Origin of the sequence: Oceanobacillus iheyensis HTE831 (genome assembly GCF_000011245.1) — a bacterium.
In the GTDB taxonomy this organism is placed as follows: domain Bacteria; phylum Bacillota; class Bacilli; order Bacillales; family Amphibacillaceae; genus Oceanobacillus; species Oceanobacillus iheyensis.
In genome coordinates, this window is record NC_004193.1 from 1,082,914 (window position 1) to 1,544,286 (window position 461,373).

General features: G+C 34.7%; 454 protein-coding genes, 2 tRNA genes, 1 other RNA gene, 12 pseudogenes, 5 riboswitches and 3 other annotated features (2 of these 477 cut by a window edge). Of the genes and pseudogenes, 327 read left to right on the forward strand and 142 right to left on the reverse strand.

From position 1 onward, the window contains the following. On the forward strand, positions 1-648 hold the 3' portion of the coding sequence (locus OB_RS05550; RefSeq protein WP_011065444.1) for an endonuclease III domain-containing protein. The gene continues 21 nt to the left of window position 1, outside the view; only the last 648 of its 669 coding nucleotides appear in the window; its start codon lies off the left edge, out of view; it ends in the stop codon at positions 646-648. A gap of 11 nt (positions 649-659) precedes the next feature. Here the strand turns inward: OB_RS05550 and OB_RS05555 are convergent, their stop codons facing one another. Further along, positions 660-950: a hypothetical protein gene (locus tag OB_RS05555; protein WP_011065445.1), complete on the reverse strand. Its 291-nt coding sequence runs from the start codon at positions 948-950 to the stop codon at positions 660-662. Positions 951-1,041: 91 nt separating this feature from the next. Beyond that, positions 1,042-1,509, reverse strand: coding sequence for a YndM family protein (locus tag OB_RS05560; RefSeq protein WP_011065446.1), 468 nt, complete (start codon positions 1,507-1,509; stop codon positions 1,042-1,044). 255 nt (positions 1,510-1,764) lie between these two features. Here OB_RS05560 and OB_RS05565 point away from each other — a divergent pair, with 255 nt between their 5' ends. The 5 genes and pseudogenes from OB_RS05565 to OB_RS18295 form a co-directional block, all read left to right on the forward strand. Continuing rightward, a complete protein-coding gene (locus OB_RS05565; protein ID WP_011065447.1) occupies positions 1,765-2,622 on the forward strand; it encodes an alpha/beta fold hydrolase in 858 nt (285 codons plus the stop codon). Then, positions 2,615-3,697, forward strand: a complete 1,083-nt coding sequence (locus tag OB_RS05570) for a metallophosphoesterase (protein ID WP_041544106.1) — start codon at positions 2,615-2,617, stop codon at positions 3,695-3,697. Before OB_RS05565 ends, OB_RS05570 begins: the two co-directional genes overlap by 8 nt. 35 nt (positions 3,698-3,732) lie before the next feature. After that, entirely contained in the window at positions 3,733-5,454 is a 1,722-nt protein-coding gene (gene cydD, locus OB_RS05575) for a thiol reductant ABC exporter subunit CydD (protein WP_011065449.1), read from the forward strand. Then, the gene (cydC, locus tag OB_RS05580) at positions 5,454-7,175 is read left to right on the forward strand and encodes a thiol reductant ABC exporter subunit CydC (RefSeq protein ID WP_011065450.1); all 1,722 of its coding nucleotides are present in this window, start codon (positions 5,454-5,456) and stop codon (positions 7,173-7,175) included. The genes cydD and cydC overlap by 1 nt, the downstream gene beginning before the upstream one ends. A gap of 121 nt (positions 7,176-7,296) precedes the next feature. After that, positions 7,297-7,476, forward strand: a pseudogene (locus OB_RS18295) (IS256 family transposase); the annotation flags it as partial. A 108-nt stretch (positions 7,477-7,584) separates the two neighbouring features. On the opposite strand, the gene cydS reads toward OB_RS18295, so the two are convergent. Genes cydS through OB_RS05595 form a run of 4 tightly spaced genes read right to left on the reverse strand, consistent with a single transcriptional unit; the run spans position 7,585 to position 10,866 of the window. After that, the gene (gene cydS, locus OB_RS18875) at positions 7,585-7,680 is read right to left on the reverse strand and encodes a cytochrome bd oxidase small subunit CydS (RefSeq protein WP_375544880.1); all 96 of its coding nucleotides are present in this window, start codon (positions 7,678-7,680) and stop codon (positions 7,585-7,587) included. Positions 7,681-7,686: 6 nt separating this feature from the next. Then, entirely contained in the window at positions 7,687-8,700 is a 1,014-nt protein-coding gene (locus OB_RS05585) for a cytochrome d ubiquinol oxidase subunit II (RefSeq protein ID WP_011065451.1), read from the reverse strand. Further along, complete coding sequence (locus tag OB_RS05590; protein ID WP_011065452.1) at positions 8,697-10,037, reverse strand: cytochrome ubiquinol oxidase subunit I; 1,341 nt, start codon at positions 10,035-10,037, stop codon at positions 8,697-8,699. Before OB_RS05590 ends, OB_RS05585 begins: the two co-directional genes overlap by 4 nt. A 58-nt stretch (positions 10,038-10,095) precedes the next feature. After that, positions 10,096-10,866 (reverse strand): NRDE family protein, encoded by a 771-nt coding sequence (locus tag OB_RS05595; protein ID WP_011065453.1) that lies wholly within the window; start codon positions 10,864-10,866, stop codon positions 10,096-10,098. Between the two features lie 522 nt (positions 10,867-11,388). On the opposite strand from OB_RS05595, the gene proB reads away from it, so the two are divergent. Then, positions 11,389-12,507 (forward strand): glutamate 5-kinase, encoded by a 1,119-nt coding sequence (gene proB / locus OB_RS05600; protein ID WP_011065454.1) that lies wholly within the window; start codon positions 11,389-11,391, stop codon positions 12,505-12,507. Continuing rightward, a complete protein-coding gene (locus OB_RS05605; RefSeq protein ID WP_011065455.1) occupies positions 12,504-13,751 on the forward strand; it encodes a glutamate-5-semialdehyde dehydrogenase in 1,248 nt (415 codons plus the stop codon). Before proB ends, OB_RS05605 begins: the two co-directional genes overlap by 4 nt. Before the next feature lie 65 nt (positions 13,752-13,816). Here the strand turns inward: OB_RS05605 and OB_RS05610 are convergent, their stop codons facing one another. Further along, complete coding sequence (locus OB_RS05610; RefSeq protein ID WP_011065456.1) at positions 13,817-14,920, reverse strand: 5-methyltetrahydropteroyltriglutamate--homocysteine S-methyltransferase; 1,104 nt, start codon at positions 14,918-14,920, stop codon at positions 13,817-13,819. A gap of 159 nt (positions 14,921-15,079) precedes the next feature. Then, a riboswitch (SAM riboswitch) is annotated at positions 15,080-15,186 on the reverse strand. A 322-nt stretch (positions 15,187-15,508) separates the two neighbouring features. Here OB_RS05610 and OB_RS05615 point away from each other — a divergent pair. The 12 genes from OB_RS05615 to OB_RS05660 all read left to right on the forward strand — a co-directional run bounded on the left by OB_RS05615 (position 15,509) and on the right by OB_RS05660 (position 25,485). Next, the gene (locus OB_RS05615) at positions 15,509-16,438 is read left to right on the forward strand and encodes an MBL fold metallo-hydrolase (protein WP_011065457.1); all 930 of its coding nucleotides are present in this window, start codon (positions 15,509-15,511) and stop codon (positions 16,436-16,438) included. Between the two features lie 74 nt (positions 16,439-16,512). Continuing rightward, entirely contained in the window at positions 16,513-17,202 is a 690-nt protein-coding gene (locus OB_RS05620; RefSeq protein ID WP_011065458.1) for a CBS domain-containing protein, read from the forward strand. A 12-nt stretch (positions 17,203-17,214) separates the two neighbouring features. Further along, positions 17,215-17,802: a 3'-5' exonuclease gene (locus OB_RS05625; protein ID WP_011065459.1), complete on the forward strand. Its 588-nt coding sequence runs from the start codon at positions 17,215-17,217 to the stop codon at positions 17,800-17,802. Between the two features lie 360 nt (positions 17,803-18,162). Then, positions 18,163-19,770: an acyl-CoA synthetase gene (locus OB_RS05630; protein WP_011065460.1), complete on the forward strand. Its 1,608-nt coding sequence runs from the start codon at positions 18,163-18,165 to the stop codon at positions 19,768-19,770. A 62-nt stretch (positions 19,771-19,832) separates the two neighbouring features. Next, positions 19,833-19,973, forward strand: a complete 141-nt coding sequence (sspL, locus tag OB_RS17920; protein WP_070097410.1) for a small, acid-soluble spore protein L — start codon at positions 19,833-19,835, stop codon at positions 19,971-19,973. 58 nt (positions 19,974-20,031) lie between these two features. Then, positions 20,032-20,217, forward strand: a non-coding RNA gene (ssrS, locus tag OB_RS17925) — 6S RNA. Between the two features lie 280 nt (positions 20,218-20,497). Then, on the forward strand, positions 20,498-20,872 hold the full coding sequence (locus OB_RS05635; RefSeq protein ID WP_011065461.1) for a VOC family protein: 375 nt from the start codon (positions 20,498-20,500) through the stop codon (positions 20,870-20,872). 157 nt (positions 20,873-21,029) lie between these two features. After that, positions 21,030-21,131, forward strand: a riboswitch (purine riboswitch). A gap of 118 nt (positions 21,132-21,249) precedes the next feature. Beyond that, complete coding sequence (locus OB_RS05640; protein ID WP_011065462.1) at positions 21,250-21,834, forward strand: xanthine phosphoribosyltransferase; 585 nt, start codon at positions 21,250-21,252, stop codon at positions 21,832-21,834. After that, positions 21,834-23,138: a nucleobase:cation symporter-2 family protein gene (locus tag OB_RS05645; protein ID WP_011065463.1), complete on the forward strand. Its 1,305-nt coding sequence runs from the start codon at positions 21,834-21,836 to the stop codon at positions 23,136-23,138. Before OB_RS05640 ends, OB_RS05645 begins: the two co-directional genes overlap by 1 nt. 615 nt (positions 23,139-23,753) lie before the next feature. Beyond that, positions 23,754-24,146: a hypothetical protein gene (locus OB_RS05650; protein ID WP_011065464.1), complete on the forward strand. Its 393-nt coding sequence runs from the start codon at positions 23,754-23,756 to the stop codon at positions 24,144-24,146. A gap of 47 nt (positions 24,147-24,193) precedes the next feature. Beyond that, positions 24,194-24,754 carry a sugar O-acetyltransferase gene (locus tag OB_RS05655; RefSeq protein WP_041544107.1) on the forward strand — a complete coding sequence of 187 codons (561 nt, stop codon included), beginning with the start codon at positions 24,194-24,196 and terminating at the stop codon, positions 24,752-24,754. A 227-nt stretch (positions 24,755-24,981) separates the two neighbouring features. Then, a complete protein-coding gene (locus tag OB_RS05660) occupies positions 24,982-25,485 on the forward strand; it encodes a DNA-deoxyinosine glycosylase (protein ID WP_011065466.1) in 504 nt (167 codons plus the stop codon). Between the two features lie 16 nt (positions 25,486-25,501). On the opposite strand, the gene OB_RS05665 is transcribed toward OB_RS05660, so the two are convergent. Beyond that, the gene (locus OB_RS05665) at positions 25,502-26,599 is read right to left on the reverse strand and encodes an SDR family oxidoreductase (protein WP_011065467.1); all 1,098 of its coding nucleotides are present in this window, start codon (positions 26,597-26,599) and stop codon (positions 25,502-25,504) included. 154 nt (positions 26,600-26,753) lie between these two features. Between OB_RS05665 and OB_RS05670 the strand changes: the two genes are divergently transcribed. From OB_RS05670 to OB_RS05735, 14 genes are all read left to right on the forward strand, one after another. After that, the gene (locus tag OB_RS05670; protein WP_041544489.1) at positions 26,754-27,605 is read left to right on the forward strand and encodes an SAM hydrolase/SAM-dependent halogenase family protein; all 852 of its coding nucleotides are present in this window, start codon (positions 26,754-26,756) and stop codon (positions 27,603-27,605) included. Positions 27,606-27,617: 12 nt separating this feature from the next. Beyond that, positions 27,618-28,694 carry a sensor histidine kinase gene (locus OB_RS05675; RefSeq protein WP_011065469.1) on the forward strand — a complete coding sequence of 359 codons (1,077 nt, stop codon included), beginning with the start codon at positions 27,618-27,620 and terminating at the stop codon, positions 28,692-28,694. Between the two features lie 29 nt (positions 28,695-28,723). Continuing rightward, positions 28,724-29,359: a response regulator transcription factor gene (locus OB_RS05680; RefSeq protein ID WP_041544108.1), complete on the forward strand. Its 636-nt coding sequence runs from the start codon at positions 28,724-28,726 to the stop codon at positions 29,357-29,359. A gap of 214 nt (positions 29,360-29,573) precedes the next feature. Then, positions 29,574-30,269 carry a cytochrome c oxidase assembly protein gene (locus OB_RS05685; RefSeq protein ID WP_160162348.1) on the forward strand — a complete coding sequence of 232 codons (696 nt, stop codon included), beginning with the start codon at positions 29,574-29,576 and terminating at the stop codon, positions 30,267-30,269. Positions 30,270-30,428: 159 nt separating this feature from the next. Beyond that, entirely contained in the window at positions 30,429-31,361 is a 933-nt protein-coding gene (locus OB_RS05690; protein ID WP_011065472.1) for an ABC transporter ATP-binding protein, read from the forward strand. Positions 31,362-31,371: 10 nt separating this feature from the next. After that, entirely contained in the window at positions 31,372-32,628 is a 1,257-nt protein-coding gene (locus OB_RS05695; protein ID WP_011065473.1) for an ABC transporter permease, read from the forward strand. Beyond that, entirely contained in the window at positions 32,625-33,731 is a 1,107-nt protein-coding gene (locus OB_RS05700) for an ABC transporter permease (protein WP_011065474.1), read from the forward strand. The genes OB_RS05695 and OB_RS05700 overlap by 4 nt, the downstream gene beginning before the upstream one ends. Before the next feature lie 391 nt (positions 33,732-34,122). Then, positions 34,123-35,085 (forward strand): alpha/beta hydrolase, encoded by a 963-nt coding sequence (locus OB_RS05705; protein WP_011065475.1) that lies wholly within the window; start codon positions 34,123-34,125, stop codon positions 35,083-35,085. Between the two features lie 174 nt (positions 35,086-35,259). After that, the gene (argC, locus tag OB_RS05710) at positions 35,260-36,300 is read left to right on the forward strand and encodes an N-acetyl-gamma-glutamyl-phosphate reductase (RefSeq protein WP_011065476.1); all 1,041 of its coding nucleotides are present in this window, start codon (positions 35,260-35,262) and stop codon (positions 36,298-36,300) included. A gap of 12 nt (positions 36,301-36,312) precedes the next feature. Beyond that, complete coding sequence (argJ, locus tag OB_RS05715) at positions 36,313-37,536, forward strand: bifunctional ornithine acetyltransferase/N-acetylglutamate synthase (protein WP_011065477.1); 1,224 nt, start codon at positions 36,313-36,315, stop codon at positions 37,534-37,536. A 9-nt stretch (positions 37,537-37,545) separates the two neighbouring features. Beyond that, entirely contained in the window at positions 37,546-38,343 is a 798-nt protein-coding gene (gene argB, locus OB_RS05720) for an acetylglutamate kinase (RefSeq protein WP_011065478.1), read from the forward strand. Next, entirely contained in the window at positions 38,336-39,535 is a 1,200-nt protein-coding gene (locus OB_RS05725; RefSeq protein WP_011065479.1) for an acetylornithine transaminase, read from the forward strand. The genes argB and OB_RS05725 overlap by 8 nt, the downstream gene beginning before the upstream one ends. Beyond that, positions 39,528-40,616, forward strand: a complete 1,089-nt coding sequence (locus tag OB_RS05730) for a carbamoyl phosphate synthase small subunit (RefSeq protein ID WP_011065480.1) — start codon at positions 39,528-39,530, stop codon at positions 40,614-40,616. Before OB_RS05725 ends, OB_RS05730 begins: the two co-directional genes overlap by 8 nt. Continuing rightward, complete coding sequence (locus OB_RS05735; RefSeq protein ID WP_011065481.1) at positions 40,603-43,830, forward strand: carbamoyl phosphate synthase large subunit; 3,228 nt, start codon at positions 40,603-40,605, stop codon at positions 43,828-43,830. The genes OB_RS05730 and OB_RS05735 overlap by 14 nt, the downstream gene beginning before the upstream one ends. A 141-nt stretch (positions 43,831-43,971) precedes the next feature. Here the strand turns inward: OB_RS05735 and OB_RS05740 are convergent, their stop codons facing one another. The 3 genes from OB_RS05740 to dat all read right to left on the reverse strand — a co-directional run bounded on the left by OB_RS05740 (position 43,972) and on the right by dat (position 47,916). Beyond that, positions 43,972-45,975: a S9 family peptidase gene (locus OB_RS05740; protein WP_011065482.1), complete on the reverse strand. Its 2,004-nt coding sequence runs from the start codon at positions 45,973-45,975 to the stop codon at positions 43,972-43,974. A gap of 64 nt (positions 45,976-46,039) precedes the next feature. Beyond that, positions 46,040-46,558: a DNA topology modulation protein gene (locus OB_RS05745; RefSeq protein WP_011065483.1), complete on the reverse strand. Its 519-nt coding sequence runs from the start codon at positions 46,556-46,558 to the stop codon at positions 46,040-46,042. 491 nt (positions 46,559-47,049) lie between these two features. After that, positions 47,050-47,916, reverse strand: coding sequence for a D-amino-acid transaminase (gene dat, locus OB_RS05750; protein ID WP_011065484.1), 867 nt, complete (start codon positions 47,914-47,916; stop codon positions 47,050-47,052). Between the two features lie 330 nt (positions 47,917-48,246). On the opposite strand from dat, the gene OB_RS05755 reads away from it, so the two are divergent. The 8 genes from OB_RS05755 (at position 48,247) to OB_RS05790 (ending at position 59,448) form a co-directional block, all read left to right on the forward strand. Further along, positions 48,247-48,320 (forward strand) — tRNA-Gly (locus OB_RS05755). A 195-nt stretch (positions 48,321-48,515) separates the two neighbouring features. Continuing rightward, complete coding sequence (locus OB_RS05760; protein ID WP_011065485.1) at positions 48,516-50,219, forward strand: ABC-ATPase domain-containing protein; 1,704 nt, start codon at positions 48,516-48,518, stop codon at positions 50,217-50,219. 15 nt (positions 50,220-50,234) lie between these two features. Beyond that, positions 50,235-51,371 (forward strand): tRNA epoxyqueuosine(34) reductase QueG, encoded by a 1,137-nt coding sequence (gene queG / locus OB_RS05765; protein ID WP_011065486.1) that lies wholly within the window; start codon positions 50,235-50,237, stop codon positions 51,369-51,371. Between the two features lie 226 nt (positions 51,372-51,597). Continuing rightward, on the forward strand, positions 51,598-52,455 hold the full coding sequence (locus tag OB_RS05770) for an amidase domain-containing protein (RefSeq protein WP_011065487.1): 858 nt from the start codon (positions 51,598-51,600) through the stop codon (positions 52,453-52,455). Between the two features lie 43 nt (positions 52,456-52,498). After that, complete coding sequence (locus OB_RS05775) at positions 52,499-52,972, forward strand: tRNA (cytidine(34)-2'-O)-methyltransferase (protein WP_011065488.1); 474 nt, start codon at positions 52,499-52,501, stop codon at positions 52,970-52,972. 773 nt (positions 52,973-53,745) lie between these two features. Further along, on the forward strand, positions 53,746-56,607 hold the full coding sequence (locus tag OB_RS05780) for a 2-oxoglutarate dehydrogenase E1 component (protein WP_011065490.1): 2,862 nt from the start codon (positions 53,746-53,748) through the stop codon (positions 56,605-56,607). Next, positions 56,594-57,862 (forward strand): 2-oxoglutarate dehydrogenase complex dihydrolipoyllysine-residue succinyltransferase, encoded by a 1,269-nt coding sequence (gene odhB, locus OB_RS05785; protein ID WP_011065491.1) that lies wholly within the window; start codon positions 56,594-56,596, stop codon positions 57,860-57,862. The genes OB_RS05780 and odhB overlap by 14 nt, the downstream gene beginning before the upstream one ends. A 386-nt stretch (positions 57,863-58,248) precedes the next feature. Next, on the forward strand, positions 58,249-59,448 hold the full coding sequence (locus tag OB_RS05790) for a NupC/NupG family nucleoside CNT transporter (RefSeq protein WP_011065492.1): 1,200 nt from the start codon (positions 58,249-58,251) through the stop codon (positions 59,446-59,448). A 453-nt stretch (positions 59,449-59,901) separates the two neighbouring features. On the opposite strand, the gene OB_RS05795 is transcribed toward OB_RS05790, so the two are convergent. Next, positions 59,902-61,245 (reverse strand): MATE family efflux transporter, encoded by a 1,344-nt coding sequence (locus OB_RS05795; RefSeq protein ID WP_011065493.1) that lies wholly within the window; start codon positions 61,243-61,245, stop codon positions 59,902-59,904. Between the two features lie 105 nt (positions 61,246-61,350). Between OB_RS05795 and OB_RS05800 the strand changes: the two genes are divergently transcribed. Then, positions 61,351-62,424, forward strand: a complete 1,074-nt coding sequence (locus tag OB_RS05800; RefSeq protein ID WP_011065494.1) for an undecaprenyldiphospho-muramoylpentapeptide beta-N-acetylglucosaminyltransferase — start codon at positions 61,351-61,353, stop codon at positions 62,422-62,424. Between the two features lie 187 nt (positions 62,425-62,611). Here the strand turns inward: OB_RS05800 and OB_RS05805 are convergent, their stop codons facing one another. From OB_RS05805 to OB_RS05820, 4 genes are all read right to left on the reverse strand, one after another. Further along, on the reverse strand, positions 62,612-63,742 hold the full coding sequence (locus tag OB_RS05805) for a Ger(x)C family spore germination protein (RefSeq protein ID WP_011065495.1): 1,131 nt from the start codon (positions 63,740-63,742) through the stop codon (positions 62,612-62,614). After that, positions 63,739-64,854: a GerAB/ArcD/ProY family transporter gene (locus OB_RS05810; protein WP_011065496.1), complete on the reverse strand. Its 1,116-nt coding sequence runs from the start codon at positions 64,852-64,854 to the stop codon at positions 63,739-63,741. The genes OB_RS05805 and OB_RS05810 overlap by 4 nt, the downstream gene beginning before the upstream one ends. Before the next feature lie 9 nt (positions 64,855-64,863). Then, positions 64,864-66,366, reverse strand: a complete 1,503-nt coding sequence (locus OB_RS05815) for a spore germination protein (RefSeq protein WP_011065497.1) — start codon at positions 66,364-66,366, stop codon at positions 64,864-64,866. 221 nt (positions 66,367-66,587) lie between these two features. Further along, positions 66,588-67,133 (reverse strand): beta-class carbonic anhydrase, encoded by a 546-nt coding sequence (locus OB_RS05820; protein ID WP_173338129.1) that lies wholly within the window; start codon positions 67,131-67,133, stop codon positions 66,588-66,590. 174 nt (positions 67,134-67,307) lie between these two features. Here OB_RS05820 and OB_RS18095 point away from each other — a divergent pair, with 174 nt between their 5' ends. The 7 genes from OB_RS18095 (at position 67,308) to OB_RS05850 (ending at position 75,780) form a co-directional block, all read left to right on the forward strand. Further along, positions 67,308-67,517, forward strand: a complete 210-nt coding sequence (locus OB_RS18095) for a hypothetical protein (protein WP_081427500.1) — start codon at positions 67,308-67,310, stop codon at positions 67,515-67,517. A 521-nt stretch (positions 67,518-68,038) separates the two neighbouring features. Continuing rightward, entirely contained in the window at positions 68,039-69,781 is a 1,743-nt protein-coding gene (locus OB_RS05825; RefSeq protein ID WP_011065499.1) for an ABC transporter ATP-binding protein, read from the forward strand. 3 nt (positions 69,782-69,784) lie between these two features. Continuing rightward, the gene (locus OB_RS05830) at positions 69,785-71,815 is read left to right on the forward strand and encodes an ABC transporter ATP-binding protein (protein WP_011065500.1); all 2,031 of its coding nucleotides are present in this window, start codon (positions 69,785-69,787) and stop codon (positions 71,813-71,815) included. A gap of 22 nt (positions 71,816-71,837) precedes the next feature. Then, entirely contained in the window at positions 71,838-72,650 is an 813-nt protein-coding gene (locus tag OB_RS05835) for a S1 family peptidase (RefSeq protein ID WP_011065501.1), read from the forward strand. 72 nt (positions 72,651-72,722) lie between these two features. Then, positions 72,723-73,448 (forward strand): PRC-barrel domain-containing protein, encoded by a 726-nt coding sequence (locus OB_RS05840; RefSeq protein WP_011065502.1) that lies wholly within the window; start codon positions 72,723-72,725, stop codon positions 73,446-73,448. 386 nt (positions 73,449-73,834) lie between these two features. Further along, the gene (gene sigI, locus OB_RS05845; RefSeq protein WP_041544109.1) at positions 73,835-74,560 is read left to right on the forward strand and encodes an RNA polymerase sigma factor SigI; all 726 of its coding nucleotides are present in this window, start codon (positions 73,835-73,837) and stop codon (positions 74,558-74,560) included. Then, positions 74,557-75,780, forward strand: a complete 1,224-nt coding sequence (locus OB_RS05850; RefSeq protein WP_011065504.1) for an anti-sigma factor domain-containing protein — start codon at positions 74,557-74,559, stop codon at positions 75,778-75,780. Before sigI ends, OB_RS05850 begins: the two co-directional genes overlap by 4 nt. A 31-nt stretch (positions 75,781-75,811) precedes the next feature. On the opposite strand, the gene OB_RS05855 is transcribed toward OB_RS05850, so the two are convergent. After that, positions 75,812-76,057 carry a YhdB family protein gene (locus OB_RS05855; protein ID WP_011065505.1) on the reverse strand — a complete coding sequence of 82 codons (246 nt, stop codon included), beginning with the start codon at positions 76,055-76,057 and terminating at the stop codon, positions 75,812-75,814. A gap of 166 nt (positions 76,058-76,223) precedes the next feature. Between OB_RS05855 and OB_RS05860 the strand changes: the two genes are divergently transcribed. The 8 genes from OB_RS05860 (at position 76,224) to OB_RS18100 (ending at position 83,532) form a co-directional block, all read left to right on the forward strand. Next, positions 76,224-76,790, forward strand: coding sequence for a YhcN/YlaJ family sporulation lipoprotein (locus OB_RS05860; protein WP_011065506.1), 567 nt, complete (start codon positions 76,224-76,226; stop codon positions 76,788-76,790). A 215-nt stretch (positions 76,791-77,005) separates the two neighbouring features. Continuing rightward, positions 77,006-77,647: a class I SAM-dependent DNA methyltransferase gene (locus OB_RS05865; protein WP_011065507.1), complete on the forward strand. Its 642-nt coding sequence runs from the start codon at positions 77,006-77,008 to the stop codon at positions 77,645-77,647. A gap of 15 nt (positions 77,648-77,662) precedes the next feature. After that, complete coding sequence (locus OB_RS05870) at positions 77,663-78,124, forward strand: S-ribosylhomocysteine lyase (protein WP_011065508.1); 462 nt, start codon at positions 77,663-77,665, stop codon at positions 78,122-78,124. 53 nt (positions 78,125-78,177) lie between these two features. Continuing rightward, the gene (locus OB_RS05875; protein ID WP_011065509.1) at positions 78,178-79,107 is read left to right on the forward strand and encodes a PLP-dependent cysteine synthase family protein; all 930 of its coding nucleotides are present in this window, start codon (positions 78,178-78,180) and stop codon (positions 79,105-79,107) included. 14 nt (positions 79,108-79,121) lie between these two features. Then, the gene (locus tag OB_RS05880; RefSeq protein ID WP_011065510.1) at positions 79,122-80,255 is read left to right on the forward strand and encodes a bifunctional cystathionine gamma-lyase/homocysteine desulfhydrase; all 1,134 of its coding nucleotides are present in this window, start codon (positions 79,122-79,124) and stop codon (positions 80,253-80,255) included. Between the two features lie 608 nt (positions 80,256-80,863). After that, entirely contained in the window at positions 80,864-82,225 is a 1,362-nt protein-coding gene (locus tag OB_RS05890; RefSeq protein WP_011065512.1) for a dipeptidase, read from the forward strand. Positions 82,226-82,297: 72 nt separating this feature from the next. Beyond that, positions 82,298-83,059, forward strand: coding sequence for a (S)-benzoin forming benzil reductase (locus OB_RS05895; protein ID WP_011065513.1), 762 nt, complete (start codon positions 82,298-82,300; stop codon positions 83,057-83,059). 326 nt (positions 83,060-83,385) lie between these two features. Further along, on the forward strand, positions 83,386-83,532 hold the full coding sequence (locus OB_RS18100) for a YjcZ family sporulation protein (protein WP_011065514.1): 147 nt from the start codon (positions 83,386-83,388) through the stop codon (positions 83,530-83,532). A 364-nt stretch (positions 83,533-83,896) separates the two neighbouring features. Here the strand turns inward: OB_RS18100 and OB_RS05900 are convergent, their stop codons facing one another. After that, the gene (locus OB_RS05900; RefSeq protein WP_152023696.1) at positions 83,897-85,540 is read right to left on the reverse strand and encodes a putative ABC transporter permease subunit; all 1,644 of its coding nucleotides are present in this window, start codon (positions 85,538-85,540) and stop codon (positions 83,897-83,899) included. Further along, positions 85,530-86,252 carry an ABC transporter ATP-binding protein gene (locus OB_RS05905; RefSeq protein WP_011065516.1) on the reverse strand — a complete coding sequence of 241 codons (723 nt, stop codon included), beginning with the start codon at positions 86,250-86,252 and terminating at the stop codon, positions 85,530-85,532. Before OB_RS05905 ends, OB_RS05900 begins: the two co-directional genes overlap by 11 nt. A gap of 143 nt (positions 86,253-86,395) precedes the next feature. Between OB_RS05905 and map the strand changes: the two genes are divergently transcribed. Beyond that, entirely contained in the window at positions 86,396-87,148 is a 753-nt protein-coding gene (gene map, locus OB_RS05910; protein ID WP_011065517.1) for a type I methionyl aminopeptidase, read from the forward strand. A 273-nt stretch (positions 87,149-87,421) separates the two neighbouring features. On the opposite strand, the gene nhaC is transcribed toward map, so the two are convergent. Further along, positions 87,422-88,786, reverse strand: coding sequence for a Na+/H+ antiporter NhaC (gene nhaC, locus OB_RS05915; RefSeq protein WP_011065519.1), 1,365 nt, complete (start codon positions 88,784-88,786; stop codon positions 87,422-87,424). Positions 88,787-89,136: 350 nt separating this feature from the next. Between nhaC and OB_RS05920 the strand changes: the two genes are divergently transcribed. The 4 genes from OB_RS05920 to OB_RS18105 all read left to right on the forward strand — a co-directional run bounded on the left by OB_RS05920 (position 89,137) and on the right by OB_RS18105 (position 90,901). Continuing rightward, positions 89,137-89,862 (forward strand): AzlC family ABC transporter permease, encoded by a 726-nt coding sequence (locus tag OB_RS05920; protein ID WP_011065520.1) that lies wholly within the window; start codon positions 89,137-89,139, stop codon positions 89,860-89,862. Beyond that, positions 89,859-90,164 (forward strand): AzlD domain-containing protein, encoded by a 306-nt coding sequence (locus tag OB_RS05925; protein WP_011065521.1) that lies wholly within the window; start codon positions 89,859-89,861, stop codon positions 90,162-90,164. Before OB_RS05920 ends, OB_RS05925 begins: the two co-directional genes overlap by 4 nt. A gap of 130 nt (positions 90,165-90,294) precedes the next feature. Next, the gene (locus OB_RS05930) at positions 90,295-90,492 is read left to right on the forward strand and encodes a helix-turn-helix transcriptional regulator (RefSeq protein ID WP_041544110.1); all 198 of its coding nucleotides are present in this window, start codon (positions 90,295-90,297) and stop codon (positions 90,490-90,492) included. Positions 90,493-90,517: 25 nt separating this feature from the next. Then, positions 90,518-90,901, forward strand: a complete 384-nt coding sequence (locus tag OB_RS18105; protein ID WP_152023746.1) for a hypothetical protein — start codon at positions 90,518-90,520, stop codon at positions 90,899-90,901. Positions 90,902-90,981: 80 nt separating this feature from the next. Here OB_RS18105 and OB_RS05935 read toward each other — a convergent pair whose 3' ends face one another. Continuing rightward, positions 90,982-91,854, reverse strand: a complete 873-nt coding sequence (locus tag OB_RS05935) for a cation diffusion facilitator family transporter (RefSeq protein WP_011065524.1) — start codon at positions 91,852-91,854, stop codon at positions 90,982-90,984. 528 nt (positions 91,855-92,382) lie between these two features. Here OB_RS05935 and OB_RS05940 point away from each other — a divergent pair. The 3 genes from OB_RS05940 (at position 92,383) to OB_RS05950 (ending at position 95,574) form a co-directional block, all read left to right on the forward strand. Further along, a complete protein-coding gene (locus OB_RS05940) occupies positions 92,383-92,616 on the forward strand; it encodes a hypothetical protein (protein WP_011065525.1) in 234 nt (77 codons plus the stop codon). A gap of 163 nt (positions 92,617-92,779) precedes the next feature. Further along, complete coding sequence (locus OB_RS05945; protein ID WP_011065526.1) at positions 92,780-94,246, forward strand: methyl-accepting chemotaxis protein; 1,467 nt, start codon at positions 92,780-92,782, stop codon at positions 94,244-94,246. A gap of 17 nt (positions 94,247-94,263) precedes the next feature. Then, the gene (locus tag OB_RS05950; protein ID WP_011065527.1) at positions 94,264-95,574 is read left to right on the forward strand and encodes an MFS transporter; all 1,311 of its coding nucleotides are present in this window, start codon (positions 94,264-94,266) and stop codon (positions 95,572-95,574) included. Between the two features lie 86 nt (positions 95,575-95,660). Here the strand turns inward: OB_RS05950 and OB_RS05955 are convergent, their stop codons facing one another. Genes OB_RS05955 through OB_RS05965 form a run of 3 tightly spaced genes read right to left on the reverse strand, consistent with a single transcriptional unit; the run spans position 95,661 to position 97,711 of the window. Next, positions 95,661-96,116: a dTDP-4-dehydrorhamnose 3,5-epimerase family protein gene (locus OB_RS05955; RefSeq protein ID WP_011065528.1), complete on the reverse strand. Its 456-nt coding sequence runs from the start codon at positions 96,114-96,116 to the stop codon at positions 95,661-95,663. A gap of 6 nt (positions 96,117-96,122) precedes the next feature. Beyond that, positions 96,123-96,959, reverse strand: a complete 837-nt coding sequence (gene rfbD, locus OB_RS05960) for a dTDP-4-dehydrorhamnose reductase (protein WP_041544111.1) — start codon at positions 96,957-96,959, stop codon at positions 96,123-96,125. A gap of 32 nt (positions 96,960-96,991) precedes the next feature. Further along, a complete protein-coding gene (locus tag OB_RS05965) occupies positions 96,992-97,711 on the reverse strand; it encodes a sugar phosphate nucleotidyltransferase (protein WP_011065530.1) in 720 nt (239 codons plus the stop codon). A 536-nt stretch (positions 97,712-98,247) separates the two neighbouring features. Here OB_RS05965 and OB_RS18615 point away from each other — a divergent pair. Then, a pseudogene (locus OB_RS18615) lies at positions 98,248-98,652 on the forward strand (LamG-like jellyroll fold domain-containing protein); the annotation flags it as partial. A gap of 111 nt (positions 98,653-98,763) precedes the next feature. Beyond that, entirely contained in the window at positions 98,764-99,843 is a 1,080-nt protein-coding gene (locus OB_RS05970; protein ID WP_041544490.1) for a glycoside hydrolase family 99-like domain-containing protein, read from the forward strand. Positions 99,844-99,922: 79 nt separating this feature from the next. Here OB_RS05970 and OB_RS05975 read toward each other — a convergent pair whose 3' ends face one another. After that, a complete protein-coding gene (locus OB_RS05975) occupies positions 99,923-100,825 on the reverse strand; it encodes a zinc dependent phospholipase C family protein (protein ID WP_011065532.1) in 903 nt (300 codons plus the stop codon). A 154-nt stretch (positions 100,826-100,979) separates the two neighbouring features. On the opposite strand from OB_RS05975, the gene fumC reads away from it, so the two are divergent. Both fumC and OB_RS05985 read left to right on the forward strand, forming a co-directional pair. Beyond that, a complete protein-coding gene (gene fumC, locus OB_RS05980; protein WP_011065533.1) occupies positions 100,980-102,365 on the forward strand; it encodes a class II fumarate hydratase in 1,386 nt (461 codons plus the stop codon). Positions 102,366-102,530: 165 nt separating this feature from the next. Continuing rightward, entirely contained in the window at positions 102,531-102,722 is a 192-nt protein-coding gene (locus OB_RS05985) for an alpha/beta-type small acid-soluble spore protein (RefSeq protein ID WP_011065534.1), read from the forward strand. A 98-nt stretch (positions 102,723-102,820) separates the two neighbouring features. Here OB_RS05985 and OB_RS05990 read toward each other — a convergent pair whose 3' ends face one another. Together OB_RS05990 and OB_RS05995 are read right to left on the reverse strand one after the other, a co-directional pair. Next, positions 102,821-103,918, reverse strand: a complete 1,098-nt coding sequence (locus OB_RS05990; RefSeq protein WP_011065535.1) for an ABC transporter ATP-binding protein — start codon at positions 103,916-103,918, stop codon at positions 102,821-102,823. An 89-nt stretch (positions 103,919-104,007) separates the two neighbouring features. Then, positions 104,008-104,904, reverse strand: a complete 897-nt coding sequence (locus tag OB_RS05995; protein WP_011065536.1) for a PucR family transcriptional regulator — start codon at positions 104,902-104,904, stop codon at positions 104,008-104,010. A 147-nt stretch (positions 104,905-105,051) separates the two neighbouring features. On the opposite strand from OB_RS05995, the gene OB_RS06000 reads away from it, so the two are divergent. Beyond that, positions 105,052-105,405 carry a YlbF family regulator gene (locus OB_RS06000; RefSeq protein WP_011065537.1) on the forward strand — a complete coding sequence of 118 codons (354 nt, stop codon included), beginning with the start codon at positions 105,052-105,054 and terminating at the stop codon, positions 105,403-105,405. A 67-nt stretch (positions 105,406-105,472) separates the two neighbouring features. Here the strand turns inward: OB_RS06000 and OB_RS06005 are convergent, their stop codons facing one another. Beyond that, a complete protein-coding gene (locus OB_RS06005) occupies positions 105,473-105,658 on the reverse strand; it encodes a YhzD family protein (protein ID WP_011065538.1) in 186 nt (61 codons plus the stop codon). Between the two features lie 227 nt (positions 105,659-105,885). Here OB_RS06005 and OB_RS06010 point away from each other — a divergent pair, with 227 nt between their 5' ends. Further along, on the forward strand, positions 105,886-106,785 hold the full coding sequence (locus OB_RS06010) for an ABC transporter ATP-binding protein (RefSeq protein WP_011065539.1): 900 nt from the start codon (positions 105,886-105,888) through the stop codon (positions 106,783-106,785). After that, a complete protein-coding gene (locus OB_RS06015) occupies positions 106,778-108,043 on the forward strand; it encodes an ABC transporter permease (RefSeq protein WP_011065540.1) in 1,266 nt (421 codons plus the stop codon). Before OB_RS06010 ends, OB_RS06015 begins: the two co-directional genes overlap by 8 nt. A 165-nt stretch (positions 108,044-108,208) precedes the next feature. Here OB_RS06015 and OB_RS06020 read toward each other — a convergent pair whose 3' ends face one another. Further along, positions 108,209-108,820, reverse strand: a complete 612-nt coding sequence (locus OB_RS06020; RefSeq protein WP_011065541.1) for a YdhK family protein — start codon at positions 108,818-108,820, stop codon at positions 108,209-108,211. Positions 108,821-108,980: 160 nt separating this feature from the next. Between OB_RS06020 and OB_RS06025 the strand changes: the two genes are divergently transcribed. The 7 genes from OB_RS06025 to OB_RS06055 all read left to right on the forward strand — a co-directional run bounded on the left by OB_RS06025 (position 108,981) and on the right by OB_RS06055 (position 117,400). Then, positions 108,981-109,280: a metal-sensing transcriptional repressor gene (locus OB_RS06025; protein ID WP_011065542.1), complete on the forward strand. Its 300-nt coding sequence runs from the start codon at positions 108,981-108,983 to the stop codon at positions 109,278-109,280. A 12-nt stretch (positions 109,281-109,292) separates the two neighbouring features. Further along, positions 109,293-111,668, forward strand: a complete 2,376-nt coding sequence (locus OB_RS06030; RefSeq protein WP_011065543.1) for a heavy metal translocating P-type ATPase — start codon at positions 109,293-109,295, stop codon at positions 111,666-111,668. A 4-nt stretch (positions 111,669-111,672) separates the two neighbouring features. Further along, positions 111,673-111,900, forward strand: a complete 228-nt coding sequence (gene copZ, locus OB_RS06035; protein WP_041544112.1) for a copper chaperone CopZ — start codon at positions 111,673-111,675, stop codon at positions 111,898-111,900. 125 nt (positions 111,901-112,025) lie between these two features. Further along, positions 112,026-113,234 (forward strand): metallophosphoesterase family protein, encoded by a 1,209-nt coding sequence (locus OB_RS06040; RefSeq protein WP_011065545.1) that lies wholly within the window; start codon positions 112,026-112,028, stop codon positions 113,232-113,234. A 4-nt stretch (positions 113,235-113,238) separates the two neighbouring features. Beyond that, on the forward strand, positions 113,239-116,175 hold the full coding sequence (locus OB_RS06045) for an ATP-binding protein (RefSeq protein ID WP_011065546.1): 2,937 nt from the start codon (positions 113,239-113,241) through the stop codon (positions 116,173-116,175). Positions 116,176-116,189: 14 nt separating this feature from the next. Then, on the forward strand, positions 116,190-117,143 hold the full coding sequence (yhaM, locus tag OB_RS06050) for a 3'-5' exoribonuclease YhaM (protein ID WP_011065547.1): 954 nt from the start codon (positions 116,190-116,192) through the stop codon (positions 117,141-117,143). Positions 117,144-117,205: 62 nt separating this feature from the next. Beyond that, entirely contained in the window at positions 117,206-117,400 is a 195-nt protein-coding gene (locus OB_RS06055; protein WP_011065548.1) for a sporulation YhaL family protein, read from the forward strand. A gap of 306 nt (positions 117,401-117,706) precedes the next feature. On the opposite strand, the gene OB_RS06060 is transcribed toward OB_RS06055, so the two are convergent. The 6 genes from OB_RS06060 to OB_RS06085 form a co-directional block, all read right to left on the reverse strand. Further along, positions 117,707-118,606, reverse strand: a complete 900-nt coding sequence (locus OB_RS06060) for a peptidylprolyl isomerase (protein ID WP_011065549.1) — start codon at positions 118,604-118,606, stop codon at positions 117,707-117,709. Between the two features lie 112 nt (positions 118,607-118,718). Beyond that, the gene (locus OB_RS06065; RefSeq protein ID WP_041544113.1) at positions 118,719-118,904 is read right to left on the reverse strand and encodes a hypothetical protein; all 186 of its coding nucleotides are present in this window, start codon (positions 118,902-118,904) and stop codon (positions 118,719-118,721) included. A gap of 99 nt (positions 118,905-119,003) precedes the next feature. Continuing rightward, positions 119,004-119,552 carry a DUF3267 domain-containing protein gene (locus OB_RS06070; protein WP_011065551.1) on the reverse strand — a complete coding sequence of 183 codons (549 nt, stop codon included), beginning with the start codon at positions 119,550-119,552 and terminating at the stop codon, positions 119,004-119,006. Positions 119,553-119,762: 210 nt separating this feature from the next. After that, positions 119,763-120,125 (reverse strand): YtxH domain-containing protein, encoded by a 363-nt coding sequence (locus tag OB_RS06075; protein ID WP_011065552.1) that lies wholly within the window; start codon positions 120,123-120,125, stop codon positions 119,763-119,765. 257 nt (positions 120,126-120,382) lie between these two features. Further along, positions 120,383-120,904, reverse strand: a complete 522-nt coding sequence (locus tag OB_RS06080; RefSeq protein ID WP_011065553.1) for a tryptophan transporter — start codon at positions 120,902-120,904, stop codon at positions 120,383-120,385. A gap of 410 nt (positions 120,905-121,314) precedes the next feature. Then, positions 121,315-121,743: an HIT family protein gene (locus tag OB_RS06085; protein ID WP_011065554.1), complete on the reverse strand. Its 429-nt coding sequence runs from the start codon at positions 121,741-121,743 to the stop codon at positions 121,315-121,317. Between the two features lie 520 nt (positions 121,744-122,263). Here OB_RS06085 and OB_RS06090 point away from each other — a divergent pair. Next, on the forward strand, positions 122,264-123,007 hold the full coding sequence (locus OB_RS06090) for an ABC transporter ATP-binding protein (RefSeq protein WP_011065555.1): 744 nt from the start codon (positions 122,264-122,266) through the stop codon (positions 123,005-123,007). Continuing rightward, positions 123,000-124,229: an ABC transporter permease gene (locus OB_RS06095; protein WP_011065556.1), complete on the forward strand. Its 1,230-nt coding sequence runs from the start codon at positions 123,000-123,002 to the stop codon at positions 124,227-124,229. Before OB_RS06090 ends, OB_RS06095 begins: the two co-directional genes overlap by 8 nt. 136 nt (positions 124,230-124,365) lie before the next feature. On the opposite strand, the gene OB_RS06100 is transcribed toward OB_RS06095, so the two are convergent. After that, entirely contained in the window at positions 124,366-125,568 is a 1,203-nt protein-coding gene (locus tag OB_RS06100; protein ID WP_011065557.1) for a M20 metallopeptidase family protein, read from the reverse strand. 427 nt (positions 125,569-125,995) lie between these two features. Further along, positions 125,996-126,430, reverse strand: a complete 435-nt coding sequence (locus OB_RS06105) for a ferritin-like domain-containing protein (RefSeq protein ID WP_011065558.1) — start codon at positions 126,428-126,430, stop codon at positions 125,996-125,998. A gap of 112 nt (positions 126,431-126,542) precedes the next feature. On the opposite strand from OB_RS06105, the gene OB_RS06110 reads away from it, so the two are divergent. From OB_RS06110 to OB_RS06135, 6 genes are all read left to right on the forward strand, one after another. After that, positions 126,543-127,196, forward strand: a complete 654-nt coding sequence (locus OB_RS06110; RefSeq protein WP_011065559.1) for a phosphatase PAP2 family protein — start codon at positions 126,543-126,545, stop codon at positions 127,194-127,196. 83 nt (positions 127,197-127,279) lie between these two features. Then, positions 127,280-128,014 (forward strand): cell wall-active antibiotics response protein LiaF, encoded by a 735-nt coding sequence (gene liaF / locus OB_RS06115; protein ID WP_041544114.1) that lies wholly within the window; start codon positions 127,280-127,282, stop codon positions 128,012-128,014. Between the two features lie 11 nt (positions 128,015-128,025). Then, on the forward strand, positions 128,026-129,096 hold the full coding sequence (locus tag OB_RS06120; RefSeq protein WP_011065561.1) for a sensor histidine kinase: 1,071 nt from the start codon (positions 128,026-128,028) through the stop codon (positions 129,094-129,096). Further along, the gene (locus OB_RS06125; RefSeq protein ID WP_011065562.1) at positions 129,093-129,722 is read left to right on the forward strand and encodes a response regulator; all 630 of its coding nucleotides are present in this window, start codon (positions 129,093-129,095) and stop codon (positions 129,720-129,722) included. Before OB_RS06120 ends, OB_RS06125 begins: the two co-directional genes overlap by 4 nt. A gap of 99 nt (positions 129,723-129,821) precedes the next feature. Then, positions 129,822-130,259, forward strand: coding sequence for a disulfide oxidoreductase (locus tag OB_RS06130; protein ID WP_011065563.1), 438 nt, complete (start codon positions 129,822-129,824; stop codon positions 130,257-130,259). After that, positions 130,260-130,730: a thioredoxin family protein gene (locus OB_RS06135; protein ID WP_011065564.1), complete on the forward strand. Its 471-nt coding sequence runs from the start codon at positions 130,260-130,262 to the stop codon at positions 130,728-130,730. Between the two features lie 196 nt (positions 130,731-130,926). Here the strand turns inward: OB_RS06135 and OB_RS06140 are convergent, their stop codons facing one another. Next, complete coding sequence (locus tag OB_RS06140; RefSeq protein ID WP_011065565.1) at positions 130,927-131,424, reverse strand: antibiotic biosynthesis monooxygenase family protein; 498 nt, start codon at positions 131,422-131,424, stop codon at positions 130,927-130,929. Positions 131,425-131,583: 159 nt separating this feature from the next. On the opposite strand from OB_RS06140, the gene OB_RS06145 reads away from it, so the two are divergent. The 5 genes from OB_RS06145 to OB_RS06165 all read left to right on the forward strand — a co-directional run bounded on the left by OB_RS06145 (position 131,584) and on the right by OB_RS06165 (position 137,967). Further along, entirely contained in the window at positions 131,584-133,755 is a 2,172-nt protein-coding gene (locus tag OB_RS06145; RefSeq protein WP_011065566.1) for a transglycosylase domain-containing protein, read from the forward strand. A gap of 102 nt (positions 133,756-133,857) precedes the next feature. Continuing rightward, positions 133,858-134,895: a uroporphyrinogen decarboxylase gene (hemE, locus tag OB_RS06150; RefSeq protein WP_011065567.1), complete on the forward strand. Its 1,038-nt coding sequence runs from the start codon at positions 133,858-133,860 to the stop codon at positions 134,893-134,895. Between the two features lie 22 nt (positions 134,896-134,917). Next, a complete protein-coding gene (gene hemH / locus OB_RS06155; protein WP_011065568.1) occupies positions 134,918-135,856 on the forward strand; it encodes a ferrochelatase in 939 nt (312 codons plus the stop codon). Further along, positions 135,853-137,259 (forward strand): protoporphyrinogen oxidase, encoded by a 1,407-nt coding sequence (gene hemY, locus OB_RS06160; protein WP_011065569.1) that lies wholly within the window; start codon positions 135,853-135,855, stop codon positions 137,257-137,259. Before hemH ends, hemY begins: the two co-directional genes overlap by 4 nt. A gap of 159 nt (positions 137,260-137,418) precedes the next feature. Further along, entirely contained in the window at positions 137,419-137,967 is a 549-nt protein-coding gene (locus OB_RS06165; protein ID WP_011065570.1) for a GNAT family N-acetyltransferase, read from the forward strand. An 80-nt stretch (positions 137,968-138,047) separates the two neighbouring features. Here OB_RS06165 and pepF (OB_RS06170) read toward each other — a convergent pair whose 3' ends face one another. Together pepF (OB_RS06170) and yhfH are read right to left on the reverse strand one after the other, a co-directional pair. Next, positions 138,048-139,865 (reverse strand): oligoendopeptidase F, encoded by a 1,818-nt coding sequence (pepF, locus tag OB_RS06170; RefSeq protein ID WP_011065571.1) that lies wholly within the window; start codon positions 139,863-139,865, stop codon positions 138,048-138,050. Between the two features lie 160 nt (positions 139,866-140,025). Next, positions 140,026-140,157, reverse strand: coding sequence for a protein YhfH (gene yhfH / locus OB_RS17930; protein WP_017796304.1), 132 nt, complete (start codon positions 140,155-140,157; stop codon positions 140,026-140,028). Between the two features lie 115 nt (positions 140,158-140,272). Between yhfH and OB_RS06175 the strand changes: the two genes are divergently transcribed. The 5 genes from OB_RS06175 (at position 140,273) to OB_RS06195 (ending at position 145,634) form a co-directional block, all read left to right on the forward strand. Beyond that, a complete protein-coding gene (locus OB_RS06175) occupies positions 140,273-141,007 on the forward strand; it encodes an MBL fold metallo-hydrolase (RefSeq protein WP_011065572.1) in 735 nt (244 codons plus the stop codon). 83 nt (positions 141,008-141,090) lie between these two features. Then, positions 141,091-142,086, forward strand: a complete 996-nt coding sequence (locus tag OB_RS06180) for a lipoate--protein ligase (protein ID WP_011065573.1) — start codon at positions 141,091-141,093, stop codon at positions 142,084-142,086. A gap of 203 nt (positions 142,087-142,289) precedes the next feature. After that, complete coding sequence (locus OB_RS06185) at positions 142,290-143,234, forward strand: aminoglycoside phosphotransferase family protein (protein ID WP_011065574.1); 945 nt, start codon at positions 142,290-142,292, stop codon at positions 143,232-143,234. A gap of 187 nt (positions 143,235-143,421) precedes the next feature. Beyond that, positions 143,422-144,969, forward strand: a complete 1,548-nt coding sequence (locus OB_RS06190; RefSeq protein ID WP_011065575.1) for a fatty acid--CoA ligase family protein — start codon at positions 143,422-143,424, stop codon at positions 144,967-144,969. A 155-nt stretch (positions 144,970-145,124) separates the two neighbouring features. Then, on the forward strand, positions 145,125-145,634 hold the full coding sequence (locus tag OB_RS06195) for a competence protein ComK (RefSeq protein WP_011065576.1): 510 nt from the start codon (positions 145,125-145,127) through the stop codon (positions 145,632-145,634). Here OB_RS06195 and OB_RS06200 read toward each other — a convergent pair. Beyond that, complete coding sequence (locus OB_RS06200; protein WP_011065577.1) at positions 145,585-145,977, reverse strand: hypothetical protein; 393 nt, start codon at positions 145,975-145,977, stop codon at positions 145,585-145,587. The genes OB_RS06195 and OB_RS06200 overlap by 50 nt on opposite strands. Positions 145,978-146,161: 184 nt before the next feature. On the opposite strand from OB_RS06200, the gene OB_RS06205 reads away from it, so the two are divergent. The 7 genes from OB_RS06205 to OB_RS06235 all read left to right on the forward strand — a co-directional run bounded on the left by OB_RS06205 (position 146,162) and on the right by OB_RS06235 (position 158,147). Then, positions 146,162-146,800 (forward strand): TVP38/TMEM64 family protein, encoded by a 639-nt coding sequence (locus OB_RS06205; protein WP_011065578.1) that lies wholly within the window; start codon positions 146,162-146,164, stop codon positions 146,798-146,800. A 72-nt stretch (positions 146,801-146,872) separates the two neighbouring features. Then, a complete protein-coding gene (gene lepB, locus OB_RS06210; RefSeq protein ID WP_011065579.1) occupies positions 146,873-147,415 on the forward strand; it encodes a signal peptidase I in 543 nt (180 codons plus the stop codon). A gap of 80 nt (positions 147,416-147,495) precedes the next feature. Further along, on the forward strand, positions 147,496-150,996 hold the full coding sequence (addB, locus tag OB_RS06215) for a helicase-exonuclease AddAB subunit AddB (RefSeq protein ID WP_011065580.1): 3,501 nt from the start codon (positions 147,496-147,498) through the stop codon (positions 150,994-150,996). Continuing rightward, on the forward strand, positions 150,989-154,720 hold the full coding sequence (addA, locus tag OB_RS06220) for a helicase-exonuclease AddAB subunit AddA (protein WP_011065581.1): 3,732 nt from the start codon (positions 150,989-150,991) through the stop codon (positions 154,718-154,720). Before addB ends, addA begins: the two co-directional genes overlap by 8 nt. A gap of 13 nt (positions 154,721-154,733) precedes the next feature. After that, on the forward strand, positions 154,734-155,903 hold the full coding sequence (locus OB_RS06225) for a DUF418 domain-containing protein (protein ID WP_011065582.1): 1,170 nt from the start codon (positions 154,734-154,736) through the stop codon (positions 155,901-155,903). A gap of 101 nt (positions 155,904-156,004) precedes the next feature. Beyond that, positions 156,005-156,379: a YisL family protein gene (locus OB_RS06230; RefSeq protein WP_011065583.1), complete on the forward strand. Its 375-nt coding sequence runs from the start codon at positions 156,005-156,007 to the stop codon at positions 156,377-156,379. Positions 156,380-156,650: 271 nt separating this feature from the next. Continuing rightward, entirely contained in the window at positions 156,651-158,147 is a 1,497-nt protein-coding gene (locus OB_RS06235; RefSeq protein WP_011065584.1) for an alpha-amylase family glycosyl hydrolase, read from the forward strand. Positions 158,148-158,244: 97 nt separating this feature from the next. Here the strand turns inward: OB_RS06235 and OB_RS06240 are convergent, their stop codons facing one another. From OB_RS06240 to OB_RS06250, 3 genes are all read right to left on the reverse strand, one after another. Beyond that, positions 158,245-159,111 carry an SDR family oxidoreductase gene (locus tag OB_RS06240; protein ID WP_050750239.1) on the reverse strand — a complete coding sequence of 289 codons (867 nt, stop codon included), beginning with the start codon at positions 159,109-159,111 and terminating at the stop codon, positions 158,245-158,247. Between the two features lie 195 nt (positions 159,112-159,306). After that, the gene (gene yppF / locus OB_RS06245; RefSeq protein WP_011065586.1) at positions 159,307-159,495 is read right to left on the reverse strand and encodes a YppF family protein; all 189 of its coding nucleotides are present in this window, start codon (positions 159,493-159,495) and stop codon (positions 159,307-159,309) included. A gap of 171 nt (positions 159,496-159,666) precedes the next feature. Continuing rightward, positions 159,667-160,530: a DegV family protein gene (locus OB_RS06250; protein WP_011065587.1), complete on the reverse strand. Its 864-nt coding sequence runs from the start codon at positions 160,528-160,530 to the stop codon at positions 159,667-159,669. Positions 160,531-160,637: 107 nt separating this feature from the next. On the opposite strand from OB_RS06250, the gene OB_RS06255 reads away from it, so the two are divergent. Together OB_RS06255 and OB_RS06260 are read left to right on the forward strand one after the other, a co-directional pair. Then, on the forward strand, positions 160,638-161,480 hold the full coding sequence (locus OB_RS06255) for a YitT family protein (RefSeq protein WP_011065588.1): 843 nt from the start codon (positions 160,638-160,640) through the stop codon (positions 161,478-161,480). A 16-nt stretch (positions 161,481-161,496) separates the two neighbouring features. Further along, positions 161,497-161,916 (forward strand): hypothetical protein, encoded by a 420-nt coding sequence (locus OB_RS06260; protein WP_152023697.1) that lies wholly within the window; start codon positions 161,497-161,499, stop codon positions 161,914-161,916. 155 nt (positions 161,917-162,071) lie between these two features. Here OB_RS06260 and OB_RS06265 read toward each other — a convergent pair whose 3' ends face one another. From OB_RS06265 to OB_RS06275, 4 genes are all read right to left on the reverse strand, one after another. Next, the gene (locus OB_RS06265) at positions 162,072-162,335 is read right to left on the reverse strand and encodes a NifU N-terminal domain-containing protein (protein ID WP_011065590.1); all 264 of its coding nucleotides are present in this window, start codon (positions 162,333-162,335) and stop codon (positions 162,072-162,074) included. Between the two features lie 128 nt (positions 162,336-162,463). Next, the gene (locus OB_RS06270; RefSeq protein WP_011065591.1) at positions 162,464-162,655 is read right to left on the reverse strand and encodes a DUF3813 family protein; all 192 of its coding nucleotides are present in this window, start codon (positions 162,653-162,655) and stop codon (positions 162,464-162,466) included. After that, complete coding sequence (locus OB_RS18475) at positions 162,656-162,805, reverse strand: hypothetical protein (RefSeq protein ID WP_173338113.1); 150 nt, start codon at positions 162,803-162,805, stop codon at positions 162,656-162,658. A 123-nt stretch (positions 162,806-162,928) separates the two neighbouring features. Continuing rightward, positions 162,929-163,765 carry a Cof-type HAD-IIB family hydrolase gene (locus OB_RS06275; RefSeq protein WP_011065593.1) on the reverse strand — a complete coding sequence of 279 codons (837 nt, stop codon included), beginning with the start codon at positions 163,763-163,765 and terminating at the stop codon, positions 162,929-162,931. 132 nt (positions 163,766-163,897) lie between these two features. Between OB_RS06275 and yjfP the strand changes: the two genes are divergently transcribed. Together yjfP and OB_RS06285 are read left to right on the forward strand one after the other, a co-directional pair. Beyond that, entirely contained in the window at positions 163,898-164,665 is a 768-nt protein-coding gene (yjfP, locus tag OB_RS06280; RefSeq protein WP_407938091.1) for an esterase, read from the forward strand. Positions 164,666-164,726: 61 nt separating this feature from the next. Then, the gene (locus tag OB_RS06285) at positions 164,727-165,044 is read left to right on the forward strand and encodes a metal-sulfur cluster assembly factor (RefSeq protein WP_011065595.1); all 318 of its coding nucleotides are present in this window, start codon (positions 164,727-164,729) and stop codon (positions 165,042-165,044) included. A gap of 53 nt (positions 165,045-165,097) precedes the next feature. Here the strand turns inward: OB_RS06285 and OB_RS06290 are convergent, their stop codons facing one another. The 3 genes from OB_RS06290 to OB_RS06300 all read right to left on the reverse strand — a co-directional run bounded on the left by OB_RS06290 (position 165,098) and on the right by OB_RS06300 (position 167,727). Further along, positions 165,098-166,288 (reverse strand): MFS transporter, encoded by a 1,191-nt coding sequence (locus OB_RS06290; protein ID WP_011065596.1) that lies wholly within the window; start codon positions 166,286-166,288, stop codon positions 165,098-165,100. 3 nt (positions 166,289-166,291) lie between these two features. Continuing rightward, positions 166,292-166,711 carry a MarR family winged helix-turn-helix transcriptional regulator gene (locus OB_RS06295; protein WP_011065597.1) on the reverse strand — a complete coding sequence of 140 codons (420 nt, stop codon included), beginning with the start codon at positions 166,709-166,711 and terminating at the stop codon, positions 166,292-166,294. A gap of 188 nt (positions 166,712-166,899) precedes the next feature. Next, positions 166,900-167,727 (reverse strand): undecaprenyl-diphosphate phosphatase, encoded by an 828-nt coding sequence (locus OB_RS06300; RefSeq protein WP_011065598.1) that lies wholly within the window; start codon positions 167,725-167,727, stop codon positions 166,900-166,902. An 84-nt stretch (positions 167,728-167,811) separates the two neighbouring features. Between OB_RS06300 and OB_RS06305 the strand changes: the two genes are divergently transcribed. Then, a complete protein-coding gene (locus OB_RS06305) occupies positions 167,812-168,117 on the forward strand; it encodes a hypothetical protein (protein ID WP_011065599.1) in 306 nt (101 codons plus the stop codon). A 49-nt stretch (positions 168,118-168,166) separates the two neighbouring features. On the opposite strand, the gene OB_RS17935 is transcribed toward OB_RS06305, so the two are convergent. Next, the gene (locus OB_RS17935; RefSeq protein ID WP_231846997.1) at positions 168,167-168,331 is read right to left on the reverse strand and encodes a YjzD family protein; all 165 of its coding nucleotides are present in this window, start codon (positions 168,329-168,331) and stop codon (positions 168,167-168,169) included. Positions 168,332-168,481: 150 nt separating this feature from the next. Here OB_RS17935 and OB_RS06310 point away from each other — a divergent pair, with 150 nt between their 5' ends. The 6 genes from OB_RS06310 (at position 168,482) to OB_RS06335 (ending at position 173,645) form a co-directional block, all read left to right on the forward strand. Beyond that, positions 168,482-169,093 carry a hypothetical protein gene (locus tag OB_RS06310; protein WP_011065601.1) on the forward strand — a complete coding sequence of 204 codons (612 nt, stop codon included), beginning with the start codon at positions 168,482-168,484 and terminating at the stop codon, positions 169,091-169,093. A gap of 30 nt (positions 169,094-169,123) precedes the next feature. Further along, positions 169,124-170,095, forward strand: a complete 972-nt coding sequence (locus tag OB_RS06315; protein WP_231846998.1) for a BMP family ABC transporter substrate-binding protein — start codon at positions 169,124-169,126, stop codon at positions 170,093-170,095. A gap of 159 nt (positions 170,096-170,254) precedes the next feature. Continuing rightward, the gene (locus OB_RS06320) at positions 170,255-171,193 is read left to right on the forward strand and encodes a beta-ketoacyl-ACP synthase III (protein WP_011065603.1); all 939 of its coding nucleotides are present in this window, start codon (positions 170,255-170,257) and stop codon (positions 171,191-171,193) included. A 30-nt stretch (positions 171,194-171,223) separates the two neighbouring features. Then, positions 171,224-172,462 carry a beta-ketoacyl-ACP synthase II gene (fabF, locus tag OB_RS06325; protein ID WP_011065604.1) on the forward strand — a complete coding sequence of 413 codons (1,239 nt, stop codon included), beginning with the start codon at positions 171,224-171,226 and terminating at the stop codon, positions 172,460-172,462. A gap of 141 nt (positions 172,463-172,603) precedes the next feature. Beyond that, positions 172,604-172,804, forward strand: a complete 201-nt coding sequence (locus OB_RS06330) for a hypothetical protein (RefSeq protein WP_011065605.1) — start codon at positions 172,604-172,606, stop codon at positions 172,802-172,804. A 79-nt stretch (positions 172,805-172,883) separates the two neighbouring features. Beyond that, a complete protein-coding gene (locus OB_RS06335; RefSeq protein ID WP_011065606.1) occupies positions 172,884-173,645 on the forward strand; it encodes a YjbA family protein in 762 nt (253 codons plus the stop codon). Positions 173,646-173,705: 60 nt separating this feature from the next. Here the strand turns inward: OB_RS06335 and trpS are convergent, their stop codons facing one another. Beyond that, on the reverse strand, positions 173,706-174,689 hold the full coding sequence (gene trpS, locus OB_RS06340; RefSeq protein WP_011065607.1) for a tryptophan--tRNA ligase: 984 nt from the start codon (positions 174,687-174,689) through the stop codon (positions 173,706-173,708). A gap of 51 nt (positions 174,690-174,740) precedes the next feature. Then, positions 174,741-174,916, reverse strand: a binding site (T-box leader). A 498-nt stretch (positions 174,917-175,414) separates the two neighbouring features. Here trpS and OB_RS06345 point away from each other — a divergent pair. Next, positions 175,415-176,635, forward strand: a complete 1,221-nt coding sequence (locus OB_RS06345) for a putative glycoside hydrolase (protein WP_011065608.1) — start codon at positions 175,415-175,417, stop codon at positions 176,633-176,635. 188 nt (positions 176,636-176,823) lie between these two features. Then, a complete protein-coding gene (locus OB_RS06350) occupies positions 176,824-177,417 on the forward strand; it encodes a GNAT family N-acetyltransferase (RefSeq protein WP_011065609.1) in 594 nt (197 codons plus the stop codon). Between the two features lie 144 nt (positions 177,418-177,561). On the opposite strand, the gene OB_RS06355 is transcribed toward OB_RS06350, so the two are convergent. Continuing rightward, positions 177,562-178,932 carry an ammonium transporter gene (locus OB_RS06355; RefSeq protein WP_011065610.1) on the reverse strand — a complete coding sequence of 457 codons (1,371 nt, stop codon included), beginning with the start codon at positions 178,930-178,932 and terminating at the stop codon, positions 177,562-177,564. Positions 178,933-178,955: 23 nt separating this feature from the next. Beyond that, positions 178,956-179,297: a P-II family nitrogen regulator gene (locus OB_RS06360; protein WP_011065611.1), complete on the reverse strand. Its 342-nt coding sequence runs from the start codon at positions 179,295-179,297 to the stop codon at positions 178,956-178,958. 361 nt (positions 179,298-179,658) lie between these two features. Between OB_RS06360 and spxA the strand changes: the two genes are divergently transcribed. The 4 genes from spxA to pepF (OB_RS06380) all read left to right on the forward strand — a co-directional run bounded on the left by spxA (position 179,659) and on the right by pepF (OB_RS06380) (position 184,371). Further along, positions 179,659-180,054, forward strand: coding sequence for a transcriptional regulator SpxA (gene spxA, locus OB_RS06365; RefSeq protein ID WP_011065612.1), 396 nt, complete (start codon positions 179,659-179,661; stop codon positions 180,052-180,054). A gap of 475 nt (positions 180,055-180,529) precedes the next feature. Then, positions 180,530-181,231: an adaptor protein MecA gene (gene mecA, locus OB_RS06370; protein ID WP_011065613.1), complete on the forward strand. Its 702-nt coding sequence runs from the start codon at positions 180,530-180,532 to the stop codon at positions 181,229-181,231. A gap of 89 nt (positions 181,232-181,320) precedes the next feature. Beyond that, complete coding sequence (locus tag OB_RS06375) at positions 181,321-182,493, forward strand: competence protein CoiA (protein ID WP_011065614.1); 1,173 nt, start codon at positions 181,321-181,323, stop codon at positions 182,491-182,493. A 69-nt stretch (positions 182,494-182,562) separates the two neighbouring features. Further along, positions 182,563-184,371: an oligoendopeptidase F gene (gene pepF / locus OB_RS06380; protein ID WP_011065615.1), complete on the forward strand. Its 1,809-nt coding sequence runs from the start codon at positions 182,563-182,565 to the stop codon at positions 184,369-184,371. Between the two features lie 641 nt (positions 184,372-185,012). Here pepF (OB_RS06380) and OB_RS06385 read toward each other — a convergent pair. From OB_RS06385 to OB_RS06395, 3 genes are all read right to left on the reverse strand, one after another. Next, positions 185,013-185,936: a ClpXP adapter SpxH family protein gene (locus OB_RS06385; RefSeq protein ID WP_011065616.1), complete on the reverse strand. Its 924-nt coding sequence runs from the start codon at positions 185,934-185,936 to the stop codon at positions 185,013-185,015. An 18-nt stretch (positions 185,937-185,954) separates the two neighbouring features. Continuing rightward, positions 185,955-186,341 carry a hypothetical protein gene (locus tag OB_RS06390; RefSeq protein WP_011065617.1) on the reverse strand — a complete coding sequence of 129 codons (387 nt, stop codon included), beginning with the start codon at positions 186,339-186,341 and terminating at the stop codon, positions 185,955-185,957. 83 nt (positions 186,342-186,424) lie between these two features. Continuing rightward, positions 186,425-187,000, reverse strand: coding sequence for a CYTH domain-containing protein (locus OB_RS06395; RefSeq protein ID WP_011065618.1), 576 nt, complete (start codon positions 186,998-187,000; stop codon positions 186,425-186,427). Between the two features lie 172 nt (positions 187,001-187,172). Here OB_RS06395 and OB_RS06400 point away from each other — a divergent pair, with 172 nt between their 5' ends. From OB_RS06400 to OB_RS06410, 3 genes are read left to right on the forward strand one after another with little or no spacing between them, the layout of a single operon-like run. Continuing rightward, positions 187,173-187,781: a GTP pyrophosphokinase gene (locus tag OB_RS06400; RefSeq protein WP_011065619.1), complete on the forward strand. Its 609-nt coding sequence runs from the start codon at positions 187,173-187,175 to the stop codon at positions 187,779-187,781. Between the two features lie 21 nt (positions 187,782-187,802). Continuing rightward, entirely contained in the window at positions 187,803-188,606 is an 804-nt protein-coding gene (locus OB_RS06405) for an NAD kinase (protein WP_011065620.1), read from the forward strand. Between the two features lies 1 nt (position 188,607). Continuing rightward, entirely contained in the window at positions 188,608-189,507 is a 900-nt protein-coding gene (locus tag OB_RS06410) for an RluA family pseudouridine synthase (RefSeq protein ID WP_041544115.1), read from the forward strand. Here OB_RS06410 and prpE read toward each other — a convergent pair. Continuing rightward, positions 189,493-190,245: a bis(5'-nucleosyl)-tetraphosphatase PrpE gene (gene prpE, locus OB_RS06415; RefSeq protein ID WP_011065622.1), complete on the reverse strand. Its 753-nt coding sequence runs from the start codon at positions 190,243-190,245 to the stop codon at positions 189,493-189,495. The two genes, OB_RS06410 and prpE, sit on opposite strands and share 15 nt — an antisense overlap. Positions 190,246-190,578: 333 nt before the next feature. On the opposite strand from prpE, the gene mgtE reads away from it, so the two are divergent. After that, positions 190,579-191,958, forward strand: coding sequence for a magnesium transporter (mgtE, locus tag OB_RS06420; RefSeq protein WP_011065623.1), 1,380 nt, complete (start codon positions 190,579-190,581; stop codon positions 191,956-191,958). A 167-nt stretch (positions 191,959-192,125) separates the two neighbouring features. Beyond that, complete coding sequence (locus tag OB_RS06425; protein WP_011065624.1) at positions 192,126-192,587, forward strand: CotO family spore coat protein; 462 nt, start codon at positions 192,126-192,128, stop codon at positions 192,585-192,587. Positions 192,588-192,631: 44 nt separating this feature from the next. On the opposite strand, the gene OB_RS06430 is transcribed toward OB_RS06425, so the two are convergent. Continuing rightward, positions 192,632-193,102, reverse strand: a complete 471-nt coding sequence (locus OB_RS06430) for a CotY/CotZ family spore coat protein (RefSeq protein ID WP_011065625.1) — start codon at positions 193,100-193,102, stop codon at positions 192,632-192,634. Positions 193,103-193,335: 233 nt separating this feature from the next. Here OB_RS06430 and OB_RS06435 point away from each other — a divergent pair, with 233 nt between their 5' ends. Continuing rightward, positions 193,336-193,590 carry a hypothetical protein gene (locus OB_RS06435; protein ID WP_041544116.1) on the forward strand — a complete coding sequence of 85 codons (255 nt, stop codon included), beginning with the start codon at positions 193,336-193,338 and terminating at the stop codon, positions 193,588-193,590. 61 nt (positions 193,591-193,651) lie between these two features. On the opposite strand, the gene OB_RS06440 is transcribed toward OB_RS06435, so the two are convergent. The 6 genes from OB_RS06440 to OB_RS06465 form a co-directional block, all read right to left on the reverse strand. Next, entirely contained in the window at positions 193,652-194,362 is a 711-nt protein-coding gene (locus tag OB_RS06440) for a YetF domain-containing protein (protein ID WP_011065627.1), read from the reverse strand. Positions 194,363-194,578: 216 nt separating this feature from the next. Further along, positions 194,579-195,004, reverse strand: coding sequence for a GNAT family N-acetyltransferase (locus tag OB_RS06445; RefSeq protein ID WP_011065628.1), 426 nt, complete (start codon positions 195,002-195,004; stop codon positions 194,579-194,581). Between the two features lie 8 nt (positions 195,005-195,012). Continuing rightward, complete coding sequence (locus tag OB_RS06450) at positions 195,013-195,525, reverse strand: YjcG family protein (protein WP_011065629.1); 513 nt, start codon at positions 195,523-195,525, stop codon at positions 195,013-195,015. Between the two features lie 85 nt (positions 195,526-195,610). Then, positions 195,611-196,336 carry an alpha/beta hydrolase gene (locus tag OB_RS06455; RefSeq protein ID WP_011065630.1) on the reverse strand — a complete coding sequence of 242 codons (726 nt, stop codon included), beginning with the start codon at positions 196,334-196,336 and terminating at the stop codon, positions 195,611-195,613. An 88-nt stretch (positions 196,337-196,424) separates the two neighbouring features. Next, positions 196,425-198,230 (reverse strand): ABC transporter ATP-binding protein, encoded by a 1,806-nt coding sequence (locus OB_RS06460; RefSeq protein WP_011065631.1) that lies wholly within the window; start codon positions 198,228-198,230, stop codon positions 196,425-196,427. Next, complete coding sequence (locus OB_RS06465) at positions 198,220-199,950, reverse strand: ABC transporter ATP-binding protein (RefSeq protein WP_011065632.1); 1,731 nt, start codon at positions 199,948-199,950, stop codon at positions 198,220-198,222. The genes OB_RS06460 and OB_RS06465 overlap by 11 nt, the downstream gene beginning before the upstream one ends. 547 nt (positions 199,951-200,497) lie before the next feature. Between OB_RS06465 and OB_RS06470 the strand changes: the two genes are divergently transcribed. Continuing rightward, positions 200,498-200,719 carry a hypothetical protein gene (locus OB_RS06470; RefSeq protein ID WP_041544117.1) on the forward strand — a complete coding sequence of 74 codons (222 nt, stop codon included), beginning with the start codon at positions 200,498-200,500 and terminating at the stop codon, positions 200,717-200,719. Between the two features lie 149 nt (positions 200,720-200,868). Further along, a tRNA-Val gene (locus OB_RS06475) sits at positions 200,869-200,941 on the forward strand. Positions 200,942-201,050: 109 nt separating this feature from the next. On the opposite strand, the gene OB_RS06480 is transcribed toward OB_RS06475, so the two are convergent. Continuing rightward, on the reverse strand, positions 201,051-202,187 hold the full coding sequence (locus tag OB_RS06480; protein ID WP_011065633.1) for a site-specific integrase: 1,137 nt from the start codon (positions 202,185-202,187) through the stop codon (positions 201,051-201,053). Between the two features lie 282 nt (positions 202,188-202,469). Here OB_RS06480 and OB_RS06485 point away from each other — a divergent pair. From OB_RS06485 to OB_RS06500, 4 genes and pseudogenes are all read left to right on the forward strand, one after another. Further along, a pseudogene (locus OB_RS06485) lies at positions 202,470-202,931 on the forward strand (NUDIX hydrolase). A 67-nt stretch (positions 202,932-202,998) separates the two neighbouring features. Continuing rightward, positions 202,999-203,880: pseudogene (locus tag OB_RS06490) on the forward strand (phosphotransferase). Positions 203,881-204,121: 241 nt separating this feature from the next. Continuing rightward, a complete protein-coding gene (locus OB_RS06495) occupies positions 204,122-204,583 on the forward strand; it encodes a GyrI-like domain-containing protein (RefSeq protein WP_011065637.1) in 462 nt (153 codons plus the stop codon). 75 nt (positions 204,584-204,658) lie between these two features. Further along, on the forward strand, positions 204,659-205,018 hold the full coding sequence (locus tag OB_RS06500; RefSeq protein ID WP_011065638.1) for a VOC family protein: 360 nt from the start codon (positions 204,659-204,661) through the stop codon (positions 205,016-205,018). Positions 205,019-205,163: 145 nt separating this feature from the next. On the opposite strand, the gene OB_RS06505 is transcribed toward OB_RS06500, so the two are convergent. Further along, a complete protein-coding gene (locus OB_RS06505; RefSeq protein WP_011065639.1) occupies positions 205,164-206,081 on the reverse strand; it encodes a class I SAM-dependent methyltransferase in 918 nt (305 codons plus the stop codon). Between the two features lie 334 nt (positions 206,082-206,415). Between OB_RS06505 and OB_RS06510 the strand changes: the two are divergent. From OB_RS06510 to OB_RS06540, 7 genes and pseudogenes are all read left to right on the forward strand, one after another. After that, positions 206,416-206,934: pseudogene (locus OB_RS06510) on the forward strand (AAA family ATPase). Between the two features lie 158 nt (positions 206,935-207,092). Next, positions 207,093-207,365, forward strand: a complete 273-nt coding sequence (locus tag OB_RS18380; RefSeq protein WP_041544118.1) for a hypothetical protein — start codon at positions 207,093-207,095, stop codon at positions 207,363-207,365. A 115-nt stretch (positions 207,366-207,480) separates the two neighbouring features. Continuing rightward, positions 207,481-207,920, forward strand: a pseudogene (locus OB_RS18110) (NUDIX hydrolase). A gap of 305 nt (positions 207,921-208,225) precedes the next feature. Next, positions 208,226-208,735, forward strand: a complete 510-nt coding sequence (locus OB_RS06525; protein ID WP_011065643.1) for a DNA topology modulation protein — start codon at positions 208,226-208,228, stop codon at positions 208,733-208,735. A gap of 123 nt (positions 208,736-208,858) precedes the next feature. After that, complete coding sequence (locus tag OB_RS06530; RefSeq protein WP_011065644.1) at positions 208,859-209,149, forward strand: RNA polymerase alpha subunit C-terminal domain-containing protein; 291 nt, start codon at positions 208,859-208,861, stop codon at positions 209,147-209,149. A 165-nt stretch (positions 209,150-209,314) separates the two neighbouring features. Continuing rightward, on the forward strand, positions 209,315-209,869 hold the full coding sequence (locus OB_RS06535) for a hypothetical protein (RefSeq protein WP_011065645.1): 555 nt from the start codon (positions 209,315-209,317) through the stop codon (positions 209,867-209,869). A gap of 75 nt (positions 209,870-209,944) precedes the next feature. Beyond that, positions 209,945-210,361: a hypothetical protein gene (locus OB_RS06540; protein ID WP_011065646.1), complete on the forward strand. Its 417-nt coding sequence runs from the start codon at positions 209,945-209,947 to the stop codon at positions 210,359-210,361. A gap of 145 nt (positions 210,362-210,506) precedes the next feature. On the opposite strand, the gene OB_RS06545 is transcribed toward OB_RS06540, so the two are convergent. Then, positions 210,507-210,758, reverse strand: coding sequence for a hypothetical protein (locus tag OB_RS06545; protein ID WP_041544119.1), 252 nt, complete (start codon positions 210,756-210,758; stop codon positions 210,507-210,509). A gap of 494 nt (positions 210,759-211,252) precedes the next feature. Here OB_RS06545 and OB_RS06550 point away from each other — a divergent pair, with 494 nt between their 5' ends. The 6 genes from OB_RS06550 (at position 211,253) to OB_RS06575 (ending at position 215,176) form a co-directional block, all read left to right on the forward strand. Next, entirely contained in the window at positions 211,253-211,705 is a 453-nt protein-coding gene (locus tag OB_RS06550) for a MarR family winged helix-turn-helix transcriptional regulator (protein WP_011065648.1), read from the forward strand. A gap of 25 nt (positions 211,706-211,730) precedes the next feature. After that, positions 211,731-212,249 carry a GNAT family N-acetyltransferase gene (locus OB_RS06555; protein WP_011065649.1) on the forward strand — a complete coding sequence of 173 codons (519 nt, stop codon included), beginning with the start codon at positions 211,731-211,733 and terminating at the stop codon, positions 212,247-212,249. Between the two features lie 348 nt (positions 212,250-212,597). Beyond that, entirely contained in the window at positions 212,598-213,089 is a 492-nt protein-coding gene (locus tag OB_RS06560; RefSeq protein WP_011065650.1) for an RNA polymerase sigma factor, read from the forward strand. Positions 213,090-213,093: 4 nt separating this feature from the next. Next, positions 213,094-213,582, forward strand: coding sequence for a hypothetical protein (locus tag OB_RS06565; protein ID WP_011065651.1), 489 nt, complete (start codon positions 213,094-213,096; stop codon positions 213,580-213,582). 19 nt (positions 213,583-213,601) lie between these two features. Further along, complete coding sequence (locus OB_RS06570; protein WP_011065652.1) at positions 213,602-214,261, forward strand: hypothetical protein; 660 nt, start codon at positions 213,602-213,604, stop codon at positions 214,259-214,261. A gap of 183 nt (positions 214,262-214,444) precedes the next feature. After that, positions 214,445-215,176: a class I SAM-dependent methyltransferase gene (locus OB_RS06575; protein ID WP_011065653.1), complete on the forward strand. Its 732-nt coding sequence runs from the start codon at positions 214,445-214,447 to the stop codon at positions 215,174-215,176. A gap of 489 nt (positions 215,177-215,665) precedes the next feature. On the opposite strand, the gene OB_RS06580 is transcribed toward OB_RS06575, so the two are convergent. Beyond that, entirely contained in the window at positions 215,666-216,142 is a 477-nt protein-coding gene (locus tag OB_RS06580) for a DUF2975 domain-containing protein (RefSeq protein ID WP_011065654.1), read from the reverse strand. Positions 216,143-216,431: 289 nt separating this feature from the next. Between OB_RS06580 and OB_RS06585 the strand changes: the two genes are divergently transcribed. Further along, the gene (locus OB_RS06585) at positions 216,432-216,878 is read left to right on the forward strand and encodes a hypothetical protein (RefSeq protein ID WP_011065655.1); all 447 of its coding nucleotides are present in this window, start codon (positions 216,432-216,434) and stop codon (positions 216,876-216,878) included. Positions 216,879-216,904: 26 nt separating this feature from the next. Here the strand turns inward: OB_RS06585 and OB_RS06590 are convergent, their stop codons facing one another. Continuing rightward, on the reverse strand, positions 216,905-217,261 hold the full coding sequence (locus OB_RS06590; protein WP_011065656.1) for an MmcQ/YjbR family DNA-binding protein: 357 nt from the start codon (positions 217,259-217,261) through the stop codon (positions 216,905-216,907). Positions 217,262-217,868: 607 nt separating this feature from the next. Continuing rightward, a complete protein-coding gene (locus OB_RS06595; RefSeq protein WP_011065658.1) occupies positions 217,869-218,606 on the reverse strand; it encodes a peptidoglycan-binding domain-containing protein in 738 nt (245 codons plus the stop codon). A 171-nt stretch (positions 218,607-218,777) separates the two neighbouring features. Between OB_RS06595 and OB_RS06600 the strand changes: the two genes are divergently transcribed. Together OB_RS06600 and OB_RS06605 are read left to right on the forward strand one after the other, a co-directional pair. Beyond that, entirely contained in the window at positions 218,778-219,686 is a 909-nt protein-coding gene (locus OB_RS06600) for a methyl-accepting chemotaxis protein (RefSeq protein WP_011065659.1), read from the forward strand. Between the two features lie 191 nt (positions 219,687-219,877). Next, positions 219,878-221,368, forward strand: a complete 1,491-nt coding sequence (locus tag OB_RS06605; RefSeq protein WP_011065660.1) for a BCCT family transporter — start codon at positions 219,878-219,880, stop codon at positions 221,366-221,368. 62 nt (positions 221,369-221,430) lie between these two features. Here the strand turns inward: OB_RS06605 and OB_RS06610 are convergent, their stop codons facing one another. Genes OB_RS06610 through OB_RS06620 form a run of 3 tightly spaced genes read right to left on the reverse strand, consistent with a single transcriptional unit; the run spans position 221,431 to position 225,545 of the window. Continuing rightward, a complete protein-coding gene (locus OB_RS06610; protein ID WP_011065661.1) occupies positions 221,431-222,789 on the reverse strand; it encodes an FAD-binding oxidoreductase in 1,359 nt (452 codons plus the stop codon). 58 nt (positions 222,790-222,847) lie between these two features. Continuing rightward, positions 222,848-224,227 (reverse strand): YjiH family protein, encoded by a 1,380-nt coding sequence (locus OB_RS06615; RefSeq protein WP_011065662.1) that lies wholly within the window; start codon positions 224,225-224,227, stop codon positions 222,848-222,850. Positions 224,228-224,240: 13 nt separating this feature from the next. Then, positions 224,241-225,545 carry an aspartate aminotransferase family protein gene (locus tag OB_RS06620; protein ID WP_011065663.1) on the reverse strand — a complete coding sequence of 435 codons (1,305 nt, stop codon included), beginning with the start codon at positions 225,543-225,545 and terminating at the stop codon, positions 224,241-224,243. A gap of 340 nt (positions 225,546-225,885) precedes the next feature. On the opposite strand from OB_RS06620, the gene OB_RS06625 reads away from it, so the two are divergent. From OB_RS06625 to OB_RS06675, 11 genes are all read left to right on the forward strand, one after another. Further along, the gene (locus OB_RS06625) at positions 225,886-226,209 is read left to right on the forward strand and encodes a hypothetical protein (protein ID WP_011065664.1); all 324 of its coding nucleotides are present in this window, start codon (positions 225,886-225,888) and stop codon (positions 226,207-226,209) included. A gap of 3 nt (positions 226,210-226,212) precedes the next feature. Next, positions 226,213-226,491, forward strand: a complete 279-nt coding sequence (locus OB_RS06630) for a hypothetical protein (protein ID WP_011065665.1) — start codon at positions 226,213-226,215, stop codon at positions 226,489-226,491. 27 nt (positions 226,492-226,518) lie between these two features. Beyond that, on the forward strand, positions 226,519-227,379 hold the full coding sequence (locus tag OB_RS06635) for an alpha/beta fold hydrolase (RefSeq protein WP_041544120.1): 861 nt from the start codon (positions 226,519-226,521) through the stop codon (positions 227,377-227,379). Positions 227,380-227,668: 289 nt separating this feature from the next. Continuing rightward, the gene (locus tag OB_RS17850) at positions 227,669-227,911 is read left to right on the forward strand and encodes a hypothetical protein (RefSeq protein ID WP_160162349.1); all 243 of its coding nucleotides are present in this window, start codon (positions 227,669-227,671) and stop codon (positions 227,909-227,911) included. A 55-nt stretch (positions 227,912-227,966) separates the two neighbouring features. Then, positions 227,967-228,392 (forward strand): MaoC family dehydratase, encoded by a 426-nt coding sequence (locus tag OB_RS06645; RefSeq protein WP_011065668.1) that lies wholly within the window; start codon positions 227,967-227,969, stop codon positions 228,390-228,392. A 25-nt stretch (positions 228,393-228,417) separates the two neighbouring features. Beyond that, a complete protein-coding gene (locus tag OB_RS06650; RefSeq protein ID WP_011065669.1) occupies positions 228,418-229,629 on the forward strand; it encodes an amidohydrolase family protein in 1,212 nt (403 codons plus the stop codon). 53 nt (positions 229,630-229,682) lie between these two features. Further along, positions 229,683-230,270: a GNAT family N-acetyltransferase gene (locus OB_RS06655; protein WP_041544121.1), complete on the forward strand. Its 588-nt coding sequence runs from the start codon at positions 229,683-229,685 to the stop codon at positions 230,268-230,270. Between the two features lie 143 nt (positions 230,271-230,413). Further along, the gene (locus OB_RS06660; protein ID WP_011065671.1) at positions 230,414-230,938 is read left to right on the forward strand and encodes a sigma-70 family RNA polymerase sigma factor; all 525 of its coding nucleotides are present in this window, start codon (positions 230,414-230,416) and stop codon (positions 230,936-230,938) included. After that, positions 230,931-231,773: an LCP family protein gene (locus tag OB_RS06665; protein WP_011065672.1), complete on the forward strand. Its 843-nt coding sequence runs from the start codon at positions 230,931-230,933 to the stop codon at positions 231,771-231,773. Before OB_RS06660 ends, OB_RS06665 begins: the two co-directional genes overlap by 8 nt. 53 nt (positions 231,774-231,826) lie before the next feature. Continuing rightward, positions 231,827-232,038 (forward strand) — a binding site (T-box leader). A 43-nt stretch (positions 232,039-232,081) separates the two neighbouring features. Next, positions 232,082-232,618, forward strand: a complete 537-nt coding sequence (locus OB_RS06670; RefSeq protein WP_011065673.1) for a GNAT family N-acetyltransferase — start codon at positions 232,082-232,084, stop codon at positions 232,616-232,618. 4 nt (positions 232,619-232,622) lie between these two features. Continuing rightward, the gene (locus OB_RS06675) at positions 232,623-233,180 is read left to right on the forward strand and encodes a GNAT family N-acetyltransferase (RefSeq protein ID WP_041544122.1); all 558 of its coding nucleotides are present in this window, start codon (positions 232,623-232,625) and stop codon (positions 233,178-233,180) included. A 451-nt stretch (positions 233,181-233,631) separates the two neighbouring features. On the opposite strand, the gene OB_RS06680 is transcribed toward OB_RS06675, so the two are convergent. Together OB_RS06680 and OB_RS06685 are read right to left on the reverse strand one after the other, a co-directional pair. Next, complete coding sequence (locus OB_RS06680) at positions 233,632-234,840, reverse strand: CynX/NimT family MFS transporter (protein ID WP_011065675.1); 1,209 nt, start codon at positions 234,838-234,840, stop codon at positions 233,632-233,634. 163 nt (positions 234,841-235,003) lie between these two features. Beyond that, positions 235,004-235,300 carry a hypothetical protein gene (locus OB_RS06685; protein ID WP_011065677.1) on the reverse strand — a complete coding sequence of 99 codons (297 nt, stop codon included), beginning with the start codon at positions 235,298-235,300 and terminating at the stop codon, positions 235,004-235,006. Between the two features lie 189 nt (positions 235,301-235,489). On the opposite strand from OB_RS06685, the gene OB_RS06690 reads away from it, so the two are divergent. Both OB_RS06690 and OB_RS06695 read left to right on the forward strand, forming a co-directional pair. Further along, the gene (locus OB_RS06690; RefSeq protein ID WP_011065678.1) at positions 235,490-236,026 is read left to right on the forward strand and encodes an HAD-IIIA family hydrolase; all 537 of its coding nucleotides are present in this window, start codon (positions 235,490-235,492) and stop codon (positions 236,024-236,026) included. 101 nt (positions 236,027-236,127) lie between these two features. After that, positions 236,128-236,228: riboswitch (SAM riboswitch) on the forward strand. A 73-nt stretch (positions 236,229-236,301) separates the two neighbouring features. Further along, the gene (locus tag OB_RS06695) at positions 236,302-236,502 is read left to right on the forward strand and encodes a Fur-regulated basic protein FbpA (protein ID WP_011065679.1); all 201 of its coding nucleotides are present in this window, start codon (positions 236,302-236,304) and stop codon (positions 236,500-236,502) included. Positions 236,503-236,605: 103 nt separating this feature from the next. Here the strand turns inward: OB_RS06695 and OB_RS06700 are convergent, their stop codons facing one another. Further along, complete coding sequence (locus tag OB_RS06700; RefSeq protein ID WP_011065680.1) at positions 236,606-236,956, reverse strand: DUF3221 domain-containing protein; 351 nt, start codon at positions 236,954-236,956, stop codon at positions 236,606-236,608. 361 nt (positions 236,957-237,317) lie between these two features. Between OB_RS06700 and OB_RS06705 the strand changes: the two genes are divergently transcribed. From OB_RS06705 to OB_RS06715, 3 genes are all read left to right on the forward strand, one after another. Further along, positions 237,318-238,322: a ZinT family metal-binding protein gene (locus tag OB_RS06705; protein WP_011065681.1), complete on the forward strand. Its 1,005-nt coding sequence runs from the start codon at positions 237,318-237,320 to the stop codon at positions 238,320-238,322. Between the two features lie 180 nt (positions 238,323-238,502). Beyond that, positions 238,503-239,129 carry a DUF998 domain-containing protein gene (locus OB_RS06710; RefSeq protein ID WP_081427537.1) on the forward strand — a complete coding sequence of 209 codons (627 nt, stop codon included), beginning with the start codon at positions 238,503-238,505 and terminating at the stop codon, positions 239,127-239,129. 158 nt (positions 239,130-239,287) lie between these two features. Continuing rightward, entirely contained in the window at positions 239,288-239,821 is a 534-nt protein-coding gene (locus tag OB_RS06715; protein WP_011065683.1) for a GNAT family N-acetyltransferase, read from the forward strand. Positions 239,822-239,866: 45 nt separating this feature from the next. Here OB_RS06715 and OB_RS06720 read toward each other — a convergent pair whose 3' ends face one another. Beyond that, positions 239,867-241,057: an MFS transporter gene (locus tag OB_RS06720; protein WP_011065684.1), complete on the reverse strand. Its 1,191-nt coding sequence runs from the start codon at positions 241,055-241,057 to the stop codon at positions 239,867-239,869. A gap of 189 nt (positions 241,058-241,246) precedes the next feature. Here OB_RS06720 and OB_RS06725 point away from each other — a divergent pair, with 189 nt between their 5' ends. The 3 genes from OB_RS06725 (at position 241,247) to lipA (ending at position 244,538) form a co-directional block, all read left to right on the forward strand. Further along, positions 241,247-242,479 (forward strand): dicarboxylate/amino acid:cation symporter, encoded by a 1,233-nt coding sequence (locus tag OB_RS06725; RefSeq protein ID WP_011065686.1) that lies wholly within the window; start codon positions 241,247-241,249, stop codon positions 242,477-242,479. Between the two features lie 104 nt (positions 242,480-242,583). Next, positions 242,584-242,693, forward strand: a riboswitch (TPP riboswitch). An 86-nt stretch (positions 242,694-242,779) separates the two neighbouring features. Then, a complete protein-coding gene (locus OB_RS06730; protein WP_011065687.1) occupies positions 242,780-243,601 on the forward strand; it encodes a lipoate--protein ligase family protein in 822 nt (273 codons plus the stop codon). Next, positions 243,594-244,538, forward strand: a complete 945-nt coding sequence (gene lipA, locus OB_RS06735; RefSeq protein ID WP_011065688.1) for a lipoyl synthase — start codon at positions 243,594-243,596, stop codon at positions 244,536-244,538. The genes OB_RS06730 and lipA overlap by 8 nt, the downstream gene beginning before the upstream one ends. 236 nt (positions 244,539-244,774) lie before the next feature. On the opposite strand, the gene OB_RS06740 is transcribed toward lipA, so the two are convergent. Both OB_RS06740 and OB_RS18760 read right to left on the reverse strand, forming a co-directional pair. Then, a complete protein-coding gene (locus OB_RS06740) occupies positions 244,775-245,383 on the reverse strand; it encodes a protein kinase family protein (RefSeq protein ID WP_011065689.1) in 609 nt (202 codons plus the stop codon). Next, positions 245,383-245,508: a hypothetical protein gene (locus tag OB_RS18760; RefSeq protein WP_011065690.1), complete on the reverse strand. Its 126-nt coding sequence runs from the start codon at positions 245,506-245,508 to the stop codon at positions 245,383-245,385. Before OB_RS18760 ends, OB_RS06740 begins: the two co-directional genes overlap by 1 nt. A 438-nt stretch (positions 245,509-245,946) precedes the next feature. Between OB_RS18760 and OB_RS06745 the strand changes: the two genes are divergently transcribed. Together OB_RS06745 and OB_RS06750 are read left to right on the forward strand one after the other, a co-directional pair. Next, positions 245,947-246,339 (forward strand): DUF4064 domain-containing protein, encoded by a 393-nt coding sequence (locus OB_RS06745; RefSeq protein WP_011065691.1) that lies wholly within the window; start codon positions 245,947-245,949, stop codon positions 246,337-246,339. 23 nt (positions 246,340-246,362) lie between these two features. Continuing rightward, entirely contained in the window at positions 246,363-247,058 is a 696-nt protein-coding gene (locus OB_RS06750; protein ID WP_011065692.1) for a peptidase E, read from the forward strand. 399 nt (positions 247,059-247,457) lie between these two features. Here OB_RS06750 and OB_RS06755 read toward each other — a convergent pair whose 3' ends face one another. The 10 genes from OB_RS06755 to OB_RS06800 form a co-directional block, all read right to left on the reverse strand. Continuing rightward, positions 247,458-247,652, reverse strand: coding sequence for a hypothetical protein (locus tag OB_RS06755; RefSeq protein ID WP_011065693.1), 195 nt, complete (start codon positions 247,650-247,652; stop codon positions 247,458-247,460). 92 nt (positions 247,653-247,744) lie between these two features. Then, the gene (locus OB_RS06760; protein ID WP_011065694.1) at positions 247,745-248,083 is read right to left on the reverse strand and encodes a hypothetical protein; all 339 of its coding nucleotides are present in this window, start codon (positions 248,081-248,083) and stop codon (positions 247,745-247,747) included. Positions 248,084-248,085: 2 nt separating this feature from the next. Beyond that, positions 248,086-249,957 (reverse strand): DUF6792 domain-containing protein, encoded by a 1,872-nt coding sequence (locus OB_RS06765; protein ID WP_011065695.1) that lies wholly within the window; start codon positions 249,955-249,957, stop codon positions 248,086-248,088. A 6-nt stretch (positions 249,958-249,963) separates the two neighbouring features. Next, positions 249,964-250,629 carry a hypothetical protein gene (locus tag OB_RS06770; protein WP_011065696.1) on the reverse strand — a complete coding sequence of 222 codons (666 nt, stop codon included), beginning with the start codon at positions 250,627-250,629 and terminating at the stop codon, positions 249,964-249,966. Between the two features lie 653 nt (positions 250,630-251,282). Beyond that, positions 251,283-251,708, reverse strand: coding sequence for a hypothetical protein (locus OB_RS18120; RefSeq protein WP_011065697.1), 426 nt, complete (start codon positions 251,706-251,708; stop codon positions 251,283-251,285). Between the two features lie 204 nt (positions 251,709-251,912). Next, positions 251,913-252,572, reverse strand: coding sequence for a hypothetical protein (locus OB_RS06780; protein WP_011065698.1), 660 nt, complete (start codon positions 252,570-252,572; stop codon positions 251,913-251,915). Positions 252,573-252,712: 140 nt separating this feature from the next. Further along, complete coding sequence (locus OB_RS06785; RefSeq protein ID WP_011065699.1) at positions 252,713-253,384, reverse strand: hypothetical protein; 672 nt, start codon at positions 253,382-253,384, stop codon at positions 252,713-252,715. Positions 253,385-253,911: 527 nt separating this feature from the next. Continuing rightward, a complete protein-coding gene (locus OB_RS06790; protein ID WP_011065700.1) occupies positions 253,912-255,369 on the reverse strand; it encodes a flavin monoamine oxidase family protein in 1,458 nt (485 codons plus the stop codon). Positions 255,370-255,600: 231 nt separating this feature from the next. Further along, the gene (locus tag OB_RS06795; RefSeq protein WP_011065701.1) at positions 255,601-256,590 is read right to left on the reverse strand and encodes an anti-sigma factor; all 990 of its coding nucleotides are present in this window, start codon (positions 256,588-256,590) and stop codon (positions 255,601-255,603) included. Then, positions 256,574-257,101, reverse strand: coding sequence for a sigma-70 family RNA polymerase sigma factor (locus tag OB_RS06800; protein ID WP_011065702.1), 528 nt, complete (start codon positions 257,099-257,101; stop codon positions 256,574-256,576). The genes OB_RS06795 and OB_RS06800 overlap by 17 nt, the downstream gene beginning before the upstream one ends. 686 nt (positions 257,102-257,787) lie before the next feature. Between OB_RS06800 and OB_RS06805 the strand changes: the two genes are divergently transcribed. The 10 genes and pseudogenes from OB_RS06805 (at position 257,788) to OB_RS06845 (ending at position 269,245) form a co-directional block, all read left to right on the forward strand. Beyond that, complete coding sequence (locus OB_RS06805; protein ID WP_011065703.1) at positions 257,788-259,794, forward strand: glycoside hydrolase family 3 protein; 2,007 nt, start codon at positions 257,788-257,790, stop codon at positions 259,792-259,794. Positions 259,795-259,875: 81 nt separating this feature from the next. Further along, positions 259,876-260,259: a hypothetical protein gene (locus OB_RS06810; RefSeq protein ID WP_231846999.1), complete on the forward strand. Its 384-nt coding sequence runs from the start codon at positions 259,876-259,878 to the stop codon at positions 260,257-260,259. Between the two features lie 20 nt (positions 260,260-260,279). Beyond that, positions 260,280-260,837, forward strand: a complete 558-nt coding sequence (gene sipW, locus OB_RS06815) for a signal peptidase I SipW (RefSeq protein ID WP_011065705.1) — start codon at positions 260,280-260,282, stop codon at positions 260,835-260,837. Positions 260,838-260,858: 21 nt separating this feature from the next. Beyond that, positions 260,859-261,446, forward strand: a complete 588-nt coding sequence (locus OB_RS06820; RefSeq protein WP_011065706.1) for a CalY family protein — start codon at positions 260,859-260,861, stop codon at positions 261,444-261,446. A 333-nt stretch (positions 261,447-261,779) separates the two neighbouring features. After that, a complete protein-coding gene (gene ggt / locus OB_RS18765) occupies positions 261,780-264,437 on the forward strand; it encodes a gamma-glutamyltransferase (protein ID WP_011065707.1) in 2,658 nt (885 codons plus the stop codon). Positions 264,438-264,484: 47 nt separating this feature from the next. Continuing rightward, positions 264,485-265,750: pseudogene (locus OB_RS06830) on the forward strand (exo-beta-N-acetylmuramidase NamZ domain-containing protein); the annotation flags it as partial. Between the two features lie 18 nt (positions 265,751-265,768). Continuing rightward, positions 265,769-266,014 carry an FIMAH domain-containing protein gene (locus OB_RS18880; RefSeq protein ID WP_407938092.1) on the forward strand — a complete coding sequence of 82 codons (246 nt, stop codon included), beginning with the start codon at positions 265,769-265,771 and terminating at the stop codon, positions 266,012-266,014. Positions 266,015-266,034: 20 nt separating this feature from the next. Continuing rightward, on the forward strand, positions 266,035-267,156 hold the full coding sequence (locus OB_RS06835) for an endonuclease/exonuclease/phosphatase family protein (RefSeq protein ID WP_011065709.1): 1,122 nt from the start codon (positions 266,035-266,037) through the stop codon (positions 267,154-267,156). Between the two features lie 433 nt (positions 267,157-267,589). Further along, positions 267,590-268,690: a D-alanine--D-alanine ligase gene (ddlA, locus tag OB_RS06840; RefSeq protein WP_011065710.1), complete on the forward strand. Its 1,101-nt coding sequence runs from the start codon at positions 267,590-267,592 to the stop codon at positions 268,688-268,690. A gap of 93 nt (positions 268,691-268,783) precedes the next feature. Beyond that, positions 268,784-269,245 carry a hypothetical protein gene (locus tag OB_RS06845; RefSeq protein ID WP_011065711.1) on the forward strand — a complete coding sequence of 154 codons (462 nt, stop codon included), beginning with the start codon at positions 268,784-268,786 and terminating at the stop codon, positions 269,243-269,245. A 234-nt stretch (positions 269,246-269,479) separates the two neighbouring features. On the opposite strand, the gene OB_RS06850 is transcribed toward OB_RS06845, so the two are convergent. Continuing rightward, on the reverse strand, positions 269,480-270,760 hold the full coding sequence (locus OB_RS06850) for a helix-turn-helix domain-containing protein (RefSeq protein WP_011065712.1): 1,281 nt from the start codon (positions 270,758-270,760) through the stop codon (positions 269,480-269,482). A gap of 254 nt (positions 270,761-271,014) precedes the next feature. Between OB_RS06850 and OB_RS06855 the strand changes: the two genes are divergently transcribed. After that, on the forward strand, positions 271,015-272,670 hold the full coding sequence (locus OB_RS06855) for an ABC1 kinase family protein (RefSeq protein WP_011065713.1): 1,656 nt from the start codon (positions 271,015-271,017) through the stop codon (positions 272,668-272,670). A gap of 73 nt (positions 272,671-272,743) precedes the next feature. On the opposite strand, the gene guaC is transcribed toward OB_RS06855, so the two are convergent. Beyond that, positions 272,744-273,727 (reverse strand): GMP reductase, encoded by a 984-nt coding sequence (gene guaC / locus OB_RS06860; protein WP_011065714.1) that lies wholly within the window; start codon positions 273,725-273,727, stop codon positions 272,744-272,746. Positions 273,728-274,157: 430 nt separating this feature from the next. Here guaC and OB_RS06865 point away from each other — a divergent pair, with 430 nt between their 5' ends. The 32 genes and pseudogenes from OB_RS06865 (at position 274,158) to OB_RS07000 (ending at position 298,368) form a co-directional block, all read left to right on the forward strand. After that, positions 274,158-274,454 carry a WXG100 family type VII secretion target gene (locus tag OB_RS06865; protein ID WP_011065715.1) on the forward strand — a complete coding sequence of 99 codons (297 nt, stop codon included), beginning with the start codon at positions 274,158-274,160 and terminating at the stop codon, positions 274,452-274,454. A 193-nt stretch (positions 274,455-274,647) separates the two neighbouring features. Beyond that, positions 274,648-278,172 (forward strand): type VII secretion protein EsaA, encoded by a 3,525-nt coding sequence (gene esaA, locus OB_RS06870; RefSeq protein WP_231847000.1) that lies wholly within the window; start codon positions 274,648-274,650, stop codon positions 278,170-278,172. Next, positions 278,147-278,641, forward strand: a complete 495-nt coding sequence (gene essA, locus OB_RS06875; protein ID WP_011065717.1) for a type VII secretion protein EssA — start codon at positions 278,147-278,149, stop codon at positions 278,639-278,641. The genes esaA and essA overlap by 26 nt, the downstream gene beginning before the upstream one ends. Before the next feature lie 12 nt (positions 278,642-278,653). Beyond that, positions 278,654-278,908: an EsaB/YukD family protein gene (locus OB_RS06880; RefSeq protein ID WP_011065718.1), complete on the forward strand. Its 255-nt coding sequence runs from the start codon at positions 278,654-278,656 to the stop codon at positions 278,906-278,908. Positions 278,909-278,948: 40 nt separating this feature from the next. Continuing rightward, complete coding sequence (gene essB, locus OB_RS06885) at positions 278,949-280,277, forward strand: type VII secretion protein EssB (RefSeq protein WP_011065719.1); 1,329 nt, start codon at positions 278,949-278,951, stop codon at positions 280,275-280,277. A gap of 45 nt (positions 280,278-280,322) precedes the next feature. Next, positions 280,323-284,771 carry a type VII secretion protein EssC gene (gene essC, locus OB_RS06890; RefSeq protein WP_011065720.1) on the forward strand — a complete coding sequence of 1,483 codons (4,449 nt, stop codon included), beginning with the start codon at positions 280,323-280,325 and terminating at the stop codon, positions 284,769-284,771. 17 nt (positions 284,772-284,788) lie between these two features. Then, a complete protein-coding gene (locus OB_RS06895; protein WP_011065721.1) occupies positions 284,789-285,202 on the forward strand; it encodes a DUF5082 domain-containing protein in 414 nt (137 codons plus the stop codon). 5 nt (positions 285,203-285,207) lie between these two features. After that, entirely contained in the window at positions 285,208-285,513 is a 306-nt protein-coding gene (locus tag OB_RS06900; RefSeq protein ID WP_011065722.1) for a TIGR04197 family type VII secretion effector, read from the forward strand. Between the two features lie 15 nt (positions 285,514-285,528). Next, on the forward strand, positions 285,529-287,058 hold the full coding sequence (locus OB_RS17860; protein WP_011065723.1) for an LXG domain-containing protein: 1,530 nt from the start codon (positions 285,529-285,531) through the stop codon (positions 287,056-287,058). 34 nt (positions 287,059-287,092) lie between these two features. Further along, positions 287,093-287,740: a DUF443 domain-containing protein gene (locus OB_RS06910; protein ID WP_011065724.1), complete on the forward strand. Its 648-nt coding sequence runs from the start codon at positions 287,093-287,095 to the stop codon at positions 287,738-287,740. 121 nt (positions 287,741-287,861) lie between these two features. Then, positions 287,862-288,173, forward strand: a complete 312-nt coding sequence (locus OB_RS06915; RefSeq protein ID WP_011065725.1) for a DUF4176 domain-containing protein — start codon at positions 287,862-287,864, stop codon at positions 288,171-288,173. A gap of 178 nt (positions 288,174-288,351) precedes the next feature. After that, positions 288,352-288,840, forward strand: a complete 489-nt coding sequence (locus OB_RS06920; RefSeq protein ID WP_011065726.1) for a hypothetical protein — start codon at positions 288,352-288,354, stop codon at positions 288,838-288,840. Between the two features lie 71 nt (positions 288,841-288,911). Further along, positions 288,912-289,423, forward strand: a pseudogene (locus OB_RS06930) (DUF443 family protein). Between the two features lie 145 nt (positions 289,424-289,568). Beyond that, on the forward strand, positions 289,569-289,880 hold the full coding sequence (locus OB_RS06935; protein ID WP_011065729.1) for a DUF4176 domain-containing protein: 312 nt from the start codon (positions 289,569-289,571) through the stop codon (positions 289,878-289,880). Positions 289,881-289,911: 31 nt separating this feature from the next. Then, entirely contained in the window at positions 289,912-290,154 is a 243-nt protein-coding gene (locus OB_RS18885) for a T7SS effector LXG polymorphic toxin (RefSeq protein WP_407938093.1), read from the forward strand. Positions 290,155-290,162: 8 nt separating this feature from the next. Then, positions 290,163-290,621 carry a hypothetical protein gene (locus OB_RS06940; RefSeq protein ID WP_011065730.1) on the forward strand — a complete coding sequence of 153 codons (459 nt, stop codon included), beginning with the start codon at positions 290,163-290,165 and terminating at the stop codon, positions 290,619-290,621. Between the two features lie 137 nt (positions 290,622-290,758). Further along, on the forward strand, positions 290,759-290,983 hold the full coding sequence (locus OB_RS06945) for a hypothetical protein (protein WP_197530219.1): 225 nt from the start codon (positions 290,759-290,761) through the stop codon (positions 290,981-290,983). A 20-nt stretch (positions 290,984-291,003) separates the two neighbouring features. Continuing rightward, positions 291,004-291,537, forward strand: a complete 534-nt coding sequence (locus tag OB_RS06950; protein ID WP_011065732.1) for a hypothetical protein — start codon at positions 291,004-291,006, stop codon at positions 291,535-291,537. Between the two features lie 53 nt (positions 291,538-291,590). Continuing rightward, positions 291,591-291,848 (forward strand): DUF443 family protein, encoded by a 258-nt coding sequence (locus OB_RS18890; protein WP_407938094.1) that lies wholly within the window; start codon positions 291,591-291,593, stop codon positions 291,846-291,848. Then, a pseudogene (locus tag OB_RS18895) lies at positions 291,815-291,952 on the forward strand (DUF443 family protein); the annotation flags it as partial. The gene OB_RS18890 and the pseudogene OB_RS18895, both read left to right, overlap by 34 nt. Before the next feature lie 36 nt (positions 291,953-291,988). After that, positions 291,989-292,672: a DUF443 domain-containing protein gene (locus tag OB_RS06955; RefSeq protein ID WP_231847001.1), complete on the forward strand. Its 684-nt coding sequence runs from the start codon at positions 291,989-291,991 to the stop codon at positions 292,670-292,672. A gap of 106 nt (positions 292,673-292,778) precedes the next feature. Then, complete coding sequence (locus OB_RS06960; RefSeq protein WP_041544509.1) at positions 292,779-293,087, forward strand: DUF4176 domain-containing protein; 309 nt, start codon at positions 292,779-292,781, stop codon at positions 293,085-293,087. 117 nt (positions 293,088-293,204) lie between these two features. Beyond that, the gene (locus OB_RS06965) at positions 293,205-293,858 is read left to right on the forward strand and encodes a DUF443 domain-containing protein (RefSeq protein WP_011065735.1); all 654 of its coding nucleotides are present in this window, start codon (positions 293,205-293,207) and stop codon (positions 293,856-293,858) included. Between the two features lie 41 nt (positions 293,859-293,899). Next, a complete protein-coding gene (locus OB_RS06970) occupies positions 293,900-294,211 on the forward strand; it encodes a DUF4176 domain-containing protein (protein ID WP_011065736.1) in 312 nt (103 codons plus the stop codon). Positions 294,212-294,242: 31 nt separating this feature from the next. After that, a complete protein-coding gene (locus tag OB_RS18630; RefSeq protein WP_269445922.1) occupies positions 294,243-294,521 on the forward strand; it encodes a T7SS effector LXG polymorphic toxin in 279 nt (92 codons plus the stop codon). 189 nt (positions 294,522-294,710) lie between these two features. Continuing rightward, positions 294,711-295,007: a hypothetical protein gene (locus OB_RS06975; protein WP_011065737.1), complete on the forward strand. Its 297-nt coding sequence runs from the start codon at positions 294,711-294,713 to the stop codon at positions 295,005-295,007. Next, entirely contained in the window at positions 295,008-295,670 is a 663-nt protein-coding gene (locus tag OB_RS06980) for a DUF443 domain-containing protein (RefSeq protein WP_011065738.1), read from the forward strand. Positions 295,671-295,714: 44 nt separating this feature from the next. Further along, positions 295,715-295,862: pseudogene (locus OB_RS18770) on the forward strand (DUF4176 domain-containing protein); the annotation flags it as partial. A gap of 72 nt (positions 295,863-295,934) precedes the next feature. Beyond that, positions 295,935-296,516, forward strand: coding sequence for a DUF443 family protein (locus OB_RS06985; protein WP_011065740.1), 582 nt, complete (start codon positions 295,935-295,937; stop codon positions 296,514-296,516). 486 nt (positions 296,517-297,002) lie between these two features. Next, on the forward strand, positions 297,003-297,284 hold the full coding sequence (locus OB_RS17865) for a hypothetical protein (protein WP_011065741.1): 282 nt from the start codon (positions 297,003-297,005) through the stop codon (positions 297,282-297,284). 62 nt (positions 297,285-297,346) lie between these two features. Then, positions 297,347-298,006: a DUF443 domain-containing protein gene (locus tag OB_RS06995; protein ID WP_011065742.1), complete on the forward strand. Its 660-nt coding sequence runs from the start codon at positions 297,347-297,349 to the stop codon at positions 298,004-298,006. Between the two features lie 50 nt (positions 298,007-298,056). Continuing rightward, positions 298,057-298,368 (forward strand): DUF4176 domain-containing protein, encoded by a 312-nt coding sequence (locus OB_RS07000; RefSeq protein ID WP_011065743.1) that lies wholly within the window; start codon positions 298,057-298,059, stop codon positions 298,366-298,368. Positions 298,369-298,817: 449 nt separating this feature from the next. On the opposite strand, the gene OB_RS07005 is transcribed toward OB_RS07000, so the two are convergent. Continuing rightward, a complete protein-coding gene (locus tag OB_RS07005) occupies positions 298,818-299,411 on the reverse strand; it encodes a PepSY domain-containing protein (protein WP_011065744.1) in 594 nt (197 codons plus the stop codon). A gap of 269 nt (positions 299,412-299,680) precedes the next feature. On the opposite strand from OB_RS07005, the gene OB_RS07010 reads away from it, so the two are divergent. After that, a complete protein-coding gene (locus OB_RS07010) occupies positions 299,681-299,956 on the forward strand; it encodes a hypothetical protein (RefSeq protein WP_011065745.1) in 276 nt (91 codons plus the stop codon). A 72-nt stretch (positions 299,957-300,028) separates the two neighbouring features. On the opposite strand, the gene OB_RS07015 is transcribed toward OB_RS07010, so the two are convergent. Both OB_RS07015 and OB_RS07020 read right to left on the reverse strand, forming a co-directional pair. Continuing rightward, entirely contained in the window at positions 300,029-300,235 is a 207-nt protein-coding gene (locus OB_RS07015) for a hypothetical protein (protein WP_011065746.1), read from the reverse strand. An 18-nt stretch (positions 300,236-300,253) separates the two neighbouring features. Continuing rightward, positions 300,254-301,849: an amidohydrolase gene (locus tag OB_RS07020; RefSeq protein WP_011065747.1), complete on the reverse strand. Its 1,596-nt coding sequence runs from the start codon at positions 301,847-301,849 to the stop codon at positions 300,254-300,256. Positions 301,850-302,168: 319 nt separating this feature from the next. Here OB_RS07020 and OB_RS07025 point away from each other — a divergent pair, with 319 nt between their 5' ends. The 4 genes from OB_RS07025 (at position 302,169) to OB_RS07040 (ending at position 305,765) form a co-directional block, all read left to right on the forward strand. Further along, positions 302,169-303,329: a D-alanyl-D-alanine carboxypeptidase family protein gene (locus OB_RS07025; protein WP_231847002.1), complete on the forward strand. Its 1,161-nt coding sequence runs from the start codon at positions 302,169-302,171 to the stop codon at positions 303,327-303,329. Between the two features lie 331 nt (positions 303,330-303,660). Beyond that, positions 303,661-304,563: a hydroxymethylglutaryl-CoA lyase gene (locus OB_RS07030; RefSeq protein WP_011065749.1), complete on the forward strand. Its 903-nt coding sequence runs from the start codon at positions 303,661-303,663 to the stop codon at positions 304,561-304,563. A 204-nt stretch (positions 304,564-304,767) separates the two neighbouring features. Then, positions 304,768-305,346 carry a helix-turn-helix domain-containing protein gene (locus OB_RS07035; RefSeq protein ID WP_231847003.1) on the forward strand — a complete coding sequence of 193 codons (579 nt, stop codon included), beginning with the start codon at positions 304,768-304,770 and terminating at the stop codon, positions 305,344-305,346. A 20-nt stretch (positions 305,347-305,366) separates the two neighbouring features. Continuing rightward, positions 305,367-305,765: an HIT family protein gene (locus OB_RS07040; RefSeq protein WP_011065751.1), complete on the forward strand. Its 399-nt coding sequence runs from the start codon at positions 305,367-305,369 to the stop codon at positions 305,763-305,765. Between the two features lie 94 nt (positions 305,766-305,859). Here OB_RS07040 and OB_RS07045 read toward each other — a convergent pair whose 3' ends face one another. The 3 genes from OB_RS07045 to OB_RS07055 all read right to left on the reverse strand — a co-directional run bounded on the left by OB_RS07045 (position 305,860) and on the right by OB_RS07055 (position 309,485). Beyond that, the gene (locus OB_RS07045; protein ID WP_011065752.1) at positions 305,860-307,401 is read right to left on the reverse strand and encodes a multicopper oxidase family protein; all 1,542 of its coding nucleotides are present in this window, start codon (positions 307,399-307,401) and stop codon (positions 305,860-305,862) included. 160 nt (positions 307,402-307,561) lie between these two features. Beyond that, a complete protein-coding gene (locus OB_RS07050; RefSeq protein WP_050750212.1) occupies positions 307,562-307,744 on the reverse strand; it encodes an aspartyl-phosphate phosphatase Spo0E family protein in 183 nt (60 codons plus the stop codon). A gap of 382 nt (positions 307,745-308,126) precedes the next feature. Continuing rightward, positions 308,127-309,485: a sigma-54 interaction domain-containing protein gene (locus OB_RS07055; protein WP_011065754.1), complete on the reverse strand. Its 1,359-nt coding sequence runs from the start codon at positions 309,483-309,485 to the stop codon at positions 308,127-308,129. A gap of 256 nt (positions 309,486-309,741) precedes the next feature. Here OB_RS07055 and pruA point away from each other — a divergent pair, with 256 nt between their 5' ends. From pruA to OB_RS18900, 4 genes and pseudogenes are all read left to right on the forward strand, one after another. Beyond that, positions 309,742-311,289: an L-glutamate gamma-semialdehyde dehydrogenase gene (pruA, locus tag OB_RS07060; RefSeq protein WP_011065755.1), complete on the forward strand. Its 1,548-nt coding sequence runs from the start codon at positions 309,742-309,744 to the stop codon at positions 311,287-311,289. Positions 311,290-311,401: 112 nt separating this feature from the next. Next, a complete protein-coding gene (locus tag OB_RS07065) occupies positions 311,402-312,400 on the forward strand; it encodes a proline dehydrogenase family protein (protein WP_011065756.1) in 999 nt (332 codons plus the stop codon). Between the two features lie 211 nt (positions 312,401-312,611). After that, entirely contained in the window at positions 312,612-314,102 is a 1,491-nt protein-coding gene (gene putP, locus OB_RS07070) for a sodium/proline symporter PutP (protein WP_011065757.1), read from the forward strand. 87 nt (positions 314,103-314,189) lie between these two features. Continuing rightward, positions 314,190-314,514, forward strand: a pseudogene (locus OB_RS18900) (transposase); the annotation flags it as partial. A 238-nt stretch (positions 314,515-314,752) separates the two neighbouring features. On the opposite strand, the gene OB_RS07075 reads toward OB_RS18900, so the two are convergent. Then, entirely contained in the window at positions 314,753-316,390 is a 1,638-nt protein-coding gene (locus OB_RS07075) for an amidohydrolase (RefSeq protein WP_011065759.1), read from the reverse strand. A gap of 19 nt (positions 316,391-316,409) precedes the next feature. Then, entirely contained in the window at positions 316,410-317,852 is a 1,443-nt protein-coding gene (locus OB_RS07080) for a sodium:solute symporter family protein (protein ID WP_011065760.1), read from the reverse strand. Between the two features lie 203 nt (positions 317,853-318,055). Here OB_RS07080 and OB_RS07085 point away from each other — a divergent pair, with 203 nt between their 5' ends. Together OB_RS07085 and OB_RS07090 are read left to right on the forward strand one after the other, a co-directional pair. After that, complete coding sequence (locus OB_RS07085; protein WP_011065761.1) at positions 318,056-319,093, forward strand: lactonase family protein; 1,038 nt, start codon at positions 318,056-318,058, stop codon at positions 319,091-319,093. A 297-nt stretch (positions 319,094-319,390) separates the two neighbouring features. Next, positions 319,391-320,998 carry a M20/M25/M40 family metallo-hydrolase gene (locus OB_RS07090; protein WP_011065762.1) on the forward strand — a complete coding sequence of 536 codons (1,608 nt, stop codon included), beginning with the start codon at positions 319,391-319,393 and terminating at the stop codon, positions 320,996-320,998. A 233-nt stretch (positions 320,999-321,231) separates the two neighbouring features. Here the strand turns inward: OB_RS07090 and OB_RS07095 are convergent, their stop codons facing one another. Next, on the reverse strand, positions 321,232-322,605 hold the full coding sequence (locus tag OB_RS07095; protein WP_011065763.1) for an FAD-binding oxidoreductase: 1,374 nt from the start codon (positions 322,603-322,605) through the stop codon (positions 321,232-321,234). Positions 322,606-322,724: 119 nt separating this feature from the next. Between OB_RS07095 and OB_RS07100 the strand changes: the two genes are divergently transcribed. Next, positions 322,725-322,943 (forward strand): twin-arginine translocase TatA/TatE family subunit, encoded by a 219-nt coding sequence (locus tag OB_RS07100; RefSeq protein ID WP_011065764.1) that lies wholly within the window; start codon positions 322,725-322,727, stop codon positions 322,941-322,943. A gap of 74 nt (positions 322,944-323,017) precedes the next feature. Here OB_RS07100 and OB_RS07105 read toward each other — a convergent pair whose 3' ends face one another. The 4 genes from OB_RS07105 to OB_RS18145 form a co-directional block, all read right to left on the reverse strand. Next, positions 323,018-324,703, reverse strand: a complete 1,686-nt coding sequence (locus OB_RS07105) for a sensor domain-containing protein (RefSeq protein WP_041544123.1) — start codon at positions 324,701-324,703, stop codon at positions 323,018-323,020. A 348-nt stretch (positions 324,704-325,051) separates the two neighbouring features. After that, complete coding sequence (locus OB_RS07110; RefSeq protein WP_011065766.1) at positions 325,052-325,660, reverse strand: peptidylprolyl isomerase; 609 nt, start codon at positions 325,658-325,660, stop codon at positions 325,052-325,054. Positions 325,661-325,910: 250 nt separating this feature from the next. Continuing rightward, positions 325,911-327,161 (reverse strand): DNA polymerase IV, encoded by a 1,251-nt coding sequence (locus OB_RS07115; protein ID WP_011065767.1) that lies wholly within the window; start codon positions 327,159-327,161, stop codon positions 325,911-325,913. 318 nt (positions 327,162-327,479) lie between these two features. Continuing rightward, positions 327,480-327,575, reverse strand: a complete 96-nt coding sequence (locus OB_RS18145) for a YjcZ family sporulation protein (protein WP_081427507.1) — start codon at positions 327,573-327,575, stop codon at positions 327,480-327,482. A gap of 218 nt (positions 327,576-327,793) precedes the next feature. On the opposite strand from OB_RS18145, the gene dacB reads away from it, so the two are divergent. The 5 genes from dacB to OB_RS07140 all read left to right on the forward strand — a co-directional run bounded on the left by dacB (position 327,794) and on the right by OB_RS07140 (position 333,437). Then, positions 327,794-329,173: a D-alanyl-D-alanine carboxypeptidase/D-alanyl-D-alanine endopeptidase gene (gene dacB / locus OB_RS07120; RefSeq protein ID WP_011065768.1), complete on the forward strand. Its 1,380-nt coding sequence runs from the start codon at positions 327,794-327,796 to the stop codon at positions 329,171-329,173. Positions 329,174-329,414: 241 nt separating this feature from the next. Beyond that, positions 329,415-329,822, forward strand: a complete 408-nt coding sequence (locus tag OB_RS07125) for a Spx/MgsR family RNA polymerase-binding regulatory protein (protein WP_011065769.1) — start codon at positions 329,415-329,417, stop codon at positions 329,820-329,822. Between the two features lie 213 nt (positions 329,823-330,035). Next, positions 330,036-330,791, forward strand: a complete 756-nt coding sequence (locus tag OB_RS07130) for a hypothetical protein (protein ID WP_011065770.1) — start codon at positions 330,036-330,038, stop codon at positions 330,789-330,791. Positions 330,792-330,975: 184 nt separating this feature from the next. Beyond that, positions 330,976-332,184: an NAD(P)/FAD-dependent oxidoreductase gene (locus OB_RS07135; RefSeq protein ID WP_011065771.1), complete on the forward strand. Its 1,209-nt coding sequence runs from the start codon at positions 330,976-330,978 to the stop codon at positions 332,182-332,184. A 356-nt stretch (positions 332,185-332,540) separates the two neighbouring features. Further along, on the forward strand, positions 332,541-333,437 hold the full coding sequence (locus OB_RS07140) for a VanW family protein (protein ID WP_011065772.1): 897 nt from the start codon (positions 332,541-332,543) through the stop codon (positions 333,435-333,437). A gap of 84 nt (positions 333,438-333,521) precedes the next feature. Here the strand turns inward: OB_RS07140 and OB_RS07145 are convergent, their stop codons facing one another. Beyond that, on the reverse strand, positions 333,522-334,058 hold the full coding sequence (locus OB_RS07145; protein ID WP_011065773.1) for a YceI family protein: 537 nt from the start codon (positions 334,056-334,058) through the stop codon (positions 333,522-333,524). A gap of 244 nt (positions 334,059-334,302) precedes the next feature. Here OB_RS07145 and OB_RS07150 point away from each other — a divergent pair, with 244 nt between their 5' ends. From OB_RS07150 to OB_RS07185, 8 genes are all read left to right on the forward strand, one after another. Next, positions 334,303-334,542 (forward strand): phage holin, encoded by a 240-nt coding sequence (locus OB_RS07150; protein ID WP_011065775.1) that lies wholly within the window; start codon positions 334,303-334,305, stop codon positions 334,540-334,542. 179 nt (positions 334,543-334,721) lie between these two features. Further along, the gene (locus OB_RS07155) at positions 334,722-336,500 is read left to right on the forward strand and encodes a M3 family oligoendopeptidase (protein ID WP_011065776.1); all 1,779 of its coding nucleotides are present in this window, start codon (positions 334,722-334,724) and stop codon (positions 336,498-336,500) included. A 60-nt stretch (positions 336,501-336,560) separates the two neighbouring features. Next, a riboswitch (TPP riboswitch) is annotated at positions 336,561-336,664 on the forward strand. Positions 336,665-336,772: 108 nt separating this feature from the next. Beyond that, entirely contained in the window at positions 336,773-337,342 is a 570-nt protein-coding gene (gene thiT, locus OB_RS07160; protein ID WP_011065777.1) for an energy-coupled thiamine transporter ThiT, read from the forward strand. A gap of 135 nt (positions 337,343-337,477) precedes the next feature. After that, positions 337,478-338,890: a hypothetical protein gene (locus tag OB_RS07165; protein WP_011065778.1), complete on the forward strand. Its 1,413-nt coding sequence runs from the start codon at positions 337,478-337,480 to the stop codon at positions 338,888-338,890. A gap of 298 nt (positions 338,891-339,188) precedes the next feature. Beyond that, positions 339,189-340,922 carry a carbon starvation CstA family protein gene (locus tag OB_RS07170; protein WP_011065779.1) on the forward strand — a complete coding sequence of 578 codons (1,734 nt, stop codon included), beginning with the start codon at positions 339,189-339,191 and terminating at the stop codon, positions 340,920-340,922. 102 nt (positions 340,923-341,024) lie between these two features. Further along, entirely contained in the window at positions 341,025-341,282 is a 258-nt protein-coding gene (locus tag OB_RS07175) for a cory-CC-star protein (protein ID WP_041544516.1), read from the forward strand. 21 nt (positions 341,283-341,303) lie between these two features. Next, complete coding sequence (locus OB_RS07180) at positions 341,304-342,227, forward strand: ArsA family ATPase (protein ID WP_011065781.1); 924 nt, start codon at positions 341,304-341,306, stop codon at positions 342,225-342,227. 14 nt (positions 342,228-342,241) lie between these two features. Then, positions 342,242-343,222, forward strand: coding sequence for a zinc-binding dehydrogenase (locus OB_RS07185; protein WP_011065782.1), 981 nt, complete (start codon positions 342,242-342,244; stop codon positions 343,220-343,222). A gap of 286 nt (positions 343,223-343,508) precedes the next feature. Here OB_RS07185 and OB_RS07190 read toward each other — a convergent pair whose 3' ends face one another. The 7 genes from OB_RS07190 to OB_RS07220 form a co-directional block, all read right to left on the reverse strand. Further along, complete coding sequence (locus OB_RS07190; RefSeq protein ID WP_011065783.1) at positions 343,509-344,366, reverse strand: DUF421 domain-containing protein; 858 nt, start codon at positions 344,364-344,366, stop codon at positions 343,509-343,511. 11 nt (positions 344,367-344,377) lie between these two features. Continuing rightward, complete coding sequence (locus OB_RS07195; RefSeq protein WP_011065784.1) at positions 344,378-344,581, reverse strand: DUF1657 domain-containing protein; 204 nt, start codon at positions 344,579-344,581, stop codon at positions 344,378-344,380. Between the two features lie 12 nt (positions 344,582-344,593). After that, positions 344,594-344,944: a stage V sporulation protein AE gene (gene spoVAE, locus OB_RS07200; protein WP_011065785.1), complete on the reverse strand. Its 351-nt coding sequence runs from the start codon at positions 344,942-344,944 to the stop codon at positions 344,594-344,596. Continuing rightward, the gene (spoVAD, locus tag OB_RS07205; RefSeq protein ID WP_011065786.1) at positions 344,941-345,957 is read right to left on the reverse strand and encodes a stage V sporulation protein AD; all 1,017 of its coding nucleotides are present in this window, start codon (positions 345,955-345,957) and stop codon (positions 344,941-344,943) included. The genes spoVAE and spoVAD overlap by 4 nt, the downstream gene beginning before the upstream one ends. Beyond that, a complete protein-coding gene (spoVAC, locus tag OB_RS07210; protein WP_011065787.1) occupies positions 345,957-346,436 on the reverse strand; it encodes a stage V sporulation protein AC in 480 nt (159 codons plus the stop codon). Before spoVAC ends, spoVAD begins: the two co-directional genes overlap by 1 nt. Positions 346,437-346,452: 16 nt before the next feature. Then, positions 346,453-346,917 carry a YhcN/YlaJ family sporulation lipoprotein gene (locus tag OB_RS07215; protein ID WP_011065788.1) on the reverse strand — a complete coding sequence of 155 codons (465 nt, stop codon included), beginning with the start codon at positions 346,915-346,917 and terminating at the stop codon, positions 346,453-346,455. Between the two features lie 185 nt (positions 346,918-347,102). After that, positions 347,103-347,306 (reverse strand): DUF1657 domain-containing protein, encoded by a 204-nt coding sequence (locus tag OB_RS07220; protein WP_011065789.1) that lies wholly within the window; start codon positions 347,304-347,306, stop codon positions 347,103-347,105. 155 nt (positions 347,307-347,461) lie between these two features. Here OB_RS07220 and OB_RS07225 point away from each other — a divergent pair, with 155 nt between their 5' ends. Further along, positions 347,462-347,893 carry a hypothetical protein gene (locus OB_RS07225; RefSeq protein ID WP_011065790.1) on the forward strand — a complete coding sequence of 144 codons (432 nt, stop codon included), beginning with the start codon at positions 347,462-347,464 and terminating at the stop codon, positions 347,891-347,893. 114 nt (positions 347,894-348,007) lie between these two features. On the opposite strand, the gene nfsA is transcribed toward OB_RS07225, so the two are convergent. Both nfsA and OB_RS07235 read right to left on the reverse strand, forming a co-directional pair. After that, positions 348,008-348,757: an oxygen-insensitive NADPH nitroreductase gene (gene nfsA, locus OB_RS07230; protein WP_011065791.1), complete on the reverse strand. Its 750-nt coding sequence runs from the start codon at positions 348,755-348,757 to the stop codon at positions 348,008-348,010. Positions 348,758-348,770: 13 nt separating this feature from the next. Continuing rightward, positions 348,771-349,517, reverse strand: coding sequence for a hypothetical protein (locus OB_RS07235; RefSeq protein WP_011065792.1), 747 nt, complete (start codon positions 349,515-349,517; stop codon positions 348,771-348,773). 168 nt (positions 349,518-349,685) lie between these two features. Here OB_RS07235 and OB_RS07240 point away from each other — a divergent pair, with 168 nt between their 5' ends. Together OB_RS07240 and OB_RS07245 are read left to right on the forward strand one after the other, a co-directional pair. Then, the gene (locus tag OB_RS07240) at positions 349,686-350,087 is read left to right on the forward strand and encodes a YwpF-like family protein (protein ID WP_011065793.1); all 402 of its coding nucleotides are present in this window, start codon (positions 349,686-349,688) and stop codon (positions 350,085-350,087) included. 30 nt (positions 350,088-350,117) lie between these two features. Further along, positions 350,118-351,485: a TrkH family potassium uptake protein gene (locus OB_RS07245; RefSeq protein WP_011065794.1), complete on the forward strand. Its 1,368-nt coding sequence runs from the start codon at positions 350,118-350,120 to the stop codon at positions 351,483-351,485. 111 nt (positions 351,486-351,596) lie between these two features. Here the strand turns inward: OB_RS07245 and OB_RS18635 are convergent, their stop codons facing one another. Then, positions 351,597-351,719: a YjcZ family sporulation protein gene (locus OB_RS18635; protein ID WP_011065795.1), complete on the reverse strand. Its 123-nt coding sequence runs from the start codon at positions 351,717-351,719 to the stop codon at positions 351,597-351,599. A gap of 218 nt (positions 351,720-351,937) precedes the next feature. Between OB_RS18635 and OB_RS18390 the strand changes: the two genes are divergently transcribed. Then, positions 351,938-352,081 (forward strand): hypothetical protein, encoded by a 144-nt coding sequence (locus OB_RS18390; RefSeq protein ID WP_160162350.1) that lies wholly within the window; start codon positions 351,938-351,940, stop codon positions 352,079-352,081. Between the two features lie 38 nt (positions 352,082-352,119). Here the strand turns inward: OB_RS18390 and lepB (OB_RS07250) are convergent, their stop codons facing one another. Next, positions 352,120-352,644 carry a signal peptidase I gene (gene lepB, locus OB_RS07250; protein WP_011065796.1) on the reverse strand — a complete coding sequence of 175 codons (525 nt, stop codon included), beginning with the start codon at positions 352,642-352,644 and terminating at the stop codon, positions 352,120-352,122. Positions 352,645-352,738: 94 nt separating this feature from the next. Then, complete coding sequence (locus OB_RS07255) at positions 352,739-353,890, reverse strand: aminotransferase A (protein WP_011065797.1); 1,152 nt, start codon at positions 353,888-353,890, stop codon at positions 352,739-352,741. A 119-nt stretch (positions 353,891-354,009) separates the two neighbouring features. Here OB_RS07255 and OB_RS18155 point away from each other — a divergent pair, with 119 nt between their 5' ends. Further along, a complete protein-coding gene (locus tag OB_RS18155) occupies positions 354,010-354,186 on the forward strand; it encodes an FbpB family small basic protein (protein ID WP_011065798.1) in 177 nt (58 codons plus the stop codon). Here OB_RS18155 and OB_RS07260 read toward each other — a convergent pair. Beyond that, positions 354,183-355,079 carry a DMT family transporter gene (locus OB_RS07260; RefSeq protein WP_011065799.1) on the reverse strand — a complete coding sequence of 299 codons (897 nt, stop codon included), beginning with the start codon at positions 355,077-355,079 and terminating at the stop codon, positions 354,183-354,185. The genes OB_RS18155 and OB_RS07260 overlap by 4 nt on opposite strands. A 111-nt stretch (positions 355,080-355,190) precedes the next feature. On the opposite strand from OB_RS07260, the gene OB_RS07265 reads away from it, so the two are divergent. Beyond that, positions 355,191-355,520 (forward strand): hypothetical protein, encoded by a 330-nt coding sequence (locus OB_RS07265; protein WP_011065800.1) that lies wholly within the window; start codon positions 355,191-355,193, stop codon positions 355,518-355,520. A gap of 22 nt (positions 355,521-355,542) precedes the next feature. Here OB_RS07265 and OB_RS07270 read toward each other — a convergent pair whose 3' ends face one another. The 6 genes from OB_RS07270 to OB_RS07295 all read right to left on the reverse strand — a co-directional run bounded on the left by OB_RS07270 (position 355,543) and on the right by OB_RS07295 (position 359,597). Next, entirely contained in the window at positions 355,543-355,758 is a 216-nt protein-coding gene (locus OB_RS07270; protein ID WP_011065801.1) for a hypothetical protein, read from the reverse strand. Between the two features lie 50 nt (positions 355,759-355,808). Continuing rightward, positions 355,809-356,279, reverse strand: coding sequence for a YkyB family protein (locus tag OB_RS07275; RefSeq protein WP_011065802.1), 471 nt, complete (start codon positions 356,277-356,279; stop codon positions 355,809-355,811). A 199-nt stretch (positions 356,280-356,478) separates the two neighbouring features. Beyond that, positions 356,479-357,051 carry an SCO family protein gene (locus OB_RS07280; protein ID WP_011065803.1) on the reverse strand — a complete coding sequence of 191 codons (573 nt, stop codon included), beginning with the start codon at positions 357,049-357,051 and terminating at the stop codon, positions 356,479-356,481. 254 nt (positions 357,052-357,305) lie between these two features. Continuing rightward, complete coding sequence (locus OB_RS07285; RefSeq protein WP_011065804.1) at positions 357,306-358,154, reverse strand: metallophosphoesterase; 849 nt, start codon at positions 358,152-358,154, stop codon at positions 357,306-357,308. 226 nt (positions 358,155-358,380) lie between these two features. Further along, positions 358,381-359,283: a cation diffusion facilitator family transporter gene (locus OB_RS07290; RefSeq protein WP_011065805.1), complete on the reverse strand. Its 903-nt coding sequence runs from the start codon at positions 359,281-359,283 to the stop codon at positions 358,381-358,383. A gap of 2 nt (positions 359,284-359,285) precedes the next feature. Then, positions 359,286-359,597: an ArsR/SmtB family transcription factor gene (locus OB_RS07295; protein WP_011065806.1), complete on the reverse strand. Its 312-nt coding sequence runs from the start codon at positions 359,595-359,597 to the stop codon at positions 359,286-359,288. Between the two features lie 179 nt (positions 359,598-359,776). Here OB_RS07295 and cbpB point away from each other — a divergent pair, with 179 nt between their 5' ends. The 7 genes from cbpB (at position 359,777) to OB_RS07330 (ending at position 367,519) form a co-directional block, all read left to right on the forward strand. Continuing rightward, complete coding sequence (cbpB, locus tag OB_RS07300; RefSeq protein ID WP_011065807.1) at positions 359,777-360,226, forward strand: cyclic-di-AMP-binding protein CbpB; 450 nt, start codon at positions 359,777-359,779, stop codon at positions 360,224-360,226. A gap of 129 nt (positions 360,227-360,355) precedes the next feature. Further along, entirely contained in the window at positions 360,356-361,066 is a 711-nt protein-coding gene (gene dapD / locus OB_RS07305) for a 2,3,4,5-tetrahydropyridine-2,6-dicarboxylate N-acetyltransferase (protein ID WP_011065808.1), read from the forward strand. Between the two features lie 13 nt (positions 361,067-361,079). Beyond that, positions 361,080-362,195: an N-acetyldiaminopimelate deacetylase gene (locus OB_RS07310; protein WP_011065809.1), complete on the forward strand. Its 1,116-nt coding sequence runs from the start codon at positions 361,080-361,082 to the stop codon at positions 362,193-362,195. Positions 362,196-362,433: 238 nt separating this feature from the next. Then, positions 362,434-362,874, forward strand: a complete 441-nt coding sequence (locus tag OB_RS07315; protein ID WP_011065810.1) for a TlpA family protein disulfide reductase — start codon at positions 362,434-362,436, stop codon at positions 362,872-362,874. Between the two features lie 296 nt (positions 362,875-363,170). Next, the gene (locus OB_RS07320; protein WP_011065811.1) at positions 363,171-364,919 is read left to right on the forward strand and encodes an ABC transporter ATP-binding protein; all 1,749 of its coding nucleotides are present in this window, start codon (positions 363,171-363,173) and stop codon (positions 364,917-364,919) included. Between the two features lie 12 nt (positions 364,920-364,931). Beyond that, a complete protein-coding gene (locus OB_RS07325) occupies positions 364,932-366,764 on the forward strand; it encodes an ABC transporter ATP-binding protein (protein WP_011065812.1) in 1,833 nt (610 codons plus the stop codon). A 92-nt stretch (positions 366,765-366,856) separates the two neighbouring features. After that, complete coding sequence (locus OB_RS07330; RefSeq protein ID WP_011065813.1) at positions 366,857-367,519, forward strand: potassium channel family protein; 663 nt, start codon at positions 366,857-366,859, stop codon at positions 367,517-367,519. Between the two features lie 288 nt (positions 367,520-367,807). Here OB_RS07330 and rnjA read toward each other — a convergent pair whose 3' ends face one another. The 3 genes from rnjA to def all read right to left on the reverse strand — a co-directional run bounded on the left by rnjA (position 367,808) and on the right by def (position 370,896). Then, positions 367,808-369,475, reverse strand: a complete 1,668-nt coding sequence (gene rnjA, locus OB_RS07335) for a ribonuclease J1 (RefSeq protein WP_011065814.1) — start codon at positions 369,473-369,475, stop codon at positions 367,808-367,810. A gap of 3 nt (positions 369,476-369,478) precedes the next feature. Beyond that, positions 369,479-369,694 carry a DNA-dependent RNA polymerase subunit epsilon gene (locus tag OB_RS07340; protein WP_011065815.1) on the reverse strand — a complete coding sequence of 72 codons (216 nt, stop codon included), beginning with the start codon at positions 369,692-369,694 and terminating at the stop codon, positions 369,479-369,481. A 650-nt stretch (positions 369,695-370,344) separates the two neighbouring features. Continuing rightward, positions 370,345-370,896, reverse strand: coding sequence for a peptide deformylase (gene def / locus OB_RS07345; protein ID WP_011065816.1), 552 nt, complete (start codon positions 370,894-370,896; stop codon positions 370,345-370,347). A 237-nt stretch (positions 370,897-371,133) separates the two neighbouring features. Here def and OB_RS07350 point away from each other — a divergent pair, with 237 nt between their 5' ends. The 6 genes from OB_RS07350 (at position 371,134) to OB_RS07375 (ending at position 378,489) form a co-directional block, all read left to right on the forward strand. After that, positions 371,134-371,817 carry a YkyA family protein gene (locus OB_RS07350; RefSeq protein WP_011065817.1) on the forward strand — a complete coding sequence of 228 codons (684 nt, stop codon included), beginning with the start codon at positions 371,134-371,136 and terminating at the stop codon, positions 371,815-371,817. A gap of 491 nt (positions 371,818-372,308) precedes the next feature. Continuing rightward, a complete protein-coding gene (gene pdhA, locus OB_RS07355) occupies positions 372,309-373,391 on the forward strand; it encodes a pyruvate dehydrogenase (acetyl-transferring) E1 component subunit alpha (RefSeq protein ID WP_011065818.1) in 1,083 nt (360 codons plus the stop codon). 3 nt (positions 373,392-373,394) lie between these two features. Beyond that, positions 373,395-374,372: an alpha-ketoacid dehydrogenase subunit beta gene (locus OB_RS07360; protein ID WP_011065819.1), complete on the forward strand. Its 978-nt coding sequence runs from the start codon at positions 373,395-373,397 to the stop codon at positions 374,370-374,372. A gap of 23 nt (positions 374,373-374,395) precedes the next feature. Then, on the forward strand, positions 374,396-375,679 hold the full coding sequence (locus tag OB_RS07365) for a dihydrolipoamide acetyltransferase family protein (protein ID WP_011065820.1): 1,284 nt from the start codon (positions 374,396-374,398) through the stop codon (positions 375,677-375,679). 3 nt (positions 375,680-375,682) lie between these two features. Beyond that, positions 375,683-377,089, forward strand: coding sequence for a dihydrolipoyl dehydrogenase (lpdA, locus tag OB_RS07370; RefSeq protein WP_011065821.1), 1,407 nt, complete (start codon positions 375,683-375,685; stop codon positions 377,087-377,089). A 206-nt stretch (positions 377,090-377,295) separates the two neighbouring features. Continuing rightward, positions 377,296-378,489 (forward strand): ISL3 family transposase, encoded by a 1,194-nt coding sequence (locus OB_RS07375; RefSeq protein WP_011065822.1) that lies wholly within the window; start codon positions 377,296-377,298, stop codon positions 378,487-378,489. Here OB_RS07375 and OB_RS18160 read toward each other — a convergent pair. Next, the gene (locus tag OB_RS18160) at positions 378,439-378,858 is read right to left on the reverse strand and encodes a hypothetical protein (protein ID WP_011065823.1); all 420 of its coding nucleotides are present in this window, start codon (positions 378,856-378,858) and stop codon (positions 378,439-378,441) included. The two genes, OB_RS07375 and OB_RS18160, sit on opposite strands and share 51 nt — an antisense overlap. 250 nt (positions 378,859-379,108) lie before the next feature. Between OB_RS18160 and OB_RS07380 the strand changes: the two genes are divergently transcribed. The 3 genes from OB_RS07380 (at position 379,109) to OB_RS07385 (ending at position 380,699) form a co-directional block, all read left to right on the forward strand. Beyond that, positions 379,109-380,041, forward strand: a complete 933-nt coding sequence (locus tag OB_RS07380; RefSeq protein WP_011065824.1) for a polysaccharide deacetylase family protein — start codon at positions 379,109-379,111, stop codon at positions 380,039-380,041. Between the two features lie 141 nt (positions 380,042-380,182). Then, entirely contained in the window at positions 380,183-380,299 is a 117-nt protein-coding gene (locus OB_RS18165; protein WP_081427509.1) for a GapA-binding peptide SR1P, read from the forward strand. 133 nt (positions 380,300-380,432) lie between these two features. Then, the gene (locus OB_RS07385; RefSeq protein ID WP_011065825.1) at positions 380,433-380,699 is read left to right on the forward strand and encodes a UPF0223 family protein; all 267 of its coding nucleotides are present in this window, start codon (positions 380,433-380,435) and stop codon (positions 380,697-380,699) included. Between the two features lie 170 nt (positions 380,700-380,869). On the opposite strand, the gene OB_RS07390 is transcribed toward OB_RS07385, so the two are convergent. After that, a complete protein-coding gene (locus tag OB_RS07390; RefSeq protein ID WP_011065826.1) occupies positions 380,870-381,487 on the reverse strand; it encodes a YktB family protein in 618 nt (205 codons plus the stop codon). Positions 381,488-381,725: 238 nt separating this feature from the next. On the opposite strand from OB_RS07390, the gene OB_RS07395 reads away from it, so the two are divergent. Next, a complete protein-coding gene (locus OB_RS07395) occupies positions 381,726-381,926 on the forward strand; it encodes a hypothetical protein (RefSeq protein WP_011065827.1) in 201 nt (66 codons plus the stop codon). 112 nt (positions 381,927-382,038) lie between these two features. Further along, on the forward strand, positions 382,039-382,845 hold the full coding sequence (locus OB_RS07400) for an inositol monophosphatase family protein (protein WP_011065828.1): 807 nt from the start codon (positions 382,039-382,041) through the stop codon (positions 382,843-382,845). 4 nt (positions 382,846-382,849) lie between these two features. Here OB_RS07400 and OB_RS18395 read toward each other — a convergent pair whose 3' ends face one another. Continuing rightward, positions 382,850-383,020, reverse strand: a complete 171-nt coding sequence (locus tag OB_RS18395; protein WP_160162351.1) for a DUF5325 family protein — start codon at positions 383,018-383,020, stop codon at positions 382,850-382,852. A gap of 151 nt (positions 383,021-383,171) precedes the next feature. On the opposite strand from OB_RS18395, the gene OB_RS07405 reads away from it, so the two are divergent. Beyond that, entirely contained in the window at positions 383,172-383,459 is a 288-nt protein-coding gene (locus tag OB_RS07405; protein ID WP_011065829.1) for a YlaH-like family protein, read from the forward strand. A 213-nt stretch (positions 383,460-383,672) separates the two neighbouring features. Here OB_RS07405 and OB_RS07410 read toward each other — a convergent pair whose 3' ends face one another. After that, positions 383,673-383,876, reverse strand: coding sequence for a YlaI family protein (locus tag OB_RS07410; protein WP_011065830.1), 204 nt, complete (start codon positions 383,874-383,876; stop codon positions 383,673-383,675). A gap of 173 nt (positions 383,877-384,049) precedes the next feature. Between OB_RS07410 and OB_RS07415 the strand changes: the two genes are divergently transcribed. Continuing rightward, on the forward strand, positions 384,050-384,340 hold the full coding sequence (locus OB_RS07415; protein ID WP_011065831.1) for a hypothetical protein: 291 nt from the start codon (positions 384,050-384,052) through the stop codon (positions 384,338-384,340). A 155-nt stretch (positions 384,341-384,495) separates the two neighbouring features. On the opposite strand, the gene OB_RS07420 is transcribed toward OB_RS07415, so the two are convergent. Beyond that, positions 384,496-384,945, reverse strand: a complete 450-nt coding sequence (locus tag OB_RS07420) for a hypothetical protein (protein WP_011065832.1) — start codon at positions 384,943-384,945, stop codon at positions 384,496-384,498. A gap of 165 nt (positions 384,946-385,110) precedes the next feature. Between OB_RS07420 and OB_RS07425 the strand changes: the two genes are divergently transcribed. The 4 genes and pseudogenes from OB_RS07425 to ltrA all read left to right on the forward strand — a co-directional run bounded on the left by OB_RS07425 (position 385,111) and on the right by ltrA (position 391,910). Beyond that, a complete protein-coding gene (locus tag OB_RS07425) occupies positions 385,111-385,392 on the forward strand; it encodes a YlaN family protein (protein WP_011065833.1) in 282 nt (93 codons plus the stop codon). Positions 385,393-385,581: 189 nt separating this feature from the next. Then, positions 385,582-386,775 carry a putative lipid II flippase FtsW gene (gene ftsW / locus OB_RS07430; RefSeq protein WP_011065834.1) on the forward strand — a complete coding sequence of 398 codons (1,194 nt, stop codon included), beginning with the start codon at positions 385,582-385,584 and terminating at the stop codon, positions 386,773-386,775. Next, positions 386,763-390,206 carry a pyruvate carboxylase gene (pyc, locus tag OB_RS07435; protein ID WP_011065835.1) on the forward strand — a complete coding sequence of 1,148 codons (3,444 nt, stop codon included), beginning with the start codon at positions 386,763-386,765 and terminating at the stop codon, positions 390,204-390,206. Before ftsW ends, pyc begins: the two co-directional genes overlap by 13 nt. A 515-nt stretch (positions 390,207-390,721) precedes the next feature. Beyond that, positions 390,722-391,910, forward strand: a pseudogene (ltrA, locus tag OB_RS07445) (group II intron reverse transcriptase/maturase). A gap of 199 nt (positions 391,911-392,109) precedes the next feature. Here the strand turns inward: ltrA and OB_RS07450 are convergent. Next, positions 392,110-393,039, reverse strand: a complete 930-nt coding sequence (locus OB_RS07450; protein ID WP_011065837.1) for a COX15/CtaA family protein — start codon at positions 393,037-393,039, stop codon at positions 392,110-392,112. 482 nt (positions 393,040-393,521) lie between these two features. Between OB_RS07450 and cyoE the strand changes: the two genes are divergently transcribed. The 7 genes from cyoE (at position 393,522) to OB_RS07485 (ending at position 400,105) form a co-directional block, all read left to right on the forward strand. Next, entirely contained in the window at positions 393,522-394,451 is a 930-nt protein-coding gene (gene cyoE, locus OB_RS07455) for a heme o synthase (RefSeq protein WP_173338132.1), read from the forward strand. Positions 394,452-394,518: 67 nt separating this feature from the next. Then, positions 394,519-395,571: a cytochrome c oxidase subunit II gene (gene coxB, locus OB_RS07460; RefSeq protein ID WP_011065839.1), complete on the forward strand. Its 1,053-nt coding sequence runs from the start codon at positions 394,519-394,521 to the stop codon at positions 395,569-395,571. Between the two features lie 37 nt (positions 395,572-395,608). Next, entirely contained in the window at positions 395,609-397,462 is a 1,854-nt protein-coding gene (gene ctaD, locus OB_RS07465) for a cytochrome c oxidase subunit I (RefSeq protein ID WP_011065840.1), read from the forward strand. Between the two features lies 1 nt (position 397,463). Continuing rightward, entirely contained in the window at positions 397,464-398,090 is a 627-nt protein-coding gene (locus tag OB_RS07470; RefSeq protein ID WP_011065841.1) for a cytochrome (ubi)quinol oxidase subunit III, read from the forward strand. 3 nt (positions 398,091-398,093) lie between these two features. Then, the gene (gene ctaF, locus OB_RS07475; RefSeq protein WP_011065842.1) at positions 398,094-398,414 is read left to right on the forward strand and encodes a cytochrome c oxidase subunit IVB; all 321 of its coding nucleotides are present in this window, start codon (positions 398,094-398,096) and stop codon (positions 398,412-398,414) included. A 301-nt stretch (positions 398,415-398,715) separates the two neighbouring features. Next, positions 398,716-399,615 (forward strand): cytochrome c oxidase assembly factor CtaG, encoded by a 900-nt coding sequence (ctaG, locus tag OB_RS07480; RefSeq protein WP_011065843.1) that lies wholly within the window; start codon positions 398,716-398,718, stop codon positions 399,613-399,615. Positions 399,616-399,649: 34 nt separating this feature from the next. Then, a complete protein-coding gene (locus OB_RS07485) occupies positions 399,650-400,105 on the forward strand; it encodes a DUF420 domain-containing protein (RefSeq protein WP_011065844.1) in 456 nt (151 codons plus the stop codon). A 64-nt stretch (positions 400,106-400,169) separates the two neighbouring features. Here OB_RS07485 and OB_RS07490 read toward each other — a convergent pair whose 3' ends face one another. Together OB_RS07490 and OB_RS07495 are read right to left on the reverse strand one after the other, a co-directional pair. Then, on the reverse strand, positions 400,170-401,384 hold the full coding sequence (locus OB_RS07490; RefSeq protein WP_081427489.1) for an ISL3 family transposase: 1,215 nt from the start codon (positions 401,382-401,384) through the stop codon (positions 400,170-400,172). Between the two features lie 212 nt (positions 401,385-401,596). Continuing rightward, the gene (locus OB_RS07495; RefSeq protein ID WP_011065845.1) at positions 401,597-401,962 is read right to left on the reverse strand and encodes a YugN family protein; all 366 of its coding nucleotides are present in this window, start codon (positions 401,960-401,962) and stop codon (positions 401,597-401,599) included. Between the two features lie 185 nt (positions 401,963-402,147). Here OB_RS07495 and OB_RS07500 point away from each other — a divergent pair, with 185 nt between their 5' ends. From OB_RS07500 to coaD, 7 genes are all read left to right on the forward strand, one after another. Then, on the forward strand, positions 402,148-403,215 hold the full coding sequence (locus OB_RS07500) for a CAP domain-containing protein (RefSeq protein WP_011065846.1): 1,068 nt from the start codon (positions 402,148-402,150) through the stop codon (positions 403,213-403,215). Positions 403,216-403,400: 185 nt separating this feature from the next. Continuing rightward, the gene (locus OB_RS07505; RefSeq protein WP_231847005.1) at positions 403,401-403,847 is read left to right on the forward strand and encodes a YlbD family protein; all 447 of its coding nucleotides are present in this window, start codon (positions 403,401-403,403) and stop codon (positions 403,845-403,847) included. A gap of 12 nt (positions 403,848-403,859) precedes the next feature. Beyond that, positions 403,860-404,093 carry a YlbE-like family protein gene (locus tag OB_RS07510; protein ID WP_011065848.1) on the forward strand — a complete coding sequence of 78 codons (234 nt, stop codon included), beginning with the start codon at positions 403,860-403,862 and terminating at the stop codon, positions 404,091-404,093. A 60-nt stretch (positions 404,094-404,153) separates the two neighbouring features. Further along, positions 404,154-404,591: a YlbF family regulator gene (locus OB_RS07515; protein ID WP_011065849.1), complete on the forward strand. Its 438-nt coding sequence runs from the start codon at positions 404,154-404,156 to the stop codon at positions 404,589-404,591. A gap of 79 nt (positions 404,592-404,670) precedes the next feature. Then, positions 404,671-404,946, forward strand: a complete 276-nt coding sequence (locus OB_RS07520) for a YlbG family protein (protein WP_011065850.1) — start codon at positions 404,671-404,673, stop codon at positions 404,944-404,946. A 765-nt stretch (positions 404,947-405,711) separates the two neighbouring features. Next, positions 405,712-406,278: a 16S rRNA (guanine(966)-N(2))-methyltransferase RsmD gene (gene rsmD, locus OB_RS07530; protein WP_011065851.1), complete on the forward strand. Its 567-nt coding sequence runs from the start codon at positions 405,712-405,714 to the stop codon at positions 406,276-406,278. A 2-nt stretch (positions 406,279-406,280) separates the two neighbouring features. Continuing rightward, complete coding sequence (coaD, locus tag OB_RS07535) at positions 406,281-406,766, forward strand: pantetheine-phosphate adenylyltransferase (RefSeq protein WP_011065852.1); 486 nt, start codon at positions 406,281-406,283, stop codon at positions 406,764-406,766. A 280-nt stretch (positions 406,767-407,046) separates the two neighbouring features. On the opposite strand, the gene ylbJ is transcribed toward coaD, so the two are convergent. Continuing rightward, on the reverse strand, positions 407,047-408,258 hold the full coding sequence (ylbJ, locus tag OB_RS07540; RefSeq protein WP_011065853.1) for a sporulation integral membrane protein YlbJ: 1,212 nt from the start codon (positions 408,256-408,258) through the stop codon (positions 407,047-407,049). 198 nt (positions 408,259-408,456) lie between these two features. On the opposite strand from ylbJ, the gene OB_RS07545 reads away from it, so the two are divergent. Further along, complete coding sequence (locus tag OB_RS07545) at positions 408,457-409,473, forward strand: SepM family pheromone-processing serine protease (protein ID WP_011065854.1); 1,017 nt, start codon at positions 408,457-408,459, stop codon at positions 409,471-409,473. A 426-nt stretch (positions 409,474-409,899) separates the two neighbouring features. Here OB_RS07545 and OB_RS07550 read toward each other — a convergent pair whose 3' ends face one another. After that, on the reverse strand, positions 409,900-411,102 hold the full coding sequence (locus OB_RS07550; RefSeq protein WP_011065855.1) for a nucleotidyltransferase: 1,203 nt from the start codon (positions 411,100-411,102) through the stop codon (positions 409,900-409,902). Between the two features lie 173 nt (positions 411,103-411,275). Here OB_RS07550 and OB_RS07555 point away from each other — a divergent pair, with 173 nt between their 5' ends. The 3 genes from OB_RS07555 to OB_RS07565 all read left to right on the forward strand — a co-directional run bounded on the left by OB_RS07555 (position 411,276) and on the right by OB_RS07565 (position 412,608). Further along, complete coding sequence (locus OB_RS07555; RefSeq protein WP_011065856.1) at positions 411,276-411,806, forward strand: YceD family protein; 531 nt, start codon at positions 411,276-411,278, stop codon at positions 411,804-411,806. A gap of 45 nt (positions 411,807-411,851) precedes the next feature. Beyond that, positions 411,852-412,025: a 50S ribosomal protein L32 gene (rpmF, locus tag OB_RS07560; protein ID WP_011065857.1), complete on the forward strand. Its 174-nt coding sequence runs from the start codon at positions 411,852-411,854 to the stop codon at positions 412,023-412,025. 115 nt (positions 412,026-412,140) lie between these two features. Further along, entirely contained in the window at positions 412,141-412,608 is a 468-nt protein-coding gene (locus tag OB_RS07565; RefSeq protein ID WP_011065858.1) for an RsfA family transcriptional regulator, read from the forward strand. A gap of 39 nt (positions 412,609-412,647) precedes the next feature. Here the strand turns inward: OB_RS07565 and OB_RS07570 are convergent, their stop codons facing one another. Next, positions 412,648-413,130 carry an N-acetyltransferase gene (locus tag OB_RS07570; RefSeq protein WP_011065859.1) on the reverse strand — a complete coding sequence of 161 codons (483 nt, stop codon included), beginning with the start codon at positions 413,128-413,130 and terminating at the stop codon, positions 412,648-412,650. Positions 413,131-413,345: 215 nt separating this feature from the next. Between OB_RS07570 and OB_RS07575 the strand changes: the two genes are divergently transcribed. From OB_RS07575 to pyrE, 37 genes are all read left to right on the forward strand, one after another. After that, positions 413,346-413,729, forward strand: a complete 384-nt coding sequence (locus tag OB_RS07575) for a DUF3397 domain-containing protein (protein WP_011065860.1) — start codon at positions 413,346-413,348, stop codon at positions 413,727-413,729. A 98-nt stretch (positions 413,730-413,827) separates the two neighbouring features. Continuing rightward, on the forward strand, positions 413,828-415,459 hold the full coding sequence (gene bshC / locus OB_RS07580) for a bacillithiol biosynthesis cysteine-adding enzyme BshC (protein WP_011065861.1): 1,632 nt from the start codon (positions 413,828-413,830) through the stop codon (positions 415,457-415,459). A 194-nt stretch (positions 415,460-415,653) separates the two neighbouring features. Further along, positions 415,654-416,085, forward strand: coding sequence for a division/cell wall cluster transcriptional repressor MraZ (gene mraZ, locus OB_RS07585; RefSeq protein WP_011065862.1), 432 nt, complete (start codon positions 415,654-415,656; stop codon positions 416,083-416,085). Positions 416,086-416,126: 41 nt separating this feature from the next. After that, positions 416,127-417,104, forward strand: coding sequence for a 16S rRNA (cytosine(1402)-N(4))-methyltransferase RsmH (rsmH, locus tag OB_RS07590; protein ID WP_173338114.1), 978 nt, complete (start codon positions 416,127-416,129; stop codon positions 417,102-417,104). Continuing rightward, complete coding sequence (gene ftsL / locus OB_RS07595) at positions 417,104-417,478, forward strand: cell division protein FtsL (RefSeq protein ID WP_011065864.1); 375 nt, start codon at positions 417,104-417,106, stop codon at positions 417,476-417,478. Before rsmH ends, ftsL begins: the two co-directional genes overlap by 1 nt. Before the next feature lie 16 nt (positions 417,479-417,494). After that, positions 417,495-419,735 carry a penicillin-binding protein gene (locus OB_RS07600; RefSeq protein WP_011065865.1) on the forward strand — a complete coding sequence of 747 codons (2,241 nt, stop codon included), beginning with the start codon at positions 417,495-417,497 and terminating at the stop codon, positions 419,733-419,735. 83 nt (positions 419,736-419,818) lie between these two features. Next, positions 419,819-421,750, forward strand: a complete 1,932-nt coding sequence (locus OB_RS07605; protein ID WP_011065866.1) for a stage V sporulation protein D — start codon at positions 419,819-419,821, stop codon at positions 421,748-421,750. Between the two features lie 138 nt (positions 421,751-421,888). After that, positions 421,889-423,370, forward strand: a complete 1,482-nt coding sequence (locus tag OB_RS07610; RefSeq protein WP_011065867.1) for a UDP-N-acetylmuramoyl-L-alanyl-D-glutamate--2,6-diaminopimelate ligase — start codon at positions 421,889-421,891, stop codon at positions 423,368-423,370. Positions 423,371-423,375: 5 nt separating this feature from the next. Beyond that, positions 423,376-424,743 carry a UDP-N-acetylmuramoyl-tripeptide--D-alanyl-D-alanine ligase gene (murF, locus tag OB_RS07615; RefSeq protein ID WP_011065868.1) on the forward strand — a complete coding sequence of 456 codons (1,368 nt, stop codon included), beginning with the start codon at positions 423,376-423,378 and terminating at the stop codon, positions 424,741-424,743. Between the two features lie 52 nt (positions 424,744-424,795). Next, on the forward strand, positions 424,796-425,776 hold the full coding sequence (mraY, locus tag OB_RS07620; protein WP_011065869.1) for a phospho-N-acetylmuramoyl-pentapeptide-transferase: 981 nt from the start codon (positions 424,796-424,798) through the stop codon (positions 425,774-425,776). Next, on the forward strand, positions 425,776-427,125 hold the full coding sequence (gene murD / locus OB_RS07625) for a UDP-N-acetylmuramoyl-L-alanine--D-glutamate ligase (RefSeq protein WP_011065870.1): 1,350 nt from the start codon (positions 425,776-425,778) through the stop codon (positions 427,123-427,125). Before mraY ends, murD begins: the two co-directional genes overlap by 1 nt. Positions 427,126-427,199: 74 nt before the next feature. Then, entirely contained in the window at positions 427,200-428,321 is a 1,122-nt protein-coding gene (spoVE, locus tag OB_RS07630) for a stage V sporulation protein E (protein WP_081427510.1), read from the forward strand. A 156-nt stretch (positions 428,322-428,477) separates the two neighbouring features. Beyond that, positions 428,478-429,293 carry a cell division protein FtsQ/DivIB gene (locus OB_RS07635; RefSeq protein WP_011065872.1) on the forward strand — a complete coding sequence of 272 codons (816 nt, stop codon included), beginning with the start codon at positions 428,478-428,480 and terminating at the stop codon, positions 429,291-429,293. A 215-nt stretch (positions 429,294-429,508) separates the two neighbouring features. Further along, the gene (gene ftsA, locus OB_RS07640) at positions 429,509-430,795 is read left to right on the forward strand and encodes a cell division protein FtsA (protein WP_011065873.1); all 1,287 of its coding nucleotides are present in this window, start codon (positions 429,509-429,511) and stop codon (positions 430,793-430,795) included. Positions 430,796-430,864: 69 nt separating this feature from the next. Continuing rightward, the gene (gene ftsZ / locus OB_RS07645; protein WP_011065874.1) at positions 430,865-432,040 is read left to right on the forward strand and encodes a cell division protein FtsZ; all 1,176 of its coding nucleotides are present in this window, start codon (positions 430,865-430,867) and stop codon (positions 432,038-432,040) included. A gap of 400 nt (positions 432,041-432,440) precedes the next feature. Continuing rightward, positions 432,441-433,361 carry a sigma-E processing peptidase SpoIIGA gene (gene spoIIGA / locus OB_RS07650; protein ID WP_011065875.1) on the forward strand — a complete coding sequence of 307 codons (921 nt, stop codon included), beginning with the start codon at positions 432,441-432,443 and terminating at the stop codon, positions 433,359-433,361. Between the two features lie 13 nt (positions 433,362-433,374). After that, positions 433,375-434,094, forward strand: a complete 720-nt coding sequence (sigE, locus tag OB_RS07655) for an RNA polymerase sporulation sigma factor SigE (protein WP_011065876.1) — start codon at positions 433,375-433,377, stop codon at positions 434,092-434,094. A gap of 122 nt (positions 434,095-434,216) precedes the next feature. Continuing rightward, on the forward strand, positions 434,217-434,999 hold the full coding sequence (gene sigG, locus OB_RS07660; protein ID WP_011065877.1) for an RNA polymerase sporulation sigma factor SigG: 783 nt from the start codon (positions 434,217-434,219) through the stop codon (positions 434,997-434,999). Between the two features lie 333 nt (positions 435,000-435,332). Next, positions 435,333-435,593, forward strand: a complete 261-nt coding sequence (locus OB_RS07665; protein WP_011065878.1) for a YlmC/YmxH family sporulation protein — start codon at positions 435,333-435,335, stop codon at positions 435,591-435,593. Between the two features lie 62 nt (positions 435,594-435,655). Continuing rightward, the gene (gene pgeF / locus OB_RS07670) at positions 435,656-436,474 is read left to right on the forward strand and encodes a peptidoglycan editing factor PgeF (protein WP_050750213.1); all 819 of its coding nucleotides are present in this window, start codon (positions 435,656-435,658) and stop codon (positions 436,472-436,474) included. Positions 436,475-436,495: 21 nt separating this feature from the next. Next, a complete protein-coding gene (locus tag OB_RS07675) occupies positions 436,496-437,167 on the forward strand; it encodes a YggS family pyridoxal phosphate-dependent enzyme (RefSeq protein ID WP_011065880.1) in 672 nt (223 codons plus the stop codon). A 26-nt stretch (positions 437,168-437,193) separates the two neighbouring features. Beyond that, a complete protein-coding gene (locus OB_RS07680) occupies positions 437,194-437,628 on the forward strand; it encodes a cell division protein SepF (RefSeq protein ID WP_011065881.1) in 435 nt (144 codons plus the stop codon). Positions 437,629-437,634: 6 nt separating this feature from the next. Next, complete coding sequence (locus tag OB_RS07685; protein WP_011065882.1) at positions 437,635-437,901, forward strand: YggT family protein; 267 nt, start codon at positions 437,635-437,637, stop codon at positions 437,899-437,901. 14 nt (positions 437,902-437,915) lie between these two features. After that, a complete protein-coding gene (locus tag OB_RS07690) occupies positions 437,916-438,692 on the forward strand; it encodes an RNA-binding protein (RefSeq protein WP_011065883.1) in 777 nt (258 codons plus the stop codon). A 92-nt stretch (positions 438,693-438,784) separates the two neighbouring features. Then, positions 438,785-439,288 (forward strand): DivIVA domain-containing protein, encoded by a 504-nt coding sequence (locus OB_RS07695; protein WP_011065884.1) that lies wholly within the window; start codon positions 438,785-438,787, stop codon positions 439,286-439,288. 62 nt (positions 439,289-439,350) lie between these two features. Continuing rightward, positions 439,351-439,568 (forward strand) — a binding site (T-box leader). Between the two features lie 45 nt (positions 439,569-439,613). Next, positions 439,614-442,370: an isoleucine--tRNA ligase gene (gene ileS, locus OB_RS07700; protein WP_011065885.1), complete on the forward strand. Its 2,757-nt coding sequence runs from the start codon at positions 439,614-439,616 to the stop codon at positions 442,368-442,370. 337 nt (positions 442,371-442,707) lie between these two features. After that, entirely contained in the window at positions 442,708-443,181 is a 474-nt protein-coding gene (lspA, locus tag OB_RS07705; protein WP_011065886.1) for a signal peptidase II, read from the forward strand. After that, positions 443,178-444,089, forward strand: a complete 912-nt coding sequence (locus OB_RS07710; protein WP_011065887.1) for an RluA family pseudouridine synthase — start codon at positions 443,178-443,180, stop codon at positions 444,087-444,089. The genes lspA and OB_RS07710 overlap by 4 nt, the downstream gene beginning before the upstream one ends. Before the next feature lie 160 nt (positions 444,090-444,249). Continuing rightward, a complete protein-coding gene (gene pyrR / locus OB_RS07715) occupies positions 444,250-444,792 on the forward strand; it encodes a bifunctional pyr operon transcriptional regulator/uracil phosphoribosyltransferase PyrR (RefSeq protein WP_011065888.1) in 543 nt (180 codons plus the stop codon). Positions 444,793-444,964: 172 nt separating this feature from the next. Next, complete coding sequence (locus OB_RS07720) at positions 444,965-445,894, forward strand: aspartate carbamoyltransferase catalytic subunit (protein ID WP_011065889.1); 930 nt, start codon at positions 444,965-444,967, stop codon at positions 445,892-445,894. Further along, positions 445,851-447,143 (forward strand): dihydroorotase, encoded by a 1,293-nt coding sequence (locus OB_RS07725; RefSeq protein ID WP_011065890.1) that lies wholly within the window; start codon positions 445,851-445,853, stop codon positions 447,141-447,143. The genes OB_RS07720 and OB_RS07725 overlap by 44 nt, the downstream gene beginning before the upstream one ends. Further along, positions 447,130-448,230 carry a carbamoyl phosphate synthase small subunit gene (locus tag OB_RS07730; RefSeq protein ID WP_011065891.1) on the forward strand — a complete coding sequence of 367 codons (1,101 nt, stop codon included), beginning with the start codon at positions 447,130-447,132 and terminating at the stop codon, positions 448,228-448,230. Before OB_RS07725 ends, OB_RS07730 begins: the two co-directional genes overlap by 14 nt. Beyond that, the gene (gene carB / locus OB_RS07735; RefSeq protein ID WP_011065892.1) at positions 448,223-451,429 is read left to right on the forward strand and encodes a carbamoyl-phosphate synthase large subunit; all 3,207 of its coding nucleotides are present in this window, start codon (positions 448,223-448,225) and stop codon (positions 451,427-451,429) included. Before OB_RS07730 ends, carB begins: the two co-directional genes overlap by 8 nt. Then, positions 451,426-452,181, forward strand: a complete 756-nt coding sequence (locus OB_RS07740; protein WP_011065893.1) for a dihydroorotate dehydrogenase electron transfer subunit — start codon at positions 451,426-451,428, stop codon at positions 452,179-452,181. The genes carB and OB_RS07740 overlap by 4 nt, the downstream gene beginning before the upstream one ends. Continuing rightward, positions 452,178-453,092 carry a dihydroorotate dehydrogenase gene (locus OB_RS07745; RefSeq protein WP_011065894.1) on the forward strand — a complete coding sequence of 305 codons (915 nt, stop codon included), beginning with the start codon at positions 452,178-452,180 and terminating at the stop codon, positions 453,090-453,092. Before OB_RS07740 ends, OB_RS07745 begins: the two co-directional genes overlap by 4 nt. Then, positions 453,089-453,784, forward strand: coding sequence for an orotidine-5'-phosphate decarboxylase (gene pyrF, locus OB_RS07750; RefSeq protein WP_011065895.1), 696 nt, complete (start codon positions 453,089-453,091; stop codon positions 453,782-453,784). Before OB_RS07745 ends, pyrF begins: the two co-directional genes overlap by 4 nt. Then, positions 453,777-454,385, forward strand: coding sequence for an orotate phosphoribosyltransferase (gene pyrE / locus OB_RS07755; RefSeq protein ID WP_011065896.1), 609 nt, complete (start codon positions 453,777-453,779; stop codon positions 454,383-454,385). Before pyrF ends, pyrE begins: the two co-directional genes overlap by 8 nt. A 136-nt stretch (positions 454,386-454,521) precedes the next feature. Here the strand turns inward: pyrE and OB_RS07760 are convergent, their stop codons facing one another. Further along, positions 454,522-455,295, reverse strand: coding sequence for a class I SAM-dependent methyltransferase (locus OB_RS07760; RefSeq protein WP_011065897.1), 774 nt, complete (start codon positions 455,293-455,295; stop codon positions 454,522-454,524). Positions 455,296-455,421: 126 nt separating this feature from the next. Between OB_RS07760 and OB_RS07765 the strand changes: the two genes are divergently transcribed. After that, positions 455,422-456,279 carry a LysR family transcriptional regulator gene (locus tag OB_RS07765; RefSeq protein ID WP_011065898.1) on the forward strand — a complete coding sequence of 286 codons (858 nt, stop codon included), beginning with the start codon at positions 455,422-455,424 and terminating at the stop codon, positions 456,277-456,279. Positions 456,280-456,353: 74 nt separating this feature from the next. Next, a complete protein-coding gene (locus tag OB_RS07770; protein WP_011065899.1) occupies positions 456,354-456,776 on the forward strand; it encodes an organic hydroperoxide resistance protein in 423 nt (140 codons plus the stop codon). A 375-nt stretch (positions 456,777-457,151) separates the two neighbouring features. Here OB_RS07770 and OB_RS07775 read toward each other — a convergent pair whose 3' ends face one another. Next, entirely contained in the window at positions 457,152-458,861 is a 1,710-nt protein-coding gene (locus OB_RS07775; protein WP_011065900.1) for an Rqc2 family fibronectin-binding protein, read from the reverse strand. Positions 458,862-458,961: 100 nt separating this feature from the next. On the opposite strand from OB_RS07775, the gene OB_RS07780 reads away from it, so the two are divergent. After that, positions 458,962-461,373, forward strand: partial view of a cation-translocating P-type ATPase gene (locus OB_RS07780; RefSeq protein WP_011065901.1) — the 5' portion only. Its footprint extends 243 nt past the window's final position; only the first 2,412 of its 2,655 coding nucleotides appear in the window; its start codon is at positions 458,962-458,964; the stop codon falls past the right edge of the window.

Here is a 461,373-nt window from a genome sequence, read left to right on the forward strand (position 1 = left end):
GAAATCTACTATAAACTATATAAATATTATGGTCCGCAATCATGGTGGCCAGCAAGATCAACATTAGAAATGCTCTTAGGATCGATACTTGTCCAACGAACAAATTGGCGAAATGTAGAAAAAGCTCTAACTCGTTTAGGAGATCATGTGCATGATGCCGATTATTTTTATCAAATTGAAGAGAATGAGCTCGCGGAAAAAATACGTCCTAGTGGTTTTTATCGGATTAAAGCCGCAAGAATAAAAGCTTTTATCACTTGGTTCCGTAAATATAACTACGATGTATCAATCGTACAACAAATCCCGCATGATAAGCTACGGTCAGAGTTATTATCGATTAAAGGAATTGGGGATGAGACAGCTGACGTAATGTTGGTATACGCCTTTAAAAAACAGGCATTTATTGCTGATCAATATGCAAATAGAATATTTAATCGCATTGGCTTAAATGTACCATCTACATATCGTAGTCTGCAAAAAGTGGTGGAGAGAGATTTACCAAATGACAGCCTTCTTTACCAAGAATACCACGCATTATTAGTGGAACACGCGAAAATACATTGTAAGGTGAAGCCGATTTGTAATACTTGTCCAGTCCAAACGATATGTGAATTTGGATTAAATAAACTAGGAGAATTCAGGGGCTGAACTTAATAGGGTTATCGCCCCTGATCCTGTTCTAATTGATTAATCTTTCTTTGTAATAATTGAATTTGTTGTTGCATTTCCTGAAGCTGATGTTGATTAATTGAAGATTCTTGAGAATTTTCTTCTGATTCTTTAAGATCTTCTTCATATACTATTGAGGATCCAATGAAGGCAATTACTGCTCCTACAGTAGATATCATGCCACCATAGTATATTAGTTTATCTCCAAATTTAATGTTTGTATTTGATGTGAAAGGAGTATTAGAGAAGTTATTTTGGTTATTTAGAAAAAATTGACTCATGAACCTCCACCCCTGAAAAAACGTTATAAGATAGCATATGTTCTTTTATAAAAAAATTGCCCCTTACGCACATATAGGTACAGGCTAATCTTTAACTTTCGTCTTGTCGAGTATAAGAATCTTTCTTTATATTCTTCTCCTCCGTATGTTGTTCTTCCGCAAATTCGGTCTGTACAGTCTGCATATTAGGACTTATTATCCTATTATTTTCCTCCTCAAGAACCTTTTCTTTCATATAAATATGGAAGACAGATTCAGTAAGGCTAATTATTATGGCAATGTAGATAGAGGCTGTTGCGATTGGAAAAGAAGTTCCTAAAAAGATGTATAAAAGGAACCAAACAGAAGCATAAGCAAAGAATAAGTCACCGATTGTAGCTGCCACATATCCCATTCTAGGCAGAATCCATAAATCTCCAATAACATAAGCAGCTAGTGTTAGTATGGCACTCATTACAATCATCTCCGCCACACTAACAAAATTAAATATACTTACAATTGATAAGAAAATGATGGCCATAATAATAAATTTAATTCCAATTGCTTTAAGATGTTTCATTTTTATCCATCCTTTAACACTTATATTTATAATTTAGTCTGGTTAATTTTCTAGTTCCTATGTATGTAAGAAGAATAATCGTTGAATTGACAGTAAAATCAATCAATTCTATACTTAGTTTAATTTGTAGTATATAGGAATTCCTATTGGTATTACATTCGCAGGAAAACATGTACAGAAGCAATTTAACTGGAATTGTACACAGATGATTTTTGATTGGAAAGTCAATTTAAAATAAGAGGGGAAGCGTTATTCATGTGGAGAGAAGAAAAAATTGAAACGGTAAAAGGAACATTTCAATATTTTTTTAAAGGAGATGGACCACCTCTTGCAGTAACTCATTTATTTAGTGAATTCAATGAAAGAGGAAATAATTTTGCAGATAAATTTACCGCACATTATTCTGTGTATTTAATTAATCTTCGAGGGTGTGGAGAGTCTGCGTCAGCAACATCTACCGATCAATTTAGTATGATAGAGGCAGTAAAAGATTTGGAAGCAATTCGCATAGCATTAAATGTTCCGATTTGGTCATTTGCAGGACATTCTACGGGCGGGATGCTGGCTTTGAAATATGCAATTGAATCTCCACAAAGCGTGAACAAGATTATTGCTGGAGGGTTGTCTGCTTCAAATGAATACATGAAACATCCGGATAGTATTTATTGTAAGAAGAACAAGGACAACCCTCGTATACTGGAAATAATAGAGAAGTTGGGACAGAAAGAAACGCCAATTGAAGAAAGAAGAGCTCTAGTAAAAGAGTGGGGTCTTATGTACGTATATAACAAACATCGATATGATGAAATGATAAAACGCCCCAATAGTGGGAAGGTAGTGAGCAACCGTCTCGATTATTATTCGTATGAAGAATTACCGTCTTATGATTTACGTCCTTACCTAGTAAATGTAAACGTTCCGGCTTATATTTATAGCGGACTACATGATAGACAGTGTCCCCATGTATTCTCAAAAGAAGCTGCAGACTTAATTCCGAATGCAACATTTACTACATTTAGTAATAGTAATCATAATCCTTTTATGGAGGAAGAGTCAGCGTTTGAAGATTTTGTTGTACAAACAATACAGAAGGAGAATAATATTGATGATTGACATACGTAATCTTTCACTCGATCCATTGAGAAGAGTAATAGTAATCTCCGATATACATGCAAGTTTAACTTTGTTCAAGGAATTGTTAAAAAAGCTCAATTATACCGAAGAAGATTACTTGTTTATTAATGGAGACCTCTGTGAAAAAGGTTTAAACAGCCTTGATTTAGTTCATTATGTACAATGGATGGATAAGAATTTACAACGGGTATTTATAACAAAAGGTAATTGCGATGTGGTTTTTCGTCATGTGTTTCGGGGAAATGATATAGGAAGACAGTACTTAAATACAAGGCCTCAATCAATGATGCATGAAATGATTGCTTCAACTGGACAATCTTTCTCAGACGGGATGTCGTTAACTAAAGCTTCTAGTATTTTTCAAGATAATTTTGAACAAGAAATTGAGTGGCTAGAATCATTGCCGATCGCTTATGAAACGGATGACTTCATTATTGTTCATGCTGCTGTTGATGAGTTGTGGCCAAATACCGAAGAAGCGGATGCTTTATATACTCCTGCCTTCTATGAAAAAGGTCACTCCGTAGATAAGCCAGTTATCGTCGGGCATTGGCCAGTAATTAATTACAGAACCGAAGAACTATCCACGCATAATCCGATTATCGATCTCGATAACAATATCATTGCAATAGATGGCGGAAATCAGATAAAAGCTAGCGGGCAACTAAATGCTCTTATCATTAATCAAGGTGAATATTCCTTTACATATGTGGATGAATTGAAAGATTCTATCACGATAAAACAGACTCATAATGATAGTTTAGGTTGGATGGGTTCTGTTAATTATCCGTATTATCAAATTGAACCTATTGAGAAAGAGCAATATTTTACACGCTGTAAAAATACTAACGCCAATATTCAACAGTGGGTGAAAAATGAATATATCCTAGAGAACAACGATGGGTATTATTGCAAAGAAGGAGTAAGTACTACAACAGTAAGTGTTAATCAGGGTGAGGAAGTTTACATATTAGATGATAATTGTGCGGGATATATCCTTATAAAGAGGTGCGATGGCATCATGGGTTGGATTCCAAAGTATTGTTTATATTAACTATTTCAAAAAATTAACCAGAAGGAGGATGAATTATGCTAAAACAACTTCAGCGACAACATCAGGTACAGATCCTTTGGATGGTTATATGTTCTATTGGGTTAGGAATAACGATTATTTGGCAAAGTTATCTCATTGTCTCCATTATAGAACAGATATTTTTACAAGGGAAAACAGTAAATGCTATAGGTGATTTATTTTTATTATTATTAGCAATGCTATTATTACGAATGTTATTTTCTTTTATAAATAAGCGTAACGGTACTAGAATGTCAACAAGTGTTAAGCAACAATTAAGGGAAGATGTATTAAATCATTTTACTGATCAAACTGTGTCTAATGCTGCAAAAGGGCAATCAGGAAATAAAACAAGCGTTTTTATGGATACTGTCGATGAGGTTGATGCATATTTCAGTCAGTATTTACCACAAATGATACAGTCATTTGTTGTCCCATTGCTAATTCTTGCGGTTATTTTTTGGACACATTGGACTACAGGAGTAATAATACTTGTCACTGCTCCATTTATTCCGATATTTATGATGATTATAGGGTTTAAGACAAAAGATAAATCCGAAGAGCAACTCTCACAAATGGCAGCTTTCTCGGGGACATTTTTAGATGTTTTACAGGGATTACCAACGATTCGTTTATTTGGTAAAGCCAAACAGCAACGGGAAAAGATTGCAAATAGTAGTGTTCGATTTCGTGATTCCACCATGGAAGTATTAAGAGTTGCTTTTACAAACTCTCTAGCCCTTGAATTTATTTCCATGTTAAGTATTGGGCTCATTGCTTTAGAAGTGGCGATTCGAATGATTATTTTTCAAGATATTTCTTTCTTCACTGGATTTCTAATGCTATTATTAGCTCCGGAATTTTTCAATCAATTAAAGGCATTAGGTACTGCATTTCATTCTGGAAGATCCAGTATGGGAGCCGGTAGCAAACTAGAAGCAATTTTTGGTGAAACAAATAATCAAGTTAAATGGGGAACGGAAGTGCTGCCTGCTACTAAGCCATCAAGATTAGAATTAAGAGATATGAATTTTAACTATGCTGATAGTAGTTTTCAATTACAATCTATTAATTTGATTGTTAATCCAAAAGAGCAAGTTGCCATCATTGGTGCTACAGGGGCTGGAAAGTCTACGATGCTTCATCTTATTGCTGGATTATTACCAGTTACAGAAGGAAGTTATTATATCGATAAATATAAACAAGAAGATGTGGATGAGCATGCTTGGTTTAAACAAATCATCTATATATCGCAGAATCCGTATTTATTTTCAGGAACTATTACTGAAAATATTGCTTTAGGTAGTACAAAAGTACATGATCGCGATGAGATTAAGCAAGCAGCAATGGAAGCAGGAATTTGGGAATGGATTGAGCAGCTTCCAGACGGGCTAGATACCAATATTGGTGAAGCTGGTAGAGGATTATCAGGTGGTGAAAAACAACGTGTTGTTTTAGCACGTACTTTCCTAAAAAGACCAAATATAATTCTATTTGATGAACCGACGACGGGATTAGATGTGCACACAGAAGAAGTTTTACAACAATCAATGGATAAACTGCGAGAACATGCAACAGTCATTACTGTCGCGCATCGTCTGCAAACTATCCGTTCTGCAGATAAAATAGTATTGATGGAACAGGGTTCTATTCGTGCAATCGGAACAGATAAAGAGTTGCTTCAAGAAGACGATTTATACCAGTCTATGATGAAATTGCAACAAGGAGGAGAGGCGTAATGCAAGAATTAAAACTCATCATGAAAATGACGCTGAAAGAAAGGAAAGACGTCCTCCTGTCTATTCTGTTTGGTTTCTTAGCTGGGGTTACGGCTGTTGCATTATTTGCATCCAGCGGATACTTAATATCAAAAGCTGCACTTACTCCACCAATATACACATTGATGATCATCGTTGCGATGGTAAAAATGTTAGGGATATCCTCGGCGCTCAGCCGTTATGGAGAAAGGTATTTTTCTCATCGAGGGACATTTTCAATGCTTCGTAATTTGCGCGTATACGTATATGAGAAAATCGAACCACTTTCAACTACGATATTACAAAAATATAGAAGTGGTGACATTCTAGCGCGTATTGTGGGCGATGTAGAATCTCTTCAACATTTTTTCTTAAGAGTATTTTATCCACCAATTGTTTTAATGACCGTTTTTATTGCGACGATTACATTTACAATGGTATTCTCCATACCAATAGCAATGGTAATTTTGATTGGGATGATCATCGTTGTGATCATTGTTCCTGGATTATTTTATCTCTATCAAAGAAGGATAGCTAGTAATGTTCGTTCGTATCGTGGGCAACTGTCTTCGGAGGTTACAGAGTATTTATATGGATTTACAGATCTGAAAATATACGGGCAAGCAGAGTCAAAAAAAGATAATATTCTTGATAAAGTTAATCTATATGAGCAAGCAAATCAACAAGCAAATAACCAACAAGCTTTTCGTGAGTCTTTATTGACATTTGTTTCATTTATCGTATCGGTTGCGGTTTTAGGGTTAGCTGGTTATTTTGTATCGATTGGTAACTTAGAAGGAATATTATTAGCAATGTTATTCATGATTTCGTTGACAGTGTTTGAAGACACATCAAATATGGCATTATTTCCTGCCTATTTAGAGGAAACAAAACAATCGGCGAATCGATTAGAAGAAGTGTGGAATGTGAATGAAGAAACAAGTGAACGGAAAAAGCCATTTGAATTGGAATCGAATTTAGCGCCAATTATTACTTTGGAGAACGTAACAAAGAGGTATCCAAGTACTCCTCGCCCTGTTGCGCAAAATATCTCCCTTCATTTTGAAGCTGGGTCTAAAATAGCCATTGTAGGTGCTAGTGGATCTGGTAAGTCGACAGTGTTACAGCTTATCCTTGGAATGATTCAGCCAACAGACGGTTTGATAAGGTGGAATAAAGATTCAATAGCTTATTTAGAAGAGGAAACATTATGGAAGCATGCGAACGTTTCATTGCAATCCAATCATTTTTTCTATGGAACAATTCGAGAAAATTTGCATTTAGCTAATTCTGAAGCAACAGATGACGAACTTCGTGAGGCTTTGGACAATGTGAATTTACATCAAATTCGATTGGATGATTTATTACAGGAACAAGGTTCCAACCTTTCAGGAGGAGAAAAACAACGACTAGCGTTAGCCCGACTCTTTATTCGAAGCGCTGCTATATGGGCATTAGATGAACCAACTTCTTCCTTAGATGCAGTGACTGAAAAACACATTTGGGATAAGATTGACCAATACTCAGAGAAAAGTACTGTCATTGTGGTAACACATCGTTTAACAAGATTACAAAAAATGGATGAAATCATTGTTATGGACCATGGGAAAGTTGTAGAAAAAGGAACATACCATAACTTGATGCAACATAACGGATATTTTAAACGTATGAAGGATTTGGAGAACGAAAAATTAAATTTATAATTGTACTGCCCGCTGAAAGGCTGAAATGAAACAAACCGCATTGGAATTGGAGTATAAACTAAACTGTGTAAGTAAGAATGCGTATGGTTCTTACTTACACAGTTTTTATATTTGGTAGAATAAAAGTAACGAAAAAGGAGCATTCCCCAACAAGAACGCTCTATTAAAAGTATTGTTTTTACGTGTAAAAGAACTCTAGACCAAATGGAAAGGTGGCCACATCCAAAACTGGGCAATGGTTATGAACCAACTTCTTTTACATGATGAGTTAAGAGATAGGGTGTTAAAGTACCTTGAGTAAACAGGGACTTACACACTTTATTTGACAAACCAAACCGCATTGGATTTTAATATCCGATGCGGTTTGGTTTGTCTCTACGTTTTTAAACGGCGCCCATCACTTTTCTTATCACGATCCATCTTTTAGTGCTACGTAGAATGATATTCCCATTGCGGCAAACAAAATAAGGAAGGGTGCGATAAAAATGAGAAAGTCATTAATCATGTCTAATCACTTCTTTCCTTTTTTATAATTTTCATCAAACAAGAATAACCTTAGCAGTAAATAAAGCGATGGTATTAATAATGCCATTCCTAGTATGAAGGCAATTATTAAAGCTATTGCCATTGCTTCATTTGTAAAGCCTTCAGATATCGTAATATATGGATATAAAAGATATGGGTAATGAGAAATACCATATCCGAAAAAGGCAAAAGCAAATTGACCAACTAGTAGCCAGAATGCTGTGATGTAGTTCTTACGCTTCCAAATTAACCATACGGTACCAATCCATAGAAGAAAAGATATTCCGAACATCCACCATAGGTCAATAATGTTGTTAAAGTGTTCTTCGTTATGGAAGCGCAGTTCTACAATAATTCCGGAAGCTGCAATGATAAGTGGAACGGACCAAACTAATGCATATTTGCGCATTAAATTTGTTGCTCCTTCATCACCAGTCTCATTTGCATACCAGGTCAAAAATACGGCTGAAATATAGAGAACAGAGATAATACTTAATACCACAATCGACCAAGTAAGTGGGCTCATAAATAAATCAAGATATTCAAGTTGTGGCTCTCCATTATTAAGGGTGATAAATCCACCTTCAGATATTGTCAATACAATAGAGAGGGAGGCTGGGAGTAATATTCCAGACGCTCCATACATAAATGCATATCCTTTATGCCCTTTCTTTCCATAAGATTCAAATGCATAATAAGACCCGCGGATTGCGAGTAAAATCAATGCTAAACTTCCAGGAACCAAGAGTATGGTACCAAAGTAAAATGCAGTTTCTGGAAAGAATCCAACGATTCCTACGAAGAAAAATACAAAAAATACATTTGTGACTTCCCATACTGGTGAAAGATAACGTTGAATAACTTTAGAAACAATATGTTGCTTCCCGGTTAAAATGCTGTATGCATTAAAGAATCCTGCACCGTAATCAATGGAACCAACGATGACATAGCCAAACAGGAATAACCAAAGCACAGAAATACCGATGATTTCTAATATCATTTTTGGTCACCACCTTGATAATTCTCGATGTCTTTTTCTATCGGACTTCTTTGGAACATTTTTCTTAATACAACTACAGTTCCTACTCCTAAGATAAGATAAAGTAGTACGAATAAGTAGAACATTATTCCAACATAATCACTGGTTGTTGCTGCTTCGTCAATCGTCATAATCCCTCGTAAAATCCAAGGCTGTCTACCAACTTCAGCCATCCACCAGCCAGCTTCGATAGCTAGGAATGATAATGGGCCTCCTAGAACGATGAGCCAACGGTACCATTTTGATTCGACGAAGTTCCAGCGTTTACGGATACCAAGCCAATAAATAAATGATAGACCAAGCATAAATACCCCGATAGTCACCATCGTGTCAAAGAAATAATGAATGATAAGTGGAGGTTGCTCGTCTTCAGGGAATTCATTTAGGCCAATAACTTCTGCGGTTGGCCAACTATGTGCTAATATACTTAGTGCGTAAGGGATTTCCAATGCGTATTGCGGTTCATTGTTGTCATCAAGAACTCCCCACATTACTAATGGCGCCTCTGAAGATGTTTCAAAATGCCACTCCGCAGCTGCTAATTTTTCTGGTTGATATTCTGCTAAATATTTACCAGAAAGGTCTCCAATTAACGCAGTTGCTAGAGCAAAGACAAAACCTACTTTCATTAGCATGTTAAGTGATTTCTTATGATATTCCCGATTTGACCCTTGTAATAGACGAAAGGCTGCAATTGCCGCTAAAACAAAAGCAATCGTCATATAACCAGTTGATAACACGTGCGCTACTTTTGTAGGCATGGATACCGTGAACATGGCAGCAAGTGGATTAGCATTAACAAGCTCGCCATTTACAATGTCAAAGCCGGCTGGAGAATTCATAAACGAGTTAACTACCGTAATAAAGTAAGCTGACATACCGCCACCTACAGCAACTGGTATGAGTAATAAGAAATGTTTTTTTTGATTATCGAAGCGGTCCCAAGTGTATAAGTAGATACCAAGAAAAATAGCTTCGAAAAAGAATGCAAATACTTCCATAAACAGAGGAAGTGCGATAATATTACCAGCTAACTCCATAAAACTTGGCCAAAGTAGGGAAAGCTGCAAACCAATAGCAGTACCAGTAACTACACCGACAGCTACTGTTACTATAAACCCTTTTGCCCAACGCCGGGCCATTAATAAGTAATGCATGTCATTTTTCTTAATTCCTATCCATTGAGCAATCATAATCATTAGTGGGACACCGACACCAATTGTGGCATAGATAATATGGAAAGAAAGCGTGAGTAAAGTCAGTAAGCGACTAGCATATACCGGATCATCGAATAACATTTGTTGACCTCCTTATAAGACAACCATATTGTATTAATTTACCCGGTGATGGTTAAAATTAATCGGAAACAATCGAAAAATAGTAATTTTTATCTTCTATAACGTTGCCTTGATGATACGTACGTTCGATAAAGGTTGCGTCGTTATTCTTATCGATTAAGATAATTGTCGAAGCTCTTGTCCCATAATTACCAGTATCTATAAACATAGAAGATAAATTTCGTTCTAATTGTAATCCAATACCGGTGTCAGGAAGGTCTTGATCATTTGGTTTATCCGCATTTTGTAAGATACGGAATAATGCCTCGTTAGAAATATCTTGATTACTTTCAAGGTGGTTTTGTAATAACCCCCTCGCTTTTACTACTTTTGGCCATGGAGTATTCAATTTATCGTTACTTAAGGAATGTATACCCGACACTAATTGTTCACTACTATTATAAATATTGTTGTACGTATAGAGGTTTTGGTAATTACCAAATAAAGCATTATATCCTGCATATAAGGATTTATTTTCTTCTAATCTGGATAAAAAATGTGATGCATCTATTTCATTATTTAAAAAATCAACAGGAATTTTTCCTCTTGAATATGTACCTGTCTCAGGAAGTGAAGGATTTCTGTAATTGGTGATTGCTGCAATTTTTCCTTGCTTTGTTATACCCAACCATGTACCTTTTGATTTTAAATCTCTTCCTGCTAAAATAGCTGGAGCATCATCCCAAAATGATGCTTTTGCAGTGGGGCGGTCATAGAATTCATCACGATTGGCAATCAATATAAATGGATATTCTGAATGTTTTTGGATAGCGAATGTTATTAAGCACATAATGATACCTCCTAGTCCATATTATAGATGGAACTATTTGATTTGACTAAAAATCAGATTGAAACACAATTTAGTTGTTGACATTTAAGGAGAAACTGATAATAATATATAACAATACAGTTGAACGTTTAACAGAGGAATAGTATGTAGATATCGAATGAAAGAGATCGGAATTTATTAGCTGAGAGATTCCGTCATTGCTGATTTATCAGAACCTACCTTTGGAGTCCCATGTAAACATGGGCGTTTAGCCAGCGTTAATGGTAGAAGTGAGATGCAAATCATTGCATCTAAGATGTGGTGGTACCGCGGAAGAAAACTCTTTCGTCCCTTTTATTGAATGGGGATGAAGGGGTTTTTTTATGTTCCAGGATATTATTAAATTTTGAAGCTGTGGAAAAAACGTACTAAGTTATAAAGTTATTTAGCCCGGTCCAGGACATGCGGTGATAAACGGGCGTTTGGGCTTTTGTTCTTATACCTGAAAATAGACACTTAGAGAATATTGAGGAGGAGAAGAATATGAATAAGAAGAGGGTAGTTATAAAAATTGGAAGTAGCTCACTAACGAATGAAAAAGGTGAAATTGATCATAAGAAACTAGGAGACCATGTGAATGCGTTAGCTATGTTACATCAACATAACTTTGAAGTTATTTTAGTTTCCTCAGGAGCTGTTGCAGCGGGTTTTCGAAACTTAGGATATTCTTCTAGACCGGTTACGTTAAAAGGAAAACAAGCATCCGCGGCGATTGGTCAAGGTCTACTTATTCATACTTATATGGATAAGTTTATGGAATACAATATTCGATCTGCTCAATTATTATTAACGAGGTCTGATTTTTCGGTCCAAAAACGGTATAAGAATGCTACATCTACTATGCTTGAATTACTAGAACGAGGAGTTATACCGATTATTAATGAAAACGACACAGTTGCTGTTGATGAGTTAACGTTCGGGGATAATGATATGCTTTCTGCTTTAGTTAGTGGTTCTATCCATGCAGCTCAATTAATAATATTAACCGATATTGATGGGATTTATGATAAACATCCTGGTAAATATGCGAGTGCTATGCGGTACGATACAATTGATTTAATTACTAATGATATGATACAGGAAACGGATGTTTCAGGATCGAAATTAGGTACTGGTGGTATGAAATCGAAACTGATGGCAGCAAAGGTAGCAGCTTCTCTCGGAGTCCCAGTTTTTATTGGTAAAGGGGTAGGAGTATCTAAATTACTAGAAATAGTAAATGGACATGGACAGGGAACGTATGTTAGAAGTTTCCGCAATAAACAAATTCCGATTCGTAAGCAATGGATTTCTTTGCATTCGACATTAGAGGGGAAAGTATTTATTGATGATGGGGCTACTCAAGCACTTATGCATAACGGCGGTAGTTTGTTGTCAGCTGGTGTGATTAATACTCAGGGAGATTTTGAAGATGGAGATGTTGTAGAAGTTTATAATCGAAGAAATTTATTAGGAAGAGGGCAAGTGAGTTGTTCGTCTGAAGAGCTCAACGCAGCCAACACATTAAAAAAAGCAAAACAGATGACGCAAATCCCTGCTATTGAGGTGATTCACAGAGATTCATGGGTTATGGTTGATCAAATAAAGGAGGAGTTCCAATGAGTGAAGTAATAGAGAAAGCGAAGCGTGCAAAACAAGCAAGTTTTAAAATGGCTCTATCTACAACGGACGACAAGAATGAAGCATTGCAATTAATATCACAAGCAATTATAAATCACAAGCAAGAAATATTAACTGCAAATGCTTTAGATATAGAAGAAGGGAAGAAAAAAGGGTTATCTGAAGCGGTTATCGATCGAATAAGATTGAATGAGGAAAGGTTACAAGATATAGCTGATGCAATTTTACAGGTAACTATATTAACTGATCCGATTGGAGAAGCTCTAGAAATAATAGAGAAAGATAATGGCTTATTTATTACCAAAAAGCGTGTTCCAATTGGTGTTATTGGTATGGTTTATGAAGCTAGACCGAATGTCACTGTAGATGCAGCTTCTCTTGCAATAAAAACAGGGAACTCAGTAGTTTTGCGTGGTAGTTCTTCAGCCATAGAGTCTAATAAAGCGCTTATTCAAGTTATTCATCAGTCATTGGCTTCCAGCTCTATACCAAAAGAAGCTGTGCAATTAATTGAGGATACTAGAAGAGAAGTAGCGAATCAATTTTTTCAATTAAATGAATATCTAGATGTTTTAATACCAAGAGGAGGTAAACAATTAATAGATACAGTGATAAAACAATCAACTGTACCTGTAATTGAAACTGGTGCAGGAAATTGCCATGTTTATCTAGATGAATCTGCTAAAGTAGAGATGGCAACGGAAATTGTTTTGAATGCAAAACTTCAGCGTCCATCTGTGTGTAATGCAATTGAGTCATTAATTATTCATAGACAGTGGTTTGAGGATCATGGTTTAGAATTATTAAAAACAATGCAATCTCATGATATCAAAATTCACGGTGATTCAGTCGTTATGGAAAAATTTCCACCAGCAATAAAAGCAGTGGAAAGGGACTGGGAAAAGGAATATTTATCAAGTGAAATAAGTGTAAAAATAGTTGATTCAGTATCAGAAGCTATCGATCACATCAATCGCTATGGTACACGTCATTCGGAAGCGATTATAACGGAAAACAAGATGAATGCTGAACAATTTCAGCTTCAAGTTGATGCTGCAGCAGTTTATCACAACGCTTCAACTAGATTTACAGATGGATTTGAATTCGGATATGGTGCAGAAATAGGAATTAGTACACAAAAATTACATGCTCGTGGTCCGATGGGGCTGGAGGCATTAACGTCGACTAAATTTGTGATTTCAGGATCAGGACAAATTCGCGAATAAAAAAACACCAAACTACTTCTAGATTATATCGGAAGTAGTTTGGTGTTTTTATAGGTTTTAGAAGCTTATTCCCAAATCTCTTTGGAAAGCTCTACAATATATCGTAATTTATTCCACTGATCCTCTTCTGTTAATTTATTTCCTTGATGAGTTGATGCAAATCCACATTGTGGACTAAGTGAAATTTGATCTAGCGGGATGTATTGTGACGCATCTTTGATTTTATTAATGATTTCTTCTTTGTCTTCTAGCACACCGAATTTAGAAGTGATTGCCCCAATGACGACCTGTGGGCCACCGTTAGGAATGTGAGAAAGAGGCTCAAAGCTTCCTGAACGATCATCATCATACTCTAAGAAAAATCCGTCCACTTTTTCATTAGCAAATAAGGTTGGGGCGATATGAGCATAACTTCCTTCAAATGCCCAGGCAGATCGATAGTTTCCTCTACATAAGTGTGTCGTTACTATTAAGTCATCTGGTTTATTCTCAAGTACACTGTTTACAACATGTAAAGATAAATCAATCAACTCTTGACGAGATAAATCTTCTTCAAATGTTATTAACTCATCTACGTTCAATCCAGCAATGTATACATCATCTAATTGCAGGTATCGACATCCAGCATCGTAAAATGCTTGAATTGCATCTCGATACGTACTAATAATATCCTCTGCATACGATTGGATATCTGGATAAACTTCAGGATTGCGCGTTCCTTTGTGAAATAATTGATTTGGACTAGGGATGGTTTGTTTTGCTACAGCACGATCCCCTACTATTTGTTGAAACTCAATGAAATCCTTCACAAATGAATGGTCTTTTGGAAAACTGATCTTTCCACTATTACGGATGTTATATCTCTCCGTTTCAATTCCTTTGAATAAGTAACCTTTTTCTGGAATATAACCTTCTATGCCATTTAATTCTTCTAAAAAGTCCGTATGCCACCATAATCGACGGAACTCACCGTCTGTAACAGCTTGTAAACCAACCTCAATTTGTTTGTCTACGATGCGCTCGATTTCTTCTGTTTGAATGTCTCGCAATTCTTTTTCTGAAATACTTCCATTTGTATAATCTTTTCTTGCCTGGTGTAAACGCTCTGGTCGTAGTAAGCTACCTACATGGTCTGCGCGAAATGGTGCTTTAATAACTGTTTTTGTCATGTTAATTTCCTTCTTTCTCCTTTAGATTTGGGCTAGTCTTATAGAGTAGGGTCTTGCTCTATGAAACTAGCATATGACAGTTCTGTACAGAGAATAGGGAAAAGTAAAAACCCCCTTCTACAAGTAAGAAGAGGGTACAGGAAACCGTACTATATACTCTTCTCATCTTCTAGCAATTACGCTACTGGAATTGGCACAGTACTTAATCAAATAAGTCTGTTGCCGAGGCTTCCTTGGGCCAGTCCCTCCACCTCTCTGGATAAGAATTGTCATATTTAATTAATAGAAATTTTATAAGATATTGAATATAGTGTCAAGACTTTTTTGAAAATAAAAAGTTTGTGCTTCTAGCCGGGCAGTACTACGCTGAACGAAAGATCATAAAGATTTCAAAACATGTAAAGTATTCGGCTCTGTTGAGGGCATTTAAGTCATGCATTTTGGAGTTAATATTAGCACGGATTCTCTACCTATATTAATTTGTTTTTGGAACTTATTTTAGTTCCTTTGTCTTGCAATTCCATCTTGGAACGATAAAATAACAATAAGCTCATTTATACATTGAATTGTTTTAGAAAGAGGTATTTCATGTTAACGAAAATTACAGAAGATATATTTCAATTCGTAGTTCGATTTAAAGGTGCAATGGGGGAAGTGAATTGTTATTTAATAAAAGGAGAGAATGGATATACTGTCATAGATACTGGTATTTATTCAACGGGAACTAAGGAAACATGGAAGACCGTTTTGGATAATTATCAGATTGAAAAACTAATATTAACCCATACTCATGAGGATCATATAGGATTGGCAAAGTGGTTTCAAGAGGAATATGCCATTCCTGTCTTTGTTTCTAGAAGAGGGTATAAAGAAATGCTAAAGGGAAGAGACCGAAAAGTACATATGGAAAGAATGAAAGCATTAATAAAGCGTCATGGTACACCACCATTACCGTTAAAAATAAAGGATTTTTCTTTTATCTATGATTTTGAACCGGACGGATTTTTTGATGATTTTGATGAAGTGGTTTTAGGAAATAAACCTTATCAAGCGATTTGGACACCAGGACATGCACCAGATCACTACTGTTTTTATAATACGCAAGAGGAAGTAATGATTATAGGAGATCATGTGATAGAGCATCTTTCACCAGTTATTGGGTTATGGATGGGAGAAGAGTTGAACCCTTTAAAGGATTATTTACCATCCTTATTAGAATTACAGGAATATCCAAGTAAGTTAGCATTACCCGGCCATGGAAAAGTGATGGTAAATTTATCAGAACGGATAACGGAAACGTATAACCGACATCTTTTTCGACTTGAAGAACTCAAACGACTTCTATCAGACAAACCGATGTCAGCTTTTAAAATCACTACAAAAATTTATGGACCGATGAAAGGGACTGCTTTTGTCAGTCAATTTATGGCAACATTAACACGTTTAATTTATTTAGCAGAAAAAGAGGATATACAAAGTGTAGAGGAGAACGGTAAAGTACTCTACAAGGCGAAATAAACAATCGAAAATAGATGTTTAATGTAATGTACGAACGGTTAGAATGATAGAACGCAAAGATAGGAGAAAAATGTATGTATAAAAATTCAGAACGCTTTATTACAGCATTTAATCGTATAGACAAAGCATTAAAATCACAATTACAGAAAAAAGAAATGGGTTTCTCAAGAGCAGTCCGTGTTTTATCAGATTCTAATGCTACGATAAAACGATATTACGATGATTTATTGGAATTTGCTGAACTGAGAAATGCAATTATTCATAACCGTATCAATGTTTCCTATGCGATTGCAGAACCTCATGATACAATTGTGGAACGAATCGAAAAAATAGAAGAAGATTTTACAAGTCCAAAACAAGTAAAGAATGCATTTATAAAACAAGTGGTTACATTCCAATTAAACGATTCTGTACAAAAGTTACTTCAGGTAGTAAGAGATAGAGGATTAACGAAGTTACCGATATATAAGCATCAAGATTTTAAAGGTTTAATTACACATAAGGGCATTGCTCGTTGGATCGCAAATTCAATGAATGATAGTCAACAGATCACTAATGCAACTGCTGAAGATATTTTACAATATGAAAAATCAGATAATCATCTTTTTATAAGCGAGGAAATGTCTGTATATGAAGCTGCTGAGGTATTTTCAGAACAAGTCGGAAAAGGGAATCGGCTCGCGGCATTGCTTATAACAAAAACAGGGAAAGAGGATGAAAAGTTGGTAGGCATAATTACCAATTGGGATATTATGGAGATATAGGGGGAGTCTGGAATGGTTAAGTTTGCAGCGATAGATTTTGAAACAGCAAACGAAAAAAGAAATAGTGCCTGTTCCGTAGGTGTAGTAATTATGAATGATACTGAAATTATAGATGAGTTTTACACGCTCATTAATCCGTTAGCTTCATTCCGCTCAGGAAATGTCTTTATACATGGAATTACCGAAGAACAAGTACAGGAGGCACCGACCTTTGCTGAATTATGGCCAACATTATCAGCGTATTTAGAAGACACGATATTAATTGCCCACAATGCAAGTTTTGATATGAGTGTTCTACGTCAATCTTTGAATAAATACGACATCCCATGTCCAAATTATACGTCGCTCTGTACGGTTAAAATCTCACGGTTAATTTGGCCGCAATTAGAAAATCATAAATTACATACGGTGGCAAATCACCACGGTATAGCGTTAAATCATCATCATGCGATGGATGATGCTCGAGCGTCTGCAAAAATCTTTTTGGCATCTTTGGCAGAGCAGAAAATAGGTACAACGGAAGAATTTATAGAACGGTGGCTCGTTTCCAAAAAAGGAAAATCAGCTAGAAAACCAAAAGCTACAAAATTATATTTCTAGATTAAATAGGATTAGGGCATAACAAATGATCATTTCAATTTGTTTGAAAACCCCCTACAGAAATATACTACGCTTACCCAGCATCGGAAGTTGATCCCCGGATGCATATGTATTCGGGGCAATTATGCATTGTTCCCATAGGATAAGAAGACCTCGAAGCAATACTTCTCAATCAGAAAATCGATTATTGATTTTCAAAGAGTATCCACATATTTCTTATGTTTATTCTAGCTATCTCCGTCTTTTGAACAAAATACCTTTTGTTTTATTTCAATTCTTCTTTATTATAAATCACACAGTGACAACCTCATATATCTGAATTATAATAATAGTTAAATAATTATAAGGGGAGTGAGGTCATTGGAATTAAATCAAATCGATACAGAGTTAGATAGATTAATTAATCGAGTACGAAGAAATACATTAGGCGATCTATTAACAAGAACAAGTGAGCGCTATCCGGATAAAAATGCAATCGCTTACAGGTCTGAAAGACTAACCTATCAAGAACTTGATAACCTTGTAAATCAAACAGCTAATGGATTTCTGAATATCGGGATTAAAAAGGGTGACAAGCTAATTTTAGTTTCAAAAAATAGTTTGGACTTTGTACTTGTCACGTATGCACTTGCTAAAATTGGAGCAGTATTAATTCCTGTTAATTACATGCTTACATCCCAGGAAATACGGTATATATTAGAAAATTCAATGGCAATAGGTGTAATGGCGTCTACTGAATTTAGAGATGTAGTAATAGCTGCAGCAGAAGATAAAAACCTTGAACATTATATAGCCTTAGAAGTTGTACCAACAGAGGTGGAATCAAGCGGTCAGTGGATAGCATTAAATCAAATTCAATCGAATCAATCTTCTACAATGCCAGAGGTGGAAATTTATGATGATGATTTAGCACATATATTGTATACAAGTGGAACTGAATCAAAACCAAAAGGTGTAATGTTGACTCATAAAAGTATCGTAAGTGAATATGTCAGTACTATTATTGATTGTAAAATGGAAAGTCATGATATTTCTATACATGCATTGCCTCTTTATCATAGTGCACAACTTCATGTATTCTTAGGTCCAAGTATATACATCGGATCAAGTGGCGTCATCCTTCCTTCTGCTAGTCCGGAATTAATCTTAGAAACCATTGAAAAAGAGCAAGTAACTCAATTATTTTGCCCTCCAACTGTATGGATTGGCTTATTACGGCATCCAGATTTTAATAAAAGAGATTTAAGTTCCTTGAAAAAAGGTTACTATGGAGCAGCAATTATGCCAATGGAAATTATTAAAGAGTTGACGGAAAGACTTCCGCAAATCGAACTTTGGAACTGCTATGGGCAGACAGAAGTAGCTCCATTAGCAACGGTACTACAACCAAAAGACCAATTACGAAAGTTAGGTTCAGCTGGATTACCGAGTTTAAATGTACAGACAAAAATTATAGATGCCAATGGAGAGGAAGTTGCTCGCGGAATCGTTGGAGAAATTGTACATCGAACCCCTCACGCGATGACGGGATATTTATATGCTACAGAAAAAACGAAAGAGGCGTTTAAGCACGGATGGTTCCATAGTGGAGATTTAGGATTTATGGATGAAGAAGGGTATATCACGATTGTAGATCGCAAGAAGGATATGATAATTACTGGAGGAGTAAATGTATCTAGTCGTGAAGTTGAAGAGGTTATATATGAAATTGATGGCGTATCAGAAGTAGCTGTAATTAGTGTTCCAGATCCTTATTGGGGAGAAGCAGTTACTGCTATTATTGTATTAAAAGAAGAAAATATAGTTACAAAACAACAAGTCATCGAATATTGCAGTGGTCGGTTATCCAAGTTTAAAATACCAAAATATGTAGATTTTACGGATGTATTACCGAAAAATCCGAGCGGAAAAGTCTTAAAACGATCGTTACGAAATAATTATGAAGATGTGGATTTTTCTACTTTGTGAATATAGATCTGAATGTATATCCTTGTCTAGAATACGAACAATAAGACAAGGAGGTGGTCGGATTGAACCAAAAAAATACTAATTGGAGCAAAAAACAAGTAAACTCTAGTGTGAATCCACAGGGGAAGTCAGAAGATGAAGCTAGTCAGTCCCCAGAAAGCCAATTAGAACAACGTGCTAAGAAAAAGAATACAAAGTTATAGGAAAAAATTAGTAAATATAGCTTATTGATAAATAGGACAAAAAACGTTATGATATCTCTACAAGCTACATTGTTCGTATTAATATAAGTTTTAACCTCTAATGTTGGAATAGGGAGTTTTACATCGAAATTGGAATGCCGAGCCGCCGTTGAAGCGGAAGGCAGGAAGTTTTCTGCGAACACCCACTTTGCGAAGTGGTGGTTTAAAACTTTTTATTACAAGATACGGCAAATGTGGCCTGTATACATAATTTTAATGATTAAGCCCGTTCTCATCAGAGAGCGGGCTTTTTTTCTTGTATGGCACTATTACTGAAGCTAGACACTTTTTGGATAAGCACAGTAGGTTTCTGTAGGAGGTTTTCAAAAATAATCATTCTGTTTACTCTTTTACTTGAATACTTTTTCCGGATGTATCCTTAAAACGATAACAAAAAGTAATCAAATTATATTCTAAAATAGAATTATTCAATTCTTCTGTTTATTGATATTCTAAGAGTAAGAATCGATAAGGGGAGAATTAGAATGGACTTTAAAATTAAAAACATTGATCACATCCAGTTATCAGCACCAACAGGATCTGAGGATGAAGCGAGAGATTTTTATATTAATATACTCGGGTTTGAAGAAGAAATAAAACCAAAGGTATTACAGAAAAATGGTGGTGTTTGGTTTAAATCAGAGGGAGTTTCTTTGCATATAGGTATTGAGGAACCCTTCCAATCGCTAAAAAAAGCACATCCTGCAATCGAAGTAGAAAATCTTCCAATTTTCCAACGTTATATAGAAGAAAAAGGGATAGTGACACAATCCGATAATAAACTACCAGGTGCGATCCGATTTTATGTGCGCGACCCTTTCGGTAATCGTTTAGAGTTTTTAGAGTGGAACAAAAAATAACTTTTATTCCAAAAAAGTGTATCCATGTTTGTTCAGGAGAAAAATGGCATTGATGATTGAAGTTTTGTTTTATCACAATTGTGAGAAAGGTTTTTCTTTTTTATAATAGCTTGTTTTTTTGCCTGCAAATGCTATACTGAATACATTCTTCATCTTGAAACCTTATATATAGTTTTTTCATATAATCGCGGGGATATGGCCTGCAAGTTTCTACCGGTTTACCGTAAATGAACCGACTATGGAAAAGCGGAAAATTCGATATTCTATCTATCAAACTCAAAGACTATCGTTTTTAAATTTTCGACATTTCAAGCTCGGAAATCTGCTTTTTTATAGGCGGATTTTCGAGCTTTTTATATTTTAGGAGGAATGGAAGCATGGAGTTACTAAAGAATAAAATCATCGAAGAAGGAAGAGTGTTGTCGGATACTGTGTTAAAGGTTGATTCTTTTCTAAATCATCAAGTAGACCCTAAATTAATGAAGCAAGTTGGAGAAGAATTTGCAAAAAAATTTAGAAATACTGGAATTACAAAAATATTAACCATTGAATCTTCAGGAATTGCACCTGCAACAATGACAGGTTTGGAGTTAGACGTTCCAGTAATTTTTGCAAGAAAAAGAAAATCGCTCACACTAACCGATCATCTTTTTACTGCGGAAGTATACTCCTATACAAAAAAGACATCGAATGAAATTTCTGTTTCAAAAGATTTTCTCCATGAAGACGATATTGTCTTAGTTATGGATGATTTCTTAGCAAATGGCCAAGCAGCCTTAGGTCTATTAGAAATAGCGAAACAAGCGAAAGCGACAGTAGTGGGTGTAGGTATTGTAATCGAAAAAGGTTTTCAAACTGGCGGAAAACAGCTAAGAGATAAAGGTATTCGAGTAGAATCTTTAGCCATAGTAGAATCATTATCGGATGGAACAGTAAGGTTTAAAGAGGAGGCTCGTATATAATGAAGATCGCAGCTCTGGGATTTCAACATGTATTAGCAATGTATGCAGGAGCCATTTTAGTACCATTAATTGTTGGGGAAGCGCTTGGGCTAACAGTTGAACAATTAACATATCTTGTAGCCATCGATATCTTTATGTGTGGTATTGCTACACTATTTCAAGTTATGAATAATCGTTTCTTTGGTATTGGTTTGCCAGTAGTATTAGGATGTACATTTACAGCAGTTGCACCAATGATTGCCATTGGTGGGCAATATGGGATAACTGCTATCTATGGAGCGATTATTGTTTCAGGTATATTTGTAGTTCTAATTAGTGGATTTTTCGGCAAACTTGTTCGATTTTTCCCACCAGTTGTAACTGGCTCAGTAGTAACCATCATTGGTATTACTCTAATTCCAGTCGCTATTAACAATCTTGGCGGTGGACAAGGTGCAAGTGACTTTGGTTCATTAGCAAATATTTCACTTGGATTTGGCACATTATTATTTATTATACTTATGTATCGCTTTACAACTGGATTTTTACGCTCCATATCTATTTTAATTGGATTAGCTATAGGTACAATTATTGCTAGTTTCATGGGAAGAGTTGATTTTACGGCAGTTGCAGATGCGTCTTACTTCCATATGATTCAACCTTTTTATTTTGGGACTCCGACCTTTGAATGGCCGGCAATTATTACAATGATATTAGTTGCGATGGTATCGTTAGTGGAATCTACCGGAGTATATTTTGCTTTAGGGGATATCACAGATAAGAAATTAAAAGAGAAAGATTTAACGAAAGGATATCGTGCAGAAGGGTTGGCCATTTTACTAGGTGGGATATTTAATGCTTTACAATATACAGCATTTTCTCAAAACGTTGGTTTAATTCAAATGACTGGCGTGAAAAAATTAAGAGTAATTGTTGTTGCGGGTATCATGTTGATTGCTTTAGGATTAATACCAAAAATAGCAGCACTTACTACAATTATTCCAACAGCTGTATTAGGAGGGGCAATGGTAGCAATGTTTGGTATGGTCATTGCTCAAGGGATCAAGATGCTTAGTGCAGTAATTAGCGACTCGCATGAAAATTCTATGATCATTGCATGCTCCGTTGGGATGGGCTTAGGTGTTACAGTTGTCCCAGAACTATTTGCACAAATTCCGAATAGTTTACAAATATTAACGAGTAATGGAATTGTAGCAGGTAGCGTAACTGCAATAGTATTAAATATATTATTTCATATGTTACCACAGCGTTCTAAAAAACAACAAACAACTGATAGCAGAGAGTTAGCAGAGGATATTGTTTAATAAAAGATTCATTTCAAGGAAGAGGATATTATGCTGTAGGAGCATAATATCCTCTTTTCTTCGTTGTCTAGGAAATTATAAAATTTTGGGTCTGTGGATAAACAACTAAGTTAATTAGCTACGTCCAGCTCCAGCACCCATCACCTATTGTCCTTCCGGAAACCTCCTTAGGATAAAGAAGACTGCCGAGTGTTCTTTGTGAGGCATAGTCGCACTTATACCCGTGCGGTGAAAGTCAACATCGATTCGCATACGCTTATCGTGTTTCCTTTATCTCAAAGAAATAAAGAAGTTCGACCAGTCGAACCCCCCCTTGAAAAACAGGGGCGCAGGACATACGGTGATAAACGGGCGCTTGCGCTTTTGTTCTATTATATGAATTTAATATCCTTGGTATAAAATTCAAATATTACACTGTTTTGTTTTCGATGGCAGATCCTAGCAGAGTTTTCAGCATCATCTTTACTAATTAATCGTTTTTTATAAAAATTAGCAATTATGAAATTGGTTCTATTGTAATATTTGTTAACTTAGATAAAATGATACATATAATTAAAAATTATAAACTACTATTTTTCTTCCAATATCATAGAATAAAAGAATAGGGGCGTTGTTATGATTGATATTCCATATTTTCTATTTGTAATTTATTTATTAGGAATACTATTTGTTTTATGTATTTCCGTTGTACATTGGATTCGAAGAGAGTTTGAAATACTTTCTAGTTTAGGTATTATTCTTTCATTATTACTACCATTGATGACTTTTCTTTTTAGTATTTACAGACTAGAAGGCACAAATGAAATTGTTTATATTTGGAATCAACTAAGAAATGCGAATGGATGGGCGATAGTTATAGTCTTTGGGCATTTATTTTTACTTGTTTGGATGATTATTGGAATTCAAATGAAGGAAGTATATCAATGGACAAAAGGACTTATTAGCCGTATTCAGAATAAATGGAAACAACGTACTAATCATAGCCAAAGAGAGATTAGTGAGAAATAGATTTTTATTTTGGTAATTTAATCTGAAGTTGAGGGTAGGTAAGAATATTGAAAACAGAGAAGCAAAAGATGATAGACGGCGAATTATATAAACCAGCGGACCCTGAATTATATAAAGCGAGACAATTTGCGAGAAGAGCAACTCGCTACTATAATGCGACAACGGAAGAGGATGTTGTAAAACGTTCAGGTATGTTAAAAGAATTATTTGGTAGTACCGGAAAAAATATTTTTATTGAACCTCATTTTCGATGTGACTATGGTTTTAATATTCATATTGGGGAGAATTTCTACGCTAATTTTGATTGTATATTGTTGGATATTTGTGAAATAAGAATTGGTGAAGATTGTATGTTGGCACCAGGAGTCAAGATTTTTACTGCTACTCATCCACTTCACCCAGTTGAAAGAAAGAGCGGACTGGAGTATGGAAAGCCTGTTACCATAGGAGATAATGTCTGGATTGGTGGCGGAGCAATTATTAATCCCGGTGTAACAATCGGAGATAATGCGGTAATAGCTTCAGGTGCCGTTGTTACGAAAAACGTTCCTACAAATACAGTGTACGGAGGAAACCCGGCAAAGTTTATGAAAGAGATATTGTTATAGTGCGTGTTCAAAAAGAAAAGACTGAGAAAATTGAGGTGGTGTAGCTTTAAGTAGCGGAACGTATGCAGTTCATACGTGAGAACCTAAAAAAGCAAGCTGACAGGTAGGAACTTCTGCTAAAATCTCCCACGTTCTAAGGGCAACCAAGAATTACCACATCCTGTGAAAGCTCATTTTCACCGGATTTTAGAACAACCTCTTATAGAGGAAGGATGGATGTTATTTATATGGATCGATTACAATCATTTGCTCCAGTTATTCCTGATGATCCAAGAGTATTAATAGTTGGTTCAATGCCTGGAGTGAAATCACTTGCAGAACAACAATATTATGGTAATCCAAGAAATCATTTTTGGAGCATCATGTTTACATTATTGGAAGAAAAACGTGTAGACAACTATCAAGATAAATTAAGTATGTTAAAAAGACATGGTATTGCTCTATGGGATACCATTGGAAGTTGTTATCGAGAAGGGAGTTTAGATGTGAATATTCAAGATGCTGAACCTAACGACATTATTGGATTAGTACAAGATTACCCCACAATTAAATTGATTGGCTGCAATGGCACAAAAGCGTATGACATATTTAGAAAAAATTTTTCTTTAGAAAGCTTCCCGAATGTTGATGTGGTTAAATTACCTTCTACTAGTCCAATTCCTGGTAAATACAATAAAAACTTAGAAGAAAAGATCGAGGCTTGGAAAATTATTATAGATAGTAACGAATAACCCTCCAAGCTAACGACTAAGTAATGATTACATGACGTTGATAATCATTTTTGTATTTATGATAAAAATCGATCATGGGTTGCAATTGGTCTTTAAAATCAGGGCATTGAATTGTTGTCTTTTCTAAATCTTTTGATGCCTGTGTACTACTATATGAACAGTTGTTTTCAAAATAGGCTAATGCTTCTTTTTCCGTTTGTAACCATTTGCGAATAAAAGATAAGGAAAGTGGATAATTTGCAAGGGATATAGGAATAGTTTTATTTGGTGTTACGCTCAAGTGAATTTCAGCTATCATTTGGTACAACTGTCTCATTGTATATGGCGCTGGGTCAGTTAAATGATAGGTTTTACCTTCTCCGATCGGATGAAATCCGAGATAACTTGTTGCTTTCAGTACATAATCGTAAGGTACAAAATTACCTTCTACATTTCCTTCACTTATAAAAGGAATATGTTTTATCATTTTCATACGTTCAAACATATTCAATAAAAAGTATATTCCATCAAATTTTTCAGTGTAACCAGTTTCTGAATGCCCTTTGACAATTCCTGGTCGTATAATTGTGGTTGGTATCGTTTCTTTTAGAGTTTCTACAAGAACTTCAGCTTCAAATTTTGAAGCCTCATAATGATTTTTAAAAGTTTGGTCCATGTTGAGCTCTGTTTCCAAAATAGTGCCTTGTCGAGTCCCAGATACATAAGCAGTACTAAAGTATATGTATCGATTTAAACTCCCTAATGTTTTAAGCCAATTATTGACGTTTTTCGTACCATGAACATTAACTCTCCATGCAATATCAAATGGGACAGCTAAATCATAAATAGCTGCTAAATGAAATACATGTGTCACTTTCTCTTGTAATTGTCTATTTATATGGGGTTCTATAGCAAGATTTGTTTTGGTTATATCTCCACTTATAATAGAATAACGATCTCGTGGTATGGAATGATAAGCAGATTGGTTAATTGCTTCTCGAGCTGCTGCTAATTCCGTTGGTAAAGTAAGTAGATAGATATGTTCGATATCTTCTTGATAATCGACAAGTAATTGCTCAACTAGGTGTCTAGCTAAAAATCCTGGAAACCCAGTAATGAAAAAAGTATACTTCATTGTACTCCTCCCAAAAATCACATGATAATTTTAGTATAGCGTTTGTTTTTAAAGTTTTCTAACATTTCGTTGATTAAAGTGAAATCGGTACGTATAATAAAAATCAATCAAACTATAGTAAAACGATATATATGCATGGAGGATTGAAAAGTTGATGAAAAACCCCCTAGTATTACAAACAGATTTTGGTTTAAGTGATGGAGCAGTAAATGCTATGTATGGTGTATCGATTTCGGTAGACCCTAATTTAAAGATTTATGATTTAACTCATGATATCCCTCCATTTAATATTTGGGATGCTTCTTATCGGTTGTCTCAGACAATTGATTACTGGCCAGAAGGTACCATATTTATATCGGTTGTCGATCCAGGAGTAGGTACGGATCGTTTAAGTGTAGTTGCGAAAACAAAGAGTAATCACTACATCGTCACGCCAAATAATGGAACACTGACTCATATCGCAGATCGAATTGGAATTACAGAAGTAAGAATAATTGATGAAAAAGTAAACAGGCTACCACGTTCTGGAGAATCTTATACATTTCACGGGAGAGATGTTTATGCGTATACTGGTGCAAGATTAGCTGCAGGGAATATTAATTATGAAGGTGTTGGGCCATCTATTGATATCTCTGAAATCATTACTTTACCTCTACCTGGCTCGTCTTCTGAAAATGGTATTATATTAGGGAATATTGATATTTTAGATGTTCGTTTCGGGAATTTATGGACAAATATAGATCGACAAATGTTTATCCAAGAAGGGTATTTTTATGGTGATTGGGTGGAAGTATCTATTGAAAATGAGCGAAAGAAAAAGTATCAAAATCATATTCTGTTTGGACGTTCCTTCGCTGAAACACGTTTGGGAGAGCCCTTATTATTTGTGAATTCATTGGATAAACTAGCAGTCGCTATCAATCAAGGGTCATTTGCGAACGCATATCAAATTGAAACGGGCTCAGATTGGAGGATATATATCACAAAATCTAAACAAAAAAATTAAAAGAGGTTCTATATGAAAGTTTTTGGGTTACGACTTGGAATTTTTCTAGGTATTTGGTTATTGCTGATTATGGTGGACAGTGAATTTATTTCCTATCACATTTTGATTTGTGCTGTAGCATTGTCGTTGTTTTTTTTCCTCACTTTCAAAAGAAGCGTAATGTTATTATACATGTTGTTATTACTTGTTGTTTTTATAGGAGCTATTCTATATACGGATGGAATCCTCTATTCGATTGTGTTGCTCTGGTTTTTATTGTGGGATTCACTTCATCGCATATCTATTCGTATGTACTATGTGTTAACAGCAATTATTTTACTTGGAATATTAATGATAATGTGGATTCAAGAAACGTATCAGATTGGATTGTTGATAAGTACCATTGCAATTGCGATAAGTGGTTATTTTGTATTGAAAGAAATTCATCAAAAAGAATATTACCGTAAAATCTACCATGAACTACTCAATGAGTATCGAAAATTAAAAAGAATGAATATTACTTTAGAAAACAATGCTCGAATGGAAGAAAGAACAAAAATTGCTCGTGATATGCATGATACAGTTGGGCATCGACTTACTGCATTAATTATGCGACTGGAATTACTATCTATGGAACACCCTTCTATTTCACTCGATACATTAAAAGAATTAGCAAGTGAAAGTTTGGAAGACACTCGGCAAGCAGTAAAAACATTGCAGCTAGATGAGTCAGAAGGTATTGCTTCTGTGATTCATCTTATACGTAAACTTGAAGCAGAAAGTCATATTACTGTACAGTTTACAATGAAAAAAGGGGTTCTTAATGTTCCGCTTTCCAATGACAAAAGTGTAATTTTATATCGAATTATCCAGGAGGCTATTACAAATGCTATGCGACATGCAAATAGTCGTGAGGTAAATGTTATATTAAGTAAATCTGCTGATGGTGCACTTACATTTGAAATCTCAAATGCTATTTTTGAGTCAAAGCAATTTGAATTAGGGTTTGGACTTAGGAATATGAAAGAGAGAGTGGTAGAGGTTAACGGGACCTTAAATGCTTATAAATTAGAAAAACGTTTTATTGTATCAGGAAGAATCCCTGTGTAGGAGGCTTGTTAAGAAAGGTGGGGGTTATATTGTATCGAGTGTTGTTAGTAGAAGATCAGCAAATAGTTCGGCAAGGGATAAAAATATTATTAGAACAAGATAAGCAAATTAAAGTTATTGGTGAAGCTACAAATGGTGTGGAAGCAATAGAACAAATGATGGAACATACGGTAGATGTTATTTTAATGGATGTACGTATGCCAGATATGAATGGAATTGAAGCAACAAGGAAAATCAAATCCCAGTGGCCAAATGTACGTATTCTTATGTTGACGACGTTTAATGATGATGAATATACGTTGCAATCATTAAAAGAAGGGGCGAATGGGTTTTTATTAAAAACTGCCGATGGAAAGAAATTAATTGACGCAATTCATAGCTGCATGAGAGGTGGATTAGTACTTCATGATGAAGTGGCAGCAAAAGTAATGCCGAAATTATTGCATACATCGAAGAGGGAATTATCTGTTCAGCTTTCAGAACGGGAGCGTGTAATTACTGCGTTAATTGGGAGTGGATTAACGAATAAGGAAATCGCAGATGAATTATTTCTAACGATTGGAACAGTAAAAAATTATATCACTTCGATACTGCAAAAAACCGAACAAAGAGATCGCACACAACTCGCTATTTTTGCAGTCAGACATGGGATTACAAAAGATTAAATGTCATTGAATTGTTACAACTATATGGATCCAAAATCAAGTTAATGAATTATAATTAAGATATTCTAAGGATAAAAGTCGTGGTGATTACATGATTGAAATCTTCTTAAATGAATTTCATTTTTCAACACTTTGGAATGCAGGGATATTACTTTTTTGTTTACTGTATATAATATGTTATTTCTTTGTGTTACCAGTAACGGAATCTGGAAGCATGAAGAAAGCTGTTTTAACCATACTAGGTGTTACAATATTATTTATAGCAATTGGCAGCCCGTTAAATATTATTGCTCGTTTAACCTTTCAAGGACATATGATACAGATATTGCTTTTAACCGTAGTTTCTGCTCCTTTATTAGTAGCTGGTTGGAAGCCCATTAAAATCAATACATTCTCATTTGTACATACTTGTGTAAGTTGGTTAACGAAACCATGGGTATCGATGTTATTACTGTTGAGCTTTTTTTATGGATATCATTTACCGGTAGTGTTTGACTTTGCAAGGTTGGAATTATATTGGAATCATTTCTTTTTATTCGGATTATTTATTTCTTGTATATTATTTTGGATTTCGATTTTATATAAGATAAAAGTGAGTGAGAAACTCTGGTTGTATGCAGGCATTCATCATCTTTTTCTCATTCCTTATTTTCTATTCTTATATACCGCAAATGAAGGAGTCTACCGAGTATATTCAGATATCACATTATTTATGTCCGCAATTGAAGTTTGCCTGCCTGTAGAGATTAACTATCCAGAACAATTTTATGCTTCATTATTACCTTTTGATCCAGTCATACATCAGCAAACTGGAGTTGTTTTATTTTGGATCAGCTCCTGTTTAATTTATATAATCGTATTATTTTGTAAACAAAGTGTTCAAGAAGGCACTGTCCCAAGTCATTCATAACGATGGTAGGACAGTGTCTTTTTATCGTTGAAGTAAGGCGCTGGCTGAATGATAGTTTTATTTTATGACTTGAGTCATATATAAATGGGGAAACAAATGACGGAAGACAGTATGTTGGTAAGTGATTTTTCAATATAGTAAAAGTAAGGAGGGATGACAATGCTCGAATTAATAGACCTGTCTAAAAAGTTTAAGACTACGGAGGCAGTTAAGTCTTTAAATATGTTCATTGAACGTGGAGAAATTATCGGGTTACTTGGACCGAACGGCGCAGGTAAATCCACTGCTATTTCTATGTTATCTACACTATTGGAACCAACGAGTGGAGATGTTCGTTATTTAAATAATAGTGTATTGAAACAAACATCTTCATTAAGAAAAGAAATTGGCGTAGTACCACAAGAGATAGCTCTATATACTGATTTAACGGCGGAAGAAAATTTGAAGTTCTTTGGTAAGATTTATCGTTTATCAAACAAAGTGGTAAAAGAAAGAATGGAAGAAGTACTAGTACAAATTGGATTGACGGAAAAAAGAAAAGAATTAGTAAAGAATTTTTCTGGAGGGATGAAACGAAGATTAAATATTGGTGTGGCATTGCTTCATCAACCAAAAATCTTAGTAATGGATGAACCTACAGTAGGAATTGACCCCCAATCAAGAAGTTATATTTTAGAAACAGTGAAGCAAATGAATCAAAAAGAGGGTATGACGGTTATCTATACAAGTCACTACATGGAAGAAGTGGAGTATCTTTGTGACCGTATATATATTATGGACCAAGGTGATCTGATTGCTTCTGGTACCAAAGAGGAGATTAAGCAAATCTTATCTTCTGAAAACACTATATCATTGATTGCTGACCGGTGGAGCGATGCTTTTATTGAAAGTCTGAAATTGATACCTTCCATTAATCAACTAACAATAGACGGAAAGGAAATTACATTAATTATACCAAAACAGATTAATCTCTTTCCGGAACTTATCCGTCTAACAGAAGAATACGATGTTGATATTCGTTCGCTAAATGTTAAAACACCTACATTAGAAGATGTTTTTCTGCATTTAACTGGCAGAGCGCTAAGGGATTAGGAGGTAGTGTATGATCGTTCAATTAATTAAAAAACAATTGCTTCTACTCTTGCGTAACCGTATTCAACTATTGATGTTGTTGGTGCTGCCAATTATTCTAATTGTTATTCTTAGTACGGCACTATCAGGATTTATGCAAGGAGATAATCCTCAATTAACGATAAAGATAGCCTGGCTAGAACAACAAGATGAAACATCACAAGTCGATACGTTTTTAGAAAATATGAATGAGTTAGGTGTTTCATCAGATGTATTTCCCGATAAAGATGCGTTACACATGACAACTATACTCCGTGAAGATGTGTTTTTAAGTGAAGAACTGAGTAGCATGATTGAATTGCATCAAATCGATGAATCTGAAAAAGAAAAAATTATAGAAGATGCTAATTATGCAGCAGTTATCGAAGTACCGCAAGATTTTACTTTGGATTTATTACAAGCGATGGCTTTAGAAGACAATTCAGTTCCAAAACTTGAATTATTTTTAAATCAAGAACAACAAATCGGTACTGAGGTAGTCGAATCCATCATTCACAATTTTAATGAAATGATCGTTATGAATCAATTTATGGAAGAAAGTAATTTACCAATTACAGTTGAAGAATTGAATAACCATGATGTGCCAGGAGAATTAAAACATATGGAACAACGTATACCGATATCTTCGCAAGCCTACTATACGATTGGTATGGCAGTTATGAATGCTTTATATGTTGCTTCAACGTTAGGATTTTTCGCCTATCGTGAGAAAGAAATCCACGTATTTGATCGATTGATTGTTGCAGATATGTCGAGATGGAAATTTTTCTTAAGTGTACTTATATCTGGAGCGATTGTGTCATTTATGCAGTTACTTTTTATTTTTGGATTCTCTTGGTTAGTTTTTAAAATAGCATGGCCAAGTATGATGGTATTTTTAACTATAACGCTGTCTTTAGCTTTAGCAGTAGGAGGTACTACGGTGTTATTGACAGCAATTAGCTATCGTATTAATACAGAAGAAATCATTGGGTTTTTCTCTGGCATTATCGTGTCTATTTTTGCTTTCTTAGGAGGAAGCTTCTTTCCAATCGGTGAATTATCACCTCTTATTCAACAAATTGGGAATTTAACCCCAAACGGAGCGAGTTTAAGTGCATATATTCAGGTGTTACAAGGGGCTCCATTTAAAGAAATAGCATCTTATATTGTAGTACTTTTATGTTTTACTGTCGTATCTATTTTACTAGCGGTAATTAGTTATCCAAAAAGGGGGTCTAAGATATGAAAGGGATCCTTTATTCACGAATAAGAGGGTTTGTTCGGCAACCATTTACCTTCCTTTTATTTACAGCCATGGCCGTAATATTCGCTTTACTCATTGGTGGAACAGGTCCAGCCTCAACTATCGTTGTCCCTGTGTATGGGGATGAAGATATTCAAGAAGAGATGAAATCAGAAATACAAAATCAGGAATATTTTACATTTGAGTGGGTCAGTAAAGACGAACTAGAAACAAAGGTAAAAGACGGTGATGCAGATGTAGGCATACTCCTTTATGAAGATAATTTTGATTTAATTGTAGGTGTGGAAAGTACTCATCTAGGAATGATTCGTCAAACCATACAGCAAGTGTATGTTGAAAAAGAACGAGAAATGAAAATTCAGGAAGCGGCTATACAAGCAGGATTAGATGAAGATGAAGTATTGGAGAACTATTTGACCAGTATGGAAGGTTCCTTCATTGAAATTGAAAAAACTAGCTTTCAAGGTGAACAGGATTGGTTGTATGATGGAAATATTCATCGAATCGCAGGATTTTCGTTGTTTTTTGCAATCTATACGATCGCCTACAATGTACTCACTATTTTAGTAGAAAAACGTAATGGATTATGGGATCGAATGATTTTATCCCCACTAAAGAAAACGGAAATGTATATAAGTAACTTAATTTATAGTTTTTTTGAGGGGTACGTACAAATCTGTCTTATTTTTGCAATCTTTCATTATGGGTTTAATATCGATTTTAGCGGAAGATTTTTGGAGGTATTATTATTACTGATACCATATGTTTTAGCTATCGTAGCACTTTCTATTTTAATTACTGCTATTGTAAAAAATTCAGAACAATTTAATGCAGTAATCTCTATTATTGCTGTATCTTTAGCAATGATCGGTGGTGCATTCTGGCCACTTGAAATTGTGGAAAATAAATTTTTACTATTTTTAGCTGATCTAAATCCATTAAAATATGGATTAGAGATTGTACAAGGGCTTTCCGTATACAATTATCCATTAGAAGAGATGGTTCAGCCAGTAAGTATATTATTGTTTATGACCGTATTATTTACCGGAATTGGAATCCACTTAATGGAAAGACGTCATATTTAAGTAAGATATAAAATTAAAAAGCGTAACAAGTTTGTCCCAAACCTTGTTGCGCTTTTGTTATTTTCTAGGAAATTATAAAATTTTGGGGCTGTGGATAAACAACTAAGTTATTTAGCCACGTCCAGCTCCAGCGCCCATCACCTATTGTCCTTCCGGAAACCTCCTTACGATAAGTCAACATCGATTCGCATACGCTTATCGTGTTTCCTTTATCTCAAAGAAATAAAGAAGTTCGACCAGTCGAACCACCCCTTGAAAAACAGGGGCGCAGGACATACGGTGATAAACGGGCGCTTGCGCTTTTGTTATTTTCCAGTGTTTCCATAACATGGTTTCTTCACATGTTTGTTCTTTTAGTATAATAGAATTAGATATAGAAAGGAGCATATAAGTGAAGAAGAAAAAGAAGTGGATTTGGATAGTATCAAGTATAGCAATCTTACTTATTATTATAAATTTTGCAGCTGCATATTTCTTTTATCATTTAGCGATTGAAAGGAATGTGAAGGATTTCTTAAGTGGAAATCAGGATTTAGAAGTTTCTGCTGAGACATTGGATGTTCTATTAGACGGGGATTGGAGAAACTGGTCTGATGAACAAAACTATGAAAATTGGAATATTACTTCTCATGATGGCTTAAATCTAGAAGGATATTTTTTAAGAGCAAAAGAGCCTTCGAATAAAGTAGTAATTATGGCACATGGCTATTTAGGAAAAGGTAAAGATATGGCTCTTTATGGAGAACACTATGTGGAAGAACTAGGTTATCATATGTTAACACCGGACATGCGAGGACATGGGCAAAGTGATGGTGATTATATTGGATTTGGTTGGCATGACCGACTAGATATGATGGATTGGATAGACCAAGTTATTGACCGGTTTGGAGAAGATGTTGAAATCGTCTTACATGGTGTATCGATGGGGGCATCAACCATGCTGATGACTAGCGGGGAAGATTTACCAAGTAATGTGAAAGCTATTGTAGCTGATTGTCCATATACAAGTGTTGCAGATTTGTTTGACTACCAAATTGATCGAATGTATAACTTACCGTCATTTCCATTTATTCCTTCGACAAGTTTGGTAACACAAATGTTTGCTGGTTATACATTTGATGAGGCCTCTGCATTAGATCAAGTTCAAAAAACAGAAATTCCTATATACTATGTCCATGGGGAAGAAGATCAATTTGTTCCTACAGAGATGACGGAAAAATTATATGAAAAAACGTCGAGTCCGAAAGAATTATTATTAGTTGACTCTGCTGGACATGGTGAAGCTTTTGTGAAGAATGAAGATATGTATATTGAAAAACTTAATCGTTTTCTAAATAAATATCTAGACAAATAAACGGTAAGACTCTTAAAGGGTCTTACCGTTTATTCATTTTTTATACATGTTTTAAGCCTTTAATTCGCATATTAATGCATAAATATTAATGTATTTTTATAATTATACTTGCATAAACATACAATAAAATTTATAATATGGATTAATTCCATTTTGAAAAAGGAGCGGTTTATCTTGAAAAAGGCAGCGATTATTGGTGGTACTGGTTATGGTGCTATTGAACTTATTAGACTGTTAGATTCACATCCTTATATAGAATTAGCAAAGATCATCTCGCAATCACAACACGGAGAGTTACTTGATGAAACCTATCCACATCTTGCAACCTATGTTACACAACCTATGCAAGAGCTACATATTCAACAACTGATCGAAGAGATAGATATTGTTTTTCTAGCAACACCGGCTGGAGTAGCAAAAGAGATCGCTGCTAGTTTTCTAGATTCTTCTATCCAATGTATTGACTTATCAGGTGATTTACGTTTGTCTTCCAGTGACTATGAAATGTGGTATCAAAAGAAGCCAGCAAGTGAAGCTTTACTAGAAAAAACGGCATATGGATTAACGGAAGTTTTTCAAGAGAAGATTAAACAAGCGAATATTATATCTAATCCAGGTTGTTTTCCTACTGCTGCTTTATTAGGTCTTATTCCAATGCTTGAAAATAATATTATTGAATCAAAAGGAATTATGATTGATGGCAAAACTGGAATATCTGGAGCAGGTAAAAATTCCAGTGCAAAAACACATTTTTCAACTACAAATGAAAATGTCACTCCATATAAAATTGGAACACATCAACATATACCAGAGATCGAGAAATATTTATCTCAGCATGTTGAAGAATCTTCTGTAAGGGTGACTTTAACGACCCATTTAATTCCAATGACCAGAGGATTAATGTGTACGATGTATGCACCATTACAACAAGATATAGATACCGCTGATGTTATAGATCTGTATAAACATTATTATGAGCAATCATCATTTATCCGGATTCGAAAACAAGGGGAATACCCATCTACGAAAGACGTTACGGGAAGTAACTATTGTGATATTGGAGCATATGTCGACAAACGAACAAATCAACTAATTATATCTTCTGCAATTGATAATCTAGTAAAAGGTGCTGCAGGGCAAGCAATCCAAAACATTAATGTAATGAATGGATGGGATGAAAAAACAGGATTATCTTTCTTGCCAGTATATCCATAAGGGGGAGTATCAATGGAAACGACCACAGTGAAAGAAATATCAATATTAAAAAATGGTCATGTGACGAGTCCATCAGGGTTCTATGCTGGCGGGGTGCATTGTGGGCTACGACGAAAAAAACTTGATTTAGGCTGGATCTATTCCGATACTCCTGCAAGTGCAGCCGGTGTTTATACACAGAATACATTTCAAGCTGCACCATTGCTAATCACTAAACATACGATCGAGCATTCAAAGCAAATCCAATCTATTATTGTGAACTCAGCTAATGCAAATTCATTTACAGGTAAACAGGGCTATGAAGATGCGTTACTTATGCAAAAACTAGTAGCGAATCAATTGAATATTGAACAACATCATGTCGCTGTAGCTTCTACAGGAGTTATTGGTGAACGCTTGCCGATGGATAAAGTAAGAAATGGTATCAGACAACTATCTCATACTCAAGTGGATGCAGAGAGTTTTGAAAAAGCAATACTAACTACGGATACAAGTACGAAACATGTCGCTGTGCAAGTAGAAATCGATGGCAAGCTAGTTACTATTGGTGGAGCGGCAAAAGGTTCAGGAATGATCCATCCAAACATGGCTACGATGCTCTCTTTCATTACGACGGATGCAAATGTTAATCAAGATAGCTTGCAGCAGGCGCTACGTAAGGTTACGGATCAATCCTATAATCAGATTACAGTTGATGGAGATTCCAGTACAAACGATATGGTGTTAGTACTTGCTAATGGGAGAGCAGAAAATAACGAGTTAAATGAAAGTCATCCGGAATGGTCCGTATTTATGGATGCTTGGAACATCGTTGCAATCGAATTAGCGAAAATGATTGCTCGAGATGGGGAAGGAGCAACAAAACTGATTGAAGTAATTGTAAAAGGCGCATCAACAAATCAACAAGCAAGTCAAATTGCCAAAGCAGTCATTTCTTCCAATCTAGTAAAAACAGCTATTTATGGAAATGATGCTAACTGGGGAAGAATTATCGGTGCGATTGGGTATAGTGGTGTACCAGTAGAAGCTAGCAAACTATCGATTGCTATTGGCGGAATTCAAGTTGTAAATAATGGTGAACCGATTGATTTTGATGAGAAAGATTGCAAACAAGCCTTAAATCAAGAAACCGTTAATATAGTAATCGATTTACAAAGTGGTATGGACACAGCAACAGCTTGGGGGTGTGATTTAACGTATGATTACATTAGAATCAACGCATCTTATCGAACGTGAGGTGAAGAAATGACTACAGTCGTGTTTAAAGTTGGAGGGAGTGTATTAAATCAACTTTCTCCTAAGTTTTATCAAGTTCTGTTACAGCTAAAAGAAACAGGAACATGCAATCCAATTATTGTTCACGGTGGAGGACCTGAAATTAATGAAGCGCTAAGTAAAATGAATATAAAAACCGAGTTTGTTGACGGTTTACGAGTAACTTCGGAGGAAGTTCTCAGTATTGCTGAGATGGTTATGAGTGGAACAATCAATAAACGCATTGTATCAAGTATACAGTCGATTGGTGGAAATGCACTTGGTTTAAGTGGAGTAGATGGAAAACTACTACGAGCAAAGCAAATGCATGATGGAAAGCTTGGTTTGGTTGGTGAAGTGGTTGAAGTTAATACAGAATGGTTATCAATCATTATGAATAGTGGGGGCATTCCAGTAATTTCACCAATTGCAATAGGTGATGCGGATAAGCGATATAATGTGAACGGTGATATGGCTGCTGGGGCGGTTGCTGAAGCTTTTCAATCAAAGCTAATACTCGTTAGTAATATTCCGGGAGTCATTGAATCGGTGAACGGAGAAGAAATAATTCATCATCATTTAACTAAACAACAAGTGGAAAGCAAAATAGATTCAGGCGTTATTTACGGAGGAATGATTCCTAAAGTTCGTTCTGCTTTAGCAAGTCTAAAAAGCGGTGTTGCAGAGTCCGTTATTTTAAATGGTTTGAATCCAATTGAAATAAAGAATTATTTAGAAGGAAAAACAGTTGGAACAGTTTTAACAGAAAGAGAGGTAGAGCATGTCTAGTACAACAAAAGTTTCATCAGCAGTAATGCAAACATATAATCGTTTTCCAATAACAGCAACGAAAGGAAAAGGCAGCTTCCTATGGGATGATAATGGGGAGAAATACTTAGATTATACATCGGGGATTGCAACTTGTAATTTAGGGCATGTACCAGATAATGTACAACATGCTATATCAAACCAATTAAAAGATTTATGGCATTGCTCCAATTTATATCATATTCCTAGTCAAGAAAAATTAGCCGCGTTACTTACTGAATATAGTTGCTTAGATCAAGTATTTTTTTGCAACAGTGGAGCAGAGGCAAATGAAGCTGCAATTAAAATAGCAAAAAAGTATGCGAAAGATAAAGGGTATGATGACCGCACTGAAATCATTACTTTCGAACAGTCTTTTCATGGGCGTACTGGATCTACTATGGCTGCTACTGCACAAGAAAAAATACATCAAGGATTTACTCCATTAACAGAAGGGTTTCGATATCTTCCATTTAATAACAAAGAATCATTGTCTGAAATCGATAATGGGAAAACTTCTGCTGTATTATTAGAAGTTATTCAAGGTGAAGGGGGCATACATACTGCAGAAAAAGATTGGTTAAAACAATTAGCTGCTATCTGTAAGCAAGCGGACATATTGCTAATGATTGATGAAATCCAGACGGGGATAGGACGCACGGGAAGTTTATTTGCCTATCAACCATATGGAATAGAGCCAGATGTTATTACGGTAGCGAAAGGTTTGGGATCTGGATTTCCAATTGGTGCCATGCTAGCGAAACAACACATCGCGGCATCATTTTCGCCTGGTACACATGGAAGTACTTTTGGAGGAAATCCAGTAGCTGCAGCAGCTGGTATCGCGACTTTAAAAGAAATATTAAGTGATGGTTTTCTAGAAAATTGTAAGGAAGGTCAAGAGGAATTGTTTAATCAATTAAAAAGTATAAAAGAAATCTCTCCTTTGATTAAAGACATTCGTGGTAAAGGTTATTTAATGGGTATAGAAGTTATGAATCAGGCTAGTGCGTGGATTGAAAAACTTCGCGAAAAACAAATCCTTGTGCTACCAGCTGGTGAGAAAGTAGTACGTATATTACCTCCATTAACGACAACAAAAGAGGAACTACAAATATGTATACAAGCGTTGAAAGAAGTGGCATTAGAACTGGGGGGAAATACAAATGGATAAAGGTTTTTTAGTATTAGAAACCGGAGAAGTATTTGAAGGAATTCTAATTGGAGATAAACAGGCAATCGAAGGTGAACTTGTTTTTAATACCGGTATGACAGGGTATCAGGAGATGATGACCGACCCTTCTTATAAAGGTCAAATTCTTACATTTTGTTATCCGATTATTGGGAATTATGGGATTAATGATATCGATGATGAGAGTAAAGAAATTGCTGTTTCTGCTGTTATTGCTAGTGATATTTGTGATGAACCTAGTCACTATCAGTTAACAAGGTCATTTTCAAAACAATTAGAGCAAGCTGGTATTCCAGGTTTGTTTGAAATTGATACACGTCAGCTTGTCATGATTATACGTGAACACGGTTCTTTGCGAGCAAAAATAGTGACCGACGAATGGGAAACAAAAAATATAACCTGGCAAACACGTAGCTTATTGTCATTAGTTAATAGTGTGTCTGTTAAACAATCAGAAACCTATGGTACAGGTGATACTCATATTGCGATTATGGATTACGGATATAAAAAATCAATTCGAAATGCGCTACTTCAACAAGGTTGTAAAGTGACGGTTGTTTCTTATCAAACACCACTTCATCACATAAAAGAACTGAACCCTGATGGTATTGTTCTTAGTAATGGGCCCGGAGATCCAATGGAGTTACAAGCGTATTTTCCTGTTATCAAACAAATAACACAAGACTACCCAACACTTGGTATTTGTCTGGGACATCAATTAATTGCATTAGCTTATGGGGCAATGACAAAGAAAATGCATTTTGGTCATCGAGGCGGTAATCATCCAGTGAAAGATTTATTCACCGGAAAGGTCTGGATAACGTCTCAAAATCACGGATATGTAGTAGAGGAAGACACCATTGATTATATGCAGTTTGATGTATTATTTAAGAATGTAAATGATCGTTCTTTAGAAGGTTTGAAACATTGTCACTATCCCGTTACTACTGTGCAATTTCATCCGGAGGCACATCCAGGACCAAGTGATACCAATTATATTTTTGAAGATTTCTTAAATGAAGTGAGAGAAAAGAAAGGAGCATTGACGCATGCCAAAGCGTAAGGACATAAACAAGGTACTCGTTATCGGATCGGGTCCAATCATCATCGGGCAGGCGGCAGAGTTCGACTATGCAGGTACACAAGCATGTCTTGCTTTAAAAGATGAAGGTATAGAGGTTGTTCTTGTTAATAACAATCCAGCTACGATCATGACAGACGAACAAATTGCAGATAACGTATATTTAGAACCTTTAAATAAAGAAACGTTAGTAAAAATTATTGAAAAAGAAAAACCTGATGGATTAATAGGCACATTAGGAGGACAAACCGGACTTAATTTATCTATTGAACTATTTGAAGCAGGTATTCTAGAAAAATATGAAGTGGAATTATTAGGTACCAGTGTTGACTCCATTCAAAAAGGGGAAGACCGTGAAAAATTTCGAGAATTAATGATTGAAATAAATGAACCAATATCCGAATCAAAAATTGTTACGAATGTTGAAGAAGGACTTCGGTTTATTGACCAAATAGGATTCCCTATTATTCTTCGTCCGGCTTATACGTTAGGTGGAGAAGGAGGGGGCTTTGCCCATAATGAAGCTGAGTTTGAAGAGTTACTAAATAGAGGATTAGGATTAAGCCCAATTCATCAAGTGTTGGTTGAAAAAAGTATTAAAGGTTGGAAAGAAGTAGAATACGAAGTGATGCGAGATGCAAATGATACATGTATTATCGTTTGTAATATGGAAAATATGGATCCGGTAGGTGTACATACGGGTGATTCCATTGTTGTCGCTCCATCCCAAACCCTAACTGATCATCAATATCAAATGTTACGTTCAGCTTCTGTGAAGGTTATTCGTGCATTAAATGTGGTTGGAGGGTGTAATATCCAGTTTGCTTTAAATCCGGATTCGAATGAATATTGTATTATCGAAGTAAACCCAAGAGTTAGCCGCTCTTCTGCTCTTGCATCTAAAGCTACGGGATATCCAATTGCTTCTATGGCAGCAAAGTGTGCGATCGGACTAAATTTGGATGAATTGAAAAATCCAGTAACCGGTTCAACCTATGCATCATTTGAACCTGCATTAGATTATATTGTCGTTAAGCTACCACGTTTTCCTTTTGATAAATTTTCTGAAGCGGATCGCTCACTAGGAACACAAATGAAAGCAACTGGTGAAGTAATGGCCATAGATCGAACATTTGAAGGAGCGCTTAACAAAGCAGTTCGATCATTAGAATTAGGCGTATCCGGTTTAGATTGGCCAAAGATGGATGAACGAGGAGATCAAGAATTATTCCGTTTAATTGAAACCCCAAATGATCTTCGTCTTTTTGCGTTAGCAGAGGCGCTGAATAGAGGGATATCTGTTGAAACATTGCATCAGAAGACATTTATTGACTTTTGGTTTTTAGCAAAGATCCAACATATTCTTCACACAGAAAAAGAGTTAGCGAATTATACACTAGCATCGCTACCTGTTCATTTGTTTAAAAAAGCAAAAAGGTACAATATAAGTGATGTTCAAATTGCTAAATTACTGCAAACAACGAGTAAGAAAGTGAGAGATTTCGCTAAAGAAATCGACGTACATCCTGTATATAAATTGGTTGACACTTGTGCGGGAGAATTTGATGCAGTTACTCCATATTACTATTCGACATGGTATGGTGAGGATGAAGTACAGATTAATCTTGATTCGAAAAAAATATTAGTAGTTGGCTCTGGTCCTATTCGGATTGGTCAAGGAGTCGAGTTTGACTATTGCTCCGTACACGCCGTACAGGCGCTTCAAAAAGCTGGATATGAAACGATTATGATAAATAATAATCCAGAAACGGTTAGTACCGATTATTCTGTTGCAGATAAATTGTATTTTGAACCCTTGGCATTGGAAGACGTGCTTCATGTTATCGAAAAGGAAAAAGTCGATGGTGTTATGTTACAGTTCGGTGGACAAACCGCAATTAATTTGGCAAATGAATTAGAGAAGGAAGGAATTCCATTATTAGGAACAAAACCTAAAGAAATTGATCAAATGGAAGATAGAGAACAATTTTATCAATTTCTAAATCAATTAGGGATTCCTCATATTAAAGGTGAAATAGTACACAACCAAAAAGAAGTTATATCAACGGTAAAAGATTTAGGTTTTCCTGTTTTGATTCGTCCTTCTTATGTAATAGGCGGGCAATCCATGTATATTTGCTACAATGAGAAAGATTTACTTTCCTATGTATCTAAAATTCAAGAAGATACGCATGATCGTTGCTGGCCACTATTAATAGATGACTATTTACCAGGCATGGAATACGATGTAGACGTTATTAGTGACGGGGAGAATATTGTTATTCCAGGAATTGTGGAACATATTGAAAAAGCAGGAGTCCATTCAGGAGATAGTATCGGAGTGTTTCCGCCGAGGGAGCTTAAATCTGAGCAGCAAGAAAGAATGATAGAAATTGCAAAACAAATTGCCGGCAAATTGCCTATCGTAGGTATAATGAATATCCAATTTGTTATCCATCATCAAACTATCTATGTATTGGAAGTGAATCCAAGAGCTTCTAGAACAGTTCCAGTTATCAGTAAAGTAACAGGGGTTCCGATGATAGAATGGGCGGTTTATTCTCAACTAGGATATCCACTCACTGATATTGTCTCAAAAGTAGGATTATTACCAGCCCCTCATTATTATACGATCAAAGCTCCAGTATTTTCATCGAGCAAATTAAAAGGTGTCGATCAAATCCTTGGGCCAGAAATGAAGTCAACGGGTGAATTAATCGGAATGAGTATGTCTTTTGAAGATGCTATCAAGAAAGCAATTGTACCGGTTAACTTTAATGACAAATATAAACTAGGTGTATTTCTATCTGTTAGTGATCTTTGGAAAGAGGATAGCATTGCATTTATGAATAAGTATAGTCATGTTTTCTCCCGTCTTTCAGCAACAGAAGGAACATCTAAATTTTTGCAGGAAAAAGGTTTTTCGATAGAAGCTATATCAAAAGATATTGGAATGATAGAAGAATATTTTAATGAACATCAGCCAGATGTTGTTATTAATATTCCAAATCAGGGGAGAGATAAAACCAGATTAGGGTATTTATTACGAGAACTTTGTAATAGATATAAGATCCCTTACTTTACTAGCTTTGAGACTGCTCAGACCGTTTTAGGAAGTATGAAGTCAACTGAACTAAAAGTGCAGTCATTACAATCATATACAGCTTCTTTACAAGAAGTAATGACTTTAAATTAATTAGGAAGTGTAAGCTTTCGAATTCGAAGTAATCCGAAAGCTTACCATACCTCCTAAAAAGAAGATTGCTATATTTCTTAAGCTATTTTGCTATTATTCGATTTTTGGATACTACTTTAATAAGTCTCAGCTCGATAATTTTTACAAGTATTGATCAAACCATCTGCCAATTTGTTCTAATCTTTTTATGCGCATAGATGGGTCCCCGCTTCTGCTTAGCTCATGATTTGCTCCAGGGAACCGAATAAACTCAACTTCTTTCTTCAAGTGTTTCAACGTTACGTATAATTGTTCACCTTGCTCAATCGGACAACGAAAATCTAGTTCCCCATGAAGAATTAGTAACGGTGTTTCGATATCTGCTGCATACTTAAGTGGAGATATATCCCAAAGATCTTCCGGACCATCTAGTAGATTTAATCCATGCTCCCATTTTGTAAAGAAATATCCAATGTCACTAACTCCGTAAAAACTGAGCCAGTTTGAAATGGAACGTTGGGTAACGGCTGCCTTAAATCGGTTCGTATGTCCAACAATCCAGTTTGTCATAAATCCACCATAGCTTCCGCCGGTTACTCCAAGTCGATCTTTATCAATAAAGGAATATTTATCGAGACAATAATCTACTGCTTCCATTAAGTCTCGGTAGTCTCCTTGCCCATAATTTTCTCTCACACCATTAACGAATTGTTGTCCATATCCGTGACTACCGCGAGGATTTGTATAAACAACAACGTATCCTTTTGCAGCTAATAATTGTAATTCATGGAAAAATGAATTCCCGTACATAGCATGAGGCCCACCATGAACTTCTAGAATAAACGGATATTTTTTTCCTTCTTCAAAATTATATGGTCGTAATAACCACCCTTGAATTGCAAGTCCATCCGATGATGTAAAGGTAATTTCCTCTGGTTGTTCTACATGGATTTCTTCTAATAATGATTTATTAGCATTTGTTAGTAATGAAAGTTCACGATTACTGGTTAATTCATAAAAATTTCCTGGGTCTATTGGAGAGCTGATTCCTAAAATAAAGGATTCTTCATCAGGATAATAGGTAAAACCAAATACATGATTATCTGCTCCGTATACTTTTTCCAGATTTCCTTCAAGGTCTGTTTGATATAGAGAGGTAGCTCCTTGGTCGGTTCCTAAGAAATAAATTGATTTTCCGTCTTTGGACCAGATTGGGCCATCCTCTGATTCTCCTAATCTAGAATCTGTAATCATCGCATCACCTAATTGAATATCCCACTGATTTGTAATTTCTTTTCTTTCTTTTGAGGAAAGTTCAAATAGATAGAGTTTCGTTAATGTTGCGCCGGCATAATCAAAATCATGACCGAATGTAATAATTTGTGAGCTATCGCTTGAAAAGCGGGAATTATAATAATTGCTATTTCCATCTGTTAATAATGTAAATTCCTGTGTATGTAAGTTTAATAGAAATAAATCGGAAATTAGTTGAGAATCTGCTTCTTCACTCCAATTACTAGAAAAAACTAATTTCTTACCATCTGTAGAAATATCATGTAAGGAATGGTCGGTTGATTTTGTGGTCCATTGTTTAAATTGTTTTGTCGTTAGGTGGTATTCGATTATTTGTATATTCGAATCGTCATGGAATCCTTTAGCATCTGATTTGTATTTTAAACGATTAACAACAAGCGGTTCTTTTTGTTTATCCTTTTTAATTTGTTGCTTTTCTTCGCACGTTAGTTCTTTTTGTGAATGGATGTCATCATCAGTGTTTAATGGAGCAGAAAAGAATATAGATGAACCATCTGGAGCCCATCTAGGTGAATAAGCACCTTTTTGGAAAAATGTAATCTGTTTTGGCTCACCGCCATCTAGATCAATCAGCCATAGTTGTGATGTGCCTGATCTAGTGGACTGAAATACAGCTTGCGTATTACTCGGGTTAATTCGAAAATTGGTATTGGAATGTTTTCCAAATGTCCATTGTTTTGTTTGGTTCGTAGAAATATCTGTACTGTAAACATGTGATTCGTATTCATTATCTTCATTTACCTTTGTTGAAACATATGTAAAGCGGTTGTTCGAAGCAGTGTATGTGGGGCCACTCAAAATTTCTAACTGTTTTAAATCCGTTTCGTTTATTGCACGTTTTGTTAAATTCATGTATATCCTCCTAAATTTTACAAAAAATCAAAAACTTGTTATTATTTTAAACTAATTAGAGGGTCTAATCAATTGAAATATCTTTAAACTGATGAAAAAATTGTTTAAGTTGTTTCGGGTTTTTAAGAATATAAATTTGTTTTTCTTTAACAGCATCCAATTTATCAAAAATAGTAGGACATTTATCTTTATTAAACTTTAAGACATATTGTACAAACTCCCAATCTATTTTTTCTTTACAATCTTCTCCCATATCTGGTCTAGTTTGTCCATGATACTGAATCCTTCTTTTTATGATTCTGAATAGACAACGGGTGGTTCTGTAATGAAGAAATATAATCGTGTCAGCCTTTTTGATTCGCGTATCCATTGTTGCATTGTAATTTCCGTCAATAATCCAAGCTGGCTCTTCCATAATTTCTTTTTGTTTTTCTATAAATTTATCTCGTTCGATCTGTTCCCATCCTGGTTTCCAAAAAAAGGAATCTAAATGATATACGGGGAGCTTTTTATATTCGCCAAGCTGCATTGCTAATGTTGACTTCCCGGAACCAGGACAACCTATTATCATAATTTTATTCATTATAATCTCCTTTCTTAAATGAATAGAGTATTGCTAATCTTGATATTGGGAATATTAAGAAAACGAAACGAGTGAAAAAACGAGGCTAAGTAAAATAATTAGCTAAGCCTCGTTTTTGTAAGTGTTAGAACAAAAGCGCAAGCGCCCGTTTATCACCGTATGTCCTGCGCCCCTGGTTTTCAAGGGGTGGTTCGACTGGTCGAACTTCTTTATTTCTTTGAGATAAAGGAAACACGATAAGCGTATGCGAATCGATGTTGACTTTCACCGCACGGGTATAAGTGCGACTATGCCTCACAAAGGACATTCGGCAGTCTTCTTTTCACCATTGGCATAAGTGCGACTTTGCCTCACAAAGAACACTCGGCAGTCTTCTTTATCGTAAGGAGGTCTCCGGAAGGACAATAGGTGATGGGCGCTGGAGCTGGACGTGGCTAATTAACTTAGTTGTTTATCCACAGCTCCAAAATTTTAGACCATAAAAAAGAATGTTACACAGTTAATTTATCTTTTATAGCTGCTTCTGTTTCATATGCTCGCTGTAATTGCTTGGTGATTGTACCTGGCTTACCGTCTCCAATAGCTTTATCATCCACACGTACAATGGGCGTAACTTCAGAAGTACTACTGGATAAGAATATTTCATCTGCACTAGAAATGTCTTCTAGTTGAAACGCTTCTTCAATAAGTTCAATATTTGCAGCTTTTAAGAACCTTTCCACTGCCATGCGCACACAACCGTAGAGTATATTGTTTGTTGTTGGGTGAGTATATACTTTCCCGTTTTTAACTAAATACACATTGGATGCACTGCATTCAGTGACTTTGCCGTCTCTATGGAGAATAGCCTCATAACATCCTTGTTCTTTAGCTGTCTGTTTTGCTAGAACATTAGGAAGTAAGTTTAAACTTTTAATATAGCAATTTTCCCAACGAATATCAGGTTGAGTAATCGTTGATACTCCATGTTGTAGAGCTTCTTTATTTCTTGGCATATCCTGTACATAGGCATACATATTTGGTTCTACAGATTGTGGGAAGATATGATCGCGAGGAGCAGACCCTCTTGTGATTTGCATATACACTTTTCCATCTGTAGTCATTTCATTTTTTGTAATTAGTTGAAGCAATAATTCTTTCATTTCTTTTTTACTTTGAGGTATTTCAATTTTAATTGCTTCTGCAGAACGATATAATCGATCGACATGTTCTTCAAATAAATAGTATTTCCCCTCATATACACGGATAACTTCATAAATACCATCTCCGAATTGCAAACCACGTTCTTCAAATGGGTAGTTTAGGCTATCCTTATCTTTAAATTCAGATTGCGTTAAAATAATTGGATATACAGACATAAAATAAGCTCCTCTCTTCAAGCATAAGTCTAGTTTATAACTTGCTATATCATATGTAAATAACTAATTATTTCATAATTATCTATATAAATGCGTCAATTTTAGTATTATAGTTCGTTGAAGGATTACTTGCTAAAAAGCGGACTGCTGTAAGGAAAATCAAATCAATAATTGGACCTTATAAGTAAGATATCTATTATGAAGTTCATTTTAAAAACGTAAATTAAATATAAATTTTGTAAAAAAATGTTGAAATTATGGTTGATTTGTTAAATTAACATTGCTATAATGTAACTTGTCAGCGAAAAAGACACATTATATTTACTTCATGCGGGTGTAGTTTAATGGTAAAACCTCAGCCTTCCAAGCTGATGACGAGGGTTCGATTCCCTTCACCCGCTCCATACATATGTCATAACGCAGTGTTTCGTACATAGGGTCTACGAAGCGTTGCGTTTTTTAATGGTTTAGGAAGGTATAAAGTTAAGCGGCTGCGGATAAACGGACGCTTGCACTTCTGTTAAACATATAGAATTCTTGAAATAATAATTATCTGCATAGTATTCTTGTGTTAAATACCTATGTTGGGGGGCGATATAATGGAACAACTAAAAAAGAAATTAACGCAAATAGATCGAAAAGGTTATAAAAGTTATAAACAAATACAGGGAATGTATACACATCCTTTATTCAAACTCCATATCGATTATGTGCAAGGTGATCCATTTGCTAGTCCATCAAAAATTAGACTTGTGATTAATCATCATAAACGGTCAATTGACACAGCTTGGTTAGAAACAGAAGAAAGAAGAACTGCAGTAGAAGATACGTTTGCAAGAGTAATTGATCAAGCAATTAGTCATAATAAAATGTCGATAAAAGGCTCAGGAAAAAGTGGATTGATTGCATTTGATGGGCCCGGACAAGAAATTTTGAAACGTTCCGCTGTTTCACTGCAAGAACATACAATCACTGTTTGTTTATCAGTAGGCTTACCTGCTCAGGGCAGATCCATTAACGGCAAAGAAGCAATTAAACTCTTTAGCGAAGTATTACCGAATCTTTTAAAAGAGTCCGTATTTAAAGTCGAAAATGAACAAATAGAAAAAGCAATTATTTTAGCTGATCAACAGTCTCATATTTTGAAAGTAATGAAAGAAAATAAATGGGTATCTTTTGTTGCTAATGGCTCCATACTTCCGCGCAGGAGTGGAGTAAGTAATTTACCGCAACATCAAGCTGTGCCATTTCAAAGTCCAAAGGAAAATGAAGTGGAAATTGACTTACCTCATGGGAAAACAATCAAAGGTATGGCGACTCAGCAAGGAGTTACATTAATTACAGGTGGCGGTTATCACGGTAAAAGTACACTGTTGCAAGCAATTGAAAGAGGGGTATATCGTCATACCGCTGGAGATGGACGAGAATTTGTATTAACCGATCCGACAGCGGTCAAGATAAGAGCAGAAGATGGAAGGAAAATTTCATCGGTAGATATATCGCCATTTATTTCAAACTTGCCACATGGAAAAGATACGAACAACTTCTCCACAGATGATGCAAGTGGAAGTACGTCACAAGCAGCAAATGTAATGGAAGCAATTGAAGTAGGTTCAAATACGTTATTAATTGATGAAGATACAAGTGCAACAAATTTCATGATTAGGGATATCCGTATGCAGAAATTGGTTGCTAAAAATAAAGAACCAATAACTCCATTTATTCATCGTATACGTCAACTAGTCGATGATCTAGGGGTATCAGTAATTTTAGTTACGGGTGGATCAGGTGATTACTTTTCAGTTGCAGACAATGTTATTTTGATGGAAGAGTACATTCCTAGACAAGTAACCAATGAGGCGAAAAAAATCATAAATGAAAATCCAATTGAAAATGAAGAAGTTCCATCAAATGAATTTGGTAGAAGTACAAGACGTAAGTTATTACAATCCTCATTTCCAAAGGATGGAGATAGGAAATTTAAGATTCAAGCAAAAGGACAATATCAAATTATGTTAGGGAAAACACCTATTCTATTTTCAAATACGGAACAACTTATTGATTCTTCGCAAACAAGAATGATAGCAGAAATTATACAGTATTTGTATCGATCAACTATTATGGAAAACCGCTCATTTACGGATATTTTGGATTTTATTGAGGTTGAGATGAATAAAGACTTGGATCAACTCACCCTAAACAAGGGAAAACATCCCGGTGATTTAGCAAAACCCCGCCGTTATGAAATTGCGGCAGTCCTAAATCGTATGCGTAATGGCAAGTTTGTATTAAATCATATATAGAAAGGAGGGGGCGTCTTGCAAGTAGCTCAATTAAAGGAAGATATTCAATCTTATGCAAAGGAAATCGGCATTGATAAAATCGGTTTTACGACCGCTGATGTTTTTACAGAATTAAAAGAACGATTACGCAGACAACAGGAACTACAATACCAATCTGGTTTTGAAAAAGGTTCTATAGAAGAAAGAACCGAACCTAAAAGGTTATTACCAGAAGCGAAATCCATTATTTCTATAGCAGTAGCATATCCACAAAAAATGCATGATGCCCCCCGAAGTACCAAAGAAGAGAGACGTGGTATTTTCGCGAGGGCTTCATGGGGAATTGATTATCATGTAGCCTTACGCGAACGGTTAAATAAATTGTCAGAATATATCCAGACGAAATATCCTGATGCAGTTAACAAAATTATGGTTGATACAGGCGAGTTATCTGATCGGGCAGTTGCGGAGCGGTCGGGTATAGGGTTTAGTGGGAAAAATACGTCGATTATTACTCCTGAATTTGGTTCATTTGTTTATTTAGGAGAAATGATTACAAACATTCCATTTATACCCGATAGTCCGGTCGAAGAAAGCTGTGGTGATTGTACAATCTGTATGGATGCTTGTCCAACGGGGGCGTTAGTTCAAGGTGGACAATTAAATGCACAACGATGTATTGCTTTCTTAACCCAAACGAAAGATTTCCTACCGGATGAGTTTCGTTCAAAAATAGGTAATCGTATATACGGTTGTGACACTTGTCAACAAGTATGTCCTTATAACAGAGGGATAGATTCTCATTTTCATCAAGAATTAGAGCCCGAACCAGAATCTGCAAAACCGAAGTTAAAACCAATGCTACATCTGTCTAATAAAGAGTTTAAAGAAAAGTTTGGGTATATGTCTGGGTCTTGGCGCGGTAAAAAACCTTTACAACGAAATGCATTAATTGCCATTGGACACTACAAAGATAAAAGTGCGATTGAGGATCTGATTAAAGTGATGAATAATGACCCAAGGCCAGTTATACGAGGAACAGCAGCGTGGTCATTAGGGAAAATTGGTTCTCCAAAAGCATATGAAGCAATTATTTCAGCTATGGAAAAAGAAACCGATAGTCAAGTTCTTTTTGAAATGGAAAAAGGTTTATCTTTTCAAAAACAATCATAAAGTGAGATTCCTATTCTGAAGGAATTCATTTTTTCCTTTGCAAAAAAATTATACTCAAAAATTAAGGTCTAATGTAACTTGAACAAAAACGGACATGACGAATAGAGTTAGATAGTGTGGTATTGTCATGAACCAGTGATTTCAAGTTAATTACATGCCGATTAAACATTTTTTATTAAAATATATCCTCTTCACATACATTGTTATGGGAAGGGGTGTTTTTTTTATGGAAAGTATAAAAGAATATTGGAGTAGAATGTTCTTAGACAGGCATTCCGAAGAAATTTGGTGGCAAAAGAAACTTGACTTACTTGAAAAAAGAAATGCAACTATTGTAAAAATAACCGGTGATGGAAAGGTGACGCAAAAACTCCATTATGATGATCGGTCAAATTATGAATATGTGATGCACTTACAATTTTTAATAAAACAAAATGAGCGATTTATGTTGGAAGAACAAGTATTACCTTTTTCGTATAGTATTCAGGATCAAACCATTATCAACCATCGTAAACGTGAAATTGCTATTGAAAAAGCTCCAGAAGATTATTCATTATGGAATTCAAATAATAAGTCACAAAGAATTGAATTCAATCGGTTTGATTATAATCGCCTTGAGGCTGTGAGATATGCTGAACGATGGTGGAACAGTTATAATCCTGCTTATAGAACATTTGAAGTAGATTGTACCAACTATATTTCACAATGTTTATTTGCTGGTGGTGCACCAACTTGGGGTGAACCTGTGCGAGAGCGAGGCTGGTGGTACAGCGGAAATTCTTGGAGCTTTAGTTGGGCGGTTGCACATGCAATGCGCTGGTATTTAAGTGGTTCCCAAAAAGGATTAAAAGGGAAAGAAGTCGAGAGTCCAGAAGAACTGTTGCCAGGTGATGTTATTTGTTATGATTTTGAAGGAGATAATCGTTGGAATCATACAACTATTGTTGTAACAAAAGATGCGTATGGTATGCCTTTAGTAAATGCACATACGGATAATAGTCGTCATCGGTATTGGTCGTATGAAGATTCTACGGCATACACACCAGAAATCCAGTACAAATTTTTTCGAATTGGTGAAAATTAGTGTATAATGTATAAGGTTACTAAAGAAGAAGGAGAAATGAGTTTTGAGTGTGCATGTTGTTTTATTTGAACCAGAAATCCCAGCTAATACGGGAAATATAGGCAGAACATGTCTTGCAACAGGGGTTACACTCCATCTAATCCATCCACTTGGCTTCTCTACAGATAGTAAAATGGTACGAAGAGCTGGATTGGATTATTGGGAGCATGTAGATGTTCGAGAATATCAATCAATAGAAGACCTTTATGAAACATACCCAGATGCTGGATTTTATTATATTGAGAACTTTGGAACCAAACATTATACTGACTTTGATTTTAGTGATTCGGACATGGATCAATTCTTTGTTTTTGGAAAAGAGTCCACAGGTATACCCAAAGAATTGCTGATAGGAAAAGAAGACCAATGTCTGCGAATTCATATGAATGATAAAGTAAGATCACTAAACTTATCTAATACTTCAGCAATAATTATTTATGAAGTATTAAGGCAACAAGGCTTTCCTAATTTATATTAATATGTATCCTACTTCGTAATGGAGTAGGTTTTTTGTTACCTACCAAAAAAGGGGGGGCAAATAGATGAAAGAAGTTAGAAGGAGCCCCTTTGAAATTCAAAAATCGATTTTCTGTGTGAGATGTAGGTTTTCCTACTCCTGAGGGAAGAGGGCTGAAGTGAGGAGGCTGGGACATAAAAAAGTTCTGGTCAAAAGACGGATGAATGCTAGAATAAGTGTAAGAAATATACGTAGACTCCCATGGGAAAAAGGCCTAGTAGAGGCCCCAGGAATACGGAGTATCCGGAGGCTCATCAGCCGCCCATGGAAAGCGCAGTATATTTCTGAAGTGGGTTCAAAAGCAAATCATTCGGTTTATCGAGTAAATACTTTTGTCCCAACCTCTAACAAAATTAATATTGATCTTCTTTTGGTACCCCTGATTTTGCTTCATATCCTGAAGTAAACATAGAAACAACGAATGTTACAATAACTCCCATTAATAGAGCGAGTTTCATTATTATTTCCTCCCTTGTAGACATACTATCTAGGCTTATTTCTCACTAGTATGCCCTTATTATAGCGAAAAAAATCCAGATTGTGAACTGGGCAGTTTGAATGTGTGTCGTTATTTCAGAAAAAATAATGTCGATAAATTGTTCAAAACATTTCTTGAATTGTTGTATCCTCTGTGAAAATCATGTATATTAGTTGATGAATAGAGAAACGAACTCTATAATGGTTTTGAACCGTTTTCATAACGGATAAGTTAACTTCTAATGGGGGTATCAGTCGTGGCAGAAAATGCAGAATCTGCGGAAAGATTTTGGGGGCAGTTTCACGGACAAAACACGGGGTATTTGGAACAACAATTTGAGTTGTACAAAGAAGATCCGGAATTAGTTGAATCTTCTATCAGAACAATATTTGATACACATGGAGCTCCATCTTGGCTTTCTTCTACCGAGAATGTAAAATCTGTATCCAATGCATCTGATTTTGATGTAACCAAATTAACCTCAGCAATCAGACTTGTTGAGGCTATTCGTCGTTACGGACACACAGATGCAGACATATATCCAGTTGGTGGATATAAGGGTGATCGTTCTAAAATGTTGGATTTATCAACATATAATTTAAAAGAGCAGGATTTAGAGAAGATTCCTGCATCTTGGATTTGGGAGAAGCAAGCTCCTGGAGTAGCAACAGCTTTAGATGTGGTTAATCAGTTGAAAAAGTATTATACTGGTACGATTACATTTGAATATGACCATGTTAATAATGATGAAGAACGTAAATGGTTATTTGATTTAATTGAAGAAGGAAATGCAAGACTAGATCCAAGTGATGATGAGAGAAAAAAGATTCTTCAACGATTAGCCGATGTAGAAGGTTTTGAAAAGTTTCTTCATAAAACCTTTGTCGGTCAAAAGCGCTTTTCCATTGAAGGTTTAGAATCAATGGTGCCAATGATTGATCATATTGTTCAATATTCGAACCAAGATAGTATTGAACACGTCATGATGGGAATGGCGCATCGTGGGAGATTATCTGTATTAGCGAATGTTTTAGGTAAACCATATGATAAGATTTTTTCGGAGTTTAACTACACGAAAGAAAAGGAATTAATGCCTTCTGAAGGGTCCAGAGCAATCAATTATGGATGGACTGGAGATGTTAAGTATCATTATGGTGCAGAAAAAGAAGTTGAATTTGGCAATAAAGGCCAAACGAGAATTACTTTAGCGCATAATCCATCCCATCTTGAGTTTGTTAATCCAGTAGTTGAAGGATTTACGAGAGCTGCTCAAGATGATAGAAGTGAAAAAGGTTATCCGAAGCAAGTTACCAATAAGGCTGTTTCTGTATTAATTCATGGAGATGCTGCATTTATTGGCGAGGGTGTTGTTGCGGAAACGCTTAATTTAAGTGGATTACCTGGGTATTCTACTGGAGGAACCTTGCATATTATTGCAAATAACCTTCTTGGATATACAACAGATCGTGAAGATGGTAGGTCTACAAGGTACGCGAGTGATTTGGCGAAAGGGTTTGAAATTCCGGTTATCCGCGTTAATGCAGATGATCCGATTTCATGCATCTCAGCTATAAAAATAGCATATGAGTATCGTCAAAAGTTCCAGAAAGATTTTCTGATTGACTTAGTTGGCTATCGTCGTTACGGACATAATGAAATGGATGAACCTCGTACTACACAACCAAGTCTTTATCAGCAAATTGATGACCATCCATCTGTTGCATCGCTGTTTGGAAAAGGAATGGAAGAAAAAGGTATCCTTCAAGAGGGTGGATTTGAAGAAGTAAAAAGCGCTGTCGAGAAAAAACTGACTGACATTTATAAAGGAATGACAGAAAGTGAAATTGGAGAACCAGAAGCGAAGTTAATGCCACAAGTGTTAACTAATGGTTTAGATCAATTTACGACCGCGATTGATTTAGCTACATTAAAATCGATTAATGAGGAATTATTAGAGCGTCCGGAAGGTTTTAAAGGATTCAAGAAAACAGAACGAATTCTTCAGCGCAGAAAAGATGCATTGGAGGAAGGAAATAAAGCAGACTGGGGTACAGGTGAAGCTTTAGCTTTTGCATCTATTCTAAAAGAAGGTACACCAATTCGATTAACAGGACAGGATACCGAACGTGGTACATTTGCACATCGTCATATTGTATTGCATGATGTAGAAACTGGGGAGAAATACAGCCCACTACATGGATTATCGGATGTTGAAGCATCTTTTGATGTGCGTAACAGTCCTTTATCTGAAGCTGGTGTATTAGGATTTGAATATGGGTATAGCGTCCAATCACCAGATACACTAGTTATTTGGGAAGCTCAATTTGGTGATTTTGCGAATGCAGGTCAGGTTATCTTTGACCAATTTATTTCTTCTGCTCGTGCAAAATGGGGCGAGAAATCAAATATGGTTTTACTTCTACCTCACGGGTACGAAGGACAAGGACCAGAACACTCTAGTGCAAGATTAGAACGTTTCTTACAAATGGCGGCTGAAAATAACTGGATAGTAGCAAATGTGACTTCATCCGCACAATTATTCCATATTCTTAGACGTCAAGCAGCAATGAGAGATCGTGATGAAGCTAGACCATTAGTATTAATGACTCCAAAAAGCAGTCTCATCCGTCATCCTCGTATGGGGGCGACTGCCGAGGAATTTACAGATGGTGGTTTCTTAGCATTACGAGATCAACCAGGATTTGAAGCGAACCGAGAAAAAGTAACGCGTCTTGTCGTTGGTAGTGGAAAAATGATGATAGATATAGAAGAAGCGATGGATGATTCAGATGAAACATATGATTGGTTACAAATAAAAAGAGTGGAACAAATATATCCATTCCCTAAAAAAGCATTGGAAGAAGAAATAAAGCAGCTTCCAAACTTGAAAGAGATCGTATGGGTACAAGAGGAACCGAAAAATATGGGTGCATGGAATTTTGTTGATGATTATCTACGAGAGTTATTGAATGAAGATCAGAAACTTAAAGTAATAAGTAGACCAGATCGTTCAGCACCAGCTGGAGGTATTCCGACTGTACACAAAACGGCTCAAAATAAAATTATCAAACAAGCATTGAATCAATCTGAAGGAGGAAAATCCAGTGCAGGAAATTAAAATCCCAGAATTAGCAGAATCCATTACAGAAGGTACAATAGCAGAATGGCTTGTCAAAAAAGGTGACAAAGTTGAAAAAGGTGATCCAGTAGTAGAATTAGAGACGGATAAAGTAAATGTAGAAGTAAATGCAGAATTTTCCGGAGTCATCACTGAAATTATTAGTGAAGAGGGTGATGATGTAACTGTTGGAGATACGATAGCTAAGTTAGATGAAAATGGTGAAGCTGGTTCCAATTCAGATGAATCAGAACCTAAAGAAGAACCTAAACAAGAAGAAAAGCAAGAAGACGATAAGAAGAAAGCGTCTGAAACAGAAACTTCCAAGGGAGCGGAAACCAAGTCTGAAAGTAATGGAGAAGTGATCGCATCTCCTGCAGCTAGAAAACGAGCACGTGAATTAAATATTGATTTAAGCAGTGTTCAATCACGTGACCCATTAGGACGTGTACGCACAGAAGATGTTGAAGCACAAGCACAGGCGAATAAACAACCTGCCGAGAAGAAACAAGAGAAAAAAGATGCTCCAAAATCGGAGAAAACGGAGTTTGACAAACCGGTAGAAAGAGTGAAAATGACTCGTCGCCGTCAAACAATCGCAAAAAATCTTGTAGAAGTACAGCATAATACGGCAATGCTAACTACTTTTAACGAAGTAGATATGACAGCGGTTATGGAATTACGAAAACAACGTAAAGATAAATTCTTAGACAAAAATGGCGTTAAGTTAGGATTCATGTCCTTCTTTACAAAAGCGGTTGTAGGGGCTCTAAAAGAATTCCCATTATTAAATGCTGAAATTCAGGGAAATGAATTAGTCATTAAGAAATTCTATGACATCGGTATTGCTGTCTCCACGGATGATGGACTTGTAGTGCCAGTAGTCAGAGATGCAGACCGTAAAGATTTTGCTGGGATTGAGCAAGATATTAACGATTTAGGCATAAAAGCACGAGATAATAAATTGACGTTAAAAGACTTGCAAGGTGGATCATTTACGATTACAAACGGAGGGACATTTGGTTCCATGATGTCTACACCAATCTTAAATGCACCTCAAGTAGGTATCTTAGGAATGCACAATATAGTAAAACGTGCAATGGTAATGCCAGATGATTCTATTGAAGTTCGTCCTATGATGTACTTGGCTCTATCTTATGACCACCGTATTGTCGACGGTAAGGAAGCTGTACAATTCCTTGTTCGAATTAAGCAAATGTTAGAAGATCCATATGATCTTTTACTTGAAGGTTAATATAAATAATAGTTATTTAGAAAAACAGGGTTATAGATATGACCCTGTTTTTCTGTGTTAGATAAATAAAAATGGAATTTATTACCTGATGCAAGCGCCTTTGAGCTTAAACACTAGATTGTCATATTTTTGATAAATTTAATGATTAAATTCACTTATTTTTGTTGAAATTAGTCGGCAGAACGAATATTATAGTACTTGCTGGATACATTATTGACATGATATGAATCAATTCTTTGTATAAAAGATTATAAAAACGTTATCATTTTTGAAAATTAAGAAATTAAAAATGGTAATATATTTTTTGTTTCTTTAACTTGTCATACGTCATACATGTTAATAGATAAAATGGTATTTATACCTAAAACGAATAAAGGAGGCTAACCGTGAGTATACTTCTCGGTATATTAGCAATTATTATTACATTAGGACTTGCCTTCCTCATGTCGAACAAAAAGAAAAAAATAAACCTTAAAGGCATAGGAATAATGTTAGTTCTTCAGTTACTAATTACGTGGTTTATGTTCTCAACCACTATTGGTGCTTCTATAATTAAGGGTATATCAGCTGTGTTTAATAAGCTGATTGAATTTGGTACAGAAGGCGTCAATTTTGTACTTGGAGGATTTGAAGTTGCAGAAGGTGGAGTTTTCTTCTTCAACGTATTATTACTTATTATATTCTTTGCAACATTACTGTCTGTGTTAACGTATTTAAAAATACTACCGGCTATTATTAAGTATGTTGGAGCAGCAATCTCAAAAGTTACTGGATTACCACGAATTGAATCATTTAACGGAGTAAATAGTATATTTTTTGGACAATCGGAAGCACTAATCGCAATTCGGTCTCAATTCCATCATTTAAATGAAAATCGTCTTTATATTGTGAGTGCTTCAGCGATGGGGTCAGTATCTGCTTCCATTGTAGGTGCATATATTCAAATATTACCACCTGAATATATATTAGTCGCATTGCCTTTAAACATGTTTAGTGCGTTAATGATTGCATCAATTATTGCTCCTGTCGAAGTTCCAAAAGAAGAAGACAAAGTTGATATTTCTGATGTTAGTCAAGATAAGAGTATTTTCGAAGCAATGGGAAATGGAGCTTTAGAAGGTGGAAAAATTGCATTAATCGTAGCTGCAATGTTAATTGCATTTATTGCGTCTTTAGAGCTTGTAAACTGGATAATTCAGTTTGTATTTTCTGGCTTCAGTGCAGACATCACTTTAGAAACAATCTTAGGATATATTCTTGCTCCTATTGGAATCTTAATGGGGATTGCACCTAGTGAAGTTATTGAGGCAGGATCTATAATGGGTACAAAGATTGTTACAAATGAATTTGTAGCGATGACGCAATTCCAACCTCTATTAGATGAAATGTCTGAGAAAACAATTGGTATTGTTACTGTATTCCTAACAAGTTTTGCTAACTTCTCTTCCATTGGTATCATTGCTGGTACGGTTAAAGGAATTGATAGCAAGAAAGCTGTGTCAGTATCCCAATTTGGAATGAAGCTTTTAATAGGGTCCATATTAGCTTCCATCTTATCAGCAACAATTGTAGGATTGTTCTTGTAAAAAATTTAATTTATCTTAATACCATAGGATTATATTATATTCTTAAGAAGTTGGGACAAAAATATTTGTTTTGTCCCAACTTCTTTATTTATATCTAGGAAATTATAAAATTTTGGGGCTGTGGCTAAACAACAAGTTATTTAGCCACGTCCGGCTCCAGCGCCCATCACCTATTGTCCTTCCGGAAACCTTCTTACCTTAAAGAAGACTGCCGAATGTTCATTGTGAGGCATAGTCGCACTTATGCCATGGCGAAAAGAAGACTGCCGAATGTACTTTGTGAGGCATAGTCGCACTTATGCCGTGCGGTGAAAGTCAATATCGATTTGCATACGCTTATCGTGTTTCCTTTATCTCAAAGAAATAAAGAAGTTCGACCAGTCGAACCACCCCTTGAAAAACAGGGGCGCAGGACATACGGTGATAAACGGTCGCTTGCGCTTTTGTTCATATCTATACCGATTTTTTCTGAATAAATAATAGTCTGGCTAATAATGCAATAGCTCCTGTGCTTAGCCCAACAATGATACCAACCCAGTAACCAAACGGCTCTAATGCAGTATAATTTGCTAATAAATAGCCTGTTGGTAGCCCAATGATCCAGTAGGATATTAAGGCGATAACTAATGTCATATTCACATCTTTATACCCGCGTAAAGCTCCTTGTATGGGTGCTCCTATCGCATCAGCTAATTGATAAAAGATAGCAAAAATAATAAATTGCTTTGTAAGTTCAATCACTTCTGGATTAGAATTATATAATCTGGCAACAACATCATCAAATGTATATAGAATTATACCTGCAAAAATAGCAATGAATAATCCTCCCATAATTCCCAAGTACGTGTATCTTTTAGCATCGTGTAATCGTTTAGCACCAACTTCAAAACCAACTGCTATAGTCAACGCCATACCTACACTTAAAGGTAACATATATAGCAAACTAGCAAAGTTCATTGCAGCTTGGTGAGCCGCAATGGTATTTGTATTATATTCACTCATCAACAGCGTTACTGCTGAGAAAATACTTGTTTCAAAGAATATAGCTAATCCAATGGGAAGCCCAATTTTTAGTTGGTCCGCCCAGTATGATAGTGTAGGCGGTAGGATTTTTTGAAAAACTTTATAACTATGGAATGGGTAGACACGATGAATCATAAATATCGAAATTCCACTTATAATCCAATAAGTTAGACTAGTCGCTATACCTGCACCGATTCCACCAAATGCTGGAATACCGAACTTACCAAATATCAATATGTAATTTAATACTGCATTGATCGGTAATGATATGAGGATAATAATCATCGAGGAACGTGTTTGTCCTAAGCCATCCATAAAACTTCGGATAGTATGGAATAGAAATAAAGGTACAATCCCAGTTCCCAAAGTAATTAAGTAGTATTTTGCTATACGTTGTACTTCTTTTTCGAGACTCATCGCTTGTAGAATAGGATCTAATGCTATTCCACCTATTACAATAATAATTATTGATAATACAAAAGATAAGTATATGCCTTGTTGAATTACTTGTGGTATATCCTTCTTGTTTTTAGCACCGATCAAGTGTGCGATAATAGGAGTGATCGATAAGACAATCCCGTTAATCCCAGTTAAGATGGGAACCCATAGACTTGAACCGATTGCAACACCTGCCAGATCTCTGGCACTAAATTGTCCAGACATCATCGTGTCAAAGAAACTCATTAGATTAATACTTACTTGTGTGATTAATATTGGCAGTAAAATAATTATAAAAAGTTTAATTTTATCTTTTAGTGTTGTTGTTTGGTACATATGCAAATCTTCTTCCTTTTTTAATTTCCTTATTAATATAACGTAATTATATAGTGCATTGACTATTATACGCTGATATAATGTGTTGGGAAAGGAATGAGTTCCATGAAAAATAATAAACGAATTTTATTTACAGGTGGCGGCACAGCAGGACATGTTATCGTTAATTTAGCACTTATACCGTACTATCAAGAGCGAGGTTGGGAAATTGATTATATTGGCTCTTATAATGGAATAGAAAGAGATTTAATTTCGCCATTAGATGGGGTAACTTATCACTCTGTATCTACTGGGAAATTACGAAGATACATGTCCAAAGAAAATTTAAAGGATCCATTCAAAGTACTCAAGGGTACGATGCAAGCATACCGCATAATTGGGAAACGTAAACCATCGATCGTATTTTCAAAAGGTGGATTTGTGTCTGTACCAGTTGTCGCAGCTGCAAAACTTAGAGGCGTGCCATCGATTATTCATGAATCCGATTATACACCAGGATTGGCTAATAAATTATCTATACCTTTTACGAAAAGAGTGTTGGCTACTTTTCCAGAAACCATGAAATATTTACCGGAGAACAAGGCATCTTATGTTGGAGCGGTAATTCGTGATGAATTATTTACTGGTAAGCGTGATATTGGTTTAAAGATAAGTGGTTTAAAGGGGAACAAACCAGTTTTACTTGTAATGGGAGGAAGTGGAGGATCTGAAAAAATTAATCAGACCATTCGTCAATCCTTAACTAAACTTCTAGACGAATTTGAAATTATTCATATATGTGGCAAAGGAAAGGTTGATGATTCCATACAATTGGATGGTTATGTTCAGTTTGAATATATTAACCATGAACTAAAAGATATATTCGCTGCAACCGATCTAGTCATTTCTCGCGCCGGTTCTAATGCAATCTTTGAATTTTTAGCATTACGTTTGCCTATGTTACTAATACCATTATCAAAAGAAGCTAGCCGAGGCGATCAAATTATAAATGCGAACTCTTTTAAGAAAAAGAACTATGCTAGAGTATTGCAGGAAGAAGAACTTACAGAACAATCATTAGAAAGTCATCTTTTAGAATTAAGTAAAGCAGCGCCAATTATAAGAGATGAAATGAAAAAATATAAAAGTGAGCAATCACTACAGTCAGTGACTGAAATAATCGATAATGTCATGAAATAAGGAAGAAGAACAAATTTCCTTCAATTATTTATGTATAATGTAAAAATTCTCCCTCTAATGTAAATATGATTAGAGGGAGTCTGGTTATAATATTTTCTAATGGATTAACTGGCGGAAAGGGTACGTTTAGTCTCTTGCTATTTACTAATTCTTCATTCATTTAGAATTTTAGCTATAACTATTACAATTACATTATTGTCCCGTAATTTTCGATATCGATATTCGTATTAAAATCCACCTTTATATCTGGTAAAATTTCCTTCCATTCTTCATCAGTAAGTTTTCCACTTGGACGATTGATTCTATAATATCGACCAAACCCTATGGGATCGATTAAATTTTCTTTTGATTTCTCTAATATTTGGTTAAAGATGGAATTTATTTTTTTCTCTAATTCATTTTCTAAACGATGTAAAATTTTTTCATTAGTAAATGCCAATATGATTGAAGTTTCATTGATATCCGCTCGTATTTTCGTATTTACTTCAAAATGTGGTTGATTTAAATCAATAACCTTCGTCTTACTTTTCCCTTTGACTATTGTTAATTCTACAGTGAGTTCACTCAAATCTGAACCATCTGGATGATAGATGGATTCAACAAATGGTTCAACAGGGACTGTGATTTCAAGTGGAGTGTTTTTGATATCCTCCTTAGTTATATTTAATATGGTTGCTTCCGTCATTCCTCCCGAGTCGACGAGTCTGTCCTTTTGAAAGTATCCAATTCCAATTAGATTCGGACGTCCGTTCTTTGTTTCAAGTAATGGTAATACCGGATCATGACCAGTTGTCCCATAAGTGCTTGAAAAAGTATATAATGAAGCATTCGGGAGTCTTCCTTCATCTACTTCTTGGTTAATGAGGCTTTCGAGGAAATTTCCAATATCTAAATTAGTCGATATATTTTCATCGAGAACATCCTTTGCTGTTTCGGTACTAATCGCAAGATTCATTGTATCTGATACTTTTGCATCACGAACAAGTCCATTCATAAAATGAAGTATTCCATGCTCCGCGGTTTCATATCCATATACTTCTGTGTTTATTTGTCCAGGACTAGCCCTGAAGTTGATATTATTTGATGCTGTTTCTCTAGCTCCTTTCAATGTTTTACCTACACCTGACACAGCAGCATAATTTTGAGGAGATTGCTGATCAAAACGATATACAAGCAATGTGGTCTCAATATCACCATTATCTAACCGATCTACTCCACGCGTATTAACAACAGCTAAACTTTCTAACTCCTGTGCTGGAGGAAGACAAGAGGTCAAAAATACAACACAGATTATTAAAGTAAGCAGTAATCTTTTCACGTTTTCATCCCCTTGTTTTTCTTTCTCCAATGTGATTTTACGAGTACGAATGGTAATAAAACCAGTGGATAAACAAATATTAGCCAAAAGCCTACTTGAGATGAGAAGTCAATCACACGTTGAATAGAGTAGTGGTCTGTTACCATTACCGTACCAATCAAGATAAGAATGGAACTTATATAAAGGGTTGCTTTTTGTGGTATACGATACAATCGCTTAAACCCAAATGTCAAAGCCCACATTAATAAAATCATATTTGGAATGATGACCATAATCCATTCGGCCACGACAATAAAATCAAAACGTTCAATGAAAGTGAAATTTGCAATTTTAAATAACGCCAGTACAGACCAATCCCGGAGCACTAATTGTTCTGCACTAAAAAAACCGATTGCAATCATAGTGGTGATTAATAAAATCATAGTTGTCCAAACAGCAGAGATAAGACTTGTTTTTAAAACGGTTTTTTTATTTTCCAAAAAAGGATAAATTAACATTAGAATCTCAAAGCCAATATATGAATACGTAGTAGCTCTTGCTCCTTCTAAAAGTTCAGGTAATGAAGCTTGAAATAATGGTAAGTAATGTGTGTAATCGAGATGAAATGTAGCAGGTATTAATAACAGTAATAGCCAAATGGAGCTAAAGAAAAATACAAAAGTTACTCCAACGATTACTTTCAGCCCACCTAATACTCCACTAATCATTAAAGCTACTAACAGTATTCCAGTTACAATAGGGTGTAGAGTAGGAAACATAAACACACGGATAATTTGAGCATATGTAATCACTAAAGAGAATAGTGCAATACCCATATGAAGGATAAAGATTGTTCCTAAAAATTTACCAATCCATTTTCCAAATACATCGACTTGAATACCTAAAATGTCAGCGTTTGTATACTGTCTTAAAATAACCACCATAACGTACATAATAAGAATTAGATATCCAAGACCTATTAGCAAAGAAACCCAAGCATCCTGCTTAGCATGTTCATATAAAATTCGTGGTAAACCTAATAAACCTATACCAATTTGGATAAAGGAAATTATATAGAACAAGTAAAATGTCTTTATTTTTAAGTTTGGTTTAACCTTTAAGTTAATTTCCATGATATCCACCTACTCGTCAATATCTCTTTTAAATCCTTTTTTTAAAATGCTAAAACGATACTTATCTTTAGGTTGGTAAGAAAGAAATCTCTTTTGTTGGGTATCTGGCTTGCTTCGGAATAAAGATTTATTAAAATCTCTCCATTGAAATGGATAAACTGGAGAAAAATAAGGTCTTCCTAATGATGTAAGTTTTATTAAGTGAATGAGTAGGTAACTTGTACAAAAAACGATTCCAATCAATCCAAGTAACCCCGCACATACAATCATCGGAAATCGGATAAGACGTGCAGTAGTCCCCATAATGTAATTTGGTGTAGTAAAAGAAGCAAGAGCACTTAATGCAACAATAATAACTAAGACATTACTTGTAATCCCTGCATCAACCGCTGCTGTTCCAATTACAACACCACCTACGATACCAATAGTTTGACCGACTTTTGTTGGGAGACGGGCACCGGCTTCTCTCAATAGCTCAATCATTAATTCCAAGAATAAAGCTTCGAATATAGGGGGGAAAGGCACGGCAGCACGTGATTCTCCTAAGGTAATTAACACTGGTGTTGGCACAATTTCATAGTGAAATGTAACTGCAGCAACATATATAGGTGTAAGCAGTGTAGATATAAAAAATGATATAAATCTTAATATGCGTATGAAGGAGGCGCTGTTCCAACGCATATATATATCTTCTGTTGACTCAAAAAAACTAAAAAATGTAGATGGTGCAATAATCGCATTTGGACTATTTTCGGATAATACACCAATTTTTCCACGAGATAAGTTGTAGATTAACCGATCTGGTAATTCAGTAATTAAAAATTGTGGAAATACAGTTGTAGAATTATCCTCTAAATATTGCGTGAGTACAGATGTATCATCTATGAAATCTACATCTAACGCTTTAATTCGTTGTCTAAACGTGTTGATATCTGTATCATTGGCAATCGAACGGATATAAATAAGTCGAACCTCACGAGGATCTCTTCTTCCGATGACATGCTTCTCCATCACTAAATCTTTTGATTTTAAACCGTAACGTATAATATTAATATTTGTCGTAAGAGATTCTGTAAATGCGACCTTTGGACCTAATACGAGTGATTCTGTTTCAGTAGTTTCAAGGTTTCGAATTATTTTATTTGGGATGGAATAGCCAAGAATATTATTTTCAGATTCAAAATATATAAATACATGTCCTTGAATCAAATAATCTAGAATGATTTCAAAATCGTCGTATTCTCTTCCATCGCTTAGAGGTATTCGCTTTAATGCTAATCGATTTGTAAGTTTTTCTTTTGTTTCTAGAAGTGTTTCTAACAGAAAATTTTGCAGTTTTATGTCATCTACTGAAAATTGTATATAAAAAACGGCAATTTGCTGCTCTTCATGCTCATAAACAGTAAAGCTTAGGTCAGAAGAATGTGCATATTGTTTATCTAATAATTTCTTTAATTCTTCTATCGTTAGTGGAAAAAGATTGTTGTTTTTGGATCGAAATCTTCTTTTCATTGCATAACTCCCCCAACCTAGACTATGACTGTTAGAGTGTACAAAAAAAGATTTATCTATACATTAGAGTGTGTATCCTTTTTAATGATTGGAAAGTAAAAATCCCCCAAAGTAACAGTATAAAACTGTATACTTTGAGGGATTTGAGCTAAATCACTTTATTCATATTGTTGTTGTTTGAAAGTTTATGATTATATATGTGTGCGTATAGCTAAATAAGCTTATTTTCTTTCATCTCTTGTTACAACATCAACTTTTCCAGAACCGGGATCTATTACAAGTCCATGAACTTTTATTTCTTCCGGTAAAAGTGGATGATTTCGAACAAGATTAACACCCTGTGAAACTGATTCTTCTACTGTTTCGAATCCTTGAAATTCTTTATCAAAATCAACTCCACCATTTGCTAAGACGTCAATGGATTCCTTATTTATTCCACGTTCAATCATTTCATTTTTTAATTCTTTCGTATCTACATGTGACATCCCACAATCATGATGCCCTATAATAACAACTTCATCTGCTTGTAGTTTATAAATGGCTACTAATAAGCTTTTCATTGCACTATCAAACGGATCACGAATAATCGCACCTGCGTTTCTTACCATTTTAACGTCGCCATTTTTAAAATCTAGAGCCTTTGGTAATAATTCAAGCAGTCTTGAATCCATACAAGTAAATACAACCATTCGTTTATTAGGGTATGTATTTGTAGAATATGATTCATAAGATTTGTTTTCTACAAAATTTTTATTGAATTCTAGCATGTGATCTAAATGCACTTTATCAACTCCTTATTGAATATAGTAGCATTTTTTTATTAGATGTGAAATACAGATATGTATAATCGATGAGTCGCAGGGATTATTTTTTTGTTAATTCATTGAATTTTGTAAAAACATGGTATAAAATGGAAAAAATATAAAATTTGGGGTGAGGCAATGAATAATTTTGTTCGTAACTGCCAATTGTGTGAGGTACCAATGAAGAGTAGCCCTTTTTTATTATGCCCTGAGTGCTTACAAGAAAAAGAACAGGTGAGGGTTTTTTTAAAAAACAATCCTCGTGTACCATTACATGAATTAGTTGAGTCAACCCAAGTCCCAATTTCTCATGTGAGAAAGATATTAGGAATAGATAAAAAGATTTAAGCTTTACTAATCAACTTTTAATGAACTTAAATTTTAGAAAAATGAAAAAAGTGATTGACTTTCGTTGTGTTCTAAATATATAATGATGAAGTGTTAATTTTAAAAAAATTAAAAAAGGAGGTCACGATGATGAAACAACTGCAACTACAACTACAAAAAATGCAATATATCCAACTAAATATAGATAATAGTGGCCTTCACGTACGGGGAATCTGTCATAAAATTTAGGATTTTACTAAATCCATTAGATTATGGGATGGCCACATGGAACCTCCGTGGCCATTTGAAAAGACACATTCTGGGGAGAAGTGTCTTAATGAAGAAAAGCGCGCGCCAAGAGGTGTGTGCTTTTCTTTTTTTTATTGTATTTAAAATACCAAATTTCTGCTGTGGTTAATTACCTTAATTAGCCATCTGGATCGATTGCCCAACAGCTAGTAAATCTTTTAGATTGGGCGCAGATTGTATGGTGTTAAACAGACGCTTGGCTTGCGTCTTTGTTATGGAAAGAAGGTGGGAAGATGTTTCAGATTTTTATAAAGTTAAGTTGGTTCTTTAAGCATTATTGGAAAAGATATTTATTTGCCATTATTTCATTGATTATCGCTAGTGCAATTGGATTAATCCCTCCTAAATTAGTGGGGACTATAATAGATCATATTCAATTTGAAACATTGACTATGCAGATCCTTGTTGCAGTCATTATTGGATATTTTCTTCTGTTGATTATTCATTATATTATAAGTTATTTATGGGACTATACGCTATTTGGTGGTGCGGTTATTCTTGAACGTTGGATGAGATCAAAACTAATGAATCATTTTCTAACGATGACGCCTACGTTCTTTAGTAAATATCGAACGGGGGACTTAATGGCCCGATCAACAAACGATTTAAAGGCAATTAGCCAGACTGCAGGTTTTGGTGTCTTAACACTTGTAGATTCTAGCATATTTATGCTGATGATAATCGCTGTAATGGGCTTTACTATAAATTGGCCTTTAACCATTGCAGCACTACTGCCTTTACCAGTAATGGCAATAGTAATGAATATTTATGGCGGTGCAATCCATAGACGGTTTACAGAAGCGCAAGCGGCTTTTGGAAATATGAATAATGAAGTATTAGAATCCATACGTGGAATTAGAGTGACACGTGCATTTGTGCAAGAACAACAAGAAATAAATAATTTTGAAAAAATGACAGAAAAAGTGTATCAAAAAAATCTTGAAGTTGCCAAGATTGATGCATTATTTGAACCGACAATGAAAATCTTAGTTGGTTTATCGTATACGATTGGTATTGGATATGGCGCATTTTTTGTGTTTGATAATAAATTAACACTTGGTGATTTAGTTACGTTTAACGTTTATTTAGGTATGTTGATTTGGCCAATGTTTGCAGTTGGGGAACTAATCAATATTTTGCAGCGCGGTAATGCTTCTTTAGATCGAGTGAATCACACTCTAGCATACGAAGCAGATGTCATGGATCCGCAAATACCCAAAAACATTGATCGAGTTCAAACCATTAAATTTGATCAGATCAGTTTTCAATATCCGGAAGCAAGTAGTTTACAACTATGTAATGTTAATCTTAACGTTAAAGCCGGTCAAACAATTGGTATTGTTGGAAAAACCGGTGCTGGTAAAACAACGTTATTCAAGTTGCTACTCAGACAATATCCAGATGTTCAAGGAAATATATTAATATCTGATGAAGATATTGAAGATATTCCGTTAGGTAAAATTAGAGATTGGATTGGATATGTACCACAAGATCAGATGATGTTTTCCAAAACAATAAGAGAAAACATTCAATTTGGAAATCCAGAAGCAACAGATAAAGAAATAATGAGGGTATTAGATTTAGCTCATTTTGCAATGGATATCGACGTACTTCCAAAAGGATTAGATACTCAAGTTGGAGAAAGCGGAATAACTTTATCAGGAGGTCAAAAGCAACGTGTGGCTTTAGCGCGAGCTTTTATTAAAGATCCTGAAATCTTAATCTTAGATGATTCGTTATCTGCTGTAGATGGAAAAACAGAAGCAACAATTCTTTCACATTTAAAAACAGAAAGAAGAAATAAAACAACCTTTATAGCAGCTCATCGATTATCTGCCGTTTCACATGCAGATCATATTATTGTTTTAGATCATGGTTGTGTTGTTGAAGAAGGTACGCATGATCAATTAATGAGTCAACAAGGCTGGTATCAAGGACAATATCAACAACAACAAATGGAAGACAAGGAGGTGTAGAACATGAAAGGGAGTACAGAAAAAAGGTTATTAAAATATGCGTTATTATATAAAAAAGGAATTGTTATTGGGCTAGTCTGCTTGATCATTGCTGTTGCTTTAGAATTAGCAGGTCCATTGATTGCAAAGCGAGTCATTGATGAACATATCGTTGGTGTAGAAGGCTACTGGATAGAAGTCTCTGAACAAGAAACCGATTCAGTTGAATATAATAATCAGTATTTTAAAAGAGAGGATCGCGTAGAAGGTAGTAATTTATCTAGTACTGATACTATCACACTTTTACAAGTAGGTTTATCTTATTATGTTTTTGATGAAGAGTTACCTTTAACTGGAAAGCGATCGGTAAATGATAATGAAATAACGATTGAATCAGGTGAAGGAGAAATTACTGCGATTGGGGATAAATTATCAGCTTCAGAAGCATATCCTTTTTTCGAACCTGAAAAACGACCGATTATTATGTTGCTTGTACTTTATATGGTTTTACTAGTTATTGCTGGTGTATTTCAATTCTTTCAAACATTCTTGTTGCAAAAGTCAGCAAATCAAATTGTAAAACAAATGCGAACAGACTTATTCCAACATACGCAACGAATTCCAATTCGCTATTATATAGATCAACCAGCTGGTTCTGTTGTCGCTCGTATTACTAATGATACTGAAGCTATACGAGATTTATATGAAAGGGTATTATCGATTGTTGTTACGAGTCTAATCTATATGGGTGGTATTTTTGTAGCATTATTTATTTTAGATCCAACTTTAGCAGCTATGTGTCTATTTATTATCCCGTTATTATATATTTGGATGAGAGTCTACAAGTATTTTGGGACTAAATATAATAAAGTAGTTCGGAAAACCATAAGTGAAATTAATGGGAATATCAGTGAAGCAATTCAAGGAATGACAATCATCCAGGCATTTAATCGTCAAAAGAAGACAAAAGAAGAGTTTGAAGTGCTAAATAATCGTAATTATAAATATCAGAAAAAATTAATTAAATTAAGTGCATTAACTTCCTATAATCTTGTGACAGTAATTAAGAATTTAACGTTAGTTGGATTCATCTGGTATTTCGGGTCAGCATCTTTTGATATGACGAGTGTTATTTCCATTGGTATGCTTTATGCATTCGTAGATTATATTAATCGATTATTTGAACCTGCTTCAGATATAGTCAACCAATTACCGTTATTAGAACAGGCAAGAGTAGCTGGAACTCGAGTATTTGAATTGCTAGATCAGAATGGGGAACAAGTCGAAGTTCAATCGATCCCTCGTTATAAAGGGAATATTGAATTTGATCAAGTCATCTTTGCGTATAAAGAGAATGAAAATGTATTGCATAATCTTTCTTTTTCCGTTCACTCAGGTCAAACAGTTGCATTTGTTGGTCACACCGGATCAGGAAAAAGTTCGATAATGAACCTATTATTTCGCTTTTATGACCCTCAAGCAGGAACGATACGAATCGATGGGATTGACACGAAAGATTTATCCCGACAACAAGTTCGCAGCCATATGGGAATCGTATTACAAGATCCATTTCTTTTTACAGGCACCATCGTGTCAAACGTAACGATGAACGATCCTAATGTATCAAGAGACGACGCCATTCAAGCTTTACAAGCTGTTGGTGCATCTTCCTTTATTGAGAGATTACCAAAGGGATATGATGAGCCAGTGACTGAAAGTGGCACCACGTATTCATTAGGGGAGAGACAATTGATTTCTTTTGCTAGAGCGTTAGCATTTAACCCTGCTATCCTTATATTGGATGAAGCAACTGCAAATATAGATACCGAGACAGAACAAGTTATTCAACGAGCTTTAGAAGTTCTAAAAAAAGGTCGAACAACGCTCGTGATTGCCCATCGTTTATCCACAATTCAGCAGGCGGATCATATAATTGTGTTGGATCACGGAACTATTAAAGAACAGGGAAATCATGATACACTGATTAAAGAGAAAGGTTATTATTACGAAATGTATCAAATGCAGCAAGGATCACTGAGAGCAAACGTTTCTTAAAATAAGTTTGATGAGGTGCTTCGTGGATTCAAAAAATAATAAGAATAATCATGATATCATTGATGATGATTTATATGAAGAAATAGATGAAGAAGAACTTCATGAATTGGTAAAAGAAGAGCAAAGAAAGGCTATTGAACGTTCAAAAAATAAAAAAGCAGCCCCAAAGCGTCCATTTCCCAAATGGATGTTTTGGGTGATTGCTGTAGCGATGACGTTTAATGTTCTGGCTTTTTTCCCTCAAATCATATCCATCCCAGCAATTGACTTTTTACAGACATCATCTACATTATCACAAAATAAAGATATACAAGCATTTAAGGAAGCAGTCGTTGTAGTTGAAACGGATGAAGGTAAAGGTACAGGGTTTTCTATAAATCAACAAGGTAAAATCCTTACAAATGAACATGTAGTAGAAGGATATGACACTGTTATTGTTTCTTTTCCAGAGTTAGGCCTATATGAAGCGGAGGTAGTTGAACGCTATCCGGAAATTGATGTGGCGGTTTTACAGACCGAAGATGAAGAAGCGTTTCCTTACCTAACCATTGATGATCAATATCAAGTATCTCAAAGTGAAGACATTCGTTTTATAGGTAATCCACTATTCTTTAATGGAATTGCCAATGAAGGAAATATCGCTGGTACTGTAAAGTTAGATAGCTGGGACAAAGAAGTGATGATGATTCAAGCACCCGTCTACAGAGGAAATAGTGGTAGTCCGATAATTAATAAAGCTGGTGATGTAATTGGAGTGATTTTTGCTACACTAGATCATCAATCAAATGGTAGGGTAGGTTTATATGTACCTATTTCCTATTTTACAGAAATGTAACAAACTAAAAAAATTGTTTAGCACGTTCAGAGAAGGGTATTTATATACTATAACCTTGCTGGAGGTGCTTTTATGCTATATAGCTCAAATATTAAAGAAATGAACATCCGCGCGACGGATGGTGATATTGGTAAAATAAAGGATATTTACTTCAATGATAATTGGAATGTGAGATTTACCGTAGTAGATACACGAAAATGGTTACCTGGACGGAAAGTACTACTTCCTTTGCATATTTTCCATCCTATTAATTATGAAAGTGAATATGTAGAGGTGGATTATGATAAAGATCAAATTCGAAATAGTCCACCTGTGCCTGAAGATGAACATTTTACCCCAGATGATCAAGGAAATGTATTGGATTATTTCGGATGGAATATGTACAAAGATAACGCTGTATCGACTGGTGGTCATAGCCCACTTGTTACGTTTGATCATCCGGATGTAGAGCAAAAAAATGTGCCTGAAGAACCACATTTAAACCGTAATGAATTATTGTCAAATGACACACTAAGAAGTGAAGAAGAAACACTTGATTTCAAAGTACATGCCAAAGATGGGAAAATTGGCAACATTGTAGATTTTATCTGTGATGAAAACAATAATTGGAAAATCACATACATTGTCGTGCAGAATAGTGAAAATATGACAGAAAATGAATTCTATATTTATCGTACAGAACAAATACAAACTGTAGATTGGTTTGAAAGAGATCTTTATATTAACGATTCTGTAAAAGGTCTAAAAGGAACAACACCTTTTACGGACAAAAACCAGATCTTATCTAAATTGTCTTAAATATTCCTGAATATAATGTGTGTGATAAAGTAACAAATCCAATTAATCCGGAGTAAAGATTAGATTCGGGTTAATTGGGTTTTTAATTTGTAATATTCTTTTTTTAACACAATGTAAATTGCAATTATAGACAGGTACTGGTCATCGTTACGGTTTTTTAAATAAAATGTAAACCAATTGAGATAGTATCCATTATTGGTTTACGTTACCATTGACATACTCATTGATTCAAATGAGGTTAGACTATAAAATGATAAATGGTGGGAACATCATATGATATATATAAAACAAATTATAATGAAAAGTACATATAAAATTAAAAATAATACACCCGAAAAGATAAAGAAAAATACGAATGATATGATGGTTGGGAGGTTCCTAATGTGATGATGAGTCAACTAAAGGAAACTCCTATAGAAGATAAAGTATATGCAATTCAACAAGGGAACAAATTTTTGCAAAATGAATTACTAAGAACGTATCAACCTTTTATAGCTAAGTGTGTATCGGAAGTATGTAAAAGATATATTGATCCAAAAAGAGATGATGAATTTAGTATCGGATTGTCGGCTTTTAACGAAGCTATATTTTCGTATGTTCCAAATAAAGGAAGTTCTTTTTTATCGTTTGCAAAATTAGTTATTAAACGGAAAGTTATTGATTATATCCGTTATCAGCAAAAGAGGACTGCGTCTTTATCATTAGATGAAACCTATGATGAAGAGCAAATGGAAAACTCACTGGAAATAGCTGCAGTTCAAGAAAAATACCAAATGGAGATTGATGCTCAAAACAGGAAAGAAGAAATTCTAGAATTTAAAGAGAAATTAAAGTTATACAAATTGTCATTAGTTGAATTAACTGAGGTATCGCCAAAACATCGTGATGCCCGAGAATCCGCAGTGAAAACTGCACGAATTCTTTTTAACGACCCAATTCTCAGGGAATATGTATACAGAAAGAAAAAACTCCCTATTAAAGATTTGGTGAAAAAAGTCGATGTTAGTAAAAAAACATTGGAAAGAAATAGAAAGTTTATACTCGCAATGTTTATTGTGCTTAGTGAGGACTATATCTATCTTAAGGAATATCTTAAGGGAGTGGGGCAATGAAAAAAGGAATTGTGATGGAAAGGCATCGCAAATATACCATTTTAATGACAAAAGATGGTTCCTTTGTTAAAGGGAGAGTACTTTCGAATCAATCTGAGATTGGTGAAGAAGTTGTCTTTCGACCAATAGGAAATCGCCAAGTTATGTTACGCAAGCAACGCGGCATACCTTGGAAGGTGTCTTTATTAGCTGCTGCAGTATTATTAGTTATTTTACCGATATATTTTTTATCTAATGGAGAGAAAGCTTTTGCGTATGTAACCGTAGATATCAATCCTAGTATCGAAATGCAAGTCGATGACCAATTTGAAGTGCAAACGATAGAAGCTATAAATGATGACGGAGAAGAGGTCATAGGGTCCTTAAGTGAATATGAACATGATTCTATTGAAGAGGTTATCCGACAGATTATCCTCGAGAGTGAGGATCATGGATTTGCATCTGAGAAAAATATGGTTGTTGGTATAAGTTACTCAGGTGAAGATATTTCTTATTCGATTCCAAACCATTTGCAAAATTATTTATCAACATTACAAGAATGGCGTGTAGCAACATTAGTTATACCTGAGGAGATACGTGAATTAGCACAGGAAGAAAAAACTTCAATGAATGAAATGATGGCGACTCAAATGAACGACAATGAGGAATTGATAGATGAGGAAGCGTTAGATTCTAATGATAAAGCAATTATAAATTCTTTTTTTAATGAAATAGAAGAAGCGAATCCTGATTCATCAAAACAAGAAACGGAAAAAAAAGAGGATACAGAAGCCATCAATGAGGAAGAAAATAGTGAAAATGAAATAAAACAAAATATAGCTAATTCAGCACAAAAAAAAGAAATTGTAAATACAGTTGAAGAGGATCAAGATGAGAACATACCTGATAAAGAACATAAGGTAAGAGAAGAAAAAAAGGAACGAACCCCTGAAAAACATTGGGAAAACAAACAGGTTCCGTCAGAAAAAGATAATAAAAAAAAACAACATGAAGATAAAAACCATAAGTCTAAATTAGATGAAGAAATACATGATAAATATAAAGAAGAACATAAAAATTTTAAAGAGCATAAAAGCAAAAGCTATAAAGAACATAAAAATTATAAAAAGCATAAGAATGGTAAAGACAAACGGAATGGACATCATCATAGAACAAACTCAAAACATAAACATAATGAATTACCAAAGAAAGAAAAAAATCATAATAAAGAATTTAAATGATGGGAAAAATTCTCCCATCATTTAAGTGTGGTTACATTTCTATTTTCTCCGGATTTAAAGGTGTTGTTAACTTCATTGCATGTTCTAAATAATACAATAAAGTATCATGTGAACTCAGTACTTGCTGATGATCCATAGAAAAGTGGTAATCGTTTAAGAAACGTTCAATTTTCTTTGATAACATATCATCTTTTGTACGTACCATGAGCACTAATAAATCATCCCATTGCCCCCAAAGTGTATAATACAATGCTTTATCGTAATCTGGAATAACCATCCTTATTCCCTCCTTACTCGAAAAGGATATTTCTTATTTTGCCCGGTTTCTATATATAATGTCTTTTACATTAATGGTGTGTCTGCCAAAAAAAGGTGACATAAATGTGCATAAAAAGAAAATATCAATACAAAATAAAGGCAAATAAGGTAAGGAGGAAAAAGTTATGAAATTACGTATATTTGCGATTATGGCTTTACTATTTGTGCTTGTAGCTTGTCAGAATGCAGAAGAAAATTCAATGGATAATAATAATATGGGTGAAGGCAATGTGGAACCTACTCGCTATGACAACAACTCTAATTTAGGACAAGAAATGTCTGATAAAAACAATTCCATGCAGCGAGATGCAGATCAAAATCAAAATACTAAGTACGATGTATCAGAAGAAGCTGCTAAAAAAATAGCAGAAAAAGTAGAAGGAATTGAAGATGCATATGTATTAACTACCGATAACAATGCATATGTTGGAGCACATTTAAATCAAGAAAATAATAACAATGGAAACAATAGTCAATCTGGAGACAATGTATCTGATGAAATGAAAGAACAAATAGCAAATATTGTTCGTTCGGTTGATAATTCCATTGAAAATGTTTATGTTACTACAAATCCTGATTTTATGGATTTAACGGATCGATATATGAATGATGTAGATGAAGGTCGTCCTGTTGAAGGATTCTTCGATCAAATAGGAAATATGATTGAACGCGTTTTCCCGAATAACCGATAAATTTATAATGAAAGTCCGTAACTGTCAAGATGAGGCCCAATCCGGTCAAACTCTTGACAGTTTTTTATTTGAGTTAATTTCATAACTAGTGATTCATTTCATGAAAATTAAATTCCTTTTCTTTCATGATACACATATGATATAGTGTAGACATATAATTATTAGTATCCAAAGCGTTTTACTTGGAATTAATATAAATGGAGAGGAAACCATCAATGGGTAGAGAATTTATAGATATTTTTGAGGATTGGGCACCTTTATATGACGACAGTGTGACTGGGAAAGATGCACAATATGAAAAGGTGTTTGAACATTATGATCAAATTCTTTCAGAAGTAGTAGAAAATAGCCAAGATAAGGTACTGGAGTTTGGTGTTGGGACGGGAAATTTAACAAAACAGTTGCTCAATGCGGGAAAGACCGTAATTGGAATTGAACCATCGACAGCAATGAGGGAAATTGCTAAAAAGAAACTTCCTGGTATTACAATCCTGGATGGTGATTTTATAAATTTCCCAACATTGACAATGCCAATTGACAGTATCGTTAGCACATATGCGTTTCATCATTTAACTGATGAGGAAAAAGAGCAAGCAATTAAACAATTTCATGAAGTACTACAACCAGAAGGTATGGTAGTATTTGGAGATACAATGTTTGAAACGAAAGAAGCGAAACAAAACCAAATTGATTTAGCTAGAAAACAAGGTTTTAAAGCATTAGCTGAGGATTTAGAGCGAGAATATTATCCGATAATCAAAACAGTCCGGAATGCTTTTGAAAAGTACAATTTTCATGTATCATTTAAACAGATGAATGATTTTGTGTGGATAATCAGCGCAAAAAAATTAGCATGAAGGAGAGATATACCAATGACTAAAAAAATGAATGTAGAAAGTTTTAATCTTGATCATACAAAAGTAAAAGCTCCCTATGTAAGATTAGTTGGGGTTACTGAAGGTGCAAATGGTGATAAAGTGCACAAGTATGACATTCGTATTAAACAACCAAATAAAGCACACATGGAAATGCCAGGTCTCCATTCGTTAGAACATCTAATGGCAGAAAATATTCGAAACCATTCTGATGCAGTTCTTGATATTGGACCGATGGGATGTCAGACAGGATTTTATCTATCATTAATTAATCATGATGATTATGATGATGTTCTTACAATGATTGAAAAAACGCTAGAAGACGTTTTACAAGCTACTGAAGTACCAGCTTGTAATGAAGTTCAGTGTGGATGGGCTGCAAATCATAGCCTTTTAGGTGCTCAGGAAATTGCAAAAGAAATGTTAAATGAAAAAGCAAGCTGGTCAGAAGTATTTTAAAAAAATAAAATCCTCATTGTACTCTTTCTCTCCAAGGTAGGAGTGACAATTCATTGGCAATTTATGAATCGATACAACAATTGATTGGCAATACACCTTTATTAAGAATTAATGAGATGGACATTCCAAATAATGTTCATCTCTATGCAAAATTAGAATTTTTAAATCCTGGCGGAAGTGTAAAAGATCGTTTAGGACAATATTTAATTGATAAAGCTTGGGAGCAAGGCTTTCTTCGAGAGGGAAGTACAATAATCGAACCAACAGCTGGAAATACTGGTATTGGTTTAGCTTTAGCTGCTAGAACGAAAAAGTTGTCGGTTATTTTTTGTGTACCTGAGCAATTTAGTGTCGAAAAGCAACAAATCATGAGAGCTTTAGGTGCAACTATCATTCATACTCCAAAAGAAAAAGGGATGATGGGTGCAATAGAAAAAGCTGAACAATTAGTTGAAGAAATCCCAAATAGCTATTCTCCACAGCAGTTTTCAAATAAATTTAATCCTATGACCTATTATGAGACGATGGCACCGGAAATTTGGAGTGATTTACAAGGAGATATTGATATCTTTGTAGCGGGTGCGGGATCGGGAGGTACTTTTACAGGTTGTGCGAGTTATTTTAAGGAAAGAAAAAACTCGATTCATAATGTTATCGTTGAGCCCGTTGGTTCAATTTTAGGGGGAGGAGAAGCTGGTCCACATTTAACCGAAGGAATTGGAATGGAATTTATCCCTGAGTACATGAATCAAAGCTTTATGGATGAGGTACAAACTATTTCGGATAAAGAAGCTTTTTCGATGGTAGAAGAACTTGCTAGAAAAGAAGGATTGTTAGTGGGTAGTTCTTCTGGTTCAGCGATGGTAGCTGCTTTAAACAAAGCAAGAGAAGCTAGATCAGGAACGACAATTGTTACTATTCTTCCTGATGGAAGTGATCGCTATTTAAGTAAACAGATTTATAATGTGTCAAAGCAATTGTAAAGGAGTTTGGAGAGATGAGAGATAAGACAAAAATGATACATGGTGGAATTACTTCAGATGAACGTACTGGAGCAGTAAATGTCCCGATATATCAAGTAAGCACATATAAACAAGATGCTCCAGGAGAACACCGTGGTTACGAGTATTCTCGTACGGGAAATCCTACTAGACATGCACTCGAAACTGTAATTGCCGAATTAGAAGAAGGGAATGCTGGCTTTGCTTTTGGATCAGGAATGGCTGCCATTACTTCGATTATGATGTTATTGGAATCCGGAGATCATGTCATCATGACAGATGATGTCTACGGCGGATCTTACCGATTAATGACTAAAGTGTTGAATCAGTATAATATAGAGCATACTTTTATTGATACAAGTTCAGAGGAATCTGTGATCAATGCGATTAAACCAAATACAAAAGCGATTTATGTAGAAACACCAACTAATCCGTTGTTGAAAATTACAGATATTAAGGAAATATCAACGATTGCGCAAAAACATAATCTTTTACTAATTGTAGATAACACTTTTGCAACTCCCTATTGGCAAAAACCACTAACAATGGGTGCAGATATTGTATTGCATAGTGCTACGAAGTATATTGGTGGACATAGTGATGTTGTTGCGGGATTAGTGGCAGTGAAATCCAATGAATTAGCGGAACGGATTCATTTTATACAAAACTCTGTAGGAGCAGTACTTGGCCCACAAGACTCATGGCTCTTACAACGTGGAATTAAAACCTTAGCAATTCGTATGGAAGCTATTGAGCAAAACACGAAAAAACTAATTGCTTATTTAGAACAGAATCCAAGAGTAGAAAAAATATATTATCCTGGACTAGAAAATCATCCAGGACACCATATTGCCAAACAACAAGCATCCGGGTTTGGTGGAATGGTATCGATAGATGTAGGAAGTGGCGACCTTGCAGATAAAATTTTAAGCAAAGTAGAATTTTTTACACTGGCAGAAAGTCTTGGTGCCATTGAAAGTTTGATATCGATTCCTGCCAAAATGACACATGCCTCTATACCTGCTGACCGTAGACAAGAACTTGGTATTACTGACGGATTAATTCGTTTATCGGTTGGTATTGAAGATATAGATGACCTTATTGACGATTTAGAAAAATCGATGCAGTAAGTAAGATAAAGGACTATTTCCTATATGGAAATAGTCTTTTTTTTGTTGTCTAGGAAATTAAAAAATTTGGGGGCTGTGGATAAACAACTAAGTTAATAAGCCACGTCCAGCTCCAGCGCCCATCACCTATTGTCCTTCCGGAAACCTCCTTACGATAAAGAAGACTGCCGAGTGTTCTTTGTGAGGCATAGTCGCACTTATGCCAATGGTGAAAAGAAGACTGCCGAGTGTTCTTTGTGAGGCATAGTCGCACTTATGCCAATGGTGAAAAGAAGGCTGCCGAATGTCCTTTGTGAGGCATAGTCGCACTTATACCCTTGCGGTGAAAGTCAACATCGATTCGCATACGCTTATCGTGTTTCCTTTATCTCAAAGAAATAAAGAAGTTCGACCAGTCGAACCACCCCTTGAAAAACAGGGGCGCAGGACATACGGTGATAAACGGGCGCTTGCGCTTTTGTTCCAAAGGGAAGAACAGGATAAAATAAAATTGCTTTGGATTTTGCTCTTTTTAGGCCAAGTGATGCTAGAAACAATTCATTGGTTGTACTATAATCATTGTAATACGAAGTTTGTTTTATTATGCAAATAATTGAGGAGGTAATAGGATGAGTGAAAAAGCATTACGTTATTTACAAGAACATCGAGAAGATATGTTAAACAGGTTATATCGCTTTTTGTCTATACCAAGTGTAAGTACAGACTCCAAACATAAACAAGATATTGGCAAGGCAGCTGATTTTTTAATTACATACTTAGAAGAACTATCATTTACAAATATTGAAAAAGTAGAAACAGAAGGACATCCTCTCGTATACGGTGAATATATGGAAGCCGGGGAAGATGCACCTACTGTATTATTGTATGGTCATTATGATGTTCAGCCTGTTGATCCAATTGAATTATGGGATAGTGATCCATTTAAGCCTGAACTTAGAGATGGACGTATTTTTGCCCGAGGTTCAAGTGATGATAAAGGTCAGGTGTTTATGCACTTGGCTGTATTTGAAGCTTATTTAAAGACAGCAGGAAAGCTTCCGGTTAATGTCAAAGTTTGTATTGAAGGGGAAGAGGAGATCGGTAGTGAAAATTTATATGATCTTCTACAAAAAAATAAAGAAAAATTCAAGGCAGATTTTGCAGTTATTTCTGATTCTGGAATGGCAGAAAAAAATCAACCAACGATTTTATATGGTTTAAAAGGCTTTACTGGTATCGAAATTAAAGTAACTGGTCCAGATCATGATTTACATTCTGGAATGTATGGTGGAGCAGTTAGAAATCCAATTATGGCTTTAAGTCATATCTTATCGTCTTTAAAAGATAAAGACGAGGTAATCACTGTAGAAGGTTTCTATGACAATGTGGAAGACATTTCAGATGAAGAGCGTAAATTAATGGATCAGGCACCAGGTGAAGACTTTATTCATGCTACCGGTATCCCTGAAGTTGCATCAGAAAAAGGGTATACAGCGAAGGAACATACAATGGGTAGACCAACGCTAGAAGTAAACGGAATTTATGGAGGATATCAAGGAGAAGGTACAAAGACAATTATTCCATCAACTGCCACAGCAAAAATCACTTGTAGATTAGTGCCAGGGCAAGATCCAGTAGATATTCAGGATAAATTAGTCAATCATGTAAATAATTCTACGCCTTCAGGTGTTACTGTAGAAGTGAAGAAAGAAAAACTCTCTGCTAAAGCGTATAAGGTGGAACCGACACATCCATTGATACAAAAAGCAGCCAAAAGCTACACAAAAGCGTTTAATAAAGATACGGTTTTCTTACGCATGGGTGGTTCCATTCCTGTTGTAGAATGGTTTGAATCTATTTATCAATTCCCTATTGTATTATTAGGTTTTGGAACACCTGAAGATCGTTTGCACTCACCAAACGAAAGTTTTCCATTAGATAGTTTTGATAAAGGTATGGAAACGCTCGTATACTATTGGAGTGAATTGTAATTACGATATATTTACGAATTGGCTATATTATAATATCGGGAAATAAAGCGTTTATTTAAGGAGGGGTCAGGCATGAAAGCAGCAATAGTAACAGGAGTATCAAAAGGATTAGGAGAATCCATTGCAAAGCTGTATTTAGAATCGGGAGTAATGGTAATTGGAATATCACGCACTGATAACAAGAATTTATATTCAATAGCTGAAAACAACAATACAGAATTTCATCATGTAGCTTGTGATTTATCGGATTTAAGTGAATATGATTCAGCACTTAACAAAGTGGATGAAATACTTTTCCAAGATCAAGTAGAATTAGGTACGATATATTTAGTGAATAATGCAGGTATCGTTGATCCAATAGACCAAGCAAAAAATATCACTAACGATACATTACAAAAGCATTTACAAGTGAATACTTTCGCACCAATGGCTTTTACAAATTATTATTTAAAAAAAGCAGAGGAGCGTCAAGTTACATTAATTACTGCAATCGTCACATCCGGCGCAGCCAAGAAGCCTAAATTTGGATGGAGTGCTTACTGTTCTTCTAAAGCAAGTATGAACATGTATACAGAAACGGTTGCTCTTGAACAAGATGAAGAGCAGACTGGGAACCAAATTATTGCTTTTAGCCCTGGAGTAATGGATACAAACATGCAGGAAACAATCCGTTCTAGCTCAAAAGAGGCTTTTAAAGATGTAGAAGATTTCAAGGGACTAAAAGATAATAATCTATTGAAGGATACAGATTTAATTGCAGGTGTTTTAATTGATATTATGACTGATGAAAAGATACAAAATGGAAAAATTTATGATGTCAAAGATTATATTTAAGTGCGATTTCCAAAAGAAGGATGGAAAGGTACAAGAAGATCGAGGCTACATAGCTTGAGGTCCAGAACACATACCTTTAATTCATGAGGAAAGGAAATGCAAGCAGCGAGCTTTCACAGGATATGGTGGTTTCTGCGTTGCCCCACAGGCGATAGGGGGCGATTTTAGCTGAAGATCCTCCTGATAAATGTCTATTTTCGCCAGACTTATGGAACTACCTCTTTAAGAAATTTACCTATTAAAAATTAAAAAAATAGTTATTCGCCCTCCCAAAACTGATGAATCCGCATAAAGTAAATTAGATTCAAATAGAGGAGGTAACAAACATGGGTAAAGATCATCATGGTGAAAACTTTGGCTCCGCTGGCTTTGCATTGCTAGTAGTGCTGTTTATCTTGCTTGTCATCATAGGAACTGCATACTCTGGTGGAGACAAATGCGGTGGCTATTGTGGCGGCGGCTACGGCTGGTAGTCAATAAATTTAAAAATGAAATCTAAGAAAGCTTGTAGCCAACGCTACAAGCTTTTTGTTAGTCTAGGAAATTTAAAAATTTTGGGGCTGCGGATAAACAACTAAGTTATTTAGCCACGTCCAGCTCCAGCGACCATCACCTATTGTCCTTCCGGAAACCTCCTTATGATAAAGAAGACTGCCGAATGTCCTTTGTGAGGCATAGTCGCACTTATACCCTTGCGGTGAAAGTCAACATCGATTCGCATACGCTTATCGTGTTTCCTTTATCTCAAAGAAATAAAGAAGTTCGACCAGTCGAACCACCCCTTGAAAACCAGGGGCGCAGGACATACGGTGATTAACGGGCGCTTGCGCTTTTGTTCTAGAAATTAATTTCTTGAAACACTTGATGATTGATTCGTTTATACATATATCGATGAGCCAAGAATATTCCCAGCAATACGACAGCAAAGAGAATAACGGCCAATAGATAAACATTCGATAGGTCGATACTCCATAGTACAATGGTGATCAAACCAAAAATAACAACTTGCATAAGAAAACCAAAAAACGGAACAAATCGATTTTTAAATAATTCTTGTTCATCTGTCCAATTTAATTTTGGTTGGTTCATATCAAGTATGATTCCAATACAACTAGAAAACCAATTAATTGCAAGGAATACTACTCCCCATAACATAAGTACCTTTATTGGGAGACCTATAATAATACCAATGATGAATAGTAATATCATAGGTAATAAACCAATTAGATAAGATACAATCAATTTACAATGAATTACTTGTTTTTGATCAAGTGGAAGAAATAAATTAGCTTTCCACGTTTTACCTTCTCGAGAAATGGCAGTTGCAGCAGTCATGTTAATGCTTACCATAAAGACAGTAACAATAAACAAAATCAATAGAATATTTTTTTCTGGTATTGATTCTGTAATATTGCCTGTTAGTCCACTTCCAAAGTCCAAGAAGAAAATAACCAATAAAAATACTGGCATAAATAATGATTGAACAACACATTGGGTAAGAAATGTCGGTGTTCTTAAGAGAATACGTAAATCCTTTTTGATATATGATTTCCAAATTGGTTGAGAAGTAATGGATTTATCTAATTTTTTCTTAGACATTTTTCCACTACCACCGCTACTCATACCTAGTACGCCTTTTAGATATAGTTTTTGTCCAAGTAATGCAAAAAGTATGATTGCTAATCCACTCAGTATTATCATTAAAAATATAAAAAGAAATCCAGTAATTGATTCTGCTTGATGCAAGCTATTTGCTGAAAACCATGCTGGCGGATAGAAATAGGTAATCCATTGTAATAGCCCTTCTTGTTGTTGCATCATTTGACCAATCGATTCCATTAATTCAGATTCATCCGTATTGAGTCGTACGATTACATTTATTAAAATAACAGCCGCAAGCGAGAATACACCTGCAAATATTTTTGAGCGATCCTTATTTTTAGCGATATTTACATAGCGCATGACAAACATTAAAATCACAGAAGCGATTACAAAAGGAATTACTGGCAATAGAATAAATAAAAGGATTCCATAAATATAGTAAAGTATTGATCCATTACTAATATTTCCATAAATAATCATCATAGGTAGGTAGGTAATTCCTGATAATAAATATGAGTAAATCAAAGGACTTGCTGCTTTTCCTAATAAAATTTGGTATGGGTGTAAAGGAAAAGGGATGTACGCCTCTACATCATCTGCAAAATAAAAAGCAGTTAATACTGAAACAATACAAGTAATGAATAAAATAATGCTTATTCCGACGAAAAGTAGACCAAGTATCATCGATTGCTGCTGTAGAGGTGCAAACACATTATAAATAGCACTAATTAAATTATTATACAGTGTAAAAATTAATCCGAGAAACGGAATGAAAAATAATCCAGCAACGATATACAACCATGCATAGCTATTTTTGCTTGTCGAAGTGTATTGCATCTTTAACATAATACGGATGACTTTCCATGTCTTACTCATCATTGGTCAACTCCAAGAATACATTTTCAAGGGATTGATCTGTTGCATATTCTTGTTGGAGCTGTTCCACCGTCCCATAAAAAATTAGTTTACCTTTATTAATAATTGCAACTTCATCACATAGTTGTTCCACGACCTCAAGTCCATGGCTAGAAAAGAAGACTGTATTCCCTTTGTCAGCGTGTTCTCGCATCATAAGTTTTAAAGAATGAGAAGATTTAGGATCTAATCCGGTTAACGGTTCATCGAGAATCCAAATATCTGGATCATGTAATAGTACACCTGTTACCATTATTTTTTGACGCATACCATGTGAATAGCTTTGTATGTAATTTCCTAATGCATCATGAATAGAAAATTGTTTTGTAAAGTATTCAATTCTTTCTTTTCGTATTTCAGCGGGTATTTCATAAATATCTGCTATAAAATTTAAATATTCCATTCCTTTTAATCTAAGGAACATATCAGAACGGTCTGGAACTAATCCGAATATTTTCTTTGCTTCTAGTGGCTGTTTTTCAATATCAAGTCCATTTAAAGTAATGGAGCCTGAATCAATTGGTAAAATCCCTGTCATCATATTAATAGTGGTGGATTTTCCAGCACCATTTGGCCCTAAGAAACCAATGATTTTTCCATTGGGAATCGTCAAATTTAAATTTTGGATGGCTGTTTTTCCCTCAAATTCTTTTGTAACTTGGTTTATTTCGATCAATGTGTTCCCTCGCTTTCCAAAGTCTGTATTACTGTTCGAAAAAAAGTTCATATGTTAGAATTTACATTGGAATAACTAACGAATGAGCTATGCATAGTATTAGTATAACGTACTTATAGATAGAATTGGAGAGGAAGAAGTTAATGATTTCAAGAAAAAGTAAGCGAGAAGTAGAGCAAATGCAAGCTGCTGCAGATGTTCTAGTTGCCTGTCATAAAGAAATTGCAAAAATGATTAAACCGGGTATTTCAACGATTGAAATAGATAACTTTGTTGAAGGCTTTTTAGAAAAACATGGTGCTACTCCTGAACAAAAAGGCTATAATGGTTATCCTTATGCAATTTGTGCATCGTTAAATGATGAGATCTGCCATGGGTTTCCTACTGAAAAACCATTAAAGGATGGAGATATAGTAACCATTGATATGGTTGTTAATTTAAATGGTGGTCTAGCTGATTCAGCTTGGACATACGCTGTCGGTAACGTAGATGAAAAAGGAAAACGGTTAATCGATGTGACCAAAGAAGCGCTTTATAAGGGGTTAGAACAGGCACAGCCAGGTAATCGAATAGGTGATATCGGTCATGCTATCCAAACTTTTGCTGAAGCAGAAGGGTTTTCGGTAGTACGTGACTTTACAGGTCATGGAATAGGTCCGACTATTCATGAAGACCCACATATTCCTCACTATGGTTTGCCAAACAAAGGGCTTCGTCTAAAAGAAGGAATGGTAATTACAATCGAACCTATGATTAATGAGGGAGCTTGGCAAAGCAAGATGGATGATAATGGATGGACTGCTAGGACAATCGATAAAGGACGTTCTGCTCAGTTTGAACACCAGATTTTCATTACAGAGAATGGACCACTTATTTTCACAGAACAAGATAAATAACAAGCAAAAGAGGCTGAGACAAAAGTATTTAATCAAAAGACAAATCCAAATGATTGGACTATAAAATCCCGCTTCAGAAATATACTGCGCTTTCCATGGGCGGCTGAAGAGCCTCCGGATGCTCCGCATTCCGGGGTCTCCCCTAGGCCTTGCTCCCATAGGAGTCTCCGTATATTTCTTACGCTTATTCTAGCTTTCATTCGTCTTTTGACTAGCACTTTTTGTTATGTCCCAGCGTCTTTTATCTTGCTTTACTTTCACTTTATTTCAATCTTATTTTTTTGCTGTTTTAGCACCAAATAAAATAGTAATAATTGGGCTTAGCAGGCAGAAAAATGCAAATGGTAAATAAGTGAGCACCGGTACTCCAAGTACATCCGCTATAAATACTCCACATACACTCCAAGGAACTAATGGATTAATAACTGTACCAGCATCTTCTAGTGTTCGAGACAAGGAGCGCTTCGTTAATCCAGCTTTTTCATATATAGGCTTAAACGTTTCACCAGTTAATAATATAGATAAATATTGCTCACCGATAAGTACATTAACACCAATAGCTGTTCCTGCAGTTGATACAATAATCGATCTTGCACGTTGTAATTTCTCTTGGAAACTATTTAATAAACTTGGGATAATACCTGTAACAAAAAGTAATCCGCCAAAACTTAAGGCTAATATAACTAATGAAATAGTAAATAACATTCCATTTATTCCGCCGCGAGTTAATAATTCATTAACAGGTTCAAAGTTCGTAGTTCCAGTAAAACCATTAAACCAAGCACTGGTAATTTCTTTCCATGTAAATCCATTGGTGATTTTTCCAAGGATAACGGCGATTAAACTACTTAATGACAAAGCTAGGAACGCTGACATTCGAAATACAGTACACACAATTAAAATGATTAAAGGGATCCAAGACGTCCAATGCATAAGACCACTATTTATTAAAGCTTCTCGATAAGCTTCTACATTGCTTATCGATGTACCCTGTTTAGGAGAAAGTATTGCAAATACAATAAATGAAATAATAAATGCTGGTATAGTAGTTAAACTAATATGTTTTATATGATCAAATAAATCTACTCCAATTATAGAAGATGCGAGATTCGTTGTATCAGATAAGGGTGACATCTTATCTCCAAAAAATGCCCCTGAAACAATAGCACCAGCAGTGATGGCTAATGAAGCATCCATTGCTTCAGCCATTCCAATAAATGCTACACCAATAGTTGCCGTAGTTGTAAGAGAGCTTCCCATAGAAATCCCGATTATCGCAGTAACTGCAAAGACAACCGCATAAAACCACGTAGTGCCAATTAATGAGAAACCTGTGTTAATTAAAGTAGGTATAGTACCACTTATCATCCAACTACTAATTAACACTCCGATAATGAAGAAAAGGAAAATAGCTCCCATTCCGGAAGAAGCTCCAGTCGACATTGCATCTTGGAGAGAAGCGTAATTAATCTTCTTAAATAGTCCATAACAAATTAAAATTAACATTCCAATTAAAATGGGTATATGCGGTGTTGTTTCTAATCCGATGATAAAGTAGCTAATAAATATAATAATACATATAAAGAATAACAAAGCTTCCCAAAAAGCTGGTTTGTGTTTTGCCGAAATAGGTTTCATAGTCTTTCCTCCTAAAATATAAAAAGCCCCGTCCCTCTAAGGGACGAAGCTGTATACTCCGCGTTACCACCCTGGTTGATAGAAAGAATTCTATCCACTCAAATGCTGACAATCATAATAACCTGAGAATTGTAATTCGATATGAATCCGCCAGAGTTTTCAGCGACCACTCTGTCTCTTATACTGCTAAATTCAATATCTACTCCGAATCTCTAATTGTCGGTAGTGTTAAATTGTTAATACTGACTATACAACCACCGAGCTAGTATTGTCAATAACCAATTTCTTCTTTTTAAATATTGGTAATTTAGTTATAATTAAATCAAAATTTAATTTGGAGAGAAAACATAATGCAGATTTCATCAACAACAAAAGAAGAATCGTCTTTAACAATTATGAAAAGGGGGTTTAAAGCCGGTTTTCCAATTATGCTTGGGTATTTACCAATTGCTATTACATATGGAGTGCTAGCTAACCAAATAGGTTTGTCTCTATTTGAATTAACTTGGATGAGTGCAGCGGTTTTTGCTGGTGCCAGTCAGTTTATGGCAGTAAATATGATTGCAGTAGGAACAGGTATTATCGAAATAATTATTGCAACGTTTGTTTTGAATTTCAGACATTTTATTATGAACTTATCAATGATGAACGTATTAAAAGCAATTCCATTACATAAAAAATTACCGCTATCCCTTGGCGTAACGGATGAAACATTTGCAGTTTCTTCCATGTATCCGGAAGAAGGTAAAAAAGCACAAGGCATTTGGTTTTACGGAACTATTATCGGATTTGCGTATATTTCCTGGGTAATAGGTTCATTGTTTGGTGGATTATTAGGGGAAATAATTCCTCCTGCTTTAAGTCAAAGCATGGGAATTGCGCTTTATGCAATGTTTATTGGGTTATTGATTCCATCTGTAAAAAAGGATTTCAAAGTAGTTTACATTGCGGTAGTAGCAATGTTTATTCATTGGGGATGTCTTCAATTAGGGATTAGTACCGGATGGGCAATTGTGTATGGAACTATTTTTGGTGGAATGATTGGCATTCCTTTATTGAAGGAGGAAGATGTATGATTATTGTAATGATAATGGGGATGTTTATTGTTACAATGCTTCCTCGATTAATACCTGTTTTTATAGTTGAGAAAATACAGTTTCGTCCTTGGGTTAATCGTTGGCTACTGGCAATCCCATATGCTGCACTTGGTGCGTTAATTTTTCCAGGTATATTATCCATAGTCCCTAATCAGCCAATTGTAGGATTACTTGGTGGATTAGTAGCGATTACGCTTTCTTTACTTAGGCTAAATGTTGTTTTTGTTGTTATCGGTTCTATATTAGCAGCATATATCATGATAAATTTATTTCCGATGTGATATACAACTAATATCCTCGATGATGTAAGGATTAATTTAATTATTCAAAAATTATAAAATGTGATTGTAAAGGGAACTTGACGTAAAGTTCCCTTTACTTTATGATTTGAACTAGAAGGGATGACGAGTGATGAGGAATAGAATGAAAGAATTTCGTGAAATTCATAACATATCTCAGGCTCAGATGGCAGAGATGCTTCATGTGTCAAGACAAACCATTATTTCAATAGAAAAAGAAAGGTATAACCCCTCATTACCTCTAGCTATACAAATTGCCAGGTGTTTTAAGACAAATGTAGAGGAAGTCTTTATATTGGAAGATAAATAAGGAAGGGGAGAAGATTATATTGTATATGAACAGCAAAACTGGTAGACGTTTTTTTACAATAATGGGGTGTTTATTTCTCTTATACACTGCTATTTTTTCATCAGCTTCCATATATTCATTAGGGTATATACAGGGGCATGAACTAATTCAATTATCAACATCTGTTATGTGTTTCTGTTTAGCCTATTTATATCCGCAATTCAAGCAGAACGATGAACGTACGAAAACGATAAAAGAACGAGGCATGTTTTTAAGTTACTTTTTCTTTGGGGGATATAGTGTAATATTAATGTTATTGTTTCAATTTGAATTACTGACTTTGACTGGATATCAGACGGTATCTTTAATAGTTTCATTGATGATTGTTACTGTATTCTCTTCATTCGTTATTTTATCTAAGCGATATTAGCCTTGTTTGAGATACATCATATATAAAATCCCCCTAAGGTTTAAGTTGAAAACTCTTATAGGGGGACCTAATGATTTAATTTATTGTTCTTCGAATGGTTCAATATGAATAAGCGCGTGAGAAATTCGATGCTTATCATATAAATATTCTTCAATTCGATCGGTAATTTCATGACCTTGAGCAACTGTTAAATTAGGGTCTACATGGATGGTTATGTCGAGTAACTCTTGATTTCCATGGATTCTTCCTTTAATATCATCGACACGTAAAACAGAAGGATCTTTATCTATTGTTTCTTTTATTTCTGTTAATTTTTCATCGTCGAATCCATCAGTTAATGTAATCGTAGAATCTTTAAAAATATCCCAAGCAGTCTTACAAATAATAATACCCACAACTCCAGCAGTTAATGGATCTAACCAAAATAAACCGAATTGAGCCCCGATAATACCGATAAAAACCCCGATACTAACTAAAGCATCTGCTTTGTTATCCATAGCAGCTGCATATAAAGATCCGCTCTCAATTTTCCTCGATAACCGTAAGTTAAATCGATACACACATAACATAATACCTGCTGCAAAAATGGCGGTCCAAGCTGTTAACATATCAGGCTGCGTGTAAGATGAATTGATTAGTTTTTGTCCAGCTTCGAAGATGACTTGGAGACCGATAAACATCATAATGAATGCTGCAAATAAAGATGCAATGGTTTCTGCACGATAGTGACCATAACGATGAATATCATCGGGCGGTTTCCGAGCAATTTTAAGGCCGATCAGCACAGCAACAGAAGTGACAATATCTGTTAGATTATTTAACCCATCTGCTCGTAATCCATCTGAACTACCGATGGAAGCAATATATAGTTTTGATGAAGCGAGTATCAGGTAAGCAATGATGCTTAGCCATGCACCTTTTTCACCTTGTTTTAAATGATCTGAACGATCCATTCTCTTATCCTCCAGCATGTAATAAAAATACTTATTTATAGCTTATATAGTCTACCAAACCTTCTGCTGGTGGGTCTAGAGAAACAAACAAGCATATAGCCATAGGTCTTGAGAGTTCTAAAGGAAGTTTCCTTTATACAACATATGATTAGTTAAAAACAATTTTTCTTTAGTAATAGAATGAATTTCATAATAAAATATATTGTGTAAAATCCGAATGTTTACTATCTAATTTTATTATGAAGCTTTTATTGATGCACCGGTTTTAGCTTATGTAAAAAGAAAGACACTATTCAAGTGAATTCTTCAAGCTCTTATTCTGAGAGGGAATCGCCTTATTCATCTTAATCAAATTCAAGTTATTATTAAAATACGAACGTTATTTTTAAGAAACAAATAAAATATTCGTTTTTAAATAAAGCTTAATAATGATGAAATTGAATTCGTATCATAAAAATGTAAATAGGTGGTTGCAATTTTTTAGAATATTAAGGATAATGGTTAAAAGGAACAAAGGGGGCCTATTCCATGAGGAAGGCTAAAACAGTATATCGTATATTTCGCTATGCAGGAGAACCATTACAAGCTAAGCGTGAGATTTCATTTGAAACAAGCTTGATCTCAAGATTAATCTTAGATGAGCTATGCTTCACTTGGAATAAGACGAAGTTGGAAGAAGCCTTAAATAGCTCCATTGATCAAAGTAATGAACAATTGTTCTGGAAATTAAGTGAAGAGTACAAGCAGTATGTTTGGGAATAAAAATAGTGATTATGCCTTGCCTCAACAGGTAAGGCTTTTTTTGAGAAGATAAGTAAAATTTCATAGTACAAAAGTTACTGTTTATTCCATACTGGATCGATTGGGGAGTGGATTATTTCTGGTTTTAGATTGTTCATTCAAAAAAAGAAATTGGAGGGAAAAAATGAATAATAAGAATTCTTTAGTGAAGAAAAAGTACATGATTATTTTTTACATACTATTATTTTCAATCCTGTTAGGAGTTGGAGCCGAACTCATTGTCGGAGCACCGATCGCTAATATTTTAGCAATTTTTATAGGGGGATTAGTTGCTCTTGTCACTATTTGGCTGATAAATAGAAGTGAACGATATGCACACTTTATACCTTATATCGTCATTATTGCTATATCAGGGGTAGCGCTAATTGTTATGATGAGTTCAGAATATGTAACAAATATGTTATTTATGTTTTATCTATTGGCTGTTTCTGCTTTATCACTCTCTATCCCAGCTTTAATTACTGGTGGTGTAGTTGGATTACTATTACTTAGCTATTTTGTGTTGGAAAAGGGTGAAGCTATAGGATTTGATTCACGATCTATGGCAATAACAATTGTTTTCTATGCTTTAGTATTTATTGTTTTATTTATACAAGTAAAAATAGCACAAATGCTGCTGATAAATGCAGAAAAATCGCTAGAAGAAAGCAATAAGCTCTCGCACGATCAAATGGAACAATCTAAGTTAGTGAAAAACGGTGTTAGTCAAGTACATCAGGAAATGCAAGTAATTGAAAAGGAAAGTCATTGGAACTTCCAATCCATGAAGGAAATGCGAGACGCGTTTAAAGAAATGAATGAAGCAACACAAGTTCAGTCACAAGCTGCTACAACGATTTCTGAAACAACAGAACTGACAAATCAGCAAATTAAACTCATGATTGACCTATTTACGAAACTTAAGAATGATGGCCAAAACTTGGAAGCGTTGTCAAAATCCGGATCCGAATCTATCAGTGAATTAAATAAAATGATGAAAGGATTTCAACATTCTTTTAACAATTTATCAATAAATATGAAACAATTAGAGCGTACTATTAAAGAGAGTACTGAATTTATTACAGAAATCCAAAGTATTGCTTCACAAACAAATTTACTAGCATTAAATGCAAGTATTGAAGCAGCACGAGCTGGTGAATCAGGTAAAGGATTTGCAGTTGTGGCTGAAGAAATACGTAAACTTGCAGAGACATCAAAATCTACAGCGGAAAAAATTGAAGTTAATATGGAAGGAGTACAACAAGATGCTATTCACACACAACAAGAAGTGAAGCAAAATGGAGAACAGTTGGAACAAAGTATCGAACGAGTGAACAAAGCAAGTGACAACTTTGCAATAATATCCAAAGAAATTTTACAGTTTTTAGATTACACAACTGAATTACGTCATCGAGGTCATAATATCCAAACGTCTTCCATAGAGATAGATCAATCACTAGACCAACTAGTTTCTATTATAGAAGAAAACACTGCTACTATGGAACAGATGGAAGCAACAGTCGAACAACAAGCAATACGGATGGGAGTTTTAACAGAAGCAATTGAGGCGACAAATCAAGCTGCTGCGTCTTTAGAAAAGAAAAAAGTCTAATATTGGGGGGAGAATGAATGGATGTAAAGAGTAGGAAAAAGATTCAACGAAGCTGGATGATGTATGATTTTGGAAATTCAGCATTTGCCACAACCATTATGGCAGCAGTCCTACCGGTATATTATTCAACCGTTGCCGCGTCTGGATTAGATGACAATTTAGCGACTAGTTATTGGGGATATTCACAATCAATTTCCGTGTTAATCGTAGCAATTCTAGCACCAATTCTTGGTGCAATTAGTGATTTCTCGGCAGCAAAGAAAAAGTTTCTTCGTTTCTTTGCTTTTATGGGAATTATAGCTAGCTTATTAATGATGTTTGTTGGAGAAGGAGATTATATTCTTGCATCCCTACTATTCATCGTTGGTTCCATAGGCTTTTCAGGTGCTAATGTTTTCTATGATGGATTTTTACCAGAAATTGCTGAAAAAGATGAAATGGATAAAGTCTCCTCTGGTGGATTTGCTTTTGGTTACATCGGTGGAGGAATTTTACTTGCCATCAATGTTGTTATGATACTAAAACCCGACTTATTCGGTCTACCGAATACAGAGTGGGCTACAAGATTAGCTTTAGCTTCTGTAGGGGTCTGGTGGTTTATATTTGCTATACCATTATTAAAAAATATTAAAGAAGAAAAGAAGCAACAAGTTAGCAGAACGAAATCGTATGTAGCAATTGGATTCAACAGAGTAGGTAATACATTTCGCGAAATAAAACAATACAAACAATTAGCGATTTTTCTAATTGCGTTTTGGTTATATAACGACGGTATTTCAACGATCATTCGTATGGCAACAGTATATGGAAGTGAGATTGGAATTGCTCAAAATGATTTAATTATCGCGTTATTAATTACACAATTTGTCGGCATACCATTTACTTTCTTCTTTGGGTGGTTAGCGACAAAAATTAATCCTAAAAATGCTCTATATATTACCTTGTTTACTTACCTTGGAATTGTAATTATCGGTTATTTTATGAATTCTGCACTTCATTTTTACTTATTGGCAATTATTGTAGGTATGGTACAAGGAGGAGCTCAATCCCTTAGCAGATCAATCTTTGGAAGAATGGTACCAGCCGGAAAACATGCTGAGTTTTTTGGTTTCTATGGCATCTCGTCAAAATTTGCCGCAGTCGTTGGACCATTTATGTTCGCTACCATTGGACATTTAACCGGCAATAGTAGACTTGGTATATTATCACTGATTTTCTTTTTTGTAGCAGGTATCATTTTATTACGATTTGTGGATATCAATAAAGGTATTTTAGAAGCAAAAGAAGCATCTGACCCCAAAGATGATGTGATTATTAAAACGAAGTAATAAAAAATCCCCTATTGTAGGAAACGTTCCTATAATAGGGGATTTTTATGAAGAGAATTATCATTCAGTCCATTTATGCATCTTATTTATTTGAAAGTAGTGTTCCAATTGAAATTAATTTCTGGGTCATTCCAAGCTAACCGTTTTTCATCAGGATCATTTTTATTATAAGATTTAGTCGTAAAATAAATGATTGTGGCTGGTTTACTTCCTAAAACTCTGTAGCCGTGAGCAATCCCCTTTGGTATTAGTAATAAGATAGGATTGTGCTCTCCCATATAGATGACATCTGTTCTGCCAGTAGTATTTGTATTTTTTCTCAAGTCGTATAGAACGACTTGAGCGTTTCCTGAGGCAAAATACCATAAATCATCTTGTTTTTCATGATAGTGGAATGCTTTAATCACACCAGGATAACTCATGGAAATAGTTGCCTGACCGAAATGCGATAATAAATGTTCATCGTCTCTTACTAATTCAGCTAGATATCCGCGATCGTCACAGTGTTTTTCTATTCGTTTTATCTGTACACCTTCAATCAAATATATCTACTCCTTATTAATAAAGTTACAAAGGGCTTCTTTCCAAAAACGAGGGAGTTTAGTTCCAGAGGATTTCAGCTTATTCATACTTAAAACAGAGTAACTCGGTCTCTTTGCTAGAGTTTTATATTCCTTAGACGTAACAGGTGTAATTAAAGTTGGGTCAGTTCCGCATTCCTCATAAATTGTTTGTGCAAAGGAGTACCAACTACAAATACCATCATTTCGTATATGGTAAATACCAAAAGGAAGTTGCAGCAATGGTATGCAAGCTTCAACTAAATCATAGGTATAGGTCGGACTCCCAATTTGATCATTGATAACTTTTAATGGTTTTCTTTTGTAGGCATTTTTTTTAATCGTATTAACAAAGTTATTTTCGCCATCCCCAAACAACCATGATGTTCGTATAATATAACTCTCTGGTAATGTTTGTAGAATAAACTCCTCTGCTAGCCACTTACTTAAACCATAATTATTTTTGGGATTTGGACGATCGGATTCAATATAAGGGGTGTTTTTTTCTCCATCAAATACGTAATCAGAACTAAAAAAAACAAGCTTTGCTCCGTATTTTTTACAAGCACGAGCAAGATGTAATGTCCCAATCGCATTTACTTGTAGAGCAAGAATTGGGTGTTTTTCGCTAAGATCAACTGCTGTATATGCAGCAGTATGGATAACGTAGTCTGGTTGAAAGGATTGTATTTGTTGTTCAATTTTAATTGGATCGGTTATATCCATCTCTTTTTTTGAGAGGCGCTTTATGTTAATACCAAGACCTAACTTGGAAATGAACGCTTTCCCAAGTTGACCCTCACAACCTGTAATCAGAAATCTCATTGTAAACCACAACCATTTCCATTTGGAGATTACTATTCGTTTTTAAGAATAATTTGATTTGCTTGAAAGATGGAATCATATGTCCCAGCGTCGATCCACCAATTCGGTAATACATCAAAAGTAAGTTTGCTCTTTTGTAAGTATAAATTGTTCACATCTGTAATCTCTAACTCTCCTCGAGAAGAAGGAGTAATTTGTTTTATAAATTCAAAAACTTCCGTACCGTACATATAAATTCCTGTGACACAATAATTAGAAGAAGAATCACTTGGTTTTTCTTCAATGGATAATATATTTTTTTGAGACTTATCAAATGTAGCAATTCCATATCGATTAGGATCCGAAACGGTTTTCAACAAAATTTTGGCTCCGGTGCTTTGCTTCTCATATGACTGGACATAAGGAATTAAGGAATCATGAAATATATTGTCACCCAGTATAACCGTTAATTTATCACTGCCAACAAATGTTTTACTAAGTAATATTGCGTCTGGTATACCGATAGCCTGCTGCTGTGCTTCGAAGTGAATACGTACACCTAAGTCTCTTCCGTCACCTAATAATTCTCGAAAAAGTGGTATATCTTGTTGATTGGTAGTGATTAAAATTTCTGTTATATCAACTTCGCGTAATTTAAATATCGGATAGTAAATCATTGGATATTTACCTATAGGAATCAAATGTTTATTTATCACTTTTGTAAGAGGGTGAAGTCTGGTTCCTTTTCCTCTGGCAAGTATCATGCCCTTCATTTTGTATTACACTCCCGCCTCAGTTGTATAGGAAATTGAAAAATTTAAAGATGTGGATAAACATACTAAGTTAATTAGTCACGTCCAGCGCAAACGCCCCGAAAATAGGCGACTACACGAGGTCGCCCGCCTGTCAACGTTGCCCCAGGACGGGGGGGTTCTTAGTCGGATTTCCTTAAAATTGCCGCTTGCGCTTTTGTTCTTGTCTAGGAAATTATAAAATTTTGGAGCTGTGGATAAACAACTAAGTTAATTAGCCACGTCCAGCTCCAACGCCCATCACCTATTGTCCTTCCGGAGACCTCCTTACGATAAGTCAACATCGATTCGCATACGCTTATCGTGTTTCCTTTATCTCATACGGTCCCGTCCAGGACATACGGTGATAAACGGGCGCTTGCGCTTTTGTTCTATCCTATGCATTTAATAAATGCTCCGTTCTTGCCTAAATTACTTGAAATTAGTCTGAGACCTATTCGTATCTGCTTGGTTAGTAATACAATATAGTACTTGTGTAATGGTTAAGGAGGCTAATCATGGTTTCACAGAATTTAATAAAAGACTATTTTACGTATGAGTTTTGGGTGAAAGCTGAGAAAAGTACCAGTAAAAACACTCGTTTTTTGATTTTACCGAAGAATATAAATCGAGCAACGGATTTAACTGGAATTGGTATAGCAGTAAGTTTCAATAATATACAAGTCCTGGAAACAGGTGCAAAATTTAGCCCAATCATTGAAGTACATCGTGATTTAAACTATTGGACTCATATCGCTGTTGTCTATCAAAACAAAGAAATTTATCTATATATTAATAGCAACTTAGTAAAGCGTATAGTAAGTAAAAAAGAGTTAGTTCTCTTCGTACCTCAAAGTGTGAATAGAAATAATTTTGCGGGAAGTATCCGTGGGTTACGAATATGGAGTTATTCACGTAATGCGAGTGAAATCAAATCGTTTATGAATCAGCTATTGCCATCGGATGAAAAAGGATTGGTATTTAATTATCATGGTGATATTAGAAATAGGGTAATTACGAAAACAAGAAATACCATCAAGAAGAAAAACAACAAAAAAGATACAAAGATAATCGCCTTATATTTACCGCAATTTCATGAAATAAAAGAAAATAACAATTGGTGGGGGAAAGGTTTTACAGAATGGTCAAATACAAAAAAAGCCAAACCATTATTTCACAATCACTACCAACCTCGAGAACCCTACAGAGACTTTTATTATGACCTTACTAATCCAGGTGTAAGAGCGTGGCAAGCAAAACTTGCCAAACAGTATGGAATTTTTGGCTTCTGTTATTATCATTATTGGTTTAAAGGTAGAAGGTTGTTAGAAAGGCCATTTAATGAAGTGTTAGCTAGTGGTAAGCCAGATTTTCCATTTTGTTTGTCTTGGGCTAATGAGCCATGGACTCGGAACTGGAATGGAGGATCTAGAAATGTTTTGATGCCTGAGGATTATGGAGAAAAAAGAGATTGGAAAGAGCATTTTAACTATCTTATCAAGGCATTTAAAGACAAAAGGTATATTCGAGTGAATAACAAACCATTATTCGTTATATATCGTCCTGAAACAATACCGAATTTAATTGATATGATGGATTATTGGGAGGAACTTGCGATACAACATGGATTAGAAGGAATTTACTTTGTTCAAACGTTTAACGGTTTTCGACCACTATCACCAATAAATAGATTCGATGCTGCCGTAGAGTTTGAGCCACACTTTACGCTAGCACATGGAAAAGACAATAATTTTTGGAAATTGGTTAATGGTTATAATGGTAAAGCAAAATATTTAGATTACGATCGTATTTGGGAAAGTATTTTAAGCAGAAATAATAAACAGCACAAGAAAGTATTTTTAGGAGCATTCACCGATTGGGATAATACTGCCCGAATGCAGTCATCTGGAACCATATATCACGGTGCAACACCAGCAAAGTTCAAAAATTATTTAAGTCGTCAAATTGATAGAGCAAATAATGTCTACGATAGTGAATTTTTATTTATTAATGCATGGAATGAGTGGGCAGAAGGTGCTTATCTCGAGCCAGATAAAAAATTCAAATATGGCTATTTAGAAGCTGTAAGAGACGCTTTAAAGATGAATCGCTAAGCGTAGATTAAAAAGAAGAGCAGATATTATATGTAAAAAGCTTAAGGGAACATATTTTATCTGCTTGTTTTTCTATGATTTATATAATTGGATTTGAATACGTGTTTTTCAGCTCACGTATAAGCGGCATACCTGTATCATAGGAGATATTGCCAATAATGTCGTGGATTAGATTTTTTTCATTACATTTATGACTATTCCAATAGTGGTGAATTAGTGGCAGTAATGTACAGATTTCTTTGCTAGCATCTTCATAATGGTCTAGGAAACTTCTTGTAGAAGGAACATTCGTGGCTGGATGATGCCATGTTCTATGCTCCTCATTAAGGTAATCTATATTTGTTTGAATTGGTTGATGTGAGTATGAAGATATAAAATTACCCAGTAATTTGTTTCTCCAGAGATTAGGATCAGCAAGTATCCTATGTGCCATGATCATGTCGTGATATGATTTTTTAATATATGCTTCAGGTGGTGAAAGCTCCGGATAGATTTTATGAATTGATTGATGCAGTATATGATGGCTATCTGACGGTATAGACTTTCCTACATAGATTTCTTGATAAACTGGAAATTTCCATGCTTCTTTTTTTCTTAATTTGAGCATCATGATCGTATCAATAATTACTTCAAGCTTTTGATGCTTACTACCTTCGTAACCCGCATGATAATGAATATATGGATGCGTGTGACGGTCTAATATGTGATGTGTTATAAAACCAAGTACATAAGATTGGACCTGAAAATTACAATTTTTTGCTTTACTTATTAATTCGAGTAAAAATTCACCGCATCGTTTTGTATGTAGAATTGTTCCTATTTGTTCTACTTGATTATCTTTTATCCAAGGCCAAAATTGATAATAGAAAAAAGGATCTGGTCCCTGTGCACCAAGATTTAATGCTGGCCCGTTGTATAGAGATAGATCTACTGAGTTGCATGCATCTTCAGCAAATAGGATATGCGTCCATATATTTGGCATGAAAGTCCTCCTAATAACACAAATTTTTGGTAGATTAGCCTTTACTAAAATAAGCTCACTTTATGTTATATTTTATCATGAATGGATAGAAATCGAAAAAAATTGCAAAATTTGATACACTATCATTGAGGATCTTACAAAGGGAGGAAATAAAATGGATTATCGTGTTGAAAAAGATACAATTGGGGAAATTCAAGTTCCTGCTGATAAATACTGGGGGGCGCAAACACAGCGTAGTAAGCAAAATTTTCCAATTGGAAATGAAAAAATGCCAGTCGAAATTATTAAAGCGTTTGCAATTCTAAAACGAAGTACTGCTGAAGCTAATTTTGAATTAGGCTTAATGGAACGAGATAAAATGGAAGCAATTCAATATGCTGCTGATCAGGTATTAAACGATTCTCTAACAGATCATTTCCCACTAGTCGTTTGGCAAACTGGTAGTGGTACGCAAAGTAATATGAATGTAAACGAAGTATTAGCTTTTGTAGGTAATAAATGGTTACAAGAACAGGGAAGCGATTTAAAATTACATCCCAATGATGATGTAAATAAATCTCAAAGTTCGAACGATACATATCCAACGGCAATGCATATTGCAGCCGTATTGAAATTAGAAGATACGGTATTACCAGCTTTGAGTCAGTTGAAAAATACTTTTGCAGAAAAGCAAAGTGCTTTTGAAAATATCGTGAAAATTGGTCGTACACATTTACAGGATGCGACTCCTCTAACACTAGGCCAGGAAATCAGTGGGTGGCATCGTATGTTAGAGAAATCTGAAACGATGATTTCAGAGAGTTTAGAGCATCTTCGTGAATTAGCAATAGGTGGAACAGCTGTAGGCACAGGCTTAAATGCACATCCAGATTTTTCAGAGAAAGTTTGTAAGGCAATTAGTACATTCACAAACAAAAAATTCATATCTGCAAAAAATAAATTTCATTCATTAACAAGTCATGACGAAACTGTATATGCACATGGTGCACTAAAGGGACTAGCAGCAGATTTAATGAAAATTGCAAATGATGTTCGTTGGTTAGCAAGCGGTCCACGCTGTGGCATTGGAGAAATTACGATTCCGGCGAATGAACCAGGAAGTTCAATTATGCCAGGGAAGGTAAATCCGACTCAAAGTGAAGCTGTAACAATGGTAGTAACTCAAGTAATGGGGAATGATGCTGCTATTGGTTTTGCCGCTAGTCAGGGGAATTTCGAATTGAATGTATTTAAGCCAGTAATTGCATATAATTTCTTACAATCAAGTCAATTATTAGCAGATAGTATAATTTCCTTCGATGAGCGCTGTGCGGTTGGAATCGAACCAAACCACGAGCAAATCGAAAAGAATCTTAATGATTCTTTAATGTTGGTTACCGCATTAAATCCGCATATAGGATACGAAAATGCAGCAAAAATTGCTAAAAAAGCATTTGCAGATAATTCAACTTTAAAAGAAACAGCTGTAGAATTAGGACTATTAACAGAAGAACAGTTTGATGAGTATGTTAATCCAGAGGAAATGACATATCCTAAATAAAAGTAATGATTAAAAAGTATCCATTTTTTATGGATACTTTTTTATTATATTACATATTTAACAGGTTGGTATCGCCATGATTACATTTCTCCTACAAATTACCAATGTTTATTTGTCATAAGTTTTGAGGATGTGCAGACAATAGTCTTACAGGAGGTGATATTAATGGCTAACAACAGTTCAAATCAATTAGTAGTTCCAGGAGTACAACAAGCTCTAGATCAAATGAAATATGAGATCGCTCAAGAATTTGGTGTGTCTTTAGGTGCTGATACAACTTCTCGTGCAAACGGTTCTGTAGGTGGAGAGATTACTAAACGTCTTGTTCAAACTGCTCAACAACAATTGCATGGCTAAATTTAAATAATAAAATAAATGGCTGAAAGGGAAGTCCAACAGGACTTCCCTTTCTTTCTTATATATATATTATTTTAGGCTTAGGTATTGGTTAAATCTTATTTAATGCGTTGTTCACTATCTTTATCAAAGAAATGTGCTTTGTTTAAATCAAATCCGAGATCAATACTTTCTCCGCCTTTAACATCTGTACGTGAATCAACACGAGCTACAAATTCTTGCCCATCAACACTAGAATAAAGAATAGATTCTGCACCCATTAATTCTGCAACTTCAATATTAGCAGTTACTTTAGTACCTGGAGAAGACTCGATAAATATTAATTCATCATGAATATCTTCTGGACGTACACCTAGTACCAATTCTTTTCCTTCGTACCCTTGTTCACGAAGTACTTTCAGTTTACCTTCAGGTACAGTGAATTTAGATTCACCAATAATAAAGTTTCCTCCATCTAATTTCCCGGTGAAGAAGTTCATAGATGGTGAACCAATAAATCCGCCAACAAAAATGTTTTCAGGATAATCGTACACTTCTTTTGGAGCACCCACTTGCTGAATAACTCCATCTTTCATAACAACTAAGCGAGTAGCCATCGTCATTGCTTCTGTTTGATCATGTGTTACATAAATCGTAGTTGTTTGTAAGCGTTGGTGTAGTTTTTGAATTTCTGCTCGCATTTGCACACGAAGCTTAGCATCTAAGTTAGATAATGGTTCATCCATTAGGAATACCTTTGCATCACGGACAATTGCACGTCCTAATGCAACACGTTGACGCTGACCACCAGAAAGTGCTTTTGGTTTACGGTCAAGGTATGCTTCTAAACCAAGAATTTTAGCTGCATTATCCACACGTTCCTTAATTTCTTCTTTTTTAAATTTACGAAGCTTCAATCCGAATGCCATGTTATCGAATACGTTCATATGTGGGTAGAGGGCATAGTTTTGGAATACCATGGCAATATCACGGTCTTTTGGAGCAACATCGTTCATTTTTTTCTCATCGATGTAAAATTCTCCATCGGTAATTTCTTCTAGTCCAGCAATCATTCTTAAAGTAGTTGATTTACCACAACCAGAAGGACCTACAAAGACGATAAACTCCTTATCTTGAATATGTAGGTTAAAATCATTTACTGCAAGTACTTCCTTATCATATTTCTTTTGAATATGTTCTAAGCGTAATTCAGCCATTTCTTATTCCCCCTATTTTTTGTGTTAACGATTACATTTATTGTACAAGAGGAGTTGATATGATTATACGGTAAATATGCACAAAGATACTAATCGGTTTTGTGCATATTAGCTATAATGGCTAAATAGACCGTAATTGCTTGATCAAATTGTTTTACATCAATTCCTGTGCTTTCATGAAATTTATCAAGGCGATATTGTATGCTATTACGATGCATATATAATTTTTTAGATGTCTCTGATAAATTTAAATTACATTCAATAAAGGTTTGAATGGTTTCTAATGCATCTTCATCTTCGGTGAATTCTTTTAATATCCAATTACTTAATTGTTTTTTGTCTTGCACTTCAAGTTGTTTTATGAGTTGGAAAGGATAGTCCTCGATAAAATAAACAACAGGTGAATCATGATGTTGTAGGCTTGAAAACGCCTGTGTAGCTAATAATTCTACATACTCAGAAATGGTATTTAGATTACAAAGGTATGGACCAATATAAAATGCTGTTTTAATATACAATTCACTCATCAATGTATCTGCTATTTGATAATAACTAAGCGTTTCTTCTAATTTGGAAGCTTGCTCTTCTATTAAAAAACCAGCATATTCATTATGCCAAAGGATAGAGACCGATCCGGTGAAAAATTCCTGAATGGTTGTTTTAAAAATAGTTGGTTCAATATGTCCTTGATGTATCTGAAAATATACAAATCGGAAATTACCTTCCACGTTCTCTACTTCATTTTTATCTGCATGAATCCTATTTTTCCATAATTTTTCATGCTCCGTTTTGATTGGGATATTTATAAGATATTTAGTTAAAAACGAGGAAAGTATGGCATTATCTTTTTCAGTTATTTCATCTTTGTGTATGCCAATAACTTCTCCTTCTTTGGTTTGAAACCAATTGTAGTTATCAGGAAGACGAGAAGTATTCGTCGGTAAAGTACAAATACTAGGAAAGTATTTCTGTAACATTTCAATCATTGTGTTATACCCCTTTATTCACATTTCGTATATCTATTATAACAAGTAAGACATAAACTTCCTCCAAAAATCGCATAGGTATTGGTATACATCAGAGTTCACCTTTGTTATAGTAGCATGGAGACAAATCAAGGAGGATGAATAAAGATGGCAAATACACTAGATGTAGCAAATAATTTAGAACAAGCTCTACGTGAGAGTGATGAGTTTAAAAGCTTAAAAGAAGCATATGAAGCAGTTATGGGAGAACCAACAGCAAAACAAATGTTTGAAAACTTCCGTGATACGCAACTAAGCCTACAAGAAAAGCAAATGCAAGGAATCGAAATTACAGAAGAAGAAGTTGAAAAAGCAAGACAAGTTGTAGAAACTGTTCAACAACATGAGGGTATCTCTAAATTAATGGAAGAAGAACAACGTTTAAACAACTTAATTAATGAGATTAGCCAAATCATTACAAAACCATTAGAAGATTTATACGGTACAGCTGAACAAAACTAATTTATAAGAGTGCTATTACCAAACTTGGTAGATAGCACCCTTTTTTTGAGCAAATGTAGCTGTGTATCTACCGATGGAATAATACTAATTTTGCATCTGGACTGACGCAGCGATGTGTATGCTCCGTATATCCTTCTTCTTCAAGCTGTGCTTGTCCAATTTCTTTTGCGGACGCATCATTCTCTGCAGTGAATGATGTATCCAATAACTTTTCCCCCGTCTTTGAAAAAACCGTTAATGCATAGGTTCTCATACCCCAATCCCCCTTATATACTATAGATATTATTATAAAGCAATACAGTATTTTCTGGCAATTTATCTTACTACATAATTCTCCCTCTTTAAAGCAATAAACCTATTCAAAAAGAGGGACTTGGAGAGTATAAGTTTTGAAAAGTATTGTAATTAAATAGGACTTTATATAGACTTTAATTGGGATAGATATAGTTCATATAATATAAAGAAGGAGGTAATATGACTATGGCTCTAAAATTAAATAATGTTACAAAACGATTTGACACTCATACTGCTGTGAATAATCTTTCTTTGGAAATTCCCGAGAAGGAAATGTTTGGTTTTCTGGGAGGAAATGGAGCAGGCAAAACAACTACATTTCGTATGATTCTTGGTTTATTAGACATTACTGAAGGAGACATTACATGGAAAGGGGAGTCAATTTCATATGAGAAAAGCCATCTAATTGGTTATTTGCCAGAGGAGAGAGGTTTATATCCCAAATTAACAGTAAGAGAGCAAATCATTTATCTAGGAAAATTAAGAGGAATGAAAAAAAATCAAATTGAAGAAGAATTAATAAAGTGGTTAGAGCGGTTTCGTGTACCAGAATATTTAAATAAAAAAGTAGAAGAATTATCTAAAGGAAATCAACAAAAAATTCAGTTTATATCAGCGGTTATTCATCGCCCTCAACTATTAATTTTGGATGAACCTTTCTCAGGTCTTGATCCTGTAAATGTAGAAATGTTAAAAGAAGCGGTAATCGAGCTAAGAGACAAAGGAACGTCTATTGTTTTTTCTTCACATCGAATGGAACATGTAGAAGAATTATGTCAGCATGTTTGCATTTTACAAAAAGGGACTCCCATTGTTCATGGTTCATTACAAGAAATTAAAAAAACATATGGGAAGAAGAATTTGCATATTCGCGGAGATGTTTCGTTTGAATTCTTACGGACATATTCAGGAGTTTCCTCTTACAAAGCGCTAAATGATGGATGCAAGCTTCAAATTGAAAGTGAAGAAGTGGCACAACAGATATTTGAATCACTCCAAGGCAAAGGGTTTATCCGTAAGTTTGAACTGGAAGAACCCTCGTTAAATGATATCTTTATTGCAAAGGTAGGTGCTTCTTATGAATAAATTTTGGATTATCTTATCTCATACATACTTATCAAAAGTAAAATCAAAATCATTTATAATTAGTACTGCCATTACGTTGTTAGTAATTATAGGTTTGGCTAATTTACCAACAATTATAGATACTTTTTCTGATGATGGAGAAGAGCGTGCAGAGCAGATAGCTGTAATTGATGAATCTGGGAATTATTTTGACTTATTAGATGAAAACTTAGCTGCTGCGAATGAACAACAATTAGAAATTGTGCCCGTAGATGAATCAGAGGAAGATGTGAAGCAGGCTGTTCAGGATGAGGAATACGAGGGTCTTCTTGTAATTGAAACGGATGAGAATAATTTACCTACAGGTACTTATTATGCAAATCGAATTTCGGATAGTGGGGAACAATTATTTTTACAAAACCAACTACAGCAATTAAAGATAGCGATTGGTACACAGCAGTCAGGGATAGATCAAGAAACATTAGAAATGATTTACGCTCCAGTACCATTTGAATCTACACAACTAGATGAAACAGCAAGAACTTCGGAAGAAATGAGTCAAGCACGTGGTATTGTATATGTTATGTTATTCGTACTATATATGGCAGTTATCATTTATGGACAGATGATTGCAACCGATGTAGCCATTGAAAAATCTTCAAAGGTCATGGAAATATTAGTATCAAGTGCATCGCCTATTACACATATGTTTGCTAAGATCTTCGGAGTTGCATTGCTCGGTTTAACGCAAGTACTTCTATTCTTAGGAGTAGGGTATTTCATGATTCGTTCGAAGATGGATGAAATTGGCGGAGAATTCTTTGAATATATGGGCTTAACGAACAATGACGTATCTATTTATATTTATGCAGTCGTATTTTTCCTTTTGGGTTATTTCCTATATGCTACATTAGCTGCAATGTTAGGTTCATTAGTTAGCCGTATTGAAGATGTAAATCAACTCATTATGCCGATGATAATGCTAGTAATGATTGCATTCTTTATTGCAATGTTTGGATTAAATGCACCTGAATCTACACTAATTACGGTTACATCATTTATTCCGTTTTTTGCGCCAATGATTATGTTCTTAAGAGTTGGTATGCTTAATGTACCTGTGTGGGAAATTGTATTATCTTTCGGTTTACTGATAGGGACAATTGCTTTATTAGCTTATATTGGTGCAAAGGTATACAGTGGCGGGGTATTGATGTACGGAAAGTCGGGATCTTTGAAAGATTTTAAAAAAGCGATGAAACTTTCTAAAAAAGAAAAGTAATTTTATTCACTTTTAAAAAATGTATAGATAAAACAAAGGGAGAGGGCAAAATCATTAAATAGTTGATTTTGCCCTCAGTTTCGCTATAGTGAAATTCGCCTTGATATACATCAAAGGACGCATTTCTAGAGAGTATTAACCTTTAGACAAATTTATGATTGGTTACTACTCACTATCATTAGGCTCAAGTTCTTCTTCGGTAACCCATTTATGGTTTTTAACTTCTTCACCCGATTCGGTTACATAGTCAATCATATATACGGTTGTTTCGGTGCCGTCTTCAATGGTTGCTGTTGCACCATCCATACCTTCCATATGAGCAGCATTAATAGTTACTTCATCTCCAGATTGATAAGGATTTTTATTTGCATTGTCAATTTCTTCTTGGATTATCCATTTGTGATCTTCAACCATTTCACCGCCATCTGTTGGTTGATAACTAACCATGTAAGCAGTAGTATCGTAAGCACCAACAATTGTTCCGGAAGCTCCTTCCATACCGGGCATATGTGATGCGGTGATTGTTATTTCATCTCCCGCAGCATAGGTTGGATCCTCTGCTTCTATTAAACCTTCAGGGATTTCACCGCTCTCATCATGATCCGAATGTTCATGTTCACTTTTATTTTCTTCTTCGAGGTCTCCTTCAGGCACTTGTTCATTATCCGGAAGCATGTTTCTTTCTTCGTTTTCATCCATATTGTTTTCGTTAGTGCATGCATATAATCCCATCAGTAACACAAATACCCCAACGAAGTATCCAAATCTTTTTGTCATAGTTATAAGCTCCTTTCACCAGTTGTACAAGTATTATTCACGCAATTGATGCATGATAAACGCAAAGGATGGAAAATAATAGATAATAACTAAGCGAATATATTGACATAGATACATTAGGGGGGTATAGTATTACTAGAACAATGAAGGAGTGATTAAAATGGATTCATTGCAAGATCATACAAATCATCCAAGATCCAATGCAGAAAAACAAGCGGTAACAAACCGTTTGAAACGTATAGAAGGACAAGTAAGAGGAATACAAATGATGGTAGAAGAGGATCGTTATTGTGTAGATATACTCGTTCAGATTAGTGCCATTCAAGCTGCATTAAAAAAAGTAGGCTTTGAAATCACAGAGAGGCATATGAAGCATTGTGTAAGTGATGCGGTGAAATCTGGTGAAGGTAATGAAGCAATTGAAGAAGTAATGAGTGTGTTAAAGCAGTTTACGAAGTAAGGAGTGGGTCTAATGGCTAATAAACAGTCAACATATCATATTACCGGTATGACATGTGCCGCTTGCTCCAACCGTATAGAAAAAGTATTAAATCGTATGGATGGGGTAGAAGCTAATGTGAATCTAACTACCGAGAAAGCATCAATTCGATACGATGATTCCAAATTTACGAATGATGATTTAACCAAAAAAATAGAAAAAATTGGGTATGGCATTCAAATAGAGAAGGTTGATTTAGACATTAGCGGTATGACATGTGCCGCTTGTTCCAATCGAATAGAAAAAGTATTAAACAAAATGGATGGTGTAAAAGACGCAACGGTAAATCTTACTACGGAAACGGGATCTATTTATTATTATCCAGATTTGATATTGGAATCTGATCTATTGAACAAAATAAAGAAAATAGGATACGAGGCAACTCCTAGAAGTGAGAATAAGGAAAATATAAAACAAAAACAGATAGCAAGAACGAAGCGAAAATTAATAATTTCAGCAGTATTATCTTTTCCATTACTACTAACTATGCTGGTACATCTTTTTAATTTTGAAATTCCTGCTTTTTTAATGAATCCATGGTTCCAATTGGTAGTAGCAACACCGATTCAATTTTGGGTCGGGTGGCAGTTCTACGTTGGAGCATTTAAGAATTTGCGTAATAAAACTGCAAATATGGACGTATTAGTTGCAGTTGGCACTAGTGCAGCTTACTTTTATAGTCTGTACGAAGGATTATTAACGATTAATAATTCTGCTTATCACCCACATCTTTATTACGAGACAAGTGCAATTATTATTACACTCGTATTGTTTGGTAAGTACCTCGAAGCACGTGCAAAAGGACAAACTACAACTGCTATTACAAAGCTATTAAATCTACAAGCCAAAGAGGCCAGAGTATTACGTAAAGGAACGGAACTTCTAATTCCTCTAGAAGAAGTGGTTGTTGGAGATCGATTAATTGTAAAACCAGGAGAAAAAATACCAGTAGACGGTATCGTAAAACAAGGAAGAACCTCCGTTGATGAGTCGATGATTACTGGGGAGTCTATACCTGTAGAAAAAAATTTGGACTCAGAAGTGATAGGTTCAACAATAAATAAAAATGGTTCAATTGAAATGGAAGCATCTAGAGTAGGTACGGAGACTGCATTATCATCTATTGTGAAAGCTGTGGAGGATGCTCAAGGATCGAAAGCGCCAATACAACGATTAGCGGATGTTATTTCAGGATACTTTGTTCCAGTCATTGTCATGATAGCAATCTTAACCTTCTTTGTCTGGTTTCTATTTGTGCAACCAAATCAAGTGGAACCTGCTTTAGTAGCGTCCATTGCAGTATTAGTAATTGCTTGTCCCTGTGCATTAGGTTTGGCAACACCAACTTCAATTATGGTGGGTACTGGACGTGCAGCAGAGAGTGGAATTCTTTTCAAAGGTGGAGAGCACATAGAGCAAGCGTACAAAATTCAATCCGTAGTATTTGATAAAACTGGGACTATAACCAATGGCAAACCAGTCGTAACTGATTTTAATGGAGACGATGAGACGCTATTATTATTAGCAAGTGCAGAAAAAGGGTCAGAACATCCTCTTGCCGAAGCAATTACACAACATGCGGAGGAAAAACAACTGGATTTATTATCAACAACTGATTTTGAAGCTATTCCAGGTCGTGGTATAACTGCAAAGATAGATAATAAGCATATTATTGTCGGAAATCGTCAATTAATGAAAGAATATAAGGTAGATAGCAGAAAAGAAGAAGAACATTTATTAGAACTAGAAAATGAAGGAAAAACTGCTATGTTAATTGCAATCGACGGGAAAATCCGAGGTACTGTCGCTGTTGCTGATACGATTAAAGAAAATGCCAAGGAAGCTATAAACCAATTAAAAGATATGAATATACAAGTAGTTATGTTAACAGGTGATAATGAACGAACTGCGAAAGCTATTGGACGATTAGCTGGAATAGATCATATTATTGCTGAAGTATTACCTGAAGAGAAAGCCGAAAATATAAAAGCGTTGCAAAAAGATGGAACTGCAGTCGCAATGGTTGGAGATGGAATTAATGATGCCCCTGCTCTTGCTGTGGCAGATATCGGAATTGCGATTGGAACTGGTACTGAAATCGCAATTGAGGCAGCTGATATTACGATTTTAGGAGGAGATCTTCTCCTTGTATCAAAAGCTATTAAGATTAGTCAAGCAACGATTAAAAATATAAAGCAAAATCTATTCTGGGCTTTTGGTTACAATACTGCTGGAGTACCAATTGCAGCAATTGGATTATTAGCTCCTTGGATTGCTGGGGCTGCGATGGCTTTAAGTTCCGTAAGTGTCGTTACAAATTCATTAAGACTAAAAAAACTAAAGGTTTAATAACATGAAAGGGAGTATTATTGTGAATAAAACATTACTAGTACAAGGCATGTCATGTGGACATTGTAAACAATCCGTGGAAGGCGCCCTAAATAGCGTAGAGGGTGTGTCAGAAGTGAGCGTAAATCTTTCTACAGGAGAAGTTAATGTTTCTTTTGATGATAATAAAGTTACAACCGAACTGTTAGAAGATACAGTTGAAGAGCAAGGATATGATATCGTAGCTTCATAATACAGTTGTGATTTAACCCCTTGAACTATAAAATGTTTAAGGGGTATTTCATTGCGGTATAAACAGAACGTGCATTCTGTTTTACTGTTTGGTAGAATAAGTTGTAAGGGGAGGAGTGGAGTAAAATGCCAGAGTCGATATCATTTATTCATGCGGCAGACCTACATTTAGATAGTCCCTTTAAAGGACTGCAGAATATACCTGAAGAAATTTTTCAAGAAATTCAAGAAAGTACATTTACGACATTAGATAATTTAATCGAACAGGCGATTATTCATAAAGTTGACTTTTTATTATTAGTAGGGGATTTATATGATAACGATAATCAAAGCTTAAAAGCACAAGTGCGACTTAGAAATGCTTTTCAAAAGCTTAAAGAATATCATATTCAAGTATTCCTTTCCTATGGAAATCATGATTATTTGAATGAACGTTCCTTATCTGTACAATTTCCTAGTAATGTTCATATGTTTACAAGTGAGAAGGTGTCTTACTTTCCATTTAATAAAAACAAAGAAACTTTAGCCCATATTTATGGATTTAGTTATGAAAGTAGAGCGGTTCATGACTCCAAGGTATTAGATTATCAAAGGAAAAATGAACAAATACCCTATCATATTGGATTATTGCATGGAAGTATAACTACGAATACCGAACATGATATGTATGCACCGTTTCATATAGAAGAATTAAAAAATACCCACATGGATTATTGGGCACTTGGCCATATTCATAAAAGAGAAGTACTATCTGACGCTCCACCAATTATCTACCCAGGAAATATACAAGGTCGTCATCGGAAGGAAATAGGTGAAAAAGGATGCTTTTTCGTTGAAATGAACGAGTTTGAAGTTCAAAAACAATTTATACCATTAGAATCAATACGGTTCGAACAAGTAGAATTAGATTTGTCTGGAGTTGAATTTCTACATAATATCGAATCACTTGTTTTACAATCCCTTCCTCAATTAAAGAATCCAGGATTAATTGAATTAATTATAAAGTTGAGTGAACAACAATACGAAAGCTGGGAACGATCACGCATTGAAGAGTGGATAGATATAATAAATGAAATAACTATCACTCAATCTCCATGGATTTATATATATCGTACCTCGATTCAAATTCCGAAACGTCTTGAATTTGAAGAAAATAGTCCCTTCTTTGCGATGATAAACAAACAAATAGAAGAAGTACCTATTCAACCAATTGTAGATGAATTATATCAAAACAAACAAGCTAGAAAATATATTAATACGTTATCAGAATCAGAGATAGAAGAAATAAAGCAAGAAGCAGATCAATTCTTACAAGACGTATTTCGGAGAGGATGAGATTATGCGAATTACGGATATTATTATCTATGGGTTTGGACAATGGGTTGATCAACAATTCACCTTCTCATCTTCTAAAATCACAACAATCTATGGGGAAAATGAATCTGGAAAATCAACATTACAACAATTTATTATATTTATGCTTTTTGGCATGCCCCCAAAACAACGAAGATTCTATCAACCAAAGAATAGTAGTAAGATGGGTGGCCGAATGGTCATAATGACACCAGAGCATCATCGTATCATCATTGAACGTATAGATGATGAGAGCAAAGGGAAAGCAAGCTGTATTCTAGAAGATGGATCTGTAAAGGACGAAGAATGGTTAAACAAACTTCTAAATGGAATAGGAATTGATACATATCAATCTATTTTTTCTTTTTCGGATACTGATCTAGCTCATATTCGAATGATGCAAGAGGATGAACTTAATGAAATATTGCTGAGTATAGGATTGACAGGTTCTTCTATTATTTATGACGCAGAGAAGCGTCTGCATCAAGAAATAGGAAGTTTGTACAAGCCTTCTGGCAGAAAGCCTGAGATAAACGAACAATTAACCTTAATTCAACAGCAATCTAAAGAATTAGCTGAATTGAGAAAGAGTGAAAGTACTTACAATAATAAAGTCGAACATAAGCAATATCTACAAGAACGTTATTACACTGTTCAGGAAGAACTTGTTAAGCTGCGTCAAGAAAGCAGGAAACTTGATACATTCATACAAGCCTTACCTTTGTTGAGAGAAGTTAGATCAATTCAACATCAATTACATAATTCAAATCATATAGAGGACTTTCCTGAACATGGTGTAGAGAGAATGGACCAATATAGAGAGCATATTCTACCGCTTCGAAGTGAAAAAAGTACACGAGAAAATAACGTTGTAAAATATCACGATAAGATGCTAGAAGCGAAAGACCTTTTATTATCAGACTCAACGGAAGAATCATTAAATGAGTTATTGGATAAATATAGTGAAGTTCAATTTGCTGTTGAAGAGAGGAAGAGATTATCTAAGCTCATTTCAAAACAGAAAACAAGATTAGATGAGGAGTTTCAACAATTACATGTAAATATTTCTATATCTGAGCTAGATAAATTAACATTGCCCTTTTATATAGAGAAACATTGGGGGAAAATTAGGGCAGATGCAGAAAAGTTATCTTATGAAAAACAACAGTCGGAAGAACAAAAAAGTCAGCTAATGGAAGAAAACGAGTTTTTAAAAGGTAAACAAAGAAATATAGAAAATCAATTGTTACATGAAGCGCATGTAGACGAATTAAAGCAACGGATTGATGCTTACCAAACTAATAAAGTTTTACAAGCTGAAAATCAAAAAATGTATCAAAAGTGGCAACAGACAGGTCAACATAAAAAGAATCTTAACAAACGTATATTATATAGTTCAATTATTATAGCAAGTATATTTATGATAACTTCATTTGTTATTACTGAGTTTTGGTTAGCTGTATTGTCCATAATCGTTATTGGTTTTGGTTATAGTATACGACGTATAAATCAGCAAACGATTGATATGGTGGAAGATATGTCAGAAGCCAATGGCCCTGACGATACTGCTCTTGTTGATGTGACACTAGAGGAGTACCATGAGGCAATAAGTATATTAGAAGAGCAAGAAAACTTACAAAAAGAAAGCGAACAATTTAATAAAAAGATACAGGACAATGAGTTTGCCTGGATGGAATGGAAAAGGAAACAGACGACTATTTTTGAGAGGTTAGAACATGTAGATAGACAGAAGCAAGAACAAGTTACCGAATACCCTTTTCTAATTTCGATTGAAGTTGACTATTGGCCAGATTTATATCATCATTTGCAACGGTTCATTCAATTAAATGAACAATTGAATGAAGATGAACAATTATATCTGCTAGAATCAACGAAAGTAGATAATTACATGAATCAATGTGAACAATGGGCTCTAAATAATGATAAGCAGTTAGATTTATTTGATCCTGAAAATGTCCTAACACAATTAGCAGCAATAAAAGAAAAGAACGATCGGACCCTTCAAGAATATCAACATTATAGAACACTTTGGCAGGAAGAAAGAAATCTTGAGCAACAGCTTGAAGAATCTATTTCGGTTTATCAAGAATCTATTGATAAATTATTAATACAGGCAAAGGCGGAAGATGAAGAAACCTTCTATCAGAATGCTACATTGTATAAAGAGGAAACGGCATTAAAAGAAAGAAATATAGAATTGCAAAATCAACTGATCAATATTTTTCCAGATGGGTTTGCATCTTATCTTAAGCAATTAGAATCAAATGAATATTATATGAAAATGCAAGAACAACAAAATACTACCTTAAAAGAGCTAGAAGAAGAAGTAGAGGATATTCGAAATAACCTTGCAGAAGAACAAGCTATCATTAATTCATTAGAAGGCTCCAATGAACTGTCAAAAAAGACTCATCAAGTAGAATTAGAAAAAGAAAAGCTAAATGCTTTGTTTCGACAATGGGCAATCCGAAAAGTTGCGAAATCTTATTTAACAGAAGCAAAGAAAAACTATCGAGATCAATATTTGACAAGTGTTATACAAGAAGCAAATATATATTTTAGTACTTTAACCGATCAACGTTATGTTAAAATATACCCACCAATAAAAAATCAAGGATTTATTGTCGAAACGAATGAGCAAAGAATATTTCATGTGAAGGAATTATCACAAGGAACAATTGACCAACTCTATATTTCGTTACGATTAGCAATTAGTAAAATCATGAGTCAACAATATTTATTGCCTTTCCTAATTGATGATGCCTTGGTACATTTTGATACGAAACGAATGGAACGAGTTATAAAAATTCTACGTCGTACTGCTGAAAATCAACAAGTGATTTTATTTACATGTAAAGAAGAAATTATGCAGCTAGTAGAAGGGGAAGTATTGCAATTATAGTAGGGGGAGATTAGATGAAAAATGGTATTGCATTTCGCACGATTGGAGAAGAATTTGATGGATTTCTTTTAATTAAAGAGTCTACAAGGGGTACTACTAGTAATGGAAAACCATTTCTAACCTTAATACTTCGTGATGCTAGTGGTGAAATAGAAGCAAAACTTTGGGATGCAACGAAAGATGATGAAGAAACACTGATTCCAGAGCAAATAATTCAAGTCACAGGTGAAATTAACCAATTTAGGGGCAAGCATCAATTAAAAATATTATCTATCCGTCTTTCACAACCAATGGATAACGTTCAAGTAACAGACTTTTTAGGTAAAGCACCTATGGAAAAGGAAGAATTGGCAGAAAAGCTGACTGAGGCTATTTTTGAGATGGAGAATCCTAAAATTCAACGTCTAGTTCGTGCTTTTATAAAGAAATATCAGGAAGAGTTACTAACCTATCCAGCAGCTACCAAAAATCATCATGAATTTGCGTCCGGACTAGCATATCATGTGGTTAGTATGTTAGCTATTGGTAAAGAATTGCATAAGCTTTATCCAGAAATCAATAGAGACTTATTATATGCAGGAATTATACTGCATGATATTGGTAAGATTAAAGAGCTTTCTGGTGTTGTTTCTACTACCTATACGTTAGAAGGAAAAATGCTCGGACATATACCGATGATGGTTGAAGAAATTGGCTTAATGGCTAATGAGTTACAAATCGAAGGTGAAGAGGTACTTATTTTAAAACATCTCGTTTTAAGTCATCACGGAAAAGCAGAGTGGGGGAGCCCTACACCACCATTAGTCCGTGAAGCAGAACTACTACATTTAATTGATTTAATAGATGCAAAAATGAATATGTTAGGTAGGGCATTGGAAAAAATTCAACCAGGAGAATTTACGGAGAGGCTTTTCGCTATGGATAATCGTGCTTTTTACAAACCAAATTTTGAAGAAAATGAAGGATAGGTTATTTTTTCTTTCCTCGTTCATATATATAGTATTAAGGTTTGGACAAGGAGGAAAAATAGATGGAGTCAATTCCTATTTGGGTTATAGCAGTCATCTTATTAATTTTCTTCAGCGGATATATGGCATTACGTGCTATGCTGGCAGAACGAAAATTGGATCAACAATTTATTGAAAGAGAAGGAAAAATATACATGGAACGTATTCGCGAGGAAAGAATAAAGCGTCAGAGAGATCATAACGGAGATATGCAATAAACAAAGCGCCTATTCCATTTGAATAGGCGCTTGCGCTTTAGTTCTTAGGTAAAAGTATAAGAATTCGGACTTTATATTTTCGTAAAAAGAAATAGCCACGTCCAGCTTCAGCGCCCAGAAACTAGGCAACTTCACGAAATCGCCCTACGATCAAGAAGACTGCCGAATGTTCTTTGTGAGGCTAAGTCGCACTTATACCCTTGTGGCGAAAGTCATCATCGGTTTGTCGCCTCACCGTGATTCCTTTATCTCAGTTGATTCGCTCCACTCGCTACGTTTCTAAACGAGCGCTTGCGCTTTTGTTCTTTAACCTTGTGCATCTTCTTCAGTTGTATTTTCTTCCGTTTCTTCTGCTTCAAATAAATCTTCCATGCCTTCTACATTAATTTGAACACCAGCATCTTGGATTAATTTATTTATTTTTTCCTGGATTTGTGTTTGATCTACACGATTAAGTAAGATTTCACGCTCAAGTTCTTTTTTTACATCTTCAAATTCACCGATTGATTCTTCTTTTTCACGTACATCATTTACTTTAATAATATGTGTTCCATGAGTACTCTGCACTGGATCGCTAATTTCTCCTGCTTCTAATGAGAATGCTGCTTCTTCAAATTCTGGAACCATACTTCCGGCACTAAAGTACCCAAGGTCTCCACCATTCTCTGCGGATCCTGTGTCAGTAGAATATTCTTGTGCTAGTTCACCGAAGTCTTCACCGTCTTCAATTTTTTGTTGAACTTCAGCAACATCTTCTTCATTTTCTAAAAGAATATGTTGTGCTTGAATTTCTGTATTTTTACGTTCATATAACTCTTGTAAATCTTCTTCCGTAATTTCAACGTCTTCAGCAGCTGCTTTTTCTTGTAACATACTAACGTACATTATTTCACGAAGTTGTTCCTCACCGCCAAATTGTTGCTCTACCGTCGTATTGAAATCTTCCTCACTAGGAAATCCTTCCTTCATTGTGGAGATCTCTTCTTCTAATTCTTCGTCAGTTACTTCATAATTGTCTTCTAAAACTTTTACAGTTACAAGTTGTTGCAATGTGGATTCGCCATTCACATCTTTTAATTCTTCGTAAAACTCTTCTTTTGTAATATTTCCTGCTTCCGTTTCAGCAACGATTTCATCGTCTGAATTACATGCAGATAATGCGAGTACGCCGATTGAAAGTGACGCTGCTATGGTCCATTTCTTCATACTTCAAAACACTCCTACTCTGTACTATTTTGCGATTAGTTTTTACAATCATTAATATATCATACTTTTTCAGGAAAAAAATAGAATTTGTAAAAATACCTATAAAATCCCATTAAACTGTCACATTCAATACTCGTAGGTAGGAGCACACAAGTAGGGCTACCATAATCATATTTATAACTCGATATACTTTTAGTTGTTTCTTTTGTGATAGCTCCATCTTGATACAAAATGCATTGGTTAAAGAATTAAAGATAATGAGTACGATAAAAGCAAATACCATATAGAATATAACCATTGCTTTTGACTCTCCTTTCTTACCCTGTTCAAAAAGGTTATGCACTCTTTACTCTACCAAAAACAAGGCTTGTTGAACAGGGGGACAAAGATAATAACACTAATATTCTTTTTGTTTTAAAAGTAATTCAAATCCTTCTGATAAATGATGAATATAAACCTCTTTAGGGGCTTTGAATATATAAAATAGATATATAAAATTAGTAACGGTCATACCTAAATGAATGCTCGACCAAAGAAGTGTATATAGATAGTAATCAGCGAGTTGACTACTAATTAAAAATCCAGGCAAAGTCAAAATTATTGTTGGCATCATACCAGTTACAATAGCTTCTGGTTTCGTTAATTGTACGCCTTTAAAACAAAACCATGCAGGAAATTTTAAACCAGTTAATTTAAAAGGTATTTTCGTTGATTTCTTTAGAATACTTAAGCTTAAGACCATAACCAAAGAATGCAGTATAGGCATACTGATTATAGCGATTATAAATGGGAAAATTGCTTTTTCACTATTTTGGTAAGCTCCGTGTACAAATGATAAAGGTACATATGAAATTATAAATACAAGTAAACTAATAAATAATGCTATAAATTGGAGCCTTACTTTTCCAAACTCTCTAGTTAAATAAATTGTTTTTAAGCAATTCATCTTATCACCTACAAATCTTAAAAACTTGAAATAACACTGAGAGAATCATAGTACGTTTATGTAGAAAAATCAATAGTTATTTTAAAGAAAAAAGCTTTTGGTCCACTTCGTCATATTTTGACTGACAAGTGAATCAAAAGCTTCTATTTTTTAGTGATTACATAAAATCGCTTGTAGACTTAAACTACACGTATATCTCGAGCAGTTATATTAATTAGAACTGTTTAATTTTGATTCCAGTTCCTTAATACTTGATTCGATTTGTTCTAAGGATTGGTGTATATTTTCTTGATGTGGTTCGACGGTATCTCTCCAATCCTCTACTGATTTTCTCATTTCCTCTGTTAGTTCACGAACAAGGACTGCTCCTTCTTTAGAGGTACGCAACAATTGATTTTTAAGTTTTAAACTTTCTTCTTTTAAGCTATAAAGTAAGTTCCCAAGTTCCATACTTTGATCTTTTACACGATTTCTTAATTGTCGACCTGACTCTGGGGTGCTAAGTAATGTTACCCCAGCACTGACTGAAGCACCTACGAGGAAGCCTAATACTACTGATTTTCCTTTTGACATGGAAACGCACTCCTTTCCTATCTCTAGTATACCATTTCCTCTTTTTACATATGTGTTAAACATGGTTAAATAGAAAATTAATTATACTACTTATTCTCTATTATAAAGAAGGAAGAAAGATTCCGCCATCAATAAGAAAAAAGTCCTCTTCTAAAAAAGAAGAAGACAATTTGCTTGGCCTTCTAGTCCGTAAAAATGTGCTAACGGACGCTAATATCTTGATAACCTCACTTACTACCTGTTAAGCCGAAACTTGATTATGTGAGTGATACATTTCCAGAGCGTTTTAAAATCGTTCGTATAATTGGATAAATAATGATCATTATTACAGTGTTAATTATCGTTGCTGGTAAAACAATGGAAGCAAATAATGCAAAAAATCCACCTTCCATTAGTCCAATAAGAAATAATGTAACACTTAAGAAAATAGTACCGCTAATTATTGTACCTACTGCAGTTAATATTGGAGCAACAATTGTTGTTCGAACATTATTTTTTAGTAATAAAAACAAACTTAAGAAGATAAGTGCTGTTATTGGCTTATCAATGATATTTGCAATTTGTCCACCTGGAGCTGCTGTAGTTAAAGCGGATATAAATCCAGTAACGAATGATAATATCAGTACATAGTTGACTTTAGGGAATAAAACAATACCTAAAAACATCATCGCTAGTAACATATCTGGTTTAACTCCAAATAACATAGGTGGAGCCACAGTGTGCAATACTGCTCCAATACTTACTAATAATGCAAGCACCATTAATATTCTTGTATTCATTTGTCAATCTCTCCTCATCTATTCTCTGCTTAAAATCCTCCAACTGTACGCTCATCGTCAGTTGCGAAGAATAATGATAGTGTAACAAAGAAGGTGTAACATAACAAAGTTTTGATATAAAAACGGTAAAAGAATTCATGCAAAAGATAAATCCGAATGTTTAGCTTTGGAAAATCGCTTCAGAGATATACTGCGCTAATCTAACGATGTCTGTTGACCCTCCGGATGCTTCGCATTTCAGGGTATCAACGAAGCCTTCCTCCCACGGGGCAAGGAAGGCTTCGACAGCATTACATCACACGCAGAAAATTGATTTTTATTTTCAAAGCGTCTCCGTATATTTCTTACGCTTATTCGAGCTTTCATTCGTCTTTTAACCAGAATTTTTTGTTATGTCACAACCTCTTAACTTAGTTAATATTCTCGTTAATAGTACTAGCTACCTCTTGTAATTCATTTGAGTTATAGTCATCGGTGTGTACAGTCCAGTTAGGAGAATAGCCATCTCCCTCTCCATATCGAGGTATGAGATGTAAATGCAAATGGAACACAGATTGTTCTGCGGCTGATTCGTTATTGTTTAATACATTCATACCTAAGGGGTTATAAGACTTCTTTATGGCATTAGCAATAATTGGTACACGTGCGAACAATTCTTTTGCAACCTCCGGAGAAGTTTCATAAATATTTTTCGTATGTTCTTTTGGAATGATCAATGTATGGCCCTTGGTTACTTGGCTAATATCTAAAAAGGCATATACATGTTCATCTTCATAGACCTTTGCAGAAGGGATATCTCCTTGGATAATTTTACAAAAAATGCAATCTTCATGTGACATATGAAAAATAACCTCCTTTTTCTATATTGTATAGAGGCTTGTATGTAAAAGTAAAGTAATAAAAGTAGACTATTTGCCACATAATTCAATGTGACAAATAGTCTTAGTGAAGAAATAAGAAACACATTTTCAATTCATTTCTGTATACTAACGTTGGTCGTAAATTATATACATAACTTACATTTCCTTACCGATTACATTCAGATGAAGTGATTCGTATAAGGATTATCATTTGTCCAACAGAAACACCATCCTATCGAAATTTAGAGCAATTATCGATTACTAACAATTGTCATGTGTTATTATTACATAACTAAATTAGGTTTTCGATCGTTGACACCTCATTTGCGTTTATAGGTTATTGGAAGTGAGTTTCTTATTTTCTTCCTTTGTATTTTGAGCTTTTTCTACGATATTATACATAAATATATAAATTAATTTGGGTAATTGTAGAACGATTGGCTTTGGCATTGACATACAATAATGATAAAATCGTGTTAAGTATAGAGGAGGGAAAAGGGTGAGCACCTTATTACATATTAAAGATTTATATGGAGGATATACGCACAAAAATGTTTTACAAGGCGTTTCATTTAACGTTAATAGTGGTGAAATTGTTGGATTAATTGGTTTGAATGGAGCCGGTAAAAGTACAACGATTAAACATATTATTGGATTAATGCAGCCAAAAAAAGGTGACGTCTTTATACAAGACAAAACCTTTCATGAAAATCCGGACGGATATCGGAATCAATTAGCTTATATTCCCGAAATGCCTATTTTATATGATGAAATGACTTTATATGAACATTTGCGTTTAACTGCAATGGCTTATAATATTGATGAACAAGTGTTTGAGAGAAGGTTGGAACCTTTATTAAAAGAGTTTCGTATGGAAAAGAAACTTCATTGGTTTCCAGTGCATTTCTCAAAAGGTATGCGTCAAAAAGTGATGATTATGTGCGCATTTTTAATTGAACCACCACTTTATATAGTGGACGAGCCTTTTGTTGGTCTTGATCCGCTAGGTATACAGTCATACTTGAAAATGATGGAGCAGATGAAGGAACAAGGAGCTGGGGTGTTAATGTCCACGCACATATTAGCAACTGCAGAAAAATATTGTGATCGGTTTGTAATTTTACATGATGGTAAGTTGCGCGCTCTGGGAACATTGGATGAATTACGTTCGAGCTTTAATATGCCAGAGGCTTCCCTAGATGATTTATATGTACAACTAACAAAGGAAGATAACCATGTTTGACTCACATCTGTTTTATAAAAAACGATTATCTTCCCATATAAAAAATCTAAGTCGTTATTTGCGCTATATATTTAATGGGCATATTGCTTTTGCGATGTTTTTCTTTATATCTGCAACTGCTTATTATTATCAACAATGGTTAGCGAACTTACCAGCAAATTTTCCAACAGCAATTATAATTGGAATTGTTTTTGGGTTAATTGTTAGTTATAGTCCGATTCGAACATTGCTTCAAGAGCCTGATTTAGTTTTCTTAATACCAGCAGAAAAGCAAATGAAGAATTACTTTCGCAATAGTCTAATTTATAGCTTCGTTATTCAATTGTATTTAGTTCTGTTGTTTGCTGCTGCCCTTGCACCACTTTATTTTGCGACATTTCCCGAGAGAGAAGGGAGTATGTATTTTACTACACTTGCAATGCTTCTTCTGTGGAAAGTTGCCAATTTATTAGCAAATTGGTGGATGCTAAGAGTTCGAGAACCAAGTATACGTCGTATAGATTTATTAACGAGAACAATTTTAAATGTAGTGATTTTCTATTTTATGATAGTTGGCAATATGCTAATGACTGTTATTACAGTTAGTTTGTTCATCGTTGTATTGATTTATGATTTTTGGTACTCCAGTAAACAGGCAGGGATACTATGGGATGTTCTCATTGAGAAAGATAATAATCGTATGCAATCCTTTTATCGAATAGCAAATATGTTTGCTGAGGTTCCTCATTTGAAAAATAGGGTTAAACGAAGAAGTTGGTTAGTAACTCTAATCGTGAAGGGAATACCTTTCTCTAAAGAAGCTACTTATGCTTATTTATATCGTATTTCATATGTTCGAAGTGGCGATTATGTAGGTATGTATATACGTCTCGTTATCATAGGTGGTATCTTTATTTGGATCATGCCTAATAGTTGGATGAAAATATTATTTGGTTTATTATTTTTATATTTGAGTACTTTCCAAATGATGTCACTATATCAACATCACCGTACAAATATATGGTTAGATATATATCCTGTTCCAGAGCCTTTGAAAAGAGATGCAGTACTCTCTATTATTAGACAGCTGGGAGTAATACAATCCGTTTTATTTTCTCTTTTATTTTTATTTCTAGGCGATTGGCTTGGATTTGTAATCATGTTGATAGTTGGTGTGACTTTTACCATTATCTTTACGCAAGGGTATATACGGAGTAAATTTCAACAAACTTCTAATATATAATTTAAACAAAACCAAAGGACGCTAATGATTAAATGTTTAGCATCCTTTGGTTTTTTGTTTAGAGAAGAGAAACATCCTGAGTTATTACAAAAAAAACAGAAGAGATTACTTATAAAGCTAAGAATGTTCTCTACTTTTAATGTGTATTTGTTTCTTGTTGATTATCTCTAGTTTCTTCTTGATATTGCATATATACACTGATTAACGTCTTTGCAGCAGTAGGCAACGCTTTTTCATCGATATCGAATTTGGGGTGATGATGAGGATAAGGATTTCCCTCTAAATTCGCTCCAGTGAAAAAGTAAGCTCCAGGTTTATGATGAAGGTAATAAGCAAAGTCTTCGCCGCCCATAACTGGAGGTGCTTCTTCTGCGGTGTGTATTTCTTTTATATTTTTACTAGCTTTAAGTATAGTTTCTGCCTGTTCCTTATGATTTATCAATGGCGGATAACCTTTTACATAATTAAATTCGTAGCTTGCCTCATTTGTATCACATTCTCCTTTTAGAATGCGTTCCATCTCTTGGATTATTTTTTCTTGAACCCCACTATCAAAGTGACGAACAGTTCCTACAAGTTTAGCCTGATCAGCAATAATATTGAAGGCACTTCCAGCTTCAAAAATACCAGTAGTGACTACTGCCGTGCTAAGAGGGTCTAATCTTCTACTTACGATTTGTTGGAATTTTGTAATGATATCTGCTCCCAATACTATCGCGTCTTTTGTTTCATGTGGATATGCACCGTGTCCACCTTTACCTTGGATCGTGATTTCGTAACGGTCTGCACCTGCCATCATAGCACTTGTAGACGTATGTAATACTCCTAAAGGAATTGTCGCCCATAAATGAGTGCCAAACACAGCATCAACATGATCAATTGCCCCTGATTCAATGATCGGCTTTGCGCCTCCAGGAGCATATTCTTCTGCATGTTGGTGTAAGAAGACAATTGTGCCTTCGATTTCTTCTTGATGTTGCTGCATAACTTTGGCAAGTACTAGAAGTGTTGCTGTATGACCATCGTGTCCGCATGCATGCATAACACCAGGGACTTTGGACTTGTAGGGAACATTTTTTTCATCTTGGATTGGCAATCCATCAAAATCCGCTCGTAATGCGATTGTTTTACCTGGTTTTTTTCCTTTTAATGTAGCTAGCACACCATTGCCACCAATATTGGTTTCGTACGGAATACCTAATTCTTCATAATAATTTGCAATATAAGCTGCTGTTTTTGTTTCCTCAAAAGATAGTTCAGGATACTGATGTAAATACCTTCTTATTTCTACCATTTCATCAAAATGGTTATCAATTGTATCAAAAATCCTTGTTAACAATGATGTCAGCCCCTTTTTATGTTAGTTAACTATGTATTATAACATTATTCATATAATTTGTTTAAATATAATTATTGGAATTTTTAATTGCGTGGATGATGACGAAGGCAAATAAAATTGGTTGTACAGTTAACTTAATCAAAAGAATGAGGCTGGGATAACAAAAAATTCTAGTCAAAAGACGAATGAAAGCTCGAATAAGCGTAAGAAATATACGAAGGCTCCCGTGGGAGGAAGGCATCGTTGAGACCCCGGAAATGCGGAGCATCCGGAGGCTCAACAGACGCCATTGGATAAGCGCAGTATATTTCTGAAGCGGGTTTCCAAAGCTAAACTTTCGGATTTATCTTTTGCATGAATACTTTTGTCCCAACCTCATTAGGATGACAAACATCCATCATTCTATATTGAAGGGAGGTTACAGCGTTTAGGAAATTCTAGGGTCTTCTAAAAGTCGTTCAATTTCTTCCTTATGATGTGTTTCATCAGAAATAAGGTCATCTAATTTAACGACAAGCTCAGTAAATTTTAATTTCTCTGCTTGTTGTTTACGTTTTTCGTAACGTTTAATAGTATCTGTCTCTGATTGGAGCGCTGCTTTTAATAAATCTGCAACTTCAGTGGGTTGTGGTATGGACGCAGCAGTTGTGGTAGGTGTTCCACCTAACGTTTTTATTTTTTCAGAGAGATATAAGGCATGACCGAGTTCATCGTTAATTTCGGATTCAAAAAAGGGTTTTAAGGCTGATCGATATAATCCTGTGACTACAGAAGCGCTATACGTATACTGAATTGCGGCAGCGTATTCATTTGCTAAATCTTCATTTAATCCATCAATAAGCTCTTGAACTTCTTTATCCATTATCAAGTCTCCAATCTATTTAAGAGTTATGTGTTATGTATAAGTGAAGTTCCCTTTTAGATTTTTTTAAAACCTTTTCTTAAGGTATGATGTAAATAGAAGGAGTGAAAGAATGCGTAACAAAAAGATAGGTATAATTTTTTTAACTTTAATACTTGTGATTATTGGAATTTGGTCGATACAAGTAAAAATAGGTATTGTTCCTTTAATAGATCGCCCAACGAGGGATTTGGTAGAAAAATTAAGCAATACGGCTATTTTTGATGTATTTAGAAAAATAACTGAACTAGGTTCTAGTACATTTCTTATTCCGTTTGTCGTTGTCATGGTGATTGTTTTATTACTTTTATATAAACATTGGTTTCCAGCTCTCCTGTTTGTAAGTAGTATTGTTTTAACGCATGCTTTAAATGTTGCGATTAAAATGGTTACGACAAGAGAAAGACCAAGCATCTCGGTGGACGCTCATGCAGAAGGGTATAGTTTTCCGTCTGGTCATTCGATGATTCCGATGGTTTGTTATGGGTTAGTCGCTTACTTTATCGGGAGAAAATTACCATCCAGTACTGCAAAATTTGCATTTCAAAGTACGTGTGGAATACTCGTACTGCTGATAGGTCTAAGTAGATATGTAATTAATGTTCATTATTTAACTGATGTTGTAGCTGGCTTTACTTTAGGCTTCTTGTTATTAATGGGAAGTATTTATATCGATAAGAAATTTGAGTATTCTCCTACTAGAGACGGAGAAAAAAGCAATCCTTAGAAGGTTTATATATCATGCATTACAAATTATACTTAAAATCACGAACATCGTTTTCTACTAGGATTAGGAGAGGAGAACAAGTAATGCGTTTTTTAAAGTTTCTATTCGCAATGGTTTTAATCGCGTTTGGAATATTGCTTGTATTGAACAACGTAGGACTATATGATATTAAAATTAGTAATGCATGGGGATATATGTATCCTTTATTCTTTATTGTCTATGGTCTTGTTAGCTTGTGGAAATATTTAAGGAAAAAAGGTGGAGGCTGGATGTTTTCATCATTCCTTATTATTTTCGGAACATTGCTTTTACTTGATAGATTTCAATATATTTCGTTTGGTTTTTGGGATGTTTTCCAATTATGGCCATTGTTTATCGTCTATCTCGGAGTATCCATTATAAATACGAGGCAGGGAGGGTGGAATCAGTATTTAGGGGGAGCAACATATACGAAAGGTAGTTCTCACTTTTCTATAGGAGATTATCAACAAAAACAGGAGTGGAATTTGGAGCCTTTAAATCTAAGGAATTTAGCTGGCGATTTTTATTTGGATTTGACGAAAGCATATATTCCCGATAAAACAACGCCAATTGCTATTCGTTCTTTAGCAGGGGATGTGACGGTATTACTACCAGAGCACATTGATTTCCGAGTCGATGCCGCTATCAATGCAGGAGAAATTATCGTATTAAATGATATAGCTGATGGAATCAATAGAAATATAAGTTATGAATCAGAAAATTATCCAAATGCGAGTAAAAAAGTAGACTTGTTTATTCGTTTAAAAGCAGGATCTATACGTGTGGAAAGAATATAAGGGGGATCCAGATGCATAATCGATTAAAAGGAATTCGATTCATATTTATTCGTTCCCATATTTTTGTACTATTCCTTTCTTCTGTTATCTTACTTTCCTTATTGTTATCGGTTCATGTTTTATTTGAACCGGAATGGTTAACAACGGAAAGTGTCTTTCTCTTTATTATTTCACATTTTGTTATCGGTTTTCCATTAGCGTTTTACGCTGGGTTTAATGGTAATGGCAATTATTTAAAGACTAGTTTTGATGCTATTACATTACTAATCAAACAATATGCAAACGGAAATTATCAGTCATCTATTCAACTACTGGATAATGAAGATGATGAGATTCATAGAGCATCTAATTCTTTAAATGAATTAGGGAAAAAATTACAAGATCAAGTGAAATCATTACAAAAAATGGCGGATGAAAAATCAGAATTAGCGAAGTCAGCACATAAAACAGCTGTGATTGAAGAACGCCAGCGAATTGCAAGGGATTTACATGATGCGGTAAGTCAAGAATTATTCGCACTTGCAATGTTATCCGAAGCGGCTATAAAACAATTAGATTTAAAACCAGAATTAGCTAAAGCTCAAATGCTAGAAGTCTCTCAATCTGCTCATCAAGCACAAACAGAAATGAGAGCATTATTATTACATTTACGCCCAGTATATCTAAGTGGTGAATCTTTAATTGAAGGGTTACATAAATTAATTAATGAATTGAAGCAAAAAAGCAATCTACAGTTTACACTCAAATTTGATGATCAACTTGAAATGCAAGAAACGATTGAAGAACATATTTTTCGAATAGTACCAGAATCATTATCTAATATTCTAAGGCATGCAAACGCAACCGAGGTATATGTGGAAATTTCGAAAAAATCAGAAGAAATCTTTATTTTAATTGAAGATAATGGTGAAGGATTTGATATGACAGGGACTAGTGGGAAAAAGACTTCTTATGGATTAAAAACAATGAAAGAGCGTAGTGAAGAAATTGGTGGAACATTTACTGTCCGATCAAATGTAGATGAAGGCACTTATATCCAAATTAGAATACCATATGAAGAAGAATGGAGGAGAAGAACATGATTCGTGTCGTAGTTATTGATGACCATGATGTTGTTCGAAAAGGGATTGTAGCTTATTTGCAAACGGAAGAGGGGATAGAAATTGTTGGCCAGGCTTCTAGTGGTTTTGAAGGAGTTGAAATTGTTTTAAAAGAAAAACCAGATGTAGTCTTAATGGATTTAATTATGGAAAATGGAACGGGTATTGAAGCAACAAAATTGATAATTAATGATTATCCAGATTGTAAAGTAATCATATTAACTAGTTTTTATGATGATGAGAAAGTCTTTCCAGCTATTGAAGCAGGAGCGTTCAGTTATATTTTAAAGACTTCAACAGCAAATGAAATTGCCAATGCTATTAAGAAAGCTGCGTCAGGAGAAAATGTAATTGAACCAAAAGTGGCGAGTAAAATGATGACTAATTTTCAATCACAGAAGAAGAAATTACATGATGACTTAACAGAGAGGGAAAGAGAAGTGCTTCTATGTATTGGAGAAGGGCTAACGAACCAAGAAATAGGTGAAAAACTGTATATTGGTGTGAAAACAGTAAAAACCCATGTTAGCAATATCCTTTCGAAATTAGATGTACATGACAGAACACAGGCAGCTGTCTATGTTCACCGAAACAAATTATTAAAATAATTTGTTTCAAATTTTTGTCAAATAAGTCTAACTAATTGTATTTCCATGTTCGGTTTCTGTATAATACAACTGTACTTCAAAAGAGAGGACAAGGCATTTATGAAGAAACTAACAAAAAAAGCAGAGAATTTATTACTGCTTATTTGGGTTCAAGCCTTTTTGGCATTGGCCGGAAGCTTATTTTATTCTGAAGTAATGAACTATGTCCCTTGTGAATTATGCTGGTATCAACGGATATTAATGTATCCGCTTGTTTTGATATATGGGGTAGCAGCGATTAAAAAAGACATATCGTTTGCTTTGCCAGGTCTATTCATGAGCGGAATCGGATTGCTTGTATCTACATATCATTACTTAGTCCAGCATGTCTCCATTTTTCAAGAAGTCGGAGGAGCATGCAGTGGCAGTGTTCCATGTAACGTGATTTACGTAAATTACTTTGGTTTTATTAGTATTCCTTTTATGGCAGGAGTCGCATTTCTAATCATATTTGTATTGCATCTTTTGATTTTAAGAGAACAAGGGAGGAAAGCGTAAATGGGTAAAAAGATGATTATTATCATTAGTGTCATCGTGTTATTATTTGTGGCGCTAATATTTGTAGTAAATTATAAAAATGATCAAGCTACACAAGATAGCCCGTATGGTGATAAAGATTTAGAACAAGAAACGATCGATCAATTAGATGATCCACTTTATCAAAATCAAATAATGCCGGATGATCTAAGTCAACAAATAGAAGACGGGGAATCAGTAACAGTGTATTTCTACAGTCCCGTTTGTGTATATTGTCAAAATACAACTCCTTATTTGGTGCCTTTAGCAGAAGATATGGATGTAGATATGAAGAAATTAAACTTGTATGAATTTGATGCGGCTTGGGGAACTTTTTCTGTAGATTCTACTCCAACATTAGTACATTATGAAGATGGGGAAGAAGTTGCAAGGCTCATTGGACAAAAACCAGAAGAGGAATATCAAGCATTCTTCGAAGAATATGTAAATTAAAAACATACTATGACAAACGGGGAAATCCATTTCTAAATGGTTTTTCCCGCTAAATCGTAGTATGTTTTTTAATTGCAAAAGAAATGTGTGTACTTAGAATAACTAAATAATCGAACCAGCCACGTATGGCGAACATTTAAGTGCTCTATATAATGCTGCTAAACGAGGATTGCGTCTTTTTTATTGATTTTCCGATTTAATTATCTTCTTCGTACATGGTGCCTGTAATGATAAATGGTCGTTCCATAATATATCCAGGTTTTTTAGCTTGCTGATCTTTATGTGCTTGTTTAAAATGATCGGATTCTTTCCAATTATTAAAGTCATCCTTTGATGCCCATTGAGTGAAGACAACATACATATTACTATCCGTTTGTTTTAATAGTCGCATTGCTTGGAATCCGGGCATTTTTTCGATACCACTACTACTATGTTTCATTCGATATTCAAAAGTAGCATGGCTATCTTCTGATACAGGGATATGATTCATAATGACATAACCATGCTCTTGTATATTACCTATAGATTTTAGTACTTCATATTCTCTTCCGGAAGCAAATACCTTGTCATCAGTGCTTTCATAAAATGCGATTGCGCCTTCACTACTAATAATAAAAAAGAAATCAATTGATTTATATTTCTCCTGTATCTTTAGTAAGTAATCTATTGTTCCGCTAGTCATATAGGCCTTCATATGAAACTCCCCCTTTATTCGTATTATAATACATATTACCCTGCAAAATTCAATTTTACACATATTAATTAAAATGATTATTAATTAATAGAGACTATATTCTTTAATATTGACGAATGATGACGTATAATGTAAATGTACACAGCTAGAGGTGAAGTTATGAGAATGGAAAAGCGTAAGCAAAATAAGTTAGCTTACAAAAAGAAAACTCAATGGTTTTTCATTGCAATTGCCTCTCTTTTTATATTACTACTTCTTGGATATGGTGTCGTTTTATTAGGTGGAAAAATTATAGCAAATGATGAAGAATTGATTCTCGATTTAAAAACGACAATACGAACAGAAGAAGGAGAAGTAATTGGGACATTATATAAAGAAAATAGGGAGTTTACAAATCTAGACAGTCTACCAGATCATGTGAAAGAAGCTTTTATCGCGATTGAAGACAGGCGTTTTTATGAACATCAAGGAATTGATCTTAAATCAATTAGCAGAGCTGTATACCGTGATATTATTGCGATGAGCAAAGTTGAAGGTGGAAGTACGATTACACAACAACTTGCTAAAAATTTATTTTTGAGCAATGACAAAACATGGTCGAGGAAAATAAAAGAGACAATGGCAGCCTTATATTTAGAAAGGGAATTATCAAAGGATGAAATTCTTGAGTTATATGTGAATGAAGTTTACTTCGGTCAAGGTATTTATGGTATTCAAACTGCCTCAAAGTATTTCTTTTCCAAATCAGCTGATGAATTAACTGTAGCTGAAGGAGCAATGCTTGCAGGATTAATGAAAGGTCCAAACGGGTATTCTCCCATTAATCATCCAGATCGTGCGCTAGAACGAAGGAATGTTGTTTTACATTCAATGGAAGATGCAGGATTTTTGAGTACTGAACAACGAGTTGCGGAGGAAGAAAAAACTTTAGGTATTGCTGTGCAAGAACCGAAAGCTTCTGATCCATGGGTGGATAGTTATATTGATCTCGTAATGAAAGAGGCTTCAGAGAAACATCAACTTTCTGTTGAAGCACTACAAACGGGTGGGTATGACATTACTGTTTATATGGACCCTGAAATTCAACAGATTGCATATTCAGAAATGCAAAACGATGCATATTTCCCTGGAAATACGGAAGGTGTGGAAGGAGCATTTGTGATGTTAGATGCTACTAATGCTCGGGTTGTTTCTGCAATTGGTGGGAGAGATTACCAAATTGGAGATTTAAATCGAACTGTAGTTAATCGTCAACCTGGTTCCACTTTTAAACCTATAGCTGTATATGGACCTGCATTAATGCAGGGGGATGTATATACTCCTTTCACTTTGATTCCAGATAAAAAATCGGAAGAATATAATGTTGTCAATGCAAATGATGAGTATAAAGGTGAAATTCCTATTTATCAAGCCATTATGGAGTCGACCAATACTTCGGCTGTTTGGTTATTGGATGAGCTTGGAATTGACTACTCGAAGGGTTATTTGGAAAAACTAGGTATTAGTCTCGAGGATGATGGTTTATCTATAGCATTAGGTGGTCTTAAGTATGGAGTAACTCCTTTAAAAATGGCGCAGAGCTATCAGGCTTTTGCCTCCGGTGGTGATTTAACCCGAGCAACATCGATATCCAGTATTGAAAATCGAAACGAAGAAGTGATATATGAATCAACGTTAGAGAGGGAAAATGTATTTACTAGTCAAGTCGCTTGGAATATGACAGAAATGTTATCTGATACTGTGCTATCTGGAACGGCTTCTTCTGGTGAGTTTACTAAAGCACTCGCAGGAAAGACTGGATCTACACAACATACAATTGTAGATGGTGCTACGAAAGATGCTTGGTTTGTTGGATATACTCCTGAATATGTAAGTGCTATGTGGATGGGGTATGATAGCACAGATAAAGATCATTACTTAACAGGCGGTAGTTCTTATCCTACATCTTTAACAAAGAAAATTTTAACCGAAATAGATAGGCAAACAGATCGAGAAATGTCGAGCAGTTTTGAAATACCTGAGAATGTTGAACCACTTCCAGAACCAATTGAATTACCTACAATTTCGGATATTACCGCCAACTATGAATTTGGAGGATTTTCGATAATCAAAGGAAATCTTAATTGGAATGGTTCATCTGATGAACGTGTTGTTTATCGTATTTATCAAGAGTCAGAAGGTGAAGATAAACTTATTGATGCAGTAAAAGGAGTAACCGAATATACAATTGACAATGTTTGGTTTAAAAACAATAAATATTACGTTGTTCCTTACGATCCGAACACAAAAATGGAAGGAACCAAGTCAGATTCTGTGACGTTTAGTTGGTAAAAATGAGGCAAATTGATGACAAACACCTGCCTTCCCTATACACTCAAGTATTTAATAGCTATAGTAGACTATGAAGATAAGAGAATATAAAGGATGAATGAAATGTCTATAATTAAAAATGATACAATTATTAAAGCTTATCAAGGTGAAGAAACGGATTATACGCCAGCTTGGTTTATGCGCCAGGCTGGAAGATCTCAGCCAGAATATCGTGCGTTGAAAGAAAAATATTCACTATTTGAAATTACACACCAACCAGAATTATGTGCGTATGTCACTCGTTTACCGGTAGAAAATTACGGGACAGATGCTGCTATCCTCTATAAAGATATTATGTCCCCATTACCTTATATAGGTGTGGATGTAGAAATTAAAAGTGGTATTGGCCCCGTAATTCATAATCCAATACGTAATTTACAAGACGTAGAAAAGCTTGGAGTAATTAATCCAGTCTCAGACGTACCTTACGTATTAGATACGATTCGATTATTGACAGAAGAGCAACTAGAAGTTCCTCTAATAGGTTTCAGTGGTGCACCATTTACATTAGCAAGCTATATGATAGAAGGTGGGCCTTCCAAAAATTATTCTAAGACAAAAGCATTAATGTATCGGGAGCCTGAAACTTGGTTTGCATTAATGGATAAATTAAGTGACATGATTATTAGTTATGTAGACGCTCAAGTAGAAGCAGGTGCTAAAGCGATACAAATATTTGATTCTTGGGTAGGATCATTAAATGCAGAAGATTATCGTGTATTTATTAAACCAGTAATGACGAGGATTTTTTCTGAATTAAGACGACATGAAGTGCCTCTCATTACATTTGGAGTAGGAGCAAGACATTTGCTTATGGAATGGAATGATTTGCCCGTGGATGTAATTGGCTTAGATTGGAGAACCTCTATTAATGAAGCACGAGAAATGGGAGTAACGAAAGTTGTTCAAGGAAATCTAGATCCAGCTATTTTATTGTCAGATTGGCAAACAATTGAACAGCGTACGAAGCAGATTTTAGATCAAGGTATGCAATCAGGCAAACATGTATTCAATCTTGGTCATGGGGTAACACCAGATATTGAACCAGCTACATTAAAGAAATTAACAGAGTTGGTTCATAATTATAGCAAACAGAAGTAAATTTTAAAGAGGTGTATGTAACATGGAAAAGAAAAAAATCGGATTATTAGTAATGGCATATGGAACTCCATATAAAGAGGAGGATATTGAACCGTATTATACACATATTCGTCATGGCCGAAAACCTGATCCAGAAGCATTACAGGATTTAAAAGAACGCTATGAAGCTATTGGAGGAATTTCTCCATTAGCAAAGATTACAGAAGAACAGACGAAGGCATTAGAGAAGAAACTGAATGCGAATCAGGACCAATATGAGTTTAAAGCATATATTGGTTTAAAACATATTCATCCGTTTATCGAGGATACTGTAGAAGAGATGGCAAAGGATGGTATTAAAGAAGCTATTTCTCTTGTTCTAGCACCTCATTATTCTACTTTCAGTGTTAAATCTTATAATAAGCGTGCAAATGAAACAGCTGAAAAGTATGGCATTCAATTAGATTCCGTAGAAGATTGGTATACTGAGCCTGGTTTTATTAAGTTCTGGGCAGATGGAATAAAAGCAACTTATGCAGAAATGACGGAGGAAGAGCGAAATAATTCTGTGTTAATTGTATCTGCACATAGTCTTCCTGAAAAAATTCTTAAAGATGGTGACCCATACAAGCATCAACTAGAAGAAACTGCAAAACTAATTGTGGAAGAAGCGGATGTAAAAAATTATGCAGTAGGATGGCAAAGTGAAGGCAATACACCAGATCCTTGGCTTGGTCCAGATGTGCAGGACTTAACGAGAGAGTTATATGAAAGTGAAGGATATAAAGCATTTATTTATACTCCAGTAGGTTTCGTAGCGGATCATTTGGAAGTTCTCTATGATAATGATTATGAGTGTAAAGTTGTATGTGATGAGATTGGTGCAAGCTATTATCGCCCAGATATGCCAAATGTTCATCCTGAGTTCATTGAGACATTAGCAAATGTTGTAATGAAAAAAGCAAAGAGTGAAGTTAGATGACCACTAACAAGAAGGTTGTTGTTGTTGGCGGCGGAATTACAGGTCTATCCGCCGCCTACTATCTTCAAAAAGAAAAAGAAGCGCAAGAATTGCCAATTGATATCACTTTAGTAGAAGCGTCGGACCGAGTTGGTGGAAGAATTCATACAGTAAAACGTGATGGGTTCACGATTGAAAGAGGACCAGACTCATTACTATCTCGAAAGCCTGCTGCTATGGAATTAGTAAACTCACTGAACATTCAAAGTAAAGTTGTAAGAAATTCTACTGGACAGTCTTATATATTAGTAAAAAATAAATTACATAAAATGCCAAAAGGAGCCTATATGGGGGTTCCAAAAGAAATAAAACCTTTACTAAACTCAAAGGCGATATCTACACGTGGAAAATTACGAGCATTAATGGATGTAGTCTTGCCAAAATCAAAGGGTGCTAAAGATCAGTCTTTAGGTAGTTTTATGCGACATAGATTTGGTGATGAACTAGTTGATAATCAAATCGATCCCTTATTATCAGGCATACATTCCGGAGATATTGATCAAATGAGTTTACAAGCAATTTATCCAATTTTTGAACGCATGGAACAAGAGTATGGTAGTGTAATGAAAGGATTACAGAAAACCATGCCAGCTTCGAAAACGAAAAAAACTTCTAAAAAGCCCTCTGTTGGCATGTTTTTCTCATTTGAAGGTGGTTTACAAACACTTGTGGATGCGTTGAGCAGTCACTTAAATGGTATTATTCAATGTAATCGAGCTGTAGATCATATTGAAAAAAAGGAAGATGGGTACCATTTATTACTAAATAACGGAGAGGTCCTTTTTGCTGATGTCGTTATTATGACTGCCCCTCATACGAAGGTTCCGGAGATGTTAAGTAAGCATGAGCCAATGAAACAACTAAACAAAATACCTGCTACATCTACGGCTAACGTTATATTAGCATTTGATGATAAACAGATAAAACGTGATTTAGATGGAACAGGATTTTTAATAACAAGAAACAGTGATTATCGTATAACTGCCTGCACATGGACACATCGGAAGTGGGCGAATACGACACCAGACGGTAAAGCTCTTCTACGTTGCTATGTAGGTAAGCCAGATGATCAAGGTGTTGTAGATCTGACGGATGAGGAGATTACTGAAATAGTATTGAAAGATTTAAATAAAGTTATGAAAATAAAAGGGAAACCTCTGTTTTATGAGGTTACAAGATTCAAAAATGCTCGCCCGCAATATCATGTAGGACATCTTGATATTGTTCATGAAGTACGTCACTATATTGATCATTATTTACCTGGATTTGTTTTAACAGGAAGTTCTTATGATGGTACAGGTATTCCAGATTGTATTGAACATGGAAAATCAAGTGCGCATCAAGCAATGAATCTGATCAAATAATTGGAACACTGGAATATAAAATCGTTTAATCGGACTAACTTTTTAATCTTTAGTTAGTATGAACATTTGATTAAATGGTTTTTGACCAGTGTTTTTTTGTATGTAAAATAACGGTTCTATTGTGGTAGGATGAAGTAAATAGGGCAGGGGGAGAGGAAGTTGTTCCACATAGATATTAGTAAAGACTTGTACTTATCTATCTTTGAAAGAAGGCATGCATCTGATTTATATCCATTAATAGAAAGAAACCGAGCATATTTGAGTAAATGGTTATCGTTTCCTCTGTACACAGATAAAATTGAAGATACGATAGAGTTTATTGATAAATCACTAGAACGATATAGTAATAATAATGGCTTTTGGATGGGGATTTGGTATAAAGATCAGTTAGTAGGTGCAATTGGATATTTATTTATAGACTGGAAAGCGAAAAAAACGGAGATAGGTTATTGGCTAGGAGAAGAATTTCAAGGTAAAGGTTGTATCACAATTGCTACACAACAATTGATAAATTACGCTTTTGAAATGTTAAAGTTAAACAAAGTGGAAATCAACGTTGCTAAGCAAAATGTAAAAAGCTTACAAATACCAAAAAAATTAGGCTTTGTAGAAGAAGGAACGATTCGTGATTATGAATATTTACAAGGGGTATATCATGATCGAATTGTTCATGGATTACTGCAAACAGAGTGGTTAAATCAAAAATAAATATACCTCAAAAAAATCGATCTATCATGATGCGAAATTCTACACAATGATAGATCGATTTTGACTAATGATTCATTTGTTTATTCGTAGCTGTCAATGAGTTGGTCAATGAGTGAACCAACATAATCAACTGCAATTTGAATGTTTTCAGGTTTTGACATATCAATCCCAGCATCCTTAATTAAGTCCAAAGGCTTTTTAGTACCACCAGATTTTAGTACATTCAACCATTGATCTACAGCAGGTTGATCATCTTCTTTAATTCGTTTTGCAACTGCTGTGGAAACCGTCAGACCAGCAGAATACGTATAAGGATATAAGCCCATATAGTAATGAGGTTGACGCATCCAAGTAAGCCCTGCGCCTTCATCAAATACGACAGTATCTCCCCAGAAATCTTCTAATGATTCTTGTTTTTCTTTACATAGCCTGTCCGCAGTTAATGGTACACCTTCTTCTGCCAACTGATAAACTCTTCGTTGGAATTCACCTTCTAATAAATGCGTGATGAAGTTATGATAATAAGTTCCTAACAGTTGCGTGATAATCCAACGTTTCATTCGAGGATCATCTTGATGTTGATTCATTAAATGTTCTGCTAATAATAATTCGTTTAATGTTGAAGGTGCTTCTACAAAATAAGTAGAGGGACGCGTATTCAATAATGTTTGATGTTTTCCTGCTAAATAAAAATGTCCCGCATGTCCTAATTCATGCGCAAGAATAAATGTACTTCTCATATTATCGGACCACGTCACCATAATATAAGGATGGGCTCCATATGGACTAGAACAGAATGCCCCATTTGCTTTTCCAACGTTTTCGGAACGATCAATCCAACGGTTATTTATTCCTTGTTTCATAATTTCAATGTACTCTGTACCCATGACCTCTAATGCATCTAAAATCGTATCTGTTCCTTCTTTATACGTTGTTTTAGGGTTGAAGTCCGGATCTAGTGGTGCTTTTAAATCACAATAACGTAATTCATCAACGCCGAGTTTTTCTTTCAATAATTTAGCATAACGACGCATATGTGGAGCTAAACCTTTTTGGATTACATTTAACTGGTTTTCATACATTTCTTTGGATACATCTTGCGAAGAAAGAAGCATATCTGTAACTGAATTATAATTTCTTAATTTAGCTGTTTTTACTTGTTTTGTGACTTCGGTTGCATAGGTAGTCGCATAAGTATTTTTATATTGCTGAAAAGTCTTCTTAAATGATTCATAAGCATTTCTGCGTGCAGCAGTGTCTTCACTATATTCAAAGTTCTCTTCGTATAATGCCTCTGACATTGGTAATTCTTCGCCATCTTTGTTAAAAATGGATTCGAATTGCATATCTGATGCTTTACTTATACTAAAAATATTTCTAGGCGCTTCGAATAATTCACCGAATACAGCTAGTGCTTCCTCCACCTCTTTAGAAAGTTTATGTGGTTTTTCTTGTATAATATCATTCAACCATTTACGGTAATTTTCTAATTTTGGTTGTTCTGTTATATAGTCCTCAATGTCTTTACTAGTAAGGTGAAGTATTTCGGAATCTATAAATGCAAGTTTTGATTCAATATCGGCTAATGCGGAGGATGCTTTCGAGGAAGCACTTTGATTAATTGGATCAGTTCCATCTGCACTTGTTAATAACGAGGTATAAACAATGACATGAAAGACACGCTGTTGGTATGCCTCAAGTTCATGAATTGCCTGTAATAGTGTTTGTGCATCTTTTGTTAGTCTACCTTTGTAATTCGTAACCAAATCAATATCATCCTGAATGGATTGGAGTTCTTTGTCCCAGTCAGAAAACGTAGGGAACAAATCGTTTAAATTCCATGTCTCTTCTGTAGGTACTTCCTTACGTAATAAACGCGAAGTGCTTGTTGTTGTCATGAATATCCCTCTTCTCATTTAATTATTTCGTAACTCAAAATAATTATAATATAAATAAAATAAGAATAATAGATTTTAACCAGAAAAAAAGCAACTATTAATATAATAGTTGCTGAGAAGAATTCGAATAACATTGTCAATAAATCATTTGATATACTATTTACCGAGCAGGGTGATCACATTCATCACAGATATTTCCGTAGCAATCTGCTTTTTCAATGATCATATCCTGACCACACTGAACACATTTTTTCTTTGGTAGGTTTCTAAAGAATTCGACAATTCCAATCATGATGAAGCCTCCTTAAATTGAATGTTGATTTCTTATAAAGTATTGTATTATAACAGTATGCAAAAGTCAATGCTGTGTTACAACAAATTTTAAAAATTTTGAAAGGGTGTTATAGATGAAATTAACAGTTATCGGATGTTGGGGCGGTTATCCCGCGGTAGATGGTGCTACATCATCGTATTTACTTCAATCTGGAGATTTTCGTTTGTTAATTGATATAGGTAGCGGTGCTTTATCTAAACTGCAAAAATATACTGATGTAGGACAGATTGATGCTGTTCTACTATCGCATTATCATCATGATCATGTGGCTGATATTGGTGTATTTCAATATGCAAAATTAATTAATTATTATGTAAAGGGTAATGAAAATATTGTACCGATATATGGTCATGCAGAAGATGAAGAAGGGTTTGCAAAATTAACTCATACGTATTCAAAAGGAATAGAATATAATCCAGAAAATAAGTTAATGATCGGTCCTTTTGAAATCAACTTTATACAAACGTATCATCCTGTACCTTGTTATGGTATGCGAATTACAGATGGAAAAGAATCAATTGTATATACTGCTGATAGTGGTTTTATGAAAGAATGGACGGAATTTGCTGATAGATGTGACTTATTTATAACAGATTGTAACTATTTTGCTGGACAAGACGGTTCCAAACCTGGACATATGAATAGTGAGCAAGTTGGAATGATAGCAAGAGATGCTCATGTAAACAAACTGCTTTTAAGTCATCTACCTCAGTTTGGAGATTTACACCAATTAAAAAAGGAAGCAGAACGCTTTTATCAAGGTCCAATAGAGATTGCAAGAGAAGGTTGGACGTGGTATGGGAATTAAGGTCTATTTCTTTTGATTACGTGAAAGGATTGTTCTACAATAAAAGAAAGCATATAAATATGTGAATTATGGGAGGTTTTACAATGAAATTTATTGATAATAAAGGCATTACCGATCCACGTATTAACTTAGCCATTGAAGAATACATCTTAGAAAACTTTGGTGAAAAAGATACATATCTTCTATTCTATGTGAATAGCCCGTCCATTATTATTGGCCGTAATCAGAATACCATTGAGGAAATAAATACAGATTATGTAGATGAAAAAGGTATAAAGGTTGTCCGTCGTTTGTCAGGTGGGGGAGCAGTATACCATGATGAACAAAATCTTAACTTTAGCTTCATTACAAAGGATGATGGGAATAGCTTTCAAAACTTCGCGAAATTTACACAGCCTGTGGTGGATGCATTAAATAAAGTTGGTGTACCAGCGGAATTACAGGGAAGAAATGATTTAGCAGCAGATGGACGTAAAATATCTGGTAATGCAATGTTCTCTACTAGAGGGCGTATGTTTAGTCATGGGACTTTAATGTTAGATTCTGAACTAGAAGAATTAACAAAAGCATTAAAGGTGAAAAAAATTAAAATTGAATCAAAAGGAATTAAATCCATTCGTAGTCGAGTAGCTAATATCGCAGAATTCCTCGATGAAAAAATAACAATGGAGCAATTTAAAGAATTAATTTTAACACATGTGTTTGACGTAGAAGATGTGAACGACGTACCACAGTATGTATTAACAGATGAAGACTGGAAAAAAATCCATGAAATATCAGAAAAACGTTATCAAAAATGGGAATGGAACTATGGAAAATCTCCTTCATTTAATTTCCAAGAATCACAAAAATTTCAAGGTGGACTTGTAGATGTACGCTTAGATGTAAAAAAAGGTATGATCGAAAACTGTAAGATCTACGGTGACTTCTTTGGAATAGGCTTAATTAATGAATTAGAAAATCACTTGATTGGTATACGTCATAATCGTCAATCGATTGAAGAAGCTTTAAAGGATGTTGATGTGTCCCACTATTTAGGTAGAATTACAAAAGAAGAATTCATTTCTCTGCTTTATTAAGGTAGGATAACTTTTTAATAGATATAATAAAAATCCCGAGTTATATAACTACTACAAGGTTATAACTCGGTTTTTTTATCTGGTACTTGAAAGCTGTGAAGGTGGTAAAAAAAGGCTGATGAATATACAGTGAGGCAAGAGCAAAATCCGATTGAATGAAGTTTCACTTTATAAAGATAAAATATGTTTAAGGAGGAATAGCTATGAAGCTTAATGAAATTTTGAATTTCCATTATGGTATAAAGCCAATAAAAACAGTTGCTTTAAACGGTGGCTGGGCAGCATTAGCTTATAAAATATCAGATAGTAATAATGCTTATTTTTTAAAAGTGTATGAAAAGTCTAGATCTTCAACTTCAAAACTTACTGCTTTCATTAACCAATATGCTACGATCTTGGTCTGGTTAGATAATCAAACAAAATTGAATGGGAAAATACCCCTACCAATATCTACGTTTGAAGGGGATTATAAATGTGAAGATGATTGTAATGTGTACTTACTTTATACATATATTGATGGAGGTACAGTTGGAAGTAACACTTTGTCTGAAAAACAAATTCAAGAGTTAGCAGAAATTATATCTACACTTCATTCTTATGGAAGTAATCAGATTCCATTTTCAACTAACTTGATGGTGGAGGACTTTGAATTACCTTTTTTAAATGACTTTGAAATAGTATTACAGAAAAAACTAGAAGAATTCCCGCAGATTATCAAAGAATCAATTACTACGTATGGACAAACATTAGTTAATCGAATAGAAACTATTAAAAATTTATCAAATCAATTAAAGTCCAGTAATCTAGATTTTTCTCTTTGTCACACTGACTTACACAATTGGAATTTAATGCAAACAGTTAGACTTATATTAATTGATTGGGAAGGATTAAAGTTAGCACCAGTAGAAGCGGATATCATGTTTTTAATAGATAAACCATATTTTGATAAATTCATAAGTACTTACTATAAGATCCATAAAAGATATGTTATTAATGAAGATGCTTTAAAATTTTATCGTTATCGACGTAATTTAGAAGATATATGGGAATTCATAGAACAGTTGTTATATGAGGATATAAGTAATGATCAACAAGTAGAAATATTAAATTATATAAATGAATTAGTAAGAGAATTTGATCTGGAATAATGTATCAGTAGAGATAATAGTAACGACCTTCATTAAAATGTTAGCGCTTTCTATTGAAAACTAAATTCATATAATTTATAATTATTTTAAAATGACTGAAAAGATATGAAATTACGATCAGCGTAATTCTATTTTTTCACATCTTAATGAATGAGTATTCATTCATGAAAGAGAAGGGGAGTTTACATTGAATATAACGGATAAGTTAGCACTAACTGCTAGGGAGAATCCAACAAAAACTGCATATATTTTTACCGATAAGGAAACAACCTATGGTGAGTTAGAGGGTATGGTTCAAAAGTTTGCAGATGGTCTCCAAAAATTAGGATTCAGACAAGGAGATCATATCGCATTAGTATTAGGGAATAGTCCATATTATGTGATTGGATTGCATGGGGCACTAAGGTTAGGATTAACGGTAATTCCAATGAATCCATTATATACCCCTACTGAAATGGCTTTTATGTTAAAAGATGGTGATGTTAAAGGAATTATTACAATGGATATTCTTATTGATAAATTTATTCCTATTGTAGATGATCTACCTGCGCTTGAATATATTATTAATTGTGAAAGTGGAAATGAAGTTCCAGAATCTATAAAAAAAGACCATCTGCCAACAAATATATTACGTTTCCAAGAAGTAATTACTAATGGTCAATTTCCTTTTAATGGTCCAAAATTAGTTGGAGAAGATTTAGCTGTTATCTTGTATACCTCGGGTACTACAGGAAAACCAAAAGGAGCAATGCTTACGCACAAAAATCTGTACTCTAACGCACAAGATGTCGCAAATTATTTACATATTAATCAAGATGACCGTGTAATTGCTGCCTTGCCAATGTTTCACGTTTTTTGTTTGACTGTATCATTAAATGCGCCATTATTAAATGGAGGTACAATCATTATTTTACCTCAGTTCTCGCCAACAGAAGTATTTCGTGTAGCTAGAGCTTATCAAGCTACAGTATTTGCTGGCGTTCCAACAATGTATAATTACTTACTACAGAGTGTGAAAGGTAATGTGGATAGTTTTTCTTCTTTACGCTTATGTATTTCTGGAGGTGCAGCTATGCCAGTATCTTTACTAGAATCATTCGAGCAAGCTTTTAATGTAAAGGTATCTGAAGGCTATGGTTTATCAGAGGCTGCTCCAGTAACCTGTTTTAATCCTTTAGATCGTCCGAGAAAAGCAGGTTCTATAGGACAAAACATTGTTAATGTTATAAACAAAGTGGTTGATGAAATAGGGAATGAATTGCCACCAGGTGAAGTAGGTGAATTAGTAGTTCAAGGGCCAAATGTGATGAAAGGTTATTATAAAATGGAAGAAGAAACTGCTGCAGCAATACGTGATGGTTGGCTCTATACAGGGGACATGGCAAGAATGGATGAAGATGGATATTTTTATATTGTTGATCGTAAAAAAGATATGATTTTAGTTGGTGGTTATAATGTTTATCCTAGGGAAGTAGAAGAAGTGTTCTATTCTCATCCTTCTGTTGTGGAAGTTGCCGTAATTGGTGTCCCAGATCCGCAAACAGGTGAAGCAGTTATAGCATATGTCGTTGTCGATAATTCGGATGTGAAAGAGATAGATTTAATTGAGTTTAGTAAACAACATTTAGCAAAATATAAAGTTCCTCAATCTATTTCTTTTCTTGAAGAACTTCCGAAAAATACGACAGGAAAAATATTACGGAAGAGTCTTAAAGATCAAGTTACAAATTCATAGTATAGTTCCTTACGAAGTTGAAAATTGGCATTTATTATCAACTTCGTTTTCTTTTTAACTATTTATTCTAAAAATTATGTAAAAATATATCATTTTTACTAATAATATGTTATATTAGGTATTAAGTCACTATAATTGGTAAGGGAGGTTAATAAATGAAGAAACAGCAATATCTAGAAATCACGCCATTTACATTGGCGGTCGTATCGGAGCAAGATGAAAATGGAAGATATATTGCAAAAGTATTAGAAGAGGAGGCGGAATATGTTTTGGAAGCGAAACCTACCAATGTCATTGATTATGCTTGCAAGTATTTCGGGGCTAGTTTGAAAGGGCGTCAAGAGGGAACAAGAGAAATTAGTGGAATAACACATAAAGCACCAATAACAATTGATCCTGCAAGTGGGATGTATTTCTTCCCAACAAAGTCTCCTAGTAATGCTAACTGTTCTTGGATCGCACATAGTCATATTAAAGAAGTGCGTAGAGAAGAAGAGGGAAAAACAAGTGTACTATTTAAAAATGGTTCGAAAATTTCACTTGATATTTCCCATGGTTCTTTAATCAATCAACTACAACGTACCGCGCAAATAAGATTTCTTTTAGACGATCGAATTAAACGTTGGAGGAAGCCTCCTCATTCTGAAGACGATAAAGACTCTTAAACATTAACTCCTGTAGTAATTTTTCAACTTTTTTACGAATAGCTGGGTTAAAATAACTTTTCTTTTCTTCTTTTCCTTGGCATATAAATAAAAAATTTGAAAAAGAATCATCTTTTGTTAATGGAAGAACCGATAATTGATTTATTCTCATTGTGCGAATGATTTGTTTACGCTCTCGGACAGCTTCCATCTCCATTTCTGATAACATCTGAAGATATATCTCCTTGATTTTAAATGGTCCTTCATCATGATATTTTATATCTTGACGGATTACGATTATGGCCATGGATAAAAATAAATATCTTGAAGCTATTTTCGTATTTTCCTCAGTAATATAACGCATGCATTCACACCTCTTATACAGATCATATGTTCGTATATTTTTATTATATGTTATAGATGAAAAAATATCTACCAATTAGAGTGACGATTCATTATTGGAATTAATTAGCTTTTTCTTTTAAAATACCATCTAATACCATATAATAACTTTAAAGAATGTTGTCTAATGATAGGAGCTTACGTGGATGTATGTCATGAGTATTTCTCTATCGAATTGGAGAAGTTTTATTAGAGAAGAAGGTTGGGAGGAATTTATTTCTCAACTATTAAATCAGTATGAAGGACTAGGACCGTTACCTGGGATCTTACTACCGTTCCTAGAGGCGTTTTTACCTTTCTTACCGTTAATCGTATTTGTCCTTGGTAATGCTGCTGCTTATGGATTATTTCAAGGCTTTCTGTATTCTTGGATTGGTGCAACTGTAGGAGCTATTGTCGTATTTTTACTCATACGAAAGCTTGTAAATACACGTTTACTACAAAAAATTAGAAAAAATAGTCAAGTTAAAAAAATTACTCAGTGGGTAGATAAGCATGGGTTTGGTCCACTATTTATATTACTATGTTTTCCTTTTTCTCCTTCCTCAATAATCAATGTTGTGGCAGGACTGTCTAAGATTAACATGTACCAATTTATATTAGCGGTCTGTTTAGGTAAAACGGTAATGATTTTCTCCATATCTTATGTTGGCTCGAGTATAATGGAATTTGCTCAAAATCCAGTAAGAACAATAATAGTAGGTATAGGCATAGTGATTTTTTGGATGTTTGGTAAATACTTAGAAAAACGATTACAAAAAAAATCAGCTGAAAATAATATGTAAATCATGAAAAGGGTTAAAAACTTTCTTCAAGGGTATTATGTATAATAATTACTCGATGAAGGATGGAACAACGTGAAAAAATTCAATATTCGAAGAGTATTGTTACTTTTACTTTTCTTGGTTGGAATTGCAGTTATTTTAAGAACAACTCTATTTGCCAATTATGTCGTAGATGGGAAGTCAATGGAACCTACTCTGTTTGACGGGAATTTATTGATGGTGAATAAATTTGTATATGAATTATCGGATGTAAATCGATTTGATGTTATTGTTTTTCGGGCTTCTAAGGAGGAAGACTATGTTAAACGAGTTATTGGAACACCTGGAGATAAGATAGAATATAAGCATGATAAGCTATATATTAATGGAGAATTTATGGAAGAAAGATTTTTAGAAACTTATAAGGAAGCAAGTTCGGTTGAAAAATTTACAAATGATTTTTCGCTCCAGCAACTAACAGGAGAAAGAGAAGTTCCTGATGGGAAATTATTCGTATTAGGAGACAATAGACAGGACAGTCTAGATAGTCGATCGTTTGGATTTATAGACGTTGATCAAATTGTCGGAAAGGTAGACATAACGTATTGGCCACTGACCGGCAAAGTAAATGAATAATAAAAAGTTCTTCGATTAGGACAGAGCTTCTATCTTTGATAAAATAGGTAGAAGCTCTATTTAATTTAGGAGGGGAATATATGGGAATGCGGTTCATATTAGGACGTTCTGGGACAAATAAAAGTGAAGTAATTTTAAAAGAAATAAAACAAAAAATTTCTACTAACCCCATAGGACCTTCTATATTTTACATTGTTCCAGATCAAATGACATTTCAACAAGAAGTTGCTCTATTTAGTGATTCAGAAACGAATGGAAGTATTCGAGCGCAAATTGTAAGTTTTTCAAGGTTAGCCTGGAGAGTATTACAGGAAACAGGTGGAGGAACAAAACAATTTATAAGCTCCGTAGGTATCCAAATGATGCTAAGGAAGATTATTGAAGAAAAACAAGGGGACTGGAACGCTTTTCAAAAAGCGCTTAAAAAACAAGGGTTTCTAGGACAACTAGAGACGATGTTAACCGAATTAAAAAGATATGAAATAACACCAGATGATCTACGAATGCAGCAGTCTCATCTTACAGACTTTGTGCACCAGTCACCTTCAGAGCAGGGGCTCACGCGTAAACTTAGCGATTTAATTTATATTTATGAGACATTTATATATGCGTTACAGGGAACGTATGTAGACAGTGAAGATCAACTACAGCTGTTAATTCAACAAATTAAACAATCTTCTATATTAAATAATGCGGACATTTACATAGATGGTTTTCATAGTTTTACACCTCAAGAACAATCAGTACTTACAGAACTAATGAAAACGAGTAATTCTATCACAGTCGCTTTAACATTAGATGATCCGTGGAAAGAGGATGCATCTGAGCTGGATTTATTTTATCAACCAAGCCAAACGTATCATGTATTGAAACAATTAGCTTGGGAAGCAGGTGTTCCGGTAGAAGATCCAATTATATTAGATACTCTGGAAGGGAATTTTCAAAACCGACCTTATTTTGCGCATATGGAGAAATATTTTGATTCAAGACCAGCACCAGCGTATGAAGGCGAAGTCCCAATTGAAATATTTGAAGCTGTTCATCCACGAGCAGAAGTAGAAGGTATAGCCCAGCAAGTATTAGAATTAATCAGAGATAATCGATACCGCTATCGAGACATCGCACTGTTAATACGGCAACCAGAAGTTTACCATGATTTAATTGAAACGATTTTCAATGATTATGAACTTCCTGTTTTTATTGATGAGAAACGTCCGATGCTTCATCATCCATTAATTGAATTAATTCGTTCTATATTAGAGGTTGTACAAGGAAATTGGAGAAATGATGCCATTTTTCGAGTTTTAAAAACAGGACTCATACCATCTGCAGATGATGAATTTCCTCTAACTATGGATAGTATTGATCAATTAGAAAATTATGTTATTGAATTTGGTATTCGATCTAGACATCAGTGGATCGGTGAAAACAAGTGGAAATACCAACGTTTTCGTGGGTTTGATAGTTCTGCTCAGACAGATAGAGAAAGAGAATTACAAGAAAGTATGAATCGTTATCGAGATCAGGTTATATCTGCTATTGCAACAGTGGATGAACAATTAAGAGCAGCAACCACTGTTAAAGATCTTTGTATAGCGATGTACCAGTGGTTAGAAGAGCTGAAAATTCCCGACCAACTAGAAGTAACGAGAAAGTATTATGATGATCAAGGATTGCCTGAAAAAGGTAGGGAACAGGAACAAGTATGGGATGCGGTTATTCAATTATTTGATGAAATGGTAGAGATTGCAGGGGAAGAGAAAATGGATTTATCAGTTTTTCAAGTTGCTTTAGATGCGGGTATTGAAACGCTGCAATTTTCCCATGTCCCTCCGAGTATGGATCATATTATTGTAGGGACAATTGATCGATCCCGAATGAGTAATATACGTTGTGCTTTTTTATTAGGAGTGAATGAAGGTATTTGGCCAATGAAACCAACATCTGATGGAATGATTGATGAAGCAGAACGGTTACTGCTTGAACAAAATGGATTGAAGTTAGCTGATACAAGCGAACGGCAATTATTAGATGATTGGTTCTATATGTACTTGGCTTTTACGGTTGCGAAAGACAGACTGAAAATCAGTTATTTACTAAGTGATGAAGAAGGGAAAGCAAAAATGCCTTCTCAGTTGATTCATCGAGTCGAAGAGCTATTCCCTGCAACCAAAAATCATATATTATTACAAGATCCAGAAGATGAATCGAATACAAGAAGGTTCGTATCCACCGAACTGAAATCAAGATCGGCCTTAACTGCACAATTAGCGAAGTTTAAAAAAGGGTATCCGATTGATCCAATTTGGTGGGAAGTATATCAATGGTATGTAGAACATCACCCACAAGGTGGTACGACACATCGTGTATTACAAGGACTACACTATGAAAATAAACCTGAGTCATTACAAAAAGACACGGTTGAACAATTATATCCGAAGCGAATTCAAGCGAGTGTGAGTAGGTTAGAGACTTATTACAGGTGCTCTTATCAACACTTTGCTAAATATAGCTTGAATTTAGAGGAGAGAAGAACATACAAATTAGATGCTCCAGATATCGGTCAGCTGTTTCATGAAGCACTTAAGAAAATAACAGAATGGATTCATGCTGAAGGAAATGATTTTTCTGCATTGACCAAAAGCCAATCGTCTCATTATGCGAATCGTGCTGTGACTGAATTATCTCCTGTGCTACAACATCAAATATTGCATAGTTCCAATCGCTATGCGTATATACAGAAGAAATTAGAAGAAGTCATTGCTCGAGCTACATTTGTATTAGGTGAGCAAGCAAGGCTAAGCCATTTTTCTCCTGTGGGATTGGAATTAGGATTTGGTGATGGAAACAATCAAATTCCTTCACTATCTATGCTATTAGAGAATGGATATGAACTTGTATTACGAGGGAGAATTGATCGGGTAGACAAAGCAGAACTGGAAAACAATTTATATTTACGAATTATAGATTATAAATCAAGCTCAAAAGGATTAGACTTAACGGAAGTTTATTACGGTATTGCTTTACAAATGCTCGCTTACTTAGATGTTGTATTAACGCATTCGGAGAAATGGTTAGGGCAACAGGCAGATCCAGCTGGAGTATTATATTTCCATGTTCACAATCCAATGATTTCTGCTAAAGGTAGTATGACAGAAGCAGATATTGAAGAAGAATTATTTAAACAATATAAAATGCAAGGTTTACTTTTATCCAATGAAGAGATAGTGAAGATGATGGATTCATCATTAGAAACAGGTTCCAGTCAAATTGTCCCAGCAGCACTAAAGAAAAATGGAGGATTTTATAGTTACTCTAAGATTGCAGATCAATCCACATTTGAGACATTGCAAAACCATATTCATCAGCTGTTGAAATCAGCCGGAATTGATATAACCAATGGTTCTGTAGATGTAAATCCTTATCAACATAAACAACAGAAGGCATGCACATACTGCCCGTTTCATTCGGTATGCCAATTTGATCCAGTATTAGAAGAAAATAATTATCGTAAGTTTGCGGATATCAAAGAGAACGATTTACTGCAATTGTTTGAGAGGGAGGGGGAGAACAATGGTTAATTGGACCAAGGAACAAGAAGAGGCAATATATACAAGTGGTTCGGATATATTAGTTGCTGCTGCAGCTGGATCTGGTAAGACAGCTGTATTGGTAGAACGAATTATTCAAAAATTGTTGGCAGAGCATAATCCTACAAACATTGATGCATTATTAGTAGTGACATTTACCAACGCTGCAGCTCAAGAAATGAGAAACCGAGTTGGAGCGGCTCTAGAACAAGCTTTGGCCGCAAACCCTAGCTCTATTCATTTGAAAAAACAGTTGTCTTTACTACAACGAGCATCTATTTCGACGCTACATTCTTTTTGTCTGGACATTGTAAAGAAGAATGCATATATTCTTGATATTGACCCTTCGTTCAGGATTGCGGATGATATGGAAATGGATTTACTGAAGCAAGAAGTGCTTGATGATTTATTAGAAGAATGGTATGGAGATTCTAATCCAAATCAAGACAGTTTTTTTGAGGTTGTTAATCGATTTACAAGTGATCGTTCGGATGCAGAGATGGAAGAATTAATTCGAAGTTTGCATACATTTGCAATGCAAAGTCCATGGCCAAACCAATGGCTAGATAAGCTGGTGCAAACGTATAATATACCAGAAGAATGGACGGAAGAAGAATTACCTTGGATGAATGTATTAAGAGATGAAGTGTCACGACAATTGGATGCGGTTAGTCAAGAAATAGATATCGCTTATTCCATAACACAAGAAGCTGATGGACCTTATCATTATGCAAAAACAATCGAAGAGGAAAAGGCTATCATCCAAGAAGCACTGAAAAATATGGAATCATGGAAGTATCTTCAACAGTCTATGTTACAAGTGAAGTTCGGTAAACTATCTGGTAAAAAAGTAGACTGTGATGAAGAGAAAAAAACGAAGGTGAAAAAGTTACGTGATAGTTATAAGAAGCGATTTCAAAAAATGCAAGAAGTATGGTTTGCTAGAAATTTAGATGCACATGTATATGATATGAGAGTGCTCGCACCGGTGATTAAACATCTTGTTGAATTAGTAAAACAATTTCAGGATTCCTTTGCAAAAGTGAAGAAAGAAAAAGCTGTAGTTGATTTTTCAGATTTAGAACATTATTGCTTACAAATTTTAATCGATGAATCATCAACTGAGGAAGAAGTGATCCCTTCAACGGTTGCGATGCAGTTACAGAGGCAATTTACAGAAGTGCTCGTTGATGAATACCAAGATACAAATATGGTACAGGAAACCATTTTACAATTAATTAGTGATCGTCAAGGAAGCGGAAATATGTTCATGGTTGGTGATGTGAAACAAAGTATTTATCGTTTCCGTCATGCTGAACCATCATTATTTATAGATAAGTACAAACGTTTTTCTAATTCGGACGACCCATCGATTCGAATAGATTTAGCGAGAAATTTTCGAAGCAGAGAAAATGTCCTGTTAGGTGCGAATTATATCTTTCGTCAATTATTTGATGAAGATCTTGGGGAAATTAGCTATGATGATGCAGCCGAACTTATATACGGAAATAAGATGTATGACGACCATCCACTAGAAGCAAAGCCTGAATTACTATTAATTGATAACAATAGTGAAGACGTTGAACAATCCGACAATGAAGAGACAGTGGAAGATTTAGAAAAAGCTCAGATTGAAGCCCGAGCCTATGCGAAACAAATTAAAAATTGGATAGGTACACCAGAAGATGAAATTCCAATGCAAGTAGTCGACAAAGCAACAGGTAAACAAAGGGATTTACAATATAAGGATATCGTTATTTTAATGCGATCGATGACATGGGCATCAACAATTGCTGATGAGCTACAACAGCAAGGTATACCAACGTATGCAGATTTGTCTACGGGTTACTTTGAAGCAATAGAAATTAAAGTGATGTTAAGCTTTTTAAAAGTCATCGATAACCCTAGACAAGATATTCCATTAGCTTCCATACTTCGTTCACCAATTATCGGGCTAGAAGAAGATCAGCTTGCTTCCATTCGATTAGCTGATCGAAAAGCTAGTTTTTATGAAGCTGTTCAGCGCTATTTACAAAATGAGCAAGATAATAGTGACACTGTAAAGTCGTTAATACGCTTTATGGAGATGTTAAATGATTTTCGTCAGTCTGCTCGACAGGGTTCTTTATCAGAACTGATTTGGGATATTTACCGGGAGACCGGTTATTATGATTTCGTTGGTGCCATACCAGGTGGAAAACAACGCCAAGCCAACTTGCGAGCTTTATATGACCGAGCTCGAGGGTATGAATCAACTTCTTTCCGCGGTTTATATCGTTTTTTACGATTTATCGAACGAATGGAAGAAAGAGGGAAGGACTTAGGAGCTGCTCGTGCCTTAAGTGAGCAGGAAGATGTTGTTCGGATTATGACCATTCATAAGAGTAAAGGATTGGAATTTCCTATCGTGATTCTAGGAGGAATGAATAAAGAATTTAATCAACGGGATTTATCAGAGAAATATCTTCTTCATAAAGACTTAGGATTTGCCAGTAAATACATTGATCCTGTTAAACGAATTCAATATCCTACTCTTTACTATCATGCTGTAAGACAAGCTAAATTTCGGGATATGTTATCCGAAGAAATACGTGTGTTATACGTTGCGTTAACACGCGCAAAAGAAAAACTATTAATGGTAGGGACGGTTCCTTCTATAGAGAAAAAACTTGAAAAATGGCAACGTATTGTTGATCATCCAAGTTGGGTGTTACCAGCATATTTTCGTATGGAATCGAAAACGTATCTTGACTGGGTAGGGCCTGCGTTATTGAGGCATGTTGGATCAGAAAAAATCAGGACTGAAAATATAGGAAATCAAGTCTTGGAATCCATTAATCAGGATCCATCAGATTGGCAAATTACAATGAATCATGCTTTAGATTATATGGACATGAAAGACTCTTCTATGGATAACGATGACAATTTGAAAGAAAAAGTATTTAATTGGGAAAGCGTAGAAACCGAACAAGAAGGTTTAAAGAACGATGTAGACGCGCGATTGTCATATGAATATGCTTATAAACAAGCAACAGTATTTCGTGCGAAACAATCAGTGACGGAATTAAAAAGGCAACAAGAGGTAAAGGATGACTATAGTGACCAACAAATCTTGCCGCCATCACATGGTCCAATCGGGAAGAGACCTAATTTCTTACAGAAGAAACTGAAACTATCTCCAGCTGAAAAAGGTACAGCATTGCACACAGTTATGCAACATTTACCGATGACACATGTATTGTCAGAACCAGAGATCGAAGAAAATATAGAGAAAATGGTGCTCGAAGAAAAGCTAACACGAATGGAAGCAGATAGTATTAATATTCGAGCAGTCGAGCGGTTCTTTCACACGGAGATTGCGTCAAAAATTATCAGTGGAAATGATATGCATCGGGAAGTCCCATTTAGTATCATGCTTCCGGCAAGTGAAGTCTATGCCAACTGGAAAGATCAATCGAATGAAAAAGTACTTATACAGGGAGTAATCGATTGTTTACTTCAGGCGGATACAGGCTGGATTATTTTAGACTATAAAACAGACTTTATTGAAGACAACCCTACTTCTCAAAAAGAACAGGAATTAATACATCGTTATCAAACGCAAATGACGTTATACAGGCGAGCAATTGAGCAAATTTGGAAGCAGCCTGTAGAGCAAACGTATCTTTACTTCTTTTCACAGCAGTTATTAATAGAAGTACCGTACAGGGATTGATAGGAGGAGTACCATGTCTACGTATCCAATTAAAGATAGTCAACGTTTAAACTGGATTGACGCAGCAAGAGGTTTTGCTATTTTCGGCATCTTTATGGTTAATATTGGTGCCTTCTCTGCCCCTTATTTTTTATATGGTGGAGAAACAGAGATATGGACTTCAAAAATGGATTCGTTGATATTATTTATCATGGATGTGTTTTTCCAAGCGAGTTTTTATACATTATTTTCAATTCTTTTTGGTTTTGGTATACAACTTCAAAAAGATCGCTTAGTAGAAAAAGGAATTTCCGTCAATCGATTTTTTATTCGGCGATTAACTGTCTTAACAATTATCGGTCTCATTCATGCAATAGGGATATGGCATGGGGATATCTTATTTACTTATGGAGTCGTTGGTTTTCTACTGTTAGTTTACTTTAATGTAAAGGATCGAACCATAGTGGTGAATATCATTAGTCTATTGGGAGTATTTGTAGGGTTATTTACGCTATTGATGTATCAGGTTAGAGATTATTTAGATACAGCAAATCAAGGGCTTATTATACAAGCTATGAATAACTATTCTAGTGATTCATTATCTCGAATTTGGGAACAAAACCTACATGATTGGCAATTATCAAATGGTGGAATAAATATTCTTTTCTTAGCAGGTGTTATACTTCCGATGTTTCTTATCGGTATGTATGCTGCTCGAAAAAAATGGTTCCATCACCCAGAGAAATATCAACAAAAATTAACAGTGATTTGGTTTATTTCTTTCATTGGTTTTATCGTTTTAAAATTAGGACCATATCTATTTGGTAATCCGTCCTGGTTTTCATATGTGCAAGATAATATTGGTGGCGCAGCTTCTGCAATTTTTTATGTCACTAGTATTACGCTATTATGGAAGAAAGAATGGTTTCGCCAATTAATGGTTCCGTTACAAGCCGTAGGAAAAATGGCAATGACTAACTACTTATGTCAGTCTATTATCAGTTTTTGGCTCTTTTATGGAGTTGGGTTTGGATTATACGGGAAAATAGATCCACTGATACAATTGGTTCTTGTAATAGTTATATTTATTTTACAAATGATAGCTAGTGTGTGGTGGATGAAAAAATTTCGGTTTGGTCCTTTTGAATGGTTATGGCGTACACTTACCTATGGAAAAAAACAACCATTCCGTAGGGAAACTTGACGATTTATTGAAAAGAAGGGTTGTTCCATGTATTATTTTTCCATAGATGGTATGATACTTTTAGGACAAATTGGTTTGATTATTAAAAGGAGGAATTTTCTATGACACATATGCACATTACATCATGGGCATTAGGGCTAATTTTGTTTATTATTGCACTTGTTATGTACAAAAAAGGAAACCAAAAACCAGCAAAAATAATTCATATGATTTTACGACTTATGTTTATTCTCATCATTATTACAGGTGGAATACTAACCTGGGATTACATTCAGGGTTACGGAATGCCTATCCTTGGCGAAGCATTAGTTAAAGCACTTGCAGGATTATGGCTAGTAGCGATGATGGAAATGATTCTTACTGGAAAAGCAAAAGGAAAACCAACTACAGCGAAATGGGTACAATTTTCCATAGCGTTAGTTTTAGTAATTGTATTAGGTTTCTTCCGCTTACCAATGGGCTTTCTATTTATTTAATGTTGAAGAATATCTATATCTATTAAAACCAACGGGCAAGTTTCCGTTGGTTTTTTTTGTGTGGGTCAATTTCAAAATTGCTAAGGTTTATTAAACTGAAAGCTTGGACTATACGAAATTTAATATAAATATTTTAATTATAAACTAGATCCGATTCGAAAAAAATTTGAAGTCTTTTCAACAAATATCAACGTGTAGTTGACTATTTTTTTTATTAAGGAATAATAGAAGGGGAGTCGAAGGGATTATTTACTAATGGAGGATGTACATCATGTTAAATAGAAATAAATTGCTTCTATTGCTTACAGTGATTTTTGTTTTATTGCCTGTAACTAATGTAAACGCAGAAGAACCAATCAATATACATAATGAAATTATTTATGATATTTTAGTTGATCGTTTTAATAATGGAGATTCTGAGGAAACGGAAGAAATTGCTGTGGATGACCCGAATGCATACCACGGTGGCGATATTAAAGGTATAATTGATCAACTAGATCGACTAAAGGAAATGGGGATTACTACCATTTCATTATCCCCTTTAATGACTAATCAACAGAATGGTTATCACGGATATTGGGTCCTTGATTATTTTGAAATAGACGAGCAATTAGGAACCATGGAAGATCTTAATCAGTTGATTGAACAAGCACATCAACGTGATATGAAAGTAGTTATGGATATGGTAATCAATTATGCTGCAGCATCACATGAAGTAACAGAAGACGAAACTAAAGCTGATTGGTGGACGGAACCTTCTTACACAGCTGCATCTTGGTCTGCTAATGCACTTCAATGGAATTTGAATCAACCTGAAGTTGCGGAGAATATGATAAATGTTGCAGACTACTGGATGGAAGAGACGGAGATAGATGGTTTTACGTTACATGCTGTTGATCAAGCGCCAATTGACTTTCTTCAAGAATATACACAACATATAAAAGAAACAGATGAAGAATTTTATTTAATAGGAGATATATTAGATCCAGAATCTGCTAACATTCAAGAATTAGAAGAAACACCTCTGGATATTGTAGCTAATCCTATGCTGCATGAACGGTTAAAACAAGTATTCTCTGATGTGGATAATCCAGTTTCTGAGGTGTACCATCAATGGGAGAATTTAGAGACAGACTCTCCGTTAATTACAATTGATAATTTTACAGAAGAACGTTTTACCAATGCATATTCGAAGAACCAACGAAATTCACTGACAGCATGGACACTAGCATTGACATATATGTATACTACACCAGGAACACCTCTAATTGTTCAAGGTACGGAGTTGCCAATGTATGGTGGAGATGAAGAGGAGTCTCAGCGACTTGTACCATTTAATAGTGGGGACCCAGAATTGAAAGAATTTCATACTAGAATAGCGTCTTTACGAAATGAATTTCCTGCACTACGACAAGGTGACATTGAACTAGTCGATACCGTTGATTCGATGATAGTCTATAAAAGAAGTTATGAAGGCCAAACGATGTATGTTGCGATTAACAATGGAAGTGAGTCTGCTTATGTAGATGTAACTGATGTTGATGCTAATAAAGAGTTACGCGGCCACTTACAAGATAATTTGGTTCGTGAAAACCAAGAAGGGAATCATCGAATTGGAATACCACGTGAATCTGTAGAAGTGTATGAAGTACAGGATGATCATGGTCTTAACTGGTGGTTTATTGGATTTATTGTTATGGTTATTTTGGCCTTTATTGCTGGAGTTATCTATTTGACAATAAAACAACGCAAGAGAGAAAAGAAATAAGTGTAAAAAAGGTTAAGACAGAAAGTAGTGAAAAGGTTAATGTGATTATTTATCCTTTTCAGGAATACTTTCATGAGGTCTTAACCTTTTAATTGAACTAACCATTTACGACTTTACCGCCATTTATATGGAGGGTTTGTCCAGACATATAGCTAGAGTCTTCACTTGCGAGATATACATACGCGGGTCCTAATTCACTTGGTTGTCCAGGTCGTTTCATTGGTGTATTGCCGCCAAATTCATCAACTTGCTGTTTATTAAATGACGCAGGGATAAGTGGTGTCCAAATTGGGCCAGGAGCAACTGCGTTCACTCGTATACCTTTTTCTGCAAGGTCATTTGATAAAGCACGAGTGAAAGACACAATAGCGCCTTTGGTTGAAGAATAATCGATAAGCACAGGATTACCTTCGTAAGCTGTTACAGAAGTTGTATTAATAATGGCGCTCCCTTTTTTTAAATTAGGTAGAATTGCTTTTGTCAGATAAAACATACTAAAGACATTCGTTTGAAATGTTTTTTCTAGTTGTTCACTGGAAATATCCATTAGAGTTTGTTGAGGATGCTGTTCAGCTGCGTTATTAACAAGAATATCAACTTTGCCAAAGTTATCTAAAACTTCAGTTGCTGCAGCCTCACAAAACGATTGATTACCAATATCACCATTAATAAGTATGCATTTACGACCTTCTTGTTCCACTAATCGTTTTGTTTCCTCAGCATCTTCATGTTCATCCAAGTATAGAATAGCAATATCTGCACCTTCTTTTGCATAATGGACACTAACAGATTTACCAATACCACTATCACCACCCGTGATGACTGCCACTTTCCCTTTTAATTTATTACTTCCTTCATATGATTCATGAATAAATTGAGGTGTTGGGGTCATCTTGGATTCTACACCTGGTTGCTTGCTTTGAACTTGTGCAGGTGGGGTTATTTTCCCGTTTTTTTTCTCCATCTTCACGTCGGTTGCCTCCTTAAAATAAACTTATTATACTTTTACCCTTTTTTTATGGAATAAATCCAAGTAATTTTTTCTTACATGAAAAAACACCTCTTAAAAGTCGATAAATTACGTTTTAAGAGGTGTTTCCTATTTTATTGGAACGATTTTATCTTTCACAATAAAGTGCAGTAATATCTCTACTTATTATTATGAATATTGATATTCGTGTGACGATACAGCACCTTGTTGATGTAAGCATTGATATATTTCATAATATCGTCTTATATCAATTTTGCCTTGAATGTATTTCTTTTGATAAAAATCTAACAAATGATCTAACGTAAGGGGTGCATATTTATGTTCTGTTTCGAAAGTATCCAATAGTTTATTAAGCATGATTTACCCTCCATTGATAGCTTATTGTTACACTATATGATTAGACGTAGGTATTCATACACATAAATCATTCAATATAGAACAAGTTTAATAAGTAAAAATAAAACCATTGTGATAATAGAACGTTTAATTGTCTATATATAAGGGGATAATTCGTCGTAAGGATGATTTCTATTTATTTGTATTTAAGAAAAATAATGCCAGTGTACCTGGACCTGAGTGAGAACCAATTGCAGATCCTACCATTTCAATTATAATATTCTCTTTTGCTACGTTAAATTTTTCTTGTATCATTTCTGATAATTGTTCAGCACGAGAGAGATCATCACCGTGGCTAATTCCAATTGTTTGATTTTCAAAGTCTTGACCTCGGGATTCCATGACATCAACCATGCGTTGAAGTACTTTTTTCGATCCCCGAATTTTTTCTAGAGGTATAAGTTTTCCATCTTCAACATGAAGAAGGGGCTTTATTTTTAATAAACCTCCTACAAAGGCTGCAGTTTTACTTACACGACCGCCACGATATAAGTATTCTAAATCATCCACTGTAAATATATGTTCCATATGTTTTGCATGATAATCAACCTTTTCAATGATTTCATTTACAGTAGCACCATTATTAGCTAACTTTGCAGCTTCTAGGACTACTAAACCATGTCCAAATGATGCGCATTTTGAATCGATTACATATATATCCGCATCTGGATACGTCTCTTTTACTTCCAATTCCATCATTTTAGCAGATTGGTAAGTTCCAGAAAGTTCTGAAGAAAAAGCAATATAAATTAATGATTGATTCTCTTCAGCATGTTTTGTAAATATATCTTTAAAATCTTGTGCAGAAGCCTGTGATGTTTTTGGTGATTTACCATTTCGCATCGCTTCATAGACGGTTTTTGGATTGATGGTACGGCCATCTTCAAACTCTTCATTGTCTAGATGAACAGTTAATGGTATCATTTCAATGTTGTTTTCGTTATAATATTTCTTTGACAAGTCACAAGCACTATCAGTTAATATTGTTATCGCCATCGTACTTCACCTACTTTTCTTGTTTTAGACTTTATTTTAGTTTAAATGTATTTAAAATTTTAGTCAAAAAGTTATTATTTCTTCACATAGTTAAAGGGGGTTACTCCATGTTCTTAATGGAAGCAAAAAGAGTTGCTATTGTTATAATTGGTGCATTATTAAATGCTATATCATTAAATTTCTTTCTCATTGAGGCTAATGTATATGCGAGTGGATTTACGGGTGCTGCACAGCTATTATCTAGTATATTTAACGATTTTCTAGGCGTTGGGTTATCTACAGGTATATTACTAGCTATCTTAAATATTCCCGTATTAATCATGGGCTGGTATAAAGTCGGAAAAGGTTTTACAATATATAGTTTAATTTCGGTGTTTTTCTCTACAGTATTTCTTGAAATTATTCCATTAGTAGAAATATCTGGCGACATTATTCTAAATGCTGTATTTGGTGGTGTAATAGCTGGTATCGGTGTTGGTATAACACTTAAAATTGGTGCATCTACCGGTGGGATGGATATTGTAGCCATGATCCTGTCGCGATTAAAAGATAAGCCGATCGGGAATTATTTCTTAATCATGAATACATTTATTATTGCAATTGCAGGTATTATGTATTTGCCAGAAAATGCGTTATACACTATGCTAACACTATATGTTACTACACGGGTAATTGATGCGATTCATACACGTTATGAGAAAGTTACAGCAATGATTGTTACGAAGAAAACAGATGAACTTCAAGAAGCCATTCATAAGACGATGGTTCGTGGAATTACCATTCTTCCTGCGAAGGGTGCCTATACGAAGGCAGATAAAAGCTTAATGTATTTAGTTGTTACTCGTTATGAATTATATGACCTAGAGAGAATCATTAATGAAGTAGATCCAAATGCTTTCACAAACATAGTGGAAACGGCAGGTGTGTATGGCTTCTTTAGAAGAGACTAAAAAGGGTGTTCGTATAATGAAAAAAATTGGAATTGTAATGTTGATTTTATTATTTATGGCAGCTTGTGGTAATAGAGATGAAGATGTCATAGAACCAGTGGAGACTGAGCGAGAACTTGATCAACGGGCAACTTCTGTTCAATTTCGCGAAATAGATGTCAATCTTGAAAGTGAGCAATTCCATATTATTGGTGAGGTTAGTAGTTCTGGAGGCTTATTCTATTACCATGTTGAATTAGATGGTGAGATAATACAGGAAGAAACGTTTGAAGAAGTTGAGAATTCAAATAGTGAATGGAATAGGTTTCAAATAGTAGAGACACTACCAAACGATGTATTAGAAGGGAACAGTCCTCCTGTAATGGTTCTATATGGTAAAAACGAATCTGGAGAACCTATAAATGAAAATTATATTCCAATCGATACTCAAAAATAGTACGCAAAATATTTTAATACTCTGTGACTGTGTATAACGGATACAGAGTATTTTCTCTTGTTAAAAAGATAATTTAATACATCTCAATAGATAAAGAAAAATAGTGAGCAACATCATCCGATGATGATATTGCTCACTATTTCTTACTTATTTATTTAATAACCGTATTTCACGAAAAGTTCTTCCACTTTTGGATTAAGGCTTTCCCATTCAGCATCAAACTGTTTGTTCACAGTAATAAAATTTTGGTAACCAAAAACATTATCAACTTCTTCTAATTTCATTAGTTCATTTAAGATTTCATATTCACTCGTATTTCCAGGCATTACTGAAATACTATTAGTACCTTCAAAGATAACTTTTTCTGAGGTATATTTCATGGCATTTGGATTCGGTGTTGCTGAGATATGTACTCCCATTATAATTTCCTCCTAATAATACATATATATTGTATTTATATATTAACAGAAAAGAAATCAATACTAAAGTATAAAGAGCACCTAAAACAATTGATTGTTTAGGTGCTCTTTATATCATCGCTTGGAAGTTATTTTAATTGATTATGCTGTTGCAATTGCTGTTCAAGTTGTTGAAGTTGTTGTCTTTCTTCTGGAGAAGCTTCTTGATAGGCTGCTTCAATAGCTTGTTTTGCAGCTTGTTGCTGCTCAGCACTAGATCCTTGATTACTTAACATATTAGTTACAGCATTTTTCGCCTTTTGATAAAGGTTATTTTCCAATTAAAACCCTCCTAGAGATTGGTTATCAGCATCTTGTTGCTTTCTCTCGGCCTGTTCCAGTGTTGAACGATAGGTAAAGATCTCATCGTGTTGTTTTACTGCAGCAGCACCTTGATGGCTGAAACGTTTAGATTTACTTCGCTTGCTCAAAGTGAATACCCCCTTAAAAGAGATACTTGCTTTAACCATATTGAAGTAAAAAAGCGAACGTGATTTCACGCTCACTTATAGTATAAAACGGATAAACAAATTTATAGCAGGAAACTAATGGATTTATGATTGAATAACATTTTTTGATAATTGTAAGTATTCCTCTAGAAAAATACTTATTCCATCATCTTCATTTGATACGGTTTGATGCTTTGATATGGATACTAAAGAATCAATAGCATTGCCCATGGATACGCCAACACCTGCATAGTCAATCATTTCTAAATCATTATCCTCATCACCAAAAGCAATGATACGGTCTTTCGGTATATCATAATGCTTAGCGATATTCTGTAACCCTACTGCTTTATTCATGCCTTTGCGAATAATTTCAATAATATTCCAAGGAGCTCCCCATTTACGATGTTCAATTATTTCGGCATGATAGTCATCTAAATGGGATCTTAGTTCTTTAATATGATCTTCTCTAGGATGAATGAGTACGGAGGTTGGATCTTCACTTAACTTGCTTTTTATATCACCAATAATATAACGTTCTTCGTTATCTTGAAAAACTTCTAAAATTTCTTCATTAAACACATCCATGTAAACTTCATCTTGAACTTCAGCCAAAATATTCTTCACCTGTAATTCGTAGGAAGCATCGATAATTTTGTGGGCTGTTTTAATAGGCATAGTAGTGTGAAGTGTTTTCCATGATGCATCTAATGGGTGATGCACCAATGCTCCATTAAAATTAACCATTGGTGTTTTTAAACCGAGTTCATGATAATAGTTAATACTTGCTCTATGTGGACGACCAGTTGCTATAACAACAATATGTCCATCATTCATTGCCTGGAGTAAAGTATTCTTATTGCGGGAACTTATTGTTTTATTATCTTTCAATAAAGTTCCATCTAAATCAACCGCAATTAAATGCTTTTGTTTTTTTGTCATTGTAATCACCTCATCTGAACTAATCTTATCATTATTCAGTTAGATGTAAAGTGAAAAAGAGTTTACATTATTTGCATGAGTCGTTAAAGAAACCTTACAATAGAAGATAGTGAACGATGAAGGGGAGTAGACATGATGATTGGTATTTATGAGGAACAAGTAAATCAAATTCCATATTTACATATTGTTAAAAGTGAAAATTATAATATTGAATTACCGACAATTATTTATTTTCATGGTTTTACTAGTGCGAAAGAACAGAATTTACCGATTGCATATATGTTAGCTCAAAAAGGGTTTAGAGTACTTTTACCAGAAAGTCTTTATCATGGGGAAAGAAGTAATGGCCTGACCGATAAGCAATTGCAAATGTCATTTTGGAATATTGTGATTCAAAATGTTCAAGATTTAGAAGAATTAAGAAGTGTCTTATTAGAAAATAATTGGCTTTTAGAGGACAAATTGGGTATTGCAGGTACAAGTATGGGCGGAATCACTACAAGTGCAGCATTGGCAAAGTATAATTGGGTTCGAGCAGCAGCTATTATGATGGGATCACCTAAGATTACAGATTATGCAAATGCCCTTATTGGTAATTTTAAAAAATATGGGGAACTTCCAATATCAGATAATCAATTGCAGCAATTATTAACAGAAATAGAAGCCATGGACTTATCTCGTCATGTGAATACTTTAGATCAACGACCTGTAATGTTCTGGCATGGAGATAAAGATCCTGTCGTCCCTTTTGAGCATTCTTTTCTTTTCTACCAGGAAGTGAAGGATACTTACTTGGACCAACAGAATATTAAATTTATAAAAGAGCCCGGCGTAGGACATAAGGTAAGTCTTAACGGTTACCAAGAGGCAACAAAATGGTTTGAGAAACATCTATTGTAAATTAATTTTCTAAAATGATATAGTATGTTTAAATGGTATATAGGGGAAGGAGGGAATTATTATGGATGAGGCACTAAAAGAAAACTTAATGGGCGCATTAGAAAATGTAATTGACCCAGAATTAGGTATAGATATTGTAAATCTTGGTTTGATTTACGATGTAGATATGGACGATGAAGTCGAAGGTTTATGTGTGGTGACAATGACATTAACAGCAATGGGATGTCCTTTATCTGCACATATTGAATCAGATATCAAACATGCACTTTCTGATATACCTGAAGTTAAAGAAACGAAGGTAAATATTGTATGGGATCCACCATGGGGTAAAGACAAAATGTCACGCTATGCTAAAATTGCTCTAGGTATTCCAGATTGATTAAAAAACACTGCTAATTTCTAGCAGTGTTTTTTAAAACGGTGACTTCTTTTTTATTGTACATCTGCAATGTTTACCTCTTTTTTGGAAGGTCTTCTATAGTAAAATTCGAAAAGGAATAGAGCTATGACAACTATTGCTGCAGCAACCAAGTATAGATTTGAGAAGCCAATTTCAGATACAATTAGTCCCCATACAAAGGATCCAATCGCAATACCTAAATCATATAGAATAAAAAAGGTTGATGTTGCATGAGAGCTACGACTGTCTGGAGATAGTTGAATAGCGATGGTTTGAAATCCAGGTAGAATAGAACCATAGCCTAAACCAATTAGTCCTGCAGCAAGTAGCAACATCCAGGAACTATTCGTTATACTTAATGCAATTAACCCCACTGAAAAGATCATTAAACAAGGTAATAATACAAATCTAGGTCCTTTCAGGTCAAAACTTCTACCAATAGATGGCCTAGTTATAAGCATTACCGCTGCAAAAACTAGGAAAAAGAAACTTGCCGTTGATGCAAGACCTATAGAGGAAGCATATACAGATATAAATGACATAACGCTAGCATAGGATAACGAAACTAAACTTGCGATTATAGCAATAGGCAATGCTCGGGTCTCAATAAAATCATGTATAGAAAGACGCTGTCTATTATCATTTACTTCTACAATCTGTTCTTCAACTTGAACCATCATAGAGTTAATTAGAGCAACGATCATTAAAACACCTAAAATGAAGAATAACGTGTGAAAACTTACATATTGTATCAACGTAAGACCAATAAATGGTCCTAAAACAACTGCTACATTCATTGCCATAGCAAAATAGCCTAACCCGGCCCCTTTACGAGAAGCTGGAATGATATCAGCGGCAATCGCACCGGTCGCAGTTGTGATTATCCCAAACGAGAAGCCATGTAAAAAGCGTAAAGCTAATAGGGAAGTATAGGTTTCAACTAATAAATATAAAAAAGAGGTAATCATAAATAGAGCAACACTTATGATTAGCCCTCGTTTTTTTCCGATCTTGTCTAATAATTTTGCAGAAAAGAATCGAATAATAATAGCTGCGAGTAACATCACTGTTACGACTAAACCACCTTCAGCCTCGTTACCTCCAAGTTGATCCATTACATATATAGGAAGAGTAGTTAATAACGCATAAAAAGATAAAAATATTAATAGTTGTACAAGAGAAATACTAATAAAACTTTTCGTCCAAATTTTTTCGAGATTCAATTTTTACACCTCTGATGTTAATTTACTAAGTAGTTGATATAATAATTTCCTTTCATTCTGATCTAATTGTTGAAGCATATCATCATCAAACTGTTTCATGGTTATTTTTACATTCGGTAATTCTTTCTTAGCTTCTTCGGTTAAATAAATCATCTTTTCTCTTTTATCTTCACCAGGTAACCTCTCTACCCAACCATTTTTTTCAAGTCTAGATAAAGTTCGTGTTACTGTAGGAGCTTCTATATTTAGGTATTTCCATATGTCTGTTTGCGTTAAAGGTCCTGACTGATCAAGGCAATACAGGATTGCCCATTGTGAGGCATATAAATCATATTTTCGTAAGCGTTGATTCATTTCTTTATTAAAATAACGATATTTTTGATTGTATAAGTGTAGAATATCTTTGCTCTTTATATTATCCATGCCGTCCTCCTAATTATTTACCTAGATAAATAAATTCACTTGAACAATTCTATACCTCTTGTTACGTTATGTAAATACCTTTTTTGGGTTGGTAACCGAATTAAGCCTGTTTAAATAAATTTTTCTACCCATACGAAAAAGACCTCAAAACAAGTTTAAGGTACTTGTTTTGAGATCTTAAATAAGTTCTATAGGAATATTAATACGAGCACTCCGACAATTACACAGTAGTATGCAAAATATTTAAGGTTTCCATGTCGCATTATATTCATAAACCATTTTAATGCAAAATAAGAAGCAATAAATGCTGTAATAAAAGCAACTAAATATGGTATCCATAATTCCTGAACATTTGGATCGCGTACAATATTTGGTATTTCTAATATGGAAGACCCTAAACTAACCGGAATATATAAAAGGAATGAAAATCGTAATGCGGTATCTTGCTTCATTCCCATTAACATAGATGCTACTAATGTAGCCCCTGATCTACTTATACCAGGTGTAACGGCAACAGCTTGTGCTAGTCCTACAATAACAGCATCTTTTGTAGATAAATCTCCTTCGATCTTTCTACCGCGTAAGTTACGAATCATCCAAATCGCTGCAGCAGTTATTAGTAGTGTGATTCCAACTACAGTTGTACCATCTTCGCCAATAAATGCTCCAATCTCATCACCAAATAGTACACCGACGATTCCAACTGGGATAGTAGCAAGGACAAGATAAACGACAAACATAAAATCACTTTTAGATTCTTTTTCTTGCTTGAATATAAAGTTCCAACTATTTACTGCCAATCGGACTATGTCTTTACGATAGATTATTAATACGGCAAGTAAAGAAGCTAAGTTTACAAATATCTCAAATGATAAACCTCTCGCTTCAATTCCAAATAGTTCTCGAAATATAATTATATGCCCACTAGAAGAGATAGGGATTGGCTCCGTGATACCTTGTACAAGTCCAAGAACAAAATAATGCACGATTGTCCAAAAATTTTCAAACACATTCATGATTTTAACTCCTTCATTCAATTTCTGGGTTATTTTCACCACTCCAAATATAGATGCATAGGCTATCATGGAGGAGGATAAAAAATGACTGATAAAACAATGTATGACCAATGTAACGAGCATATTCACTTATATGTATTAATACAAATGAATGATGGTTCTCAGATAGATGGCATTGTTACAGATGTGGATCAAGAAAATGTACACCTTGCAGTTCCAATTGATTACTCGCAAGAAAATAATTCGTATGACCATCGTGTTTTTTGGCCAGGATATGGTGGATTTGGGTATCCCGGTTTTGGATATCCTGGGTATGGAAGGAGAAGGTTTAATCGTTTGATTTTACCTCTCGCTGCATTAACGGCAATAAGTGTACTTCCTTGGTATTAATAAGGAAAAACCCTTGCCATCTTTGCTGGAAGGCAAGGGTTTTTCAGTGTTATTCCGTTTTTTCTTTTAAAATGCCTTCCCCGAGTACAAATACTACAATAGAAAAAATTACTGTCAGAATGATCGCATTTTCAATCAAGAAAGGTTCTCCACCCATACTTGAGAGTACATAAGAGACAGCGGCGGAAAGTAGAAATGACCAAAATATTGTCATTATGTATCGCATTATTATACACCTCACTCATATTATCAAACTAACTTTAAACACATACAATTCATTAACAATTATATTCTAACACGTATTCTATTATTTTGCTTATGAATTATTCAAGTAATTTTTATTAAATAGGAAGGAGAGATAGGAATGAGAGTATTGGTTGTTAACTGTAATAGTTGGGTAGGATATCATATAGTAGATGCGCTATTAATGGAAGAATTCTTGGTTGATGGGGTTGTAGATAATGATGAACCGGGAAGTTTAGAGATGTTTTTTGGAAGAAATAGTCTATTTGAAGAAGTCACATTACAAACAACGAAATCCTATGATATCGGTATCATCACAGACGATTTTATTACTGAATTAGAACTGCCAAAAGGTGTGAAGCGATGGATTACTATATCAACGAACCGTGATAAAAGAATACAATCACGATCAGTGACAATGACTTGTATCTATCCGTCATTATTAATTGGTGAATGGATGAATATGAATAAGCAAGGAATTTACAGATATGATGAGTTTATCCGATTTGATTCCGATTATTTTAAAGAACAAGCAATTTATATTACTGATTTTGTAAATGCATTATTAAAATGGATACAACTTGAAAAATTGCCAGCATCTTTTCAAGTTTTTCCTAAACAGGAAAACATTTCGAACAAGAAAGTTGAAAAAATGGTATTTCTCCGTAAAAATAGAAGTATAGACACAATTATACAGTTATTAAAGAAACATTATGAACAATTTCAACAATAGACTTGAAATTATTGTAAAAAATGGAATGGAGTGTGTTTTTTGAAGAAATTATTTATAGCAATTTTATTTATATCTGTATGCACTCTTTCCGCTTGTTCTTATTTTGAATCTGGAAACATACAAAATGTGGGTTTTCTTGTAGAGACGGATATTGATGAAAATCCTTGGACACAAACCGGATATGAGGGCATGCAACAAATTGAAGATAAGTATCAAGTCGATGTGATGTACAAAGAAAATATTCAATCAATGCAAGATGTTAGAGTTGCTGTAGATGAGCTTGCTCAAGATGGAGTGAATCTTATTTTTGGGCATAGTAACATGTATGGAGAGTATTTCATGGAATTATCAGATAGCTATCCGGATGTCCATTTTGTTTATATGAATGGCGGTGAGGTGAAGAGTAATGTTACCTCTTTGAATTTTGATGGACATGCAATGGGATTCTTTGCAGGTATGGTTGCTGGACAAATGACTATGAATAACGACGTTGGAATCATTGCAGCACATTCATGGCAGCCTGAAATCGAAGGATTCTACGAAGGAGTAAAATACATTAGTCCTACGACAGAAATTGAGTTGGATTATCTTAATGACTGGAATAATACAGAACTTGCTTTAAAAGTCTATGAGGAAATGAAAGAAGAAGGTGTAGATGTTTTTTATCCTATAGGTAATTCATTTAGTGAACCAATTATTAAAAAGGCTCAAGAAGATAACTTATATGCAATTGGCTATTTGACTAACCAAACGGAACTTGCACCTGATACTGTACTTACAAGTACATTGCAGCATATAGATCAATTATATCTGCATATTACTGATCTTTTTGACAAATCAGAATTACAAGGTGAAATTTATAATTTTGATTTTCAAGATGAGTTTGTTGGACTGGGTGAATTTAATGAGACCATTTCAGATGAATTCCAAGAGAAGATAAAAAGTGATATTCAGCGATTTAAGGAAACTGGAAATTTACCTAATGAAGATAATAAAAACTAAATTAATCATACAAAAAGCTTAATATAGAGCTTTTTGTATTTCATTTGCAATTAGTATACGATAAGTTATTCACTTGCTTTTTTGTTTTTTATACATTAAAATTAGTACCAAGTCATAATAATTGATAGTAATTATGAGTATAAAGGGGAGAGCTGTGAAATGAATATCGGTATATTAGGAACCGGACATTACTTGCCAACAAATGTTGTTACAAATAATGATTTAGAAAAAATCGTAGATACGAATGATGAATGGATTCGTACTCGAACTGGTATAAGGGAAAGAAGGTTAGCAACAGAAGAAGTTGACACTTCTGATATGGCTTTTCACGCAGCTCTTGGAGCATTAGAAGAAGCAAATTTGGCGGCAGAAGATATTGATTTAATATTAGTAGCAACGGTTACACCAAACACATCATTTCCATCTGTAGCTTGTATTATTCAGGACCAACTAGGAGCGAAGAATGCAGCTGCTATGGATGTGAGTGCTGCATGTGCTGGTTTTATGTATGGTTTGATTACTGCTAAACAGTTTATTGATACAGGAGCTTACAAACATGTACTGGTAGTAGGTGCAGAGAAACTTTCTAAAATTACTGATTGGTCTGATCGTACCACATGTGTATTATTTGGAGATGGCGCAGGCGCAGCAGTAGTTGGTGAAGTAGGTGAGGGCAAAGGTATCCTTTCATTTGAGTTAGGTGCAAATGGTGCAGGTGCAAAAGAATTATATCTGAATCATGATGATCACATTATCATGAATGGTAGGGAAGTATATAAATTTGCAGTGCGTCAAATGCCAGATTCTACTGTAAACGTTATTGAACAGTTAGGTTTATCACGTGACGATGTAGACTATCTAGTCCCTCATCAGGCGAATATTCGTATAATGGAAGCTGCCAGAGAAAGGTTAGGTATCTCTGAAGATAAAATGGCCAAATCAATAGAGAAATTTGGAAATAATTCCTCTGCATCTATACCTATGGCTTTATCTGAGGCAGTAAAAGAGGGTAAAATAAAAGATAATGATTTAATAGTATTAGTTGGTTTTGGTGGAGGCTTAACCTGGGGAGCTGTTGCGCTTCGTTGGGGCAAGTAACCGGTTATTTTGGAAGGAGGATATAAAACATTGAATAAGCGAGTTGTTATTACGGGACTAGGAGCATTAAGCCCAGTGGGCAATAATGTAGATGAAATGTGGGAAAGTGTTACGACAGGAAAATCAGGAATAGATTTTGTTACAAAGGTGGATAAAGATTTATTTCCAGCAAAGGTAGCGGCAGAAGTGAAAAACTTTGATCCTACACTGTATATGGATAAAAAAGACGCACGTAAAATGGATCCATTTACACAATATGCAGTTGCTGCTGCTAAAATGGCTGTAGAAGATGCTAATTTAACCATTAATGAAGCGAACGCTGAACGAGTAGGTGTATGGATTGGATCTGGTATTGGTGGTATGAAGACTTGGGAAGACCAACATACCAAGTTCATGGAGAAAGGCGCAAAACGCGTAAGTCCTTTCTTTGTACCGATGATGATTCCAGATATGGCTGCTGGTCAGGTTTCGATTCAATTAGGAGCGAAGGGAATTAATTCTTGTTCGGTTACAGCATGTGCATCTGGTGCCAATTCTATCGGTGATGCTTTCAAGGCTATTCAGCGTGGAGATGCAGATATTATGATTTCGGGCGGTACAGAGGCTCCGATATCAGATATGGCATTCGCTGGATTCTCTTCTTCAAAAGCGTTATCTACAAATGAGGATCCACAAAAAGCAAGTAGACCTTTTGATAAAAATCGTAACGGATTTGTTATGGGAGAAGGAGCAGGGATCTTGATATTAGAGTCTTTAGAATCTGCCCTGCAAAGAGATGCGACGATTTATGGAGAGATAGTAGGATATGGTGCCACTGGAGACGCTTATCATATCACTGCGCCTGCAGAGAATGGCGAGGGTGCAACCCGAGCAATGCAAATAGCGTTAAAAGATGCTAATCTAGAACCTTCGGATGTACAGTATGTGAATGCTCATGGAACAAGCACAGATTTAAATGATAAATATGAGACGCAAGCAATCAAAGCTGTATTTGGTGACCATGCAAGTGATTTAGCAATTTCGTCTACGAAGTCGATGACTGGCCACTTATTAGGAGCTGCTGGTGGAATTGAAGCGGTAATATCTATTAAAGCAATTCAAGATAGTATAATTCCGCCGACGATTAATTATGAAACGCCTGATCCAGATTGTGATTTGGATTATGTACCAAATGAAGCAAGAAAACAAACAGTAGATGCGGTGGTAAGTAATTCATTAGGTTTTGGCGGACATAACGTTGCCTTGGTATTTAAAAAATTTGTGAAATAATCGTATGCTATATGTTTTTAAAAGGAGATTGGGGTATAAATTACCTTGATCTCTTTTTAATTTTGGGGAAATCTAGCATTCTTTTCTGTTTTTAAACATAGAATAGAGTATATTTTGGACAAGCAGATGAGAGGCGATTAGATGGGGTATGTATTCCTGTTCTTAGTAGGTTTTGGAATGGCGGTAACGGGCGGAGTTACGATGATTGCATATATGAATTTCTTACCTGCTGGATTATCGTGGATAGATTATTTTGTTTTTGTCGCTGGTAGAGTTGAATGTTATTTTTTGCCTGTTGGTGTAAGTCTGATGTTAATAACTCTCCAACGATATCCAAAATAAATACATGCAGTTCTCGAATAAAATTTTATTCTGATGGCCATAATGTATCTTAAAACGGTATAAAAGTGAGGGCTGAGATATGTTGTACTTACACGATGTTTGGGTGAATTGGTTTGAAGGTGAAGAAAACGGATATAATGTCTGTCATTTCCATGAATGGAGAAAAGAAGATACGATTGAATTACTTGACCAGGTGCCATTGCTTTACATAAGTAAAGAACTATTACACTACATTGAGAACGATATGCATGACCTGCCAAAGTCTTTATTAGATACGATTTATAAGCGAGGCTATACAAGAAAAGGACAAAAGCGAACAGTTGTTGAATATGCTGCTGTTGTAACTGACGGGGATAATATACTTGCGTTTGATACAGTAGGTTATTATATCCCAATTCGTAAAAGTCGCTTAATTCCTCGTCAAGAACAATTGGTCTATGACATGATAGAAAATAATAAACCACAGAATTTTGAATTCGATAATAAGATACATGACAAAGAGTACCATATGCTTTCGATGCCTCCGGAATATGTCTTTGGTTTGACCCGAAAAGAACGACAATTAAAACAGTTATTAATGATTGGATTAGATCAATTACGAACTACGAATAATAAAGAAGAATTACGTTATTGGTTAACAGAATGGGATCCAAAACAATATCCATCTATTCGTTATATGGATGAAGAGCAAGTGTGGACTGCGCTATATGATGGAGTAAAGCATGGGTGGAGCAGTGCTCATGAAGATTTATGCAGTAAACTAATTCGTGGACAGGCATTTTTAGAACGAATGTGGGAAGCGGAAATGGGTAATGAACAGCATACTTCCAATCAAAAATAAAAAATGGGTTTCCTTGTTCGCGATTGTGAGAACAAGGAAACCTATTTTGTTTATGCGGATTTATTTTCTTCCTAAACCCATGGCTTTTTTGGCTTTCTTTATTGTTTTTCCAGCCGAGAAAGATGCCTTATCTCTACCTTGATCAAGGATGGCGTCTAATTCATCTGATTGGATTAATTGCTCATATTTCTCCTGAATAGGGCGAAGTGTATCAATTACAGCATTTGCTACGCCTTGTTTGAAATCACCATAGCCTTTACCATCATATTTCTTTTCTAGATCAGCGATAGATTCACCAGTACAACTAGAATATATGGTCAGTAGGTTCGATACTCCAGGTTTATTTTCCTTATCAAATTTTACAATTCCTTCTGAATCAGTAACAGCGCTTTTAATCTTTTTCTCAATTCGTTTAGGTTCATCAAGCATAGAGATAAAACCTTTTTGATTTGTATCGGATTTACTCATTTTTTTAGTAGGCTCTTGAAGAGACATAATCCGTGCACCGACTTTGGGAATTCGTACTTCAGGTACAGTAAAGATATCATTGAATCGATTATTAAAACGTTGCGCAAGATTTCGAGCTAATTCTAAATGCTGTTTTTGATCATCTCCAACAGGGACAACATCCGTATTATAGAGTAAGATATCAGCTGCCATAAGCGAAGGATAAGTTAAAAGAGCAGAAGAAATCGCTTCTTGACCTTGCGATTTATCTTTATATTGAGTCATTCTCTCCAATTCACCAACATAACTTATTGATTGTAACATCCATCCTAATTGAGTATGTTCTGGTACTTCAGATTGAATAAAAAGTGTAGAAGAATCTGGATCGATTCCTGATGCAATGTATAATGCTGCTAATGATTTAATATTCTTACGTAACTCAAGTCGATCTTGTGGTACGGTTATAGCATGTTCATCCACAATACAGAAATAGCAATTATAATCGTTTTGTAATTCCACAAATTGTTGGATTGCTCCTAAATAGTTTCCAAGTGTTAATGTACCACTTGGTTGTATACCAGAAAAAATTGTTTTCATTTCAATCACCTCAATAAATTTATTCATTAAAAAAAGCCCATTCTCCCCATATCTAGGGACGAATGAACCGCGTTGCCACCCTTATTATCTTGCATTGTACACAAGATCACTTCATTAAATAAGCTCCAAAGTCCAATTCCTATTTACCTTGATACTTGTTTTCACCAACCACAAGTTCTCTATTCATCATTGGGCAAATAGTACTACATCTTCTTCAATGCTTCGTATATTAGTTTTTTACTATTATATCCATAGTGAAAAGAAAAAGCAAGAAGAAATCAAAGTTTTTTAGTTCTAGAATCGCTCTTATATTGCTAACTTCCGGTCTATACAGCAGCTCTTTTTTTGTCTCAAATGCTTCTAATATAATTATATGAAAAATGTAGAATTATCTGCTTTAGTGTTTCCAATGAACATAATAAGGGAATAGAAGGAAAAGCTAAGCAGAGTATATATTAATAAACGAAATATAGGCAGTTTATTTCTCCTAGGTACATTCATTAAAGAGTAGTAATGGCAGTAAATATTGTAATACGTTGAATCCTGCGAAAAGTGTCGTATATATTCGAAAAAAAAAGCAGATTGTTTGGATTTTATACAAAAAATCCTAAATATAAAAATGAATGAACAAAGAAAAAATTTTTTAGTGGAAATCATTTTACCATTTAAATGTAGTTTTTTTTCCTATATACTTAAAATATCATACATACAGGAGATTGATTTATATGCGGAATTGGCAAAAGAAGTTTATTGGGGTGTTCGCGGTAACATTATTTATTAGCATGATATTTGGAAATTCGACAAAAGCAGAGGAAATTAATGTTGAAGCAAGTCTACATAAAGAACGATCGACCAACTTACAAGTAATAGATACATCACAAAGAATAGCGCGTTTTTCTTTTGATTCCGGATATAACTTTGAGTATCCTGATGCAGTACGAGGAATTTATGTAACAGGGAATTCTGCAGGAGGCGAGAGGTTTAATTCATTAATTGATTTTGTGAATTCAACAGCTTTAAATACAATGGTTATTGATGTGAAAGAAGATCATGGAAATCTTACCTTTATACCTGAAGAAGGATCTCCTTATGAAGATATGGCAACAAATGTTATTTCTGATCCTGAACAAATGATGAAACGACTAGAGAAGGAACAAATATATCCGATAGCTCGTGTCGTTGTGTTTAAGGACAGTGTATTAGCTCATAAACGTCCAGATTTATCCTTTACGAAAAATGGAGAAGTTTGGGAGAATGGAAAAGGAGAGGCTTTTGTTAATCCTTTTGAGCAAGAAGTATGGGATTATAATATAGAAGTTGCAAAAATGGCAGCTGAGATGGGATTTAAGGAGATTCAATTTGACTATGTACGCTTCCCAGAAGGATTTGAAACGAAAGATGAAGAATTAAAGTACACTCTTGGCGATTATAAAGACTTGGATATGAATAACATAAAGAAACGTGTAGAAGCGGTTTCGGATTTTGTCGCTTATGCTAAAGAAGAACTAAGTGATTATGATGTTGATGTATCTGTAGATATATTCGGTTATGCTGCAACGATAGAAGAAGCGCCAGGAATTGGACAGAACTTCTCTCGAATTTCCGAAAATGTAGATATCATTTCATCGATGATTTACCCTAGTCATTGGTCATCATACTTTGGAATAGAAAAACCTGATACTGAACCATATAATCTTATCGATGAGTATTCAAAAGTAGAGAATCAGGTCTTAGGAGCATTAGAAGAACCCCCAGTTTCTAGACCGTGGTTACAAGATTTTGAAGCGCCATGGTTATATAGTGGGTCTACTTTCCAATATGGCAAGAGCGAAGTGGAAGCACAGATACAAGCATTATATGAGAATGGTATTAACGAATTCTTACTATGGAATTCAGGTAACACATACACAAAAGATGTAGACTATTTAATTGGAAAAGATGAATAAGTAAAGTGAAACTCTCCTCATAAAGCTACTTTAAGAGGGGAGTTTTTTGTTCATTATAAAAGGGAATATAGTGATAGGTCGGAAGTATAGTCAAGCTTAGAACATGGAACAAAGAACTGGATATCATTTAACATCTTGAATGAACTTAGATATAATGAGAGATAATAATCAAAAAAAGGGGTAAATTAATGAATTGGTATGAGAAATTAAACGATTATTTTCCGGTTGAGGAAATGAAATCAAAAAAACATATGGAATTATTACTCGAGGAAAAAGGCGATGTATATTTTAAAGATGAAAGTCCGCAACATGTAATGATGTATGCGGAGTTCGATACATTTATTTTTATAGATTATGTATGGGTATCTGCTAAAACAAGAGGGCAGGGAATAGGGCATAAATTATTAGACAAACTTAAAAATAAACAAAAACCGATTATACTTGAGGTAGAGCCAGTCGATTATGAAGATTCTGATTCAGAAAAACGCCTTCATTTTTATCATCGAGAAGGTTTTAAGCATGCACAGTCAATTGGCTATAATCGCCGTTCATTAGCAACAAATGAAGAAACACCAATGGAAATTTTATATTGGTCTCCTCAGGATGATTCTGAAGAAGTGATTTACGGTCAGATGAAACAAATGTATGAAGACATTCATACATACAAAGATAAGGAGATTTATGGGAAAGAATATCAATCATCTGAAGAAGTGCTAAGCTATGATGAAAATCGAGAAGCAGCTAATTTATTGGACGAACTAACAAAGAAATCATCTCAATGATAAAGGATAAAAAAACCGAGTTACATCCTAATTTCAGGAGTAACTCGGTTTTTTAATTGGTTGTTCTTTATGAAATCCGAATGTTGCGTTTTCCTATAATTTAAACATCAATATGGTATTGATATTTATTGGTTAATGACTGATTTAAGAACTTTGGTTACTTGTTTTACCAATCGGAATATTATTATTTAAACGTTCTGCAAGACCACTTGATGAATTATTGTCCGTTCCTTCAAGTAAACTCTCTTTAAAATTATATGCACTAGATCCGTGTTCTGCAAAATCAAGTCCAGAAATTTCTTCTTCTTCTGAAACGCGAATTTGAGATATTTTATTTATCACATAAGTGAACCCACCAGCTGTAATAGCAACCCAAGCAACTACAGCAAGTACACCGATGGCTTGAATCCCCAATTGAGAAATACCATTTCCGTAGAAAAGTCCGGTATTAACAGAGAACAATCCTATGGCTAATGTTCCCCATATACCACAAATTCCATGTACTGCAATAGCTCCAACTGGGTCGTCTATACGTAATTTTGTATCTAAGAATCGAATTCCTTCTACAAGTACTACACCAGAAATTAGACCGACAATAATTGATCCCCCAAGAGAAATTTCTGCGGCACCTGCAGTAATACCTACTAATCCACCCAGTACACCATTCATGGATAATGATGCATCTACTTTCTTAAATCGTAATTTTGTATATAAAGAGGATGACACTAATGCGGCAGAAGTAGATAATAAGGTTGTTCCAATTACATATGGTACTAGTGATGGGTCAGCAGCTAAAGTACTGCCACCGTTAAAGCCGAACCAACCTAACCAAAGGATAAAAACACCTAGAGCTCCTAAAGGTAAATTATGGCCTTGGATAACATTAACTTTCTTCCCTTTGTATTTTCCGATACGAGGACCGAGTATTAGTACTACTACGAAAGCTCCCACAGCACCTGTTAGGTGAACTACAGTAGACCCTGCGAAGTCACTAAATCCTAGTGAGGTTAACCATCCATCACCTTGCCACACCCAATGTCCAACAACTGGATATATGATTGTGGTCATTGCCGCAACAATAAGGATATAACTACCTAATTTAATTCGTTCTGCTACAGCTCCAGATATAATTGTTGCACAAGTGGCAACAAACATAGCTTGAAATACGAAAAAGTCTATTTCGCTAATTTCGCTTAGTAAAAATCCGTCACTACCTATAATGGATCCGGCAGAAGAACCGAACATAATACCATAACCTACTAAGAAAAATAATATAGATGCAACACTTATTGTTAAGAAATTCTTCATCAAGATATTTAAGGTATTTTTGGATCTAGTAAAGCCAGACTCTACCATAGCAAATCCTGCATGCATAAAAAATACTAAAAACGCACCAAGCATTACCCAAATTAGGTTAACAGAAAGCTCTAACGATTCAGGTGTAGGTGTCGCTGCGTAAACTGGAGTAGCTAAAAGTAACAGTGCTGTAAATATAAGAAAACTTTTCTTCAACATGTTTTGTTATCCCCCTTTATAATTTATAAAACAGCTTCCATACCACGTTCGCCAGTACGAATTCGAATAACTTCTTCTACAGGAGAGACAAAAATTTTACCGTCTCCTATATTACCTGTCTTACAGCTTTTAATGATAATATCAACAATTTCTTCTAATTGACTTTCTTCAATCACCATCTCTACTTTCAATTTGGATAATAATTGAATTTGAAACTCTGTCGAGCGATAAACCCCTGTTTGGCCTTTTTGCTTTCCTGTACCTGCTACTTCAGTAACAGTTAAACCACCAATTCCAATTGAAGATAACTCATCACGAAGAGACTGGAATTTTTCTGGACGTATAATTGCTTCCAATTTTTTCATTACTCCACCCCTTAATATTAATGTTAGATTTCCTAACATCTTTGGTTATGTAAATTATCATAAATGTTTTATAAGTGTTTTGCAAGTGTTTTTTACTTTGTTTTTAGAAAATTTCGAAGAAAACGTTTTCAGCATTTTTACGAATTTAGTTTGAAAAAGGGGTTTAATTTTTAAACGCATCGGGAATGTTACTTGTAAATGAGAATAATCTAAAACAATTAAGCGATTTTTAGTTGTACCCCCTACCTTTTGGTAACTACTTGTAGTATAATAACTACATATGAGTTATTTAGACTAATTTTAATTTAATAAGTTAGTTAAAAAACTCGAAAATATATATTAGATTGAGGAGTGAAGTTACATGGTAACACTTTATACCTCACCAAGCTGTACTTCCTGCAGGAAAGCAAGAGCGTGGCTGGAAGAACACAACATACCTTTTACTGAGCGTAATATTTTTTCCGAGCCATTAAGTCTCGATGAAATAAAAGAAATATTGCGAATGACAGAGGATGGCACGGATGAGATTATTTCCACGAGATCAAAAGTATTCCAGAAGTTGGATGTAAATATTGATCAACTGCCAATGAAAAACTTATTCAATCTAATCCAGAAAAATCCTGGGTTGTTGCGTAGGCCGATTATATTAGATGAGAAGCGTCTTCAAGTTGGTTATAATGAAGATGAGATTCGTCGATTCTTACCAAGAACAGTTCGTACATTCCAATTGCGTGAAGCGCAACGTATGGTTAATTAAATATAAAAGAAAAGAGTATCAAACCAAAGAAACGACATGGGAATCGTCCTGTGTCGTTTCTTTAATTTGGTGATTGGCGGGCCTTAATATAAATAGGTGATCTTGATACAGTTAGATAAAATGACAAACATGTCGAAATGCGTTAGAATAACTAACTAGCAATTCATTCTAATATAAAAAGCGTAATTAGCATTGCATTTAGTGTGATTCATTATCAAAAGTGTGTGGAGGTACTACTACCGGTTACATGTGGGAAAAATAATGGAAAATAAAAATCAAAAAAGATAGGCATATTAATTTCCATCGTTCCGTACACTATCATACAATAGAGGTAAGGAATCATTTAAAGATTAAAAAAGAAAGTTAACGGGTACATGCATTATAAATAGTTTTGTGTAAATGAGTTTATACACGCTTGATGCACATGTGGGAAGGTAGCGGATAGCTTCTATAATCAAGAAGGGAGAGCGTGAATATGGAGATAGAAAGAATAAATGAAAATACAATTAAGTTTTACATTTCTTATTTAGATATAGAAGAGCTTGGTTTTGAAAGAGAAGAAATTTGGTACAATCGCGAAAGAAGTGAGCAACTTTTTTGGCAAATGATGGATGAAGTGAATTATCGAGAAGATTTTAATCCAGAAGGACCTTTATGGATACAGGTTCAGGCAATGGAAAAAGGTTTAGAAATTATCGTTACGAAAGCAAAAGTGTCTAAAAATGGTGAAAATCTAGAATTAGATACAGAAGATGGAAGTGTAGATATCCCTGTTGATGAAAAAATAGAAAGTATTCTCGGGGATAAATTCGGTAAGAACCTTAATGAATCTGAAGAATCTGATAGTGAAGACGACGAGTTAGAGGAAGATAACTTATGGATTATTGTCGAGTTTGATGATTTTGAGGATTTAATTCAATTAAGTCATCAATTTGAAGATATATCTAACTTTGGAGAAGAGACATTATATTTCTATAACAACCAATACTACTTGTATATGGAATTCTCGTATGATGTGTTAGATGATAATCGACAAGAAGATGTAATTAGTCAGGTACTTGAGTATTCATCTGATTCATCTGTTTCCATTCATGTTTTAGAAGAATACGGAAAGAAAGTAATGGAAAACGATACCTTCACCAATATTAGGAAACATTTTCCCTTACGCTTGAAATAAACAATCTCTTTAAAAGAGTTTGTTTATTTTTTTTGGAGGTTTTTTCTAAAACATGTCGAAATAAGTAATTAGGGAGGTGAATTAATGTAGTGCAAAAAGCAATAAATAAACATGGTAAATCCATTATACTGTTCCGTGAACCTGAAAGAAATATAATACTGTGGAAGCAATATAAAGAAGCATTTTATTGTCCTACTTGTCACTCTAAAGTAATTATTCGATCAGGTAGCAAAGTCATCCCTCATTTTTCACACCTACCACATTCAAACTGTAGACTCGGGAATGGAGAAGGGATGTATCATGAGATGGGGAAGTATGAACTTTATCAATGGTTATCTAATCAAAATATAGAGGTTGACCTTGAAGTTTATTTTCCGCAAATTAACCGAAGAGCTGACCTAGTGATAAAAGTATTAAATAAGATAATCATTATTGAATTTCAATGCACGAAAATTTCTGCAGAAGAAATCGCGGAGAGAACAAGTGCATATAATCAAATTAATCTTCATGTTATTTGGATTGTTGGTATGAATCATTTTAATAGGTTGGGAAGTAATCAAATTAAATTAAATTCCTTTCTTCTATCTTGTATACATCAATTTCCGAAACAAAAAAATCCTGTCTTATATTTCTTCGATCCAGCTTCCAGACGTTTTGCCTCACTATCACATATTTACGCGTATCAATACACTAAAGCTTTCACTACGATTAACATTTCTCTAATACAAACCATTTCATTCCAAAGTATCTTCAAAGAAGCTCCTATTTCTGAGCAGTTTCCCCAACACTGGACGAAACAACTTCAACGAATACGTAATACACCGATTACTCATCCAGGTAAAGAAATGAACTGGAGAAGAAAATTATATGAGCAAGGCATTATTTTTCAATACCTACCTAGTATTTGCTTTTTGCCAAATAAGTGGCAAATTCATATGCATACCCCTTTTTGGATTTGGCAAACAGAATTATGTATAAAACTCATTCAGCATATTGCTGTGTCTGATACACTTACAATATCGAGATGCACAAAGCTATTAGATAAAAGTATGATGAATCAATTACCAAATGTGCATCAGAATTTCTCTGCCATACATTCATTTTTAACAAATCTTGAAATCCTCGGTTATTTCAAAAGGACCTCAAATACTACGTATGTTAAATTAAAGAATGTAGACAAGTATGTTCATTTAGAAGAAGCGCTTAAAGGTGATGAAATAATGATAAGTAATTTATTTTTGGAAAAAAAGGGCAAAATGTGAGCATGATTGTACATTATTTCGTTATACTAAGTAATATACTATGTTGAGAGAAGATAAGGAGGAGTACACATGAGTAAAGCGACAAAACAATTACCTAAAAGAGATGAAATACCTACAGACCTTACTTGGAAATTGGAGGATATTTTTGCTAGTGATGACGCTTGGAAAGAAGAACTTAAATCATTAAGAGAAGAATTTCCTAAGATAACTGAATTTAAAGGGAAATTACATGAGTCTGCCGATACCTTGTATTCTTTATTTAAAATGCAAGATGAGCTTTCTCAGCGTCTTGGCATGTTATATACGTATGCACATATGCGTTATGATCAAGATACGACAAACTCTTTTTACCAGGGATTAAATGCACAAGCTGAGAACTTAATAACTATTGCCTCCAGTAATCTAAGTTATATTGTTCCCGAAATTCTTTCCATTGAAGAAAATAAGTTACAACAGTTTTTAGATGATCATGAGGGTTTGCAACAATATAAGAAAGTTCTTGAAGACATTAATAGACAGCGTCCACATGTTTTAAGTGAAAAAGAAGAGGCGTTACTAGCACAAGCATCTGAGCCAATGTCTACAGGATCACAAACTTTTGGAATGCTTAATAACGCAGATCTAACATTCCCATCAGTTACAAATGAAGATGGCGAAGAGGTAGAAGTAACGCATGGAAGATATTCTACATTTTTAGAATCAAAAGATAGAAACGTTAGAAAAAATGCGTTTGAAGCTGTATACCAAACATACGAAAGCTTTAAAAATACATTTGCTTCAACTTTAAGTGGCACTGTTAAAGCGCACAACTTTAGCGCAAAAGTACGCAATTATGAAAGTGCTAGACAATCTGCTTTGGATGATAATAATATTCCGGAAGAAGTGTACGATAATTTAGTAGAAGCAGTAAATGAACGATTACCATTACTTCATCGTTATACTAAGTTGCGAAAAAAAGTATTGGAATTAGATGAGTTGCATATGTATGATCTTTATACGCCACTAGTAAAAGATGTAAAAATGAAAGTATCATATGACCAAGCGCAAGATTTTGTATTAAAAGGTTTAGAGCCACTTGGTGATGATTATAAAAAAGTATTAAAATCAGCCTTCGAAAATCGCTGGATAGATGTTGAAGAAAATAAAGGGAAGAGAAGTGGTGCTTATTCTTCCGGTGCTTATGGGACAAATCCTTATATCTTGATGAATTGGCAGGATGATATTAATAATACATTCACACTCGCTCATGAATTGGGTCATTCTGTGCATAGTTATTACTCAAGAAAGCATCAACCATTTCGTTATGGTAATTATTCGATCTTCGTGGCAGAAGTTGCTTCTACAACAAACGAAGCGTTGTTAAATGATTATTTATTAAATCATTTAGAAGACGAAAAAGAAAAGCTATATATCCTTAACCATTTCTTAGAAGGATTCAGAGGTACCGTGTTCCGTCAAACAATGTTTGCTGAATTTGAACATGAGATTCATAAACTGGATCAAGAAGGCGAAGCGTTAACGGCTGAAAAGTTCACTCAGATCTATTATGAGTTAAATAAGAAATATTTTGGTGAAGATGTAGTCTCCGATGAATATATCGGATTAGAGTGGGCTAGAATCCCTCACTTCTATTACAATTATTATGTGTATCAGTATGCGACAGGTTACTCTGCTGCTACTGCTCTAGCACACAATATATTAGAAGGAAAAGAAGGGGCAGTTGATCGTTACCTGCAATTCTTACAATCAGGTAGTAGTGAAGATCCGATTGATGTACTGAAAAAAGCTGGTGTTGATATGACGTCTAAACAACCAATATTAGATGCTTTAGATGTCTTTGAAGAGAAACTAGCTGAGATGGAACAATTATTAGGCTAATAAAAAAAGTTCGAGTGTATAGACTCGAACTTTTTTATGTTTCTGTCAGTTACATGTGTGATATAGCAAAAGATATCCCTTTGTGTTCTCAGATCTCCTGGCTGTCTCTCAGGTTATCGATATGAGGTATTCATTTTACTAATAGATTGTAAAGTTAAATAGATACAAATGATGAAAAGGGGGACTGTAAAATACATTGGCATCATTTCTAACATAGCAAGTAAATTCAAGAAGAAGGCTAATACGGTAAGTATAAAGAATAGAAAAGGGAAATAGTTTTTGCGTCTACGCATCTTTGACAATTTCCTCCTTTCATGTATAGATGAACTAGCTATTTGAGTTTATGTATATCCTAATTGAATTAGAAGTGAATTTTTTGTGAAAACATGAACATAAGTGTTGCATCTAGAAGGATGAATTGTTAATATTAAAATGTAAGTTGAATACAAACAAATACCCCTTTTGTTTGATCATGAAACTTTCTCCCATCCCCCTTTGTAGATATACAAAGACGGAAATAGGATATATGCTGCCCCGTATATCCTTTATTTTTATTTTAAAAAGCTAAGACTTTATTGTCTTAGCTTTTTTGTATGGGAAATTATAATAGCTCAACTAACTACTAGCATAAAAGTTATCAACTAGCGCTGAGCGGCATCTTGCGTCTTTGATCTATCTATATACTTCCAGAATGAACCGTACTTCGCTGGAATTCGCTCTACAATTTGTTGAAACTGAAGTTTTTTCATCTCTTTTTCAGTTTTATCTAAAGACCAATCATACACGACTGATATTTCTTTTGTTCCCACCACTTGATAATGTTTTAAAAAATCAATTAAAGGTGGTGTGGATGAAGGGATGGGTGTTTTTTGTAAAATTTCTTTTAGTACTAGTTTGTATATTTCGTACGGATAAAGCCCAGAAATTTTCACACCTTCTTCTTCTACAGACTGATTGAAAAATACGATTGTTGGAATATAGTCAACTTCCATTTCTCTCGTTAATTTTAAATCACATTGTAGTGCTTTTTTCGCACTGGAAGAAAATAAATCACGCTCAAATTCTTCGAGATCCAAGTTAGCTTCAGTAGCACAATTTAATAATATTTTTTCTTCAGATATATTCTCTTTATTTATAAATAAGTTCTCTTGGAGCTTACGTACAAACATTTTTCCTGCCTTTTTTCCTTGTAGCTCTGCGGCTTTTATTGCCAGAGACGGTACGTAAGGGTAATCAATTGGATTCTCATCCCATATGTCTCCATCACAACTCATTCCTGTCCGTTTTGCAGTCCGTTCCCAAATATCTTTTAATTTTTTTGGTTTTTCAAATACATCGACATTAAGATTAGATAGTTGACCACTTACAATCTGTCTAATTGTAAAAAAACGTCCGTATTCTACTGAAAGCTTTTTTATATATGGTTCTAGTGACCAGCATTCTGCACATAAAGGATCAATAAAAACATACATTTCTATTGGCTTTTGAACATAATTAATGTAGTTAAAATTCGGCGATGTGTTTGTATGATTGGAGCTAGTAAGCTCTTGTTGATTCCAACTCACATCGGATTCTCCTTTCTCTCATTCAGGCGTATTCATCATGTGATTAGCAGTTAGTGTTAACCGTTCCATCATTGCAGTACGATAGGGTTCTTTAATTTCAGCTTCTTCTAAAGCTGCTGCCATACATGTTAACCAAGCATCTCTTCGTGTTGGCGTAATGGGAAAGGGAAGGTGTCTCCTGCGTAACATTGGATGACCTCTTTCTTCTTCATACAATCTTGGGCCACCGAAAAATTGGGTAAGAAACATCATTTGTCTCCTAATTGTTTCTGTCAGGTCATCTGGAAATATTGGTTTTAAATCTGGATGAACTTCAACTCTTGTATAAAATGCATGAACAATATTATTCATTGTTCTATAGCCACCAATGGCTTCATAAATCGTACGATGTTCCATCTGTTCCATAACAATTCTCCTTGTATAACTATTGTAGCAACCCAGTTAGGGTTGTTCAACCAATCTGATTAAGGAATAATTCTCCAAAATCTTTAAGAACGTTGTGCTTGTTGGAAAAAACGCTCTATTTTGGAAGGAGTTTGTCGAATAGGTATATTATATTTATTTAGTAACTCATAAAATATTTTTTTTCCATGTTCCTTTGTAGAAGCTTCTAACTCTAACTCAAAATCCTCTGTACCTAAATAATTACTATAATCTAACACTAACTGGGTACCATTAAATTCAATTTCCATTCGATTGGTGGTAAGGTATCCAACATATTTAAGTTCCGCAGGTGAGATATTCATTTCACTTAGTTGTTTTGATGTATGTGGTTTTGGAATAATTTCACCTTGTATCCATTGCTTAAATTCTTGTTCTGTTAAGATATCATGAGTTTCCAATAATCCTTGTTCATGTGGCTGTTTTAATGTTAAAGAATACTTCCCTTGCTTCTTTCTTATTCGTAGTGCTGAGCCATGTTTCTTTAAATCGAAATTTTTTGTTTCAAAATAATAGTTCGTTTGTTCAATTGATGATGTTGAAAAGGGTAAGTCCTTTTGTAGCTGTAAAAATTCAGCGTTTGATAATAAATTTTTAAATTCTATTTCAATTTCTTGTGACATCTCAAATGTTCTCCTATTCGTAGAAAGCTTATATCTATTATGTCTAATAAAAGTTTTCAATGCAAAAAATAACTATTATCCGTGATCATGTAGTAGGGATAGTACTTGTTGATTATGTGGATTATGATAAAATAGGATTGGCAATTATTAGAATACGTTTAGGGTGATAGCCATGAATTGGGAATTAACTCTTGCTCCATATAAGCAAGTAGTCGAAGAATTAAAAGTAAAGTTAAAGGGGATGCGTTCCCAGTATGAAAAAGAGTCAAGTCATTCTCCAATTGAATTTGTAACAGCAAGAGTAAAACCAATACCAAGTATTATCGAAAAAGCACAAAACCGCGGTATTGCTATAGAGAATGTGGAAAGTGAGATGCAAGATATTGCTGGTGTACGGGTTGTTTGTCAATTCGTCGATGATATCTATACAATTGTAGATATGCTGCACCATAGAAATGATTTTGTAATAGTGGAAGAGAAGGACTATGTATCCCACAAAAAAGATAGTGGTTACCGGTCATATCATATGATTATCAAATATCCAGTGGAAACAATACATGGTGAAGTAATTGTTTTGGCAGAAATACAAATAAGGACATTAGCAATGAATTTCTGGGCAACGAATGAACATTCATTAAATTATAAATATGATGGCAAGCTGCCATCTGAGGTTAGATTGCGATTACAGAAAGCAGCAGAGGCAGCCTTTAAATTAGATGAAGAAATGTCTAAAATTAGAAGTGAAATTCATGAAGCGCAAAGAGTGTTTCATCGTAAATAATAGTTGAAGGAGAAATAATACATGAACTTTAAAATTGTTTCAAAAGGTGATGACCGTTCTGAAAAAATAAAAGCAATGATGCGTCAATATTTATCAGAATTTGGATTGACTTATGATAAAGAGACCCCAGATTTAGTAATTTCCGTTGGGGGAGACGGTACATTCCTTGAAGCATTTCATCGCTATGTTCATCGATTAGAAGACACTGCTTTTATTGGAATACATACTGGTCATTTAGGATTTTATACAGATTGGACACCTAAAGATGTGGAAAGACTGATTATAGAGATTGCAAAAACGCCATTTCAAACCGTTGAATACCCTTTATTAGAAGTCATTATTAGAGCGAAAGCAGGCGGGAAAGAAGATCGTATTCTTGCTTTAAATGAAGCGATGATAAAAACAGCGGACGGTTCTTCCGTTGTATTTGATGTAGAAATAAAAGGCGAGCATTTTGAAACATTTCGCGGAGACGGAATCTGTATATCCACACCTTCAGGAAGCACAGCATACAATAAAGCTCTCGGAGGGGCGATTTTGCATCCATCATTAGAAGCAATTCAAATTACGGAGAATGCATCCATTAATAATCGTGTTTTCCGTACTATTGGTTCGCCGCTTATACTACCAAAACATCATACTTGTTTCTTAAAACCAATGGTAGATAGCAGTTTTCTTATTCAAATTGATCATTTTACAAAGAATTATCAAAATGTAAAATCGATACAGTGTAGAGTAGCTAAAGAGAAGGTGCGGTTTGCTCGTTTTAAGCAATTCCCATTCTGGAACAGAGTTAGAGATTCCTTTGTATCGGAGGAAGGGTAATGTGATTTTACGGTGGGAAATCAAGAAAAATGAGCAAGGAATGTTGATTAAAACCTATTTACAACAAATTCATCATTTTTCTAGGAGATTACTTATTTCTTTGAAAAAAGTGCCCAGTAGTATACAAGTAAACGGAACTTCACAGTGGGTAACCTATAAATTAAAGCGTGAAGACATCTTGACCGTAGCACTTCCTGATGAGAAACCTAGTGACGCAATAACACCAGAAAAGCTACCGTTAGATATTATTTATGAAGATGCGTATTGCCTTGTCGTAAACAAACCTGCTGGACAAGCATGTCTTCCATCGATGAACCATCGTCATAATACGTTAGCGAATGGTTTAACGTATTATTATCAAAAAAATTCAATTCCTTCGACTGTTCATATTGTTACTAGGCTAGATGTGAATACTTCTGGCCTAGTTTTAGTTGCAAAAAACCAATATGTTCATTCTTTGTTCTCACGTATGCAGCAAGAGGGGAATATAAACCGAGTATATGAAGCAATTGTACATGGAGAAGTAAGCCCAACTTCAGGTATCGTCGATGCTCCTATAGCAAGAAAAGAAGGATCGATAATTGAGCGTACTGTTGATATGAGAAATGGCAAGTATGCAAAAACAAACTATCGTGTTTTGTATGCAGATTCTATAGCTTCATGGGTAGAAATTAAATTAGAGACAGGGAGAACTCACCAAATTAGAGTACACTTTCAATATTTAGGGCATTCGTTATATGGTGATAATCTGTATGGTGGATCAAAAGATATTATGCTGCGTCAAGCCTTGCATTGTAAGCAAATTACAATGATGCATCCAATCAAAAATCAACCAATTCAACTTGAAGCAAGTCTTCCAGAAGACATGGGAATATTATTGAAGCGTTTAATGCTCATTTGACACATTAAAATCGGTAAATTTCTCAGCAATAAATGGTTGTCTTGAAGCTACGGAGACAAATTCCTTTTCTGGAAATCGATATGCCGTCAATTTATTTCCGAATACACAACCAGTATCAATATTTATTGTATGATTTACCACTCTTGGTTCAAGTACAGGAGTATGTCCATATACAATCCAACTATCACCGTGATAATGCTTAGCCCAATCGCGGCGGATAGGTTTTCCTGTTGTATCGAATTCTCCTGTAATATCCCCGTATAAGACGAAAGTTTTTGTCCGTTTATCTTTTTTTCCAATTAAGTGCTCTGGTATACCGGCGTGGGCGATGATTACATTAATATTTTTTAAGTGAAGATAAAGGGGAGAACGCTCATACAGCTCTATGAATTTATGCTTTATGTTGTTTTGTTTCTCTTTTGATAAACTACGATATTCTGCTGTTGTTGTCTCCAAACCATGCTTTTCCATTACTTTATTACCTTGAAAGAAACGATAGAGCTTGTTGCAATGATTTCCAGGTATATAATAGGCAAGCTTCTCTTTTACAAGCTGATAAACCAATTTTATTACTTTAATGGAATCTGGACCCCGATCTGTTATATCTCCTACAAAGACTATTTGACGGTTATTAGAGTGTTGATAAGTACCATTCTTTATTTGATATCCTAATTTGAACAATAGTTCCTCTAATTCCTCTAAACAACCATGCACATCTCCAATAATATCGATTTTCATATCATTAATCTCCTTAATAAAAAATTTGACGGTAAACGTTGTGGTGTTTTAATCTATACAAGTTAGTATTATATTTAAACCTTTCACATGCTAAATCAATGTCATAACTGTTATTTTTACACTTGAATCAATTTTATAACTCATATTTTGCTATGGAATCCGAATGTTGTGGTGTTTAAATTCATTACAGACAGTTGCTTTTTAGCAGGAACGACTATATATTTTAATATTAGCATCAACAAACTTCTATGTCTTATGCTACTTTCTGTTTGATTTTTATTCAATGGGGAAAAATATACACTATGTAGTGTGAAGGTAACGGGGGGGATTATAATGAAACAAGAACGTTACGATACTCAATATGAAGAACAATTTCAAGTGCATATTGAAAAAGTAAATACAGCCCTTCAAGAAGGGGAAATTGAAGTTTTTCGTGAATCATTTTTAGACATTCATCCTTATGATCAGGCGATGTTTTTTAATCAACAGGATGAAGAAGCAAGAGGGCAGATATATACGTATTTATCTCCTGAAGAAATGTCGGAAATACTCATAAACATTGATCTTGAAGATGTAACGGCATTTTTTGAGGAGATGGATCCGAGGTATGCTGCAATGATTCTTGCTGAGATGCCAACCGATGATGCAGTAGATGTTTTAAATGAATTAGATAAAGAAAAAGTAGCCAGTTATCTAACTATTATGGATCAAGAAAGTGCGAATGAAATTAAACAATTACTGCACTATGAGGAAAAAACTGCCGGTAGTATTATGACCACGGAGTATGTTTCCATATACAACAACATGACTGTATCAGAAACAATGCGTTTATTGAAAACGGAAGCACCAGATGCAGAAACCATTTACTATCTGTTTGTTTTGGATGGGGATAAACGATTAGTAGGTGTCCTTTCCATTCGAGACTTAATAATCGCTGATGATGAAACTAAAATTGAAGAATTAATGAGTACAAAAGTCGTCGCAGTTTCTGTGGCGAAAGACCAAGAGGAAGTAGCACAAATGTTTCGTGATTATGACTTTCTTGCACTACCTGTAGTTGATTTTCAAGACCATTTACTTGGAATAATCACTGTTGACGATATTTTAGATGTTATGGAAGAAGAAGCAAGTGAGGATTACTCGATGCTTGCTGCCATGTCTAATACGGATATAAAAGACGATAATGCATTTCGTTCAGCTAGGAAACGATTACCTTGGTTAGTGATTCTACTGTTTTTAGGGATGCTTACAGCCAGTTTAATTGGCAGATTTGAAGATACGTTAAACCAAGTTGCTGTTTTAGCTATATTCATACCATTAATTGCTGGAATGGCAGGTAACTCTGGAACACAAGCTTTAGCAGTAGCAGTACGAGGTATGGCAACTGGAGATTATAATAATAATGATAAATGGAAGCTTGTTGGGAGAGAAGCGATTACTGGTCTAATTACAGGTACGGTTTGTGGAAGTATATTAGTACTGGTTATTTATTTGTGGCAAGGAAATATTTATCTTGGGTTCCTCGTAGGTTTTTCAATAATGGGGTCACTTATCGTAGCAACATTAGCTGGTACATTGATTCCAATGTTTATGAATCGTTTAAATATCGACCCAGCAGTTGCATCGGGACCATTTATTACAACAATTAATGATTTAATTTCTATTTTAATCTATTTTGGAATGGCAACAACATTCATGAGTTATTTAATATAGTTTGAGACAAATATATATATGTAACACTAAGTATAATTTATGGTGAAAGTATGTAGTATTCTATTTAAGAGCTTATACTCTCCTCTTTCATGTATTAGGGCATTGTACACAAATTATTTTTGGGTACATATACTAACTAGAGGATGGAATGAAGGGAGTATGAAATAATGTCAAAAAGTGAATATGCAAAAGAGCCATTGCTTTATATTCATCAGCCTGACTTGAATCAGCCTAAAGCTACGATGCAACATCATTTTATGGGGAATCGTAATAGAAGTGCACATTCAAAAAATGAAATAAAAGACTCTTTAATCCCTAGAAAAACAAGAAGTGGAAAACAAATAAAAGAGTTCACCAATAAAGAAGTTCAAAATCAAGAAAACCATGAAGACAATAAAAAGAAAAAGCAATTTAAAGCGATGTCTATTAACGAAAAAATTGATTATTTTCTTGACCGCTCAGAGTACGCTCCTCCTATTAATTGTTTAGTAATTACAGATCAAAAAAAGTACCGAGGAATAATCCTAGATACAACGAAAGAAGAAGTGAAATTTCGTCCATCTAACCGAAAAAACAGCATTAAAATTACTTATGATGTAATAAAAGATATTCAATTAGTAGGATTCTAAAAAAACACCATTCAGTTTTAGCTGAATGGTGTTTTTTTCAATTATTAATTGAATGCGTTGATTGCCGGTAAGCAAGTTACATGACAGAAACAATCTAAATCTACAGTAATACAAATGCCGGTAGCTTCTAAATCATGTGTGCTTTGTTCAGTTGGATCTTTTAAGTGATCATATCCACAGCTTTCTCCGTCACTGAGTAGCAATTCAAGAACTGCGCAATTATCTTTATCTACTTTTTTGACACGGAAGATGAAGCTAGAAAGGATATCGCCAATTTTGCTTCTGTGTTCACGAACAGCACCAAATCCTTTAAATGGTTTACAATCCTTGCAATATAGGATAACTGGAACTGTATCTAAACCGTTAGAGGTATCGTTCTCACCTAGCAAGTCGTTGATGGATTGATCACAGCTGGTATCACAGCAATTTTCTACAATGTCATTTTGAGCGTCAACAATATCTTTTAAGATATCTGCTACGCAACTTCCCGTATCGTAATTTTTTCCACAACCCATGAAAAATATCTCCTTTCGCAATTTGAATTTACTTTCCTTATAGGATATGTGTCATAGCATGGATGGTGTGGGCATATATAAGAAAAACTGTGAGTATGACTAGAAATAAAAAAAAGTATTGAAAAAATGTTTGCTTTTTCAGAAAAAGGGTATTTATTAGAAAAGAACCGTCAAATGTTAATGCGTATTTACGTATACTATAGATAGGTTATTCTTTGAGAGGAGATTCTGATATGGCTTACGTACTTCCAATTGAACATTACCAATACCAAGATTATCAACGCCGTGTTATACAAGTGAAGACGAATAGAAACTATATCGAAGGTCCGTTTAAAGTAGTGTTAGATCAAAAACATCAAGAAGTTGCTGCTAGGCATGAAGGATTACATCCGTCTGTAGATGACAACCGTAAAGTTGCAAATTATATCTCAAAAGAAGATGTGAGCCTATTTACAGGAAAAGGAAGAAATTTTAACGATTATGTTTAAATTATTGAAGAAAAAAGTACCTTATTCTAAAGAGAAGCTAGAATAAGGTACTTTTAATTGGTTAGTCCACATCCCATTTTTGATGATTACGGTTGATATAAGGTAGGAGGAAAAGAGGCTTGTCTTTTATATACTCTGCGTAAAATACATCTTCGATCCTTTCATATCCTTCTTTCTTAATTTGCTCCATCAACCATTCTATACTAAGGTTTTTCTCCTTTAAATTATCCTGTATTACTTCACCGTCATTAATCAATGTTGTTGATAAATCTACTTCTGTTGTACTCATTTTTAAATCTTTTCGGGTAGGTATTTGGTAGTCCGATTTTTTGAGAACAGATAATGTACCATTCGCTTCTAAAACGGCAAATTCAACTTCCTGAATAGAAAATGTATCCTTTGTACGAAGTAAATGTTGTAGCTGATTAATATCAAGTTTGTTTTTCTTCATTGTGTCACGAATTAACTTTCCATTGTAAATTACAATGGAAGGGAAACCTTCTATCATATGTCGAGTATGCTTGTATTTTTGTGTGATAATTTCTGATATATACATAATTATTGCATAAATGGTAATAACGAATAATATATCAATGATTCCGGCATTTTGATCGAATAAAGCATTGCCTACTAATTCACCAAGTAATAATGCTGCGATAAAATCAAAGGGAGTTATTTGCGAAATCTGTGTTTTCCCAAGGATTTTTGTAACAAGAAAAAGTGCAACAAAGCCTATAACCATCTCAAAAAACATGCTGAAATATCCACTCATGATGTAATCTCCCTCCATGTATGCATTCAGGCTTAGTGTTGCCGAAAAAGAGATAATCATGTAAAGAACTAGAACAAAAGGGCAAGTGCCCTTTATTACCGTATTTCCTGGACGTGGCTAATTAACTTCTAACGTTTACCCACAGTTACAAAATTTTATAATTTTTCTAGACATTAAAAAAAGGGAAGCAGTTAGTATACTGATTCCCTACATTAATTATAAATCTTTTACCATGGTTACATGTGGAATTCCTGCATCCATAAATTCATCTGATATCACATGATACCCTAATTTCTTATAGAAATTTAATGCGTGCGTTTGTGCATTTAATTTTGCTTTATGATAATTTTGATGTTTTATTTCTTCTTCCATCGCAGCTATCAGTTGTTGGCCAACAGATTTCCCGCGATGAGCTTTTAAAACACAAATTCTTTCTAATTTGCCATAACCTTCATCTGTATACCTTAAGCGACTTGCTGCAATAGCAGAACCATGCTCATAGGCTAAAAAATGAGTAGCGGTGGCATCATGTTCATCTAATTCTTCTTCAGCAGGCACTTCTTGTTCTTCTACAAATACAATCATACGGATATGATATGCCTGTTCTAATTCTTCTCTTGACTGTGCCATTTTGACTTCCATACAAAAAATTAATCCCTTCCTAAAACAAATGTTTGGTAAACTGTCCAAGATTCATTGTCTAATTGGTATAGTAATTGAAATCGATCAACATAATCTTCCAGATTGAAACCTTCCATTTGTAATCTTCCTAAGATATCGGAAAACTCATCGTGCTCCAAATCTTGGGCAATAGTAATATGAGGTACAAATGGATGGGTCTGATTATCATCAAATTTACCTTCATGTAATTTTGTGTGCAAGTCATTAAGTTGTTGAATTGGTTCAACTTTGAAATAAATAGTATTTGTTACTGGCTCAAACGTACTTACTTTATTAATTTGAATATGGAACGGTTCGGTTTCTTTTGCGATCTTGCGAAGCTCTTCAACTGTCTCACTTAAAGTTTCTTCGTCAGCTTCAAAAGATTCTTTTAATGTTAAGTGAGGTGGTATTAATGAATAACGAGGGTCATATCGCTTTCTTAATGCGTTAGCCTGATCCTGGATTGTTTTAGATGGGAAAATTGCAATGCCGTATTTCATAATGTAACCTCCTATAGCAATTCTTTCGTTAATAATCAGAAATTGTTTTTTTATAGTATAGCAAAAATATACAAGAAATAGAAACTTATTCAAATAAACTTGTTAATAATCGCTTCATATCCTTTTGCCAATACTTCCATGTATGTTCACCTTCATCTAATTCATGATAAAGATAGGTTGCACCTTTTTCTTGCAAAATGGCATGAAGTTTGCGATTTGGTGTTAAGAAATCAGCACGGTTTCCATCCGTCATGGAGACATCTGTTTCGTTTGTCCCGATGGTGTGATAAATATCGATGGTTGAGAGATTATCAATTTTATTGACTGCTTCCAGAACGGTTTCATCTACATATGGAGACTGCATAGCAATCTTTCCGAATGTATTGGGGTACTGAATAGCAGTCATCAGTGCTAACGTGCCAGCTAGAGAGTCTCCAATTAATGTACGTGATCTCCCCATATGATAAGTAGGAATTATTGAATCCAATAAAGGCACCACTTCATGTACGAGAAATTTTATATACGCTTTATTCTGTTCACCAGAAGGGTGATATTTTTTTCTTCTATCATGTTTATCCTTGTAATGAATACCAACAAATACGGTATTACTTATTTCTTTTGATTCATGTAATCGATCGCTTAAGGTCGCTACTCTGCCCATTTGGAAATAATCATTTCCGTCTTGCATGATACAAATATCATACTTGTATAGGTCAGAAAAAGATTCTGGCTGATAAATTTGGATAGACATCGATTCATCTAGATAATCGCTATCGATTTGTTTTTCAATCATTTTCCCTTTTCTTCCCACAATTTCCACCTCTGACTCAAGATTTTGTTTGGTATATCGATAGTCTATCACCGATGATAATTGCTGTCACTTAGAATAGGGAAGGGTATTAGCTATGAAGTTCATAGTAATACCCTTTTTGTTCCATTAAACTATGGTGATTTCCTTTTTCAATGATTTTACCATTTTTCATCATCATGATCATATCAGCTTCACGAATCGTATTTAAACGATGTGCCACAACAAAACTTGTTCTGCCTTTCATTAGTCTTTTTAAAGCTTCTTGAATTTTTATCTCTGTGATTGTATCAATATTACTGGTTGCTTCATCTAGGATTAGTATCTTTGGCTCCGCTAGTAGTGCTCTAGCTATAGTAAGTAATTGTTTCTGTCCTTGACTTATGCCGCTACCATCTTGATCCAGAATCGTATCAAAGCCTTCTTGTAAATGAGATATAAATTCATAAGCATTGGCATTTTTTGCTGCTTCTTCAACTTCGTGATCACTTGCAGTTAATTTTCCATAGCGAATATTTTCTCTAATCGTTCCTTGGAATAAGAATGCATCCTGTAATACAAAAGCCATGTGATTTCGGAGACTGGAACGTTTAATCTTTTTAATGTCTAAACCATCTAAAGTAATTGATCCACTATCGTAATTATAGAAGCGGGAAATTAGGTTTATAATGGTTGTCTTTCCAGCACCAGTGTGCCCCACTAGAGCGATGGTTTCTCCTGGCCTTGCTTCAAATGAGATGTTGTCTAATGTTTTATTGTTTTCATATCCAAATGAAACGTTCCTAAATATGACTTGACCATCGGTGTCATTTATAGTAACAGCATCTTTTTCATCTACTTCTTCATGTGTTTCATCCATAACATTAAATACTCGTTCTGCACCAGCGATGGCTGATAGGAGCATATTAAATTGATTGGATAATTCATTAAGCGGACGAGTGAATTGTCGAGCATATTCCGTAAATATGACAATGGTACCAACCGTTACTAAGGAAGTATCTGAAACGATTACCAATATTCCACCTACTAAAGCAATTAAACCAAAGCTTAAGAAGTTTAACATATTCATTACCTTTGGAATAAAACCAGAAAAAGTAAGAGCCCAGAAACCAGTATTTTTTAATTCATTATTTCTTTTTTCAAATTGATTAGTCACGTATTTTTCTTGAGAATAGGTCTTTACAACGTGTTGCCCTGAAACAATTTCTTCTACATACCCATTTACCTCACCAAGGTGCCGTTGTTGTAACTTATATAACGGACCTGTTCTTTGAGTTATCCAGCGCATCGCAACATACATGACTGGAATAATAGACATCGCTACTACTGTTAGGATAGGGCTTAAATAAAGCATGACCACCAATGTACCTACGAGAGTGAGTACACTTGAAAATATCTGAATAACGGATTGGTTTAAAGTATTGTTAATGTTATCAATATCATTTGTTAAGCGACTCATCAATTCTCCGTGTTGACGTTTATCAAAATAGGAAATAGGTAAACGATGAAATTGTTCAAATAAATTCTTTCGTAATGTATGAACTGTATTTTGAGCGATTCCAACCATCCAAAAATTTTGAAAAAACAATGAAACAGAGTGGATGATATAAACAGCAATTAAAGCAAGTAAAAGATACCCGAGCCCATTTACCTCTTGCGTAATAATGAAGTTATCAATTGCTCTTCCGACTAAGAATGGACCGAGCAATGCAAACATTGAGCTAATAAGGACCATTAAAATAACGAGCGTAAGCATACCTTTTTCTACTGCTAGGTATTTCCAAATTCGTTTAAGCGTTGCGCCCATATTTTTGGCCTTTTTTTGTTGATGTGCATCTACATTCGATATATCAATTCTTTCATATTGAAAAGGTGCTTTTAGAGAACTATTTCGCATGATGAGCCTCCTTTTCAAATTGTGATTCAGCAATGGATTGATATAATTCGGATGTATGAAGTAACTGTGCATGCGTCCCAATATCTAATATAGAACCGTAATCGAGTAATAAGATTCGATCAGACTTTTTCGCAGTGGATACTTTTTGCGTAATGATAAAAACGGTACATTGATAACTCTCCAATGCTTGTAAAAATTGAGCTTCAGTTGCTAAGTCCAGAGCACTTGTACTGTCATCTAACATTAAGATTTTAGGCTTTCGAATTAAAGCTCGTGCGATCGAGATACGTTGTTTCTGACCACCTGAGAGATTTACGCCTTTTTGACCGACACGCGTTTCGTATTTTCCTTCTAATTGCATAATAGTGTCATGGATTTGCGCATCTTTAGCAGCTTGAATAACGTCATCCATTGTTGCTTCACGTTTTCCCCAAGCGATATTATCAAATATTGTACCTGTGAATAATAAGGGGCTTTGCGGCACATATCCAATACTGTCCCGTAAATTTGCAAATGAATAATTATCTAATGGTAGATCATCTACATAAATAGTTCCATTAGTCGGTTCATATAACCTTGGCATTAATTGAAACAGTGACGTTTTTCCAGAACCAGTCGCTCCGATAATAGCCATACTTTCTCCTGGATTAACATTAAACGAAATATCTTTTAACGTTGGTCGATTTGCATTAGGATATGTAAAGGAAACATGGTCATATGTTACTTTTCCGTATTTAACAACTTCTTTATCATTTGAAGAAGCTTGTTGTTCTTGTTCATTGTGCAATGTTAATACTTCTTCGATACGCTCTGCAGATGCTTTTGTTCGTGAAATCGCCATTATAATGAAGGAGAACATAGAAATTGCCATGGATACTCTTAGTGCATAATTTACCATCGTCACTACTTCACCAACATTCGCTTGACCCGCAATGGTTTGCGCATTACCAAACCATATAATGAAAATTAAGCTCACATTCATTACAAGTAGAAGTATCGGACCTGTGGATTCAATAATACGAAATGTTTTCTTGGTTGCATCTGCAAGCTCCGTATTCGCAATACCAAATCTATCCTCTTCAAAACCTCTACGGGAAAAAGCTTTAATTAATCGCATTCCAGCAAGATTCTCCTGCATGACACGATTTACGTTATCTACATTACCTTGGACTTTTGTAAACAACTTACTCGTAATCTTTAAAATCCATAATAAAAAGATGACAAGCAGGGGAACAGTTAATAAGAAAACAGCCGCTAATTGTGCATTTACAATAAAAGCCATGATAACTCCACCAATTACAGTAAGGGGAGCTTTCGCCATTATACGCAAAGCCATAAAGATCGTATTTTGAATTTGGCGTATATCATTCGTGAACCTTGTTACTAACGCAGATGTAGGATATTGATTTAAATTGGCAAAAGAAAAATCTTGAATTTTTTCAAACAGTTTTTGACGTATATCATAACCATACGCAAAACTGACATGAGAGGAAATAAAGGAATTAATAATTCCAGAAATAAGTGAAAGTATAGCCAACCCAATCATGATACTTCCCCAGAATCCAATGTTTCCTAAATCTTGGTTCTCAACCCCTTGGTTAATCATGAACCCTAAAAATAAAGGAAGCAGCAATTCTACAGCTAATTCAATCAACATTAGTAGAAGTGCTACAATAGATGAAACTTTATAAGGCTTTATAAATGAAAAAACATTTCTCAATAATCATCCACCCTCAATCTCAGATAAGAAACAATTTTATAATTATTATAAGACGATGAAGCGTTATTATCCAGTAATTTATTTCGGTTTGCGAAATTTTGATTGTTGGATTAGTTGCTTTGAAAAACAAACAGCTTAATATTCGGGTTTTAAGCGTAATAGTATAGAAATAAGTGTAAGTAAGCATTACTTGTAAAATACCGAAAATTTTTTATTTTTATTATGTTGAATTTTAAATACTTTAAATCTTACGTTGATGTATAATAAAACAATTAGGCTGCTAAGTAATTACAACATTAAAATGTTTATACTACACAGTTTGGATGGGGTCAACAATGAAAAAATATAAAGAATTAACCATAGGTATAATAATAGGAATAATAACATTATTGATATATGAATTGATAATAAGATTGTATGGTTTATCTGTTTTCTTTATATGGGGATTTTTTGTATTAGTAATTCTTTTTAATTATCTAGTTAAAAAGATAAAGAAAAGTTTGGTCTAGTATTCTGGAAAGTTAAATATAAAAGAGGTGTTTCTACTATGAGGAAGAACACATATTTAGTGATGTGTAGTGCAATGATTTTAATATTAGTATCAGGATGTCAAAAGGAATATATAGGAGAATACATACAGTGGGGTGTTGATCTATCATTGGAACAAAAAGATCTGTTAAAAGATAACGATATTCCTATTAAAGTGGATGGTAGTTTTGTTTATATTCCAAGAGATGCAGTTGATGATGCAACCTATTGTTGTTCTTAAGTAAGAGGTTAATCTATTAAAATATTAAGAATGCAGCTAATGTGAATATGCTTGCAGAAAATGCTCTCTATCGATTATAATACATATATTGAGTAATCTAGAAAACTCTCTAAACGTTTACATACATAATAATATGTTCTCGTGTACACGATTCCGTAGCTCAGTTGGGAGAGCGCCACCTTGACAGGGTGGAGGTCGTTGGTTCGAGCCCAATCGGAATCATCCTAATTAGAAAGTCTGTATTCCTTGTGTGACAAAGGGTACAGGCTTTTTTGTGTATTTGAGGATAAGGATGAAGGATGGGTGATTGTGTTAAGCAGTCACAAAATAGTCACGAGTTTTGGAGTGATTTTTCAAAGATCGTTGCGACTTCATTATCTGTATTCGGAACAACGTGAGCGTAAATATCTAAGGTTGTCTTTGGGCTAGTGTGTCCCATTCGACTACTTACTTTCACGATATCTACACCCTCTGAAATAAGAATCGAAGCGTGTGTATGTCGTAAATCGTGGAAGCGAATTTTAGGGACATTGGCATTTTTTATACATCGTTCAAATACTCTGGTCACGTTTCTGGGATCTTGCACTTTTCCTAATGCTGTACAAATAACTAAATCATTGTCTTCATACGATGGACCAGCCAATTCCTTCTCACATTGTTGTTTTTCTTTTATACATTGCAATTGATCGCTGATTAATGAAGAAATAGGTATAACGCGTGTTGATCTCACCGTTTTTGGTGTCGTAAAGAAATATCCTTGATTTTGTATATAGCATAAGTTTCGGTGGATATGAATGCATTCCTTTTCCATATTTATGTCACTCCACTTTAACCCTAACAACTCTCCTTTGCGCATCCCAGTATAAATAGCAAGCAGAAAAAGAATATATAACCTTTCTAAGTTGGATGTTTCTAAGAACTGCTTTACTTGATCTTTAGACCAGATAGAAACCTGTTTGGTTTGTACTCTTGGCGGGGTGGTATTCACGACAGGATTATACGAAATCTTTCTCCATTTCACAGCTTGTGCAAAAGAAAGGTGTAGCATCTGATGCATTTTGCGAATGTAACTCGTGCTATATCCTTTACCAAGCTTGTAGTGATAAAAGTAATCAATTTCTTCTGTAGTTATGTCAGATATAGCTTTTTCAGCAAATGGATTATCTTCTATTAAATGCTTTTTAATGAGATAATCTCGATTTGAATGTGTGGTTCTTTTAATGCTCGTAATGTAGTGTGTATAGAACCAGTGCTGTAAAAAGGACTGAAATGATTCTTTACTCGGTTCAAGATAGCCGTCATTTTCCAGTTCGATGATTAACTTCTTTAATGCATCCTCCGCATCTTTCTTTCTCGTAAAGCCAGACAGTTTTTTCTGCTTTCTCGCTTTACCACTTTGATTAATATCAATTATAAATAGATAACGAATTCCTTTCTTTGTATCGTATTTTTTAATAGATCCCTTCATATGCTTATCTCCTACTGGTAAGTAAGTGGTTAAGTAAGTGGTTAAGTGTTTTTTGCCCAAATATGGAGCTGATTATAATTCGATAGCAGTTAGGATTGAAATATAGTGAAAAGGGAAGGGGAATGAGGGTTTCCTGTAGAATAATAACAATATAAATAAAAGGCGAATTATAATATGATGCTTGTCCAATTTATGGGGCGGCTTTGTTAAATAACAAGTTTAGGAAACAACATTTTATATGATTTATCAAGAAATTGTTACAACAAACTACGGAGGATAGGTATGAATAAAACACCAAAACATATAATTGCAGTTTCTGCTAATGTTACTAATGAAAAAGGAGAAACCCTATTAGTCAAGACACACTGGCGGTCTGATACTTGGGAAACTCCAGGAGGACAGGTTGAAGAAGGAGAACCACTTGATAAGGCTGTAGAAAGAGAAATATTATAGGAAACAGGAATAGCTGTCTCACCTATTGGTATTACTGGGGTGTATTACAATGCTACAAAACAGTTATTATCTGTGGTATTCAAAGCGAAATTCGTTAGTGGAGACATAAAAATTCAACTAGAAGAAATTAAGGAGGCTAAATTTATTAAGCTTACCGGAGAAAATATAGATAATTACATAACTCGCCCGCATATGAAATCTCGTACAATCGATTGTATGAAAGCAGCAAACTTCATCCCTTATGAAACTTGGGAGGTAAGTCCTTATAACTTAGTAGGTAGATTATTTTAATTCAACAATCGGGCCATTATGTGGAAGAAGTGATATGGAAAGTACGGTAAGAAAGTGGGACTGATTTATGGATTTAGAATTTTTATATAACGAACCAATTAAAGAAATGCAAGAATTAAGTCCAGGTTATGATGACCACGCAAGCGACGTGTGGCTGGTTAAAACTAAAAAACAGGAAGTTGTTGTACGTTCTTCTAGAATGACTGAAGAACCAAATAATGACTTTTGGTGGGGATGTAAAAAAATATTCGGTATTGACCCAAGGCAAGTTTATGAACTAGAAAGAGTGAATAACAATATAAGTGAAATAACCACCCTCCCAATTCCAAAGGTTATAAATAAGGGAAAAAGAAATTCAAAGGAATTCGTGATTGTAGAAAGATTAAATGGGAATACCCTTGAATCATTTAAAAATCAACCGTCTACCGTCTTACAGAGCCTAGGAGAAGGATTGGCAAGAATTCATAATCATAAAAAAAATTACGTCGGCAACCCTTCTGGGACCTTTAAAATTAGCTTAGAAGAGTTTAATCAACACCTGAAGGACACTATGACTGAATTAGTTGCAAGGTTTTATAATAAAGAAAATGAAATACAAGAAAAACTTGTAGAAATTAAGATGCTTTTAGATAAAGCTCCTACTCCTAAATCTTCTACATTTGTACTAGTTGATATGGATCCTACGCAATTTTTATATGATGGTAAAGTAATATCTGGACTAGTGGATACTGAAGCATATGTTATAGCATCTAGAGAATTTGACTTCATTGGCTTGGAGTATGTTTTAGATGAAAAATCCGCCTTGGATTTTAAAATAGGGTACGAAAAGTTTATGGAATTACCCGACTTAACAAAGGTTAGGGAACCTTAACGGTATCTGTATCGTTTATTATCTGTTCAAGGCGATATGGATATAGATGAGTGGCTAGGCTATAAGAAGCTATTTTAAATTGTTAATCAAACGAGCGCAGTTGTTGAATAAGCACTGTGCCTGCCTGAATCGGACCATATTATTGAACAAAGATATGGATGGTGAAGGGGTTTTGACACAATTTTAATAGGTTAATAAGGAATTAAATCCAATAAAAATAAGCTGTCACAACGGAGCACAAAAAGACAAGATACACATATTGTTTTTCGCTATATTTACTATGCACAGAAGGATATATTAAATGAAGGTGGAATTTTAAATGAAATTTAAAGAGTTTATTAAAGATTCTTTTGTACTTGTTGGATTTAGTGCTGCGGGAAAATGGGATGAAGATATTGTTTACCCAATTCCAAGACTATGGGAAAAGTCACGGAAATTCATTTCCGAGAGAGATGCAGACAAAATTGTTGGAGTTTGCTTGCCACCTAGAAGTAATCATTACTTTTATACCTGTGGAATGGAAATGAACTCCGTAGACTTTCATAAAATTGATGAAGGAATGACTATACATACTTTTCCGGAACAAAAATATGTTGTATTCAAACATATTGGTTCTTCAAAAACGATTCCATCCACTTATGAAAAGATATGGAGTGTTTTTGACAAAGAAGGTTATTCCATTAAAGAAGGGATGCCTGAAATAGAAGTAGTAAGTACTGATATGTTCGGTAAAGAAGAGACAAAGGAATATGAGATGGAAGTTTCGATCCCTGTTAAGTAACCAGAGACTTAGCTGTGTAGGTTAAGGATACTTTTAAATGGATTAATTTGAATATGTGAAATGGGGTAATATTTTATGTGGAAGAAAATAGAGTGTCTTGCGGTTTATACAAAGGATATGGAGAAATCAGTAAACTTTTATCAATCATTAGGTTTAACCAAGGCGTGGGAAGCCTACCAAGACATTGAAAAACAATGGAGTCTTATAGGAATGAGATTTCCTGATGGTAAATCCGAATTAGTATTGAAAAATAATCCAGAATTAAACTTTGCAGAAATAGAAATTGTCGTTGAAGATGTCAAGGCGACTTATGAAACATTAAAATCTGATACTGAAGTTGAGTGGATTCGAACACCATTTGCTAATTCCTTGGGTGGGCACGTCGCAGTAATGAAGGCCCCAGATGACAATGTATTTGTTCTGGTTGGGAAATGATTTAATAAATGCTTATTCAAGAAAAGGGCGCAGTTGTGGAAAAAGCACTGTGCCTGAATCGGAGCCAGTTTGTGTAATAATTAATAATAAGCCTACCCCTCAATCAAATAGTGGATTAAGGGGTAAGCTGATATTAAACAAATAATTATTTTTTTACAGCATGGATGTAATGAATCGTTTCAAAGGCTTTTAAATAATCCGAACGATCGCTAAAGAATTTATTATTTATAACATCGGGTGATAAATGTTCGTAAATAAGTAATCCTGCATCTTCTAACAATTTTTCTATTTCGTCATAAGTAAAACATGATTTCATTGGTTCGCCACTAGCTGATGCCATTTGCACCATATTCTGAACTCGGTTAGACAATCCTTTTTCTTCAAATAGTTTATCATCTGCATAATCAAAAACGATGGAACTTCCCAATGGAATCTCTGCAAATAATTCTTTAATTAAATTTGAAATTTCTTCTTTTGTTAAGTAATAGGAAACACCTAAGAGACTATAGAAGGTTTTTTTGTTTGGTTGAAAACCCTCATCAATAAGGTTTTGTAGGATAATATCTTTGGTGAAATCCATTGGAACAAAGTGGAAATTATCCGGAATTTGATAATTAGATTTGGCTAGCCTATTCCTTTTAAAATCTTGTGTAGACGGATAATCAACTTCAAATATTTCCAACTTAGGGTCTAATTCTGGGTTCCGAAAACAAAATGTATCCAATCCAGCTCCTAGAATGACATATTGTTCAGCTCCTAGTACTATCTCATGGAATAATACTTTTTCACAATAGGCAGCACGTGCTAATGGAGTTGGTGAGAGTTGAACTTGTGTAATCCATTTTAATATTTCATCGGGTTGATCTTGAAATTTAATAGCAATTTCATGATTAAAAAATTGAATTCCTTGAATCATGTTTTTACGAATATCTTCAAATTCCTTTTGGGTAATTAAATCTTTTGCAATATAATCATCAAAAATCTTTGGTGTGTCATATTTACTATGGTATGCTCGACCAAAAGCTGAAATTAAGGAAGTTAAACTGGATTCATTTTTCTCCATACATTGATTCCCCCCATATAACAAAAATAAGATTCCCCTGGCCAGGAGAATCTTATTATATACCAAAGTATAATAACTGTAAATTATAGCATAATTAAATTATTTTGTCAATAATATTGACTTGTATTTAAATGTTATCTCATGAAAAAATCAAAAAATACAATACAACAATCGGGCGCAAGAATTGAACAAAAATGGACTGAACCAGTCCGTTTTTGTTGGTCTTTAATCAGTAAAAGAGAAGAATAGCTTAATAAGAAAAAGGATAGGATATTTCGACAACCAAATAGAATAAAAGGAAACAGTTATTTTGTAGATAAGTGTGGTGGTCTATTTGAAAAATAATATTCCCAATAAAATACATATTATAGGTTCAGTTGGAAGTGGAAAGACAACATTAGAAAGAGAATTATCTTCTAAGTTAAATGTTCCATTTTATGAATTAGATAATGTAGTTTGGAAAAGACATAAAGAGCATGAAGATATAAGACGAACTGAAAAAGAAAGAGAAGAATATTTGAATACCCTAATTAGTTCTGATACTTGGATTATAGAAGGAATTCATAATGAAGAATGGGTCACTAATAGTTTTCGAAATGCAGATTTGATATTTTTTTTAGATACAAATTACTCAGTTAGAACCTACCGAATTATAAGGTGATTTCTTTTACAAAAACTTGGATTAGAAAAATCAAATTATAAACCAACACTAAAAATATTTTTCAAGATGTTTAAATGGAATAGACATTTTGAATAGATTGGTAAACCAAAATTTTATAATAAATTTGGGAAATATGATGACAAGATATTAGTTGTAACTAATAAAAAAGAGATTGAAAATTACTTCAATTAAAAGGGGCTTTTCTGCAATATTTTAAAGCTCTAATTTAGTCCAGAATATTTGTGGACGATCTTCCATTAAAGGGCACATATCTGGAACTAAATGTCAAAGGACTGGATAGGGAAGAATTTTGTTATATGTTAAATTAACTATACAAAGGTGGGGGTACATTGCCAAATAAACAGAAATATATAGGGATATTCTCTTTTGTATGTCTAATTATTGGTATGACTTCAATTGTTGTTTATTTGACTGGGGGAAAATTGATTAACGACAATGTCACAATGTTATCTAGCTTGACATCTATAGTGATTGCATTGATTTTGTCTTGGTTTAGCAAAAATAATGTAATCGGAAGGATTTCATTATACGTTTCTGCAATACTTTTAGGAGTTTTTGTGTTTTTTTTCGTAGGTATGTCTTTATTTTGGAATGAAACGTAAATATCAGGTTGCCATAATCGGGCGCAGTAGTTGAATAAAAGATATGCTTGAATAGGGCCATCTAGACGAATAAGTAGTTACTTATGTATCAATTATCCAAGAAAGGGGGGAAACTTTGAAGAGAGTGGATGTTGCCTATGTACTGCTATATGATAGCGATGAAGAAAATATATTGATGGTGAAAAATAAAGGAAGTCAATCATCTTACTATACACTCCCTGGTGGGGCAGTGGAAAATGGAGAAACTTTAGAAGACACAGCTATTCGCGAAGTTAAAGAAGAAACAGGGTTAAACGTTGAACTAGACGGTGTTTTTGCAGTAAGTGAAGCTTTTTTTGAAGAGCGAGGACATCAGCAATATTTTTTACTTTTAAAGGTAGAATTATTGATGGTGAAATAAATATATTATTTCCAGAAGAGATTGAAGAGGTAACTTGGATGGATGCAAAAATAGCAAAAAAGTATGCATATATACCGATTGTAGAAGAAAATCTTATAAATGGCGAGTCCATTATTCCATATATTCTTCGTGGGAAGGTAGTTCATAACGCTTAAAACTTCTTCAACAAAAGGGCGCAAATCTAGAATAAGATCATTCTTGAATCAGAAAATCACTTTGGAAATTAAAGGAGTGACTTATAAGATAAAAGATTATGGGGATGAAGGATTACTTTAACTAAATGATATTTTTTATATTATCAAGGGGGAGTAGTGTAATTGGAATATTTTAAATATCTAAGACAGTATGTAAGGCATAGACCAGTTACTTTACCTGGTTCTGTGGCTATCATTTTAAATGAAAAAAATGAAGTGTTATTTCAGAATGGGGCTTATCATCAACATTTTTTAAGGGGATTAATATGAAAAAAATTGTTCTGATTGGTTCTGGTGGTTCGGGGAAATCCACACTTGCAAAGCAATTAGGTAAAAAGTTAAAAATAAACGTTTTTCATCTTGATGCTTTGTTTTGGAAACCTAATTGGATAGGTGTCTCAAAGGATGAACAAAGAATAATACAGAAGGATTTAGTGAAAAGACAAGAATGGATTATTGATGGCAATTATGGTGGAACAATGGAAATAAGGCTTAATTCAGCAGATACAATAATTTTTCTCGATATTCCTCGCATTATTTGTGTTTATCGTGCTTTTAAAAGAATATTAAAGTACAAAAATAAAACAAGACCTGATATGGGAGAGGGTTGTGAAGAAAGGTTTGATCTAGATTTTTTTAGATGGATATGGAATTATCCAAAGGTCAAAAAACCAGGAATATTAAAAAACCTTGAACAATTTTCTGAGGATAAACATAAACAAGTTATTGTTTTAAAATCACCCTCAGAAGTTAAAAATTTTATAGAAAAAGTGTGATGATATTTACCGCTATTATTCAATTAACGCGTGCTTATACGGAATAAAGACTTGGCTCAATATTGAAGAAAAGGGCCATATTGTGGAAGATTTTAAAATTCGATTTGTTTGGAGGGATCATTATTGACAGTAGAAAAAAGTTTGAGGGTATGTAAAAAGGGACATAAGTATTACAAAAGTAGTGATTGTCCAAGTTGTCCTAGCTGTGATAAGGAGAATAAGCCTAAAATTGGCTTCCTCTCGAAACTCAGTTCACCTGCAAGAAATGCATTAGTTCACGAAGGGATTGACACTTTGCAAGCACTATCAAAGTACACTGAAAAAGAAATATTAAAAATTCATGGTATTGGACCAGTCTCCTTACCTATTATGAGAGCTTCATTAGAAGAAGAAGGGTTATCATTTAAAGAATAAGTAATCTACAATATAGTATAATTTGACGTACTTTACTTAAATAAGAATAAGTATCTTCCGCAATCGAGCGTTATTGCCTGATAAGGATTAGAGACAATTTCGCATATAAGAAATAGATTGTTGCCTGACATTTAAAAGAATGTATGGATAAAAGGAGGGCGACGAATGGCCGTCAAAAATGAGGAAATATACCCTAACTGCCAGACGACTATTAGAACAGTTGAGATAGGTGGTCTTACCAAATCACAGCTTATTCTTAAAATACAACAGCAAGCTATTTTGATGAATGAGTTTGGAAAAATGCTGTTCGCTGATGATAAATTCAAAACCTCTGATAGTAAGTACATAATTGAAACAGTTGAGCTAACCGTACAAGATCTTGGTTTGGCAAAAGGTGGTACCATTACCCAAATTTTTAGTAAAGCAAATCAACTTGACTTGAAGTTATGCCCACTGGAACTGGGTCCTTATCTGAGGCTTGAATATCTTGATCAACCTGAAGGAGAAATAAATAGCCGTCAGCAAGACCAGGCTCCATATGGTTCCATTACGGTAGCTTCAGAGATACCGACTGAAGATGATAAATTTCCCAAGGGTTTTTATCTTAGACGTATTGCTGGAGTACTTTGGCTTCGGGGGTATATTTGTGATGACCAGCACGTTTGGGAACCTAGTGATCACTTTATCTTTGTTAAGCAATCGGGTCCAGTTGCAGAATGAAATACTGCATCCTGAATTGCTGAAACGGACCAGATTTTGGCATAACTTTCATCAACAAAGGAGAGGAGTGTTTGTTTGAACAAAAAGTTGAAAGTCACTTTATTGTGCAGCCTTTTTATTTTGTTGTTGTTTTTTTTAGTACTGTGGTTAAGATTTGTAGCATTTATAATAGATTATGAAGGTCCATTTGCAAAACAAGATATTATGATTTCTCCGTTGTATTTGGGTTATATAATTACCCTGATAAGTTTACCCATTGCTTATTTGTTAGGTATGGGTAGGTCAAAGAAAAGCAAATACAGGATTTGGGGAATTGCTATTATGTTATTATTTTCTTTACCCTTAGCTTATTCGATTGGAATAACCTATTCTCTAATAGTGGGAAGTCCTTGGGCAACAATGCTGCTGTTTTATGTATTTCCAGTGATATTTATCGTAGGACTTATTTTGTTATTGGTTGGAGTTTTTAAGAAAGGTGTACTTTCTCAATAAAAATTAAGGATAAAGCAAAACTTAGCCCTGCTGAACAATATAAAACCATTGACCCGAAAACAAACATATCTAATCTATCGTTAATAATAAAATTAAAAAACAAAAGTAACACTCCGAAAATGCCACTAGCTATAGGATATGTAATTCATCTGAATTTAGTTGTAATTCTATCTATGAGTATTGATATAGGAATAGCTATTAAAATAAATAAGGGAATAGAAACTATGAAAAAACCAAACATGTATAGTATAGAAAAATACTCAAAAAGACTATTATCCCAAGGCGGAGTGAACAAATTATAAATAGCAACAAGTCCAAAATATGTAAAGTAAAACAAGATAGGGGAAATTATTGCTGCTAATATTCTGTTTACAAATTTCTGCATAAATTCTTTCATGTACAGACCTCCTCTATAAAATAATTATTTAAGTCTTTTCTGGAACATAATTTAATGATAATAACTCCCTTTTTGATATTTTTTAAATCTGATACTTATACTAATACCACCATATTTTTACAATTATTTCTAACTTTAGTTTAGTACAAATTACATAACTTTACTATTATTAGTCAGGATAGCGCACCCCTCATTACATTTTGGGTCTCTATAACTTATAAATGATCAATTCATATCAATTTTGTTCAATAAAAGCAACGCATTCGTATGTCTGAGGCCATGTATAAAATTTTGTTTACTCCTGTTTTTCGTGATAATGCGATTGACTGTTCTTGCAAATTTACGTGAATTTACTAGTTTAACATCTACAGGGGGAACCACAATCTAATCATTTATTGATAAATTTTTGTTGCAAATACAACATAATTAAGTTAAGTTAAATACATGGGCATAAATGTTGCATTTGCAACAAAAATATTGCTGAGGAGTTCAATATGAAAGAAATACTACGTGAAATTGGAATGGTAGCAAGGGCATTAGATTCAATAAGTAATATAGAGTTCAAAGAATATGAGCTCACTAGAGGCCAGTATTTATATCTTGTGAGAATCTGTGAAAGTCCAGGGATCATTCAGGAGAAGGTAGCTGAACTAATAAAGGTAGATCGAACTACAGCAGCTCGTTCTATTAAAAAACTTGAAATGAATGGGTTTATTGAGAAGAAGGAAGACGAACATAATAAAAAAATTAAAAAACTCTATCCAACAGAGAAAGGGAAAAAGATTTTTCCTCTTATACAAAGAGAAAATGAGCACTCCAATGCTGTTGCCTTAAAGGGTTTAACTGAAGAGGAAATCGAAACCATTTTCGATCTTCTTCAAAGAGTAAGAAAAAATATAGAAAAAGACTGGGAACTCGTAAAAAAAGGAAACAAGAGAAGTTATTAATAGTAGAAAGGAGTGAAAGGTCTAAATGAGTATAAATATGACTAGATGTACCTTAGAAGATTCACGACAACTTCAATATATTGGGTATAAAACATTTAAGGAGACATTTGAGGATCAGAATTCGCCAGAAAATATGAAGGTCTATTTGGAACAGGCTTTTAACATAAATCAAATAGAAAGGGAGTTATCCAATACTTCATCGCATTTCTTTTTTGTTTCTTTTAATGATGAGGTAGCTGGATATTTAAAGGTTAATACCGGGGATGCCCAGACTGAAGAAATGGATGATGACGCCCTTGAAATCGAACGGATTTATATTATTAATAAATTTCAAAAGCTTGGGCTTGGTAAATATTTGTTCAATAAAGCTATGGATATTGCAATGGCACAAAATAAAAAGAAGATTTGGCTGGGAGTGTGGGAAAAAAATGAAAATGCCATTTCTTTTTACAAGAGAGTGGGTTTTACTCAAACGGGAGCGCACTCTTTTTATATGGGGGATGAAGAACAAACGGACTTGATAATGGTTAAAGAGCTCGAATAGCAGTTCATGTAATTTGGAATGACAAAAAACATAGGTAGAAAATGAGCAAACTTTTTAATGAAAATTGTATAGTGTTTCATAAAAAATGAATCCGTTTTGATCAACTTTTCAATACGGGTTTTTTACATTAACAATAGTCTTATTGATTAAAGAAAAAGGATTTGTAAACATTTTCTATGTCATAAAAAACTATGCTAGCTTGTGTATTAAAAGCGAGTTTATTACCCACTTCTCCAAATTATATATACCCTTAATCAATATTTTCTCGCATCATAAAGTATATAATGCAACTTTACTTAGAGAGAAATCGTCTTACTTGTAAGGGAAATGATTCAGGGAGATTAAAATATGTCTAAAATGAACCCATTCGATCTTATTGAGGAAATATATAATGAGCATTATGTGTATTTAAGAAACTTTTTAATAGGCTTAACCAAAAGTGATGAACTCGCTGATGATATTATCCAGGAATTATTTACAAAAATCTTGGTTTCACCTTCGAAGATTACAGAAGTTAATTATATGAAAAGTTGGTTATTAAGAGGGGCAAAAAATACACTTCTTGACTATTATAAAAAAAAGAAACCTGAGTTGTTGAATAAAGAGAACGTCATTGAAACGTTGTTAGTTGATAATTACACACCAGAAATAAGTACAACAATTAACAATGAATTAGAAACACTGTTAGGCAAGTTGTCTACTACCGATAAAGCAATTATTTTCGCTAAAGAATATTATGGATATGATTATCAAGAAATTAGTGAGCTTTTAAATATGCCAGTATCCACTTTAAAATCAAAGGTGTTCAGGATTAGGAAAAGAATGATTAAAGAGAGGTAATTCAATGGATGCTAATACCAAAATTCATCTGTTATCAAAGGAGTTAATTCCAGTTATCAATGACATTGATAATAAGCCTAAACAGATAATTCTAGATCATATCATAGACTGTGAAGATTGTAGAAACCTATACAATCATTCAGTAGAATTCGATGAAAATATGCCAAAGAATAATTACTCAAATGATGTTGAATTAAAACCTTTAAAAAAGTTGGTTCAATTTAATACTGGATTAAAGTTATTACTCATTGCAGTAAGAGCAATAATTCTGTTCTACATTCTATACTCGAGTTTTAAATATTATAATGTTGAATCTGTAATAAGGACGCTTGACTATTTCTGGTCTGTGATATTTTTATTCTATATACCAGCTGCAGTATTTTTACTGGTATTTACGATTACTTTTTTTAACAAAAAGTGGATTTGGATGTCGCTGATAGTTGATTTATTTATTATTGTGTTTTTAGGTAATATTTTACAATTATTTTTATAATAGTGGAGGTGCGAACCGAATGTTTTTAATTTTGTTAGGTGGTGTGTTTTTAAGTTTCATCGTTTTTATGTTTACATTTATTTCTTCTAAAAAAAGCGGTAAATATTATTTAGCGCCAATAGTCACCTTTCTTTTTTCTATTGGCATTGCGGCGTATAGTATAATTGTCATTCGAGGATTCGAGGGGATGGGGTATTTATTTTTAGCAGCAGGATTTTTGATTACTAGTGTTATAGTTACAATTTTCTTACCCAAATTAATCCGAAGAAAAAGTTCTAAACAATTCAAGAGAAGTGATAAGTTTAGTCTGGTTTTTTTACCGATTATATTTTTTTCCATGATAGGGTTAGTTATTTATTCTGATCAGGGTTATTGGATTATTAATCAAGGAAGTACCGATAGTTATGCTGAGATAGAGGGTTATAGGGTTTCCACTATTTCTGAAGGAAATAAACAAGTTTCTTTACTGCTTGGTAAAGATTATACAGGAAAGAAGATCGAGGTTGAAAATGTAAGTAAACGAGGACCTACGGAAATAACTGTAAACATTTTAGAAGGTGAAGAAGAGGACAAAACTCCATTTATCGAAATAGGCTTAGATGAAATAAACGAACCTTTAAAGGTACAAACAACAGAAGGATTGATTTTTGAACCATTAAGTAGTAATCCAAGAAATTAAAGTTATCTAATTCAACGGGTTATTGATAGTTGAAGAATTATATTTAATCTGTATAGTGTTTTAATTTAGAGAATAAAAGGTTTGTAAGAGCAAGTTTTAATTAAGTAGAATAGTTACCTTAAAAGAGATATATTTCCTATTAGTTTTAGCAAAGCTATTTAATTACGAGGAGATGCATTAACAATGAAACAAAATAAATATGATAATCAGAATTTCTTTTCTAAGTATGAACAAATGCCACGTTCTGTTAAAGGGCTGGGAGGAGCTGGAGAATGGCATATATTACGAGACCTATTGCCAGATTTCAAACATAAAAATGTGCTTGATTTAGGTTGTGGTTTTGGTTGGCATTGTCGATATGCACGAGAGCAGCAAGCAAGTTCTGTCATAGGTGTAGATATATCCGAAAATATGATTCGAAAAGCCTGTGAAATAACAAGTGATCCCTTAATTTCATACGTCAAAGCACCAATCGAGGACTTTGCTTTTTCAGAATCCCAATTTGATGTAGTAATCAGTTCGCTTGCTTTTCACTACATAGAGTCGTTTAAATCAATTTGTGAAAAAATTTATAATTCTCTAAGGTTTGGGGGAAGCTTTGTTTTTTCTGTTGAGCATCCAATATTCACTGCACGAAGAGAACAAGATTGGTACTATGATGAACAAGGGAATCGCCTGCATTGGCCTGTTGATCATTATCAAAAAGAAGGAGTCCGTAAAGCATTATTTCTAAATGAAAAAGTTATAAAATACCATCGTACAATTTCAACATATATGAATGACTTAATTGATGCAGGTTTTATTATAAAAACAGTTAAGGAATCGTTTCCTTCTGATGTAATGTTAAAGAATGATCCCAAAATGGAAGATGAAAATAGAAGACCGATGTTTTTAATGATCTCAGCAAGCAAATAATGAAAAATCATTTTTTCGTTACAGAGCGCTTATCCTGAATAACGAACGGCGCACAATCTGAGGGGAGATGGGACAGATTGTATAAGAATGTGACTTTAAGAAAACGAATATAATTTAATTAATGGAAGGGTAGATGCTAGGTGAATAAATATCAAATACGTACTGTGTATATTTCAATTGTAGCTCTTGCTTTCTTCTTTTTATTATCTTTAATGACACACAAGTGGGGATTCTTCTTATGGAGTTTAATGCCTGTTTGTATAGGTTTGATGACTGCATTTACCACCAAGACTGACAAGAAAGGTAATAGAAATTGAACAAGCTTATTCCATTATCGAGTGCTCGTGTTAAAAAAGTGTTGAAAGCTGTTTTCCAATCTTCAATATAGACATTATCTACAGCAGAGCCAAGTCTTCCGAAAACTTATTTATATTAATTTAAAAGGCAGCATTACATATCATATCAATAAAATTACAATTGGTTTTCCACTTATACTGTTAAATCATTTTCAATTTTTATATTTAATGCATTTATTAATAACTTCTGAAGAAGAGAAGTGAATACAGCGATAACTATAGAAGTAAAAATAATTATAGAACTGATTATTGCTATACCTGGATGTAAAGCATCTTGTGACATTAGGAAGAAACTCCCGATTACATATAAAATACTAATTGTAACCGCACATTTTTTAATATTTTTTAAAGTCCCAACACACAAGACTGAGAATGCATTTCTATTATGAATGTATTTTAAAAGTTTCAAAATCTGATACAGAGCAACAAAAAATGGTATAGCTGTGACATATAATCCGATTAAAACAGGGTATTGTAAATACGAGAATTCAGGATACATTTCTGTTGTAACATTTGCTAACCAAGGCAACCAAAACATACACAAGATTAGCACTGTAATTCCTAGAATAAAAACAGCTGACTTTAAAAAGGGTGTTGTTCTTCGTTCCATAAGAAGCACCTCACTGATTCAGTTAGTTTATTCTAATGTAATACAATATTTATCGATTTTCAATAAATATTTATCAATTAATAATAATTTTTGTTATTGTTGTGTTTATAATTTGAAATAATACTAATCTTCGTTTTTAATTCGATGACTTAACCGTTGAACAAGGTGAAGGGTTGCACTCAAAATCAATTGGCTATTTTTAGAAGAAAATCATATAGAAGGAGCAGCAGATAATGAATACAATATTCAATATGGATTTAGATATAAATAGCCTGAAAGTAGGGATTATATGTCGCTAGATCAGATGTTAGTAAATTGGAATGTAAAAACAAATTTAATCAATGAATCAGGGTTCGACGTATATTTTGAAGAAATTTCAAGGAAAAACAATTATCTCAAGATAATGTTAAGAGATTCACAAGGTAACTTCTTAGAAGTAATATATGACGATCCAGATAATATAACACCGTTTGAATATGTTGTATGGTCGTTCAAGCACACTACCGAAATGGTCATGGTATTTGGACCGCATGACTTAATGAATATTAAACGGAATATTGCTAATGAAAATTACAATTTTTTTAAAGTGGTTCATTCAGATTATATTGCTAAATTTGATAATAATCATTTAGGTAATAGAACATTATATCCTAACGTGGAACACCATGTCTACATTACAGGTGATGAAGTTTTGGAAGTTATTTCAAATTATGAACCAAAGTTTATAGAAAAATGAGCCGTCACTTTAGAAAGTAACGGGTTTTAAGAAGTTAATTCATAGCTTTCTTCAATTAGACTTTTAATATCATCTAAGGTTTCCGTGTAATCTAGAACAATACTTACCCAATTATTTTTATCCATGTGATATGCAGGATACACATTTTCTAATTCTCTTAATGATCCTATCATTTCTTTTCTTACTTTCACATTTAATACATTAATCTTTTTGTTGGAATTAATCCCTAATTTATCTCCAGTGATATCCATAATTAGACCAAACCATTTTCCGCTATCCTTATGTCTTAAAGCGGCAAAATTTGCATATTTTTCCCAAGGATAATCCGGTTCAACCTTATACTTATTTTGTATATATTTGAAAATATCATCTCTGCTAATCATTTAAAATTCCTCCATTAAAATTATTCCTATTATCATTACTTTCTAAACTTGTAGGGGTATGTAGCTATGGCCATATCAATAAATTTTTTATTCCAATAAAATTAGATGTAGAAGCTGAACTCAAATATGCTGAAATACATAATCCTGGATTAGGAATAATGAAGTTAAATAATAATAAATGTATGTATAATCTTTTGCATTGAGGAATGAATTTAATATTGAAAAGAGAAAAAGTAATAGGTACAATGGATCTATTAGTTAGAAAATTTAAAAAATAATGTAAAATTATTAAAAGCACTTCAGATTTTTGCCCAAATTAATGCATGGAAGGGGGGAGACGCTTTTGAACAAAAAAACAATTCATATCGTTAACATCACTTTAGGAATTATTATTTTTGGAGGAATAGGTTTATTTCTAGCATGGTTATATTTCACCTTTGAAACCATAGAAGTTGTCCCTATTAATCTCACAGTTATAATTATTCTCTTTATCTTATGGTTTGCTTTTTATAAACTTCAGCTTAGAAATCCTAGAATAAAGCCATTTCTTATTTTCTTCATCATAGAAATTTTACTACTTTTATTTATATTCAATTATCAGTTCAAGTTAGTTTTGAATTTTTGGGATAAACTTAACGAAACGAATGAGAGGCACATAATGAATTCTAACAAGTGTGCTACCGTATATGGCTAATACATTTAAAAAGCAGAGAACATCCATGGACATTCTCTGCTGCAATTTATTCATTGGTTCCGACAAGATAACTTCTCCATCACTGTATACATTATAGAAGCCCACAGTTCCCGTTCCTCCATCTTCAATCATGGATTTACTAGATGCTTTTAGGTTGTAAAAAGTTCTTCCATCATTATCTACATAGAGTTCACCATTACTGCTGAAAATCAAGTCGTCATTATTTAGTTCTTCTTCAGCTAGAGAGATCGCGTAATCAACAGTAAACATGTCTTGGCGCTCTTCAGCTAATAAGGCTATCCAAGTCTCTTCACCAACAATTCCATCAATTATTAAGTCATGTTTCTTTTGAAAATTCATCACTTGTTTTTCTGTCTTGCTACCAAATATTCCATCGACATCTGTCTCAAATCCGAAATGATTTAACTTAACTTGTACTAATTCTACCTCTAATCCTACACTATCTTCTTTGAGTGTAGGTTGATGCTCTGGTGCAATGTCTAAGATAGGTTCAAGCCTTTGGGGTACATCAGAATTAGATTGCTCCATTTGCGAATCTGGATGGGCACTAGAGGCCTCTACTTCCTGAAAGTAAAGAGGTGTTATGGCCAAAGCCACAGCTGGCACAATCGTTAACCATTTCTTTTTCATTGTGATAGATCCTCCTTTAATTATTTGGTACAGTATTCCAATTCCACCTTTAACTAGATTTAAACATGTTGTACCTTTCAATAACTCTAAATTTTATAGAAATGGACTTAATTGTTTGAAATTAAGATAATTAGGGTAGGTATAACTGACTAGATGAAGAGGAGCAATTTTATGACATTAATGGAAAATAAAGATAAAATGGATAACTTGGTTGTACAAGCATTAGAAAGTAATCTTGCAATTATTCGATTTGACTTAACTAAGAGAGTAGCTTTTGTAAATGATAATTTTGCAGAAGCATTGGGATATAAAAGAGAAGAGTTACTGGGAATGCATCATCATATGTTCTGTTTTGATACGTTCGTACAAAGTGAAGATTACGAATTATTTTGGAATCGTTTATTTTCTGGAAAATCTTATCAAAATAAGATAAAGAGAAAAGATGCAAATGGAAAGCCAATTTGGCTTGAAGTTACATATATGCCGGTATTTGATGAAGATAATAAAGTGGTAGCTATTTCAAAGATAGCTACCAATGTGACGGAGCGTGAAGAAAAAGTTCAATCATTAGCATATGAGTTTAAAGAAGTTGCTCAAGGTATCAATGAAAAAAGTACTTCGGGAACAAAGAATATACATTTATTAACCGAAAGTTTTCAATCTGTATCAGAAATTATGGATAAAAATGGAGAAATGATAACAACATTTTTGGCGCAAACGGATGAGATTAACAGTATTGTCACTACGGTGAAGCGGATTGCGAGACAAACAAAATTATTAGCTCTAAATGCTGCTATAGAAGCGGCACATGCCGGAGAATTTGGGAAGGGATTTAATGTAGTAGCAAACGAAGTCAAAAAATTAGCGGGCGATGTAGAAGATTCCGTGGTTGATATTAGCAATATAGTAGATGCCATAACGAATGGATCTCATCAGATAAAAGATGGAGCTTTACAGATAGAAGTAAATATTGAGAATAGTCAAGACCATTTGAATCGAACAATAGAAGACTTTGAAGAAATTTCATCAACTTCTCAAATATTAAATGAGAGATCGAATTCATTTAATAATCTTTTTTAACGATATAACCCAACCGCTAATATACGATGTATAGAAGCGGTTATTTAATACCTAACTTTACATATAGACGATGAATTTTACTTAAGGGATTTTGGAACATTTTAACAAATTTTGGTTTGATCGTATAACGGGTCGGGTATTAATTAAGATGCTTATACATAAAAGAAAAGCAATAAAGAAGAGGTGTATGGATGAAAAGTGTTACGAGTGTTTTTTGGTATTCATTAGCATTATGTATTATCGTGGTCCTGTGGGGGTCCTTTGCCCCAAGTAATTTAGAAGGATTTACGTCAAATGTCACAACATTTATATCGGATACCTTTGGTTGGTATTATTTAATCATAGTTATGTTAATGTTGATTTTTTGTGTTTATCTTATTTTTTCTAAATATGGAAAAATTAAATTAGGTAAAGAGAATGATAAACCCGAATTTAGTTTATTGTCTTGGTTTGCTATGTTATTTAGTGCTGGAATGGGGATGGGTCTAGTATTTTGGACTACTGCAGAACCTATTTCACATGCATTTACTAGTTCTCCTGGTGCAGAACTAGGATCAGAACAAGCAATTAACGATGGATTAAAGTATTCTTTTTTTCATTGGGGAGTACATGCGTGGGCAGTTTATGGAATTGTAGCATTAGTTTTAGCGTATTTTAAGTTTTATAAAGACACACCGGGGTTAATTAGTGCGACTTTGGTTCCGTTATTTGGAAGAAATAGTATGCAAGGTCCAGCTGGGAAAATTATTGATACGCTAGCAGTCTTTGCTACAGTTGTCGGTGTTGCAGCAACTCTTGGGTTTGGATCTGCACAGATTAGTGGGGGACTTTCTTATTTATTTGGTACTCCAGGGACCTTTTGGATGCAATTACTGATACTCGTGATTGCTACCATTCTATTTATTTGTTCTGCCTGGTCAGGAATCGGTCGGGGGATTAAGTATTTAAGTAATATTAATATGGGATTAGCGTTTATACTGTTGCTTATGTTATTTCTAGTTGGTCCTACGCTATATATTCTTAATATGTTTACACATACATTGGGAAGTTATGTATCTGATTTCTTTGATATGAGCTTAAGATTGGCACCTCAAGATGGTGAACAAAGAACATGGATTAATAATTGGACAGTATTTTATTGGGCATGGTGGATATCTTGGTCACCGTTTGTCGGAATTTTTATTGCACGTATTTCCAAAGGAAGAACAATTAAAGAATTTATGCTTGGGGTGTTATTAGTACCGGCGATTGTATGTTTTATTTTCTTTGCGGTATTCGGAGTCTCTGCACTAAACTTAGAACAGAATGGCATTGCTACAATATCAGAATTTGCATTAGAAACATCAACGTTTGGTGTGTTAAATGAATATCCACTAGGTATGATAATGTCTATCATCACTTTATTTGTTGTAGCGATATTCTTTATTACATCTGCAGATTCAGCGACATTCGTTCTTGGTATGTTAAGTACTGGAGGAACAATTAATCCGAAAAACGCTGTTAAAATTATGTGGGGACTTATGCAATCTGCAGTGGCTGCCATCATTGTATATTTCGGGGGGACGCAAGGTTTGCAGAATATGTTAATTATCGCTGCTCTCCCGTTCTCTATAGTAATTATTCTTATGGGTGTTTCGTTCTTTAAATCTGCCCGTAAGGACCAACGGCATTGGAGAAAGTAAAAAAATAAGTATAGTGATCATCTTTAATGAAGATCACTATACTTATTTTATTTGTCTATTATTTAATTCATAAAAATCTTCCCTGGATTAAGAATACCAGTTGGGTCGAATAATTGTTTTATATTTTGCATAATAGGTAGGGAATTGCCATGTTCTAGTTCTTGATACTTTTGCTTGCCAATTCCAACACCATGTTCGCCTGTACAGCTTCCGCCAACCTCTATCGCCCGGATGGCTAGTGCCTCGTTGACAGATTCAGCTAATTGTCTCTCACCATTAACTAAAGGGTCAAATAATATTAGAGTATGGAAGTTTCCGTCACCGACATGGCCCCATACGCCACCTTTTAACCCAGTTTCATCAATTAACTCTCTCGCATAGGTTATTAATTCAGGTAATTCTTTAATAGGAACACATACATCTGCTCCTACTTCATCCATTCCCTTTACAGATTGGAAAGAATAGGACAGATCATAACGTGCTTTCCAAAGTTCTTGTTGTTCATCAGGATCTAATGCTACAGACCAATGTTCACAACTTAAATTATCTAGAATAGTTTGAGCAAGCTCTACTTCAGCTTCCACTGCTTGTTTTGCGCCAGCAAATTCAAAGAAAAGAGAGGGGCGCACCGAGAATTTGTATCCGTTTTGGCGATTTACCTCTGCAACACTAGCTGCATCCATTAATTCTATCCTCTTTAACGGGATACCACTTAATAATAATTGCTGACTGGCTGTAGCACATTCATTAATGGTTTCAAATGTACATCTAGCCATAATTGTATATTCGGGAATAGGGTGAAGTTTCAATGTTACCTCTGTAATTATCCCTAAAGTACCTTCTGATCCTGCAAAGAGGTTGGTAATTAAATATCCAGAAGAAGATTTCTTAGCTTTGGAAGCTGTATGAATAATCGTTCCATCAGCCATCACTACTTCTAAATCTATCAATTGATCTTTCATTGCTCCATAACGAACTGCTGTTGTTCCACTTGCATTCGTTGCGACCATTCCACCGATAGTAGCATCTACTCCTGGGTCTACCGGGAAATAAAGACCAGCTGAGTTTATATAATCATTCAGTCGAAAACGTGTAATACCTGGCTGGACAGTAACTGTCATATTCTCAGGTGAGAATTCAAGAACGGTATCCATTTGTTCAAAATTAATGGAGATCCCTTTTTTAACCGGAATGGATGAGCCTTCAAGTCCCGATCCTGTTCCAAATGGTGTCACGGGAATTTGATTATTTCGTGCGATTTCAAGAATTGCTTGTACGTCTTCTTTGGATGTTGGAAAACAAACAACATCTGGTTCTACCGCTTTATGTGGGGATTCATCATATCCATGGCGAATTAGGATGCTTTCCTTTTGTGAGACATTATCCATTCCTAATTTTTCTATAAGTTGTTCTACATACACTGCTGTTCACCTCGTGAAAATGATATATCAAAATTTTTGGTTGAAACAAAAATAAGCGCTAGTAAATCATATGAGCTATTAACACTATAATTGGTAATGAAATAATCGTTCTTTGTAGAAAAATAACAAATAAATGCCATGCTTTTACTGGAATCTTAGAAATAAGTAATAGTGTACCCATTTCTGTTAGGTAGATAATCTGCACCAGTGAAAGAGCTCCAATTACAAATCTAGTAATTTCTGCTTCGATACCAGATGCAAGTACAGCTGGTAGGAACATATCAATGAAACCAATAATTGTAGCAGGTGCGGCAGCTGCTGCTTCTGGTAATTGCATCAATTCAAGCAAAGGAACAATTGGTTGAGAAATCACTTGGAAAAATGAAGTGAATTCAGCAACTACAAGTGCAAGAGTTCCTATTGCCATGACTTGAGGAAGCAAAACAAACGCGATTCCTAAGAAAATTTCGTTTCCTTGTTTTAGTTGATCTTTAAATGAACCAGCACTTTTAGCACGCTTGACAGCTTGTAGTAATCCCCATTTAAATTTACTCATATTTTCAGGAACATCTTCTTGAAAATGGTTTTCTGTATAGTATTTATTAGGAATTTTAGATATTGGCGGTATTCTCGGAATAATCATCGCACTTACTACACCAGCAATAACGATGGTTAGATAAAACACAGGGAACATATGGTCCACGTTCAGCATTCCAGCAATTACTAGACAGAAGGGAAGCGAAACAGTTGAGAAACAAGTGGCGATTGCTGCAGCTTCTCTTCCAGTATAAAATCCATTTTCGTATTGTTCCCGAGTGATAACGACACCGACATTTACATTTCCTATCCAAGAAGCTAATAAGTCGATTGCAGAACGTCCAGGTAATGTAAATAATGGTTTTATAACATTTCTTAAGATAGAGCCTATAAATTCCATCACTCCAAAATTAATTAAATAAGGCATTAAGAATGATGCAACAAAAAACCAAACAATTAAACTTGTTAACAATCCGAACATAACTTGACCAGTTAACTCAGAATAAATTCCTGCAATTCCGATATTATAAAAGGTCATAATCGCAAATATCGTTCCGAGCACACGAAGCGTTGTCCAAAATATTGAGACGTTGAAAAGAGATTTAAACAACGCAGATTTTTCAATAAAAGCAGGCTTGAAAATGGCTTGTATCACCGTAAATAATGTAGAAATCACCATAGTATACGTAACGATCGCCGGTAACCAATTGGTTAAAGCATTGATAATGAATTCTGTAATAATTCCTAAAGGTATATTGAATGTTTCACCATCAAAAATCGGAAATAGGAAGATGAAAACTCCGAATAAAGAAGGAAGTAGAAACTTCATTAGACCATTTTTATCTATTTTTTCTTCTGATTGTGGAGTATTGTTTGATAGATTTTCTACTTGATTGCTCATATTGGCACGTCCTTTACATTTGTGCTAGAACTTTGTCTAGTACATCGATTCCTTGATCAATTTGTTCTTTATTAATGGTTAGTGGTGGAATCATTCGAATAACTTCTCCTGCATTTCCACATAGATAGAATAAAACTCCTTCATCTAAACAGCCGTTTAAAGCTTTCATTACTGCTTCACCATCTGGTTCACCTGTTTCAGGATCTCTCAGTTCTATCCCTAGCATTAAGCCAATTCCGCGTACTTCGTGGACAATCTCATATTTATCTTTTAGACCGCTTAGTTTGGTTAATGCATAATCTCCCATTGTCTTGGCATTGTTAAGGAGTTTTTCTTCTTTCATTATAGAAAGAGAAGCGCGTGCTGCTGCACAAGCAATCGGGTTACCACCAAAAGTTGTTCCGTGTGAACCTAATGGCCATTGATCCATGAGTTCTTTAGATGCAACAGTGGCACTTAATGGCATTCCTGCTGCGATTCCTTTTGCAATTGCCATAATGTCAGGTGTAACACCAAAGGTTTGTGCTGCAAACCAATCACCGGTACGTCCAAATCCAGTTTGTACTTCATCAAAAATGAGTAAAATACCATGACGATCACAGATTTCACGTACTTTTTGTAACCATGATTTAGGTGGGATGATGTAACCACCTTCGCCCATAATTGGTTCCAGTATCATACATGCTACTTCTTCAGGGTCTACCTGATGTTTGAAAAGGGATTCTGCATCTTTCTCTAGCTTTTCTGCAAAGAATACTTCTGGGTCTTGTCCTTCTGGTAAGTATTCTGGCAGAGCGTATGGTAATTGATACGTTAACCATGATGGTTGTTGATACTTACGATATTTACTTTTTGAGGTAGATACACTTAATGAACCAATCGAGCGACCATGGAAGTTTCCGGTAAATGAAATGACATATGGACGTTTTGTCACATGCTTAGCTAACTTTAATCCACCTTCAATTGCTTCTGTACCACTATTAGCAAAGAAGAAATTATCTAGTTTTGGTGGCATAATCTCTTGAAGTTCTTGTGCTAATTTTAAGATAGATTCATAGATAATTACTCCTGATGGACCGTGTACAAGGTGATCTGCACTATCTTTTATCGCTTGTACTACTTTAGGATGACGATGTCCGACATTTTCAACGGCAATTCCAGAAGTGAAATCTAAATATTCTTTTCCATCCGTTCCATAGTAGTAACAACCTTCTGCTTTTACTACCGGAAGATTCGGATGATCTTTTGCCATACTAGGTGCTAAGAAATTTCCGATTGAGTTTACAAGTTCTTGCCAATGTTGATCTGATTTATTCATAAGAAAAAAGCTCCTTTATTGTCATGATAGTATAATAAATGTATAAATATAAATTTGATTGCATAAAAATTATATAATAGATTTGTCGAATTATGAAGGGGTAATTTTATATTTATTGAAAAAAAGTTATTGGTATTATCTTCTTGTGCATTTCGTGTATAATTTACTTAGTAGTTAGACTTTTTAGGTAATTAATTGAAACTCGAGGATGATTTGGTGAATGAGTTGATTTTGTTTACGCATTAATACCCTATAATTCATATATATTTCAAGAGTAGTGAGGAAATGTATATTGATCAAAATTATGATCTTATAAACAATTGTAGATGGAGGTAGTACAATGGGTCCGTCCTTACCAGTAAGTGTCTGGATTGTATATTATATCTTCTTTATTATTGTATTATTTGTTAGTGTGTATAATATGAAAAAAGATTATAAGAGAGTACAATCATCGCAAAATTTGTTGTTCATTCCGATATTTCTTATCATTAACTTTGCTTATTTTATTCAGAGAGTGGAGGTAAATGAATTAGAATATTTATGGCTGCAAGTTTTATCGTTAGACTTAATTGCTATAGTTATTGCATTAATTTATATCTACTTTCTATATTTTTTCGTTTCCTCGATTATTCATCTATCTAAAAAGAAGACGAAGGATATATAAATTTTGAAAGATGGAGTGTTATATAATTTGGAACTAGTTTTAAAACAAAAATGGATCGTACTTTCAATAATTAGTTTTTTAGTAGGTCTATTATTATGGGTACCTAACTTTATCAATGATTTTGGATATGGCTATTGGTTATGGACATTCTTGATAGGGCCGATTGGAGTTGTATTTGGATATTTAGCTAGAAGTATAGTAGCTATTGTGTTGAATACTTTTATCACTTTTAGTTTTTTTATTTTTATGTTCATCGGGTCTTTATGGGAAAGTATTTATTAAGTCAGATTGCATGATTCAGGTGATTATATGAAAAAATGGTTAAGAAAAGAAGTAACAACAGATAGAGGAATTTTTGAAATATTTATCAAAGGTGAAGGGGAGCCTTTGTGTGTCACTCATTATTATTCCTCTTATAATAATACTGGTGATTATTTCGCAGAATCGTTCACAAAAACAAATACCGTTTACTTAGTTAATCTAAGGGAAGCGGGAAATTCAGTGAAAGCCAGTCTGCCTTATCAATTAAGTATGTTGGAATCAATTCTTGATTTAGAATCAATACGAAAGTCTTTGGAAGTGGATAGATGGGGATTTGCAGGGCACTCTACCGGTGGTATTTTAGGAGTTGTCTATGGGATTTATTTTTCCAGAAGTTTACATTATTTAGTATTAGTTGGCGCAACTGCAAGAGAGTATGTAACCTTCTCAGAAGATTGCATATACAATCAAAAACATCCTGATTTTGAAGAAATGCAGTTTCTAACTAACGAACTTATGCAATCAAAGTCAATATCTGAAAAAAAGAGATTGAAGAAGAGGAGAACACAGTTATCTTTATTAGATCCTCAAAAATATGAAACGTATTTTTCATTAGACATACAGAAGGAAATTAGTGCTACACGTTTAGCATTTTATAATAGAGAGATGCATGTATTTGATGTTACCAAGAAATTAAAGTTGATTGATATTCCATGTCTAATTATTTGTGGGAAATATGATGTGCAGTGTCCATTATTGTATTCTATTGAGATGCATGATTTGATATTAGACTCTAATCTTGTAGTGTTTGAAGAAAGTAATCACTATCCTTTTCTTGAAGAGGAAGATCAATTTAAGAAGGAATATTATGAGTTTTTTTATGCACAATTTTGTAGGAGTAGAAAATGAGTAATTTAAGCGTAGGAAATAAATCTATCATTAAATTATAGAATATTGTAACTTTATAATTTAAAAAGCGTATCATACTATCAATACTATTAGGAGTGTTATTATTAAACGATTTTTATATTATATTGTGTGGGTAATTGTAATTGGTATATTAGTATATTTGGGGAGTCACTATCAGTTTCATTTGAAAGAAGAAACTAATATGCAATTTAATTTTTTTCCTCTAACTATATATATGTATACATATCCTATTGCGATTGGTATATTGATGAGAATACCTAAGTTATTAATGGAAATAAAGTATAAAATCCCTTGGAAATTTGATTGGATTAGATTAGTAGCAATTGCAATCCCAACGTTTTTCATTATCTTATTGTCCATATTGCCACATATAGACACAGATATAAACATGCCATTCCCGGAATTTTGGTTTAATTTATTTGCATATGGAAGCCCATTTGTACAACAGGTTGCTGGAATAGTTTTAGGCTACACAATTTTAGATGTGTTAAAAGAAAATCAAAATCAATGATAGGTGGTCATATACGTGGTAAAGGAGTGTTCGAAATTACTATAGGAGGTGTTATATGAAATTTACAGAACTTTCATTAGGACAAGTATTTACTACGAAATCAATTAAGGTAACCAAAGAAAATATTACTAGATTTGCAAGTGAATTTGACCCACAGTATATGCACTTGGATGAGAAGAAAGCAGAAGAAGGAATGTTTAATGGTATTATAGCTTCTGGTATGCATACGCTTGCATTGTCTTTTAAATTATGGGTGGAAGAAGAAATATATGGTGAGGATGTTATTGCCGGCACACAAATGAATAATGTGAAATTTATTAAACCTGTATTTCCAGATGATTTATTGTTCGTAATTGTAAAAGTGATAGATATAAAGAAGTTAAAAAAAGATCAGGGAATCCTAACCGTATTGTTAGAAACATTCAATGATAGAGATGAGAAAGTTTTAAATGTTGAATTGTCAGCTATAATGAAGCTTTAAATTTATAATTTTGAGGAGTGTTCGGATGAGTGAATCAAAGTGGTTGCGTAATGTAAGACTAGAAAAAGCTTATTTGGCGAGAGAAGGATTTACATATGGTAGTAAAACAAAAACGGTAGATATAGAGATTAAAAATGGGAAAATAAGTGATATTATGGATCATCAAAAATCTAATTTAGATGGGAACAATGAGATAGATGGAAATAATTATCTTATTTTACCAACTTTACGAGAAATGCATTGTCATCTGGATAAAAGTAAGCTTGGTGTTCCTTGGGAACCGATTACTCCAGCAAATAATATTGTAGAGAGGTTTACAAGTGAAATAAAGGAATTGGATAATCTATCCCTTTCATTAAAAGATAGAGCGAAAAACTTAATAGAAACGGAGATTTCTAATGGTGTTACATTTTTCCGTTCACATATTGATGTTCATCCAGCAGTAGGACAACGTTACCTTGAAGGGGTATTAGAAACTTTAGAAGACTATCAAGGAAAGTTAGATTACGAACTTGTCGCGTTTCCACAGCACGGTTTGCTCCGTTCAAATGCATATGATGACGTGAAAAAAGCTTTGGAATCAGGTGTGCAATTGATTGGTGGTGTTGACCCTTCTTCATTGGATGGTGACCTTGAAAGATCTTTAAGTCAAACATTCGAGCTTGCAGTTCAATTCAATGTGCCTATAGATATTCATGTCCATGATCGGAATGAGCATGGAACAGAAACAGTTAAAAAATTAATTGAGTATACTAAGCAAAGTAATTGGCAAGGGAAAGTGGCAATCAGTCATGCTTTTGGATTGAATGATTTTGTGGGCGAAGAAAGAGAAATGGTATTTAGTGAATTAGCAGAACAAGGTATATCTGTTATATCTAGTGTTCCGATTAATGGAAGGATTCCTCCATTGGAAGAATTAAGAGCAGCGGGTGTTAACGTAAATTTAGGCTGTGATAATGTTTACGATTCATGGTCGCCTTTCGGAACTGGAGATATCTTAGGAAAATTAAATCGTTATGCTGAAATACATCGTTTAACGACTCAAGAAGCATTAACTAATTCCTTAGCTCTTATTACTGGAAAACCACTAAATATAGAAAAAGAGAAAACATGGATTGAAAAAGATATGGATGCGAGTTTCATATTAGTAGATAGTTCATCAACTGCAGAATTTGTGGCAAGACAAAATCCGGTCAAATTTAGTTTCTATAAAGGGACTGTTGTGCATAGTCTGTAGATGATTAAAGGGAGACAAAGGAACAGCTGCCTAAGATATAACAGGGGAGAAGATTGTATTTGAAAATTAGAGAATACGAAGATAGAGATGAAGTTGGTTGGATACGTTGTAGAGTGCTGGCCTTTTTAGATACTGCCTATTACGATAACGTCTTACCCCATAAAGAAAAGTATGAAAATCCGTCGATTGAGTTAGTAGCAGAAATGGATAATAAAATTGTTGGGTTAATAGATATTGAATATGAACAACAAGAAAGAGCCGTGTGTTCGCGAGGAAGTGGTTTAGGAGGAATGATTTGGCATATAGCTGTTCATCCTGACTATCGAAGATTAAACATAGGCAAGTCTCTACTGTTGGAGGCAGAGAAAAAAGCTAAAGCATTAGGATTGAATCGATTGGAAGCATGGACGAGAGATGATCTATTTGTAAATCTGTGGTACGAGAAACAAAATTTTAAAAAAGTCGATAGTTATTTACATGTGTATTTGGAGGGTAATGAGATAAAAGATACTTTATCTAGCACTTCTGATATTTATCCAGTCCAGGTATTTGCACATTATGTTGGAAATGAGAAAGAAGAAATGAGAAGGAAATATAAACGTGTTCATGAATGTAATTGTTATGAGAAACGATTAGATTAGTTGGTTATTAGACTTTTGACTAAGTAATTTTTGAGCGTATGAATTCAGTTTTTCTGATTTCATGCGCTTTTTTATCTACAATTTGAAACAATTTTTCTTTGAAATTCGTCTAAAGGAAAAAAGTTAAGAAAAGAGGGGGAGTTATGGACGAAGAAAAAAAGATACAAATATTAGAAGAGGTGATGTTAGAGTACGGGAATGATTTAGTAAGATTAGCATTTAATTATGTGAAGGATAAAGAAACTGCAAAAGATATGGTCCAAGAGACATTTATTAAATGCTATGAAAAATTAGATGAATTCCGTAATGAATCTAACTTAAAAACATGGTTATACAGGATAACTATTAATCAATGTAAGGATTATCTAAGGAGCTGGCATTATAGAAAAGTACAGACCAAAAGTGTTATTGAGAATACGTTTCGCACCGTATTTCCTTTAACTGAAGAAAAAATTATAAACCAGGCAAATACAGAAGAAATGTTAGAGATTGTAGCATCATTGACAAAAAACTACCGTGAAATTATTTACTTATATTATTATAAATCATTAACAATTAGTGAGATTACTGATGTCACAGGTTTGAACGAAAATACAGTGAAAACCAGATTGAGAAGGGCAAAACAACGCTTAAAAACTATGATGAAGGAGGCTGACATATATGGATAGGGATAAAAAGAATTCTTCACTAGAAGATTATAACTTGTTTTTTACAAAGAAAGATAGAGAAGAAACATTAAAGAAAATTAAGGATGGAACACAGTATAAAAGTGAAGTGAAATCAAAGAAAAGTTTCTTAGGCCCGGCTATTGGTACCTTCGTAGTTTTAATACTTTCTATCGGTCTTATATATGTTTATAGTCAATCCTCCGTTAATCAAAGTCAATATGATAATCAAGCTCAAGACACAGTCGCTCAAAATGATAATGCATTCTCGTTTGTACTTTTTGGGTCGGACGAAGCAGCCAATAATAATCGGAGCTCGATTATTATTTTGGTCACATATAATAGTTCTGATAATAGTATGAAAATGGTCCCGATATCAAGAGATACTTATGCGACGATAATTAATTCGGACGGAGAAGATATGGGGAAGAATAAAATAACGCACGCTACTGCGTATAGTTCTACTTATGATTCCGCATTAAAAACAGTAGAGAATTTAATGGATGTCCCTATTGAATACTATAGCGCAGTCTCTGAAGAAGTGTTTTTTGATGAACTTGATTTAACCAAAGAAGAAGTGAGAGAAGATAGATTAATGAGTAACCTTGAGGAAGTTCTTCGTGAAAGAATGAAGATTAATGATTTAATTCGTGTTCTTAAAAATAGTGATACAAATATGCCGGAGAAAGTAATAAGTGACATGAACATCGAATCATTGGAAATATTGGATCTGTACAGTTCAGATGTTGTAATAGATGAGATTTACTACCAAAAGATTGATAGTGATAACTTAGATATAATATCAAATGATTTAAAAGAGCATCTCACTAAAAATTAATATTCAGAACTTATTGACATTTAGGGTGGCTGTGGTAAGCTAATTGAAATACATTATAGGCAATGAAGAGGAGTAGTAAGGATTTCTTATTTATAAAGAGAGCTGTCGGCTGGTGTAAGGCAGTAAATAAGTTCCTGAACTCGCCTTGGAGCTTTAAGGTTAATAATAAACCTTAACGGGTTGCGCCGTTATACGTTTAGAGTGAGTTCATTAACTGTGAACTAACAAGAGTGGTAACGCGTAGGTGAAGCCTGTCGTCTCTTAGAGATGATGGGCTTTTTTTAGTTCAATAATATGGAGGAGATTCGATGGAGATTAGGAAGGCTTTACTTGAAGATGCTTGGGGAATTGCTATGGTTCACGTAGATAGCTGGAAGGAAACATACAAGGGTATTGTTCCAGATAGTTATTTAGAAAAGCTAACCTATCAACAGCGAGAACAAATATGGGAATCGAATATTTCAGAAGATAATAGTATTATATTGGTGGCAGAAAATGAACAAGGAGAAATTATTGGGTTTGCAACTGGAGGAAAAAGATCGAGCAACACTTATGAAAAAGCTGGCGATTTAACCTCTTTATATTTGCTAAAAGCTTATCAAGGCAGAGGAATTGGAAAACAGTTACTTCATAAAGTATTATTCCACCTTGAAAAAATAGGATATCGTAAGGTGTTTGTAGAAGTGCTTGAGGATAATCAAACGCGTTACTTTTATGAATATTATGGGGCAACATTAACTTCGTCATCGTCGGTAATATTCGGAGGTAAAGAATTATCTTTGCTCATATATGAATGGAATCGACTGAATGAAGTGCTTCAATCACTAAGTGGTGAGGAGGAATAAAAAAGTGGTGCAGATACAGTTAGCTTCTCCAGATATTAAATATGCAGCTGCATTATCAAAACAATCATCAGATTCAAATGTTAGAGATACATTAGGCTTAACAAAATTGCAGTCTTCTGTTCAAGGCACGGTCGATTTTATTCATTTTGTATTAGAGGCAGAAAGACAAGGAAATCTATATTCAAGAATTATTCTCAATGAGATAGAAGGACCAGTGGGTGTTATAACACTGAAAGAAATAAATGAGAAAGAAGGAACGAGTGAGATCGGAACATGGCTAGGTGTGAAGCATTGGGGGAAAGGATATAACGAGCTAGCGAAAACTGAAATTCTTTATCATGCTTTTGAGAAGTTGAATTTAGTAAGAGTTTTTGCTGGAGCGAAGAAAACAAATATACGATCCCTAAAGTCTCAAGAAAAACTACCATATATAAAAATAGATGTAGGTGCAAATTTTCCAGAGCAACATACAAAGATGGAAAGTGATGCAAGACAACCATGTATTTTAAATGTAATTGAAAGGGATTGTTTTTTGGAGTGGTATAAGAATAATATGATCTGAAATTATCGCCGTTGATCCTCAGGTCTGGGCTTTGAACGAGATTTATACTACTACGTTAATATGAACAAGATTCAACTGATGATTTATCGCGAAAATAATTAACTGATGATATGAGTGCCCAAAATAAGAAGGAGCAGAGAGAAATGGTAACTCATAAGCGAGATGAGTGCCCAAAATATGAAGAAACAGAGAAGAATGGTAACTCATAAGCGAGATGAGTGCCCAAAATAAGGTGGAGCAGAGGGAAATGGTAACTCATAAGCGAGATGAATGCCCAAAATAAGAAGGAGCAGAGAGAAATGGTAACTCATAAGGGTGATGAGTGCCCAAAATAAGAGTGAACAGATAAAAAGGTAACTCATTGCTGAATGGACTAATTGACCTGGAGAATATCTGCTAAAAAGTAAAAGAACTACCTTCCATTTCAAGGGAAGGTAGTTCCGTTCACTATTTAATCAAATTTTATTTTTTCATTTTTCCCCGCGATGGTTCCGAGTATAGCAATACATAAAGCTACACTCATTAACATTACTAAAGGAATAGTCCAACCATTGGTCCATTCAGAAATTGATCCCATAAGTAATGGTCCGATCGCAGCAACCATATAACCGATCGATTGTGCCATGCTAGATAACTGTGACGATTGCTCCACTGTCTCGGTACGAAGCACGAAAAACATCATGGCTAAACTGAATGCTGTCCCAGCTCCAATTCCAGTTAAGATTAAGAATGCGATAAGAAGATTAGATGAAGTCAGAGTTATCCCGAGTAGACCACTAAAAAATAGGAGTCCAGCGGTACAACCGATCACTCTTTGATTATTCATTTTTGCTGCAAGAATAGGTGCGACAAAGGTTGTTGGTATAATTCCCATCTGTAAAATTGCTATTAACCAACCAGCATCACTTTCAGAAAATCCTTTTGCTAATAAAATGTCAGGCAACCATGTAAAAAGACTATAAGGAATAAATGATTGAAAACCCATAAAGAATGTGACAGCCCATGCTATTTTAGATTTGAATAATGCAGTAGGAGGCTGACTCTTCATCTCTACAAATACTTTTTTGCGAGAGGATCGTATTACTGGTAAGCGAAGAACTAATACAACTACCGCAATTATAGAAATAATGCTCCATAATTGCATTGCATTTCGCCAATCTAGGGAAGGTATCGTAGTTATTGGTACGGAAATCCCTGAAGCTAGCGCCGCAAATAAATTCATGGAAACAGAATAAATACCAGTCATGAGTCCAATACGATATGGGAAGCTTGATTTTATTAATCCTGGCATTAGTACATTTCCCACAGATATCGCTATTCCCAATAACAGTGTACCGAATAATAACATGGATATATCACCAATGGATCGAATGTATATACCGATGGATAGAACCACCATTGCCATTAATAACGTAATCTCCATTCCAAGTTTTCTAGATAAAGTAGGAACAAATGAAGAAAAAATTCCAAATGCTATAAGTGGTAATGTGTTAATTAAACCGATCATGGCATTTGTTACTTCTAATTCATTTCGAAATATTGGAATTAATGGACCAACGGAGGTGATAGGGGAACGTAGTGTAGAAGCTATAAAAAGAATTGCTAAAATTAATAGAAATGTATAATAACGCTGTTTTGTCGAATTTGAAATACGTTGCATGGTGTTTCTCCCTTATGATTAATCTTCGTTAGCTAATATATCAAAAGTTAATTATACATAAATTAAGCAAAAGGAGAAAGTTAATAATTATTGATTATTTATTCAGAGTTTTAAAGGATTTGAGTATATAAGTAACTAAAGGTTTGAAAATACGTATGAAGACTTATGGTAAGTATGGTGCAATGATTAACATAATAATAGAAATTGAAAATAGAAAAATACTAACTGGCTTTGATAATTTTACATTTTTATCACTTTTATAAAATCCAGAGAATTGTAATTTGTTCCGATATAATACAAAGATAGAAATAATTATACTAATACCAGCAATTATTCCTCCATAATGATTATCTAACTGGATGCCGATGGATGAATAAATAAACATAACCGCTTTACTGAAAATAAATCCTAACAGCCCAAAAATTATGATTATACGTATGATTTCCAAAGTGAATTTCATTAGGTACTCCTTAAACAATGTAAAATATTTTAATTAAACTTTGCCTCTATACCCAATAAGTCTACGTCTATGTAATAAAAGGTAAAGCTAGTAATGGTAATATTAAATCTGGAAAGCTTATATTAGGAATCGTAGCATTAATTCTAACGACTATCAATCGGTTATTTTATTTAAGATGAAGGAGACATGATGAAGATGGATATTCAAGCAGTGTTTTTAGATAGAGACGGAACCATTGGTGGAGATGATAAGGTACATTATCCCGGTGATTTTAAGCTTTATGCAAATTCAAAAATGGATATAGATTACCTCAAAAAATTTGTTCAAGTGTTTTCATTTACGAATCAACCAGGTATTTCATTTGGAGAGGTGAACAAAGAAGATTTCTATAATGAGTTAATGGGATTCGGTTTTGATGATGTATTTCTTTGTCCGCATCACTATAAAGAAGGATGTAATTGCCGAAAACCTCATCCAGGCATGTTAAAGGATGCTGCTTATAAATATCAGTTGAACTTAAACCACGGTGTTGTAATAGGCGATAGATGGAGTGATATGGTTGCAGCTTCAAAGACAAATTCAGTAAGGATATTAGTAAAAACAGGAGCAGGAATGTCAACGCTTCATGAACATTTTGAAAAGCTAAAAGGAATTGAAATTGATTTTGTAGCTGAGAATCTTACGGAAGCCGTAAACTGGATTAGAGGTAGATATCACCTTTCATAGAAAATTGAATGTAGACAAATTATTATACAAGTTGCAAGAATGCGCAATTAAATCATAGTAGACAAATCGGATTAATGTGGTTATAATGTATTATATGAAAATACTTATCAAGAGAGGTGGAGGGACTGGCCCGCTGAAACCTCAGCAACAGAACGCATCTGTCTGTGCTAAATCCTGCAAGCAATAGCTTGAAAGATAAGTTGAGGTTATCGTAATATCCAAGTTCTCTCTTCTTATCTTTATCATGTTTTTTAATAGAAGGGATGGATTTATATATGAGCATACGGAATGAAGATGAAACGGAACAAAGAAGAAATGATCTAATTGAGAAATTAATTGCATCTAATCATTTTAAAAAAGGGAACAAACATCTATATGAACTGACAACAGCAGAGTTGGAATACGAATACTTTAAATTACAATATGATGACCATCCTCATGGTGGAAAAGGATCCATTCATTGGAGAAATTTTTAACTATAATATAAACATAAATCTGGTCCTCGCAACTGCGAGGTCTTTTTTTATGGACAATATTATGGACAGCTTGTGGAGAGTTTAATGAAGCAACATATACATCTTATTTAGGATTATGAGAAATATCTATTGCTTCATAGATAGGCGGGTCCGATTCTTCTACATTGCCATCTACATCATATTTTACGATAACAGTTTCGTATAATTGAAACTGCTGCAATTTATTATAAGGCAAGTGAAAATAAATTCCATCATTATCAGAAGCTAGCATTATAAGCTCGGATTTTTCTATGTTTTTTATTTCATTAGGTTTAATATCAGGAATTATAAGTAATTTTGATTTTGTTATATCTGCTATAATCCCTTTTAATTCAGTAGTATTTGTCTGGTCTTCTAATGAACTACAGCCTAATAGAACAGTACACAATAAGAGTAGTAAAACGCTTTTGATCATTATTTTAGCACCCCTTAAGTTTAAGTAAACTAGTATTGCATTCTAGAAGTTTCTTCTAGAATACCACAGACAAAAGCAACTACTTAAAATTAATTTTATTTGGAATAAACTCCTGAATACATATCAACAACATCTTATACCCATCAATATCACTATATTCTTAAGAATATCTTACACGAAACAATTTATCAGAACTCTACTAATTTAGTAGAAGAGATTTTAATCTGAACTAAACCCATAGACCGTATACGATATTATTTATTCAAAAATTATCTTGACGGTTATATAACTGCTATGTATAATTTAAATCGTAACCATTACGAATCGTAATCATTACGATTACATAAAGGAGAGAATGTGTATGAAGAAAATATGGGGAAAGGGACTTAGCGTATTATTACTAAGTTTACTATTTATAACGGGCTGCCAATCAGCAGGCGACAATTCTTCTGAAGACGGTGCAAATGCTGAAGAAGAACATAATCATAGTCATGAGGTAGAGATTGGAGATGCACCAGAAAATATAAAAGTTGAAGGAGTATCTGATCATTATCATACGGGTGATTTAATTAAATTAACTGCAGAGCTAGAAGAAGATAGTGAATTTGATCATTGGCATTGGTACACAAGAAATTCATCTGATGATGAGTGGGAAGCAGTACCTGAATTAGATGATAATAAATTTTTTGGCGATGCGGAAACGAACGGCCAACAAATTATAGCAGTAATGTTTAATGATGATCACGAACCATATGCTCAATCAGAAGTTATAGAAGTGGTAATTGATGATCACGGACATGGACATAGTCATGCTCATGATGAAGAATCTCAACAAATTTATGATGGTTATTTTGAAGATGAACAAGTGGAAGATCGTACTTTAGGAGACTGGGAAGGCGATTGGCAATCTGTATACCCTTTACATCAAAACGGTACACTTGATGAAGTTTATGCACACAAAGCTGAAGAAAGTGATGACATGACAGCAGAAGAATACAAAGCGTATTATGAAACTGGTTATGTAACAGACGTTCATAGAATTGTGATTGATGGTAATGAAGTTACTTTCTTTGAAGAAGAGGAAGAAAAAACTGGTGAGTACCAATATGATGGTTATGAAATCCTCAATTATGAAGCAGGAAATCGTGGAGTAAGATTTATATTTAAGCTAGAGGAAGAGACGGAAGGCTTACCAACTTACATTCAATTTAGTGATCATTCGATATTCCCAACAGACTCTGGACATTACCATCTTTATTGGGGAGATGACAGACAAGCCTTGTTAGAAGAAGTGGAACACTGGCCAACATACTATCCATCTGAAATGAGTGAAGAAGATATCGTTCATGAGATGATTGCGCACTAATATGTTTATAAGTAGAGAATCCGATATTTATTGGGTTCTCTTTTTTTATATGAAAATATTAAAAGGAATAAAGGATATAAATATAGAAATAATACTATAGAAATATTCCTAGATAGGGAAACTTTAAGTTTGGATATTACAGCACTGTTAAGCGGGATTAATATAGAAGGAGTAATTGAAATGAAAATTTCTAAAAAAGTTGGTATTACAAGTTGGATTCTCACTTGTATGTATTTTGTACTTGAACCTTTTTTTGTGATGTCTTCTATCGCTCCGTATAATGTGATGGATCATGCAATGAGTGATTTGGGAGTCACGAGTTGTGGTGAATATACTTATTCTCTAGCAGCGTATGATATTTGTTCTCCTCATCATTTTTGGATGAATGTATTATTTATTGTTAATGGAATTACATTTTCAATAGGAATAGTATATCTTTCTCAACAACTAGAACGTAATAGAAAGAACCTGATAGGTACTATTTGTTTATTATTACTGGCAATAGGAAATATTTTTTCTGGATTTATTCCTGCAGATGTAAATTTATTTTGGCATTCTATTTTTGCACAGCTGGGAATGGTGACTTTTTTAATTGGGTTATGGTTATTTGGGAAGTTATTAGTAAGAGGAAAATGGTGGACGTATGGCATACTGGTTTCCCTCGTAGTTTTAGTGATTTTTATTTTACTTCTTATCTTTATCCCGTTACCAGCAGGACTACTACAACGTATGTTTTATGCTATAACATTTCTGTGGGGAACTGTCTTAGCAATTATCTTATCCGATCACAAGGGTGCATATAGATGATTGTTTAATAGTTTCTCAAAACTTTATTTTAAAAAAGGAGTGATTACAATGAAACAGACTTCAATAAAAAAAGGTGATTGAAAAGTAGAGAGTTTCTTTTTCGTCTTCTTTTCAATCAATCGTTAGGATAATGAAATTTTAATGAAAAGAGGATATTCATGTATAAAGACCAAGAATTAACAATACGCCCAATTCAAGAAAAAGATTTGAAGCGTCTATGGGAGTTAATTTATAAAGAAGATAACCCAGAGTGGAAGCAATGGGATGCTCCATATTTCTCTCATGAAAGTATGTCTTACGAACATTTCTTGAAAGAAGCTGAATCATGGATCGATGCTAAATCTAGATGGGTCGTATGTGTGAATAATGATGTCCATGGTACCGTTTCTTATTATTATGAAGATGAACAAAAGAATTGGCTAGAGATGGGTATTATCTTTTATGAAGGCAATAATTGGGGGAAGGGTTATGGAACAACAGCTTTAAAATTATGGGTAAACCATATATTTACTCAGTTGCCAGTTGTTCGAGTTGGATTAACTACATGGTCGGGAAATAAGAGGATGATTCGTGTTGCTGAAAAGTTAGGAATGACGATGGAAGGAAGGATTCGTAACGTACGTTATTATAATGGAGAGTATTACGACTCTATACGTATGGGGATTTTACGAGAAGAGTGGAACGAGCAATAATACAAAAGAGGAGACTCATGCAATAGAGTCTCCTTTTTCGTAAATCTAGTTGTTATCTGTGGTAATAGAAAATAATGATTTATCTTCTATTTTATGCGTTATTATCATCAATAACATCCCGAATAAGATCATTCCGGCTGCAACAAATGTGATTTGTGAAAAGGAAAATCCTGAATTTAATAGTAGACTTCCCAAGGTTGCTCCAATAGAATTTGCCAGATTAAATACAGAAGCGGCTATGGTACCAGATAGAGCTGGTGCTTCTGTAGCAGCTAGGATAATCTTTGAATTTAGAATTGGAGTGGTTCCAAAAGTACCTGCTCCAAAGAGAAAACATGCAACATAAGCGAGAAATGGCACAGATAATAAAAATGTAAATAAAAATAGCACGGCACCAAGTGCTGCTAAGGTAAAGATTAAACGCTCAGTTAATTTAGATGGCTGAATCCTTCCTGATACAAAGTTGCCAATAACTGCTCCTAAGCCAAATAAAAACAGTCCGATTGTGACACCTGTCACGCCAAAACCAGCAAGTTCTCTTAACATAGGTTCCTTAAACGTATATGCAGTGAAGACACCTGAAAAACCAAAGACAATAACCGCAATGATCATTAATACATTTTTATTTTTTAATACGGTTAATTCTTTTCTAAGTTTCGGTTGTACTGCTGGCTTAATGTTAGGTGTAACTATAATTAAACCAATTAAGGTAATCGCACCTAATAAGGCAATGATCCAAAAAACAAGTCTCCAATCAAAATACCCTCCAACAAACGAGCCGAATGGAACACCTAGCATTACAGCGATGGTTAACCCACCTTGAACTGCAGCAATGGCACTCGTTCTTTTTTCTGGTTTAGAAATTTCAACAGCAAGACTCATGGTTAAACCGAAAAAAGGTGCATGCATGGTCGCTGATAGCAATCTTGATAGTAGTAGCACGTCAAAATTTGGAGCTAGTGCTGCGACGATATTACTTATAATAAATATAGATATTAAACCAATTAATAAGGGTTTTGGTGAGTACTTTACTGTAATCATCCGTAAGATAGGACCGAATACAGCAACGCTGATAGCATAAATACTTAATAGAAGTCCGGTAGTGGACACTGAAACATCTAGGTCTGTAGCGAATTGTGTTAGTAATCCAGTAACAACATATTCTGTCATTCCTATCGCGAATGTACCAATCATGAAGATAGCTAGAATGGTATTTCGAGAGAATTTCTCTGTCATATAATCTCCCCTCTATGTTTAAAAAATACATAATGAATATAATATGACAGAACTATTTTGATGTCTAGCATAAAATCTTAATCAATATAGAATTATTACTTCATTTTCCTCTTGGACTTCAATACAAAAAGGAGTAGAATATACTAAGTTGGCAAAGTGAAATTACATTACATAGTGAAGGTGAGAAATATGAAAGAAAAATTCAAAGCATATCGATTTCCTATTATTTTACTGGCATCGATCATTATTGGAAGTATCATAGGGATTGTATTTGGTGAAGATGCGACAATTATCAAACCACTTGGGGATTTATTTATTAATTTGTTATTTATGATTGTAATACCATTAGTTTTCTTCACCATATCATCAGCGATTGCTGCTATGGATAGTATGAAACGTCTTGGTAAAATTATGGGCTCGATGATTACAGTTTTTGTAGTTACAGGAATAATTGCGTCTGTGTTTATGTTAGTTGCTACAGTTATTTTTGAACCGGGTTCTGGTGTAAATATTCCATTAGATACACCAGAAAATGTGGAAGAACAAAACCTATCAGAACAATTGGTTAATACGTTTACAGTACCAGATTTTGTTGATTTATTCTCCCGTGACAACATGTTAGCGCTCATTGTTTTTTCTGTATTAATTGGGGTAGCGACTGGCCTAACTGGAGAAAAAGGAAGACCATTCGCTACGTTTTTAACTAGTGCATCTGAAGTATTTATGAGAATCATAAAACTTGTGATGTACTATGCTCCAATCGGTCTAGGAGCATACTTTGCAGCACTTGTAGGAGAGTTTGGGGCGGAATTGATAGGTGATTATGCAAAAGCAATCATCATTTACTACCCGGTTTCGGTCCTATACTTTGCAATTGGATTTACCTTATATGCATTTCTTGCTGGTGGTAAGAAGGGAGTTACTCGTTTTTGGAAAAATATCTTAGCTCCTGCAGCAACCTCACTTGGTACTGGAAGTAGCATCGCTGCGCTACCTGTGAACTTACAAGCGGCGAAGCGTATTGGCGTTCCTAAAGATGTTCGCGAAACGGTGCTTCCTTTAGGAGCAACGATTCATATGGATGGGTCATGTCTATCGGCAATGCTTAAAATTGCCTTTGTTTTTGGGGTATTTAATATGGATTTCTCCGGATTTGACACTTTTCTAACTGCTATTGGAATTTGTTTATTGTCTGGTATTGTTATGAGCGGGATTCCAGGCGGAGGGTTTATGGGAGAGATGATGATCATTACACTGTATGGATTGCCAATGGAAGCTCTACCCATCATAACCGCTATTGGAGTAGTTGTTGACCCACCTGCAACAATGATTAACGTTACTGGTGACACTGTTTCAAGTATGTTAGTAACCAGAAAAATTGAAGGTAAAGATTGGATGGAATCAAGCGAAAACCTGACCTAAGAGTAAAAAAATGATTGATAAATCAAATGAGTAAAAATTATCTTTACATTATATTCCATTATTGGTAAGCTTGGGTTGTTAGTAAATGACATCTAAATAGAATTTTTTCACACTAGGGGAGCTATGGTAAATAGCTGAGATGAACATCGGACCGTTTAGACCCTTTGTACTCGAACAGGATAATGCCTGCGTGAGGAAGTGTGGTCAATAGGCATACGTATGTTGACTGCATTCTCTCATGATGAATGTGGTCTTTTTTGTTTGTCTAAAGTGAAGAGATTCGCTAAGGAGGAACTATTTTTGCGAGAAAAATGGGCGTTTTTAGAAAACACTCCACAAGATGCAGCAATTAATATGGCGCTAGATGAAGCTTTGTTGCATTGGCATCAAAAAGGTGAAATTCCACCAACATTGCGATTTTATCGATGGAATAAACCAACACTCTCTATAGGATATTTCCAAAAGGTAGATGGAAAGATTGATCTTCAAGGAATTAAAAAGCATCAATGTCAATTGGTAAGAAGAATGACTGGTGGAAGTGCTGTCTTGCATGATGATGAATTGACCTACAGTATTGTCATTTCAGAGAAGCATGAAAAAGTTGCCTCATCAATTCGACAAGCTTATTTCGATTTATCCAAAGGTATAGTAAGAGCTTATCAATTGCTAGGGATTGAAGTGGATCATGCTCATGAGCCATCCTCTAAAGGTCGAAGCAATATATGTTTTGAGCAACCTGCATTTTATGAATTAGTTGCAAAGGGCAAGAAGATTTCTGGAAATGCACAAATAAGGAAAAGAGGCATACTTCTTCAACATGGATCAATTCCTTTATCGATGAATGTGGAGATGCTATTTGATTTATTTCAATTTCCTGCAGACCAAATGAAAGAAAGAAAAAAGCAAAGATTCTATGAAAGAGCGACTACCATTAATGCAGAATTAGGAGAAAAGCAATCCTATGAAAGGGTGCGTAATGCTTTTCAACAAGGTTTTTCAGAAATTTTAAATATCGAATTAGAGCCAATAACGTTGACAGAAGAACAGTGGAAAGAAGTGTACCAGATTGCCGAATCAAATTATTCAGAGAATAATATAAAAGGAGCTGTTTCACATGTCTAATCAACAAACGCATGTACGTAAGCCAGATTGGTTAAAAACAAGAATTAATACGAACAAATCGTATCGAAATTTAAAAAAGTTGATGCGTGATAATCGGTTAAACACGGTTTGTGAAGAAGCGCGCTGTCCAAACTTACATGAATGCTGGAGCGAACGAAAAACAGCTACTTTTATGATTTTAGGAGATACATGTACAAGAGGTTGCCGGTTCTGTGCAGTAAAAACAGGGTTACCAAATGAACTAGATTGGGGAGAACCAGAACGTGTGGCTGATTCTGTCACCGTAATGGGGTTAAAACATGTGGTAGTAACAGCAGTGGCGAGAGATGATTTAAATGATGGCGGTGCAGCAGTGTTTGCGGAAACTGTCCGAGCTATTCGTAGAAAGAATCCTGGTTGTACTATTGAAATTTTGCCTTCGGATATGAAAGGAGATTATGAAAGTCTCCATACATTAATGGATAGTGGACCAGATATTTTTAATCATAATATTGAAACCGTACGAAGACTTACAAAACGAGTGCGAGCAAGAGCTATGTACGATCGTTCTTTAGAGTTACTACGACGGGTAAAAGAGATAGCTCCTAATACACCGACGAAATCAAGTATCATGGTTGGCCTTGGAGAAGAAAAAGATGAGATTATTCAGGCGATGGATGATTTATTAGCGCATAATGTGGATATTGTTACACTTGGCCAATATTTACAGCCAACGAAAAAGCATCTAGAGGTAGTACGCTATTACCATCCAGATGAATTTGAAGAATTGAAAAATATCGCCCTAGAAAAAGGCTTTTCTCATTGTGAATCTGGTCCATTAGTTCGTTCCTCATACCATGCGGATGAACAAGTTTCTAATGCAGCAGCTCAACGAAGAATTAAGTATATGAAAGGTGTAGAAAAGCAAGAAAACAGTCAATTGGATTTTAATTTCTAAGTACTAAGAATTTCAGGGTTTAGGACCCAAGAATATACTCAATAGATAAATGGATTTAAGAAATCGTTTCAGAAAATACTGCGCTTACAACACCAACACGAATGGGATGGGAACCCTCGGTTGTTCATACATCGGGGGCCCACCTTGGTCTTCCTCACAAAGGGGGTCCGTATAATTCTAACAAATTTTTCTAATACATTTGCCTTATGAGCAGGATGTACCGACCTCTTATCAGACTAGTTATTAAGAAGCCGGTACAGTTTGGAAACACTATTCATTATCCATTTTGGAATTTTAGTAGGAAAATAAGTTCGATGATAGTATTTTTCGTATCCATTTTTTAAATCTTGCCATTGCGTGCATTGTTTCTCTTGGGAAAAACGAGCGACATCTATAATTTTTATTGATCCTTCTTTTGTAACGATCAGGTTGTGCAAATGAATATCGGAAGGATTTAAACCAACTTCCCTTGCGTATTGCAATCCTTCTTCAACTTGGTGTACATAGTCTGATTCTAATAATATCCCTTCTGCTAAACACTCAAAAAAAGTTTTTCCTTCAATTAAATCCATGACCAAATAGTTAGGTCCGGATTCATAAATGGTTGGATAATAATTACTACCTTCTAGCTTTTCATAGTTATTTTTCTCTTGAATGGCTGTTTCTTCAAAAGGTGGATAAAAAATCTTAATGACTTTATGTTCTCCGTTCACTTTAAACACAACAGCACTTCTGCCCGTTCCATAAATTTGTAGATCGGGGTGATGTTGAAGTACTTTTACTTGCCTGTTTTTATTAATAAATGAAACGGTGGAGACATAGAAGTTGTATCTAGATGATTTCATTATTTCTTATACTTACCTTTCCTTTTTGCTAGTTCCTTTTTTATTATTGGTAGTGCATGTTTTTGAGCTTGTTTCATTCCTTCTTTTACCACTTTAGATTTCAATAGTTTTGTAATCTTAGACATGTAATTACCTCCTTTAAAAGTGTGGCAATAAGTCAAAAAAGAGACCTTTGCCCACTAAATTGAGCAAAGGTCTCGCAAGCAACAATATAATTCGTTGCCAGCAGTGCCGAGGATTTCTCCTGTAATGACGACAGCTGCTATTATGCTACTCCCCTTTGGGATTAATTTCAATGATATTTGAATATATTATATAGGCTTGTTCATATATAAGCAAGTATTAAGCATTGTAAAATGTAAAAACTCTTCTTTCTCAGAATATTTGGCAGTTTGTCTTTGGATAAATTATACTATTCACAGGGAACGAATCATATGACTAACAATATCATAAATGGATAAAGAATCTAATCATATTACACACATATATTATGGTGGTAAGCTTTGTGGATATAGATTAAAAGGATTAATAAAATTATACGGTTGAGTGAAAGGAGAGAGTGTGTGAATCGATCTGTTGAAAGGATATTAAGTACAATTGCAGTTTGTGTCGATGCAGGATTTGCAATTTTCTTAGGGATTTTTGCACTTATAATTAATGTGAATCTTAGAGAGGGCACATCTGTTATTCCTCATGAAGATTTGCCTATGATCTTTTCTATTTTTCTTCATCTATTATGGCTTCCGGCAGTTATGTATTTTATTAGTTTTATATTGGGATTAATAGGTGTTCTAAAATTGAAAGTAAACAGTAAGTTATCCGGTATAATGTTTGTTTCAGCTAGCTGTATGACAGGAGTGTTTATTTTTACTGGATTTGGTATTCATACATTACTGTACATCGTTGCAGGGATTATGTGTTTTGTTAGAAAACCGAAAAATAATATTGCAGTTTAGAACAGGGGGGAGGAGGTGTAATTATGAGACAAATAATTGCTTTAGGAGGTGGGGGTTTTTCTATGGAGCCGGAAAATTTTTTACTAGATAAATACATACTAGATCAATCTAATAATTCGAACCCGAAAGTAATGTTTCTCCCCACTGCTAGCGGAGACGCAGATAATTATATTGAAAGGTTCTATCAGTCATTTCGAAAACTGGAATGCATACCGTCACATTTATCCTTATTTAAACCACCAATGCGAGATATACAAAATTATATTTTAGAAAAAGACATTATTTATGTTGGAGGTGGTAACACAAAAAATATGTTAGCACTTTGGAGAGATTGGGAGATAGTACCTGTTTTAGAAAGAGCTTGGAATTCTGGTATTGTATTGGCGGGGATTAGTGCTGGATCCATCTGTTGGTTTGAAGAGGGAGCAACCGATTCATATGGAGAAGATTTAGAAATGATTAAAGCTCTTGGGTTTTTGAAAGGTAGTAATTGTCCGCATTATGATGGGGAAAAAAATAGAAGACCAATTTATCAATATTTAATTGAGAGTCAACAAATAAAGTCTGGTTATGGGGTGGATGATGGTGTAGCGCTACATTTCGTAGGTACTGACCTTCAATCTATTGTTAGTTCTAGACCAAGCAGCAGTGCCTATAAAGTATTTTTGGAAGATAACAAAGTAATGGAGAAAACATTAAAAGTAAATTATTTAGGGTGAAGAAAAAGGAGAATTTGATGAACTATATGGTAACTTTTAGTGGAATCGGACTGCTTTTGTTATTATTGAAGGAGTTTTCCTTTTAAGAGAAGAGTGGGAAGAGTATTACGATTATACAAATTTTTTAGATTGTCCAAGAAATATTAGATATCAGAGAGCTCTTAATCGTGATTGTTACATTGGTTCCCATGAAGGAAGAATGAAAAAATATAAAAGAAGGTAATGGTTAGCAGAAGATTATTATATGAAACTACAACAACCGAAATCAATTGCTAACAAAGTATTAGATTTATATTAATTCATTACTCGGCAATGTTGCATTTTTTGGAATTAATACCTTCCAAGAATTTAAAGAACCTATCTAAAACATGAGAAGTAAAGCATTCGGAAGAGAACGCTTTACTTCTCATGTTTGCGTTGACTTTGTGAATCATTTTTTGATTTTGTTTTCTTCTTTTCATCTTTTAATTCAATTTTTAAATCTTCCATTGGAACGTCATCTGCAAATTTTTGGTTTTCAAATTCATCTAGCTTAGTACGATTTTCTACTTTTCTTTTCTCATCTTTATCTTTTGGATTATTGTGATCTACCATAGTATCACCTCTACTATTTGATATTCCCTTATAAGAAAAGATAAAACTTAATATTAAATCTGAAAAAAATAATAAAAGTAAGATCCGATAGTTTATGTTGATGGTGTATTTTCGTAAGTTATGGTTAATCGCTGTTCTTTCATATCTTCTACTTGTTCATTGAAATTAGTTACCACTCGGTTGATTTTATAATTTAAAGTAAGGCCAATAGATACGTCATGTAACTGTAGAAGGCGAGACTCACTTTGCAGAGAATCTACAATCTTTCCTTTCTGATCTTCTCCAACAATAACGTCTTCAATAAGTTTATAAAATTGATCATCTTGTTCTTGTATATTATTCACATGTTTTCGTAATGTATCTTTTTTATATGAAAAATCTTCATTACTAAGTATATTCTCAGTAACGGTGATAGAGTGTAATTCACTCATAATTAGATCCTCCCAATTAACTTGAACATATCTGAAACATGATCCTCTGCTTCAAATAAATCTTCAATGGACGTTCGGTACGTCTCAATATGTTTTTTCCCTTTTTCCACGGACTGTCGCATGTAACTAATTTCCTCATCAAGATCAGCTTGTTCTAGAGGAAGAAATGCTTCATGGACATTAATTTGACGAACAGTCTTATTTAAACGTGGAAAGTAAATGTGTTTTCTTAGTAAATCTCTGTATAAGCCAGGACTAGCTTCCATTTCATTTATCTTGGACATTACTTTTTGTTTTTCTTCATTAAATGCGGTTTGGATTTCATCAATCACTGCATTTTCGAGGTTATTAATCATGGTGGATTTCTCTCCAAGAAGGGGAAAGCATTGTTGATACATTCGTAGTGCCGCAGATATATTAATTTGTATGTTTTCTCCTTTACTGGAGGTTAATACCATATCTCTTCCAAGATAAGATTTATTACTACCATTACCATTTATTGAAGAAAGCATTTCTATCAGACTATGACTATCTGTAATTGCTTCTAAGTTGTGGAGGACATTACTATCTTGAATATTTTTAAAGATTTCTGTGAAGTTTTTCCCGTGTTGCATGATTTTTATAATGGTACCAGAATCTGCGCCGAATGTAGCAAATGCATCATTCAAATCTCGTACACTTATATTCCTTTCTATTAATTCTTGAATCTCATTAAGTTCGTGCTGCAAATTACCGAATTCGGTGATTAATGTATCTTGTTGCTTCTTAGTAATATAACCAGCTTCATAGAGCCTTCCGAAAATTAATTCTGAGTTATCTGTTATGATTTTAATCTTTTCGTTTAATATCGGAACATTGTCGTTTAAGTCACGGATGACAGTGTCTACTTCAGAAGGACTCGTAATATACCATTGGAAATAGTCCATTCCGCTACTTTTATCTTCAAATAATGAAGGGTTAACTCCAAGTAATTTCTCAATACCAGCATTCATTCCACCTTGCTCTGCTGCTATCGCGTAATCGATGGCCATTTTTTGAAAACTAACTATGATATCGTCGGGAATATCATCAACTATTTCACGTAAACCAGGAAGGGTTGGATTCGTGTTAATATACTGAACGGATCCTAATGTTAGAAAACCACGTATACCACTTACGGCGTATAGTGGGTCATCTTCAGAAATAAGTTGCGTTATATTTTTTTCTTTGTCACTGTAGTAATCTCTCGCAAAATCGTGAAGTTCTTGAGGTGGGATGTCGTAGATGTCGGCATCTGAAAAAATCGGAAATTCTTTATTGACTTTAATTTGAAAATCTAAGTCAAGGTGATATAACTGATAATAATTGGTTTGTGCTCCGTTAACGCTAAAAATTTCATCAAACGTATCGAAAGCTAAGTGTGCTGTTGTATTGTTGTTATGTGCTAAAGAGTGGGACAAGCCTAAAGTATTTATTTCTCCACTTATTTGGAACGTATTATATGTCTCCAGGACAAATTCTTTAGTTGCATCAGCCTGCTCACTGGATTGTCCTGCAAACATTGCTTTTATATTATATTCCCAATCATGTGAATCTTGTGTCCCTTGAGATATTATATATACTTCTTCTGTTTTACCATTATCAATATATAATGCGGTACCATCATAACTGGATTGATTGACATTTTTATTATTTGATTGGGATGAATGAAATAGAGTAAGATCTCCTTCAAGTAATTCCCCTGTTTCTTCTAAATATATTTTTTTAAAATCTTTTTCAAAGTTATCTTTTGCTTCATTTAAAGAAGTATTTTGTAATGCTTTAGGAGAAAAATGTTTATATTCTAAATCGATTATTCTAGTTTTTAATTCAGGAGTAGATAAAATATTTTCCATTTAACATTACTCCTTTTTACTATTAATTATGTTTATAGATTTAATTTGTTTCATCAATTTTTCTTTTTCGGAATTTGTTTTTTCTGAGCATTGGTTTGCTTCAAGTTTATCGTTACACCTTAACCTTATAGTCAAATTTATTTGACCATGTGTATTCCAAATAAATACTGCGATGATATAAAACTGTTCATCTGGTCTATATTCTGCAATGGATAAATTTGAATTATTGTCCGTTTCAATATCTCTAAATTCTAACTCTCGATCATGACTTTCTGTCATGCGAATCATAGTATACTCAACATTAGGCTCTCCTTTGAAATAGCGTAAACTATAGTTTACAAAAATCTCTTTAGTTTTATCAACATCTGCAAAAGTAATAGTCTCACTTCTATCATCTGGTCCAATATTATGGGTTCTGTTACTGATTACCATATCCTCAGGAAAGTCCATCGTAAAACTCTTTGACTTGGATAAGAAAGGGTAGAAGCCTTCACGAACAGGCTTAGTAGACTGTATAAATTTTCGTGTGAATTCATCTTGAAGGGCTGGAACATCGGGTAAGTCTTCGGCATTCATTTCAGAAGGAGACACATTTTCTTCTGGATCATTATTCATACCACAACCTCCTATAATAAATAAGACAACTAATAATAACCACATATATTTTTTCATGAGGCATACCTCCAACATAGGTCTTAATCTTCATCGTATATAAGTATATAGATTATATACCCTAAATCAATATAAATAAGTAAAAATTATGAAAACAATACAAATGTCGTAAGTATTATTGACTAAAAGAGGTGAAAGTGAAAGGGAGAATCTATTTCAATCAATTTCATAAATAATATATTTGATATAAAATCCAAATATTGTGCTGTTTGATTTCCATTGCAGACGCACGCTTTTTAGCGGGTACGGCCTCAGCTAACTTGAAAAGAAAAACACTTTTCAAGTGGATCTTCAGCTCGTGCTATACCTGTAGGAGTCGCCATCTTTCATTACAATCAAAGTGAAGTTTTCACTACAAAATAATATAATTCTTGTTTTAATTTTAGGGGGTATTAAATAGATTAGGATTCATACTACTCACTCACTTTTATAATCTTCAAATTTTATTGATTTAAATTGTTCAATGATACCATTTTTATGGTTATTTATCTTGCTTTCGCAATTATTTTCGTTCAATTCATTAGTACATTTTATGGTAGAGGTTAATGCTAGTTTCATTATCATTCCATAATAATGAAACTAGCATTAACCTCTTGTCATTTATTTTATACTCTGCAGTATCAAATGTTTTTGTATTGTTACTATCTATATTTTTAAAATTCTATGTCATAACCAGCATTTTGGGAGAGCTGCTCCTTACTATTATCTGGACTTGAGATAGCGTTAAAGTAGTTGAATGTATGACTTATAAAGATATCATTAATTGCTTCTTTATAACCTATAACCAGTGTTTCACTACGGTTATCTGGACCAACGATATGACTTTTTTCGTCTATCACCATATCCTCAGGAAAGTCCATCGTAAAACCATTTGACTTGGATAAGAAAGGGAAGGAGCCTTCACGAACAGGTTCTGTGGATTGTATAAATTCCCGTGTAAACTCATCTTGAAGGGCCGGAACATCAGGTGAGTCTTCGAAGTTCATATCAGAAGGAAGTAAATTTTCTTCTTGATCACCATTGATACCGCAACCTCCTGTAATTAATAGGACAACTAATAACCACAAATATTTTTTCATGAGGTATTCCTCCAACGTAAATCTTAATCTTGTTACCCAGTCCTGAAGTGGGTTTTCAATGGACCTTCATTCAGTTCCATCTTTTAAGTGAATATTTTTGTCCCAATCTCATATAGAATAAGATACTACCTTAAATAAATTTCATATGGATCATGGAACGTAGTAATAGTTCATATGAGTGTGCTCCCCGTGAAATATTAATTTCTATTTATTCTTGTTTAAGATATTTATAGATTTTATCTGTTCAATAATAAGTTCTTTTTCAGAATTTATTTTCTCTAGGCATTTTTTTGTATTAAGTTTGTCGTTACATCTCAAACTTACATTCAAATCTATTTGGCCATCTGTGTTCCAAATAAATACAGCGACGGTATAAAACTGTTCATCTGGTTTATATTCTGAAATTGATAAGTTTGAATTATTGTCCGTTTTTATATCTCTAAATTCTAATTCTCTATCATGACTTTTGGAGATGCGATTCATACTACTCTCAACATTAGGTTCTCCTTTATAATAGTGTAAGTTATAGTTTACAAAAATCTCTTTAGTTTCATCAACATCTGCAAAAGTAATAGTCTCACTTCTATCATCTGGTCCAATATTATGGGCTTTGCTACTGATCACCATATCCTCAGGGAAGTCCATTGTAAAACTATTTGACTTGGATAAGAAAGGATAGAAACCTTCGCGCACAGGATCAGAGGATTGTATAAATTCTCGGGTGAATGCATCTTGAAGGGCTGGAACATCGGGTAAGTCTTCGGCACTCATTTCAGAAGGAAGTAAATTTTCTTCTTGATCACCATTGATACCGCAACCTCCTGTAATTAATAGGACAATTAATAACCACATATATTTTTTCATGAGGCATTCCTCCAACGTAAATCTTTATAGTATAAAGAATATATACCCTGAATCAAAAAGTTTAAATTTATGAAATAATAAAATGGCATAAGCATTATTTTCTAGAAGAAATGAAAATTAATTTATTTTTGAACTAAAAGTCATTTTCTTTCATTATCAATTACATCTATCGTTTTTAATATTTCAATAATATTTTCTTTTTCCTTGTCAACATTTCCTTGACATTGATTCTCTTCAAGATTATCTTCACACATTAAACTTACCCCAATTTGAATCTCTCCGTATTTACTCCAACTTAATGCTGCTATAGAATAAAGTTTCTCGTTAAACTTGTAATCTGCAATGGATAAATAAGTTTCATTATTTGTTTTTATATCTTCAAAATTTAAATCTCTATCATGGCTAAGTTTGATTGTATTTTTACTATTTTCTTCGTCAGGTTCTCCTCTGTAATAGTGTAAAATAAAATTTGGATATACTTCTAAATTTCTATCAGAAGGCCCCCAAGTGATAGTTTCGCTTCTATTATCTGGACCAACGATATGACTTTCATTATTTACAATCATGTCCTGTGGAAAGTCCATTGTAAAACTCTTTGACTTGGATAAGAAAGGGTAGTAGCCTTCACGAACAGGTTCCGTGGATTGTATAAATTCTCGTGTAAACTCATCTTGAAGGGCAGGAACATCGGGTAAGTCTTCGGCATTCATTTCAGAAGGAGACAAATTTTTTTCTTGTTCATTATTCATACCACAACCACCTATGATAATTAAGACAAAGACAGCTAATAGTAACCACATATATTTTTTCATCAAGTAATCCTCCAACATAGGTAATCGTCTTCAACACATATAAGTATATAGATTATCTAATCTAAATCAATGATATTAAGTAAAAATTATGAAAACAGAAAATACAGATAGCACATCTGTATTTTCTTAAAGGGTTAACGTCAATTGAATCGGTAACAATAACATAAGTATCACCGTCAGAATCCTCAATTTGAAGATGGTTACTTTCCTTTAGGATAAATGATTCATGTTCTGCATCGTCACGATCTGAACTTTTTGTTATAGGTGTTTTTAGATTTTCTGTTATCCTCGTTATTTTTCCTTCTAACTCAACTGTTGTACCACTTGATATTATATCTTCCTCATCATATTTTCTAATTCTAGGCTATTCATCATTTTCCTATAATCTGCTTGAACTGTATTATCACTACAAGCAACAAGCAAGATACAACACACTAGGGGTAGAAACAACAACTTTTTCATTACTAAATACCTCCGTATTACATTTTAATAATGTTGACATAACTATAGAAGAAAAAAATGCTAACTTACTCTCGCTGATTCACTTCCATTGCTGCTCTTATTCCTGATTGAATAGCGCCTTCCATCCAGCCGTTAAAATCAGAGGTGTGTTCTCCAGCAAAGTGAATTCTACCTTCTGGTTGCCTGATGAAGTCTTCCGTAACTGCGGCACCGAGTAATGGTGATAATAGGGTGAAGCATCCAGCTGAAAATGGATTAAGGCTCCAGTTAAAATATATGGAACGAGAAAATTGTTTGTAAACTATATTGCCGTATATTTTGGCAAGATCTTTTAAAATCATTTGTACCATAAGGGTTGGAGTCGTACTAGTCCAGAGTAGGGCATCTTCACCCCAACTATAACTAGCTAATAATACAGCCGGTCCTTTCGTTCCTTTGCCATAACTAGGTATGTAAGAGAATCTGCTGGGAAGGTCAGAGATAGCATTTCCCATCTTTAAATCTTCCCAGAACCTTTCTTTGAATTCGATGCCTATTTTGACAGAAGGTATATGCAGTAATTGACGGATAATCTGCCATTTTTGAAATGAAATAGATTCATAGGGAATTACATCAATAAATTGAAAGACAGAGAATGGGGAGGTGTTTATTACATAATCTCCTTTATACGTTTGTTTTTTATCAGTCTGAACAGTAATATGTGAAGATGATTGACGAATGGAGATGACCCTTTGTTCTATTTTTATATTTTCCTCAAGTTGCTTAGAGATAGAATATGGCAATCTGTCATTCCCGTTGTTGATAGCGTCAAAATAAACATTCTCTACGGTTAAAGGTTCTAGAATATCGGTAATGACATCTACAAAACTACCTTGTGGAAATCCTTCTAGTCCAGAAATTATCCCAATTAATCTTATTGCATATGGTGAAAGGGAAGGTCCTAATGGATTCTTTTGTAGAAATTCACCAATAGAATAACCTTTATACTTCTCTTCTAATAATCTTTGTTCTTGTTCATCACTATTAGTATATAGTTCGACAAATGGATCAATGGCTTCTTGAAGAAGTTGCTCAGCTGTTTTTCCTTTCTCATGTTCGGGTAGGGGAAAGTTTAATATGTCGGGATTTGCTTCATAAGCTTCTCTTGTTGTTCGAACATTATTAACAAAAATGATATCTTCAGGAGTTTTGTTTATAAATGGATGAATTCTCAAATTGAATTTTTTAATATATGCATGTACTAGTCGATGATAATTAGGAATTCTCATTGCACCGACATCTAAATAATTTCCTTCGGTGAGTGGTTTACGTATTGTATAAACTCTTCCTCCAATACGTTTATTTGCTTCAAGAATCACTACATCATGTCCAGCGGCCTTAAGTAAATGTCCGGCAACTAATCCAGCCAAACCAGCACCAATAATAATCATTCGTTTAGGATTACTTTTCTCTTCGATACCATTATCGATGATTTGAAGATAATCTTCGGGGTAACGTAGTTGAGTTGGTTCTCGTGTGTTCATCTGATTACCACCCTTTTTTAGAACATCATATGAGTTATTTATGCCTTATATGATGGATAAAGAAGATGAGGTGGGGGAAAGTTACATTCGATTCAGATAAACATACGGTTAAATTGTCTCTGCTTGCTTATATCATGAAGAAAACAACGATGTGAAAATCGAATGTTCCGTATTTAAATCAATTAAAACCCGAATACTTTGTGTCATAGTATTCGGGCCTCCTTCGTTTAATCACTTATCCCAATTCCATAATTCTACCTCTCCCAATTCTTCATTCTGAATAAAAGGTAAGTCCTCAAGTCTTTCTAATTCTTTTACTGGACCTGTGACAACTGCACCGTAAGTGACAAACCCTTCATCTATGATGTATTGATATTGTGTTTGTAAATGTTTTAAGTCAAGAAAATTAGTATAGTAACTCTCTGACTGATCGAGAAGGTCTTCCATATTTTTTAACATGATGTTTTGACTCTGTTCTACATCGGATAGCTCATCATTTCTAGTTGATAATAAGTAATCTTTGCTATGTTCTATTCCTGGGGTTAACCCCAATCGGTCTGTAATAGCAACTTGTTTATTGCTAGTGGACCAACTTTCAGGTTCATATGTTATAAATTCTCCAGTATAAAGCGGCATCCATAGAAGTTTTATATCGATATCTTGTAATTTTGATTGCAATTCTTCAGGGCTCATGTATTCATCTGTAGAAAAAGCGAGCTCGCCTACAGTTCCTTCTGGTAATTGTTCTAATGAATTCCATACGTTCTCATTATTAGTTCCAGTTACAGGTTTATTTGTATTCGGGTCTTCCGGTAAATAAAAATCAAATGGTGATAATTCCTCTGAATTAATTTGTGAATAGTTAATAGAAGAAAAATAACTCATAAATGTTTTATGGACCTCTGCTTCTCCGATAAATTGTTGTTCTGTTCCTATACGTTTGCTGATAGGGTAAGTTATTTTATTTGTTCCAAATATAGTCATTTCTGATTGATTAGTTACAGACCCGGTTGAATTAGGAGTAGTCCATTCTAACGCTAACATGGAAAAGTACATATTCTTATTTGTAATATGTAATCGGTCAGCAGCGATGTTAATTACCGTCATATACAATATATAAATGAAAATTACAGCTAATATAATACGTAATACCCGAAATTGAAGTGTGAAGCGGTATTTTTTTAAAATCTTCTTTTCCATATCTTTATTCCATTCTTTCATTGTACCATCCTTTCTTGATTACTAATTGTTGTAATCTCTTTCTTGCACGAAACAGGGTTACCTTGACTTGGTTTTCACTTAACTCTGTCGTTTGCATAATTTCGTGATAAGAAAATTCTTCAAATTCTCGTAAATAGATCACAGTACGGTAATTTTCCGGGAGAAACTGCAGTAGCTGTGTAATATTCTGAGAAATTTCTTTTCCTAATAATTCTTGTTCGGGGAGTCCGTATGGGCTTAATATTTCTTTTTGTGGTAGTAGCTTATGAAACCAAATATGCTGCCTTTTAACTTTTTTTCTCCATTCATCAATATAGGCGTTTCGAGTAACGCGAAACAGCCAACTTCGAACACTTTCATCTTTAAATGTGTGGAGGTGAATAGTTGCTTGAAGAAATGTCTCTTGAGTAAGGTCTTCAGCGACTTGTTTTGATTTTGAAAGTTGATAAGCATATTGGAAAACAGAGGGGGCAAATTTAATATAGATTTCTTCTAATTGGTTTTTCTTCATTAACTCCTCTCCGTATATAAAGTCATTGCTAATAACGTATATGAATAAGTCAATGTTACAGTGATTTTTCAATTATTTGATTTAATTATGATAGAGTCAATTTGATAATCCAGTTTTCATTAAAATATCAGTGATTAGTAAGAATTAAATAGTAATGTTTAGGTTACAGGAAATACTTGGCTTTGATTGGAATGGAAGACGGCGAATCCGGCGAATTTTAAACCCAATAACTTAAAGACGAAATTGACTCTATCTTTTTTTAAAATATATAGATTGTTTTCTTCGACATAAACGAGAGTATTCATCTTTTTTCGACAGTGTAAGAACAATTATTGTCGAAGAAAATAAAATAATTTATTAAAGGAATTTATCTGGAAATTTTCGTCATATCGAATAATAGATATAAAGAATGATTTTTGTGTTGGTATTTTGTTTTATTCTGAATTGAAAAATAATTCTTAATCCCTGTTGATTTGTTTCGTGGAAAGCAGATTTAGTCCTCCTTATTCATTTTGAGGTCCTAAACGGATTTACAACATATTCCAACAACATTTTCAAACAAGGTTTGCTAAAGTCTAGTTAGCTATTACAAAAAGTACATTACTTCAATTTCTGTTTGAGCGAAGGAGGGAGGAATGACGAATTTTGAAAGTGCTTTTCATATCAAATAAAGGGGAGGCATGCAGATGGTCCGTAAATTCTTTCTATTATTTCTATCAATCGTATTAACCTTCACGACTTTACCGATGACAGCGTTTGCTGAAGAAGAGGATGAAATACAGACGATGATTAATAATATGTCTGTCGAAGAGAAAGTAGGGCAGTTGTTTATTGTCCACGTATATGGACAAACTCCAACAGATCCAAATTATGAATCTACAAATCTTACAAATAACCGTGGCGGTAAGAATTTTCAAGAGGTAATTGAAAACTACCATATTGGAGGAATCATTTATTTCAATTGGTCACAAAACATCGGTACCCCATTAGAAAAACAACAAGTGCATGATTTATCAAATGGATTACAAGATATCGCTCTGGAACAAGATTCAGAAATACCGCTATTTGTTTCGACAGACCAAGAAGGTGGCATCGTACAGCGAGTGATTTCTCCAGGTACGGTATTCCCAGGTAATATGGCAATTGGAGCTACAAATTCCATAGATTTTGCCTCCAGAAGTGGTGAAATTCTAGGAAAAGAATTGGATGCTTTAGGAATTAATATGAATTTTGCTCCAACTGTAGATGTTAATCTTAATCCTGCTAATCCAGTCATAGGTGTCCGCTCTTTTGGTGAGGATCCTGACATGGTATCACAATTGGGAGCAGCGCAAATTACAGCCTATGAAGATCAGGATGTCGTAGCTACGGCAAAACATTTTCCAGGACATGGTGATACAGATGTAGATTCTCATTATGGTCTTCCTGTTATAGATCATGATTTAGAGACTTTGCATGAAGTTGACTTACCTCCATTCCAAGCAGCAATTGACGCTGGCGTAGGGGCAATTATGACAGGGCATATTGTTGTTCCAGCATTAGACGATTCTGGAATGCCTGCAACATTATCCTATCCGATATTAACGGAGTTACTACGAGAAGATATGGGATTTGAAGGGTTAATTATCACGGATAGCTTAGGAATGTCTGGAGCAAATGTTGTTCCACCGGAACGTGTAGCAGTCGAATCTTTTCTGGCTGGAGCTGATATTTTACTAAATCCCCCAGACGTGCCTGTAGCATATGAGGGTGTTATGGATGCTGTAGAGTCAGGGGAGATTAGTGAAGAACGATTAGATGAATCGGTATATCGAATTCTTTCTGCAAAAATGGAATATGGGTTGTTTGAAGATCCTTATACAGAGAGTAATAAATTAGATGTCATTGGTTCAGAGTCACATCTTAAAACAGCAAGTGAAATTGCGGAGAAAAGTATCACGTTACTAAAGAATAATGGGGATGTCTTACCTCTTCAAGAAGATGAAGAAGTGTTTATAACAGGTCCTCAAGCTGCATATCCGAATAAAATTGCCAATTTACTAGGAGAACAAGATATTCAGAGTACACATTATAGTACGGCAACTAGTCCTACAGATAACCAAATTGCAGAAGCAGTGGATAGAGCAGAATCGGCAGATAAAGTTGTTGTTACAACCTATACTGCTAATACAAATGAACGACAACAAATGTTAGTGGAAGCATTGCAAGAATTAGACAAACCAATTGTTGTTTCCGCTCATCGAAATCCATATGATTTAATGGCATTTCCAAATGTCGATGCTTATCTTAACTCGTATAGCTATTTAGATGTTTCGCTAGACGCTGTTGCTGCCTCATTAATTGGGGATATTAATCCTTCTGGAAAATTACCAGTGACCATACCAGATGTAAATGAAATCGGGGATGGTGTTGATTATGTTGGTGCAGAAAGTGCTAATGATATTAAATCACTAGTAGATGAACTCCATACAAATGAGGAATTAAATTCAGATGAAGCGAAGAAGGCGTTTGAAAGACATTTAACTGCAGTGGCACAGTTTGAAAAGACAAATCAATCAGCCAAAGTTATTAAACATCTGGAAAGCTTTCAAACACTAATAGATCACTACAACGAACAAGAGGCACTTAGTAAAAAGGCGTTCAACTACCTAGAAACTACTAGTCTTCGTTTGATAGATCAATGGGAAGACTAAAATAATGCCAAGCAGTAAAGGAAGAAAAATATGTTGTTCCAAACATTAATAAAATCATCTATTCTCTTTTGCTTAGTACTCTTGACACTATTACAAATTCATTCACCTACGTCTGCAGTATTTTCTGATGCTAAGGAAATTCAAGGAGAAATTACTGTTGAGGAAGTACAAAGTGATAAAGAGACGGAAGAAATAAAACCAGTGAATCAAGAAAAAGATAAAGAAAAAGATAAATTAGAAAAAGAAAAATTAAACAGTGAGAAAGACAATGAATCTAAAGAGAAAGAAATTCAAGTAGAGGAAGATACAACACAAGATAAGGAATTACCTTCTGAGGAAGGGAATGAGAATCATCAGGAAGAGGATGAGACTAGTACTGACATGGATGAAGAGGAGAAAGAAACGAATAAAGAGGAATCTAGTAAAACAAAGAATCCCGAAGATGTAATAGATGAAGAATCATAGAACAGGAGGGGGTGAATGCTATGCGTATATCTAGTATTTTTCGAAAAGTTGGTAAATTCATATTCACATGCAGCTGGATAGTATTAATAACTTTTTTAGCGATAGCACTCGTGTCAAAAGCGAATGGAGACGATGGCAGTATTCTTGGATATCAAGTGAAATCCGTGCTATCTGGTTCAATGGAGCCAGGTATCCAGACAGGATCGATCATTGTAATTGATACGAAAGCAAACCCGGCTGACTATCAACGAGGTGATATTGTTACATTTACTGGAGAAGAAGGAATGCTGATTACTCACCGAATACAAGAGGTCCAAAATAGCGGAACGCAGTTTATTACAAAAGGGGATGCAAATAATGGTCCTGATGTGAGTCCGATTCCAGTATCAAATATTGTCGGTGAATATAGTGGCATTACCATTCCTTTTGTAGGATATGTATTGCATTTTGCCACCACTGCACAAGGAGCAGCACTATTATTTATTCTTCCAGGGATATTACTAGTTAGTTATTCGATAATTACTATTCGCAAAGCTTTAAAAGAAGTAAAACAATTAGTAGAAAAGAAAACAGCTTAAAAAAACGAGGAGGAATTTACAATGGATATTAAAAAGAAATTAGGAACAGGTATTGCTTCGGCTGTATTGGGATTAACACTTATTAGTGGAGGAACTTATGCTTATTTTAGTGATTCTGTAACGACTAATAATACATTTGCTGCGGGAACAATTGACTTAGGAGTAGACCCAACAGAAATTATATCCGTAGATAATATTAAACCTGGTGATGTAATTACACGAGATTTTGAGTTGCAAAATAATGGAACACTTGATATTGAGAAAGTGTTATTAGATACAGACTATACAGTTACTGATGTAAATACTGATAACTCAGAGGATTTTGGTGATCATATTCGAGTGGAGTTCCTCTACAATGCGGACAAGCTTGATGAAGTTATCTATGAAACTACTTTGGCAGAATTAAAAGAAATGACACCTGAAGCAGTCAATGAAAATGTATTCTATCCGTTACTAGGTGAGCAAGGTTTACCGGTAGATTCAATTGATGATTTAGTGGTTGAATTTCAATTTGTAGATAATGGTGAAGATCAAAATCAATTTCAAGGAGATTCACTAGAATTATCTTGGACATTTACAGCATTACAAACAGAAGGTGAAGAAAAATAATAGTCAATAGAAGAGGTTGGGACACAAGTATTAGTTAAAAGGTGAACGAATGATTTGGGTTAGAGAATCCGCGTGAGAAATATACTGCGCTTATCCTAAGGCGACTGGTGAACCTCTGCATGCTTAAGCATCGGAGTTTCACCTATGCCTAACTCCTAAAGGACAAGACAGACTTCGAAAGCATTTCATCGCAGCAGAAAATCGATTTTTGATTTTTAAGGAGTCTCTGTATTTTTTCGCTTAATCTAAGTATCATTCGTCTTTTTACCAAAACTATTTGTCATGTCCCAACCTTATTTCTATGGAGTAATGACGAGAGGAGGCACGTAGTGAATGCGTAAAACGATAAATATATTTTTCTTAATCGTTTTGATATGTGGTTTAATATTACCTTCAACTCAAGTCCATGCAGACAATACTGGATATGAACCTGAAAATCCAGGAATTAAAGATGAACAAACAGATGAAGGTAATCTAGGTATGGTAGTAACTGCTCATCCACTCGCTTCAGAAGTTGGATCAGAAGTATTAAAACAGGGAGGAAATGCTGTTGATGCAGCAGTTGCGACCCAACTTGCACTAAATGTAGTTGAACCAATGATGTCTGGCATTGGCGGTGGAGGATTTCTTATGCATTATGATGCTGCATCAGAAGATATTTCTATCGTAAATAGCAGGGAACGTGCACCACAAGGGGCAACACCTGATATGTTTATTGATAAAAGTAATATTGTTACAGACCCGGGGAAATTCTTATTCGGAGCGATTGATTTAAATGGAGATAGCGGCGGTGCAAAGTTTCATGTTGATGATATTCAGATACTAGATTTACAGTCTTCAGAGGTGGTTTTTGAAGAAGATTTTGAGGGTGGAGAAGGCTCCTGGGATGCAGATCAATTTAATATCTATGAGAGAGGGACTACATTCTCTGAAACTAGCGGTCTTGGGGAAATCTTATTTGGACCACCGTATGGAAATAATTCCTCCTCTTTTGGACAAACCACTGCGATCATGGATGAAATAGAAGATAGTGAATTATCATTGAGATTTCGCACGGATGATCCAGGTGAGGACCGTCGCCTGCGGTTATGGTTAAGGGCAGATGAATATCGTTCTACTGGTACAACATATGTGAAGAACGGTTATGGAATAGAAATAAACACCAATACAAATGAAGTACGTATATTGCAGTCAAAAGATTCTACCACATCTACTTTGGGTAGTTTTTCTTTAAGTGGAACTACTGACTGGCAAAATTTACGTTTTCAAGTGGAAGAAAATCAATTACGGGTAAAACTTTGGGAGGACAATGCTTCTGAACCTGATGATTGGAATATCGACACTTTTGCTGGTGAAGTGATCCCATTTTCTGAACGTGTACAAAGTGGGTTATCAGTAGGTGTTCCAGGGACTTTAAAGGGATTAGAAGACGCGCTTGCGCAACAGGGGACGATGGAATTAGCGGAATTGATCCAACCTGCAATCGATCTAGCTGCAGATGGATTTCCGGTTAATTGGGCTTTAGCCGATGCGATAGAAAGTAACCAGGACAAATTATCAAAAACAGCGGCTAAAGATGTATTCTTACCAAATGGAACACCGTTAAAAGAAGGAGATTTATTAGTTCAGGAAGACTTAGCAAAAAGTTTCCGATTAATTCAAGAACAGGGAACGGAAGCATTTTATCATGGAGAAATTGGAGAAGCGCTTGCTGAAGAAGTGAGCGATCGTGGCAGTAGCATGGAATTGTCCGATTTAAGTAATTACCAAACCACATCAGAGACTCCGGTTTGGGGAGATTATATGAGATATGATATAGCATCTATGCCACCACCGAGCTCTGGAGGAATTACGATGTTGCAGTTGCTTGAAATGTTTGAGCAATTGGAACTTACGCAATTCGATATACGTTCTATGGAGAAATATCATTACATGGCAGAGTCGATGCATTTAGCCTATGCAGATCGAGGTGCATATATGGGGGACCCAGAATTTATTGATGTACCTTCAGAAGGACTGTTGCATCCAGATTATGTAGCTGAAAGGATAGAGTTGATTTCTCCTGATCGAGCGAATGATCAAGTAGAACCTGGAAACCCTTATGAATATCAAGATGGACAACCAAGTTCAATTATTGATCAACCAGATGATAAAGTGGATGGTCAAACGACGCATTTTACAATTGCTGATCGTTGGGGAAATCTTGTTTCTTACACAACTACAATTGAACAAGTATTTGGATCTGGAATAATGGTGCCCGAATATGGGATTATGTTGAATAATGAATTGACGGATTTTGACGCGATTCCAGGTGGAGCCAATGAAGTACAGCCAAATAAGCGACCACTTAGTAGTATGACACCCACAATCGTTTTAGATGAAGGAAAACCTTATATGACAGTAGGATCACCTGGTGGTGCGACTATTATTACATCTGTAACACAAACGATTGTCAATACAATAGGCTATGAAATGGATATAAAAGATGCGATTGAAGAACCTCGTATTTATAGTAGTTCCTATCCTTCCATTCGTTGGGAATATGGCATTGGTGAATCCGTTCGAGAAAGAATGGAACAACTTGGACATCGTTTTGAAACGAGTCCGCGAGAAATCGGTAATGTGAATAGTATTGTGCTTGATCAGGAATCAGGCATGTATTTTGGTGCAGCAGATTCAACTCGAGAAGGAAAGGCCATTGGCTTAACCTTAGATGATTTTCCTGGCATCAGTGAATTAATCGATTTAGTAGAATCGAATGTAGAACGTGGAGAAATTAGTTCAGATGCTGGAAAAACACTGCTTACCCATTTGTCAGCTGTTCAACATTATGAAAAAACAAATCAAATGAATAAAGCAATAAAACACCTTGAGAATATGGAACTACTTGTGAATCATTTCTACGATAATGGAAAAATTTCTGAAGATGTCTATCATCGTTTATTAAGAGAAACATACCTGATTTTAGATTTATGGGAAATAGATGCATAACGCATCTATTTCTCTAATCAAATTTTAAAGGAAAAGGGTGTATGTGGATGAACAAAAGATGGATACTAGCAAGTATGTTAATTGTAGTAATGGGTGTTGCGATAACGATGACTTATGCGCTGATCCCAACGACAGCAGATGAAACAGATGAGGATGAGCATGTAATTGAATTAGGTGTAGACACGTTATTAGAGGATCATATGGATTTGATTGAAGGGAAAAGAGTTGGATTGATTACAAATCCTACTGGTGTGGATCAAGAATTAAATAGTGTCGTTGATCGTCTTTTTGAAGATCCGAATGTTGAGTTAACAGCACTTTATGGCCCAGAACATGGTGTCCGAGGAGATGCGCAAGCTGGGGATTATGTAGAATACTATATCGATGAACAAACTGGACTTCCTGTATATAGTCTATATGGGGAGACAAGGAAACCAACTCCAGAAATGTTAGAAAATGTTGATGTATTAATTTTTGATATTCAGGATGTAGGTGCTCGTTTCTATACCTATATTTACACGATGGCTTATGCAATGGAGGCTGCAGCAGAAAATGGTAAGGAATTTATCGTTCTCGATCGTCCAAATCCGTTAGGTGGTAATAAAGTAGAAGGCCCTGTATTAGATCCAGAATATGCTTCCTTTGTTGGTAATTATCCTATTCCATTACGTCATGGAATGACGGTTGGCGAATTAGCATCATTATTCAATGAAGAATTTGATATTAATGCAGATTTGGCAGTAATAGAAATGGAAGGGTGGAAACGAGGTATGCACTATGAAGATACGGATTTAGAATTTGTACTACCTTCACCGAATATGCCAACCGAAGATACAGCTTTTGTCTACCCAGGTGCAGCATTGATTGAAGGGACGAATGTATCTGAAGGTAGAGGAACAACTAAACCGTTTGAATTCATAGGTGCTCCTTTTGTGAATAGTACGGAATTTGCTGCTTCATTAAACGACCTGGAACTGCCAGGAGTAACGTTTCGCGCTGCCTCATTTACTCCGATGTTCTCTAAACATAGTGGGAATTTGAGTCATGGTATTCAGATTCACATTACAGATAAAGAGAGTTATGATCCAATCCTAACGGGATTACATGTGGTACAACTGCTGCATGATACGTATCCAGATGATTTTGAATTTAGAACAGAGAATAGTAATGGTGTTTCTTTTTTTGATAACTTAATTGGAAATGGATGGGTCAGAGAAGGAATTGAAGATGGCGTATCTGTAGAAGAATTAGCAAATCAATGGGAAGAAGATTTGTATGATTTCAAGGATATACGTAGAGAGTATCTACTATATACGATTCAAGTAGAAGATATCCATAATTTAATTGAAACGTATTCGGAATCAGGTGATATTCATAATGATGCAAAGAGAAAACTTGAAATGCATTTGATTGCTGTAGAACGTTTTGAAGAAAGAAAAGACGCACCTAAAGTGGCAAAACATATGGAAAGTTTCCAATTACTATTAGATCAACAATCACAAGCTGGTAAGATATCTCCTTTAGCATATGAAGATTTAAGTGCAGAAACAACAGACATGATTTATCAATGGAAATAAATCTAACGAGGTGAAGCACATTGAAAGTTTTTCGATGGTTAAGCACCGTTGTTCTTGTAAGTTTCTTCGTAATTGTAAGTCTTCCAGTAGATTATGCATACTCCAGTGCAATGGAGAGAGTAGATTTGAAGGTTGGAACTTTTAATGTTGCTGCCGGTACTGGATTAGATGGTGAATATAATATAGATAGATTAGCCGATACAATTAGTGATTTAGATGTGGATATTATTGGACTACAAGAAGTTGATGTTCATTGGGGCTATAGGAGTAATTTTGATCATATGATGGAAGAGCTGGCTAGTAGATTAGATATGGAATATTATTTTGCGCCAATCTATGATCTAGCTCCAGTTAATGAAGGAGATCCAAATAGGCAGTATGGTGTGGGAGTTCTAAGTAAATATCCAATTGTAGATGCAGAAAATAGAAAGATTACTAGGTTATCTACCCAAGTTCCCAATCCTTTTCCAACACGTGAACCAGGATTTTTACAAGCAAAAATTAATGTTGAAGGCGCTGAAGTAATGTTTTATGTAACCCATCTAGACTATCGGGGAGATCCTACTATACGTGAAATGCAAGTTGCTGATATGCAGGAAATTATGAGTGAAGGCAATTATAATATTCTCGTAGGGGATATGAATGCTAGACCTAACGCTACAGAGATAGGTCCGTTATTTAGAGACTTTGTAGATGTGTGGGGAGTACACGATACGGATGGAAATACGTTTCCGGCCCATAATCCAGATCGACGAATAGATTATATATTGGCCTCGAAACGTATGGAGGTTAAAACTGCAGAGGTAAAAAATGAGGTAGAATCCTCCGATCACTTGCCAGTGACTGCAGAAATAGAAATAGTCGCAGGGAATCATTCGACTTCCCTTGATGGATTGGAATGGCTCCTTGATTATTATGAAAGACAAGTAGCTTTTCATGATCAACAAATTCATCCAGCACTAAAAAGACAAATAAATGTATTAAAGCATTATCACAAAACGGATAATGTAGAGAAATTGCTGCGACATCTTGATCAACTGGAAAACACGGTCCAACAATTAGGTGAAGAAGGATTAATAGAGGATGAAGCAGTTGGAGAAATAACTGAAGATATAAGGTATTTATACAGTGATGTAGAGTAGTATTTTATTAAAAGGATTAAAAGAATGAAAAGGTTGAGATTACTAAGTATTTAATTATAGAAGAACAAAGCTATTGTATATCTAACGAGATACGTTTAAACTTTTTGCAGAAGGTGATATTCCATAAGTGGTAATAGGATATTCATCTTTATTTGTAGAGTTAATAGTTCATTCTCGTTGGTCCAATAGTACTTCTTTGATTAAATATGTGTATCTCAACCTTATTTTTTGGTATAAAAGGAAACAAGATATCCCCATGTACATACAAAGCTTTCATGATTGGAAAAAATGGGCAAAATGAAATTTAACAACACTAAATGGAGTAGTCTGTGATAAAATATACGATACAATGCAAGTTAATTTTTACATTACATAATATGAAATTAGAGAAATATGTATGAAATAATCGTTGGTTTTGTTAGGAGAGGATAACATGAAGAAAAAAGTTGGTATTGTATTTGGAGGTAAGTCAGCAGAACATGAGGTTTCACTGCAGTCTGCTAAAAACATTGTAGATGCAATCGACTCAGATAAATACGACGTATACTTATTAGGAATTGATAAGCAAGGGAATTGGCATGTCAATGATCGATCGCATTACTTGATAAATGAAGAGGATCCGAAATTAATTTCATTAAACAAAACAAATGAAGGAATTGCTGTTATTCCTGGAGCAGAAAAAAACCAGATCGTTACTTCGAATTCAACTAAATCTCTTGATCAGTTAGATGTAATTTTTCCAATTGTTCATGGGACGCTCGGAGAAGATGGAAGCTTACAAGGGATGCTTCGAATGGCAAACATTCCATTTGTCGGATCTAGTGTATTGGGCTCTGCTATTAGCATGGATAAAGACATTGCCAAACGTCTATTGAAAGACGCTGGATTAAAAGTAGCAAAAGGATATGCTTATCGAAGTGTGGACAAGGAAAGCATTCATTTTGATAGTCTTAAAGAAGAATTAGGATTACCTATGTTTATTAAACCAGCAAACCAGGGTTCGTCGGTTGGTGTTCACAAAGTAGAAAACGAAGAACAATTTTATTCGGCTATTAAGGATGCATTTCAATTTGATCATAAATTACTCGTTGAAGAAGCAATTGTAGGAAGGGAAATTGAATGTGCTGTTCTGGGAAATGAAAAACCAGCTGCATCTGTTCCTGGAGAAATTTTACCGACGGGAGATTTTTACTCCTATGAAGCGAAATATATTGATGAAACGGGGGCAGTACTTCAAATTCCTGCTAAACTAGAAGAACCTGTAGTAGACAGTATACAAGATATTGCTTTACAAGCTTTTAAGGCATTGAATTGTGAAGGTCTGGCAAGAGTTGATGTGTTTTTAACGGATGACAACGAAATTGTAATCAATGAAATAAATACACTTCCAGGTTTTACAAAAATAAGCATGTATCCAAAATTATGGGAAGAAAGCGGAGTATCTTATCGTGAATTAATCGAGAATTTAATAGAACTTGCTATAGAGAGAAATCAACGTGACCAACAATTAAAGAGTTCTAGAAGTGATGGATAGGGGCTAATTACTTAGTCCCTTTTTAATGCTAGATTAGTATATAGTTTTGCTTTAATATAGGTATTAACGTTTAAAGAATTGAGGGAGTTTGGAATGAATGAAAAAACAAGTATAAAAGAAAAGATAATTAAATATGTGGTAATAAATTTACCCTCTATCTCTTTACATTTCCTTATTTTAATTTTAGCTTCTTTAACGATGGATCTCAGCTTTGAGAGTAGTCAAGCGGCTCAGACATTATTTATACTAATGTTGCTTTATGTTCTAGGAGGATTCGTACTAAAAGTTCAACCAACGCTACTACATAATCTTTTGTCAGTTTCACTTATATTAATCTATAATGTAGTTTTATACTTAGGTCCTATTTTGTTTAGTTCTTTAGAGCAATCAGCTTGGAATGTATGGTTAATCATGAACAGTATACCTTTTATTTATTTAGCATTTTTACATGAACAGCTAATTTTAGTCGCCATTGTGATTCCTTCTATATTCTTATTTATAGGATTATCTTTAAAAACTATTTTTGTACGTAAAAGAAAGAAAAAGAAGAAGTAAGGTAATAGAATATAAAAATAGCATTGTAGTATAAAAATAGGATGCTTTTTCCGTTAGTGTTAATTTCTCCTATTTCAATTACTCAATGCTATTTTTTTACTTCAAAAAGAGTTGGAGACAAGTGATAGTCTCCTTACATAACTTATGATAATTCTAGCTATCATCCGTCATTTAGAAAATACCGTTTGTTATGTCTAATCTTCTTTTACTTCTTAATTTCTCTATTGAGTATTCTCAAATTGGTAAGTAATTATCTGTTTTTAAGGATTTTTGATAATAATAAGCAGCTAACTGAAATTGTTCATGATAATAATAAGCATCTGCTAATTGTCGTAGGTATAGTTGTAATTCATTATATGAGGACCTTTCCTCGAAATAAGGGATGATATCTTTCTTTATAAAAGATTCAAGTGCAAAGGGATTTGTCTGGTTAATCCGATGCTCTAACATTTTGATATCAAGTGTTAATTTATTAATGTCATTTCCGTAACATTCTTGTACGGTAATTAATACTTGATCTAGCCATTTACGAACCTCAGCATGGCTATTCTGATAGTAATAGACTTTAATAATTTTGAGTATAAGTCCAATTTTTTGTTCCATAGTACAATGGATACAAAGTTCATAGCTTTTTAATAAGTAACTAATACCTGCTTGATAATGTTGTTGATCAACTTCGATGGAACCATAGCTTTCATTACATTTAGCGAGTAGAGTGGGGCAATTGATTTTACTGGCAATATCCTCAGCAATTTCGGTACATTTCCATGCTTGAGTATAATCATGTATTTGCCTAAAATATTTGGAAAATAATAAATGAGATTCGGAACATTCCTCTAATAAATAACGGCTACGAAATAGATTTAATGCTTTTTTATTGTATTGATAAACGTTGTGCAAATCATTTGAAGCAGAAGCTGCTGAAGCCAAACGATAGTATAAATCTGTTTGCTCTTTTTGTTCGTGAAGGACGAATTCATCTATATGCTTTTCTGCTTTTAAAAATAATTGTAAAGCACGACGGTGATATTCTTGTGCATTCCAAAAAATTCCTGAGTATTTATACCAATAGTATAATTCCATTTTATTAAATTTTTTGGATTGCATGTTTAGATGCTGATGTTGTTGCATTGCTTGATTCAGGTCGTGTAATAACAAGAAGTACCTGAATTTGTGTAATTCAATGGGAATATCAATTGTAGAATTAGTGATTTCAAGTATTTGTTTAATACTATTTTCGTATATATTAACTGCACTATCTACGTCTTCTTCAAGTAAATAACCAATCCATTTTTCAACTAACTTATCGTATTTATCCTTACTTTGGTGCATTAATTCCACTGGTATATCTAACCGTTGGCTAAGGAGTTCAGCTATGTCCCCAGGAGGTATTTGATTGCCGTTTTCGATCTTAGACAAATATGAAACGGAAATCAGTCCATCTGCAAGGTCTGCTTGGGTCATATTAGCTTTTAATCGATAGTGCTTTATAATCTGCCCAATTTTAGTATCCAAATTTTAACACCTCCTGTTTTTATTATATAAGGGATGCCGTTGAAATACTAACATAGAGTATAATTTATTGACGTAAAATATATAAAAATACTTAATTCTTACAGGAAATAGAACAAGATGAAGGTATTTTTATTAAATAATATATATAATAGAGGAAAGATTTGTTATGAAATAGTAATAATGGGGTATAGAATAAGAATGAATAAATTGTTAGCTAGGGAGGGTTTGCTATTTTTAAAAGAAGAATACGTCATATGCAAAGATATAGAGAAATTGTTGTCGCCTTTTCTAGAAATGGGTTCGGATATATTGTAAAAGAGTTAGGATTGCATAAAATTTCCTCCCTACCAAAGCGATTGTTTGAGCAAGGAGATAGAGAAGTACATAATAAAACAACTGGTGAAAGAATTCGGTTATTTTTAGAGGAATTAGGACCTACATTTATCAAACTTGGACAAATAGCAAGTACAAGACAGGATTTAATACCAAAAGATATTATTGAAGAATTAGAAAAACTACAGGATCAAGTTGCACCGTTTTCTTTTTCTGATGTAAAAGAAATAATAGACAAGGAATTACAAGAACCTATAGATGTTGTTTTCGAATCCTTTGATGAAGATCCAATTGCAGCAGCTTCTATCGGTCAAGTTCATTATGGAGTTCTTCGGACAGGACAAGAAGTAGCTGTAAAAATACAACGACCAAATTTAGAAGAAAAAGTACATACTGATTTAGAAATATTAATGAATATAGCAAAGCTAGCCGAGTCAAGGCTTGATTGGGCAAAAAAGTATCAGTTATGCGCTATTATAAAAGAATTTTCCAATTCATTAACTGCTGAATTAGACTATACGTTAGAAGGAAGAAATGCACATCGGATTGCACAACAATTTAAAAAACATGATGATGTAGTCGTGCCAAATGTTTATTGGGATCTTACAACAGAAAAAGTTCTAACGATGGAGTATATAAAAGGGATTAAATTAGATGAGAATACGAAGCTTGTTCGTGAAGGGTATAATCCAAAATTAATTGCAGAAAAATTAATTCAAAAACAATTTCAGCAAATCTTAATAGATGGTTTTTTTCATGCAGATCCGCATCCCGGTAATGTAATGGTCTTACCTAATCATAAAATTCTTTTTATGGACTTTGGTATGGTTGGGAGATTAACCGCTACAATGAAAGACCATTTATCCTCGCTCATCGTAGCTATCATGAGACAAAATACAAAATCAATAATTAAAGCAATTTATAGAATGGGAATCGTATCAGAGGGTGTTGATGCGGACTATATGTATGCAGATATTGATGATTTGAGAGACAAGTACTATGATATTCCATTCAGCCAAGTGAGTATTGGAGAAGCAATTAATGATTTATTCCGAGTAGCAACCACTCATGGAATAAGAATTCCAACTGACTTATCTTTAGTCGGAAAATCATTATTAACGCTTGAAGGTACTGTAGAAAGATTAGATCCTGATATTAGCATTGTAAAAATTGCAGAGCCTTTCGGGAAAAGATTATTAAGAGAAAAATATCAGCCCAAAAAAGTTGCTGATGAAGTATACCAACAAGCGGAAGATTACAAAGATTTAATATTGGACTTTCCTGATCATATTAATCATTTATACAAGGTTATTCGAAGAGGAAAATTACCTTTAGAAATATCTGTTTCTCGAGTAGAAGCTTTTTTGAAAAAACTCGATCGAATCAGTAATCGCCTTTCATTTAGTATTGTATTGCTTGCATTCAGTATTATTATGGTAGGATTAATTATTGGATCTGCTCTAGCAGGAGAATCTTCTTATTTGTGGAGCTTGCCAGTAATTGAAATTGGTTTTGTCGTTGCGATAGGTATGTTCCTATGGCTACTTTATTCTATCTTTCGTTCAGGAAGGTTTTAAGTGCATGAATAATAAAAATCGCAGTCATCATTGGTTGATGACTGCGATTTTTATTTGTTCTGTTCTGTAATCATTAAAATACTTTATCTCCATTAAAGATTGAATTCTTAACAACTACGTAATCTACATTGCGTATCGCATCAAGTTGTTTTCCACCAGCATAAGAGATGGAAGATTGAAGGTCTTGTTCCATTTCAGTTAATGTATCTTGAAGAGGGCCTTTATGCTCTACATACATTTTCTTACCTTCTACATTCTTCTTTTCACCTTTTTGAAATTCGGATGCCGAACCAAAGTATTCTTTAATTTTTTTACCATCTTGTTCGATTGTTTCTCCAGGCGATTCCTCATGACCAGCAAACAGTGAGCCTATCATTACCATGGATGCTCCAAAACGAATTGATTTTGCAATGTCTCCATGAGTACGAATCCCACCATCTGCAATAATAGGTTTACTAGCAGCTTTTGCACACCAACGTAATGCAGCTAACTGCCATCCACCAGTTCCAAAACCAGTTTTGATTTTTGTAATACAAACTTTACCAGGACCAATCCCAACTTTTGTAGCATCGGCACCTGCATTTTCTAATTCACGAACAGCTTCTGGTGTCCCTACATTTCCAGCGATAACAAAAGAACTAGGTAGGTTGTTTTTGATATGTTTGATCATTTTTATTACAGCATCTGAATGGCCATGGGCGATATCGATTGTAATATAATCTGGAATCAATTGTTTAGCTGCTAAATCTTCAATAAATGTGTATTCTTCTTCTTTAACACCTACACTAATAGAGGTGAATAAATTATATTCTTGCATGTCTTGAATAAAATCGATTCTTTTTTCAGGTTCAAAACGATGCATTATATAAAAGTAGTTTTTCTCTGCTAAATATTTAGCAATCTTTTCATCAATAATTGTTTGCATATTAGCAGGTACTACAGGTAACTTAAAAGTTCTATTTCCAAGAGTAACTGACGTATCACATTCTGATCTACTGTTTACCACACATTTTGCGGGTATTAGCTGAATATCTTCATAATCGAATACATTTTCCATTATATCCACTCCTAAATACGGATAATTTTAATAGTTCATTTAAAAAACGTTCGCCTTTTGTAATTTAACGTATTTATATAGAAATGTCAATAATTCTTGAGGTTGGAAAGAAAATTGAGTAATTTTTTTGAAAATATAGGTTTCATTTATTTTTGGTGTGGGTAAATATTCACCAAGTAATAAATTTCCATTGTATGAAAATAGTTCCTTAGAAGGATAAGAAAAGGGGTGTCTTTTTTACCGGTATACTTTAAATTTTAAATAATTCTCCATGATTATTTGGGACTTATCACTCAATTTTTGGAAAACTTTAGATAGTTCGTTGACATTAAAATCGCGTTTCTTTAGGATTTACTTGAGAAGGTAACATGAACATATCTACAACTGCGAGAACCTTCGCAAAAAAATATTTTTTGAGGAGATGAGCAAAATGGCAGGACAAATTCGTATGAGTCCAGAGCAATTACAAGCTAAGGCAAAAAGGTACGGTCAAAGCTCTCAAACAATTGACCAAGTACTTAGAGATTTACAAGGTTTACAAGATGAGTTACGCGGAGAATGGGAAGGTCGTGCTTTTGAGAAGTTTGATATGCAATTCCAAGAACTTAAGCCAAAAGTTCAAGACTTCTCACAACTTATGTTAGACATTGAGAATCAACTAGTTAAAACTGCTGAAGCGGTTGCACAACAAGATGAGCAATTGTCTCAAAACTTTGGTTTAAGATAAGTTAGTAGATTAAGTGAAGGTTTTTGGGTGAGCTGCATGACAATGGTTATGTAGCTCGTCTAATGACTAGGACTATTTATGGCTGCTTTTGTAGGAGATTAGTAGCCTTTTCTTACACTTTTATATTGATTCTTTTGACGTGCTTGAAATGTACTATAAATAGATTAATAGTTTTAATCACCAGGAGTGAGAAATGATGAAAAAAATGGACAAAAGGTGGATCTTATTTCTGGTTCTTATTGTTGCATTAGCATCAGGTTTGTCATATTTAGCATTACATCAAGAAACGGAAACAGAAAACCCAAACCGTACACAAACCATGGCTATTGCAATAGTTAATGAGGATCAAGGATCAACTTTTAATGGAACAGACTTAGCCTTTGGAGATGCATTCACCCAATCGATTGATCGCAATAATAACCATGAATGGTTTGTGGTCAGCCGTGGAGTGGCAGAGAGCGGGTTAGAAAATAATACATATGATATGATGGTTGTCATTCCCAATGATTTCTCCGAGAAATCATTAAACATCAATGCTGAATCTCCAGAACCAGTTGTTCTACAATATAAAATTAACGCATCAGAGAATGCAAGAATTAAAGAAGAAGCAGAAAAAACTGCGAGTAATATATTAAATGACTTTAACCGAAGAATTATTGATGTATATTTTGCAAGTGTTATCGGAAATCTTCAAGATGCCCAAGATAATGTAAGTGAAATGGTTAATAGACAAGCCCTACATACAAGTACTTTTAACAATAATGTTAACCAGCCGTTATCAGGATATACAGATCAATTCAATACAATAAAAGATCAAACAGAACATTCTACCAATAGCTTTAGTAGCTTTGAAGAACTAATAGAATCTTATGAAGATCAATTATTGGAAGAAGCGGAGCAAGGTGAATCGTTTGTATCAAGTATTGAAGAAGTCGCTGAATTAAAAGAAAATAACCTATCTCAATTACTTGCATTTAACGACATGTTTAATCAGTTTAATCAGGGTATGAAAGCTGATGAAGTCAATGAGAAATTATCGAATTTACAAGCGGCAAATGATCAAATTAATGAGCAGTTAGCTGTAGGCCAGGATAACGGAAACAGTGGACAGGAACCAGTAGCATCTGTAATTCGTGTTCAAAACAATTCTGCAAACGATAATATAGCTACGGCTACATTAAAACTTCAGAACTATTTAAAACGTTCATCTGAACAAGTATCTGTTTTACAAGATGATGTGAATAATTACCTTACAGATAGTAATCAACAATTTGAGGAAAATATCAAAACGAAAATTGAAGAATTGTTGGATGAATCCATTGATGAAGGTATTAATATTAATACGCTATTTGAAAATCCAAATAAAGTAGCATTAGAAGATATAAATAATGCGATAAGTGATTTACCTTCTTTAGATGAAGGAGATTTTTCAAATGTAGGTTTACCTGAAGACATTGAACAAGATATAAAAGATGTTATTCGAGTGACAGAACAATATAGAACTGAATTTGAAAAAGCACCGATTAGTGATGAACGTGGAGAGTTCTTAAAAGACCAAATTGAGAGTTTACGGACACAAGTTAAGAACGGTATTACATTGTCGGATACAGTAGAACTACCAAAAAACGAAAAAGAAGGTCAGATATTTACACTTCATATTCCAGATGGATTTAACCTTCAATATCTAGGGATTCAACTACCTGGTGAAGAGGAAGGAAACTATACAGATTATATTGACGAAAATGGGAAGGTACAATTACCCGCAAATAGAGCCGGATCCTTCACAGTAAATGTAAGAGTTAATACCGACCCAGATGAAGGGATATTTGATTTTTACAAACCACTTGAGTGGTCTTGGAAATTAAAACAAGAAGATTTAGATGACGTAGATAAACCAGAAAATGTTGCTTATCTTCAGTCAGATGTGAAATTAGTTGCTTCAACTAAAGTTATTAATGCAAAGAATGAAGATGAATCAGAGGAAGACGCAAATTCCGATCTCACTGACAAAGAAGAGTCTGATGAGAATGAGAATGGTTCAGCTAATAACGATGATAACGCTATTGAAAATGATCAAACTGGGGAATCCAATGAATCAACAAACCCAGAACCAGAGAAACCAACTAATCCAAAAGAAAAACCTGATGAATCGGAAGAAAAAGAAAAAGAGGAAGATCCAGAGCCAGAAGTTCCTGTAGAACCAGAAGAACCAGAAGAACCAGAGAAATTGATTATTAAGAACAATACTATATCACATAAAATAATGACTACAGTTCCGGATTTTGATAATACAACATCTACATTGATAAACACGGTGAGTAATTCCATCGATAGTTATTTAAAACTACAACCTTTATTCGAAAGTTATTTTGGACATGAAATTCATGAAATAGCTAGTAAAGATGGTTCTTTAATTGAGATAGCTCGACAAGATAAAGATTCACTTTACTATTTATATAATGAGAAAGAAATAAAAGAGCTATTAAGTGAATATATTACAGATCAGATTTTGTTAGGAGTATCCGAAGAACTACGTACGCCTGCAACAAACTTCAAAACGCAGGTAGATAATTATCAAGCCGGTGTTCAACAAGCAATCCGTGATGCTGCTAAGTTGTCTGAAGAAGTTGCTAAAGCAAGGGAAAGGGCAGCAGTTCTCAATACAAATCTTACAGATACAATTGAAGGGGTACAATCTTGGCGTGAAGAAGCTATGACCTTACTAGAACAGCAGCAGGATATTCAAGCGAGTGCAGAAGGTGAACAGGATGCTGTAATGACTTTAGGTAATGACTTCCAGCCAATATTATCTTCTAGTCAGAACTTAGCAGATCAAGCTTCGAATAACTTAAATACTGCTGAAAATGTTTACGAGACTTTTGAAGATATCGATAATCAAGCTACAGATATTGAACAAAGCGGTACGAATTTAGTAAGTAATGCTGAAAATCTCGCTGTCGAGATGACAAATAAACTAGAAAATGATGAAACGTTTATTGAGAATTTTACAGGTGTTTTAGCAAATAGTCGTGTTGGGGATCGACAAAATGAAAATTTATACGATTTCTTATCCAATCCTGTAGAAACTAGTAATCAAGGAACAATTACAACACAAAATAATACATTTACACCTTATTTCTTAGTGTTAATTAGTTTCATTGTTGTATTATTTACAGCTTATGTAATCTCAACGATTAATCAAAAGAAAGTAAATCAAGATCAATTTGCATCGGAAGCATCTCTGATGGGTACGAATATGCCTATTACGGTAATCACGGTAGGGATAGGTTTACTGGAAGGTATTGTCATTGGTATTGTTTCAAGTTACTATCTACCAATTAGTGATTTCAATATGCTGCAGTTAACCGTTATTATGGCTATGTTGGTTACAGGGATGTTACTTGTAGCAACGTATTTACTAAGGCAGATTAAAATGATAGGAATGTTCTTATTGTTAGCTGTATTTAGTTTGTACCTGTTCTTTACAGATGCTTTAGGTTCAGGTACAGCACCATTCCCATTATTAGAGAAGTTGTCTCCTCTACAATATATGGAGACATTCCTCCTTCGAATTGTGGAAGGAACTGTTAACTATGGTGGAGCGATATTCATCGTGCTAATGTTATTGCTGATTGGTGCACTCGGAAACCTATTGGTTATCAACCGACCTGATAGAGAGGAAGAAATGACCGATGAAAACCAAGCTGAAGCTGGTTAATTTGGCATTTGCAAGTTCCATGATTCTGCTGATACTCCTTCCAATTGGAGTATCGGCAGACACTGGTTCTGAAAAAGATGGAAGTATGCAAATGCAGATTGATCGAATAATTAAAGACAAAGATGAGAAAAATGAATTGCGAGAAACAGAGCTTGAAAGACTATTCCCTAGTCTTTTCACAACGGAAACTTCTGAAGAAATTAATGAAAAAGTAAATGCAGAAGAAGATAAAATCGAAGATATTGAGCAAAATTTATTTTCAGAAGATGTGGAAGGAAATGTAGCGATTCAAGAGGTGAAAGACTCCTTATTTCAATCCGATTATGAATCTGTTGCTGCAAGTAGCGGTAATGCAGAAGAGGAATCAACTAGTTCTAGTTCAAGTAATATCATTTTGATGACGTTTGCTGGTATTGCGGTAGCTTTATGTGGAGGTTTGTATGTCTTAATGCAAAGATTATTAGATTAGGAGAGTCGAAATATGCCGAAAACAACACATATAAATATAACGATGGATTTTCGTCAAAAAGCATCTGGAGGATATGTATATGATTTACGTATTCCAACACAATTAACAGTAAAACAATTATTGTTAAACGTGATGGAAACGTTAAATATTGAAAGAACGAATACAAAGTCATCTATAAAAATTGTTACGAAAAATATTGTTCTTGCTGATGATGATTTTATTGATGACCATCCTGTTGCTGATGGAGACATTTTAGTAGTTTTATAAATCTAATAATCTATGCATTATTTGTGAAGGAGTTAATAAAATGGACGAGAAAACGATAGAGATAGATAATTTTACATATACTTTCAAACAAGATAAAAATACGGTTCGCACATCATTGCCAATTTCTCAAACAAGAATGAAAAATTTACGTCAATTGGACTTAATGCTCCAGCCTTCGGAATTTCTTGTTCCATTAGAAATTAAGGAAGAAGAAGATACCATTCATTTTGATTACAAGCTTCACCCTAAGAGAAAATCTTGGACAAAGATTCAAAAGTTAAATCATAATGAGAAATTGCGAATTTTATGTAATTTAGGTAAGCTAGATCGATTCTTGACCTCAAGAATTACTTTTTTCATCCATCCCGACAATGTGGTGTTTGATGATAATTACTTACCGTCTATTATTCATCGAGGTATAAGGGATGTTGTACCACCATTTGATATGCAAGAAGAAGCATTCCTAAAGCAATATAAATGCTTTATCATCGCTTTATTCTCCAAAAAATATAACTTCGAACAGCTTTATTATGGTTCCTTAGAGAAAGCGAATGAAACTGAATTTGAAAAGAAAGTTCAACAACTGACCAGTATGGAAGCTTTAAAGGAATTTTTAATAGAAAGCTATGAAATTGAACAAGAAAAAACAGAAAAAACGATGAGTTTTGTTCCAACAAAGCGATTTCGTTTATATAAACAGTTATCGATTATTATGATTATTGTATCGGTTCTGTTAGCGGCTCCACTTATTTATTACGCCTTAATCAATCATCCATTCCAAGATAAACAATTAGACGCTTATGGGGAATTCTTAGGGGATAATTACAATGGAGTTATTACTACACTTTCTGATGAGAATCCTGAAAACTTCCCTAGTCAAACTAAATATATGTTGGCTTATTCCTATATCCAAGTAGAGAGCTTACCAGATGAGCAAAAAAATTCTATATTAAATAATGTTTCTTTAAATAGTAACCAGGATTATTTATTGTACTGGATTTATAACGGTAGAGGAAACTTTGAAGAATCATTAGAAAAAGCAAAATATATCGATGATCCACAGCTGATTATTCATGGACTAATTCAGAATCGTGATCAAGTGAGAAATAATCCAGATTTAAGTGGAACGGAACGAGATGAAGAACTAAATCAATTACAAGATGAACTAGATCGTTATTTAGAAGAATATGAACTAGATCCTTTTAATGAAGAAGAGCAAAATGAACCTGCTTCTGGAGAAGGAACAGGAAATTCCGATCTTGGTACAAGTAGTGAAGATGAATCTACAAATAATAATACAGATGACAACGCCGAAGCGAACAGTGATTCTAATGAAGAAGAGAGTAATAACAATGAGGACGAAGAATAATTTCGTTTGAGAGATAGAGCTTGAATAGAAAGGGAGAACAAAAAGATGGCAGGACATATTTTATTTGTAGCATTTCAAGATCAATTGCATAAATGCCATTTACCGGATAGTACAAATCGACTAATTACGATCGGTAATTCCTGGTCAAATCAAGTAACAATACCTGAGATGGATGAGGAGATCACATTAGAATGGGATGGCAGTAAATTAATTTATCTGGATACCGAAATTAATAAGATGGAACGAGTGGACCTTAAGGATAAAACAATTCATTTTTATGTACAGGATGAAGAACAAACAATCTATTATGACATAGCTGGATACCACTCTATTACTTTTGGATCTCAAGAATATAATGATGTGTCTATATCGAGTTGGAATGCAGATATTGTATTGGTAAGAGGTAAGGACCATTCTACCTTTTATTTAGATATACAAGATGGAGATGTATTCTATAACTACGGTTACATTAATGAGGATAGAGTACTTCATGTTGGTGATCAATTGTTCATAGAGGGTGTATCTATTACGGTCCATCCTGAGCATTTAGAATTAAGGTCTAATAGAGAAATGAAGACACGATTAACCGAATTAATCGATTTATACAACCCTTATGAGGATGATTATCCTGATTATCATCGTTCCCCGAGAATCATTTATAGAGAGCCGGACGATAAACGAACCATTGCCAAACCAGCTAATAAACCATCTAAACCAAGTGAACAATTAGCACGTACCATAGTACCTCCTTTAGTTATGATAGCTGCGTTAGTAATTATTTCATTGGTGCAACCACGAGGAATATTTATTATTGCTATGTTGGCAGTGACGGTGGTTACTATTATCTTTTCTATAACCTCTTATGTGAAAAGTGTGAAAAAGTATAAAGCGGATATGAAGCACCGAGAAGAAACGTATAAAAAGTATTTGCAACGAAAAACAAAAGAATTATTTGAGGCAAGTGAGGAACAACGCCACGCATTGCACTATCATTATCCTGATGTAGAGAAAATTAGGGAGATGGTAACGAATATTGAAGCAAGAATCTATGAAAAAACAATGTATCATCATGATTTTCTTAATTTCCGAACAGGACTAGGGCGTGTGGATTCAAGTTTTGAGATCGAATTTAACGAAGAAGAATTCACTCAAGAGGAAGATGAACTTGTCGATGCTGCTAGAGACTTGTTAGGACAATTTAATGAGTTGCGAGATGTTCCCGTTGTCACATCCTTAGCGAAAGGTCCTGTGGGCTATATCGGTCAACGTAAATTAGTGTTAGAACAATTACAATTGATTGTGATGCAATTATCATTATTTCATAGTTATCATGATTTACAGTTTATTACGATATTCCCGGAAGAAGAAAAGAAAGAATGGGATTGGATGCGTTGGATGCCACATGCGAGTGTAAGAGATATCAACGTACGAGGATTTGTATATCATGAACGTTCTCGTGACCAAGTACTTCATTCCATGTATCAAGTATTAAAAGAAAGAAAACAGCTTGTTGAAGAGAAAAGTAATACAAATGAGAAATTGTTTTTCTCACCGCATTATGTTGTGCTCGTCACCGATGAAAAATTAATTCTGGATCATACGATTATGGAATTCTTTAATGAAGATCCTAGTGAATTGGGTGTGTCAATTGTATTTGTTCAAGATGTAATGCGCGCTTTACCAGAACATGTGAAGACAGTAATTGATATTCGTGATGCAAATGAAGGAAAAATCATTTTGGAAGAAACCGAACTTGTCAATAAAAGCTTTAAACCAGATCATTTTCCAAAACACTTTAATAAAGAGGTTGTATCACGTGCTTTAGCTCCAATTAATCATTTGCAAAATCTGAAAAACTCGATTCCGGAGCAAGTGACATTTTTAGAACTATATAATGTGGAAAAAGTAGAAGAATTAAATATTCAAACTCGTTGGAGTCAAAACGAGACGTATAAAAGTTTAGCTGTTCCATTAGGGTTAAGAGGGAAAGAAGACCTTGTCCAACTTAACTTACATGAAAAAGCCCATGGACCACACGGATTGGTCGCAGGTACGACAGGTTCTGGTAAATCAGAAATCATTCAATCGTATATTTTATCGCTTGCAGTTAACTTTCACCCTTATGAAGTTGCATTTCTACTTATTGACTATAAAGGTGGGGGAATGGCGAACCTATTTGCTAAACTACCACATCTCATGGGAACCATTACGAACTTGGATAAAGCACAATCAATGCGTGCACTTGCATCGATTAAAGCAGAATTACAGAAGCGACAACGATTATTTGGAGAGCATGAAGTAAATCATATCAATCAATACCAGAAATTATTTAAACAAGGGAAAGTTACTGAACCAATGCCGCATTTATTCTTAATTTCTGATGAATTTGCGGAATTGAAATCGGAACAACCAGATTTTATGAAAGAATTAGTTTCTACAGCACGTATTGGTCGTTCCTTAGGAATTCACTTGATTCTCGCGACACAAAAACCAAGTGGAGTGGTGGACGATCAAATCTGGTCTAACTCGAAATTTAAGCTTGCTTTAAAAGTACAAAATGCTGGAGATTCAAATGAAATTCTAAAAACACCGGATGCTGCTGAAATTACCTTACCAGGTCGAGCTTACTTGCAAGTCGGTAACAATGAGATCTATGAATTATTCCAGAGTGCATGGAGTGGAGCTGACTATATCCCAGATAAAAGTGAACAAGATTATGTTGATATGACAATCTATGCCATCAACGAGCTCGGTCAATATGATATTTTAACAGAGGACCTAAGCGGTTTGGAGCATAAGGAAGAAGTAGAAAAAATACCTACAGAATTAGATGCAGTTATTGATCATATTGCAGATTATACCGAGAAGCAGGAAATGGAACCTTTAGCAAAACCATGGTTGCCGCCATTGCCTGAGAAAATTTTCGGACCAGAGCTACATGCAGTTGCGTTTGAAGAAGCATGGAAGGAACCAAAGAAGCCTTTACAACCAATGATTGGGCTGCTTGACCAGCCAGAATTACAAAAACAATCACCATTAACATTAAACTTATCGAAAGATGGGCACTTAGCTGTATTCTCGAGCCCTGGTTATGGAAAATCTACGTTCTTACAAACAGTAGTAATGGACTTAGCACGACAGCATAATCCAGAACATTTCCATGTGTATTTACTAGATTTCGGAACGAATGGACTACTTCCATTGAAAAACCTTCCTCATGTAGCAGATACATTCTTAATTGATGAGGAAGAGAAAATTGGAAAGCTCGTTCGTATGATTTCCTCAATCGTAAAACAACGAAAACAACAGCTTAGTAAGTATGGAGTAGCAAATATTGAAATGTTTGAAAAGGCGAGTGGAGAAACAGTACCCAATATAAGTCTAGTTATCGATAACTATGAATCTGTACGAGACGCGGAATTTGTAGATGATTTTGAGAGAATTATTACTCAGATTGCTAGAGAAGGTGCAAGTATTGGTATTCATCTTATTATTAGTGCTGGACGACAAAGTGCAATGCGCATGCCATTACTATCAAATATAAAAACTCAAATTGCACTGTTCTTAATTGAAACAACTGAAGCTAGATCGATTGTTGGTCGAACAGACATTGAACTCGAGGAAATTGCTGGTCGAGGACTTGTAAAACTTGAAGAACCAGCGTTATTCCAGACAATGCTCCCTGAAAATGGGGAAGAAGCTCTTGAAATCATTGATAAGCTACAAGCAACTGCGAAAGCCATGGAAGAAGCGTGGGATGGAGAATACCCTGAGTCAATTCCGATGATGCCTGAAGGTGTTGTAGACTTTGAGCAATTCAAGAACCAACGTCGTACGAAGAAACTAGTAGATGAACAAAAAGTTCCACTAGGATTGGATTTTGAAGAAGTTATGCCAGTAGGTTTTAATCCAGCACAATATGAAAATCTAACCGTAATGAGTGATCGAAAGGATGGATTAGATCGAATGATCCAATCCGTCGCCAAAAATGTAGCAATGATGGACAATTCGTATCAAACGATACTAATCGATACGGTGGAACAAAAATTCAAAGACATCGGCAGCAATATGAATACGTACATGTCTGAAACAGATGGCTTACGAACAATGAAAGCTGAACTTATTAATGAAATTGAAAAACGTTCAAAAGAGGGTACAGCTAATGAACAAAAATGGCTAGTGCAAATTGCAAATCTACAAGATTTTGTTGAACGAACAGGTCTATCTGCAGACGATGCTTCAACCATGATTGATAAAGGAAGTAAAGTCGGCATTCATTTCATTATATGCAGTGAATACAGCTATCTAGGCATGAGTTATGAACAAGTACCAAAATACTTCCGTGGCCAAGCAATGATTGGTTTACTCAGCATGCGTCTTGGAGATCAAGATATGTTTAAACAACCATTTATACGACAAGAGAAATACCCGAATAAATATGAATGTTATGTGGCATTGGATCACCAACATGTGAAAGTGAAAATACCGGAGTAGGGAGGGGAATATAGTTAATGACATCTCTGAGTCAGTTATATGGTCAGAAACGAACCGTTTTGAGTGCGATGGCAGATACGAAAAATAATATCTCTGCATTAGAAGATAAGATAACTCGATTAAGAATAGCTTCTAGTCAAATGGATGCAACGAATTCCAATCTTTACAACCTAAATAATTCCATTCAAGGAATCTTAGTCAATAATTCAAATTGGAATGGAAAAGAAGAAAATAACTATAATGAAGCCTACAGCAACTACAAAGATAGTACGAGGCATTTTGTAACTAAATCAGAAGAAGTAAAGATAAATATGGATGAGGATATACAACGTTATGAGTTAGAAAAAACGTCCCTAACAACAGGATTAAATAACTTAGAAACCTCACTCGGTAATCTGGAATGGCAAATAAGTCAATTGGAAAAGGAGTGATTTAAATGGTCGTGGAGATAGGTATTAATCTAAGTGAATTTCAATCAAGTGTAGATGCGTTAAGGACCTCCTCTTCGAATCTAGTGAGTAGTATTCAAAAGAACCGAACATTTGATAAAACAAATATTCAACCATTTACAAAAGACCTAGAAAATGTAATAAGAGCAGTAGATTTGTTGCAACGATATAAAAGCCTTTTAGAATCAGATATCAATACATTAGCCCATACTGGAGAGAACATCAGAGAGAATGATGAAGGCTTGGCACAAGCAAGTACGAATGTATTAGATGGACCACAAAAATTACTCTAGCAAAGGAGGATATAGATGGGACATAAGGTTGACATATCCGAAGTGATAGAATTATCAGAGGATGTTAATTCTTCTACAGCGGATATTAAAACAAGTCTTAATAGTATTAGTGAAAGTATTGATAGATTAAATTCATTGGAATCATTTTCTGGAAAAACAGCAACAAATGCAAAGAATTACTTTAATGATCTTCATAAAACCATTTTAGTAACATTTGAGCACTTATTTACAGATTTAGATGATTCCCTAAAAAAGCATTTGGAAATGTTTCAATCACGAGTAGATACAAGTGAATCTGCTATTATTGTTAGTGACTACGTAAAAGATCTAGAACTAGACATCAAGGAAGATTGGGAAAAGTTGAGTCTAGAACAAGATAAAGTAAGAGAAACAATGAATAGTGTATCTGATATTACTAGTGCCATTCATCCGAATTATTACCCACCAGAAGCCGATAAAGATGATGTAATAAAGATTATTACAAATCTAGAACAAGAACTAAATTCGTTTACTAGTGTAGGACAAGAAGAGATTTCTAGTATAGAAGATTTGCTTAATCAAGTAGCAACGACAATTGAAAATGCAGGCACGGTAGAAGGTAAAGGCAGATTTACTGATTATATCGGAACTTCAACCACTTTAGGGTTATCCTATTTAAAGGATTATAATGCTGAAAAAAGAGAAGTTATGCTTGATGAAGCTAGAAAAGCTAAGGATACTGCATTGAAGGATATGGATGAGTCTTCGCAAGAGATATTGAATAAAGCATATATGGATTTACAAAATGGTGAAATTGAAGAATCCGAATACTATGGCTATATAAATGAACTGAAAAAGCTTCAAAATGAAGAGAATTTGGACGAAGAAGTATCGGAGAATTTTATAAAGTATGTGATTGATAATTTTGATGTTTTTGAGGAAAATTTTAACTTTAATGGAATCGCTGGTTTTCTAAGTCAAAGTATAAATGATGCGGGAGATAATAGTTTAACTAGATCTGAACTAGTAAAGCATATGAATGCTAACAAACCATCTTCTACTTCAATGTTTTTAAAAAATCAAGGTGACAAAATGTTGAAGGTAGGAAAAGCGGTAAGTAGATCGTTACTAGGTGTTAGTATTGTAATTGGTACGTACAGTGATCTCACACAAACTGATAAAACTGCAGGAGAGGCAATTGCAAAAAATACTTATTCTAGCGGTTTTGGTTTTCTTACTGGTGTTGGAATTACAGTAGGGTTTAAAAGTTTAGGAGCAATGGGGTTAATTTCTAATCCAATAGGTTGGGCATTAGCTGGTACTGTTGTCGGAGGAACCATTGCAACAACATTAGCTAATTGGGCGTATGATAATAATTTCTTAAATATACAAGAAGGAGCAGATTGGGCCGGTCAAAAATTGGATTGGGCTGGAGAACAGTTAAGTAATGGTTATAACTGGGTAGACGAACAAGTGGATAAAGGCATAGGCTGGGTAGGAGATCAAGTAAATAAAATTGGTGATGCTTTTAGTAGTGGACTTGATAGCATTAATCCGTTTAGTTAGTTTTTCGTGTATAGAAAAGGAGTGAAGATATTACATGAATTGTAATGTACAATTTGTTTTTAAAAATTTAAGGTATAGAATTCTTGAAATAGATGAAGAAGAATATATTCTAGATATGGGAAATTCAGTTTGGAAAATTATCTTTCCTTTCTTACATTGGGTATTACCTAATCCCGTTTACAAATTAGATAATCATGAAATTGTAAAGAGATTAAAAGTACCAGAACGGGAACAACCAAAGACAATAAGTGCAGGAACGGGTGCCTTGGGAGGACTCATTGGAGTTTTTCTAGCTAGTTTAATTCGACCACTGGCAAATATGTTTCATATACCAAGTACATCATTGATTAATTTTATTATTACTATCTTGGTTGTAATTATAGCTTTATCAGTATTTATATATATAAATACTAGAAGTAAAAATAATTTAACTGCAATAGTTGATTATAAGCATTACCCTAGAAAAAAATTATGGATAAGGCCGCCATCATTAAAGTTTTTCTCTAGCTTATGTTTCTTTTATTTGTTTTTTATGGCATTAACAGTTGTCCCATTAATGGGATTTATTGAAACAGGGAATATAATCATTTTTTTTGGTTCGATATTTTTTTTGTTTGTAACCTTTATGATTAACTATTTTACTATACTTGTTGGTAATACAACGGTAAGATTCAGAGATTAGTTACACGCACAATATTATGGCTTATCTATTTTATCTATCATATATATGCCAAAAAATTGTAGGATTTTGTCTGAACTAGCAGAATACTATGGAATTAATAATTAAAGAGAGGAAATTTTTTATGTTACCAATTGGATCAATCGTATATTTAAAAGAAGGTACAAGTAAGTTAATGATTCTAAACAGAGCACCAATTCTTCCAGCGGAGGGCAAAGAACAAGAAGGAATAATGTATGACTATACGGGATGTATTTACCCCCAAGGGTTAGATCCGAATAATGTACTGTACTTTAATGAGGAAAATATAGATAAAGTAGTTACTGAGGGATATAGAGATGAAGAAGAAGAACGTTTCCAAGAGATTTATGATAGTTGGATGAAAGAAAATGGGAATAGATTTGAAAAAGGAACTGTATTAGGCCCTTTGAAATAAGAAAATAAACTATCTGCACATCAAGAAGCATATACAAGTATGCTTCTTTTGTTTAGGTGAGGTAATTTGTAACTGACAATCCCAATTTTGTAGAGTACGTTGTAAATAACCTGCCAAGAGTAGCCTGGGAAGCAACCCTGGTGCGTTAGCGGTTTTTGCTGATAAACTGGGTAACACCATGAATGAATTGGCAGCTTACTTAACGAATGTAGTAAGTACAGATGCTATAAAGAATACTTCTAGTTCTTTAATTGACAAAGCTGGCAAGGTTGCAGAATATGGAAAAGCAGCAGGTCCTGCTTTTGGTACCATAGGTTTTGGTTATGGTATGTTTTCTGATACGCTTAATAATGATAAAACTGTGGGAGAAGCTTATGCACATAATTTGTCTTCAATAATGGCTGGGGTAGGCGCTACAGCCATAGCTAGTCTTTTTGTCTCTAACCCGGTAGGATGGGCGGCAGCCGGCATTATGGCTGCTCCGGTAGTAGGTATTATACTATTTGAATTTGCATATGCAAATAATTCATTTGGAATTCAAGATGGCCTGAATTGGGCAGGGCAACAATTTGATAAGGGCTGGGAGACTGTAACAGATTGGGCAGATAACATTGGCCAGGGTTTGCATAATAGTTGGAACTTATTAAATCCATTTTCAACATCGTAAAACATATTTTTTTGATAAGTAGGAAAGGAAGAATAATTATGGACTGCGAAATACAACATTTAGATAAAAACATGCGATATCGTATTTTAATCATTAACGGTGAACAATACATCCTGGATATGGAACGATCCGTTTGGAAGATTATCTTTCCAATTCTTTTTTGGCTGATACCTAGTCCTGTATTTAAAGTAGAAGATCAAGATATTGTGGAACAGTTAAAGACAGCTAAAAAAGAAAAGAAAGTTCTTGGATAATATCATTAGGAGGTTTTGGATATGCGATCGGTATTCTTTTAACACCTTTAATGGATTATTTTAATTTTCCGATTTCTCCATTTATCAACATCATACTTCTTATACTTGTTTTAGGTCTAACGGCTTTTCTATATTTTTCTATAAGTTATCAACGTAAAAAGAAATTGTATAATGTAGTTGAACTAGAAGGATTACCAAGGAATCAATTAAGGATTCAACCAAGTTCCGCTAAGCATGTTTTTAAATTTATAGCAGCTTATACTTTTCTTATTGGATTTATTATACTAGGTTTTGGGACTTATATAGACACGGGAAATATCGCTATTTAATGATTTCCTCAGGTTTCTTCTTTCTTCTATTACTTGCCAATCGTCCTACTGTTGAAGAAGGTCATACCACTGTAAAATTTAAAGATTATGAGAAGGCAGTTTAGTCTTAAATAAAAAAACCAAAATTACAGAGAGGAATTTTTTTATGTTACCAATAAGATCCATAGTATATTTAAAAGAAGGTACGAGTAAGTTGATGATTTTAAATCGTGCACCAATTCTACCTACAGAGAACGAAGAACAGAAGGGTGTAATGTATGATTATTCTGGATGTATTTATCCTCAAGGATTAGATCCAAATAATGTACTTTATTTTAATGAAGAAAACATAGATAAAGTAGTATCTGAGGGTTATAAAGATGAAGAAGAAGAACGTTTCCAAGAGATTTATGATAGTTGGATGAAAGAAAACGGAAATACATTTAAAAAAGGAACGGTTTCAGGGCCGTTGAAATAATAAAATTAACTATCTTTACATCAAGAAGCATATAAAAGTATGCTTCTTTTGTTTAGGAGAGACATCTACAGTTTTTTTAGCAACAAATGTAAAGAATTACTTTAATGATCTTCATAAAACCATTTTAGTAACATTTGAGCACTTATTTACAGATTTAGATGATTCTCTAAAAAAGCATTTAGAAATGCTTCAATCACGAGTAGATACAAGTGAATCTACTATTATTGTGAGTAACTACGTAAAAGATCTAGAAATAGACAACAAGATACAGTAAGAAAGACAATGAATAGTATATCCGATATTACTAGTGTAGGACAAGGAGAGATTTCTAGTATAGAAGACTTGCTAAATCAAGTAGCAACGACAATTGAAAATGCAGGCACAGTAGAAGGTGAAGGAAGATTTACTGATTATAAGAATAATGGCAATAATGTGGGGTTAACAGCTTTAAAAGAGAAAATTCGAACAGACTTAGTGGATAATTTAGTAAAGATTGATGATATAAGTGAAGAAGATAGAATATTTTATGATAAAGCTAAAAAAGATTTTGAAAATGGGGAAATGGATAAATCTACATTTGATTCTATAGAAAATGTATTGGCTAATTATGGATCTTCCGCATTTTTAAATAATCCATTGCAGAAAAAATTGATAGATGAACTATCAAATAGTATAGCTTCCAATATAAATAAGTGGTTAAGAGATAATACGACATTTCTACAACAGAACCACCATCAGTAACTACTAAAAGTGTCCGTACTGGAGCTAAATATGGCAGTTCAATTGTTGGTACTGCTATAGATTTTGGTATACAGGTAATTAATGGTGAAAATGTAGCCGATGCATCTATAAAAGCGGTTAGTCATACTGCTATAGGTGTGGGTGGAGCAAAAGTAGGTATGGCAATCGGTTCCGTTCTACCAATTGGTGGTACAATAATAGGAGGAGTTATAGGCTTTACTATCGGAACAGTTGGAAGTATGGCTTTTGACAGTGTGTACAATAATAAAGATAAGATAATTGGAAGTGTTAAAGACACTGCCAAAAAAGTTGGTGATGCTGTAACTGACTTCTTTGGAAATCTAGGATCAGTATTTGGATAATTAACTTCGAGGTGAATTTTATGGAACAGAAACTTATACCGATATACGCTGAAAGAAAAGAGGGGGCTTCGGGTTATACTATCTATTTAGATAGAAGTTCAAATAAAGTATATAGAGCATTTCACAAAGAATATAATCAAGTTACCTACTGGATTATTTTTGCATTGGCTTTAGGTCTTTTAAGAGCAATTTCGGGAGTTTATCTTACAAAGTTTCCTATATTAATAAAGTTATTAATTGTTATTTTAACTGGAGGAGTTGGTATAAGCATAGGAAAAACTTTACATAATAAGTATACTGGAAATCTAGTAGAAATATATATAAATGATTTAGAAATCAAAGAACTTATCGAAAAAGGAATGAAGTTAATAAAAAGAGAAATTATAATTACTTCTATTCTATTAATTATATCATTAATATTAGCTGTTTTGTTTATAGTATTTAGTTGGATAATTTGGTTAGTATTCACATTAATGTTATTTGCAATTATAGGTGTTTTATTAAATAGCATATCAATACAGAGACTTAATCTATTTAAAGATTATTCTCAATAGGAGGGATACTCGGTATTCTTTTAGCACCTTTAATACATTATTTTAATATTCCGATTTTTACACTGGTCAACGTGTTAATTCTTATACTTGTTTTAACCCTCATGACTTTTCTATATTTTTCTATCAGTCAGCGATGTAAAAAGAGATTGTATAATATAGTTGTACTAGAAGGATTACTAAGTAATCAATTAAGGGTTCAACCAATCTCCACTAAGCACGTTTTCAAGTTTATTGCTGCTTATATTTTTCTAATAGGAATTATTGTACCAGGTTTGGAACTTATATTGAGACGGGGAATATCGCTATATTAATCATCTTATCAGGTTTCTTTTTCATTCTATTTATGGACAACCGTGTTACTGTTGACAAAGGTTATACCACTGTGAGATTTAAAGATTATAAAGAGGCAGTTTAGTCAGTAAGAATAACATATCTAAGTAAGAGTAAATTGATGATCGGAGAATTTTTAAGGAGTAAGATAATTTTGAAATGTGAAGTGCAATTGTTATATAAAAATCTAAGATATAGAATTCTTGAAATAAATGGGGAAGAATATGTTCTCGACTTTGGAAATTCTATTTGGAAAATTATTTTTCCTTTCTTACATTGGGTGTTACCAAATCCTGTATACAAAATAGATAATCACGAAATCATAGAGAAATTAGAAGTACCACAAGAGAATCATCCAAAGAAAATAAGTACTGGAACGGGTGCCTTGGGAGGGCTTGTAGGAGGAGTTTTTCTAGCAAATTTATTACGGCCTTTGGCAAATGTTTTTAACATACCAAGTACATCATTGGTTAATTTAATTATTACTATTATTGTTTTAATAATAGCTTTATCAGTTTTTGTATATGTAAATAGGAGACATGAAAAAAATTTAACTGCAATAGTTGATTATACACATTATCCAAGAAAAAAAATATGGATAAAGCCCCCAACATTAAAGTTTTTCTTTAATATATGTTTCGCTTACTTGTTTTTTATGGCATTAACAGTTGTCCCATTGATGGGATTTATTGAAACTGGGGATATGTTCATATTTGTTCCAGGAGTAGTATTTTTATTTGTATCATTTATGATTACCTATATGACTATACCTCCAGGGAATACAACGGTAAGATTCAAAGATTAGTAACAAGCACAATACTTATGGCTTATCTATATTATCTGCCGAAAAATTGTAGGATGTTGCTAGAAGGAATTATATGAAATTAATAAATAAAGAGAGGAAATTTTTTATGTTACCAATTGGAACCATAGTATATTTAAAAGAAGGTACAAGCAAGTTAATGATCCTAAACCGTGCACCAATACTTCCGTCAGAGAACGAAGAACAGAAGGGTGTAATGTATGACTATTCTGGATGTATTTACCCTCAAGGATTAGATCCGAATAATGTACTCTACTTTAATGAGGAATACATAGATAAAGTAGTATCGGAAGGATACAAAGATGAAGAAGAACGTTTCCAAGAGATTTATGATAATTGGATGAAAGAAAATGGGAATACATTTGAAAGAGGTACGGTAGCAGGGCCGTTGAAATAAAATAATAAACTATCTTTACATCAAGAAGTATATAAAAATATGCTTCTTTAGTTTAGGTGAGCCATTGGGCGGCAAGCTTTTTAAAATAGATTTTATAAAGTGATAAGGAGATATGTAATGAATTGTAAAGTGAACCATTTAGATAAAAACATGCGATATCGTATTTTAATCATTAACAGTGAACAATACATCCTGGATATGGAACGATCTTTTTGGAAGATTATCTTTCCATTTCTTTTTTGGCTGACTCCTAGTCCCGTATTTAAAGTGGAAGATCAGGATATTGTCGAAGAGTTGAAGATGGTGAAAAAAGAAAAGCTAGAAAGTTCATGGATCCTGTCTTTAGGAGGTTTTGGATATGCAATCGGAATTCTTTTAGCCCCTTTAATGGATTATTTTAATATTCCAAGTTCTCCACTAATCAACAATATACTTCTTATAATTGCTATAGCACTTACGGCTTTTCTGTATTTTGGTATTAGTTATAGGCGCCAAAAAAAATTGCAGAACATTGTTGAACTAAAAGAACTACCAAGGAGTAAATTATGGATTCGACCAAGCTCAACAAACCTTGTTTTTAAGTTTTTAACTGCCTATATTTGTCTTTTAGGATTTGTTTCATTTCTATTTTTAGGGTTTATTGATACTCGGAATATTATGATATTAATCATCGCGTCCGGTTTCTTCTTTCTTCTATTACTTGCCAATCGTCCTACTGTTGATGAAGGTAATACCACTGTAAAATTTAAAGATTATGAAAAGGCAGTTTAGTCTTAAATAAAAAAACCAAAATTACAGAGAGGAATTTTTTTATGTTACCAATTGGATCCATAGTATATTTAAAAGAAGGTACGAGTAAGTTAATGATTTTAAACCGAGCACCAATTTTACCTGCAGAGAACCAAGAACAAATAGGAATAATGTATGACTATTCTGGATGTATTTATCCTCAAGGATTAGATCCGAATAATGTACTTTATTTTAATGAAGAAAACATAGACAAAGTAGTATCTGAGGGTTATAAAGATGAAGAAGAAGAACGTTTCCAAGAGATTTATGATAGTTGGATGAAAGAAAACGGGAATACATTTGAAAAAGGAACGGTAGCAGGACCGTTGAAATAAGAAAATAAACTATTTTTACATAAAGAAGCATATACAAGTATGCTTCTTTTGTTTAGGAGAGACAGCTACAGTTTTTTTAGCAACAAATGCAAAGAATTACTTTAATGATCTTCATAAAACCATTTTAGTAACATTTGAGCACTTATTTACAGATTTAGATGATTCCCTAAAAAAGCATTTGGAAATGTTTCAATCACGAGTAGATACAAGTGAATCTGCTATTATTGTGAGTAACTACGTAAAAGATATAAAACTAAATATCAAGGAAGATTTTTCGGAGAATTTTATAAAGTATGTGTTAGATAATTAAGGTGGAGTTACTGAAACACTTAAAGGAAATGTAATTGCTGGAGTTATTAAACAAAACATGGATGATTACGTAAATGTTGCATTAAGCCGAGCCGATATAGTTAAAGCTATGAATACCAACAATCCTTCTTATAAGTCTAAAATAAGGGTATTAACGCTGAAAGAGCTATAAGCGGATCTATAGGCAGCATTGACAATTGGTATTGGAACATATATTGATTATAAATACACCGATAAGACTATTGGAGAAGCATTGAAAAAGAATGCTGCATCTGGTGGATTCGGTCTTGTAGCTAGTGCGGGTACAGCCGTTATATTGGGTAAAGCGCTTGTTTCTAATTCAATAGGATGGTCAGTTGCTGGTGGGATAGTTGTAGGTACAGGCGTATCTTGGACTTTTAATCGGGCCTACGATAATAATTTCCTAGGTATTCAAGATGGTTTAGATTGGAAAGGACAATTTATAAAATTGGGAGTGAAACTATAAATGTATTGTAAGGCACAAGCGGTATATAAAAATCCAAGGTATAAAATTTTGGTGATTAATGAACAAAGGTACATCTTGGATATGGGAGGAAAATCCTTTTGGAAAATTTTATTTCCATTTATGTACTGGATATTTCCCAATAACACTTATAAAGTAAATAATCTTGAAATAATAGAAAAAATTAAAACACCAGATATAGATCAAAAAGATGTAGGTGGAGGAATGAGTATCTTAGGAGGAGTTGTTGCGATATTGTTAGCGAACCTTTTAAGACCCTTGGCAAATGTCTTTAATATCCCAAGCACACCTATTGTTAATGCAATCATTGTTCTAATGGTTTTATTGCTCGTTTTAATATTGGTTTTTAATATTAGTAAAAGGTGTAAAAAAAGAATAAACCACGAGTTGGATATTGAACAATATGAAGAGGAGCAAGTATGGATCCGTCCAAATTCAATAAAACAATTATTATTTATTTTATTTGCCTATCTGTTTTTTCTGGGATTTACTACTTTGGCTCTTTCAGGATTTATTTACTCGGGTGATGTAATGACACTTGTCATGGGCACACCCATATTATTAGTTTTATTGGCTATTAGTATTATAACTATTAATGGCGATACTATAGTAAGATTTAAAGGAAAAGAAAAAGATTTAAATTAGTATTTGTAGATCAATTTTTAACAAATTTTGAGAGGAAGATTATTATGTTACCAATAGGATCCATCGTATATCTAAAAGAAGGCACGAGTAAGTTAATGATTCTAAATCGCGCACCAATTCTTCCGACAGAGAACCCAAGAACAGAAGGGTGTCATCTATGATTATTCTGGGTGTATTTACCCTCAAGGTTTAGATCCGAATAATGCTTGATAGCTCCGTTAAGTATTTTTTAGTATATGAAAAATTTAGGAGTGAAGATAATACATGAAGTGTAATGTACAAGGTGTTTTTAAAAATTTAAGGTATAGAATTGTTGAAATAGATGAAGAAAAATACATTCTAGATATGGGAAATTCAATTTGGAAGATTATCTTTCCTTTCTTACATTGGGTATTACCTAAGCCCGTATATAAAATAGATAATCAAGTAATTGTAGAAAAATTAAAAGTACCAGATGGGAGTCAACCAAAGACAATAAGTACAGGAACGGGTGCCTTGGGTGGACTCATTGGAGTTGTTCTAGCTAGTTTAATACGTCCCTTGGCAAATATGTTTCATATACCAAGTACACCATTGATTAATTTTATTATTACCATCGTGGTTGTAATAATAGCTTTATCAGTATTTGTATATATAAATACTAGAAGTAAAAGAAAATTAACTGCAATAGTTGATTATAATCATTACCCAAGAAAAAAATTATGGATAAGGCTTCCATCATTAAAGTTTTTCTTTAATATAAGTTTTTCTTATTTGTTTTTTATGGCATTTACAGTTGTTCCTTTCATGGGGTTCATTGAAACAGGAAATATAATCGTTTTTATTGGTTCAATATTTTGTTTGTAACCTTTATGATTAACTATTTTACTATTCTTGTAGGTAATACAACAGTAAGATTCAAAGTTTAGTATACGCACAATACTTATGGCTATTTCATCTACATATATGCCAAAAATTGTAGGCTGTTGATAGAAGGAATTCTATGGAATTAATATATAAAGAGAGGAAATTTTTATGTTATAAATTGGATCATGGAACAGTTGAAGGTAGTGCTAGTTTGTTAGGACACAAAGGTACATCAAAAATAGGTGCTATAATTCAATGAATTAATTCAATTAAAGGGCCAGCTGGATCAAATTCATTTATTTTAGTAGATAAAGATGCATCAAATGCTGCAAAACCGTTTTTTTTAAGCTGATGGAGCTGTACGTAAAGAAGTGCTATAAGTAAAGGTTTTATAGGTGTAGGTTTTGGTATTGGGATGTACAATGATTGATTTGTAAAAGATAAAACTTTGGAGAATCTCTTGTTCGTAATGGATTAGCAACTGGAATGGTTGTTGGAACAATTGTTGGCTCTACAGCAGTTTTAACTGCAGCGGTTATTGGCTCTAATTCTGTGGGATGGGCAGCAGTAGGTGTTGCTACAGCTAGTACTGTTGTGGGTGTTGGTATAACTTTGGGCTTTAACTATTTATACGACAATAATTTATTTGGTATTCAAGATGGATTAAATTGGGCTGGTCAACAGATTGATCAAGGTTTGAAAATAGTATATGAAACAACTTCTAATTTTTTTGAAGATGTCGGTGAGGCTTTTTTCAACTGGGCATGATGTTATCAATCCATTTAGTTAATTAGATAGAGTAATAAGAGTATCAGGAGGATTCTAAGTTTATGGATTGCAAAGTGAACGGTGTATATAAAAATTTAAGATACCGAATTCTAGTTATAAACAGTCATACCTATATATTGGATTTGGGTAAATCTTTTTGGAAGATAATATTTCCATTTTTAATTTGGATATTACCTAATCCTTTATATAAAATTGAGAATAAGGAAATTGTGGAGAAATTAAAAACGCCTGAAGTGCATCAAACAAATACAGGGGGACAAGGTTTAATTGGAGGAGGAATCGCTGTTTTAATCGCTAATTTATTAAGACCATTAACGGACTACTTTAATATTCAAAGTTCTACTATGGTTAACTCAGTTATAGTTATTGTTGCGATTCTGTTACTATTATCATTACGTCTATATATAAACCATTTAAATAAAAAAAATCTTTATCGCGTTATAGAAGCTGAAAAGTTAACACCTGATAAAGTATTGATAAGTCCTAAGCCAATAAAGCATTTCTTCTTAATATTGGGTATGTATTTATTTTTCCTAGCTTTCACTATATTGCTGTTTATAGCTTTTATTCAAATTCCGAATATATTAATATTGTTAATTACAATGTCATTATGGTTTTTAGTATTGTTTACAAATAGTATAACTATTGCAGTAGGAAACACAAGAGTTAAATTTATAAGCAAAACAGAACAACGTATGTAGCTTATTTTACTTAGTAAATGAACAATAAAGATAAGAAAGGGGAGTTTAAAATGTTCCCAATAGGATCAATAGTTTATCTAAAAGAAGGTACAAGCAAGTTAATGATTTTAAACAGAGCACCAATTCTACCTGCAGAGAACCAAGAACAGAAGGGTGTAATGTATGATTATTCTGGATGTATTTATCCTCAAGGATTAGATCCAAATAATGTACTGTACTTTAATGAGGAAAATATAGATAAAGTAGTATCTAAAGGTTATAAAGATGAAGAAGAAGAACGTTTCCAAGAGATTTATGATAGTTGGATGAAAGAAAATGGGAATAGATTTGAAAAAGGAACTGTATCAGGCCCTTTGAAATAAGAAAATAAGCTATCTGCACATCAAGAAGCATACAAGTATGCTTCTTTTGTTTAGGTGAGGTGATTTGCAACTGACAATCCTAATTTTGTAGAATATGTTGTAAATAACCTACCAAGAGTGCCCCGGAAAGCAACAAGCAACCCCTGGTGTATTAGTGATTCTTGCTGATAAAAATTAGGTGTTAGGTCTTTCATTTAATATCTCATTTACTCGGATTATGATTAACACTGTGGACTACGATTGAAGTAATCCATAACAATATTTTTTAAAAATAAGCTACTTAATGTATTTTTGAAAATTAATACTCCCCTTTAAATAGAAACAAGTTTTCTTTGTTTCTCTACTTTAAAGGGGAGTTAAATTAAATTACTTCATATTTAGTGCCAGTGAGTCTTCATATAAAAGAATAATTGTAACATGTAATGAGCAGAGGCTATTTATAATAGAAGTTAATCATCTAGCTCTACCGTTAATTGTTCTCCTGTTTTGGCATCGATAACTACAGTTACGTCCTTCTGATTGTCATTTTCAAATTCTATCTCATAGGTTGCTACCCCATCATCAATTTCTAATTTCCAGCTGGTAGGGGTTAGGTCTTGTACTTCCTGGACTTCGGAAGCTGTAGATAATGCATCTTCGTGACTTACATAATCGTCAAAAACGAGTTCCTGATAGTTATCATCATTTTCTCTATTTTCTTCTTCTTGGTTGATTATGTTCTTCTCTAAATCGATTTCAGCTTTATACTCTTTTGCGTCATCAAATCCTTCTATTTCATAGGTGTATTCAAAATTATGCTCATCTAATTCAATGGAAGAAATGGCTGCCCCTGTAAAAGTATCCGTGAAAATCTGCATAGCCTCTTCAGACGTTAGTTGCACGTCTTCAACAGATTGGGTAGATGTTGAATCTTCTGATTGATTATTAATATTTTCCGTTGATACGTCAGAATTTGTATCATTGTCATTATTGTTGTTCGTACCACATGCTATTAAACCAATTGCCATAACAACGATTACAAATGATAATTTATATTGTCTCATCCTATAACACTCCTTTATTTGAGTATAGTATATCATTGATATTAGTTTGTAGTATTATTTGGAAATTATTCATGCTAACAACGAATGAAAAGGGTGATTGTGATCTGATAGCAATTACGCAGAATACTGTTATATTTGTTAAATTTGATGAAGATTTAAACATCATAGTATAATAATTGGTAGCTCTTTACTAACAATCTCAGTAACTTCGTTAAAATGCGAAGGAAAGTTTAGTTAGTGATGTATCAAGGATAAATGGAGGTTGAAAAATGAGTGAACATAAAAAGGTAGAACTGCAAAAAGGTTTCTATATCTATGGGGTTGTATTATTTCTTTATTGGGGATTAATGTTCTTCTTAGAAAAAGATTACTTTTCAAGTAAATACATGATAGAGGGCATGTCCTTTATTGGTGCAGCAGTAATTATTTATTTTCTATTAGTCTATTTATTTAATAAAAGTGATGTTGGGAAAAAAGTCGTTATGTGGAGCTTAAGTGCACTATTCCTCGTCGCTGTTATAGGCTTTTTTGTTACAATTAGCTAATTTGTACAACGGATGTTGAAGACTTCATGACTTCAATGTGAATGAGTTAATAATTACGTCTTAAAAAGGAAGTCAATTAAATGACTTCCTTTTGTTCATTGTTTTATTAATGAATAAACTGGCGATTGCGCAGAATAATGTGACAACACATAGTGTAGTAAATATCCAACCGGAACTTGTATCTTGTTTACCAAAATATTGATAAGCATTTAAACCATTTGCTATAGAAGATAGAAAAAGGGCAATAATAATTAATGGATGAATGCGTTTATGTTTCATTCGTAATTACAACTCCTTTTATCGGCTGTATTTGATTTCTCCTCCAATAATCGTCATTTCTATAGAGGTTTGGAATAGATCATCCGGATGATTCATTTGAAATGGATTATTGGAATATACGGTCATATCTGCTAGCTTTCCAGGTTCGATTGTTCCTTTTTTATGTTCTTCATTCGTCGTGTAAGCCGCTTGCTCTGTAAATAAACGAAAGGCTTCGTACATGGAAAGTTTTTGTTCTTTGTACCAACCTTCATGGTCTTCTCCGGGAGCTCTTCTTGTTACTGCGGCATGTATACCAAGTAATGGGTTCATCGGTTCCACTGGAGCATCGGATCCACCACCACATATTACTCCGTTATCTAGTAAAGTCTTCCACGCATATGCCATTGGCATCCGTTCTTCACCTAGTCGATCTTTTACCCAAGGGTAATCACTTGCTAGAAATCTAGGCTGTATATCTGCGATTCGGTGATTACTTGCTAACCGTTTTACCAGGTTATCATTTACCACTTGAACGTGTATCAGTCGGTCGCGAAATTCAGAAGGAGGAAATTGATCTAATATATCTAATACATTTATGAGCGCTTGATCGCCAATGGTATGTACGGCAACCGGCATGCCACGTTCACGTGCTCTTCTAACGATGTCGTAGAGCGTTTCTTGTGAGAACATGGCCTCGCCATATTGGCTAGGACTGTCGTGATACGGTTCACGTAAAAGAGCAGTTCGCCGTCCAAAAGCACCATCTGCGAAGATTTTAATTGCTCCAATTTGTAACGTATCATTCCCATACCCTGTGTACATATTCATCGCTTCTAGGTCTTCTAGAAATTCATGGTTTATTAATAGATTTGTTCGTAAACCGAGTTGTTCTTTATTTAATAGTTCATCGAATAATTGATAGGTTTGTTTAAGCCCGCCTAGGTACAAGGGATCGTTAGAGTGAACACTTGTTATACCATGCTGTATCGTAGCTTTTATTGTTTTTCGTAATGCGTTTTTCCAGGTTTCGTACGATTTTTCTGGAATGTGTTCTTGGAATAAAATAGAAGCTGACTCTAATATTAATCCCGTTGGTTTGAGGGAAGTAGAATCAACAACGATTTTACCACCTTCAGGAACAGATATGTCCTTAGAATAATTAATTGTTTCTAAAGATTTGGAATTAACGACTGCTGCGTGTTCACATATTCTAGTAATATACAATGGATTAAGTGGAGCAACTTGATCTAGTTCATCTAAGGTAGGAATACCTCCATCAGTAAATAGATTCTCATCCCATCCACTTCCAAGAAGCCATTCTCCAGGCTTTAATGTATGGGAATGCCGACGAATATACTCAAGCATATCTTGTTTGGAAGTTACCCCTGTTACATCTAAATCTACGAATTTGCTTGCTACCATAGAGAGATGTAGGTGACTATCTGTTAACCCAGGAGTTACTGTCAATCCTTGTAAATCTATGATCTCCGAACTTTTAGCTTTCCAGTTTAATAACATGTCTTTTGTTGTACCGATGTCTATAAAACAATTATTTTCGACTGCTACTGCTTCGACAATGGGATAACTTGATTGAAATGTATGTATTACACCATTAATATACAGTTTTATCATGGCCATGCTCCTTACTTGTGAAAGTAAAATTATAGTTATACACAAAAAAACAACGATAGCCATCTATCCTTGTTCCTATAAGCTCTGCATTTCCTACATGCAAGTGAGGAAAGTAACTTTATACTACCAAATTCAAAATAAAATAACAACTAAGATAACTTTGATTAATCAGATGAAATATTTCTGCCAATTTATTCCTGTAATATTATAGGTTGTTTACAATTTTTATTCATATATTTACATGAATATACATGTCTATTATTCTTATTTATGGAATGAATTGAAGGAGTCGTTGGATATGCTGAGGAAATTTTACATCATGATTATAATAACATCACTTAATTTTTTTATATGGACAAGTACTACGTTAGCAGATGAAGACCTTTCGTTACATAGTGAATCAGCTATTTTAATGGAAGCGGAATCTGGACAAATTCTTGCAGAGAAAAACGCAAATCAGCAAATGTATCCGGCGAGTGTAACAAAAATAGCAACTGCGATTTATGTAATAGAAAATGGTAATCTATCTGAAGAAGTAGAAATAAGTGAAAAAGCTACAGAAGCAGATGGTACTACTGTATTCTTAGCAGAGGGAGAAAAGGTCTCTCTCGGTAAACTTGTTAAAGGTTTATTAATAAATTCAGGAAATGATGCAGGTGTAGCGATCGCAGAACATATGAATGGCAGTGTTCGTGAATTCTCAAAAGAAATGACCGAGTTTTTTGAGGAAAAAGCTGGGATAGAAAATACGAATTTTGATAATCCGCATGGTTTATTTGATGATAATCATTATACAACGGCTGAGGATCTTGCAAAAATAACGAAATATGCTATGCAAAATGAAAAATTTGTAAAGTTATTTGGAATGAAATCCGTGGATTGGGAAAGTAAAACATGGGAAACAACGATTTTAAATCATCATCGAATGGTGAAAGGTGAAATACCTTATGATGGAGTAACCGGAGGAAAAAATGGATATGTGTCCCGGTCTGGTTTTACTCTTGTTACAACTGCAGAACAAGACGGGATGAATTTAATTGCTGTAACTTTGAAGACGCCACTTTCTGAACAATCTTATGAAGATACAGTTGAGTTATTGGATTATGGGTTTGAACATTACGAACCATTTACAATTGATGAAGGCACTTCCTTTATGACAAATGGCAAGCAATTTAAAAATAGTGAAGATTTAACTTATGTTCATGAAGAAGGATCAAAAGTAGAAGAAGAAATTAAAGAAGATGGTAAACTTGTAATTGAGGATAACGGAGAATTACTGAAGGAATTCCAACTGGATAATGTTGAAAAGAAACAACCGACAATGATGAAAAACAATCAAGTTGAGAACGAAAATCAAGAAGATAGTCAAAGCTCTGTATATCTCTATATTGGAATTGGAGTAGTTGCAGCAATATTAGTGCTCGTATTAATTTTATTATGGAGAAGAAAGAAGAGACGAAAGAATAATATATTCATATAATGCAATAAGAAACCTTAAGGTGTTCGACTAAACATCCTTAAGGTTTTTTTCATAACAAAACAAATAATTGGCTGTAATATACAGGTTACAAGGCATAGTGAATAAAGGTAAGTATGGTGAAAACAGTAATTGTTAGAGTATCAAATTGTGCTTTATGTGGATTGACATTGTAAGAATATTTATTATATACTGTATTCAACAAAGTTGAATGAAAGGAAACACAATTGAAATATGTGATTTACCTTATTATGATGAAATAAATTCGAACCATAAAATTACTTAAGTATAACCTATTGTAAGCGGATTCAAAAAATGAAGTGGGGGAGAACCAATGCGTTCATTACCATCTTATGTCCAATTAAAAGAAGTAGGTCCAAGAGACGGACTTCAAAATGAAAAGTCGTGGATAACAACAGAAGATAAAGTAAATTGGATTAATATGTTGTCTACTTCAGGGATAAAAGAGATCGAATATTCATCGTTTGTTAATCCAAAAATGATTCCAGCTTTATCGGATGCAAGGGAAGTAGGTAAGCGAATTATTAGAAACCCAGATGTTAAATATTCTGCTTTAGTCCCTAATATAAAAGGTTTAGAGTATGCACTAGAAGCTGGCATTGACGGTGCTTCTGTATTTATGTCCGCTAGTGAGACTCATAATCAGAAGAATATTAATAAATCGATACAAGATACGTATCCGGTCTTAGATAAAGTTATTGTGGAGGCTAAACAAGCAGGGAAGCATGTAACGGGGTATATTTCTACTGTATTTGATTGTCCGTATGAAGGAAAAATATCGCCGGAGAAAGTGCTGGATGTATGTGATAAATTAATTGAGAGTGGAGTAGATGATTTATCGTTAGGTGATACGATTGGCACGGCGGTTCCGACGCAAGTCGAGCAATTATTAGAACTCTTGTTACAACATTATCCAAAAGAAAAATTGATCTTGCACTTTCATGATACAAGAGGGATGGCAATTGCAAATATTATGACTGCTATGCATTATGGGATTTATCGCTTTGATAGTACGATTGGTGGGTTAGGGGGCTGTCCATATGCTCCAGGAGCCGCGGGAAATGTAGCCACAAATGATGTTTTATATTTATTAGAGGGACTTGGCATTAATACAGGAATTGACGAAAAGAAATTACAAGAAGCTGGTGTTTTTATTCAAAACAAATTGAATAAAACGTTGCCGAGTCGATCATTAGCTTATTTAAAGAACGCATAAATAATGCTATTTAAAGATGAATGAGCGAATTATAACTAGAATAACCCCAAACTATAGTACACAATGTAACTACATTTGTATTACAGTTTGGGGTTTTATTATGGGGAAAATAGTGGTGAGTAGTGAAAAGCCTCACTTTATCTATAAATATGGATTGACTCGTAAACCATGCTAGATTATGATTAGATTGATTTTAATTAAATTATGGAAGGAATGGTTCCCATCGACCTGCAAAGTATTGGAGATAAAATTAAGCAAGTTCGTCTAAGAAATAAAAAAACACAACAACAGATCGCAGATGAGTGTGGGATTTCCAAAAGCCTTCTATCGAAAATAGAAAACGGTCAAACGGCATCAGCAATCGCTACCTTATCGAAGATTTCAGATGCTTTAAAGGTTCCGTTAGCATGGTTACTTGATGATAAGGAAGAACAAGACTTAGTTATTCAACGAAAATATAATCGTCCTTCAAAAGTCGGTGATGAAAGTATGGGGTACTCATATGAGTTACTTGCTAATCGTTCTAAGTATAGTGGCATTGAACCTACCATCGTACATGTTACCCCAAAACATCGAAATCTACGTCAGGATAAGACATACACGCACTCGCAAGATGAATTTATTTACATATTAGAAGGTGAGATTGAACTGCTCTATAACGGCGAGAAGCAATTTTTAGAAAAAGGGGATAGTGCTTATTTTGCTGGTTCAAAACCACATCTGTTTTTGCCGGTAAATGATCGCGGTGCCATGGTGCTGACATGTTTTATTGATCAAATATGATTGGATAAGAGAGGATATAAATGGAAAATGAATGTGTGTTTTGTAAAGTAGAAATTGACCCATCACAGTCTATTATTCTATCCAATGAATATTCATTGTTTTTACAATTAAATGATGCCACTGAAAAAGGTGTGCCGTTAGAAGGAGCTGGGATAATAGTTCCAAAAGCACATCGAAAAACTGTCTTTGACCTTACGGAAGATGAGTGGAAGTCGACCTATGAGTTATTAAAGGAAGCAAAAAATTGGATTGATGTTCACCATCAACCAAATGGATATAATATCGGATGGAATGCAGGGGAGACCGCAGGACAACATATTTTTCACGCGCATATGCACATCCTTCCTAGATACGATGACGAAAAGTATGTAGGTAAAGGAATTCGTGCGTTGTTTAAACAATCGGATAATCGAACGTAAAAGTATCAATAATGAAACAGAATAGGTGCACGATAGATTTATCTTTAACCATCAGCTGAGGATAAATGAATCCCCCGCTGATGGAAGTCTCAAATTATAAAGTTTCCTCCTCTTCTTTATCTACAATCGTAAATGGCCGCATCATATCGTAATCTTCATGTTCTAGTATATGACAGTGCCACACATAATCTCCTGTAAAAGGTTCAAACTTGGCAATCACGCGCGTTACGTGAGCGGATGGTGCTGCTAACGTATCTTTCCAACTTTTTTCATTTTCAGCAGGTGATAGTGGAGCATCCGTGTAAATTATTGATCCATCTTCATTATATTTTTCTAAATCGAATGGTTGTCGGTCAAGAACTTGAAATTGTACAAGGTGAAGATGAATGGGATGTGTAAAGTTAGTTACGTTTACAATCGACCAAATTTCTGTATCACCGAGCTGAGGTTTTTCAGTAATTGGATCATGCCATAATTGATTATTGAGTAATAGTAGCGGTCTTCCGAATTTATCTTCTGATCCCACTAGTTTTAGATTTCGAATAGTATTTATTGAATTTTGTTTTAGTGAGGGTATATGCGTTAAGTGTTTGGGAATTCTGCTTATATCTTTATTCTTTAAAGGTTTGTAGACTTTAAATTGCATAATATGATTGGTTTGATCATCTGGATCGGCATCCTCACCTAAATCATTGTTTATATTTATAACCTGCCCTTTATATTCGCTAAAGTCAATGACAATATCTATACGTTCTGCTGGTTCTATAACAAATTGTCGGGTAGGAATACTTTTACGTAGTAGTCCACCATCAGAACCAATTTGATATATCGGTACGTCATTATTCAAGGATATCCGATATGTTCGAGTATTAGAGGCATTTACTAGTCTAAATCGATATTTTCTTGGTTCGACATCCATATATGGCCAAGCCTTCCCATTAACGAGTATTGTTTCCCCTAAATATGCAGGGACAATAGAAGGGGAGGGTGCTCCTGGGATTGGTTCATCAGGTCCAGAAGGATAGAATAATGAACCATCTGGATTAAGTGTTCGGTCACAGATAATTAAGGGTATTTCGTAGTCACCGGATGGTAGCTGTAAGGCTTTTTCCTCTTCACCACGAATAATATACATGCCAACAAGGCCAGCATATACGTTTAAACGAGTAATTCCCATGGCATGATCATGATACCATAGCGTAGCAGCACGTTGATTGTTTGGATACTCATATACTTCTCGAGAAAAATCAGGACCAGTCTCTTGAAATCCGCGGGTAAACCAAGCCTCAGGATAACCGTCACTATCTGGTTTTGTTACACTGCCATGAACATGCGTGACCGTTCTAGTTTGCGGCATTTGGTCCAGATGATGTATCGAAGTATCTAAAGGTAACATTAGTTTCGGTGGTAAATGGTTCATCCATTTAACATGTATCATTTCCCTTTCAGAAACTTCTATGGTAGGTCCTGGAAATTGCCCATTATATCCCCATAGCTTTGTTGATGGTAAATCACGATGAAGCTTATGCCAACCTTCTTTCATAGTCACTTCATAATATGTTAAATGATTGCTTTTTTCTGTTGGATGTAAAGTTTGGATAATAGGAAGCTCATCTACAAATTTAGTTAATTTCATTTATTTCACTCCCAAAAAAACATATTACTATCATTTATGTTTATTGGGTGTTTGTGGTTTGGGTTTTTACCTATTAATCGTAAATCTGTTTTTAGAGGAACTTTTCATTAGAGCGGAAAATAAACAAAAAAAGGAGCTGTCAGTTAGCTACAGCCCCTTTTTATGTGTAAAGATTCGTATACTCATTCAATTGATTTAACAAATTATCTAATTCTTGACTACATATAATTGTGTTTTCAGATGATAATCCATCTTCTTCTGCAATTCGTAACATTTCATCCCTTTTTTTTACAATTGAGAGAAGAATACTTTCTCTATCATTTTTTTTCATTTTTGTATACATTATTTTATTTGCACCTCTACTTTTAATAACTTGTCTCACACGAATAGGATTATCTCAAATTATTAAATAAAAATAAACCTTTTCGACAAAACTAGATATTATATTCATGCAATAAAATTGTATAATCAATATCCTACTTTCGAAATGCCTTCATAAGACCTAATTTGAAAGGAGGAAAAAATTTTTTAGATAGAAAAATTTTCTAATTAATAAAGAAAAACATTCGTAAATGCTGTCGAAATTAGTATTTTTTTGTAACCCAAAAGATGTGTTTCATTTTTTGGGATAATGAAAGAGTAGCAAATACCTAGATGAAAATGCTTACATATAAACAGGTAATATTGTCGAAAACCATAATTTAGTAGAATAAATATACGAATTATTATACAGTTATATTATATTTTTTAATTTTATGATAGAGAGTTACTCTTGATATTCCCAGTTTTTCGGCTGCTTTTGACTTATTTCCTTCTAGTTGCTGTAATGTAGCCTCAATTAATTGTTTTTCCATCAATTCTTTTTCCAATGGTAGATTGGAACTTGTTTCGCTAGATTGGAAATCAGTTGCTTGTGGCAGATAACGTTGCATATCTTCCTTTTTGACTAGAGAGTTCTCGTGAAGAATGATGATTCGTTCCATTAAATTACGTAGTTCACGGATATTCCCAGGCCATTTGTATTGATTTAAGTATTCATAAGCCTCTTCTGAAATTTCAGGTACTAATACTTGATATTTTTTTGCAAATTGGTCAGAAAAACTTTTTGCAAGTATCTCAATGTCCTCTAATCTTTCACGAAGAGGTGGCATGGTTAATTGGATAACATTTAACCTATAAAAAAGATCGGAACGAAATTGTTTTTCATCCATTAGTTGCTCTAATTTTTGATTGGTTGCTGCGATAAACCGAACATTGACCTGTTTCCCTTGTGAATCACCAATTCGATAAATTCGATTCTCTTGTAATACTCGTAATAGCTTTACTTGCATCTCTAATGGTAATTCTCCAACCTCGTCTAAAAAAAGCGTGCCACCGTCAGCCATTTCAATTTTACCTGCTTTACCTTTCTTCTCAGCTCCAGTAAACGACCCACCTTCATAGCCAAATAATTCACTTTCAAATAAAGCGCTTGGTATGGCGCCACAGTTAACGGGGATAAAAGGTTGGTTTCGTCGATCGCTAGCTTCGTGTATAGCTTTTGCACAAACTTCTTTTCCTGTTCCGCTTTCTCCTAAGATCAATGCAGTTGCATTTGTACTAGCTGCCTTACGAGCCAATTGTATTATCTGTTGCAATGCATTGCTTTTTCCTTTTAGCTTCACAAATGGAGATGTAGAGTTTGCAGGATAAACCTTTTGCCGCAGTTCATTTAATTCTGCAGACGTAGACTCTAAATTGTCATTTAACTTTACAATTTGGGTAATATCTCTCTCCACAGATATGGCCCCAATTAAATCTTGATTGTTATCAAAGACGGGGAGAGTATTTACAACTACATGCTTATCTTTTCTTGGCCGATGGTATTGATTTTGTACTGCTTGTTTGCTATCTAGAACTTTCATTACCATCAAGTCATTGTAGGCAAAAAAGTTTGTAATCGGCTTACCAATAATTGTAGTTTTCTCAATGTTGTACGTGTCTACTGCCGCATTATTCCAATGTAATACCCTTCTATCTGTATCTACAATTGTAATTGCATCGTCTTCTGCTTCTAGCAATTGCTCAAAGAAATAATCATTCATTTAGAGAAACCTCCTCCATTGTAAAGGTGAGTGTAAATTTTCTAAACAAAAACTGTAAATATAGTATACAACAAATTTCTGATTTTTCCACGGATTAAGATGATTATGTTTTTAATAAAATATTGAAAAACCAGTCGGGAGAACGGGTTAACGAATGAAAACGAATACATTTCTGAAAGTTGGCATCTTTTTTGCTAGTAAAATAGTAGAGAGTATAAATACTCTTATTGAATTATTCTTCAAGGAGGTTTTTATTTTGGTATTACCATTTAAACATGAACCATTTACAGACTTTACAGTGAAGGAGAACCGTAAAGATTATCAAGATGCGTTAGCGAAGGTTAAAGAAGAATTAGGTAAAGATTATCCACTTGTTATAAACGGTGAAAAGATCTATACCGATGACAAGTTGATATCTATAAACCCTTCAAATAAAAATGAAGTAGTAGGAAATGTATCCAAAGCAACAAAACAACATATTGAAGAGGCTTTTACTTCAGCGAAGGAAGCTTTTAAAGAGTGGAAATCTTGGTCTGCTGAGGACCGTGCACGTGTCCTATATCGTGCAGCAGCGATTGTAAGAAGACGTAAACATGAGTTCTCTGCATGGTTATCGTATGATGCAGGTAAGCCGTGGGATCAGGCAGATGGAGACACTGCTGAAGGAATTGACTTTTTAGAGTATTATGCTCGCCATATGGTAGAGCTTGAAAAAGGAAAACCGTTAGCGGACCGACCAAATGAAGATAATAAATACTTCTATCAGCCACTTGGACCAGGTGTAGTTATTCCACCTTGGAACTTTGCATTTGCAATTGTTTGTGGGACAACAGTAGCTCCAATAGTTGCAGGGAACCCGGTGCTATTAAAGCCATCTGAAAATACACCTGTAATCGCCTATAAATTAGTGGAGGTACTTGAAGAGGCAGGATTACCAAAAGGTGTTCTAAACTTTGTGCCAGGAGACCCTGCGGAAATCGGTGATTATTTAGTAGATCATAAAGACACACATTTTATTAACTTTACTGGTTCACGTGCAACAGGAGTTCGTATCTTTGAACGTGCTACAAAAATTCAAGATGGTCAAACTCATTTGAAACGTATTGTAGCGGAAATGGGTGGGAAAGACACGATTATCGTTGATGAATCGGCAGATTTAGACTTAGCAGCAGAATCAATTGTTCATTCTGCATTTGGATTTTCCGGTCAAAAATGTTCTGCATGTTCTCGTGCTGTCATTCATGAATCTGTTTATGATGAAGTAATTGAGAAGTCAGTAGAACTTGCAAAAACGCTTACAGTTGGTAATCCAACGGAAGATAATGTTTACATGGCGTCTGTAGTTAATCAAAAACAGTTTGATAAGATAAAAGATTATATTGAAGTTGGTAAACAAGAAGGTGAACTTGTCTTTGGGGGAGAAACAGATGATAATAAGGGATTCTTTGTACATCCAACCATTTTCAAAGATTTAGATCCAAAAGCTCGTATTATGCAAGAAGAGATTTTCGGACCAGTAGTTGCTTTTTCGAAAGCGAAAAGTTTTGATGAATTACTAGATATTGCAAATAACACAGAATATGGATTGACAGGTGCAGTTATTTCAAATAATCGCGAAAATCTAAACCGAGCACAAACAGAGTTTCTTGTTGGGAATTTATACTTCAACCGTGGTTGTACCGCTGCAATTGTAGGTTATCAACCATTCGGTGGATTTAAAATGTCAGGGACAGATTCAAAAGCTGGTGGTCCAGATTACCTTCAGCATTTCTTAAATGCAAAAGTTGTAACCGAACGATTTTAATTGAGATAGATTTGGGGTTGGGATAGTTTCTTTTGAGTATAGATTATATACTTCGTCCCAACCTCAGTCTTGTATAATAAGCAGTTAGTTTCTTAAGTAAGGGGATAGAATAATGGCAAATCTAACACGAGATTTCTTTATAGGTTTATCAAATAATAAGTTGTTAAACACAAATGCAAAGAAATATGGATTTCGTTTAGGTGCAGAGAAGTTTGTTGCGGGAACTAATTTTGACAGTATTATCGGAATAATCAAAGATTTGAATAGTGAGGGAATATCTTGTACACTAGATAACCTCGGAGAGTTTGTGACAGAAAAATCAGAAGCAATTGAAGCAAGAGATGATATCATCGATATGCTTTATAAGATTCATGAACAACGACTAGATTGTCATGTATCTGTGAAATTAACTCAGCTGGGTTTGGACATTGGTGATGATTTTTGTATAAATAATATGCATGCAATTTTAAAAGTTGCAAATCGCTTTGAGATTTTTATCAATATTGACATGGAGAAACATATCCATTATGGTAAAACATTGGAGATTCTAAATGAGCTCCGAAAAGAGTATGACAACGTCGGTACGGTAATACAATCATATTTGTATAGTGCGGAGGACGATTTAGCCGCTTTAGAGGATGTACGAATACGTCTTGTGAAAGGTGCCTACAAAGAAGATGCATCAATTGCTTATCCATCAAAGGAAGATATTGATCGTAATTTTATGGAACTTGCTAAAAAAAGGCTGCTAGGTAATACATTTACTTCCATTGCAACTCATGATCATAATATTATTGAGGAATTAAAATCTTTTGTTGATGAGCATAATATCTCTAGGGATATCTTTGAGTTTCAAATGCTTTATGGTTTTCGAACTGAAATGCATAATGAACTGGCACAGGCAGGATATCATTTTTGTACGTACATTCCGTTTGGAAGCGATTGGTTTGGTTATTTCATGCGGAGGCTTGCAGAGCGACCGCAGAATATTAACTTGGTTTTAAAAGATGTTTTTTATACGAAAGGGAACAAGCTAAAAAAAGAACCAGTTATAGCTGGTGTAGCTGCTCTATCGTTGTTGATGTATGTTAATAAAAAAAGGAAAAAATAAATTTAAGGACAATTGTATTGTTTCTGAAGGGATTGCCCTAAAGTCTCTGGTATTTCCCTTCCCTTCTTAATTCCTTCCTGTCTCAGCCTTTTTCCATCTTTAAGACAACATGTAATAACAAATCAACTTTGGATTAGTACCGAAAGTACCACAAATTCCAAGTGTGAAAGCTTGTTATATATATATTAAACAAAGACGAAAGGGAGATAGGATGTCTGAATTTACGTATCAATTTATTGCTATCGGATTATACTTTTTAGTTATGATAGCTATAGGACTATATTCATATCGAAAAACGTCGAACTTAGACGATTATATGCTTGGAGGTAGAAGCTTAGGTCCAGTTACATCTGCACTAAGTGCTGGAGCTTCAGATATGTCGCAATGGCTACTAATGGGTCTACCAGGAGCAATTTATTTATCTGGTCTTGCAGAAGGTTGGATTGCGATAGGTTTAGCTATAGGGGCATGGTTGAATTGGTTAATTGTAGCACCAAGATTACGAACGTATACGGAAATATCTAATAACTCGATTACAATTCCAAGCTATTTAGATAATCGTTTTAAAAACAACTCGAAGATCTTACGTATTGTTTCTGGCGCAGTTATATTAATTTACTTCACATTTTATGTTTCTTCAGGAATGGTAGCAGGTGGTGTTTTCTTTGAAAGCTCATTTAACTTTAATTATCATTCTGGTCTTATCGTAGTAGCAGTGGTTACTATTCTTTATACATTGCTAGGAGGATTCTTAGCTGTTAGTATTACTGATGTTGTGCAAGGGACGATGATGTTCTTGGCTCTAATTCTTGTACCGACGATGGCAATTTTCCATCTAGGAGGAGTTGGAGAGACTGTAAACTTAATCCAAGATGTGGATCCTGATTTCTTAAGCTTTTTCGCAGCGGCGTCAACAACTGGTATTATTTCTTCGCTTGCGTGGGGGCTAGGTTATTTTGGACAGCCACATATTATCGTTCGTTTCATGGCTATTAAATCAGTAAAAGAGACCACATCTGCACGTCGTATTGGAATGGGTTGGATGATAATTTCTCTAATCGGTGCCGTAATTACTGCACTAGTTGGTGTTGCATTCTTCCATGCGAATCCAGAGTTTAACTTAGCTGATCCTGAAGCAGTATTTATTGTTCTAGGTCAAATATTATTCCATCCGTTCATTGCAGGTATATTATTAGCTGCTGTTATTGCAGCAATTATGAGTACAGTATCTTCTCAGTTACTAGTTACCTCATCTGCACTTGTGGAAGATATTTATAAAGCAGTTTTCAAATCAGATGCTTCAGATAAAACCTATGTAATTCTAAGTAGATTAGCTGTACTTCTAATTTCATTTATAGCGATTATATTTGCTTGGCAGAAGAATGATACTATATTAGGACTTGTATCATTTGCATGGGCAGGATTCGGTGCTGCATTTGGTCCAGTTGTGTTACTTTCCTTATTCTGGAGAAAAACAACAGGAACCGGAGCTTTATGGGGAATGATTGTTGGTGCAATTTCAGTATTCGTATGGGGTTATTCTCCGTTAGCCGACTATCTTTATGAACTTGTTCCTGGTTTTATACTAAGTACAATTGTGATTGTTGTAGTAAGCTTACTTACGTATAAACCAAATCCAGAAGTGGAAAAAGAATTTAATGAAACTGTTAAACGTCTAAAAGAGCATAAAAATAGATCTTGATAATAATTTTAATTAAAAGGCACCCGTTATCTTTCCGAGATAACGGATGCCTTTTATTGTAAGAAACTGACTCTAAAAAAATAAGTGGATTATCTAAGAACGCATCGTCAGAAGGTAGAAATTGTAGTCATGGATAGGAGTCCATTTTTTAAAGCAGCTGTTGTTAAGGTATTAGGTTACCCAATTGTTATCGCTAATCGTTTTCATTTTACCCTATATATGTTATGTATTGGGCTTTAGAAAGAGTGAGAATTCGTGTACAGCGAAATTTCATGATTATGATCGGAAGAAGTGTAAACGTATGCGACATGTATTTTATAAAAAGCAATCGAAGTTAACGAAAAAGCAACAATGGTATTTAGATTGCTATTTACACATGTCACCAGATTTAAAACGCGCCCACGAGTTAAAATAAGCGTAAGAAATATAGGGAGACTCCAGTGGGAGGAAGGCCTAGTTTAGACCCCGGATTGCGTAGCAAACGGAGGCTCAACAGCCGCCTTAGGATAAGCGCAGTATATTTCTGAAGCGGGTTTCCAATACCCATTCATTCGATTTCTCTTTTGATTAAATACTTTTGTCTCATCCCCAACATTTGACTTAGAACAACAGTACTTAACGAAAATAATCCTTCAGATTTGCTAGTACGTTTAACATTTTCTTTGATAAACCTTTTCTCCAGATATAAATGTCTGAAGTACTTTTATATTTTTAATATCCATTTTATCAACTTCAAATGGGTTGTTATCAAGTACAATGAAGTCAGCAAGTTTTCCAGCTTCTAAACTTCCGCTATTTTCTTCATCATTATTTAGTCTAGCGCCATCAATTGTCATCGTTTCAATTGCCTTTTTAACGGAGATACGTTGATTCTCTCCAAATACTTTTTGTTCCATACTTATACGATTTACTGCTGCCCAAACTGAAAACAATGGCGAGATAGGTGTGATAGGGCAATCCGAATGTAGTGTATAGAGAATTTCACGATCGGTAGCATCTTTTAATGGATTTAGTCTTGAAGTTCGTTCAGGTCCCAAGAAATATTTATTATGGCGGTCAGCCCAATAGTAGATATGATTTATGAAAAATGATGCCGCTACATCGAGTTTTTTCATCTTATCCAAGTCTTCTTCAGTTGCAGTTTGCACATGTTCTATTCGATGTAAATGATTTTCTTTAGGTGTTATAGATAAAATGCGTTCATATCCTTTTAAAATAGAAGAGATCGCTTGGTCTCCATTACCATGTATAGCTAAACGAAATCCTCTTTGATGGAGACTCAGGAGAATTTCTTCAAAGTGAGTTTGTTCATGAAGTAATTCACCATGTTCAAAAGGTTTCGTATAATAAGGTTCTCTTAAAGATGCGGTAAATCCCTGAATGGAACCATCTTGAAATAATTTTGCACTATCTAACGCTGCCCAATTATTTGTTTCTCTCATAATATCATTATTTAGTTCGCTGGCATTTTTATTTTTAAAATGAGTATTTAATAAATGATATAAAATCATAAAACGCATGCGCATAGGATTTTTTGATGTTTTTACAGCCTTAATATGAGCATCGTACTCAGCTATACCTAAATCAAGACCAACACCTGCGTCTGTACAAGTAGTAATACCTTCAGAAAGATAATCATTAGCTCCAAGCTCTATCGAATTAGCCATTTCTTCCGCGGAAGGCTTAGGAATAACTGCTTGAACTAAGTCTAAGGCAGGTAATTCATAGAGAACTCCATTTAACTCACCTGCATTATCTCTTCCTAGATGTCCACCTTGAGGATCTTTACTATCTTTATGGAGTTCTGCAATTTCTAAAGCTTTTGTATTTGCAACTGCAAAATGAACAGATGTATGACGAATTAGGATAGGAATCTCCTTTGAAACCTGATCTAGTTCATCACGCGTAGGATGTCTATTTTCTTTTAATAATGTATTATCATAGCCCCAACCTAAGAGCCATTCATCTTCTGGTAATTCATGTAGTTTTTGTTTTAACTGATCAAGGATATCGGATATTGAGTGATTTAAAGGTGAACTACAATCAGCTTGTTTCTTAAATAGAGAATACATTAATAAATGGCTGTGTGTGTCGATAAATCCAGGCAGGATTGTCTTTCCTTTCATATCAACCACTTGTTTGGTTTCTTCGCTATTTAATTCTTCTTTTGGAGGGGAAGGAGAGTGCCAAATCTTATCTATCCTCCCAGATTTAATAGAGAATGACCCAACAACGTCATTCTCCTGATTCATCGTAAAAATTTTCGCATTTGTAATTATCGTATCCATAGAAATAATGTTTACTCCTTTATTGTTCAGATTTTGTTTCTGAAGGGTTTGCGGAATTAAGGTCATTCCAATAAACTGCTCTGACTTGTTCAGAATTATCATGTCTGGTTAATAAGCTGATTATAACTAATGTTAAAATGGATACACTGAATCCGAAAATAGTATGGTCGATATTTAAACCTAAATATGGCCATGACAGAGTTGCGATAAGTGCACTTATCATGCTCCATATCATCCCTTTTTTAGTGACTCTTTTCCAGAACATAACTGCAAGGAATGGGAATACTAATACAGTTGCAGATAGACGCAATGCCCATTGGTATGCTGTTTCGATATTAGTAACAAAATATGCAGCAATAAGCCCCAGTAATGAGATGATAATAACGGAAATTCTTGCTGAGAACATGAGTTGTTTATTGTTAGCGTTCGGGCGTACTAGACGTTGATATAAATCCCTTGTTAGATTTGAACTGCCTTGTAAAATAAATGAAGTAGCACCAGTCATTAAAGCAGCTAGTAAACCTATAAAAACAATACCCCCTATTGCAGGATGCAGTAATTCTGCAGTTACATATGAAAAGATTAGATCTGGATCCATATCTGTTGGTACGAACTGTCTTGCTATTACTCCGATGGTATAAGGTAATATGGAGATTAATCCAGCAATAATGAATCCTGTAACTCCAGCTTTTTTCGCTACTTGTTCACTTTTTGAAGCAAAGATTCGTTGCCAAGTCGATTGCCAAATTATATAAAATGGACCGACTGATAATGCATAAAGTAACACACTCCCGAGTCCTTCAGCTCCTAAGGGAGATATATAATCAGCTGGTGTATTCGCTATAATATTCTCAAATCCTCCAGCGAAATTTATGCTTGAGATAGCTAGAACTATAATTCCAATGATAACAATAATTGATTGAATTGCATCTGTAATGATAGTAGCTGGTAATCCGCCTAAGATAGTAAATGACACTATTAGAACGAATGAAAGTGCAATACCTGTATTTACATCTATTCCAAGTGCAATTGTAAAAATAGATGACATTCCGATCATTTGTAGGGCTAATGTAGGGACGGAATATATGAAAGCTGATAAAACGGAGGGGATAATTCCTGATTTCCCACCAAAACGTTCTCCAAATAAATCGGCGATAGTGTACAGTCGCTGACGTCTAAGTGGGCCAGCAAAAGCTACAATGAGTAAGAGGCAGAAGAGAATCCCAGGTAAAGCAAATTTAAAATAGCCTGAGAGTCCGACAGTAAATCCCATGCCAACCCAACCTATAAACACAGCGGCTCCACACCATGTACTAATAATTGTACCAACAATTGGCCAGAAATTAGTATTCCAACCACCAATTAAATATTCATCGTACGTCTTTACTTTAAAAAAATAATAAATTCCCATGGATAACATGAGAATAAAATATAAACCTATATAACTAATATACCAAGTCATATGTGAAATTCTCCTTCATTGAATTAATCTGCATTTCTTTTGGACTAGTAAGAAAAACATATGTTGTTATTAAATCAAACCGAGAAATAGAATTCAAGCAATATTACTAGAAGATAACTTCGAAAAAGGTTACGATAAACACAATACAAATTTTAACAATGTACTTCGTTCAGATAATAATTGATTTTAAGGAGGCGTTCATAATGGCAGAGAAAAAAACATTTATAGGTTTTGCAGGCACATATACTAGAAAAACAAGTAAAGGTATTTACCGATTTTCATTAAATGTGGACTCAAAACAATTAGAGAAAGTAGAATTAGCAGCACGAGTAGATAACCCAACGTATTTGACTATATCTGATGATCAAAAGCATCTATATTCGATCGCGCAAGAAGGAGAAATGGGTGGCGTTCAATCTTTTAACATCTCTTCAGAAGATGGAGAATTAAAGTTGATAAATGGTCAATTAGTAGAAGGGGCTCCGCCTTGTCATCTTGATGTGCATAGTGAAGTATTGGTTACTGGTAATTATCATAAAGGGGATATAGGATTACACCATCTTGATAATGCTCAAGTAGAACAAGGTAAATTTTTAAAGCATGAAGGGGATGGCCCTCATAAAAGACAAGAAAAACCACATGTTCATTACACAGGATTTACACCAGACGGAAGATATGTGGTTGTAGCAGATTTAGGTACAGATGAACTTGTCACTTATCGCATAGAGGATGAATCCTTAATACATGTGAGTACCTTACATGTTGCGCCAGGAAGCGGACCGCGTCATATTGTTTTCCATCCAAATAAGTCCGTAGCCTATTTATTAACAGAATTAAGTTCAGAAGTAATTGTTCTTGATTATAATAAAGAAACAGGGCAGTTTAACCAAAAGCAAACGATAAAAGCAATTCCTGAATCTTTTAATGATACAAATGATGCGAGTGCGATTCATATTTCTTCAGATGGTAAATTTATCTATACTGGAAATAGAGGGCACAACAGTATTGCTGTATTTTCTGTTGATGAACGTTCAGGGGAGTTAACATTGGTGGAAATTACCCCATCAGGAGGGGAATGGCCACGAGACTTCGTGTTGGATCCAACAGAACAATTTCTTATAGCATCTAATCAACATAGTGGAAATATTGTTTTATTCGAACGCGACACTGCAACTGGGAAGTTATCACCAGCAAATAGCGAAATTGAAGTACCTGAAGTGGTGTGTGTGAAATTTTTATAGTTTAATTTAAATAATCTACTAAAATTAGTGGGTAAGATCATCGACGGATGATTTTGCCCACTATTTTGCTTTTTAGGAGTAAAGTAAGAGGTGAAAGAGAAGCGGAAATATTAACGTTATATCTCGTATATATATGGAGTTGAAGTAAGATGAAGAATGTTGGAGATCAATATCTATTAGCCTTTTAAACTTACTCACGATATTTTTGTATTTGTTATCTTCTGAAAAAACATGTAAATCAGTCTTTTACCTGCTATAATAATACGTATAGAAACAAGGGTAAAAGGGGGATTTTATATGACGAAATTACAATGGAATAGCCCTAGTCAGTTAAGGACTTTGTTAAATGAGTTAGTAGGTTGGAAAAGTATAACGTTGTCTGAAGGAGAACGTCAATTTCCGATGAAACTTTATGCGAAGTTACAGGATTTAGATTATTTTCATCAATATCCAGATCGTTTGTCTTTGCATGAAGCAGATGAACGTAGAAAATTATTAACTGCTGTCTATAAGCATCCAGATGCTACACAAACGATTTGTCTTATTAGTCATTTTGACACTGTGAATACAGAAGAATACGGATCTATGGAACCGCTTGCTACACAACCCGAAGAACTTACTAAATTGTATATGGAAAATAAAGAAGAGTTACCGTTTGAGATTCATCAAGATTTGGAATCGGAAGCTTTTTTATTTGGTAGGGGAACCATGGATATGAAGATGGGGCTAGTGATGCATATGAGCTTGATTGAGCAAGCGAGTATAGAAGAGTGGCCGATTAATCTTGTACTATTAACAGTTCCAGATGAAGAGGTAAATTCATCCGGGATGCGTTATGCAGTACCTGTGTTGGTTGAGTTACAGAAAAAATTTGGTTTTACATACACATTATTTTTAAATAGTGAGCCGACGTTTCGACAAGAGCCAACAGATAATTCGCATTATATTTATACGGGTACTATAGGGAAGGTGCTGGCAGCTGCTTTATTTTATGGTAAGGAGACACATGCTGGGGAGCCGTTAAGTGGTATGACTTCGCCTTTTATGGCTTCATATTTGACGCAAGAAATGGAGTGGAATGCTAAATTTAAAGAAATGGTAAGAGGTGAGTCTACACCATTGCCAGTCACGTTACAACAAACCGATCTGCGTTTACGTTATTCGACCCAGACACCATATCGTTCTTCTGCGCTATATAATTTATTTTTAATGGAACGAAGTACGAAGGAAGCTTTTGACTTATTTGAGGAAGTTGCGACCGATGCTGCAAACAAGTGTACAGAAGCCTATAATGAAGTTTGTAGGCAACAAGTAGTGCCACCAATAGGAAAGGTAAAAGTAATTCGCTATAAGGATTTATTAGAATATGCGACAGATAAATTAGGTGAATCTATCATTCAAGAGATTAAAGCCGATATTTATTATAATGATGAATGGGATGATAGAGAAAAATCACTTCGAATTACGGATCAATTAATGATTCGTTGTCAAGAATTGGCACCAGCGATGATCATCTTATTTGCACCACCGTATTATCCGGCTGTTAACTCATCTGACAATAGTTTAGTAAAAGAATGTACGGCATTTTTAACCAAAAAAGCAAAAGAAGATTTTCAATTGGATATTAAACAGATTCATTATTTAAATGGTATTTGTGATTTAAGTTATGTGAATTATTCGGAAGACCTTTCTGGATGGGATGAATATGAACAAAACACACCTGTTTGGGGAGATACGTACCATCTTCCTTTTGATGAGATGAGTCAGCTACGAGCACCAGTAATTAATGTAGGTCCATTTGGGTATGATGCACATAAACGTACGGAAAGATTACACATTGTTAATGCGTTCGAACAGTTCCCGAAGATGCTCAGAGAATTAGTAGGGTATATATCAAATAAATAACGTATGAAAACCTTAAATGAGTTAAATAATCGTGCAATTGCTGCCGCAGTCGTTTTTTAGTCATGTTAAGTTAAATTGTTGTCTTTGGAACTTTGATTCATCCATATTGAAAATAAAAATGTGAGCGCCTCTCAAAAGAGCAGAGGTCAATAACTAACTTGAAACAATATTCTCAAGTTAGTTGTTGACATGCCTTTGGGAAGCGACTCACATTTTTTCATTGTTAAACGCTTTTAAAATATTTTATTCGGATTCATAATCTGGTCTGGGTCAAGAGCTTGTTTTAATTGTCTCATTACAGTTAGTGCCTCTCCGTGTTCTTGTTGCTGATACTTTTTCTTGCCGGTCCCGACTCCATGCTCACCGGTACAGGTTCCGCCGCGTTCTAAAGCATAAGCTACAACTTTTTCATTTAGTTCTTGAGCGAATTGGATCTCTTGTTCATCGTGTGGATCAAACATTAGGACGATATGGAAATTCCCATCGCCGACATGTCCCGTAATGCCACCAGGAAGCCCGTAGATATCTAGCATTAATCTAGCATGAGATATCGCATCAGCTAGATATGAAATCGGTAAGCAAACATCCGTGATCATCATTTTTCTACCTTTATAACCATGTACATATGCATATGCGAGATTATGTCTAGCTTCCCATAGTTGGTTTCTAGCTGCAGTATCAGACTCAAAGGTGATATTTGTACAGTCAAAATCTGAAAATAGTTGTTCTGTGAATGCCATATCTTCTGCAAGACCCGATTTATTCCCATGAAATTCAATAAATAAGGTTGGTTCTATCGAAAGATCTAACTCGCTATACTGATTGACCTGCAAAATAGAATCTTCGTCGACGATCTCCATTCGCGCGATTGGAATACCTGCTTGAAGTACGGAAACTACTGCTTCAATAGCTTGATGAACGGTAGGGAAGGTAGCTCTTCCAGCAGCAATATGTTCTGGAATACCAAAAACTTTTAAGGTTAGTTCCGTGATGCATCCTAATGTCCCTTCGGAGCCAACAAATAATCCATTTAAATGATATCCAGAAGAAGATTTTGCAGCTTTTGTACCTGTTTGAATCGTGGTGCCGTTTGCGAGGACCACTTCCATTGTCCGTACATTATCTCGCATCGTTCCATATTTTACAGTTAGTGTACCACTGGCATTTGTAGCGGCCATTCCTCCAAGTGTTGCATCCGCTCCTGGATCAACAGGAAAGAATAAACCATACTTTTTCAGTTCCTTTTCTAGTTGCGTACGGGTAACACCTGGTTGCACTCTTACAATTAAATCCTCTGGATTAATCTCCACGATGTTGTTCATTAGCGAGAAATCTACCGAAATTCCTGGCTGATTTGGAATCACATGTCCTTCTAAACTAGTTCCGACACCAAAAGGGTAGATTGGTACTTTAAACTGTGAGCAACATCTCGTTATGTGTTGGACATCTGTCGTATCTTTAGGAAATATGACAGCTAATGGCTTATGAGGTGCGTGGTAAGATTCGTCTTTACTATGTTGTTCTAACAGCGTTTCGTTTTGAGTGATTTGTGCTGTTTCTAAATATTTGCTTAATTCTTCTATCAAGGAAGTAATGGTTGTTTCCATGTGGAGCACTCCTTTTTAGTAGTTATAAAATTTTATGTCTGACTTTTTAAATGTATAGCAAAGTGTTTAAAAATATTGAAAAAAGGTTTATAATATGGACAGGATGGAGGTGATATCCTATGGGTATCGCAAATATAGGTATACCAGGTCTAATCCTAATAATTGTTATCGCTTTAATCATTTTTGGACCTAAAAAGTTACCTGAAATTGGAAAAGCTGCTGGACAAACTCTACGTGAATTTAAATCTTCTGCGAACAGTATGATGGATGAAGAAGAACAGAAAGATAAAAAAAATGAAAAGCAGTTGAATCAATCTTCTTCCAATAATAATAAATAGTAGTGAAAAAGACGCTTAACAGTAATTGAACTAAGCGTCTTTTTATTTGGGAATATTGTTTATAGCGTGTATTTTTATGATGGTTGCTGTAGTAACATTGTCATAATTTCATTGGGTTGAACAGGTTTACTAAAGAGATATCCTTGTCCTTCGTGGCATTGCTGACTTTTCAAGTATTCGAGCTGTTTTTCACTTTCAATTCCTTCAGCAATAATACGGAAGTGCAAATTTTTCCCCATATTAATGATTGTATTTGTAATAATTTCTCCATCTCGATCAAGATCATCGATAAATGACTTATCAATTTTTAATGTATCGATAGGAAGTTGTTTTAGATAGCTTAACGATGAATAACCTGTCCCAAAATCATCAATAGACACATGCATTCCTAAGCTCTTTAATTCTAAAATGGTCAACATCGAACTTTCTAGATTAAGAATCGTACTTTCAGTTATTTCAATCTCAAGATATGAGGCATCTAGCATTGTATCATTGAGTATTTCTTTCACGTCTTGTACAAAGTACTTATCTTTAAATTGTATTGGAGAAACATTTACGGAAATACGTTGCATGAGTAAGCCTTTTTCCTGCCATGATTTCATCCTTCTACAGACATTTTCTAATATCCACTTTCCGACAGAGATAATCATTCCAGATTCCTCTAATTTGGGTATGAATTCATCAGGAGAAACAAAACCAAGCTCTCGGTTATTCCATCGTAGTAACGCTTCTGCACCAACTACTTTATGACTTTTAAGATTAATAATTGGTTGGTACATAATGCTGAACTCTTCGCGAGCTAGGGCTTCCTTTAATTCTAAATCTATTATATAGCCCCGTTCCAGAGGTTTTTCCTGATGATGAGCATGTATACAATATCGGTTTCCACCTTTCTTTTTAGCAAGATCCATTGCTTTTCTTGCTTGTTTAATGGAAGTATCTATTTCATCATACTTAGAGTGCCCATTCGTATAGGCGGATTTGTAAGGAAAACGAATTCCGATGCTAACCGTTATTGAAATTTGGCTATCTTGTATTTTATATGGGATGCGCAACTTATTTACGATACTTTCTGCTTTCGCCATACATTCCTCTTGATTTAATTGTTCTTTTATAATAACAACAAATTCATCTCCATCTTTACGAAACAGAAAGTTATCTTTCGTTTGGAAGTTTTGCAATCGTTCTGCTACCATTCTAATAACTTTATCTGCAATACGTTTACCGAAAGCTTCATTAATTTGTTTGAATCGATCTAAAGAAATATATAATATGGCCTTTGTATTATTGATATCTATTTGTTGTTCGTCTATCCAATGATAAAGTTGATTCTGATTCGGTAACTTCGTTAAATAATCCGTAAATGCAATTCCTTCGATATACTCTTCATAATGTTTTCTTGCAGTAATATCATAGTAAGTTGTTATCGTTTTATCTGGATTTCCATCTTGATCATAATAAGGTACCATCGATGCTTCAAACCAACAAGTGGTATCATCTTTTGTTTGGATTTGAATTTCCTCTTTCCAAACAGCTTTTTTATTTTGTTCTCTTACGATATGTAGGGGGAAAGGTGACTTTAGTATTCTATTAAACGGTTTGCCAAATATGTCTTCTTCGGTGTAATTTAGACGCTTGCAGAAAGAATCATTCGCATATATTAAATTCCCATTCACATCTATGATGGAAAACATAGTTGTCTGATTTATTGCGGATTGTACCCTACTATCAGTTAAATAATGTTTTCTTTTTTCATTCATGAAGAATACCTCGCTTATGTATATGTACACTCTATTTTACTAGATTTGATTCTGCATAGCTATGGAAATTGACGAAAAATATGAAATATTTTCATGTATAGGTTAGAACATTTTTAATTGAGGGAGATAGAATTTCTCGATGTTTTTGCGGGACGTACAAGTTTGAAGATAGAGTTTTACTCTTATATAGAGGGGGGAGGACGAGATAAGACTAACTCAGTAAAGTGCTTTCTTTTCTGAGTTAGCTAAATCGATGTCCATGGAAAGATCATATTAGTTAGCACAGCATCCTGCTTCTAGAGATCCTATTAAATACTCTCTATTACCATTATCAACAAGTCTATTTGGTTATTCTGTTTTTTCTGGCTCTCCGTAGTCTTGTCCTTTGGTATCTACAGTTATTTCCTTAATGGTTGGAACTTCTTGTCCAGAAGTTCCTTGTTCCACAATGTTATCTACCGTTTCCATGCCTTCAATGACTTTTCCGAACCCTGCATAATCTTTATCAAGATGGTCGGCTTTGTCTAAAACAATAAAAAATTGAGATCCTGCCGAATCAGGATGTTGACTTCTAGCCATTGAAAGGACACCACGTTCGTGGATTAAATCATTTTCAAATCCATTCGAAGTGAATTCTCCTGGGATAGAATATCCGGGTCCTCCAGTTCCATTTCCTTCAGGATCGCCACCTTGGATAACAAATTCGGGGACAATCCGGTGGAAAGTTAATCCATCATAAAAGCCATCTTCAATTAGAGAAATAAAATTAGTTACTGTGTTAGGAGCAATTTCAGGATAAAGTTCCACAGTAATAGTTTGTTTATTATCCATCGTAATAGTAGCTATCGGATTATCCTCCGATTGAGTTTCTTCGCTCGGTGTTTCTTCGGTATCAGCGCATGCTGATAAAAGAAGAGTTATCATTAGCATTAGTATAAATAGATATCTTTGCTTCATTTTAGTTCTCCTTTGTTTTTAATCACGGTGAGGACTTGTCCATAAAACTTCGATTTCACCTCCTTAGACAGAGAAGTGAAATGTGTGAAGAAGACGCTAACACGGAGATAAATATAGCTTCATATTAGTGCATCGTCCCACTTTAATGTCATTATAGCATGAATTTACATGATTGGAATTCAGAATGTGCATTAGTTTATCCCGCATGTATCGGACAGTATTACATGACAAAATGAAGGTTCCCTTTATATTAAGCGTAGTGCCCGCCAATTTTTTTGCTTCGTTCTATAGTGATCCCAGCTTGGGTATAACTGGATGCACGCAGAATGGCGGTGGATCCATATTTATCGCGGATTGCATCCATGACATATCCAATATCATTTTTTTTCGTACGATCTTCAAATAAGTCCAACTGTGTTTCCTGCTTATCTTTAAGGTTGGTTAGTGTGACATATACATGACGAACCATACTTTTACCATCGTAAAATTTATTAAATAATTGCATGCAAATATCGTAAACATCTAAGGTAATATTTGTTGGAAGATCAATGGATTGTGATCGAGAAAATCCTCCGCCAGTTTCTTTTGAATAAGAAATCCCTAAATGAATGGTTCTACCTGATTTATTTGCTGTACGAGCTCTTCGACATACTTCTTCACAGAGGTCGAGAATACAATAAGGAATATCTTCTTTTGTATAATCACGTAGCAAAGATATACCATGCCCAAAGCCTTTTTGTTCTTGTTTTGAAAAATCACCGAACACAGGGCTTAAATCGATTCCCCATGCGTGCCAATAAAGTTGCTCTCCCATTACTCCGAATCGTTTTTTTAAATGGTCAAGATTATAATTCGCAAGCTGGCCTAACGTAATAATGCCCATTCGGTTCAAATTTCGCTTCATTCTTCTGCCGATTCCCCAGATAGATTCAATCGGGTGTGGCCAAAGCTTTTCTTTCACATCTTCATACGTACATTCCGCAATTCCTTGTTTTTTTGCATGAAGATCCATGACAACTTTTGCTAAAAATTTATTATCACCAATTCCAACGGAACAAGTAATACCAAAGGAATCTAAAATATCAGCTTTAATTTTTTCAGCAATTTCTTCTCGGGTTCCAAATAAGTGTTGTAAACCATTAACTGTAATCCATACTTCATCGACCGAATAAGGATGAATTGCCTCTATAGGTGCATATTGCTGTAGTAAATCAGTAATTTGCAAAGACATGTGTATATAGTCTGCCATATGGGCAGGGACAATATGAATTTCCGGGTCATCTGGCAATTCAAAATAACGACTGACATTACTTATTCCATAACGTCGCTTTAACTCAGGAGAAGCGGCGAGCACAATGCTTCCCGATCGGTTGGGGTCGCCAACAACAGCAAGCATTACTTTCATCGGATCTAATCCGAGTTTGACTGCTTCTACACTCGCATAGAATGAACGCATGTCAATACATAGAACATCATTACGTGGATAACTGGAATAATCCATATTTATCACCCTTTCATAAGAACGTATGTTCTATTATATGTAGAACAGTAAAAAATAACAATGGAAATTTGTTACAGGATAACTGCAAGCAAGAACATAGGCAAGCGAAGTATATTTCTGAAGCAGGTTCATAGGCCAATCATTCGGATTGGTCTTTTTGTCTCAACATCACCAGGCGATGCTGATTGAGGTATTTAATTATATACAGCACACAAATTAAAATATTGCTGCGCAATAAAAAAAGGATGCAGGAAGCATCCTTCAATCCGATACATACGAGAGGAGGAAAGAAATTTTAATCATGAAGAGGGGTTAATTTTAGTTCCAGTAAGAGCCGCCGACTATGATAAGCAAAATAAACAACACTACTAAAAAAGTAAAGCCAAATTCACCACGTTTTTCATATTCGCTCATACTTACCACCTCCTACGATATATGACTATTATATGTGTGGAAATAAGAACAGGGAGGGCCGATGAACTAGTCGTGAACATAAAATCACAAGAAAAATGTAGACGATTCATTCAATGACATATGAATTACGGCACGTATATATGTTTACGATTAAAAAGGAATCTCGTTCGTTTCTGTAGAAATATAAATATTAGATATAGTTCAACTTGAGAACAGGGGTGAGAGTATTGAAAGAGCTTATAACATATATCAGTAAACAAGAAAAATGGGCAGGGGGGATACTTGGTTTAAGTGTACGATCTGCGGATACGGGGGATATTTATTTTAGTCATAATGGAGATATACGTCTTCATCCTGCATCAAATATGAAAATCCTAACTGCTGTAGCTGCTTTAAAAATATTAGGGCCCGGCTATAGATTTACCACGGAGATAAGGTTAGAAGGGAAACTTGTTGGAGATGTGTGGGAAGGAGATGTCTATATTGTCGGAAAAGGCGATCCTACATTGCAATTGAATGATTATCAGAGGTTTGCAACTATACTCCATAAGTATGGTATCAGAAAAATTACAGGTAGTATTATTGCGGATGATACATGGTACGATGACATACGTTTATCGGAGGATTTAATTTGGTCGGATGCACAATATTATTATGGAGCGGAAGTATCAGCATTAACACTATCTCCTGATAAGGATTATGATACTGGGTCTGTAAAAATTATTATTAAACCAGGTCAATTAGGTGATCCTCCTGAGTATCAACTGTATCCTAATACATCTTATGTCATGATAGAGAATCATGCAGTTACCGTAGATCACGCTGAGGAAGAAGAATTGTGCATTACTAGAGAACATAATGGTAATCGTATTTATATAAAAGGGAAAATCGGTATTAATCAAGACATAAGGAAAGAGTGGATGGCTGTATGGGGAGTGACAGATTATGTAGTAAATACATTTGTGCAAGCATTAAATGAAACGGGGATAACTATAAAGGATAAATCTAAAACAGGAAGGTCCGTTCCAAGCGGTACAGCGTGTATACATGTACATTCTTCTCCTACATTAGCAGAGATCTTAATCCCATTTATGAAACTAAGTAATAATGGAATTGGGGAAATGCTTGTAAAAGAAATGGGACGTTTTGTATATGAAGAAGGTACGTGGGAAGCGGGATTGAAGGTAATGAAAGAACAAATTCAGTCCTATGGAGTAAATATGAAGACGTTGCAAATAAAGGATGGTTCCGGAATCTCGCACAATAATTTGTTACCCGCAAATGAATTGACCCATTTATTACATTGTATTCAAACGGAAGAATGGTTTCCTTTGTTGTTAGATACTTTACCATTAGCGGGCGAGCAGAATCGAATGGTCGGTGGGACTTTACGAGAACGAATGAAGGGGCTCTCTGTTAAAGCAAAGACTGGAACAATAGAAGGGGTAAGTACTTTATCTGGGTACATCAAAATGGAAACGGACCAAAGGGTGATCTTCTCCATTTTGTTGAATAATTTAATTGATGGAGAAATAGGTAAAGAGATTGAGGATGAAATAGTCACTTACTTACATGAACATGAATTAGCAAAGGTATAGTGTTTAAATTTACCACTGTGTCAGTATATGCCTGGTCGGTACAAGGACTTTAGTTTAATCCTCCGTGGGACTAACTTTCAAAGCTGGAAACGAATGCCTAGCTTTATGCATAGTTTCACTTTATTAAAGAAATAATTTTCCACTACTTTACCATAGTTTTACCACATTTCGGTGATAAGGTATAGATGTAGGATGCTAGATGTCCTCTTTAAGAATGTCAAAAAAAATAAGGAGAATGAACATGACAGTCAATATATACGGAGCATCTTGTTCATCAACCAGAAAAGCTCGACAGTGGTTTAAAAAACACGGAATAGCTTATAAAGAAAGAAATATATTAAGACAACCGTTAACAATTAATGAATTACAAGAAATCTTACGAATGACGGTAGAAGGAACAGATGAGATTATTTCTACACGCTCAAAAATATTTAAGGAACTTAATTTAAATTTAGACGAATTACCATTACAAAAATTATTAGAATTAATACACGAACACCCTAGGTTATTAAAAAGTCCGATATTAATGGATGAAAAACGTTTTCAAGTAGGCTATCATGAAGACGATATACGACAATTTCTTCCAAGAAAAACAAGAGAACACTTGTGGTTACAGTGGAAATTAGATCTAGGTCTCGTGAAAGGTTAATATGTAGACGAAAAAGGGATGAAGAATCGTTAAGCGGTTTTTCATCCCTTTTTATCCTATATAACAAGATTGAATTATTTCCATTTCCTAAAACAAATTCTTCTTTATGGGTGTCGAATCCGAAAAAAGATTTGAAAAAATTATCGAATTAGGCTTACAATAGTGAAGAGTGCAACTAGATATCTACATATAGTCTAAATTAGGAGCGGGAAGATGAGAAATAAAAAGTTACTCTTTGTAAATCTCGGGATACTTTTTGCCCTTATGGTAGTTGTTATTATTGGGGTTTCAAGAATGAATGCAACAACGGGAGAAGATAAACCGACTGTTAGGAAAAATACATTAGAAAATCAATCCATGCAAATTTCCGGTCTAACACAGTTAAGTAAAAAAGTTGTCTTTTCAGGAAAAGAGATATATAAGCCGCGAAATTTATTAGCGCGGGGCGATAATGGATCTTTCGCGTTGACTTCTGGAAATATAGATAAAGAAACATCATCTACAGAAGAAGACGAAGTGGACGCTACGATTGAAACACCACAATATAGTAATTCAGATCAATCACAGAAACAAGTTACCTTTGTAACAAACCATACATCTAATTCTAGTTCGGAGCCTGATAATTCAGAGGAAGAGACTTCTTCTACGAATAACGGGGAAAAAGACAAAGATACAAAGCCAAATAATGATTCTAATTCGGATAGTGATGAGAACTATAATGAGGATAACGACAATCAAGGTGATGGTGGTAAAGACCAAACTGAAGATAATGAACAAGGTGGTGAAGATGAAAACACCGAAATTCCTACAGAACCGACACTGCCGGATCCAGATGATGATTCTGAAAATGAAGAGGAAGATAAAGGTGACGAGACGGAAGATCAAGAAGAAAACACTGATAAAGAGGAAGAAGATACTAGCGATGGTGGAGTGGAGCCAAAAGATCCGGAGACTTCTAATAAAGAATAATATATGTAAGTCGAGTTTTTTATAACATTCATGAGGAAAATTAGCCTATTCTAAAAAAATTTGATATTATATTTTTATGGAGTAATAAGTTTCTATGCGTTTGTAGGATGAATGGCTATAGATGATAGGGCTTATACTACTTTTATGACATTTATAGAATGATGGAAAGGAATGAAAATGATTTATGAGTAAGCCAAAAGTTGTTGTACTTGGAGCTGGCTATGCAGGACTTGTTGCAACAAGACGTCTAACACAAAAATTATCAGCAGATGAAGCTGAAATTGTACTTATTAACAAACATAATTACCATTATGAGAGCACATGGCTACATGAAGTAGCAGCAGGTACGATTAATCCGAACCAAGCTCGCTTTATGTTAACTGATGCTGTTAATCCGAAGCGCGTTCGTTTAATTTATGACACTGTAACTGAGGTGAATCGTGACGAACAACGTGTTATTTTGGATAATAGTGAAGTGAGCTATGATTACTTAGTTTTTGCATTAGGCTTTGTTTCTAATACATTTGGAATCCCAGGAATGGACGAGCATGCATTTGCAATCACTGATATTGACTCTAGTCGACATATTGCAGAACATATTGAGTATCAGTTTGCTCAGTATTCCACAGATGAAAATAAAAATGACGATCAACTAACTATTTTAGTAGGTGGCGGCGGATTCACTGGTATTGAGTTTGTTGGTGAATTAGCTGAGAAGGTTCCAGAACTATGTCAAAAATATGATATTGACCGCAGTAAGGCAAGAATTATTAACGTTGAGGCTGCACCTTCTATCCTTCCGGTATTTGATGATGATCTCGTATCTTATGCGAAGAAAGCATTAGAAGATCGTGGAGTAGAATTCCGCATTGGCGCTCCAATTAAAGAGTGTACGGAAGAAGGATTCATCGTTGGTGATGATAAGGAATTAATTAAGGCTGGCACAGTTGTATGGACTGGCGGAGTAACTGGTAACCCTGTTCTTGCTAAATCTGGTTATGAGTTATTTAAAGGTAAAGTTAATGTAGGTCCTGATCTTCGTCCTGAGGGTGAAGAGAACGTATTTATCCTTGGTGATTGCTCATGGACATTAGATCAAGAGACTGGACGTCCATACCCACCAACTGGACAATTAGCAACACAAGAAGGTGCTCAAGTAGCAGAAAATATTGCAGCACTTATTAATAATCAACCAATCCAAGATTTTGTTTACAGTAACAAAGGAACTGTAGCTTCGCTTGGATTATCAGATGGAATTGGTAATGTATTAAATGGTAACAAACTTCGAGGAAAATCTGCGGCTGCAATGAAAAAAGTTGTAGATGACCGTTCATTATTCCTTGTAGGTGGACCAAAAGTGTTACTTAAGAAAGGTAAATTCCGTCCTTTCTAATTGTAGGAAGCTCTATAATAAAATCAAATAATGATAAAAAGCTCCATAGGGAGGTAAGGTTAAAGATGAGAAAATTATTTTGCTATCTTTTACTTGTCGTGACAGCTTTAGTAGGGTATAGAGCTGCAAGCGAGTATTTAGAAGATAATCGTGATTTTAGATAAAAATAAAGAGGCTTAACAGGATGAAAATTCCTGTTAAGCCTCTTTTTCTTATGGCATAGGAAATTATGACAATAAGTGCTTACTGAATAATGGTAATCGCTGAAACTAAATAAAATTACATTTGATAATGGTCAGCAATTTTTTACATAGTACATGACAGGAAATCGCATACTACATTTGAGGTGGTATGAAATGAAGGTTTATTATTTTATTATTTTTATTTGTTTTATATTGTTGTTTCCTAAAGTCTCCGATGCTGCAATTATAGACCTGTATATTGACGAAAATGTACGTGGGAACTTAGATTTAAATCAATATCAGCTCTTAGGAAATGAAGGATTTTTTGATTTACAGAAATTAAATACGTTTATGGATGAATTACAAAAAGAGGTAAATAAAGAACCAAAAGATGCTTACTATGATTCAACGGGAAAGCTAATAATGGAAAAAGTAGGTTATACGCTTGATCGAGAAAAGTTCATAGAACTTATTTATCAATCATATTACGTTGAAAATAATGATAAAGTAACTGTCCCAAAACGTCCTGTACATGCCAGGGTGAATCATGCACTGTTAAGAGAAATTAGTCAAAAACAGATTGGATTTTACACTACTACATTTCGTGAAAGTAATACACAGCGAGCAAATAATATTAAGCTGGCCGCCGAGTCTATCAATAATACTGTGTTGTTTCCAGGAGAAGTCTTCTCGTTTAATGATACAGTGGGGGAACGTACAAGAGAAAAAGGATATCAAAAAGCTCCTGTCATTATTAAAGGAGAGTTAGATGAAGATATTGGAGGAGGCATATGTCAAGTGTCATCTACATTATTTAATGCAGTTGATTTAAAGGGAATACAAATAACAGAGAGATACGCACATAGTAAGCAAGTTCCGTATGTTCCTCAAGGAAGAGATGCAACGGTAAGTTGGTGGGGCCCTGACTTTGCATTTAAAAATTTATATAATGAACCATTATTAATTCGAGCGAGGTCAGTGAAAGGCAGGCTGTCTATTTTCATTTATTCCTCAGAGGATATCGATCTCTTTAAAAAAGAATCTATGGATTTACAAAAAAAGAGTGAATAAGGAAAAACCACATGAATGCAGGTGAATTAACCTAATCATGTGGTTTTTTGATTATAGTTTTAACTGAATTTCGCAAGTAGTGAGTTATTCAGCTTTATGAAGTTCTAATTCAAAATTAATGTTTACATCTTCCCCAACTAGTACGCCACCAGTTTCTACTGCAGCATTCCATGTAAGTCCAAACTCCTTACGGTTAATCTTGGTAGAGCCACTGAAACCTGCCACCATTGAACCGCTCATTGGATCTTTACTTTGGCCTTCAAATGAAACATCTAATGTTACAGGTTTTGTAGTACCTTTTAAAGTTAAGTTACCAGTAACATCGTAATTAGAATCAGCTGTTTTCTTAATATCTGTAGCTATAAAAGTAATCTTTGGATAATTTTCTGCGTCAAAAAAGTCTGCAGAACGTAAGTGATCGTCACGGTCTTTATTACGTGTATTAATGCTAGTAGTATCAATAACAAATTCTATTTTAGCATCTGTTAAGTCTTCAACATCTGCCTCGATAGTAGCTTCAAATTGATCAAAAGTACCTTTTGCTTTTGAAATCATCATGTGTTTTACGGAGAAACCTACTTCACTATGTGCTTGATCGACATTCCAATTTGTTTTTGCCATTTTTAACATCCTCTCAATTAATGATTATTTTATACTAACTTACTTTATGTTACTAAGTGTAAATTAATTAATTATTAAAGTCAAGTATCTTTAATTAAAAATATATTCCTTTAATTATTATCTATTTTTAGTTGTTTTCCCTATAACTTCTAAAATAAACACGCTCTCTGGTATGGGAGCCGTTACAAAAACATCGGGATTTGAAAATAATGGAATATAAGGTTTACAAGGGGGTTATTTAAAAATGGACAAAGGTACAATTATTAGTATCATTGCAGTAATTATTGCAGCAGTTAACCAAGTATTTGTATTATTAGGAAAATCCCCGATGCCAATTGATAGTGAACTAATAGAACAGTTCCTATCAGCAGTATTCACAGTAACAACCGCTATTATTGCCTGGATTAGAAATAGGAGATCAAATTCTGAAATTGATAAAGCAAATCGAAGAACCCAGGCAAAGGGAAAGAAAAAATTGAAATAAGTGATGCTGCAATAAACTGGTTGGAACAGATAAAAAGTATAATTCAAAAGCAGAAGAAGCAAAATGGAACTCTCTTTTGAGTGAAATACTTTTGTTCCAACCAATTTTTAATGTTTATTTTCAAAACTTTCGTTATAATTAAGAAGACAAAAGATTTTAAATAATGAAGGAGGGATTTGATGTCATTTACACTATCACCAGTCTGGGATTTAGATACCATATTCCCAGGAGGAAGCCATTCTAAGGAATACCAGAATCATGTTCAACAGGTAAGAGAAGATATAACTTTAGTATCACAACAAGTTACACAAATCGATACGTCTATTATTAGAGTAGATGAATGGACTAATCTCTTTATAAAATTGGAGAAGTTGCAAAAAGAATTTCGTGAGGCAGCAGCTTTTGTTAGTTGTTTAAGTGCTCAGGACGTAAAAGATGAACAAGCGAATCTACTTGTTGCAGAGCGAAGTGAGTTATCAGCTGAAATGGAAGGATTAACTACATTAATTGACCAAAAAGTAGCTCAAGTTCCAGAAAAAGAATGGGAAGAATTAATAGGCTCACCTGAATTAAAAGATTTAGAATTTGTATTAAGGGAAAAAAGAGAAAAAGCAAAGAAACAATTAGCGAAAGAAGTAGAAATGTTAAAAAATGACCTTTCTGTTGATGGGTATCATGCATGGAATCAAATGTATGGTACTATTGTTGGGAAGATGAGTGTTGAACTTGAGGAAGATGGAGAGATTAAAGCGTACTCTGTTGGACAGGCTGCGAATAAAGCAAATCATCCAGATCGTAAAAACAGAAAGTATGTATTTGATCAAATATCTAAAGCGTGGGAGAAAGACGCAGATTTAATTAGCCAAACATTAAATCATCTGGCAGGATTTCGACTACAAACATACAAGCATTATGGATGGAACAATGTATTAAAAGAACCGTTAGAGAAGAATCGTATGAAACAAGAAACGCTTGATGCGATGTGGAATGCAATAGAAAAAAATAAACATCATTTTGTAAAATATTTAGATAAGAAAGCTGAGTTACTAGAGTTGGATAAATTAAGTGTTTATGACATTGGTGCTCCACTCGGTAAAGAAGAAGAAAAGAAAAGTTATTCAGAAGGTGCAGCATTTATTGTTAATCATTTTGCGAAATTTAGTCCTAAAATGGCAGACTTTGCACAAATGGCTTTTGAAAAAAATTGGATAGAAGCAGAAGATAGACCAGGGAAACGTCCTGGTGGATTTTGTACAAGCTTTCCGAATAGTGAGCAGACAAGAATTTTTATGACTTATTCTGGAACATCTTCTAATATAGCAACATTGGCGCATGAACTCGGACACGCTTATCATCAACATGTCATGAATGATGTTAATGGATTAAATCAAAGATATGCGATGAATGTAGCCGAAACAGCTTCTACCTTTGCGGAAATGATTGTTGCTGATGCATCTGTACAATCTTCAACAACTAAGGAAGAGAAGCTATCTCAGCTTGAAGTAAAAATCAAGCGTAGTATTGCATTTTTTATGAATATTCATTCCCGCTTTTTGTTTGAAACACGTTTTTACGAAGAAAGAAAAAAAGGAATGGTGTCGGTAGACCGTTTAAATCAATTGATGGTGGAAGCGCAGAAAGAAGCGTATTGCGATAGATTGGATGAATATGATCCAAACTTCTGGGCTTCAAAAATGCATTTCCATATTACTGGAGTACCTTTTTATAACTTCCCGTATACATTTGGATACTTATTTAGTCTAGGAATTTACAAGCATGCTCAAGAACAAGGAGGAAGTTTTGAAGAGGATTATATCGCATTATTAAGAGATACTGGAAGAATGACTGTAGAAGAACTAGCACAAAAACATTTACAAGTAGATCTAACAAAACCTGATTTTTGGGAAGAGGCAATTTCCTTATGTGTTAAGGATGTTGAGACATTTCTTCAATTATAAACTATTGTATAAATAGCCAGATTAACGTACAATAAAATATAGCAAAAAAGTAAATAGAAAAAAGCCTGCAAGGGGAGCCATATGGCTGAGAGTGGACGTATAATGTTCTGACCCTTTGAACCTGTTAGTTAGTACTAGCGTAGGGATTGTAGTCTTTTTGATGGACAGTAGTAATGTGTGAGCGAAGCAATGACTGTATAATGCAGTCCCATCAAGAAGCTTCCCGATGGCATTACTTTTTTGTTGTGTAAAAAAATAGGGGAGAGTAGATAATGACAACAAAAAAGACGTTATTTTTAGTCGAGGTAGCTGTTTTCACAGCGCTTGCACTATTACTAGATTTAATTCCGTTACAAATAAAAATATGGCCACAGGGTGGCTCTATTGATTTTGCTATGATTCCAATATTCATTGTAGCCTTTCGATGGGGATTAAAAGGCGGCTTAATATCAGGATTCCTATGGGGAATGTTACAAATTGCTATAGGGACTGCGTATGTATTGGTGCCATTGCAAGGATTCATCGATTACGCAATTGCATTTACTGGCATTGGTTTAGCGGGAGTTGTCGCAAAATCAGTACAAAAAAATGTTCGAGAAAATAAGGTTAAATCATACTTATCTTTAATTACTTTAGGAGTATTTATCGGTTCATTCGCACGTTTTATTGCACATTATATTGCAGGGATAGTATTCTTTGAATCTGCAGTAGAAGGGCAACCAGTATGGTTATATTCTCTTCTGTATAATGGCTCGTATATGTTACCTTCTTTTGTACTGAGTGCAGTAGCTGTATTCTTTTTATTCCATAAACAACCAAAAACATTACTTCAAACAAAGTAGACAATTTGCTCACACAAACAAAGTCTGAGGACCAAGAGTCCTTAGACTTTTATTATTAAATGAAGATAGTTACAGTAGCGAAAACACTTCTCTTTGCATAGGCTATAGTACATTCAAGGAGAGGAAGAATGTAGGATGACATTAACCCTAGCGCATTTCATTTATGGGTTGTTTACACTTGTAATTATCATCACTATGATTTTTCGGAAAGGAATTGTACTACCGACCTTATTAGGAACTTTCATATTGTCATGGGTTTTTAATGGCAGTATCGTTTCAGGATTTACAGCCATCTTTCATGCCAATCTAGTCGCCGCGCAAGAATTATTTAGTATATTTTTAATTATTACATTTATGCTTGCTTTATTACATTCATTAAAAGACCTTGGTGCCGATGTGCGAATGATCCAGCCAATACAAAGCGTAATGGTAAATGGACACGTATCATTCTTTGTATTAATAGGAGTAACCTATGTAATTTCATTATTCTTTTGGCCAACCCCGGCTGTACCATTGATTTGTGCATTATTGGTTCCTGCTGCAATTAGAGCGGGGTTACCAGCAATGGTAGCTGCAGTTGCAATTGCAATTGCCGGTCAAGGCATGGCACTATCATCTGATTATATCGTTCAAGTAGCTCCAAATCTCTCGGCAACTGCTGCAAATATAGATACAAGTGTTGTTGCCGACCGTTCACTCATTCTCTCTTTAGTTGCTGGTGGAGTCGCTATCGCAATTGCATATACACTTTATCGAAAACATATACGCTCAAAACATGATCCGGAAAATGAAAGGGAGTTAGAACAACTGCAGCAATCGGAGCATTCTCTACACCACCCCAAAACGAAACAGTTAGAAACATGGAGCAAACTTTTTGCAGTTATTGTACCAACTGCTTTGTTAGCTGTAGTCGTGTATATGCTTTATGGTAAGTTTATTGCGAATACAGAATTAGTAGGTGGTGATGGAGCTGCATTTGTTGGTGGAGTTGCAGTAATATTGTTATTGCTCTCGACAATAGCGTTTGGAAAACAAAACGCATTAGACTATGTAGGGAGTCATATTACAAATGGTTTTGTATTTGCTTTTAAGGCTATGGGGCCAGTTATACCTATCGCTGGATTTTTCTTTCTTGGCAGTCCCGAGTTTTCAGGTAGAATATTAGGTGTGGAAGAAGGACCTGCATTATTATTTGATCTAGTTGCTTCTATTCAGCAATATCTACCAGAAAGCTCATTCTTAGTTGCTTTCAGTGTGTTAATCATTGGAATAATAACAGGTTTAGATGGTTCTGGTTTTTCAGGCTTGCCCTTAACGGGAGCATTAGCTGCTTCTCTTCAGACAGGAGGAGTGGATGCTGCTACACTAGCCAGTATCGGTCAATTAGGAGCTATTTGGACGGGGGGCGGCACCATTGTTGCTTGGTCGTCATTAATTGCAATAGCAGGTTTTTGTGGTGTATCTGTAATGGATTTGGTTCGAAAGAATTTTATCCCTGTAATAGTCGGATTGATTATAGCGACAATCGTAGGAGTTATCTTTCTTTAAGATTCTTATTTTATGATACCTTTATATGTTACGTATTCTTCCATTATAAACAATGGAAGAATAGTAAACGTGTGAAGGTATTTTTTATCTAATTTAATATAAAAATAGGTTATACAAATTTGTCGAATATGTTAGAATAATTTTAATAATAAAACAAAGGAGTGATGACAATTGAATGTGAAAAGGAATTACAAAACAGATAGTACATAAAAACTGACCAAAAATAGTCATGGTTGTACTAAATAAAAGCGCTTACACATAAATTGATACAAATATATTTCAAAAAGGAGGTAATCAATTGAATGCTATCGTTGTTGCTCTAATTGGTATTGTTATCTTTATATTGGGTTATCGTTATTATTCTAAGTTTGTTGCAGAAAAGATTTTTCGGTTAGACCCAAACTATGTTACTCCTGCACATCGCTATAAAGATGGTGTGGATTATGTTCCGACAAATAAGTTTGTTTTGTGGGGGCATCATTTTACTTCTGTAGCAGGTGCAGCTCCAATACTCGGTCCCGCAATCGCAATCTATTGGGGATGGTTACCAGCTTTTCTATGGGTAGTATTAGGTACGGTATTTGCAGCAGGAGTTCATGATTTCGGGACTTTAGCATTGTCTGTCCGCAATAAAGGATATTCTGTCGGTACCATTGCCGATAAGTTAATCGGTAGAAAAGGGAAGCTATTATTTTTATTTATTATATTAATATTAGTTTTAATGGTAAATGCAGTATTTGCATGGGTAATTTCCAATTTATTTATTAGTTATCCATCTAGTGTTTTGCCAGTGTTTATTCAAATACCGCTAGCAATCTGGATTGGATACGCTGCTTATAAACGAAGTAAAAAAATGTTAATCCCTTCTCTAGTTGCACTCGCTATCATGTATTTAACGGCAATTTTAGCAAGTAGATTTGACTTTTTACAAATTGATCTTGTGCGTTTTATGGGTGGAGAAGATGGAGCAGGGTTGTTTGGGTTAGGAAGTGTATCAACGGCATTTTTAATTTGGATTGTTATTCTAATGGTTTATGTGTATATTGCTTCGACATTGCCGGTATGGAAATTACTACAACCGAGAGATTTTATTAATTCACATCAGTTAGTAGTAGGACTAGGTATTCTTTATTTAGGGCTTATTTTCACAAATCCTAGTATTTCAGCTCCAGCTATTAATGAGAGCCCAGATAAAAGTCTATTGCCGTTACTATTTATTACCATAGCATGTGGGGCTATTTCCGGTTTTCATGGGCTGGTATCTTCTGGTACATCATCGAAGCAATTAAATAAAGAAACAGATGCAAGATTCGTAGGTTATTTTGGGGCTGTAGGTGAAGGAGTACTTGCACTTGTATCTATACTTGCGGTAGGAACGTTATTTGCAAATACAGATGCATTTTCTCAAGCGTATGCATCATTTTCAGACGCAAACGCAATTGGACTAGGAAATTTTGTTGAAGGTGCAGCTAATCTGGCACAAGGATTATGGATACCAACTGAAATAGCTACAACAATAGTTTCTATCATAGTTGTTAGCTTTGCAGCGACAACATTAGATACATCCGTACGCCTTATGCGTTATATTATTGCAGAGTTAGGTATTGAATATAATATTAAGCCATTAACAAAAACACATGTTGCTACCTCGGTAGCCGTGTTATCCAGTACAGCTCTAGTTCTGATTCCAGAAGGGCCGAATGGATTTGGGTCTGGTGGTTATCTCATATGGCCATTATTTGGTACTGCAAACCAACTCCTAGCAGCGATAAGTTTATTCCTTATTTCGATTTGGTTAAAACGTAGAGGAAGTAACTATCTCGTCACACTCATTCCGATGATTTTCGTTATATTTATGACCTTATATGCGATGTTCCAACAAGTATTCTTTGAGTGGTCTTGGTTTGGAAGCGGATCAAATATGTTATTATTTGTATTAGGAGCAATCATTTTTGTATTTGCTATTTGGATTGCTTTAACCGCCTTTCATGAATTAACGAAAAAACAAGATGATCCATTCGATAGAGAATAACATGGATGATACTGCCTTTATAACTGGAACAATCATTACGTGTTGTGCTGGTTTTGAGGCAGTATTTTCATTTTTCTATAAGAGAAAGGAGTGTTCATAATGATGTTGGAAAATATAAAGAAACTAATTTCTTATTATGAGGAAGTCATAAGTTTGCCGCATCGTAATGAAGTAGCTAGAGAATTACGAAATGAGGATGATTTCTTTTTGCTATTACTTTATTCGGAAATGCTTGGAATCCCGAATCCAGTTTACTACTATACATTAGAGTTGTACCCGTATATTATCGAAGATTTTCATGATTGGCATTTGCGAATGGGGATGGATAAATCTCCATTAAGTGGTATTCGTTGTTGCTAATAGTTGAGAGGGGGATTTGGTGTGGAAGTATTACATAAACGTATTATTTTTGTTGGTGGTAAGGGGGGAGTAGGTAAGTCAAGTTCTGCTGCTGCAATTGCTTGGAAATTAGCAAAGGAGGGCAATAAGACATTACTTATATCAACCGACCCTGCACATAATGTGGGGGATATATTTCAAACCACCATAGGCGGGAAAATAAAAAAATTAGCTAATTCCCTTTATGGATTAGAGATTGACCCTGAAATAGAGACTGAATCTTATATCCGATCCGTGAAGGAAAATATTCAAGGTGTGGTTCATGTAGGAATGATTGAGGAGGTTAATCGACAGCTGGATACTGCAAAAGCCTCTCCTGGTGCAGACGAAGCAGCTTTATTTGATAAATTAATCTCAATTATTTTGGAAGAAGGGAATCAGTTTGATAAACTAATATTTGATACTGCTCCAACTGGACATACGATTCGCTTGTTGACCCTACCGGAATTAATGGGAATTTGGATAGAGGGATTATTAAAAAAACGAAAGAAAACGAACGATAATTATTCGCAACTATTGAATGACGGAGCACCTGTAGAAGATCCAATATACGATGTTTTACATGAAAGACAGCTTCGTTTCTCAAAAGCAAGAGAAATTTTACTCGATCAACAACAAACAGGCTTTCTATTTGTATTAAATCCTGAACGACTTCCTATATTGGAAACAAAAAAGGCCATCGATTTGTTAGGACAGTACCATCTTCTTGTTGATACTGTAATAATAAATAAAGTGTTACCTGAAAATGTAGATGGCACGTTTTATAAAAGAAGAAAAGAGCACGAACAACAGTATATGAAATTAATTCATGAATATTTTCAAGATCAAAATAAAGTTATAATCCCTTTATTTACTGAAGATATAACAAGTATGGAGCAATTGGAAAAAATGAATAGCTTTTTATAGAAAGGAAGATTTTGATGAGAGGGTTAGTACACGAACGTAATCAAGTAACAATCAAAGATATGGACGAGCCAACACCAGCTTCAAATGAAGTTGTTGTTAAATTAAAGGCAGCTGGCTTAAATCGAAGAGACTTGGCAATTCCGAAACGTAGAGGCGATGAACAAGAAGCTTTAATTCTTGGCTCTGATGGTGCTGGAGTGATCGATTCTATTGGAGATGAAGTAGAGAACGTACAAGTTGGTGATGAAGTGATAATTAATCCATCATTAAGATGGAAGCAAAATAGTGATGCACCTCCGAAAGGATTTGATATTTTAGGAATGCCTGATCACGGAACTATAGCTGAGAAAATTGTAATTGCTTCAGACCAAGTAGAACCAAAGCCATCTTATTTGTCTTGGGAAGAGGCAGCAGTGTTTTCGTTGGCAGCACTTACAGGTTATCGGGCAATCTTTACGAAAGGTAAGTTACAACCGGGGGAGACTGTATTTATTCCAGGTGCGGGAAGTGGAGTTGCATCATTTCTAATTCATTTTGCTAAAAATCATGGTGCACGAGTAATTACTACATCTCGTAGTAAGGATAAACAAGAAAAAGCAAAGGATTTAGGAGCAGACGTTGTATTGGATACTTCGGATGATTGGGAAGCAGCTTTACAGGACGAGACGATAGATATGGTTATTGACAGTGTAGGAAAAGCCACTTTTCATCGCTCTTTAGCAGTACTGAAAAAAGGGGGAAGATTTGTTACATTCGGGGCAACGACGGAAGATGTCATTGATTTTGACTTACGTTCATTCTTCTATGGACAATACCAATTAATCGGCACAACGATGGGATGTAAAGAAGAGTTAGAGGCTGCATTAAATCATTACATTAAATATGAAACACGTCCTGTTGTAGATAAAGTATTTAACTTAGAAGAAAGCCTAGATGCTTTAGAGTATTTAAAAGAAGGGAAACAATTTGGGAAGGTAGCGATACGTATTTCATAAGGTAATAAAATAGTTCTATACATCAGAGCAGTTGAAAATAGGGAGTAATCAAATCGGGTACTGAATGAATCGGAACTACTTATTTTTGTTCGCAAAATAAGCTTGGTGCCTAAGTACCGTTGAAAAACCTATTTTCACACTGCAATGTTTTTTGATACAAGAATTCCTGTGGGATGAAGGCATAGGTGAGATACCGGCATATGAGCAACCCGATACTGACCAGTCCATGGACGAGCGGAATTTAATTCTAATCTTGATTATCAATTAACACTTATAGTAGTCTTTCTTAATTTAAATGAGGTTCTAGAATACGCTTGACTTTGTTCATTTTTTCACTACAAGCTTGATAAATAGCTTTTGAAGTGGGATTATCTGTTGCTAAGGCAAAAAGTTCTAAATCTGCTTGTGATTTTTTTATCTTTGCTAATAGTAAAGCAGATTGATTTGGAGTCGCCACTGCTAGATGATCGTCGTAAAGATCCACGTACAATTGACCTTGATGGTCTACTTGTCCTAGGAATACATTTTCTAGTGTGATATTTTGCTTTTCAAGTTCTGTATGAAGCCATTCTGGATTTAAAGCAGCATTTGCTAATGGTTCTAACATGATATTGCCATCCATAATGACTGTTTGCGGTTCTTTATCAGGCGCTACTGCTATTCCTAAATCTTTCGCTGTTAAAGGTCGGTTTTCTTTTTTAGGAAGTATATTGAATGTACCAGAAGGCTCTAGTACAGCAAATTCTACATCGGATGCTAAGAAAACATTATTATCTCTTAGTTTTTCCATCAATTCATCAGTAGAGTACCCTTCTTTTTTCAAATTATCTTCCATTATTTTTCCATCTTGTATAAATACAGTGCTTTTTCCCTCTGTAAAATCTCGAACTCGTTTACTTTTTAAGGAGAGCTTTTCCATTCCATAAGGCACGATAAACCAGATAAACATAGCAAGCAGTGCATAATAAAAATTAGTACTTGGATCCATGGTATGGACGGCAGCGATTCCTCCTAGCACAATGCCTGTAATGGTCTCAAAAATATTAAATTGTGATATCTGTTTTGTACCAAGCCACTTTACTAAAAGGAAAAGAATAATAATCAAGGTGAGGGATCGAAATATTACAATTGTCCATTCTGGCATATGACATCCTCCTATGATTTATATTGTGGTTCCTCTTTTGTCAATTTTATTACTTGATTGTTCATATCATTTTTTACTTCTTCTAAAAGTATATTTGCTTGTTCAATAGCTGATTGCAATTCAGTATTTCGAGTGGTCTCATGTAAGGACTCTAAGGCGCTTTCTATACTTTTTATGGAAGCGTAACAGCTTTTTACTTGTGATCCTACAGTCATAAATTATAGCTCCTATCCTTTAGGTTTAAATATTAATGCTCCAATTACACCAAAAATGATTGCCGCTGAAATACCAGCACTTGTAACTTCAAACATCCCTGTTACTACTCCAATTAGTCCATGCTTTTCAGCCTCTTGCATTGCTCCATGCACAAGAGAGTTACCAAAGCTAGTAATAGGAACTGTTGCTCCAGCGCCAGCAAAATCAATTAAAGGCTCATATAATCCGATTCCATCTAGAATTGCACCACTAATAACTAAAATAGTCAGCGTATGTGCAGGAGAGAGTTTAAATACATCAAACATTATTTGGCCAATCACGCAGATGAGGCCGCCGACCACAAAAGCCCAGAAAAAAATCATTCGTTATCACTCCCTGATTCAATAGATACTGCATGAGCAATACAAGGAATAGGATCTTTTTGATTCACTGATAATGGAGAATGCAGGGACCCAGTCGCTACCATTAAGATACGTTTTAGTTTACCCTCAGCCATTTGTTTTAGAAAATGTCCGTAAGTTACAATAGCTGAACAGGCGGGACCACTAGCACCAGATAAGACTGGCTGACCTTCTCGATAAATGGTTAAGCCACAATCTACATATTGATCAGGATTAATATCGATATTTCTTTCATGCATATAATCTAACGAAACTTCTCTACCAATATGTCCAAGATCTCCCGTAATAATTAAATCATAATAAGAAGGGTCAATATTCCTATCTTGTAGATGTGCCTCGATCGTATCAGCGGCAGCTGCAGCCATTGCCCCGCCCATATTAAATGGATCGGTCATTCCCATGTCTACGATTTTTCCAATCGTAGCGGATGTTACATAAGGTCCGTTTCCTTGTTTTGCTACTAATGCACAACCAGCGCCGGTTACTGTCCACTGCGCAGTAGGTGGTTTTTGTCCGCCATATTCTGTTGGGTAACGAAATTGTTTTTCTGCTGCAGCATTATGACTTGAAGCGCCAGTTAAAATATAATTTGCACCACCAGAATTAATAATTGTTGCGGCAAGTGCTAAGCTTTCCATAGAGGTGGCACAAGCACTAAAAACACCTAAGTATGGTGTACCTACTGTTTTAGCAGCAAAACTAGTAGGGGTGATTTGATTTATTAAATCACCAGCAATAAAAAATTCAACATTTTCTTTTTCGATAGGGGATTTCTTTATCGCTATTTGACAAGCTTCTTCTAGCATTTTTTGTTGTGCTTTTTCAAAGGAATCTTGTTTAATCCACATATCTTCGTGTAAAGTGTCAAAGGCTTCTGGAATACTTCCGTTTGCTTCAAAAGGTCCACCTACAGTTCCAGTTGTTATAATTGATGGTCTATTGATGAACTCCCATGTACGGTGCCCAGTTAACATTAGAATCCACCCCATTGAATAAGAATAGTTTTAATTAGTGCAACAACAAATGCGGAAAATACACCGTAGACTATGACAGGTCCTGCTAGCTTTAACATATTTCCGCCGACACCTAAGATAAATCCTTCTGTACGATGTTCAATAGCGGCTGAAATAACCGCATTACCAAATCCAGAAACAGGAACCGCAGAACCAGCGCCAGCAAATTGACCAATTCGATCGTATACACCAAATCCCGTTAATAACATGGTTATAAAAATCAGTGTTGCAGTCGTAGGATTACCGACTGTTTGTTCTGTAAATTGAAATTGATAAATATAAAATGTAGAAATAATTTGTCCAATAAAGCAGATTAACCCGCCAATTAGGAATGCTTTAATACAATTTTTTAGTATCGGGCGTTTAACTTCTCTTTTTTCTTGGAAATCTTGGTATTGTTGTTGTTCAGGCGGTAAATTCTTCTTTTTGTTATCAGCCATTGCACTCACCCTTTCTTCAAGTTTGTTCTCTAGCAAGGTGAATAATTCTATCCACTTCTTTATTGATCTGTTTATTGGTAATATCATTTTGTTTAATCTTTTTTTCAATTTCTCTTGTTTCAATTAATATTTTCTTATCTGTAGAAAGCTCTACATGTTCACCTTTAAATTCTTGTTCTAATAACTTTTGGTACTGTTTTCGTTTTTTGGCTAACATAAAACGTTTGTGATGCTCTATATTAACAGTCACGAGTAACGTATGCTTCGTATTGACAGCATGTACTTCCGTAACTTCTTCGAATTGAGATAGTAGTTCTTTTGCTTTGTTAGAAGGTTGCTGACGAATAATATTAAAATTGGTATTTATTTGTTCGATAGATGGGTTTTTATTAGGATCTTGTGTATTTTGATCCGTTTCCTGGTTACATGCTGTTAATAAAAATATACATATAATAGCTATCCATATAATTTTTTTCCTCATCTTCAAATACCTCACTTTTTGTATGTAAATGAGATAGGGACAAAAAGTAATAAAACAAAAGACAATCAAACAAAAAAGGAAGGAGTAATCATTGATGTGTAACAGTTTTAGTGTAATTGATTCTTCACAAATGGTTGATTATCTTTTGAAATTAACCTTCTATGCTATGTCCCAATCTCTATATATTATTGACGATATTGCGGTTCTTCTTGTTCGATTTGTTGCATACGTGGCTCCACACTATCTAGAATAGCTTGTGTTTGTTGCGCAGCTTGCTGATAAATTTGTTGCGCTTGCTTGTTTTCTGTTTGTAAGGCAAATTGTTCAAAGCTAGCTTGTGCGCTTTTTAATCCTGCAATGGTTTGTTTTACTTGTGTTCCAACGGTCATATTACCTCATCCTTTCTTTAACAGATATACATATTTATTTTGTAAACACACTCTCTTTTTTATTCTTTTAATACATTTCCATTTAATGACAAGAAAAAATAAATGAAACTTTTTACATAGGTAAGTCGTCTAATATAATAGGGAGAGTAGGTAAAATGCAAAAATGGATTCGATGGATTATTTGCCTTATTTTGATTACAGGTATATGGATTTTCTTAAGTCTGGATAAAGAAAAAGTAGTATTAGGAAAAACATCAACGGTTTCCTTTGAAGACGATTTTTTATTACATATACGTATTCAACAGACAGATGAGGGTGTTCAAGTACAAAACTCAATACAGTATTTAGGAGAAAGTACAGTAGTAGTGGAACATAAACAACCTTTAATCTCTGTATCGTATAATACACATTCATTTGAAGGAGAAACAGTTCAAAGAGAAATGAAAAACGGAAATATTTATTATCAACCTAAGGCAGATTTGGAATTTCCTGAAGATAAGGAATATATTCGATTTAAAGTGAAATGTAAAGTTGATGGAGAGGATTTAGAGTTTGATTACACGGAAAAAATTCAATTTGATACATGAAAAAACCGAGGTGTTTAATTATTTAAACAACTCGGTCTTTTGTTATTTTGTATTGGGTTGGCATTTATTATGGGATAAGAGTGAAATTATCTCCATGGTATAGAGAAGAACGATTTATTTTCTATTCAACTGTTTTTCCTGAACAAAAGAACTAACATCCATACGTGTTGGAATTGCGAATTTTCTTTTCATTTGATTGGACCAGGTATCAATTTTATTATTTGAAGAACGGCTTGCATAATAATCCGATACAGTTTCATCATATTTTTGTATGTAACTTTTTTGATCCTCAAATGGTTTATATGTATTCTCATGATAGATAGTTTCCATTGGTAAGCGCGGTTTGATATCGGGTTGATGATCAGGGTGTCCAATTGCTAAACCAAATAACGGGATAACATGTTGAGGTAAATGCAATAAATCATTAAATTTACGTATGTTATTACGTAAACTACCTAAATAACAAATTCCCAATCCCATTGATTCAGCAGCTATTGCTGCATTTTGTGAAGCTAGGGTAGCATCAATAACAGATACCATAAATTGCTCGGTGCTTTCCAAATTATTGAGGTAATCAGGATTTTCATCGGGATTATCTTCTAATTGATGTATTCGATGTAAATCTGCACAAAATAGTAATAAATGTGCACTTGTTTTTACATGATTATGTCCAGAGATTTCATACAGATCTTGCTTTAATGTGGTATCGGTAACACCGATAATTGTATATGCCATGACATTACTCGATGTAGATGCACATTGAGCTGATTCTATAATTTCCTTTATTTGATAATCGGTTAGAGGTTGATTCGTAAATTTTCTAATTGATCGGTGATTTTTAAGTGTTTCAATAATTTTATTCATACACTTATACCTCCTAGTCATTGATATTCTTTGATATTATCATGGTGTGATTTTCGTGCTTTTTTTCTTCAGATTCATCCCAAGAACGGTATGATTGGTCTGTTATTTCATCTAGTTTAGGGGATATTACATTGATCTCTTGATCATTTATCCAATCTATACCTATAATTGGTCGAGTATATTCTATTATCGTATCATCGCTTTCAGGCATAATCAATGAAACAACTCGCCAATCTATTAAATCAATAGATACTAAATGAGATAGGGGAACATTTTGGGATTCCCTTATAAATTGAAAGATAATATTTTGATTATTAGGGGAGACATAATAATTTGAAAACCTTGCAACATCAGCTAATAATATTGCAGCGTTACTTTCGTCATCATGATTAAAAATAATGTAGGAACATCGTTCATTCATACAAGCAAATTCAAGTAAATATATTAATCGATCTTCAATTGGAAGATGTTGCATATTCATGTTCTTTATTGCTTCATCTCTGTTTTCTGCACCTTGTAAATAATAATCGAGTATAGGAACTCTGTTTAAATGAATGGTTAGTTGTTCATCTTCTAGAAAAAACTCAATAAATTGATCGACTTCTTCATCTTTTTCATCTACTTCCTCAATAAGTACAGGGTCTTTTGCTTCTTCTGCAGATTCTACTTTCTTAATAATTACATCATTATTATCGGAGCAAGCAACTAATCCGATTAAGAGAATGATAAGCATAATCAATGTAAAATATATGTACTTCATAAGACTTTTCTCCTTGACTATTAGTATATAAATCCTATTATATATCATTTTGTGGTACTTTTCTGTAAATAATAAAAATTTGATATTAACAATTATTTTTACCATAGGGTAATTTTTTTGGTACACTCGATAATAAGAGGTTAAAATGTTACTCAGGATGGTGATAAAGTGAAGACGTTTAAATTACGTAAGTTGGAAATACTTGAACACGATAAACAAATGGATCCGTATGAAATCAATTTATTAGATGGTTTAATAATTAATAGAGAAGATGAACATGATCAATGGTTAGTAGAAGCATATATTGATAAAACTTATGAGGATTATTTCATAAATAAACAAAATGAAGAAATAATGATACAAGCTACTATTACGAAGGATACCAATGAACCGGCAACTTTTATTACCAATATAGAATCAATTAATGAAATTGGTAATCACATTAATGTATTATTGTTAGGAAAAATTATTGATAAAAGAAAAAGTATAGTGGAGGAGTTATTAACAACATTAGTTAAAGAAGGTTATGAGGGCAATGAGCTTATCCATAAATTCAAAAATAGTTTCTAATAATCATATTGCTTATATAGGAGAAAATATATGTCAAAGAATAAATATCAACGTAATGTACTGAATCAATTATCGCCAGTACAATTATTATTACTGTTTTATGGGATCGCAGTCGTTTTTTCTACGGTACTTTTATCCCTGCCAGTTGCTCATAAACCGGATGTGAATATACCGTTTATCGATATCATGTTTACGGCGGTTAGTGCAATTAGTGTGACAGGGTTAAGTACAATAACCATAGTAGATAGCTTTAGTACTATCGGAATTGTTTTTTTGGCAATTATCATGCAGCTCGGTGCGGTAGGAATCATGGCAATCGGAACATTGATATGGTTAATTTTAGGGAAAAGAATCGGTTTCAAAGAACGCAGTATGATAATGACAGACCAAAACCAAACTCATTTTGATGGTATGGTCAGGCTAATTAAAGGAATCATTTATGTGTTATTGATTATTGAATTAATCGGTTTTTTAATACTAGGAACATATTATTTGCAATATTTTCCTACTGCTAGAGAAGCATACATACAAGGCTTTTTTGGTACGATTAGTGCTATTTCTAACGGAGGTTTTGATATAACTGGACAATCGTTGGTTCTTTTTAAAGACGATTATTTTGTTCAATTTATCCAAATCTTATTAATAATATTTGGAGCAATTGGTTTCCCAGTACTAATTGAATTAAAAGAGTATTTATTCCGTAAGAGAACGGAGAGAAATTTATTTCACTTTAGTTTATTTACAAAGGTTACTACAGTTACTTTTTTTGTACTAATTGTAATCGGTGCTCTAGGAATTTATCTTTTAGATATGAACGCATTTTTTAAGGGATTAACGTGGCATGAGAGTTTATTTTATGCTTTATTCCAATCCGTGACAACTAGAAGTGGTGGATTATCCACAATGGATGTTAGCTTACTTACAGAAACAAATCAATTGTTTATGTCTGGGTTAATGTTTATTGGAGCCTCACCGAGCAGTGCCGGAGGTGGGATACGTACGACGACTTTTGCATTAGCTATTATCTTCGTCTTTACATATATTAGAGGGGGGAATAGTGTACGCATTTTTAATCGAGAAGTATACAACGACGATCTAATAAAAGCAGTTTCTATCACTTTATTTGCGATTACATTGGTTATTTTTTCAACATTGGTTTTGACTGCGTTAGAGCCATTATTTACATTAGAAGAAATTTTGTTTGAGGTAACATCTGCTTTTGGAACAGTTGGGTTATCGTTGGGTATCACAAGTGAATTATCAAATATAAGTAAAATATTAATCATGTTATTAATGTTTATAGGACGGATTGGAATTGTTACATTTTTACTTATATTTAAGCGGAAAAAGAAGAAAGCGAAGTATCATTATCCGAAAGAAAGAATTATTATTGGCTAAGTTATAACGCTTTATACTGACGTGGAAAGAAAAATCATTGCCTTTATCTTCAATAAAAACAAAATGGCTTGTGCATTTTGTTCAGCACAAGCCATTCTTTATTGATTAAAATTAGCAGTAAAATGCAGCGCCTACAATTACCAACAAGATAAAAAGCACTACAATCAATGCAAAACCATTACCGTAGCCGCCGCCATAACCGCCGCAGCCGTATCCGCCGTATCCATAGCCCATGCTTTTTCACCTCCCGATGTTACATTAATACTGTATGCATCTATGGTAAATGTGTATAGACGTTTGTACCGGGTGTGTAAAAATCGTAGTATATCTTATTAAAAAATTGAAGGTTAAGAAAGAGGTAAGAGTGGTGCCAAGAACGAAAGCACCTTTCTGTGTGAAATTTCATTCTACAAAAGAGAAATATGTTTATTTTCAAATGATTTATTGGTAATATGGAAGAAGCAGGATATACTACATTTATAGGTTTTGTACATAGTATGGAAAGGGGTGCCTATTTAATGGAACTACTATTCGGTGTTGTTTGTTTTGGAATTATCGTACTAAATATCGGGTACTGCTTAATGGATAATGAATAATAAAAAGACAGATTCGTTTAAAATCGAATCTGTCTTTTTTAATGAGTTAGTCCTAGCTCGTTAAAAGGATAAATTATTAATTCTGATTTACCGATAATATCTTCTTTCGGTATATATCCAAGCCCGTTTCGACTATCCTTACTAATAAGTCGATTATCTCCCATAACAAAATAATTTTCTTCAGGGATAATGATTGGCCCGAAGTTGCTTGTAGAATATAAGGCATCTTTGGATAGGAAGGATTGAGTATAAGCATCACCATTAATATACAATTGATGATCTTTTATTTCTATCTCTTCACCGGGTAAGCCAATGATACGTTTTACATAATTTTTAGGAGGTTGACGAATAATTACAATATCTCCACGGTCAGGCTCATCAAGCATATAAACTACTTTATTAAAAATAACTCTTTCACCGTTTTCAAGTGTAGGGGCCATGCTTTCACCTTCTACAATAGAAGTTGCAAATATAAATGTTCGCAAAAAAAGGGCGATAATGATAGCTAATACAATTGCTTTAATGCCACTGACCCATTCATTCCTATCTTTTTTGTTAGTCACAATGGACCATCCTCCGATGATAAAAGGTTATACTAATCGTAGCATAATTTATATTATATTTCGAGATTAATTATCTAAAAATTTCTCAATATTTTTACTGGTTTAGAAACTTTTCTATTCGATCTAGTCCTTTATTTAATACATCTTCATGGTAGGCGTAAGATAACCTCATAAATCCTTCTCCATATTGTGAAAAACTATTACCAGGTACAAGTGCTACTTTTGCTTGTTTTACTAATGTCAATCCGAATTCAAATGAGTTTTCGTTTCTCATTGGAAAACGAGGAAACATGTAAAACGCTCCTTCTGGTAGTTGAACATCGATTCCCATTGATGTAAGGCGGTTGTAAACTAAATCTCTTCTACTTTTATACGTATCTTTTATCAGTTGCAAATGATCATCGTTAGAATTAAAAGCTTCTAGTGCAGCATATTGACTTATAGAAGAAGCACAAGAAACATTGTATTGATGAACTTTTAACATATGTTTAGACAACCAATGAGGGGCTAGCGCATATCCAATACGAAAGCCGGTCATGGAATGAGACTTTGACAAACCATTAATTACAATTGTTTGATCTCTCATCTCAGGATACGATGCTATAGATACATGAGGTTGATCAAAGATAATTTCACTATAAATTTCATCAGACAGTATAAATAGTTTTTTATCTTTTAATACAGAAACAATTTCATCAAGCTCCTTCTTCGTATAAGCTGCACCAGTTGGGTTGGAAGGAGAAGGGATAATTATACATTTTGTCTTCTCTGTAATGGTCTCTTCTAGTTGAGACTTAGTTATTTTGAAATTGGTCTTTGTTGTGTCCATATGTATAGGTTTGGCACGTGCTAGTGTAATTAATGGTTCATACCCAGGGTAAATTGGTGCTGGTAAGATCACTTCATCACCAGGCTCTAAAATTGTACGGAGGGTAATATCAATAGCCTCTGAAGCTCCTGCAGTTACGATAATTTCTGATTCTGGATGATATGGAATCTGATATCGAGATTCATAGTAGTTAGCAATAGCTTTACGTAACTCTATTACACCAGCATTTGCGGTGTAAGTTGTATGATTATTATTAACCGCATTTATGGAAGCTTGTTTTATTGCATGTGGAGTATAAAAGTCAGGTTGACCAATGGTTAACGAAACAATATCTTTTTCGTTAGAAACGAGATTAAAAAACTTTCGAATTCCTGATATTTCAATGTTTTGTACTTGCTGATTTAATAAATGTTCCATGTATTTCACCATGCCTTTTTCATAATTGAGGAAAATTTTAATAAAATGTTCAAATAATTTAGATTTATAATATATTTTTCGGGTATAATAATAATAACAGATAAATAGGAGGATTACTTATGCGACCTAAAGCATTAGATTTTGAACAACTAGTTAGTCAAAATAAACAAGAACTATTGAACGATGAAGAAAGTATAACACAAATCGAGCTTCGATTAGAAAATAAACAAGAAGCAATTGTTCTTGCAGAAAGACAAAAGAATCAACAGAAAATAATTGCAGGGGACCGTTTTTAGGTTTCCTGTTTTTTTATTTGTTGTTTATTAGAGAATTGCATGAGTAGAACTGCTCCGATAATTGCAAGCATACCTGCAAATTGTACAACCGAGAGTGGCTCGGTAAACACCATAATACCGATAAAAGTAGCTACTACCGGTTCTATAGTTGACAGTATTGACGCTTTTGAAGCTTCTACAAATTGTAAGCCATATGTATAAAAGATATAGGCTAACGCTGTAGGCAAAAACCCAAGTCCTATAGCAAGAAGGAGAGGAGCGGGATTCATAAGCAAGGTTATTTTTTCTTGATATGGGAAAAATGGAATCAATGCTACAGCTGCCACAATAAAGGTAAATGTTGTAACGGTTAAACTGGAATACTTTTGCAGCGCATATTTACTAAAAATACTATAGAGTGCGTATCCAAAACCTGAACCTAGTCCAAATAAAACTCCAGTTATATGTAGATTTTGCAAGCTGGATCCAGCAATACCAGCAACTAGACATGTTCCAATTAGTGTGCTAAATAAGGCAATAATTTTAATTTTGGTCAGTTGTTCTTTAAACAACATCCATGACAGTATAGTAACGAATGCTGGTCCTGTATAAAGCAAAGAAGTAGCGACTGGTATAGTTGTTAATTCAATAGCAGTGAACATACAAAAATTGAAGAAAATGATACTGAAAATACCGGTTCCTATAAAATATTTGATATCAGTCCACGCTTTTAATTTTAATTGATTTCTATTAGTTATTATTAAGAAAGGTACTAAAATAATTGCAGTAGACCATGCGCGTAATATTACAATTTCCATCGGGGTAAACCCAAATTCACTTAAATGCTTTACATACCAGCTAATCGTACCCCAAAGCCCTGCCCCAATAACAATGAGCAAAATATAACGATTCAAAGACAATGTCCCCCTTAACTACCATAAACCGGAATGTGTGAAAATAATATGTATATATCTTCTAAATATGTCAATAATGCAAGGAAAATCACAGATATAGGAAGATGAATTATGCTATTAAATGATATTATTACATTTGGAAACATAGGTATTGATGAATTATATGTCTATATAATTCTATTTTTCCTGTTTTGCATGCTTGTTTATTACTTTATCAGACCATTATCTCTTTGGGCAATAAATAAAAAGATGCATCGTTTAATTTCTTATGTAGTAGTTACGCTTCTATTGGTTATATGTATATTAATGGTGACAAATTATATGGGTAGTGTTCAGTTACATCGGGCTTTAAAAGTAGGTTTGCAAATTAGTGCTTTTTTTGGATTTTGTATTATGATAATATCTCCAATTATGCGTTTTTTGCAAAAACCAGTAAAATAACCAAAGGAATAATATCCTTTGGTTATTTTATATCTTGATGGGTATTTAATTGTTCTGTAGTATTTTCCAACCATTCATAGACTGGGTGGAAATATTCATTAGGAGTTTTTAAACTATCTGGAGCTGCATTCATCACAAGTTGTTTTTCTGTATCAGATAGTTTCTCAAACTTGTCTTTTAATACATGTGTTTGTTCAGCATATTTGTGTGATTCATAAATGAAGTCTTGAAGTTCCATGTCTTCATTCCTCCTTTATGTTCTATACCCCAAATAAAAATAAAACAAACTTAAAAACGCTTTGATTTAGTAGGTGGCCATTCCATTTTCCCTAGAGAAGAAGGGGTATAATAATTCGATTGGTATCTTCTTGTTTGCGAAGGATTCTTTTTTTCCTGTTTCCAACCAATGTATTGATAAACTAATTTTTTTGCTTGAGAAAGTGGCATCTTTGTATGTGGATTTCGATATGTTTCATCTAATGAACCCAAATGCTCCAAAGTTTTAAAATCTTCCTTTGTCGGAGGGATATGAAAAAAGTAGTGGTCTACTTTTACAAGTAATGTAGAATGTTGGCTACTCAGCTTTGGATGATCACTAAAATGTAATCCAATTTTTCTAGCTTTTTTTTCTTTTAATAATTGATGGATAGCTTTCTTTTTAATTTGGTATAAGTGCTTTGGCTCCGGAGCAGTTTTAGCGTGTTTATTTATAGAAAATAATGCTTGTGCAAGTTTATGCACGGTTACATCATCGGACATTTTTCTTTCTCCTCCCAATAAGAAAAGATATACTATATCCTAACGCAACGCTTGTCCATTTTCAATAAGTTGTAGTAAAACATTTTAAAAATATTGTTTTTAAAGTGAAAAAGTAGCTGAAAATGAACATATATTAATAAATTTAAGAAGATCCTATCAAAATGTATGATGGGATCTTCTGGGAATTTATCTATTAAATTTATTGTACCTTATTTAAATCTTCTGCAATTGCTTCCATATTTTGTTCTTCTATTCCATTGTAATTTTTAATTACTTCACCTTCAGGACTAACTAGAAAAAATGAGGTGCCGTGTGTCACTTGATCTGTGCCTTCGGGAGGAGCTTGAACAAAGTTTTTAAATGATTTTATCGATAGTTCTCGAATTGTTTCAAAATCATATCCAGTTAATAAAGACCAGTTCTCAAAGCTAGCATCATAATTTTGTGCATATTCTTTTAAAACTTCTGGGGAATCGTTTTCAGGATCTACACTGAACGAAATTAATTGAACATCTAAATCTTCAGATTCAATCATTCCTTGTAGCTGTGACATATTATATGTCATTGGCATACAGACAGTCGTACAATTAGTGAAGATAAAGTTGGCAACCCACCATTCGCCTTCAAGGTCGCTTAATGAAACAGCTTCATTGTCTTGATTTGTAAATTCAAAATCAGCTACTTGCTCTGACATCGTAGATTCAATATTATAATCTTCCCCGCAACCTACCAGAACCATGCTTAATAAAAGTAATAATATTAAATTTCTCATTTTTATAAATTCCCTTTCAATACTGTTTTATCGTAATTGTATCATGTAATTAAATATAGTGTGATGAACGATTTATGAACATTTATTTATGTACTTTCAGACATTCATTACTTCGATATGAGAGGATAAGCAACAGAAAATATGGGGGATGAACTGATTTAAGATGTCCGATGCTACTTATGAGTAATTAGGTTTATGGTAATACATACCGTAATGGCTGGACGAAAACCATCACGGAATGCAATATGTGTGATTTATTCTGACTTTAATTCATACATATGAAGTTCTGGCTTACATAAGAACCGATATGGGAGCCTAGTAGTACCGATACCACTGTTAACGTAAAGGTTGAAATTGGGATGAAGATCATATTTACCCTGGACATATTTTTCTGCATATGGGGGAGTATAAAGATCCCCAATAAAAGGAAAACGAACTTGACCACCATGACTATGTCCCGATAGTTGAACCTGAACAGGATAATTTTTTGTGATATCCGCAAAATCTGGTTCATGAGACAATAGAATAGTAAAATCATTTTCTTGTTGATTCTGCAAAGCTTTATTTAAATCAGGTTTACCTAACATAACATCATCAATACCTGCCAACGTAAAATAACTACCATCTTTACTTATTGGGACAGATTCATTTTGTAGTAAGGAAAATTCTCCAGCTTCCATGATATCTTTTACAATCTCCGTGCCGTAACCCCCATGGTCGTGATTACCGTATATCCAATACTTTCCATATTCTGCATTCATTGATCGAAGAATTTCGACGATTCGATCGTCCCAATAAAATTGATTTGGTTTATCAACTAGATCACCACTAAAAAGTATTAAATCTGGCTGAAGCTGATTTATTTTTATCGCAAGCTCTTTAAACTGATCTAAATCATAATGGAAACCGATATGTGTATCAGAAAATTGAATGATTCTAAAGTTATGAAAGGCAGCTGGAATATTGGGGAAGTGGATGGGTTCTTCTGTGACTTTCAACAGATTTGGTTCTATATCTTTTGCATAAAAGTACGTCCCGCCACTAAGTCCAATCAACGTTATTAAACTCCCGAAAGAGCGTTTCAAAAAAGTTCTTCGGTTCATTTATCTCATGCCTCTCTTAATAAACAGATGTAGAAAGTATAGCATGAAAATATATAAATTTTAATTAAAAAGTGCATTGTTTATTGAATGAATCCACTTTCTAAGTTTGTCTGAAAAATGAATATTTTAGTAAGAATTACATTTAATAAAAGAAAAAAGCTAAAAAGAAGAACTACATAGTTCATAAGTGTTGTACTACCACCATGTAGCTTCTTTAAATAATGCGTTAGGAGTGATCACATGATTCACAAGAAGAGATGTTCCTTCCTTCCATTTGAATTGTGCAATGAGATATAGAGAATGAATCTTGAAGTATTTTTGTTGCTTCTTCTAATAATTGATCTCTATTTGTTTGTTCTGTTACTTGTATATGACAACTCATGGATGGAAATTCGGAAGTAATAGACCATACATGAAGATCGTGTACGTCTTGTACTCCTGATAATGACAGTAAACTTCTTTTCATTTCATCAATATTAACATTCGTTGGCTTACCTTCCATTAAAATATGCAACGAATCTTTAGTAATACGAATGCCAGAAATAATAATTAATATTGCTACGATAATACTCGCTATTGGGTCCGCAATATTCCAATTAAATAGTAAAATCAAAGCTCCTGCAACCAAAGCTCCGATAGATCCTAATAGATCACCCATTACATGGAGTAGGGCACTTTTTAAATTTAAATTTTCTTCTGCGTTCCCTTTCATTAATAGCCAAGCAACGAGTATATTAACACAGAAACCGATAAAAGCTATAATCATCATAGCTCCACTAACTTCAGGTGGTTCAACAAATCGTCGAAGGGCTTCGATAAAAATAAAGATCGAAATTAAAATAAGCGTTACACCATTAATAAACGCAGCTATAATTTCAAACCGCTTATAACCAAACGTTTTATTAGCGGTAATGCTTTTTTCTCCGATATTAAATGCAAGGAGTGTTAACCCTAAAGCAGCTGCATCACTTAACATATGCCCTGCATCCGATAGTAATGCTAAACTATTTGTGAGTATACCCCCAACAGCTTCCATAATCATAAATGAGAATATAATAAGAAAGCTCCAAAATAGTACTTTCTTATTTGTTGTATGGTGATGATGGGAATGATCATGATTGTGTTCCAATATTATACCTCCTTCGTTGTATGCTCCATATGTTCAATAGCTTGTTCTAACAATTTAATTACATGCTCATCATCAGGAGAATAAAAGTACATGTTTTTTTCTCTTCTTTTTTTAACTAGCTGCAATTGTCTTAGATATTTTAATTGATGAGAAATCGCTGACTGAGTAAGATCCAAATGCTGTACAATTTCATTTACGGAACTTTCTTTTTGGAAAAGTAAATGTAAAATTCGAATACGTGTAGGGTCGGATAAAGCTTTAAATATCTGCGAAATATGTTCTATGGAGTTTTCTTCTAAATAGTTAATCGTCAATGGAATCATTCCTTTACAATATGATCATATGCTCATATTGTATAATTTGTTTTTGAAGTTTGCAAAAGATAATACGATATAGAGGTGTCATTTATTTTTATATGGTAAAATATAGTTGGAGTGTTTTGGGGGATGTGTGGATTTATTTTGCAAGATGTAAATAGAAAGGGGCGAGTGTATTGAGTACAATTCAGGAAACCCAGTTATCTGACTTGTTAATTAGAGATTATTTTGTTCCGTCAGAAAAAGTTGCCCATGTACAGTTAAATAATCCATTAGAACATGCTTTGTTAGTATTAGTAAAATCAGGCTATGCAGCGGTACCTGTACTTGATTCCTCCTATAAATTTGTTGGAATCATAGGGAAAACAGTCATTTTGAATGAAACATTAGGTTTAGAGAAATTTGAAATGGAAAGACTTGCTGAAATAAAGGTTGAAGAAGTAATGAACACAGACGTACCTACGTTGACAAGAGATCATACAATACTTGATGGGTTAAATGCAGTGATTAATCATGCCTTTATATGTATTGTAGATAATGAAGGTTATTTTGATGGAATACTAACTAGAAGGGCAATTTTGAAACAAGTAAAGAAAAACATATATATAAATGCGTACAAAAAATAACAGCTTCTTTTATGAAGGCTGTTTATTTTTTTTGAATTCTAGTACCAAAATCTACATAGTCTTAGTTGCGACATAACTTACCGTCTGCTAAAGTAATAAAGAGATTATAATATTGGAGGAATAGAAATAATGATGGATGCTAATGAAATTATACAATTTATATCAGATAGTAAAAAAAGTACACCTGTAAAGGTATATGTAAAGGGCGAATTAGACAAGCTTTCAGCTTCTAATACAATAAAAACCTTTGTTGATTCTAAAAGTGGAACGATATTTGGTGAGTGGAAGGACATTCAAGCTTACTTAGAAGAAAATAAATCTTTAATTGAAGACTATATTATTGAAAATGATCGCAGAAATTCGGCTATTCCCATGCTTGATTTGAAAAATATTAATGCTCGTATTGAACCTGGTGCAATCATTCGTGACCAAGTTGAAATTGGTGATGGTGCTGTTATTATGATGGGAGCTTCGATTAATATTGGATCAGTTATTGGCGAAGGAACTATGATAGATATGAATGCAGTATTAGGCGGTAGAGCAACTGTAGGTAAGAATTGTCATATTGGAGCAGGTTCTGTTCTTGCAGGGGTAATTGAGCCACCTTCTGCTAAACCAGTAATTGTAGAAGATGATGTTGTGATTGGAGCTAACGTAGTAATTCTAGAAGGAATTACTGTTGGAAAAGGATCTATTGTTGCAGCTGGTTCAATTGTGACAAAAGATGTTGCTCCTAATACGCTTGTTGGTGGAACACCAGCAAAAGTATTAAAGGAAATTGATGAACAGACAAAATCTAAAACTGAAATTAAACAAGAGCTTCGTAAATTAGATAATTAAGGTTGCTGCAGGTATGATGTTACAATTAGAACAAATTCGAAGAGATTTACATCAAATACCAGAATTAGGCTTTCAGGAATTTAAAACGCAAGCGTATCTATTAGAACGAATTAATGAAATTGCAACAGAAAATGTTGAAATAAAAAAATGGAGTACCGGAATACTTGTATATGTTCACGGTAAATCCCCAGCTAGAAAAATTGGTTTTCGTGCAGATATAGATGGATTGCCAATTTTAGAGCAAACGAATCTACCTTATGCATCCTTGCATGAAGGAAGAATGCATGCTTGTGGGCATGATTTACACATGACGATTGCTCTAGGGGCACTGGAAAAACTTATTCAAGATCCAATTAATGATGATGTTATCTTTGTATTCCAACCTGCAGAGGAAGGACCCGGTGGAGCAAAGCCAATGTTAGAATCAGAGGAGTTTCAACAATGGAAACCAGATATGATGTTTGCATTGCATATTGCTCCTGAGCTACCAGTAGGAACTGTTTCTTCTAAAGCTGGTTTATTATTCGCGAATACAAGCGAATTATTTATCGACTTTGAAGGGGTAGGTGGACATGCAGCTTACCCACATTTGACAAAAGATATGACAGTTGCTGCCAGTAATTTTGTAGTTCAATTACAACAAATCGTATCCAGGGGACTAAATCCACTTGATGGGTCAGTGATTACAATTGGAAAAATGGAAAGTGGATATGTTCAAAATGCTATTGCAGAAACAGCTCGCTTAGAAGGAACGATCAGATCTACGGATGCAGATGCAATAGATATGATTAAGAGTAAACTAAATCGGTTAATGAAAGGCTTTGAAATTAGCTATGATTGTACTATAAAAGTAGATTATGGTGCTAATTATTACCAAGTAGTAAATGATGCTACTTATGTGCAGCAATTTGAAAATGTAATAAATCAAACACAAACCATAACTTATCAACAAGCTGATGCCGCAATGACAGGGGAAGACTTTGGTGATATGTTAAAAGAAATTCCTGGATTTATGTTTTGGTTAGGCGTGGATTCTTCTTATGGATTGCATAATGCACGATTAAACCCTAAGGAAGAAGCAATCGATGTTGGAGTAAATGCTGTAATTTCAATGATTACGTCATTTTGATGATAAAAATACAAACAATTAGTACTGCTAGTAAATGCTAATCGTCAAAATGCCCATCAAACCTATGCTTGATAAACAACAAGTGATTATACCTTAATGTAAATGTAAGTACCTGTGGAGAATAATTTTTCCGCAGGTACTTTTATTTTGCGTTGGTTTAAATGCAGTAATTTGTGTCAGATTGTCATTCACTTACATATATAAGAAATGACAATATTTCAAGAGGTGAGTAATATAAATGCGGATTAATGATACTATGCCAGAAAATCTTCATAGACAAGGAAATTGGTATCAAGGTCGTCCAATTCAAACAAAACATTTACTGGGTAATCCAACATTAATTGTATTCTGGTCGGTTAGCTGTAATAGCTGTTTGGTTGCTATAAGACAGTTATCGAGATTACAAAGTAAGTATAATGATGCACAAATACTTTTTATTCATACACCACTAATGGAGGAGGACAATAATTTAAATTTAATTCGTAACAAATCTTCACAATTTAATGTCCATGGATCAAAGATTGCAGATAGAGATGAAAGTTTAAGTAAATTATTTCAAGTAAAATATGTACCTGCATTTTATTTATTCGATCAACAAGGGAAGCTTCGTTACATTCAGTCCGGAAAAAGTAATACATCGTTACTAGATAATAAATTAGCGAGATTATACCGGAAATAGAGTATTTATAAGGAGATTAATTCTTCTAAATAAAATTAATGGTATATACATGCAGATGAAAAGTGTCCGTATTCGTATTGGTGCAAACAAGTTTAAAGCCTATTTTTAAACTTGAGACCATTAGGATATTACACAATCATCTGCTTTTTGTTGTTTAAAAATCGATAGCTATGTAGTAATTAAAGATATAATAGTTAGCAAAAAAATAATTTTAAAAAAATTTAAAAATATAGTGGATATTTATTTCGGAAACCGTTATATTAATAATTACGGTAAAAGTGAAAGGAGGAATAAATTTGGAAACATTTAAGAAACTGAAGCGTTTTTATTGGCCATACAAAAAATATTTTATATGGTCGATACTGTTTATGTTAGTTGTTACTTCGATTACTGTCGTTTATCCGATCATGCTACAAATTACGATTGATGATGTTGTGGTTCAGTCACGTTATGAATTAATTCCATGGATCTGTGGACTTTTCTTAGGGTTAATGGTTATCAAAGGTTTCTCTACTTTTTCATTCCAATATTTAGGCGATTTATTTGGAATGACTTCCGTTTATAAGTTAAGAGAATCTCTTTATGATAAGTTACAAACGTTAGCATTCAAATATTATGATAATGCTAAAACCGGAGATATTATGTCTAGGTTAACTGCTGATGTAGAAGGATTCAGGTTTTTCCTTTCAGTTGGATTTGCGGAATTGTTACGAATTATATCACTTATACTTATTAGTTTATCTATTATGTTTTATTACTCTGTACCATTAGCACTTGTAACAATGGCAGCTATGCCTTTTTTAGCAATTGTTGTTTTTCAATTCGATAAACGTGTACATCCAGCTTTTCGTAATGTAAGAAAATCTTTTGGACAGTTAAATACAAGAGTCCAAGAGAATATAAGCGGGATGAATACTGTCAAATCATTATCTAGAGAAGACTTTGAAATTGGGAGATTTTCTAACAGTAATGATAATTATCGGCAGAAGTATTTATTTACATCAAAATTGTGGGCACGATTCTTTCCGATGATGGAGTTTATCGGTAATGTATCCGCAGTAGTTTTACTTGCTTATGGCGGTTACTTAGTTATCAATGAAACCATGAATCCGGGAGAATTGGTCGCTTTTTTCAGTTTAGTGTGGTATATCATGGGGCCGCTAATGAATTTAGGGTTTATTATTAATCAATTTTCTCAAGCGAAAGCATCTGGAGAGAGATTATTAGAAATATTAGAAGCGAAGGAAGATATTGTTGAGAAGGAATCAGCAATAGAAACAACTATCAAAGGGCATGTTGAGTTTAATGATGTCACTTTAACTTATATTAAGGATGATGATGAAGCATTAAAGAACATTAGCTTTGATGCTCCGCCAGGAAAAACGATTGGATTAATTGGGGCTACCGGATCTGGAAAAACAAGTATTACCCAATTAATTACTCGATTTTATGAACCGGAACAAGGAGAAGTATTGCTTGATGGGCGCCCGGTAAGTGATTATAAGTTAAAGACACTTCGAAGTCAGATTGGGTTTGTGCTACAAGAGCCGTTCCTTTTTTCTACAACAATTCGAGAGAATATATCTTATGGAAATCCTGAGGTTACAGAAGATCAAATAGTTCAGGCTGCAAAAATGGCTCAGGCACATGATTTTATTATGGAGCTACCTAATGGGTACGATACACTTTTAGGAGAGAGAGGGATGGGATTATCAGGAGGTCAAAAACAAAGGATAGCAATTGCGCGTGCAATTTGTATTGATCCAAGTATTCTCATTCTCGATGATGCTACTTCTGCAGTGGATATGCAGACGGAATTTAAGATTCAAAAAGCATTACGTGAAGTAATGAAAAATCGTACTTCCTTTATTATAGCTCATCGTATTTCTTCATTAAAACACGCAGATGAAATTTTAGTATTAGAAGATGGAGAAATTGTAGAGAGAGGTACACATGATGACCTCGTAAACAATAATGGTCCGTATGAACGGATATTTAATATCCAATATCAAGATCGAGAAGAAATCTTGAGTGCGGTAAAATAGGAGGTGGGATAGATGGCGAAAAATAAGGATAATTTAAAATCAGAAAGTAAACATTTACAACGATTTCATTACACAATCGATCAAGCGATTGAAAAACCGTTTAACTGGCAACAAATGTGGAGACTGTTGCAATTTTTAAAACCATATTCGAAGACTTATTTACCAGGAGCAGTCCTGGCTATGATGGTATCAACAGCAATCCGCTTAGCTATACCGATTTTAATTGGTAAAGTAGCATTCGATGTAGCTATTGCAAATAAAGATACTACGTTGTTAACCTATTTAGTTATCGGTATTGCGGTTCTTTATAGTATAAGTTTTGTCGCAAATACATTTCGAATCAAGTGGGTAAATATCTTAGGACAAAATGTTATCTATGATTTGCGACAAAAGTTATTTTCCCACGTGCAACGATTGTCACACCGATTTTTTGATAGTCGTTCAGCAGGTTCTATTTTAGTTCGAATTCTCAATGATATAAATTCTCTGCAGGAATTATTTACGAATGGAATCATCAACTTATTAATGGATTTATTAATGTTATCGGGGATTTTAGTAATTTTATTTGTACTAAGCCCACCACTTGCTTTAGCAGTAATTATTATTATTCCATTGATGTTTTTAATATCAACCACATTACGTCGTAAAATACGTCGTTCATGGCAAGTAGTAAGATTACATCAATCCAGAATGAACTCACATTTAAATGAAGGCATTCAAGGGATGCGTATTACCCAATCTTTCTCACAAGAGAAAGAGAACGCGGAGTTTTTTGACGGTGTAAATTCTGGATTTTTCCAGAGTTTTCGTGATGCAGCTAAGAAGAGTGCTATGTTTCGTCCGCTTGTAGATATTTGTGATGCTGCAGGTACAATTATACTTATTTCTTATGGTGCATACTTAATATTAAATGGAACCATAACTGTAGGTACATTTGTCTCTTTTGCTTTTTTCTTGGGAATGTTTTGGGAACCTATATCACGTCTTGGGCAGATGTATAATCAGCTCTTAATGGCAATGGCATCATCTGAGCGAATTTTTGAATTCCTGGATGAACGCCCAAACGTAGCAGAAAAGAACAATGCGCTTCAAATGGAAGAGATGCGCGGAGAAATCGAATTTGATAAAGTTGAATTCTCATACAATAAAGACAGAATTGCATTGAAAAAACTATCCATTCATATTCATGCTGGAGAGACCATAGCTCTAGTCGGTCATACAGGAAGTGGTAAGTCTACAATTGCGAATTTAATAAGTAGGTTTTATGATCCTACTTCTGGTGCAGTAAAAATTGATGGAAGTGATTTGCGAGATGTTACCATTGATAGTTTGCGACAAAAAATTAGTGTTGTATTACAAGATACATTTATTTTTTCGGGTACAATAATGGAAAATATTCGTTTTGGAAGACCTAATGCAACAGATGAAGAAGTTATTGATGCTGCTAAGGTAGTAGGGGCGGATGATTTTATTCAGCGCCTTGCAGACGGGTATCAGACAGAAGTGGAAGAGAGAGGAAATATTCTTTCAGCTGGAGAAAGACAGTTATTATCGTTTGCAAGAGCTCTGTTAGCAAATCCAAGTATTATTATTCTTGATGAAGCAACTGCCAGTATTGATACAGAATCAGAAGTGAAGATACAGCAGGCATTAAAACGATTATTAAAAGGAAGAACTTCTATCATTATTGCGCATAGATTGTCTACAATTCGAGAAGCAGATAATATTTTTGTTCTTGAACAAGGAGAAGTTTTGGAGCAAGGAAATCATCAATCGTTAATACAACAAAAAGGAAAATATTACGAACTGGTGAAGTCACAGTTTACTATGTTAGATGCAATGTAAAGTAAATGGGGGAGCAATATAAAATTAGTTGCTCCTTTTTTTATGTACTAGTATGATAGATGTAGTTTTAGTTTATAATTGGAGGCTATATAATGAATAAAGATTTTGCTGTAATTGGATTAGGTCGTTTTGGCGGAAGTATTTGTCGAGAGCTTAGCAAAGAAGGAATGCATGTTTTAGCGATTGATTCAGACGAAGAAAGAATAAATGAATATAAGAATATAGCCTATCATACAGTGCTAGCGGACTCAACCGATGAAGATGCGTTAAAAGAAATAGGTATTAGTAATTTCGATCACGTAGTAGTAGCTATAGGAGAAAACATCCAAGCAAGTATACTTACAGCAGTGATTTTAACGGATATGGGAGTAAATAAAATTACGGTTAAAGCACAAAATGATTACCATGAAAAGATTTTAAATAAAATTGGAGTACATCAGGTTGTGCATCCTGAAAGAGATATGGGTAAGCGATTAGCACATAATTTTATTTCAAGTAACATTTTAGACTATCTAGAGTTATCGGATGATCATAGTATTGTTGAAGTAAAGGCAGGAGAAAGAATGATTGGAAAGAGTTTGATTGAACTCGATATCCGAGCTAATTTTGGTTGCAATATTGTAGCTATTAAAAAGGGACATGAAATAAATGTATCCCCAAGTGCTGATCAAGAACTGCGAGAAGGGGATGTACTAATTGTTATTGGAGCAGATAAAGATATCACAAGGTTTGAAAGAGAGCTAGTTATTGATTAATATTTACTTATCAAAAAAAAGAACTATCTACTGGGTTCGGTAACAAATACCTTCCTAAAAGAATAGTTCTTTTTTTGATTTATATAGATAAAAATTGTGTGTTCCGTGGATAGCAAAATATCTGGATATTACCCACGTTGAGGAACAAGGCTATTTCATGAAATAGCCCTCAATAAATATTTGAAAAATCCTGTATATAAAAAAGAAGTTCGACCAGAGTCGAACTTCTTTTAGAAAAGGGGGGGCGTACTAGCTCCACTTCTAAACGAGCGAATGCGCCTTTGTTCTTTAAATCTCCATGATAATTGGAAGTACCATTGGACGTCTTTTTGTTTTTTCATATAGGAATGGAGCAATTGTATCAGTGATTTCATTTTTAATCTCTGACCATTGTGTTGTTTTACGCTCCATTACTTTTTCTAAGTGATTAGACACTAATTTTTGAGCTTGGTTTATTAAGTCTTCAGATTCTCTCATATATACAAAGCCTCGAGAGATAATATCTGGCCCAGAAGCTATCTTGAAGTCACTCATGTTAATGCTCACTACAACAATAACTAATCCTTCTTCAGATAAGATGCGACGATCTCGTAGAACAATATTTCCTATATCACCAATTCCACTACCGTCAACGTATACGGATCCAGAAGGTATTTTCCCAGCAATAGCTGCATGATCCTTGCTTAGTGCTAGAACATCACCATTATCCATTACAAAAGAATTTTCAGCTTCTACATCACATAATTCTCCTAATTTAACATGTTCTTTTAGCATACGATATTCTCCATGTATTGGCATGAAAAATTTCGGACGAATTAAGCGAAGCATTAGTTTTTGTTCTTCTTGACTACCATGACCAGAGGTATGAATATTACTCAACTTACCATGAACAACATCTGCCCCTGCTCGATAAAGTTTATTAATGGTTCTGCTTACGCTGACAGTATTCCCCGGGATTGGAGAGGAAGAGAATACTACAGTGTCTCCAGGAATTAATTGAATTTGTCTATGTGTACCATTTGCAATTCGAGATAGTGCAGCCATTGTTTCACCTTGGGAACCAGTACAGAGGATCGTTACTTCATTTGCAGGAAGACGATTAATCTGGTTACCTTCAATAAATGTATCTTTCGGCGCTTGGATATAACCTAATTCCAGGCCAATATTTATAGCAGATTCCATACTTCTACCAAATACAGCTACTTTACGATTGTACTTAACAGCTGCTTCAACAACTTGTTGTAAACGATAGATGTTGGAAGCAAATGTTGCGAAGATCAATCTACCATCGACTCTGCTGAATATATCGTGAATACTTTCTCCAACGACACGCTCGGACATTGTAAACCCAGGTACTTCACTATTAGTACTATCTGACAGAAGGCATAATACACCTTCTGAACCAATCTCAGCCATTTTTGCAAGGTTAGCGGGTTCACCAACAGGTGTGAAATCAAATTTGAAATCACCAGTATGAACAATGTTACCAGGTGGTGTTTTTACTACGACGCCATAAGAATCAGGGATACTATGTGTCGTACGGAAGAAGCTAACGGATGTTTTTCGGAATTTAATAATATCATCTTCTTGAATGGTAATTAGTTTTGCATTTCTTAGTAAGCCATGCTCTTCTAATTTATTGCGAATTAGTCCAATTGCTAATGGACCTGCGTAAATTGGCACATTAATTTCACGCAGTAAAAATGGAATACCACCAATGTGGTCTTCATGACCATGGGTAATAATTAACCCTTTTATTTTATCTTCGTTTTGTACTAAATACGTATAATCAGGGATAACATAATCAATTCCTAAAAGTTCATCTTCAGGAAATTTAATCCCAGCATCAATTAAAATAATTTCATCTTGAAATTGGATGGCATACGTATTTTTGCCGATTTCACCTAGTCCACCTAGAGCGAAAACAGCAGCTTGATCATTTTTGACAAATTTCATCGGCTACAGGTTCTCCAATTCTAATTTTCCAGTGTCTTTTTCATATTGGAGGTGTGCCTCATCCAACGGTTGAACAAATTCAATATTATAGTTATGGTCACTATCACTTATTTTTTTACGTACTTCACGTATAGTTTCAGCTTCTACGTATAAGCTCTTTGTACGCTCTCTAATTGGAACTTCATTTGGAAGTTCCTGATATAAAACTTTAAAAATCATTTCATCTCTCCTAACATATTAAAAAAATTGTATCTATGATATTACATTCCGTTATATAGGTAAGTTTCCGTGGGCTTACCTAGTTTTGATAAATGGCTTATTGCAGTGATTGGTCATTCATAAAATAAATTCTATCTAAAAGTAGTTGGTACACGTCCTTCTTTGCCTAAAAAATCTTTAAACCGTTTCTTCAGCTTTTCTTTTAGGCGCTTCAGCATGAGGACTCACGTCTCCTTCCAATATTTTATGAAAAGCAACATTAACCCTCTACCGTCCAATCCTCTTATCTATAGTATAGTACGAAATCGTAAATAATTAAATAAAAATCCATAAATTATAAAAAAATAGTTTCGATATTTAATCATCTATATAGTATGTTTTACCAAAGTAAAGATTCTATACGTACGATGTACTGACCCTGGCAGTATTCAATAAAAAAATCCTATATTTAATGTTGTAAGTGAAGTATGTACAAGATGATTATATATAGAGGGCAGCAAGATAAGTGCAATATTGCTTGTTTTGAAGAACAAAGAGGTCTAGCGAAAGAGAATAAAAGAAGGAGGAGTTCCAGTGAATGTCTATTCTGTTTAACTAACATTCAGTGGAGAAAAAGCTTAATCACTGAATGTTAGTTTCATTTTATTTAATTATTGAATAGGGGAGGAATTTTCAGGTATGTTAAAAGGATCTTCTGTATTAATCCGATCGAAAAACATAATTCCATTAATGTGATCAATCTCATGTTGAAATACTATTGCTGGATACCCTTTTAGTCGTAATTTAACTGGTTGGTCATTAATATCGGTAGCTTTGATAGTAATCCTAGCATGGCGAGGGACATACCCTTCTACTGGACGATCGACGGATAAACATCCTTCTCCACTCGATAAATAAGACTGTTCTACTGAATGGCTGATTATTTTAGGATTAACCAATCCCATACTATATAATTTCCCATCTATATCTTCAAAATGGATAGCAATAATCTGCTTTTCAATACCCAATTGGGGAGCTGCTATACCGACACCTGCACGCAATTCGTATTTCTCTGCTATTTCTTCATCCTGACTATTTTTCAAGAATTGCATCATATCTTCTAGTAATTGTTTATCATCTTTTGATAATGGAACCTCCACAACTGCTGCACTTCTTGTTAAAGAAGGGTGGCCCTCACGAACAATATCTTTCATTGTAATCATGATACTATCTCCTTTTCATGTGTAAATTAAGTTATTATTGGGTAATCATATATAATGATAATGAAAATACACTTCATTTTAATACCTCTATCATTTTAACATAATCATATTCATTCCTTCATAGAATATACATAAGATAGAGATATTAAGAGATAATTTACTTTTTCATCAAATTATTTATGGTATAATTTATAAAATATGGTAATCAATGAAACAGAGACATAGGAGGAGTTATAAGTGTTAAAAAGGGGTTTGCTATCGGTATTATCCATTCTATTTATTCTAGTTATTACAGGCTGTAACAATGAAAGTACTGAAGAAAAGATACATAATCATCTGGAAGAGGCTGTTGCATTAGAAGAGGATTTTGAAAATCAACAACAAGAAATTACGGAATTAGAAGAAAAAGAACAAGAGATTTATAATCAAATTATCGATCTTGGTGTAGAAGAAATTGATAAAATCAAAGAGTTAGCAAATGAGGCAACGTCAGTTATTGAAGATAGAGAAGAAAAAATTACTGCTGAAAAGGAAAGTATTGAAGCATCAGAGGAAGAATTTAGCAATATTGAAGAACTAATTAGTGATATTGATAATGAAGAAGCGTTATCCAATGCAGAAAATATGGTAGAAGTAATGAATCAACGATACGAATCTTACTATACATTGAATGATGCATACATGGAATCTTTAAGCTTAGAAAAAGAACTTTATGAACTATTACAAAAAGAAGATTTAGAGCAGGAACAATTAACGGAACAAATAAATGCTGTGAATGATAGTTATGATAAAGTAATTAATGCTAATGAATCTTTTAACGAATATACAGTTGAGTATAATGCTTTGAAAAGAGAGTTTTATGAAAGTACAGATTTAAATGTAACTTATGATGAGGAATCAGAAGCAGAACAGAAAGAATAAAAATATTAAATAATTACACGAAAACACGCGATGATAAGATATCTTATCATCGCGTGTTTTTTGCTGAATAAAGCCCTAAAACTTATTGTTTTCCATATGAATTGTTTGAAGTTCATTAATTTGTTTAATATTGTCGAGGAAAAGAAGACAATACTGTACCTTTTTTATTAATACAGTTTTTATAGGGAACTAATACAGTTTGATTGGGATGTTACCAATTATATAATCGCTTTTTTGAAATCGTTGTTAAATGTGTTTTTTCCAAGAAAACAAAGTGTTTGACCATAATAAGAAAATGAGCTAATATATAGGAGACAAAAAATTGTATCATTATCTTTCTGGATATTTTTGTAACAGATTTCCATGTGAAGAATCACATGGTTACGATATTTATGGAAAGGGTAAACCAATAATATGTAATTTTTTGTGATCTTGGGTAGGCTAGGAAAGAAAATAATAAAGCATATATGGAAAGGAAGAGGTGAACCATTTTGAAACAAGTACTTGAAAATATTGAGAGTCAGTTCGAAATGTTCCAAATTCTAGATGAAAATGGAAAAATAGTTAACAAAGATGATATGCCCGATCTATCTGATGATGAGCTAAAGGAGATTATGAGACGTATGGTATACACACGTATACTTGATCAACGTTCTACTGCTTTAAACCGTCAAGGTAGATTAGGTTTCTATGCACCAACAGCTGGACAAGAAGCTTCTCAACTTGGAAGTCAGTTCGCACTAGAAAAAGAAGACTTCATTTTACCGGGATATCGTGATGTTCCACAATTAATTTGGCAAGGTCTTCCACTATATCAAGCATTCTTATTCTCTAAAGGACATTTTCACGGTAACCAATATCCTGACGAATTAAGAGCTCTTAGCCCACAAATTATTATTGGTGCACAGTATGTACAAACTGCTGGAGTAGCACTTGGAATTAAAAAACGTGGTAATAAAAATGTAGCTATTACTTACACTGGTGATGGTGGTACTTCCCAAGGTGATTTTTATGAAGGTATAAACTTTGCTGGTGCCTATAAAGCTCCTGCAATTTTCGTAGTTCAAAACAATCGTTTTGCTATTTCTGTACCTGTTGAAAAACAAACAAACGCCAAAACATTAGCTCAAAAAGCAGTTGCTGCTGGAATAGAAGGTATTCAGGTTGATGGTATGGATGTTTTAGCGGTATATGCTGCGACTAAATTTGCTCGTGAACGTGCCGTTAATGGTGAGGGACCAACGTTAATCGAAACATTAACTTACCGTTTCGGTCCACATACTTTATCAGGAGACGATCCTACTCGTTACCGTACAGAAGATATGGACAACGAATGGGAGAAAAAAGATCCAATCGTTCGTTTCCGTACGTATCTTGAAAGCAAAAAGCTTTGGTCAGAAGAAGACGAAAACAATGCTATTGAGCAAGCAAAAGAAGATATTAAAAAGGCAATCAAGCAAGCAGAAGAGCAGCCTAAACAAAAAGTAACTGATTTAATTGCGAATATGTACGAAGAGCTACCAACTCATCTACAGGAGCAAAATGAAATTTATAAAGAAAAGGAGTCGAAGTAAATCATGGCACAAATGACAATGATTCAAGCTATCACTGATGCAATGCGCGTAGAATTGAAAAATGATGAAAACGTGCTTGTTTTTGGTGAAGATGTTGGACAAAATGGCGGAGTATTCCGTGCAACAGAAGGTCTTCAAGATGAATTTGGTGAAGATCGTGTGTTTGATACACCACTTGCTGAATCTGGAATCGGTGGACTTGCGATCGGTTTAGCATTAGAAGGATTTCGTCCGGTACCTGAGATTCAATTCTTCGGCTTCGTATATGAAGTAATGGACTCTATTAGTGGACAAATGGCACGTATGCGTTATCGTTCTGGCGGTCATTATAATGCACCGATTACAGTTCGTGCACCATTTGGTGGAGGAGTACACACTCCAGAATTACACGCGGATTCTTTAGAAGGTCTAATGGCTCAACAACCAGGTTTAAAAGTGGTTATTCCTTCAACACCTTACGAAGCAAAAGGTCTATTAATTTCTGCAATCCGTGATAACGATCCGGTTGTATTCTTAGAGCATATGAAATTATATCGTTCTTTCCGTGGCGAAGTTCCTGAAGAAGACTACACTGTTGAAATTGGGAAAGCTGATGTAAAACGCGAAGGTTCTGATGTAACATTAGTATCCTATGGAGCAATGGTACATTCATCCTTGAAAGCTGCTGAAGAATTAGAAAAAGACGGAATTCAAGCAGAAGTAATTGATTTACGTACAGTTTCTCCAATTGATTACGAAACAATCCTAGCATCTGTTAAGAAAACAAATCGCGTAGTCGTTGTACAAGAAGCACAGCGTCAAGCAGGAGTTGCTGGTCAAGTTATTTCTGAAATTCAAGAAAGAGCAATTCTAGACCTAGAGGCGCCAATTCTTCGTGTTAGTGCACCTGATACGGTTTATTCATTCTCTGATGCAGAGGAAACATGGTTGCCTAACCATAATGATATCGTAGAGAAAGTTAATGAAGTAATTAATTTCTAAAATAGTTTAGGAGGTTTCATAGCATGGCATTTAATTTTAAGTTACCGGATATCGGTGAAGGTATACATGAAGGTGAAATAGTAAAATGGTTCGTAAAAGAAGGCGACGAAGTAAAAGAAGATGATGTACTTTGTGAAGTACAAAATGATAAATCCGTTGTAGAAATTCCTTCTCAAGTAGATGGAAAAGTTACAAAGATTCACGTTGCTGAAGGTGACGTTGCAGTTGTAGGAGATACACTAATTTCTTTTGAAGCAGAAGGTTATGATGATGAAGAAGGCGACAGTGCTGATGATTCATCTTCAGATTCAAAAGAAGAGAAATCAACGGATTCGAAAGAAGAAGAAAAAGAAGCTTCTAAAGAAGAGTCAAGTGAGCAATCTGATGATACTCGAGTGATTGCAATGCCTTCTGTACGCAAATTTGCACGTGATAATGATGTTAATATTAAAGATGTTAACGGAACTGGTAAAAATGGACGTATTCTTAAAGAAGATGTAGAAAGCTACCTAAGCGGTGATCAGCCATCTAGTGAAGTAGCCGAGGACAAAGCTGAAGCTTCTTCTGAAGATAAGCAAGAAACGAAAGCTGCACCTCAAGGTCAATATCCAGAGACTCGTGAGAAGATGACTGCAATCCGTAAATCTATTGCTAAATCAATGGTTAACTCGAAATCAAAAGCACCACATGTTACACTAATGGACGAAATTGATGTAACTGAATTAGTAGCACATCGTAAGAAGTTTAAAGCAGTTGCTGCTGAGCAAGATATTAAATTAACTTATTTACCATATGTAGTTAAAGCATTAGTATCTGCGTCTAAGAAATTCCCTATTCTAAATTCTTATATTGATGAGAATACAGATGAAATTGTTGAGAAACATTATTACAACATTGGTATTGCAGCAGACACAGATAGAGGTCTACTAGTTCCAGTTGTAAAAGATTCTGATAAGAAATCTATTTTCCAAATTTCTCAAGAAATCAATGAATTGGCAGGGAAAGCTCGAGATGGTAAACTTAAACCTGATGAGATGAAAGGTGCTTCTAACACTATTTCTAATATTGGTTCTGCTGGTGGACAGTGGTTTACTCCAGTATTAAATTATCCAGAAGCAGTAATTCTAGGTATCGGACGTATTGCTGATAAACCAGTTGTTCGCGATGGAGAAATTGTTGTAGCTCCAGTTCTCTCTGTATCTCTAAGCTTTGATCATCGTATCGTTGACGGCGCAACAGCACAACTTGCACTAAATCAAATTAAACGATTATTGAATGATCCACAATTAATTATGATGGAGGCGTAAGTAATGGTAGTAGGAGATTTTCCGGTAGAAGTAGACACTCTAGTCGTTGGGGCAGGACCTGGTGGCTATGTTGCAGCGATTCGTGCTGCACAATTAGGTCAAAAAGTAACAATCGTAGATAAAGGAGCTTTAGGTGGAGTTTGCTTAAATGTTGGTTGTATTCCTTCTAAAGCACTTATTGAAGCTGGCCATAAATATGAAAATGCGCATGGATCTGAAGATCTTGGAATTAAAACAGATAAAGTAGAAGTAGACTTTTCTAAAGTTCAAGACTGGAAAGGTTCTGTTGTTAACAAACTTACTTCAGGTGTTGAGAGCTTATTAAAAGGTAACAAAGTAGATATCGTAAAAGGTGAAGCATATTTCGTTGATGCAAATACTGCTAAAATCGCTGGAGAGAGCAGCTCTCAAACGTATAAATTTAAAGATTGTATCATTGCAACAGGTTCTTCACCAATTGAAATTCCGTCATTTAAGTTCTCTGATCGCGTGTTAGATTCTACAGGCGCATTGAGCTTAAAAGAAATTCCGAAGAAAATGGTAGTAATTGGTTCTGGATATGTAGGTACAGAACTTGGTACTGCATATGCTAACTTTGGAACTGAAATTACTTTCTTAGAAGGTGCGAAAGACATCTTAGGTGGATTTGAGAAACAAATGACGCAACTTGTTAAGAAAGGCCTTAAGAAAAAAGGTGCTACAATTATCACAGAAGCAATGGCTAAAGGCGTTGAAGAAACAAAAGACGGTGTAAAAGTTTCTTATGAAGTAAATGGTAAAGAAGAAACTATTGAAGCAGATTATGTACTTGTAACAGTAGGTCGTCGTCCGAACACTGATGAGCTTGGTTTAGAGCAAATGGGTGTTAAGATGACAGATAGAGGCCATATTGAAATAGATAAACAATGTAAAACAAGTGTTGATAATATCTATGCAATTGGTGATATCGTTGAAGGACCTGCACTTGCACACAAGGCTTCTTATGAAGGTAAGATTGCTGCTGAAGCTATTAGTGGTGAAAAATCTGAAATTGACTATGTAGGAATACCTGCAGTGGCATTTACAGAACCTGAACTAGCAACAGTAGGTTTATCTGAACAAGACGCGAAAGATGCTGGTTATGATGTGAAGGTTGGTAAATTCCCATTCGGAGCAAACGGCCGTGCACTTTCTTTAAATAACACAGAAGGTTTCTTAAAACTAATCACTCGTAAAGATGATGGATTAGTTATCGGTGGTCAAATTGCTGGTCCAAATGCTAGTGATATGATTTCTGAAATTGGTTTAGCAATTGAAGCAGGCATGACTGCTGAAGATATTTCTCTAACTATCCATGCTCATCCAACACTAGGTGAGATTACAATGGAAGCAGCGGAAGTCGCTTTAGGAACACCAATTCATACTATGTAATATAGGAAAAACTGCCAAGTAATTTTTACTTGGCAGTTTTTTGCTTATTCTATAGTAATGTTTCAATCTCTTGAATAATCTCGGCTCTACAATGAATGTGGTGGTGCTTCTTGTCCTGTCAATGTTTTAAAGATGTAAAAAATGCACCGTTCTCTCTCTTTTGATACCCTAAAGTTGCGACACAAAAGGCAAAGGAGAGAGAACGAATGCAAAACCATTTTATCATAGAAATGTTAGGGATAAAAGATACTAATGTGAAGGTGTGGGATATATCTCAGGGTTCGGATGCTTTGATTGTTGAACTTTATACCGAAAAACGTCAGCAGAAATGTCCGTTCTGTCGATGTAAAACGAAACGGGTTCATAGTTATCGAATTCAACCGATTCAAGGTCCCGTATTACCTAACCAACAGGTAAAACTTTTCCTTCGGAAACGCAGATATTTGTGTAAGGATTGTGGTAAGACCTTTTACGAACGACTTCAAATGATTGATCGCTATCAACGTTGTACCACCTCTCTGCAAGCAGAAGCTTTGATGTATACATCTTCCAGCTCATTTAAAACAGCTGCGAGATGGACTGGGCTGACGGACACTCGCCTTTTGCGACTGTTTGATCGTCGAAACATAAAGACAAACCGAGTACTGCCGAGAGCGATAGCCATAGATGAATTTAAAGGGGACGCCGGAGGAGAACGGTTTCAAACGGTCATTGTCGATGTGGAAAATAAACATATTATTGATATTTTAGAAGATCGAAAAGTGGATACCATTAAAAAGTATCTGCGATCCCGCGATACAGGTCAGGTGGAAATTGTCGTTATGGATATGTCGAAGTGGTTCAAGAAAGCAGTCTGTGATGTGCTTAATCATCCTCTTATTATCGCCGATCGTTTCCATTTCATGCGTCAAGTATATTGGGCTTTGGATGAAGTGAGACGGCAGGTGCAGGCAGATGTCGATAAACCCATCCGTCTTCAAATGAAGAGAAGTAAGAAGTTATTGTGGAAGTCGCATTTTAATCTGGACGAAGATCAAGAAGAAAAAGTTGAAAAGCTTCTAGAGATTGATACCCGTTTAAGAGAGGCCTACCAATTGAAGGTCATGATGGAGAAATGGTTTAAGGAAAGTGATCATCAAACGGCAAGTAAAAACCTAGATCATTGTTTAGCATCCTTAAAGAGGTCAGGGATTGAAGCCTTTCATCGTCTAAGAAAAACTTTTATAAATTGGAGACAAGAGATTTTACAAGCCTTTGTATATCCTTATAACAACGGATATATCGAAGGTGTGAACAACACGATTAAAGTAATAAAACGCAATTCTTATGGAATCAAAGGCTTCGAGAGATTAAAGAAGAAAATCCTGTGGCAACAAGAAATGAAAAAGGTGATGGGTTGATTCAACCCACCACCACATTTGACATAGAACCATAATCTCTTCTTTTGTAATATCTCCGTTTAACTCATCTTTTATTTTCCCGTCTTCTAATATATACATGCTGCTTTCTGCACTAGTATATTCTATGTTGTAATGCTCTAAATTACTATTCTTTGTTAATTTTTCGGTTGAAAAAGCACTTGGGTGTTTTGCTTTTAATTCAAAAATAGCATCTAAATATATATCAGGGTTCTTTTTAGATTGTATATAAAGGATCTCGTGGTTTGTTAAATTGATAGAAATAACATCATATGGAGTAGTTTCTTTCTGACATGCAGTAAGCAAGGCAATAATGATAATGAAGAAAACTAGAATAGAGAATTTTTTCATGCTTATTCACGCCTCTCGTTAATTTTACCTAATAATTATCTTATCAAAGAAATCTGAGTAAAAAGTCGCTGTTATTAAATAGTAAAATAAATGATAAGGCTCCAACATAATACGACAATTTATTGTTAATTTGTAAACATAATGTCAAATATAATTCAAAAAATGGACGACAATTATAAGTATTCAACTTATTTTTATATGTATCATTCATTACCTAAAATAGACATACATGATTGAAGGAGGTAATGTAATGGCCTATAATGAAACTAGTAATCTATTAAATTCACCTTGGAGGTACTATTTAATGAAGAAATTTCGCCTTAACACCTTTCTATACATAGCAATATTCTTATGCGTTGTTTTGATAGCGTGTAGTAATGAATCGGATTCTGTCGGAAAAGAAAAACCAGATGAAGAAAATGAAACAAATGAAAGTGCCAACGCACAAGACAAGGATGAACCGAAGGAGAATGATGATCAAGATCAATCAGAAGAAGGGAAAGAAGAAGAATTAGAAAACCAGGAACCAGAATATTACATATCTGAAGAAACTGCGACGGTGCTACCACTAGACGATGCAAATGAAAATATAGTACTTCTCACAATTGATGATGTTCCTGATGCTAATGCTGTGAAGATGGCGCATACTTTAAAAGACTTAGGAGTAGGAGCTATATTTTTTGTGAATGGACATTTTATAAATGACGATGATGGTGCAGAAAAATTAAAAGAAATTCATGACATGGGCTTTTTAATTGGAAATCATACTAATACTCATCCCGTTCTTCCAGAGTTATCAAAAGAGGAACAAACTGATGAGATTGTTTCTGTAAGTAATCGTGTAGAAGAGATAATTGGCGAGCGTCCAAAATTCTTCCGTGCACCACATGGGATGAATTCAGACCATTCAAAAGCTATTGCAAAAGAAGAAAATATGACCATTATGAATTGGACGTATGGTTATGACTATTTTGAAGCTTATACAGAACCTAAAGCTTTAGCAGAAGCGATGATTACCGGTGAAGGACCTGAAGCAGGTGTCGATTATTCATTATTGAAACCAGGAGCGAATTTGCTAATGCATGATCGTGATTGGACGAATGAGGCATTAAAGGATATTGTAGAAGGATTACAAAATCAGGGATATGAAATAGTGGATCCTCATTTAATAGAAACATCATAGTATGATAGAGAGTTAATCGGTTATGATAACCAATTAACTCTTTTTTTGTTTTATTATGTCATACTAATTTATGTTGACAGATTAAATATGTCATAATATAATATTAATAGGACGACATAAACTGTAAAAGGAGATGACTTCATGGGTACAATAATATGTCAGGATTGTCAACATGTTATCGAACACTTTGAAGGGGAAAAGGTAACGACCTTGTATAGTACTTGTCCAACCTGTTCTTCAAAAAAACAACCGAAATAATATATATTTTTATGCAATAGAAGCTGTACATAAATGCGGCTTCTATTTTTTATGGTTATGATATTCAAGAATTAGCATCTGCCAGTTTTTCATGGTAGGATGAGTTATATTGCTTTAATAAAGAGGTGTAAAAATGAGTTATCAATACCCAATGGATGAAACCTGGTCAACAGAAGAAATAATCGATGTAGTAAACTTTTTTTCATTAATTGAAAAAGCATACGAGAAACAAGTGGATCGAGAAGAAATATTAGCTTTGTATAGAAGGTTCAAACAAATAGTTCCTTCTAAGAGCGAGGAAAAAAAGTTATTCACTCAATTTCAAGAGGCTTCCGGCTATTCAAGCTATCACGTCGTAAAGAAAGCAAGAGAAACAAATGAGTCCAATATCCGTATGTAATAAGTAACATCGACAAGATAATAGGATTGATAAAGCGAGCGATAATTTAGTGGGATGTAAATATAAGTGAAGTGGTGATAAATGTAAAGGTGAGTTCCGTTATTCAATCGATTCGGAGCTCACCAGTTTTGCCGAATGAGTAAAATATACCCATTCTATCAACTTTTTATTTATTCATCTCTAGAATCTATTGCCAATTGGTATAAAGGTAATAGTTGCTCAAATACATCCATTATGAATTGATATAGTTCATCCCCGTTAGCGAGGATAGGGTCTCCTTTTTCAATATGCTTTCCAATTAAGAATTCTGCCTTTTTTACATCTCGGAATCGTTCAAGGTGACTTTTATTTAAATCAGTTAATGAGATAGCATCTTTCTTTGTATGATCAAGAGATACAACATACGATGTGGGAAGATTTTTCACTTCATCAAAATGATTAATATAAGCACTAGCTATTTTTGATTTGTTCGGTAATTCATAAATTAGTGCTAACCAAATAAATACATGATCATCAAATACACCTACTTGAAAGTGTGGGTGTTTTTTGTATCCGCGCTTGTTATCAGCTATTGCGAGCCATGTATCATTTGGCGGATTTACCGTGCGACGAGCATGTTTTGCAATATGTAAGTATAACTCATTATTTGTTTTTTTAGATAGATCCTCAGCAAGCGATTCTCCAATTTGTTGAAACTTTGGTTGTATTCTTGTTTGAATTGCTTCCATACGTTCATCAAGTCCGTTAATATTAAATGTTTCAAAATCTTTATTCGTGAAGCCGTTCATAAGTCCAAATTCATCCTTTCATACGCCTAGATTGTAATAATTATTATTAAGTAAATAGAAGAATAAGTCAAGTATTGTAGTTTTATTAGGTTTGATTGGCTTAATGAGAGGGAATAGAAACCTAAATATTTTCATTATTTTTGTTATTATGATGAACAAATAATCACTACACTCATAAAATAAAACAAATAAGTGACAGGCGTATCATAAGGTATGCCTTTAGCTAAGGAGTGAGGGAATGAAGTACGTGATGGATGCTCTGAGAAGGAAAGAGGCCGAGGAAAAATTACCTGTCATTCGATTGGAAATTGATTATGAATTAGCTACTTTGTTTGAAGCGTTGCAAGAGAATGATACGGTACTTATTATAAAAACAAAAGAACGACTAAAACAATTAAGAAAACAATGGCTAGAAATTGAACACGGAGATGTTATCTAATAAAAGACCCTAGTATGAATTGAGAATAAATTTTTGATGCGTATTAGGGTCATTATGTTCATGAAAGGTATACTTTGATACAATATGTTTAAGTACTGTTTGGAGGGATTATATGGAAATACATCACAGGGATACTGTGTATCAAGATGCTAAGAAATGGGTATATGAAGCTGGAAAGATAATAAAAGAACAAATGAACAACCCGCTAAATATAGAAACAAAATCAAATGCGAATGATTTAGTTACCATTTTAGATAAACAAACAGAGAAATTTTTTGTAGAAAAGATTAAAGATAAATATCCTGATCATCAAATAATAGGTGAAGAAGGCTACGGTGATCAACCGAAAGAATTGGACGGAACGATTTGGGTAATTGATCCGATTGATGGAACAATGAACTTTGTCCATCAGAAAAAATTCTTTGCAATATCTGTAGGTATTTTACATAATGGTGTTGGTGAAATTGGATTAATTTATGATGTGATGAACGATACTTTGTACCATGTGAAAAAGGGAGAAGGGGCTTTTAGAGATAGTCAACAATTACCTTTACTTTCAAGAAATAAGCAATTAAATGAAGCAATAGTAGGTATGAATTATTTTTGGTTATGTGAAAACCGTCTCGTTGACTATCAAGTAATGCAGGGCTTTATCCGTACAGTTCGAGGGGCTAGAACATATGGTTCAGCTGCACTGGAACTAGCCTATATAGCTGATGGCACGTTAGATGGTTATCTATCAATGAGATTATCACCGTGGGATGTTGCTGCAGGAATTATTTTGTTGCAAGAAGTAGGTGGTATTGTTAGTAATATTGATGGAAATGAATGGGATCCATTAAAGAAATCATCTATTCTTGCAAGTAATCCAGCATTGCATAAAACCATTTTAGATATAATAAAAAAAGGGAGAAAGTGAAATATCACTTTTTCCCTTTTTTTCTTGACAAGACGATACCGAAAATGCCAAATCCGAGAAGTATAAATAATAGAATGAACCATATATTTCGAAACGCAATTGATAAACCAACTAAAATAAACATTAAGACGACTAAAAACGCAAGTAATAACATTGGTAAATTTATATTTTTCATGTTGACAACCCCTTCTTTATCTCCCTAGAATAGTATATCGAAAATTGTATAATACTTCAAAAATCAGACATAAAAAAGTAGATATTTCTGTGGTATCCATGATTTAGATTTAGTATGATAAATATAGTGTCAGGAAGAGGGTGGGAAGAGTATGAGTTTTGTGCATGAATTTATCCTAGATTCATTCGGGGTAGGAAATATTTTTTGGATTTTTTATGTAATTAATCTAGTCCTATCAGCCGTAGCTTACAAATTAGGGTTTGCAAAAAAGTTACCAATTGCTAAGAATATTATTGTATATCTACTATTGATGTTTGGGGTATTTATTCTAACTATTTTCTCTACGGTTATGCGAATGCCTACAGTAGAATGCTTGTTAGTTATTATAGTGGTGTTAGGTATATATCGTCTTCGATTACATAATGAAAGAAAAGAATAATATAATACAAAAAGCGATTAAGATAATTGTCAGTAATTAATTATCTTAATCGCTTTTTTATATAAGACGAATTGTAACGCAGAATAACAGAGCTTGAAATCTAATAGAAAAAGTTTTTTTCTATTCCTAATTAATCAATGTGTGCCTTCTAAAAAAGTGCCATAGCGGAAATCATACAACTTTATATCAATTATATAAAGAACGGTGTATTTACTATAAAAAGTCATCTACTTTTTTAGTTTCTTTATATAACTTAAACTTACCTGTGGAAAGGCGTTGCTTTGTATTTTTTTCAATCCGATCATAGCAAGGCTTACATAGGTACATATTTTTTCTTCGATTTCGAAGTCGCTTTGCCAGTAAGGAATAATGTTCAATTTCTTCGACTTTGTCGCAAATAGTGCACTTTACTTGCATATTTTCACCTCTAATTGGGGAAATTTATATTAGTTTAATATTAATAATAGTATAACATACAACTATTTGATGAAAAGTCAATAACACCTTAAATGTTTAAACGAAAGATATTAGGGGAAGTGTGTTATTAAGTTACTTGAAAAACTGGGAATATTATTGAAAGGATGATTTTCATGAAAAAACGTTATGTACTATCTGCTGTTGGTGCAGTCGGGGCTGGAATTGCTAGTTACTATTTAGTTGATAGCAACAACCGTCAAAAACTTAAAGATATGGCAAAAAATTCTGCAAAGAATGTAAATCGAGTATTTGAAAATGCTGGGGTACCTGACCAATCCTCTGAACAAGAGTTAGATCAATTAGAGAATTCGAAGATGGTATCAGAAGGTTCTCAATTCGGAGTTCAATATTATAATGAAAATAAAAATGAAAATAGCTCAGAACAACAACAAAATACAAATTAATAAAAAGAAGAGGTTGGGACATAACTAAAAGTTCTGGTCAAAAGACGAATCAAAGCTAGAATTAGCGCAGTAATTTTCTGAAGCGTTTTTTCCAAAGCTAATCATTCAGATTTATCTTTTGCAAGAATACATTTTGTCCCAACCTTTATTTATACTTAATCGATTACAATCTCTTTTATATATTTTACAGGGTTATCTTGATTAGAACCATCTCTGTAATAAAAATGAACAGGGCCATCTTCTTTTAATGGTTTACCATTGTTAGAGAATAAAAAGTACCCGTTAATAAGATCTTCATAAGCTATCGTTTCATAAGAACCATCACTTCCAGATACTAACTTAGCTGTTTTTGCTTCGCTTGTAGGTTCTGCGTTATGAATAAAATCATTTAAAGGCATAACATAACTGTTTTTTAAAAATTCTTCTCCTTCCATTTTAGATATACTTCTATTAACTGGAGGTTTTTGAAATCCGCTGTATTCTTCCTGTTTATCTTCTTTTAATTCAAAAGCTTCTTCTAATTTTATTTTACGATCATCAAAAATCCATACAGTTGGATCCAGTGTTATTGGGTATTTTACCTTCCCTTTTATCATGACTATCATATTAAATATTTCCCCCTATCTAGGTATTACCATTTAAGAATAGCAGACATCGCTTTCATTTTCATCTATTTGAATTGTAAGTTTTTTTCACTTTTATTTGCATTTTTTGGTTGCTAACGATAATATAATATAAAGAAAGTCTTTTTGTGGAGGGGATTTATATTGATGCCTGATTTAATGATAGACCATCGTGAAAAAGCCCACGCCCTTCTTAAGGCTGATGCTGATAAAATTTTACGACTTATTGAAGTTCAGATAGAAAACTTAACCATGCCACAATGTCCTGTTTACGAGGATGTACTTGATACGCAAATGTATGGCTTATCTCGTGAAATTGACTTTGCAGTGCGTCTTGAATTAATCAGTGAAATAGAGGGGAAGGCGTTACTTGAAAACTTGGAGAAGAAGCTCAACATTCTACATGAGGCTTCACAAAATACATTGTGAGCGAGGTTCATGTATTGGCGTAGAGGTACAAAAGCAAAAACTTTGCCAGCATAAACGGCAAGGTTTTTTTGTTTACATAATAGGGTATATGTGAAAAAACATAAAAAAGAGAAATAAATATAACACACTAATTAATAAAAGTGTTATACTAATATCAATCTCTTAATCTATTTATAGGGAGAAGCAATGATGCTAGATAAAATAAAAGATTATGATTACACACTTATGATTACCCCTTTGTTATTGACAGGGTTTGGAATGGTAATGGTATATAGCGCAAGCATGGTGGTCGCTGTAGTAGATGGGAATGAAAGTAACCATTATCTCATTCGTCAGCTGATATTTTTTGCTATTTCCTCAATCGCGTTTGCTACTTGTTGTTTATTACCATATCAAGTCTATCAACGGTTGATGAAGGTAATTATTTTATCGTGTATAGTGTTATTAATTAGTGTATTAATTTTTGGAAGTGCTGCAAATAATGCTAGGTCTTGGTTTTCAATTGGTCCATTAAGTATGCAGCCTGCAGAGTTTGCTAAGTTAGGGTTAATTATATATTTGGCAGCTATTTATTCAAAAAAACAATCCTACTTAAATGAATTTAAGAAAGGAGTACTTCCTCCGCTTGTACTTACCATTATTTTATTAGGATTAATTGTATTGCAACCTGATATCGGGACAGCTGCAATCATATTTTTAATGGCTTGCTCCGTAATATTTGCATCCGGAATCAAGTGGAAACATCTAACTATACTCGTTTTAATTGGAATCAGCTTAGTTCTTTTTGCTGCTCCTAATATGATCACAGAAGAAAGATTATCAAGGTTTACAGGTGCTTATCAACCGTTTGAATCACCTGATTTAAATGGGTACCAACTAATCCAATCCTATGTTGCTATAGGAGTTGGTGGTCTGACAGGAGAAGGACTTGGACAAAGTGTTCAAAAACTTGGGTTTTTAGATGAAGCACATACCGATTTTATCATGGCAGTCATTGCTGAAGAACTGGGATTTTTAGGTGTTGTAATTGTCATTGGGTTACTTGCAACAATTGTTATTCGAGGTTTATATATAGCGAAAAAATGTAAAGACAGTTTTGGCTCATTACTAGCTATTGGAATTTCATCCATGGTTGGAATCCAAACATTCATAAATTTAGGAGCTATTAGCGGTATTTTACCGATTACAGGTGTACCATTACCATTCGTGAGTTATGGAGGATCATCAATGTTAATTATGTTAATATCGATGGGAATCCTTAATAATATTGCAAAACAAGTAAATCAACAAGAGCAGGATAGGGAAGAGTTAGCACCAAAGCCTGCAATGCAAAATCAAAACTCAACTAATATGTATAGAGGTGGTAAAAGATGGCAGAGTTAAACAAGATTAACAAAGTACTAGTAGCAAACCGAGGGGAAATTGCAATTCGCGTCTTCCGAGCATGTACGGAGTTAAATATACGCACTGTTGCTATTTATTCCAAAGAGGATTCATCTGCTTTTCATCGATTCAAGGCAGATGAAGCTTATTTAATAGGTGAAGGGAAAAAACCGATTGATGCATACTTAGATATTGAAGGGATTATTGAACTTGCAAAAGAAGTCAATGTTGATGCAATTCACCCGGGTTATGGATTCCTTTCTGAAAATATACAGTTTGCAAGACGCTGTGAAGAAGAAGGAATTATCTTTATTGGACCAACTAGTAAACACTTAAGTATGTTTGGTGATAAGGTGAAAGCAAGAGAGCAAGCAGTAGCAGCTAACTTACCAATCATACCTGGAAGTGATGGTCCAGTAAGCTCATTAGAAGAAGTTCAAGACTTTACTCAGGAACATGGATATCCAATAATTATTAAAGCTTCCTTAGGTGGCGGCGGTCGTGGAATGCGTGTAGTGAAAGATGATAGTGAACTAGAGAGTGCATATGATCGGGCGAAATCAGAAGCTAAAGCCGCTTTTGGGAACGATGAGATATATGTAGAGAGGTTAATCGAAAATCCTAAACATATCGAGGTTCAAATATTAGGAGATAATGCAGGCAATATTGTTCATTTATATGAAAGAGATTGTTCTGTCCAACGTCGACATCAAAAACTTATTGAAATAGCACCAAGTTTATCATTGGGAGATAAATTACGAGAAGATATCTGTCAATCTGCGGTAAACTTAATGAAAAATGTAGATTATTTAAATGCCGGAACAGTTGAATTTCTTGTTACCGATGATGAGTTTTTCTTTATTGAGGTTAACCCTCGTGTACAAGTAGAACACACTATTACAGAAATGATTACTGGTATTGATATCGTCCAGTCTCAAATTAAGATTGCTGATGGAGCTCAATTACACGATGAAACAGTAGGAATTCCGACACAAGAACATATAAATACACAGGGCTATGCGATTCAATCAAGGGTAACAACGGAAGATCCACTTAATGATTTTATGCCAGATGCAGGTAAAATTAATGCTTATCGTACCGGCGGTGGGTTTGGTGTCCGTCTAGATGCGGGTAACGGCTATCAAGGAGCAATCATTTCTCCTCACTATGATTCGTTATTAGTGAAAGTATCTACGTGGGCATTAACTTTTGAACAAGCTGCAATAAAAATGGTCAGAAATTTAAAAGAATTCCGTATTAGAGGGATAAAAACAAATATTCCGTTCCTAGAGAATGTAATGGTTCATCAAAAATTCTTATCTGGTGAATATGATACAACGTTTATCGATAAAACACCGGAGCTATTCATATTCCCGATAAGAAAAGACCGTGGAACAAAAATGCTTACGTATATCGCAAATACTACTTTAAACGGAGGGGAAGGCATCGCTAATATTGAGAAGCCTGACTTTAGACCGTTGGATATTCCTGCTACAAACCATATTGAATCAGTATCTACCGGAACAAAACAAATCTTGGATAAGTATGGTCCTGAAGGTGTAGCGAAATGGATGAAAGAACAGAAGGAAGTATTATTAACAGACACAACTTTCAGAGATGCACACCAATCGTTATTTGCGACACGTGTTCGTACGAATGACTTGCTTCATATTGCTGAACCAACGTCTAAACTGCTGCCAAATCTTTTCTCTGTAGAAATGTGGGGAGGAGCAACGTACGATGTAGCTTATCGTTTTCTTAAGGAAGATCCTTGGACAAGATTGTTAAAATTACGTGAAGAAATGCCGAACGTACTATTCCAAATGTTATTACGTGCGAGTAATGCTGTAGGGTATAAAAATTATCCTGATAATCTCATTGAAGAATTTGTAAAGAAAAGCAGTGAAGCGGGTATTGATGTATTCCGTATATTCGACAGCTTGAACTGGGTAGAAGGAATGAAGTTGACAATCGATGCGGTACGCAATTCAAATAAAATTGCTGAAGCAGCTATTTGTTATACAGGTGATATATTAGACACAGGTAGAAGTAAGTATGATGTGTCTTACTATCAAATGATGGCAAAAGAATTAGAATCTGCAGGTGCACATATCTTAGGTATTAAAGATATGGCTGGTTTATTAAAGCCAGAGGCCGCTTATCAATTAATTCATAAATTAAAAGAGACGATTGATATACCCATTCATTTACACACTCATGATACGAGTGGAAATGGTGTGTTCACATATGCTCGTGCTATTGAAGCTGGCGTAGATGCAGTAGATGTTGCAGTTGGGTCAATGGCAGGTATGACTTCTCAACCAAGTGCACAGTCGCTTTATCATGCATTAGAGGGAACTCCATTCCAGCCGGATATTAATATTGAAAATTATGAACGTATCGGGCATTATTGGGAAGGGATTCGTGATTACTATCAAGAATTTGAAAGTGGTATGAACGCACCACATACCGAAATTTATCATCATGAAATGCCTGGAGGACAATATAGTAACCTTCAGCAACAAGCAAAAGCCGTAGGGTTAGGTCATCGTTGGAATGAAGTTAAGAAAATGTTCCGTACGGTAAACGATATGTTTGGTGATATTGTTAAAGTAACACCTTCATCAAAAGTTATTGGTGATATGACACTATTTATGGTGCAAAACGATTTAACAGAAGAAGATATCTATGAAAAAGGTGAATCTATTGATTTTCCAGATTCAGTAATAGAATTTGCTCAAGGTTACATTGGACAGCCTTATCAAGGATTCCCAGAGAAACTTCAAAAAATCATATTAAAAGATAAAAAACCGATAACTGTTCGTCCAGGTGAATTACTAGAACCAATTGACTTTAAGGTGATGAGAGATGAGTTATATGATAAGTTAAATCGTCCGATCACTAGCTTCGATTTAATTTCTTATGCACTATATCCAAAAGTGTTTATGGATTACCAAGCATTTACAGAAACGTATGGCGATATTTCTGTCCTTGATACTCCAACCTTCTTCTATGGTATGAAATTAGGAGAAGTAATAGAAGTTGAAATCGAAAAAGGGAAGACGCTTATTGTTAAATTGGTTTCTATATCAGAGCCAAAAGAAGATGGTACTCGCGTGGTTTACTTCGATTTAAATGGTCAATCAAGAGAAATTACAATCAAGGATGAAAGTATTGAATCCTTGGTTGCTGTTAAACCGCAAGTTGACAAAAATAATAAAAACCACCTAGGAGCTACTATGCCTGGGACTGTTTTAGAAGTAAATTGCAGTAAAGGTGATAAAGTGACAAAAGGTCAGCACTTGATGACAAATGAAGCGATGAAGATGGAAACTTCGGTTCAAGCACCATTTGATGGTGTTATAAAAGAGATTCATGTATCGAATGGCGATACAATAGCAGTTAATGATTTATTAATAGAATTTGAATAACAGGATTAAAAATGCAAGCACTCATTTAGTAGCATTGCATGTCTGTTTTTAAGGAGGGTGACATTGTCACCCTCCTTATTTAAGTGTGCCCGGCATGGGTGCAGTCTATAGGGTGAGAGTCCCGAACTGTGAAGGCAGAAGTAACAGTTAGCCTAACGCAAGGGTGTCCGTGGCGACATGGAATCTGAAGGAAGCGGACGGCAAACCTTCGGTCTGAGGAACACGAACTTCATATGAGGCTAGGTATCAATGGATGAGTTTGCATAACAAAACAAAGTCCTTTCTGCCAAAGTTGGTACAGAGTAAATGAAGCAGATTGATGAAGGGAAAGACTGCGTTCTTACCCGGGGAGGTCTGATCGAAACGCCAAGCACTCTTGGTAACCCATTCAGCAATGGATGGCTGAACGGTCAGAAGTCAGCAGAAGTCATAGTACCCCTACAGGGGACTTTGGAAGGGTGGAGTGGAACTTGCACAAATAGAACGTCACATTCACGAAGAAAGGAAACCCAAGTATGTTGATGAACCAAATTCTGTCACGGGACAATCTCATTCTCGCACTAAAGCGAGTCGAACGAAATAAAGGAAGTCATGGCATAGATGAAATGTCCGTAAAATTCCTACGAAGACATCTCTATGATAACTGGGATTCCCTTCGGGAGAACTTGAGGAAAGGAACCTATACACCTTCTCCTGTCCGCCGTGTCGAATCCCGAAACCAAGCGGAGGAGTTCGGATGTTAGGTATTCCAACCGTGACGGATCGTTTCATTCAACAGGCTATTGCCCAAGTGCTTCATACAATTTTTTGACCCCTCCTTCTCAGAACATAGCTATGGATTCAGGCCCAACCGTCGAGGACATGACGCTGTGAGGAAGGCAAGGGGGTTTATTAAAGAAGGATACAGATGGGTAATTGATATGGACCTAGAGAAATTCTTTGATAAGGTGAACCATGATAAGCTCATGGGTGTTTTAGCGAAGCGCATCAAGGATAAGGAACTGCTTCGGCTTATTCGGAAATACCTACAATCTGGCGTCATGATAAATGAGATAGTAGTTAGCTCCGAAGAAGGCACTCCGCAAGGCGGGCCGTTGAGCCCTCTTCTTTCTAACATTATATTAGATGATTTAGATAAGGAACTGGAGGAGCGTGGGCTACGTTTCGTTCGTTATGCGGATGACTGCAACATCTATGTGAGAACAAAGAAAGCTGGGAATCGTGTAATGAATTCCATTACTACATTTATCGAAGAGAAACTTCGCTTGAAAGTAAATAAAGAGAAATCAGCAGTGGACCGGCCTTGGAAACGTAAGTTTACAGAAAATCAGGGAAATAACTTCACGTTCCAAGCCATTTCCTATGGAAGTAAGAATTGAGAAATTAAACAAATACCTGATGGGTTGGTGCGGGTATTACGCTTTAGCGGAGACACCTTCAAAGTTTGAGGAGTTCGATAAGTGGATAAGAAGAAGATTGCGCATGTGTATGTGGAAACAATGGAAGCTTCCACGGACAAAAGTCCGAAAGCTGATTAGCTTGGGTGTTCCTGACCACAAAGCATACGAATGGGGAAACACCAGAAAGAATTATTGGCGTATCTCCAAGAGTCCAATCTTAAGCAGAACCCTAGGCAACTCCTATTGGAGTAGACTAGGGCTCAAAAGTCTGTATCAAAGGTATGAATTTATTCGTAATACTTAATTGAACCGCCGTATACCGAACGGTACGTACGGTGGTGTGAGAGGACGGGGGTTAGTCGCCCCCTTCTACTCTATTGAAGGTCGAGTAGTTACGAGGGGCTGATAATCCGATAATAACCTTATTTATATACTTTCCTACTTGCAAAAAAGCTTGAAGTGAAATATAGATTTCACTTCAAGCTTTTTTTAAAAATAACAGATTAAGATTGATTAGAGTATTTCTCTCTACGCTTTGCTCGGAATGAGAGGTGCATAAAAAATGACAACATCCCGAAATAACAAGTAATGAATAATGCATGAAATAAAGCTATTGCTAGGTTTAGTGATGTGAATATTATTAGTGCACCGAATAAGACTTGTAATGTAATTAATCCTAAAGTAATCAACCAACTCCAGTAAAAAACTTTACTATTCTTATAGTGTTTAACCATACGTATAGTTAAAATTACTGTCCAAATGAAAAGTATACCAGCTGCTAGACGATGACCCATTTGTACCCATTGGTAGAAATTATAATCAGAGATTCCAAAAGAACTATTATTTACACATAATGGCCAGTCGCGACATGCTAAATTTGAATCTGTATGTCTTACTAATGCTCCAGAGTACACAACGCACATTGTATAAAAAGAAATCGCATAAATTTCAATTCGGTGAGTTTTATTAATATGTATATCTTCTGTATGCAATTTCTTATCTATTTCAAATAACTGAAGCATTAATAAAAAGACTGCCGCAAAACAGACTAAGGATATACCGAAATGAGTTGCTAAAGCAAAGTCTGATTGCCCCCATACTACAGCTGCTGCACCAATCAATGCCTGAAGGATCATTAATGATAGGGCGGAAAACGCTAGAAACACGACCTCTTTATTATGGCGAAGTTCTTTCCAAACTAGGTAAGTTAAGTAAACAATTAATATCCCTACAACACCAGTAACTCCTCGATGACTCAATTCTATAAACATCTCAAATGATATCTTCGTCGGAAGAAATTGCCCTTCACATAGTGGCCAACTATTTCCGCAGCCATCAGCAGATCCGGTTTTGGTTACTAGAGCACCACCTAGTAATAGTGGAATCATACAGATCGTAGATATAACGGATAGAATTTTTAATTTTTTTGTCATAGAAGTAGCCTCGCTTTGATTTTTTCTATCTATAACCATGATAATCGTAAAGAGATAGCGATTGCAATGAAATAGTTATGAACAAAATATGAACACTTTTAAATGACAGACAAATTATATATTATCATGATTTGGAAATGTTTACATTAGCGTTTTCAAAAAAGACTTGCATATTTTAAATTTGTTTGCTAGAAATAGAGTATGGAATAGCATGTTTAAAACATGTCATGACATAGCATAGACAAAATTTGACGGATGGTACATAATAACGAGTATGTTCGGATTGTTTCACATTTTTGTCACATATTAATGTTCAATATGTTGTAAAATATTACATGGAAGTTCATTAGATTGTACGAATTATACGTGATACCAATGAAATTGTAAGCAGAATAGGATAGAATAAAAATATATTCTTATTCTGGTTATTATTATGTCTTCTTACTGAAGTGTGAAGGGGGGATACAATGAATAAAGTAGAAATGACCTATTCCGAGTTAATAGGCAATACCTCTATCTCTAATAAACAAAAGGTTGTAATGTTTACTTCTGAGATAAAGGCATTAATAAAAATTGGGATTGTAAACTCAAACCTAATTACAACGATAGCAGGTTTTTTATTGGCTATATCGTTTACGAGTTCCTCCTTTATGAGTAATTGGGGCACATTTCTCCTTACAATTATAGGTACTGCATTAGTAATTGCAGGAGGTTGTATCGTTAATAATTGGTACGATGTTGATATTGATCCGAAAATGTCGAGAACAAAAAATAGACCAACAGTAACAGGGTTCTTTTCTCTCAAATCAGTTCTTACGTTTGGTTTATTAACAACAGCAGTTGGATTACTATTGTTAATGTTTACATCATGGTATGCGACGTTATTTGCTTTTATTGGATGGTTTGGCTATGTCGTATTATATACAATATGGTCGAAAAGACGATATACGTTAAATACCGTTATAGGGAGCCTTTCAGGTGCAATGCCCCCATTAATTGGTTGGGCTGCAATTAGTCCTTCATTCCATATAGTGCCGTTTGTTATGTTCTTAATTATGTTCATTTGGCAAACGCCACACTTCTTAGCGCTAGCAATGAAGAAACGAGATGAATATGAAGCGGCTGGAATACCAATGCTACCAGTAGTAAGAGGAATGGCAGTTACAAAAAGACAAATTATTGTCTATATAGCATGTTTGCTTCCATTACCATTCTTTTTATTACCAACAATGGGAATTACATTTGCGGTAATTGCAACTCTCTTAAATTTGGGATGGTTGGCAATAGCCTTTACTGGACTATTCGTTGATGAAGATAAGAAATGGGCAAACACAATATTTATCTTCTCACTGAATTATTTAATTATATTATTTCCGTTAATGATTATCGTTAAGTTACCTATATTTAGCTAATGTTATGTTATTCCTTAAAAATAAACATATAAAAGGAAACAACAAGAAGAAAGAGAGGTATTCTTACATGAAAGGTTGGATGGGAAAATCGAAAGTTTTCTTCCTGATCTCAGCCATGGCTTTGCTAATGGCTGGGTGTGGAAGAGAAAATCTAACTGCACTTGATCCGAAAGGATATGGGGCAGATCGTGCAATGGATTTAATCTTGCTAACAACTTTTATCATGATTGGCGTTTTTATTATCGTAATGGCAATTTATGTCATTACACTAGTACGTTTCCGTAAGAAGAAAGGCCAGGAAGATTATATTCCTGAACAAGTAGAAGGAAACCACAAGCTAGAAGTAATTTGGACTGTTATCCCAATCATATTAGTATTAGTTATTGCAGTTCCTACAGTACTGGGAACGTTTGATTTAGCAGATGATTCTAATGCGGATGAACATGTCAATATTGAAGTAACAGGAAATCAATATTGGTGGCATTTTAACTATGCAGGAGAAGAAGTAGTGACAAGTCAGGACTTATACATTCCTACTGGAGAGCGTGTGTATTTAAACATGTTATCCTCTGATGTTACGCATTCCTTCTGGATTCCATCTATCTCTGGAAAAATGGATGTTAACCCTGAAAACGTAAACACCATGTATATTGAGGCACATGAAGAGGGTGTTTATTGGGGTAAATGTGCAGAGCTTTGTGGCCCTTCCCACTCTTTAATGGACTTTAAGGTAATTGCAGTAAGTCCGGAAGAGTATGAGCAATGGGTAGCGGATATGCAAAGTGTAGATCCAGAGGAAGTACCTGAGGATTCTGTAGCTCAAGAAGGTCAAGAACTTTTTGAAGCCAATAATTGCATGAATTGTCATGCTATTGGTTCCTCCCCAGCGGCGATAGGACCTAACTTAACAAACTTTGGAGATCGTTCAACAATTGCAGGTATTTTAGAACCCACAAAAGAACATCTTGTTGAATGGTTAACAGATCCTGAATCCGTCAAACCTGGGAATAAAATGACCGATCAATATCCGGCTCTGAGTGAAGACGAAGCCGAAAGCATTGCAGAATACTTATTACAATTACAGCCTTCAGAAATTACTCCTGAAAGTGCTGGCAATTAAGACTTGGGATGGAAGACATGAAAGGGAGGTATAAGCATTGAGTGTTAACAGTGCTCACAAGAGTGGTTTTGGTGCTACTTTATGGGATTGGCTAACTACCGTTGATCATAAAAAAATCGGTATTTTGTATCTCGCAGCAGGTGCATTTTTCTTCCTGCTAGGTGGACTAGAAGCACTTATCATACGAATTCAGTTAATTTCACCACAAAATGATTTCATTAGTGCTGGATTGTATAATGAAATGATTACCATGCATGGTACAACCATGATATTCTTTGCGGCAACGCCGTTACTCTTTGGATTAATGAACTATATTATGCCATTACAAATTGGGGCACGTGATGTAGCGTTCCCATTCTTGAACTCTTTAGGTTTTTGGCTATTCTTCTTCGGAGGAATAATGTTGAATTTAAGTTGGTTTACTGGTGCTCCAGATGCCGGTTGGACAAACTATGCTCCACTTTCCTTACAATCACCTGGGCATGGGGTGGATTTCTATGTAATGGGATTACAGTTATCTGGTGCTGGGACGTTAATGAGTGGTATTAACTTCATCGTTACGATCGTACTTATGCGTGCGCCAGGAATGACATATATGCGAATGCCACTATTTACTTGGACGACATTTGTAACAAGTATCTTAGTATTATTTGCATTTCCAGCTTTAACAGTTGGACTATTCTTAATGATGTTTGATCGTATGTTCGGTACAGCATTCTTTGATGTTGCACTAGGTGGTAACTCCATTATCTGGCAACATTTATTCTGGATTTTTGGACACCCTGAGGTATATATCTTAATACTACCTGCATTTGGTGTGTTTAGTGAAATATTACCTACATTTTCAAAGAAGCGTTTATTTGGATATACGGCAATGGTATTTGCTACATTCTTAATCGCTTTCTTAGGATTTATGGTTTGGGCTCACCATATGTTTACGGTAGGACTTGGCCCCGTTGCTAACTCTATATTTGCAGTTGCAACAATGGCGATTGCTGTTCCAACTGGTATTAAGATATTTAACTGGCTGTTCACGCTATGGGGTGGAAGTATTACAATCAATTCCGCTATGTTATGGACACTTGCGTTCATACCATCATTTACAATTGGTGGAATGACTGGTGTAATGCTTGCTTCTTCAGTAGCTGACTATCAATACCACGATAGTTACTTCGTAGTTGGTCATTTCCACTATGTTATTGTTGGTGGTGTAGTATTTGCTTTACTTGCTGCAATGCATTATTGGTGGCCAAAGATGTTCGGACGCTATCTACATGAAGGCATGGGTAAATTAGCATTCTGGACATTCTTTATAGGATTCCATTTAACATTCTTTATTCAGCATTTCTTAGGTTTAATGGGTATGCCACGTCGTTATTGGGTATTCTTAGAAGACCAAGGTTTGGATGCAGGAAACTTAATAAGTACTATTGGTGCTTTCTTTATGACATTTGGGGTATTAGTATTTGTTATAAATATTTTCTACACGTGGAAGAAGGGTGAAAAAGCTCCTGGTGATGCTTGGGGTACTGGTAGAACTCTGGAATGGGCAACTGCTTCACCACCTATCCACTTCAATTTTAAACAAATGCCACTTGTTCGTGGTTTAGATCCACTTTGGATTGAGAAGATGGAAGGGAATAATAAAATGACTCCGGCTGAGCCAATGGATGAAATTCATATGCCAAACGGATCTATTCTCCCACTTATTATGACAATCGGCTTCTTTATTGCATCCTATGGATTTATATATCAAGTTGACCATAAAGCTTGGTTAATTGCGGTATATGTAGGAATGGCAATTGGTATGGGTTGTATGTTAATTCGTTCTTTAAGAGACGATCACGGTTATCATATCTCTAAAGAAGAAGTAGAAAGGGAGGGTGATTGATATGAGTCATCATGATCATTCCATTGACCCGAAGAATCTAACACAAGACCCTTCAAAAGCAACGATGGAAGGAAAGCATAAGTTTCTTGGTTTGTGGATATTCTTAGGTGGAGAGACCGTCTTATTTGCTTGTTTATTCGGAACTTATCTTGCATTAAAAGACTCTACTGCTGGTGGTCCATCAACGCATGATTTATATGGTCTAGAGTTGGTCTTTTTAATGACAGTATTACTATTAACAAGCTCCTTAACAAGTGTATATGCTATATACCATATGAAAAATAACGACTTTAAGAAGATGCAATTATGGATGGGTATTACAGCGGCTTTAGGTCTTGCTTTCTTAGGATTTGAGATTTATGAGTTTGCCCACTATATTCATGATTATGGATTTACATTCCGTTCTTCTGCATTTGGATCCGCGTTTTACGCGCTTGTCGGATTTCACGGAGGCCACGTAGTATTCGGTTTGTCTTGGATTATTACATTAATGGTCCGAAATGCAAAACGAGGATTGAATCTGTATAATGCACCTAAATATAATACATTTGCATTATACTGGCACTTTATAGACGTTGTTTGGGTATTTATTTTTACAGTTGTTTATTTAATGGGGATGGTGAGTTAATTTATGACGGATAATATGAGTACCAGAAAAATTAATTCGTTCCAAAAAGCTAAAAATAAAGAAGAAATGAAAAAACAAATTGTTACGTTTGCTTTGATGATTTTCTTTACCTTAATTGCTTTTTTTGCAGTAATGTTGGAAATCGACAAGATGTTTGTAATTCCACTACTTCTCATATTGGCAGTGGTACAAATAGCATTTCAATTCTTTTATTTTATGCATATGAAAGATAAGGGACATGAAGTTCCATCACAAATTATTTACGGTGGAATATTTGTTACAATGTTAGTTATACTAACTTTCACCGTAATAACTTGGTGGTAATATACTTTAAAAAGGTCGGGGATGAAGCTATTTCCCGACCTTTTTATGTTTAATATGCCTTTAGATATTGGTACGATAAACCAAAGAAGAGAAGGGGATATAATCCCCTCTGGATAACGTAGTAGATTTCTGAAGAGGTTCTTCAAAATCCATTCATTCAGATATAACTTCTGCATAAATACTTTTGTCCCAACCGAACGGCATTAATTTGTTTTAAAATCGTCACATGCAGTGGAAGAAATATATTATAAATTAAGTTATAATGAAAAAAGTGGTACATACATAAATGGAGTGATATCATATGTGGTTAGATATTCAGATTTTTGGTTTTCGTGCACTGTGGAGTCCATACTTTTTAATATTTGTTATATTACTTGGTACTGCTTATTATCTCATTACAGGTCCATTGCGAAGGGAATTTGGAGACAATGATAAACCAACTGCAAAACAACAATCTATGTTTTATATCGCATTATTGTTACTGTATTTTGTAAAAGGTGCTCCTATTGACTTGCTTTCACATATAACCTTAACTGCTCATATGATCCAGATGGCTATTTATTTACTTGTCTTTCCGATGCTTATGATTAAAGGTATTCCTGCGTGGATTTGGGAAAAGTTGATGGCTACACCATTTGTTGGGGCTGTTTTGAAGTTTCTAACAAAGCCATTAATTTCACTATTATTATTTAACGGGTTATTTTCCATATATCACATTCCAGCAGTTTTTAACTTTGCAAAGTCAGCTCCTATGATACATACAGGTATTTCAATTGTTTTATTAATTGCGGCTTTTATCGTCTGGATACCGTTATTAGCCCCAATTAAAGAATTGGACAAGCTTCAGCCATTGCTGAAAATTGGTTATATTTTTGCTAATAGTGTTTTGATTACCCCAGCATGCGTATTGATAATTTTTGCATCTGAACCACTTTATGCAACGTACTCGCAAGGGGGAGCATGGTTACAAGCATTAAGTCTATGCGTACCACAAGATGTTTTACAAGGTCTAGCTCCTCAATTGTCAGGACCAGAAACTTTTATTTCATTAAGTACAGTATATGACCAGCAATTAGGTGGTATTATTATGAAAATTATGCAAGAAATTACGTATGGTATTTTATTAGGATCGATTATATTTTCATGGTTTAAAGGGGAGAGTAATACCATTGATCCTTTGCCATCATCGTCTAAAACGTAACAAATACTTATTTTATTATTGGAGGATCTAAGAGATGCCGTTATTACCAACGATTAGTACATTTTTTATTATAGTTAGTGCTGTTCTAGTTGCAATAGGTTGGATACTTATTGTTAAAGGAAAAGCTAGTGCACACAAAAAAGTAATGTTAGCCGCAGCAATAAGTGCTTTAATATTTTTTATCATATATGTATCAAGAACCGTCTTCATTGGCAACACAAGTTTTGGAGGGCCAGATGAAGTAAAAACATATTTTACTATTTTTCTTGTTTTTCACATAATATTAGCAACAACTGGAGCTGTGTTTGGGATAGTTACTTTAATCTTAGCTTTAAAGCGGAATATAAAAAAACACCAAAAGATTGGTCCAGTTACAAGTATTATATGGTTCTTTACTGCTATTACAGGAGTAATGGTGTATATATTCCTATACGTGATGTATGATCCAGGACAAACTACAAGTATGATAAAAGCTATATTTGGATTTTAATAAATAGAAAATATTGGTTCTAAGTCAAATGTTGGGGTGAGCAATTAGCTCACTCCTATTTATATTAAACCACTTTCTTTTTATATTGATGATGTAATAGTATTCTTGCTCGAAAGCGATCGAATCGCCTAAATCCAAATGCATTTCGTTTTATAACCTTTGTTTGATTGTTGATTCCTTCGATATAACCATTATGTAAATCAAAGGCAAAACTATTCATAATTTCTTTTTGCCAATTATGAAAGGTTTCTTTTGCTTTTAGGAATTCCGGCAGCCCTGCATTTTGCACAAGTTCATAAAACTGATAGAGATACTTTTTAGTATTTTTTAAAGCAGTAGGGCCGTTGGCCTTGGCTAGTTGAAACCAGACAATATACGCTTCTTTTAACTCATGGGCGCGTTTTAAATCTGGTGACATGTGTAAATAGCGATCTAAATACCATTGTTGCTTTTTCGTTAACTTCGATTGCTTTTTATAAAACACATGTCGCATACGTTTACACTTCTTCCGATCATAATCATGAAACTCTCTCTGTACACGAATTCTCACTCTTTCTAAAGCCCAATATATATATCGTGTAAAATGAAAACGATCGGCGATAACAATGGGGTGCCCTAATGCCTTATCAACAGCTGCTTTAAAGGATGGACTCATGTCCATGACTACAAATTCTACCTTCTCACCATGCATCCTTAGATAATCCACTAATGTATCTTTTTTACGATCTTTTAAAATCTCTAAAGGTTTTCTATTAATCGGATCAGCTATAACCGTTTGATACTTCTCGTTCCCTGCATCCCCTTTATACTCATCAATCGCTATCACTTTAGGCAATGCTTGTGTTTCCTTCATCTTCGATGCAGTAATCTCATCAAATCGACGCATAATGGTAGTTGGCGATGTATGAAAACGTGTCGCCACGTCTCGAAAGCTTTTTCCATGAACAAGCTCTAATGACAATACTTGATTAAACTCAATGGATTGTCTTTTATAACGTTTGACTAAAGGGTTTCTTTCAAAAAATCGCTTTCCGCAGAAAACGCATTTATATCTTCTCTTTCGGTAAAAAATAATCGTTTGCCTTCCGAATATGCTAGGATGACGGACTTTCTGCGTACGATAATCATGTACCTTGTTTGTCCACTCTCCACACTGTGGACAACGATGAGAGGTTCTCTCTAACTCCCACCTAATGTAATAAATACCTTCTCGTACTTCTGTATCTAATATATTTCCTTCTTCCAACCCAGGTAATGTTATGTTAGAATTCAATTGCACGCATCTCCTTTTTGTTTGGTTTAGTGGTTTAAACAATGATAACAAAAATAGGAGATTGCGTGTTTTTTATTTTTCTTTTACCCCAACAAATATTATAGAGCCAAAATATTTAACTGCAATAAGAAACCGAGCTAATATTCATTTGGTACCCATTTGAATATTAGCTCGGTTTCTATTTGTTCATTTGCATTTTTAAGAATTTGCGTTTTTACTTATTTTTTGTAGTATTGAAGCTCATCAGAAACTTTTTTCAACAAGGTGTTCGCTCTTTCCACAATGGATTCTGGGAAGTCTTCACCATCGCCATACTCTACTCCATGAGGATAATAATGTTTTCCGACTAATGGAGGTAGAAGTGTGACTACTGCACTTCTTTTATCAACATCGCCCTCTTTAGAGTGAGCCATAATACGAATGTAATATGTAACATTCTTTTCATTCGAACCAATTTTGTAATCATACGTTGCGCGCTCATAGTCCCACTGACCAGCACGAATAAATGCATGTTTTGCGGTAATATGGTCCAAAGATTGAATATCTATGACCGTATTTTCGATACCAGTGTTTTCTAGTTTCATCTAATTTTCACCTCATATATTAGTTCTACTTTTTCAAGCATAATACGAAAACGCTTCAGATGCAACGAAAAACCGATAGACGTATGAAAAATAAAGGTATACTATTATAAATAATAGGGTAAAGAGAATATATAGTAAATTTTAACATAGAATGTAGTAATTGTTTATAGATGGGAGAATCAGTTATGAGAGTGATTCGTGGATTTTTAGCTATTACTATTTTAGCATTAGTCATTTTTGTTGTAATAGAACAAATTGATAACTCTCCAGAAGAAGTGATTACAGATGTGACCAATGTTGTAAAGGAAGGTAGTCATGTTCTCCAATCAAAAGTACAACCAGAAGAATCCCCATCCGTTGAATTGGAAGGAGATATTTATCAATGGATAGGAGAATCGGAACAAAAACTCAAAGAAAATTTGGGTGATCCGAATCGTGTTGACAAAAGTGCCTATGGCTATGAATGGCTAGTGTATAATAGCTCAGAAAGTCAATATATTCAATTTGGTGTTGAGGAAGGAAAAATCATCTCAGTTTATGCTACAGGAGATAATTTAGAAATAGCTCCTGTACAATCTGGTGCTTCATATGAGGCAGTGAACGATACGTTTAATTTTAGTGATGAAATTAGTTATAATGATGGGTTATCTTCATACACATTTCGATTAACGGAAGATGACAAGAAGAAGAGACCTTTAGTACAAGTTGACGATTCTGTGTTTGTGCAATTTTATTTTGATACTGTTACTTCATCTTTGTCTTCAGTTCGAATACTTACAGCTAATACTTTATTATTACATCGTCCATATGAAATAGAGTATCGAGGTAATCTACCAGAACAACCTGAATTAACAGAAGAGCAATGGAATACTGTACAAACAGGCATGGAGCAGCAAGTGTTTGATATATCAAATGTTATTCGGCATGTACATGAAAAAAGTCACTTAGAATGGGATGAAAAGGTAAGTAAAGTTGCATACGATCATAGTAAAGATATGTATGAAAATAATTATTTTTCTCATTTTAGCTTAAATGGAGATGGATTGAAAGAAAGGTTAGAAGCTGGTGAAGTACTCTATGCATCTGCGGGTGAAAATATCGCTGCACAATATCCAGATGCACCATCAGCAATGGAAGGGTGGCTAAATAGCGAGGGGCATCGTGAAGCTTTACTTAGTGAAGACTATAATCATTTAGGTGTAGGCGTCTATCGCTTTTACTATACACAAAACTTCTTAGGGAAAGCTTTGTAAGAATGGGATTAACTAAACGAATGAATTCTTGAAATTACTTGTGAACTTTTTAAATAATGTTTTGAAATCGAATGGTACTTTGGATGATATTTCCGAAATACTGTTCGATTTTTTTGTTCATTTAATTGATTACCTTTTGCGTGTAAAAATAGACACATATAAGTAAATTAGGCATAGGTTATAGTATGAAAGAATGGTTGAGTGAGGTGATCAGAATGAGCAATCTCGATCCAAGTGTACAAGAGTTTAAAGAGTTTGTTAATAAACGTCCAAAGATTATAAAAGAAATTAGAAAGAGTGGTCGTTCTTGGCAAGAGTACTATGAAAAATGGGCTTTGTTAGGGGAGGATGATCCTTATTGGAACGACTTTATAGAATCATCTACGAAGAGTCAGACGCAGAACGAATCTAATGATAATGAATATGAAAATCAAGACAAGAATGATAATGAAGAAAACGATTTAGTTAGTCAATTAATGAAATATAGTCAAAAAATTGATGTAGATAAGTTACAAGGACAAATTGATCAATTAAGTAAAGCAGTCGGTAGTGTTCAAGAGATGGTAGCACAATTCAAAAGTACGGGTCCCAAAAAAAGTCCCAAAGATCCTTTCCACTGGATTAAAGACTAGAGGTGATAAAAAATGGATCCATCTGTACAAAAGTATTTAAAAGAGAACCCTAAATTAGCAGAGTTTATTCGATATAATCCAATGTGGTATCGGTATTTAATGAGAGATCCAGAAAATATAGATAAAATGAAAAAAGAAGCAAAAAAATTTTATGGAAAAACATTTCCACAGCAAGTAAACACGATAAGTGGACAAATTCAAATGGCTCGGATGTTAGCTGAGATGGCAAAAGCGATGAAGGATTAAAAGTCATTCTATTTTCATTCCATTAATAAAATGGTAGTATTGAAAGTGGAGGTGTAATGAATGATAGCTACGATGGAGTATGTCAATATTTTGGATGAATCCGAGAAATTAGGAAAGATGATTTTACAATCGGATATCATGCAGGATTATCAAACTACTCGTTCCACCATGGAAACGGATGATGAGGCACAGAAGTTGATCAGAGAATTCTCTGCGATGAAAGAGCATTACGATGATGTGCAGCGTTTTGGAAGATATCATCCCGATTACTATGACATCATGAAAAAAGTACGATCAACAAAAAGGGAAATGGATATGAATGATAAAGTAGCTGCATTCAAAATTGCAGAAAGAAATCTGCAAAAACTTCTAGATGAAATAAGTAGTTTTGTTGCAAATAGTGTCAGCGAACAAGTGAAAGCTCCAAGAGAAGGTGCAGCACTGTCAGATAGTGGCTGTGGCTGTGGGAGCGGTGGAGCTTGTGGCTGTGCCTCCTAGACATATACGGATGGAAGAGAGCTTTTTTAGAAGAGCTCTCCTCTGTCCATACATATAACTATTCAAAGGGGACAGATGAATGAGAGTAAACAGACAAGGAATCATTGTCTGGTTTCAGCATATGAAAAACATAAAACAATTAAGAAAACACGGCAATGTTATTTATGCTTCTAAAACAAAGCGCTATGCTGTGATTTATGTGAATCAGGACGAAATGGATGATGTAGAATTAAAAATAATAAATTACCCTTTTGTATCTAAAGTGGAACGATCTCAAAAACCATTTGTCCGAACGGATTATGAAAATGCGAAACCAGATAAAGCAAAACAATATGATTATAAAATGGGAATATAGTGAACTTGAACGCTATACGAATAAGCTATGTATTTTTCAAAAGAAAAAAATGTTCTAAAGTATTAAAAAGCGCAAATATGCGTTTAGAAATTGTGTGTTTCCTGTAAGGCGGGGGAGACTGTGACTAAAGTTAATACCCAAAGGATATGAAATAGATGAATTTGTTCTAAACCCGCCTTAGAAATATACTTCGCTTCTCTAAGATATAGAGGAGTATCCATATACTTCACATCCTAGGCTCTCGCCTAACCTACCTCATACACATATCTTCGCTACTCTTGTTCTAATTATCAATCTTCTTTTGACTATAACGTATTTGTTATGTCCTTTTTCTTAAAAATATAAACGATTTCGTGTGCCAAAGTTAACTATTACTGAAGAGGGAAGTGTGACTAGTCTCATAAATCATATTTTGCAAGTAGGATAATATTAGATAATTAGTAATGTGTAACCGAACGATCACAATTCTGAATTTTCCGTATTTTATACATGGAAATAAAAAACCTGCAGAGATAACTCTGCAGGGTCCCTTTGTTTTCCATATGAAAAACAAAAAGGCAAAGGGAGAGGAGAAACCGGAGGAAGAACTTATGGGGAAGTGTAAGTCTTCTTCCGTTTTACATCAACCAAACGATGTTTAGTTGAATCATTATGATATTATGGACATCGAAACAAATAATATACATTACTTATGAAAATGATTTTATTATTAATGTTATTTATGGTAGGATTATGTCGGATAGTGCGAACTAGTGAGGTGAAAGCATGCGAGTAATTGCGGGAATACATAAAGGGAGACAATTAAAACCAGTACCTGGACATCATACGAGACCGACAACTGACAAAGTCAAAGAAGCTATCTTTCAAGTAATCGGCCCTTTTTTTTCTGATGGGATAGTATTGGACTTATTTGCTGGAAGTGGCGGGCTAGGGATAGAAGCGTTAAGTCGAGGAATGAATCAAGCTATTTTTGTTGATAAACAGCAAAAAGCCATCCATACTATTAGAGAAAATTTAAAGCAATTAAAGCTTGATGATAAAGCAGAGGTTTTTAGAACAGATGCTTTTCGAGCAATTAAAGCAGCTGCAAAAAGGGAATTGAGATTTAATCTTGTTTTACTAGATCCACCATATGGCAAGGTTGATTATCTGGAACTATTGAATGAACTTGTAGAAAATCGACTATTGGCGGATAATGCTATCGTTTATTGTGAACACGAAGCTTCTGAAGATCTTCCGCATGAATATGGTCCATTCCAAGCAATAAAACAAGAAAACTATGGCGGCCTAATTAATATCACTATTTATCAAGTTAATCATGAAGGAGCGTAACTATGGGAAAGTTAGCAATATGTCCAGGAAGTTTTGATCCGATTACGAATGGACATCTAGATATTATACAAAGAGGAGCAAATGTATTTGAGGAAGTGATTGTAACCGTTTTTAATAATCAGTCAAAGTCTCCTTTATTTTCAGTTACAGAACGGATTGAATTATTAGAGGATTCAATTAAGCATATTCCGAATGTTTCAGTTGATTCATCTAGTCGCTTATTAATGGACTATGCTAGAGAGAAGAAAGCACATGCAGTTATTCGGGGATTAAGAGCAGTAAGCGATTTTGAATATGAAATGCAAATTACTTCTATGAACAGAAAATTAAATGAAGATATTGAAACCTTGTTTATGATGACTAACAATCAATATTCTTTTTTAAGTTCGAGTATGGTTAAAGAAATAGCTAAATATGATGGAAATATAAGTGGTTTAGTACCAGAACCAGTAGAAAAAGCATTAAAAGCAAAATTTAATTATTTATAAAAATGAATGAGGATGGGCATATCAAAAGTTCTAGTTAAAAGGCGAATGAAAGCTAGAATAAGTGTAAGAAATATACGGAGACTCCTTCAATTTTCTGCGTGTGATGCGATGCTGTCGAAGTCTTCCTTATTCTATAGGAGCAGGGCCTAGGCGAGACCCCATGTATTAACATTCGGAAACTCACCAGCCACCTTAGGATAAGCGCAGTATATTTCTGAAGCGGGTTTACATAGGCCAATCATTTGGATTTGTCTTTTGCGTGATTACTTTTGTGCCCACCTCATTTTATTTGTCTTTTTCTGTGGAACAAAATACATGTCGCAATAATTATACTTAAGATTGTAAGCATTGGACCATAATCTTTCATCCAGTAAAAGATAGACATCCAAATCGAACTATTTGGATCCAACTGGGAAACAGGAACTTCGTTCAAATTGATAGTTTTACGATCAAGATATAATGGTTTATACAGCAAGAGTGTCAAGATAACAGCAATGCTTCCATGTAATAGTCGTGCAAAAAAATAAGGAGAGAAACGAATATCCGTTTTAGCAAGTATACTAGCTACTTGTGCATGAATAGATAGACCATTAAACCCTAAAATAAAACTAATAATCACTGCTTTTTGTAATAGTGTGTCTGTAGTAACTTGAGATATCATATTTGCACCTAATGTAATTTCAAATAATCCTGATATAAATGGCAGACTAAGGTCAGCAGGTAAATGAAATATTTCAAGTATAGATTGAAAAATAACTGCCACTGCTGGAGTTACATGAACTAAAAATAAAAGTTTAATTAGTACAGAAAATAAGATGATAAATCCGCCAACCATAACTAGCGTCTTTATGGAGTTAATAACAGCATCTCCTAAAATTTCACCGAAAGGTTTCTCCTCTTTTAAACGATCTCGATGCATTTCTTGAAAAGCTTTTTTTATTGAAAATCTTTTGGAATCTTGTTTTCGAAATCGTTCTTGCCGTTTACCGTGAAATCTCATACAGATACCAACAATAGCATTACTCGTATAATGACAGACGGCTAATAAAAGACCTAGCTTTAGATCATGAAAAAAACCAGCTGATATTGCACCAAAGATGAATAACGGACTAGAATTATTCGTAAATGAGACTAGCCTTTCTGCTTCCAATTTGCTTAATTGATTTTCTTCACGTAATCTAGCTGTTATCTTAGCTCCTGTTGGATACCCGCTCGCCATCCCCATCATCCATCCGAAACTACCTGCTCCCGGTACATTAAACAAAGGGCGCATGATAGGCTCGAATATAACTCCGATAAATTTTACAACTCCAAATGCTAATAATAATTCTGCAGTAATAAAAAAGGGTAGTAATGAAGGAAATACAACTTCCCACCACATATTTAAGCCTCTAATTGCTGCTTCAAGCGCCTGATCAGGAAAAGCAATTAATGATAGAGTAAGTAAGAGAGTGAGTCCGGCATATACAAGAGTTTTCATTCTTTGATCCAATCGAATTTCCCCCTAATGAGTGCTAGCTCTGTACAACTTATAATCTAAGTAGTAGAATTATGCTAGCTTGTCCTATTGAAACGAGGATGAGCTAGATAAAGTACCTTAATACAATATACGCGGTGACATAGGTGAAATATTCCATTCATATAATAGGATGGTGTATAAAGTGAACTAAAAAGGAGATGAAGCACTAGAATGCGGTTGTCCAAAAAGAATATTGCCATATGTATTGTTTTATTTTTAGGGATTTACTTAGTTGGTACATATAAAATGCCTTATTATATACAAAAACCAGGCGGAGCAGATGCATTAAATCCAATCGTAGAGGTTGAAGATGGTTATGAAAGTGCAGGGGATATGCATCTGGTAACCGTAAGCGGGATGCAAGCAACACCTTTATTTTATATATTTGCCAAAATTATGCCGCATCAAGAAATATTACCAATTGATCAGGTATTTCCAGAGGGAATGTCTCAAGATGATTATATGAACGCTCAGTTGCAGGTTATGGAAAGTTCTCAAGAAGCGGCTACTGTAGTTGCATATGAGGCTGCTGGGGAGACAATAGATATTTCTTATGAAGGCGTGTATGTTGTTTCCGTTGTTGAAGGTATGCCTGCAGAAGAAGTATTACAAGCTGGAGACCGAATTATTGGCATTGATGGAAAAGATATAAAGGAATCTCAAGACTTAATTGATTATATTGATTCTTTATCCGCTGGAGATACTGTGACGGTTGAGGTTATAAGAAACGATGAAAACCTTTCAAAGAAAATTCAGCTAGAACAGTTTTCTGATAACGATGAAAAAATAGGATTAGGTATAAGTTTAGTGACAGACCGCAATGTAACTGTAGATCCAAAAATTAATTTTTCTAGTGGAAACATTGGAGGACCAAGTGCGGGTTTAATGTTCTCATTAGAAATTTATGATCAGTTAACGGAAGAGGATATTACTAAAGGTAAACAAATTGGCGGAACAGGTGAGGTAGATTACGATGGTAATATCTATCGAATCGGAGGAATTGATAAGAAAGTAGTGGCCTCTGATAAAGAAGGGGTAGATGTTTTCTTTGCCCCAAATGAAAATGGTTCAGAAGAATCTAATTATCAAGTTGCGGTTAAAACTGCAGAAGAAATCGGTTCAGATATGGAAATTGTCCCGGTGAATACATTTGAAGATGCGCTGGAATATCTTGAAAAAATGAATTAAAATGCATAAACACATAGTACGCTAGACTACTTGTAAATGTATCTTTAAAAATTTGATACGATAAATTTCTAAGAAGGAACAAAAGGTTGATAAATATTTATGATGAACTCCCCTGAAGGAAACAGTTTAAAAATTAAAATCTGTTTACCTTATGGGGGAGTTTTTTAATTGTTATAGTATATTTCATAATTTACAAGATCATAAAATAAGATGGTTTGTAATGTAAAATAATGTCATTCTGATTAGTTATGATTGAATTTTAATAACGACTCATGATTAGAGTAGCAGAGTTTGAAGATACAATAGAAAACGGTTCTTCTTTTTTGTCAGCTGAGCAAAATAAGAAGAACCGTTAGTCTGAAATGAAAATTAAACGGTGTACGTTTGGATTTTACACAAAAATATCATATGATGAAGTTGATTTAATTAAATGATTATTGGGCCCTGTAATTCTTGTTTGAACATCTTTCTTTGTAATTTTGCAGGAATTATACTGTAATATGCTTTTGTTGCTCGTTCTTCAATTGCTAACATAGAATGAGTTGTATTAGCAATACTAGTAATGATTGGTACATCAAAATTCTTTTTATGGTAATTAAGATATTGTTGTCCTTGTTTATTCATACCGAGTATACGAATATAAGATGGCGATTCATCAACATAATTTTCATCTTTCTTGGTATTTGTAAGAATGTGTATAAAAATACGTTGTATTCTTGTCCATGTGTATCGCTTCGTTTTAATTTTATGCATCCAATCTACAAATGATAAAGCATCACTTGCTGTTTGTTGAATTCGATATTCTAAACCTTCAACTACTCCCTGGATATTCTGTAATTCTTTTATACTCATAGTTAAAACGCGATAGCGGAGAAGGGGAAAGTACTGTTCAAAATCATGCCAAATTGCAGTTTTGTCTTTATAGGATTGCAGTTGGTGTAAAGTCTCTATTGGAATAGCGTTATGTACATCGTCATCCATGGAATCGGACTGAAGAATTTGCTTCCGGATGCTCGTCGCACTAGCAATACTGCCATTTATTGATTCATCATGGAAATCATTATTTTTTCTCTGGATTGTTAATGGTTTAATAGTTGGGGCATATTCTTGGATAGCTTTAACATAACTAAATCCTAATATATTATTTGGTTTAGATAAGTCTAAGTTTCCTTCGGTGAGCCCTAAAGTTTCATAAACAGCAGTTGCAGCATCAGGAAATGATAGCCCATCAGATAAATTGTCCTTTAACAAATTATCGAATGCCTCACTACTATTTTTAATTGTTTTATAAGCTTGAAAAAAAGGATCCATACTGCCTGATTCGCTACCAAAACAGACACTAGACACACCGAATTTATTTAATGTCTGAATAGCTCCGTTTGCAAATCGATCGCTATTTTGTACGGCAAAAGTATACGGCAATTCTATAACAATATCAGCTCCTCCGTGAAGAGCAGCTTTTGTGCGGTGAAACTTATCTATAATTGCGGGTTCTCCACGCTGAAGAAAATTACCGCTCATTATTGCAATAATACACGTAGAATTAGAGACATTTCTCGCTTGGTTAATGTGATATTGATGTCCATTGTGAAATGGGTTATATTCGACAATTAATCCACATGAGTCCATGATTTCACTCCTATTGTAATTAGTTAATATGATTGTAGCAAATTTATCTATGTTTCACATCATATACTAGAGGTTAAACTTAAGTATTACGGGAAACATAACTGTAAAGAAAATATATTGACAAAAGTCCGTTTTTCTTTTAAAATAACTCTTGTTGCCTAGAGGTGATTTATATGAAATTGACAGTCAGTCAAATTAGAAAAGGTTCTGTTCATCAACCATATTCGTTTGATGAACATGTAGATGTGAAAGAACTGGAATCAATGAATAATGATATTCGACGCATTGATCCTGTTCGGGTTTATGGGCGTGTTGATGTGCAAGGAGATCAATTCTTTGTAACATTTACCATTGAAGGTGAGATGACCCTTCCTTGTGCTCGTACTTTATTAGATGTCCCATATCCTTTTCAGATTAATACAAATGAAGTATTTTCTGATTCTGTATACTATGGAAGAGAAGAAGAGCTAGAAGAAATTCATCCAATAGATGGAGAAGTGCTTGACTTAATGCCATATATCAAGGAAAATATATTATTGGAAATTCCTTTCCGAGTATTTTCTGATCAGCTAGATTCTGAAGAGGCGGCACCGTCTTCTGGTGAAGGATGGGAATTAATTTCAGAGGAAAAGGAAGAGAAGTCTATTGATCCACGGATGAAGAAACTTGAATCTCTCCTTAAAAATAATCAGAAAGAAAAATAAGAATAGCTATTCAAGTTTTACTTTCAATTGAAGGAGGTGTAAGTCATGGCAGTACCTAAAAGAAGAACTTCCAAAAAAGTAAAGAACCAACGTCGTACGCATAAAAAACTACACGTACCTGGCATGGTAGAATGCTCCAATTGTGGAGAATTAACAAAACCACACCGTGTTTGCAAATCATGTGGACACTATGACGGGAAAGAAGTAGTAAACGGCTAATAGTGAACAAACAACAGATCACGATACGTGATCTGTTTTATTTTTTTCTAAGAAAACGATTCTAGCACCCCTACTTTTTGCATACATTGATAGCAAACATATTAGGAGGGGTGTTATGAACGAAACGAGACAAGATGCATGGACTGAGGATGAAGATAAAATATTGGCAGATACCGTTTTGAAGTTTATACGAGAGGGCCAAACACAACTTGAGGCTTTTAAGGAAGTGGCACATACATTATCACGTACATCTGCTGCCTGTGGTTTCCGCTGGAATGCAACGATTCGTAAACAGTATCACCATGCTATACAAAACGCTAAAGAGCAACGAAAAAACGGATTTAAAAAACAAACCATCTTCGCTACTACTAGCCCAGGAGATTTCCCTCAATCACATACAATAAACACAGCGATAAAAATATTGGAAAGAATGCGTACAGAATATCCTCAAGAAAAGCATAAAGAACACGAGAAGCAATTAGAACGAGTGATTAAAGAAAATGAACAACTCAAGTCTAAGTTAGCAAAATATGATAAGGCATGGGAAGAAGTGAATTCTGCATGGCTTCAGGTGAAGAATTGAATTTTATAAGAATATACTTACAAAAAAAGACATGAAGTTTTAACTCTTCATGTCCTTTTCTTTTACTCCTTCTGGTAACCATATTAATGGGTTTTCCCCTAAATCTCTTTCCATTTCATAATGAGCTTTGATAAATCCCATTTTTTCCCAAAAACCATGAGAATTAATACGAGGATTTGTTTTAATTGGTAATTCAAAACTCTTAGCAAAGTTCACTAAAACTTCTCCATACCCTTTGTTTTGATAATCAGGAAGAACTTCTAACTTCCACAATGTTAGGTAGTCTTGGGAAGGTTCAAAATAATAATCGTATTGTTTGCTTACCTCATATAAACTCATTCTAGCTATCAAATTATTCCCAAAATAGATACCATAAAATGGAGATTTACTGTCGTTCTCGATAATATTATTTTCTAAGTCTTCCATCATTGTCAGTTCTTGATTACCATATTCACGAAACCGCTTAAATTTCTCCAAAGTCTTATAATTTATCAGGAGATTTTCCACTTTAACATTTTCCATTCTGTTCACCCCTACTATTAAAAACAAGTAAATAATTATTAGAAAGATAACGCTTCCTATAAATTCAATTATAATACAAAAAAGATTATTTTGAAATTATTACAACTTTTGATGTTCAGAAAAAGGTGTAAGATATATAATGAAATAAGGAAAAGGTAGTAATATGAAGGTTTTTAAAATGATCTTGCCAGAATAAAAAAGGGGGGGATGTGGTTATGGGTGACATCTTCATTTATATTATTGCTTCAGCAATTAGTTTCCCGTTTTTTGTGACCTTAAGTATATATTGGATAGCGAAATGGGCGAGGTCAAGTAATTGGAAGGCAATTCATTTAGCTGTTCATTGGTCTACTTTATTTTATATTATTGCAGTAGGTATTATTTTAAATATTTTATTGCAACAATCATTTATTGGTTTGATTCTATTGTTCTTCTTAATCTTTTTAACAATTATTATAATATATCAAAGGAGAACACAAACGGATGTTGAACTATTTAAAGCGATAAAAATAGTTTGGCGCGGAGCATTCTTATTATTTTTTACAATGTATTTTCTTTTAGGGTTCATCTTTGTAGTGAATGGTGTATGGAGTAGATAGCATTTTTATCATTGTATAAACAGATTAGTTTGATTAACGACTATTTTTATGTACAATACTGATTGTACATAATTCGTAGAAGGAGAAATAGATTTATTATGAAGACTACTCCACTCTCTATACAAACAACAAATAAATTAGTAACAAACTATAAAAACAATGACGCGTCTGTGATGAAATATTTTGATTATAGTTCTATTCATTATGAACAAGAACGGTTAGCGTATTTGAATAATCGAACATATAAACGACAAGATTTTGTTAAAGCAGTTCATAAATTACATAAAAAATGGGGTGCTCCTGAAGCATCAATGGAAAAACTGAATAAACTAGTGGATGAACAAGCCGTTGCAGTAGTTGGAGGTCAACAGGCTGGTTTATTATCAGGACCTTTATATTCTATTCATAAAGTAATATCTGTGATTCAATTAGCGAAGGAACAAGAAAAAAAATTAGGAATTCCTGTAGTTCCTATATTTTGGATTGCTGGAGAAGATCATGATTTTGATGAAATTAACCATACTTATGTTCCGACTACAGATATGAAAATGAAAAAAGTGAAACTACAGAATAAATCGATTGATGCAGGGAGAAAATCAGTAACAGATTTAGAATTTGAGAAAGATAAACTTCGTGAATGGGTTGAAGATGTTTTTCTTTCGCTAAAGGAAACGGACTATACACAAGACATACATTCGCTAGTACAAACCGTATTATCCGAATCTGATTCTTATAGTGAATTCTTTGCTAAATTTATTTTTCAATTGTTCCCAGACCAAGGTATTGTCTTGCTGGATTCACATGCCTCTGAAATCCGAGAGATTGAAACAGACTTTTTCCTAGAGATGATTGAACATCAACAAGGAATTAGCTCCGCAGTGAAAAGCACTATAGATGAGTTGAAAGCAGAAGAGTATTCAATATCTTTAGATGCACTTGATGGGGACGCTCATTTATTTTATCACGATGAGCAATTAGGTAGAGTCTTATTACAGGTTGATCCGGATGGTATGTGGGTAGATAAACAACATAATATGAGGTTTACTGTAGAAGAGCTTCGATCTATTGCAATAAATAGTCCGCATCTCTTAAGTAACAATGTCATTACGCGACCAATGATGCAAGAGAAGTTAATACCTACGTTAGCTTTTGTTGGGGGACCTGGTGAAATAGCGTACTGGTCAGCATTAAAGGATTCATTCCATCTTTTAGAATTAAAAATGCCGCCTATTGTGCCACGAATCTCTTTTACGTATATCGATCGTTATACGAGTAGGCTTTTAGATAAATATAATCTAAACGTATCTGAAATAATAAGTACTGGAGTTAATGACCATAAGCGACGGTTCTTAGATGAGAAAAATAATGATAACATTGACGAAGTAGTGGAAGAGGTAAAGGCACAAATTAGTGATATTCACAAGCCTTTAAGAGATATATCTGCCTCGATGGGTGATGATATAAAAGCTTTAAGCGAGAGTAATTTATCCTATATATTGAATGATGTTGAATTTTTAAGGAAACGTCTTAATAATGAAATTAGAAAAACATATGCTAAAGAAATAAGTGAATTTGATCGAATGGAAATGATCTTAAGACCGAATAATGGATTGCAGGAAAGAATTTGGAATCCGATATATATTATGAATTGTTGTGGGGTAGATGTTTTTACTGAAATGGTTAATAATCATACCTTTGTTCAGGAAGAACATTGGATTATCCATTTATAACTCCTCCACAATCCTCCACAACTAAATATTTAAGAAATAGAAGCTGTCTATATACTGATTAGACAGCTTTTTTATGTGTATTTTTATTTGGTGTTTTTAAGGCTAATGAAGAAATTTAATGATTTTTGATAAAAGTGGTGGAGGATAGTGGGGGAATGTGGTAATATAAAAAATATGAAAGTGGGGGCGACTATATGTTTATGGGTGAATTCCTTCATAGCATTGATACAAAGGGAAGAATAATTGTTCCCTCCAAGTTCCGTGATAATTTAGGAAGCAGCTTTGTAGTCACCCGTGGACTAGATAAATGTCTTTTCGCCTACCCAATGGATGAATGGAAGATTTTAGAAGAAAAGTTAAAGCAACTCCCACTTACAAAAAAAGACGCACGAGCTTTTACTCGATTTTTCTTCTCTGGTGCCATTGAATGCGAAGTGGATAAACAGGGGAGAATAAATATCCCAGCTAATCTTCGTAACTATGCTGGTCTTGAAAAAGATTGCAATGTTATTGGGGTATCTAATCGAGTGGAATTTTGGGCTAATGATGCCTGGGAAGATTATGTAACGGAGTCTGAAGATTCATTTGCAGAAATAGCGGAAAACTTAATGGACTTTGATATTTAAAATTTCCAGTACAAGATAGAAGAATTAAAGTGGGTGTTGAAATGTTTGAGCATTATAGTGTATTAAAAGAAGAATCAATTAAAGGATTAGCAATTAAGCCAGATGGAATTTATGTTGATTGTACAACTGGTGGTGGGGGACATTCTCTGGAAATAGCTTCTAGACTAAATGAGAATGGTCAGCTATTCGCATTTGATCAAGATAAGGATGCTTTAGCTGCTGCGAGAGATAGATTATCTACATATGCAGATAGAATTGTATTTGTGCAATCGAACTTTCGTGGTTTAGAAGAACAGTTGAAAAAGCATGGAATTGAACAAGTAGATGGTATTTTATTTGATTTAGGTGTTTCCTCTCCTCAATTGGACAGAGGGGATAGAGGTTTCAGTTATAATCATGACGCTTTGTTAGATATGCGAATGGATCAATCGCAGCATCTTTCAGCTTATGAAGTTGTCAACGAATGGTCATACGAACGTTTGGTTTCTATTTTCTTTTCATATGGGGAAGAGAAGTTTTCTAAACAAATCGCCAGAAAAATAGAAGCTTATCGTGAACAACAGGATATTAAAACGACACATCAATTAGTAGAGATAATTAAAGATGCAATACCAGCACCAGCTCGGAGAAAAGGGGGGCATCCTGCCAAGCGTATCTTTCAAGCGTTGCGTATTGCTGTAAATGATGAATTGGAGGTATTTAATAATGCCTTGCATCAAGCAGCTAGGCTTATAGCAGTGAATGGCAGGATAGCAGTAATAACTTTCCACTCTTTAGAAGATCGGATATGTAAGCAAGCTTTTAAAAAATGGAGTACAGATAAACCTACACCTAGGCATTTACCGATAGTTCCTGAGTCGCATCAAGCTCCATTTAAATTGGTGACAAGGAAACCTATTACAGCAGATACTTCCGAATTAGATGAAAACCGTAGATCGCGTTCTGCGAAGTTAAGAGTTATCGAAAAAGTAAGTGAATGGGATCATGAATTTACGTATGAAGAAGGGTGGAGAAAATAATGAGTGTAAATCATGCAACGAAATGGGAAACAAATACGCAGTATCGTCCGGAAACACAACCGCAAACCGTTGTTAAAAAAGTAAAGCGAACTAGATGGATCACAAAAGGCGAAAAAGTGATTTATGCGTTCGCGGGAGTTTTAATGCTGGCTTTTGCGGTATATATGGTTTCGTATTCTTCTTCAACGGATACATTAAATCGTGAATTACAACAGATTGAACAGAGTGTAAACCAACAGAAGATTGCGAACGAAGGTTTAAGTTTTGAAAAAGAAGAGTTATCCCGCCCAGAACGTATAATTAATATTGCTGAAGAGAACGGTCTAAAAATTCAAAATACAGAAGTGAAGCAAGTACAATCGTTCAACAACTAGGCAAGGGGAATACAAAATGAAAAAACATAGAACGACGCATTTTATGTCTAGTATATATATGATTATTTTCGTGGCATTATTTTTAATAATTACAGGAAGATTCATGTATATCCAAGCAACTGGTGAAGTTAGTGGAGTTCAATTAAATGAATGGGCTGATAAACAACGAACTGCATCATACACCATGAATTCAGAAAGGGGAAAGATTTATGATAAGAATGGCATGGTCCTTGCCTATGACCGCCCAACTTATCGAATGTACGCGATCCTAGATGAAGCTTATTCTGAAAATGCTGAGGAGCCATTACATGTTTCAAACGCAGAAGAAACTGCTAAGAAATTGGCTCCTCTTTTAGGTGTTGAGGAAGAGGAAATACAAGAACCTATACAGAACGGACTTGACAATAATCGATTTCAAGTAGAATTTGGGAAGTTTGGAAAACAAATTTCCAAGCAAGTAAAAGATGAAATTGAAGATTTGAATATTCCAGGCATTAATTTTGAGGAAGAACCGATGCGTTATTACCCTAATGGAATGTTTGCATCCCATATTATCGGTTTTGCACGAGAAGAAGAAAAGGAAACGGATGAAGGTGTGGAACATACCATTACAGGAGTTACTGGAATGGAAGATGTCATGAATGACATCTTAGGCGGCAAAGATGGTTATATTTCATATCAAAGAGATCTGTATAATAAAAAATTATTGGATCCAAGTGAAGTTATTCAGTTGCCAGAAGACGGAGACGATATTTACTTAACGATAGATCAAAAGATACAAACTTTATTAGAAGATGTAATGACACAAGCAGATGAGAAGTATAATCCGACTAAAATGAATGCGATTATAATGGATCCAAAATCAGGTGAAATTGTTGCAATGAGTTCTCGTCCAAGCTATGATCCGAATAATCCAACCGATGTAGAAAATTGGTACAATGACCCAATATCTACTCCGTTCGAGCCAGGCTCTACGATGAAAATATTCACCTGGGCAGCAGCTATAGAAGAAGGAGTATATAATGGTTCTGAAGGATTTAAATCGGGAACATATCAGCCGAATGAGAAAATAAGAGCAATTGGCGATCATAATAATGGTGAAGGATGGGGGACGATTTCTTATGATGAGGGATTTGAACGTTCTTCGAATGTAGCAGCTTCGAAATTATTATGGGAAAAATTAGATTCAGAATCATATTATGAATATCTACAAGCATTTGGTTTTGAGGAACCAACTGGAATTGATCTCCCAGGGGAAGCTGTAGGGAAAATATCGTATAATTGGCCGTCAGATAAGTTGAGAACGGCTTTTGGACAAAGTTCAACGGTAACCCCTATACAGCAAATGAAAGCAGCATCTGCGATTGTTAATGGTGGGAAAATGGTTAAACCCTATGTAGTAGATAAAGTAGTAGATTCAACATCAGGAGATACTATCTCAGAAACAGAGCAAGAGTATGTAGGTCAGCCAATATCTGAAGAAACGGCTGAACAGATGAAAAAATTAATGTCATCTGTGGTCAATGGGGAACACGGAACAGGAAAACCGTATCAATTAGAAGATTATATGGTTGGTGGTAAAACTGGTACTGCAGAGATTCCAAATCCTGATGGTGGCGGGTATCTCCAAGGGAGAGAAAATTATGTGTTTTCTTTCATGGGAATGGCGCCAATAGACGATCCTCAATTAATGGTATATGTATCAATTCAACAACCTGAGTTAGAGCCGGATGAGTCTGGTTCAACACCACTCTCGTTTATATTTAAAAATGTAGTAGAGAATAGTTTGCATTACATGGATATTAATCCTGAGAAGAATGAAGCTCCAGATATACAACAGATGGAGATGCCAGATGTTGTTAATAAATCGACTTCAGAAGTAGAAGAAGAAATGACAGAAACAGGATTAAATACGATTGTGGTTGGGGAAGGTTCTAAAGTGGTCTCCAGCAGTATTGAAGCTGGGGCATCTGTTCTTCCAAATGAAAAAGTTATACTGATAACTGATGAACCGACTATGCCGGACATTAAAGGCTGGTCTCTTCGTGAGGTAATGACCTTAGCTAATTTATTAGATTTACAAGTAGAAAGTTTTGGTTCAGGCTATGTTACGACTCAAAATATTGATGTTGGAAATCCGTTGCAATCTGGAGATTATTTAGGAGTTGAACTAGAGGGACCGAGCTCTACCGATGACGAGGAAGAATCTTCAGAAGAAGAAAATGAAGAAGAAACAGGAGAAGACGAATCTGAGTAAACGATGGAAAGGACAAACAGTGTTCTATTCAAAATTCTTTATTCATATAGTGGATACAAAGTAGCCCAAGAAGGAGTTGGCTTATGAAACGTGTATCTACTGTTACGATAAAGAAAAGAATAGTCACTGTTTTTCTTTTGGGAGCATTGATTATTGCGGTTATTATTGGTCGCTTAGCCTATGTACAATTTGTTCTCGGTGATGATTTAGCAGGACAAGCAAATGAATTATGGACAAGAGATATTACCTTTGCAGCGGAACGAGGGTATATTCTTGATTCAGAAGGAGAGGTTTTGGCGGAGAATGTCACTGCTCCAACGGTAATAGTTATGCCAAGACAAATCACGAACCCAGAACAAACAGCCACACAGCTTGCAAAAATATTAGATGTTCCTCAGGATCGTGTGCATGAAACAATCACGAAGAATACATCAAGTGTGATGATACGTCCAGAAGGCATTAAAATAACAGACAAGCAGGAAAAAGCGATTCGGGAATTAGATTTATCTGGAGTTTATTTAGCTAAAGATTCCAAACGGTACTATCCGAACGGGGATGATTTATCTCATGTACTTGGTTTTACTGGAATTGATAATCAAGGGCTAATGGGATTAGAATTGTCTTATGATGATAAATTAAAAGGAGAGAATGGTAGTCTGTCACTTTATTCGGATGCAAAGGGAAGGAAACTAGAAGAATTAGCAGATGAATACAATCCTCCAGTGGATGGGTTGAATTTGCAGACTACTATTAACACAAAAGTGCAAACGATTATTGAGAGAGAGCTCGATAAAGCAACAATAAAATATAACCCGGATGGTGCACTAGCTATTGCGGTAAATCCAAAGACAGGTGGCATATTAGGGATGTCATCACGCCCTAATTTTGATCCGGAGAACTATCAAGATGTTGATGCCTCTATTTTTGGAAGAAATTTACCAATTTGGAGCACTTATGAGCCAGGGTCTACGTTTAAGATTATTACATTAGCTGCAGCATTGGAAGAAGGAGCAGTAAATTTAGAAGAAGATCGTTTCCATGATGATGGAGATATTGAAGTTGGTGGTGCTACAATTCATTGTTGGAAAAAAGGTGGGCATGGCGATCAAAGTTATTTAGAGGTTGTCCAAAATTCATGTAACCCAGGTTTTGTTAATCTTGGTCAACGGCTAGGGACAGAAAAATTATTTTCTTATATAGATGCTTTTGGTTTTGGGAAGAAGACAGGAATAGACTTACAAGGAGAAGGAAACGGGATACTATTTCAACCTGAAAATGTAGGTCCTGTTGAGTTAGCGACAACTTCATTTGGACAAGGGGTTTCAGTTACACCGATTCAACAAGTAATGGCGGTGGCGGCAGCTGTAAACGGTGGATACTTGTATAAACCATACATTGCGGACGAATGGATAGATCCAGTGAATGGAGAAACTGTAGAAAAGTACGAGCCACAATTACAAAATCGAGTTATTTCTGAGGATACCTCTGAGGAAATAAGATACGCATTAGAGAGTGTTGTAGCACAAGGGACAGGACGTCCTGCATATGTTGATGGTTATCGAGTAGGCGGGAAAACCGGTACTGCTCAAAAGGTAGGACCTAACGGGGGGTATATGGAAAATAACTACATTGTCTCATTTATCGGCTTTGCTCCAGCTGATGATCCAGAAATTGTGGTATATGTTGCAGTTGATAATCCAAAAGACACCTTACAATTTGGAGGTGTTGTAGCTGCTCCAATTGTAGGTACAATTATTGGTGATAGTTTGAGAGCAATGGAAGTCGAGCCCACTACAGATGGGTTAGAAAAAGAATATTCGTGGCCGGATCAACCGAAAGTGGAAGTACCAGACTTAATTGGTGAGTCTACCCAAAAATTACCTGAGTATCTAGTTGATTTAAGTGTTGTAACCAATGGAGAGGGAGATACGATTATAGAGCAATCACCGAAACCAGGAACAATGTTAGAATCAGGTTCCACTGTTAGAATCTATTTAAGTGATGAAAATGAATAATGAAAATCATCGTTAAACAAGAAAAAATTTGCTATAATAGGAAGGTCAAATGGAATGAAAAAGAAGAGTACTTACATCTTCTTCCTACTAAAAAAAGAAAGTACCTAAATAGTATTAATTAGAAAAAAGGTGTATATGATGGAATTAAAAAAATTACTAGAATGTCTTACATTTTATAATGTGAATGGTGAAGTGGAAAATTGTGAAATTACTTCACTAGAAATGGATTCGAGAAAAATAACTAGCGGAAGTGCATTTGTATGTATCACGGGATTTACTGTGGATGGACATGATTATGTAGATCAAGCGGTGAAAAATGGAGCATCTGCAATATTTACTAGTAAACCTTTAATGAAGGAATATGGGGTTCCAATCATTCAGGTGGAGGATACGAATCGCGCACTTGCGATGCTTGCAGTGAAGTATTATGATTACCCAACCAAACATTTTCCGCTTATCGGTGTTACTGGAACAAACGGAAAAACAACTGTTACTTATTTGTTAGATAAAATTTTTGAATATCATCAGAAAAAAGCTGGAGTAATTGGAACAATTCAAGTGAAAATAGGGGAAGAGACCTTCCCTATTGTAAATACAACTCCTAACGCACTTGAGCTACAAAAAACATTTCATGTAATGCGTGAAAAAGATGTGAAACAGGGTATCATGGAAGTTTCCTCTCATGCGTTAGATATGGGAAGGGTATATGGATGTGATTATGATATTGCGGTATTTACCAATCTTTCCCAAGATCATTTAGATTATCACCAAGATATTCAAGATTATTTACGTGCGAAAAGCTTGTTGTTTGCTCAACTAGGTAATGGCTACGACAGTGAAAAAGAAAAATATGCAATCATTAATGATGATGATTCATCAAGTCATTTATTAAAAAGAAGTACTGCACAACATGTCATAACGTATAGCTGTAAAAAAGAAGCGACTATTATGGCAAAAGATATTGAACTTACAGCATCTGGTATTCGTTTTAAATTACATTCCCCTCTAGGTAACATCACAATTCAAAGTAGATTAATGGGAATGTTTAATGTTTATAATATGTTAGCTGCAAGTGCGGCAGCTATCGCATCGAAGGTTCCATTGAACGTCATCCAACAAGCATTAGAATCAATAGAGGGAGTAAATGGCAGGTTCGAACCAATTGTCGAAGGACAAAATTATTCTGTAATTGTGGATTTTGCACATACTCCAGATTCATTAGAAAACGTCCTACAGACAATAAAGGACTTTGCAAAACGAAATGTATATGTGGTCGTAGGATGTGGTGGAGATCGAGATCGTAAGAAAAGACCTCTGATGGCTGAAGTGGCGTTGAATTATGCGGATCATGCGGTGTTCACTTCTGACAATCCGCGTACGGAAGACCCTCAAGCAATATTAGATGATATGACTGCTGAACTAGATGCAAATAGTGGTAGTTATGAGGTTGTGGTAGATCGTAAAGAAGGAATTGCTAAAGCAATACAATCTGCTCAAAAAGATGATATTGTTTTAATCGCTGGAAAAGGTCATGAGACATATCAAATTATTGGACATACGAAATACGATTTCGACGATAGAGATGTGGCTAGAAATGCAATTAAGCAGAAAGGGGAGTGAACCTATTGTTATTTACAGTACAATGGCTGGCGGAATTATTTCCTAAACATCAGGGAAAAATAAGTACAGACATTACTATACAGGAAGTAACTCGTGATACAAGAGAACCAAGTTCCAACTCCCTATATATTCCGATTGTTGGAGAAAGATTTGATGGACATAATTTCATTTTTGATGCAATTAAAAATGGTGCGATCGCAACATTATGGGATAAGTCCATTCCTTTGCCCAGTGAATGGGACAACTCCTTTCCTGTATTTTTCGTAGAGGATACGATTTTAGCTATGCAACAGTTAGCTAATTCCTATCTTAGATCTGTTAATCCCACTGTAGTTGGTGTTACGGGGTCTAATGGTAAGACCACAACGAAAGATTTGATTACGTCGGTGGTAAAGACAAGCTATAAAACAACAGCTACACAGGGTAATTTAAATAACCATATTGGATTGCCACTTACTATTTTATCGATGCAACCTGATACTGAAGTACTCGTACTTGAGATGGGTATGAGTCAGTTTGGAGAAATTGAGTTATTAAGTAAAATAGCGGAACCAGACTACACAGTAATTACGAATATTGGTGAATCTCATATTGAAAATTTAGGTTCCCGAAAAGGTATTGCAAAAGCAAAATTGGAAATAATTGAAGGAATAAAGTCAAACGGTAATTTATTTATTGATGATGACGAGCCTTTATTAGCGAAAGAAAATATAGATATGGATGATTCGCAAATAATTGGAATTGGCTTTACGAAAGAAAGTGACATTAACATTTCGAATGTAAAAGTGCATCCTGATCGTACTACATTTGAAGTAACGGATAAACCATATCATGTTAATCTGCTCGGTGAACACCATGCAAAGAATGCAGCATTCGCCATTTCTATTGGGAAAGCTCTAAATATTTCACATGAGAATATACAATTAGCTTTTAATAAGCTAGAAGTTACTGGAATGCGTTTTGAACTTGAAACAGGGATTAATGGTGTCCATATCATAAATGATGCATATAATGCCTCTGCCACTTCCATGAAAGCGTCTATTCAAGTAGTTAAAGAAATGGAAGGTTTTCAAAATAAGGTATTAGTGTTGGGGGATATTTTAGAGTTAGGTACATATTCAGAACACTATCATCGTTCGATTGCCGAAGTTATTGATTCCCGAATTTCAGAAATTTATACTTATGGAGAGCAAGCTTTTTATATTTATGATGAAATTACAAAGCAACATCCTAAAGTAAATGTACATTATATAAAACAACGAGAAGATGTTGTTCCGTCATTAAAGGAGCATTTAAATAATCAAACATTAATATTATTTAAAGCTTCTAGAGGAATGAAGTTTGAAATGTTTATTAAAGAATTACAGCAGTAATCGAACATCTAGTTACTTAGTTGGACGGTTTAATAAGTGAGGAGGAAATGAAGTGGACTTAACTGGATTATTAATAACAATAGTTGTAGCATTTCTCATTACCGTTCTTCTATCTCCTATTTTTATACCATTTTTAAGAAGATTAAATTTTGGACAAAGCATTAGAGAAGAAGGACCACAGTCACATCAAAAAAAGACAGGAACACCTACGATGGGTGGGCTGATGATTATATTTAGTATAATCATCACGTCACTTATTATGGCAAGCAGAACGGATGAAGGTATTAATTATCAGGTGTGGTTATTGATTTTTGTATTATTTGGATATGGATTATTAGGCTTTTTAGATGATTTTATAAAAGTTGCAATGAAAAGAAATCTTGGACTAACTTCTAAACAAAAATTATTCGGCCAAATAATAATTGCACTCGTCTTTTATTTTATTTTAAGAAATCAAGGGTTTTCGACAGTCATTTATGTGCCGGGGACTGAATTACAATTTGATATTGGTTGGTTTTATGCCGTATTAGTTATATTTATGATGGTTGGTGCTTCCAATGCAGTCAACTTAACGGATGGATTAGACGGGCTATTAGCAGGAACCGCAGCCATAGCATTTGGAGCATTTGCTATCATTGCTTGGTATGGAATACCTGATCATGTAGTAGCCGTGTTCTCCTTAGCAGTAGTAGGTGCTTTACTTGGCTTTTTAGTTTTCAATGCACATCCTGCAAAAGTATTTATGGGTGATACAGGCTCATTAGCTCTTGGTGGAGCAATTGCTGCAATATCTATTTTATTGAAATTAGAAATTTTACTGATTATTATAGGCGGAGTTTTTGTAATAGAAACATTGTCTGTAATTATTCAAGTGATTTCATTTAAAACAACTGGTAAACGTGTATTCAAAATGAGTCCATTACATCACCACTATGAACTATTAGGCTGGTCAGAGTGGCGTGTAGTCACTACTTTTTGGTTGGTAGGTTTATTGTTTGCTATGCTTGGTGTTTATATTGAGGTGGGAATGTAATGAATGTACTTACAAATTTTCCTTATCAGCACGTACTTGTATTAGGATTAGCTAAAAGTGGCACAGCAGCGGCAAACGTTTTATTGCAAAATCATATACAAGTTACAATAAATGATGGCATGGCAACATTAGAAGACGCAACTGTACAGAAATTACAAACAATGGGAGCAGAATTAGTATTAGGCTCACATCCAATTTCTGTGCTTGATGGTAAAGATCTCATCGTAAAAAACCCAGGTATTCGCTATGATAATGTAATTGTAGAAGAAGCTCAGCGCCGAGGGATACCTGTTATATCAGAGGTTGAACTAGTTCATTACTTAACAAACCAGCCTGTTATTGGAATTACTGGATCAAATGGAAAAACGACAACAACAACATTAATTACAGAAATGCTAGATCGAAGTAATGTATCTGTAAAAGTGGCAGGGAATATTGGAGTAGTTGCAACAGAAGTAGCTTCTTCGTTGCAATCTGATGAAAAGATGGTTATGGAATTATCTTCTTTTCAGTTACAAGGAATAGATCAATTACAATTTTCAACTGCTGTCCTATTAAATTTATTCGAAGCACATTTAGATTATCATGGTTCTTTTGAAAATTACGTCGAAGCGAAATGTAATATATTTAAAAGTCAAAACAAACATGATTATTTAATTTATAATGCTGACGATGATAATGTATCTGCTGCAATTAAAACTGCAGAGGCTACAAAAGTGCCGTTTTCTAGTTCACGACCGTTAGCAGATGGTGCATGGATGGATGATGATTTTCTATACTATAAAGATGAGAAAATTATAGCTATTCGAGACATAGTACTTGTAGGTAAACATAATATGGAAAACATATTAGCTGCTATTGCTACTGCAAAATTAAATGGTGCTACTAATGAAGGGATTGTACAAGTGTTAACAACATTTTCAGGAGTAAAACATCGTTTGGAATTTGTAGGTGTTATAAATGGGCGTTATATTTATAACGACTCAAAGGCAACGAATATATTAGCGACTAAAAAAGCGTTAGCAGCTTTTAACAAGAATGTGGTTTTACTAGCAGGTGGTTTAGATAGAGGAAATACATTTGAAGAATTAATTCCTTATTTGCATCATGTTAAAGCGATGGTCGTATTCGGAGAGACAGCAGGTAAGCTTAAGGATGCTGGTGTTGCTGCAAATATACCAGTAATTGAAAAAGCGTTAGATGTTCAACATGCAGTAGAGGTTGCATTTGCTCTAACGGATGAGCAGGATACTATATTATTGTCACCAGCTTGTGCAAGCTGGGATCAGTACAAAACTTTTGAAGAAAGAGGAGACATGTTTATACAAGCCCTGCATAGACTGAAGTAAGGGGCTTGTACACATGAAAATTCCAATTATTGTTACACCCCTTATTCTGAACTAAAGATTAGGGGTGTTTTTCTTTGTTGAATAAACTAAAAGAGCAGCAAAAGCCAGATTATATATTATTAATTATATTATCCATACTACTTATGGCTGGAATTGTAATGGTCTTTAGTTCTTCTTATATATGGTCAGAGTATAAATTTAATGATGCTTTTTATTATTTAAAACGACAAGCTTTATTCGCTGGTGCAGGTGTAGCTGCAATGATATTTTTTATGTTTATTCCCTACTACACGTGGAAAAAATATGCAAAAATGATTTTATTCATTTGTTTCATACTACTTTTACTGGTATTAATTCCAGGGGTAGGGATGGTTCGTGGTGGTGCGCAAAGTTGGATTGGCATAGGGGCATTTAGTATTCAGCCTTCTGAATTTATGAAACTTGGATTGATTATTTTCTTAGCATCATTACTTTCGGAATATCAAAAGTATATTACTTCATTACGAAAAGGTTTCCTTCCATGTTTATTATTAATTTTTACAGCTTTTGGATTAATTATGTTACAACCTGATTTAGGGACGGGTATGGTTCTTGTATTAACTTGCATGATTATGCTGTTTGTAGCTGGTGCAAATTTAAGTCATTTTTTCGGATTAGCAGGTATTGGTGTCATTGGTTTTATAGGGTTAATTGCTTCAGCTCCATATCGAATTAATCGTATTACTGCATTCTTGAATCCTTGGGAAGATCCATTGGGGCATGGATTTCAAATAATACAATCTTTATACGCAATTGGACCTGGTGGATTAATGGGATTAGGATTAGGAAATAGTTTGCAAAAATATTTTTATTTACCGGAGCCGCAGACGGACTTTATATTTGCAATTATTGGAGAAGAATTAGGGTTTATTGGAGGAGCAATGATAATTATATTATTTTTTCTTCTGCTTTGGAGAGGAATTAAAATAGCACTTGAGGCTCCTGATCTATTTAGTCGTCTATTAGCAGTGGGGATTTCTTCCATGTTAGCTTTGCAAGCTATGATTAATATAAGTGTGGTAATAGGGTTGATTCCAGTAACCGGTATTACTTTACCGTTTTTGAGTTATGGTGGATCTTCTCTTACATTAACATTATGTTCGGTAGGAATTCTACTAAATATAAGCAGGTACTCCAAAAGTATGGAAAGTAAATAATTGGTTAAAAGTAACTATATATAGAAAAACTTCATATTCTATGTGATGTACACTACATCTAATGGTAGGTTTTGTGATATAATTTCTGTAAATAGAAGAAATGGCACAAAACCTACCATTTTTATATTTAAAATGTTGATAAAGGAAGAAATGGAGATGAGTGACAAAAATGTTGTTTCAATAGAGGATCGTATTCCCAAATTGAAACATGCAAGAAAAAAGAAAGCCAATAGACGTCTTATATTCTATCTATCTATCTTTTTTCTTCTAATTGCTGTTGTTGTTTACTTGCAATCTCCATTAAGTCATATACGGACGATTGAAGTAAATGGAAATACGTTTTTAAATGAAGAAAAAATTATTAAATATAGTGAGTTAACAACCGATACGAATATATGGACAATTAATACGAATTCTGTTGAACAAGCAATTGCGAAAGATCCAGTCATAAAAAACATTCAAGTAGACAGAAAATTCCCCTCTACAGTTACGCTGGAGGTAGAGGAACAACCAGTGATCGGTTATATTAATGATGATTCGAATTATCTTCCTATTTTAGGAAATGGTGAAATTTTGGATGATAGTAATCAAGGTTTTACTGGTAATGCGCCCTTTTTACAGGGATTTGATGAAGAACAATTGAAGCAATTAGCAACGGAAATGAAAGATGTCCCACAAAGTATTATGAGTCTGATTTCTGAAATTCATTGGGTCGAAAGCGAAGATGATAGCAATAAAATTATGCTATATATGAATGATGGATATACCGTAATAGGATCACTGAGAGAAATAAGTAATAAAATTTCAGTATATCCTTCCATTGTCTCCCAACTAGAACCAGAAGATGAGGGAGTTATTCATATAGGCGTGGGTGTATATTTTGAATCATATCAAGATGATCAAGATGTGACCGAGTTAGAGGTGGATGAAACATCCGGTAATGATTCTGAAGATGGATCCGAAGAGGATTAACATCAAAATAAAGTCACATAATTGTTTTTATCTACGAAACCTATATTATGTACCATTTTTTTGGAAAATGAAAAAGGGTTATGACCGTTAAATGTTGAATAACCTATATATATTTTATTTTTTCATTGAAATATTTTAAAATAGTAGACTCTACAATGAATGGATAACGTAGTTTTAAGAAACATAGGAAATGTTTCTGTAGGAGGTGCCTTTAATTGGATAATAGTGAAGTTTTAGTAAGCCTAGATATTGGAACGACAATGATTAAAGTGATTATAGGAGAAGTACAATCAGATTCTCTAAATATTATTGGAGTAGGTACTGCAAAATCAAATGGCATGAAAAAGGGTGCAATTGTTGATATCGATCAGACGGTACATTCTATTCGAAATGCTGTAGAACAAGCAGAACGTATGGTTGGAATGCATATTGAACGAGTGGTTGTAGGCATTAATGGCAGTCACATACAATTACAGCCTTGTCATGGTGTAGTTGCAGTACAGAGTGAGAATCGTGAAATTGGAGATGAAGATGTCACGAGAGTCATTGATGGTGCTCAAGTTATATCTATACCACCAGAACGCGAAATCATAGATGTTATACCTCGACAATTTATTGTAGACGGTTTGGATGAAATAACAGATCCAAGAGGTATGATTGGTGTCCGCCTTGAAATGGAAGGAACGATTATTACTTGTTCGAAGACAGTTCTACATAATATATTAAAATGTGTGGAGCGTGCTAATTTAGAGGTATCTGATATTTGTCTTCAGCCTCTTGCTGCTGGTACAATAGCATTGTCAAAAGATGAAATGAATATGGGAGCAGCTTTAATTGATATAGGTGGAGGATGTACGACTGTATCTGTCTTTGAAAATGATCATCTAGTTGCAACAAGTGTAATTAGCCTTGGTGGAGATAATATTACCAAAGACCTTTCGATTGGTCTGCGAACTTCCACGGAAGAAGCGGAAGATATTAAGATGAATTATGGCCATGCTTTTTATGATGATGCTCAAGAAGATGAGACATTTGAAGTTTCAACAATTGGAAGTAACCAGAGACAAGTTTTTAATCAGTTACAAATTGCAGATATGATTGAAGCTAGATTAGAAGAAATTTATGCTTATGTAGAAAGAGAAATTCGTAAAATGGGTTATAGGGAACTTCCAGGAGGGTATGTATTAACCGGTGGTACCATTGCAATGCCTGGAAGTCTAGAGTTAGCGCAGGATTTATTTTACTCGAATGTACGAGTTGCGATCCCTGATTATATTGGGGTGAGAGAGCCACAATTCACCTCGGGAATTGGAATTCTGCAATTTGCTTATCGTAATGCGAAGATACAAGGGAAAGAGTTGTACCCATCCGTTATCTTGGATGCGGCTAGCCCACAAAAACCTAAAAAACAAATAAAACCATCTAAAGAGAAAAAGGAAAAAAACGAAAGTAAAAAGAAAGAATCAGGTTTTGCGAATCTATTTAAATATTTCTTTGACTAAACTAATAGATTTTTAAAGTTATAATTAATTTCGTTAAACATGTAATCTGGATATTAGGAGGAACGGACTATGTTGGATTTTGATACAAATATGGAAGAACTCGCAACAATTAAAGTTATAGGAGTAGGTGGAGGCGGTAATAACGCTGTAAACCGAATGATAGAGCATGGTGTTGAAGGTGTAGAATTTATTGCTGTAAACACAGATGCACAAGCGTTAAACTTGTCAAAAGCTGAATCCAAAATTCAAATCGGAGGTAAGCTAACTAGAGGGCTCGGTGCTGGAGCCAATCCTGAAGTTGGTAAAAAAGCTGCCGAAGAAAGTAAAGAACAGTTGGAAGAAGTACTTAAAGGTGCGGATATGGTATTTGTTACTGCTGGAATGGGCGGTGGAACTGGAACGGGAGCTGCCCCTGTTATTGCACAAGTAGCTAAAGACATTGGCGCTTTAACCGTAGGTGTTGTAACTCGTCCATTTAGCTTCGAAGGAAGAAGACGCTCTACGCAAGCAGTCTCTGGTATTGATACGTTAAAAGGAGCTGTAGATACACTAATTGTCATTCCTAACGATCGATTACTTGAAATTGTTGACAAGAATACACCAATGCTTGAAGCATTCCGAGAAGCAGATAATGTACTTCGTCAAGGTGTACAAGGTATTTCTGATTTAATTGCAAAACCAGGTCTTATTAATGTTGACTTTGCTGATGTGAAGACAATCATGTTTGATAAGGGTTCTGCATTAATGGGAATTGGTATTGCTACAGGAGAAACAAGAGCAACAGAAGCAGCGAAAAAAGCTATTTCCTCTCCACTATTAGAAACATCTATAGATGGTGCGCATGGAATACTTATGAACATTACAGGTGGAACAAACTTAAGTTTGTATGAAGTTCAAGAAGCTGCAGATCTTGTAACCTCTGCTGCTGATCAAGAAGTAAATGTTATCTTTGGTTCAGTAATAAATGAAAACTTAAACGACGAGATTGTTGTCACTGTTATTGCTACTGGTTTTGATGAAAATGCTAAAAAAGTAGATACTAGACAAAAACAACAACGAACGAACATTGGGCAGTCACAACAAACAGCTTCTAAAGATTTGAATGAAGCTGCAAGTACGAGAGAAACTAGAGAATCAAGAGAATCACAACAACCTTCCCAGCCGCAGGCTCAATCTCGTCCACGTCAAGACGAGGAAGAATTGGACATTCCAACATTCTTAAGAAATCGTAATAGAAATCGATAGGAAGTAAATAAACTCGCAAATATGCTAATAAAATCCAGCTATCCATAGATAGCTGGATTTTTTGTGCGAAATAAATTAATAACGGAGAAATTAATTTCATTTTTAAATTGGATACGATTTTCTCACAACCTACTATTATTAAAACGAACCTTCGACATATTCTTTATAAAATTTGATAAATAAATTTATAGTATTCATAGAACTTACTCCAAATTTTAGATGAATAGTTTATATCGCCACTGACAGAATTAGGTATAAAAAGTGTAAATTAGCTTATTTATGCATACAAGAAGTGACAGACTTTGCTTAGCTCGTCATCTATACTTTTCATTAATTCCATTTCATTACTATTATATGCTTATCACCTACCATCATTTGCATCAGGGAAGGAAGAGGGTTATTGACTATTTACCTCGATGCCGTCTGGATGTTAAATTTTTTGATTGATCTTATGTTACTCATGTTAGTAAAGTTACTTGCCAGGGATTCTGTGAATCTATTGAGGCTTTTATTTGGTGCATTAATTGCATCTCTAATTGTACCAATAACTATTTTCTATCCAGAATCTTTTATTAATGGAGCTGTTGGGAAGCTCCTTTATTCCGTATTGATTATTTTTAGTGCCTTCGGATGGAAAGGTACATATCAGACGTTGAAATTATGTTTATTATTTTATTTTGTATCATTTGCTATTGGTGGAGGATTAACAGCTATACATTTTATGCTATCAAGTCCTGTTTCTATGACAGCAAATGGGATGATTACATTTAACAAAGGTTTCGGAGACCCAATCAGCTGGTTGTTTATATTAATTGGATTTCCAATTATCTGGTACTTCACAAAGAGACGTATGGACGAGCATGTTGGAGAACAAATTAAGTATGATCAAATGTGTGAAGTTTTTTTAACTTTAAATCAAAAAGTACAACAATCAAAGGGTTACATTGATAGTGGAAATCAATTAGTTGATCCGCTGACAAAACGACCAGTTATTATTTGTGATCGAACGTTTTTAAAAGAATGGTTCACAGAAGATGAATGGCTTCAACTAGAAAAAGCAAAAAATAACTTAGATATGGATGAAATTCCAAAACGTTGGCAGGATAAGATACAAATTATTCCCTATCAAGGTGTAGATGGTGGGAGTTCAATGATGATTGGGATTCGGCCAGAGAGAGTGATAGTTAATTATAATGATCAACAATTACTTGCTACCAATGTGATCATAGGCATCCAATTTGGGAATTTAGTGCGAGACGATAGCTATCACTGCTTATTACATCCACAAATTATGAAACAGTCGATTATACATTCAGCATAAAGGAGTGAAGGTTGTGCGCGTTTGGAAAGTTAAACTAAAATTGCGATGGTATCAGTTGTTAATGAAGTTAGGTCTAAAATCAACAGAAATTTATTATATTGGAGGAAGTGAAGCACTACCACCACCACTTTCTAAACAAGAGGAACAAGAACTGTTAATCCGGTTACCTAAAGGAGACAAGGCAGCCAGGGCGATGTTAATCGAGCGGAATTTGAGATTAGTCGTTTATATAGCAAGAAAATTCGAAAATACTGGTATAAATATTGAAGATTTAATTAGTATTGGTACGATTGGATTAATAAAGGCAGTCAATACATTTAACCCGGAGAAAAAAATAAAACTTGCGACGTATGCATCACGTTGTATCGAAAATGAAATATTAATGTACTTACGTAGAAATAATAAACTGAAATCAGAAGTGTCATTTGATGAACCATTGAATATTGATTGGGATGGCAATGAATTGCTGTTATCAGATGTAATGGGAACAGAAGAAGATATAATCACAAAAAATCTAGAATCCACTGTTGACAAAACATTACTAAAGTCGGCATTAGAAAAGCTTAATGCACGAGAAAAACAAATAATGGAACTGCGCTTTGGACTTATAGGTGAAGAAGAAAAAACACAAAAAGATGTAGCTGATATGTTAGGAATTTCTCAGTCATATATATCTCGTTTAGAGAAAAAAATAATTCGTCGATTAAAAAAAGAATTTAATAAAATGGTATAGCTTGATGTAATAAGGATTTCCCCTTTTTTTAAAATGTAGGTCCTAATGTTGGTTGCATAAAAAATCCTTCCAGAGGAGATACTGTCCATGAACAGCATCATCGACTGGGAGGGTTGACTATAATGACAAGACATAAAGTAGAAATATGTGGGGTTGATACATCTAAGCTACCCGTACTTAAAAACGAGGAAATGAAAAAACTATTTGTTCGAATGCAAGAAGATGGAGACATTACTGCACGAGAGGAATTAGTGAATGGTAATCTACGTCTCGTGTTGAGTGTTATACAACGATTTAATAATCGTGGTGAGTATGTGGATGATTTGTTTCAAGTGGGTTGTATAGGTCTTATGAAATCTATTGATAACTTTGATTTATCACATAATGTACGTTTTTCCACGTATGCTGTTCCGATGATTATTGGTGAAATAAGACGTTATCTTCGTGATAATAATCCGATTCGTGTTTCTCGTTCTTTAAGAGATATTGCATATAAAGCATTGCAAGTACGTGAGAAATTAATTAGTAAAACTTCAAAAGAACCATCTCCTGCAGAAATTGCAAAGGAAATGGATATACCTCAAACAGATGTAGTATTTGCTTTAGATGCTATACAAGACCCAGTTTCACTCTTTGAACCAATATACAATGATGGGGGAGATCCTATATTTGTTATGGATCAAATAAGTGATGAGAAAGATAAAGATTCCAGTTGGGTAGACAAATTGTCATTGAAAGAAGGTATGCATCAACTGAATGAGCGTGAAAAAATGATACTTAATAAACGATTCTTCCAAGGGAAAACACAAATGGAAGTAGCCGATGAAATTGGTATCTCACAAGCTCAAGTATCTCGTTTAGAAAAAGCGGCAATTAGTCAAATGAATAAGCAAATGTTCGAATAAATTGTTACAATGCTATACGGTTGAAACTCCATATGAAAACAATTAGCCTTGAGGTATAAATAAAACTTTAGAGAATTAATAACCTGGCCTTATTTTATAAGTGCTGGGTTTTTTATGTGTGTTAATAATTCCTAGTCATCTAGTGAAATCGAAATTACTGAGATATCAAAGACTACAAATTTTATCTGCTGAGCTATTGTGATCGTTAGCAGTTAAAAATCTACATATCAGAAATTGGATTTATTTAGTTATCACTTAAAATGAAATTGTATATTATTTTTACGAAAAAATTGGGCTTGCTTGCATATATTGTATAAAGAAAGGATGATAGCTATGGTTAAATTATCGGACTTGCAAATGAAAGAAATTATAGCAGTAGATGATGGGAGCAGATTGGGTCATATCATTGATTTAGAAATAGACGGAAATAATGGAAGGGTTCTTGCAATTATTGTTGAAGGAAAAGAAAAAAAGCAAGGAATGTTTGCTAAAGCAGATGAACTTTTAATTGCCTGGGAAAAAATTGTTCGTATTGGAGAGGAAGTAATTTTAGTGAAAGAAATTTATGGTCCCGGAATCTATGGCAGTGCATAAGGAAAATAATTCATAAATATGATACCATTATGACAAGATGAAATAGTATTTTCCGGGGGGATATGAGAGTGAAAGATATATTTATACAGAAAGAAGCGCGTTATTTTCATGTGGAAGAATGGGAGAGAGAACACCCTGGATTAATGGTAGGTTTTACAACGAAAAATGGTGGTACAAGTATAGATGAATACAGTTCTTTAAATATGGGATTTCATGTAAATGATAGGGAGCAGAATGTACTGCAAAACAGAAAAATATTGAGTGAGCAATTGCACGTAGACTTATCCAATTGGGTGGTTGGCGAACAAGTTCACGATACAAAGGTGGCACTTATTCAGGCTACTGATGTTGGTTCTGGGAGTCATTCAAATAATACATCATTATCTGGGGTAGATGGATTAATTATCCCTCCTGATGTAAATGCCCTAGCTGTATCACTATATGCTGACTGTGTTCCATTGTATTTTTTTGATCCAGTGACGAAATTTGTAGGAATTGCGCATGCAGGCTGGAAAGGTACAGTGGGAAGAATCGCATCGAAAATGGTACAGTCATTTGTAGATCAAGGGTCAGAAAAGAAAAATATTAAAGTAATTGTAGGACCATCCATTTCAAGAGAACATTACCAAGTAGATAATAATGTTATTAAACATTTGACTGACAATGAAATGCAAATTTGTACGAATCAAGTATCTGATAATCAATATTTATTAGATTTAAAAGAGTTAAATAGAGAAATCCTTTTACAATCTGGTGTTTTTCGTCATAATATAGAAGTAACCAAATATTGTACGTTTCGTGATGAAACGCTATTTTTCTCTCATCGTCGTGATAAAGGAATAACAGGTAGGATGCTTGGATTTATAGGATATAATGTGTAAAAAAGGGTGGAGAACGACAAAATGGTAGATGTGGCAACGAATTTATCTAATATACAAGAAAACATTAGACAAGCTTGTGCAAATGCAAACCGTAGTCCTGAAGATATTCGACTTATTGCTGTGACAAAATATGTTACAATTGAACGAACCAAGGAAGCGATTAATGCAGGAATTGACAATCTTGGCGAAAATCGAAACGAAGGTTTTTTGGAAAAATATAATGAAATTCAAAATCAAGTGAACTGGCATTTTATTGGTTCCTTACAGTCACGTAAGGTAAAGGATATCATTAACCAAGTAGATTTTATACATTCTTTGGATAGAAAATCATTAGCTAAAGAAATAAATAAACGAGCTACTCATCCAGTTAACTGTTTTGTTCAAGTAAATGTTAGTGGGGAAGAATCGAAACACGGAATTTTCCCAGATGAAGTGATTTCATTTATTAAGTCATTATCTGGATACGAAAATATTAAAATAGTTGGACTAATGACAATGGCTCCACATGTGGAAGATCCAGAGGATGTGAGATCTGTCTTTAAAAAATTGAGAGATCTACGAGATGAAATAACAAAAAAAGAATTACCACACGCACCATGTGAATGGCTTTCAATGGGAATGAGTAACGATTATCATATTGCTATAGAAGAGGGAGCTACACATGTACGTATTGGATCGAAACTCGTTGGATAGAATTTTTAAGTAGAGAGGTGAAGGAGATGAGTTTTAAAAATAAATTAAAAGATTATTTTATGGGTGACGAATATGAGTATGAATATGTAGACGAGGATAATCAATCTGAAGAACCAACACAAAAAGAAGCTAAAGTGAATCCCAAAAATGTGGTTAATTTATCAAGCGTTCAGCAAAGTAATTCTCGCGTTGTGTTAATTGAACCACGTAATTATAATGAAGCACAAGAGATAGCTGACAATATAGTTAATCGCCGTGCAGTTATTATTAATCTGCAGCGAGTAGATCATCAACAAGCAAAACGAATTGTTGATTTCTTAAGTGGTACTGTATATGCTGTCAAAGGTGATATCCAGAAACTAGGAGCAGAAACATTTTTGTGCACACCAGATAATGTAGAGGTATCAGGTACAATCACTGAAATGTTGTACGAACAGGAAGAATATGACAAAGGATGGTAACAGCGTATGATGCAAATTTTGAATCTTATTAGTATGGGGATCACAATATATAGCTTTGCTTTATTTATTTATATTATGATGTCCTGGATCCCAGGAGCAAGAGAATCTTCATTTGGAGAACTGCTAACGAAAATTTGTGAACCTTATCTAGAAATATTCCGTAGGTTCATTCCCCCACTAGGTATGATTGATTTATCTCCAATCGTTGCAATTATAGTACTTAATCTTGCACGTCAAGGAATTTTTGAGTTTTTCCGAATGTTCATTTATTAAGGAAAGGAATTATAATGGAAGTTTATCAACATTTTCGTAAAGAAGAACAGCCTTTTATTGATCAAGTTTTTTCTTGGAAAGAGCAAGTAGAACGTTCTTTTATCCCAAAGCTAACGGATTTTCTTGACCCTCGTGAGCAAGAAATAGTCACTTCGTTGATTGGAGAACATAATGAGGAACTTCAGGTAAGAGGTTTTGGTGGAAGTAACAAGAGTGAACGAAGTAGAATGATTTTAGCTCCAAAGTATGAAGAGATTACAGAAGATATGTTTCAAATTCAACTACTCGAAGCAAATTTCCAACCAAAATTTGTAATGATAGAACATCCAGATGTAATGGGAGCTTTTTTATCACAAGGAATTAAGCGAAAAAAACTCGGTGATATTATAATTGAGGATGGTAAGATACAGATTATAGCCGCTTCAGAAATTTCCCCATTTGTACAAATGAATTTAACATCGATTAGAAAATCATCTGTACACTTTGAACAAAAGGACCTGCAATTACTCATTAAAAAAAATGAAACATGGATTGAACGTGATAAGACCGTATCTTCTCTTCGTTTAGATACAGTTATTAAAGAGATTTATCCACTATCACGAAAAGAAGCAACTGTTTTTATTCAAAAAGGATTAGTGAAAGTGAACTATAAGTTAGTCGATGACAATAAATTTCAGTTGCAAGAAAAAGACATGATTTCGATTCGAGGTCATGGTAGAAGTAAGCTTACATCTATAAGAGGAAAATCAAAAAAAGATAAAGTGAAAATAACAATTGCTACACTCAAATAATGGTATAATTAATGCAGGAATTATTGTTTATTTGTCGAATTAATGTGTAATAAGGATTTTTAAGTATTTATATCGCTAAGGAGGTGACGATGGTGGCATTATCACCATTGGACATTCATAATAAAGAGTTTGCAAAAGGATTTCGCGGATATGATGAAGACGATGTAAATGAATTTTTAGATCAAATTATCAAAGATTATGAGTTAGTTATTCGTGAAAAGAAAGAGGCAGAAGAAGAAGTTAGACAATTACGTGAGCGTTTAGGCCATTTTACTAATATTGAAGAAACATTAAATAAATCTATTCTCGTAGCACAAGAAACAGCAGAAGAAGTAAAAGGAAATGCTTCAAAAGAATCGAAACTAATTATTAAAGAAGCAGAAAAAAATGCTGATCGTATTGTGAATGAGGCACTTAGCAAGGCGCGTAAAATTTCTTTAGATGTGGAAGAGCTGAAAAAGCAAGCGAAAGTATTCCGTACACGTATGCGTATGTTAGTACAAGCACAATTAGAAATGTTAGGTACGGATGATTGGGAAGAGTTATTTGATACTGAAATCGATGAAGAATTAGAGCTTCTAGAACAGCAGTCTTAATGACGTGATGTTCATTTTTAAAATTACATATCATTCTATGAACTATATGGAAATATGAATAGGTAAAAGCAATGATAGAGACAGTATAAAAGTAGAACCGATCTAGCGAATTGAGGATGGTGTGAGCTCAGTGCGGAAAGCTTTTAGAAAATCACTCTTGAGTTTTCATTACGAAACAAGTAGTAATGGACGGTTCATCTCCGTTATCGATCTTAAAGTGAATGTAATGGATCAACATTAGATTTATAAGGGTGGTACCGCGAGTCTTCTCGTCCCTTTTGGGATTAGAAGGCTTTTTTTGTTATAAATAGGAGGTTTTATTGTAATGGATTACAAACAAACATTATTAATGCCAAAAACTGCATTTCCGATGCGTGGAAATCTACCGAACAAAGAACCAGAACGACAAAAAAAGTGGGAAGAAACGAATCAGTACGCAAAGACATTAGAACGTACAAAAGGTAGACCGTTATTTGTTTTACATGACGGACCCCCTTATGCTAATGGAGATATCCATATAGGCCATGCATTAAATAAGGTGTTAAAAGACTTTATTGTCCGCTATAAGTCCATGACAGGTTATCATGCGCCATATATTCCAGGATGGGATACACATGGATTGCCAATTGAGACAGCTTTAACGAAGAAGAAAAAAATAAAACGTAAAGAAATGGATATAGCTGCTTTTCGTAAGTTATGTGAAGAATATGCACTAGGGCAAATTAATAATCAACGTGAACAGTTCAAACAATTAGGAGTTCGCGGTGATTGGGACAACCCGTATATTACACTCACGAAAGATTATGAGGCATCACAAATTAAGGTCTTTGGAGATATGGCAAGAAAAGGATATATCTACAAAGGATTAAAGCCAGTTTATTGGTCTCCTTCATCTGAGTCTGCATTGGCAGAAGCGGAGATTGAATATCAAGATAAGCGGTCACCATCGATTTATGTAGCTTTTGAAGTAAAAGGTGGACAAGCATTATTATCGGGTGGAGAGAAATTTATTATTTGGACTACGACACCGTGGACATTGCCTGCAAATCTAGGAATTAGTCTACATGCTGATTTGACATATATTGTTGTCCAGGTAGGAGAGGAAAAGTATATAATTGCTGAGGCTCTGTTCGATGATGTAAGTGAATCACTTGGTTGGGAGAATCCTCAGGTGTTACAAAGCTTTAAAGGTAAAGAAGCAGAGGGTATAGAAGCACAACATCCATTTTACGATCGTACTTCACTAGTAATGTTAGGAGAACATGTTACAACCGATGCTGGTACAGGCTGTGTTCATACTGCACCTGGGCATGGGGAAGATGACTTTTATGTCTCCCGTAGTTATGGAATAGATGCTTTCTGTCCAGTAGATGAGAAAGGTGTGTTTACTCAGGAGGCCCCTGGATTTGAAGGCTTGTTTTATGATGAAGCTAATAAAATAATCACGGAGAAATTGGATGCAAGTGGTGCTTTGCTCAAGTTAGAATTTATTACGCACTCCTATCCACATGATTGGCGAACGAAGAAACCAACTATTTTCCGAGCAACATCGCAGTGGTTTGCCTCGATTAAAGATTTCCGTGTAGATATTCTAGAGGAAATTAAACAAGTAAATTGGTATCCTCATTGGGGCGAAACAAGATTATATAATATGGTACGAGATAGAGAAGATTGGTGTATCTCTAGACAACGTGCCTGGGGTGTTCCAATTCCAGTATTTTATGGAGAAGATGGCACACCAATTATTACTGATGAAACGATTAATCACGTCTCAGAATTATTCCGTGAACATGGATCAAATATTTGGTTTGAAAAAGAAGCGAAAGAATTATTACCAGAAGGATTTACTTCTGAGCATAGTCCCAATGGGAATTTTGCGAAAGAAACAGATATTATGGATGTTTGGTTCGATTCTGGATCTTCACATGAAGGTGTGTTACTTAACAGACAAAACCATCAACGTCCGGCTAATGTATATCTCGAAGGTAGTGACCAGTATCGTGGTTGGTTTAACTCTTCTTTATCTACTTCGGTTGCAGTAACTGGAAAAGCTCCCTATAAAGCAGTAATCAGCCATGGTTTTGTTTTAGATGGGAATGGTAGAAAGATGAGTAAGTCGTTAGGAAATGTCATCGTACCATCAAAAGTACAAAAGCAATTAGGTTCTGATATTCTACGACTATGGGTATCTAGTGTTGATTATCAAGCAGATGTTCGTATTTCTGATGATATTTTGAAGCAAACATCGGAAAGCTATCGTAAAATCAGAAATACGTTTCGATTTTTATTAGCAAATCTTGCAGACTTTAATCCCAATACGGATCGTGTAAAAGAAGAGAACATGGAAGAAGTAGACCGTTATATGGTCCACCGTTTGCAGAATGTATTAGCGGAAGCACACAAAAACTATAATCAGTATGAATTTGCTCCTGTCTTCCAACAAATTCATCATTTTTGCTCCGTTGATTTAAGTTCATTTTATCTGGATTTTGCGAAGGATATTCTTTACATTGAAGCAAAAGATCATCCTCGTAGACGTAGTATTCAAACGGGGTATTATGAAGTGTTAACTAGTTTAGTGAAACTTATTGCACCAATTATCCCGCATACGGCGGAAGAAGTTTGGGAGTACATTCCAGAACCGGAGGCGGAAAGTGTTCATTTAACGGATATTCCAGAAGCACGTGACGTTGCCATTAATGAACAAACGGTTGATAAATGGAACCACTTCATGAAAATCCGAGATGATGTATTAAAAGCTTTAGAAGAAGCTAGAAGTGAGAAAGTTATTGGGAAATCATTAGAAGCAAAAATATCTATTGCAGCTAAAGATGAAGGCACTAAAAAAGTATTAGATGAAATGGAGCACTTACATCAATATTTTATTGTCTCAGAAGCAGTAATTGTTGATACGTTAACCGATGCAAAAGAAGGTAACGTTGTAAATGTACAAGTTGAGGTACACCCTGGAGAAACATGTGACCGCTGTTGGGTATCTTCAGAAACAGTAGGTGAAAATAAAAATCATCCTTCTTTATGTAGTCGATGTGCGGATGTAGTTACTAAGCATTATGCAGATTGAAGATGGTTACCATATAAATTAATATAAATCGAGGCAGATGATTTCTGTTGGAAAAGAATGTATAGCATAGAAGTGCAATGTTCGCATTGTCTAGCATCAGCTTTTCCTCAGGGACCTCTGCTTTTTTTTGAAGATATCTTTTGGTTAGACAGAAGCAGTTTACTGGCTTGATGAATAACGTTGTAGTTTTCCTAAAACACTATTTTCTATAGTATCAACCATTTTATTTGTTTTTCTCCAAAGATACATTATGATTTGGAATCACGTTTGTTCTTGAAAATGTTTGAGCACCGGTATAAGATAGAAAGAGTTCGATTAGAATCGAGGGGTATAATAAATGATTATGTATTATTTAATAGCTATTGCGCTTGTCATTATTGACCAACTAACGAAATGGTTGGTAGTTTCACGTATGGAGTTAGGGGAATCTATATCTGTTATTGATAACTTTTTCTATATAACTTCACACCGAAACACAGGAGCAGCTTGGGGAATATTAGAAGGACAAATGCTCTTATTTTATATAATCACTACTATAGTCATAATCGGTATTATTTATTTTTTACATACACATGCGAAAGGTGACAAATTACTATCCGTTGCACTTGTGGTAATTTTAGGAGGAGCAATAGGTAATTTTATTGATCGTATATTTAGACAAGAAGTAGTTGATTTTGCAAACTTTTACATCTTTGATTATAACTTTCCGATTTTTAATGTTGCTGACTCATCATTAACCATCGGTGTAATTCTATTTCTCATAGCTACGATTCTGGAAGAAAAGCGTCAGAAAGGAAAATCAAAATCATGACAAAGAGTCAACACATCGTGACAGAACAACAAGGAAAAACAAGAGTAGATAAACTATTAACACAATTGCTTGCGGATCAATCACGTTCACAAATACAAGGATGGATTGATGAAGGATTGGTAGAAGTCAATGGTGTATCTGTAAAAGCAAATTATAAGTGTGTAGAAGGTGATGCACTTACATGGGAAATACCTGAAACGAAACCATTAATACTAGAACCCGAAAATATCCCTTTGGATGTTGTGTATGAAGATTCGGATGTCATTGTTATCAACAAACCAAAAGGTATGGTTGTACATCCTTCAGCTGGTCATCAAACTGGTACACTTGTACATGCTTTGTTGTATCATTGTGATGATTTATCAGGGATTAATGGTATAGAACGCCCTGGTATCGTACATCGAATAGACAAAGATACAAGTGGATTATTAGTAGTTGCCAAAAATGATGTTGCACATCAAAAATTATCTGATCAATTACAACAAAAACAATTAAAACGTAAATATGTAGCAATTGTTCACGGTGAAATTGGACATGATACAGGATTAATTGATGCTCCGATTGGTCGTGATCCTAAAGATAGACAAAAAATGGCGGTTGTAGATAATGGAAAATCTGCTATTACACATTTTCGTGTGATAGAACGATTCCCTGACTATACGTTTGTTGAGTGCCAGCTTGAGACTGGGAGAACCCACCAAATTCGGGTTCATATGCAATATATTGGTTTTCCGTTAGTGGGAGATCCGAAATATAGTCAACGTAAAACAATGAATGTAGATGGGCAAGCATTACATGCAAAAGAAATTGGATTTTATCATCCCAAAACAGGTGAATGGCTTGAGTTTGACGCGAATCCACCAGAAATATTTACAGAAGCGCTCAGCTTTATTCGTAAAATGTATTGACAGTTTAAGAATCTTTTGGAATAATACAAGAAGAACAGTTGAATAGAACCTTTAAAAAATAGTCCAGAGAGGCTAGAAAGGGATCGTATGTTACATGTAAAAGTATGCCCTTTTTCCTTTCTTGGAAAAGGGCATTTTTAGATTGAGGTGAGATACGCAAATGAAAAAGAAAACGGAAATACTGGATGCAGCATCCATACAACGAGCACTAACAAGAATGTCTCATGAAATATTGGAAAAAAATAAAGGTGGAGAAAATCTCGTCTTGATTGGAATAAAAACAAGAGGTGTTCCACTAGCAAAGCGTATCCAGCAGAAAATTAAGCAAATCGAATCTATTGAGGTTCCTTTAGGTGAATTAGATATTACCATGTATCGAGATGATCTTGACAAAGTATCTGAACAAGAGGACCCGAAGATTAACTCTGTTTCAATTGGAATGGATATAACCGATAAACATGTTATTTTGATAGATGATGTATTATTTACTGGAAGAACGGTTCGAGCAGCAATGGATGCTGTTATGGACGTTGGTCGCCCCTCTACAATCCAGCTTGGTTCACTCGTGGATAGAGGGCATCGTGAGTTACCTATCCGTGCTGATTATGTTGGGAAGAACATACCAACATCGGATCGAGAAATTGTTGTTGTTCAACTAAGTGAACAAGATCAAGAAGATCGTGTATCTTTATATGAAAAATAAATATGTTCAGCTTTTAATCAAATCCTGAGAGGTTTGGAAGGTTGTTTTTGGCTACGTATATCTTTGGATACCTATATATTCCAGGATACGTATAGCTCTCTGCAACCATTTTGCAGAGAGCTTTTTTTATAACTAAATCTTCGTTATTACGGATACATGAAGGAGGAAGTCGATGAGACATTTTATTTCTGTTAATCAATTGGAAGCCGATGAAATGTATCAAATAATACGAAAAGCAAATGAATTAAGAGACCGACCAAATCAATTAAATCGCCAATTATTTGCTGGTAATCTGTTTTTTGAACCGAGTACTCGAACAAAAATGAGTTTTTCAGTTGCGGAACGAAAGTTAGGTGTGGAGATATTGGATTTCCATACAGAAGCATCGAGTTTGGCAAAAGGTGAATCGTTATATGATACAGCAAAAACATTTGAAGCGATTGGGGCTAATTTCTTAGTAATAAGACATCCTTCAGATCAATGGATAAGTGAATTGGAGCAGGGAGGAAAATTAAACATACCAGTCATTAATGCTGGTTCTGGCAAAGAAGAACATCCAACTCAATGTTTGCTTGATCTACTAACGATGTATCAAGAGTTTGGTTCAATTAAAGGGTTGAAGGTTGTGATTGCTGGAGATATAAAACATAGTCGAGTAGCTAAATCCAATGCAATGGCGCTTACGAAACTAGGTGCGAAAGTAATTTTTAGTGCCGCACCAGGATTTGAGGACCATACGTTAGATTATCCATACCTGACCATGGATGAAGCCATAGAAGAAGCTGACGTGTTAATGTTACTGAGAATTCAACATGAGCGACATCTGCATAAAGCAGAGACTTCAGATTACCTATCACTCTATGGTTTAACGAAAGAAAGATATAAAAAGTTACAAGATCATGCAATTCTTATGCATCCAGCTCCGATAAATCGTGGGGTAGAAATAGATACAAATTTAGTAGAGAGTGAAAAATCAAGGATTTTTAAACAAATGTCCAATGGGGTTTACGTACGAATGGCAATTATCATGCACGTATTATCAGAATGGGGGATTATTCATGAAAACAATCTTATTAAACGCAAATCGCTTACTGCCATCTAATGAATTAGAGAAAGTAGAAGTACTTATAGAAGATAATAAAATAATAAAAATTGCATCTCAGATTCCTGATAAGGTAGAAAACTATATTGATATAGAAGGAAAGTTACTGTTGCCTGGACTAATTGATGTTCATATTCATTTACGCGAACCGGGTGGAGAACATAAGGAAACAATTAAAACAGGAACAATGGCAGCTGCAAGGGGTGGATATACGACTGTATGCGCAATGCCAAATACAAATCCAGTTCCCGATCATCCAGAAGCTTTAACGAGTTTACTTTCTAAAATAGCGGATGATGCACATATACGTGTATTACCTTATGCATCAATTACTAAGAGCTTAAAGGGAGAAGAAAGGACAGATATCCAATCACTAATCGATGCTGGTGCATTTGCCTTTACAGATGACGGGGTTGGTATACAAACAGCAGATCAAATGTATCAAGCAATGAAAGATGCAGCACGACATAACACTACCATCGTGGCACATTGTGAAGATAATAGTCTCGTATATGGCGGTGTGTTGCATGAAGGAGAAGTAAGTGAACGTTTAAGCTTACCTGGAATTCCTTCCTTAAGTGAGTCAGTACAGATTGCGAGAGATGTATTATTAGCAGAAGCGACAGGATGTCATTATCATGTCTGTCATGTTAGCACAAAAGAATCGGTACGTGTAATCCGCGATGCTAAGAAAGCAGGCATACATGTAACTGCAGAGGTTTCTCCACACCATCTATTACTTAATGAGACCGATATTCCTGACGACAATGCAGACTGGAAGATGAATCCTCCGTTGCGTTCAACGGAAGATCAACAAGCACTATTCGATGGTCTAATGGATGGAACCATTGACCTAATTGCAACCGATCATGCACCTCATGCTACGGAAGAGAAAGCAGTTGGATTCAAGGAAGCTCCTTTTGGAATCGTAGGACTAGAAACAGCATTTCCGCTTTTATATACACATCTAGTTTTAAAAGGAAAAATGACGCTGTATCAATTAGTAGAAAGAATGACTGAAAAGCCAGCAGCGACATTTCAACTTCCATATGGAAAATTAGAAGAAGATTCAGTGGCTGACATAACCGTTATTGACTTAGAAAAAGAAGAAACGATTCATCGTGAAACATTTTATTCAAAAGGTAAAAACACACCTTTCGATAATTGGAAAGTAAAAGGAATTCCTGTACTTACAATGGTAAATGGAGTAGTTGTATACGAGGAGGCTAAACAACATGAAGAAGCGTAAATTAATACTAGAAGATGGAACTGTTTTTAATGGGACAGCGTTTGGAAGTGATGCCGAATCAAGTGGTGAGATTGTATTTAATACTGGAATGACAGGTTATCAAGAAGTCATCACAGATCCTAGTTATTGTGGTCAATTCGTTACATTAACTTATCCTTTAATTGGAAATTATGGCATTAATCGCGATGATTTTGAAACAGTGACACCATTTATTCATGGTCTTGTTGTAAAAGAGTATAGTGAATTTCCATCTAACTTTCGAAATGAGGAGACTTTAGATGAGTTTTTACAAGCTCATAATATTCCTGGAATTGCAAATATTGATACACGGAAGCTCACTCGAATCATACGTAAGCACGGTACAATGCGAGCAGTAATGGTCGATGAGCAGAAAAATGAGCAACACGTTATAGAACAATTAAGACTTGCTGAAATGCCTCGAGACCAGGTGAAACGAACTTCGACCATTAAACCATATGTTGTACCAGGAAGAGGGCTACGAGTAGTAATGGTTGATTTCGGTGCAAAGCATGGGATTCTAAGAGAATTAACAAGACGTGACTGTCATATCACCGTTGTCCCTCATAACTATAGTGCGGAAGCAATCTTACGATTAAAACCAGATGGAATTATGTTGACGAATGGACCTGGGGATCCAAAAGATGTTCCAGAAGCAATTGAAATGATAAAACAACTTCTCGGCCAAATCCCTATATTCGGCATTTGCCTTGGACATCAATTGCTGGCATTGGCTTGTGGAGCAGATACGGAAAAAATGAAATTCGGTCACCGGGGAGCGAATCATCCAGTAAAGGATTTACTAGCCGGAAAAACGTATTTAACATCACAAAACCATAGCTATGCAGTTAACGTTTCGTCGCTAGTTAACACAGATCTCGAATTAACGCAGATCGCTTTAAATGATGATACGGTAGAAGGAATTCGCCATACTGCCTTCCCGGCATTTTCAGTTCAATATCATCCAGAAGCATCACCAGGACCGGAGGATACGAATTTCTTATTTGATGAGTTTTTAAACCTGATTAAGGCTAGCAAAGTGAAACAAGGAGGAGAAGTATATGCCTAAACGTACAGACATCAACAAAATTCTTGTAATCGGATCAGGACCAATCATTATTGGTCAAGCTGCGGAATTTGATTACTCAGGTACGCAAGCTTGTCACGCTTTGAAAGAGGAAGGTTATACTGTAATATTAGCTAATTCCAATCCAGCAACCATTATGACGGATCATACTGTAGCAGATAAAGTGTATATGGAGCCATTAACAGAAGAGTTCCTAACTAAAATTATCCGTAAAGAAAATCCAGATGCCATTTTACCTACCTTAGGAGGACAAACAGGTCTGAATCTAGCGATGGAACTGTTTCATAAAGGGATCTTGGAAGACCACCAAGTTCAACTATTGGGGTCAGCACCAGCCTCCATTGAAAAAGCAGAAGACCGAGAGCTGTTTCGTAAATTAATGAATGAGTTGGGCGAGCCAGTTCCTGAAAGTGCAATTGTTCATACAGTAGAAGAAGCGTTTGATTTTGCTCATACGATAGGCTTTCCACTAATTGTACGTCCTGCTTACACGCTCGGTGGAACTGGTGGTGGAATGTGTTATAACGAGGAAGATTTAAAAGAAATTACGAAAAATGGCTTATCCTTATCTCCAGTGAATCAGTGTCTAATCGAACGAAACATTGCCGGATTTAAAGAAATTGAATATGAAGTAATGAGGGATAAGAATGACCAAGCTATTGTAGTATGTAACATGGAGAATATTGACCCAGTTGGAATTCATACTGGTGATTCAATTGTAGTAGCTCCATCACAAACATTAAGTGATCGAGAATATCACTTATTGCGTAATGCTTCGTTAAGAATTATTCGAGCATTAGAAATTGAAGGTGGATGTAACGTCCAGTTGGCGCTAGACCCGAATAGTTTCCAATACTATATTATCGAAGTTAATCCGCGAGTGAGTAGATCATCTGCCCTTGCATCAAAGGCAACTGGATATCCAATTGCAAAAATTGCTGCAAAAATCGCAGTTGGTTATTCCTTAGATGAAATTATTAATCCAATTACAGGAAAAACTTACTCTATGTTTGAACCTGCGCTTGACTATGTGGTTACAAAGTTCCCACGCTTTCCATTTGATAAGTTTACTGCAGGAGATCGCCGCCTTGGAACACAAATGAAAGCAACAGGAGAAGTGATGGCGATAGGTAGAAACCTAGAAGAATCATTATTAAAAGGGGTACGGTCACTAGAAATAGGTACGGAGGAGCTATATTTGAAAAAAGCGGCAAATATCACGGAGGAAACGTTAGTGAAACGCTTAATACGAGCAGATGATGAACGCATCTTCTTAGTAGCTGAAGCGCTTCGTCAGGGATATTCTGTCGATTGGGTTTTCAACCATACGAAAATCGATCCTTTCTTTTTACATGCCATAGAACGTGTTGTAAATATGGAAGTAATATTGAAAAGCGATGTGGGTAACCTAGAAAATCTCACAAAAGCAAAGCAATGGGGCCTATCCGATTCTGAAATAGCAAGGCTATGGGAAATGGAAGTCGATGATATTTATCAGATACGTAAAGAAAATCAAATAATGCCTGTGTTTAAGATGGTAGACACTTGTGCAGCAGAATTTGCTTCAGAAACACCTTATTTCTATAGCACCTATGAAGAAGAAAATGAATCGATTGTTACAGAGCGAAAGAAAATATTAGTGTTAGGTTCAGGACCAATTCGAATTGGTCAAGGAATAGAATTTGATTATGCAACCGTCCATTCAGTTTATGCAATTAAGGAAATGGGTTACGAAGCAATTATTATGAATAATAACCCAGAAACCGTATCTACCGATTTTACAATTTCGGATAAGCTTTATTTTGAACCATTAACTTTAGAAGATGTTATGCATGTTGTCGAGTTAGAACAGCCAGAAGGAGTAATTGTGCAGTTTGGTGGACAGACGGCAATTAATCTGGCAGAAGGCTTAGAAAGAAGAGGAGTACGTATCCTTGGGACAGGATTAGATGCAATTGATCGTGCGGAGGATCGTGATAAATTTGAAGTCTTATTAGATGAACTAGATATACTTCGACCAAAAGGGAAAGCTGTGCCGCGATTAGATCAAGCAATTGACACAGCAAATGAGATTGGCTACCCGGTTCTTGTTCGCCCTTCCTATGTAATCGGTGGAAGTAGAATGGAAATTGTATACAATGAACAAGAATTAGAAAATTACCTGAAAAAGTCCAGTCATATCGATTCTGCTCATCCAATTTTAATTGATAAATATTTAACAGGTATGGAAGTAGAAGTTGATGCGATAAGTGATGGTGAAACAACGATTATTCCAGGTATCATGGAACATATCGAACGTGCAGGTGTTCATTCTGGAGATTCGATGGCAGTCTACCCGCCACAACGGTTATCAACTACTGTGAAAGAAAAATGCTTGGACGCTGCGATAAAGATTTCAAAAGCGCTTCAAGTGAAAGGATTAATAAATATCCAATTTATTATCCGCGAAGAAGACGTGTATGTTCTGGAAGTAAACCCTCGGGCAAGTAGAACGATTCCTTTCTTAAGTAAGATTACGGGGATTACAATGGCAAATATCGCTACCAGATGTATTCTTGGTGAAAAACTAGCAGATCAAGGTTTCGAAACGGGAATTCTACCAGAACAAGATCAAGTATCGGTTAAGATACCAGTATTTTCTTTTGAAAAATTGCGCAGCGTAGATACGATTCTTGGGCCAGAAATGAAGTCTACTGGTGAGGCGATAGGCTATGACAGAACCTTAGAAAAAGCACTATACAAAGGAATGATCGCTGCAGGTTTGACTGTTCCTCAAGAAGGAGGAGTACTTCTTACTGTAGCGGATAAAGATAAGGCGGAGATGCTAGAAGTAGCAGAACATTTTCACCAACTAGGGTTTGTTCTATATGCAACAGAAGGTACAGCAGAATATGTAAAACATGAAGGGAAATTACCGGTGGTTCCAGTTGCTAAGATTGGAGCAGAAGAACCAAATGTACTCTCAATCATTGAATCAGGGCAAGTCCAGTTTGTGATTAACACCTTGAATTCCGGTCAAAAGCCTCGTTCTGATGGATTCTTAATCCGAAGAGAAGCAGTAGAACATGGAATTGCTTGTTTGACAAATATGGATACCGTAAACGCCATATTACGAGTTATTGATGCAACATCGTTTAGTGCGAAACCGATTGGAATAGATAAGAAGGTGGTCATGTCATGAGAAAACGCGAGACAATGTCTGTTCTATCGGTAACACAAATTGCTACAGACACCTTTGAGATGATAGCGGAAAATAGTAGAATTAGTGAACAGGCAAAACCAGGACAATTCGTACACATTTACATTCCTGGACATACGTTACGACGTCCGATCTCTATTGCAGCAGTGGATCCTTCCACTGCTAGTGTTTCACTTGTATTTAAAGCAATTGGAGATGGGACGAAACAATTATCAAACTATCTACCGGGAATGCAAATCGATGTGTTAGGTCCGAATGGGAATGGTTTTTCTATAGATATTTCTGAAGATGAACGGGTGCTGCTAATTGGAGGAGGAGTAGGTGTTCCACCAATGTATCACTTGGCAAAACGGCTGTCAGAAGAAACATCGATAGATATTGTCTCAGTGCTTGGGTTTCAGACAAAAAATGCAGTATTTTACGAAGAAGAGTTTAACCGTATTGGTGAAACGTATATTGTTACCGATGATGGTTCTTATGGGACCCACGGTGTCGTTACAGATATTGTAGGACAATTTACAGATCGTACACAATACTTTAGCTGTGGTCCATTGCCAATGTTAAGAGCGGTGAAAAGTAAACTTAGTCATATCCCAGGAAAGGTTTCTCTAGAGGAAAGAATGGGATGTGGCGTAGGTGCATGCATGGCCTGTGTATTGCCTACCGTGGATAATCATTATAAAAAAATCTGTAGTGAAGGACCAGTTTTTGTTGCTGAGGAGGTGGTCCTATGAATCTGTCAGTAAAATTACCAGGATTAAACTTAAAAAATCCGATCATGCCGGCATCTGGTTGTTTTGGGTTTGGAAAAGAATACAGTGAGTATTATGATTTAAGTCTTTTAGGTGGAGTAATGATGAAAGCAGCCACTCAATTTGAAAGATTAGGTAATCCAACTCCACGTGTCGCAGAAACTAGTGCAGGAATGTTAAATGCAATAGGTCTTCAAAATCCAGGAGTCCAACAAATAATTGACCATGAAGTGCCGCGACTTGCAAAATACGATACATCCATTATTGCAAATATTGCTGGTAGTTCTATTGAGGAATATGAGTTTGTAGCAGCTTCATTTAACCAAACAACAGATGTAGACGCACTTGAATTAAATATTTCTTGTCCAAATGTAAAAGAAGGTGGAATTCAATTTGGTACAGACCCTTTCATGGCAAAAAAGGTGACGGAAGTAGTAAAGAAAGCAAGTAACAAGCCTGTATATGTAAAGCTTTCACCAAATGTGCATAATATTGTCGAGATGGCAAAAGCCGTAGAAGAAGCTGGTGCAGATGGGCTATCGATGATTAACACATTGACAGGAATGAAAATTCATCTACCATCACGTAAACCGTTAATCGCCAATAAAACCGGTGGACTGTCTGGTCCTGCAATAAAGCCGGTTGCTATTCGTATGATATATGAAGTAAGGCAACAAGTTTCGATTCCGATTATCGGGATGGGTGGCATCACTAGCGCGGAAGATGTTTTAGAGTATCTAATAGCTGGGGCTGATGCTGTTGCGGTCGGTACTGCGAATTTTCAAAATCCATTTGTTTGTGTAGATATAATAAATGAGTTACCAGAAGTATTGGAGCAGTATGGATTTAATTCAATAGAAGATGTTATCGAAAAAAGGGGGATTACGGTATGACCATGTTTGTAGCACTAGATTTTCCTGATTGGAAACAAACAGAGGCATTTCTATATAAAAATGAATTGCAAGGTGTTCCTGTTAAAGTTGGTATGGAACTGTTTTATAAAGAGGGCCCTAGCGTAATTGAGAAATTAAAAAGGAATAATCACTCTATTTTTTTAGATCTTAAATTACATGACATACCAAATACAGTCCATCGAGCAATGAAAAATATTGCTTCCTTAGGGGTCGATTTAGTTACAATACATACACTTGGCGGAAGTGAAATGATTGCTCAGGCGAAGCGTGGACTTGAACATTCACAAACAAAACTGATTGCAGTAACCCTGTTAACATCGGTAGATGAAGAAGTAGTTCAACATCAATTACGTTTACCTGGAAATATTCCAGCAAATGTTGCTCATTTAGCGAGCTTAGCAAAAGCTAATGGAGCGGATGGAGTCGTTAGCTCTGTACATGAAGTAGCTTCTATCAAAAAAACTTGTGATACATCTTTCTTAACGTTAACCCCAGGAATACGATTTGATAGTTCGGATGTTCATGATCAAAAACGTGTTGCGACACCAGAAATGGCAAATCAAGTTGGAAGTGACTTTATCGTAGTAGGTAGAGCGATTACGCAATCTGATCATCCTTATACAGCATATATGGAAGCAAAGAAACGATGGGAGGAAGCTTCGGATGAATAAACAAATTACAAAGGAACTACTAGAAATTGGAGCAGTACAGATTAATTTAGATACATATTTTACTTGGACATCAGGATTAAAATCTCCCATCTATTGTGATAATCGTTTAACAATGAGTTATCCCAAAGTAAGAAAAAATATTGCTCGTGCATTTATTCTAATGCTAGAACAAGATGGCTTTAAACCTGATGTGATAGCAGGTTGTGCTACAGCAGGTATATCACATGCTGCATGGTTATCTGATCTTTTAGGTCTACCGATGGTGTATGTAAGATCTAAACCGAAAGGACATGGGAAAGGAAATCAAATAGAGGGTGCCAGTGTAGAAGGAAAAACGGTACTCGTAATTGAGGATTTAATCTCTACAGGTGGATCGTCTATTGAAGCTGCAAAAGCACTACAACAAGCAGGGGCTAATATCTTAGCAGTCTATTCCATTTTTACTTATGGGCTGGATAAATCAAAGGACGCTTTTTTACAAGCAAATATCGCTTACAATTCCATTACCGGTTTTGATGAATTAATTCAAGAACTAATTGGTTCTGGTGAGTTATCAGAAGAAGAAAAAAATGAATTGTTGACTTTTAGAGAAAGTTTGTAGATATTTTAGTATCGAAATAGAAAAATGGGGCCAGGTGAGTTTTAAAACCAAGGACTCACCAGCTACTATGCCCATGTAAAGGAAAGGTCCTTAAGTCATATTAGAGTTATCGTTAAACTGTTAAAACATTTATCGATTATGAATGAGCTTCTTTCTGATACATGGCCATCCATTCATCAATTGAAAATGATAGGATCTGCTCTTTTTCTTGCTTAACATCAAGATAATCCTTCACCTTGGTATTAGCATCTAACAGATAAGATTCCACAGCATTTTTTTGAGATGAATCTTTAACAGTACGCTCAACCCAATCTTGAAAGGGAAGAATTTTCTTATGAAGTTGTTCCTTCCTCATAGTTAACGGGTAATGAGAAATAATTTGTTTCCATTCAGAAACCTTTAACGATCGTATATGACTAGGATCACGTAATTTTTCTAATTCGTTTACGTAAGAGTCAAGTTCGTTATCTTCACTGGAAATATTATCAACAAAAATAAATGTACCTTTTGATTTTAGTACTCGAGTTGCTTCTTCTATAAATTTTGTAGGATTTGGGAAATGATGAGCTGCAATTCGGCAGCTTACGAGATCAAAAGATTCATCTAAAAACGGCAAGTTCTCAGCATCAGCGACTACATATTGAATATTTGTATAATCCCTTAAATGAGTACGCGCTACTTGAAGCATTTCTGGAGTTAAATCAGCTGCGATCACATTTTCTACGTAAGGAGCATATTTTTTTGCTACATGCCCTCCACCAGTTGCAATATCTAACATAAGCATTCTTTTATTTGGAACTGTCCACGTGATCATCTTCTCTAATTCTTTTACATTTGCATGAGTTGTACTTTTAATATACGCATCACTATTCTGAGCGAAGACTTTTTTTACTAATGATTTTTCATCCATCAACATCTTCCCTTTCTATATAATTTTTACAATTTCATTTACTAATAGTTTATGTGGTATTATATAATAAGTAAAATACAATAAATTGATTAATATTGATAATATATACTTATATGAGGTGTTTGAATGAGGATGGATGATTATGAATTATTAATCCGTTTAAATGAAATTGGTACCATTCGTGGAACGGCTAAAGCTGTATTGATTTCTCAACCAGCTGTTACTCAACGCTTAAAATATATGGAGGAATATTTCGGTGAGGCGATATTTATCCGTACTTCTAAACGTCTATTACCAACTCCTGCCGGGGAGATCGTTATTCAGCATGCAAAGCAAGTCATACATCAAGAAAAAGTCTTAAAGAACCGATTGGCGGAGACTGGAGAAGAAATCCAAGGAACTCTCGCAATTGCGTGTTCTACCTTAATTAGCCAGCGATTTTTACCGAGTATTTTAGGTGAATTTACAGCTAAGTATCCGAAAGTCGCAATTGACTTAGTTACAGGTATTAGTGAAGATATTAGACGAAATCACAAAAAGTACCATATTTGTATCATACGTGGAGAGAAGCTAAAGGAATCGACTTCGGTTCATTTATTTGATGATCCACTGTATATGTTTGACACAGAACCATTTCCATCTAATCATGCAAAAGAAAGGCCGTTAATTTCTTTTAAAAGTGATGACAGTATGCACGAACTTGTAGATAATTGGTTATATCATCACCAAGAATTTATTAAGCCCGAAAAAACATTGACCGTAGATCAAATCGAAACATGCAAACAGTTTATGAAGCAAGGAATTGGCATGGCGGTTTTACCTGAAAGTGTTTCGGATCATTTAAAAGAAGAATATCCACATATTGCGCTTAAAATTAATGGGAAGGCGGTAACACGGGATACGTGGGTATGTTATCAAGAAGGTATACGCAAATTACCACAGGTAGATCATTTTCTAGAATTACTGCAGAACACTACTTTTTAAATTTTTATGTTTACAAATCGAATGTAACGGAAATATAAGAACTATACGTTAAAATAATAAGGAGTAGTGATCGTATGAGTGATATTCTATTTACTTCAACAGCCACAGCAAAAAATGGTAGAGATGGACATGTGAAATCAAATGATGGGATTATTGATGTAGAGTTAGTTAACCCTGCTAAAGGTAATACCGATAAAAAAGGATCTAATCCAGAGCAACTATTTGCTGCAGGATATTCCGCTTGTTATGATGGTGCTCTTAATCATGTGGCATCTGAAAAAGGAAAGAAAATCAGTTCAGAGACAACAGCAGATGTCCATTTTATGAAAGATCCTTCTGACGGCGGCTTTAAAATTGGAGCTACACTCCATATTAAAATAGAAGGCGTTAGCCAAGATGAAGCACAAGAATTAGCAGAAGCAGCACATGATTTCTGCCCTTATTCAAAAGCAACTCGAGGCAATATCGAAGTAACGTTAAAACCAGAAGCTGTTTAATAAGGAAATATAGAACAAAAGCGCAAGCGCCCGTTAATCACCGTATGTCCTGCGCCCCTGTTTTTCAAGGGGTGGTTCGACTGGTCGAACTTCTTTATTTCTTTGAGATAAAGGAAACACGATAAGCGTATGCGAATCGATGTTGACTTTCACCGCAAGGGTATAAGTGCGACTATGCCTCATAAAGAACATTCGGCAGTCTTCTTTATCGTAAGGAGGTTTCCTGAAGGACAATAGGTGATGGGCGCTGGAGCTGGACGTGGCTAAATAACTTAGTTGTTTTTCCACAGCACCAAAATTTTATAATTTCCTAGACAATAATAAAAGGTTCAAACCAAAAGAGGTTTGAACCTTTTTTCTAAGCAAAAGCTTACTTTATCCTTTTTTTAATCGATCGACAATTTCTTTAGATGGTGTTACATAAATCGTTTTTTGATTGTCATAGATAACATAACCTGGTTTGGCACCATTAGGTTTTCTGACATGACGAATGGATGTATAATCTACTGGTACCGAAGAAGATTGCTGTGATTTACTAAAATAAGCAGCTAATTGAGCAGCTTCTATTATCGTTCGTTCACTCGCTTGCTTATCACGAATGATCACATGAGATCCGGGGATATCTTTTGTATGCAACCAAATATCATCCCGATGTGCTAACCGCATGGTTGCATATTCATTTTGTTTATTGTTTTTGCCGACAAGGATTGTCGTACCATCTGATGAAATATACTCTTCTGGTGCTGGTTTTTGTGGCTTCTTTTTCTTCTTCGCTTGCCGTTGTTTTTTTAAATAACCTTCTTCTCTTAACTCTTCGCGTATTTCCTCGATATCATCTGTACTAGCGACATCTAGTTGTTGTAACAACTGATCTAAATATTGGATTTCCAAGTCTGTACGCTTCATTTCTGACTGCATAACCTGTCTTGATTTCTTTAATTTAGCATACGTTTTAAAATAACTTTGTGCATTTTCACTAGGTGATTTTTGAGGGTTTAGTTTGATTAACACCTTTTTTTGGTCAGGGTCATAATAATCAATTACTTCTACCTGCTTATCGCCTAATTGAACTTCATGCATGTGAGCAGTTAAAAGTTCTCCTAATCGTTGATATTCATCGGCATGCTCTGATTTTTGAACTGTTTGCTGATGTTTTTTAAGTTTCCGTTCATTTTTCTGTTTTTCATTTTTTATAAATCGATATAAATCCTTTGCTTGTTGTTTTACTCTATCTCGTTCTGCTTTTCCTGAATAGAACGTATCTAACATTTGATTTACCGATTCAAAAGATTCATTCTCTGCATTACTTTTTGATGTTAATGGAAGTACGTGGAAATCTTCTTTTCCATTCTTGTAGATTGTTGGAATATACTCATGTGAAGCTAGTCGGTGTTGTACTTCTTCAAACATGGATTGATATTGTTCATTTGTTCCTAACGCTACGCTTGATGCAAGATCCTTTGTAATTAATGGAGAAAAACCCTCGAGCATTTGCAACATTTGCTGGTCAATTTTACCTGAATTAAAATCAATCTTTTGAATAAATTGTTCACTTGAAAGTTCTAATGGATGGAACTTTTGCTGATCTGGTGGAGATTGATATGATTGTCCAGGAAGGATGGACCGATGACGATTTTGAGAATAAGATATATGTTTTAAGCTATCGATGATAGAACCTTTTTCCTGATCAATTAAGATAAGGTTACTATGTTTTCCCATTAGTTCAATGATTAGTTGTTTATAGCTGATATCGCCAATTTCATTCCTTGTACGTATAGAAAATATTACAATTCGCTCTAAACTTTTTTGTTCAATTTTTTCAATAATAGCTCCAGATAAATGCTTTCGTAAAATCATACAAAACATTGGAGGTTCTTTCGGGTTCGTAAAGTTATCATTTGTTACGTGGAATCTAGCATAGGTTGGATGTATCGAAAATAACAAAGTTTGATTAACAGAATTGTTTCTTACAGTCATGACAATTTCACTATCGGTTGGTTGATAGATTTTTGCAATTTTACCACGAACGATTTTATTTTCTAACTCTTCGGTTATAGCTCTAGTAACAATACCATCAAATGGCATAATAAATCACCTCTTGCGACATTATAGCATTTTTTTGCTGCGAACGGCATAGATATGGATTAAGAGCTTGTACAATCTATACTTTGTCGGAGGAATGCTGATGAAATGGTATCAATTAGATGTAGAAAAAGTAGAGCAGAAGCTCCAAGTAATTTCAAATCGCGGTCTAAATAACAAACAAGCAGTGGAAAGAAGAAAACAACATGGCGAAAACATATTAGAATCTAAAAAGCAAGTTTCAAATTGGATTCTATTTTTTAAGCAATTTCAAGATTTTATGGTATTGGTTTTGTTAGCCGCAACATTAATCGCTGGTTTACTTGGAGAATATATTGATGCAATTGCAATTATGGTGATTGTATTAATAAATGGATGTATTGGTTTTTTTCAAGAACAAAAAGCAGAAAACTCACTAGAAAAATTAAAAGAGCTATCTGCACCGATTGCTAGTGTATTACGTGAAAAACAGTGGGAAAAAATATCTTCTCGAGATATCGTTGTCGGAGATGTAGTACGCATTAATAGTGGAGATCGTATACCAGCTGATATTCGTATAATTAAGTCTAACGGTCTGGAGACCGAGGAATCTGCATTGACTGGAGAATCCCTACCTGTAAGCAAACATGCGACAGCAATAACTGCTGATAACCTAGATGTTCAAGACCAAACGAATATGGGATTTATGGGAACAATGGTTACTCGTGGTTCTGGAACAGGTGTTGTTGTTGGGACGGGTATGAAGACAGTGATGGGTCAGATAGCATCTCTCATTCAAGGCACGAAAAAAACAATAACTCCACTTGAGATGAAACTTGCTGAATTGGGGAAAATTTTGATTGTTGTTGCTCTCTTATTGACTGTGCTGGTAGTAGGAGTAGGGGTAGTACAAGGCCATCCTATGTACGAAATGTTTTTGGCAGGTGTCTCACTTGCGGTAGCAGCTATTCCGGAAGGACTCCCCGCAATCGTGACAGTGGCGTTGTCTCTTGGAGTACAACGAATGATACGAAAGAAAGCAATTGTACGTAAATTATCAGCAGTAGAAACATTAGGATGTGCGTCTGTTGTTTGTTCCGATAAAACAGGAACCATGACGGAAAATCAAATGACCGTTAAAGAAATGTATTTGAATGGGGAATATTTATATGTAACAGGAGATGGCTATCAAACTCAAGGTGACTTCTTTTTGAATAAGAATAAAGTGGAACGAACGCATCCAAACTTAGAGACAATGTTACTGTATGGATTGATATGTAACCATTCTCAATTAATGGTGAAAAAAGGAAAAAACTTCATTGACGGAGATCCAACAGATGGAGCTTTATTAGTTGCAGCACGAAAATTAGGGCTGCAAGCTGATAGAAAAGAAGATTATCATGTTATAAAAGAATTACCATTTGATTCTGATCGCAAACGAATGAGTGTAGTCGTTGAAGATAAGAATGGGATGAAGATGCTTATTACAAAAGGAGCTCCCGATGTACTATTACCACGCTCTACCTATAATTTAGATGAAAATGGACGTTCACTATTAAAAAAAGAAGACACCAGAGCGATTGAGGAAGCTGTTTATCATATGGCAGGAAAAGCGCTTCGTACAATTGCGATTGGGGTGCGTATTTTACCGAATAATATGGATATAGACAGTGCAATGATTGAAAATGAACTAACATTTATCGGATTGTATGGATTAATGGATCCACCTAGAAAAGAAGTGAAGTCAGCGATACGAGAATGTAAAGAAGCAGGTATTAAAACGGTAATGATAACAGGAGATCATGCACATACTGCTCGAGCAATTGCTAGTCATTTACAATTGATACCAGAAAACGGGCTCGTATTTGAAGGTAAACAATTAAACAACATGTCGGATCAGGAATTGGAAAATATAATAGAGGATGCATACGTTTTTGCTAGGGTTACTCCAGAACATAAATTACGAATTGTAAAAGCTTTTCAAAATAAAGGACATATAGTTGCAATGACTGGAGATGGAGTAAATGATGCTCCGGCAATCAAAGCAAGTGATATCGGAATAAGTATGGGGATTAACGGTACTGATGTAACCAAAGAAGCTTCATCCCTCGTATTAATGGACGATAACTTTGCAACTATTAAATCAGCAATCAATGAAGGCAGAAACATCTATGAAAATATACGGAAATTTATACGATATCTTTTAGCATCGAATGTTGGAGAGATACTAGTCATGTTATTTGCTATGTTACTAGCATTACCGTTACCCCTCGTTCCAGTACAAATACTTTGGGTGAATTTAGTGACGGATGGATTACCTGCAATGGCTCTTGGGGTGGATAAAGCGGAAGGCGATGTAATGAAGCGTGGGCCAAGGAATCCAAGAGAAGGTATTTTTTCAAGAGGATTAGGTTATAAGATTGTATCACGAGGGATTTTGATAGGGATTGTTACACTTATTGCTTTCATGGTTACGTATCAAAATAATCCAGAGCATTTAATTTATGCGCAGACTACTGCATTTGCTACATTAGTA

What these genes read in the sequence shown, in the direction of transcription:
- OB_RS05975 (WP_011065532.1), bottom strand. Translation starts at nt 100,825, where the DNA reads ATGCCAAATATATGGACGCATATCCTATTTGCTGAAGATGCATGCAAC.
- OB_RS05665 (WP_011065467.1), bottom strand. Translation starts at nt 26,599, where the DNA reads ATGAAGTATACTTTTTTCATTACTGGGTTTCCAGGATTTTTAGCTAGA.
- OB_RS05930 (WP_041544110.1), top strand. Translation starts at nt 90,295, where the DNA reads ATGAGGAATAGAATGAAAGAATTTCGTGAAATTCATAACATATCTCAG.
- OB_RS06440 (WP_011065627.1), bottom strand. Translation starts at nt 194,362, where the DNA reads ATGAGTGGATATTTCAGCATGTTTTTTGAGATGGTTATAGGCTTTGTT.
- cydD (WP_011065449.1), top strand. Translation starts at nt 3,733, where the DNA reads ATGCTAAAACAACTTCAGCGACAACATCAGGTACAGATCCTTTGGATG.
- ftsL (WP_011065864.1), top strand. Translation starts at nt 417,104, where the DNA reads ATGAGTGTAAATCATGCAACGAAATGGGAAACAAATACGCAGTATCGT.
- cydC (WP_011065450.1), top strand. Translation starts at nt 5,454, where the DNA reads ATGCAAGAATTAAAACTCATCATGAAAATGACGCTGAAAGAAAGGAAA.
- OB_RS05735 (WP_011065481.1), top strand. Translation starts at nt 40,603, where the DNA reads ATGCCAAAGCGTAAGGACATAAACAAGGTACTCGTTATCGGATCGGGT.
- OB_RS06135 (WP_011065564.1), top strand. Translation starts at nt 130,260, where the DNA reads ATGGGTAAAAAGATGATTATTATCATTAGTGTCATCGTGTTATTATTT.
- OB_RS05990 (WP_011065535.1), bottom strand. Translation starts at nt 103,918, where the DNA reads ATGGCTGAATTACGCTTAGAACATATTCAAAAGAAATATGATAAGGAA.
- yppF (WP_011065586.1), bottom strand. Translation starts at nt 159,495, where the DNA reads ATGCTTAATAAACTATTGGATACTTTCGAAACAGAACATAAATATGCA.
- OB_RS06950 (WP_011065732.1), top strand. Translation starts at nt 291,004, where the DNA reads ATGGAACAGAAACTTATACCGATATACGCTGAAAGAAAAGAGGGGGCT.
- hemE (WP_011065567.1), top strand. Translation starts at nt 133,858, where the DNA reads ATGTCTATAATTAAAAATGATACAATTATTAAAGCTTATCAAGGTGAA.
- OB_RS07550 (WP_011065855.1), bottom strand. Translation starts at nt 411,102, where the DNA reads ATGGACTCATGTGGATTAATTGTCGAATATAACCCATTTCACAATGGA.
- OB_RS06000 (WP_011065537.1), top strand. Translation starts at nt 105,052, where the DNA reads ATGGCAAATACACTAGATGTAGCAAATAATTTAGAACAAGCTCTACGT.
- murD (WP_011065870.1), top strand. Translation starts at nt 425,776, where the DNA reads ATGAATGTACTTACAAATTTTCCTTATCAGCACGTACTTGTATTAGGA.
- OB_RS05590 (WP_011065452.1), bottom strand. Translation starts at nt 10,037, where the DNA reads ATGTTATTCGATGATCCGGTATATGCTAGTCGCTTACTGACTTTACTC.
- OB_RS07395 (WP_011065827.1), top strand. Translation starts at nt 381,726, where the DNA reads ATGAAGTACGTGATGGATGCTCTGAGAAGGAAAGAGGCCGAGGAAAAA.
- OB_RS06710 (WP_081427537.1), top strand. Translation starts at nt 238,503, where the DNA reads ATGAAAATTTCTAAAAAAGTTGGTATTACAAGTTGGATTCTCACTTGT.
- OB_RS07405 (WP_011065829.1), top strand. Translation starts at nt 383,172, where the DNA reads ATGAGTTTTGTGCATGAATTTATCCTAGATTCATTCGGGGTAGGAAAT.
- OB_RS07235 (WP_011065792.1), bottom strand. Translation starts at nt 349,517, where the DNA reads ATGAAGTACATATATTTTACATTGATTATGCTTATCATTCTCTTAATC.
- OB_RS18100 (WP_011065514.1), top strand. Translation starts at nt 83,386, where the DNA reads ATGGGTAAAGATCATCATGGTGAAAACTTTGGCTCCGCTGGCTTTGCA.
- OB_RS07505 (WP_231847005.1), top strand. Translation starts at nt 403,401, where the DNA reads ATGAAAGAATGGTTGAGTGAGGTGATCAGAATGAGCAATCTCGATCCA.
- OB_RS07400 (WP_011065828.1), top strand. Translation starts at nt 382,039, where the DNA reads ATGGAAATACATCACAGGGATACTGTGTATCAAGATGCTAAGAAATGG.
- hemH (WP_011065568.1), top strand. Translation starts at nt 134,918, where the DNA reads ATGGAAAAGAAAAAAATCGGATTATTAGTAATGGCATATGGAACTCCA.
- OB_RS05995 (WP_011065536.1), bottom strand. Translation starts at nt 104,904, where the DNA reads ATGATTGAAATGTTACAGAAATACTTTCCTAGTATTTGTACTTTACCG.
- OB_RS05745 (WP_011065483.1), bottom strand. Translation starts at nt 46,558, where the DNA reads ATGAATAAAATTATGATAATAGGTTGTCCTGGTTCCGGGAAGTCAACA.
- mecA (WP_011065613.1), top strand. Translation starts at nt 180,530, where the DNA reads ATGGAGATAGAAAGAATAAATGAAAATACAATTAAGTTTTACATTTCT.
- OB_RS06620 (WP_011065663.1), bottom strand. Translation starts at nt 225,545, where the DNA reads ATGAATAAATCAGATCAACATTGGCAAGAACTTGTAAACTCAATCGGA.
- OB_RS07380 (WP_011065824.1), top strand. Translation starts at nt 379,109, where the DNA reads ATGGCCTATAATGAAACTAGTAATCTATTAAATTCACCTTGGAGGTAC.
- OB_RS07770 (WP_011065899.1), top strand. Translation starts at nt 456,354, where the DNA reads ATGAGTGATATTCTATTTACTTCAACAGCCACAGCAAAAAATGGTAGA.
- OB_RS06330 (WP_011065605.1), top strand. Translation starts at nt 172,604, where the DNA reads ATGGGGTATGTATTCCTGTTCTTAGTAGGTTTTGGAATGGCGGTAACG.
- OB_RS05795 (WP_011065493.1), bottom strand. Translation starts at nt 61,245, where the DNA reads ATGTACCAAACAACAACACTAAAAGATAAAATTAAACTTTTTATAATT.
- OB_RS05605 (WP_011065455.1), top strand. Translation starts at nt 12,504, where the DNA reads ATGAGTGAAGTAATAGAGAAAGCGAAGCGTGCAAAACAAGCAAGTTTT.
- OB_RS07450 (WP_011065837.1), bottom strand. Translation starts at nt 393,039, where the DNA reads ATGACAAAAAAATTAAAAATTCTATCCGTTATATCTACGATCTGTATG.
- argJ (WP_011065477.1), top strand. Translation starts at nt 36,313, where the DNA reads ATGGAAACGACCACAGTGAAAGAAATATCAATATTAAAAAATGGTCAT.
- OB_RS06395 (WP_011065618.1), bottom strand. Translation starts at nt 187,000, where the DNA reads ATGTCACAAGAAATTGAAATAGAATTTAAAAATTTATTATCAAACGCT.
- OB_RS06480 (WP_011065633.1), bottom strand. Translation starts at nt 202,187, where the DNA reads ATGAAGGGATCTATTAAAAAATACGATACAAAGAAAGGAATTCGTTAT.
- OB_RS07610 (WP_011065867.1), top strand. Translation starts at nt 421,889, where the DNA reads ATGGAATTAAAAAAATTACTAGAATGTCTTACATTTTATAATGTGAAT.
- OB_RS07175 (WP_041544516.1), top strand. Translation starts at nt 341,025, where the DNA reads ATGTTGGAAAATATAAAGAAACTAATTTCTTATTATGAGGAAGTCATA.
- ggt (WP_011065707.1), top strand. Translation starts at nt 261,780, where the DNA reads ATGCGTAAAACGATAAATATATTTTTCTTAATCGTTTTGATATGTGGT.
- OB_RS06300 (WP_011065598.1), bottom strand. Translation starts at nt 167,727, where the DNA reads ATGAATGTGTTTGAAAATTTTTGGACAATCGTGCATTATTTTGTTCTT.
- OB_RS05890 (WP_011065512.1), top strand. Translation starts at nt 80,864, where the DNA reads ATGAGTGAAAAAGCATTACGTTATTTACAAGAACATCGAGAAGATATG.
- OB_RS07545 (WP_011065854.1), top strand. Translation starts at nt 408,457, where the DNA reads ATGCGGTTGTCCAAAAAGAATATTGCCATATGTATTGTTTTATTTTTA.
- hemY (WP_011065569.1), top strand. Translation starts at nt 135,853, where the DNA reads ATGACCACTAACAAGAAGGTTGTTGTTGTTGGCGGCGGAATTACAGGT.
- OB_RS06025 (WP_011065542.1), top strand. Translation starts at nt 108,981, where the DNA reads ATGGATTCATTGCAAGATCATACAAATCATCCAAGATCCAATGCAGAA.
- OB_RS07565 (WP_011065858.1), top strand. Translation starts at nt 412,141, where the DNA reads ATGAACGAAACGAGACAAGATGCATGGACTGAGGATGAAGATAAAATA.
- OB_RS07225 (WP_011065790.1), top strand. Translation starts at nt 347,462, where the DNA reads ATGCAAAAATGGATTCGATGGATTATTTGCCTTATTTTGATTACAGGT.
- pyc (WP_011065835.1), top strand. Translation starts at nt 386,763, where the DNA reads ATGGCAGAGTTAAACAAGATTAACAAAGTACTAGTAGCAAACCGAGGG.
- OB_RS06595 (WP_011065658.1), bottom strand. Translation starts at nt 218,606, where the DNA reads ATGAAAAAGAAATGGTTAACGATTGTGCCAGCTGTGGCTTTGGCCATA.
- OB_RS07110 (WP_011065766.1), bottom strand. Translation starts at nt 325,660, where the DNA reads ATGAAGCAAAGATATCTATTTATACTAATGCTAATGATAACTCTTCTT.
- OB_RS06085 (WP_011065554.1), bottom strand. Translation starts at nt 121,743, where the DNA reads ATGTCACATGAAGATTGCATTTTTTGTAAAATTATCCAAGGAGATATC.
- OB_RS07080 (WP_011065760.1), bottom strand. Translation starts at nt 317,852, where the DNA reads ATGACTTGGTATATTAGTTATATAGGTTTATATTTTATTCTCATGTTA.
- OB_RS06600 (WP_011065659.1), top strand. Translation starts at nt 218,778, where the DNA reads ATGACATTAATGGAAAATAAAGATAAAATGGATAACTTGGTTGTACAA.
- sigG (WP_011065877.1), top strand. Translation starts at nt 434,217, where the DNA reads ATGACAAGACATAAAGTAGAAATATGTGGGGTTGATACATCTAAGCTA.
- OB_RS05945 (WP_011065526.1), top strand. Translation starts at nt 92,780, where the DNA reads ATGAATAATAAGAATTCTTTAGTGAAGAAAAAGTACATGATTATTTTT.
- OB_RS06790 (WP_011065700.1), bottom strand. Translation starts at nt 255,369, where the DNA reads ATGAACACACGAGAACCAACTCAACTACGTTACCCCGAAGATTATCTT.
- OB_RS07690 (WP_011065883.1), top strand. Translation starts at nt 437,916, where the DNA reads ATGGAAGTTTATCAACATTTTCGTAAAGAAGAACAGCCTTTTATTGAT.
- OB_RS06795 (WP_011065701.1), bottom strand. Translation starts at nt 256,590, where the DNA reads ATGAAAGAATGGAATAAAGATATGGAAAAGAAGATTTTAAAAAAATAC.
- OB_RS07165 (WP_011065778.1), top strand. Translation starts at nt 337,478, where the DNA reads ATGACATTAACCCTAGCGCATTTCATTTATGGGTTGTTTACACTTGTA.
- OB_RS07745 (WP_011065894.1), top strand. Translation starts at nt 452,178, where the DNA reads ATGAATCTGTCAGTAAAATTACCAGGATTAAACTTAAAAAATCCGATC.
- def (WP_011065816.1), bottom strand. Translation starts at nt 370,896, where the DNA reads ATGATTACAATGAAAGATATTGTTCGTGAGGGCCACCCTTCTTTAACA.
- OB_RS06960 (WP_041544509.1), top strand. Translation starts at nt 292,779, where the DNA reads ATGTTACCAATTGGAACCATAGTATATTTAAAAGAAGGTACAAGCAAG.
- OB_RS07680 (WP_011065881.1), top strand. Translation starts at nt 437,194, where the DNA reads ATGAGTTTTAAAAATAAATTAAAAGATTATTTTATGGGTGACGAATAT.
- OB_RS06820 (WP_011065706.1), top strand. Translation starts at nt 260,859, where the DNA reads ATGGATATTAAAAAGAAATTAGGAACAGGTATTGCTTCGGCTGTATTG.
- OB_RS07035 (WP_231847003.1), top strand. Translation starts at nt 304,768, where the DNA reads ATGGAAGGAATGGTTCCCATCGACCTGCAAAGTATTGGAGATAAAATT.
- rsmD (WP_011065851.1), top strand. Translation starts at nt 405,712, where the DNA reads ATGCGAGTAATTGCGGGAATACATAAAGGGAGACAATTAAAACCAGTA.
- OB_RS05830 (WP_011065500.1), top strand. Translation starts at nt 69,785, where the DNA reads ATGAAAGGGAGTACAGAAAAAAGGTTATTAAAATATGCGTTATTATAT.
- OB_RS05610 (WP_011065456.1), bottom strand. Translation starts at nt 14,920, where the DNA reads ATGACAAAAACAGTTATTAAAGCACCATTTCGCGCAGACCATGTAGGT.
- OB_RS06495 (WP_011065637.1), top strand. Translation starts at nt 204,122, where the DNA reads ATGAAATTTAAAGAGTTTATTAAAGATTCTTTTGTACTTGTTGGATTT.
- OB_RS06915 (WP_011065725.1), top strand. Translation starts at nt 287,862, where the DNA reads ATGTTACCAATTGGATCAATCGTATATTTAAAAGAAGGTACAAGTAAG.
- OB_RS06580 (WP_011065654.1), bottom strand. Translation starts at nt 216,142, where the DNA reads ATGGAACGAAGAACAACACCCTTTTTAAAGTCAGCTGTTTTTATTCTA.
- sipW (WP_011065705.1), top strand. Translation starts at nt 260,280, where the DNA reads ATGCGTATATCTAGTATTTTTCGAAAAGTTGGTAAATTCATATTCACA.
- OB_RS07215 (WP_011065788.1), bottom strand. Translation starts at nt 346,917, where the DNA reads ATGAGGAAAAAAATTATATGGATAGCTATTATATGTATATTTTTATTA.
- OB_RS07325 (WP_011065812.1), top strand. Translation starts at nt 364,932, where the DNA reads ATGGCGAAAAATAAGGATAATTTAAAATCAGAAAGTAAACATTTACAA.
- OB_RS06670 (WP_011065673.1), top strand. Translation starts at nt 232,082, where the DNA reads ATGGAGATTAGGAAGGCTTTACTTGAAGATGCTTGGGGAATTGCTATG.
- OB_RS07020 (WP_011065747.1), bottom strand. Translation starts at nt 301,849, where the DNA reads ATGATAAAACTGTATATTAATGGTGTAATACATACATTTCAATCAAGT.
- OB_RS06065 (WP_041544113.1), bottom strand. Translation starts at nt 118,904, where the DNA reads ATGGTTATATTCTATATGGTATTTGCTTTTATCGTACTCATTATCTTT.
- OB_RS07315 (WP_011065810.1), top strand. Translation starts at nt 362,434, where the DNA reads ATGCGGATTAATGATACTATGCCAGAAAATCTTCATAGACAAGGAAAT.
- OB_RS06785 (WP_011065699.1), bottom strand. Translation starts at nt 253,384, where the DNA reads ATGAAAAAATATATGTGGTTACTATTAGCTGTCTTTGTCTTAATTATC.
- OB_RS06880 (WP_011065718.1), top strand. Translation starts at nt 278,654, where the DNA reads ATGCCGAAAACAACACATATAAATATAACGATGGATTTTCGTCAAAAA.
- OB_RS06760 (WP_011065694.1), bottom strand. Translation starts at nt 248,083, where the DNA reads ATGAGTGAATTACACTCTATCACCGTTACTGAGAATATACTTAGTAAT.
- OB_RS06020 (WP_011065541.1), bottom strand. Translation starts at nt 108,820, where the DNA reads ATGACAAAAAGATTTGGATACTTCGTTGGGGTATTTGTGTTACTGATG.
- copZ (WP_041544112.1), top strand. Translation starts at nt 111,673, where the DNA reads ATGAAAGGGAGTATTATTGTGAATAAAACATTACTAGTACAAGGCATG.
- OB_RS06575 (WP_011065653.1), top strand. Translation starts at nt 214,445, where the DNA reads ATGAAACAAAATAAATATGATAATCAGAATTTCTTTTCTAAGTATGAA.
- OB_RS07135 (WP_011065771.1), top strand. Translation starts at nt 330,976, where the DNA reads ATGAGTAAGCCAAAAGTTGTTGTACTTGGAGCTGGCTATGCAGGACTT.
- OB_RS18105 (WP_152023746.1), top strand. Translation starts at nt 90,518, where the DNA reads ATGAACAGCAAAACTGGTAGACGTTTTTTTACAATAATGGGGTGTTTA.
- OB_RS05670 (WP_041544489.1), top strand. Translation starts at nt 26,754, where the DNA reads ATGAAAAACCCCCTAGTATTACAAACAGATTTTGGTTTAAGTGATGGA.
- spoVAD (WP_011065786.1), bottom strand. Translation starts at nt 345,957, where the DNA reads ATGTTAACTGGGCACCGTACATGGGAGTTCATCAATAGACCATCAATT.
- OB_RS07220 (WP_011065789.1), bottom strand. Translation starts at nt 347,306, where the DNA reads ATGACCGTTGGAACACAAGTAAAACAAACCATTGCAGGATTAAAAAGC.
- OB_RS07375 (WP_011065822.1), top strand. Translation starts at nt 377,296, where the DNA reads ATGCAAAACCATTTTATCATAGAAATGTTAGGGATAAAAGATACTAAT.
- lspA (WP_011065886.1), top strand. Translation starts at nt 442,708, where the DNA reads ATGATTATGTATTATTTAATAGCTATTGCGCTTGTCATTATTGACCAA.
- guaC (WP_011065714.1), bottom strand. Translation starts at nt 273,727, where the DNA reads ATGGAAAATGTATTCGATTATGAAGATATTCAGCTAATACCCGCAAAA.
- OB_RS07195 (WP_011065784.1), bottom strand. Translation starts at nt 344,581, where the DNA reads ATGACTGTAGGATCACAAGTAAAAAGCTGTTACGCTTCCATAAAAAGT.
- OB_RS07515 (WP_011065849.1), top strand. Translation starts at nt 404,154, where the DNA reads ATGATAGCTACGATGGAGTATGTCAATATTTTGGATGAATCCGAGAAA.
- OB_RS07025 (WP_231847002.1), top strand. Translation starts at nt 302,169, where the DNA reads ATGATTATAATAACATCACTTAATTTTTTTATATGGACAAGTACTACG.
- OB_RS05950 (WP_011065527.1), top strand. Translation starts at nt 94,264, where the DNA reads ATGGATGTAAAGAGTAGGAAAAAGATTCAACGAAGCTGGATGATGTAT.
- prpE (WP_011065622.1), bottom strand. Translation starts at nt 190,245, where the DNA reads ATGAAAATCGATATTATTGGAGATGTGCATGGTTGTTTAGAGGAATTA.
- OB_RS07520 (WP_011065850.1), top strand. Translation starts at nt 404,671, where the DNA reads ATGAGAGTAAACAGACAAGGAATCATTGTCTGGTTTCAGCATATGAAA.
- OB_RS06500 (WP_011065638.1), top strand. Translation starts at nt 204,659, where the DNA reads ATGTGGAAGAAAATAGAGTGTCTTGCGGTTTATACAAAGGATATGGAG.
- OB_RS06750 (WP_011065692.1), top strand. Translation starts at nt 246,363, where the DNA reads ATGAGACAAATAATTGCTTTAGGAGGTGGGGGTTTTTCTATGGAGCCG.
- OB_RS06450 (WP_011065629.1), bottom strand. Translation starts at nt 195,525, where the DNA reads ATGAAATACGGCATTGCAATTTTCCCATCTAAAACAATCCAGGATCAG.
- yhaM (WP_011065547.1), top strand. Translation starts at nt 116,190, where the DNA reads ATGAAAAATGGTATTGCATTTCGCACGATTGGAGAAGAATTTGATGGA.
- essC (WP_011065720.1), top strand. Translation starts at nt 280,323, where the DNA reads ATGGCAGGACATATTTTATTTGTAGCATTTCAAGATCAATTGCATAAA.
- OB_RS18160 (WP_011065823.1), bottom strand. Translation starts at nt 378,858, where the DNA reads ATGAAAAAATTCTCTATTCTAGTTTTCTTCATTATCATTATTGCCTTG.
- OB_RS07050 (WP_050750212.1), bottom strand. Translation starts at nt 307,744, where the DNA reads ATGTATACAAAAATGAAAAAAAATGATAGAGAAAGTATTCTTCTCTCA.
- pyrE (WP_011065896.1), top strand. Translation starts at nt 453,777, where the DNA reads ATGAATAAACAAATTACAAAGGAACTACTAGAAATTGGAGCAGTACAG.
- OB_RS06275 (WP_011065593.1), bottom strand. Translation starts at nt 163,765, where the DNA reads ATGACAAAAAAACAAAAGCATTTAATTGCGGTTGATTTAGATGGAACT.
- OB_RS18120 (WP_011065697.1), bottom strand. Translation starts at nt 251,708, where the DNA reads ATGAAAAAATATTTGTGGTTATTAGTTGTCCTATTAATTACAGGAGGT.
- sigI (WP_041544109.1), top strand. Translation starts at nt 73,835, where the DNA reads ATGATGAGTCAACTAAAGGAAACTCCTATAGAAGATAAAGTATATGCA.
- OB_RS06725 (WP_011065686.1), top strand. Translation starts at nt 241,247, where the DNA reads ATGAAAGAAAAATTCAAAGCATATCGATTTCCTATTATTTTACTGGCA.
- OB_RS06665 (WP_011065672.1), top strand. Translation starts at nt 230,931, where the DNA reads ATGGATAGGGATAAAAAGAATTCTTCACTAGAAGATTATAACTTGTTT.
- ileS (WP_011065885.1), top strand. Translation starts at nt 439,614, where the DNA reads ATGGATTACAAACAAACATTATTAATGCCAAAAACTGCATTTCCGATG.
- OB_RS05595 (WP_011065453.1), bottom strand. Translation starts at nt 10,866, where the DNA reads ATGTGCTTAATAACATTCGCTATCCAAAAACATTCAGAATATCCATTT.
- OB_RS06030 (WP_011065543.1), top strand. Translation starts at nt 109,293, where the DNA reads ATGGCTAATAAACAGTCAACATATCATATTACCGGTATGACATGTGCC.
- OB_RS06940 (WP_011065730.1), top strand. Translation starts at nt 290,163, where the DNA reads ATGAATAGTATATCCGATATTACTAGTGTAGGACAAGGAGAGATTTCT.
- OB_RS06435 (WP_041544116.1), top strand. Translation starts at nt 193,336, where the DNA reads ATGGCTTACGTACTTCCAATTGAACATTACCAATACCAAGATTATCAA.
- OB_RS07010 (WP_011065745.1), top strand. Translation starts at nt 299,681, where the DNA reads ATGAGTGAACATAAAAAGGTAGAACTGCAAAAAGGTTTCTATATCTAT.
- OB_RS07030 (WP_011065749.1), top strand. Translation starts at nt 303,661, where the DNA reads ATGCGTTCATTACCATCTTATGTCCAATTAAAAGAAGTAGGTCCAAGA.
- OB_RS06605 (WP_011065660.1), top strand. Translation starts at nt 219,878, where the DNA reads ATGAAAAGTGTTACGAGTGTTTTTTGGTATTCATTAGCATTATGTATT.
- pepF (WP_011065615.1), top strand. Translation starts at nt 182,563, where the DNA reads ATGAGTAAAGCGACAAAACAATTACCTAAAAGAGATGAAATACCTACA.
- OB_RS06015 (WP_011065540.1), top strand. Translation starts at nt 106,778, where the DNA reads ATGAATAAATTTTGGATTATCTTATCTCATACATACTTATCAAAAGTA.
- OB_RS06995 (WP_011065742.1), top strand. Translation starts at nt 297,347, where the DNA reads ATGGATTGCAAAGTGAACGGTGTATATAAAAATTTAAGATACCGAATT.
- yhfH (WP_017796304.1), bottom strand. Translation starts at nt 140,157, where the DNA reads ATGATTGGAATTGTCGAATTCTTTAGAAACCTACCAAAGAAAAAATGT.
- OB_RS07100 (WP_011065764.1), top strand. Translation starts at nt 322,725, where the DNA reads ATGGGTATCGCAAATATAGGTATACCAGGTCTAATCCTAATAATTGTT.
- OB_RS06705 (WP_011065681.1), top strand. Translation starts at nt 237,318, where the DNA reads ATGAAGAAAATATGGGGAAAGGGACTTAGCGTATTATTACTAAGTTTA.
- OB_RS06295 (WP_011065597.1), bottom strand. Translation starts at nt 166,711, where the DNA reads ATGGATAATATAAAGAGCAAAGATATTCTACACTTATACAATCAAAAA.
- OB_RS06985 (WP_011065740.1), top strand. Translation starts at nt 295,935, where the DNA reads ATGAAGTGTAATGTACAAGGTGTTTTTAAAAATTTAAGGTATAGAATT.
- OB_RS07425 (WP_011065833.1), top strand. Translation starts at nt 385,111, where the DNA reads ATGCCTGATTTAATGATAGACCATCGTGAAAAAGCCCACGCCCTTCTT.
- OB_RS06040 (WP_011065545.1), top strand. Translation starts at nt 112,026, where the DNA reads ATGCCAGAGTCGATATCATTTATTCATGCGGCAGACCTACATTTAGAT.
- rnjA (WP_011065814.1), bottom strand. Translation starts at nt 369,475, where the DNA reads ATGAAATTTGTCAAAAATGATCAAGCTGCTGTTTTCGCTCTAGGTGGA.
- OB_RS05920 (WP_011065520.1), top strand. Translation starts at nt 89,137, where the DNA reads ATGCAGATTTCATCAACAACAAAAGAAGAATCGTCTTTAACAATTATG.
- OB_RS18165 (WP_081427509.1), top strand. Translation starts at nt 380,183, where the DNA reads ATGGGTACAATAATATGTCAGGATTGTCAACATGTTATCGAACACTTT.
- OB_RS06345 (WP_011065608.1), top strand. Translation starts at nt 175,415, where the DNA reads ATGCGGAATTGGCAAAAGAAGTTTATTGGGGTGTTCGCGGTAACATTA.
- OB_RS07275 (WP_011065802.1), bottom strand. Translation starts at nt 356,279, where the DNA reads ATGTCCGATGATGTAACCGTGCATAAACTTGCACAAGCATTATTTTCT.
- OB_RS06320 (WP_011065603.1), top strand. Translation starts at nt 170,255, where the DNA reads ATGAATATCGGTATATTAGGAACCGGACATTACTTGCCAACAAATGTT.
- OB_RS06225 (WP_011065582.1), top strand. Translation starts at nt 154,734, where the DNA reads ATGTCTACGTATCCAATTAAAGATAGTCAACGTTTAAACTGGATTGAC.
- OB_RS07045 (WP_011065752.1), bottom strand. Translation starts at nt 307,401, where the DNA reads ATGAAATTAACTAAATTTGTAGATGAGCTTCCTATTATCCAAACTTTA.
- OB_RS06980 (WP_011065738.1), top strand. Translation starts at nt 295,008, where the DNA reads ATGTATTGTAAGGCACAAGCGGTATATAAAAATCCAAGGTATAAAATT.
- OB_RS06005 (WP_011065538.1), bottom strand. Translation starts at nt 105,658, where the DNA reads ATGAGAACCTATGCATTAACGGTTTTTTCAAAGACGGGGGAAAAGTTA.
- OB_RS07470 (WP_011065841.1), top strand. Translation starts at nt 397,464, where the DNA reads ATGAGTCATCATGATCATTCCATTGACCCGAAGAATCTAACACAAGAC.
- OB_RS05650 (WP_011065464.1), top strand. Translation starts at nt 23,754, where the DNA reads ATGATTGATATTCCATATTTTCTATTTGTAATTTATTTATTAGGAATA.
- OB_RS07000 (WP_011065743.1), top strand. Translation starts at nt 298,057, where the DNA reads ATGTTCCCAATAGGATCAATAGTTTATCTAAAAGAAGGTACAAGCAAG.
- OB_RS06700 (WP_011065680.1), bottom strand. Translation starts at nt 236,956, where the DNA reads ATGATCAAAAGCGTTTTACTACTCTTATTGTGTACTGTTCTATTAGGC.
- OB_RS05880 (WP_011065510.1), top strand. Translation starts at nt 79,122, where the DNA reads ATGAGAGATAAGACAAAAATGATACATGGTGGAATTACTTCAGATGAA.
- OB_RS06145 (WP_011065566.1), top strand. Translation starts at nt 131,584, where the DNA reads ATGAGAATGGAAAAGCGTAAGCAAAATAAGTTAGCTTACAAAAAGAAA.
- OB_RS05645 (WP_011065463.1), top strand. Translation starts at nt 21,834, where the DNA reads ATGAAGATCGCAGCTCTGGGATTTCAACATGTATTAGCAATGTATGCA.
- OB_RS06430 (WP_011065625.1), bottom strand. Translation starts at nt 193,102, where the DNA reads ATGGGTTGTGGAAAAAATTACGATACGGGAAGTTGCGTAGCAGATATC.
- OB_RS06895 (WP_011065721.1), top strand. Translation starts at nt 284,789, where the DNA reads ATGACATCTCTGAGTCAGTTATATGGTCAGAAACGAACCGTTTTGAGT.
- pyrF (WP_011065895.1), top strand. Translation starts at nt 453,089, where the DNA reads ATGACCATGTTTGTAGCACTAGATTTTCCTGATTGGAAACAAACAGAG.
- OB_RS06255 (WP_011065588.1), top strand. Translation starts at nt 160,638, where the DNA reads ATGTTCTTAATGGAAGCAAAAAGAGTTGCTATTGTTATAATTGGTGCA.
- OB_RS06310 (WP_011065601.1), top strand. Translation starts at nt 168,482, where the DNA reads ATGAGAGTATTGGTTGTTAACTGTAATAGTTGGGTAGGATATCATATA.
- proB (WP_011065454.1), top strand. Translation starts at nt 11,389, where the DNA reads ATGAATAAGAAGAGGGTAGTTATAAAAATTGGAAGTAGCTCACTAACG.
- OB_RS06690 (WP_011065678.1), top strand. Translation starts at nt 235,490, where the DNA reads ATGAAGATGGATATTCAAGCAGTGTTTTTAGATAGAGACGGAACCATT.
- OB_RS05560 (WP_011065446.1), bottom strand. Translation starts at nt 1,509, where the DNA reads ATGAAACATCTTAAAGCAATTGGAATTAAATTTATTATTATGGCCATC.
- OB_RS18155 (WP_011065798.1), top strand. Translation starts at nt 354,010, where the DNA reads ATGCGACCTAAAGCATTAGATTTTGAACAACTAGTTAGTCAAAATAAA.
- trpS (WP_011065607.1), bottom strand. Translation starts at nt 174,689, where the DNA reads ATGAAAACAATTTTTTCTGGTATACAACCAAGTGGTACATTAACACTT.
- OB_RS06550 (WP_011065648.1), top strand. Translation starts at nt 211,253, where the DNA reads ATGAAAGAAATACTACGTGAAATTGGAATGGTAGCAAGGGCATTAGAT.
- OB_RS06285 (WP_011065595.1), top strand. Translation starts at nt 164,727, where the DNA reads ATGGATGAGGCACTAAAAGAAAACTTAATGGGCGCATTAGAAAATGTA.
- OB_RS06425 (WP_011065624.1), top strand. Translation starts at nt 192,126, where the DNA reads ATGTCAAAAAGTGAATATGCAAAAGAGCCATTGCTTTATATTCATCAG.
- OB_RS06625 (WP_011065664.1), top strand. Translation starts at nt 225,886, where the DNA reads ATGGGTCCGTCCTTACCAGTAAGTGTCTGGATTGTATATTATATCTTC.
- OB_RS17865 (WP_011065741.1), top strand. Translation starts at nt 297,003, where the DNA reads ATGGTTGTTGGAACAATTGTTGGCTCTACAGCAGTTTTAACTGCAGCG.
- OB_RS07265 (WP_011065800.1), top strand. Translation starts at nt 355,191, where the DNA reads ATGCTATTAAATGATATTATTACATTTGGAAACATAGGTATTGATGAA.
- OB_RS07385 (WP_011065825.1), top strand. Translation starts at nt 380,433, where the DNA reads ATGAGTTATCAATACCCAATGGATGAAACCTGGTCAACAGAAGAAATA.
- OB_RS06965 (WP_011065735.1), top strand. Translation starts at nt 293,205, where the DNA reads ATGAATTGTAAAGTGAACCATTTAGATAAAAACATGCGATATCGTATT.
- OB_RS05640 (WP_011065462.1), top strand. Translation starts at nt 21,250, where the DNA reads ATGGAGTTACTAAAGAATAAAATCATCGAAGAAGGAAGAGTGTTGTCG.
- OB_RS06590 (WP_011065656.1), bottom strand. Translation starts at nt 217,261, where the DNA reads ATGATTAGCAGAGATGATATTTTCAAATATATACAAAATAAGTATAAG.
- OB_RS06635 (WP_041544120.1), top strand. Translation starts at nt 226,519, where the DNA reads ATGAAAAAATGGTTAAGAAAAGAAGTAACAACAGATAGAGGAATTTTT.
- OB_RS05870 (WP_011065508.1), top strand. Translation starts at nt 77,663, where the DNA reads ATGACTAAAAAAATGAATGTAGAAAGTTTTAATCTTGATCATACAAAA.
- OB_RS05860 (WP_011065506.1), top strand. Translation starts at nt 76,224, where the DNA reads ATGAAATTACGTATATTTGCGATTATGGCTTTACTATTTGTGCTTGTA.
- OB_RS06230 (WP_011065583.1), top strand. Translation starts at nt 156,005, where the DNA reads ATGACACATATGCACATTACATCATGGGCATTAGGGCTAATTTTGTTT.
- OB_RS06555 (WP_011065649.1), top strand. Translation starts at nt 211,731, where the DNA reads ATGAGTATAAATATGACTAGATGTACCTTAGAAGATTCACGACAACTT.
- OB_RS05895 (WP_011065513.1), top strand. Translation starts at nt 82,298, where the DNA reads ATGAAAGCAGCAATAGTAACAGGAGTATCAAAAGGATTAGGAGAATCC.
- OB_RS07255 (WP_011065797.1), bottom strand. Translation starts at nt 353,890, where the DNA reads ATGGAACATTTATTAAATCAGCAAGTACAAAACATTGAAATATCAGGA.
- OB_RS07140 (WP_011065772.1), top strand. Translation starts at nt 332,541, where the DNA reads ATGAAGGTTTATTATTTTATTATTTTTATTTGTTTTATATTGTTGTTT.
- OB_RS07420 (WP_011065832.1), bottom strand. Translation starts at nt 384,945, where the DNA reads ATGATAGTCATGATAAAAGGGAAGGTAAAATACCCAATAACACTGGAT.
- OB_RS05800 (WP_011065494.1), top strand. Translation starts at nt 61,351, where the DNA reads ATGAAAAATAATAAACGAATTTTATTTACAGGTGGCGGCACAGCAGGA.
- dat (WP_011065484.1), bottom strand. Translation starts at nt 47,916, where the DNA reads ATGTCTGTATATCCAATTATTTTAACGCAATCTGAATTTAAAGATAAG.
- coaD (WP_011065852.1), top strand. Translation starts at nt 406,281, where the DNA reads ATGGGAAAGTTAGCAATATGTCCAGGAAGTTTTGATCCGATTACGAAT.
- OB_RS05565 (WP_011065447.1), top strand. Translation starts at nt 1,765, where the DNA reads ATGTGGAGAGAAGAAAAAATTGAAACGGTAAAAGGAACATTTCAATAT.
- map (WP_011065517.1), top strand. Translation starts at nt 86,396, where the DNA reads ATGATTTCAAGAAAAAGTAAGCGAGAAGTAGAGCAAATGCAAGCTGCT.
- OB_RS05865 (WP_011065507.1), top strand. Translation starts at nt 77,006, where the DNA reads ATGGGTAGAGAATTTATAGATATTTTTGAGGATTGGGCACCTTTATAT.
- OB_RS06645 (WP_011065668.1), top strand. Translation starts at nt 227,967, where the DNA reads ATGAAATTTACAGAACTTTCATTAGGACAAGTATTTACTACGAAATCA.
- OB_RS06350 (WP_011065609.1), top strand. Translation starts at nt 176,824, where the DNA reads ATGAATTGGTATGAGAAATTAAACGATTATTTTCCGGTTGAGGAAATG.
- OB_RS07055 (WP_011065754.1), bottom strand. Translation starts at nt 309,485, where the DNA reads ATGAATGATTATTTCTTTGAGCAATTGCTAGAAGCAGAAGACGATGCA.
- OB_RS07330 (WP_011065813.1), top strand. Translation starts at nt 366,857, where the DNA reads ATGAATAAAGATTTTGCTGTAATTGGATTAGGTCGTTTTGGCGGAAGT.
- yjfP (WP_407938091.1), top strand. Translation starts at nt 163,898, where the DNA reads ATGATGATTGGTATTTATGAGGAACAAGTAAATCAAATTCCATATTTA.
- OB_RS05900 (WP_152023696.1), bottom strand. Translation starts at nt 85,540, where the DNA reads ATGATGAGTAAGACATGGAAAGTCATCCGTATTATGTTAAAGATGCAA.
- OB_RS18635 (WP_011065795.1), bottom strand. Translation starts at nt 351,719, where the DNA reads ATGGGCTATGGATACGGCGGATACGGCTGCGGCGGTTATGGCGGCGGC.
- OB_RS07415 (WP_011065831.1), top strand. Translation starts at nt 384,050, where the DNA reads ATGAAAAAACGTTATGTACTATCTGCTGTTGGTGCAGTCGGGGCTGGA.
- addB (WP_011065580.1), top strand. Translation starts at nt 147,496, where the DNA reads ATGGGAATGCGGTTCATATTAGGACGTTCTGGGACAAATAAAAGTGAA.
- OB_RS07575 (WP_011065860.1), top strand. Translation starts at nt 413,346, where the DNA reads ATGGGTGACATCTTCATTTATATTATTGCTTCAGCAATTAGTTTCCCG.
- OB_RS06260 (WP_152023697.1), top strand. Translation starts at nt 161,497, where the DNA reads ATGAAAAAAATTGGAATTGTAATGTTGATTTTATTATTTATGGCAGCT.
- OB_RS06680 (WP_011065675.1), bottom strand. Translation starts at nt 234,840, where the DNA reads ATGCAACGTATTTCAAATTCGACAAAACAGCGTTATTATACATTTCTA.
- OB_RS06715 (WP_011065683.1), top strand. Translation starts at nt 239,288, where the DNA reads ATGTATAAAGACCAAGAATTAACAATACGCCCAATTCAAGAAAAAGAT.
- bshC (WP_011065861.1), top strand. Translation starts at nt 413,828, where the DNA reads ATGAAGACTACTCCACTCTCTATACAAACAACAAATAAATTAGTAACA.
- OB_RS07145 (WP_011065773.1), bottom strand. Translation starts at nt 334,058, where the DNA reads ATGGCAAAAACAAATTGGAATGTCGATCAAGCACATAGTGAAGTAGGT.
- OB_RS06265 (WP_011065590.1), bottom strand. Translation starts at nt 162,335, where the DNA reads ATGGGAGTACATATCTCAGCAACACCGAATCCAAATGCCATGAAATAT.
- OB_RS05825 (WP_011065499.1), top strand. Translation starts at nt 68,039, where the DNA reads ATGTTTCAGATTTTTATAAAGTTAAGTTGGTTCTTTAAGCATTATTGG.
- OB_RS06070 (WP_011065551.1), bottom strand. Translation starts at nt 119,552, where the DNA reads ATGAATTGCTTAAAAACAATTTATTTAACTAGAGAGTTTGGAAAAGTA.
- OB_RS06250 (WP_011065587.1), bottom strand. Translation starts at nt 160,530, where the DNA reads ATGGCGATAACAATATTAACTGATAGTGCTTGTGACTTGTCAAAGAAA.
- OB_RS06060 (WP_011065549.1), bottom strand. Translation starts at nt 118,606, where the DNA reads ATGAAGAAATGGACCATAGCAGCGTCACTTTCAATCGGCGTACTCGCA.
- ftsZ (WP_011065874.1), top strand. Translation starts at nt 430,865, where the DNA reads ATGTTGGATTTTGATACAAATATGGAAGAACTCGCAACAATTAAAGTT.
- OB_RS05760 (WP_011065485.1), top strand. Translation starts at nt 48,516, where the DNA reads ATGGAACAACTAAAAAAGAAATTAACGCAAATAGATCGAAAAGGTTAT.
- OB_RS06360 (WP_011065611.1), bottom strand. Translation starts at nt 179,297, where the DNA reads ATGAAAAAATTGGAAGCAATTATACGTCCAGAAAAATTCCAGTCTCTT.
- OB_RS06740 (WP_011065689.1), bottom strand. Translation starts at nt 245,383, where the DNA reads ATGAAATCATCTAGATACAACTTCTATGTCTCCACCGTTTCATTTATT.
- OB_RS06120 (WP_011065561.1), top strand. Translation starts at nt 128,026, where the DNA reads ATGCATAATCGATTAAAAGGAATTCGATTCATATTTATTCGTTCCCAT.
- OB_RS06755 (WP_011065693.1), bottom strand. Translation starts at nt 247,652, where the DNA reads ATGGTAGATCACAATAATCCAAAAGATAAAGATGAGAAAAGAAAAGTA.
- OB_RS07270 (WP_011065801.1), bottom strand. Translation starts at nt 355,758, where the DNA reads ATGGAACTTCAAGACTTCATTTATGAATCACACAAATATGCTGAACAA.
- OB_RS05660 (WP_011065466.1), top strand. Translation starts at nt 24,982, where the DNA reads ATGGATCGATTACAATCATTTGCTCCAGTTATTCCTGATGATCCAAGA.
- OB_RS07500 (WP_011065846.1), top strand. Translation starts at nt 402,148, where the DNA reads ATGAGAGTGATTCGTGGATTTTTAGCTATTACTATTTTAGCATTAGTC.
- OB_RS06720 (WP_011065684.1), bottom strand. Translation starts at nt 241,057, where the DNA reads ATGACAGAGAAATTCTCTCGAAATACCATTCTAGCTATCTTCATGATT.
- OB_RS07665 (WP_011065878.1), top strand. Translation starts at nt 435,333, where the DNA reads ATGGTTAAATTATCGGACTTGCAAATGAAAGAAATTATAGCAGTAGAT.
- OB_RS07285 (WP_011065804.1), bottom strand. Translation starts at nt 358,154, where the DNA reads ATGAACCGAAGAACTTTTTTGAAACGCTCTTTCGGGAGTTTAATAACG.
- OB_RS07485 (WP_011065844.1), top strand. Translation starts at nt 399,650, where the DNA reads ATGCCGTTATTACCAACGATTAGTACATTTTTTATTATAGTTAGTGCT.
- OB_RS06010 (WP_011065539.1), top strand. Translation starts at nt 105,886, where the DNA reads ATGGCTCTAAAATTAAATAATGTTACAAAACGATTTGACACTCATACT.
- OB_RS06335 (WP_011065606.1), top strand. Translation starts at nt 172,884, where the DNA reads ATGTTGTACTTACACGATGTTTGGGTGAATTGGTTTGAAGGTGAAGAA.
- OB_RS06865 (WP_011065715.1), top strand. Translation starts at nt 274,158, where the DNA reads ATGGCAGGACAAATTCGTATGAGTCCAGAGCAATTACAAGCTAAGGCA.
- OB_RS07605 (WP_011065866.1), top strand. Translation starts at nt 419,819, where the DNA reads ATGAAACGTGTATCTACTGTTACGATAAAGAAAAGAATAGTCACTGTT.
- OB_RS06855 (WP_011065713.1), top strand. Translation starts at nt 271,015, where the DNA reads ATGCAAAGATATAGAGAAATTGTTGTCGCCTTTTCTAGAAATGGGTTC.
- OB_RS05815 (WP_011065497.1), bottom strand. Translation starts at nt 66,366, where the DNA reads ATGAAAAGAAGATTTCGATCCAAAAACAACAATCTTTTTCCACTAACG.
- OB_RS05620 (WP_011065458.1), top strand. Translation starts at nt 16,513, where the DNA reads ATGTATAAAAATTCAGAACGCTTTATTACAGCATTTAATCGTATAGAC.
- OB_RS05635 (WP_011065461.1), top strand. Translation starts at nt 20,498, where the DNA reads ATGGACTTTAAAATTAAAAACATTGATCACATCCAGTTATCAGCACCA.
- OB_RS06660 (WP_011065671.1), top strand. Translation starts at nt 230,414, where the DNA reads ATGGACGAAGAAAAAAAGATACAAATATTAGAAGAGGTGATGTTAGAG.
- OB_RS06805 (WP_011065703.1), top strand. Translation starts at nt 257,788, where the DNA reads ATGGTCCGTAAATTCTTTCTATTATTTCTATCAATCGTATTAACCTTC.
- nhaC (WP_011065519.1), bottom strand. Translation starts at nt 88,786, where the DNA reads ATGAAACCTATTTCGGCAAAACACAAACCAGCTTTTTGGGAAGCTTTG.
- OB_RS05770 (WP_011065487.1), top strand. Translation starts at nt 51,598, where the DNA reads ATGGAAAGTATAAAAGAATATTGGAGTAGAATGTTCTTAGACAGGCAT.
- OB_RS07340 (WP_011065815.1), bottom strand. Translation starts at nt 369,694, where the DNA reads ATGATTTTTAAAGTTTTATATCAGGAACTTCCAAATGAAGTTCCAATT.
- OB_RS06545 (WP_041544119.1), bottom strand. Translation starts at nt 210,758, where the DNA reads ATGAAAGAATTTATGCAGAAATTTGTAAACAGAATATTAGCAGCAATA.
- OB_RS05585 (WP_011065451.1), bottom strand. Translation starts at nt 8,700, where the DNA reads ATGATATTAGAAATCATCGGTATTTCTGTGCTTTGGTTATTCCTGTTT.
- OB_RS06240 (WP_050750239.1), bottom strand. Translation starts at nt 159,111, where the DNA reads ATGGAGAAAAAAAACGGGAAAATAACCCCACCTGCACAAGTTCAAAGC.
- OB_RS07245 (WP_011065794.1), top strand. Translation starts at nt 350,118, where the DNA reads ATGTCAAAGAATAAATATCAACGTAATGTACTGAATCAATTATCGCCA.
- mraZ (WP_011065862.1), top strand. Translation starts at nt 415,654, where the DNA reads ATGTTTATGGGTGAATTCCTTCATAGCATTGATACAAAGGGAAGAATA.
- pgeF (WP_050750213.1), top strand. Translation starts at nt 435,656, where the DNA reads ATGAGAGTGAAAGATATATTTATACAGAAAGAAGCGCGTTATTTTCAT.
- OB_RS07280 (WP_011065803.1), bottom strand. Translation starts at nt 357,051, where the DNA reads ATGAGAAATTTAATATTATTACTTTTATTAAGCATGGTTCTGGTAGGT.
- OB_RS17860 (WP_011065723.1), top strand. Translation starts at nt 285,529, where the DNA reads ATGGGACATAAGGTTGACATATCCGAAGTGATAGAATTATCAGAGGAT.
- OB_RS05725 (WP_011065479.1), top strand. Translation starts at nt 38,336, where the DNA reads ATGTCTAGTACAACAAAAGTTTCATCAGCAGTAATGCAAACATATAAT.
- OB_RS06570 (WP_011065652.1), top strand. Translation starts at nt 213,602, where the DNA reads ATGTTTTTAATTTTGTTAGGTGGTGTGTTTTTAAGTTTCATCGTTTTT.
- lpdA (WP_011065821.1), top strand. Translation starts at nt 375,683, where the DNA reads ATGGTAGTAGGAGATTTTCCGGTAGAAGTAGACACTCTAGTCGTTGGG.
- OB_RS07115 (WP_011065767.1), bottom strand. Translation starts at nt 327,161, where the DNA reads ATGGATTATTCCAGTTATCCACGTAATGATGTTCTATGTATTGACATG.
- OB_RS05820 (WP_173338129.1), bottom strand. Translation starts at nt 67,133, where the DNA reads ATGCTAGAATTCAATAAAAATTTTGTAGAAAACAAATCTTATGAATCA.
- OB_RS07390 (WP_011065826.1), bottom strand. Translation starts at nt 381,487, where the DNA reads ATGAACGGCTTCACGAATAAAGATTTTGAAACATTTAATATTAACGGA.
- OB_RS18145 (WP_081427507.1), bottom strand. Translation starts at nt 327,575, where the DNA reads ATGAGCGAATATGAAAAACGTGGTGAATTTGGCTTTACTTTTTTAGTA.
- OB_RS07730 (WP_011065891.1), top strand. Translation starts at nt 447,130, where the DNA reads ATGAAGAAGCGTAAATTAATACTAGAAGATGGAACTGTTTTTAATGGG.
- ftsW (WP_011065834.1), top strand. Translation starts at nt 385,582, where the DNA reads ATGCTAGATAAAATAAAAGATTATGATTACACACTTATGATTACCCCT.
- OB_RS18095 (WP_081427500.1), top strand. Translation starts at nt 67,308, where the DNA reads ATGAATAATTTTGTTCGTAACTGCCAATTGTGTGAGGTACCAATGAAG.
- spoVAC (WP_011065787.1), bottom strand. Translation starts at nt 346,436, where the DNA reads ATGGCTGATAACAAAAAGAAGAATTTACCGCCTGAACAACAACAATAC.
- OB_RS06560 (WP_011065650.1), top strand. Translation starts at nt 212,598, where the DNA reads ATGTCTAAAATGAACCCATTCGATCTTATTGAGGAAATATATAATGAG.
- OB_RS18760 (WP_011065690.1), bottom strand. Translation starts at nt 245,508, where the DNA reads ATGTCTAAGATTACAAAACTATTGAAATCTAAAGTGGTAAAAGAAGGA.
- OB_RS05940 (WP_011065525.1), top strand. Translation starts at nt 92,383, where the DNA reads ATGAGGAAGGCTAAAACAGTATATCGTATATTTCGCTATGCAGGAGAA.
- essB (WP_011065719.1), top strand. Translation starts at nt 278,949, where the DNA reads ATGGACGAGAAAACGATAGAGATAGATAATTTTACATATACTTTCAAA.
- OB_RS07635 (WP_011065872.1), top strand. Translation starts at nt 428,478, where the DNA reads ATGAGTGACAAAAATGTTGTTTCAATAGAGGATCGTATTCCCAAATTG.
- OB_RS06205 (WP_011065578.1), top strand. Translation starts at nt 146,162, where the DNA reads ATGTATGTCATGAGTATTTCTCTATCGAATTGGAGAAGTTTTATTAGA.
- pyrR (WP_011065888.1), top strand. Translation starts at nt 444,250, where the DNA reads ATGAAAAAGAAAACGGAAATACTGGATGCAGCATCCATACAACGAGCA.
- OB_RS06565 (WP_011065651.1), top strand. Translation starts at nt 213,094, where the DNA reads ATGGATGCTAATACCAAAATTCATCTGTTATCAAAGGAGTTAATTCCA.
- OB_RS07130 (WP_011065770.1), top strand. Translation starts at nt 330,036, where the DNA reads ATGAGAAATAAAAAGTTACTCTTTGTAAATCTCGGGATACTTTTTGCC.
- OB_RS06695 (WP_011065679.1), top strand. Translation starts at nt 236,302, where the DNA reads ATGAGCATACGGAATGAAGATGAAACGGAACAAAGAAGAAATGATCTA.
- ctaG (WP_011065843.1), top strand. Translation starts at nt 398,716, where the DNA reads ATGTGGTTAGATATTCAGATTTTTGGTTTTCGTGCACTGTGGAGTCCA.
- rsmH (WP_173338114.1), top strand. Translation starts at nt 416,127, where the DNA reads ATGTTTGAGCATTATAGTGTATTAAAAGAAGAATCAATTAAAGGATTA.
- OB_RS05740 (WP_011065482.1), bottom strand. Translation starts at nt 45,975, where the DNA reads ATGAATTTAACAAAACGTGCAATAAACGAAACGGATTTAAAACAGTTA.
- OB_RS06130 (WP_011065563.1), top strand. Translation starts at nt 129,822, where the DNA reads ATGAAGAAACTAACAAAAAAAGCAGAGAATTTATTACTGCTTATTTGG.
- OB_RS05675 (WP_011065469.1), top strand. Translation starts at nt 27,618, where the DNA reads ATGAAAGTTTTTGGGTTACGACTTGGAATTTTTCTAGGTATTTGGTTA.
- OB_RS06910 (WP_011065724.1), top strand. Translation starts at nt 287,093, where the DNA reads ATGAATTGTAATGTACAATTTGTTTTTAAAAATTTAAGGTATAGAATT.
- OB_RS06585 (WP_011065655.1), top strand. Translation starts at nt 216,432, where the DNA reads ATGTCGCTAGATCAGATGTTAGTAAATTGGAATGTAAAAACAAATTTA.
- OB_RS07040 (WP_011065751.1), top strand. Translation starts at nt 305,367, where the DNA reads ATGGAAAATGAATGTGTGTTTTGTAAAGTAGAAATTGACCCATCACAG.
- rfbD (WP_041544111.1), bottom strand. Translation starts at nt 96,959, where the DNA reads ATGAGATTTCTGATTACAGGTTGTGAGGGTCAACTTGGGAAAGCGTTC.
- OB_RS06770 (WP_011065696.1), bottom strand. Translation starts at nt 250,629, where the DNA reads ATGAAAAAATATATGTGGTTATTATTAGTTGTCTTATTTATTATAGGA.
- essA (WP_011065717.1), top strand. Translation starts at nt 278,147, where the DNA reads ATGAAAACCAAGCTGAAGCTGGTTAATTTGGCATTTGCAAGTTCCATG.
- OB_RS07720 (WP_011065889.1), top strand. Translation starts at nt 444,965, where the DNA reads ATGAGACATTTTATTTCTGTTAATCAATTGGAAGCCGATGAAATGTAT.
- OB_RS07360 (WP_011065819.1), top strand. Translation starts at nt 373,395, where the DNA reads ATGGCACAAATGACAATGATTCAAGCTATCACTGATGCAATGCGCGTA.
- OB_RS06305 (WP_011065599.1), top strand. Translation starts at nt 167,812, where the DNA reads ATGACTGATAAAACAATGTATGACCAATGTAACGAGCATATTCACTTA.
- dapD (WP_011065808.1), top strand. Translation starts at nt 360,356, where the DNA reads ATGATGGATGCTAATGAAATTATACAATTTATATCAGATAGTAAAAAA.
- OB_RS06505 (WP_011065639.1), bottom strand. Translation starts at nt 206,081, where the DNA reads ATGGAGAAAAATGAATCCAGTTTAACTTCCTTAATTTCAGCTTTTGGT.
- OB_RS07775 (WP_011065900.1), bottom strand. Translation starts at nt 458,861, where the DNA reads ATGCCATTTGATGGTATTGTTACTAGAGCTATAACCGAAGAGTTAGAA.
- OB_RS07600 (WP_011065865.1), top strand. Translation starts at nt 417,495, where the DNA reads ATGAAAAAACATAGAACGACGCATTTTATGTCTAGTATATATATGATT.
- OB_RS07150 (WP_011065775.1), top strand. Translation starts at nt 334,303, where the DNA reads ATGGACAAAGGTACAATTATTAGTATCATTGCAGTAATTATTGCAGCA.
- OB_RS06535 (WP_011065645.1), top strand. Translation starts at nt 209,315, where the DNA reads ATGGCCGTCAAAAATGAGGAAATATACCCTAACTGCCAGACGACTATT.
- esaA (WP_231847000.1), top strand. Translation starts at nt 274,648, where the DNA reads ATGATGAAAAAAATGGACAAAAGGTGGATCTTATTTCTGGTTCTTATT.
- cyoE (WP_173338132.1), top strand. Translation starts at nt 393,522, where the DNA reads ATGACCTATTCCGAGTTAATAGGCAATACCTCTATCTCTAATAAACAA.
- thiT (WP_011065777.1), top strand. Translation starts at nt 336,773, where the DNA reads ATGACAACAAAAAAGACGTTATTTTTAGTCGAGGTAGCTGTTTTCACA.
- fumC (WP_011065533.1), top strand. Translation starts at nt 100,980, where the DNA reads ATGGATTATCGTGTTGAAAAAGATACAATTGGGGAAATTCAAGTTCCT.
- OB_RS06525 (WP_011065643.1), top strand. Translation starts at nt 208,226, where the DNA reads ATGAAAAAAATTGTTCTGATTGGTTCTGGTGGTTCGGGGAAATCCACA.
- OB_RS06140 (WP_011065565.1), bottom strand. Translation starts at nt 131,424, where the DNA reads ATGAAGGCCTATATGACTAGCGGAACAATAGATTACTTACTAAAGATA.
- OB_RS07725 (WP_011065890.1), top strand. Translation starts at nt 445,851, where the DNA reads ATGAAAACAATCTTATTAAACGCAAATCGCTTACTGCCATCTAATGAA.
- putP (WP_011065757.1), top strand. Translation starts at nt 312,612, where the DNA reads ATGTCTGAATTTACGTATCAATTTATTGCTATCGGATTATACTTTTTA.
- OB_RS05555 (WP_011065445.1), bottom strand. Translation starts at nt 950, where the DNA reads ATGAGTCAATTTTTTCTAAATAACCAAAATAACTTCTCTAATACTCCT.
- liaF (WP_041544114.1), top strand. Translation starts at nt 127,280, where the DNA reads ATGCGTTTTTTAAAGTTTCTATTCGCAATGGTTTTAATCGCGTTTGGA.
- OB_RS07710 (WP_011065887.1), top strand. Translation starts at nt 443,178, where the DNA reads ATGACAAAGAGTCAACACATCGTGACAGAACAACAAGGAAAAACAAGA.
- OB_RS06235 (WP_011065584.1), top strand. Translation starts at nt 156,651, where the DNA reads ATGTTAAATAGAAATAAATTGCTTCTATTGCTTACAGTGATTTTTGTT.
- OB_RS07095 (WP_011065763.1), bottom strand. Translation starts at nt 322,605, where the DNA reads ATGGAAACAACCATTACTTCCTTGATAGAAGAATTAAGCAAATATTTA.
- OB_RS18395 (WP_160162351.1), bottom strand. Translation starts at nt 383,020, where the DNA reads ATGAAAAATATAAATTTACCAATGTTATTACTTGCGTTTTTAGTCGTC.
- OB_RS07190 (WP_011065783.1), bottom strand. Translation starts at nt 344,366, where the DNA reads ATGCCAGAATGGACAATTGTAATATTTCGATCCCTCACCTTGATTATT.
- OB_RS07185 (WP_011065782.1), top strand. Translation starts at nt 342,242, where the DNA reads ATGAGAGGGTTAGTACACGAACGTAATCAAGTAACAATCAAAGATATG.
- OB_RS06800 (WP_011065702.1), bottom strand. Translation starts at nt 257,101, where the DNA reads ATGAAGAAAAACCAATTAGAAGAAATCTATATTAAATTTGCCCCCTCT.
- nfsA (WP_011065791.1), bottom strand. Translation starts at nt 348,757, where the DNA reads ATGAATAAAATTATTGAAACACTTAAAAATCACCGATCAATTAGAAAA.
- carB (WP_011065892.1), top strand. Translation starts at nt 448,223, where the DNA reads ATGCCTAAACGTACAGACATCAACAAAATTCTTGTAATCGGATCAGGA.
- coxB (WP_011065839.1), top strand. Translation starts at nt 394,519, where the DNA reads ATGAAAGGTTGGATGGGAAAATCGAAAGTTTTCTTCCTGATCTCAGCC.
- OB_RS07105 (WP_041544123.1), bottom strand. Translation starts at nt 324,703, where the DNA reads ATGAATGAAAAAAGAAAACATTATTTAACTGATAGTAGGGTACAATCC.
- OB_RS05730 (WP_011065480.1), top strand. Translation starts at nt 39,528, where the DNA reads ATGGATAAAGGTTTTTTAGTATTAGAAACCGGAGAAGTATTTGAAGGA.
- OB_RS07760 (WP_011065897.1), bottom strand. Translation starts at nt 455,295, where the DNA reads ATGGATGAAAAATCATTAGTAAAAAAAGTCTTCGCTCAGAATAGTGAT.
- OB_RS06125 (WP_011065562.1), top strand. Translation starts at nt 129,093, where the DNA reads ATGATTCGTGTCGTAGTTATTGATGACCATGATGTTGTTCGAAAAGGG.
- OB_RS07065 (WP_011065756.1), top strand. Translation starts at nt 311,402, where the DNA reads ATGGCAAATCTAACACGAGATTTCTTTATAGGTTTATCAAATAATAAG.
- OB_RS07740 (WP_011065893.1), top strand. Translation starts at nt 451,426, where the DNA reads ATGAGAAAACGCGAGACAATGTCTGTTCTATCGGTAACACAAATTGCT.
- OB_RS06470 (WP_041544117.1), top strand. Translation starts at nt 200,498, where the DNA reads ATGAGGAAGAACACATATTTAGTGATGTGTAGTGCAATGATTTTAATA.
- OB_RS05855 (WP_011065505.1), bottom strand. Translation starts at nt 76,057, where the DNA reads ATGGTTATTCCAGATTACGATAAAGCATTGTATTATACACTTTGGGGG.
- OB_RS06355 (WP_011065610.1), bottom strand. Translation starts at nt 178,932, where the DNA reads ATGTTGAAGAAAAGTTTTCTTATATTTACAGCACTGTTACTTTTAGCT.
- OB_RS07155 (WP_011065776.1), top strand. Translation starts at nt 334,722, where the DNA reads ATGTCATTTACACTATCACCAGTCTGGGATTTAGATACCATATTCCCA.
- OB_RS05685 (WP_160162348.1), top strand. Translation starts at nt 29,574, where the DNA reads ATGAAGAAAGCTGTTTTAACCATACTAGGTGTTACAATATTATTTATA.
- OB_RS06920 (WP_011065726.1), top strand. Translation starts at nt 288,352, where the DNA reads ATGAATGAATTGGCAGCTTACTTAACGAATGTAGTAAGTACAGATGCT.
- OB_RS05935 (WP_011065524.1), bottom strand. Translation starts at nt 91,854, where the DNA reads ATGGATCGTTCAGATCATTTAAAACAAGGTGAAAAAGGTGCATGGCTA.
- OB_RS06650 (WP_011065669.1), top strand. Translation starts at nt 228,418, where the DNA reads ATGAGTGAATCAAAGTGGTTGCGTAATGTAAGACTAGAAAAAGCTTAT.
- OB_RS05965 (WP_011065530.1), bottom strand. Translation starts at nt 97,711, where the DNA reads ATGAAGGGCATGATACTTGCCAGAGGAAAAGGAACCAGACTTCACCCT.
- OB_RS07085 (WP_011065761.1), top strand. Translation starts at nt 318,056, where the DNA reads ATGGCAGAGAAAAAAACATTTATAGGTTTTGCAGGCACATATACTAGA.
- OB_RS06615 (WP_011065662.1), bottom strand. Translation starts at nt 224,227, where the DNA reads ATGAGCAATCAAGTAGAAAATCTATCAAACAATACTCCACAATCAGAA.
- OB_RS06400 (WP_011065619.1), top strand. Translation starts at nt 187,173, where the DNA reads ATGAATTGGGAATTAACTCTTGCTCCATATAAGCAAGTAGTCGAAGAA.
- OB_RS05695 (WP_011065473.1), top strand. Translation starts at nt 31,372, where the DNA reads ATGATCGTTCAATTAATTAAAAAACAATTGCTTCTACTCTTGCGTAAC.
- OB_RS05690 (WP_011065472.1), top strand. Translation starts at nt 30,429, where the DNA reads ATGCTCGAATTAATAGACCTGTCTAAAAAGTTTAAGACTACGGAGGCA.
- spoVAE (WP_011065785.1), bottom strand. Translation starts at nt 344,944, where the DNA reads ATGATTTTTTTCTGGGCTTTTGTGGTCGGCGGCCTCATCTGCGTGATT.
- OB_RS07570 (WP_011065859.1), bottom strand. Translation starts at nt 413,130, where the DNA reads ATGGAAAATGTTAAAGTGGAAAATCTCCTGATAAATTATAAGACTTTG.
- OB_RS06045 (WP_011065546.1), top strand. Translation starts at nt 113,239, where the DNA reads ATGCGAATTACGGATATTATTATCTATGGGTTTGGACAATGGGTTGAT.
- OB_RS06405 (WP_011065620.1), top strand. Translation starts at nt 187,803, where the DNA reads ATGAACTTTAAAATTGTTTCAAAAGGTGATGACCGTTCTGAAAAAATA.
- cydS (WP_375544880.1), bottom strand. Translation starts at nt 7,680, where the DNA reads ATGATTAATGACTTTCTCATTTTTATCGCACCCTTCCTTATTTTGTTT.
- rpmF (WP_011065857.1), top strand. Translation starts at nt 411,852, where the DNA reads ATGGCAGTACCTAAAAGAAGAACTTCCAAAAAAGTAAAGAACCAACGT.
- OB_RS07075 (WP_011065759.1), bottom strand. Translation starts at nt 316,390, where the DNA reads ATGGATACGATAATTACAAATGCGAAAATTTTTACGATGAATCAGGAG.
- OB_RS06935 (WP_011065729.1), top strand. Translation starts at nt 289,569, where the DNA reads ATGTTACCAATAAGATCCATAGTATATTTAAAAGAAGGTACGAGTAAG.
- OB_RS06955 (WP_231847001.1), top strand. Translation starts at nt 291,989, where the DNA reads ATGATCGGAGAATTTTTAAGGAGTAAGATAATTTTGAAATGTGAAGTG.
- OB_RS06175 (WP_011065572.1), top strand. Translation starts at nt 140,273, where the DNA reads ATGAAATTAACAGTTATCGGATGTTGGGGCGGTTATCCCGCGGTAGAT.
- argB (WP_011065478.1), top strand. Translation starts at nt 37,546, where the DNA reads ATGACTACAGTCGTGTTTAAAGTTGGAGGGAGTGTATTAAATCAACTT.
- OB_RS18390 (WP_160162350.1), top strand. Translation starts at nt 351,938, where the DNA reads ATGGAAGAAGCAGGATATACTACATTTATAGGTTTTGTACATAGTATG.
- pepF (WP_011065571.1), bottom strand. Translation starts at nt 139,865, where the DNA reads ATGACAACAACAAGCACTTCGCGTTTATTACGTAAGGAAGTACCTACA.
- OB_RS06110 (WP_011065559.1), top strand. Translation starts at nt 126,543, where the DNA reads ATGCGTAACAAAAAGATAGGTATAATTTTTTTAACTTTAATACTTGTG.
- OB_RS06200 (WP_011065577.1), bottom strand. Translation starts at nt 145,977, where the DNA reads ATGCGTTATATTACTGAGGAAAATACGAAAATAGCTTCAAGATATTTA.
- OB_RS06685 (WP_011065677.1), bottom strand. Translation starts at nt 235,300, where the DNA reads ATGAAATTCACTTTGGAAATCATACGTATAATCATAATTTTTGGGCTG.
- OB_RS07015 (WP_011065746.1), bottom strand. Translation starts at nt 300,235, where the DNA reads ATGAAACATAAACGCATTCATCCATTAATTATTATTGCCCTTTTTCTA.
- OB_RS07510 (WP_011065848.1), top strand. Translation starts at nt 403,860, where the DNA reads ATGGATCCATCTGTACAAAAGTATTTAAAAGAGAACCCTAAATTAGCA.
- OB_RS06780 (WP_011065698.1), bottom strand. Translation starts at nt 252,572, where the DNA reads ATGAAAAAATATATGTGGTTATTAATTGTCCTATTAATTACAGGAGGT.
- OB_RS17935 (WP_231846997.1), bottom strand. Translation starts at nt 168,331, where the DNA reads ATGACAATATTTTGGTCATTTCTACTTTCCGCCGCTGTCTCTTATGTA.
- OB_RS17850 (WP_160162349.1), top strand. Translation starts at nt 227,669, where the DNA reads ATGGAAATAAAGTATAAAATCCCTTGGAAATTTGATTGGATTAGATTA.
- OB_RS05615 (WP_011065457.1), top strand. Translation starts at nt 15,509, where the DNA reads ATGTTAACGAAAATTACAGAAGATATATTTCAATTCGTAGTTCGATTT.
- OB_RS06185 (WP_011065574.1), top strand. Translation starts at nt 142,290, where the DNA reads ATGAAGCTTAATGAAATTTTGAATTTCCATTATGGTATAAAGCCAATA.
- ddlA (WP_011065710.1), top strand. Translation starts at nt 267,590, where the DNA reads ATGAAGAAAAAAGTTGGTATTGTATTTGGAGGTAAGTCAGCAGAACAT.
- OB_RS06765 (WP_011065695.1), bottom strand. Translation starts at nt 249,957, where the DNA reads ATGGAAAATATTTTATCTACTCCTGAATTAAAAACTAGAATAATCGAT.
- OB_RS06445 (WP_011065628.1), bottom strand. Translation starts at nt 195,004, where the DNA reads ATGGAAGTCAAAATGGCACAGTCAAGAGAAGAATTAGAACAGGCATAT.
- OB_RS05625 (WP_011065459.1), top strand. Translation starts at nt 17,215, where the DNA reads ATGGTTAAGTTTGCAGCGATAGATTTTGAAACAGCAAACGAAAAAAGA.
- OB_RS06055 (WP_011065548.1), top strand. Translation starts at nt 117,206, where the DNA reads ATGGAGTCAATTCCTATTTGGGTTATAGCAGTCATCTTATTAATTTTC.
- OB_RS07495 (WP_011065845.1), bottom strand. Translation starts at nt 401,962, where the DNA reads ATGAAACTAGAAAACACTGGTATCGAAAATACGGTCATAGATATTCAA.
- OB_RS05850 (WP_011065504.1), top strand. Translation starts at nt 74,557, where the DNA reads ATGAAAAAAGGAATTGTGATGGAAAGGCATCGCAAATATACCATTTTA.
- OB_RS05700 (WP_011065474.1), top strand. Translation starts at nt 32,625, where the DNA reads ATGAAAGGGATCCTTTATTCACGAATAAGAGGGTTTGTTCGGCAACCA.
- OB_RS06075 (WP_011065552.1), bottom strand. Translation starts at nt 120,125, where the DNA reads ATGTCAAAAGGAAAATCAGTAGTATTAGGCTTCCTCGTAGGTGCTTCA.
- OB_RS06195 (WP_011065576.1), top strand. Translation starts at nt 145,125, where the DNA reads ATGAAGAAACAGCAATATCTAGAAATCACGCCATTTACATTGGCGGTC.
- mgtE (WP_011065623.1), top strand. Translation starts at nt 190,579, where the DNA reads ATGAAACAAGAACGTTACGATACTCAATATGAAGAACAATTTCAAGTG.
- OB_RS07675 (WP_011065880.1), top strand. Translation starts at nt 436,496, where the DNA reads ATGGTAGATGTGGCAACGAATTTATCTAATATACAAGAAAACATTAGA.
- OB_RS07125 (WP_011065769.1), top strand. Translation starts at nt 329,415, where the DNA reads ATGACAGTCAATATATACGGAGCATCTTGTTCATCAACCAGAAAAGCT.
- OB_RS06845 (WP_011065711.1), top strand. Translation starts at nt 268,784, where the DNA reads ATGAATGAAAAAACAAGTATAAAAGAAAAGATAATTAAATATGTGGTA.
- OB_RS07365 (WP_011065820.1), top strand. Translation starts at nt 374,396, where the DNA reads ATGGCATTTAATTTTAAGTTACCGGATATCGGTGAAGGTATACATGAA.
- OB_RS06080 (WP_011065553.1), bottom strand. Translation starts at nt 120,904, where the DNA reads ATGAATACAAGAATATTAATGGTGCTTGCATTATTAGTAAGTATTGGA.
- OB_RS06460 (WP_011065631.1), bottom strand. Translation starts at nt 198,230, where the DNA reads ATGCGAAATAGTTCTCTAAAAGCACCTTTTCAATATGAAAGAATTGAT.
- OB_RS05985 (WP_011065534.1), top strand. Translation starts at nt 102,531, where the DNA reads ATGGCTAACAACAGTTCAAATCAATTAGTAGTTCCAGGAGTACAACAA.
- OB_RS06180 (WP_011065573.1), top strand. Translation starts at nt 141,091, where the DNA reads ATGAAATTTATTGATAATAAAGGCATTACCGATCCACGTATTAACTTA.
- OB_RS07765 (WP_011065898.1), top strand. Translation starts at nt 455,422, where the DNA reads ATGAGGATGGATGATTATGAATTATTAATCCGTTTAAATGAAATTGGT.
- OB_RS07090 (WP_011065762.1), top strand. Translation starts at nt 319,391, where the DNA reads ATGACGAAATTACAATGGAATAGCCCTAGTCAGTTAAGGACTTTGTTA.
- OB_RS06390 (WP_011065617.1), bottom strand. Translation starts at nt 186,341, where the DNA reads ATGGAACAGATGGAACATCGTACGATTTATGAAGCCATTGGTGGCTAT.
- ctaF (WP_011065842.1), top strand. Translation starts at nt 398,094, where the DNA reads ATGACGGATAATATGAGTACCAGAAAAATTAATTCGTTCCAAAAAGCT.
- lipA (WP_011065688.1), top strand. Translation starts at nt 243,594, where the DNA reads ATGTCTAATCAACAAACGCATGTACGTAAGCCAGATTGGTTAAAAACA.
- OB_RS07555 (WP_011065856.1), top strand. Translation starts at nt 411,276, where the DNA reads ATGAAATTGACAGTCAGTCAAATTAGAAAAGGTTCTGTTCATCAACCA.
- OB_RS06105 (WP_011065558.1), bottom strand. Translation starts at nt 126,430, where the DNA reads ATGGATAAAGAAGTTCAAGAGCTTATTGATGGATTAAATGAAGATTTA.
- OB_RS05840 (WP_011065502.1), top strand. Translation starts at nt 72,723, where the DNA reads ATGCTATATAGCTCAAATATTAAAGAAATGAACATCCGCGCGACGGAT.
- OB_RS07005 (WP_011065744.1), bottom strand. Translation starts at nt 299,411, where the DNA reads ATGAGACAATATAAATTATCATTTGTAATCGTTGTTATGGCAATTGGT.
- addA (WP_011065581.1), top strand. Translation starts at nt 150,989, where the DNA reads ATGGTTAATTGGACCAAGGAACAAGAAGAGGCAATATATACAAGTGGT.
- OB_RS05570 (WP_041544106.1), top strand. Translation starts at nt 2,615, where the DNA reads ATGATTGACATACGTAATCTTTCACTCGATCCATTGAGAAGAGTAATA.
- OB_RS07410 (WP_011065830.1), bottom strand. Translation starts at nt 383,876, where the DNA reads ATGCAAGTAAAGTGCACTATTTGCGACAAAGTCGAAGAAATTGAACAT.
- OB_RS05810 (WP_011065496.1), bottom strand. Translation starts at nt 64,854, where the DNA reads ATGGAAATTAACTTAAAGGTTAAACCAAACTTAAAAATAAAGACATTT.
- OB_RS06095 (WP_011065556.1), top strand. Translation starts at nt 123,000, where the DNA reads ATGTTTGACTCACATCTGTTTTATAAAAAACGATTATCTTCCCATATA.
- OB_RS06900 (WP_011065722.1), top strand. Translation starts at nt 285,208, where the DNA reads ATGGTCGTGGAGATAGGTATTAATCTAAGTGAATTTCAATCAAGTGTA.
- OB_RS06970 (WP_011065736.1), top strand. Translation starts at nt 293,900, where the DNA reads ATGTTACCAATTGGATCCATAGTATATTTAAAAGAAGGTACGAGTAAG.
- OB_RS07310 (WP_011065809.1), top strand. Translation starts at nt 361,080, where the DNA reads ATGATGTTACAATTAGAACAAATTCGAAGAGATTTACATCAAATACCA.
- spxA (WP_011065612.1), top strand. Translation starts at nt 179,659, where the DNA reads ATGGTAACACTTTATACCTCACCAAGCTGTACTTCCTGCAGGAAAGCA.
- OB_RS07685 (WP_011065882.1), top strand. Translation starts at nt 437,635, where the DNA reads ATGATGCAAATTTTGAATCTTATTAGTATGGGGATCACAATATATAGC.
- OB_RS05925 (WP_011065521.1), top strand. Translation starts at nt 89,859, where the DNA reads ATGATTATTGTAATGATAATGGGGATGTTTATTGTTACAATGCTTCCT.